The 461373-nt window shown below is 29.4% G+C and carries 419 protein-coding genes, 12 tRNA genes, 1 other RNA gene, 2 pseudogenes and 1 riboswitch (2 of these 435 running past the window's edge); of the genes and pseudogenes, 222 read left to right on the top strand and 212 right to left on the bottom strand.

The genetic code is table 11. From position 1 onward, the window contains the following. From BLV71_RS03370 to rfbB, 3 genes are all read left to right on the top strand, one after another. Positions 1-15 carry the final stretch of a DegT/DnrJ/EryC1/StrS family aminotransferase gene (locus tag BLV71_RS03370; RefSeq protein WP_093869168.1) on the top strand. 1125 nt of this gene lie to the left of the window's left edge, so 15 of the gene's 1140 nt are visible here — the last part of the coding sequence; its start codon lies off the left edge, out of view; its stop codon occupies positions 13-15. Between the two features lie 128 nt (positions 16-143). Next, complete coding sequence (rfbA, locus tag BLV71_RS03365) at positions 144-1019, top strand: glucose-1-phosphate thymidylyltransferase RfbA (protein WP_093869167.1); 876 nt, start codon at positions 144-146, stop codon at positions 1017-1019. 22 nt (positions 1020-1041) lie between these two features. Further along, positions 1042-2088 (top strand): dTDP-glucose 4,6-dehydratase, encoded by a 1047-nt coding sequence (gene rfbB / locus BLV71_RS03360; RefSeq protein ID WP_093869166.1) that lies wholly within the window; start codon positions 1042-1044, stop codon positions 2086-2088. A 31-nt stretch (positions 2089-2119) separates the two neighbouring features. Here rfbB and BLV71_RS03355 read toward each other — a convergent pair whose 3' ends face one another. From BLV71_RS03355 to porU, 6 genes are all read right to left on the bottom strand, one after another. After that, the gene (locus tag BLV71_RS03355; RefSeq protein WP_093869165.1) at positions 2120-3976 is read right to left on the bottom strand and encodes a PBP1 and LysM peptidoglycan-binding domain-containing protein; all 1857 of its coding nucleotides are present in this window, start codon (positions 3974-3976) and stop codon (positions 2120-2122) included. Positions 3977-4026: 50 nt separating this feature from the next. Continuing rightward, positions 4027-5562: a glutamine-hydrolyzing GMP synthase gene (gene guaA / locus BLV71_RS03350; RefSeq protein WP_093869164.1), complete on the bottom strand. Its 1536-nt coding sequence runs from the start codon at positions 5560-5562 to the stop codon at positions 4027-4029. Between the two features lie 74 nt (positions 5563-5636). Continuing rightward, positions 5637-6701, bottom strand: a complete 1065-nt coding sequence (locus BLV71_RS03345) for a 3-oxoacyl-ACP synthase III family protein (RefSeq protein WP_093869163.1) — start codon at positions 6699-6701, stop codon at positions 5637-5639. A 117-nt stretch (positions 6702-6818) separates the two neighbouring features. After that, on the bottom strand, positions 6819-7301 hold the full coding sequence (gene cdd, locus BLV71_RS03340; protein WP_093869162.1) for a cytidine deaminase: 483 nt from the start codon (positions 7299-7301) through the stop codon (positions 6819-6821). An 80-nt stretch (positions 7302-7381) separates the two neighbouring features. Continuing rightward, the gene (gene porV, locus BLV71_RS03335) at positions 7382-8455 is read right to left on the bottom strand and encodes a type IX secretion system outer membrane channel protein PorV (RefSeq protein WP_093869161.1); all 1074 of its coding nucleotides are present in this window, start codon (positions 8453-8455) and stop codon (positions 7382-7384) included. A 46-nt stretch (positions 8456-8501) separates the two neighbouring features. Next, positions 8502-11888, bottom strand: coding sequence for a type IX secretion system sortase PorU (porU, locus tag BLV71_RS03330; protein WP_093869160.1), 3387 nt, complete (start codon positions 11886-11888; stop codon positions 8502-8504). 203 nt (positions 11889-12091) lie between these two features. Here porU and gldJ point away from each other — a divergent pair, with 203 nt between their 5' ends. Both gldJ and murF read left to right on the top strand, forming a co-directional pair. After that, entirely contained in the window at positions 12092-13804 is a 1713-nt protein-coding gene (gldJ, locus tag BLV71_RS03325; protein ID WP_093869159.1) for a gliding motility lipoprotein GldJ, read from the top strand. A gap of 65 nt (positions 13805-13869) precedes the next feature. Further along, on the top strand, positions 13870-15129 hold the full coding sequence (murF, locus tag BLV71_RS03320) for a UDP-N-acetylmuramoyl-tripeptide--D-alanyl-D-alanine ligase (RefSeq protein ID WP_093869158.1): 1260 nt from the start codon (positions 13870-13872) through the stop codon (positions 15127-15129). On the opposite strand, the gene BLV71_RS03315 is transcribed toward murF, so the two are convergent. Then, complete coding sequence (locus BLV71_RS03315) at positions 15126-15974, bottom strand: N-acetylglucosamine kinase (protein WP_093869157.1); 849 nt, start codon at positions 15972-15974, stop codon at positions 15126-15128. The genes murF and BLV71_RS03315 overlap by 4 nt on opposite strands. A gap of 121 nt (positions 15975-16095) precedes the next feature. Here BLV71_RS03315 and BLV71_RS03310 point away from each other — a divergent pair, with 121 nt between their 5' ends. Beyond that, on the top strand, positions 16096-16833 hold the full coding sequence (locus BLV71_RS03310; RefSeq protein WP_093869156.1) for a tyrosine-protein phosphatase: 738 nt from the start codon (positions 16096-16098) through the stop codon (positions 16831-16833). Between the two features lie 34 nt (positions 16834-16867). On the opposite strand, the gene BLV71_RS03305 is transcribed toward BLV71_RS03310, so the two are convergent. From BLV71_RS03305 to BLV71_RS03225, 17 genes are all read right to left on the bottom strand, one after another. Continuing rightward, the gene (locus BLV71_RS03305) at positions 16868-19228 is read right to left on the bottom strand and encodes a GumC family protein (protein WP_093869155.1); all 2361 of its coding nucleotides are present in this window, start codon (positions 19226-19228) and stop codon (positions 16868-16870) included. 6 nt (positions 19229-19234) lie between these two features. After that, positions 19235-20002, bottom strand: a complete 768-nt coding sequence (locus BLV71_RS03300) for a polysaccharide biosynthesis/export family protein (protein ID WP_093869154.1) — start codon at positions 20000-20002, stop codon at positions 19235-19237. A 30-nt stretch (positions 20003-20032) separates the two neighbouring features. Beyond that, positions 20033-21940, bottom strand: a complete 1908-nt coding sequence (locus BLV71_RS03295) for a polysaccharide biosynthesis protein (protein WP_093869153.1) — start codon at positions 21938-21940, stop codon at positions 20033-20035. Between the two features lie 91 nt (positions 21941-22031). Next, on the bottom strand, positions 22032-22547 hold the full coding sequence (locus tag BLV71_RS03290; protein ID WP_093869230.1) for a hypothetical protein: 516 nt from the start codon (positions 22545-22547) through the stop codon (positions 22032-22034). A gap of 58 nt (positions 22548-22605) precedes the next feature. Beyond that, entirely contained in the window at positions 22606-25755 is a 3150-nt protein-coding gene (gene ccsA / locus BLV71_RS03285) for a cytochrome c biogenesis protein CcsA (RefSeq protein ID WP_093869152.1), read from the bottom strand. A 109-nt stretch (positions 25756-25864) separates the two neighbouring features. Beyond that, on the bottom strand, positions 25865-26743 hold the full coding sequence (locus tag BLV71_RS03280) for a phosphatidylserine decarboxylase (protein WP_093869151.1): 879 nt from the start codon (positions 26741-26743) through the stop codon (positions 25865-25867). Positions 26744-26913: 170 nt separating this feature from the next. Further along, positions 26914-27813, bottom strand: coding sequence for a sterol desaturase family protein (locus tag BLV71_RS03275; RefSeq protein WP_093869150.1), 900 nt, complete (start codon positions 27811-27813; stop codon positions 26914-26916). Positions 27814-28020: 207 nt separating this feature from the next. Then, complete coding sequence (gene scpA / locus BLV71_RS03270) at positions 28021-30084, bottom strand: methylmalonyl-CoA mutase (protein ID WP_093869149.1); 2064 nt, start codon at positions 30082-30084, stop codon at positions 28021-28023. Positions 30085-30110: 26 nt separating this feature from the next. Then, positions 30111-31427 (bottom strand): methylmalonyl-CoA mutase subunit beta, encoded by a 1317-nt coding sequence (locus BLV71_RS03265; RefSeq protein WP_369813896.1) that lies wholly within the window; start codon positions 31425-31427, stop codon positions 30111-30113. Further along, a complete protein-coding gene (locus BLV71_RS03260; protein WP_093869148.1) occupies positions 31427-31744 on the bottom strand; it encodes an FtsB family cell division protein in 318 nt (105 codons plus the stop codon). The genes BLV71_RS03265 and BLV71_RS03260 overlap by 1 nt, the downstream gene beginning before the upstream one ends. A gap of 2 nt (positions 31745-31746) precedes the next feature. Next, positions 31747-32352, bottom strand: coding sequence for a uridine kinase (gene udk, locus BLV71_RS03255; protein WP_093869229.1), 606 nt, complete (start codon positions 32350-32352; stop codon positions 31747-31749). 103 nt (positions 32353-32455) lie between these two features. Further along, a tRNA-Thr gene (locus BLV71_RS03250) sits at positions 32456-32529 on the bottom strand. Positions 32530-32632: 103 nt separating this feature from the next. Further along, positions 32633-32965: a hypothetical protein gene (locus BLV71_RS03245; RefSeq protein ID WP_093869147.1), complete on the bottom strand. Its 333-nt coding sequence runs from the start codon at positions 32963-32965 to the stop codon at positions 32633-32635. A 5-nt stretch (positions 32966-32970) separates the two neighbouring features. Next, a complete protein-coding gene (locus BLV71_RS03240; RefSeq protein ID WP_255405095.1) occupies positions 32971-34062 on the bottom strand; it encodes an acyltransferase family protein in 1092 nt (363 codons plus the stop codon). Between the two features lie 13 nt (positions 34063-34075). Beyond that, positions 34076-35890, bottom strand: a complete 1815-nt coding sequence (locus tag BLV71_RS03235; protein WP_093869145.1) for a sodium:solute symporter family protein — start codon at positions 35888-35890, stop codon at positions 34076-34078. A gap of 127 nt (positions 35891-36017) precedes the next feature. Then, positions 36018-36725: a LytR/AlgR family response regulator transcription factor gene (locus BLV71_RS03230; protein ID WP_093869144.1), complete on the bottom strand. Its 708-nt coding sequence runs from the start codon at positions 36723-36725 to the stop codon at positions 36018-36020. Position 36726: 1 nt separating this feature from the next. Next, positions 36727-37785 (bottom strand): sensor histidine kinase, encoded by a 1059-nt coding sequence (locus BLV71_RS03225; RefSeq protein ID WP_233487186.1) that lies wholly within the window; start codon positions 37783-37785, stop codon positions 36727-36729. A 197-nt stretch (positions 37786-37982) separates the two neighbouring features. On the opposite strand from BLV71_RS03225, the gene BLV71_RS03220 reads away from it, so the two are divergent. From BLV71_RS03220 to BLV71_RS03190, 7 genes are all read left to right on the top strand, one after another. Further along, on the top strand, positions 37983-41069 hold the full coding sequence (locus BLV71_RS03220) for a SusC/RagA family TonB-linked outer membrane protein (RefSeq protein WP_093869143.1): 3087 nt from the start codon (positions 37983-37985) through the stop codon (positions 41067-41069). Positions 41070-41072: 3 nt separating this feature from the next. Then, entirely contained in the window at positions 41073-42665 is a 1593-nt protein-coding gene (locus BLV71_RS03215) for a RagB/SusD family nutrient uptake outer membrane protein (protein WP_093869142.1), read from the top strand. Positions 42666-42823: 158 nt separating this feature from the next. Next, a complete protein-coding gene (nagB, locus tag BLV71_RS03210) occupies positions 42824-44740 on the top strand; it encodes a glucosamine-6-phosphate deaminase (protein WP_093869227.1) in 1917 nt (638 codons plus the stop codon). A gap of 1 nt (position 44741) precedes the next feature. Beyond that, positions 44742-45170 carry a hypothetical protein gene (locus BLV71_RS03205; RefSeq protein ID WP_093869141.1) on the top strand — a complete coding sequence of 143 codons (429 nt, stop codon included), beginning with the start codon at positions 44742-44744 and terminating at the stop codon, positions 45168-45170. Between the two features lie 9 nt (positions 45171-45179). Next, positions 45180-47210: a beta-N-acetylhexosaminidase gene (locus tag BLV71_RS03200; RefSeq protein ID WP_093869140.1), complete on the top strand. Its 2031-nt coding sequence runs from the start codon at positions 45180-45182 to the stop codon at positions 47208-47210. Positions 47211-47317: 107 nt separating this feature from the next. After that, the gene (locus tag BLV71_RS03195; RefSeq protein WP_093869139.1) at positions 47318-47914 is read left to right on the top strand and encodes a LacI family DNA-binding transcriptional regulator; all 597 of its coding nucleotides are present in this window, start codon (positions 47318-47320) and stop codon (positions 47912-47914) included. Between the two features lie 5 nt (positions 47915-47919). Continuing rightward, positions 47920-48798: an N-acetylglucosamine kinase gene (locus BLV71_RS03190; RefSeq protein ID WP_093869138.1), complete on the top strand. Its 879-nt coding sequence runs from the start codon at positions 47920-47922 to the stop codon at positions 48796-48798. Between the two features lie 91 nt (positions 48799-48889). Here the strand turns inward: BLV71_RS03190 and BLV71_RS03185 are convergent, their stop codons facing one another. Next, complete coding sequence (locus BLV71_RS03185) at positions 48890-50191, bottom strand: hypothetical protein (protein ID WP_093869137.1); 1302 nt, start codon at positions 50189-50191, stop codon at positions 48890-48892. Between the two features lie 400 nt (positions 50192-50591). Here BLV71_RS03185 and BLV71_RS03180 point away from each other — a divergent pair, with 400 nt between their 5' ends. Beyond that, on the top strand, positions 50592-51362 hold the full coding sequence (locus BLV71_RS03180) for a glycoside hydrolase family 25 domain-containing protein (RefSeq protein ID WP_143032752.1): 771 nt from the start codon (positions 50592-50594) through the stop codon (positions 51360-51362). A 37-nt stretch (positions 51363-51399) separates the two neighbouring features. On the opposite strand, the gene BLV71_RS03175 is transcribed toward BLV71_RS03180, so the two are convergent. Both BLV71_RS03175 and BLV71_RS03170 read right to left on the bottom strand, forming a co-directional pair. Further along, positions 51400-51474 (bottom strand) — tRNA-Pro (locus tag BLV71_RS03175). Positions 51475-51620: 146 nt separating this feature from the next. Then, complete coding sequence (locus tag BLV71_RS03170; protein WP_093869135.1) at positions 51621-51851, bottom strand: hypothetical protein; 231 nt, start codon at positions 51849-51851, stop codon at positions 51621-51623. 705 nt (positions 51852-52556) lie between these two features. Here BLV71_RS03170 and BLV71_RS03165 point away from each other — a divergent pair. After that, complete coding sequence (locus BLV71_RS03165; protein WP_093869134.1) at positions 52557-53162, top strand: DUF1684 domain-containing protein; 606 nt, start codon at positions 52557-52559, stop codon at positions 53160-53162. A gap of 40 nt (positions 53163-53202) precedes the next feature. Here BLV71_RS03165 and BLV71_RS03160 read toward each other — a convergent pair whose 3' ends face one another. The 4 genes from BLV71_RS03160 to BLV71_RS03145 all read right to left on the bottom strand — a co-directional run bounded on the left by BLV71_RS03160 (position 53203) and on the right by BLV71_RS03145 (position 55928). After that, positions 53203-53907, bottom strand: a complete 705-nt coding sequence (locus BLV71_RS03160; RefSeq protein ID WP_093869133.1) for a crotonase/enoyl-CoA hydratase family protein — start codon at positions 53905-53907, stop codon at positions 53203-53205. A gap of 2 nt (positions 53908-53909) precedes the next feature. Continuing rightward, a complete protein-coding gene (gene crcB / locus BLV71_RS03155) occupies positions 53910-54281 on the bottom strand; it encodes a fluoride efflux transporter CrcB (RefSeq protein ID WP_093869132.1) in 372 nt (123 codons plus the stop codon). Positions 54282-54356: 75 nt separating this feature from the next. Beyond that, entirely contained in the window at positions 54357-55358 is a 1002-nt protein-coding gene (locus tag BLV71_RS03150) for a DoxX family protein (protein ID WP_093869131.1), read from the bottom strand. Between the two features lie 24 nt (positions 55359-55382). Then, complete coding sequence (locus tag BLV71_RS03145; RefSeq protein WP_093869130.1) at positions 55383-55928, bottom strand: DUF1599 domain-containing protein; 546 nt, start codon at positions 55926-55928, stop codon at positions 55383-55385. A gap of 84 nt (positions 55929-56012) precedes the next feature. Between BLV71_RS03145 and BLV71_RS03140 the strand changes: the two genes are divergently transcribed. The 4 genes from BLV71_RS03140 to cdaA are packed head-to-tail and all read left to right on the top strand — an operon-like array spanning position 56013 to position 59107. Further along, a complete protein-coding gene (locus tag BLV71_RS03140; protein WP_093869129.1) occupies positions 56013-56600 on the top strand; it encodes an LOG family protein in 588 nt (195 codons plus the stop codon). Continuing rightward, complete coding sequence (folP, locus tag BLV71_RS03135; protein WP_093869128.1) at positions 56601-57419, top strand: dihydropteroate synthase; 819 nt, start codon at positions 56601-56603, stop codon at positions 57417-57419. It abuts the gene before it with no gap. 13 nt (positions 57420-57432) lie between these two features. After that, on the top strand, positions 57433-58275 hold the full coding sequence (locus tag BLV71_RS03130; protein ID WP_093869127.1) for a metallophosphoesterase: 843 nt from the start codon (positions 57433-57435) through the stop codon (positions 58273-58275). Between the two features lie 49 nt (positions 58276-58324). Then, the gene (gene cdaA / locus BLV71_RS03125; RefSeq protein ID WP_176974345.1) at positions 58325-59107 is read left to right on the top strand and encodes a diadenylate cyclase CdaA; all 783 of its coding nucleotides are present in this window, start codon (positions 58325-58327) and stop codon (positions 59105-59107) included. A 56-nt stretch (positions 59108-59163) separates the two neighbouring features. On the opposite strand, the gene BLV71_RS03120 is transcribed toward cdaA, so the two are convergent. The 3 genes from BLV71_RS03120 to truA all read right to left on the bottom strand — a co-directional run bounded on the left by BLV71_RS03120 (position 59164) and on the right by truA (position 62183). Further along, positions 59164-59610: a hypothetical protein gene (locus BLV71_RS03120; protein WP_093869125.1), complete on the bottom strand. Its 447-nt coding sequence runs from the start codon at positions 59608-59610 to the stop codon at positions 59164-59166. 66 nt (positions 59611-59676) lie between these two features. After that, positions 59677-61392 (bottom strand): ABC transporter ATP-binding protein, encoded by a 1716-nt coding sequence (locus BLV71_RS03115; protein ID WP_369813904.1) that lies wholly within the window; start codon positions 61390-61392, stop codon positions 59677-59679. Between the two features lie 50 nt (positions 61393-61442). Next, on the bottom strand, positions 61443-62183 hold the full coding sequence (gene truA, locus BLV71_RS03110; RefSeq protein ID WP_093869123.1) for a tRNA pseudouridine(38-40) synthase TruA: 741 nt from the start codon (positions 62181-62183) through the stop codon (positions 61443-61445). A gap of 272 nt (positions 62184-62455) precedes the next feature. On the opposite strand from truA, the gene BLV71_RS03105 reads away from it, so the two are divergent. Beyond that, positions 62456-62950: a metallophosphoesterase family protein gene (locus BLV71_RS03105; RefSeq protein WP_093869122.1), complete on the top strand. Its 495-nt coding sequence runs from the start codon at positions 62456-62458 to the stop codon at positions 62948-62950. Here the strand turns inward: BLV71_RS03105 and BLV71_RS03100 are convergent. The 4 genes from BLV71_RS03100 to BLV71_RS03085 all read right to left on the bottom strand — a co-directional run bounded on the left by BLV71_RS03100 (position 62940) and on the right by BLV71_RS03085 (position 67279). Beyond that, complete coding sequence (locus tag BLV71_RS03100; protein WP_093869121.1) at positions 62940-64832, bottom strand: tetratricopeptide repeat-containing sensor histidine kinase; 1893 nt, start codon at positions 64830-64832, stop codon at positions 62940-62942. The genes BLV71_RS03105 and BLV71_RS03100 overlap by 11 nt on opposite strands. 21 nt (positions 64833-64853) lie before the next feature. Further along, entirely contained in the window at positions 64854-65534 is a 681-nt protein-coding gene (locus BLV71_RS03095; protein ID WP_093869120.1) for a hypothetical protein, read from the bottom strand. Between the two features lie 286 nt (positions 65535-65820). After that, the gene (locus BLV71_RS03090; RefSeq protein ID WP_093869119.1) at positions 65821-66474 is read right to left on the bottom strand and encodes a response regulator; all 654 of its coding nucleotides are present in this window, start codon (positions 66472-66474) and stop codon (positions 65821-65823) included. A 367-nt stretch (positions 66475-66841) separates the two neighbouring features. Next, positions 66842-67279, bottom strand: a complete 438-nt coding sequence (locus tag BLV71_RS03085) for a DUF4293 domain-containing protein (protein ID WP_093869118.1) — start codon at positions 67277-67279, stop codon at positions 66842-66844. Between the two features lie 209 nt (positions 67280-67488). Between BLV71_RS03085 and rho the strand changes: the two genes are divergently transcribed. Next, complete coding sequence (gene rho / locus BLV71_RS03080; RefSeq protein ID WP_093869117.1) at positions 67489-69231, top strand: transcription termination factor Rho; 1743 nt, start codon at positions 67489-67491, stop codon at positions 69229-69231. Positions 69232-69283: 52 nt separating this feature from the next. Here rho and BLV71_RS03075 read toward each other — a convergent pair whose 3' ends face one another. The 5 genes from BLV71_RS03075 to BLV71_RS03055 all read right to left on the bottom strand — a co-directional run bounded on the left by BLV71_RS03075 (position 69284) and on the right by BLV71_RS03055 (position 71233). Next, on the bottom strand, positions 69284-69832 hold the full coding sequence (locus BLV71_RS03075) for a 5-formyltetrahydrofolate cyclo-ligase (protein ID WP_093869116.1): 549 nt from the start codon (positions 69830-69832) through the stop codon (positions 69284-69286). 4 nt (positions 69833-69836) lie between these two features. Then, complete coding sequence (locus BLV71_RS03070; RefSeq protein ID WP_093869115.1) at positions 69837-70202, bottom strand: MmcQ/YjbR family DNA-binding protein; 366 nt, start codon at positions 70200-70202, stop codon at positions 69837-69839. Then, on the bottom strand, positions 70180-70449 hold the full coding sequence (locus tag BLV71_RS18460) for a hypothetical protein (RefSeq protein WP_093869114.1): 270 nt from the start codon (positions 70447-70449) through the stop codon (positions 70180-70182). The genes BLV71_RS03070 and BLV71_RS18460 overlap by 23 nt, the downstream gene beginning before the upstream one ends. Continuing rightward, a complete protein-coding gene (locus tag BLV71_RS03060) occupies positions 70442-71053 on the bottom strand; it encodes a DUF4230 domain-containing protein (protein ID WP_093869113.1) in 612 nt (203 codons plus the stop codon). The genes BLV71_RS18460 and BLV71_RS03060 overlap by 8 nt, the downstream gene beginning before the upstream one ends. Positions 71054-71158: 105 nt before the next feature. Beyond that, positions 71159-71233 (bottom strand) — tRNA-Pro (locus tag BLV71_RS03055). Between the two features lie 166 nt (positions 71234-71399). Here BLV71_RS03055 and trxB point away from each other — a divergent pair. From trxB to BLV71_RS03030, 5 genes are all read left to right on the top strand, one after another. Beyond that, a complete protein-coding gene (gene trxB / locus BLV71_RS03050; RefSeq protein WP_093869112.1) occupies positions 71400-72338 on the top strand; it encodes a thioredoxin-disulfide reductase in 939 nt (312 codons plus the stop codon). A 189-nt stretch (positions 72339-72527) separates the two neighbouring features. Continuing rightward, the gene (locus tag BLV71_RS03045; protein ID WP_093869111.1) at positions 72528-73079 is read left to right on the top strand and encodes an RNA polymerase sigma factor; all 552 of its coding nucleotides are present in this window, start codon (positions 72528-72530) and stop codon (positions 73077-73079) included. 4 nt (positions 73080-73083) lie between these two features. After that, positions 73084-73872, top strand: coding sequence for a HEAT repeat domain-containing protein (locus BLV71_RS03040; RefSeq protein WP_176974340.1), 789 nt, complete (start codon positions 73084-73086; stop codon positions 73870-73872). Between the two features lie 93 nt (positions 73873-73965). Beyond that, positions 73966-74880 (top strand): DUF4097 family beta strand repeat-containing protein, encoded by a 915-nt coding sequence (locus tag BLV71_RS03035; protein WP_143032751.1) that lies wholly within the window; start codon positions 73966-73968, stop codon positions 74878-74880. A gap of 4 nt (positions 74881-74884) precedes the next feature. Beyond that, the gene (locus BLV71_RS03030) at positions 74885-75709 is read left to right on the top strand and encodes a DUF4097 family beta strand repeat-containing protein (RefSeq protein ID WP_093869108.1); all 825 of its coding nucleotides are present in this window, start codon (positions 74885-74887) and stop codon (positions 75707-75709) included. Between the two features lie 82 nt (positions 75710-75791). Here BLV71_RS03030 and BLV71_RS03025 read toward each other — a convergent pair whose 3' ends face one another. Then, complete coding sequence (locus BLV71_RS03025; RefSeq protein ID WP_093869107.1) at positions 75792-76238, bottom strand: KTSC domain-containing protein; 447 nt, start codon at positions 76236-76238, stop codon at positions 75792-75794. Between the two features lie 93 nt (positions 76239-76331). Beyond that, positions 76332-77474: a histidine decarboxylase gene (locus tag BLV71_RS03020; RefSeq protein ID WP_093869106.1), complete on the bottom strand. Its 1143-nt coding sequence runs from the start codon at positions 77472-77474 to the stop codon at positions 76332-76334. A 167-nt stretch (positions 77475-77641) separates the two neighbouring features. Here BLV71_RS03020 and BLV71_RS03015 point away from each other — a divergent pair, with 167 nt between their 5' ends. Then, positions 77642-78094, top strand: coding sequence for an Lrp/AsnC family transcriptional regulator (locus tag BLV71_RS03015; protein ID WP_093869105.1), 453 nt, complete (start codon positions 77642-77644; stop codon positions 78092-78094). A gap of 5 nt (positions 78095-78099) precedes the next feature. Here BLV71_RS03015 and BLV71_RS03010 read toward each other — a convergent pair whose 3' ends face one another. The 5 genes from BLV71_RS03010 to BLV71_RS02990 form a co-directional block, all read right to left on the bottom strand. Beyond that, a complete protein-coding gene (locus BLV71_RS03010) occupies positions 78100-78945 on the bottom strand; it encodes a rhomboid family intramembrane serine protease (protein ID WP_093869104.1) in 846 nt (281 codons plus the stop codon). 187 nt (positions 78946-79132) lie between these two features. After that, positions 79133-80929: an acyl-CoA dehydrogenase family protein gene (locus tag BLV71_RS03005; RefSeq protein WP_093869103.1), complete on the bottom strand. Its 1797-nt coding sequence runs from the start codon at positions 80927-80929 to the stop codon at positions 79133-79135. Positions 80930-80943: 14 nt separating this feature from the next. Continuing rightward, complete coding sequence (locus tag BLV71_RS03000) at positions 80944-82134, bottom strand: acetyl-CoA C-acyltransferase (RefSeq protein ID WP_093869102.1); 1191 nt, start codon at positions 82132-82134, stop codon at positions 80944-80946. 5 nt (positions 82135-82139) lie between these two features. Beyond that, entirely contained in the window at positions 82140-84545 is a 2406-nt protein-coding gene (locus BLV71_RS02995; RefSeq protein WP_093869101.1) for a 3-hydroxyacyl-CoA dehydrogenase/enoyl-CoA hydratase family protein, read from the bottom strand. 12 nt (positions 84546-84557) lie between these two features. Further along, on the bottom strand, positions 84558-85019 hold the full coding sequence (locus BLV71_RS02990; protein ID WP_093869100.1) for a MarR family winged helix-turn-helix transcriptional regulator: 462 nt from the start codon (positions 85017-85019) through the stop codon (positions 84558-84560). Positions 85020-85210: 191 nt separating this feature from the next. Here BLV71_RS02990 and BLV71_RS02985 point away from each other — a divergent pair, with 191 nt between their 5' ends. The 9 genes from BLV71_RS02985 (at position 85211) to BLV71_RS02945 (ending at position 94474) form a co-directional block, all read left to right on the top strand. Beyond that, positions 85211-87844: a T9SS type A sorting domain-containing protein gene (locus tag BLV71_RS02985; protein WP_093869099.1), complete on the top strand. Its 2634-nt coding sequence runs from the start codon at positions 85211-85213 to the stop codon at positions 87842-87844. A 180-nt stretch (positions 87845-88024) separates the two neighbouring features. Beyond that, on the top strand, positions 88025-88954 hold the full coding sequence (locus tag BLV71_RS02980; protein ID WP_093869098.1) for an ABC transporter ATP-binding protein: 930 nt from the start codon (positions 88025-88027) through the stop codon (positions 88952-88954). A 3-nt stretch (positions 88955-88957) separates the two neighbouring features. Continuing rightward, positions 88958-90283 carry an ABC transporter permease gene (locus BLV71_RS02975; protein WP_093869097.1) on the top strand — a complete coding sequence of 442 codons (1326 nt, stop codon included), beginning with the start codon at positions 88958-88960 and terminating at the stop codon, positions 90281-90283. 93 nt (positions 90284-90376) lie between these two features. Next, positions 90377-91201, top strand: a complete 825-nt coding sequence (locus BLV71_RS02970) for a mechanosensitive ion channel family protein (RefSeq protein ID WP_255405094.1) — start codon at positions 90377-90379, stop codon at positions 91199-91201. Positions 91202-91207: 6 nt separating this feature from the next. Beyond that, a complete protein-coding gene (locus BLV71_RS02965) occupies positions 91208-91837 on the top strand; it encodes a hypothetical protein (RefSeq protein ID WP_143032750.1) in 630 nt (209 codons plus the stop codon). After that, entirely contained in the window at positions 91815-92978 is a 1164-nt protein-coding gene (locus tag BLV71_RS02960; RefSeq protein WP_093869094.1) for a sigma-54-dependent transcriptional regulator, read from the top strand. Before BLV71_RS02965 ends, BLV71_RS02960 begins: the two co-directional genes overlap by 23 nt. Positions 92979-93123: 145 nt before the next feature. Beyond that, positions 93124-93765 carry a peroxiredoxin gene (locus tag BLV71_RS02955; RefSeq protein WP_093869093.1) on the top strand — a complete coding sequence of 214 codons (642 nt, stop codon included), beginning with the start codon at positions 93124-93126 and terminating at the stop codon, positions 93763-93765. 119 nt (positions 93766-93884) lie between these two features. Next, complete coding sequence (locus tag BLV71_RS02950; protein ID WP_093869092.1) at positions 93885-94193, top strand: thioredoxin family protein; 309 nt, start codon at positions 93885-93887, stop codon at positions 94191-94193. A 23-nt stretch (positions 94194-94216) separates the two neighbouring features. Continuing rightward, a complete protein-coding gene (locus tag BLV71_RS02945; RefSeq protein ID WP_093869091.1) occupies positions 94217-94474 on the top strand; it encodes a DUF6952 family protein in 258 nt (85 codons plus the stop codon). 52 nt (positions 94475-94526) lie between these two features. On the opposite strand, the gene BLV71_RS02940 is transcribed toward BLV71_RS02945, so the two are convergent. Continuing rightward, complete coding sequence (locus BLV71_RS02940; protein WP_093869090.1) at positions 94527-95864, bottom strand: DUF8202 domain-containing protein; 1338 nt, start codon at positions 95862-95864, stop codon at positions 94527-94529. A gap of 110 nt (positions 95865-95974) precedes the next feature. Then, entirely contained in the window at positions 95975-97285 is a 1311-nt protein-coding gene (locus BLV71_RS02935; RefSeq protein WP_093869089.1) for a DUF8202 domain-containing protein, read from the bottom strand. Between the two features lie 130 nt (positions 97286-97415). Between BLV71_RS02935 and BLV71_RS02930 the strand changes: the two genes are divergently transcribed. Then, positions 97416-98048 carry a hypothetical protein gene (locus BLV71_RS02930; protein ID WP_233487190.1) on the top strand — a complete coding sequence of 211 codons (633 nt, stop codon included), beginning with the start codon at positions 97416-97418 and terminating at the stop codon, positions 98046-98048. 31 nt (positions 98049-98079) lie between these two features. Here the strand turns inward: BLV71_RS02930 and BLV71_RS18455 are convergent, their stop codons facing one another. The 5 genes from BLV71_RS18455 to BLV71_RS02910 all read right to left on the bottom strand — a co-directional run bounded on the left by BLV71_RS18455 (position 98080) and on the right by BLV71_RS02910 (position 101717). Beyond that, a complete protein-coding gene (locus BLV71_RS18455) occupies positions 98080-98235 on the bottom strand; it encodes a hypothetical protein (RefSeq protein ID WP_176974339.1) in 156 nt (51 codons plus the stop codon). Continuing rightward, positions 98228-99670: a sodium:solute symporter gene (locus BLV71_RS02925; RefSeq protein ID WP_093869088.1), complete on the bottom strand. Its 1443-nt coding sequence runs from the start codon at positions 99668-99670 to the stop codon at positions 98228-98230. The genes BLV71_RS18455 and BLV71_RS02925 overlap by 8 nt, the downstream gene beginning before the upstream one ends. A gap of 157 nt (positions 99671-99827) precedes the next feature. Next, the gene (locus tag BLV71_RS02920; RefSeq protein ID WP_093869087.1) at positions 99828-100454 is read right to left on the bottom strand and encodes an outer membrane beta-barrel protein; all 627 of its coding nucleotides are present in this window, start codon (positions 100452-100454) and stop codon (positions 99828-99830) included. Between the two features lie 20 nt (positions 100455-100474). Continuing rightward, a complete protein-coding gene (locus BLV71_RS02915; RefSeq protein WP_158530880.1) occupies positions 100475-101164 on the bottom strand; it encodes a hypothetical protein in 690 nt (229 codons plus the stop codon). 187 nt (positions 101165-101351) lie between these two features. Beyond that, entirely contained in the window at positions 101352-101717 is a 366-nt protein-coding gene (locus tag BLV71_RS02910) for a hypothetical protein (protein WP_093869085.1), read from the bottom strand. 168 nt (positions 101718-101885) lie between these two features. Between BLV71_RS02910 and BLV71_RS02905 the strand changes: the two genes are divergently transcribed. Genes BLV71_RS02905 through BLV71_RS18985 form a run of 3 tightly spaced genes read left to right on the top strand, consistent with a single transcriptional unit; the run spans position 101886 to position 103830 of the window. Further along, positions 101886-102563: a response regulator transcription factor gene (locus BLV71_RS02905; protein WP_093869084.1), complete on the top strand. Its 678-nt coding sequence runs from the start codon at positions 101886-101888 to the stop codon at positions 102561-102563. 53 nt (positions 102564-102616) lie between these two features. After that, a complete protein-coding gene (locus BLV71_RS02900) occupies positions 102617-103663 on the top strand; it encodes a sensor histidine kinase (RefSeq protein ID WP_176974338.1) in 1047 nt (348 codons plus the stop codon). Positions 103664-103665: 2 nt separating this feature from the next. Then, positions 103666-103830, top strand: a complete 165-nt coding sequence (locus BLV71_RS18985; RefSeq protein WP_143032749.1) for an ATP-binding protein — start codon at positions 103666-103668, stop codon at positions 103828-103830. A 63-nt stretch (positions 103831-103893) separates the two neighbouring features. On the opposite strand, the gene BLV71_RS02895 is transcribed toward BLV71_RS18985, so the two are convergent. Next, positions 103894-104523 carry an NAD(P)H-dependent oxidoreductase gene (locus BLV71_RS02895; RefSeq protein ID WP_093869082.1) on the bottom strand — a complete coding sequence of 210 codons (630 nt, stop codon included), beginning with the start codon at positions 104521-104523 and terminating at the stop codon, positions 103894-103896. A 264-nt stretch (positions 104524-104787) separates the two neighbouring features. Between BLV71_RS02895 and BLV71_RS02890 the strand changes: the two genes are divergently transcribed. Both BLV71_RS02890 and BLV71_RS02885 read left to right on the top strand, forming a co-directional pair. Next, positions 104788-106071: a DUF2851 family protein gene (locus BLV71_RS02890; RefSeq protein WP_093869081.1), complete on the top strand. Its 1284-nt coding sequence runs from the start codon at positions 104788-104790 to the stop codon at positions 106069-106071. A 58-nt stretch (positions 106072-106129) separates the two neighbouring features. Then, entirely contained in the window at positions 106130-106867 is a 738-nt protein-coding gene (locus tag BLV71_RS02885; protein WP_093869080.1) for an SH3 domain-containing protein, read from the top strand. Positions 106868-106942: 75 nt separating this feature from the next. Here the strand turns inward: BLV71_RS02885 and BLV71_RS02880 are convergent, their stop codons facing one another. From BLV71_RS02880 to BLV71_RS02870, 3 genes are all read right to left on the bottom strand, one after another. Further along, positions 106943-109396, bottom strand: coding sequence for an alpha-ketoacid dehydrogenase subunit alpha/beta (locus BLV71_RS02880; protein ID WP_093869079.1), 2454 nt, complete (start codon positions 109394-109396; stop codon positions 106943-106945). Positions 109397-109514: 118 nt separating this feature from the next. Further along, the gene (locus tag BLV71_RS02875; RefSeq protein ID WP_255405093.1) at positions 109515-112337 is read right to left on the bottom strand and encodes a gluzincin family metallopeptidase; all 2823 of its coding nucleotides are present in this window, start codon (positions 112335-112337) and stop codon (positions 109515-109517) included. Between the two features lie 59 nt (positions 112338-112396). Continuing rightward, on the bottom strand, positions 112397-113107 hold the full coding sequence (locus tag BLV71_RS02870; protein ID WP_093869078.1) for an LOG family protein: 711 nt from the start codon (positions 113105-113107) through the stop codon (positions 112397-112399). 300 nt (positions 113108-113407) lie between these two features. Between BLV71_RS02870 and BLV71_RS18730 the strand changes: the two genes are divergently transcribed. Beyond that, complete coding sequence (locus BLV71_RS18730; protein WP_218131762.1) at positions 113408-114835, top strand: LGFP repeat-containing protein; 1428 nt, start codon at positions 113408-113410, stop codon at positions 114833-114835. A gap of 74 nt (positions 114836-114909) precedes the next feature. Here the strand turns inward: BLV71_RS18730 and BLV71_RS02860 are convergent, their stop codons facing one another. The 10 genes from BLV71_RS02860 to BLV71_RS02830 form a co-directional block, all read right to left on the bottom strand. Beyond that, positions 114910-115089, bottom strand: coding sequence for a hypothetical protein (locus BLV71_RS02860; protein WP_093869077.1), 180 nt, complete (start codon positions 115087-115089; stop codon positions 114910-114912). A gap of 82 nt (positions 115090-115171) precedes the next feature. After that, on the bottom strand, positions 115172-116461 hold the full coding sequence (locus tag BLV71_RS02855; RefSeq protein ID WP_093869076.1) for an HlyD family secretion protein: 1290 nt from the start codon (positions 116459-116461) through the stop codon (positions 115172-115174). 192 nt (positions 116462-116653) lie between these two features. Then, positions 116654-116848 (bottom strand): hypothetical protein, encoded by a 195-nt coding sequence (locus BLV71_RS02850; protein WP_093869075.1) that lies wholly within the window; start codon positions 116846-116848, stop codon positions 116654-116656. A 163-nt stretch (positions 116849-117011) separates the two neighbouring features. Continuing rightward, a complete protein-coding gene (locus tag BLV71_RS02845) occupies positions 117012-119198 on the bottom strand; it encodes a peptidase domain-containing ABC transporter (RefSeq protein ID WP_093869074.1) in 2187 nt (728 codons plus the stop codon). A 259-nt stretch (positions 119199-119457) separates the two neighbouring features. Then, entirely contained in the window at positions 119458-119655 is a 198-nt protein-coding gene (locus BLV71_RS02840; RefSeq protein ID WP_093869073.1) for a hypothetical protein, read from the bottom strand. A 91-nt stretch (positions 119656-119746) separates the two neighbouring features. Then, positions 119747-119980, bottom strand: coding sequence for a hypothetical protein (locus BLV71_RS02835; RefSeq protein WP_093869072.1), 234 nt, complete (start codon positions 119978-119980; stop codon positions 119747-119749). Between the two features lie 14 nt (positions 119981-119994). Then, the gene (locus tag BLV71_RS18445) at positions 119995-120162 is read right to left on the bottom strand and encodes a hypothetical protein (RefSeq protein WP_158530831.1); all 168 of its coding nucleotides are present in this window, start codon (positions 120160-120162) and stop codon (positions 119995-119997) included. A gap of 34 nt (positions 120163-120196) precedes the next feature. Further along, positions 120197-120352: a hypothetical protein gene (locus BLV71_RS18440; protein ID WP_158530832.1), complete on the bottom strand. Its 156-nt coding sequence runs from the start codon at positions 120350-120352 to the stop codon at positions 120197-120199. Positions 120353-120357: 5 nt separating this feature from the next. Further along, positions 120358-120522: a hypothetical protein gene (locus tag BLV71_RS18435; RefSeq protein WP_176974336.1), complete on the bottom strand. Its 165-nt coding sequence runs from the start codon at positions 120520-120522 to the stop codon at positions 120358-120360. A 76-nt stretch (positions 120523-120598) separates the two neighbouring features. Beyond that, the gene (locus tag BLV71_RS02830; RefSeq protein ID WP_093869071.1) at positions 120599-122188 is read right to left on the bottom strand and encodes a vitamin K epoxide reductase family protein; all 1590 of its coding nucleotides are present in this window, start codon (positions 122186-122188) and stop codon (positions 120599-120601) included. Positions 122189-122496: 308 nt separating this feature from the next. Between BLV71_RS02830 and BLV71_RS02825 the strand changes: the two genes are divergently transcribed. The 3 genes from BLV71_RS02825 to BLV71_RS02815 all read left to right on the top strand — a co-directional run bounded on the left by BLV71_RS02825 (position 122497) and on the right by BLV71_RS02815 (position 125888). Continuing rightward, entirely contained in the window at positions 122497-124335 is a 1839-nt protein-coding gene (locus BLV71_RS02825; protein ID WP_093869070.1) for a histidine kinase, read from the top strand. Position 124336: 1 nt separating this feature from the next. Next, a complete protein-coding gene (locus BLV71_RS02820) occupies positions 124337-125071 on the top strand; it encodes a LytR/AlgR family response regulator transcription factor (RefSeq protein ID WP_093869069.1) in 735 nt (244 codons plus the stop codon). Between the two features lie 106 nt (positions 125072-125177). After that, positions 125178-125888, top strand: coding sequence for a hypothetical protein (locus tag BLV71_RS02815; protein WP_093869068.1), 711 nt, complete (start codon positions 125178-125180; stop codon positions 125886-125888). 996 nt (positions 125889-126884) lie between these two features. Here the strand turns inward: BLV71_RS02815 and BLV71_RS02810 are convergent. From BLV71_RS02810 to BLV71_RS02790, 5 genes are all read right to left on the bottom strand, one after another. Beyond that, the gene (locus BLV71_RS02810; protein ID WP_093869067.1) at positions 126885-129596 is read right to left on the bottom strand and encodes a CHAT domain-containing protein; all 2712 of its coding nucleotides are present in this window, start codon (positions 129594-129596) and stop codon (positions 126885-126887) included. Further along, the gene (locus BLV71_RS02805) at positions 129586-130110 is read right to left on the bottom strand and encodes a hypothetical protein (protein WP_093869066.1); all 525 of its coding nucleotides are present in this window, start codon (positions 130108-130110) and stop codon (positions 129586-129588) included. The genes BLV71_RS02810 and BLV71_RS02805 overlap by 11 nt, the downstream gene beginning before the upstream one ends. A 136-nt stretch (positions 130111-130246) precedes the next feature. Continuing rightward, positions 130247-132964: a CHAT domain-containing protein gene (locus tag BLV71_RS02800; protein WP_143032748.1), complete on the bottom strand. Its 2718-nt coding sequence runs from the start codon at positions 132962-132964 to the stop codon at positions 130247-130249. A 10-nt stretch (positions 132965-132974) separates the two neighbouring features. Continuing rightward, entirely contained in the window at positions 132975-135683 is a 2709-nt protein-coding gene (locus BLV71_RS02795; protein WP_093869064.1) for a CHAT domain-containing protein, read from the bottom strand. A gap of 1 nt (position 135684) precedes the next feature. Beyond that, a complete protein-coding gene (locus BLV71_RS02790; RefSeq protein ID WP_093869063.1) occupies positions 135685-136182 on the bottom strand; it encodes a hypothetical protein in 498 nt (165 codons plus the stop codon). Positions 136183-136284: 102 nt separating this feature from the next. Here BLV71_RS02790 and BLV71_RS02785 point away from each other — a divergent pair, with 102 nt between their 5' ends. Continuing rightward, a complete protein-coding gene (locus BLV71_RS02785) occupies positions 136285-136845 on the top strand; it encodes an RNA polymerase sigma factor (protein WP_093869062.1) in 561 nt (186 codons plus the stop codon). Continuing rightward, on the top strand, positions 136845-137648 hold the full coding sequence (locus BLV71_RS02780; RefSeq protein WP_176974335.1) for a tetratricopeptide repeat protein: 804 nt from the start codon (positions 136845-136847) through the stop codon (positions 137646-137648). Before BLV71_RS02785 ends, BLV71_RS02780 begins: the two co-directional genes overlap by 1 nt. Positions 137649-137948: 300 nt before the next feature. On the opposite strand, the gene uvrA is transcribed toward BLV71_RS02780, so the two are convergent. Then, positions 137949-140774, bottom strand: coding sequence for an excinuclease ABC subunit UvrA (gene uvrA / locus BLV71_RS02775; protein ID WP_093869060.1), 2826 nt, complete (start codon positions 140772-140774; stop codon positions 137949-137951). Positions 140775-140880: 106 nt separating this feature from the next. Between uvrA and BLV71_RS02770 the strand changes: the two genes are divergently transcribed. The 25 genes and pseudogenes from BLV71_RS02770 to BLV71_RS02655 all read left to right on the top strand — a co-directional run bounded on the left by BLV71_RS02770 (position 140881) and on the right by BLV71_RS02655 (position 162155). Next, the gene (locus BLV71_RS02770) at positions 140881-141108 is read left to right on the top strand and encodes a PspC domain-containing protein (RefSeq protein WP_176974334.1); all 228 of its coding nucleotides are present in this window, start codon (positions 140881-140883) and stop codon (positions 141106-141108) included. Next, positions 141108-142109: a potassium channel family protein gene (locus tag BLV71_RS02765; protein WP_093869059.1), complete on the top strand. Its 1002-nt coding sequence runs from the start codon at positions 141108-141110 to the stop codon at positions 142107-142109. The genes BLV71_RS02770 and BLV71_RS02765 overlap by 1 nt, the downstream gene beginning before the upstream one ends. Then, a complete protein-coding gene (locus BLV71_RS02760) occupies positions 142109-143008 on the top strand; it encodes an SDR family oxidoreductase (RefSeq protein WP_093869058.1) in 900 nt (299 codons plus the stop codon). The genes BLV71_RS02765 and BLV71_RS02760 overlap by 1 nt, the downstream gene beginning before the upstream one ends. A gap of 93 nt (positions 143009-143101) precedes the next feature. Continuing rightward, positions 143102-144682, top strand: a complete 1581-nt coding sequence (locus tag BLV71_RS02755) for an alanine/glycine:cation symporter family protein (RefSeq protein WP_093869057.1) — start codon at positions 143102-143104, stop codon at positions 144680-144682. Between the two features lie 15 nt (positions 144683-144697). After that, positions 144698-145600, top strand: coding sequence for a ComEA family DNA-binding protein (locus BLV71_RS02750; RefSeq protein ID WP_093869056.1), 903 nt, complete (start codon positions 144698-144700; stop codon positions 145598-145600). A 22-nt stretch (positions 145601-145622) separates the two neighbouring features. Continuing rightward, positions 145623-146789: an acyl-CoA dehydrogenase family protein gene (locus BLV71_RS02745; RefSeq protein WP_093869055.1), complete on the top strand. Its 1167-nt coding sequence runs from the start codon at positions 145623-145625 to the stop codon at positions 146787-146789. 178 nt (positions 146790-146967) lie between these two features. Further along, a complete protein-coding gene (gene rpsU / locus BLV71_RS02740; protein WP_093869054.1) occupies positions 146968-147165 on the top strand; it encodes a 30S ribosomal protein S21 in 198 nt (65 codons plus the stop codon). A 94-nt stretch (positions 147166-147259) separates the two neighbouring features. Continuing rightward, the gene (locus BLV71_RS18980) at positions 147260-147610 is read left to right on the top strand and encodes a site-specific integrase (RefSeq protein ID WP_369813893.1); all 351 of its coding nucleotides are present in this window, start codon (positions 147260-147262) and stop codon (positions 147608-147610) included. Further along, complete coding sequence (locus BLV71_RS18975; RefSeq protein WP_369813892.1) at positions 147597-148151, top strand: tyrosine-type recombinase/integrase; 555 nt, start codon at positions 147597-147599, stop codon at positions 148149-148151. Before BLV71_RS18980 ends, BLV71_RS18975 begins: the two co-directional genes overlap by 14 nt. A 13-nt stretch (positions 148152-148164) precedes the next feature. Next, positions 148165-148474, top strand: a pseudogene (hpf, locus tag BLV71_RS02730) (ribosome hibernation-promoting factor, HPF/YfiA family). 96 nt (positions 148475-148570) lie between these two features. Next, a tRNA-Thr gene (locus BLV71_RS02725) sits at positions 148571-148644 on the top strand. 34 nt (positions 148645-148678) lie between these two features. Continuing rightward, positions 148679-148761, top strand: a tRNA-Tyr gene (locus tag BLV71_RS02720). 69 nt (positions 148762-148830) lie between these two features. Continuing rightward, positions 148831-148903, top strand: a tRNA-Gly gene (locus BLV71_RS02715). Positions 148904-148914: 11 nt separating this feature from the next. Beyond that, positions 148915-148987 (top strand) — tRNA-Thr (locus BLV71_RS02710). 72 nt (positions 148988-149059) lie between these two features. Then, a complete protein-coding gene (gene tuf, locus BLV71_RS02705) occupies positions 149060-150247 on the top strand; it encodes an elongation factor Tu (protein WP_093869053.1) in 1188 nt (395 codons plus the stop codon). Between the two features lie 67 nt (positions 150248-150314). Next, positions 150315-150387, top strand: a tRNA-Trp gene (locus BLV71_RS02700). Positions 150388-150440: 53 nt separating this feature from the next. Beyond that, positions 150441-150632 (top strand): preprotein translocase subunit SecE, encoded by a 192-nt coding sequence (gene secE, locus BLV71_RS02695; RefSeq protein WP_093869052.1) that lies wholly within the window; start codon positions 150441-150443, stop codon positions 150630-150632. A gap of 2 nt (positions 150633-150634) precedes the next feature. Beyond that, positions 150635-151183, top strand: coding sequence for a transcription termination/antitermination protein NusG (nusG, locus tag BLV71_RS02690; protein WP_093869051.1), 549 nt, complete (start codon positions 150635-150637; stop codon positions 151181-151183). Between the two features lie 67 nt (positions 151184-151250). Beyond that, positions 151251-151688 (top strand): 50S ribosomal protein L11, encoded by a 438-nt coding sequence (gene rplK / locus BLV71_RS02685; protein WP_093869050.1) that lies wholly within the window; start codon positions 151251-151253, stop codon positions 151686-151688. 20 nt (positions 151689-151708) lie between these two features. Next, positions 151709-152401, top strand: coding sequence for a 50S ribosomal protein L1 (rplA, locus tag BLV71_RS02680; RefSeq protein ID WP_093869049.1), 693 nt, complete (start codon positions 151709-151711; stop codon positions 152399-152401). Between the two features lie 21 nt (positions 152402-152422). Then, complete coding sequence (rplJ, locus tag BLV71_RS02675) at positions 152423-152938, top strand: 50S ribosomal protein L10 (RefSeq protein WP_093869048.1); 516 nt, start codon at positions 152423-152425, stop codon at positions 152936-152938. 49 nt (positions 152939-152987) lie between these two features. After that, complete coding sequence (rplL, locus tag BLV71_RS02670; protein ID WP_093869047.1) at positions 152988-153362, top strand: 50S ribosomal protein L7/L12; 375 nt, start codon at positions 152988-152990, stop codon at positions 153360-153362. 235 nt (positions 153363-153597) lie between these two features. Next, entirely contained in the window at positions 153598-157407 is a 3810-nt protein-coding gene (gene rpoB, locus BLV71_RS02665) for a DNA-directed RNA polymerase subunit beta (RefSeq protein WP_093869046.1), read from the top strand. 96 nt (positions 157408-157503) lie between these two features. Continuing rightward, positions 157504-161775, top strand: coding sequence for a DNA-directed RNA polymerase subunit beta' (gene rpoC / locus BLV71_RS02660; protein ID WP_093869045.1), 4272 nt, complete (start codon positions 157504-157506; stop codon positions 161773-161775). A 68-nt stretch (positions 161776-161843) separates the two neighbouring features. Next, positions 161844-162155, top strand: coding sequence for a DUF3467 domain-containing protein (locus tag BLV71_RS02655; protein WP_093869044.1), 312 nt, complete (start codon positions 161844-161846; stop codon positions 162153-162155). Between the two features lie 79 nt (positions 162156-162234). Here BLV71_RS02655 and BLV71_RS02650 read toward each other — a convergent pair whose 3' ends face one another. From BLV71_RS02650 to ccoS, 9 genes and pseudogenes are all read right to left on the bottom strand, one after another. Next, positions 162235-162960, bottom strand: a complete 726-nt coding sequence (locus tag BLV71_RS02650; RefSeq protein ID WP_369813891.1) for a universal stress protein — start codon at positions 162958-162960, stop codon at positions 162235-162237. Positions 162961-162976: 16 nt separating this feature from the next. Beyond that, the gene (locus tag BLV71_RS18970) at positions 162977-163069 is read right to left on the bottom strand and encodes a universal stress protein (RefSeq protein ID WP_369813890.1); all 93 of its coding nucleotides are present in this window, start codon (positions 163067-163069) and stop codon (positions 162977-162979) included. 89 nt (positions 163070-163158) lie between these two features. Beyond that, positions 163159-163863, bottom strand: coding sequence for a sulfite exporter TauE/SafE family protein (locus tag BLV71_RS02645; RefSeq protein ID WP_093869043.1), 705 nt, complete (start codon positions 163861-163863; stop codon positions 163159-163161). After that, positions 163863-164309 (bottom strand): FixH family protein, encoded by a 447-nt coding sequence (locus BLV71_RS02640; protein ID WP_093869042.1) that lies wholly within the window; start codon positions 164307-164309, stop codon positions 163863-163865. The genes BLV71_RS02645 and BLV71_RS02640 overlap by 1 nt, the downstream gene beginning before the upstream one ends. A 42-nt stretch (positions 164310-164351) precedes the next feature. Beyond that, positions 164352-165774 (bottom strand): annotated as a pseudogene (gene ccoG / locus BLV71_RS02635) (cytochrome c oxidase accessory protein CcoG). 40 nt (positions 165775-165814) lie between these two features. After that, positions 165815-166681, bottom strand: coding sequence for a cbb3-type cytochrome c oxidase N-terminal domain-containing protein (locus BLV71_RS02630; protein WP_093869041.1), 867 nt, complete (start codon positions 166679-166681; stop codon positions 165815-165817). Positions 166682-166695: 14 nt separating this feature from the next. After that, positions 166696-166863, bottom strand: a complete 168-nt coding sequence (locus tag BLV71_RS02625; RefSeq protein ID WP_093869040.1) for a CcoQ/FixQ family Cbb3-type cytochrome c oxidase assembly chaperone — start codon at positions 166861-166863, stop codon at positions 166696-166698. A 5-nt stretch (positions 166864-166868) separates the two neighbouring features. Then, positions 166869-169070, bottom strand: a complete 2202-nt coding sequence (gene ccoN, locus BLV71_RS02620; protein ID WP_093869039.1) for a cytochrome-c oxidase, cbb3-type subunit I — start codon at positions 169068-169070, stop codon at positions 166869-166871. Between the two features lie 26 nt (positions 169071-169096). Continuing rightward, on the bottom strand, positions 169097-169264 hold the full coding sequence (gene ccoS / locus BLV71_RS02615; protein WP_093869038.1) for a cbb3-type cytochrome oxidase assembly protein CcoS: 168 nt from the start codon (positions 169262-169264) through the stop codon (positions 169097-169099). A gap of 385 nt (positions 169265-169649) precedes the next feature. On the opposite strand from ccoS, the gene BLV71_RS02610 reads away from it, so the two are divergent. After that, the gene (locus BLV71_RS02610; RefSeq protein WP_093869037.1) at positions 169650-170363 is read left to right on the top strand and encodes a DUF3667 domain-containing protein; all 714 of its coding nucleotides are present in this window, start codon (positions 169650-169652) and stop codon (positions 170361-170363) included. A gap of 680 nt (positions 170364-171043) precedes the next feature. Here the strand turns inward: BLV71_RS02610 and hemN are convergent. From hemN to BLV71_RS02585, 5 genes are read right to left on the bottom strand one after another with little or no spacing between them, the layout of a single operon-like run. After that, positions 171044-172405: an oxygen-independent coproporphyrinogen III oxidase gene (gene hemN / locus BLV71_RS02605; protein WP_093869036.1), complete on the bottom strand. Its 1362-nt coding sequence runs from the start codon at positions 172403-172405 to the stop codon at positions 171044-171046. Between the two features lie 42 nt (positions 172406-172447). Further along, positions 172448-173146, bottom strand: a complete 699-nt coding sequence (gene deoD, locus BLV71_RS02600; protein ID WP_093869035.1) for a purine-nucleoside phosphorylase — start codon at positions 173144-173146, stop codon at positions 172448-172450. 11 nt (positions 173147-173157) lie between these two features. Next, on the bottom strand, positions 173158-173823 hold the full coding sequence (deoC, locus tag BLV71_RS02595) for a deoxyribose-phosphate aldolase (protein ID WP_093869034.1): 666 nt from the start codon (positions 173821-173823) through the stop codon (positions 173158-173160). 4 nt (positions 173824-173827) lie between these two features. Further along, a complete protein-coding gene (locus tag BLV71_RS02590; RefSeq protein WP_093869033.1) occupies positions 173828-174160 on the bottom strand; it encodes an AraC family ligand binding domain-containing protein in 333 nt (110 codons plus the stop codon). Positions 174161-174165: 5 nt separating this feature from the next. Next, entirely contained in the window at positions 174166-176541 is a 2376-nt protein-coding gene (locus BLV71_RS02585) for a heavy metal translocating P-type ATPase (protein ID WP_093869032.1), read from the bottom strand. Between the two features lie 103 nt (positions 176542-176644). Here BLV71_RS02585 and BLV71_RS02580 point away from each other — a divergent pair, with 103 nt between their 5' ends. Continuing rightward, positions 176645-177331 carry a Crp/Fnr family transcriptional regulator gene (locus BLV71_RS02580; RefSeq protein ID WP_093869031.1) on the top strand — a complete coding sequence of 229 codons (687 nt, stop codon included), beginning with the start codon at positions 176645-176647 and terminating at the stop codon, positions 177329-177331. A gap of 108 nt (positions 177332-177439) precedes the next feature. Here the strand turns inward: BLV71_RS02580 and BLV71_RS02575 are convergent, their stop codons facing one another. From BLV71_RS02575 to BLV71_RS02525, 13 genes are all read right to left on the bottom strand, one after another. Further along, complete coding sequence (locus BLV71_RS02575; RefSeq protein ID WP_093869030.1) at positions 177440-178144, bottom strand: DUF4369 domain-containing protein; 705 nt, start codon at positions 178142-178144, stop codon at positions 177440-177442. Between the two features lie 39 nt (positions 178145-178183). Further along, positions 178184-179446, bottom strand: a complete 1263-nt coding sequence (locus BLV71_RS02570) for a DUF819 family protein (RefSeq protein ID WP_093869029.1) — start codon at positions 179444-179446, stop codon at positions 178184-178186. A 39-nt stretch (positions 179447-179485) separates the two neighbouring features. Then, positions 179486-180145, bottom strand: coding sequence for a DUF2490 domain-containing protein (locus BLV71_RS02565; protein ID WP_093869028.1), 660 nt, complete (start codon positions 180143-180145; stop codon positions 179486-179488). Positions 180146-180555: 410 nt separating this feature from the next. Continuing rightward, on the bottom strand, positions 180556-180705 hold the full coding sequence (locus BLV71_RS18430) for a hypothetical protein (protein WP_158530833.1): 150 nt from the start codon (positions 180703-180705) through the stop codon (positions 180556-180558). A gap of 264 nt (positions 180706-180969) precedes the next feature. After that, entirely contained in the window at positions 180970-184170 is a 3201-nt protein-coding gene (locus BLV71_RS02560) for a WD40/YVTN/BNR-like repeat-containing protein (protein ID WP_093869027.1), read from the bottom strand. A gap of 217 nt (positions 184171-184387) precedes the next feature. Continuing rightward, entirely contained in the window at positions 184388-184552 is a 165-nt protein-coding gene (locus BLV71_RS02555) for a type II toxin-antitoxin system antitoxin (RefSeq protein WP_093869026.1), read from the bottom strand. A gap of 1 nt (position 184553) precedes the next feature. Continuing rightward, positions 184554-185474, bottom strand: coding sequence for an alpha/beta hydrolase (locus tag BLV71_RS02550; protein WP_093869025.1), 921 nt, complete (start codon positions 185472-185474; stop codon positions 184554-184556). Beyond that, the gene (locus BLV71_RS02545) at positions 185471-185974 is read right to left on the bottom strand and encodes a hypothetical protein (protein ID WP_093869024.1); all 504 of its coding nucleotides are present in this window, start codon (positions 185972-185974) and stop codon (positions 185471-185473) included. Before BLV71_RS02545 ends, BLV71_RS02550 begins: the two co-directional genes overlap by 4 nt. Position 185975: 1 nt before the next feature. Continuing rightward, positions 185976-186134, bottom strand: a complete 159-nt coding sequence (locus BLV71_RS02540) for a DUF4177 domain-containing protein (protein ID WP_093869023.1) — start codon at positions 186132-186134, stop codon at positions 185976-185978. A gap of 2 nt (positions 186135-186136) precedes the next feature. Further along, complete coding sequence (locus tag BLV71_RS02535; protein ID WP_093869022.1) at positions 186137-186307, bottom strand: DUF4177 domain-containing protein; 171 nt, start codon at positions 186305-186307, stop codon at positions 186137-186139. Continuing rightward, positions 186294-186488 carry a glycine zipper domain-containing protein gene (locus BLV71_RS02530; protein ID WP_093869021.1) on the bottom strand — a complete coding sequence of 65 codons (195 nt, stop codon included), beginning with the start codon at positions 186486-186488 and terminating at the stop codon, positions 186294-186296. The genes BLV71_RS02535 and BLV71_RS02530 overlap by 14 nt, the downstream gene beginning before the upstream one ends. Positions 186489-186521: 33 nt before the next feature. Then, positions 186522-186665, bottom strand: a complete 144-nt coding sequence (locus BLV71_RS18425; protein ID WP_176974333.1) for a hypothetical protein — start codon at positions 186663-186665, stop codon at positions 186522-186524. Positions 186666-186668: 3 nt separating this feature from the next. After that, positions 186669-187529: an SPFH domain-containing protein gene (locus tag BLV71_RS02525; RefSeq protein ID WP_093869020.1), complete on the bottom strand. Its 861-nt coding sequence runs from the start codon at positions 187527-187529 to the stop codon at positions 186669-186671. Between the two features lie 116 nt (positions 187530-187645). Here BLV71_RS02525 and BLV71_RS02520 point away from each other — a divergent pair, with 116 nt between their 5' ends. The 4 genes from BLV71_RS02520 to BLV71_RS02505 all read left to right on the top strand — a co-directional run bounded on the left by BLV71_RS02520 (position 187646) and on the right by BLV71_RS02505 (position 190423). Further along, on the top strand, positions 187646-188428 hold the full coding sequence (locus BLV71_RS02520; RefSeq protein ID WP_093869019.1) for a S1/P1 nuclease: 783 nt from the start codon (positions 187646-187648) through the stop codon (positions 188426-188428). A gap of 194 nt (positions 188429-188622) precedes the next feature. Beyond that, positions 188623-189189, top strand: coding sequence for a hypothetical protein (locus BLV71_RS02515; protein ID WP_093869018.1), 567 nt, complete (start codon positions 188623-188625; stop codon positions 189187-189189). A 99-nt stretch (positions 189190-189288) separates the two neighbouring features. Then, a complete protein-coding gene (locus BLV71_RS02510; RefSeq protein WP_093869017.1) occupies positions 189289-189798 on the top strand; it encodes a TlpA family protein disulfide reductase in 510 nt (169 codons plus the stop codon). A 7-nt stretch (positions 189799-189805) separates the two neighbouring features. Beyond that, on the top strand, positions 189806-190423 hold the full coding sequence (locus BLV71_RS02505) for a thioredoxin family protein (protein ID WP_093869016.1): 618 nt from the start codon (positions 189806-189808) through the stop codon (positions 190421-190423). A gap of 63 nt (positions 190424-190486) precedes the next feature. On the opposite strand, the gene BLV71_RS02500 is transcribed toward BLV71_RS02505, so the two are convergent. The 3 genes from BLV71_RS02500 to tsaD all read right to left on the bottom strand — a co-directional run bounded on the left by BLV71_RS02500 (position 190487) and on the right by tsaD (position 194055). Continuing rightward, a complete protein-coding gene (locus tag BLV71_RS02500) occupies positions 190487-191098 on the bottom strand; it encodes an aspartyl/asparaginyl beta-hydroxylase domain-containing protein (RefSeq protein ID WP_093869015.1) in 612 nt (203 codons plus the stop codon). A gap of 74 nt (positions 191099-191172) precedes the next feature. Further along, on the bottom strand, positions 191173-193023 hold the full coding sequence (locus tag BLV71_RS02495; RefSeq protein WP_176974332.1) for an LTA synthase family protein: 1851 nt from the start codon (positions 193021-193023) through the stop codon (positions 191173-191175). 3 nt (positions 193024-193026) lie between these two features. After that, on the bottom strand, positions 193027-194055 hold the full coding sequence (gene tsaD / locus BLV71_RS02490) for a tRNA (adenosine(37)-N6)-threonylcarbamoyltransferase complex transferase subunit TsaD (protein WP_093869014.1): 1029 nt from the start codon (positions 194053-194055) through the stop codon (positions 193027-193029). Positions 194056-194281: 226 nt separating this feature from the next. Here tsaD and BLV71_RS02485 point away from each other — a divergent pair, with 226 nt between their 5' ends. The 5 genes from BLV71_RS02485 to BLV71_RS02465 all read left to right on the top strand — a co-directional run bounded on the left by BLV71_RS02485 (position 194282) and on the right by BLV71_RS02465 (position 203294). Then, complete coding sequence (locus BLV71_RS02485; RefSeq protein ID WP_255405091.1) at positions 194282-198646, top strand: translocation/assembly module TamB domain-containing protein; 4365 nt, start codon at positions 194282-194284, stop codon at positions 198644-198646. A gap of 10 nt (positions 198647-198656) precedes the next feature. Continuing rightward, positions 198657-199577, top strand: coding sequence for a DUF368 domain-containing protein (locus BLV71_RS02480; RefSeq protein ID WP_093869012.1), 921 nt, complete (start codon positions 198657-198659; stop codon positions 199575-199577). A 38-nt stretch (positions 199578-199615) separates the two neighbouring features. Continuing rightward, on the top strand, positions 199616-200623 hold the full coding sequence (locus tag BLV71_RS02475; protein WP_093869011.1) for a DUF368 domain-containing protein: 1008 nt from the start codon (positions 199616-199618) through the stop codon (positions 200621-200623). Further along, the gene (locus BLV71_RS02470) at positions 200604-201362 is read left to right on the top strand and encodes a shikimate dehydrogenase family protein (RefSeq protein ID WP_093869010.1); all 759 of its coding nucleotides are present in this window, start codon (positions 200604-200606) and stop codon (positions 201360-201362) included. The genes BLV71_RS02475 and BLV71_RS02470 overlap by 20 nt, the downstream gene beginning before the upstream one ends. 90 nt (positions 201363-201452) lie before the next feature. Further along, positions 201453-203294, top strand: coding sequence for a DUF349 domain-containing protein (locus tag BLV71_RS02465; protein WP_093869009.1), 1842 nt, complete (start codon positions 201453-201455; stop codon positions 203292-203294). 57 nt (positions 203295-203351) lie between these two features. Here BLV71_RS02465 and BLV71_RS02460 read toward each other — a convergent pair whose 3' ends face one another. The 5 genes from BLV71_RS02460 to BLV71_RS02440 all read right to left on the bottom strand — a co-directional run bounded on the left by BLV71_RS02460 (position 203352) and on the right by BLV71_RS02440 (position 207656). Continuing rightward, positions 203352-203696 carry a TfoX/Sxy family protein gene (locus BLV71_RS02460; RefSeq protein WP_093869008.1) on the bottom strand — a complete coding sequence of 115 codons (345 nt, stop codon included), beginning with the start codon at positions 203694-203696 and terminating at the stop codon, positions 203352-203354. 1 nt (position 203697) lies between these two features. Further along, positions 203698-204213: a DUF4136 domain-containing protein gene (locus tag BLV71_RS02455; RefSeq protein ID WP_093869007.1), complete on the bottom strand. Its 516-nt coding sequence runs from the start codon at positions 204211-204213 to the stop codon at positions 203698-203700. 105 nt (positions 204214-204318) lie between these two features. Beyond that, positions 204319-205806, bottom strand: a complete 1488-nt coding sequence (locus tag BLV71_RS02450) for a S8 family peptidase (RefSeq protein ID WP_093869006.1) — start codon at positions 205804-205806, stop codon at positions 204319-204321. A gap of 287 nt (positions 205807-206093) precedes the next feature. Then, positions 206094-206648 (bottom strand): hypothetical protein, encoded by a 555-nt coding sequence (locus BLV71_RS02445; RefSeq protein WP_093869005.1) that lies wholly within the window; start codon positions 206646-206648, stop codon positions 206094-206096. 30 nt (positions 206649-206678) lie between these two features. Next, on the bottom strand, positions 206679-207656 hold the full coding sequence (locus BLV71_RS02440) for a M28 family peptidase (RefSeq protein WP_093869004.1): 978 nt from the start codon (positions 207654-207656) through the stop codon (positions 206679-206681). Between the two features lie 71 nt (positions 207657-207727). On the opposite strand from BLV71_RS02440, the gene kdsA reads away from it, so the two are divergent. The 7 genes from kdsA (at position 207728) to BLV71_RS02405 (ending at position 213756) form a co-directional block, all read left to right on the top strand. Then, positions 207728-208546, top strand: coding sequence for a 3-deoxy-8-phosphooctulonate synthase (kdsA, locus tag BLV71_RS02435; protein WP_093869003.1), 819 nt, complete (start codon positions 207728-207730; stop codon positions 208544-208546). A 47-nt stretch (positions 208547-208593) separates the two neighbouring features. Further along, entirely contained in the window at positions 208594-209541 is a 948-nt protein-coding gene (locus BLV71_RS02430) for a transglutaminase domain-containing protein (RefSeq protein ID WP_093869002.1), read from the top strand. Between the two features lie 149 nt (positions 209542-209690). Next, positions 209691-210665, top strand: coding sequence for a transglutaminase domain-containing protein (locus BLV71_RS02425; protein WP_093869001.1), 975 nt, complete (start codon positions 209691-209693; stop codon positions 210663-210665). Between the two features lie 87 nt (positions 210666-210752). Further along, on the top strand, positions 210753-211361 hold the full coding sequence (locus tag BLV71_RS02420; protein WP_093869000.1) for a hypothetical protein: 609 nt from the start codon (positions 210753-210755) through the stop codon (positions 211359-211361). A gap of 5 nt (positions 211362-211366) precedes the next feature. Beyond that, positions 211367-211663, top strand: a complete 297-nt coding sequence (locus BLV71_RS02415) for a winged helix-turn-helix domain-containing protein (protein WP_093868999.1) — start codon at positions 211367-211369, stop codon at positions 211661-211663. A gap of 260 nt (positions 211664-211923) precedes the next feature. Then, positions 211924-213306 carry a cell envelope integrity protein CreD gene (creD, locus tag BLV71_RS02410; protein ID WP_255405089.1) on the top strand — a complete coding sequence of 461 codons (1383 nt, stop codon included), beginning with the start codon at positions 211924-211926 and terminating at the stop codon, positions 213304-213306. Between the two features lie 72 nt (positions 213307-213378). Beyond that, positions 213379-213756 carry a ribosomal maturation YjgA family protein gene (locus tag BLV71_RS02405; protein ID WP_093868997.1) on the top strand — a complete coding sequence of 126 codons (378 nt, stop codon included), beginning with the start codon at positions 213379-213381 and terminating at the stop codon, positions 213754-213756. Here BLV71_RS02405 and BLV71_RS02400 read toward each other — a convergent pair. Together BLV71_RS02400 and BLV71_RS02395 are read right to left on the bottom strand one after the other, a co-directional pair. Next, a complete protein-coding gene (locus BLV71_RS02400; protein ID WP_093868996.1) occupies positions 213733-213951 on the bottom strand; it encodes a DUF3820 family protein in 219 nt (72 codons plus the stop codon). The genes BLV71_RS02405 and BLV71_RS02400 overlap by 24 nt on opposite strands. A gap of 37 nt (positions 213952-213988) precedes the next feature. Then, a complete protein-coding gene (locus BLV71_RS02395; protein WP_093869221.1) occupies positions 213989-215194 on the bottom strand; it encodes an NAD(P)-dependent oxidoreductase in 1206 nt (401 codons plus the stop codon). Between the two features lie 207 nt (positions 215195-215401). On the opposite strand from BLV71_RS02395, the gene ssrA reads away from it, so the two are divergent. The 9 genes from ssrA to BLV71_RS02345 all read left to right on the top strand — a co-directional run bounded on the left by ssrA (position 215402) and on the right by BLV71_RS02345 (position 226316). Continuing rightward, positions 215402-215796, top strand: a transfer-messenger RNA (tmRNA) gene (gene ssrA / locus BLV71_RS02390). 325 nt (positions 215797-216121) lie between these two features. Then, positions 216122-217408 carry a site-specific integrase gene (locus tag BLV71_RS02385; protein WP_093868995.1) on the top strand — a complete coding sequence of 429 codons (1287 nt, stop codon included), beginning with the start codon at positions 216122-216124 and terminating at the stop codon, positions 217406-217408. 761 nt (positions 217409-218169) lie between these two features. Further along, a complete protein-coding gene (locus BLV71_RS02380) occupies positions 218170-218673 on the top strand; it encodes a hypothetical protein (protein ID WP_093868994.1) in 504 nt (167 codons plus the stop codon). A gap of 628 nt (positions 218674-219301) precedes the next feature. Beyond that, the gene (locus tag BLV71_RS02370) at positions 219302-220000 is read left to right on the top strand and encodes a DUF6291 domain-containing protein (RefSeq protein ID WP_093868992.1); all 699 of its coding nucleotides are present in this window, start codon (positions 219302-219304) and stop codon (positions 219998-220000) included. A 36-nt stretch (positions 220001-220036) separates the two neighbouring features. Next, positions 220037-220243 carry a helix-turn-helix transcriptional regulator gene (locus tag BLV71_RS02365; protein ID WP_369813886.1) on the top strand — a complete coding sequence of 69 codons (207 nt, stop codon included), beginning with the start codon at positions 220037-220039 and terminating at the stop codon, positions 220241-220243. 16 nt (positions 220244-220259) lie between these two features. Then, positions 220260-221813 carry a type I restriction-modification system subunit M gene (locus BLV71_RS02360; protein WP_093868990.1) on the top strand — a complete coding sequence of 518 codons (1554 nt, stop codon included), beginning with the start codon at positions 220260-220262 and terminating at the stop codon, positions 221811-221813. Then, positions 221761-222963: a restriction endonuclease subunit S gene (locus tag BLV71_RS02355; protein WP_093868989.1), complete on the top strand. Its 1203-nt coding sequence runs from the start codon at positions 221761-221763 to the stop codon at positions 222961-222963. The genes BLV71_RS02360 and BLV71_RS02355 overlap by 53 nt, the downstream gene beginning before the upstream one ends. Continuing rightward, on the top strand, positions 222964-225810 hold the full coding sequence (locus BLV71_RS02350; RefSeq protein ID WP_093868988.1) for a type I restriction endonuclease subunit R: 2847 nt from the start codon (positions 222964-222966) through the stop codon (positions 225808-225810). It abuts the gene before it with no gap. Positions 225811-225908: 98 nt separating this feature from the next. Beyond that, on the top strand, positions 225909-226316 hold the full coding sequence (locus BLV71_RS02345; RefSeq protein WP_093868987.1) for a hypothetical protein: 408 nt from the start codon (positions 225909-225911) through the stop codon (positions 226314-226316). Positions 226317-227758: 1442 nt separating this feature from the next. Here the strand turns inward: BLV71_RS02345 and BLV71_RS02340 are convergent. Continuing rightward, on the bottom strand, positions 227759-231802 hold the full coding sequence (locus tag BLV71_RS02340) for a DEAD/DEAH box helicase (RefSeq protein ID WP_093868986.1): 4044 nt from the start codon (positions 231800-231802) through the stop codon (positions 227759-227761). Positions 231803-232027: 225 nt separating this feature from the next. Then, positions 232028-233326: a hypothetical protein gene (locus tag BLV71_RS02335; RefSeq protein ID WP_093868985.1), complete on the bottom strand. Its 1299-nt coding sequence runs from the start codon at positions 233324-233326 to the stop codon at positions 232028-232030. Positions 233327-233430: 104 nt separating this feature from the next. On the opposite strand from BLV71_RS02335, the gene BLV71_RS02330 reads away from it, so the two are divergent. Beyond that, entirely contained in the window at positions 233431-233679 is a 249-nt protein-coding gene (locus BLV71_RS02330; RefSeq protein ID WP_093868984.1) for a helix-turn-helix domain-containing protein, read from the top strand. 8 nt (positions 233680-233687) lie between these two features. Here BLV71_RS02330 and BLV71_RS02325 read toward each other — a convergent pair whose 3' ends face one another. Next, the gene (locus BLV71_RS02325) at positions 233688-234002 is read right to left on the bottom strand and encodes a hypothetical protein (protein WP_093868983.1); all 315 of its coding nucleotides are present in this window, start codon (positions 234000-234002) and stop codon (positions 233688-233690) included. A 135-nt stretch (positions 234003-234137) separates the two neighbouring features. Between BLV71_RS02325 and BLV71_RS02320 the strand changes: the two genes are divergently transcribed. From BLV71_RS02320 to BLV71_RS02305, 4 genes are read left to right on the top strand one after another with little or no spacing between them, the layout of a single operon-like run. Continuing rightward, the gene (locus BLV71_RS02320) at positions 234138-234338 is read left to right on the top strand and encodes a helix-turn-helix domain-containing protein (protein ID WP_093869220.1); all 201 of its coding nucleotides are present in this window, start codon (positions 234138-234140) and stop codon (positions 234336-234338) included. After that, positions 234335-236143 (top strand): class I SAM-dependent DNA methyltransferase, encoded by a 1809-nt coding sequence (locus BLV71_RS02315; RefSeq protein WP_093868982.1) that lies wholly within the window; start codon positions 234335-234337, stop codon positions 236141-236143. Before BLV71_RS02320 ends, BLV71_RS02315 begins: the two co-directional genes overlap by 4 nt. Continuing rightward, the gene (locus tag BLV71_RS02310) at positions 236143-237450 is read left to right on the top strand and encodes a restriction endonuclease subunit S (RefSeq protein ID WP_093868981.1); all 1308 of its coding nucleotides are present in this window, start codon (positions 236143-236145) and stop codon (positions 237448-237450) included. The genes BLV71_RS02315 and BLV71_RS02310 overlap by 1 nt, the downstream gene beginning before the upstream one ends. Positions 237451-237452: 2 nt before the next feature. Next, positions 237453-240458: a type I restriction endonuclease subunit R gene (locus tag BLV71_RS02305; protein WP_093868980.1), complete on the top strand. Its 3006-nt coding sequence runs from the start codon at positions 237453-237455 to the stop codon at positions 240456-240458. Between the two features lie 1253 nt (positions 240459-241711). Here BLV71_RS02305 and BLV71_RS02300 read toward each other — a convergent pair. The 15 genes from BLV71_RS02300 to BLV71_RS02230 form a co-directional block, all read right to left on the bottom strand. Continuing rightward, positions 241712-243892, bottom strand: a complete 2181-nt coding sequence (locus tag BLV71_RS02300; protein WP_176974331.1) for a DUF262 domain-containing protein — start codon at positions 243890-243892, stop codon at positions 241712-241714. Further along, positions 243882-245693 carry a DUF262 domain-containing protein gene (locus BLV71_RS02295; protein ID WP_093868978.1) on the bottom strand — a complete coding sequence of 604 codons (1812 nt, stop codon included), beginning with the start codon at positions 245691-245693 and terminating at the stop codon, positions 243882-243884. The genes BLV71_RS02300 and BLV71_RS02295 overlap by 11 nt, the downstream gene beginning before the upstream one ends. Positions 245694-245812: 119 nt before the next feature. After that, the gene (locus tag BLV71_RS02290) at positions 245813-246535 is read right to left on the bottom strand and encodes a hypothetical protein (RefSeq protein ID WP_093868977.1); all 723 of its coding nucleotides are present in this window, start codon (positions 246533-246535) and stop codon (positions 245813-245815) included. Positions 246536-246643: 108 nt separating this feature from the next. Further along, complete coding sequence (locus BLV71_RS02285; RefSeq protein ID WP_093868976.1) at positions 246644-247651, bottom strand: hypothetical protein; 1008 nt, start codon at positions 247649-247651, stop codon at positions 246644-246646. A 116-nt stretch (positions 247652-247767) separates the two neighbouring features. Next, on the bottom strand, positions 247768-249036 hold the full coding sequence (locus BLV71_RS02280; RefSeq protein WP_093868975.1) for a phage integrase SAM-like domain-containing protein: 1269 nt from the start codon (positions 249034-249036) through the stop codon (positions 247768-247770). Positions 249037-249352: 316 nt separating this feature from the next. Then, a complete protein-coding gene (locus tag BLV71_RS02275) occupies positions 249353-249787 on the bottom strand; it encodes a heavy-metal-associated domain-containing protein (RefSeq protein WP_093868974.1) in 435 nt (144 codons plus the stop codon). Positions 249788-249798: 11 nt separating this feature from the next. After that, the gene (locus BLV71_RS02270) at positions 249799-251505 is read right to left on the bottom strand and encodes an efflux RND transporter periplasmic adaptor subunit (RefSeq protein WP_093868973.1); all 1707 of its coding nucleotides are present in this window, start codon (positions 251503-251505) and stop codon (positions 249799-249801) included. 3 nt (positions 251506-251508) lie between these two features. Beyond that, on the bottom strand, positions 251509-252240 hold the full coding sequence (locus tag BLV71_RS02265) for a heavy-metal-associated domain-containing protein (RefSeq protein WP_093868972.1): 732 nt from the start codon (positions 252238-252240) through the stop codon (positions 251509-251511). Positions 252241-252242: 2 nt separating this feature from the next. Then, a complete protein-coding gene (locus tag BLV71_RS02260; protein WP_093868971.1) occupies positions 252243-253466 on the bottom strand; it encodes a TolC family protein in 1224 nt (407 codons plus the stop codon). Beyond that, entirely contained in the window at positions 253456-257181 is a 3726-nt protein-coding gene (locus BLV71_RS02255) for an efflux RND transporter permease subunit (protein ID WP_093868970.1), read from the bottom strand. The genes BLV71_RS02260 and BLV71_RS02255 overlap by 11 nt, the downstream gene beginning before the upstream one ends. A gap of 103 nt (positions 257182-257284) precedes the next feature. Beyond that, on the bottom strand, positions 257285-257704 hold the full coding sequence (locus BLV71_RS02250) for an HYC_CC_PP family protein (protein WP_255405086.1): 420 nt from the start codon (positions 257702-257704) through the stop codon (positions 257285-257287). 330 nt (positions 257705-258034) lie between these two features. Beyond that, complete coding sequence (locus BLV71_RS02245) at positions 258035-258622, bottom strand: hypothetical protein (protein WP_143032747.1); 588 nt, start codon at positions 258620-258622, stop codon at positions 258035-258037. Between the two features lie 112 nt (positions 258623-258734). Continuing rightward, positions 258735-258926 carry a hypothetical protein gene (locus tag BLV71_RS02240; protein WP_093868968.1) on the bottom strand — a complete coding sequence of 64 codons (192 nt, stop codon included), beginning with the start codon at positions 258924-258926 and terminating at the stop codon, positions 258735-258737. A 92-nt stretch (positions 258927-259018) separates the two neighbouring features. Further along, complete coding sequence (locus tag BLV71_RS02235) at positions 259019-259447, bottom strand: hypothetical protein (RefSeq protein ID WP_093868967.1); 429 nt, start codon at positions 259445-259447, stop codon at positions 259019-259021. Between the two features lie 209 nt (positions 259448-259656). Then, positions 259657-261459 (bottom strand): DUF6119 family protein, encoded by a 1803-nt coding sequence (locus tag BLV71_RS02230; RefSeq protein WP_093868966.1) that lies wholly within the window; start codon positions 261457-261459, stop codon positions 259657-259659. A gap of 387 nt (positions 261460-261846) precedes the next feature. Between BLV71_RS02230 and BLV71_RS02225 the strand changes: the two genes are divergently transcribed. Then, the gene (locus BLV71_RS02225) at positions 261847-262590 is read left to right on the top strand and encodes a hypothetical protein (RefSeq protein ID WP_143032746.1); all 744 of its coding nucleotides are present in this window, start codon (positions 261847-261849) and stop codon (positions 262588-262590) included. Positions 262591-262646: 56 nt separating this feature from the next. Here the strand turns inward: BLV71_RS02225 and BLV71_RS02220 are convergent, their stop codons facing one another. Then, positions 262647-263144, bottom strand: coding sequence for an outer membrane beta-barrel protein (locus tag BLV71_RS02220; RefSeq protein ID WP_093868964.1), 498 nt, complete (start codon positions 263142-263144; stop codon positions 262647-262649). Between the two features lie 241 nt (positions 263145-263385). Here BLV71_RS02220 and BLV71_RS02215 point away from each other — a divergent pair, with 241 nt between their 5' ends. From BLV71_RS02215 to BLV71_RS02205, 3 genes are all read left to right on the top strand, one after another. Beyond that, positions 263386-264699: a gliding motility protein GldB-related protein gene (locus BLV71_RS02215; protein WP_093868963.1), complete on the top strand. Its 1314-nt coding sequence runs from the start codon at positions 263386-263388 to the stop codon at positions 264697-264699. A 110-nt stretch (positions 264700-264809) separates the two neighbouring features. Next, positions 264810-265844, top strand: a complete 1035-nt coding sequence (locus tag BLV71_RS02210) for a sensor histidine kinase (protein WP_255405085.1) — start codon at positions 264810-264812, stop codon at positions 265842-265844. After that, positions 265844-266575 (top strand): LytR/AlgR family response regulator transcription factor, encoded by a 732-nt coding sequence (locus tag BLV71_RS02205; RefSeq protein ID WP_093868962.1) that lies wholly within the window; start codon positions 265844-265846, stop codon positions 266573-266575. Before BLV71_RS02210 ends, BLV71_RS02205 begins: the two co-directional genes overlap by 1 nt. A gap of 144 nt (positions 266576-266719) precedes the next feature. On the opposite strand, the gene BLV71_RS02200 is transcribed toward BLV71_RS02205, so the two are convergent. Further along, positions 266720-273082: an alpha-2-macroglobulin family protein gene (locus BLV71_RS02200; protein ID WP_093868961.1), complete on the bottom strand. Its 6363-nt coding sequence runs from the start codon at positions 273080-273082 to the stop codon at positions 266720-266722. Between the two features lie 319 nt (positions 273083-273401). Between BLV71_RS02200 and murC the strand changes: the two genes are divergently transcribed. Beyond that, the gene (gene murC / locus BLV71_RS02195) at positions 273402-274754 is read left to right on the top strand and encodes a UDP-N-acetylmuramate--L-alanine ligase (RefSeq protein WP_093868960.1); all 1353 of its coding nucleotides are present in this window, start codon (positions 273402-273404) and stop codon (positions 274752-274754) included. Here murC and BLV71_RS02190 read toward each other — a convergent pair. Together BLV71_RS02190 and BLV71_RS02185 are read right to left on the bottom strand one after the other, a co-directional pair. Further along, entirely contained in the window at positions 274746-275834 is a 1089-nt protein-coding gene (locus tag BLV71_RS02190; protein ID WP_255405084.1) for a nucleotidyltransferase domain-containing protein, read from the bottom strand. The two genes, murC and BLV71_RS02190, sit on opposite strands and share 9 nt — an antisense overlap. Then, positions 275821-276954 (bottom strand): phosphoenolpyruvate carboxykinase (ATP), encoded by a 1134-nt coding sequence (locus BLV71_RS02185; RefSeq protein WP_255405083.1) that lies wholly within the window; start codon positions 276952-276954, stop codon positions 275821-275823. The genes BLV71_RS02190 and BLV71_RS02185 overlap by 14 nt, the downstream gene beginning before the upstream one ends. An 85-nt stretch (positions 276955-277039) precedes the next feature. Between BLV71_RS02185 and BLV71_RS18420 the strand changes: the two genes are divergently transcribed. The 3 genes from BLV71_RS18420 (at position 277040) to BLV71_RS02175 (ending at position 278439) form a co-directional block, all read left to right on the top strand. Then, a complete protein-coding gene (locus BLV71_RS18420; protein WP_176974330.1) occupies positions 277040-277204 on the top strand; it encodes a DUF5522 domain-containing protein in 165 nt (54 codons plus the stop codon). Positions 277205-277264: 60 nt separating this feature from the next. Continuing rightward, positions 277265-277972 (top strand): DUF4197 domain-containing protein, encoded by a 708-nt coding sequence (locus tag BLV71_RS02180; protein ID WP_093868957.1) that lies wholly within the window; start codon positions 277265-277267, stop codon positions 277970-277972. A gap of 269 nt (positions 277973-278241) precedes the next feature. Beyond that, positions 278242-278439, top strand: a complete 198-nt coding sequence (locus tag BLV71_RS02175; RefSeq protein WP_093868956.1) for a hypothetical protein — start codon at positions 278242-278244, stop codon at positions 278437-278439. Here BLV71_RS02175 and BLV71_RS02170 read toward each other — a convergent pair. Genes BLV71_RS02170 through BLV71_RS02160 form a run of 3 tightly spaced genes read right to left on the bottom strand, consistent with a single transcriptional unit; the run spans position 278422 to position 281070 of the window. Next, the gene (locus BLV71_RS02170; protein ID WP_093868955.1) at positions 278422-279207 is read right to left on the bottom strand and encodes an ABC transporter substrate-binding protein; all 786 of its coding nucleotides are present in this window, start codon (positions 279205-279207) and stop codon (positions 278422-278424) included. The two genes, BLV71_RS02175 and BLV71_RS02170, sit on opposite strands and share 18 nt — an antisense overlap. Next, positions 279191-280291, bottom strand: a complete 1101-nt coding sequence (locus BLV71_RS02165) for a sensor histidine kinase (RefSeq protein ID WP_093868954.1) — start codon at positions 280289-280291, stop codon at positions 279191-279193. Before BLV71_RS02165 ends, BLV71_RS02170 begins: the two co-directional genes overlap by 17 nt. Next, positions 280288-281070, bottom strand: a complete 783-nt coding sequence (locus tag BLV71_RS02160) for a LytR/AlgR family response regulator transcription factor (RefSeq protein WP_255405082.1) — start codon at positions 281068-281070, stop codon at positions 280288-280290. The genes BLV71_RS02165 and BLV71_RS02160 overlap by 4 nt, the downstream gene beginning before the upstream one ends. 415 nt (positions 281071-281485) lie before the next feature. Between BLV71_RS02160 and BLV71_RS02155 the strand changes: the two genes are divergently transcribed. Together BLV71_RS02155 and BLV71_RS02150 are read left to right on the top strand one after the other, a co-directional pair. Further along, positions 281486-284623, top strand: coding sequence for a SusC/RagA family TonB-linked outer membrane protein (locus BLV71_RS02155; RefSeq protein ID WP_093868953.1), 3138 nt, complete (start codon positions 281486-281488; stop codon positions 284621-284623). A gap of 10 nt (positions 284624-284633) precedes the next feature. After that, complete coding sequence (locus BLV71_RS02150; protein ID WP_093868952.1) at positions 284634-286058, top strand: RagB/SusD family nutrient uptake outer membrane protein; 1425 nt, start codon at positions 284634-284636, stop codon at positions 286056-286058. A gap of 173 nt (positions 286059-286231) precedes the next feature. Here BLV71_RS02150 and pyrF read toward each other — a convergent pair whose 3' ends face one another. Then, positions 286232-287059 (bottom strand): orotidine-5'-phosphate decarboxylase, encoded by an 828-nt coding sequence (pyrF, locus tag BLV71_RS02145; protein ID WP_093868951.1) that lies wholly within the window; start codon positions 287057-287059, stop codon positions 286232-286234. A 63-nt stretch (positions 287060-287122) separates the two neighbouring features. Between pyrF and BLV71_RS02140 the strand changes: the two genes are divergently transcribed. The 7 genes from BLV71_RS02140 to BLV71_RS02110 are packed head-to-tail and all read left to right on the top strand — an operon-like array spanning position 287123 to position 291384. Next, positions 287123-288199 carry an ABC transporter permease gene (locus BLV71_RS02140; RefSeq protein ID WP_093868950.1) on the top strand — a complete coding sequence of 359 codons (1077 nt, stop codon included), beginning with the start codon at positions 287123-287125 and terminating at the stop codon, positions 288197-288199. Between the two features lies 1 nt (position 288200). Further along, a complete protein-coding gene (locus tag BLV71_RS02135) occupies positions 288201-288683 on the top strand; it encodes a TlpA family protein disulfide reductase (RefSeq protein ID WP_093868949.1) in 483 nt (160 codons plus the stop codon). Next, a complete protein-coding gene (locus tag BLV71_RS02130) occupies positions 288680-289165 on the top strand; it encodes a TlpA family protein disulfide reductase (protein WP_093868948.1) in 486 nt (161 codons plus the stop codon). The genes BLV71_RS02135 and BLV71_RS02130 overlap by 4 nt, the downstream gene beginning before the upstream one ends. Before the next feature lie 59 nt (positions 289166-289224). Then, a complete protein-coding gene (gene tpiA, locus BLV71_RS02125) occupies positions 289225-289983 on the top strand; it encodes a triose-phosphate isomerase (RefSeq protein ID WP_093868947.1) in 759 nt (252 codons plus the stop codon). Next, positions 289983-290816 carry a 50S ribosomal protein L11 methyltransferase gene (prmA, locus tag BLV71_RS02120; RefSeq protein ID WP_093868946.1) on the top strand — a complete coding sequence of 278 codons (834 nt, stop codon included), beginning with the start codon at positions 289983-289985 and terminating at the stop codon, positions 290814-290816. Before tpiA ends, prmA begins: the two co-directional genes overlap by 1 nt. A 6-nt stretch (positions 290817-290822) precedes the next feature. After that, the gene (locus BLV71_RS02115) at positions 290823-291098 is read left to right on the top strand and encodes an ATP-dependent Clp protease adaptor ClpS (protein WP_093868945.1); all 276 of its coding nucleotides are present in this window, start codon (positions 290823-290825) and stop codon (positions 291096-291098) included. A gap of 1 nt (position 291099) precedes the next feature. Beyond that, positions 291100-291384: a hypothetical protein gene (locus BLV71_RS02110; protein WP_093868944.1), complete on the top strand. Its 285-nt coding sequence runs from the start codon at positions 291100-291102 to the stop codon at positions 291382-291384. Between the two features lie 350 nt (positions 291385-291734). Here BLV71_RS02110 and BLV71_RS02105 read toward each other — a convergent pair whose 3' ends face one another. From BLV71_RS02105 to BLV71_RS02085, 5 genes are all read right to left on the bottom strand, one after another. Beyond that, entirely contained in the window at positions 291735-293129 is a 1395-nt protein-coding gene (locus BLV71_RS02105) for a TolC family protein (RefSeq protein WP_093868943.1), read from the bottom strand. After that, positions 293129-294487, bottom strand: coding sequence for an HlyD family secretion protein (locus BLV71_RS02100; protein ID WP_093868942.1), 1359 nt, complete (start codon positions 294485-294487; stop codon positions 293129-293131). Before BLV71_RS02100 ends, BLV71_RS02105 begins: the two co-directional genes overlap by 1 nt. Positions 294488-294490: 3 nt before the next feature. Next, positions 294491-296158 (bottom strand): peptidase domain-containing ABC transporter, encoded by a 1668-nt coding sequence (locus BLV71_RS02095; RefSeq protein ID WP_093868941.1) that lies wholly within the window; start codon positions 296156-296158, stop codon positions 294491-294493. Next, complete coding sequence (locus tag BLV71_RS02090; RefSeq protein ID WP_093868940.1) at positions 296151-296828, bottom strand: TetR/AcrR family transcriptional regulator; 678 nt, start codon at positions 296826-296828, stop codon at positions 296151-296153. Before BLV71_RS02090 ends, BLV71_RS02095 begins: the two co-directional genes overlap by 8 nt. Positions 296829-296937: 109 nt before the next feature. Continuing rightward, positions 296938-297363, bottom strand: a complete 426-nt coding sequence (locus BLV71_RS02085; RefSeq protein ID WP_093868939.1) for a DUF6265 family protein — start codon at positions 297361-297363, stop codon at positions 296938-296940. A gap of 79 nt (positions 297364-297442) precedes the next feature. Between BLV71_RS02085 and prfA the strand changes: the two genes are divergently transcribed. Next, positions 297443-298519, top strand: a complete 1077-nt coding sequence (gene prfA / locus BLV71_RS02080; RefSeq protein WP_093868938.1) for a peptide chain release factor 1 — start codon at positions 297443-297445, stop codon at positions 298517-298519. A 334-nt stretch (positions 298520-298853) separates the two neighbouring features. Beyond that, positions 298854-299042: a 30S ribosomal protein S21 gene (gene rpsU, locus BLV71_RS02075; RefSeq protein WP_093868937.1), complete on the top strand. Its 189-nt coding sequence runs from the start codon at positions 298854-298856 to the stop codon at positions 299040-299042. A 72-nt stretch (positions 299043-299114) separates the two neighbouring features. Here rpsU (BLV71_RS02075) and BLV71_RS02070 read toward each other — a convergent pair whose 3' ends face one another. Both BLV71_RS02070 and BLV71_RS02065 read right to left on the bottom strand, forming a co-directional pair. Next, positions 299115-299885: a zinc ribbon domain-containing protein gene (locus BLV71_RS02070; RefSeq protein ID WP_093868936.1), complete on the bottom strand. Its 771-nt coding sequence runs from the start codon at positions 299883-299885 to the stop codon at positions 299115-299117. Between the two features lie 2 nt (positions 299886-299887). After that, positions 299888-300982: a Nif3-like dinuclear metal center hexameric protein gene (locus BLV71_RS02065; RefSeq protein WP_093868935.1), complete on the bottom strand. Its 1095-nt coding sequence runs from the start codon at positions 300980-300982 to the stop codon at positions 299888-299890. A gap of 62 nt (positions 300983-301044) precedes the next feature. Between BLV71_RS02065 and lpxK the strand changes: the two genes are divergently transcribed. Beyond that, on the top strand, positions 301045-302079 hold the full coding sequence (lpxK, locus tag BLV71_RS02060; protein ID WP_093868934.1) for a tetraacyldisaccharide 4'-kinase: 1035 nt from the start codon (positions 301045-301047) through the stop codon (positions 302077-302079). 46 nt (positions 302080-302125) lie between these two features. Further along, positions 302126-302617, top strand: coding sequence for a thioredoxin family protein (locus BLV71_RS02055; protein WP_093868933.1), 492 nt, complete (start codon positions 302126-302128; stop codon positions 302615-302617). A gap of 24 nt (positions 302618-302641) precedes the next feature. Here the strand turns inward: BLV71_RS02055 and BLV71_RS02050 are convergent, their stop codons facing one another. The 5 genes from BLV71_RS02050 to BLV71_RS02030 are packed head-to-tail and all read right to left on the bottom strand — an operon-like array spanning position 302642 to position 307122. Beyond that, positions 302642-303709, bottom strand: a complete 1068-nt coding sequence (locus BLV71_RS02050; RefSeq protein WP_093868932.1) for a mannose-1-phosphate guanylyltransferase — start codon at positions 303707-303709, stop codon at positions 302642-302644. Positions 303710-303726: 17 nt separating this feature from the next. Beyond that, entirely contained in the window at positions 303727-304317 is a 591-nt protein-coding gene (locus BLV71_RS02045) for a SprT-like domain-containing protein (protein WP_093868931.1), read from the bottom strand. Between the two features lie 47 nt (positions 304318-304364). Continuing rightward, complete coding sequence (locus BLV71_RS02040) at positions 304365-305048, bottom strand: SDR family NAD(P)-dependent oxidoreductase (protein ID WP_093868930.1); 684 nt, start codon at positions 305046-305048, stop codon at positions 304365-304367. Further along, on the bottom strand, positions 305041-306150 hold the full coding sequence (locus tag BLV71_RS02035; protein WP_093868929.1) for a M48 family metallopeptidase: 1110 nt from the start codon (positions 306148-306150) through the stop codon (positions 305041-305043). The genes BLV71_RS02040 and BLV71_RS02035 overlap by 8 nt, the downstream gene beginning before the upstream one ends. Next, positions 306151-307122: a YjgN family protein gene (locus BLV71_RS02030; RefSeq protein ID WP_093868928.1), complete on the bottom strand. Its 972-nt coding sequence runs from the start codon at positions 307120-307122 to the stop codon at positions 306151-306153. A gap of 136 nt (positions 307123-307258) precedes the next feature. Between BLV71_RS02030 and BLV71_RS02025 the strand changes: the two genes are divergently transcribed. Next, on the top strand, positions 307259-308245 hold the full coding sequence (locus BLV71_RS02025; protein WP_093868927.1) for a DUF3179 domain-containing (seleno)protein: 987 nt from the start codon (positions 307259-307261) through the stop codon (positions 308243-308245). Here the strand turns inward: BLV71_RS02025 and BLV71_RS02020 are convergent. The 5 genes from BLV71_RS02020 to BLV71_RS02000 form a co-directional block, all read right to left on the bottom strand. After that, positions 308242-308952, bottom strand: coding sequence for a hypothetical protein (locus tag BLV71_RS02020; protein ID WP_093868926.1), 711 nt, complete (start codon positions 308950-308952; stop codon positions 308242-308244). The two genes, BLV71_RS02025 and BLV71_RS02020, sit on opposite strands and share 4 nt — an antisense overlap. Before the next feature lie 44 nt (positions 308953-308996). Further along, entirely contained in the window at positions 308997-309668 is a 672-nt protein-coding gene (locus BLV71_RS02015) for a hypothetical protein (protein ID WP_093868925.1), read from the bottom strand. A gap of 89 nt (positions 309669-309757) precedes the next feature. Next, complete coding sequence (locus BLV71_RS02010) at positions 309758-311239, bottom strand: SusD/RagB family nutrient-binding outer membrane lipoprotein (protein ID WP_093868924.1); 1482 nt, start codon at positions 311237-311239, stop codon at positions 309758-309760. 19 nt (positions 311240-311258) lie between these two features. Further along, positions 311259-314402: a SusC/RagA family TonB-linked outer membrane protein gene (locus BLV71_RS02005; protein ID WP_093868923.1), complete on the bottom strand. Its 3144-nt coding sequence runs from the start codon at positions 314400-314402 to the stop codon at positions 311259-311261. Between the two features lie 146 nt (positions 314403-314548). Continuing rightward, positions 314549-316183 (bottom strand): ShlB/FhaC/HecB family hemolysin secretion/activation protein, encoded by a 1635-nt coding sequence (locus tag BLV71_RS02000; RefSeq protein WP_093868922.1) that lies wholly within the window; start codon positions 316181-316183, stop codon positions 314549-314551. 173 nt (positions 316184-316356) lie between these two features. Between BLV71_RS02000 and rpsL the strand changes: the two genes are divergently transcribed. The 48 genes from rpsL (at position 316357) to BLV71_RS01760 (ending at position 349652) form a co-directional block, all read left to right on the top strand. Continuing rightward, positions 316357-316731: a 30S ribosomal protein S12 gene (gene rpsL / locus BLV71_RS01995; RefSeq protein ID WP_093868921.1), complete on the top strand. Its 375-nt coding sequence runs from the start codon at positions 316357-316359 to the stop codon at positions 316729-316731. Between the two features lie 32 nt (positions 316732-316763). Continuing rightward, positions 316764-317240 (top strand): 30S ribosomal protein S7, encoded by a 477-nt coding sequence (gene rpsG, locus BLV71_RS01990; protein WP_093868920.1) that lies wholly within the window; start codon positions 316764-316766, stop codon positions 317238-317240. 5 nt (positions 317241-317245) lie between these two features. Continuing rightward, entirely contained in the window at positions 317246-319363 is a 2118-nt protein-coding gene (gene fusA / locus BLV71_RS01985; RefSeq protein ID WP_093868919.1) for an elongation factor G, read from the top strand. Between the two features lie 5 nt (positions 319364-319368). After that, positions 319369-319674, top strand: a complete 306-nt coding sequence (rpsJ, locus tag BLV71_RS01980) for a 30S ribosomal protein S10 (RefSeq protein ID WP_075342599.1) — start codon at positions 319369-319371, stop codon at positions 319672-319674. 296 nt (positions 319675-319970) lie between these two features. Next, positions 319971-320588 carry a 50S ribosomal protein L3 gene (gene rplC, locus BLV71_RS01975; RefSeq protein ID WP_093868918.1) on the top strand — a complete coding sequence of 206 codons (618 nt, stop codon included), beginning with the start codon at positions 319971-319973 and terminating at the stop codon, positions 320586-320588. Further along, entirely contained in the window at positions 320588-321217 is a 630-nt protein-coding gene (gene rplD / locus BLV71_RS01970; protein ID WP_093868917.1) for a 50S ribosomal protein L4, read from the top strand. Before rplC ends, rplD begins: the two co-directional genes overlap by 1 nt. Positions 321218-321224: 7 nt before the next feature. Beyond that, entirely contained in the window at positions 321225-321515 is a 291-nt protein-coding gene (gene rplW, locus BLV71_RS01965) for a 50S ribosomal protein L23 (protein ID WP_093868916.1), read from the top strand. 11 nt (positions 321516-321526) lie between these two features. Further along, positions 321527-322351, top strand: coding sequence for a 50S ribosomal protein L2 (gene rplB / locus BLV71_RS01960; RefSeq protein WP_093868915.1), 825 nt, complete (start codon positions 321527-321529; stop codon positions 322349-322351). 6 nt (positions 322352-322357) lie between these two features. Beyond that, positions 322358-322636 (top strand): 30S ribosomal protein S19, encoded by a 279-nt coding sequence (gene rpsS, locus BLV71_RS01955; protein WP_093868914.1) that lies wholly within the window; start codon positions 322358-322360, stop codon positions 322634-322636. 9 nt (positions 322637-322645) lie between these two features. After that, positions 322646-323050 carry a 50S ribosomal protein L22 gene (rplV, locus tag BLV71_RS01950; protein ID WP_093868913.1) on the top strand — a complete coding sequence of 135 codons (405 nt, stop codon included), beginning with the start codon at positions 322646-322648 and terminating at the stop codon, positions 323048-323050. An 11-nt stretch (positions 323051-323061) separates the two neighbouring features. Further along, entirely contained in the window at positions 323062-323778 is a 717-nt protein-coding gene (gene rpsC, locus BLV71_RS01945) for a 30S ribosomal protein S3 (RefSeq protein ID WP_093868912.1), read from the top strand. A 21-nt stretch (positions 323779-323799) separates the two neighbouring features. Beyond that, positions 323800-324231, top strand: a complete 432-nt coding sequence (rplP, locus tag BLV71_RS01940; protein WP_093868911.1) for a 50S ribosomal protein L16 — start codon at positions 323800-323802, stop codon at positions 324229-324231. Between the two features lie 11 nt (positions 324232-324242). Then, positions 324243-324434 (top strand): 50S ribosomal protein L29, encoded by a 192-nt coding sequence (gene rpmC, locus BLV71_RS01935; protein ID WP_093868910.1) that lies wholly within the window; start codon positions 324243-324245, stop codon positions 324432-324434. A gap of 18 nt (positions 324435-324452) precedes the next feature. Continuing rightward, positions 324453-324710, top strand: a complete 258-nt coding sequence (rpsQ, locus tag BLV71_RS01930) for a 30S ribosomal protein S17 (protein ID WP_093868909.1) — start codon at positions 324453-324455, stop codon at positions 324708-324710. 1 nt (position 324711) lies between these two features. Next, positions 324712-325080, top strand: coding sequence for a 50S ribosomal protein L14 (gene rplN, locus BLV71_RS01925; RefSeq protein WP_093868908.1), 369 nt, complete (start codon positions 324712-324714; stop codon positions 325078-325080). Positions 325081-325093: 13 nt separating this feature from the next. Continuing rightward, on the top strand, positions 325094-325402 hold the full coding sequence (rplX, locus tag BLV71_RS01920) for a 50S ribosomal protein L24 (protein WP_093868907.1): 309 nt from the start codon (positions 325094-325096) through the stop codon (positions 325400-325402). A 2-nt stretch (positions 325403-325404) separates the two neighbouring features. Beyond that, positions 325405-325956 (top strand): 50S ribosomal protein L5, encoded by a 552-nt coding sequence (rplE, locus tag BLV71_RS01915; RefSeq protein WP_093868906.1) that lies wholly within the window; start codon positions 325405-325407, stop codon positions 325954-325956. 3 nt (positions 325957-325959) lie between these two features. Then, positions 325960-326229 (top strand): 30S ribosomal protein S14, encoded by a 270-nt coding sequence (gene rpsN / locus BLV71_RS01910; protein WP_093868905.1) that lies wholly within the window; start codon positions 325960-325962, stop codon positions 326227-326229. A 341-nt stretch (positions 326230-326570) separates the two neighbouring features. Further along, positions 326571-326969, top strand: coding sequence for a 30S ribosomal protein S8 (gene rpsH, locus BLV71_RS01905; RefSeq protein ID WP_093868904.1), 399 nt, complete (start codon positions 326571-326573; stop codon positions 326967-326969). 15 nt (positions 326970-326984) lie between these two features. Beyond that, positions 326985-327530: a 50S ribosomal protein L6 gene (rplF, locus tag BLV71_RS01900; protein WP_093868903.1), complete on the top strand. Its 546-nt coding sequence runs from the start codon at positions 326985-326987 to the stop codon at positions 327528-327530. An 18-nt stretch (positions 327531-327548) separates the two neighbouring features. Continuing rightward, positions 327549-327899 (top strand): 50S ribosomal protein L18, encoded by a 351-nt coding sequence (rplR, locus tag BLV71_RS01895; RefSeq protein ID WP_093868902.1) that lies wholly within the window; start codon positions 327549-327551, stop codon positions 327897-327899. Between the two features lie 8 nt (positions 327900-327907). Then, positions 327908-328432: a 30S ribosomal protein S5 gene (gene rpsE / locus BLV71_RS01890; RefSeq protein ID WP_093868901.1), complete on the top strand. Its 525-nt coding sequence runs from the start codon at positions 327908-327910 to the stop codon at positions 328430-328432. Positions 328433-328443: 11 nt separating this feature from the next. Next, positions 328444-328626 carry a 50S ribosomal protein L30 gene (rpmD, locus tag BLV71_RS01885; RefSeq protein WP_093868900.1) on the top strand — a complete coding sequence of 61 codons (183 nt, stop codon included), beginning with the start codon at positions 328444-328446 and terminating at the stop codon, positions 328624-328626. Positions 328627-328639: 13 nt separating this feature from the next. Then, positions 328640-329089, top strand: coding sequence for a 50S ribosomal protein L15 (rplO, locus tag BLV71_RS01880; RefSeq protein WP_093868899.1), 450 nt, complete (start codon positions 328640-328642; stop codon positions 329087-329089). A gap of 14 nt (positions 329090-329103) precedes the next feature. Then, positions 329104-330426 carry a preprotein translocase subunit SecY gene (gene secY, locus BLV71_RS01875; RefSeq protein ID WP_093868898.1) on the top strand — a complete coding sequence of 441 codons (1323 nt, stop codon included), beginning with the start codon at positions 329104-329106 and terminating at the stop codon, positions 330424-330426. Position 330427: 1 nt separating this feature from the next. Further along, complete coding sequence (gene infA / locus BLV71_RS01870) at positions 330428-330643, top strand: translation initiation factor IF-1 (RefSeq protein WP_024740627.1); 216 nt, start codon at positions 330428-330430, stop codon at positions 330641-330643. A 12-nt stretch (positions 330644-330655) separates the two neighbouring features. Next, positions 330656-330772: a type B 50S ribosomal protein L36 gene (gene ykgO, locus BLV71_RS01865; RefSeq protein WP_010181906.1), complete on the top strand. Its 117-nt coding sequence runs from the start codon at positions 330656-330658 to the stop codon at positions 330770-330772. Positions 330773-330774: 2 nt separating this feature from the next. Beyond that, complete coding sequence (gene rpsM / locus BLV71_RS01860) at positions 330775-331140, top strand: 30S ribosomal protein S13 (RefSeq protein WP_093868897.1); 366 nt, start codon at positions 330775-330777, stop codon at positions 331138-331140. 33 nt (positions 331141-331173) lie between these two features. Further along, positions 331174-331560 carry a 30S ribosomal protein S11 gene (gene rpsK / locus BLV71_RS01855; RefSeq protein WP_093868896.1) on the top strand — a complete coding sequence of 129 codons (387 nt, stop codon included), beginning with the start codon at positions 331174-331176 and terminating at the stop codon, positions 331558-331560. A gap of 140 nt (positions 331561-331700) precedes the next feature. Continuing rightward, positions 331701-332306: a 30S ribosomal protein S4 gene (gene rpsD, locus BLV71_RS01850; RefSeq protein WP_093868895.1), complete on the top strand. Its 606-nt coding sequence runs from the start codon at positions 331701-331703 to the stop codon at positions 332304-332306. Positions 332307-332401: 95 nt separating this feature from the next. After that, the gene (locus BLV71_RS01845) at positions 332402-333394 is read left to right on the top strand and encodes a DNA-directed RNA polymerase subunit alpha (RefSeq protein WP_093868894.1); all 993 of its coding nucleotides are present in this window, start codon (positions 332402-332404) and stop codon (positions 333392-333394) included. Positions 333395-333454: 60 nt separating this feature from the next. Continuing rightward, positions 333455-333934: a 50S ribosomal protein L17 gene (gene rplQ, locus BLV71_RS01840; protein WP_093868893.1), complete on the top strand. Its 480-nt coding sequence runs from the start codon at positions 333455-333457 to the stop codon at positions 333932-333934. Positions 333935-334040: 106 nt separating this feature from the next. Next, entirely contained in the window at positions 334041-335150 is a 1110-nt protein-coding gene (carA, locus tag BLV71_RS01835) for a glutamine-hydrolyzing carbamoyl-phosphate synthase small subunit (RefSeq protein WP_093868892.1), read from the top strand. A gap of 131 nt (positions 335151-335281) precedes the next feature. After that, the gene (eno, locus tag BLV71_RS01830) at positions 335282-336568 is read left to right on the top strand and encodes a phosphopyruvate hydratase (protein WP_093868891.1); all 1287 of its coding nucleotides are present in this window, start codon (positions 335282-335284) and stop codon (positions 336566-336568) included. Between the two features lie 189 nt (positions 336569-336757). Next, positions 336758-338044, top strand: a complete 1287-nt coding sequence (locus tag BLV71_RS01825) for a citrate synthase (protein ID WP_093868890.1) — start codon at positions 336758-336760, stop codon at positions 338042-338044. Between the two features lie 56 nt (positions 338045-338100). Next, positions 338101-339054, top strand: a complete 954-nt coding sequence (locus tag BLV71_RS01820; RefSeq protein WP_233487144.1) for an arginase — start codon at positions 338101-338103, stop codon at positions 339052-339054. A gap of 109 nt (positions 339055-339163) precedes the next feature. Then, positions 339164-339258, top strand: a riboswitch (TPP riboswitch). A gap of 64 nt (positions 339259-339322) precedes the next feature. Further along, positions 339323-339526 (top strand): sulfur carrier protein ThiS, encoded by a 204-nt coding sequence (gene thiS, locus BLV71_RS01815; protein ID WP_093868888.1) that lies wholly within the window; start codon positions 339323-339325, stop codon positions 339524-339526. 48 nt (positions 339527-339574) lie between these two features. Then, positions 339575-341431, top strand: coding sequence for a phosphomethylpyrimidine synthase ThiC (gene thiC, locus BLV71_RS01810; RefSeq protein WP_093868887.1), 1857 nt, complete (start codon positions 339575-339577; stop codon positions 341429-341431). Between the two features lie 74 nt (positions 341432-341505). Beyond that, the gene (locus tag BLV71_RS01805; RefSeq protein ID WP_093868886.1) at positions 341506-342102 is read left to right on the top strand and encodes a thiamine phosphate synthase; all 597 of its coding nucleotides are present in this window, start codon (positions 341506-341508) and stop codon (positions 342100-342102) included. Between the two features lie 3 nt (positions 342103-342105). After that, the gene (locus BLV71_RS01800) at positions 342106-342864 is read left to right on the top strand and encodes a hydroxymethylpyrimidine/phosphomethylpyrimidine kinase (RefSeq protein WP_093868885.1); all 759 of its coding nucleotides are present in this window, start codon (positions 342106-342108) and stop codon (positions 342862-342864) included. Positions 342865-342913: 49 nt separating this feature from the next. Further along, positions 342914-343234, top strand: a complete 321-nt coding sequence (locus BLV71_RS01795) for a hypothetical protein (protein WP_093868884.1) — start codon at positions 342914-342916, stop codon at positions 343232-343234. Continuing rightward, positions 343224-343874, top strand: a complete 651-nt coding sequence (gene thiE, locus BLV71_RS01790) for a thiamine phosphate synthase (protein ID WP_093868883.1) — start codon at positions 343224-343226, stop codon at positions 343872-343874. Before BLV71_RS01795 ends, thiE begins: the two co-directional genes overlap by 11 nt. A 2-nt stretch (positions 343875-343876) precedes the next feature. Beyond that, complete coding sequence (locus BLV71_RS01785) at positions 343877-344650, top strand: thiazole synthase (RefSeq protein WP_176974327.1); 774 nt, start codon at positions 343877-343879, stop codon at positions 344648-344650. 53 nt (positions 344651-344703) lie between these two features. Continuing rightward, complete coding sequence (gene thiH, locus BLV71_RS01780; RefSeq protein WP_093868882.1) at positions 344704-345837, top strand: 2-iminoacetate synthase ThiH; 1134 nt, start codon at positions 344704-344706, stop codon at positions 345835-345837. 63 nt (positions 345838-345900) lie between these two features. Beyond that, the gene (gene moeB / locus BLV71_RS01775; RefSeq protein WP_093868881.1) at positions 345901-346956 is read left to right on the top strand and encodes a molybdopterin-synthase adenylyltransferase MoeB; all 1056 of its coding nucleotides are present in this window, start codon (positions 345901-345903) and stop codon (positions 346954-346956) included. A 110-nt stretch (positions 346957-347066) separates the two neighbouring features. Further along, entirely contained in the window at positions 347067-348107 is a 1041-nt protein-coding gene (locus BLV71_RS01770) for a flavin-containing monooxygenase (RefSeq protein WP_093868880.1), read from the top strand. A gap of 22 nt (positions 348108-348129) precedes the next feature. Then, positions 348130-349062 carry a citrulline utilization hydrolase CtlX gene (ctlX, locus tag BLV71_RS01765; RefSeq protein ID WP_093868879.1) on the top strand — a complete coding sequence of 311 codons (933 nt, stop codon included), beginning with the start codon at positions 348130-348132 and terminating at the stop codon, positions 349060-349062. A gap of 56 nt (positions 349063-349118) precedes the next feature. Then, complete coding sequence (locus tag BLV71_RS01760; RefSeq protein ID WP_093868878.1) at positions 349119-349652, top strand: hypothetical protein; 534 nt, start codon at positions 349119-349121, stop codon at positions 349650-349652. Positions 349653-349685: 33 nt separating this feature from the next. On the opposite strand, the gene BLV71_RS01755 is transcribed toward BLV71_RS01760, so the two are convergent. The 3 genes from BLV71_RS01755 to BLV71_RS01745 form a co-directional block, all read right to left on the bottom strand. Next, entirely contained in the window at positions 349686-350138 is a 453-nt protein-coding gene (locus tag BLV71_RS01755; protein WP_093868877.1) for a hypothetical protein, read from the bottom strand. Positions 350139-350274: 136 nt separating this feature from the next. Next, positions 350275-353172 (bottom strand): FAD-binding and (Fe-S)-binding domain-containing protein, encoded by a 2898-nt coding sequence (locus BLV71_RS01750; protein WP_093868876.1) that lies wholly within the window; start codon positions 353170-353172, stop codon positions 350275-350277. Positions 353173-353175: 3 nt separating this feature from the next. Next, positions 353176-353634: an Lrp/AsnC family transcriptional regulator gene (locus BLV71_RS01745; RefSeq protein WP_093868875.1), complete on the bottom strand. Its 459-nt coding sequence runs from the start codon at positions 353632-353634 to the stop codon at positions 353176-353178. Between the two features lie 155 nt (positions 353635-353789). Between BLV71_RS01745 and BLV71_RS01740 the strand changes: the two genes are divergently transcribed. Next, positions 353790-355217 carry a 2-oxoadipate dioxygenase/decarboxylase HglS gene (locus tag BLV71_RS01740; protein ID WP_093868874.1) on the top strand — a complete coding sequence of 476 codons (1428 nt, stop codon included), beginning with the start codon at positions 353790-353792 and terminating at the stop codon, positions 355215-355217. A gap of 193 nt (positions 355218-355410) precedes the next feature. Here BLV71_RS01740 and BLV71_RS01735 read toward each other — a convergent pair whose 3' ends face one another. From BLV71_RS01735 to BLV71_RS01720, 4 genes are all read right to left on the bottom strand, one after another. Beyond that, positions 355411-356511 carry a WD40/YVTN/BNR-like repeat-containing protein gene (locus BLV71_RS01735; RefSeq protein WP_093868873.1) on the bottom strand — a complete coding sequence of 367 codons (1101 nt, stop codon included), beginning with the start codon at positions 356509-356511 and terminating at the stop codon, positions 355411-355413. Positions 356512-356809: 298 nt separating this feature from the next. After that, entirely contained in the window at positions 356810-357235 is a 426-nt protein-coding gene (locus BLV71_RS01730) for a hypothetical protein (protein WP_093868872.1), read from the bottom strand. A gap of 61 nt (positions 357236-357296) precedes the next feature. Next, entirely contained in the window at positions 357297-359804 is a 2508-nt protein-coding gene (locus BLV71_RS01725) for a T9SS type A sorting domain-containing protein (protein WP_093868871.1), read from the bottom strand. A 137-nt stretch (positions 359805-359941) separates the two neighbouring features. Then, positions 359942-361033, bottom strand: coding sequence for a bestrophin family protein (locus BLV71_RS01720; RefSeq protein WP_093868870.1), 1092 nt, complete (start codon positions 361031-361033; stop codon positions 359942-359944). A 151-nt stretch (positions 361034-361184) separates the two neighbouring features. On the opposite strand from BLV71_RS01720, the gene BLV71_RS01715 reads away from it, so the two are divergent. The 3 genes from BLV71_RS01715 to BLV71_RS01705 all read left to right on the top strand — a co-directional run bounded on the left by BLV71_RS01715 (position 361185) and on the right by BLV71_RS01705 (position 364474). Next, positions 361185-363683, top strand: a complete 2499-nt coding sequence (locus tag BLV71_RS01715) for a M14 family metallopeptidase (protein WP_176974326.1) — start codon at positions 361185-361187, stop codon at positions 363681-363683. 112 nt (positions 363684-363795) lie between these two features. Next, a complete protein-coding gene (locus BLV71_RS01710; RefSeq protein ID WP_093868869.1) occupies positions 363796-364212 on the top strand; it encodes a hypothetical protein in 417 nt (138 codons plus the stop codon). 106 nt (positions 364213-364318) lie between these two features. Next, positions 364319-364474, top strand: a complete 156-nt coding sequence (locus BLV71_RS01705; protein ID WP_093868868.1) for a YqaE/Pmp3 family membrane protein — start codon at positions 364319-364321, stop codon at positions 364472-364474. A 40-nt stretch (positions 364475-364514) separates the two neighbouring features. Here the strand turns inward: BLV71_RS01705 and pafA are convergent, their stop codons facing one another. Then, positions 364515-366155 carry an alkaline phosphatase PafA gene (pafA, locus tag BLV71_RS01700; protein WP_093868867.1) on the bottom strand — a complete coding sequence of 547 codons (1641 nt, stop codon included), beginning with the start codon at positions 366153-366155 and terminating at the stop codon, positions 364515-364517. 116 nt (positions 366156-366271) lie between these two features. On the opposite strand from pafA, the gene BLV71_RS01695 reads away from it, so the two are divergent. The 6 genes from BLV71_RS01695 (at position 366272) to BLV71_RS01670 (ending at position 368536) form a co-directional block, all read left to right on the top strand. Beyond that, positions 366272-367012, top strand: a complete 741-nt coding sequence (locus BLV71_RS01695) for an MlaE family ABC transporter permease (protein WP_093868866.1) — start codon at positions 366272-366274, stop codon at positions 367010-367012. Between the two features lies 1 nt (position 367013). Then, positions 367014-367778: an ABC transporter ATP-binding protein gene (locus tag BLV71_RS01690; protein ID WP_093868865.1), complete on the top strand. Its 765-nt coding sequence runs from the start codon at positions 367014-367016 to the stop codon at positions 367776-367778. Positions 367779-367911: 133 nt separating this feature from the next. Further along, a tRNA-Lys gene (locus BLV71_RS01685) sits at positions 367912-367984 on the top strand. Between the two features lie 40 nt (positions 367985-368024). Beyond that, positions 368025-368107, top strand: a tRNA-Tyr gene (locus BLV71_RS01680). A 236-nt stretch (positions 368108-368343) separates the two neighbouring features. After that, positions 368344-368416: transfer RNA gene (locus BLV71_RS01675), tRNA-Lys, on the top strand. A gap of 37 nt (positions 368417-368453) precedes the next feature. Beyond that, a tRNA-Tyr gene (locus BLV71_RS01670) sits at positions 368454-368536 on the top strand. A gap of 121 nt (positions 368537-368657) precedes the next feature. Here the strand turns inward: BLV71_RS01670 and BLV71_RS01665 are convergent. Further along, positions 368658-370805 carry a C10 family peptidase gene (locus BLV71_RS01665; protein WP_093868864.1) on the bottom strand — a complete coding sequence of 716 codons (2148 nt, stop codon included), beginning with the start codon at positions 370803-370805 and terminating at the stop codon, positions 368658-368660. A 406-nt stretch (positions 370806-371211) separates the two neighbouring features. On the opposite strand from BLV71_RS01665, the gene BLV71_RS01660 reads away from it, so the two are divergent. Together BLV71_RS01660 and BLV71_RS01655 are read left to right on the top strand one after the other, a co-directional pair. Then, positions 371212-373617, top strand: coding sequence for a TonB-dependent receptor (locus BLV71_RS01660; RefSeq protein WP_093868863.1), 2406 nt, complete (start codon positions 371212-371214; stop codon positions 373615-373617). A gap of 90 nt (positions 373618-373707) precedes the next feature. Then, entirely contained in the window at positions 373708-374823 is a 1116-nt protein-coding gene (locus BLV71_RS01655) for a C1 family peptidase (protein ID WP_093868862.1), read from the top strand. Positions 374824-374914: 91 nt separating this feature from the next. Here BLV71_RS01655 and BLV71_RS01650 read toward each other — a convergent pair whose 3' ends face one another. Next, entirely contained in the window at positions 374915-375295 is a 381-nt protein-coding gene (locus BLV71_RS01650) for a MerC domain-containing protein (protein WP_093868861.1), read from the bottom strand. 200 nt (positions 375296-375495) lie between these two features. On the opposite strand from BLV71_RS01650, the gene BLV71_RS01645 reads away from it, so the two are divergent. The 3 genes from BLV71_RS01645 to BLV71_RS01635 all read left to right on the top strand — a co-directional run bounded on the left by BLV71_RS01645 (position 375496) and on the right by BLV71_RS01635 (position 377685). Next, a complete protein-coding gene (locus BLV71_RS01645; RefSeq protein WP_093868860.1) occupies positions 375496-376944 on the top strand; it encodes a DUF389 domain-containing protein in 1449 nt (482 codons plus the stop codon). A 117-nt stretch (positions 376945-377061) separates the two neighbouring features. Further along, complete coding sequence (locus BLV71_RS01640) at positions 377062-377388, top strand: winged helix-turn-helix transcriptional regulator (protein ID WP_093868859.1); 327 nt, start codon at positions 377062-377064, stop codon at positions 377386-377388. A gap of 9 nt (positions 377389-377397) precedes the next feature. Beyond that, entirely contained in the window at positions 377398-377685 is a 288-nt protein-coding gene (locus BLV71_RS01635; RefSeq protein ID WP_093868858.1) for a YciI family protein, read from the top strand. Positions 377686-377753: 68 nt separating this feature from the next. Here BLV71_RS01635 and BLV71_RS18965 read toward each other — a convergent pair whose 3' ends face one another. The 4 genes from BLV71_RS18965 to pdxH all read right to left on the bottom strand — a co-directional run bounded on the left by BLV71_RS18965 (position 377754) and on the right by pdxH (position 382037). Then, positions 377754-379841, bottom strand: a complete 2088-nt coding sequence (locus BLV71_RS18965; protein WP_093868857.1) for an OmpA family protein — start codon at positions 379839-379841, stop codon at positions 377754-377756. A gap of 122 nt (positions 379842-379963) precedes the next feature. Further along, on the bottom strand, positions 379964-380860 hold the full coding sequence (locus BLV71_RS01625; protein WP_093868856.1) for a Ppx/GppA phosphatase family protein: 897 nt from the start codon (positions 380858-380860) through the stop codon (positions 379964-379966). Between the two features lie 9 nt (positions 380861-380869). Then, on the bottom strand, positions 380870-381358 hold the full coding sequence (locus BLV71_RS01620; protein ID WP_093868855.1) for a SixA phosphatase family protein: 489 nt from the start codon (positions 381356-381358) through the stop codon (positions 380870-380872). 31 nt (positions 381359-381389) lie between these two features. After that, positions 381390-382037: a pyridoxamine 5'-phosphate oxidase gene (gene pdxH / locus BLV71_RS01615; protein ID WP_093868854.1), complete on the bottom strand. Its 648-nt coding sequence runs from the start codon at positions 382035-382037 to the stop codon at positions 381390-381392. A 217-nt stretch (positions 382038-382254) separates the two neighbouring features. Between pdxH and BLV71_RS01610 the strand changes: the two genes are divergently transcribed. From BLV71_RS01610 to BLV71_RS01600, 3 genes are all read left to right on the top strand, one after another. After that, the gene (locus BLV71_RS01610) at positions 382255-384414 is read left to right on the top strand and encodes a TonB-dependent receptor (protein WP_093869214.1); all 2160 of its coding nucleotides are present in this window, start codon (positions 382255-382257) and stop codon (positions 384412-384414) included. A 106-nt stretch (positions 384415-384520) separates the two neighbouring features. Next, positions 384521-384940: a DUF2141 domain-containing protein gene (locus BLV71_RS01605; RefSeq protein WP_093868853.1), complete on the top strand. Its 420-nt coding sequence runs from the start codon at positions 384521-384523 to the stop codon at positions 384938-384940. 16 nt (positions 384941-384956) lie between these two features. Continuing rightward, a complete protein-coding gene (locus BLV71_RS01600; RefSeq protein ID WP_093869213.1) occupies positions 384957-385580 on the top strand; it encodes a hypothetical protein in 624 nt (207 codons plus the stop codon). A 31-nt stretch (positions 385581-385611) separates the two neighbouring features. Here BLV71_RS01600 and speB read toward each other — a convergent pair whose 3' ends face one another. From speB to BLV71_RS01555, 9 genes are all read right to left on the bottom strand, one after another. Continuing rightward, positions 385612-386388 carry an agmatinase gene (gene speB, locus BLV71_RS01595; RefSeq protein WP_093868852.1) on the bottom strand — a complete coding sequence of 259 codons (777 nt, stop codon included), beginning with the start codon at positions 386386-386388 and terminating at the stop codon, positions 385612-385614. Positions 386389-386511: 123 nt separating this feature from the next. Further along, positions 386512-388503 carry an IPT/TIG domain-containing protein gene (locus BLV71_RS01590; RefSeq protein WP_093868851.1) on the bottom strand — a complete coding sequence of 664 codons (1992 nt, stop codon included), beginning with the start codon at positions 388501-388503 and terminating at the stop codon, positions 386512-386514. A 3-nt stretch (positions 388504-388506) separates the two neighbouring features. After that, complete coding sequence (locus BLV71_RS01585; protein ID WP_093868850.1) at positions 388507-390516, bottom strand: IPT/TIG domain-containing protein; 2010 nt, start codon at positions 390514-390516, stop codon at positions 388507-388509. Positions 390517-390604: 88 nt separating this feature from the next. Beyond that, complete coding sequence (locus tag BLV71_RS01580) at positions 390605-391207, bottom strand: short chain dehydrogenase (RefSeq protein ID WP_093868849.1); 603 nt, start codon at positions 391205-391207, stop codon at positions 390605-390607. 104 nt (positions 391208-391311) lie between these two features. Further along, positions 391312-391818, bottom strand: coding sequence for a cupin domain-containing protein (locus BLV71_RS01575; RefSeq protein WP_093868848.1), 507 nt, complete (start codon positions 391816-391818; stop codon positions 391312-391314). Between the two features lie 42 nt (positions 391819-391860). Further along, on the bottom strand, positions 391861-392931 hold the full coding sequence (locus BLV71_RS01570; protein WP_093868847.1) for a phosphotransferase enzyme family protein: 1071 nt from the start codon (positions 392929-392931) through the stop codon (positions 391861-391863). A gap of 2 nt (positions 392932-392933) precedes the next feature. Next, positions 392934-393836: a sugar phosphate nucleotidyltransferase gene (locus BLV71_RS01565; RefSeq protein WP_093868846.1), complete on the bottom strand. Its 903-nt coding sequence runs from the start codon at positions 393834-393836 to the stop codon at positions 392934-392936. A gap of 12 nt (positions 393837-393848) precedes the next feature. Continuing rightward, positions 393849-395240 carry a Gfo/Idh/MocA family protein gene (locus BLV71_RS01560; protein WP_093868845.1) on the bottom strand — a complete coding sequence of 464 codons (1392 nt, stop codon included), beginning with the start codon at positions 395238-395240 and terminating at the stop codon, positions 393849-393851. An 11-nt stretch (positions 395241-395251) separates the two neighbouring features. Continuing rightward, positions 395252-396895: a M1 family metallopeptidase gene (locus tag BLV71_RS01555; protein ID WP_093868844.1), complete on the bottom strand. Its 1644-nt coding sequence runs from the start codon at positions 396893-396895 to the stop codon at positions 395252-395254. 89 nt (positions 396896-396984) lie between these two features. On the opposite strand from BLV71_RS01555, the gene BLV71_RS01550 reads away from it, so the two are divergent. From BLV71_RS01550 to BLV71_RS01535, 4 genes are all read left to right on the top strand, one after another. Further along, complete coding sequence (locus BLV71_RS01550; protein WP_093868843.1) at positions 396985-397785, top strand: SDR family oxidoreductase; 801 nt, start codon at positions 396985-396987, stop codon at positions 397783-397785. Positions 397786-397850: 65 nt separating this feature from the next. Further along, a complete protein-coding gene (fsa, locus tag BLV71_RS01545) occupies positions 397851-398507 on the top strand; it encodes a fructose-6-phosphate aldolase (RefSeq protein WP_093868842.1) in 657 nt (218 codons plus the stop codon). A 127-nt stretch (positions 398508-398634) separates the two neighbouring features. Next, positions 398635-400305 (top strand): 2-succinyl-5-enolpyruvyl-6-hydroxy-3-cyclohexene-1-carboxylic-acid synthase, encoded by a 1671-nt coding sequence (menD, locus tag BLV71_RS01540; protein WP_093868841.1) that lies wholly within the window; start codon positions 398635-398637, stop codon positions 400303-400305. Beyond that, positions 400305-400715, top strand: coding sequence for a S1 RNA-binding domain-containing protein (locus BLV71_RS01535; protein ID WP_093868840.1), 411 nt, complete (start codon positions 400305-400307; stop codon positions 400713-400715). The genes menD and BLV71_RS01535 overlap by 1 nt, the downstream gene beginning before the upstream one ends. A gap of 4 nt (positions 400716-400719) precedes the next feature. Here BLV71_RS01535 and BLV71_RS01530 read toward each other — a convergent pair whose 3' ends face one another. Next, a complete protein-coding gene (locus BLV71_RS01530; protein ID WP_093868839.1) occupies positions 400720-401955 on the bottom strand; it encodes an alpha/beta hydrolase-fold protein in 1236 nt (411 codons plus the stop codon). Between the two features lie 89 nt (positions 401956-402044). Here BLV71_RS01530 and BLV71_RS01525 point away from each other — a divergent pair, with 89 nt between their 5' ends. The 3 genes from BLV71_RS01525 to BLV71_RS01515 all read left to right on the top strand — a co-directional run bounded on the left by BLV71_RS01525 (position 402045) and on the right by BLV71_RS01515 (position 403924). Beyond that, complete coding sequence (locus BLV71_RS01525) at positions 402045-402884, top strand: 1,4-dihydroxy-2-naphthoyl-CoA synthase (protein WP_093868838.1); 840 nt, start codon at positions 402045-402047, stop codon at positions 402882-402884. Between the two features lie 95 nt (positions 402885-402979). Continuing rightward, positions 402980-403588, top strand: a complete 609-nt coding sequence (locus tag BLV71_RS01520) for a fumarylacetoacetate hydrolase family protein (protein WP_093868837.1) — start codon at positions 402980-402982, stop codon at positions 403586-403588. Positions 403589-403600: 12 nt separating this feature from the next. Then, a complete protein-coding gene (locus BLV71_RS01515; protein WP_093868836.1) occupies positions 403601-403924 on the top strand; it encodes a hypothetical protein in 324 nt (107 codons plus the stop codon). A 4-nt stretch (positions 403925-403928) separates the two neighbouring features. Here BLV71_RS01515 and BLV71_RS01510 read toward each other — a convergent pair whose 3' ends face one another. Both BLV71_RS01510 and BLV71_RS01505 read right to left on the bottom strand, forming a co-directional pair. Continuing rightward, positions 403929-404903, bottom strand: a complete 975-nt coding sequence (locus BLV71_RS01510) for an NAD-dependent epimerase/dehydratase family protein (RefSeq protein ID WP_093868835.1) — start codon at positions 404901-404903, stop codon at positions 403929-403931. Beyond that, positions 404904-405689 carry an SDR family NAD(P)-dependent oxidoreductase gene (locus BLV71_RS01505; RefSeq protein ID WP_093868834.1) on the bottom strand — a complete coding sequence of 262 codons (786 nt, stop codon included), beginning with the start codon at positions 405687-405689 and terminating at the stop codon, positions 404904-404906. A gap of 100 nt (positions 405690-405789) precedes the next feature. Between BLV71_RS01505 and BLV71_RS01500 the strand changes: the two genes are divergently transcribed. From BLV71_RS01500 to ftsY, 5 genes are all read left to right on the top strand, one after another. Beyond that, positions 405790-407037: a competence/damage-inducible protein A gene (locus BLV71_RS01500; RefSeq protein WP_093868833.1), complete on the top strand. Its 1248-nt coding sequence runs from the start codon at positions 405790-405792 to the stop codon at positions 407035-407037. 82 nt (positions 407038-407119) lie between these two features. Then, positions 407120-407359 carry a 50S ribosomal protein L28 gene (rpmB, locus tag BLV71_RS01495; RefSeq protein WP_020082122.1) on the top strand — a complete coding sequence of 80 codons (240 nt, stop codon included), beginning with the start codon at positions 407120-407122 and terminating at the stop codon, positions 407357-407359. Between the two features lie 28 nt (positions 407360-407387). Continuing rightward, positions 407388-407570 (top strand): 50S ribosomal protein L33, encoded by a 183-nt coding sequence (rpmG, locus tag BLV71_RS01490; RefSeq protein WP_093868832.1) that lies wholly within the window; start codon positions 407388-407390, stop codon positions 407568-407570. A 66-nt stretch (positions 407571-407636) separates the two neighbouring features. Then, the gene (locus BLV71_RS01485) at positions 407637-407789 is read left to right on the top strand and encodes a DUF4295 domain-containing protein (RefSeq protein WP_093868831.1); all 153 of its coding nucleotides are present in this window, start codon (positions 407637-407639) and stop codon (positions 407787-407789) included. A gap of 222 nt (positions 407790-408011) precedes the next feature. Then, positions 408012-408965, top strand: coding sequence for a signal recognition particle-docking protein FtsY (gene ftsY / locus BLV71_RS01480; protein WP_093868830.1), 954 nt, complete (start codon positions 408012-408014; stop codon positions 408963-408965). A 430-nt stretch (positions 408966-409395) separates the two neighbouring features. Here the strand turns inward: ftsY and BLV71_RS01475 are convergent, their stop codons facing one another. The 3 genes from BLV71_RS01475 to BLV71_RS01465 form a co-directional block, all read right to left on the bottom strand. Further along, a complete protein-coding gene (locus BLV71_RS01475) occupies positions 409396-410088 on the bottom strand; it encodes a CTP synthase C-terminal region-related (seleno)protein (RefSeq protein WP_093868829.1) in 693 nt (230 codons plus the stop codon). A 61-nt stretch (positions 410089-410149) separates the two neighbouring features. Beyond that, positions 410150-410935, bottom strand: coding sequence for an AraC family transcriptional regulator (locus BLV71_RS01470; protein ID WP_093868828.1), 786 nt, complete (start codon positions 410933-410935; stop codon positions 410150-410152). A gap of 324 nt (positions 410936-411259) precedes the next feature. Then, a complete protein-coding gene (locus BLV71_RS01465) occupies positions 411260-411442 on the bottom strand; it encodes a hypothetical protein (RefSeq protein WP_093868827.1) in 183 nt (60 codons plus the stop codon). Positions 411443-412088: 646 nt separating this feature from the next. Between BLV71_RS01465 and BLV71_RS01460 the strand changes: the two genes are divergently transcribed. Beyond that, positions 412089-413738: an amidase family protein gene (locus BLV71_RS01460; protein WP_093868826.1), complete on the top strand. Its 1650-nt coding sequence runs from the start codon at positions 412089-412091 to the stop codon at positions 413736-413738. Here the strand turns inward: BLV71_RS01460 and BLV71_RS01455 are convergent. Beyond that, a complete protein-coding gene (locus BLV71_RS01455) occupies positions 413735-414817 on the bottom strand; it encodes a serine hydrolase domain-containing protein (protein ID WP_093868825.1) in 1083 nt (360 codons plus the stop codon). The genes BLV71_RS01460 and BLV71_RS01455 overlap by 4 nt on opposite strands. 82 nt (positions 414818-414899) lie before the next feature. Here BLV71_RS01455 and rimO point away from each other — a divergent pair, with 82 nt between their 5' ends. From rimO to BLV71_RS01420, 7 genes are all read left to right on the top strand, one after another. Next, positions 414900-416255 (top strand): 30S ribosomal protein S12 methylthiotransferase RimO, encoded by a 1356-nt coding sequence (gene rimO / locus BLV71_RS01450; RefSeq protein ID WP_093868824.1) that lies wholly within the window; start codon positions 414900-414902, stop codon positions 416253-416255. Between the two features lie 33 nt (positions 416256-416288). After that, entirely contained in the window at positions 416289-416864 is a 576-nt protein-coding gene (locus tag BLV71_RS01445; RefSeq protein WP_093868823.1) for a Crp/Fnr family transcriptional regulator, read from the top strand. Positions 416865-416996: 132 nt separating this feature from the next. Continuing rightward, complete coding sequence (locus tag BLV71_RS01440; protein ID WP_093868822.1) at positions 416997-417911, top strand: DUF6268 family outer membrane beta-barrel protein; 915 nt, start codon at positions 416997-416999, stop codon at positions 417909-417911. 9 nt (positions 417912-417920) lie between these two features. Continuing rightward, positions 417921-418322: a hypothetical protein gene (locus BLV71_RS01435; protein ID WP_093868821.1), complete on the top strand. Its 402-nt coding sequence runs from the start codon at positions 417921-417923 to the stop codon at positions 418320-418322. Then, the gene (locus BLV71_RS01430) at positions 418319-419227 is read left to right on the top strand and encodes an NmrA family NAD(P)-binding protein (protein ID WP_093868820.1); all 909 of its coding nucleotides are present in this window, start codon (positions 418319-418321) and stop codon (positions 419225-419227) included. Before BLV71_RS01435 ends, BLV71_RS01430 begins: the two co-directional genes overlap by 4 nt. Positions 419228-419285: 58 nt before the next feature. Continuing rightward, on the top strand, positions 419286-420029 hold the full coding sequence (locus BLV71_RS01425) for a Dph6-related ATP pyrophosphatase (RefSeq protein WP_093868819.1): 744 nt from the start codon (positions 419286-419288) through the stop codon (positions 420027-420029). A gap of 148 nt (positions 420030-420177) precedes the next feature. Then, positions 420178-422391 (top strand): hypothetical protein, encoded by a 2214-nt coding sequence (locus BLV71_RS01420; RefSeq protein WP_093868818.1) that lies wholly within the window; start codon positions 420178-420180, stop codon positions 422389-422391. A gap of 55 nt (positions 422392-422446) precedes the next feature. Here BLV71_RS01420 and BLV71_RS01415 read toward each other — a convergent pair whose 3' ends face one another. Genes BLV71_RS01415 through BLV71_RS01400 form a run of 4 tightly spaced genes read right to left on the bottom strand, consistent with a single transcriptional unit; the run spans position 422447 to position 425875 of the window. Further along, the gene (locus BLV71_RS01415; RefSeq protein WP_255405073.1) at positions 422447-423013 is read right to left on the bottom strand and encodes a PAS domain-containing protein; all 567 of its coding nucleotides are present in this window, start codon (positions 423011-423013) and stop codon (positions 422447-422449) included. Between the two features lie 2 nt (positions 423014-423015). Continuing rightward, positions 423016-424500 (bottom strand): S10 family peptidase, encoded by a 1485-nt coding sequence (locus BLV71_RS01410; RefSeq protein ID WP_093869211.1) that lies wholly within the window; start codon positions 424498-424500, stop codon positions 423016-423018. Positions 424501-424557: 57 nt separating this feature from the next. Continuing rightward, on the bottom strand, positions 424558-425322 hold the full coding sequence (locus BLV71_RS01405) for a TIGR02757 family protein (RefSeq protein WP_093868817.1): 765 nt from the start codon (positions 425320-425322) through the stop codon (positions 424558-424560). A gap of 1 nt (position 425323) precedes the next feature. Next, the gene (locus BLV71_RS01400) at positions 425324-425875 is read right to left on the bottom strand and encodes a CPBP family intramembrane glutamic endopeptidase (protein ID WP_093868816.1); all 552 of its coding nucleotides are present in this window, start codon (positions 425873-425875) and stop codon (positions 425324-425326) included. A 356-nt stretch (positions 425876-426231) separates the two neighbouring features. On the opposite strand from BLV71_RS01400, the gene BLV71_RS01395 reads away from it, so the two are divergent. The 4 genes from BLV71_RS01395 (at position 426232) to BLV71_RS01380 (ending at position 430181) form a co-directional block, all read left to right on the top strand. After that, entirely contained in the window at positions 426232-426813 is a 582-nt protein-coding gene (locus BLV71_RS01395; protein WP_093868815.1) for a hypothetical protein, read from the top strand. Positions 426814-427180: 367 nt separating this feature from the next. Then, the gene (locus tag BLV71_RS01390) at positions 427181-428689 is read left to right on the top strand and encodes a tetratricopeptide repeat-containing sensor histidine kinase (protein ID WP_143032745.1); all 1509 of its coding nucleotides are present in this window, start codon (positions 427181-427183) and stop codon (positions 428687-428689) included. Next, complete coding sequence (locus BLV71_RS01385; RefSeq protein ID WP_093868813.1) at positions 428682-429434, top strand: LytR/AlgR family response regulator transcription factor; 753 nt, start codon at positions 428682-428684, stop codon at positions 429432-429434. Before BLV71_RS01390 ends, BLV71_RS01385 begins: the two co-directional genes overlap by 8 nt. Positions 429435-429779: 345 nt before the next feature. Next, positions 429780-430181 (top strand): hypothetical protein, encoded by a 402-nt coding sequence (locus tag BLV71_RS01380; protein ID WP_093868812.1) that lies wholly within the window; start codon positions 429780-429782, stop codon positions 430179-430181. Positions 430182-430466: 285 nt separating this feature from the next. Here the strand turns inward: BLV71_RS01380 and BLV71_RS01375 are convergent, their stop codons facing one another. Both BLV71_RS01375 and BLV71_RS01370 read right to left on the bottom strand, forming a co-directional pair. Continuing rightward, a complete protein-coding gene (locus tag BLV71_RS01375; protein WP_093868811.1) occupies positions 430467-431126 on the bottom strand; it encodes an ABC transporter ATP-binding protein in 660 nt (219 codons plus the stop codon). Between the two features lie 92 nt (positions 431127-431218). Then, positions 431219-433702, bottom strand: coding sequence for a DUF5916 domain-containing protein (locus BLV71_RS01370; RefSeq protein WP_093868810.1), 2484 nt, complete (start codon positions 433700-433702; stop codon positions 431219-431221). A 242-nt stretch (positions 433703-433944) separates the two neighbouring features. Here BLV71_RS01370 and sucC point away from each other — a divergent pair, with 242 nt between their 5' ends. Then, the gene (gene sucC / locus BLV71_RS01365; protein ID WP_093868809.1) at positions 433945-435141 is read left to right on the top strand and encodes an ADP-forming succinate--CoA ligase subunit beta; all 1197 of its coding nucleotides are present in this window, start codon (positions 433945-433947) and stop codon (positions 435139-435141) included. A gap of 123 nt (positions 435142-435264) precedes the next feature. On the opposite strand, the gene uvrB is transcribed toward sucC, so the two are convergent. The 13 genes from uvrB to BLV71_RS01300 form a co-directional block, all read right to left on the bottom strand. Continuing rightward, positions 435265-437253, bottom strand: coding sequence for an excinuclease ABC subunit UvrB (gene uvrB / locus BLV71_RS01360; RefSeq protein ID WP_093868808.1), 1989 nt, complete (start codon positions 437251-437253; stop codon positions 435265-435267). A gap of 25 nt (positions 437254-437278) precedes the next feature. Continuing rightward, complete coding sequence (locus BLV71_RS01355) at positions 437279-439900, bottom strand: T9SS type B sorting domain-containing protein (RefSeq protein ID WP_176974325.1); 2622 nt, start codon at positions 439898-439900, stop codon at positions 437279-437281. A gap of 131 nt (positions 439901-440031) precedes the next feature. Next, complete coding sequence (locus BLV71_RS01350) at positions 440032-444555, bottom strand: T9SS type B sorting domain-containing protein (RefSeq protein ID WP_093868806.1); 4524 nt, start codon at positions 444553-444555, stop codon at positions 440032-440034. 49 nt (positions 444556-444604) lie between these two features. Then, entirely contained in the window at positions 444605-445441 is an 837-nt protein-coding gene (locus BLV71_RS01345) for an ABC transporter permease (protein ID WP_093868805.1), read from the bottom strand. Positions 445442-445457: 16 nt separating this feature from the next. After that, positions 445458-446354: an ABC transporter ATP-binding protein gene (locus tag BLV71_RS01340; protein ID WP_093868804.1), complete on the bottom strand. Its 897-nt coding sequence runs from the start codon at positions 446352-446354 to the stop codon at positions 445458-445460. Between the two features lie 110 nt (positions 446355-446464). Next, a complete protein-coding gene (locus BLV71_RS01335; RefSeq protein WP_093868803.1) occupies positions 446465-447163 on the bottom strand; it encodes a response regulator transcription factor in 699 nt (232 codons plus the stop codon). A gap of 14 nt (positions 447164-447177) precedes the next feature. Then, the gene (locus BLV71_RS01330; protein WP_093868802.1) at positions 447178-448740 is read right to left on the bottom strand and encodes a sensor histidine kinase; all 1563 of its coding nucleotides are present in this window, start codon (positions 448738-448740) and stop codon (positions 447178-447180) included. 112 nt (positions 448741-448852) lie between these two features. Next, positions 448853-449440, bottom strand: a complete 588-nt coding sequence (gene coaE, locus BLV71_RS01325; RefSeq protein ID WP_369813879.1) for a dephospho-CoA kinase — start codon at positions 449438-449440, stop codon at positions 448853-448855. Continuing rightward, the gene (locus BLV71_RS01320; protein WP_093868800.1) at positions 449440-450369 is read right to left on the bottom strand and encodes a YbbR-like domain-containing protein; all 930 of its coding nucleotides are present in this window, start codon (positions 450367-450369) and stop codon (positions 449440-449442) included. The genes coaE and BLV71_RS01320 overlap by 1 nt, the downstream gene beginning before the upstream one ends. A gap of 60 nt (positions 450370-450429) precedes the next feature. Continuing rightward, positions 450430-450750 carry a preprotein translocase subunit YajC gene (gene yajC, locus BLV71_RS01315; protein WP_093868799.1) on the bottom strand — a complete coding sequence of 107 codons (321 nt, stop codon included), beginning with the start codon at positions 450748-450750 and terminating at the stop codon, positions 450430-450432. Positions 450751-450758: 8 nt separating this feature from the next. Then, positions 450759-451220 (bottom strand): DUF1573 domain-containing protein, encoded by a 462-nt coding sequence (locus BLV71_RS01310; RefSeq protein ID WP_093868798.1) that lies wholly within the window; start codon positions 451218-451220, stop codon positions 450759-450761. A gap of 35 nt (positions 451221-451255) precedes the next feature. After that, positions 451256-452194: a transcription antitermination factor NusB gene (gene nusB, locus BLV71_RS01305; protein ID WP_093868797.1), complete on the bottom strand. Its 939-nt coding sequence runs from the start codon at positions 452192-452194 to the stop codon at positions 451256-451258. Positions 452195-452270: 76 nt separating this feature from the next. After that, positions 452271-453371 (bottom strand): Glu/Leu/Phe/Val family dehydrogenase, encoded by a 1101-nt coding sequence (locus BLV71_RS01300; protein ID WP_093868796.1) that lies wholly within the window; start codon positions 453369-453371, stop codon positions 452271-452273. A 163-nt stretch (positions 453372-453534) separates the two neighbouring features. Between BLV71_RS01300 and BLV71_RS01295 the strand changes: the two genes are divergently transcribed. After that, a complete protein-coding gene (locus tag BLV71_RS01295) occupies positions 453535-455289 on the top strand; it encodes an ABC transporter ATP-binding protein (RefSeq protein ID WP_093868795.1) in 1755 nt (584 codons plus the stop codon). Positions 455290-455370: 81 nt separating this feature from the next. After that, a complete protein-coding gene (locus tag BLV71_RS01290) occupies positions 455371-455733 on the top strand; it encodes a PUR family DNA/RNA-binding protein (protein WP_093868794.1) in 363 nt (120 codons plus the stop codon). Between the two features lie 134 nt (positions 455734-455867). On the opposite strand, the gene BLV71_RS01285 is transcribed toward BLV71_RS01290, so the two are convergent. From BLV71_RS01285 to BLV71_RS01275, 3 genes are read right to left on the bottom strand one after another with little or no spacing between them, the layout of a single operon-like run. After that, a complete protein-coding gene (locus BLV71_RS01285; protein ID WP_093868793.1) occupies positions 455868-456905 on the bottom strand; it encodes a chorismate-binding protein in 1038 nt (345 codons plus the stop codon). Then, a complete protein-coding gene (locus tag BLV71_RS01280) occupies positions 456902-457753 on the bottom strand; it encodes an alpha/beta fold hydrolase (protein ID WP_093868792.1) in 852 nt (283 codons plus the stop codon). Before BLV71_RS01280 ends, BLV71_RS01285 begins: the two co-directional genes overlap by 4 nt. Continuing rightward, on the bottom strand, positions 457753-458172 hold the full coding sequence (locus BLV71_RS01275) for a PaaI family thioesterase (RefSeq protein WP_093868791.1): 420 nt from the start codon (positions 458170-458172) through the stop codon (positions 457753-457755). Before BLV71_RS01275 ends, BLV71_RS01280 begins: the two co-directional genes overlap by 1 nt. Before the next feature lie 62 nt (positions 458173-458234). On the opposite strand from BLV71_RS01275, the gene BLV71_RS01270 reads away from it, so the two are divergent. Both BLV71_RS01270 and BLV71_RS01265 read left to right on the top strand, forming a co-directional pair. Further along, positions 458235-458726, top strand: a complete 492-nt coding sequence (locus BLV71_RS01270; RefSeq protein WP_093868790.1) for an IS1096 element passenger TnpR family protein — start codon at positions 458235-458237, stop codon at positions 458724-458726. Positions 458727-458791: 65 nt separating this feature from the next. Next, positions 458792-459412, top strand: coding sequence for an L-threonylcarbamoyladenylate synthase (locus BLV71_RS01265; protein WP_093868789.1), 621 nt, complete (start codon positions 458792-458794; stop codon positions 459410-459412). A 4-nt stretch (positions 459413-459416) separates the two neighbouring features. Here BLV71_RS01265 and BLV71_RS01260 read toward each other — a convergent pair whose 3' ends face one another. From BLV71_RS01260 to BLV71_RS01250, 3 genes are all read right to left on the bottom strand, one after another. Continuing rightward, positions 459417-460415, bottom strand: coding sequence for a glycosyltransferase family 2 protein (locus tag BLV71_RS01260; RefSeq protein ID WP_093868788.1), 999 nt, complete (start codon positions 460413-460415; stop codon positions 459417-459419). A 104-nt stretch (positions 460416-460519) separates the two neighbouring features. Beyond that, positions 460520-461077: a nucleotidyltransferase family protein gene (locus BLV71_RS01255; RefSeq protein WP_093868787.1), complete on the bottom strand. Its 558-nt coding sequence runs from the start codon at positions 461075-461077 to the stop codon at positions 460520-460522. Positions 461078-461088: 11 nt separating this feature from the next. After that, a protein-coding gene (locus BLV71_RS01250) for a type I restriction enzyme HsdR N-terminal domain-containing protein (protein ID WP_093868786.1) crosses the window boundary here: on the bottom strand, positions 461089-461373 show its 3' portion. The gene runs 159 nt beyond the window's last position; 285 of the gene's 444 nt are visible here — the last part of the coding sequence; its start codon lies off the right edge, out of view — the gene reads right to left on this strand; its stop codon occupies positions 461089-461091.

The raw sequence follows: 461373 nt of genomic DNA, 5'->3' as shown, positions 1-461373 counted from the left end.
TTAATAAAAAAATAAAAGTAAAGAACCCAGAAAATTTTCTGGGTTCTTTACTTTTAAGTAGATATTCAATAGTATTTAATTTATAACTTAGCAAAATTGAAAAGTATCATTTTTGTACTTTTTTATAAAAATTATTGTAAGATATGAAAGGCATAATACTAGCAGGAGGATCTGGAACAAGGTTATATCCTATAACAAAAGGAGTATCAAAACAATTATTACCTGTTTATGATAAACCAATGATATATTATCCATTATCAGTATTAATGCTTGCAGGGATAAAAGAAATCTTAATAATTTCTACACCTGAAGATTTACCTAATTTCGAAAAATTATTAGGAACAGGAGAAGAGTTAGGGATTCAATTAACATATAAGGAACAACCATCACCTGATGGATTAGCTCAAGCCTTTATTTTAGGTAAAAATTTTATAGGAAACGATAATGTATGTCTAATATTAGGAGATAATATTTTTTATGGTCATGGATTACCTGAGATGTTAAAAAGTGCTATTAATAACGTAGAAAATAAAAATAAAGCTACAGTTTTTGGATATTATGTTAAGGATCCTGAACGTTATGGAGTTGCCGAGTTTGATAAAGTTGGAAATGTAACTTCTATTGAAGAAAAACCTGAAAAAGCTAAATCTAATTACGCTGTTGTTGGATTGTATTTTTACCCAAATAATGTGGTAAAAATTGCGGAAGAAGTTAAACCTTCAAAAAGAGGCGAGCTAGAAATAACCTCGGTAAATCAGAAATATTTAGAAGAGAAATCTTTGAGGGTAGAATTAATGGGACGTGGTTTCGCTTGGTTAGATACTGGAACTCATGATTCTTTAATGGAAGCAGGAAGATTTATAGAAACTATTGAGAAGCGCCAAGGTCTTAAGGTGGCCTGCTTAGAGGAAATAGCATATTATATGAAGTATATTGATGAAAATCAAGTTGAAAAGTTAGCACAGCCTTTAAAGAAAAATGAATATGGTCAATATTTATTAAATTTGCTAAAAAAATAAATAGCGTAAATATTTTATTTTAATGAAAAATATTTTGGTAACAGGAGGAGCTGGTTTTATAGGTTCTCATGTAGTTCGATTATTAGTTAATAAATATCCTAATTACAATATTATTAATTTAGATAATTTAACCTACGCTGGTAACTTAGAAAGTTTAAGAGATATAGAGAATAAACCAAATTATTCTTTTGTTAAAGCAGATATATGTGATTATGATAAGATGTGTGCTGTTTTTTCTGAATACAATATAGATAGCGTTATACATTTGGCAGCCGAATCTCATGTTGACAGATCGATTAAAGATCCATTTTTATTTGCAAAAACTAATATAATGGGAACGTTAAGTTTATTAGAAGCTGCAAAAAATATATGGAACTATGATTTTGATAATAAACTCTTTTATCATATCTCTACTGATGAAGTTTATGGAAGTTTATGTGAAAAAGGTTATTTTACTGAAAAAACTGCGTATGATCCACACTCACCATATTCAGCATCTAAAGCATCTTCAGATCATTTTGTTAGATCGTTCTCTGACACTTACGGATTACCAGTAGTTGTTTCTAATTGTTCTAATAATTATGGTTCATTTCAATTTCCAGAAAAATTAATCCCTTTGTTTATTAATAATATTTGTAAGTCAAAACCTTTACCAGTATATGGTAAAGGAGAAAATATAAGAGATTGGTTATTTGTTAATGATCATGCGAGAGCTATAGATCTAATTTTTCATAATGGAAGTAAAGGGGATACTTATAACATTGGAGGATTTAACGAATGGAAAAATATTGATTTAATTAAAGTGTTAATTAAAACAGTGGATAAATTTTTAGGTCGAAAAGAAGGTGAATCTGAAAAATTGATAACATTTGTTACTGATAGAGCTGGACATGATTATAGATATGCTATAGATTCTACAAAACTTAAAAACGAACTAGGCTGGGAACCCTCATTACAATTTGAAGAAGGTATAGAACATACGGTTAAATGGTATTTAGAGAATCAAGATTGGATAAATAATGTAACTAGCGGAGAATATCAGAAGTATTATAAAGAAATGTATAAATAAAAAAGGATGATTTTAAAATCATCCTTTTTTATTATTTAAGTCTACTTAAACTCAGGTCTTTATTGTATTTTATAATAAAGAGGCCTTTATTACTTGTTGAACCAAATAGCTTTTTGTTATAGTCAAATTTATTTTCAATTCGTAAAGAGGTTCCCTGTTTAAAAGTTTTTGTTAAGTCATTACCAGAAGCTAATCGAATTAATATATCATATGTTATATCAAATCCTTTAATAGCGTATTCAGAAGGTAAAGCATTATTTTTTCTTCTAAATTTTGTGTAGAATAGTTTTATATCATCTGAGTTTTCATCAGAAAATGAGTTAGATACATAAGTGAAATTAATGTTCGCTAATTTATTATTATCTATGTTATTATAAGAGCTATTTTTATTTGTAGTGAAAACTTGAACAGAAACTTCATCAGGTAACCCAATCATGCTATTTAAAGCATCAGCTACAGCTACTTTATCTTCTGAAGTAATAATTACCCAATTATGTTTTTGGTCGTTCATTTTATTTGTAAAACGCTCTCTTTTAATATAACCATCTTTAGGTTTTAAAATGTGAATGGCATTTATTGAATCATGCTTTTTTAGCGAAGAAAGAATACTACTTATAGTTACATTAGAATTACTTTTACCATCACCAACAATGAAAATATTTTCTCCATTATAATTGTCTTTTAAATAAGAAGTCAAATAATTAGCATAAGATAATTTATCTGGTGCTACTTTAACTATTTTAGAAGATGTTATGTTTTTTTGATTGCTTGAGTAATGAGGGAAAATAACAGGAACGCTTAATTTTTGAGCTACTTTATCTGCTTTATCATAATAAAAAGGACCTATAACTACATCAGCTGTATCTAATTCATCATTTTCTAATATTTGTGAAATATTTTCACCTCTATTTCCTGTGTCAAAGACTGAACTGTTAATTATAATACCTTGTTGTTTTAAAGAGTCAATAGCAATTTCAGCTCCCATATAAAAATCTGTTACCATATTTGCTAATCTATTGTCTTTAAAAATCTTTTTATTATTTAAAGAATCATACTCTTTAGTTTTAAAAGGAAGTAAAAACGAAAGGTTTATAGTGGCATTTTCTTGTATACTATCTTGATAAAAAAGAAACTCTTCGTTCTCTTTTACTTCGTTGATAGGTTTAATTTTTAATAATTGACCTATAGATAAATTGTTATCTATTATATCCGGATATTCAGGATTTAGTTCAATTAACTGTTTTTTTGTTATGTTGTAAAAACGAGTTAAACTAAAAATAGTTTCTTTACTTTTTACTGTATGAGTTAAATATTGTTTTAAAACTTCTTCTTTATTAATTGTTACGGTTTCCTCTATAGCTTCTACTTTAAGTATTTGACCAATGCTAAGAGTGTTATTTATTATTTCAGGAAACTCAGGATTAAGTTTACACAATTCATCTTTAGAAATGTTATAAAGTTTAGTCAACCTATATATCGTTTCTCCAGGTTTTACTTCGTGTGTTTTGTAGCTTTTAACAACTGTAGTTTGGAATACATCTGTATCGTTGTTCTCACTGTTCTGATTTTCTTGTTCATTATTTGTAGTAGTTTCAGTTTCGTCAGGTTTAACGTCTTCAACTACAGCATAGTCTTTTTTTGAATCAGATGAAGAATTATTAGTTTTAATTTTAGGATTAGGTATAACAATAATGGTATTAGCATTAGGTTTTCTACCAACATCAGGATTTAATCTAAGTAAATCTTTAGTCTTCATGTCTAAACGATTGGCTACATCTCTCATAGTTTCTCCCTCTTGGATTTTATAAGATACATAACGTTTTTGTTGCCCGCATGAAATGGTAAATGACAATATACCGATTAAAATTAAAAATTGTAATTTCTTCATCTGCTTCTATATTCTAATGTGTGTTTTTCGAGTGTTTTTATAAATAAACGTTATTCCCACTCAATTGTTGCAGGTGGTTTAGAGCTAATATCGTAAACAACTCTATTAACACCTTTTACATTATTTATTATTTTATTTGATATTTTTTGCAAAAATTCATAAGGTAAATTAACCCAGTCAGCAGTCATACCGTCTGTGCTTTCTACTGCTCTAAGCGCTACAACCTTCTCATAAGTACGCTCATCTCCCATAACACCTACTGAATTAACAGGTAATAATATAGCTCCAGCTTGCCAAACCTTATCATACAATCCATGTTCTTTTAAACCGTTAATAAACACAGCGTCAACTTCTTGTAATATACGTACTTTTTCAGCAGTAATATCACCTAAAATACGAATAGCTAAACCAGGTCCAGGAAAAGGGTGTCTACCTAATAAATCTTTATCTATTCCCATAGAAGCACCAACACGACGAACTTCATCTTTAAAAATCATACGTAAAGGCTCTACTACTTTAAGTTTCATAAAGTCAGGTAGACCTCCAACATTATGATGACTTTTAATAGTTGCAGAAGGACCACCATTTACTGATACAGATTCTATTACATCTGGATAAATAGTTCCTTGTGCTAACCATTTAGCATTTTCAATTTGATTTGCTTCATCATCAAAAACATCAATAAAAACTTTACCGATAGCTTTTCTTTTTGCTTCAGGGTCAGATAATCCAGCTAAAGCACCCAAAAAACGTGCCGAAGCATCAACTCCTTTTACATTTAACCCCATTCCTTCGTATTGTTTCAATACATCGGTAAATTCATTTTTACGTAGTAATCCATTGTTTACGAATATACAATGTAAGTTACTTCCAATTGCTTTATGTAATAATACAGCAGCTACTGTAGAATCTACACCACCAGATAAACCTAATACAACTTTATCATTACCAATTTTTTCTTTTAGACCAGATACAGTTTCATCAACAAAAGAAGCTGGTGTCCATGTTTGTGCTACGCCAGCAATTGAAACTAAAAAATTTTGTAATAATTGTTTTCCATCGGTTGAATGGTAAACTTCAGGATGAAATTGAATAGCATATGTAGTTTCACCTTCTATTTTATAAGCTGCATTTTCTACATCATGAGTACTAGCTAATAATATTCCGTTTGTTGGTAATACTTTAATAGTGTCTGAATGACTCATCCAAACTTGACTTCCTTCAGAAATATTAGAAAAGAATTCCTCTCCTTCTTTAATAAACGAAAGGTTGGCTCTACCGTATTCTCGAGTATTAGAAGGAGCTACTAAACCTCCAGAGAAATGAGCTAAGTATTGAGCTCCATAACAAACCGATAATAAAGGTTTTTTACCTCTAATTTCTGATAAATCTGGATGTGGTGCTTCATCTGAACGAACAGAAGAAGGGCTTCCAGAAAGGATTACAGCCTTAAAGTCGTTTAAATTTTGAGGTATTTTGTTATAGGGATGAATTTCACAGTAAATGTTTAATTCTCTTACACGGCGGGCAATTAACTGAGTATATTGCGAACCGAAATCTAAAATAAGTACATTGTGTTGTTGCATCCGCAAAAATAATATTTAGATTTTAGATTTGCGATATTTAGTGATGTATTTTTTACCTCTATTTTTAATTTTGTTTAGTACTTATAAACGATAGCATTTATATTCATTCCAGAACCTACAGATGCTAGCATAATAACGTCTCCTTTTTCAATATATTGATTTTCTATTTCACCTTTTAAAACTAAATTTAATAAGGTTGGAACGGTTGCAACCGAGCTATTACCTAATTTATGAATACTCATAGGCATAATTCCTTCAGGTACTGGTTTGTTATAGAGTCTATAAAAACGTTTTATAATTGCTTCATCCATTTTTTCATTAGCTTGGTGGATAAAAACTTTTTTAAGCTGATTTATTTTAATATCACTTTTGTCTAAAGCGGCTTTCATTGCATTAGGTACATTGTTAAGCGCAAATTCATAAATTTTACGCCCATGCATTTTCATATAATTTATATCGCTATTAGTATCTTTATTATAAGAACGATCAAAAAATAAATAATAGGCCTCATCTTTAGTGAAAGTTTGAGAGGCATGACTTAAAATACCAGAGCTGTTATTTTCTGAACCTTCAATAATACATGCACCGGCTCCGTCACTATAAATCATACTATCTCTATCATGTTCATCTATTACTCTTGATAAAGTTTCAGCACCAATAACTAAAACTTTTTTTGCTATTTTAGACTGTATAAAAGATTGAGCTTGAATTACCCCTTGTATCCAGCCAGGACATCCAAATAATATATCATAAGCTACACAGTTTGGATTTTCTATTTTTAATAAATGTTTTACACGAGTTGCTAAACTAGGTAAAAGGTCACTTTGACTACTATTTGGTTTAACATTTCCAAAATTATGAGCGAAAATAATATAGTCTATTTCTTCAGGGTTAATTTTAGCGTCTTCAATTGCTTTTTGAGCAGCTAAAAAACCTAAGTCAGATGTGTTTAGTTCTTTTTTTGCATATCGCCTTTCTTCTATTCCAGTAATAGCCTTAAATTTTTCAATAATTACTTCATTGGTATCTTTAATAGGAGTACCATCAACATTTAAAAAATTAGTATCAGTAAATTGAACATTTTTTTTGGTAATGCTAGGTATGTATGCTCCTGTACCAGTAATTATTACATTGGTCATATTGAAAGATATGTTTTATAGAAATTACTACAAAGAAAACATTTTATCTTACTTTACGGTTGTTATTGAAAGATATTTTAAGTTTTTTACGATTTTAATAAAAATAGATATTGAAAATTATAGATATGAGCTATCAAAAGAAAATGGTAATAGAGATAATAACGATTCTGTTTTTACAATAGCGCCTGTTTCTCCAGTAAATAAAATTTCTATAGGTTGTTTTTGATTAATTTCATATTCTGACAACGTTTGTCTACACGCTCCACAAGGGCCAACTGGTTTATTAACTTTGGTAATACTTGAGGCTGCAGTAATAGCTATTTTTTTAACTATCATATTTGGATATTCAGAACCAGCTTTCCATATAGCAACTCTTTCAGCACACATCCCTGACGGGTAAGCGGCACTTTCTTGATTGTTACCTGTTATTATTTTATCGTTATCGAGTAATATAGCAGCTCCAACATTAAATTTTGAATAAGGAGCATAAGCTTTTTTACGTGCTTCTATTGCTTTTTGTAGTAACGAAGCATCTTCTTCTGATAATTGAGAAATAGTATCAAAAATAGTAGCAGTAGAAGAAATATCTATTTTTTTCATATTTTATTTGAGTCAAAAAAAGCTGTCTTATGAAGACAGCTTATATATTTTATACGAAATTACTAAAAAAAAACTGAGTTTTAATAGTCGTCATATATTTCACCTAAATCAAATGATAAAGAGAAACGTAATGTGTTTTCTAAAGGGTTATTAACATCAGAAGCATTCATCAAATATGAAAGATCTAATGAAAAAGCTTTGGCTTTAAAACCAGCTCCCATTGTAAAGTATTGACGTTGCCCTTTTTCTTCACTTTCATGAAAATAACCAGCTCTTAAAGCAAAAGCTTTATTATACAAATACTCAGCTCCTAAAGCCCAAGTCACCTCTTTTAATTCTTCACTAAAACTTCTATCACCTAATGAGGTGAACATTCCTTCAAACCAACCTCTAGTCGAGTTAGGACTTGTTGGAACTAATAACTTTGTTACCTCAAAATTTAATCCTAATAAATTGTAGTCATCAAAGATGAAGTCAAAACCACCACCTAACTTGAAATTGGTAGGGATAAAACTTTGAACACCATCTGTATACTCTACTTTTGGACCAATATTAGCAACATTAACTCCTAAACGATAACGCCCGTTAAAACTACCATAATTTTCTTCTTCTGAACGATAGTATGCAGATACATCTACAGCAAAAGAGTTTACAACTTTTAAATTGCTAGAAACATCTAGGTTTGAGTTTATGTACTTTAAACCAACTCCCATAGAAAATGTTTCACTAAGTTTAAGAGAATAGATACCTGTAATTGCAAATTCACTAGGGTTTATTGAACCTAATGAACCACCTGATAAATCAGTTAATTCAATTTTACCTAAAGAAAAGTATTTTACATCTACACCCCAAGCGGCATTTTCTTTAAATCTGTTAACATAAGAAAGATTACCAGCAAAAATATCATCAGTTAAATTTCTAAGCCAAGGAGTATAGTTTAAACCAATACTTATTTGATTTTCATTAAATGCTGTTTTTGCTGCATTATGAAAAATAGAAAATGCATCGGATGATGTAGCTACACCAATATCTCCCATACCACCTGCACGTGCATCTGAGGTTATTAATAAAAATGGAGTTGCTGTAGTTATACCTTGAGCTTGTGCTTTGAAAGCAACGGCTAAAAATAATAGAAGGATAGTTAATTTTTTCATTTATAGTTTAATTGTTGATATTGCAAATATATAATTTTAGTATTTATTAAAGTATTACTAATTTTTCGTATTTTTCTGATACTATATTTGTTACGGTTGATTTAACTTTTAGTTTATAAACATAAACACCTTTACCTAATTTGTTACCAAAATCATCTAACCCATTCCATGTTATATTTCTTGATAAATTACCTGTTGTTTGAGAAAGCTTGTTAATTGATTTAACTAGTTTTCCTGAAACTGTAAATATTTGAACTTGAACCTCTAGTGGCTCATTGGGTTTGTTGTGGTTAAACCAAAACTCCGTATAATTAACAAATGGATTAGGATAGTTTAAAACATTAGTTAAGGTAAGTCCAGCATCATTTACAACCACAAAGTTTAACGTAGTCTCAGATGAATTATTGTAAGTGTCCCACGCTTTTATTTTTAAAGTATGTGGTCCTGTAGATAGATTTCTAAGTTTGTAAGAAACTTTACCTTTTGTAAAGTCATCTAATTCGGTTTGGTAGTAGTCGTTTAAAACAAATGGTTCAGACTCATTTCCGTCTAAAATGGCAACAATATCATGATCTACAGCAGTGATAGATGTATTTATCCCACTTATATCTGAAAGTTTTATAATTAAATTAGGAGAAGCATTTGTGTTTCCTCCATCAATAAAAGATTCATCATTCATAAATGATTGTAGTTCAGGTCCAGTAGTGTCTTCAGGGGCATTTTGATTTATTCCACCAACAGTTACATCAAAGTTAGCACCTCCTTTATCGGTACTATTATCATTAGCATACATGCTTATTTTTCCTTTTCCATAGGCTATTTTAATATCCTTAGGAACGATAAATTCAAATTTAAAACGACCGTTTTTTACTGATGATTTCCCTCTAAATAGTTTACTTTCTTGTGAGTCAAAAGTGTTAATGACACCAAATCCATCATTATCTAAAGTTTGTTTGTTTATCGATTTATCAAATATAACAGTTGATAATACTCCATTGAAATTAGATAAAATAGTATTTGAATTATTAGTAACAACACCTTCAAACGAAACTTTAGATAAGGCTTTTAAAGTGTCTATAGAACTAGTAATGTCTTTATCGTTCATTTTTGTTATTCTCACATTAGGCTTTGGAATCGCTAATTTCATAGCAGGATCACCAAAAAAGTATATGAAAAACTTTTGGTTACTGGATGTAGTATTTTTAGCTTTTATTAAGTTTTGAGCAATAGAGCTGTTAGAATTATCAAAACTTAGTACATGTTTAGTAAGTTCTTTGTTAAATTGTTCCCCTAAAGAAATAAAAACATCTCGAGTAGTAGTAATCATACTTACAGCACCACCATTTTTATTTAAAAATAGTTTTTCTCCAGCAGTATCTCTTAAAGGATTGTCAAATCTTGAAAATTCACAAGTAACAGTAATAAATAGAGGTAATTTTTTTAGATTATTTAAAGCTTCAATTTGTGGGATTTCTAAAAGACGTTCATCAGCTAAACCATCTTCACCTCCATGTCCAAAATAATCAAATACAAGTGTTCCATTTTCAATAGTGTTACTAACTGCATTTTTTACTTGAGGATAACGTTCACCACCTGATGAGTTTTCTTGTTTAAAAGCATCGGCATATAATTTATTAATATTGAAAAAAGGTTTATACTTCTTTATGGAGTCAGCGACCTCTTCCAAGCCTGATTGTAAGGTTTTATCTGCATCTTGATCAATGTCATCTGCAAGTAATGTAATTGTATTTCGCCAATCACCAAAAGAGTCAGTATTGTAATAACTTAAAATTTTATCAATAACATTTTTTGCTTCTTGAATAGTTGTTACTGGTATTCTTCCAGTTGCTATTTCAACAGTATCGGAAATTAACATTTCACCATCGTTAGGCTCTAGCATTACATAATAATCGTCAGTAACAAAAGAAGATACTAAGTCGAAACTTTGAGTAGCATGAAAAGTAGGAACTATATTATTATTGTTGTTAATTCTATTTTTATAATCATATGAAGAATCTCCAAAAAAACATACATATGTTAATTTCTTATTTATTGATGAATTGTCGTATAGGTATTTAATAAAATCTCTAATTCCTGTTATATCTGGTGAGCCTGAAGAAAATTCATTATATATTTTGTTAAGGGGAACAACTTTACTTGATAAATTTGAATTATTAGTGTGATAATCAGCAAGTCTTTGTGCTTCATTCAATAAATTATTATTTGTTATAATTAGATATTGAATGTCTTTTAAAGCATGCAAATTTTGATTTTCAATATTGAAGTTTTCTTCTATTTTTGGTTCATATGCATTAGAAGTATTTACTAAAACAAATTCTTCTAAAGTGCCTCCGTTAGCCTTAAAAATAAACGAATTCCCAGTGGCTATATTTTCAATATTCTCAGGAGAAGTATGATTTGTAACGTTCCAAAGAAAGTTTATATTACTTGAGTTTTGAATTTGATATTCTATAATACCAGTTGTATTACTAGCCTCAAAACTTCTGAAAGAAAATTGTTTATTGTCAGCTTTTAATTCTTTTTTTCCAATGATTTCAATATAATCTAAATATGCTTTAGCTGATGGTAAACCATTGTTATTGTAGTTTATAGAGATGTCTATTATATTGTTAGAGTTACTTTTTATAATGCCTTGACCTGTTCTTTGCATGGCAAGTGAGCTAATACTTGAACTAGAAACAGGAGGGAAGTTTAATGTTGTTAAGTTACTGCTATTAGCAGTTATTGTCATTGAAGAGTTTAACGAAGAAATAGTTACTGCACTAACATTTATTGTTATATCGCTATTTGGAAGTTGATTTTGGAAAGGAATTTTAAAGTTCTGTGTGTTTTCAAAACTAAAATCTTCACCAAACCATTTTCTACCTACTGCAAAAAGGTTTTTCTCTTCTTTTTCGTAAAAAGTATAATCATCAAAAGCCGTAATTGTTTTAATACTGGCAGATGTTGGTTGCGCTTTATTATTTATTCTTTTACCATTTGCATTTCCTATGGTTAGAAAATAATAAGACTTATCGGTATATATGTTTTTTTGATGAGAAGCGGAAGAAGTTATAGGGTCAGTTAGCCATCCATCAGGACCTTTACCATAAAATAAGATATAATCATCATTGTTAAAGATACCGTCATTTTCACCATGAACATAAATACTGTTTTCTTGTAAATCATTATAACGTGTAGCATTATTTTTTTGAGGAAGCATATTGCCACCGTTTCCAAAAATTTTTATATATTTAGGATTAACAGAATTAGGATTAATTCCGAGTTGATTTAAAAAGTTAGCGTCAATTTTAAAAACCCCTGTGGTATCTATTGAAAATTTATACCAAGTTCCTTCAGATAATACTGATTTTGACTGACTAAATCCCCAAACAGAGAAAAGTAAACAAAAAAGAAATATATTTTTTTTCATAATTCGTTACAAAATAACGAATTTTAATGTTACTTATTTTAATCTTTTTCTTAGTTTCGTAATAATAAAGTTTAAAAAGTGTCGTTTGAAGACTAGCAATGACAATGTTTCTAACCAATTTATTTTTAAAAGATAAGTAAATTTTCTTGTTAGAAGTTATAAATATTGTAAATTGCCACACCCTTAAAAATAGTTAAAAATACATGAAAAGTACGTTAAAATTATTTAGTTTATTACTAATCATTGGATTGTTTATTACCTCTTGTAGTAGTAGAAGAGGTGGTGGTTCAGGTCAGTCTTCCCTAACTGGATGGAACTTTAACGATCCTAATTACGGTGGTTACCTTAAAGGAAAGTATAAAGAAGGAAACAATGCTCCTCCAGGAATGGTTCATATAGAAGGTGGTACCTTTACTATGGGATTGGTGCAAGATGATGTAATGTTTGATTGGAATACTACACCAAGACAAATGCATGTGCGTTCATTTTATATGGATGAAACTGAAGTAACAAATTCAGAATATGGATTGTTTATGCAGTATACAAAAGATATATTTCCTCCAGAAGAAAATCAATATAAACATATTTATACTTCTATTTTACCTGATACTCTAGTATGGAGAAAAGGATTAGGGAATACAAATTTATTATCTGAAAGTTATTTAAGACACCCATCTTATGCTGAATACCCAGTTGTTGGTGTTAGCTGGATTCAAGCAAATAAATATTGTAAATGGCGTACAAACGCTGTTAACTTAAAGATCTTAATGGATAAAGGAATTATTAAAAATATTTTTAAAGAAGATTCTTTATCTTTTAAAGGAAAAAATAATTTTGATACAGATACTTATTTAACAAACCCTTATGCATTGTTCGAAGGAGATTCAACAATTTATAAAAAAGGTTTACCTGTTCCAAGAAAAAAAGGTGACCCAAAACCTGCAAAAGGTGCTTTTTCTGGTAGACAAGTAACTTCAACTGACGGTATTTTAGCTCAAAAATTTAGATTACCAACTGAAGTTGAATGGGAATATGCAGCAAAAGCTATTTTTGAAAATAGAGAATACAACAATGTAAGAGGTAGAAAAAAGTATGCTTGGAACGGTAAGTACACTAGAGATAGAAATAAAAGACAAAGAGGTGACCAATTAGCCAACTTTAAACAAGGTAAAGGAAACTATAGTGGTATTGCTGGATGGAGTAGTGATGGATCTGATATTCCTAATGCTGTAAGAAGTTACCCTCCAAATGCTTTTGGATTATACGATATGTCTGGTAACGTTGCTGAATGGGTTTCTGATGTTTATAGACCAATAATTGATGCAGAAGCAAATGATTTTAATTATTTTAGAGGTAATATTTTTACTAAGAAACTAATAAATGAAGATGGTAAAGTAGTTATTGTTGGAGATGAATTAGGTGAGGTTGAATATGATACTTTAGAGAGTGGAAGAATAATACCAAAAGATTTACCTGGTAGTGTTAAGTATATTCCAATTACTAAAGAAGATACTTACATGAGAAGAAATTATAATTTAGCTGATAATTCTAATCTAGGAGATGGAGATCAAGCTTCTTCAAAATTTTTCAACTTAGACAAAGATCAATTAACAGGTACTCCTAGAATGTATAATTCGCCTACTAAACCAGAAGAAGAAAAGGATTCTTTAGGTAGAGTTGTAAATAACTTTAAGTATGATGCTAAAAGAAGAACAACTTTAATTAGTGATAAATCAAGAGTATTTAAAGGTGGTTCATGGGCTGATAGAGAGTATTGGTTAGATCCAGCTCAAAGAAGATACTTCCCAGAGTATATGGCTACAAATTATATAGGATTTAGGTGTGCTACTGATAAAATGGGGCCAATGATGATGAACAGAAAGAAGACTGCAACACCAAGATATAAAAATAAATAAACAAATTTTTAAATTTAAAGTAAGTAAACCTCATTGATTTCAATGAGGTTTATTATTTTTAATCTATGAATACAGTTAAGGACTTATATAAATTATATACTAAAAATTTTTTAGTAGATACAGATACAAGATCAATTAGAAAGGGAACCATTTTTTTTGCTTTAAAAGGAGATAATTTCAATGGGAATAAATTTGCTGAAGAAGCTTTAAGTAAAGGGGCTGATTATGCAATAGTAGATGAAAAGGAATACCTAACTGATGATTCTATAATTTTAGTTACTAATGTTTTAGAAACTTTACAAGAATTAGGAAGATATCATAGAGAACAGTTAAAGATACCAATAGTAGGGTTAACAGGAAGTAACGGTAAAACAACAACTAAAGAATTAATTACTGCTGTACTTAATCAGAAATACAATGTTACAGCAACTAAAGGTAATTTAAACAATCATATTGGTGTTCCCTTAACATTACTCTCAATGAATTTAAATACTGAGATAGGTGTTGTTGAAATGGGAGCAAACAATCATAATGAGATTGCTTCTTTATCTGAAATTTCAAGACCAGATTATGGTTATATTACAAATTTTGGAAAAGCTCATTTAGAAGGTTTTGGTTCTATTGATGGTGTTGTTAAAGCTAAATCAGAGTTGTATGACTTTTTAAAAGTAAATAATAAGATAGCTATCGTTAACCCAAATGATGAAAAACAACTAGATAAAACAACTAATATAAAAAGAGTCTTATTTAATAGTTCAATTAATTTTTTGAAAGCATCCCCTTTTGTTGAGTTAGAGTTTAATGATATATTTATTAAAAGTAATTTAATTGGAAAGTATAATTTCTCAAATATTTCAGCAGCAATTACTATTGGTGAACTTTTAGGGGTTTCTAGTTTAAATATAAAAAAGGCGCTAGAAAATTATATACCTTCAAATAACAGATCTCAAATCATTAATAAAAAAGGGTTTAAAATTATATTAGATGCATATAATGCAAACCCTACTAGTATGGAATATGCTTTGGATAGTTTTAATGAATTAGTAGGAAGTGAAAAATTAGTTATTCTAGGAGATATGTTTGAACTTGGAGACGGTGCTTTAAAGGAGCATCAGTTAATTGCCAATAAAGCTGAGGGGTTTAGTTTTGCAAAAACAATTTTAGTAGGAGAAAACTTCTTTGATGTAACTACAAATTTAGATAGGTTTAAAACTTTTTTAGAGTTAAAAGAGTTCATTAAAAGTGAAACAATAAGCGAGGGTACCATTATTTTTATAAAAGGATCTAGAGGGATGGCATTAGAAAGAATAGTTGATTTTCTCTAATAATTTTCTTTATGATAGTCAATTAACCCATCTATTGGTCTTTGAATAACGTTTTTAATTAGCATGCTGTTTTTTAAAGCTATTTCTTGTAATATATCTTGGAAAAAATAAGCAATTGACCCAATAAAAAACAAAGGAACTGAAACAGGTTTGTTATATTGTTTTATATGTAAATGAAAGAACTTCTTAAATCCCTTCCTAACAAGTTTTCTCACATATTTTTCATTTTTATTTTCTATTAAAAACTTAGCAAAAGTTGCTAAATACATGTTTGGGTTTTCTTTCTTGTATAAGTTAAGTTTTATGTCGTCAGGATTTAAATTAAAATCGCTATTAAATTGAAAAGTTATTTTTTTAGGCATTTTTTTATAAAAGAAATCTTTAAGTAATTTTTTCCCAAAATAATTACCACTAGCTTCATCCATAATAGAATATCCAAGAGAAGGAGAGGAGTATTCAGTTTTTAATCCATTAAAATAACAACTGTTAGAACCAGTTCCTAAAATAGAAACAATAGCTTCTTGTTTTCCAGCAGAAGCATATACTGCTCCTAGTATATCTTCATCTACTGTTATATTCGCTTTGCGAAAAATTGAGTTTAAAACTTCATTTAAATGTTTTTTTGGAGTTTCAGTTCCACAACCAGCTCCATAAAAATAGATATACTCAATATAGTTTGCATGAATATTTAACTTTTCAGAATTGATTATTCTGGAATGTAATTCGTTTGCTGAAACAACATTTGGGTTTAATCCTTGAGTTTGAGTTCTAAAAATTTCATTTTTATTTTCATCTATACATGCCCAATCAACTTTTGTTGAACCACCATCAGCAATTAAAATCATATTTAATGTTTTTTCAAATATAAATGAACGATATATTTTGAACAAAAATTTGTTATACTGTTTGGTTTTATTAATTAGATAAAATAATGTAGTAAATTAGCACTTCAAATTTTGTTGTTTTATGTTTTTCCTAAAAAAAAAAGAAATTCCCTTGAATGAAGTTTTTAATGATGATTTTGTTGATATACATTCTCATTTACTTCCAGGAATTGATGATGGTGCTAAAAATTTAGATAATTCTTTAGAGCTAATAAAAACAATGTATTCGTATGGAATAAAAAACTTTGTTACAACACCTCATGTTTTAGGTGATGTTTATCCAAATTCTTCAGCGTTAATTTTAGAAAAAACAGAAATTGTAAAAAAAGAATTATTAGCTAGAGGTTTTAATGATATTAGTTTTAGATCTGCTGCTGAATATATGATGGATGAGCAATTTGTAGAACGATTAAAGAAGAAAGATATTCTAACTCTTAAGGATAATTTTATATTGGTTGAAATGTCATATTTTAATGCCCCTTATAATTTGTTTGATATATTGTTTGAGATTCAATTACAAGGTTACAAACCTGTTTTAGCGCATCCTGAACGTTATAATTTTTATCATAACGATTTTCAAAAGTATTATCAGCTTAAAAAATCTGGATGTGTATTTCAATTAAATTTACTTTCTTTAACGGAGCAATATGGAAAAGGTGTTCAAAAAATAACTCAAAAATTATTAAAAGAAAACTTATACGATTATGTAGGTACAGATACACACCATTATAATCATTTAAAATTGTTAAGAAAAATAGGAGATAAAAAAACAATAAAACAAGTTGAGAACTTAATTAAAAACAACTCGGTTTTTAATTAAAAAAGGAAGTCTTTTTAAGACTTCCTTTTTAGTTTTAACTAAATATTTTTTTATACCAAGGTAAATCATCATCATCTGCGATACCGTAACCGTAACCGTAGCCATATCCATATCCATATCCGTAACCTCTTTTTAAATCTGTATCATTTAATACAATAGCTAAGTTAGGAAGTTTTTTATCTGTATATAATGTTTGTGGAACTACAAGCATTCTTTTATCTAGGTAGTTGGCTCTTGTTACATATAGTACCATATCAGCATTTTTAGAAATAAGTAAAGTGTCAGTTACTAGATTAACTGGAGCTGTATCTATAATAAGATAATCATATTGTTTTCTTAATTCTACAAATAATTTATTGATTCTGTCTGTCATCAATAATTCAGCAGGATTAGGAGGTATAGCTCCTGATGCTATTATATCAAGTTTTGGAATTTCAGGAATAGAAAACTTTAAAGAATCTAATGTTACACTATCATTAGTAATGAAATTAGTAATTCCTTTACGATCAGGGATTTCTAAATACTCTGTAATTTTTGGAGCTCTTAAATCCATACCAACCAAAACAACCCTCTTACCTGAAAGAGAAAGTGAAGCAGCTAAGTTTATCGATGTAAATGATTTTCCTTCACCACTTGTAGTAGATGTTACAAAAATTGTTTTGCCTACATTGTCTTTTGGCTCAGGTAACATAAAGTCAAGATTTGTTCTTATTAATCTAAATGCTTCGGCTGTACTAGATCTTGCACTTGAATTAATAACAATTTTTTCTTTGGTAGTTGAATGTGGTACATCACCTAAAAAAGGTATAGAAGTAAGCTCTTCAATATCTCTTTTGGTATGGACTTTAGTGTCTAATAAATTTCTTAAATAAATAAAGATAAAAGGAACAATTAAACCTAAAAGTAAAGCAGCAAGATAAATAATTTTTCTTTTAGGGCTTACAGGTATATTTGAGCCATAAGCTTTATCTATTATCTTAGCATTAGGTACTGCTGTTGCTGTTAATGATATAGCCGTTTCTTCTTTTTTCTTCAATAAATAAGAATATAAACCTGCTATAATTTCTTGTTGTCTAGCGATGTCTAAAAATTCTCTTTCTTTTGTTGGTATAGATGATATTTTTGAATTATTTCTACCAGATTCTCTTTTCAAGTTATCAAGATTGATACTTAATAGTTTCTCTCTATTGAAAAAACTTCTTTTTAGAGAAGATTTTAAATTTTCGATATTATCTTCTAATTCAATCACAACTGTGTTTTTTTTACCAGCACTTTTTAATAATCTTTTCTTTTGTGTAAGTAATTTGTTGTATTCGTTAACAGATATAGCTAAATTAGGATCTTCCAAGCCTAGGTTAGAAGGTAATAAATCATCTTTAGAAATTTCATCATTCAAAGCTTTAACTAAGCTAAGTTGAGTACTTGCTTCAATTAACTTTTGTCTATTGATTGTACTAGTCTGAAGAATTATTTCAGCTTCGGATTGTATGTCTGTAATATTGTTAGTGTTCTTAAAGTTTTTAATATTATCATCAAGCGCGGCTAACTCTTTTGAAACATTTTTTAGTCTTTCAGTTATAAATGTACTTGTTCTTTCTGATACTAATTGTTTATCATGTATAGCATCTACATTGTATTGTTTTACTAATTCATTTAATATATCTTCAGCTTTTTCTTTTATAGTAGATTGTAAAGAAAGTTTTAATACACTAGATCTTTTATTGATAGGACTAATAGATATTGCTCCTTTGTACGAGTCTATAACTTTATCTATAGACGTTAAAGAAACTTTTATTATGTTATTTATATAATCTTGATTAAAATGTTTTGTTTTTTTAATTACAAGGTTTTCAAAATTTGTTTTTTCTACTTTTAATCCAAAAGTTCCTTTAGTTATTATATTTTCATTATTATCTAATAACTCAAACTTTTCTTTCGATAAAATTTTTATTGAAAATATTGTATCTAATTTCTCAGTATTGTCTAAAGTTATTAAAAGTGGTTTTTTTATGTATAATTCTGATTCTTTAATACGACCTTCATAAGAATAAGTAATATTTAAGTTTATTTTTTTTATGACATCAGAAATAAGTTTTCTTGAATTTAAAATTTGTATTTCATTATCTATGTTTTTACTAGAACCACCAACAATGCCTAGGTCACCAAAAGCAGCAAGCTCATCAGAAATACCACCTTTTTTATCATTCTTAATTAAAATTGTTGTAGAGGCATTATATTTAGGAGTAGAATATCTTAGATAGATAAAAGCTCCAATAAAAGCTAAAAATAAACCTAAAACAAACCATTTCCAATGTATAAGATATTTTTCTAATTCAGCTCTAATATTTATTGTATCGTTATCTTGTATTTTATGAGTATATTGTTCTTTTTCCATAGTATATTATCTAGTTAGGATAGTAATTAAAGAAATAAGTATTGATCCTATTGAAATAAATAAACCAGTATTTTGATTATAAGAAGCAGATTGTGATTTAGCTTTATTAGGTTGGACGTATACGATATCATTCTGTTGTAAATAATAAACAGGTGATGTGAAAAGTTTATTAGACCTTAAATCTAATTTATAAGTGGTTATCTTCTTGCCTTCTTCTCTTTTAACTTCAATATTTCTTATCCCAGAAATATTTAAATCACCAGCTAATCCTATAGCATCTAAAACAGTTATCCTTTCATTAGGTATCTTGTAAGAACCAGGTGTTTTTACATCTCCTAAAACAGTTATTTTAAAGTTAGAAATTATAATATTAATAGTAGGGTTCTTTATGTAATCAGGATCTAATTTATTTTTCAATAGTTTTATAGTTTCAGACCTTGTTAACCCCGCAATTTTTAAACGTCCTAATAAAGGAAAATCAATATATCCTTTATTGTCAATTAAATAAGCTTGTTGTTGAGGGGTACCAATAACACTATTTGTAGTAGTTGAGTAGGTTACAGCTGGAAGATTAAAAGGCTTTACAGCTTCAATGTCTAAGGCTGATACAGTTATTTGGAGTAAATCATCTGGTTTGAATACTGTTTTATAACTATTCGAAACTTTTGCTTGCTCTACTTGATCATTTTGAAAATACACAATGGCTTTTTTAGAGACACACGATGAAAGAATTGTAATAAATAAAGTTAAAACAATTTTTTTTACTTTTTGCATTTGTTGAAAATTTTTTGCGAAAGTACTAATTTAATTTTTGATTGTAGAATCTAATTTCTCGTAAATCGAATTTTTTGAGATGTATTCAGGAACAATATCTTTTATAAATTGTACAGTCTTTTGATTATTATGATCACCATTTGAGATACATAATTCTATGATTTTTTGCCTTATATGTTTGTAGTCAATCTCTTGGTTTTTTGCAATCATGATTTTTTCATGATAAGTAGGAGACGTGTTTTCCCCATTTGCAAGTAATTCTTCATAAAGTTTTTCTCCTGGACGTAAACCAGCTATTTTTATATCTATATCATCAGGGAAACGCAATCCTGATAAATGAATCATTCGTTTTGCAATGTCATATATTTTTACAGATTTACCCATGTCAAAAATATAAATTTCACCACCGTTACCCATAGTTCCTGCTTCAAGGACTAAGCAGCAAGCTTCTGGTATAGTCATGAAATAACGAGTAATATCTTTATGTGTAACAGTTAGAGGTCCACCGTTTTCAATTTGCTTTTTAAATAATGGGATAACTGAACCATTTGAACCGAGAACATTACCAAAACGAGTAGTTGTGAATTTTGTTGTGTGGTTAGTTAAATTACTTAAGCAACTAATATACATTTCAGCAACACGCTTTGTTGCTCCCATTACGTTTGTAGGGTTAACTGCTTTATCTGTTGAAACCATAACGAAACGTTCCACTTTATGTTTTATAGATAAATCAGCTATATTTTTTGTTCCTCCAATATTAATTTTTACAGCTTCATATGGACTCATTTCCATCAAAGGGACATGTTTATAGGCAGCAGCATGGAATACTTTATTGGGTTTGTAAGTTTCAAATATATCAGATATTCGTATTTTATCTTTTACATCTGCAACAATTGCGGTAAAGTTACCTTTGTTTTTTTGTATTAGTTCTTGCTGAAGATCATAAAGAGCTGATTCTGCTTGATCAACTAAAATAAGATGTTTATAATTATTATAGGTGCTAAGTTGTCTTGATATTTCTGATCCAATTGAACCAGCGGCACCAGTTACCAATATTACTTTATTGTTTACATCTCTTTTAACAATAGGATTGTCTATTGAAATAGGTTTTCTGTCTAGAAGATCTTCAATCTTTACTTGTTTAATTTGATTAGCCTCTAAATCCCCATCGATCCATTTTGATAAAGGAGGAACTATCTTTACTTTAACACCTAATTGAAGTAACTTATCAGTTAAATAAAGTAGCTTTTCTGATTTTATATTTTGAATAGATATAATAATCTCATCAATTTCTTGTTTCTTGATGAATTGACTATCAATTTTTTTCTTCTCATAAATTTTTATTCTATTTATTTTTTTTCCAAGCTTTTTTCGATCATCATCAATAAATCCAACAACTTGGTATTTGTTTTTAGTATCCCTATTTAATGCCCCGTAAGTTATTAACCCTGAGTCACCAGCACCATATATTAAAACATTAGTAATATCATCCAATTCTGAAGAGATTATTTCAAAAAAAGCCTTAAAAACATATCTACTAACTATTAAAATTAAAATAGAAATTAAATAATGAATAATAATAATAGATTTTGGAATTGTAAAGTTTGGAATAACTTTAAAGGTATTATTTAATAAAACAATACTTATTGAGATCATTGAAAGCAATGTAACACCGACAAAAACATTGAATGCATCCCTTGTTCCAGTATGTCTAATAATACCTCTGTAGGATCCAACTACTAGGAAACTTATTAGAGCTACTATAGCGATAAAAGGAATTTGAATATATAAACTTTCTAAATTAAAATTTAAACTTGCGTTAAAACGAACACTATACGCTAATATGAATGAGATACATATTAATATAATGTCAATAGTTAAAACAATCCACTTAGAAGCGTATTTATCTATAATTTTAAGAAATAAATTTTTAATCATTTATATATTGTAGAGATATCTACGAAATTACAAATTAATATTTAATACTTTTTGAGGGGAATTTAGACTTAATAAAGGGAATGATCAATCACTAGATTTTTTTCATCTGCTGTTTCATCATTTGCATTTGTTCTTTTAACATTCCATGTTTGTCTAATTTTTTCGCTTCAGCCATCAAATTCGTAGCTTCACGTTTGCGTCTTTTAGTCATTGCTATTCCTGCTAATTGCAATTTAGCCATAGCTAAGTCATGATCCATAGCTAAACCTAATTTAACGGCTTTTTTTAAGAATTTCTCAGCTTGTGTAATATTAGTTTGAGAAAGCATAATACCGTGAAGATAGTTATAATATCCTTCCTGCTTTTGAATTAATGCAGATGAAGGGTTTTTAATATAAGTTAACCACTTTTTAGCGCCTTCAAAATTTTGTTTACGTAATTGTAAAAAAGCTAATAAAATAAATTCGTTTTTAAAATAGAATAAAATAAAAATACCCGCTAATAGTAGTATAGAAATTCCATTCATAATATGTCCTTGAGTAAACTCATATACAGACCATATTGTTATTAAAGCAGCTAAAACTAATTTGATATTTTTATTAAACATAATTGAATATAATTCTTTTTTAATGATGAGCAAAAGTACATTTTTTATGAAAATGTTTTTACTTCTTGTAAAATTTTTGATTTTTAAACCATGCAATAACTCCTAATAAAGAAACAAAAGCTATAGATAAATATACTGATGTTGGTGTAATTACCTTATCTCCACTAGCATATGAGTGTAGTCCAGAAAGATAGAAATTCACACCCATATAGGTCATCATAACTGAGTAAAATGCAATAACAGACCATAAATTAAAGGTAAATCTTCCACGTAAACCAGGTATTAAACGCATATGTAATACAAAAGCATATACCATAATAGATATTAAAGCCCAAGTTTCTTTTGGGTCCCAGCCCCAATAACGTCCCCAACTTTCATTTGCCCACATACCGCCTAGGAAATTTCCAACAGTAAATAATATAAGACCAACAGTTATAGCCATTTCATTAATAATGGTTAACTCTTTTATGTGTAAATCCATTTTCTTTTTATTCTTTTTGTTAGTAAATACCATTAAGAATAAAGTAACAATACCTAAAATCATTCCTAGTCCAAATGGACCATAAGCTGAAACAATTATAGAAGTATGAACCAATAACCACCAAGAATTTAATACTGGTTGTAAATTAGCAATTTCTGGATCTATCCAGTTTTGACCAGCAAACATTAAAATAACAGAAACTAAAAATGTACTAGCTCCAATAGTTAATGCAGATTTCTTACCCAACAATAAGCCAAATAACATGGTAGCAAAAGCAACAAATATTAAGCTTTCATATGCGTTACTCCAAGGTGCATTCCCGCTTATGTACCAACGCATACCTAAACCAACAACATGAAAAATAAATAGTAAAATTGCTAAACCAATGAATCCTTTTATTGTATAATTTAAAACTTTTGATTTATTATAGAAGATTTGTAAAATCACAAATAAAACTAGTAAAAGACCAACAAGAGCATAGTATCTTGATAGCTTTTGAAAAATATTAATATTATTATAAATAATCTCTAAATCTACTTTGTCTTCTGAAGGAATAACTTCTGCTCCATATTTTTTTTGAAACTTTTTAATTCCGTCTAAAATTTTATTGGTTTCTGTGTAGTTTCCAGATTTTTTTGAAGCTTGTAGGAGTTTTAAATAAACAGGCAAAGATTGACGTACAAAAACTGAATCTGTTCCTTTAAAACCGGCATGTAATGTTTCTGGTTGAGAAACCCATTTATTGTTTTCATCACCAGGAATTGGATAGATTTTTAAAATTCCACCACCAATTGCACTATACAGTAATCCAACCCTTCTATCAATTTTGATTAAATCTGTTTGGAATTTATTTTTAATTTTTGTTTTTTGAGATTCTTCTACAGCTGCTTTAATTTTATATTCTCCAGTTGCTGTAACAAAATCTGATAATCTTGCATATTTAGCATCTTCTGGTAAACCTAAAACTTCACGAATATCTTTATTAGCAGATTTAGCTAAATAAATTACAGGTACTTCAAACCAAAACCTTGGGCTTTCAGCAATAGATAATAAAACTTGACTTGGTGTCATGCCTTTAAAGCTTTCAGTTTGTGCTACTTTTCTAATCAATTCAGAAGCAAAAGTATGTGCAGGTTTCATTCTTCCTCCAGCATCCTGTATAACTAATTTACTGAAAGATTTAGCATGTTTTTTATCAACTTTGTTTGCAGATAAAATACTATCTATTTGTTGATTAGAAAGTTTTTTATGTTGACTGTGTTGCTGAGCGTTTATTGTATTTGTTAAAAGGAAAACAAATACAATAAACATTGTAAGTTTTTTCTTTTGAACCTTTTTTAAAGAGTTCTTTAAATAATCAAAACGAGTATTCTTTGAAAATAAGGAAGCAATTAAACCAAAAAACAATAAAAAGTATCCGATATAAGAAACCCAAGTTCCCCAAAAATCATGATTTACAGATAAATGAGTTTGTTCTTTATCTTCTTCTATTTTATAACTTGATTGAAAAAGTTTATACCCTTTATAATCTAAAATATGATTCATAAAAATTCTAAAATCAAAAGTTTCTTTTGGCGTAATAACAGTTATCTCACTACCATAGGCAGCTGCACTTTCTGATCCTGGATATTTTTCTAGTTGAAAGTCGTTTAATTTAACTTTAAAAGGGGTTTGTAATTGTTTTGCACCATACCATGCTCTAAAATTTAAACCACCGATACTAAAGTTTTCTTGATTGTCGACATTGTATTGACCACCATAAAAATTCACTCTTTTTGTTTCTCCATTAACCGATACATCAAAAATAACTGTGTCATATTTTTTCGGATCTTTTTTCCCACTAACAGTTTTCATTTCTCCTTTTTCTGGAGATTTTGGAACTACGAACTGCATTCCATTAATTGTATGCAATGTTAGTAGTTGAAAATTTTGAGTACTATCTTTTACTATTTTACCACGTTTCTGATCAGCCATTCTTAACCAGTCACCATCGTTTTTTGATGTTAGTTTTAAATTGTTATCTTCATAAAAAAAGTTAATAGAAGCGTTGTTGTTTGGAGCTTCAAAACCTACTAAAATATTATGTATGTTTTGTATAGTACCTCTCTTTATATAATGCTCATGTCTGCTACCACTTGAGCTTTCTACAAAAAATAAGTGTTCGGTTCCATTTTTATCTAAAACTAATTTACTTTCAGACCAAGGTATGTAATTAACCAAATTAAGTTCTATTTTATGTTCTTTTCCAGCTTTTTTAGGTTGAAAAGTTTCTGTAAAACTTGCTGAGTTTTTACCCCAAGCAGAAAGTAATAATTTATTTGCTGTTGTTTTTTGAAACTCATTATTATCAACAACTACATTTAAATAATTTGTTTCAGAGTAGAATGTATCGGTAGACTCACCTTCATCAATAATCATAATTCCCTCATAACTAATATAACGAGTAATACCAGCACCGATTATAATAAATAAAAAGGCAACATGAAATAATAAAACAGACCATTTTTCCTTTTTATATAGACGATATCTAAAGATGTTTCCAAAAAAGTTAATAGCAAAAAAGATCATGATAACTTCGAACCACCAAGTGTTATATATAAGTGCTTTCGATGTTTGCGTTCCAAAATCATTTTCAACAAAAGTAGCAACTGCCATTGCTACGGCAAATACGAGAAATAACACAGCTGTTAAACGTGTAGAATAGAGGATATTTAAGATTTTCTTCATCTGTAAATCTGATAAGTGTAAAACTTAGCAAATTTACGTATTAATGATTGAACAACATTATGATTTGAATCATTTTTAAGAGAGAAGTTTTGTTAAAGTTTTTGATGAGTTATTTGCCTATTTTTTCTCCCATTTTAACAAATGTTTCTATATGATTTTTAGTGTTATTTATAATGTCATTATCTATTTTTAGTTTGTTTTTATCAACTAATAAAACGATGGTAGAACCTCCAAAAGCAAAGTATCCCATTTCTTCTCCTTTTTGTATTTGCGTGTTAGGTTTGTAAGTATCTATAATACTTCCAACCATAGTTGCACCAACTGGAGCTACTACTATATTTCCTTTTTCTTTAGTTTTAAGAATACAGTACTCTCGTTTATTTTCACAAAAAACTTTCGTGAAATTTGAAGCTAAAGCATAAGGAGAAACAGAAAAGTAGTCACCTTTTATTTTTGTCATTTTAGAAGGAGTTCCTTCATAAGGGAAATGATACCTGTGATAATCATTTGGAGCTAGTCGTAAAATAATTAAGGAAGAGTTTTTATATTCTTTAGCGAGTGTCTTATCTCCTAGAAATTCTTCTAAAGTAAATTTTCTACCTTTAATAAAAAAGTTATGTACGTCAGAAATATTTTCAAATGCTAACATTTTACCATCTCCAGGAGATATAAAATCACTTTCGATAGGTCTGGCGCTTTTTTTAAGTTTTCTGTAGAAAAAATCATTAAAAGAGGTGTAGTCTTCTATAGATTTTTCTGCTTCGTCCATGTTTATGTTTAACTCTTTTACAAAGCCTTTTATTTTGTTGATAGAGTTTGGTTTACTCATGAGTTTCCCGTACCAAGAAGATAAAAACTTTCGTTTTGCTAAAGGTAGTAGAGCAATTTTACCAAAAGGATTATTGTATAATAGTTTTAAAAAACCTTCGCCAGGTGGAGTTTCAGTATGCGTTTCACCTGTTTTTCTATCAATAAATTGAATTTTCATTTGAAGAAAATTATTAAAACGGTATTTGACTTTGAAAAAGACATTTGCCGAAATTGTTAAAACACAAAGTTAGAAAACAAGAGTAATAAAATACTATATATTTTGTTTTTACTTTTATTAAATATAAAAAGATAGCTTATTTTTAATTGTTAGCTTGATTTAAAAGTAAATCATATTTGATGTTGATATGTGTTTTTTCTAGCGCTAGATGATGGTTTCCAGTCGGGAGGCATAAATAAAAATTTTATTTTGTTTTTTATACTTGGAGTGGATCTTATGTCATGAAATAAATCTTTTAAAAGCCCAAATTGGCTGCTAAAAACGTTTTCTGTATTGATTGATTTACTCTCACTTTCAGTAATACCGTAAATTGGTTTAATGGTATCTAATTCTTCTTGATAGGTGTTGAATAGCCTATCCCATATTGAAAAAACATTTGAAAAGTTAGTGTCAAGGTAAATGGAGTTACTTGAATGATGAACCCTATGTAACATTGGAGTAATAAGTAGTTTATTTAGTAGTGGGGTTTTTCTAAATTTCGTTTCGTTTATATGGGTGAAAACACCGTATAATCGAGATATAACATCTACAGTTAATATCATATATGGATTTAAACCTATGATTGGTAGCCATACTAATATGTGAAAGTATTGAAAAAAATCAAAAAGAGAACCTCTAATAGCAACACTCATATTCATTTCTTTTGGGGTATGATGAACTCCGTGTATACACCAAAGAATTCTGACTTTATGTCCAGCATAATGGACTGCCCACCATAGGAAATCATAGGATAAAAAACATAATAACCATATATACCATTGGTTGCTAAGTGTCCAAAGGCTTATGTTTTCATAAAACCATATCATTATGTTTAGTTCTAAAGAAGCATAAAAGAGTAAGTAGGGTATTGTTCCAATCACTAGAGATAAAAAGCTAACAAGACTTTCTTTTTTTAGTTTTATTCTTTTTCCAATAAAAAGAAATGTTAGTTCAATTATTATTACAATAAATAATAAAGGTGTTGTGATTGAAGATATTTTTTCTAGCAAGGTTACGAAATTCGAATACATTACAAAATCAATTTTATTTTTAATGTAATTTTAGTGAAAGTAACCTAGAGAAAAAGACGTTTAGAGATAAAAAAAAGACGTTTTAAAATTGAAGAGATACTCATTTAAAAATAAGTAATAATATTTTAATAAGTAGCATGCTGATATAAAACCTAACAGCCCTATTTATTATGTAGTGCTAAATAAATAGGGCTATTGGTGTATTTTTTATTCTTCTATACTGTCAATAAGTATGGTAAGCATATCTATAGCGGCTTGAGCAATTTTGGTTCCAGGACCAAAAACACCTACGGCTCCAGCTTCAAATAAAAACTCATAATCTTGTGCGGGAATTACACCGCCTACAATAACCATAATATCTTCACGACCGTATTTTTTTAATTCTGCAATTACTTGTGGAACTAGTGTTTTGTGACCAGCGGCTAATGAAGAAATTCCTAAAATATGTACATCATTTTCAATAGCTTGTTTAGTGGCTTCTATTGGTGTTTGAAATAGTGGGCCTATATCTACATCAAAACCTAAGTCAGCGTATCCTGTAGCAACAACTTTTGCGCCACGATCATGACCATCTTGACCTAATTTTGCTATCATAATTCTTGGTCTACGACCTTCTAATTCAGAAAAATTATCGGCTAATTCAATAGCTTTTTTAAATAATTTGTCATCCTTTATTTCTTTACTATACACGCCAGATATGGTTTTATGTACTGCTTTATGACGTCCGAAAACGCTTTCCATAGCATCAGATATTTCACCCAAAGTAGCTCTATTTCTTGCTGCTTTAACGGCTAGGTCTAATAGATTCCCAAGTCCATCTTTAGAGCATTGAGTTATGTTTTCTAGTGATTTTTTTACAGCTTCTTCGTTTCTGTTAGCTTTTAAGCTATTTAAGCGTTCTATTTGTGATTGTCTAACTGCTTCGTTGTCGACCTCTAATATGTGTAAAGGGTCTTCCTCTTCTAGTTGGTATTTGTTTACTCCTACGATTACATCTTGATTGCTGTCAATTTTTGCTTGTTTTTTAGCAGCAGCTTCTTCAATACGCATTTTAGGGATTCCTTTCTCAATTGCTTTGGTCATGCCTCCAAGTTCTTCAACTTCTTGCATGAGTTTCCATGCTTTATCAGCAATGTCTTCGGTAAGTTTTTCTACATGATAGCTTCCTGCCCAAGGATCAACGGTTTTTGTAATATTGGTTTCTTGTTGTAGGTATATTTGAGTGTTTCTGGCAATCCTAGCAGAAAAATCAGTTGGTAAAGCAATAGCTTCATCTAGTGCATTAGTGTGTAAGCTTTGTGTACCTCCAAAAGCTGCGGCCATTGCTTCAATAGTTGTTCTGGCAACATTGTTAAATGGGTCTTGTTCTGTTAAGCTCCAACCACTTGTTTGGCAGTGAGTTCTTAAAGCTAATGATTTTGGATTTTTAGGGTTGAATTGTTTTACAATTTTAGCCCATAGCATTCTACCAGCTCTCATTTTGGCTATTTCCATGAAATGATTCATTCCAATTGCCCAGAAAAAAGAAAGGCGTGGGGCAAAAGTGTCAATGTCCATACCTGCCTCTAATCCTTTTTTTATGTATTCTAATCCGTCAGCTAATGTATAAGCTAATTCAATATCAGGAGTAGCACCAGCTTCTTGCATGTGGTATCCTGAGATTGAAATTGAATTAAATTTAGGCATGTTGTCACTGGTATATTTAAATATATCAGCAATTATTTTCATAGAAGGAGTAGGTGGGTAGATATAAGTATTTCGCACCATGAACTCTTTTAATATGTCATTTTGAATAGTTCCAGATAATAATTCAGGAGCAACACCTTGTTCTTCAGCAGCAACAATATAGAATGCGAGTATAGGTAAAACAGCTCCGTTCATGGTCATTGAAACAGACATTTTATCCAAAGGTATTTGGTTAAATAACACCTTCATGTCTTCAACTGAGTCAATTGCCACTCCAGCTTTTCCTACATCACCTTGTACACGTTCATGATCAGAATCATATCCACGATGTGTTGCTAGGTCAAAAGCAACAGATAATCCTTTTTGGCCTGCTGCTAAATTTCTTCTATAAAAAGCATTACTTTCTTCTGCTGTTGAGAAACCTGCATATTGACGAATAGTCCAGGGTCTTCGAACATACATGGTTGAATACGGTCCTCTAAGATTGGGTGCTATTCCTGCAACAAAACTTTCATGTTTGTAACTGTTAACTTCTGAAGTTTTATCTTGAGCTATTTTAATATTTGATATATCTTTTCTACTCATTTTCTAAACGTTCTTGTTCTAGTTTTTCAGCTAGTCTTTTTTGGATTATAGGCTGTATTAGTGTTTTTTTTATTTCGCTTTTTTAAGAAAGGATCAATTTCAATATCGCTCTTCATTTTATCTTTTTCATTTTGAATTTTATTAGTGCCTAATAAAACTAATAAACCATTATCAAATTGTTCTTGCTCTTTTATTGCAGATTCGGCTATTTTGCGTTGAATAGTTCCTTCTTGTAATTGTTTTAGAAATCCGCCACCATTTTCTATTTGTTTAAAGATGTCTAATGCTTGTTGTGCTAATTGGTTTGTTAATGATTCTATGTAATAAGTTCCATTAGCAATATGTTGTGCGCTTTCTAATTCGCATTCTTCTTTTAGTACTAATAATTGATTTCTTGATATTCGTTCACCAAATTCATTTGGTTTGTGGAATAGTTTATCATAAGATAAATTAGTAATAGTGTCAGCTCCTCCTAGTATAGCGCTCATGCATTCTGAAGTAGTTCGAAGCATGTTTACGTTATAATCGTATAAAGTTTTATTTCGCAAGCTAGGTTGTGAAAAAATATGTGCTGTTGTTTCTTTTACATCGTATTCTTTTAGAAGAGAGTTCCATAGTATTCTGAAAGCTCTTGTTTTTGCGATTTCAAAAAAATAATTACTTCCAATAGAAAAATTAAAATGAATTTTATGAGCAGCTTCTTTATCAAAGTGATTAAGGTATTCGTTAGCATGTGCTAAAGTGTAAGCAAGCTGTTGAGTGATTGTTGCTCCTGAATTTTGATAGATAGAAGTATTTACGCAAATTGAATTTGTAGCGTTTTTTATAATAGACTCAATTTCTGTATGGTCTTCATTTTGACTTTTGTGCCAGTTTCCAGTGCTTGCTAAATTACCAATAATATCAATATTGAAATAGCAATTGTCAGAATTGATGAATTCTGATATGTCTGAAATTAGCTTTGAATTTAAGTGTTTAAATCTGAAATATAAAACAGTGTTTTGAAGGTCTATATTAATTAGAAGAGTTTTGTAATCTAAATGATTATTTACTATGAATTCAATACTGTTGGCTCCTCTTTTTAAGTAATCATTAGCTAAAGAGTTTGCTTTTTTTTCGTCTTCTACAGTGATTGATTGGCAAATATTGAACTCTTTTTTGGGAAGATGTATGTTTTGTTGAGTTCTATCTTCTTTAGTGTAAAAGGGTTTTACGGTGATTCCTTCATTAGTTTTCCATAATAAAGTATCGTTATAGTCAGCGCCTTTTAAGTCTACCTGTATCTTAGTTTTCCAAGCTTGAGACGTTACCTCTTGAAATTCGTTAAATAAATAATTATCCATTATTTTTTTATAGTATCAAATTCAATAATATATAAATCTTCGTTTTCTTTTTTCATAAGATATTTTTCACGTGCATAGCGCTCAAGTTCTAAAGAATCTTTCAGTTTTTCTATTGTTTCTTTGTCTATTGCAATTTTTTGTTTGTGATAGTCAATCCATGTTTCGAGCTCTTTAATCTCTTCATTAAACTCTCTATGGGTAAGGTACGAATTTTCATCTAAAAAAAGCATCCATATTATAAAGACAGTCAAAATAAGAATATAAATATTCGTTATAATTTTAAATGGAGATTTATTTTTTAGTGATTTTAAATTCATAGTTATAGGCGATCGTTTATTACAGTTCTAACAATATCTATAGCTACTTTATTGTGGCCACCACCAGGTATAATAATATCAGCGAAATTTTTAGTTGGTTCAATAAACTGCTGATGCATTGGTTTTAGTGTGTGTTGGTATCTACTTAAAACTTCATCAATGTCTCTACCACGTTCTTTAATATCTCTACGAACTCTTCTTATAAGTCTCTCGTCTGCATCTGCATGTACAAAAACTTTTATATCGCATAAATCACGTAATTCTTTACTGTTGAAAATTAATATACCTTCTACTATTATAACCTTTCTAGGGTGTGTTTTGATAGAGTCTTTCGTTCTATTGTGTGCAACAAATGAATATATTGGTTGTTCAATAATTTGCTTATTTTTTAGTTGTTTTAGGTGTTCAACTAATAAGTCAAAGTCAATAGCTCTAGGATGGTCAAAGTTTATTTTTGTTCTTTCTTCGTAAGTAAGATTATCAGTTTTACAGTAATATGAGTCTTGAGAAATTACACAAACCTCATCCGCAGGAAGTTCATTAATTATTTGATTTACTACGGTTGTTTTTCCACTTCCAGTTCCACCAGCAATACCAATAACAAAAATGTTTTTCATTAGAAATTCTTAAGTAGTTTTATAGTTAGCAAATTTAGAAAAAATAGTGCATAAAAAAAGTGCTAACAAATTTGTTAGCACTTTTTATTTTTTGAGCCGATGGAGGGACTCGAACCCACGACCTGCTGATTACAAATCAGCTGCTCTAGCCAGCTGAGCTACATCGGCTTTTGCTTTAAAGCGTGGCAAATATATAATGATTTTCGAAACTACAAAAACTTTTTTTTACTTTTTTTAAATGTATTTTTTTAATCGTTTGAGAGTCTTTTTTTTAAGTGATTTTTGGTAAGGAGAAAAGATACAGTTTAAGAACTTTTTGCATCATGTTTTTACATTTTTTACTATTCTTGTTTTTAACAATGATACTTATTTTTGTGTTGTTCTTTATTTCTATTGTTATTATTCCGTTAGGAAAATATATATTTAAACTGTTATGATTTTCTTCTTTAAAGAACAAATCAAACTCACCAACTATCCAGTTTTTAAATTTCTCATATAAAGAAAAAGAAATATTATCTGAAAATGACGTACTATAATAAGATTTCGAATAAATTAATTTCGAAAAATATTTATTCTCTTGAATTGATTGATTAGTTGATAGCATGATTGTTATACTTTAAAAAAAATATTCTTTTTAAAAAGAATGTAACTTAGTAAAAGATAAAAAGAAACAACGCTAAGAGCATATAGCAAAGAGGCTAACTCAGTAATTTGAATATGATGGTTGAAAAAAATATTAAATAACCAAGAATGTATACTTTCATTATCATTTACTTTAATTAAATAAAATGTTTTGGCTATTACCATTGATAAAAAATAAATAGTTATGGCATTTTTACTAACATATATAAGCTTTTTACTTAGTGTAATGTTTTTTATATCATTAATATAATAAGTAATAGAAAGGGCAAATGAAGCCCAGCCTGCCGTAACTAAAACAAAGCTACCTGTCCAAATAGTTTTATTTATAGGGTACCAAATACTCCAAGTGTAGCCTAGAGTAAAAAGAATTATAGCATAAAAAAGTAATTGGTGTTCTTTTTTATAGTTGTTTTTGAAAGTAAGTATTTTACCAGCAACGATACCTAGCAAGCAAGTTACAATTGACGGAATGGTGCTAAGTAGGCCTTCTGGATCAAAAGTACTTCTCCACATATGTTTTCCTAGAATTTTATAATCAGTATAATTTGACCAATTGTTTAAATTGTTATCAAAAGAAGGGAGTTCTCCATTAGGTAAATGTATAAAACCTGTAAATAAAAAATACCCTATTAATACAAAGATGATTACTGAGATAATACTTTTTATAGTTAGGTTTAGAAATAATATTGAAGAAACAAAAAAAACAATTCCTATTCTTTGCAGTACACCAGGTATTCTTATAGTTTGTAGTTCCTCAAAAAAAGGAAAATTTGGAGTAAAAATATTTATAAATAAACCTAATCCAACTAATTTTAAACTTCTAACAATTATTTTTTTATAAGTAGCTTTGTTAGCGTTCTTATTTTTATAAGCTAGTGCTATTGATATTCCTACGATAAATAAAAAAAAGGGAAAGATTAAATCAGTTGGAGTTAATCCATGCCATTTAGCATGAAGTAATGGAGGGTAAACAAAGCTCCAAGTACCTGGGTTGTTAACTAGAATCATTGCAATTATAGTTAGCCCTCTAAGTGTATCAACTGATTGTAATCGTTTCACAGAGAATATATTGTTATAAAATAGTTGTGCTTATTTTTTTCCATACTCTTATAAGTAAATAGGCAAATACAATAGCGATTGTTGTAATAATAAGTGCTAAGGTATATTTACCATAAATCCAGTAACCAGTAGCGAACATACAGCTGTAAATAAATACAGTGCCTAAAAGCATGGCTAATATTCCGTTAGGAACGCTCCATTTTTCATTTGAATTAATAAGGTTGATGTTTTCGTTTTGAGCTTTGTTTGTAATATGTTTCCAACCTTTTCCCCCAGGTTGTATTTTTTTATAAAAATTATATAAAACTTTATCTTTTTCAGGAGAGGTTAAAAAGGTTGTTATTACCCATACTAAAGTTGTTATAAGTACAATAAACGGGAATTTAAACCAGCTAGGAAACACCCCTGTTTCTGAATTAAAAAGAACCTCGCCAAATGAAGTGAAATTTAATAGTATTGAAATTATACCAGAAGAAAACATTGCAGCAATTTCACTCCAGGCATTAATACGCCACCAAAACCAACGTAAAATAAATATTAGCCCTGTACCAGCTCCAAACATTAAAATAACTTCGAATAACTGTAGGGCATTTGTTAATAATAATGCGAATAAAGCACTAAATAACATTAAAACAACTGTTGAAACTCGACCTACTAGAACTAGCTTTTTTTCCGAAGCATTTGGGTTAATTTGTTGTTTGTAAAAATCATTTACTATATAAGACGCTCCCCAGTTTAAATGAGTTGAAATAGTACTCATATATGCTGCTATCAGAGAAGCTAAAACAATACCTAATAAACCACTAGGTAGTTTTGTTAACATGGCAGAGTATGCTAAATCATGCCCTAGCTTATTGTCGGCTACATTTGGAAAAGCCTCTTTTATACTAGCTAAATCAGGGTATAAAACTAAAGAAGCTAAAGCAACTAAGATCCATGGCCATGGGCGTAAAGCGTAATGCATAATATTAAAAAAGAATGTAGCACCTATAGCATGATTTTCGTTTTTTGCGGCAAGCATTCGTTGAGCAATATAACCACCACCACCAGGTTCAGCACCTGGGTACCAGGCACTCCACCATTGAACAGCAAAAGGTATTACTAATAAGGTAATAACAGCTTCAGTATTACTAAAGTCAGGTAGTATTGATAGTTTATTTATAACGTTTTCATGTGTAACTAAGTTTTTTAAACCTCCAATTTCTGGTAAGCTAACTAAATACCAAGCAGCACCAATTGCACCAATCATTGCAACAAAGAACAATAAGAAATCTGTATAAACGACACCTTTGAATCCTCCTATAGCACTGAAAATAACTGTAATTACTCCTGCGTATACAATGGTTTGCCAAGGTTCTAAGCCAAGCATTATTTGACCAATTTTTATAGCGGCAAGTGTTACTGCAGCCATAGCCATTATATTGAATATGACACCAAGATATACGGCACGTAGCTTTCTAAGAAATTTTGCAGGTTTTCCACCATAACGCAGTTCATAAAATTCAATGTCTGTATTTACATTTGATTTTCGCCAAAGTTTAGCGTAAACAAATACTGTTAGTAAACCTGTTATTAGAAAAGCCCACCAAACCCAATTTCCAGAGACTCCGTTTTTTCTAACTATATCTGTAACTAAGTTAGGTGTATCAGTTGAAAATGTTGTTGCTACCATTGATAATCCTAATAACCACCAAGGCATGTTTCTTCCAGATAAAAAAAACTCTTCTGAATTTTTACCAGATTTTTTAGATACATATATACCTATTGCCAATACAATAGTGAAAAATAATATGATTATAGTGTAATCAAGAGAGCTTAAGTTAATCATTAATTAGTTTTTAAAAGTTGAAATCTAATGAAATTGAAAGGTTTATGGTAAATTAATTCTACCAACAACTATGTTTTTTTTGATAAACAAAATAAAAACAAAGACAAAAAGCCTTTATTTTCATTAATTAATTATTGTTTAAAATAATTTGTTTTGTATTGTTTATGTATTTTCTACCTATAGGTATTCTTTTATTGTTTATATCTACTGAATTTCCTTCAACAGAATTTACTTTATCAATAGCAATTGTATATGATCTATGAATACGTAAAAAGTTATTGCTTGGTAGTTCTTCTGTTATACTTGTTAATGATTTATGTACGATGTAGTTTCCATCAGTAGTACAAACTTTTATGTAGTCTTTTAAACTTTCTATGTACAAGAGGTTGTCATATTTTACCTTAACTAGTTTTTTGTCTACCTTTAAAAAAATATAAGAATCTTCATTTGTATGAATATTTTTCACATTTTGATTTAAATGTAGTTGTTGAGTAAGTTTATTAATCGATTTTAAAAATCGTGGAAAAGGTATAGGTTTTACTAAGTAATCAAGAACATCTAGATCGTAACTTTCTGCAGCAAATTCTCGATAAGCAGTTGTAATGATTACATGTGGTTTTACAGGGATATTTTTTAAGAATTCTAACCCGTTCATTTTTGGCATATTAATATCTAAAAACAAAACATCTATAGGGTCTTTCTCAAGAGTGTTTATTGCTTCTAAAGGGTTATTAAATGTATCTACAATATTTATGTTTTGAAATTCTTGTAGGTGGTTTTTTATAACATTAATAGCTAAAGGTTCGTCATCTATAATAACACAATTAATTTTCACTTTATTGTTTTTTGGTTAGAGGAATCTCTAAATTAACAGAATATAAATTATTTTCTTGTGAAATATCAAGTTTATAATTTTTTTTGAATATTAAATCAAGCCTTCTTTTCGTATTTGTATTTCCGATCCCTCTTTTTTTCTTTTGATTTAAAGAAGGCTCGAAACTATTTTTAAGACTAAAAATTAAATTGTTTTCTTGAGTGATTTCGAAACTAATATAGATATAAAAATCATTATTATTTTTATTTCCATGTTTAAAACAGTTTTCTATGTATGATAAAAAAATTAAAGGAGGCACTTTTGCGTTGGCTATATTTCCTTTTATGTTTAAATCTACTGTTGAATTTTTATTGCAACGAAGTAATTCTAAATCTAAATAGTTTTGGATGTATTCAATTTCTTTTAAAAGCTTTACCTTGGGTTCTTTTACATCATAAATAACGTATTGCATTATATCAGATAGTTTTAATACGACTGTTGATGCTAAATCTGATTTTTCCAAAGTTAAAGCATACAGGTTGTTTAATGTGTTAAAGAAAAAATGTGGCTGTATTTGGGTTTTTAAAAAGTTTAATTCACTTTTTAAATGCTCTTTTTTTAAATTTTCTATTCTATTGCGTTGGTTTACCCAGTCTACTGTTAGTTTTATAGCTGTAGCTAAAGCTAAAACATATAGTTCTCCCAGTGTAACAGCTATAATATGATTAAAGGTAAAGGCCTCTTGGTATCCTTCAGATTCTGGCCATATGTTTTTAGTGACTAGGAAATAATTAAGAGCTGTTCTAGCAGTGTATAAAAAACTTAGTGATATAAATAATGATGTAATATATCTTTTATACTTTTTTTGTATTAGGTATTTTGGAATAAAAAAATACAAATTAGCATAAACAATAAATATATGTAGAGGGAATTCTATTAAGTTAGATTTTAATGAGTACCAATAATCATCAAAATAGCTTCCCCATCTAATAACGTTAAAAAGAAAATAGCCAGCCCAAAAAAGGATATGGTACTTTCTTTTTATGGTTCTATTTGAGTATTTATTTTTTCTAAAATTCAAAATTAAAGTAAATTGAGTGTGTAATTTATACCATTTTTTTGGGTGTACCAAACAAGACTTAACATCTAAAATAGACTGATTTATGATAATCTATAAAATAGAGTCATTCATTGCCTATTTGATGTTGTTTGTATATAATATTTTTTTAACATTTTCAGAAGTACATAACTTTAAGCAAACAATTAATTAACTTATTCATGAAAAAAAATAAAATTTTACTACTATTTTGTTTTTCTTTTTTAGTAACACAACTGGCTTTAGGTCAAGAAAAAACAATAAAAGGGGTAGTGACTTCGAAGTCAGAGGGGGGACCTCTTCCGGGGGTAGGAGTAATTATTAAAGGAACTACTAAAGGGGTTGAAACCGACTTTGATGGGAAATATCAAATTAAAGCCTCAGTAGGAGATGTTTTGCTTTTTACTTATTTAGGTATGAAAGCACAATCAAAAGCTGTAACCAATCAGTCAGTAACTATTAATATAGCATTAGAAGATGATAATGTTTTAAATGAAGTAGTTGTAACTGCCTTAGGAATTAAAAAAGAAAAAAAGGCACTTACTTATTCAGCTCAGGAAGTAAATGGAGATGAATTAACAAAGGTAAAACAAACAAATCCTATTAACAGTTTATCAGGTAAATCAGCAGGGGTAACTATCACAAGAAGTTCGTCTGGTGTAGGAGGAACTGCAAAAGTTGTATTAAGAGGTAACTCTTCTACTACTAATAATGATCCTTTATATGTTATTGATGGAGTACCAATGTTAAATAGTGGAAATGGATCTAATGGTTCAGAACCAGGAACTGATATTTTTGGTAGTCAAACAGGGAACAGAGATGGAGGAGACGCTATGTCTTTAATTAATCCTGATGATGTTGAATCTATAACAGTATTAAAAGGAGCGTCAGCTTCTGCTTTATATGGAAGTCAAGGTGCAAATGGTGTAATTCTTGTAACAACAAAAAAAGGAAAAGAAGGTAGATTGTCTGTAAATGTTTCATCTAGTTTTACAGTTGACAATGTAATGTCTTTACCAAAATTGCAATCTGAATATCAATCAGCTTCAGTGGGAAGTCCAATAGCTGAAAATGGTAGAGTAACTGACCCTAAATCATGGGGTGCAAAAGCTCAAGGATTAAGTAACGATGCTAAAAGTTTTTTTAATACAGGTTATACAGCAATAAACTCTGTAGCTTTAACATCAGGAAATGCTAAAGTACAAACCTATTTTTCATATGCTAATACATTAGCTGAAGGTGTTGTTCCAGGAAATAGACTAGTTAGAAATAATGTAACATTACGAGAAACGGCTAAATTTTTAAAAGATAAAATAAATATTTCTGCAAGTGTTAATTTATCTGATCAAAGAATATGGAATAGACCTACAAATGGTTTGTACTCGAATGCGTTAACAGGTGTGTACTTACATCCAGTAGGAATTGATAGAGATATTTATAAAAATAAATTTGAATATTTTAATCAAACAACTAATATGATGGATCAGTATGCTTCTTCTTTTGATGAAAACATTCAGCAAAATCCATATTGGTTAATAAACAGAAACCCGAGTCAAGATATTGTACAAAGAGTATTAGCAAATGTATCTGCTAAATATCAAGTAACAGATAACTTCTCATTACAGTCGAGAGTAAGTTATGATAAGTCATTTTTTACATTTGATAAAAAGCAATATGCAGGAACAGATCCTGTAAATTCTGGAGATAATGGAAGGTATGTTTTAGAGAAAACTGAAAACACACAACAATACATTGATTTAATAGCTAATTATTCTAAAGACTTTTCAGAAGATTTAACTTTTACAGGTTTATTAGGAACTAGTTTAACAAAATATTCTATTGGAGATCAAATTTTATTAGATTCTGGTAGAGATGGTAAAGGATTAAACTTTCCAAATGTTTTTACTATTGCTAATTTTGAAACAACTAATAATATAAGGCAATCAGTTGGAAATAGAGAAGTGCAATCTGTATTTGGATCAGCAAATTTTGGGTATAAAAAAATGTTATTCTTAGATGTAACAGGAAGAACAGATTGGTCATCTACCTTAGTAAATACAAATTCAACTTCATTTTTCTATCCATCTATTGGTTTAACGGGGGTTCTTTCAGAAATGTTTGAAATGCCTGAGTCAATTAATTTTGGAAAGCTTAGAGTTTCTTATGCTGAGGTGGGTAAAGATATACCTGTATATGCTACATTACCATTAAATAAAATAAATCAAACGAATACAGGTATTAGTACGGCGCCTTTTGCTCCAATTGAAGGAGAAACATTAGAGCCAGAAAGACAAAAGGCATTTGAAATTGGAACTGAGTGGAGATTTTTAAACAACCGTTTAGGTTTTGAGTTAACGTACTATAGTACAAAAACATTGAATCAAATATTTTTTATTCAAGCTGAGCCTAATCCAAATGGATACTCTCAAAACATTGTAAATGCTGGAGAGATTTCTAATAAAGGTATAGAGTTAGTTTTAAATGGAAAGCCAATAAGAAATGAAAACTTTACTTGGAATACAGTATTAAATTTTGCACAAAATAAAAACAAAGTCGTTTCAGTTCATCCTTCATTACAAGATGGAGAGGCTATTGTTACTGCTAGAGGTGTAAATGGTTATGAGTTTTCATTAATAGAAGGAGAAGATTTTGGTAGTATAAAAGCAAGATCATTAGTGAGAAATCAAAATGGTGTGCCAGTAATTAATACTTCTGGAGCTTTAAAATCAACGGAATTTAAAACAGTAGCTCATGCTCAACCTGATTTTACTTTAGGATGGAGTAATAGTTTTGATTACAAGAATTTTACTTTTAGTTTTTTAATTGATGGTAAATTCGGAGGAGATGTAGTAAGTGTTACAGAGGCTGTAAACGATAAATATGGTGTTTCTCAAGCAACAGCAGACGCTAGAAATACTAATGGCGGAATGATTAATGTAGTAAATGAAGCAGGTGTTGCATCTCAAATAACGGCTCAAGATTACTATAATGCTATTGGAGGTAGAGATGGAATGTTAGGTGAATATGTATACGATGCAACTAATGTTAGTTTAAGAGAATTATCTATAGGGTATAAGTTACCTGTAAAAGGAGAGTTCTTTAAAAGCGTAAGATTGTCTTTAATAGCAAATAATTTATTCTTTTTCTATAAAGAAGCTCCATTTGATCCAAACATATCTGCAAGTACAGGTTTAGGTTTACAAGGTGTTGATATATTCAATCAACCATCAACAAGAAGTATAGGGTTTAATGTTAATATAAACTTTTAAGAAATGAAACGAACTTTTAAATATATACAACTATTAATAATTTTAGTAATTGTTAATGCGTGTACAGAAGATTTTGCTAAGATAAATACCGATCCACATGGTATCTCACAAGAAAGCTTAACACAGCAAAATAACCATATTGGATCTAGGTTTTCACCAATGTTTTCTAATATAATTCGTGTAGAGCCTGCATGGAACTACCAGTTACAACAGAACTTAAATGCTGATGTTTTTTCAGGATATATGACAGCTCCAACACCATTTGCAGGAAATATAAATAATCAAACATACGCTTTAGTTAATGGGTGGAATGGTTTTATATGGAACGATGCATATGATGCAAATAACGGAAATGGAGTAATGCCATATGCAAGAGAGATAAAAGAGCAAGTAGAATTATCAAATTCACAAGGAGGAGAGAAATTTGTTTTCTTAGCCAATGTTATAAAAGTAATGGCAATGCATAGAGTATCAGATGTTTTTGGACCTATTCGTTATTCAAAATTTAATGATTACGGTACTACAGGTGAATACGATTCTCAAGAAGATGCCTATAAAGCGTTTTTTAAAGATTTAGATGATGCTATTACAGGATTAAAAAAATATGAAGGTGACATGCAATTTGTTCCGTTTGACGAGTCAAACTTAGCAGGAGATGTTGCTTCATGGAGAGCATTTGCTAATTCTATACGATTACGATTAGCTATTAGAGTATCTAAAGTAAATCAGGCTATGGCTAAAATTGAAGGAGAAAAAGCATTAGCTAGTGATGCAGGATTTATAGCAAACACAATGACAGTAAACATGGGTGGTTTTTCACATCCATTAGCAACTATTAGTGGAACTTGGGGAGATATTTGTATGAGTGCAGAAATGGAAGTGATTTTAAAAGGATTCAATGATGGAAGAATTTCTAAATATTTTAATGCACCAGCAAATGCAGCATTAGGAAATTATAAAGGAATTCGTCAAGGAATTGATATTAATGCGAAATCTCAATATGGTAGCCATTCTTTATTAGGAGAAGTTGTGATGACAGCTACTCAAAAAGTATGGATGACAACTGCTGAAATTCATTTTTTGAAAGCTGAAGCAGCGTTAAGAGGCTGGGCTGGAGCAGGAAATGCTAAAGTAAATTATGAAGAAGGTGTAAAGGCTTCTTTTACACAGCATGGTGTTGCAGGGGCTAGTACTTATTTAGCAGATGCAACGAGTACTCCAAACGATTTTGTTGATGCAATTAATGCAACTAATAATGTAGCATATTCAACAGATGTAAAAATAGCTTACAATCAGGCAGGAACAAATGAAGAGCAATTAGAGCAAATAATTACTCAAAAATGGATTGCAATGTTTCCTGATGGTCAAGAAGCATGGAGTGAATTTAGAAGAACAGGATATCCTAAAGTTTTTCCTGTTGTAGTTAATAACAGTGGAGGAGAAATAGATACCAATATTCAAATACGCCGTATCAATTTTGTGGATAGTGAGAAGAACACCAATTCAGCAAATGTTCAAAAGGCAGTTAGCTTCTTAAAAGGTTTAGATAATGGAGGAACCAGACTTTGGTGGGATACCGGAAGCAGTAATTTTTAACCAGTAAACTTTGTTATAAATAATCGGGGATGTAAGTATGCATTCTCGATTGTTTTTAGTAGCAGTTTTATGGCTATTTGTCGAAAAAAATCGCAAAGAGAGAACTGGTATTCTACATTTACAAAGTAATTTATTTTAAGATTAAGGTAAGCATGGTTATGTCAAATAATAAAGAAATGAAATATCATCTAGCAGGACAGTTTGAAGAAACACGTTTTGAAAAGAGTCATAACGTAATATTTGAAAACTCATTAGAAGCATCAAAATTAGTTGCTTCAGAAATAGCTCAGCTTATAAAGCAAAAAGCTAGTGTAAACCAAAAGTGTGTTTTAGGTTTAGCTACGGGTTCATCACCGATTAAAGTGTATGAAGAGTTAGTAAGAATGCATAAAGAAGAAGGGTTAAGTTTTTCTAATGTAATTACTTTTAATTTAGATGAATATTGGCCAATGCAACCAGATGATATTCAAAGTTATCATCATTTTATGCATGAGCATTTATTTAATCATATTGATATAGTTCCAGAAAGTGTTCATATACCTGATGGAACAATTCAACCAGAAGAGGTGTATCAATATTGCGTAGATTATGAATTAAAAATAAAAGAAGCTGGAGGATTAGATTTTCAATTACTTGGAATTGGGAGAACTGGTCATATTGGTTTTAATGAACCAGGGTCTCATTATAATTCTAGTACAAGAAGTATAACTTTAGATCATATAACAAGAGAAGATGCTGCGTCAGATTTTTTAGGAATAGAGAATGTTCCTAAAAGAGCCATAACAATGGGAATTAACACCATAAAAAAAGCAAAAAGGGTTATATTACTTGCTTGGGGTGTTAATAAAGCTGAAGTAATTCAACAAACGATTGAAGGGAAAATAACTTCACAAGTTCCAGCAACATATCTTCAAGAGCATACTAATGCAACTTTTGTATTAGATAAAGAGGCTTCTTCTGAATTAACAAGAATAAAATCACCTTGGTTAGTTTCATCATGTGTTTGGACAGAAGAGCTGAAAAAGAAAGCAATTTTCTGGCTAAGTGATAAAGTAGGTAAACCAATTCTTAAGTTAACAGATAAAGATTATAACGAGTATGGAATGTCTAGTTTGTTGGTAGAAGAAGGGAGTTCTTATGAATTGAATATAAAAATATTTAATGCATTGCAAAGAACAATAACTGGATGGCCAGGAGGAAAGCCAGGTGCAGATGATTCAAGACGTCCAGAAAGAAGTACACCAGAGAAAAAGCGAGTAATTATATTTAGTCCTCACCCTGATGATGATGTAATATCAATGGGAGGAACTTTTGATAGGTTAGTTGAACAAGGACATGAAGTTCATGTAGCGTATCAAACATCAGGGAATATTGCAGTTTCAGATGATGATGCGTTAAAATTTGCTGAGGTGTTTAAATTGTTTGATCCAAATTCTAATAATACCGAAAATATTATTTCTTCTATTTTAAATAAAGAGGCAAACGAAATAGATACACTTGAGGTTAGGAAGTTAAAAGGAGGGATTAGAAGAGCAGAATCATTGGCTGCAACTAGATATTTAGGTGTTCCTGATGATAATATTCATTTTTTGAATCTTCCGTTTTATGAAACAGGAAAGGTTAAGAAAAACAATTTATCAAAAGAAGATATTGATATCATGTGTGCTTTGATTGAAGAGATTAAACCACATCAAATTTATGCAGCTGGAGATTTAGCAGATCCTCATGGAACTCATAAAGTATGTTTAAATTCACTTTTTGAAGCATTAGAGGTTCTTAAAAATCAAAAATACATGAATGACTGTTGGGTTTGGTTGTATAGAGGAGCTTGGTTTGAATGGCAACCTCATGAAATAGAAATGGCTATTCCAATGAGTCCTGATCAGGTAGTGAAAAAAAGACATGCAATATTCTATCACCAGTCTCAAAAAGATAAAGTAATGTTTCAAGGAAACGATGCGAGAGAGTTTTGGGTTAGGGCAGAAGATAGAAACAAGTTAACTGCTGAAAAGTATCGTAACTTGGGTATGGCAGATTATGCAGCTATTGAGGCGTTTAAACGCTATTTCTTTTAATATGAAATATAGTGTATTAATCTTTTTATTACTATTACTGGGGTGTGGCATTGAAGAAGAGTCTAAAATAGAAGGAACTTGGCAACTAGTTTCAGCAAAAACTATAACAAAAGATTCTACCTTTTCTACAGTATCGCCCAATCAGGAGATGATTAAAATTATTAATAAAACTCACTTTTCTTTTTTAAGACACGATTTAAATAAAGGTAAAGATTCTTCAGCTGTATATGTAGCAGGAGGAGGAAGATATGTCTATAAAAAAGGTGTCTATAAAGAATATCTTGATTATTTGAATTATAGAGAATGGGAAGGGAAAGTTTTTGAATTCAATGCTAAAATAAATAATGATACTCTTATAATAACAGGGGTAGAGAAGATTGAAGAGCTAGGAGTGGATAACAAAATTATAGAAGTTTATAAAAAACTTTAAAAATATTATATGATAAAAAGAATAATAAATAACCTATTAACAATTTTATTATTTAGTGTTATAATGGTTAATGGTCAAAATAAATTATCAGAAACGTATAATTTAATGCCTTGGCCAAAGGAAATAAAAGAAAATAATAATAAGGTATATATTAATGAAGACTTTACTGTTTCTATTAATAATAAAGATGGAAGAGTTCATGGGGCGGCTATAAAATTTATAAGAAGGCTGACTAATAGAACTGGTGTTTTTGTAAAAGAAGGCTTTCCTTTTTTGAATAAAAAAAATGCAACTATTAAAATTACCTTTAATAAAGTTGCTGATATTCAGTTAAATGTTGATGAATCATATGAGGTTTTAGTAACAGGGAAACAGGTTGAGATTTTAGCTAAAACTGATGTAGGAGCTATAAGAGGATTAGAAACAGTATTACAATTAATAAGATATAATGAAAACTCTTTTTATGTTGGAGGAGTTACCATTAAAGATTCTCCACGTTTTATATGGAGAGGGTTAATGATTGACGTTGCAAGGCATTATCAACCATTAAGTGTTTTAAAAAGAAATTTAGATGCTATGGCGTCTATGAAAATGAATGTTTTTCATTGGCATTTATCAGATGATCAAGGGTTTAGGGTAGAGTCAAAAGTGTTTCCTAAATTACACGAGCTAGGTTCTGATGGTCAGTATTATACGCATGAAAATATTAAAGATATTGTTTCTTATGCTAATAAATTAGGTATAAGAGTGGTTCCTGAAATTGATGTTCCTGGACATGCTACAGCAATATTAACAGCATATCCTGAATTAGGAAGTAAAAAAGGATATGATTATAAAATTGAAAGATTTTCTGGAGTTTTTCATCCCACATTAAACCCCATTAATCCAGAAGTATATGTTTTTTTAGACAAATTGTTTGCTGAATTAACGCCATTGTTTCCTGATAATTACTTCCATATAGGAGGTGATGAAAATGAAGGGAAGCATTGGGATGAAAATCATGAGGTACAAAAATTTAAGAAGAAAGAAGGTTTAAATAGTAATCATGATTTACAAACATTTTTTAATATCAAATTACAAGAGATATTAAAAAAATACAACAAGAAATTAATGGGGTGGGATGAAATAATGACTAAAGACATGCCTAAAACTGCTATTATTCATTCGTGGAGAGGTGTAAATGAAGGCTTTAAAAATGGAACATTAACTGAGGCTGTAAAAAATGGATACCAAGCAGTGCTATCTAATGATTACTATATTGATAGAATGCAATCGGTTGAGCATCATTATTTATTTGATCCTGCAGGAAATGGAAAGCTTACGAAAGAAGAAGAAAAAAGAGTTTTAGGAGGTGAAGTAACTATGTGGAGTGAACTTGTTACTCCGTTAACTATAGATTCTAGAATATGGCCAAGAACGGCAGCAATTGCAGAAAGATTTTGGTCGGTTAAAGAAGTGAAAAATCTTGAAAACATGAGAAAAAGACTGCGTCCAATTAGTCTTCAGTTAGAAGAGTTAGGAATTAGTCATTTTAAAAACAGAGATGTCATTTTAAGAAACATAACTAAGAGTAATCATATAAGTTCTTTAAAAGTTTTAACAGGTGTTTATGAACCTGTAGAGATCTATACAAGAAATAAAGGAGGAACAGAGTATAAATCATTTTCACCATTTACGCTTTTTGCTGATGCTTGTTTTGCTGATGCAATTGATGGGTATAACTTTAAAAAAACAATGAACTCTTATTTAAAAAGAACTAGCGTAAGTAAAAAGAAAGAGTTGATAAATTATTTTAATAAATGGATTAAAGGGTATAACGACTTTTTAAAATTACAGTCAAACCCTAACATAGGTTTAATAAAAAATCATTATAAGAAACTTAAGGAGTTATCACTTGTTTGCGTTGAGGTTCTTAATGGTAAGAAGATTACAAAAAAGGTAAAAAAGGAGGTAAATGAATGTGTAAAAGTTCTAAAAGAACCATTAGTAGATACTGAATTAATTATTTTACCTGTAATAGAAAAGTTCTTGAATGAATAGACAGTAAGGATTTATGACGTAAAGTTATGACAAATAAATATTTTCAATAGGTTTATAAGTAAAGTATCTATAAAATTAATATAACCCCAAATTAATAGCTTAATTATATGAATTATAACGTAACATTAAAAGAAATAGCATTAAAATCGGGAGTATCAGTGTCAACAGTTTCTAAGGCATTAAATGATAGCCATGAAATTAGTAGTATAACTAAAGAAAGGATTTCTAAAATAGCAAAGTCATTAAACTACAGGCCTAATTTTTTTGCTAAGAATTTAAAAAGAAAAACGAACTTTATTATTGGAGTTATACTACCTGATTTAAAAAATGATTTTTTTTCTAACTTATTAGTAGGTATTACTGAAGAAACATGTGAAAAAAAACATAGAATTATGGTTTATCAAACGTGTAATAGCCCAGAAAAAGAAATTACGTACACAAAATTATTATCTGAAAATATTATTGATGGTTTAATTATATCACCTTCATTATTTCCTGAACGCCATGCTGAAGATAATAAATATCTGATCAAACTTTCTGAAAGACATTTACCAATAATAGTTATTAATAAAATGGTTGATAATGTTGTGTATACAAATACGCAGTTAAAGCAGTCTAATAACGGACTTAAATTAGGTAAAGATTTAGTAAGTAATATGATTAGTAAAATCAAAAATTATAATTTACAGTTAGAAGTTTCTTAGATAAAATGATATTAATTGCAGATAGTGGGTCAACAAAATGCGATTGGATTTTGTTAGAAAGCCTAGATTATAATATAGTAAGAAGAATTAGAACAAAAGGGGTGAATCCTTCTGTTTTAAAGAAAAAAGATATAGAAAATATTCTTGAAAACTGTAGCGAATTATCGTTTTATAAAAAGTTAGTAACAACTATTTACTTTTTTGGAGCAGGGTGTAATAATAAAAAAGGGAGTGATAAAATAAAGAACATTTTTGAGAAAAAATTTACCAACCTATCAAAAATTGCTATTAAAGAAGATTTAATGTTAGCTGTTTTTGCTGCTTCAAGTAAACCTTCGGTGGTTTGCATATTGGGTACTGGGTCTAATTGTTGTTTTTTTAATGGAAAAGTAATTGAACAAAAAGTAAAAGCAATGGGCTACATCTTAATGGATGAAGGAAGTGGTAATCATTTAGGAAAAGAACTCTTAAAAAGTTATTATTATAGAAGTTTACCAGAAGACCTTAAGTTTTCTTTGGAAAAAGAGTTTAAGCTAGATGATGATATGGTTTTATCAAAACTCTATGGGTCAAAAATGCCTAATAAATATTTAGCGCAATTTGCACGTTTTTTATTTGAGAATATTGAGCATCCTTACGCAAAAGAAATGATAAGTTCTTGTATAGGGAACTTTATAGATAAACAATTAGTTAATTATAAGAACGAATTAAATGAAGTCCCCCTTTATTTTATTGGCTCTGTAGGATATCATGCAAGAGATATTATTAATGAAGAACTAAGAAAAAGAAAAATGAGATCTCCCGAAAACTTCATAAGGAGACCTTTGAAAGCTTTTATTGAATCTATTAAAGAAGATAGGCTCTTCTTAAAAGAGGTAGTGTAAAGTAAATATGAAGGATACACAACCAATGAAATAATTTTAATGATGTTGTTGTGTAGTTTACATTTTGCCAACGGTTTGGTTAAATTGAGTTTTAAGGCAGTTTAGGTTTTGTTGTAGTACGCTTTGCATTTTCAGTTATCGAAACTCGGGCAATACAGCTCATTAATTCGTATTTTGCGTGTAAATTATATAAAGATTCAATGTTCAGATGAGTTTCTTTCTTTTTTTTATTGTATCGGGACATATTTAGTGTCTTTTCAAAAAATCTATTTCTATTCGAATTTTTATGCTCTTGATGAGGGGTTGATATTCCTTTATGAAAAAAATTTGATCTATATGAATAAGTCTTTTTTATGACCTCTTCTAGCTGTTCATCAGATAATGTAAAAGGAGTCAATTCAGACTGGAGACTTACTTCGTGAGGGTATTTTTGTCTATAGTTAATCCCATCTCTTAACAAATCATTATCAATAGTTTCTTCCCAAGTCTCTTTGGGAGCGCATTCAAAAATAAACTTTATAAACCTAGAGGATAGCTGAGAGTCTTTTTCTACTTGCGAAAATTTAGCCCATAACTCTTCATATTTATTTGCTAGATTATTAATTATTGGATCTCCACTTTTTCTTAATTTCAACCATTGTTTATGCTCCTTTGGTTTTGTTGGGCTTATAGGCATAGAGTAAAATGTAGCTGCACTTTCAATTGCAGCTATCAATAAACTAAAGGATAAATCAAAATCATTTTTTTTATTTTGAAGAGATAATTGAACCAATCTCATTATTTGAAAAAAAGAATAGAAAGTTAGCTTTGAGTTCGAATTATCAGTTTCAGAAAACGTGTTTACTACTTTATATATTTCTTTGAAATTTTTTATCCATTGAGAAATTATAGAAGAATGAACTCTTGATTCAGTACCGTCATTTCCCAAGGAAAGAATAGGGAATGACATTCCAATATGTTTTAACTCTTCTAAGCTAGCTTTTTTTTCCAAATGCTTTTCATATGTGTATTCGGTTGCTGAATATACTGGTCGTTCAAAAGCAAATGAACAAATTGAACTTAAAGCTAATGTATATAAAGATGAATTAAGAAAATTTACATACTCGGGCATTCTTACGGCTGATATATATGTCCAAGATATTTGTTGACCAAAAGTGTCTTTTAAATCAAAATCTATTTTTTCAGATTTAAATATTGTTAAATCACCACAAACAATATCTTCTGACAAACTGAAATCTAGAACTAAATAACCATAAATTCTTTTGTCTGCAGTTGTTTTATATAATTTAACTAAGGTAGAAGCCTTTTCGGCTCTTTCTTTTGAAAATGCAATTATTGCTTCTTTAAAAAGAATGTGATTTTGACTAAGATATCTGATATGATTATTATTCATCGATTTTTATGTATGCACTAAGTGTTTGTGTAAGATTAGTTGCGTATTTTAAACACTAAATTTAATAAATAAATCACAGATAGAAAGTCCGTGAGGATTTTCGTAAGTAGGCTTGCATTAGCAATTTATTTTATGTGACTTAAGTTTACAAAGCACTAAATTTAAGTGTCAAAAAAGAAAAATTTATAGGTGTATGGTGATTTTGCTACGTCCATACTTAATTAAAAAACGTTCATGTCTCTTTTTTATAAGAATAGTTGATTTATTGTAAATTTAAATAGTTTTAACGTGTTAAAAAACTAGATTTTGAGTATTTTTTTTAACTATGCTTCGTTTTGTTTCACCAATTAATTAGTTTATAGATCAACTATTCTTATAAAAAAGAGACATGAATAAAAAGATGATAAAATCAAACATTAACAAAGGTTCATTTAAAATTGTAGACAGTTCTCAACCCGCAAATGATTTAATAGATAAAGTATATTCTTATTATAATGAAATGCCAATTGCATGGGGAAGGTATTTTACTACTGGTTACCCTGTGGAGTATTCGCATAATTTAGAAAATAATACTTTACATGAAAATAATATAAAACTACTACCTATTGCAAGGCATACAAACCATGTAGGAGGTTCTTATTCACAGGGGGTAACAGATGCTAAGCAAGGAGTAAATGATCTTTTTTCTACCTTTACTGTCAATTATTGGAAGTCACAAGGGAGTGAGTTTTTCTTTTTTTTAGATGTTGAAGGAAATGTAAGTGGAAGTAATGGCTCCATATCTGAAGAGTACTATAGAGGTTGGTCAGAGACTTTAATTTCCTATAGTAAGGAAAAAAGTGAAAATTCTGTAAATATTCTTCCATGTGTTTATGCAAATTATCATGATAATACTACATTTTCAATATTAATTAAAGGTGAAATAACATGCTATGGTTTATGGATTGCTAGGTATCACAGTTCTCCTGAAAAATGGCCTTCATGGAATGAGAATTTTGCAGTGCCTAAATTAATACAAAACTCATCAATACCAGTTTTTTTGAGGCAATATGCAAGTGGAGAGCAAGTGAATGAAGAATTTGACCTTGATCAAACGAACCCCAATATTATTGGATTTAAAGAAAGGTTTTTAAACAAACTTATTCTTCCTCCTTCAAGTAATATATCTTAAATTATTGATTTTTAGAATTTAAGAGAGGAGTTGAAAGTCGGGATGAGAGGATTCGAACCTCCGATCTCTGGTCCCCCAGACCAGCACTTTAACCGGACTAAGCTACATCCCGAGTTTAATTTGGTTAGTATACAAAACTAAAAAAAAATTCTAGGAAAAGACCTAGAATTTTTATCAAGAATAAATATCATATTTAAGGGTTTAGATAATTAATTATAGCACCCTTAATTTTATAACGTGCTTTTTTAGGAAAAAGTATTAGGCCGTTAATGGTTTTCCTTTTAAACGTTTGTCTATACGTTGTTTAACAACTGTTAAACGTTTCATTAAGTCCATTAAGTTACTATCTTTAGTTTCTTTATAAACTTCATTAATTTCTAAAATTAACGCTTTAGCTTCTCTTGAAGCTAATATTCTATCACTAGTAGTAACAAATTTGAATTTTCTGGTTTCAAACTCTTCTCCTTTACTAATTAACTCTGAATTCATATTAAGTGCTTCTTTCGTTTTAAATTAAAATAATCTTTACAATTTAGGTTTGGTGTTGATTTAAAATTGAAAAAGATATAACTCTTATAGTCTATTTAAGACATCTCATTAATTTTTTTATAACAATATTGTAATAAAAAACTGGGGGTCAAATATAGCGTTATTTACGGTTTTATATGTTAAAAAACAATCAAAATATATTATTTTTTTATAAGTTTTTCTTATTTAGGAAGATAAACTCGTTTTTTTACCACTTATAATGCTATAAATTAGTAGGTATTTAACCAAATATAATAAAACTTGTTAATTTTTCAAAAAAGAATTAAATGTTTTTTTTATAAGATTAATAAGATTTGATGTTTAATATTGTTTTTTTATGTGAAAAATGTAATGAAGTTAGGCTATATAAGTAAATAGCACAAAGAAAAAAATAGTATGTAGAATTTATTTTTAAGTATAAACAAGTTTTTTTTAAAAAAAAGAAATCTTAGTTTGTGTTATGTATTTGGTATTTAAATGTTTATAATGTATGTTTCTTGTTGAAAAGCAAAGAGATTGTCCTTGGTGATTTTTAAACAATTACTCTATTTAAAATAGATGTTTATATATTGATAAAGTGGAATTTGTTAATTTTAAAAAAAGTTATTGTAACATAATTTAACTCTAGTATCTTCACCAATAATTGAACTTATTAAACATAAATTGATGAAACATTTTTTTGTATTTATTACTATGATAACAATGGTATCATGTAATTCTCAAGGAAAAAGAAAACAACTTGGTAAAACTGATTTTCAAAAGTCATTAAATTCTAAATTTAAAGATGCTACAACTTCTCCGTTAACAAAAAAAGGATTGAAAAGTTTTACAGGGTTAGATTTTTACCCAGTAAATGAAACTTATAAGGTAAAAGCAAAGATAGAAAAGACTCCAGATTCGCCTACTTTTAATTTTCCAACAACAACAGATAGGGTGGCTGTATATGAAAAGTATGGAGTAATTACTTTTACAATAGAAAATAAAGAATTAAAATTAGCTATTTATAAAAATAAATTTTCAACAGAAAAATATAAAAACCATTTATTCTTACCTTTCTTAGATAAAACAAATGGAACAACTTCGTATGGTGGAGGAAGATTTATTGATGTATTAACTACCGATGAACAAAAAGACGGTACTATAGTGATTGATTTTAATAAAGCGTATAATCCATATTGTGCTTATAGTGATAGGTATTCTTGCCCAATAACTCCAAGAGATAATTATTTAGACATCGAAATAAAAGCAGGAGTAAAAGCTTATAAAAAGTAAAGAAGTTTTAAACTTCTTTACTTTTAGTTTTTTTATATAATTATTTAGAAGGAGGAGTTAAACCTTCTTTTATGTCTTGTTGTATAGCTTTTTCTATCTTTTCTAAAGAAGTTTGTCTTACTTTTAGTTTCGTAGCTGCATGTGCTTTAGGGTTTAATTGTGTAAACATTTCAGCAATTTTAATTGCAGTTGGTAATAAATGTTCTTGTGGAACAATTTTGTCTAAAAAACCAGCGGAAATAGCATCTTTAGGAGTGTAGATTTCTGAGTTATTTACACTACGATTAAGAGATACTGGAGTTAAACGAGCTTTTGCAATTTCTATTCCTGCATTATGCATAGTCATTCCAATCATTACTTCATTTAACCCTATTTTAAAATCACCATCAGTACCTAAACGATAATCAGCGGATAATAATAAAAAAGCTCCTTTTGCTATAGCATGACCGTTACAAGCTATTATAATTGGCATAGGGAAAGAAAGCATTCTAAGTGATAATTTTGATCCTTTGGTAACAAGGTCTAGTGCTGATTTAGGAGATGCAGTCATAGATTTTAAATCGTACCCTCCTGAGAAAACTCCAGGTTTTCCAGTTAATATAACAACCTTTTTATTGTTTTCGGCTTTATCTAAGCATAGGTTTAGATTATCAATAACTTCATGAGAAATAGCATTTACTTTACCGTTATTTAAGGTAATAATTGCATAGTGTTCTTCTTCTTTATACTCTGTTAAATTGGTCATTATTATAAAAATTTAGTTAAAAAGATCCCGCCAAAAACGGCCAAGAATCCAATAATAAAACTAGCTATTGTGTATATGGCAAAGGTTGTAAAATCTCCAGCTTTTAAAAACACATGATTTTCGTATGCAAAGGTTGAAAATGTAGTAAATCCTCCACAAAAACCTGTAGCTAGTAAAAGCGTATGGTTTTGAGTTAAGGTTTCGTTTTTTGCAGCAAACCCTAAAATGATACCAATTAATAAACTACCTAAAATATTAGCAACAAAAGTACCGTAAGGAATACCAGTTTGAGAATTGTTTAAAAGTTTACCTACTAAGTATCTTAATACGCTTCCAGCTCCTCCACCTATAAAAATTAATAGCAGTTGTTTCATTATATGCGAATATAATAAAACCTCACAAAATCTGTGAGGTTTTAAGTATCTATAAAAAGTTGTTTTATTTTAATGTTATAATTCTACATCATCAGCATCTGTCCAATTCCATTTACCATCAATAATACCTTTTTTAACAGTTACTATTCCTGGGTTAGCTCTAATTACAGTTTTTATAGCTTTCTCATCACAACTACCAAAAGTATATGGTAAATTGTATTCTTTTTTGAAAGCATTTAAAGCATCGTAATTTTCTTCATAAATAACATCAGCCATCATCATATCTGATGTTAGAACATAAATTTCATAACCACTGCTCTTAGCTTTTGCAGCAACCTTTGAAATTTCAAGCATACCTTCTTTGTTAACTTTTTCTGTAGTGGTCATAAGAATTAGCATTGCTTTGTCTTTAGAAAGCATTTCCTCTAATTTATCACCATCTGCTGTACTAATTTCAAAATCATGAATAGGAGGAGCATCATCACTTCCTTCTTGATATTGCATACCTTGTTCAATATTTGTTCCTATAGCATAGGCTCTAAAATCAACAATTGGTAAATGGTTTAAAACATAATAAGCAATAATTAAAGAAATGAAAACAGAAATATAAGTAGATAATGAAGCTATTTTATTTGATATTAAGGGTTTAATAAATTTTATGCCTAAAATTAAAATTACAATAAACACCATAAAAATAACATTCTTGTAAAAGGTTTCTTTAGGAGTTAGCTTTATAGCGTCACCAAAACAACCACAGTCAGTTACTTTGTTGTATGTATATGAATACCAAGTTAAAAATAAGAAGATTAAATTTAAACCAAATAAACTCCAAACAGTAAACTTAGGTTTAAAACCAACTAACAGCATAACACCTAAAACTAATTCAGAAACTATTAAAAGAATGGCAAAAGGCAGTGCAACTGGAATTAAAAATTCTAAATTTAAAACTCCTTCACTAAAATATTCTTCAAATTTATATTGAGACCCTATTGGGTCAACTAATTTTACAAATCCAGAATAAATAAATAAAAGACCTACTAGTATTCTTGAAATATGAGTTAGTAATTTTAATATCATAATTAAGGGTGTTTTTTAATATTGTTAACTGTCTAATTCTGAGTGATGAATTAAAGCAAAAATAGCATAATTTATCATATCTTGATAATTTGCGTCAATTCCTTCAGAAACTAATGTTTTTCCTTTATTATCTTCAATCTGCTTTACTCGAAGTAATTTTTGCAAAATTAAATCTGTTAATGATGAAATACGCATGTCTCTCCAAGCTTCACCATAATCATGATTTTTGTTTTCCATTAACTCTTTAGTAATGTTTGAATGTTTATCGTATAATTCACCAGCTTTTTCAGTTGATAGATCTGGTTGATCTACAATACCCAGTTCTAACTGTATCAAAGCCATGATAGAGTAATTGATAATTCCTATAAATTCAGATTTCTCTCCTTCATCAACTTTACGAACAGTATTTTCCTGTAATTGACGTATACGTTGAGCTTTAATAAAAATTTGATCTGTAAGAGAAGGTAACCTTAAAATTCTCCAAGCACTGCCATAGTCAGACATTTTTTTAACAAATAAACTTCTACATTCATCAATAACTAAGTCGTACTGTTTTGAGGTATTTTGCATTTTTTGTTTTCTGAAATAATAAGGTAAAAATAATAAAACCATTAGGTTTTCCTTTATTTTTACCTAATAATTTATTTTTAGAGTATGAAATTAAATAACATTGTTGTTTTTTGTGGTTCTAGTCTGGGCTTCAATGAAGTCTATAAAAATATTGCAGTTAATTTAGGTAGTTATTTTGCAAAAAATAATATTACCCTAGTTTATGGTGGTGGTAAAATAGGAATGATGGGTGCTATAGCCAGTGAAATTATTGAAAAAAGAGGTAAGGTTGTTGGGGTAATTCCTGATTTATTAAAGAAGGAAGAAGTAGTACATTCTAATATTACAAAAATTATTATTACTAAAACAATGAGTGAGCGTAAAGTAATAATGAGCAAAATGATTGATGGTTATATAACATTGCCAGGAGGATTTGGTACTTTAGATGAGCTTTTTGAAGCTTTAACGTTACAACAGTTACATATTGAACAAAAACCTGTTGGAGTATTAAATGTGAATGGTTTTTTTGATGCTACAATTAAACAGTTAGATTTTATGGTTAAAGAAGGATTTTTGAAACCTGAAAATAGAGCTTTATTGTTAATTGATGAGACTATAGACGGATTAATGGAGAAGATGAAAAATTATACAGCTCCTGAAAAAACACATGTAATTAATAAAGTTGTAAGCTAAATGACGATTAATTGTAAAGGAAATTTAATAGATCTATCATCTCCAAAAGTTATGGGGATTTTAAATATTACTCCAGATTCGTTTTTTGATGGTGGAAAATATAATTCAGAGAAAGATATAATACACCAAGTAGAAAAAATGTTGAGCGAAGGTGCTACTTTTATTGATGTCGGCGCTTATTCGTCTAGGCCGGGTGCAAAGCATATTTCTGAACAAGAAGAATTACAACGAATTGTACCAGTAATAGAGTTGTTAACGAAAGAATTCCCTGAAATTCTTATTTCAATTGATACTTTTAGGAGTAAAGTAGCTGAAGAAACAATTTTAAAAGGAGGTGCAATTATCAATGATATCTCAGGAGGTGCAATGGATGCTAATATGTTTACAACAATTGCAAAATTACAAGTACCTTACATAATAATGCACATGCAGGGTACTCCACAAAACATGCAAGCCAATCCGCAGTATGATAATATAGTAAAAGAAGTGATTTCTTTTTTTGCGGCGCAGTTATTTAAACTTAAAGAAAAAAAAGTGAATGATGTTATTATTGATGTTGGTTTTGGTTTTGGAAAAACAATAGCTCATAATTTTGAATTATTAAAAAAATTAGAATTATTCAAAAACTTAGATGCACCTATATTAACAGGTATCTCTAGAAAATCTATGCTATATAAAACCTTAGGTTGTTCAGTTAAAGAGGCATTAAACGCTACTACAGTGGCGAATACAGTTGCCTTAATGAATGGTACACATATATTGCGTGTACATGATGTGAAAGAAGCTGTAGAAGCTGTTACTATTTTTAATCAATTGTAGAAAATTAAATGTAATGAAAAGAAGAAAATTTTTAAAAAAATCTATTTTCGGTACTATAGGCTTAGGATTGTTGACTGGTTTGTATACATGGCAAATAGAACCTTTTTGGTTAGAGTTTGTTAAGAAAAAAATGCCAATTAAAAATTTACCTTCCGCATTAGAAGGGAAAACATTAATGCAAATAAGCGATGTGCATATTGGTAACAGATTTGACTATCAGTACATCATAGATAGTTTTAAAAAAGCGCAAGAATACAACCCTGATTTTGTAGTATATACAGGAGATTATGTTAGTTATGAGAATGAAGAACAATTTACTCAGTTAGAAACTGTTTTAAAACATGTAGTAAAAGGAAATTTAGGAACAGTAGGGGTTTTAGGAAATCATGATTATGGACATAATTGGCTAGAACAAAATGTAGCAGATAAAATAACAAGTTTACTTGAACAATCTGGAGTTACCATTTTAAGTAATACTCATAAAGAAGTAGCTGGTTTAAATTTTATAGGATTTGATGATTATTGGGGGCTTAATTTTAATCCTGAAAAGGCGATGACTACTTTTGATATAAACAAAGCGAATGTAGCATTGTGTCATAACCCTGATGTATGCGATATAGATATATGGAGGGGGTTCAATAGCTGGATACTTTCCGGGCATACTCATGGAGGGCAATGTAAAGCTCCTTTTTTACCACCACCTATGCTTCCTGTTAAAAATAAAAAGTATTCTTCAGGCGAAATTGATTTAGAAGATGGTAGAACTTTGTACATAAATAGAGCAGTGGGACATTTATGGCAAGTGCGATTTAATGTAAGGCCAGAAATAACTGTTTTTGAACTAACAAATGCTTAAAAAGTGTTGTTTTAAAAATTAGTACATTTACAAAAACTCTACTAAAAACATAGATTTGGATTTTATTGATTTTTCTTTTTTAGATGTATTAGATATTATTTTAGTAGCTGCTCTTTTATATTATATATACAAGTTATTAAAAGGTACAGTAGCTATAAATATCGTAATAGGTATTGCATTTATTTTTATAATATGGAAGATGACTCAAGCACTAAATATGGAAATGCTTAGTGGTATTTTAGGGTACTTATTATCTGGTGGAGTTATTGCTTTAATTATTGTATTTCAGCAAGAAATAAGAAAGTTTTTATTAATGATAGGAACTACTAATTTTTCAACTAAAAGAGGTTTTTTAACTCAGTTAAAGTTTTTACAATCTGAGATTAGTTTTGAGGTTGATACTGAGGTGATTTTAAAGGCTTGTGTTAACTTATCAAAAACTAAAACAGGAGCATTAATTGTAATTGAACGAACTAATAATTTAGATTTTTTAGTAAGTACAGGTGATAAAATGAATGCCTTAGTAAACGAAGCAATTCTTGAAAGTATTTTTTATAAAAACAGCCCTTTACATGATGGAGCTACAATAATTAGAGATAATTATGTGGTAGCAACTCGTGTGATTTTACCAATTTCTGATAATTCTCAAATACCTTCTCGTTTTGGTTTACGTCATAGGGCAGCAATAGGAGTTTCAGAGAAAACGGATGCTATTTGTATGTTAGTTTCTGAAGAAACAGGGGAAATTTCATATATAAAAGATGGAGGTTTTGAGCTATACAACAGCTTAGAGGAATTATCAAAAAAACTCCAAAAAGACGTAATGGAATAAAAAAAGATTCTTCAATATGAAGAACCTTTTTTATAACTAAATATAGTTAAATATGCTTATTTAGCTGGTGCCATTTTTGATTGAATAGCACTCATTACGCTGTTAAATTTCTTAACACCATCAGCATCTAAAGTTTTTACTAACTCAGCACCTTTAGTAGCTAATTCAACACCTTTAGTAGCTAATTTAGAGCTTTTTAGAACATCACCTTTAGCAGCAATATAATCTTTAGCATAAGTAGCGTAATCTTTTAAATGTTGCTCTACTTTTTCGTTATCAAAACTAGGAATAGAAATACCTTCTAAAGCAGATTGTACAGCTTCAGCAGCTTTATCAACAGTTTCTTCAGCTTTTTCAACTACTTTAGTAGCAGCTTCTTTTGTAGCTTCAGTAACTTTTTCAGTAGCTTCTACAGTTGCTTCTTTTGCTTCCTCTTTTGCTTTTTTACATGAAGTTGCTAATAATGAAGCAACAACAAACGCAGATAAAATTACTTTTTTCATCGTTTTATGATTTTTAGTTTTTAAGATTGAGTAACAAATGTAACATTTTGAAGTTTGTAATCAAACTTATTCAGTGCTTTCATCACTAAATTGTTTGTCATATAAGTTTCTGTAAAAGCCATCTTTTTTCTGTAATAAATTTTTGTGGCTACCTTGCTCTACAATTAAGCCTTTATCCATTACAATTATCGTGTCTGCTTTTTGGATAGTTGCTAATCGATGTGCAATAACAATAGAGGTTCTATTTTTTGTAATTAAATCAGTTGCATCTTGTATCATTTGTTCTGAATGAGAATCTACCGATGAGGTAGCTTCATCCAAAATTAAAATACTAGGTTTACTAACATAAGCTCTTAAAAATGCAATTAATTGGCGTTGTCCAGATGATAGCATAGCACCTCTTTCTTTTACATTATAACTATAGCCATTAGGTAAGCTCATAATAAAATCATGAATACCAATTTGTTTAGCAGCAGTTATTACTTCTTCAGCTGAAATGGTAGTATCATTTAAAGTAATATTGTTATGAATAGTATCAGAAAACAAAAAAACATCTTGTAAAACTACAGCTACTTTTTTTCTTAGCGAGCTAATATTATACTGTTCTACAGGAATGGTGTCTACGGCAATTTCACCACTATCTATTTCGTAAAACCTACTAATTAAATTAATAATGGTAGACTTTCCAGCGCCTGTAGCACCTACAATAGCTACTGTTTCCCCTTTTTTAACATCAAAACTAATTCCTTTAAGTACTTCTTCACCTTTAATATAGCTAAAATGCACATCATTAAAAGTTATATTTCCTTTTAAATTAGTAGCTTCAATAGTTCCTTTTTTATCAATAGAACTTTCAGTGTCTATTACTGCAAAAACTCTTTCACCAGATACAATTCCCATTTGTAATTGGTTAAATTTATCGGCAATTTGACGCAAAGGGCGAAATAACATTTGTGCCATTTTTATAAATCCAATAATAGCACCAACAGTTACTGTGCTATTTTCTACCACTTGAAAACCTCCATACCAAACAATTAAACCTATAGCTATAGATGATAAAATTTCAGCAATAGGAAAAAATATTGAATAGTACCATACTGTTTTTATATGTGCTTTTTTATGTTTGTCATTAATTCCAACAAAATTTTTATATTCTATTTTTTCACGATTAAAAAGTTGAACAATTTTCATACCTGTTACCCTTTCTTGTACAAAACCATTTAGGTTAGCAACCTGGTTTCTAACATCTTGAAAAGTTGCTTTTATTGCAATTTGAAAAAGCTTAGTGGCGTAAATTAAAATTGGTAAAACAGCAAGAGCTATAAGTGCTAATTTCCAATTAATAACTAGCATAACTACAATAACAACAAGCATTTTTAAAATATCACTTACAATCATAAAAACACCTTGTGTAAAAAAATTGGCTATAGTTTCAATATCAGAAACTACTCTGGTTACTAGTCTACCAACCGAAGTTGTATCAAAGTAACCCATTTTAAAGTCCATTATTTTTTTAAAAACAGTTGCTCTTATGTCTCTAATAATGTGTTGTCCAACCCAGTTAGCATAGTATATAAACAAAAATTGCAAGGCAACTTGTATTAATAAAATAACTAACATTATTACTGTGTAGTTCAGTAACTGATTAAGGTTTTTTGTTGTTGTAAAATCATTTACAGCATGCATTAAAACATACGGGCTTGCCGCTGATGCAATAGCTAATAATATTGTTGAAATTACAGCTGTACCAAATTTTAATCGGTACTGTTTTGCAAAACTCATTAGTCTTACAAAAATTTTTAGATCAAATGCTTTTCCTGATTCTGTACTCACTATATATAATTATATGCTACGTTTGTTAAAAATAATCCTTTTGCTGGAACTGAAAGTCCTGCATTACTTCTGTTTTTACTCTCAATAATTTTTTTAAAATCATTAACTGATATTTTACCCATTCCAACATCTAATAAAGTACCTACAATTGCACGTACCATATTCCTTAAAAATCGATTGGCAGTGATATGAAAGGTTAATTCATTTTCATTAAGTACCCACTTAGCATTACTTATTTCACAAATAAAAGTATGAACATCTGTTTTTACTTTTGAAAAGCATTCAAAGTCTTCATATTCAAGCAATATCGTAGCTGCTTCATTCATAAGTTCAACATTAATATTCTTGTATTTATGATGCAGTTGCCAAGTAGTATCTAATAAAAAAGGATTCCTTCCAAGCCAAATTTTGTATTCATAACTTCTGCTAACAGCATCAAATCTTGCATGAGCATCTTCTTCAACAGGTATGGTATTGTAAATAACAATATCATTAGGTAAAACAACATTTAATTTATAGGTAAAATTAGCATCAATAATTTTTGATGTATCAAAATGAGCATACATTTGTGATGCATGAACTCCAGCATCTGTTCTACCTGCACCTACAACAGCAATATTACTTTGTAAAATTTTATTTATTGCGTTATTAATTTCTTCTTGTACGCTTATAGCATCTGGTTGAATTTGCCAGCCATGGTAGTTTTTTCCATTGTATGAAAGCTCAATAAAATACCTCAAAAAAATAATGTTTTAAATAGCTAAATTATGGAATTTTAACCGCATGATTTAGAAAAAGGAAAAGTTAATTTAAATTGGAATATTGATAAATTATATTAAACATAAAAATATATACAAAAATTTATGTTTTTATGATGGTCTAATGGTTTTTTTTTAGTATCTTTAGGGTATAAGACAATAAGTCCCCCCGTAAGTCTGACCCCTTAAGATATTGAACCCGCAATATATTTATATATTGCGGGTTTGCTTTTTTAATAATAAATTGCGCCATTATGAAAAAAGTCTTATTGTTATCAGATACCCATAGTTTTATTGATGAGCAAATACTAAAATTTGTAAAACAGGCCGATGAAGTTTGGCATGCTGGAGACATCGGTAATTTAGAGGTTACAGATACCTTAAAAAAGTACAAGCCTTTAAGAGCTGTTTATGGAAATATAGATGATAAAGATGCCAGAGCTGAATTTCCGTTAGATGCTAAATTCATGGTTGAAGGAGTTTCTGTTTGGATAACACATATAGGTGGCTACCCGAATAAATATAATCAAAGAGTTAGAGAGGCTTTAAAAAATGACCCTCCTAAATTATTTATATGTGGGCATTCTCATATTTTAAAAGTTCAGTTTGATAAAAAACTAAACTTACTACATTTAAATCCTGGGGCAGCTGGTAAGCACGGATTTCATCAAGTACGAACTATGTTACGATTTGAATTAGAAAAAGGTGATATAAAAAATTTAGAAATTGTTGAGTTAGCTAAGCGGTAACCAAACTTCTATTTTTTATAGGAACAGTTATAGTAGCTTTTGTTCCTTTTTCTTTGGCAGATTCTATTAAAAAATTTCCATTCATCATTTGAATTCTAGCTTCTATTTGATTTAAGCCTAATCCTGTTTTTATTTTATTGTCTTTATAATTAAAACCAATACCATCGTCTTCAATTAAAACAGAAAGAAATCCATTTTTATCTTCTAAAACAATATGAGCATTACTAGCTTTACTATGTTTTAAAATATTATTAATCAATTCGTGAATAACATTGTATAGTTTTATTTCAAATTCTTGATTATACCTACTAATGTTACTAATGTTTGTATGAAAATGAAGTTCAGAATTTGAATATTTGCTACCAATATCTTTTATGGCATATCCTAAACCAAATTTTAAAAGAATAGACGAAACTAAATTATGAGAAAGATCTCTAACTTTTTGTGACGCTTCTAAAATAATTTGTTGCGTTTTTTCTAATTCAACAGGAGTATTACCGTTAAATTGTTTTTTTGTAGCACGTAAATGCATGTTGGCAGAAGAAAGTAAAGCACTTACACTGTCGTGAAGAGTTTCTGCAATTTGTTTTCGCTCAGTTTCTTTACCGTCTAAAGTAGCATTTAAAATTTTAATTTGAGATTCTGATTTAATTCGATTAATGTTTTGTTTCTCTATTAATTTATTTTGAGATAATTTTAATTGAAGATTATTTTGACGTAATCTGTAATTATAAATAACAACACCAGAAACAATAAGTATAAGTAAACTTAATCCGGCTAGCATTTTATCTGTGTTTTCTTTTTCTAATTCAGCCTTAGCAATAGCTATTTCTCTTTCATTTTCTAATTCTTTGATAGTTTCATTATGTTTGTTCTCTGCCTGTTTTATTACTGCTTTCCAGTTTCTATTTCTTATTGTATCTCCTAATTCATAGGATGTTTCAAGGTTGTCATAAGCTTCGACTTCCCCTAAATTTCTCATTACCCAAGCTAAGTTTTCATAAAGAGATACTTTAAAACGAATTGCTTTAAAACTTTTTTGATTTTTTATAACTTCAATAGCCTTGTTATATGTCTTTTTTGCTTCAAAGTATTTTTCTTGTGAGAAATAAACACTTCCCAAGTTATTTAAAGCGCCAGCTATTCTTATTCTTTCACCACTTTTTTGATGAAACTTAACTGCTTTAAGAGCAAAAAATTCAGCTTTATCATAGATAGTATCAAGAAAGTACAAGGCTGATAAATTTGTATATGAGATAGCTTTATATTTTTCGATTGTGCTATTTGTAAACTTTAATTTATCTAATTTTGAAGAATAAAAAAGAGCACTATCTCTATATAGATTTAACTTATTGTTAGAGGAAGTTTTTTTTTTAGCTATTAGTGAGTTGGAAGTGTTTTTAAATTGTTTGAAATATAAACTTCCAATTTTAAGGTAATATTTCCCGAGTTCACTTTCTATGTCTGAATTATTTATTTCTCTCGAAATGTCTTTTTTGTCTAAAGTAATATCCTTTTGCGCAAAAATAAAGTTATGAAGAGCAAACTTATAATATTTAATTGCTTTTTTATTTTTATTTGTTTTATTATATACTGAAGCTATTAATTCGGGAACTAAATAAGAAATTGTGTCATTATTTTTATTGTTGTTGATTTCATGAAATAAAATTAACGCTTCTGTTAATGTTTTACCATAGAGCTCATTTTTAAAATTATCTTTAGCTATGATATATTTTTTAACCAATGGTATGGTATCCGAATTTGTATATGTGAAAAAAATAGCCTTGTTCAAGGCTATTTTTACAAATTTATTTTTTGCATTAATTATATTAATGAATGTTAAGGTGTAAAATAAAAAAAATAAAATTTTTTTATATTTCATATATTTTAAAATTGATGTTTTTTAAAAGTAATCGCTAGAAGCTAAGTCATCAATAACTACGTTAGGTTTTCTAACTGCAGCCTCTGATTGACTCCTTGCTGAATATTTATGATTTACAAAATCAATTTTTAAAATATTACTCTGAGGTACTTCTATGGTTCTTGAGAAATTGTGGTTTTTAGTTAAACCACTTGATAAATGTACCTCATAAATTTCTTTAGTGTCATTATAAATAAATTCAGTTTGTACATTTTCATTTACCTGAAAATCAAGAGTAAAAGTACCGTCTTCATTTTTAGTAACACTATAATTATTTAAAAACTCAGTAACTCCTTTTTTAGCAAAGGTAATGTTTTCATCTTCAACAGTAATCTGTGTTTTTTTACCATTGTTTTCTTCTAAAAAACCAATTTTTAAAAGGTCATTTTCAAGATTGAAGTTATTGCTATGCTTTTGAGCTTGTTTTTGTACAGCTTCTGATAATACTATTTCATTAGATTGATCAGAGTTTTTAAAGGTGTTAACTTCTGTGTTTTCTTTTACATCAAAATCAATAGAGTACCTACCATTAGCATCTCTTTTTAATGTATATGATTTTAATTTTGTTTCGTTTTTTTGCAATAATTCAGCGTCATTTTCAGTAGATGAACATGATGCAAAAATAAGAGTAAGAGCTAGGAAAAGTGGGGTAATTTTATTCATGCTTGCATTTTTTAAGGTTAATGATTTAAGGAAATTTGTTTAAGAGTTTAATTTTAAAAAAAAGGCGACGTACTTAGTATAGATTAATGGAGATACGGGGGACGTTCTCATAAATTAGGGGATAAAGAAAACAAAATGAAGGGGTTTTCTAAACTATGTTATATAATAACACGTACATCGCCAGATATATTTTGATTGTTGTAGTTTTTAGCGACGTAATTAATTAGGAATTTATAGGTTTTGGGGGAGTTTTCTTTGGGGGCAAAGAAAAAATAGAATGAAAGGATTATACTATATTGTTCCTAACTGCATACATCGCTAAACCTACTACATTTTTCACTTTTAGTTTTTTATATAGGCTTCTGCGATATGTTTCAACAGTTTTTACACTTATTCTTAACTTATCGGCTATTTCAGATGAACTTTTTTCTTGGGCAATCAATGTTAATACTTCTAACTCTCGTTCAGTTAGATCTTTGTGAGATTCCTCTCGTTTGATTTTATTTTTTGAACCGGTAACGTATAAATTAAAAAGTTTGCTTTTAATATCTTCATTAAAATATTGCAACCCTTTATTTACAGCTCTAATAGCGTCTACAATATGTTCGCTAGCAGAACTTTTTTCTAAAAATCCATTTGCACCAAGTACAATCATTTCTTGTACAAGCTTTGGATCACTTAAGCTAGATAAAATAATTGTTTTAATTTTTGTATCACGTTGTTGAAACGTTTTTAAAACATCTATTCCATCCATCTCTGGCATATTAATATCTAATATCAATATATCAGCAGTGTTTTTTTTAGACCAGTTTATCACTTCTCTTCCTGTTAAAGAAAAGCCTTCGACTTCAATGTCATCTTCGATATTTATTAGCGCTATCACTCCTTCTATAAGGATCTTATGATCATCGGCTATATGAACTTTAATCTTGTAACTCATTTGTTGTTTACGTTTACAAATTTATGGGAGAAGCAGAGTTCTCACAATACTCAATACCCCTAAACGGTGTTTCAGGGTTTTTACTAACGGTATCAGGGTAAACCCTTAGATACACTTTAACATTTGAAGGTTAATTTGTTGTTTTTTAGGTGTTTGCATAGTTTTTTAGCTTTGTTTTTTGTACAAGTTTAACTAAAATAATGTATCAAAAAGCATTTAAAATTATAAATTTTATTATTCTTATTAAAGAAACTTTTATATTAAAACTAAAAAAGAGAAAAAGTTATATGCTTGCAAAAAAAAGTAAATAAAAAACCGAGAATAAATTCTCGGTTTTATCGCACTAAAATATACTAAGATGTTAGGCTTATCGTAATCTATCAACAGATTTTACAAGATCTTCGTCCTTTTTAATTGCTTTATTAGCTAAAACTACTAGCAAAATAACAATAACAGGTAAGAACATCCCAATACCTTTCTCAGAAACAGTATTTTCTCCAGGTAATGTTAGCGATAAATAAATCAATAATCCTAATAAAAAAAGGTTTGTCAACATATTTAATCTACCTAATACAAATTGTAACTGTCTATTTTTAAATAAAAATATAGTAACAATTGATATTATAGCAGAGGTGAAAAATAATACAGGAACTGTTTTTTGAGAAATAGAATCACTAGTAAATAAGTCTATTATATATATAGGTGTATTTTCTTTAGCTTGTATCCATAAATTAACTAATAAAGTTAATCCTCCAGAAATAGCACCTGCTAATAAAAGATATATTGATTGTATTCTTTGTATCATTTTTCCAAATTGGAAGGCAAAAATAACATTTCTTTTTTTAAAAAGAAATATTCCAAGTTAAATTATTTGTATATATTTGCCTTGTAAGTAACTACACATTAATTGTTATATACTTCATATAACTAACAATCAGATTATAAAACAAACAATAACTTTTTAAATTCTTTACTTATACAAAGTGAGAGGATTTTAACCAAATATTTTAACGAATGTTCGAGATTTCGGAATTAAAAGCTAAGAAACTTACTGATTTACAAGAAGTAGCCAAGAAAATTGGGTTAACTAAAACGAGTCAGTTAAAAAAGTTAGATTTAGTTTACAAAATTTTGGATGCTCAGGCTGAAGCTACTAGTAAAGAAGAAAAGCCGGCAAAAAAAGAAGCTCCAAAAGAAAAGCCAAAAAGAAAAAGAATTGCCAAAAATGCACCAGTTTCTCAAGAAAAGAAAGAGGAAGTTGTTGTAAATAAGCAAGAAGAACAAGTTGTTCCTAAAAAAGTTGAAAAGGCTCCAAAAGTAGAAAACACTCCTAAGAAAGAAGTAGCTGTAGATAAAAAAGAGGTAGTTGTTGAAAAAACAGTGAACAAGGAAGTTGTAAAGCCTAAAGGAACTAATAATAGAGGTAAAGAGGCTCCAAAACCAAGAGAAAGAAGTAAAACTGAAGAGGTTAAAAGAACGGACGATAGAAAGCCGCAACATGCTCAAAATAATAGGCCTCAAAGAAATACTCAGAATAAGAACAACAATAATAATAACAACAATAAACATCATCAAAATAAAAATAATAACAACAAGCATCATCACAAGAGTGGTAATAAATACCGCGATCCTGATTTTGAGTTTGATGGAATTATAGAAAGTGAAGGTGTATTAGAAATGATGCCAGATGGATACGGTTTTTTACGTTCATCTGATTATAACTATTTATCATCACCTGATGATATTTATGTATCACAATCACAAATAAAATTATTCGGTTTAAAAACTGGAGATACTGTTTTAGGTAATGTGCGTCCTCCGAAAGAAGGAGAAAAATACTTTCCTTTAATCAGAGTGTCAAAAATAAATGGATTAAGTCCGAATATTGTACGTGATAGAGTGTCTTTTGAACATTTAACACCACTTTTTGCAAATGAGAAATTTAATTTAGCAGAAAGAGGAAGTTCACTTTCAACAAGAATAATTGATTTGTTTTCACCAATAGGTAAAGGGCAACGTGGTATGATCGTAGCACAGCCAAAAACGGGTAAAACAATGTTGTTGAAAGATGTGGCAAATGCTATTGCAGCGAATCACCCAGAAGTTTATCAAATAGTTTTATTAATTGATGAGCGTCCTGAAGAGGTTACTGATATGAAACGTAATGTACGTGGAGAAGTTGTAGCATCTACTTTTGATGAGCCAGCTGATAAGCATGTACGAGTTGCTAATATAGTTTTAGAAAAAGCAAAACGTTTAGTTGAATGTGGTCATGACGTAGTAATTTTATTAGATTCTATTACACGTTTAGCAAGAGCTTATAATACTGTAGCACCAGCTTCGGGTAAAATATTATCTGGAGGTATTGATGCTAATGCATTACATAAGCCAAAGCGTTTCTTTGGAGCAGCTCGTAATATAGAAAATGGAGGGTCTTTAACCATTATAGCTACGGCACTTACTGAAACTGGATCTAAAATGGATGAAGTTATCTTTGAAGAGTTTAAAGGTACTGGTAATATGGAGCTTCAGTTAGATCGTAATATTTCTAATCGTAGAATTTACCCTGCAATTGATTTAATAAAATCAAGTACACGTAGAGATGATTTATTATTAGATGAGAAAACAGTAAAACGTATGTGGGTATTACGTAAGTATTTAGCTGATATGAACCCAATAGAAGCCATGGAATTTATTCAGCAACGAATAAAAACATCTATAAATAATGATGAGTTCTTAATTTCTATGAACGGATAGTTATAGAAATACAATATTATATATTTAAAAATCCTGCAAAATGCAGGATTTTTTATTGAGGGTAAATAACTTTATCTAAAGGAATGTCAAATTCATTAATGTCTTCTATAGTGTCAATGGGTTTAAAAAAATTGAGACCTATAGTTTTTACATCTTTTTTACAGGAAGCCAAAAAACGATCATAAAACCCTTTTCCGTAGCCAACTCTATATTTTTTTGCATCAGAAATTAATAAAGGAACAAAAACTAAATCAATTTCTTTTACATTTATTTCTTTAGCATTAACAGGCTCAGGAACACCAAATTTGTTAAGTTCAAGTTTTGTATTCTCATCTAATAAGTAATGCGTTAAAGAGTCGTCATGAAAATTGCATCGACTTACAATTATCTTTTTATCAAGGTCTCTGAAGAATTTAATGATAGGAGTAGTGTTGATTTCATTAAACTTTTCCATTGATAAAAATAAATGAACATTCTTAATATTTGTTATCTTTATATTAAAAACTTGTTGGTAAATATTTTGCTCTAGCTCTTCTTTTTGAACATTCGATAAATCTTTTCTTCTTTGTTTGTATTGAATTCTTAAATCATTTTTTTTCATAGTACTATAAGGTGTCTAATTCGGTTTTTAGTTTTTTTGTAAGTCCTTTAACTACTAGGTTATATGAATGGTCAATCAATTCAAAGGCAAAATTATCAGAAACATCATTGTTTAAAATAACAGTGTTCCAGTGTTTTTTATTCATATGAAATCCTGGGTTTATACTATCGTAATTAGTACGTAATTCTTCGCTCCATTCAGGATTACATTTTAAGTTTATTTTCTGGTCTCCATTTTCCCACTTATCTAAACCTATGAGAGCATACATTTTTCCCATAACTTTAAATACTAAAGTAACATCATCAAAAGGAAAGTGTTCTGTTACTCCCTTTTTAGAATTACAGTAATTATGTAGTTGTTCTATGTTCATATTTATTTTTTAAAATGGTAACGATTAAAAAGATTGTAGATGTTATACCAAAAATAAGTAAAAAGTATTTGACTATGTTAATAGTGATAAACAAAGCAAAACCGTCAGAAATATCTGAATTTTCAATTTTTCTCTGCCAATTTACTAGTTGTTTTGAAGTTTCAATAAAGTAATAAGTAGCAAAAGATAAAATTGCTACTATTATTAAAAATATTTTTTTATTAAGGTTGGGAGTATTGTTAATCAATTAACGTTATTTTTTCATTAGGAAGTTCCAATGAAGAGTAGTCTAATTTCCAGCCAATGGTTTCTACTAGGCTATTCATTAGCATAATTGCTTCTAAGGCTTCTCTATTGGCAGTTTGCATTAGGTTACTTTCTGGTACTTTTTGAGAAATGTGATCTTTGGCTTCAGCGTTAACCTTGGTTAAATCATCTGAACTAAATTTATTTAAAAAACCATTTTGAATATCATAAAAACGAATAGAAGGCTCTATTGAGAAAATTTCAGGTTGAGGAAATTCAGATAATGAAATTGTTTTGCTTTTAGTATCTGCTAACATTTTAATTTTTCTAAAATCAAAGCCAATAAGAACTTTAGCGTTAATTAATATAATAGCTTTCTTTTTACTGGTAAAAAGTCCAAGGAACTTTTCTTGGGAGTTTTCATGATGGTATATTTCTGCGAATTCTCCTTCAACAGTTATTAGTTTTGAAACTTTTTTAATTTTATCTAACAAAACAACAGATTGTTTTTGTGTTAGATTTTTTTTACTACTTAGTGCAAATTTTTGAAATATAAAATAAGAAGCAATAGCTCCTCCAGCCAAACCTAAAAAAAGTAATTCCATAAATACGAAGTTACAAAAAGTTATTATTCTTAATTATTAAAAAATAATGTAAAAAATAAAACCTTGTAAACGTATAGAATTTACAAGGTTTTTGATTTGATATAGTCGGGGTGGCAGGATTCGAACCTGCGACCTCCTCGTCCCAAACGAGGCGCGATGACCGGGCTACGCTACACCCCGAATTATTTCGGACTGCAAATTTATAAAAAAAAAGTAAACAACAAATAAAAAACATATAAAAATGTAATATTTTTATTCTTTATCGACTTATAATCAAAATATATAATACTAAGAGGATAAAAAACAAAAAACTACTACATTTGTAGTTACTAAATAATACATAGATATGGCAGAAAAAATAAAATGTTTAATCATTGGTTCTGGACCAGCAGGATATACAGCAGCAATTTACGCAGCTAGAGCAGATATGAAACCAGTAATGTATACAGGTATGCAAATGGGAGGTCAATTAACTACTACTACTGAAGTTGATAATTTTCCTGGTTACCCTAATGGTACTGATGGAACTGCTATGATGGAAGATTTAAAAAGTCAAGCTGAAAGATTTGGAACTGAGGTTCGTTTTGGTATGGTAACAAGTGTAGAGTTTTCTGATAAAGAAGGAGGTATTCATAAAGTTATTGTAGATGAAACTACAGAAATTGAAGCAGAAACTGTAATTATTTCTACTGGAGCTACGGCTAAATATTTAGGATTAGAAAGTGAACAACGTTTAATAGGCGGTGGAGTTTCTGCTTGTGCAACTTGTGATGGTTTCTTTTATAAAGGGCAAGATGTTGTTGTAGTTGGTGCAGGAGATACTGCAGCAGAAGAAGCAACATATTTAGCTAATATTTGTAGTAAAGTAACTATTTTGGTTCGTAAAGACTATATGAGAGCTTCTAAAGCGATGCAACACCGTGTTAATAAAACAGAAAATATTACTGTTTTATATAATACTGAAATTGACGAGGTTTTAGGTGATAATGTTGTTGAAGGTGTAAGAGCTGTAAATAATCAAACTGGTGATAAAACTGATATTTCTGTTACTGGAGTGTTTATTGCAATTGGCCATAAACCTAATACGGGTATTTTTAAAGGAGTATTAGATATGGATGATACAGGATATTTAATTACTAACGGAAAATCAACAAAAACAAATATGCCTGGAGTATTTGCTGCAGGTGATGTTCAAGATAAAGAATACAGGCAAGCTGTAACTGCTGCAGGTACTGGTTGTATGGCAGCCTTAGATGCTGAACGTTATTTAGGTGCTTTAGAATAATAAAAAGTATATAAGATATTAAGAAGAAAGAGATTGCTGGAAAGCAATCTTTTTTTTTGTTAGATTTTTTAATTAAAAGGTCTTCCTCATCGTGAAATTAAATGAATGTTTAAAAAAAACAATTAATTTGTAACGTTTTTAAAAAAACAGAGTTTATCAGTTTGTAAAATCAACTAACACAATTATAACTTGGAAACATTATCAGATAATTCATTAATGCTGAAGGTGAAACATGGTGAAAACCATAAACTAGGATTGTTGTATGAAAGGTATAAAAGACGATTATTTGGTTTTTTTTATCAAATGAACAAGGATGCTAGTTTAAGTGAAGATTTAGTGCAAAATGTATTTATTAGGGTTTTAAAATATAAGCATACCTATACAGAAGAAAGTAAGTTTATTACCTGGATATTTCAAATAGCAAGAAATGTAAACTACGATAATTTTAAAAAAATCAAAAAACACCAACATAAAAATATAGAAGAAGTAGATTATACATTAAATGGTTATGATGACATACAAAAAGATATAGAAACATCAGAAAACACATTTATTTTAAAAAAAGCAATGCAATTATTATCTAATGAAAAAAGAGAGTTTTTAACTTTAAGTAAGTTTAAAGAATTGAAATATAAAGAGGTTGGACAAATAATGGGGTGTACTGAAGGAGCGGCTAGAACAAAAGTTCATAGAGCTTTACAAGAATTAAAAGAAGTTTATTTAACCTTAGATAAAAGATAAGATGATGGATTATAAAGAATATAAAAATACAATTATAGATTATTTATCAGAAAATTTATCTGAAGTTAAAAAACATGAGTTTGAGAGCTTTCTTAAGGTGAATCCGCAGCATAGAGAAGAATTTGATCAGATGAAGTCATTTTGGAGTATTGAAGAATCTACTCCAGAACCTAGCACAGCAATGGATGTGAAATTCTATACAATGTTAAATGCTGAAGAGCAGAAGAAAGAAAGTGTATCACTTTTAAAAAGAATAGAAACTTTTTTATTAGGGAGCGTAACAAAACAACTCGCATATACAGTGGTGATTTTGGTTGCAGGTTTTTTTATTGGTAAAGAAATGACTAGTTCTTCAGGAGTATCAGAAGACTCAATAAAATATGCGCAAAAAGAAACAGAAAATGTACGTTCACAATTGGTGTTAGCATTACTAGAGCAACCGTCTGCAAATAAACGATTACAAGCAGTAAATGAGGCTAATAAGCTCAATGAGGTAACAGAAACTATAATAAAAGCATTGTTTTCTACACTGAATAATGATACAAATGTAAATGTAAGATTATCAGCTGTTGAAGCATTGGGTAATTATACCGATATACCAATAGTAAGAGAAGGATTAATAGCATCAATTTCACTTCAAAAAGCACCTTTAGTACAAATAGCTTTAGCAGATTTAATGGTAATTTTACAAGAGAAAAAAGCTGTAAAATCATTTAAAAAACTGATAGAAAAAGAAGATGTAAATGAAAGTGCAAAAGAAAAAATGAAAGAAAGTATTCAACAAATTATTTAATATAAAATATTTATAAGATTGATGTAGATGGCATATCCTAGGCAAGCTTTTTACAGAAATACCCAAAAGTCATTCATCAAAAAACGAATAAATATGAAATTTTTAAAACTAATTACAATTACTGTCATTTTATGTTGCTCAAATGCAATGTTGGGACAAAAACAAAAAAGTAATAAAAAACTAAAAAGTACGCATACTTTAAAAAAAGAATTACAATTTACAACCGCCTCTTTAGAAAATATATTGGTTGTAGATAATGTATACGGATCTATCGATGTAGAAGGATATAATGGTTCTACAATTCAGGTTGAAGCTACTAGAACAGTTTATGCTGATAATGAAGAAGATTTAAAAAAAGGTGAAAAAGAAATAGGAATTAAATCGTCTAAAAAAGGAAATGCAATTTATGTGTATTTAGATTCTCCTTATTCTCACTTTGATATTGAAACTGGTAATTTTGAGCATAGAGAATTTAATTTTAATAATAGGCGAAGCTACAAGCATAGAACTAAGAGAATGTATAAGTACGTTTTAAATTTTAAAATTAAAATACCGAAAAAGGCAAGTGTAGATTTAAAAGCTATTAATAAAGGAAATATAACTGTAGAAAATGTACATGGAAAATTATTGATTGCTCATAATATTAATGGAGCAATTAGTTTACAAAATGTATCAGGAAAAACTGATGTAAATGCCTTGAATAAAAATATAGATATAACCTATGCAGAGAACCCTAAAGAAGAAAGTTGGTATCGTTCTTTAAATGGTGATATTACTATAAAGTTTATAAAAGATTTAGATGCAACAATTAGTTACAAGACGATGAATGGAAAGTTTTATACGAATTTTGATGTTGAAAAAACAGTACCAAAAATTAAGAAAATCAAAGAAAGTAAAAGAAAAAAAGTAAAGTATAAAATAGATTCGAATTCGCATTTTAAAATTGGAAAAGGAAATGTGCATTTACATTTTAATCAGTTAAACGGAGACGCAATCGTAAAAAAATAAAAAAATGAATACAAAAAATATAAAATTAGTACTTGTTAGTATGTTGTTTTTATTAACAACGAATATTATAGCTCAAGAAACTGTTAGAGTTCCCTTAACAAACCCAGGGAAACCAGGAGTTTTAAAAATGGGAATTATTAATGGATCAATTACTGTAAAAGGAACATCTAGTAAAGAAGTCATTATAAAAGGAACAAAAAAGGAAGGAGATATCCGTCATGGATCGAGACATAAAAGAAAGAGTTCTAAAAAAGGGTTAAAAAGAATATCTAATTCTTCTTTAGAGTTTAGTGCAGAAGAGTTTGATAATATAGTACGAGTAAATAGTTCGCCACAAGGAACAACAGATTTTGAAATACAGGTACCTAGGAATTTTTCATTAAAAATATCAACTATAAATAGAGGATTTATTTTAGTAGAGAATGTAAATGGCTCTATGGATATTAGTAACGTAAATGGAAAAATTACATTAAAAGATGTTAGTGGTTCTGTAAGCGCAGATGCTTTAAATAAAGACATTGTAGTTAATTTTTTAAAAGTAACTCCAAATACAGCAATGGCGTTTAGTAGTTTAAATGGAGATATAGATGTTACTTTTCCTAAAAAAATTAAAGCAGATATAAAAATTAAATCAGATAGAGGTGAAATTTATACCGATTTTGATTTAAAAGCAAAACCATCTAAAGCAAAAGTTACAAAAGGAAACTCTAAGCGAGGAAATGCATATCGTGTGAAAGTTGAAAAATGGATTAAAGGATCTATCAATGGAGGAGGACCAGAGTTTTTATTTAAGAACTTTAATGGAGATGTTATTATTAGAGCTAACTAAGTTAATAATTAAGGTTATATGCAAAAAAAGAGATTGCTTTTATAGCAATCTCTTTTTTGTTATGTAAAAAGTAAAATCAGAATTAAGCTGTAACTGAAGCTTTCATTGATTTTCTATATAAAAAAGAATTAAAAATATTTCTTTTACCAAAGTTGTTTATTGATTTGGCATTTATAAATTTCCCAAAAAGTATACGATTAACACCAAAGTATTCGTATGTGTTTCCGTCAGTGAAAGTAACTTCCAAACGCATACTTTTGTGTTGGTAGTCTGCAACTTGGAATTCTGTAATAGTGGTTTTATAAGCCTCTAAATTAGCTTCTTTAGTCTCAGGAGCAATACTCACTAAAAAATGATAAGCATCAATTATTTTAGTACTCATTTCTCCAGCCTCTTCTTTTTTATCTTCGTCTTGAAATTTATCAGGGTGCCATTCTTTTACTAACCCTCTGTAGGTAGTTTTTAATTCTTTTAAATTAATGGCTCCTTCTACTTTAAATAACTTCTTATATTCTTTAATTCGCTTCATGATTGTTCTGTTTTCAGAATTGCGTGCAAAAGTACTGGTATTAAATAAATTATAGTATGTTTTTTTATTGTTTATGCTAAAAAAGTTTAGTTATTAAAAATAAGCAAGTTCTTCTTCTTCTTTTTCATGTAATGAAAAAGCTACATCTTTAATAAAATGATCTATTTGATCTTTAGTAACATTAGGCATACAAATTATATGTGTAATATCATCTTCAGTAGCTAATTGCCATTTTTCTTTGATAGTATTAGACATTTTAGGTAATACAACAGTTATAGCTCCTGGATTTCTCCATGCATTAACACCAATTTTAAGTAATTCTTGATTACAATATTTGGCAACTTCTAAACTGTGATTATATCTAGCTTTCAAACCATCTATGCCAAGTTTATTTATTGCATACCATAAAAATAATGGACTATGTCCGTTTCTTGAGCCTGTTATAGTTGTATCTAAAGAGCCAATATATGAAATACCTTTTGATACACGATCACGTAAAGAGCGCCTGGTAACAATAACTCCAGCAGGTATTGGTGAGCCTATAAATTTATGCCCGCTAATTGAAATACTATCAGCACCATCCATAAAATCAAAAGGAATTTTTGGTTCAACAAATGCTCCAAATGATCCGGCAAGTGCTCCATCACAATGAATATAATGATCTTGAATAGCTAATTTTTTTAAGATACCCTTTACTTTAGATACATCATCCTTTGCTTCTTTCATTGTAGTACCGTAAGTGGTTAAAACAATTGCAGGCTTATGTCTGTTAAATTTTAAAGTTTCTTCTAAATCGTTATAATCTATTTCTCCATTTTCTTGTGAGCGAATAACAATACTTGGGATATTTAATAAATGGATATTCTTTTTAACACTATAATGCGTAGATTCTGAGTAATAAACCATCGCTTTTGGGTACATTTCTCTAGCAATATATAAACCATACAAATTACTTTCCGATCCTCCATTGGTAACATATCCCCAGTAATCTTTTGGATTTGCTCTAAACAATTTTGCGAAAAAATTTACAACTTCTCGTTCAATTTCATGAGTTTGTACTTTGTAGGTACTGTCTTCAAATGGATCTCCAAGATTATTAATAGGGTATTTTAAAAACTCGTAAAGTTCTGAATAATCAAAATCTTTAGATACTGGATAGCCTAAAAAAGTATCTCTAGCTTTAGTAATCTTCTCTAAAAGCTGGTTAAGACGTTCTTGTTGTGTAGTAGCTTTCATGATTATTAATTTTATGTGTTTTTGTTTTCATGCAAATCTATAGTTTATTAGAATTTTAATCTAGTTATAGTTTTAATTAAGAAAATAAATCTTTTATATTTATTTATAAAGATTATTATTACTTTTGAAGAGGTCGAAAATTATTAGATTTAGAAAAGAGTTCTTTTATGGATAGAATAGACAGAGAAATACTAATGCATTTGCAAGAAAATGCAAAGCAGAATACGAAAGAAATAGCCACAAAAATTGGCTTAACGGTAACACCAACCTATGAAAGAATTAAAAAGTTAGAGCAAAGTGGTTATGTAAAAAAATATGTTGCTTTATTAGATAGAAATCTTATTGGTAAACAAATAATAGCTTATTGTCAAATTACATTATTCAAACATCAAAAAGAGTTGATTGATTCTTTTAAGGAAAATATTTTAAGTCTTCCAGAAGTAATGGAGTGTCACCATGTATCTGGTAATTTTGATTTCTTATTAAAAGTAGCAGTAAATGATATGAACCAATTTCAAGGATTAATTAACGAGAAACTTTCGGTATTTGAAGGAATCTCAACTATACAAAGCTCATTTGTTATGAATTCTTTTAAAGACACTACAGTGTTTGATTTATAAAATTATTATTTTCTATTTGCTTTTGAGTATTCGTCTAATTTTTCTTTTTCTTTTGCAGTTAGTTTGTCAATACCTTTTTTATGGATTTTTTCAAGTAAAAGATTAAATTCTTTTTTATTTAGTGCTCTTTCTTCGTTGTATTTCTCATCAATAGTTTGAGGCTTTTTTTGAGTTTTAAAAGGATTATCAACGAGTAATAAATGAGGTTTTACCAAAATAAAAAAGATAAAGATTAATGTTGGTACAAGAGAAAGTAGAATAGGGATGTAGTTTTGGGTTAATGAACTAGGGCTAATTATAATTGCTGTAATCATTCCTATTACTGCTCCTCCTAAATGAGCTTCATGCCCTATATTATCATTATTAGATTTAATACCATAAATTGTATAGCTAATGTATAAAAGACCAAATAACCAACCAGGAATTGATACCGGTAAAAATAAAATACCTACTCGAATGTTAGGAATTAAAGCTATTGAAGCAAATATAACTCCACAAACAGCTCCAGAAGCACCTACAGCACTATACTTTCCATGGTTTTTATGAATCAATAAAGCGAATAAATTCCCTGCAAGTAAGCTAGTAAAGTATATTAAAGCAAAGTAAATAGATCCTAATCGAAGTTCTAAACTCGCTCCAAAAGAATATAAACTAAACATGTTAAAGATAAGGTGAGTCCAGTTTACATGTAAAAAACCAGAACTTATTAGCCTTTTATAATCTTTGTTGATTAATATTTTGTCAACCTGAAATTTATAGGTATTTAAAAATTGCCAATTTTCAAAACCTTGATAAGAAACAAAGCCATTAGCAATTAATATAAGTAATCCGACAGTTCCAATATCTGGCATTATTTGTATTTGTTTTTTTAGTTATTTCCAATGATTTTATGGGCTATGTAAAACCCATATTCAAAGATAAATATTTATAAGAAAAAAGACCGTCAAAAACTAATTTAACGATCTTTTAAACAAACAACTAAATTCTAAAACCTATGAAAGTTAAAGAAGGTTTTTATACTCTTTCGAGTAAATATTTTTAGAAGCAGTATTTATTTTCTGCTTTTAATTTTTCTGCTATTATATTACGTAATTCAACGATATTAGGGTAGTTAGCATATTTTGTAAAACGTTTTAATCCCATTAACATCATGCGTTGCTCATCACCTTCAGCAAAAGAAATGATTCCTTCTTTAGCATTTTTAGTAATAATGTCAACAGCATTGTATAAATATAATTGAGTCATAGCAATTTGTTCTTTTTGAGAAGCTTCACCAGAACGTTTCACGTTTTTCTCAGTTCTCAAAATAGCAGACTCTGCCATGTATGTTTCAATTAAAATATTTGAAGCAGCTGTTAATAATTGTTGATGTTGCTCTAATTCTGGTCCAAATTTTTGGATAGCAGCACCAGCAACCATTAAGAATACTTTCTTTAATTTACCAATAATCTCTTTCTCTTCAGCAAATAATTCAGAATAATCAGGTGTATCAAAAGAAGGAATACCTAATAACTCTTCACCAACAGCCATAGCAGGATTTAATAAATCTACATGACCTTTCATTGCTTTTTTAACTAACATTCCAACAGAAAGTAATCTGTTAATTTCATTAGTTCCTTCATAAATACGAGCAATACGAGCATCTCTCCAAGCAGACTCCATAGGAGTTTCTTCTGAGAATCCCATACCTCCAAAAATTTGAATTCCTTCATCAGCACAATTTTGTACGTCTTCAGAAACAGCAACTTTTAAAATAGAACATTCTATAGCATACTCTTCTACACCTTTTAATTCAGCTTCTTGATGAGTATTTCCTTCTGATTCACGAATAGTAATTCTATCTTCAATGTTTTTAGCAGCTCTGTATGATGCAGATTCACCAACATATGCATTAGTAGCCATTTCAGCTAACTTAGATTTGATAGCTCCAAACTCAGAAATAGGAGTTTTAAATTGCTTACGTTCGTTAGCGTATTTTACACCTTCAGTAATGATTCTACGTTGAGAATCTAAACAAGCAGCAGCTAATTTAATTCGCCCTACATTTAACGCATTCATGGCAATTTTAAATCCACCACCACGAACAGATAACATGTTTTCAACTGGTACTAAAGTATCATTAAAAAATACTTGACGTGTTGAAGAAGCACGAATACCTAATTTATGCTCTTCTTCACCTAATGTTACACCATTAGGGTTGTTTTTATCATATTCTAATATAAAACCAGTAATGTTTTTATCATCACCAATACGAGCAAAAACGATAAAGATTTCAGCAAAACCTGCATTTGAAATCCACATTTTTTGACCGTTAATTTTATAGTTTTTACCATCTTCTGTTAATTCAGCAGTGGTTTTTCCAGAGTTTGCATCTGATCCAGCACCAGGCTCAGTTAAACAGTAAGCACCAAAACGCTCACCCATTGCTAAAGCAGGAACAAATTTTTGTTTTTGTTCTTCAGTACCGTATAAGGTAATAGGCATAGTACCAATACCAGTATGCGCACCAAAAGCAGTACTAAAAGATCCAGTTCCACTAGAAATATAGTCACAAGTAAGCATTGTAGAAACAAAGCCCATTCCTAAGCCTCCGTAAGCTTCAGGAACAGATACTCCTAAGAAACCTAATTCACCAGCTTTACGCATAGTTTCTTCAGTTAAAGCATAATCTTTAGCCTCGAAACGAGTTTTATGTGGAATGATTTCACGATCGTTAAATTCCATAACGGCCTCTTTCATCATTCTCTGCTCCTCAGAAAAATCTTCAGGAGTAAATATATCTTCGCAATTAGTTTCTTTTACTAGGAATTGCCCACCTCTTAATAAATCTGACATTTTGTTTTGTTTTTTTAGTTTAAGAATTCAAAAATACCTGCTGCACCTTGTCCAGTTCCTACGCACATAGTTACCATTCCGTATTTTCCTTGCATGTTACGCTTACGCATTTCATCAAATAATTGAACTGATAATTTAGCTCCAGTACAACCTAAAGGATGTCCTAATGCAATTGCACCACCATTTACATTAATGATGTCTGCATTTAATCCTAATTCACGAATTACAGCTAATGATTGAGAAGCAAATGCTTCATTTAATTCAATTAAGCTAATATCTTCTTGTTTTAATCCTGCTTGTTTTAATGCTTTTGGAATAGCAGCAACTGGTCCAATTCCCATAATTCTAGGAGGTACCCCAGCGGCAGCATAACTAACCATACGAGCAATTGGTTTTAGGTTTAATTCCTTAACCATTTCTTCGCTCATTACCATTACAAAAGCAGCACCATCACTAGTTTGAGAAGAGTTACCAGCAGTAACACTACCATTAGTAGCAAATACTGGACGTAAACGCTCTAAACCAGCAATGTTTGAACCTTTACGAGGTCCTTCGTCTTTAGTTACTGTATATTTTCTTGTTGCTCTTTTACCTTTAGCATCTATATAAGTTTCTTCAACTTCTATAGGAACAATTTGGTCTTGAAAACGATTTTCTTCTTGAGCTTTTAATGCTTTTAAATGTGAGTTTAAAGCAAATTCATCTTGATCTTTACGAGAGATATTGTATTTCTGAGCAACTTCTTCAGCAGTATTACCCATTCCCCAATAATAATCAGCATGACCAGCAGCTACTGTATCGTAATTTAATTCTGGTTTAAACCCTGTCATTGGTACAGAACTCATACTTTCTGCTCCACCAGCAATCACACAATCAGCCATTCCTGATTGAATTTTTGCAACTGCCATACCAATAGTTTCTAATCCTGAAGAACAAAAACGATTAACGGTAACACCTGGAACGTCTTCAATTTTTAAACCCATTAAAGAAATTAAACGAGCCATATTTAAACCTTGAGAACCTTCTGGCATTGCATTACCAACAATTACATCATCAATACGTTTTTTATCGAACTCAGGTAACTGCTCCATCATATATTCGATAGTTTCAGCAGCTAATTCATCAGCTCTTTTAAATCTGAACGCACCTCTTTTAGATTTTCCTACGGCGGTTCTATATCCTTTTACTATATATGCTGTTTTCATTTTTCTTAGTTTCTTAATGGTTTACCAGTTTTTAACATGTGCTGAATACGCTCTAATGTTTTGCGCTCTGTACATAAACTTAAGAACGCTTCACGCTCTATGTTTAATAAATATTGTTCAGAAACTTTTGTTGGTTCTGATAAATCTCCACCTGCCATTACATAAGCTAACTTATTGGCAATTTTTTGGTCATGCTCAGAGATAAACTTACTAGCTTGCATTGAATCGGTAGCAACCATAAATGCACCTAAAGCTTGTTTACCTAATACTAAAACATCTTCACGTTTTACGGGTTGTGTATAACCAGCTTCTGCTAATAAAACAGCATGCTTTTTAGCTTGTGCAATTTGACGTTCTTTATTTACAACAACAACATCTTTTCCTTTTTGTAATAAGCCTAAGTCAAAAGCTTCATAAGCTGAAGTTGATACTTTTGCCATACCTATAGTTAAGAAATATTCTTGAAGTACATTTAATTGTACATCTCCTGTACGGAAAGTGTCTGATGCTCTTAAAGCCATCTCTTTAGAACCACCTCCACCAGGGATAACTCCAACTCCAAACTCAACTAATCCCATGTATGTTTCAGCAGCAGCAACTACTTTATCAGCATGTAATGATAATTCACATCCACCACCTAAAGCCATTCCATGAGGTGCAGAAATTGTTGGGATTGATGAATAACGCATACGCATCATAGTATCTTGGAAATACTTAATAGCCATATTTAATTCATCATACTCTTGCTCAACTGCCATCATAAAAATCATTCCTATGTTAGCACCTACTGAGAAGTTTGCCGCTTGATTACCAACTACTAATCCTTGAAAGTCTTTTTCTGCTAAATCAATTGCTTTGTTTAATCCAGCTAAAACATCTCCACCTATAGTGTTCATTTTAGATTGGAATTCACAATTTAAAATACCACCTCCTATATCTTCAATAACTACTCCTGAGTTTTTAAATACCTCATTTGTTTTACGAATATTATCTAAGATGATAAATGAATCTTGGCCTGGTTTTTTGGTTTGAACTTTTGCATTTACATCATAGTAATAAGTTGCTCCTTCTTTAACTGAATAGAAAGAAGACGAACCTTTTGCTAACATTTCAACAACCCAAGCAGCAGGCTCTTTACCTTCAGCTTTCATTAATTCGATACCTTTTTCTACTCCTACAGCATCCCAAATTTCGAAAGGTCCATTTTCCCATCCGAAACCAGCTTTCATGGCATCGTCAATTTTGTATAATTCGTCAGATATCTCTGGAATTCTATTTTGAACATACGCAAACATAGCTGCGAAATTCTTACGGTAAAATTCACCCGCTTTATCTTTTCCTCCAACTAATACTTTAAAACGATCAATTGGTTTGTCAATGGTTTTTGTTAATTCTAAAGTAGCAAACTTTGCACGTTTTTTAGAACGATATTCCATCGTGTCTAAGTCTAATGATAAAATTTCTTTTTTACCTTCAGCATTCACTGATTTTTTGTAGAAACCTTGTTTGGTTTTACTACCTAACCATTTGTTTTCCATCATGGTGTTGATGAAATCAGGAAGCTTAAATAAATTATGAGCTTCATCATTTGGGCAGTTTTCATAAATACCATTAGCAACATGTACTAAAGTATCAAGACCTACAACATCAACAGTTCTAAAAGTAGCCGATTTTGGGCGACCAATTACAGGACCAGTTAATTTATCAACTTCTTCAATAGTTAATCCTAATTCTTTTACTTGATGAAATAAAGATTGAATTCCGAAAATTCCAATTCTATTTCCTATAAAAGCTGGAGTATCTTTAGCTAAAACAGAAGTTTTTCCTAAAAACTTAGAACCATAATCCATTAAGAAGTCAGTAACTTCTTGTTTACATTGAGGACCAGGAACAACTTCAAATAATTTTAAATAACGAGGAGGATTAAAAAAGTGAGTTACTGCAAAATGTTTTTGAAAATCTTCACTTCTTCCTTCATTCATAAACTTGATAGGAATTCCTGAAGTATTTGAAGAGATAATAGTACCAGGAGTACGGTGTTTTTCAACTTGTTCAAAAACACTTTGTTTTATGTCTAAGCGTTCAACAACAACCTCCATTATCCAATCTACATCTTTAATTTTATGTAAATCGTCATCAATATTACCAGTGGTAATTCTATCTGCAAATTTTTTACTGTAAATAGGAGATGGTTTTGATTTTAAAGAAGCGGTTAGTGCATCGTTAACCAAACGGTTACGTACAGCTTTGTCTTCTAAAGTCAATCCTTTTGCTTTTTCTTTGTCATTAAGTTCACGAGGAACTATATCTAATAATAATACTTCAACGCCAATATTAGCAAAATGACATGCAATACCAGATCCCATAATTCCAGAACCTATAATCGCTACTTTTTTAATTCTTCTTGTCATTAGTTTAATGTTTTATACAGCTTGTTTATTTATATCATCACCATAAATCAATTTGTCTGTAATAAGTTGATTTATAGTTCTTGTTACTTTAAAGAAGTTTTCTAGTTCTTCATCAGTAATATGTTTTCTTACTTCATTATTAAATTGATATACGTGCCCTTTAGATACTTCACGCATTTCTTTACCGTAATCAGTTAGTTTAATGATAACACTTCTACCGTCGTTTGGGTTTTTTTTCCTGAAAATCATTTTTTTATCTTCCATTGTTTTTAATAAACGAGAAAGACTAGTAGGTTCCATACCCATAAGAGGTCCTAGCGCGGTAGAGGGAGTTCCATCTTCAAAATCAATATTAAGTAGAACAAAAGCTGTAGCCATAGTGCTATTATGCTTTGCAGCTTGCTCATTATACATTTTAGCAACTGCTTGCCATGTAGCTCTTAATTGATGATCTATTGATTTGTTTTTTTCCATACTGGGTCAAATATATAAAAAAAATATTATGCACGCATAGTAAATTGTAAAAAAATTATGCGTGCATAGTATTTTTTTTGATAGAAAATCATAAAATCATAGGGAAAGTAAAATAGTGATTTGGGAAACATATTAGGAAGAATACTATGGAAGTAGTTCATTTTTGTGTGATATTTTAAACAAAAAAGAAAATGATGAAAAATACTTTAACGCTATTTATTCTAATAACTACGTTTTTTAGTGTTAGCGCACAAAATGTAAACATTCCAGATGCTAATTTTAAAAACTATTTAGTAAATAATACAAGTATCAATAGGAATGGAGATAATGAAATACAAGTAAGTGAGGCAAGTAACTATTGGGGGTCTATTTATGCAACTAACTTAGGGATAACTGATTTAACAGGGATTGAAGCTTTTGTAAATTTAAAAGGTTTGCATTGTAACGATAATCAGATAACTAGTATAGATGTGTCTCGTAACTTAAGATTAAAGCATTTATGGTGTTTTAATAATCAGTTAACAGATATAAATGTGACCTATAATACAAGTTTGTTAACTTTAATTTGTGGTAGAAATCAATTAACAAGTTTGACTTTAGGTAATAACTTGTCTCTTAGAACCATTTTTTGTGAAGATAATCAGTTAATAAGTTTAGATATTTCTAGAAACATAGGGTTAAAAAAATTGTCGTGTTTTAAAAATCAATTAACAAGTTTAGATGTTTCTAATAATTTAGAACTTCGAGATTTACACTGTTATGAGAATAACTTAACTAGTTTGAATTTTGTAAATAATAGCAAATTATCTAACGTTGCTGTTAATGATAATCATTTAACCAATTTTAATATTGCTAATGGTAATAATAGAGTAATTAGGTATTTAGGAATGCGTAATAATCCAAACTTATTTTGTGTACAAGTTGATGATCCTGCATATAGTATTGCTAATTGGAGATTAAAAGATGCGCATACAAACTATGGCATAAATTGTAATACTTCTGTGTGTGATGTAACAATTCCAGACGCTAACTTTAAATCATATTTAGTAAATAACAGTTTAATTAATACTAATGGAGATACAGAGATCCAATGTAGTGAGGCAACAGCTTTTACTGGAGTAATATACTGTCAAGGGAAACAGATTACAGATTTAACTGGGATAGAAGCTTTTGTTAATGTAACAAAACTATATTGTAATGCGAATCAATTAACTAGTTTGGATCTTTCTCAAAATATTCATTTAACAGAGTTGTTTTGTGAAAGTAATCAATTAACAAATTTGAATATTACTCAAAACAAAAATTTGACAGTTATAAATTGTGAGAGTAATCAATTAACTACTATAGATTTTACTAATAATGTTAACTTAGTAGAATTAAATTGTAAGAGAAATTCATTGGCAACTATTGATTTAACTCAGAACCTAGCTTTAAGTTATTTGGAATGCGGCTTTAATCAATTGACAGGTTTGAATATTAATAGTAATGTAGATTTAAAATATGTATCATGTCAAAATAATCAAATAACTACTCTTGACACTTCTAACAATAGTAAATTAAAATCTTTAGAGTGTAGTTATAATCAGGTAGCAAGCCTTGATTTGACTCAGAATATAGATTTAATTGCTGTTAGAGCTACAAATAATCAGCTAACAGCTTTAAATGTAACAAATGGGTTTAATCAAAACATGTTAGACTTTAGAATAACGAATAATCCAAACTTACTATGTGTACAAGTTGATAACCCAGCTTATAGCACAACAAACTGGACATTTAAAGATTCACAGACAAGTTATAGTGCTAATTGTAATAGTGTTTGTACTGTAAATATTCCTGATGTTAATTTTAAATCATATTTAGTAAATAATAATTTGATTAATACTAATGGAAATACTGAAATAGAATGTAGTGAAGCAGTTGCCTTTACAGGTATAATAAATTGTTCAAACAAAAGTATTGCTAATTTAACAGGTATTGAAGCTTTTACAGCATTAACAAGGTTAGATTGTAGTCAAAATCAATTAACAAGTTTAGATGTTTCAGTGAACACAAATTTAAGATATTTAAACTGCAGATCTAATGCATTAACGACTATAGATGTTTCAAATAATTTAGGGCTTAGAATATTTAATTGTAGTCAAAACCAATTAACAACTATTGATGTTACCAACAATGCTGGTTTAGTAAACTTATACTGTAATCAGAATCAATTGACAAGTTTAAATGTCACTACAAACGCAAGTTTAAAATATTTAAATTGTAAATTAAATCAACTAACAAGCATAGATGTTTCTAACAATTTAGCGTTAGATATTTTTTATTGTGGTAATAATTTAATAGGTGATTTAGATGTGTCTAATAATCCAAATTTAAGATATTTTAATAGTAAAAATGGTGCTTTAAAAAATTTAAATGTTGCTAACGGGCAAAATTTATCTATAGCTTCTTTTGATATTAGAAATAACCCAGATTTAACCTGTGTTCAAGTAGATGATGTAGCACACAGTACAAGTTCTTGGACCAATAAAGATTCTCAAACAAATTATAGTACACTTTGTTCTACTGTGCCAATTGTTGCTCCAATGCTATCAAAAGCTTTTAAAGAAATTAGTATGTATCCTAATCCAGCAAAAAGCATGTTGCATATAAATAGTGAAGAAAATACTGTTTCAAAAATAGAAATTTTAGATTTTTCAGGTAGAGTTTTAAGAGGGGAAATAAATATAAAGAAAGGAATAGATATTTCTAATTTAAAGTCTGGTATATATTCAGTGAAGATATTTTTAGAAAATGATTTTATAATTAAACGTTTAATTAAAGAGTAAAGTTACCTCTTTGGATATTCTTAAAATAGCTATAGTTTTTAAAGTTAATTTAAAAACTGTAGCTATTTTTTTATGTTTTGATGTAACAATTGAAGATTAGAGCATACTAATTAAATATAAAAAATATGTAAGTTTGTTAAAGCTTGCTATTAAGACAGCTATTAATTAACCAAAAAATCAATGAATAATTTACTAGAAATTAATAATGTGGTAAAACGCTATGGGGATTATACTGCATTAAATGATGTGTCAATACATGTTCCTAAAGGAAGTGTATTTGGGTTGCTTGGTCCTAACGGAGCAGGAAAAACTTCGTTAATCAGAATTGTTAACCAGATAACAATGCCAGATAGTGGTAAAATACTTTTAGATGGAGAAGCTTTAGCTCCTCATCATGTTGAATATATTGGTTACTTACCAGAGGAAAGAGGGTTGTATAAAAGCATGAAGGTAGGCGAACAAGCATTATATTTAGCTCAATTGAAAGGATTGTCTAAAACAGAAGCAAAAAAACGTCTTAAATATTGGTTTGATAAGTTTGATATTGGGGCTTGGTGGGGAAAGAAAATAGAAGAGTTGTCAAAAGGAATGGCTCAAAAAGTACAATTTATTGTTACTGTATTGCATCAACCAAAATTATTGATTTTTGATGAGCCTTTTTCAGGTTTTGATCCAATTAATGCTCAGTTAATAGCTAAAGAAATTTTACAACTTCGAGATGAAGGAGCTACTATTATTTTTTCTACACATCGTATGGAAAGTGTTGAAGAGATGTGTGACTATATCGCTTTAATTGATAAGTCTAATAAAATTTTAGATGGAAAGTTAGATGATGTTAAAAGGGAGTTTAGAACAAATACTTTTCAAGTTGGTTTAAATACTACAAATACTAAGGAAGTAGAAGCTAAATTAAAAGAGAAATTTAAAGTTTTACCAGCTGATTTTAGGTCACTAAATGACGGATTAAAGTTAAATGTAAAATTAACTGAAGGTAATACGGCAAATGATTTATTGTCATTTTTAACAACTCAAGGGCAAGTACAACATTTTGTAGAACTAATTCCAAGTGCCAATGATATTTTCATTGAAGCAATAAATAAAAACAGTTAAACGATGAGCAGGTTAAGATTAATTATTGAACGCGAGTTTATTGCTAAAGTTAGGAATAAATCATTTTTAATGATGACTTTTTTAAGTCCGTTGTTAATGGTAGGTATGGGAGCATTGGTTTTTTTCTTGATGAAAAAAAACGATGAAAAGGTTAAAAACATAGTATATGTTGATGAATCTGGATTGTTTTCTAAAGATATATTTAAAGATTCAAAAACTATTAATTATCAAGATTTTACAAAATTAGGACTTGAGGAAACGAAAAAGAAAGTGGAAGGGGGAGATTATTACGGAGCTTTATATATACCTAAATTAGATAGTATAGAAGTGTTAGCTAAATCGATAGAATTTTATTCTAAAGATTCTCCAGGAATGTCTGTTCTAGGTAATATAGAAAGAAAGATAGAAACACGTTTTCGAAATTTAAAACTCAATAATTTTGGAATTGATTTAGCTAAAATAAAAGCGTCTAAAATTTCTTCTGATATTAAGATGTTTAATTTCTCTGGAGAGGAATCTTCAAAAGCAAAAAATGTAGCAAGTATTATTGCTGGAGGAGCTGCTGGGTATTTACTCTTTATGTTTGTAATGATATATGGAACCTCAGTAATGAGAAGTGTAATTGAAGAAAAAACAAGTAGAATTATTGAAATAATAGTTTCTTCAGTAAAGCCTTTTCAATTAATGTTGGGTAAAATTATAGGTAATGCGTCAGCAGGGTTGCTGCAATTCTTTATTTGGGGAGTTATTATGCTTATAATAAGTGTTGTTGCGTCATCTTTATTAGGAGTTGATATGATGGAAATGCAAACCTCAAAAGTTTCTGCTGAACAAATGGATGCAATGAAAGAGGCTGCAAGTGGAGGTAAACTTGAACAAATTATAAAGGAAGTATTGAATCTTCCTTTGTTTAAAATTTTCTGCTTATTTATTTTCTATTTCTTGGGAGGATATATGTTGTATAGTTCATTGTTCGCAGCTGTAGGTGCAGCAGTTGATAATGAAACAGATACACAACAGTTTATGATGCCAATTATGCTGCCTTTAATGTTGGGGATTTATGTTGGTTTTTTTACTGTAATTAATGATCCACATGGGCCAATATCTGTTCTGTTTTCATACATACCTTTTACATCACCTATTGTAATGTTAATGCGTATACCCTTTGGTGTAGCTTGGTGGGAAATAGCAATTTCTATGATATTATTAGTAGTAACTTTTATGGTAATGGTATGGTTAGCAGCTAAAATTTATAGAGTAGGTATTTTAATGTATGGTAAAAAACCTAGTTATAAAGATTTATGGAAATGGATTCGTTATAACGGATAATATATTCTAATAGTTAAAATTAAAAGTAGTTATTGTAAAAGATAACTGCTTTTTTTTTGTGTAAAATAAAATATTTACCATAATTTTATTCATGTGAAAGAACTTAATAATATACTTAACTATTCGTTTAAATTTAGTAAAGAAATAAGCATAAGTGTTAAAGCTATTTTAGTATTAATACTTGTATTGGTAATTGCCTCTATACTTTTAAAGCTTTTTAAAAAACTAGTAGTAAAAAGGCTTGAGCAAGAAGATAAAAATAAATTTGACACTGTTTTTTCTTTTGTTAGTTGGCTATTATACATAACTATTTTTCTTACAACTCTTAGTACATCCGGTGTAAATGTAACTGCAATATTTGCAGCTTCTGCAGCCTTGTTAATTGGTGTAGGTTTGGCTTTACAAACTTTTTTTCAGGATATAATTTCTGGTATTTTTATAATTGTAGACCAAAGTGTACATGTTGGTGATATTATTGAATTAGATGATAAAGTAGGTAGAGTCGAAGAAATAAAATTACGAACAACAAGGGCGGTAACTATTGATAATAAGGTATTAATTATACCAAATCATAAGTATTTAACGAGTAGTTTATATAATTGGACACAGAATGGAACAACCACAAGAGAAAGTGTTGAGGTAGGAGTTGCTTATGGTAGCGATTTAGAGTTGGTTAAAAAGCTTTTGTTAAGAGCCGCTAATGAACACCCAAACATATTAAACAACCCTGAACCTCTAGTTTTGTTTATGAATTTTGGAGATAATTCGTTAGACTTCAAGTTAGTGTTTACTTTAAATGATAGCTTTATGGCTTCTATACCGCAAAGTGATATTCGTTTTAAAATAGATCAATTATTTAGAGAACATAATATCTCTATACCATTTCCGCAAAGAGATGTACATGTTGTTAAAGAGTAGGGTTTAATGAAAAAAAGAAATGTATTAAGGTTTTTATTCTATATAACCTCAGCTCTATTCATTATGTTTTGTATTTGGGAAATAGAAAATGCTATAATTTTCTTTATTCCTTTACTAGTATTTCTGATAGTTTTGAAAGTACTTGAAGTAATAAAATTTTATAAAAATAAAAGAAGGTTGGTTAAATTAGGGGAGAGAGAATTCTTTTTAAATCAATACATTGCTTCTTTTTTAATTTTAATAAGTTTTATAGTTTATGTTGTATATGTTTCAAAATTTAACTTTGATTTAAATACAGAATTCGCCTACTTTTTTCTAGGTGAAAATGGAAATTCAGGTTTTTTTTATGGGTTGCTTATGTCTTTGGTAATAAGAGGTTTATTTGAAAGTAATTATGAGGTTTATTTAACGGATAAAGGAATTGTAAAGGGAAGAAGTTATTTTGAAGATTATCTATGGGAAGATTTTTTAAGTTTTGAAATAATAAAGGAACAGTCTTTGATTCGTTTTAAAAAGAAAAATGATAAATTTATTTTTATAAAGTACGAAGAAGATACATTTAAAAATAGAGAAGATCTAATAATAAGTAAGTTGAATAAAAATCTAACGGAAGATGTCAAAAATATTAATAATTGAGGACGAAGCAGCAATTCGTAGAGTATTGAAAAAAATTATTTCTGAAGAAAATGATGCTTATAAGGTTGAAGAAGCTGAAGATGGATTGGCAGGAATAGAAATGATTAAAGATAAAGATTATGATTTAGTATTATGTGATATTAAAATGCCTAAGATGGATGGTGTTGAGGTGTTAGAAAAAGCTAAAAAAATAAAGCCAGAAATACCAATGGTTATGATTTCTGGGCATGGAGATTTAGATACAGCGGTAAATACAATGCGATTAGGTGCTTTTGATTATATTTCAAAGCCACCAGATTTAAATCGTTTGTTAAATACGGTTCGTAATGCACTTGACAGAAAAGAATTGGTTGTAGAAAACAAACGATTAAAAAAGAAAGTTAGTAAAAGCTATGAGATGGTTGGTGAAAGTGATGCAATTACTCATATAAAAGATATCATAGAAAAAGTAGCTGCAACTGACGCCCGTGTTTTAATAACTGGACCTAATGGAACTGGAAAAGAGTTAGTAGCTCACTGGTTACATGAGAAATCAGATAGATTAAAAGCTCCAATGATTGAAGTTAACTGTGCTGCGATACCTTCTGAGTTAATAGAAAGTGAATTATTTGGGCATGTTAAAGGGAGTTTTACAGGAGCTAATAAAGATAGAGCTGGTAAGTTTGAAGCTGCAAATGGAGGTACTATTTTCTTAGATGAAATAGGAGATATGAGTTTATCAGCGCAAGCAAAGGTATTAAGAGCTTTGCAAGAAAATCGTATTCAACGAGTAGGATCTGATAAAGATATAAAAGTAAATGTTCGCGTTGTAGCAGCAACAAATAAAGATTTAAAGAAAGAAATTGCTGAAGGGCGATTTAGAGAAGATTTATACCATCGTTTAGCAGTAATTTTAATTAAAGTACCTGCTTTAAATGATAGAAGAGAAGATATTCCATTATTGATTAACTTTTTCACTGATAAAATTTCAAAAGAACAAGGAACTCCTAAAAAAGGTTTTTCTGCAGCAGCAATAAAGTTATTACAAGAATATGATTGGACAGGAAATATACGTGAATTACGAAATGTAGTTGAGCGTTTAATTATACTTGGCGAAAAAGAAGTTTCAGGAAATGATGTAAATATGTTCGCTAGTAAATAATCAAATCTTATACTTTAAAAGTTAAACTATAAATAAAGTTGATGTTAAAATAAAAAATTAGCATCAACTTTTTTATTACAAACTTTTTTTCGGTGGTATATTTGTACTTGTAAAAAATAAATATTAATCATTTAAAATTATAAAAATGGCTACATTAGTTGGTAAGAAATTCCCAAATTTAAACGTTGATGCAATGAACGAAATGGGGGATACATTTAAAGTAAATGTTTTAGAAGAGGCAGTAAATAACAAGAAAAAAGTATTGTTATTTTGGTACCCTAAAGATTTTACTTTTGTTTGTCCTACTGAGTTACATGCTTTTCAAGCTGCCTTAGGAGAATTCGAAAAAAGAAATACTGTTGTAATTGGAGCTTCATGTGATACGCCAGAAGTACACTTTGCATGGTTAAACCAATCTAAAGATAATGGAGGAATTGAAGGTGTAACTTACCCATTATTAGCTGATAGTAACCGTAACTTATCATCTATCTTAGGTATTTTAGATATTTCTAACGAAACTTATGATGAAGCTACTGGTACTGTACAGGTAGAAGGAGATAACGTAACTTATAGAGCTACTTATTTAATTGACGAAGAAGGAACTGTTTTCCATGAAGGAATTAACCACATGCCTGTTGGTCGTAATGTAAGTGAATTTTTACGTTTAGTTGATGCTTACACGCACGTACAAGAAAAAGGTGAAGTTTGTCCTGCAAACTGGGAAGAAGGTAAAGATGCAATGCAGCCTAATGCAAAAGGAACTGCTGAGTATTTAGCTTCTCACTAGAATACATTAAAAGTTCGTGTGAAAATAATAAATTAAGTAGCACGAACTTTTCTTCTCAACACTTTAGTAAAAGTGTGTCTTTTTAAGAGTTCTTTCTTAATAATTAAAAAAATAAAATCATGGTACAAGAATTAAATCAAGACAATTTAGGACAAATTGTTTCAGATAATAAAACTGTTGTTGTTCAGTATGCTGCTACTTGGTGTGGTAACTGTAGAATTATGAAGCCTAAATTCAAGAAATTAGCTTCTGAAAATGAAAATATGGTATTCATTATAGCTGATGCAGAAAAATTCCCAGAAAGTAGAAAATTAGCTACAGTTGATAATTTACCAACATTTGCAACGTTTGTTGATGGTAAATTTGTAAATCAAACTCAAACTAACAAGTTTGATGTATTAAAAGAATTGGTTAACGAAGTTGTGTAAATAACCTGTTAAAAAAGAAAAACATGAAATTACCTGTAATAAAACATTTAACTTCTTTTATAGAAGAAAATGATGAAGATTTTGTAATAGAAACTATAGAAACATTAGAAGCTTTAACCGAAGTTTCATCATTAAAAGATGAAGAGTTAGATGTTATTGGAGAATTGATTTCTAATATGTATGGAGCAGTTGAGGTACACAAAATGATAAAAGAAGGAGCACCTAAAAAAGAAGCGTTAAATACTTTTATGAAACGTGTTTTAGGATCTATAGACAAATAAAAAATCGAGTTTTAAACTCGGTTTTTTACTTTATATAGAAATAATTATCATATTAATTATTTACTCTATAGGTTATTTTTTTATTTGTGATAACAGTTGTTATTGCAACACCTAAGGTAAAACGATTATTATTTTGTATTGAGTTTACATTAGTAAAGCTATAAGTGTTACTGCCTAAGTCAGTTGCTCCAGAAATAGGAGTTTCATCATCAAATATACCATCGTTATCTGTATCAACAAGTAACCTTAAATTAGCAGTGTTTACTCCAGTAATTCCTGTTAAATCAAATCTCATATCAATTGAGCCAACATCTACTGTTGTTCCAGAAATGTTTACTTCGCTTACTCTCCATATTCTATTTAATCTACTTTTAATAATCTCAGGGGCATTTAATCCCGTATTCATTTGAAAGGTTCCATTGTCATGACCCCACATAAAAAATTCACTATCATTAAGGTTTGACGGGTTTAAAACTCTTACAATCCCAGTTCCTTGAGAGTCATTATGTAAATTAGTTGAATTTACTCTTCCAATACCAGCAACATCATGATCATAATTTCCAGATGCAGGTGTGTCTTCATTATATACATCAGATAAGGATAATGAATAGTTATATTTTGCTGCTAAATAATTTTGGACAATTATTATTTGTGCTTCATTGATTAAATTATCAAACATAATTATTTCTGAAATGTTACCATTAAAGTAGTAATTTGGGGTGTTTGATTCATTTCTACCAGCTCCAACTCTGAATGGTCTTGAAGTATTTGAAGTCATTGTATGAGTTGCAGTAGAAAAGGTATTGTTGTTAATAGAAAGATTTTTCTCTCTTGTTGTACCATTATATCTCATCATTTGTGATGACCAATTTGCAGTTGTATTAATATTGCCTTCTACAGTTTGCCAAGGGCCACTATCTCTACCTGTCCAGAATGACCAATTATTTGAACCTGGACGAGAGTATAAAATAAATCCCCTTGTAGGCGATCCTGAAGGATCATCACGGTTAGATAATACTGCTTTATATGATCCAGAACTTGCAACACTAGATGCTGAGAATATAGTAAATGAAGTAGGAGTTAATCTACTTTGAAATGGGTGTTGAAAGTAATTACTTGTATCATTAAAGCTAAAAGAAGGATAGCTATTTACTGAATTTGTAGTAAATACCGCTCCATTACCATCAGTAAAATTGTGACCGTACCCTGAATTATCTGGCCAATTGTTAGTTAGCGTACCATTAGTTACACTTACATTATTTGCGTCAAGCCATAGAACTAAATTTGAACTTCCATCTGTTATTCCAACTCCTCCTGGTCCTGTTTGAGAAAATAATAAAGAAGAAAATATCAGGTTGAATAAAACAAAAAATTTTGATTGTAAGCTCATACCACTTTAATAAATACAATATTTAAATTTAGAATAAAAGTACTATTATTTTTTTAGTATTTAACTTTTGCCTTACTCTCTTATTTAAGATAGTGTTTTTTTGTTAAAAGCTAGTTGTTTACTCTATAGGTTATTTTTCTATTGGTTATAACAGTTGTTATTCCAATTCCAATTGTAAAACGATTGTTGTTTGTAAGTGAGTTTACACTATTAAAACTATAAATATTACTTCCTAAATCTGTAGCGCCAGAAATAGGAGTTTCATCATCAAATAAGCCATCATTGTCAGTATCAATAAGTAATCTTAAATTAGCAGTACTAACATCTGTGATCCCTGTTAAATCAAATCTGATATCAATATTACCAACATCAACAGACGCTCCTGAGGTGTTTACTTCACTTACTCTCCATACTCTGTTTAATCTACTTTTAATAATATTAGGAGCGTTTAATCCAGTATTCATTAAAAAAGCATTATTGTCATGTCCCCACATAAAAAATTCATCGTCGTTTAGGTTTGAAGGATTTAAAACTCGAACTAAACCTGTACCTTGAGAATCATTATGTAAATTACTTGAATTAACTCTACCAATACCGGCAACATCATGATCAAAGTTACCTGCTGCTACATCATCTTCGTTATATACATCATTAATAACTGTTATACTTCCAAATTTTGCACTTAAATAATTATCAATAATTATTTTTTGAGCATCATTTACGCGACTGTTGTAAAATATTATTTCAAAAAAATCCCCACTAGCTTCATCAGCGCCACTAGAGTTTCTACCAATTCTATCTAAAGGTATACCAGCGGTTGTAGAACCAATATTAAGGTTTTGATTAGTCCCATTTACCCTTACTTCTAGTAATGATGATCCAGTAGTTTTATGATAGGAAATTATAGAGTTGATACCAAAAGGTGAAACAATACCAGTTGAATAATCAGCAATACCATATCTAGTAAAACCAACTCTGTTTGTGTTTCTCCATTGTTCAACTCTTAATGAAGCTGAAGAGTGGTCAAAAAGAGAGTGTGAATTCCCATTATTAACAGGGTTTGTTACAAAAAAAGTACTTGCATTAGCATAAATTCCTGAAATAGATCCGTTCATAAACTTAGCAGCACCAGTGCTAGCATCAAATCTAGCAGTATTAAATGTTCCAGCTGTATTATAGGTAGGTCTTCTTGTTCCAGATTGTGTGAAGTTATTTGAATTCCCACTAAAATCAGACCAAGTTGATATTAAAGTGCCATTAGCAGGATTGTTACTAATATCTCCATCGGCATTTAAGTCATTGGCTCTTAGCCATACAATAAGAGAGGAAGAACCATCTCTAGCTCCTACACCTCCTGGGCCTGTTTGAGAAAAAGAGGTTATGGTGAAAGAAATAAAAATATAAAATAATTTTTTTTTCATTAAAAAAGAGCTTAACCGTTGATATTTAGCATAAATATACTATCATTTTTTTTAGTTCCTAAAAAATTACTGTATTTTTATAGCCTGGCTATTTTTAGAGATTAAACTCTAGAAACAAAATATTTATTTTATGAAAATAAAAATACTATTTTTTTTCATTTTTGTGTCTTTTTCAGTTTTTGGTCAAATAGATGCTAATTCTTTAATGGGGCTTCCAACTGCAACAAATGCAGAAATGGTTTCACTTACCGGAGTTAGTATTGGTTCTTTGTTATTTAATACAACTGATCAAGAGGTGTATAGGTTTACAAGTACAGGTTGGCAAAAACAAGACGGTAGTCAAAATGCATCTCAAGTAAGTATTGTAACACCAGTGGATGTAAATAATATAACAGGAGAGCCAGGCGCAGGTAATGAAAGTACTGTTGAAGAAGTGGTTCAAGCGATAGCTCCAATAACATCAAAAGCAGCTCGAGTGTTTTACCCACCTTCAATAGCTATTTCTACTGCTAATCCTACATTTACAGTTAATTTATACAGTCAATATACCTTGCAGTTTGCAACACCAACAGCAAAGAGTACTTCAGCTCCAAATGCAATACCTACATACGCAGCAGGAGATTTATATTATTATGTTACTTATGCTGACCCAGCAGTTTTTAGTGGATTATCAATTACAGATGCGGGTGTTCTTACAGGTAATATAATAGGGCAACCAACTGATTTGAATTCGTTAATAAATGTTGTTTTTGTAGTTAAATAGCGATGTTAACTCTTCTTAAATAAATTAAAACTTAATTCTCTTTTTGTTCATTTACTTTTTTAATGATAGACTTTAAACGTTCTTTAGTACGTTGTTTTTCTAAACGAAGTTTATTTTCTTTCTGTTTCATTAAACGAGTATGTTTCGCTTTATTAACAGTGTTTTTTGCTTTTCCTTTTTTAGCCATTTTTTGAAGTTTTAATAGCTAGTAATCCTAGGAAAGTAAGAAGTCCATTTAAAATTAGAATAAAAAATTCAAAATCAAATTTCCATAAATAATTGGTTAGATAGTTTATTTCAAATGCTAAAAATGGAGAAATAATACAAATTAGAGGAACTAGTTTGTCTTTTACATTAAATTTAGTAAATAACCCAAAAGCGTACAAGCCAAGTAATGGTCCGTATGTATAACCCGCAGCTTTAAATATGTTAGAAATTACACTATCATCTGCGATAACATATTTAAAAAACAGAATAGTAACAATTAGTATAAGAGAAAATAATACATGGATTTTTTTACGTGTTTTTTCTTTTTCATGTTCATTCTCTTTCTTATCAATTTCTAAAATATCAATGCTAAAAGATGTAGTCAATGAAGTTAAAGCACTATCAGCACTAGAATAAGCAGCAGCTATTAATCCTAATAAAAAGAATAATGAAGTAGCTAAACCTAATTTACCACTCATTGCAATCGTTGGGAATAGCTGGTCTTTATGGGCATTTATTTCATTTGCTGTCGCATAATCAGTTAATAATATGCCTAATGCCAAAAAGAAAAAGTTAACAACAACTAAAACAATAGTAAACCAAAACATGTTTTTTTGTGCGTCCTTTAAATTTCTGCAGGTTAAGTTTTTTTGCATCATATCTTGATCTAATCCAGTCATAACAATAGCTATAAAGGCGCCTGCAAAAAAGCGTTTCCAAAAGTAATTTCCAGCTTTTATATCTTCGAAAAAAAATGTTTTGGATAGTTTGTTTTCAGCGATGTAAGAAAATAAATTATCTATTTGCATTTCATCTTTAATCATAACAATACATACTCCTACAGCAATTAGCATAAATAATGTTTGTAAAGTATCTGTCCATACAATTGTTTTTATACCGCCTTTAAAAGTATAAAGCCAAATAAGTAAAATTGTAATCGTTACGGTTACCCAAAAAGGAATACCATTAGAATTAAACAAAATTAATTGTAAAACATTGGCAACTAAAAATAGACGAAATGCAGCACCTATAGTTCTTGATAATAAGAAAAAAGAAGCTCCAGTTTTATAGGAGTAACGACCAAACCTATCTTCTAAATAGGTGTAAATAGAAGTTAAATTTAAGCGATAATATAAAGGAAGTAATACTAAACCTATTACAGCATATCCAACTACATAACCTAATACCATTTGCATATAGCTCATTTGTTGGCCTTCAATCCAACCTGGAACTGAAATAAATGTAACTCCAGAAAGTGAGGCTCCAATCATACCAAAAGCAACCAAATACCAAGGAGATGAATTATTTGCTTTGAAAAAAGTAGTATTATTTGCTGATTTACTTGTAATATATGAGATGAAAATTAAAACACCAAAGTATCCTAGAATAAGTAATATAATGTGTAAAGGTTGCATATGCTTAAATTACGAACTACGAATGTACTAAATTTCACATTCGTAATTCATAACTTAACTTACAAACAAATAATTATTTAAAAAAAACACCAGACCCAAGGGGATAAATCTGATGTTAAAGGGAAATAAATAACGGGGCACTGTAATAAATTGACACCTAAAATTTATATGCTAAACCAAAATTTATATGTTCAAAGTCAATTCCGATATTAAACTCATGTGTTGATTCATGTTCACCATTAACTTTTTTTGTTTGGTACTGTAAAGCCCCCCAAAAAGCTTCAATAGCAAAATGTTTGTTGAGAAAGTATGTTATTCCTGGACTTAACCCAATTTTGTAACCATTCTCTTTTATCTCTAAATTTCCATCTTTGCTTTTTGAAGATAAATAGTCAAACCCAAGTTCTCCAAAAATAGAAAACTTATGCCCTGGGGTAAAATCGTATCGTCCAAACAAACCGATTAGTGTATGTGAAACATCAATATTTTTATGTAATGTACCTTCTATAATTTCATTATCTAAACTTAATTTTATACCTCCAGTAAGTGTATTAGAAAATAAATAACCTAGTCTACCAGAGAATTCAACGGCAATGTCTTTTTCATTGCCTTTTGTTTCTGAATCAAAACCAAATAAGGCTGATACAAAAATGTCTCCTTCTTCAAATTCACCTTTTTCATCATAAGAATCATTCTTGTGAGTTTTATTAAGATGATGGTCTTGTGAGTGTATAACTGTAAAGGGGGACACTATACAAATAATTAAGAGTAATTTTTTAAACATGATTTGATTATTTCTATATATTAAAACTTAGTATGCTCATACAACGATGTTATTTTGTTGTAGGCTTTAGTTAGTTTATTTGTTGTTTTATAAATTTCGTTATTACTATACTTCTTACTTTTAAGGTTCTCTTTTTTTAAAGAATCCCAGATAGTTAACGTTTCTGCTATTTTTTCATCTACCATATCACTATCAAAATCTGAAATTAACAATGGAGTGTTTAATGTTTCCATTTCATCGTAAGTCTTTTCTAAGGTTTTTTTCGAGTTTTTATTTATTAAGTTTTTATTTTTAGCTAAATAATAAAGAGCCAATCTTTGGGCAAGCATTCTTTGTCTTCCAGAAATAATAATAACCTTTTTTAAATTCGCATCTCTTTCAAGGAAATTTGCGTTATGGCTTATTTCTTTGTTAGCTTGATTTGCTTCACCAGAGATAAACAGTGCTATTTTTTCAGAAGCGTTAAGTAATAGTGTATTAGTATTAATTATCTTTTTAGCATTTTCATAACTAGGTTTTTTTTCAATAAGTTTTTTAAAATTGTCCCATATGTTTTCAACAGCTTCAATTCTATTTTTAACTAGCGTACTGCTTGAATTATTTTTTAATATTTGATTTTGCTTTTCAAAAATAATTTTACTAGTTAAAAGATCTTTTAAGACTGTTTTATTTTGTGGATTATCTAAAGCATAGAGATAATCTTTTGCCATTCTTTGAATTAACATACTTTGTTTCTCTGAAATGTTAATAGCTTTATTAAAAGAGAGCATACCATATTTGGGGTTAGCTTGCGCGTAAGATTTATTGCTGTTAAAAAGGCTAAGGATTGTTATAAGAAACAACGCAAAGTAACTATGGTAAAAAAAAGGTTTTTTCATTTTATTTTAATTTATCGTATTAATAATCGTCAAGAATTAGTTTTGTAATTTTTTTATTTGGAGATATTCCAATTATTAGTAGTAAAGAGTTATGATCAAATTCGGTTAAAAACCTTTTAGCATCATTATCATCTATCAAAAAGGAAGAAGAGCCCATAATACCAGCCGATTTATGATAATCTTCAATAAAATGTTTCACCTTGTCTAAGGTGAATGTAGTTTTTAAATCAGAAGAAAAAGATTCAAATATTTTTTTGCTATCTTTTAAATTATAGCTTTTTCGTAAATTGGTTATTACTTCTGTATAATCATTTTCAGTCTGAGAATATGATATTTGTGAAAGGAAAAAAAATAGTAGTAATGTTGTTTTCTTTATAATTGCCATATCTATATTTAATAAAATAATAGTGAGTAATGTTAAAATCTTGGCAAAAGTAAATTTACATTCTGTAGAGAATCTGTAGATTTTATAAATGTTTGTTTTTTTTTTAAAAGCTTTATAATCAGAGCTTTTTTTGAAAGAAAAGATATAGATTTGTGTTTTTTTTGAAAGATGAAGATTTTAATTATTGAAGATGAAATTTTATTAGCGGAGGCTATTCTAGAATATTTAAGTAAAGAGAAATATGAGTGTGAATTGGCTAATAATTTACTAGTTGCTAAGCAGAAAAGTTGGGATGATGAGTACGATTGTATTATTGTAGATATCAATCTTCCAGATGGGAGTGGGTTAGATGTAATTACTCAAATTAAAGAGATGAGGTCTAAAGCTGGAGTTATTATTGTATCCGCTCGTAATTCTATCGATGATAAAATTAAAGGATTGGATATTGGGGCTGATGATTACCTTACAAAACCATTTAATCTTGCAGAGTTAAACGCAAGAATAAAATCAATCCTTAGAAGAAAAAAATTTGAAGGACAAAATTATATAGTATTTAAAGAAATTATACTATGCCCAGATGAAAAATGGGTAAAAGTTAATGGTAGTAGTCTTAAGCTTACTAAAAAGGAATATGAATTGATGTTATATTTTATGTCAAATATTAATAGAGTGATACCTAAAGATGCTATAGCGGAGTATTTATGGAAAGACATTATGGGAAGAACCAACTCATATGATTTTATTTACTCGCAGTTAAAAAATATTCGAAAAAAAATAGAAGCTAAAAATGGTAATAATTATATTCAAACTGTATATGGCTTAGGTTATAAATTTTCTGATCAATGAAGTTAAAATTACTCAATTTTTCCAATCTATATTATTTTATAGGGTTGTTTATAATGTCAATCATTGGAGCTTCGTCTTCTTATATTGTTTTTAAAAAAACAATATATAATGAATTTAATAAGAAGTTATATGCAGAAAAAGAAGAGCTAATAGAGGAGCTTTATAGTCATGAAAATATACTAAGTACCTATAGTTTAAATATAGGAGATAATATTTATATAAAAAAGGTAAAGGAAAATCCTAAAATAGAAACAATTGTAAAAGACACTATTTTATATAATAAGTTTTATAAAAAAGAATTGAACTATAGAAAAATTATTTTTTCTAGTGAGGTAAAAGGCCAGTTTTATGTTTTAACAATAGCAAAATCACTACTTTCTACAGAGTATTTATTAAAAGGGATTACTGATATTATAATTTTCGTCGGAGCTTTATTTTTCTTAACGATGTTCTTTATAAGTAATGTTGTGTTTAAAAAAATATGGAAACCATTTTATAGTACATTAGAACAAATAAGGAAGTTTAATGTTAAAAAACCTAACCCGTTATTTTTTAAGAAAACGAAAGTAATCGAATTTGAAGAGCTAAATACGTCATTAGATTTAATGGTAAATCAAGCTGTTAAAGACTATAAAAACCTCAAAGAGTATACCGAAAACATATCTCACGAAATTCAAACACCGTTAGCAATTATAAAAAATAAGGTAGAGTTATTAATTCAAGATTCTAATCTTACAGAGCATCAGTTAATAGCGCTTAATAATATTTATAAATCAACAGATAGGTTGTCTAAACTTAAAGAGAATTTGTCTTTTTTATCTAAAATAGATAATAATCAATTTATTGAAACTTTAGAATTAAATGTAGCTGATTTTTTACGAGAAATAATTAGTAATGTTGAGGAGTTAATTCAAATGAAGAATATAAATTTAAAAATGAGCTTAGTTGAGGGATATAAGGTTAAAATAAATGAGGCATTAGCATATACTTTGTTTAATAATTTAATAATTAATGCTATAAAACATAATATAGAATATGGAGAGTTAGAATTAGTTTTAAATAAGACAAGTTTAATTATAAAAATACTGGAGAACCGTTAAAAGTGAATGAAATAGAATTATTTGAGAGATTTAAAAAATCAAGTATTAATAAAGACTCTACAGGTTTAGGGCTTTCATTAGTACAAAGAATCGTTGAGTATTATGGTTTTTCCATAAAGTATATCAATAAGAATAACAGTCATATTATAACACTTAATTTTTTATGAAAAAAGCCCTCTTTAAATAAAATATTTATTATTTGAAGAGGGTATACTGGGGTGATAATTGATTTATAAATCAATTATCATGTTTTCTGTTTTTTTACGAACTTTTTTTAAGTCTTTCATGTAATCATCTTCAGCTCTAAAACCTACAGGTAGAACTAATACAGATGTTAAACCATATTTATCTAATTCTAACACTTCATCATATTTTTCAGAAATAAAACCTTCCATAGGACAACTATCTATTCTTTCGTTAGCTGCTACAGTCATTAAATTACCTAAGGCTATATATGCTTGATTTTTATTCCATATATTTAATTCTTCTTGAGTTTTTGAAGCTATTGAATTAGTTAGCATTTCTTTGAAAGGAGTCAAAATTTCATCAGGGGTATTTCTAATGCTTTTAACTAAGGAAAAATAGTTGTCAATGTCATTTGTAGTATATTCTTTTTGAATACATATAACTAAAACATGTGATGCTTGAGCTACTTGAGGTTGATTCCAAGAATGTTCAACTAATTGTTGTTGAATGTTTTTATTTTGGATAACCACTAATTTAATAGGTTGTAATCCATAAGAGGTAGCGGTTAAGTTAAATGCTTCTTTTAAAGTGTTTATTTGAGTCTCTGAAAGTGACTTATTTTCGTCAAATTTTTTAACAGCATAACGCCATTGTAAATTTTCTATACTATTCATTTTTATATTTTTTATGATACAAAATTACTATAGAAATAAGAATTATAATACAAAAACGATTGTTTAATTTTATAAAGCTATTGTTTTAATCATTTATAATGAAGATGGATTACATTGATTGTTTAAGAGAGGAGTTTTAAAAGTTATACATGTTGGTGTTTTGTTCTTACTTTGTTGTTTTTTATAGAGTTAAAATTGAAAAAACATTAATTGTTTGATTTTTTTATACCTTTAATCAAATTAAATTGCTAATTAATTGTTTTTATGAAAGAAGATTTTTTACACTATGTGTGGTTGCACATGTTATTTAGTACTCACAAAATAACTACTACTAATAGCGAGTCTTTAAATGTTATAAAAGTAGGAATGCCAAATACAAATTCAGGGCCTGATTTTTTAAATGCACAACTTCAAATAAATGCACAAACTTGGGTTGGTAATGTAGAAATACATGTAAAATCATCTGATTGGTATTTACATCAACATGAGTCAGATGAAAATTACGATGCAGTAATATTACATGTCGTTTGGGAACATGATTCAGAGGTTTTTATGAAAAATAATAAGCCCTTACCAACGTTAGAGTTATGTAATTATGTAGATAAAAATTTAAGTGATAATTTTTTGAATTTAGTATCAAAAAGTTTGAAATGGATACCTTGTCAAAAGCAAATTTCTACTGTAGATAGTTTCTTGTTGAAAAATTGGATGGAAAGGTTATATTTTGAAAGGCTAGAGGCTAAATCAATTTTGGTTAATCAACTGTTAGAAGAATCTAATAATGATTATGAAGCTGTGTTATTTAAATTACTAGCTAAGAATTTTGGTTTAAAAGTAAATGGAGAAGCGTTTTTCAAATTAGCAAGATCTTTTGATTATTCAATTTTGAGAAAAACTTGTTTTGATGAATATATTTTAACATCATTATTATTTGGGCAAGCTGGTTTTTTAGAAGAGGATATCCAAAATAAATACTTTTTAGGGTTGAAAAATGAATATGAATACTTGAAACATAAATATCAATTAAAATCGTTAAAGAAAAATCAATTTCAGTTTTTTAGAATGCGGCCTGCAAATTTTCCAACGATTCGATTTGCACAGTTAGTAGCATTAATGCATACCCATCAAAACCTATTTTCTAAATTAATGAAGTGTAAAAAACTAAATGAGTTCTATGATTTGTTTTTAGTTGAAATCAATAATTTTTGGAAAGAACATTACACTTTTGAAACAAGGAGTAAAAAATCATCTAAAAGGTTAACTAAGTCATTTATTGATTTGTTAATTATTAATACAGTGATTCCGTTAAAGTTTGTTTTTTTTAAGAGCAGAGGAGGAGTAAATGAAGATGACATATTGAATTTAATAAAAGAATTGAAGCCAGAAAAAAATAGTGTTATCAGTAAATTTTCTGAATTAAAAATAACTTCAGAAAATGCTTTTGAAACGCAGTCCTTGTTAGAACTTAAAAATAATTATTGTGAGAAATATCGTTGTTTGGAGTGTGCTATAGGGAATGACTTGTTAAGAAATAATGATATATTATAAAATCATTTAATCTGTTCTTTTTGTAAAACTCATATATTTGTTATAAAATTTACTAAAAATGAAAAAACTATTTATTACAATTGTTTCATTGTCTATTTTATTTATGAGCTGTAAAGGAGGCGATAAGTCGGAAAAAACAGCAGAAACAGCAACGGAAGAATCAGAAGTGAAAACAAGTACAGCTATTTGTTTACTTGATAAGTTGTCTATAAGAGAAACTCCTTCAGCAAAAGGAAAATGGATAACTTCTATGAGTTTAGGAGAAACTGTTACTTTTACTGAAGAAGAAGAAACTGATGCAACAACAAAGAAGTTGTATTACAAAGTAAAATTAACTGATGGAAAGGAAGGATGGACCAGAGCTACTTTTTTAGCAGTTAATGGAAAAGTTGGAGCTATGTTAGAAGAAGCAAGTATGTATAAAAGGCCAGATTTACTTACTAAAACTGATAAAAAATACAGTGTAATGGATATTATAGCTATAACAGAGAATAAAGGTGATTGGATGAAGGTTAAAGGCCGTAGAGCGGAGGGAGAGTATATTGAAGAAGGTTGGATAAAATCATCTAATATATCAAATGATGAAATAGATATAGCTACTGCTAAATTTGCCAGGTCAGCAATGTCTAAATCAACAATGACGGAAAGAATCAAAGCATTAGAAGAGGTTATTAATAATCAAGATTTATCTTCTTCAAAATTTATTAATGTTTTGAAAAGTAAAATTGCTGATTACAAAACAAAAAATGTAGCTATCGATGTAAAAGATGTTAAGGTAGAAGAAGTAGCTAAATAATATATAAACTTAACTAATAAAAAAGCGTTTTTAGAAATTTCTAAAAACGCTTTTTTATTATGTGTAAATCTTTGTTTAGTAAAGACTTTTGAATTTTTCAGGGTTAGATTCATGCATAATTTCATACACCTTTTCAAATACATCTTCTGCAGATGGTTTAGAGAAATAATCTCCATCAGTACCATACGCAGGTCTGTGAGCTTTAGAAGTTAATGTTGCAGGTTTACTATCTAAATGTTTATATCCATTTTGAGTTTCTACAATTTCTTGTAATAAATAAGCTGAAGCTCCTCCAGGAACATCTTCATCAACTACTAATAACCTGTTTGTTTTTGCTATTGATTTAACAGTGTCATGATTTAAATCAAAAGGTAATAAACTTTGAGCATCAATAATTTCAACACTTATTCCTACTTGAGCTAAATCCTTAACAGCTTCTTCCACAATACGAATAGTAGATCCGTAAGATATAATAGTAATATCTGTTCCTTGTTTAATTGTTTCAACAACACCAATTGGGGTTTTAAAATCTCCTAAATTGGTAGGTAATTCTTCTTTTAAACGATAACCGTTTAAGCACTCTATTACTAAAGCAGGATCATCACCTTCTAATAAGGTATTATAAAAACCTGCAGCTTTAGTCATGTTTCTTGGAACTAAAACATGAATACCTCTTACATTATTTATTATTCCTCCCATTGGAGAACCAGCATGCCAAATACCTTCTAAACGATGTCCTCTAGTACGGATAATTAAAGGAGCTTTTTGTTTACCAAAAGTACGGTAACGTAGCGTAGCTAAATCGTCACTCATTATTTGTAAAGCATATAATAGGTAATCTAAATATTGAATTTCAGCAATTGGTCTTAAACCACGCATAGCCATTCCAATACCTTGCCCTAAAATAGTAGCTTCTCTAATTCCAGTATCAGAAACACGGAATTCACCAAATTTTTCTTGTAAGCCTTCTAATCCTTGATTTACATCTCCAATGTAACCAGCATCTTCACCAAAAATTAATACTTCAGGGTGCTTTTTTAAGATTGCATCAAAGTTATCACGCATAATAACTCTAGCATCTACTAGTTTTTCTTCGCTAGTATATTCAGGAGCTATTTCAAGAATATTACCGGTAGCCATTTCAGTTTCACTCATTAAATGAGAAGAATATTTTGAATAAGCTTCTTGTAAATATTTTTTAATAAAATTTTGAAGTTCTATTTTTTCAGAAAAGTTTTCATCTTTTAAATATCGTAATGTTTTACGAGTAGCTACTAAAATATCTTTTCGAATAGGTTCATTAATTGTTTCTAAATCATTTTTTAATTTAGAAATAAATGTACCATTACTACTTTTCTCAGAAATTCTAGTAAGTAAGCTGATAGCAGTTTTTGTTTCAGCTTTTATTTCACCAGTAAAAGCTGCCCAAGCATCTCTTTTAGCTTTACTAACTGATTTTTTAGACTCTTTTTCTATATTTATTAAATCTTCTTCAGAATCAACAAATTTTAATACTTTGCCATCCTCATCTTGTAATTCAAACTCTAAAATCCATTTACGCATTTGAGTAACACAATCAAAATCTTGTTCCCATTGTAAACGTTCTTTAGATTTATATCTTTCATGTGAACCAGAAGTTGAATGACCTTGAGGTTGTGTTAATTCTTTTACATGAATTAATACAGGTACATGCTCTTCTCTAGCTATTTTAGAGGCTTTGTTGTAAACATCGATTAATTGTACATAATCCCAACCGTTAACAACAAAAATTTCATATCCTTTATTTTTAGTATCTCGTTGAAAACCTTTTAATATTTCTGAAATACTTTCTTTAGTCGTTTGATGCTTTGCATGAACAGAAATTCCATATTCATCATCCCAAACATTCATAACCATAGGGACTTGTAATACTCCAGCAGCATTAATAGTTTCAAAAAACAAACCTTCACTAGTACTAGCGTTACCAATAGTACCCCAAGCTACTTCATTCCCTTCATTTGAAAATGAGGTGTGATTTTCTAAGCCTTTAACATTTCTGTAAATTTTAGAAGCTTGAGCTAATCCTAATAAACGTGGCATTTGACCAGCAGTAGGAGAAATATCTGAAGACGAGTTTTTTTGAGCAGTTAAGTTTTTCCATTCACCATTTTCGTTTAATGAATGTGTTGCAAAATGACCTCCCATTTGACGTCCAGCAGACATAGGATCTTGGTTAATATCAGCATGAGCATATAAACCCGCAAAAAATTGTTGAGCAGTTAATTCTCCAATAGCCATCATAAAAGTTTGATCACGGTAATACCCTGAACGGAAATCTCCATTTTTAAAGGCTTTAGCCATTGCTAATTGTGGAACTTCTTTACCATCACCAAAAATTCCGAATTTTGCTTTTCCTGTCAACACTTCTCTACGACCAAGTAAACTACACTCTCTACTAATACGAGCAATTTTGTAATCGTTTAGTACTTCTTTTTTAAAATCATTAAAAGAAAGTTTTTGAGTATTAGCTATTTCGGTACTTTGCATCATAAGTCATCAAATTTAGGAACGGTTACAAAGATAGTTTTTTTAATTGAATTTTAAAAATCAATCTTTTTATTGAATATTTCTCAATAAAAAGATGAAATTTGAAGTATTTTTGAATATTCTATAATAAACCTCTTCGTATAAAATTATAAATCCTATCAATATTAGTTGTAATTACAAATCTTATTTTTGAAGGATATGCAGATTTATTTATTTCCCAACCTTGATTTGTATATATAGGGAAGTAAAATTCAAAGATATTAGGGATAAAATTAATTTTAATTCCATTTTCATAGAAAAACTCAGGTGATTGGTTTCTGTTTTTTAACATGGCAATATCATTATAAACCTGAGTCCATTTCCAAATACTAACGCTAGAATTCGCAGCTAGTATAAACTGATTAGCTGTTTTTGGGGTATTGTATTTTGATTTAAATCCTGCATCAGAAATAACAAATTGTTGGCTAAAAAGCCCAGAACTTTCTGATCTTCCAAATAAATTATGCTCAAATAAGTAATCAGAGCTTCTGTTTAATCCAAAACTAAAATAATCACCAATAGAATTATTGGTAATAAACATTCCGCCAAAAAAACGAAAATCATAACTTTTGTCTGAAGCAAAAAACTTACGATACCTCACATCAGTAGATAACTTTGTAAAGTTATTACCCAATTCAAAATTAACTGCATATTGAAGTCTTTTAATAATATTAGGTTTGTTGTAGATATATCTAAAGTTAAGAACTTTGTACCTATCCCTTTCGGTGATTTCAGCTCCAGGTTCTACTTCTTTATTAATATAAAATAATCGAGTAGTCAAAAATTTTGACCCCACATCTCTTAGTGTTTTTCTTCTAAAAGAAATACTTACAAAAGGGGCTAGTGAGTTATAACCTAATTCAGGAGCATAATGAAAATTACTACCACTAATACCGTATCTGATTTTATAGATAGATGAATTTTGCATAAAATGATCATATCCTATAGAAAAAGCTCCCGTAAAGTTTTTGCTTTTCGTACTATAGTTTGGAGTTATTGAAAAGTTAAAATTATGAGGAATAATTGGTTGGTTGTTTATTTTAATTCCTAAAATGACTCCGTCGTATAAATTATATTTAAAATCAGGTTTATAAAAAATTTGATTGTAGTAGGGGTCTTCAACATCTTTTAAAAATCTTAATTGAAAAGGTTTACTCAACAATTTATTATCTGTTGTTCTAAAGTTGTTAAGAGAATTATATTCAGGATAAATATTCTCATAGTTTAAGGCTAGTTTATTAAAATTTCCTTTTTTAACTTTGATAGTTTTTGTTGAATCAACATTGGTAATCCATTGTTTAAACTTAATTTTTTTCTTATTAATACCGTATAGAGCTACTGGAGCCGAGAAATTTCGTTTATTTTTTATTGTTACAAGTAAAGAGTCTTTTTGTTGGTTTTCCTTTACAGAAGTAATTTTATAATCTATTTTTTTTGTTGTTTTTAAATAATCAGTATAAAACCAATTTAAGTCTTTCTTGGTGTTATTTTTTAAAATAGATTTGAAAGAAGTACTTGGTGCTGTTTTTAAGTGATTTTTGAATAAATATTGTTTAATAGATTTTTGAAAAATACTATCGCCAATAAAATCTTGTAAATATTTAAAGCCTAAGCCTATTTTGTATTTACTAACTATTTTTCTGTTAAAGTTCGATAAAGAGTCAGCTGGTGTTGATAATGATTGGTCATAAAACCTTCTAGCGCTAAATTGATATACAAAAGCAAATTTATCACCTTGTTTAAGTTTACTTATATTATAAAATTTTAAAGGCCAGTAATTTGAATATTTACCTAGAATCGTTGTTTTAGGATGATGCTTTTTTAAATACTCCATCATTAAAAATGTTTGTAACCCATCAGAAAACCAATAGTCATTACGTTGATTATGAAGTAAAATATCATTAATATATTTAGAACTTAAGGCTTTAAAAAAGTTAATTTCCCACCTAAAGTTTTTAGGAAATGGTTTAAGCCAACTAGGTAGTCCATATATTTCATGTAAAGAGTTTTTATTAATAGTATTAGCATCAACAAAAATTTCTGTATGTGGGTGCTTACCTATATAACTTTCTATAAATTGAATTTGTTTTGTAATAATACTAGTAGTAGTTTTTAATGATATATTCTTAGTATAAGCATCTGTTTTAATTTCTTGAGTTTTTGTTTTAAAAGATTTGAATTTTTTTCCCTGATTGATATGCAGAATAATATCTTTCTTTTTATTACCAACTAGGTGGTAACTAGTAGTATTTTCTTTTTTAATTTCAGATTGATATAGGTTACTTTCTAAAGTGTATTTCTTGGGTATTTCTATTTTAATAACATAATTAGCAACATCTTGGTATAAATCATCAATATTCAAATTACTCATAATGTGCCACTTTTCATTGTATATGGCTGGAACTATTTGCCAAAAGCGTAAATGATAACCCATTTTAGTTTTTCCATAACCAGTAAATTTAGCACTCGGAACTTTGATAGTGTACATAATAGAAATTCTGACGCTATCTTTTGGTTTTAAAGGTTTTTTTAAAGATACTTCAATGATATCTGAATGGTTTTCAAGCTCTTTAAATGGAACTTTTAGGTAATTAAGAGTTAGATTTTTAATTTTAGAATAGCCCTTTTCTTTTTTTTTGGAGAAATAAAAATCTTTTTGATAATCTTCAATGAAGCGTTTTCCTAGAGGAGTGTTATTGTTTTTAAAGCTATTAGCCCAATTGTGTAGAAATATTTTTTTTAGAGGAGTGTCCGATTTATTGTAAAAAATTATTTTTTGCTGAATATCTAATGTATTAACACTATCATTTAAACGTATTACTGATTTTATTGAATTTGTTTGCGCTATACCTATAGCGCAGTTTAAAATGAATAAAAGAAAATAATAAAAAGAAGTGTTTTTCAAAATACCAAAAAATAAAAACTCGTTACATAGGTAACGAGTTTTAAATATAGTTTATTTTTTTAGAAGTTAGGCTTTAATTCATATTTAGCATAGAATTTATTAAAATGTTCAACGGCCTCATCTGCTGTATCTACAATTCTAAATAAATTTAAATCTTCAGGACTAATATTTCCCTCCTCAATAAGAGTGTTTTTAACCCAGTCAATTAATCCGCTCCAGAATTTTTTACCAACTAAAACAATAGGGAAACGACCTATTTTTTTAGTTTGAATAAGAGTGATAGCTTCAAAAAGTTCATCTAAAGTACCAAAACCACCAGGCATAACAACAAAACCTTGAGAATACTTTACAAACATAACTTTTCTAACAAAAAAGTAGTCGAAATCTAAGCTTTTTCCTTGATCAATCCAAGGATTATCATGTTGTTCAAAAGGTAACTCTATATTAAGTCCAACAGAGGTACCTTTTCCTCTATTTGCACCTTTATTACCAGCTTCCATAATACCAGGTCCACCACCAGTAATAACACCAAATCCGCTTTGTGTTAATTTAAAAGCAACTTCTTCAGCTAATTTATAATATGGATGATCAGGCTTTGTACGTGCAGAACCAAAAATAGATACACATGGTCCTATTTTACTAAGTTTTTCATATCCTTCAACAAATTCTGCCATTATCTTAAAAATGGCCCAAGAGTCATTTGTTTTTACTTCATTCCAAGTTTTCTGTTGTAATTTTTCTCTAATTTTTCTATCGTCATTTGGACTCATACTCATGTAATTTTTAAATTTAATTTCTTTCGAAGAAAGCCTGCTAATTTAGTGTTTTTTGTTGTTATACATTGATAATGATAAAATAATTTATAGTAAAAATTTACTTCTAAAATCAAAGAACAATAGTAATCGTTATCTATGGTGACTTAATTTAGAGTTTTACCTATTGCTTTTTGAGGTTATTGAATGTATAAAAAATAGTATTTAACATGTTTTAAAACAGTGTTTTATGTTTTTTTTAAGGCGATTTTGATGCTTGCTTTGTAAAACAAAAAATTAACTTAAAATAATTTAAAAATGCAAAACAAAATAAGTTATTCATCAGTAATGAATATAGTAGATCATGAAACTTTCGGATCTAATGAACGAAGAACTGTTAGAAATTCAGGGATATTTCTTTTAGATAGTTCAAAAAAAACGAATCAACTGTTTTTCATGGGGAAATGTGGAGGAGAAGTTCGGATAGAACTAACTATTAATTTCCAACAAAATACAAATGGTACATTATCAATTAAAGAATCAGCAAAACTTTACGAGGGAGCTTCAACTAATAGTAGAGATTTAGATGGTAAGGCTTCAAAAAATACACTTGTAGGTATAAATGAAAATAAAACAATATCATTTAGAGTTAGAAATACTGATGAAGGAGGAGATTATGCTGATATTACATTACAGGTGTCAAATGTAGTGATAGATGAAACTGATTGTGAAAATAGTATTAAGGCAAAAGCACAAACATTGGGGAGTGGTTTTACAGGAAGTGCTACGTCAAATATTAATAGCCCTACATCAGTAAGAGGAGGAAAGAGAGTAACTTTTCAAAAGTGTGACATTTATTGCTCTTCACAAACAGGACCTCATGAAATACATGGAGCAATTAGGCAAAAGTATAATTCTGTTGGAGGTCCAAATAATGATTTAGTTATACCAGCAACCGATGAAACTACAACTCCAGATGGAAGGGGGAAGTTTAATCATTTTACTGGTAATGGAAGTATATATTGGCATCCTACAACTGGTCCAAAATTAGTTAGAGGAGGAATTCGTCATACTTGGGCTAAGACAGGCTGGGAGAGAGGTACTTTTGGTTATCCTACTTCTGATGAAATTAGAATTGATCCAAGCAAAGTAGAATGGTTTAGCGATTTTCAAAATGGAGTTATTTATTGGGCAAAAAATAAATCAATAAAGCCTCATACAGCATCTTTAAGCGGTGCAAAAGTTAGAAAAATGTTTGAGAAAATATTTAAAGAAAAAGCAAAGGATCAGAAAGATTTAAATGTTGAATCTGTACGTATTTCAACCGTTAGTGATACTGGGTATGATTTTACACGTAGTAAAAATAGAAAGGTTACTTTCAAAATTAGCGGTAATTATGAGAGTGGTATTTTTTTTATTCCTAATCCTTCATATACAATAACGTTAAGAATTGCTTTTGAGAGTGATAAAAATCCAGATGGAAAAGTAGCATGTACTTTAAAAGCAAGATTAGATCATTGGCATATCCATACATCGGGAGTAGGGCATGATAAATTATTAAAAGGATTAAAAAAAGCAGTTTTAGAGGGGTTTAATAAACCTTTTGAATTAGGAGATGTACCTAAAAACACAGGTTTTTTAAGTTTTAAAGTGATGAAAAATGGAGGGATAAAATTATATTTTAAAGGTGATGTATTAGGAAGTTTTGCAGCCTTAGTTGCGCAAAAAAAGCTTGATAAAATGTAATAGATTTGTTTATTAAATAATTAATATATAAAAGAGTTGGCTTTAAACCAACTCTTTTTTAATTAAAGCTTTTCTTAACAAGAAACACCTTCTCCAGCTATATAATGACATCTTCCTGCTATTACTATACATGAAGTTTCATTTGTTGGAGGACAAATTGGATTGTTATAACAACAAATAAACCTTCCTCCATTAATTTGTTTTTGTTCAATTCGATTTAACGTTTTACCTAAGTTTAAAATTTGTTTTTTCATGATTAAAAAATTTAGAATTTAGTAATCCTTGATCATTTTAAGACACCCAAGGTTTTGTCTATTCTTCGCGAGAGAATTTCTTTTATTTAATAATATTTTTAAGTTGATAGAAAAATCGTTCTATCAAACGTAAATCTTCAGTTATTATGTTAGCTGTACCTTTCATCTCTTGCCTAAACTCTATGTTTTTATCATAAGTAGTTTTTAAATCTTGAGGCAACATTACATCTATTAAATAATTTCCTTCCGCATCTGCTATTGGAGATATTGATTTCACCTTTCCATTAAGTTCTCCAAATTCATCTGAAGGATAATTCAATAGTTGTATTTGTACTTTTTGGCCTTTTTTTATTTTCCCTGAATTTGCTGCAGGTGCTTTTATTTTACCTATAAAAGAATCACTTTTTTCGGGAATTATTGTAAATATTAAATCGCCTGTTTTTACAGTTTGATTTTCACTCCAGAATGTTAAAAATGAAACTTTTCCATTTATTGAGCTAGTTAAAGCGTATTGCTTAAGCCAATCTTTTATTGCTTTTTGTAAATATAAAAACGACTGAATAGCCTTTTTCTTTAAACGAGTGTCGTTTTGTGTTTTCTTAATAGTAGTTCCTACTAAGTTTTTCTTTGAATTATTAATAAACTCTCTTAATTGAGAAATTGAACTTTCTGAATTTTCATATGCCCTTCTCGATTGTAATATTTCTATTTCCTTTTGCTCTTTTTCTTTAGCTGAAATAACACCTTCGTTAAACATTTTTATACTTCGTTCTAAATCTTTTTGTTTTATTTCTAGTTCTTTTCTGCTAAACTCTCTTTGGGAACGTAAAATTTGTAATCGTTGTTTAGCTTCAATAACAGTCATCCTGTTAGCAAAAGATTCTGATTTGTATGGTGTTAATTCTTTATTTAAAACATATTCGGAATATTGATTTTCAAATTGAGAATAACTGGTTGTAATATCTCCTAATAATAAAGGAGGTAACTTATCAATGGGAAAAGAAAAAATTTCTTTTTCTTTATTTATTGTATCTGTAATACTTTTTAATAATAAAACATCTTTATAAGAAGCACTATTTTCTATGACAGCTAATACTTCATTTTTAGTTACTTTTTTCCCTTCATGTGTTAAAAAAACTTCAAATTGGCCAGCTGATTTTGCATAGATTTTCTCTGGGGGAAAAGAAGTAGTTACCATTACCTCTGTTGCTATTACATCAGGATATTTTACAAACCAAGAAATGAACAATAACATGATAATTAATAAAAAAAACAAAGTGTTTCCCCAACGAATCATCCAATTAGGCACATAACTTAATATTTCTTGTACTTCTTCACTTCGTATTTCTATGTCTTGATTATTTTCTGGCATATATTTAAATTTTAATCAATACAGATTCTTATATGAGAACCTGTATTGATTTTTAATAGTTTAATTATTGAATTGTAATTGCTTTTTATTTCACCTAATTGTAATAAAACACCTAATTATTTTAGTTTGGTTAGCTGTCGGAATTTTACTATTTGTAAGGAATTATTGTTATAAAAAACAATTTTTATTCTTTTATAAACAACATTGTCCGTTAACTATTGTACCTCTGTTGGCACCACCCATTCCATTTGGAACAGCGCAAGCGTCTCCATCTTCACAGTCAAAAGCACAGAAAAAGAAAGGAGAGCAAGCTCTTCGTCCTCCATTAATTTGTTTTTGTTCAGCTTTGTTTATGGTTTTTCCTAAATTTAAAATTGATTTTTTCATTTTAAAAAGATTTAATTGATTTATTAAACCCTTGATCATTTTAAGACATTCAAGGTATATGTCTATTCCTCGCGAGAGAATATTTTTGTCATGACCAATGGAGTGATCTAATTTTAAAGAGATAACTTCGTTATTTCATTCCTCGTTATGACGTTTTTATATTTTATTTACCTAAATCTAGTTGATTTTTAACTAGGTGATGGTAGCTTCCTTTTAATGCTATTAATTCCTGATGTGTTCCTTTTTCTATAATTTTTCCTTTTTCTAGCACTACTATTTGATGCGCATTTTTAACAGTACTTAATCTATGTGCAATAACTACTGCGGTTTTATTAGAGAAAAACTCATTCAGTTTCCCCATAATTACTTTCTCATTATTTGCATCTAATGCACTAGTCGCTTCATCAAAAAACAAAAACTTTGGATTTTTATATACTGATCGTGCAATTAGTAATCGTTGTTTTTGCCCTGTACTAAGCCCGTTTCCTTCACTACCTATTTTTGTGTTGTATCCTAAAGGTAAACCCTCTATATAATCAGCTATATTGGCTACGTTTATAGCATGTGCTAATTTCTCCTTATCTACATAATCCTCTCCAACAGCGATGTTTTTTGCGATGGAATCATTAAAAATATACCCCTCCTGCATTACTACTCCACAGTTTCTTCTCCATTCTTTTTGAGAAATATTTTTTAAATTAAAGTTTCCTATACTTATATCTCCAGTATCTACTTGGTAAAAACCAAGTAATAATTTCATTAAGGTTGTTTTTCCACTTCCACTAACCCCAACTATAGCAGTGGTTTTATTGGCAGGAATTTCTAAGGATAAATCTTTTAATACAGGTTCCAAACCTCCTGTATATCTAAAAGATATATTGTTAAGTTTTATAGGTTCTTTTTCTGGGATATGAGTTACTTTTTCATCTTCAGGCTTTTCCTCATCTTCCATATTATGAATTTCTCCTAATCTATCGATAGATATTTGTGCATCTTGCACATCTCTCATAAAATTGATTAATTGAACAATAGGACCATTTAATTGCCCAACGATATAACTAATAGCCATCATCATACCTAAAGTAATTTGCCCATCAATTACTAATTTGGCAGATAAAATGGTAATGAACATATTTTTTAATTCATTGATAAAGTTTGATCCTACACTTTGGGTTTGTTCTAATGCTAAACTTTTGGTAGCTACTTTAAATAAACGAGCTTGAACATACTCCCAGTTCCAACGCATTCGTCTTTCTGCATTATGAAGTTTAATTTCTTGCATTCCATTTATCAGCTCAATAACTTTACTTTGTTCTTGACTAACTTGTGAAAATCGTTTATAATCTAGTTCCTTCCTTTTTTTGAAGAAAAACAAAACCCAACCAAAATACAAAACACTTCCTAAAACAAATACGCCAAATATTTGTAGGCTATAAAACCCTAAAACTAAACTGAAAATAATAAGGTTAAAGAATGAAAATAACACCGTTAATGAAGAGGTAGTTAAAATTCGTTCTATACGTTTGTGGTCATTAATCCGTTGTAATAAATCTCCAGTCATTCTTACATCAAAATAAGAAATAGGAAGTTTCATTAGTTTGATAAAAAAGTCAGAGATTAACGAGATATTAATACGAGTACTTAAATGCAATAAAATCCAACTACGTATTATTTCTAAAGAGGCTTTTCCTACAAATAAAAATAGTTGTGCAAATAATATTAAATACACAAAGTTAAGATCTTGATTTTTTATACCAACATCAACCACACTCTGTGTTAAAAAGGGTAAGATTAATTGTAATAAACTACCAGCTAATAACCCAATAATAAGTTGGATGATGAATTTTTTATATTTGAAAAGATATTTGAATATAAATGAGAACCCAAATTTTTCATCTTCTTCAAATTCTTCTTGATAAAACCTAGGAGTAGGTTCAACTAGTAAAGCTATTCCTTCTTCTGTATTTTCATCAGCATTGTTTCCTATCCAATGTTGAATAAACTCTTCTTTAGTAAAAGTAATAAGTCCATGAGCAGGGTCCGATACGTATACAGTATTTTTCTTTATTTTATAAAGAACCACATAATGGTTTTTATTCCAATGAATAATACAAGGTAATGGAGCTTCTCTAAGTTTGCTAAAAGCAAGTTTAATTCCTAAAGATTTAAACCCCATAGATTCAACTGCCTCACTCAAACCTAATAAACTACTTCCCTCTCGGGTTGTTTCACTTAGTTTTCTTAGTTGTTGTGTGTTGATTGTTTTACCATAATGCTTTGCAATTATTTTTATACACGTTGGGCCACAATCTTTTGCCTCGGTTTGCTTATAATTTGGAAATTTCTTCAAATGAAAAATTTAATTATTTTAATAGTTCTCTTCTTAAATATAAAGTGAAAACTTTTTATGTTCTACATTTTAATAGCTCTATTTATCGTAGCAATTTTTACATCTATAAATTAGGAAGCCGTTGCAATTTAATCCTTTATATATACTTATACAAGAAGTTAATTTTTTATTGAATAATTTGATTTTCACATAAGATTTAAATAAAAGTTATGTGAAAATCATTTTTTTGTAATTATAGGTGTCTTTTAAATAAGTATTCTTAAAAAATTAATAAAGAGCCATCACATAAAAGCCCGCCTGAATTTGGAGCTCCAAAAAGTTGACAAAATCTTGAAGTATTACAGCAAGCTCCTGGTCCGCAATCATTATGTGTATTACAATTTTTTTTACCTCCATTAATTTGTTTTTGCGCTGTTTTATTTAAAGCACTTCCTAAGTTCAAAATTGATTCTTTCATAAATAAAAATTTTAGTATTGTTAATAAGAGAATGATTATAGCACTCATTTTTTGTTAAAATAAAAAAAGGGCTAAATACAGCCCTTTTAAGTTAAAACATTGGTATTTCTCCAAATGGTACATCTTCAAAAGGTAATTGCCCATTGCATAAACCTTGACCATTATTTGCAGCTCCACATACTCCACTACTTGAAGTAGGAGGTGATTGACAACATTGGTTAGCAGGACACTGTGCATGGCTTGTACAGAATTTTCTACCCCCGTTAATTTCTTTTTGCTCTATTTTATTTAAAGCATTTCCTAAATTTAAAATTGATTTTTTCATAATTTGTTTTTATTTTAACTACAATACCATCCATTATTACCTAAAGTACATGTTTGTGGAAAAGTACAAACTACTATTGGTCCATCAGCATTACAGATGTATTTAGGACGACGCCCTCCGTTAATTTCTTTTTGCTCTACATTATTTAAAGCATTTCCTAAGTTTAAAATTGATTTCTTCATAATGATGTTGTTTTTGAACTTGTTTTATGATGAATTAAAAAGAACTTATAGGGCAAAAACAACCAGTTCTAATATGGTAACAACCAGCAGCTATCTCTATCGATGAACACGCTCTCCATTTACCTCCGTTAATTTGTTTTTGTTCTTTTTTATTTAAAGTATTCCCTAAGTTTAAAATCGATTTTTTCATAATTTTTAATTAAGTATAAAAAATAAACGACAGTATGATTCAGCACATTGTCTCCCAAAATCTTCACATATGCGATCAAAATTTGTGTCACATTGTTTTCTACCACCACTTACTTGTTTTTGTTCCGCTTTATTTAGAGCTTTCCCTAAATTTAAAATTGATTTTTTCATAATTAAAGTTGTTTTTAGCGGTGATCATTTTAAGACATTCACCGATTATGTCTATTCTTCGCGAGAGAATATGTTCTTATATTTTACTCATTATTGTTTGGCTATTTTCTTCTAGTTCTTCGATGAAGAAAATTAAGTCTGATCTATTGTATTCTTTTGGAAATGATCTTCCATTTATTAAAATTTCTGGAGTGAAATTAATAGCATTGTTTTTACACCATTCTTTTTCTCTTTCTAATTCAGATAAAAAGTAGTCACTATTATTAGTCGCTCCCCACTTCTTTAACCATAAATCAACATTACCATCTTCATAAATCTCACTCATAGCTTCTAAACATTCTTTTTGTTTATTGTTGTTATAGAGCTCTAATAATCGACTAGTTATTTTTACTGCATTACCACTTTTATCTTCAGTGTTTATATTAAAACGTATTCTTATTTTAACCGAATCATTATATTTATGTAAAATCTCATCTACTTGTTTATGAACTGGTTTACAATGACCACAAAAAGGATTGGTTACAACAACTATTTCTAAATTTGAGGTCGGATTTCCAAAAACAATCTCTTGGTTTTTATCAAATGTTGTATTTCTTTGAGGGGATTTATTTAGCATACCTTCAAACAAAGTGTAGTTTCTTTTAAATTTAACTCCTTCTATTTTTTCTTTTCGTAATTCTGTTACTTCAGAGATAAGAGGTTTTACATAACTCCATCCCAACCATGTACTTGTTCCTATAATTGCTAAAACAACATAATCACTAGGCACAAAGCTAGAAATATAAGTATTTGTTAGTACAGGAATTAATGCTTGTACCCATAATAAACCAACAATACTCAAACATAATAAGCACCATTTTTTTACTACTGCATATTGATAGTAAATAGAGTATAATGTTATAGGAATGGCGACTAAACTTATTGTATAAGAAACAGCTGGTGTGGCTATTTCTAAAAAGGTTAAAAGGGTTAATGTTGAAAAGTATAAAATACTGAAGTCGCTTAGTTTATACCCTTTTATTATTTCTGCGCCTTTTGAAGTAAGAACTGCATCACAATCTTTTTTATCATCTGCTCCAGAACAAAAAGCATCGCCAATAGAAGTTTGCAAGCCTAATTCTTGTTTTACGATAGCTACACTAACCACAATTCCTACTATAGATAGCAATAAATGAGAAATACTAAAAACTGAACCAGTTGTTTTTAACACTAAGAAAACTGCTAACATACTTATGATTCCAAAACCTACATATTGAGGAATCTTACTAGTTTTTTTACTAGTTTGTATCGTATCTGTTTTCTCAACAGCTACTATAATCCCTGTAAACTTCTTTAAAAACTCTTCTTCTGATATCTTTTCTTTTTTGCCTTCTGTGGTATATAAAATATAATCACTTTTCTTTTTTTCAACTACAGTTAAGTTCTGTCCAGTACTATCATTTACTTGTACGATATAACAAGAAGGTAATTGCTCTAGTGTTTCTGAGTTAACAGGAACATCTGCTGCTACATTTTCTATATTAAAATGATCTAACACTCCTGTTATAGCGTGTAAACTAGGATACGATGGATGGCTTTGTATTTGAAATGCTAATTCTTCCTTATCAAAAGGAATTCGATTTCTTTTAAGAAGTTGTTGTACTATGTTTATTAATGTATTCCCCATAAATAGTTAACAAATTGTAGTTGGTTTCTTACAAATCCTTTTTCAATAAAGGAGGTGAGTTGTTTACGAAGTTATAGAAGAAATAAGTATCTATGTAAGTCAATTCATATTTGTGAGGTATTAATTCATAATTGAGGTGCTTTGATAATAATCTGTTTTTTTGAATAATTGTTTGGTGAATTATAAATGTTGATTGTAACAAAATGGATGAACTCTCTACTGATACAGAGTGATTGCTAACTCAAAAGTTATTAAACTGAGTGTTAATAAAGAAATAACTAGCTTTGTTGAGTTGTTTATAGGTAAGTATGAAAAAAATAATTGTAGTAATATGTTTTTTAATTGCAATGGGTTGTTTTAAAAAACAGGATAAAGTGATATTTAAAAAGTTACCAAGTTATTTTAATGATAAAATTGCTATTGGATTATCACAAGATTCCTTAGCGTTTTATTTAGAGAAGCTTAAGGGAGTTTCTAAAGAAGGAATATCAGATTCTTTAAAAGCTGAATTCTCCTATATTTCATCGAGGTTTAATAATCGATTAAAAAAGCATGATTTAGCTATTGAGGATTTAAAAGACGCAACTTCTTTTACAAAAAATAGAATAAAAAATGACAGAGAAGTATCATATTTTAGGGCTCTGTCGCTAACTTATTATAGTTATAAGGAAGATTATCTGAATGCTGAGGGAGTTAATGAGAAACTATTCACGTTATTAAATGAGTATGATTATAAAAATAAGGCTTCTGTTTATCGATTTAGGCAAAAAGTAAAAGCAAAATTAAAGGAATATGATAAAGCTTTAAAAGCAAATGATTCTGCCGCAGCTATGTTTTTAAAAGTTAAAGATTCTTCTAATTATGTTTTGACTAAAATAGGGAGGTCTAGTATTTATAGTAGTTTAGGAAGCCCCAAAAGGGCAATTAGAGAGTTGACTGAAGTTGTAAAACACGAGTCTTATTTAAGAACAGAAGTAAAGTATGAGTTATATGCCACATTAGGTTATTATTATTTTAACAGTAACTTGTATAATAAAGCAATTTTAGCATATAGTAATGCGTTAACTTTTTCAAAAAAATTACCTATACATCTTTCAGGAACAAGAAATGCCAATAACTACGTAAGTATTTCTAAATCATATATTAAATTAAAGAAAATAGATCTAGCTAAAAAGTATGTAGATTCTATATTCTACTTAGGGTTAAATAATATTGATCATATTAATCAAAGAGACGCCTTGAAAACTAATTTAGAAATTCTTTATAAAAAAAATAAAGATATAGGAGAGGTTACTTCTCAATTAGATTCTATTTATGCATATCAGGAAAAAAATTATGCAAATAGAGTTAATAGCGAGTTGGAAACACAAAAAGAACTATATAAAAATAAGATTGTTTTAGAGAAGGAAAAGAAAAAAATTGAAATACAAAATCTTAAGTATGAAAGAAATCAATATGTTTTAATTGCTTTATTGTTATTTGGAATAATGATAGGAGTGTTGGTTTTATATTTTTTTAGACAAAGGAAGTTTAAGATAGAACAGCAAAACTTCTTATTGCACCAACGGTTACTGCGTTCTCAAATGAATCCTCATTTTACATTTAATAGTTTAAGTTTGATTAAAAATAGCATTGAAGAAGATAGTCCGAAATCTATAAAATATATTCAAAAATTTTCAAGACTATTACGAACAATATTTGAAAATTCAACTAAAGACTACGTACCTATTGAAGATGAACTTCAATCACTACAAGATTATATTGAATTACAACAATTTAGATTTCCTGAAAGATTTAATTTTTTAATAGATAATACTATTGGAGCTGAAGATGAGGTATTTATACCACCAATGCTACTGCAGCCTTTTGTAGAGAATGCAATAATTCATGGATTTGGAAAAACTGAAACTACTGGAAACCTTATTATTAAACTTATTTTTAATGAAAAGTATATTTGTTGTATTATTGATGATGATGGTATAGGAATTGATGAGAATAATGTTGATAAAAGATCTTCGGTTAAGTTGATAGACGATTTTTTAAAGAAAATGACAGGAGAAGGAATTACTGTTGTAAATAAAAAAGAGTTAGGAAAAGGTAGCAGAGGAACCAAGGTCGAATTAAAAATTCCATATAATATACTTTAAAATGTTAAAAACATTAATTATAGAAGACGAGAGGCATGTTAGAGAAAATCTAAAGAAAAGAGTATTTCAAGATTTTCAAAATGAATTATTTATTATTGACGAAGCAATCTCAGTAAAAGAAGGGATTGAAAAAATAAAAAGATACCAGCCTCAGTTAGTATTTATGGATGTTGATCTTGGGGATGGTACAAGCTTTGATATTTTATCATCGTTAGAGGAGATAAATTTCAAGATAATTTTTGTAACGGGGTTTGATTCTCATGCTATAAAAGCAATCCGTTTGGGAGCTTTGGATTATTTATTAAAGCCTATTGATGATGATGAATTTGTTGAGGCTGTAAAAAAGGCAGTAAATACCATACAGAAAGAGAATACGTTGAGTAATTCTATTACAATTGCAAATCATTATTATAGAGAAGGAGAGCATCATAAAATTGTTTTAAAAACATTAGATACACAACACTTAGTTTCATTTGATGATATTTTATATTGTAAATCAGAAGGGAATTATACAACCTTCTATCTTTTTGAGGAGAGTATTGTTATTTCAAAGCCTATGAAAAAAGTTGAAGAATTACTTGATAAAAAGAGATTTATTAAATGCCATCAATCTTTTATAGTAAACAAAGCCTACATAACTAAATATACAAACGAAGGGTTTCTTGTTACAAAAACAGGAGAGCAAATACCTGTAGCTACTAGAAGAAAAGACATGGTATTAAAAAATCTTTTCTAATAAGTTAAAAGCGAATTTGAATTCAAGTACAACGAATTTGAACTAAATAATACAGAGGTCTAATTCCTTTGTATTTTTGTGCCAAGAAATATTAAAAAAGTTATTTATGAAATTTTTAAAATTATTTTGTTTTGTTTTAGTACTTTGTGTTTCTTGTTCTGAAAATGAAACAATAGATGCGATTGAAAAAATGGAAAAAGGAAGACGAGGTGGAGGAGCTATTGATCCTATAGAAATATCAGATGATGCAGTAGATGAAAAAGTTAAGTTAATGTATATGACTTCGTTTTTAATAGGTAAAACATTGATTGAGAACAAATATGCAAGAGATTATTTTTACGAACTAATTAAAGATCCAAAACTGACAAGTATAAATTTAATTGACATAATGGATTCAAATGTTGTTGATTCTAACCCGTTTGAAGTTGCTTTTCATGAACAATTTAATGCATATAATTGGCACTTAGACCCTATGTCTGGAGGGCCAAACCCACCAGTAGAATCATCAACAAGCCCTGACCCATTAAAATGGGGAGGCATACTAGATGCTCAAATGTATTATCATCAATATTTAATTGAGATAATAGAATTAAATAAATGGGAATTGAACTTTCCAAATAAAAATATTTATATTGATAATATTCAAAACCTTTCTGACTATTTAATAGCTAATGAAAAATTGATATGTTTATGGAATATGTACAATACAGGATTGTATACTGATGGATTAATTTTAAATAATAATGGTAGGGGAAGTTATTTACCACCAAATTTTAATGTTTCTACAGCTAGTTCATTAGTAATGATTTTAAAATAAAAGGGAAAAGAAATTTACAATATAGGTTCTTAGATTATTTGAAAATAAAAGAGTTGGTTAAAGCCAACTCTTTTTCTAGCAATACAATACAACAGTTATAATAAATAGTATTCTTTTCTTAGAATTGTATTAATGATTTTTGTTCTTTCATAGTAATTTTCCCCGACAGAATAATAATATCAACTCTTCTTTTTCATTTAAGCTGATATACTTGTTTTCATTTTTTCTTTTAAGCAATTTTTCCCCGACAGAATAATAATATCAACTTTTCTTTTTCATTTAAGTTGATATACTTGTTTTCATTTTTTCTTTTAAGCAATTTTCCCCCGATAGATACATTTAATCAACTCTTCTTTTTCATTTAAGCAGATATACTTGTTTTCATTTTTTTCTTTTAAGTAATTTTCCCTCGACAGATACATTTAATCAACTCTTCTTTTTCATTTAAGCTGATATACTTGTTTTCATTTTTTTCTTTTAAGCAATTTCCCCCGACAGATTAATATTATCAACTTTTCTTTTTCATTTAAGCTGATATATTTGTTTTCATTTTTTCTTTTAGCAATTTTCCCCCGATAGATTAATTAAATCAACTATTCTTTTTCATTTAAACTGATGTACTTGTTTTCATTTTTTCTTTTAAGCAATTTTCCCCCGACTGTTTTAATTTTTTTTTCTCATAGATTTTGATTTTAGTGTTTTTCTTTTTTGTAATCCTTTTTCATTAGTATTTTTAGTATTTGAAAAGAGGTAGTCAATTTTTACTGTTTAATGAGAACAAAATATTAACGGACTACCTTCAGATTCAAATAATGATGGTTTTAATTTTTTAAATCAATTGATTCGTATAAAGATTGGCCGGTCTATAACGTTATTAAATAAGTTCGATTCTAAAAAAAGAAAAGAGATTTTATTTAATAAACTTTGCTCAAATTGGTTTAAAGTATTTTTCAAAATATAGATCATTTTCTATAGTGTTCAATACTTTAATTTATGTTACCCTTTTTTTTGAAAAAAAATAAAAATGATAAATAAACCCAGTAAAATAGGAAGAATGTAGAGTAAGTAATTAGTAGTAAAAACAGGAGAAGTGTCTCCAATTAAAACAAAAGAAGCCCAGTAGTATGGAGATTGTTCTGATAAACTATGGTTTTTTAAATAGGTACGTTTCGCATTATTAAGCGCTTCAGATTTTGATTCTTTGTTTTTTAAATTGGAGTAAAACTCTTTCATGATGTATGAAGAGCTAGCGTCATTAATTTTCCACGTTGAAGAAACCACCGCATTGGCCCCAGAATGAAAGAAACCTCTAGCCAAGTTTAAAACACCTTCACCTTGTTTTAATTCTCCAATATTAGTCTCACAAGCACTTAAAACAACTAAGTCAGCGTTGTTTTTATAGGTGTATAGTTCATGTAACTTTAAGTCATTAGTAAAAAACTGAATGCTAGGATTGTTAGATGCATTTGCATGTGTTGCTAAATGAATGATTTTAGCATTACTAGTTTTACGAACAAAATTCTCTTTTGTAGCATTACTGTTTGTAAAGCTATCTCCACCTATTAAATTAGAAATAACAGCAGCTTCTTTTTCTGTTTTTTCTAGGGATGATAATTCAGTGTTTTTAAAATTAACAGGAGCAAAAACAGCAATGTCTGTATTTGTTTTTCGATCTCTATTTTTATTAAACTCAGAAAATGAGCTAGAGTAAGTATAGCTAATATTGCAATCGTTTACTAAATACTGTAAACCAGTGCTACTAGTATTAAACGCTTCAAAAGGAATGTTTTCTAGAGAAACATCAGTAACAATACTAATATTTTTATTTTTAATAATTTCTTTAGTTTCTTTATTAGGAAATAACTGGTTGTAGAGTGAATATGAAACTTTTTTAAAACGTGCTAGTTCTTGTTTTTGAGTAATTGGTTTTGAAATAAGTTTTTTGTATTCAGTAATCCCTAATAAAACACTATCAATATTTTTTATTTTAAAACGAATATCCTTGTTTTTAGCAATTAGTAGTCCCAACATTGATTGCTTGTTAGAATCTACATTACTAGTATTTAATGTATAGTAGAGTTTAATATCGTTTTTATTTAAGTTACTTTTTACTTGATTAAAAGAAATTTGTTGAATATCCTTGTTTTGATTACTAAATTGGGGATATATCTTTTGAATAGAGTCTTTAAAATTCTGGTAGCTTACTTTTAAGTCAAATAAAGAATCTTTTTTCTTTGAAGCTTTATAAGTGTTTGTTTCACTTTCTAATTGAAAAATATCTTTTTTAAATACGTTGTTTTTAATAGAAACTTCATCAGGAAGGTTGGTGAGTTTTATATTTTCATTAATGTTTAACGCTAACAAAAAAGCTTTGTTTTTTTCCATTAACTCAAACATTAACTTAGAATCATTTAATAAATAAGCAGTATAAATACCTAAATTAAATGTTTCAGAAATTTCTTTTCTCCATAAATACTTGGTATTTGCTTCTGTACTATAACTAATGAGAATGTTTACTATTTTATTGGTAAGCTGGACATTGTCAATAGATTTTTGTAAATATTCTTTTTCTTGTGTAGAATTGTATAATTGTAAAAGAATCTCTGTTTTGGTTTTTAGAGAAAGAAGAACCGATCTTTTATTATAAGTGTTTAGTATTTGGTTTATTGTAAGTGAGTTAATTTGTCTGTTTTTAACATCTTCAAAGTTATAAAATATAGCTTTTTCAATATGAGAAAGAGCTTTATTGTAGTTGAATTTTCTTTTGTAAAATGTTGCTAAATTTCTATACGTTTCGTTTAAATAGACTTTTTCTGTGAGGTCATATTTAATGCTTTTATTTAAAAAGTAAACACAGCTGTCGTTTCTTGTATCTAAATATAACTCTCCTAAATTCATATAGGTATTCGCAATAGACCCTGAGTCTTTTTTAATTAATGCATTGTTTAATACTCTTAAGTAATAGTTTTTAGCTTTATTGATTTTTTTCTTAAATGAGTTAGAGTATAAGTTAGCCAAGGCAGTGAATAAGAAGTTTTTAGTTTTACTTCTGAATTTTATGTCCTTATTGTTTTTGATTAAACTATCTCCTTTTTTTAAATAAAAAAGCCCTAAATCGGTACTTTTTTGTGTATTTATTTTATAACAACAGTTTGAAAGTCTTACACACTGAACCAACACACTTCTTTTTGATCCGTATTTCTCTAATAAGGGAATACCTTTTAAAAAAAAGTCAATAGATTTATAATATTCTCCTTTTTTGTCATAACAATTTCCTATTTCACAATAAGATTGAGCCACCCTTTTGGGGTAATTATTTGAATTAATAGCTTTTGTAAAGTAAATTATAGCTTGTTGATATTGTTTTTTCTTGAGGTAAAATTTACCTATGTTGTATAAAGCATTGGTGTGTTTTTTATTGACTAATTTTAAGCTATCTAAAATAGACACTTCAATTTTACCATATTTTATAGCAAGGTTGTAGTTTTTGGTTTTTTTATTATGAAAAAAAGAAAAGTTATGGGCAATTTGAGCGTATTTCGCATCCTTTATTTTGACTGTAGAAAGTATGCTGTCGATTTTTTTTTCAGAAAAATCTATTTTACTACTTAAAGCTACAATTTCTTTATAACTATGTTGACTTATAGTCTTTTGATTGCAAAAGACTATAAGTATTAGTGAAATTAGTCTTAGGTGTTTATAAGTCATTTATTTTTAACTGAATAAAACCATTACCACCTTGATTATTATTACTGCCACAATTAGTGTTTGTAGAAACTGAAACTCCACAATCATTAAATATTTTATTGTACGCTGAAAAATTGATATAGTTGTGTGTACTTTTGCCATTAGGTTTTTCTTCATCATCATCGTCAGCAACAGCTTTATCATTTTCTTTAGGATCAAATATTCGAAATTTGATTACTTCGGCATAAGGATTAGATGGGCATGGAACAATACTTGAAATATTATACCATAAACCCTTAACATTATTATTTTGTAGTGTTACTCGAATACACTCTCTTTTTTGTAATCTTTCAGCAAAAGAGGTTCCAGGAGTATAAACAACTAAAAGTTCAAATGTTCTTATAGGAATACTAACTTCACTATTTTTAATTAAGGATGTAGAGTTTTTAAATTGGTTGTTTTCTGCAATAAAACTACATGTAATAAATGCAACTAAAAGAAGTAGCCCTTTGTAAATAAAAGTACTTTTTTTCATGATTAGAAAGATTTTGTTTTCTTAATTTGATGTTTAAGGGACATCAAATACTATCTATTCACAAATATAGTTTTTTATACTTTAACTTTTTTGAAAGTTAATTTTGAAATAAAGGTTTAACACTCATTTAGTATTTTTATTTTCTTTTGAAATAGAAAAACACCAATAAACCAATTATTAAAACAATACCAATATAATAAAAATAATTAGTAGTAAAAACAGGAGAAGTATCTCCAATTAATACAAAAGAAGCCCAATAATAAGGAGATTGCTCTGATAAACTATGATTTTTTAAATAGGCGCGTTTGGCATTGTTAAGCGCTTCTGTTTTTGATTGTTTGTTTCTTAAATTAGTATAAAACTCCTTCATAATGAAAGAAGAACTAACATCATTAATTTTCCAAGTAGAAGAAACCACGGCATTAGCTCCAGAATGAAAGAAACCTCTAGCTAAGTTTAAAACACCTTCACCTTGTTTTAACTCTCCAATATTGGTTTCACAGGCACTTAAAACAACTAAATCAGCATTGTTTTTATAGGTATATAGTTCATGTAATTTTAAATCATTAGTAAAAAACTGAATGCTCGGATTGCTAGTAGCAGTAGCATGTGTTGCTAAATGGATGATTTTAGCATTACTCGTTTTACGAACAAAATTTTCTTTTGTAGCATTACTGTTTGTAAAACTATCTCCACCTACTAAATTAGTAATAACAGCAGCTTCTTTTTCTGTGTTCTTTAAGGATGATAATTCAGTGTTTTTAAAATTAACAGGAGCAAAAACAACAATGTCTTTATTTGTTTTTCTAACTCTATTTTTATTAAACCCAGAAAAAGAGCTAGAGTAGCTATAACTTATATTACAATCGTTTACTAAATACTGTAAACCAGTGCTACTAGTATTAAAAGCTTCAAAAGGAATGTTTTCTAAGGAAACATCAGTAACAATACTAATATTTTTATTTTTAATAATTTCTTTAGTTTCTTTATTAGGAAATAATTGGTTGTAGAGTGAATATGAAACTTTTTTAAAACGTGCTAGTTCTTGTTTTTGTGTAAGCGGTTTTGATATTAGTTTTTTGTATTCAGTAATGTACAATAAAACACTATCAATATTTTTTATTTTAAAATGAATATCCTTGTTCTTAGCAATTAGTAGCCCTAACATTGATTGTTTATTAGCATCTACGTTACTAGTGTTTAGTGTGTAGTATAGTTTAATATCGTTTTTATGTAAGTTACTTTTTACTTGATTAAAAGAAACGTGTTTAATGTTGTTATTTTGATTACTAAACTGCGGGTATATTTTTTGAATAGAGTCTTTAAAGTTCTGGTAGCTTACTTTTAAATCAAATAAAGAATCTTTTTTCTTCGAAGCTTTGTGTATTTCTGTTTCACTTTCTAATTGAAAAATATTTTTTTTAAATAAATTATTTTTTCTTGAAACTTCATCCGGTAAATTGGTGAGTTTTATATTCTCATTAATATTTAATGCTAATAAAAAAGCTTTATTTTTTTCCATCAACTCAAACATTAATTTAGAATCATTTAATAAATAAGCTGAATAAATACCTAAATTAAATGTTTCTGAAATTTCTTTTCGCCACAAGTATTTTGTATTAGCTTCTGTACTATAATTAATTATAATAGAGATTATTTTGTTTGTTAACTGAACATTGTCAATTGCTTTTTGTAAGTATTCTTTTTCTTGCTTAGTATTGTATAGGTTTAAAAGAGTTTCCGTTTTTATTTTTAAAGCTCTTATAAGAGGTGTTTTATCATTTGTAGTAATAATTTGATTAAGAGTTAGTGAGGTTATTTCTTTATTTTTTTTAACGTTAAACCCATGATTTAATGATTTTTTAATGTGAATTAAGGTATTTTTGTATTCCTTCCTAGAATAGTAATGTGTAGCAATGTTTTTATGAATATAAAGCATGTAGTTTTTATTCATAAAGTTGTGTTTTATGCTTTTATTTAAATAGAACATACAGCTATCATTGTTCGCTTTTAAATATAATTCACCTAAATTCAAATAAGAGAGAGATATATAATCGTCATTATTTTCTTTATAAGCATTTTGTAAGCTTTTAAAATAATAGGATTTAGATTTTCTAAAATTGTGTTTGGGTTTTAATGAATATAGGTTGGCTATAGCAACATTTATAGTATAGATTGTTCTATTGTCTATATTTAATGTTGGTGAATTTTGGGCTAGACTATCAGCTTTTTTTAGGTAAAAAAGACCAATTTCAATACTCTTTTTAGTATTTATTTTAATACAAGTGGTTGTAAAATCAATGCAATGACCAATTAAATTTTTCTTTGTCGAGTACTTTTCTAGTAATGGAATGCCTTTTAAATAATGGTTGTTGGATTTATAATACTCTCCCTTTTTAAAATATATAGAACCTATGTAACAATAGCTTTGGGCTTTTCTTAAAGGGTAAGAATTTGATTGTATGGCTTTTTTGTGATACTTAATACCATTATCAAAATCATTTATTTTTGTGTGAAATTTACCTAAGTTGTATAGGGCGTTTGTGTATTGTTTATTATTTATTTTTAAACTATCATAAATCTTCACTTCGATTTTACCGTATTTTATAGCTAGCTCATAGTTTTTCTTTTTTTTGTTAAAAAAGAATGAAAAATTATGAGCTATTTTTGCATATTCAATGTCTTTTATCATTATTGAGTCTAATATACTATCTACTTTTTTTTCAGTGAAATTTATAGATTTACTTTTTTCAATAATATCAGTATATGCGTATTGAGCATTTACTGTTTGAAGGAAAAACAATAAAGTAACAATAAAAAGCTGTATTCTATATGTGTTGGTTTTAAATAGCAATTTTTATCTGTTATTGTGATTTATTTCTTCTCCTAAAATAGAAAAACAACAATAAACCAATAATAAAAAGAATACCTACATAATAAAAATAATTAGTAGTAAAAACAGGAGAAGTATCACCAATTAATACAAATGAAGCCCAATAATAAGGAGACTGTTCTGATAGGCTATGATTTTTTAAGTAGGTACGTTTCGCATTATTAAGCGCTTCAGACTTTGATTGTTTGTTTTTTAAATTTGTATAAAACTCTTTCATGATGTATGAAGAGCTAGCGTCATTAATTTTCCAAGTAGAAGAAACCACGGCATTAGCTCCAGAATGAAAGAAACCTCTAGCTAAGTTTAAAACACCTTCACCTTGTTTTAACTCTCCAATATTGGTTTCACAGGCACTTAAAACAACTAAATCAGCGTTGTTTTTGTAGGTGTAGAGTTCGTGTAACTTTAAATTATCATTAAAAAACTGAATGCTCGGATTGCTAGTAGCAGTAGCATGTGTTGCTAAATGGATGATTTTAGCATTACTCGTTTTACGAACAAAATTTTCTTTTGTAGCATTACTGTTTGTAAAACTATCTCCGTCTATTAAATTTGAAATAATAGCAGCTTCTTTTTCTGTATTCTCTAAAGATAATAATTCGGTGTTTTTAAAATTAACAGGAGCGAAAACAACAACGTCTTTATTTGTTTTTCTATCTCTACTTTTATTAAACTCAGAAAATGAGCTAGAGTAAGTATAGCTAATATTACAATCGTTTACTAAATACTGTAAACCAGTGCTACTAGTATTAAAAGCTTCAAAAGGAATGTTTTCTAGAGAAACATCACTAACAATACTAATATTTTTATTTTTAATAAGATCTTTAATTTCTTTAGTAGGAAATAACTGGTTATAGAGTGAATACGAAACCTTTTTAAAACGTGCTAACTCTTGTTTTTGAGTAATTGGTTTTGAAATTAGTTTTTTGTATTCAGTAATCCCTAATAAAACGCTATCAATATTTTTTATTTTAAAATGAATATCCTTGTTCTTAGCAATTAGTAGCCCTAACATTGATTGCTTATTAGCATCTACGTTACTAGTATTTAGTGTATAGTATAGTTTAATATCGTTTTTATGTAAGTTACTTTTTACTTGATTAAAAGAAACTTGTTGAATTTCGTTGTTTTGATTACTAAACTGCGGGTATATTTTTTGAATAGAGTCTTTAAAGTTTTGGTAGCTTACTTTTAAATCAAATAAAGAATCTTTTTTCTTTGAAGCTTTATGTATTTCTGTTTCACTTTCTAACTGAAAAATATCTTTTTTAAATACGTTATTTTTTTTTGAAACTTCATCAGGTAAATTGGTGAGTTTTATATTTTCATTAATATTTAACGCTAATAAAAAAGCTTTATTTTTTTCCATTAACTCAAACATTAATTTTGAATCGTTTAATAAATAAGCTGAATAAATACCTAAATTAAATGTTTCTGAAATTTCTTTTCGCCACAAGTATTTTGTGTTAGCTTCTGTACTATAATTAATGAGAATGTTTACTATTTTATTGGTGAGTTGTACATTGTCAATTGCTTTTTGTAAATATTCTTTATTTTGAGTAGTATTATAAAGCTGTATAAGAATTTCTGTTTTGGTTTTTAAAGAATTTCGAATTGTGTTTTTATCTAAAGTGTTTAATATTTTATTATTACTTAGATGTTTTATTAAGTTGTTCTCCTTTACTTTAAAATTATAGTTTATTGATTTTTGTATGTTTTTTAATGCTCCTGAAAAATCTTTTTTATAGATGTAAAAAGAAGCTATATTTTTATAGGTATCATGTATGTATAGTTTATTAATAGAATCATATTCTATACTTTTTTTAAAAAAATAAAGACAGCTATCTTTTTTTTCGTTTAAATAAAGTTCTCCTAAGTTTAAATTAGAAATAGCAATATTTCTTTTAATACCTGTTTTAAAACTCTCGTTTAGGTTATTTAAGTAATAATTTTTAGCTTTTTGAAAGTTATATTTATATTCATTTGTATAAAGTATAGCGAAATAGTTGTTTAAATCAAACCGCATTTTATTTTTTATTTTTGATTTAGGTAGTTTTGTGAGGATACTATCAGCTTTCTTCAGATAAAAAAAATTAATATCTGAACTTTTTTTAGTATTTAATTTATTGCATGTATTAGATAATGATAGATAATGTAATATTATACTTTTTTTAGATCCAAATTTCTCTAACAAAGGTAAACCTTTAAAATAGTATTGAAGAGACATGTAGAAATCTCCTTTTATTCTTTGGTACTTAGCTATTTGGCAGTATGATTGAGCAATTTTTTTAGGAAATGCATTTGATTTAATGGCTTTATTATAATATTCAATAGCTTTGTTGTATTGTTGTGATATGTAATAAAAATTACCTAAATTATATAATGCATTAGTATATTCTTTAGAGTTAAGATTTAAATCTTCTAAAGTTTTTATTTCAATAAGTGCATATTTAATAGCTAGTTTATAGTTTTTTCTTTTTTTATGAAAAAAATAAGAATAAGCATGTGCTATTTGTGCATAAGTAGAGTCTTTTATTATAATAGATTTTAATAAATTATCTACTTCTTCTTCCATAATTTTGTTTAAACTATCTCTAGCTAAAACTTCCTTATAATTAAATTGAGAAATGGTGTTTTGAAAAGGAAAGATAAAAAGAAAAAGAAGTAGAGTTGTTTTCATTTTATCTTCCTGGGTTTGGTGCTAAACTTCCAGATAAAGTTTGTGAATCAGAACAGTTTAGATTCAGTGAGTATAGTAAGACTTTTCCATTACTACAATTAGAAATAGCATTAAATACATCTTGAGGATTTATTCCTAGTTGAGGTTGGTCATCTCCGTCTGTAGTGGTATCATCTCCTTGAGTAAAAATAGAGAAGCCTCTTTGGAAATATATAATCTCAGCATTAGGGTTTTCTGCACATTTTATAATAGCTTTTATACTTAGTAAATCACTTTTACCAATACAGTTAGTTATTGTTTTTTTTTCTTGTTCAGTTGTACCTTCATTATATACAATTAATACACCTCCGCTAGGAAGTATTTCTTTTTTCTCTTCAACAAAATTAATAATGCTATTTTTTGTTACATTGTTAAAAAGTGTTTTTTTTGTAGTAAAACTACAAATAACAATAGCTACTAATAAAATTAAGGTTTTTGTAATAAAATTACTTTTTTTCATGATTATAAATATTTTGTTTTCTTAACTTGATGTTTATGAAAACATCAAATGTTACCCAAGGGCAAATATAATTTTTTTATTTTTGTCAGATAACTAGTTAAAATGGAAGGAAAGTTTTTTTTAGAAGCTATAGAAAAGAATGATTCAAGTGTTATAAAAACAATTTATGAACAGAGTTTTTATGGTATAAAGCAATTTGTTCTTCAAAACAAAGGAAATAGTGAAGATGCTGAGGATGTTTTTCAAAAAGCTTTACTACAAATAGCGGTTAGATTAAAAAAAGAAAAATTTGAAATAAAGTCAAGTTTTGAAGGGTTTCTGTATACTGTTTGTAGAAATTTATGGCGTAGAGAATTAAATAAAAGAAAAAATAGGGTAACAAATAATGAGGTTATTGAACAGGTAAGTGAAGAGAGGGATACTGCCTTGTCGTATTTGGAAATTAAAAAACAAGAATTGTTTGTAGAAAAATTAGGAATGTTGTCTGAAAATTGTAGAAATATTTTAAATCTTTTTTTTGCTAAAGTGCCCTATGCAGAAATTTTAGCAACTACTGAATATAACTCTGAAACAGTTATACGACAGCGAGTTTTTAAGTGTAAAAAGAAACTGACTGAACTTATTAGGGGAGATGTGAGGTATATGAAATTAAAAGTGGTATGATGATGGAAGAAGATATATTAATTGAACGTTATTTTAAAGGCGAACTTTCAGAAATAGAAACAAAGGCTTTTGAGGATAGGCTAAAAACTGACGAAGATTTTAAAATTAAAGTAGATTTTGAAAAAGAGTTGTTTGATTCTTATAATGAAGATTCGTGGAATTTTTCAATAGATGAGAACGATGAGGTTGATGAAATAGAAGCTTTTTTTAAAGGTACTGAAGCTAAGAGTTTCGAAAAAACAATTAAAGAAGGAAGTGATGCTTTTAAAAACAAGAAAAAAGGAAAAATAAGACCATTATTCTTTATTTCAGTAGCAGCAAGTATTGCCTTATTGGTAGGTGTGTTCAGGTTTTTTAATACTGGAAGTCCGAACAGTAATTATGGTGACTTGTATAATGAGTATGTTTCGCAGACATCGCTTCCTACTTTTGTGAATAGAGGAGATAATGATACAGAAGTTAATTTAATTGAAGCAGAAAAGAGTTTTAAAAACAAAGACTATAAAAAAGCATTGGTGATTTTTGGTAAGAGCTTATTACAAGATAAAAACAATAATAGTGCTGTTTATATGTATAAAGCAATATCACATATAGAGTTAAAAGATTATATAAGTGCTGAAAAAATACTTGACAGTTTAATAAATAGCGATTTAATTGATGCTCAAAAAGGATATTGGTTTAAATCACTTTCATTGGTAAAGCAAAACAAGTTAACTGAAGCTAAAGAGGTGCTGCATCTTATTATTGACAAAGCCTATTACAATAAGGAAAAAGCTCAAGAGTTGTTAGAGCAATTGAATTAATATTAATTGTTTAAAGTCTGTAAGAGAAAACTAACTTTTTAAGTGGTCTGTAATTATAGAGAGATTACTTTATTTCATTCGTAATGACGATTTTTATTAAGTCTTTGTTAGCGTCGTTACTAGAAAATGTTTTTTGAAGTACTCTGTAGTTATAGAAAGATTACTTCACTTCTTTCGTAATGATTGTTTATAGTTAGTTTTTGTTTACGTCATTACGAGAAAGTTTACTTTTGAAGTAATCTGTGAAATTATAATGAGATTACTTCACTTCGTTCGTAATGACTGTTTTTTATTTTGACTTTATTTTTTTAGTTCTTTCTTTAAAAATTTAGCGGTATAACTCGTTTTATGTTTAGCTACTTTTTCTGGAGTTCCAGATACTAATATTTTTCCACCACCTTTTCCACCTTCCATACCAACATCAATAATATAGTCGGCAAGTTTTATTACGTCTAAATTGTGTTCAATAATTAAAACCGTATTCCCTTTGTTGGTTAGTTTATTGAGTACTTCCATTAAAACACGAATATCTTCAAAATGTAAACCGGTAGTAGGTTCATCTAAAATATAAAAAGTATTTCCAGTATCTCTTTTTGAAAGTTCAGAAGCTAGTTTTATACGTTGTGCTTCTCCACCTGATAATGTGGTAGATCGTTGTCCTAAGGTAATGTAGCCTAAACCAACATCTTGAATAGTTTTTAATTTACGATGTATTTTCGGAATTAATTCAAAGAAATCAACTGCTTCATTAATTGTCATTTCTAATACATCAGAAATAGATTTTCCTTTGTACCTAATCTCCAAAGTTTCTCTATTAAAACGTTTTCCTTGGCAGGTTTCACATTCTACATGTACATCAGGTAAAAAGTTCATTTCAATAACACGAACACCTCCACCTTGACAAGTTTCACAACGACCTCCTTTTACATTAAAGCTAAATCGTCCAGGTTTGTATCCACGGATAGATGCTTCAGGTGTTTTAGCATATAAACTTCTAATTTCACCAAAAACCCCAGTATAAGTTGCAGGGTTTGAACGTGGTGTTCTACCTATCGGTGATTGATCAATATCAATTACTTTATCTACATTTTCTAACCCTTCAATTTTTTTATAAGGCATAGGTTTTTTTACACCTCTATAGATATGCGCATTTAAAATTGGGTATAATGTTTCATTAATTAAAGTAGATTTTCCACTACCTGAAACACCCGTAACACAAATCATTTTACCTAAAGGAAATTCAACAGAAACATTTTTTAAGTTATTTCCAGATGCTCCTGATAATTTTATGGTTTTTCCATTCCCTTCTCTTCTTTTAGTAGGAACTTCAATTGTTTTTCTTTTAGATAAATAATCAGCAGTTAGGGTTTTGTGAGATTTTAAATCTTCAAAAGTACCTTGACTTACAACTTCTCCACCATGCCTTCCTGCACCAGGACCAATATCAAATACAAAATCGGCATGTTTAATCATATCTTCATCATGTTCAACTACTAAAACAGAATTTCCAACATCACGAAGTTTAATCAATGAGTTAATTAGTTTTTCATTATCACGTTGATGAAGTCCAATACTAGGTTCATCTAAAATATATAAAACACCAACCAATTGAGATCCTATTTGTGTAGCCAAACGAATACGTTGCGCTTCACCACCAGATAAAGATTTTGAGGTTCTATCTAAGGTTAAGTAATCTAGACCAACATCTAATAAAAATTGAATTCGAGTTCGGATTTCTTTTAAAATTTCAGAAGCAATTTTTAGTTGTTTTTCACTGAACTCACTTTCTATGTTTTTAAACCAATTAGCAAGTTCAGTAACATCCATTTGTGCTAAATCACTAATGTTATTATTAACAATTTTAAAATGTAAAGCTTCTTTTTTTAATCGTTTTCCTTCACAAACGGAGCAAGAAACTTCGTCCATAAAACCTTTGGCCCATCTTTTAATAGAGGAACTGTCGGTATCCTTATATTGGTTTTCAATAAAAGCAACGATCCCTTCAAAATCTATTTCATATTTTCGTGTAACACCAGCAGCTTTCGATTTAATGGTAAATGATTCCTTACCACCATTTAAAATAATGCCTTTTGCTTCTTTAGGTATTTTATTAATTGGATCAGTTAGTTTAAATTGATAACGTTCAGCAATGGTTTGAAGTTGTTTAAAAATCCAACTGTTTTTTTGTTCTCCTAAAGGAATAATACCTCCATTTTTAATTGAAATACTATCATCTGGAATTATTTTTTGAAAATTAACTTCATTAGTTATTCCCAAGCCATTGCAATAGTTGCATGCACCTTTTGGTGAGTTAAATGAAAATGTATTTGGCTCAGGGTTTGGATATGCAATACCAGTTGTGGGGCACATTAGTTCCCTACTAAAATATCTAGGTTTATCATCGTCAATATCAATAACCATTAATATGTTATTGCCAGTGTATAAAGCGGTTTTAATGGTTTCTTCTAAGCGTTTTTCAGCAGCGTTGCTAATGGGTAGTCTATCTATAACAACTTCTATATCGTGTGTTTTATAGCGATCAAGCTTCATTCCTTTCTCAATCTCACGAATTTCTCCATCAACTCGAATTTTAACAAAACCTTGTTTAGATATTTGTTCAAACAACTCACGGTAATGACCTTTTCTAGATTTAATTAATGGAGCAAGAACAGCAACTCGTTTTCCATCGAAATCTTTTAAAATTAAGTTTTTTATTTGGTCGTCAGAATAACTAACCATTTTTTCTCCTGTGTTAAAAGAATATGCATCAGCAGCACGTGAAAACAACAAACGTAAAAAGTCATAAATTTCTGTAATAGTTCCAACTGTTGACCTAGGACTTTTATTAGTTGTTTTTTGTTCAATAGAAATAACAGGAGATAAACCATCTATTTTATCTACATCTGGACGTTCTAATCCACCTAAAAATTGGCGAGCATATGCAGAAAACGTTTCTATATATCTTCGTTGTCCTTCAGCATATATGGTATCAAAAGCTAATGATGATTTTCCACTTCCACTTAAACCAGTAATTACAACTAGTTTTTCTCGAGGAATTTTAACGTCAATGTTTTTTAAATTATGGGCTCTTGCTCCATAAACTTCGATATATTCTTGCTCTTTCAAAGTGAGTTATTTACAGAAAAAAGCAAATTTAAGCAATACTTATGTATTTTAGTTTACTAGATATAAACAAAATAGTATCTTGCAGTTAAAACAGAAAAATAGTATAATGAGAATAATCCATTCAACACGACATTTTTTTGAGAGAAACGGATTTTATGTATCATCGCGTTTAGCGGATAGATTAGGTATGAGAGCTGTAAATGTTCGATTATTTTTTATTTATATTTCTTTTGTTACTATCGGTCTTTCTTTTGGCTTGTATTTAACTTTAGCGTTCTTGTTAAGGTTAAAAGATATGATTTACACTAAAAGAACTTCGGTTTTTGATTTATAATGAATACGATATTTCAATCACGTTTATATAAAGCTGTTTTATTCTCCATATTAATTTTATTAGTAGGAGTAGGAGGGTATTGTTTTTTGTTTGACTATTCTTTTGTGGATGGTTTGTATATGACAATTATTACTATAACTACTATTGGTTTTGGAGAAGTACATCCGTTTGGAACTGGAGAAAAAATATTTACAATAGGGCTTATTTTATCTAGTTTGTTTATTTTCGGATATGCGGTATCTTCATTTTCAGAATATTTAATAAGTGGCCAGTTTTTTCATCAATTAAAAATTAAAAAAGTGCAAAAAAAAATAGAGAAGTTGAAAGGACATACTATTGTTTGTGGTTATGGCAGAAATGGACGTCAGGCTATAGCTAAATTAAAAAGTTATAAAAAAGATTTTGTAGTAGTTGAGCAAAATCAAACAATAATACAACGATTAGATAACGATGGTGTACTAAATATTGAAGGAGATGCAACAACTGATGAAACTTTGATAAAAGCAGGAATTTTAAATGCTAGTAATTTAATAACAGCTTTACCTTCTGATGCCGATAATTTATTTGTAGTACTTACTGCTAAACAATTAAATAGAAAGTGTAAAATAATAAGTAGAGCTTCTAAAGAAACTTCGTATAGTAAATTAAAAATAGCAGGTGCTGATAATGTTATAATGCCAGATAAGTTAGGGGGTGCCCATATGGCTTCATTGGTAGTAACACCAGATGTGATAGAGTTTGTAGATCGTTTAACTATTGAAGGTGATACGACAGCTAATTTGGAAGAGATAGCAATTAATAATTTGCCACAAGAATATATTGATAAAACTATTTTAGATTTAGATTTAAGAAAGCAAACAGGTTGTACTGTTATAGGGTATAGAACTTCTGAAAAAGAATATATTATTAATCCTGATGCTTCAGTAACACTAAAAGCGGGTGCTAACTTAATTGTTTTAGGAAGGCCAGAACAAATAACAAAATTAAGAGAGTTGTTTTAATGAAAAGAGTTGTGATAACAGGAAGTAATGGTTTACTTGGTCAAAGTTTGGTTAGTTTACTATTAAATGAAAAAGATAAATATAAGGTAATAGGTTTTTCTAGAGGGGATAATAGGAGTGGGAGAAATGATTTTGAATATGTTTCGATTGATATAACAGATGAAATGTTATTGAAAGAAAAACTGAAAACCTATACTCCTGATGTTATTATTAATACTGCAGCAATGACAAATGTTGATGCTTGCGAAGATAATAAAGAAGAATGCGATAAACTTAATGTAGATGTAGTTCATTTTCTTAAAGAATATGCTGAAAAAACGAATGCTCATCTGATTCATTTATCAACAGATTTTATTTTTGATGGTGAAAAAGGATATTATAAAGAAACTGACGACCCAAATCCTTTAAGTTATTATGGAATGTCAAAGCTTAAGTCTGAAGAATTGTTAACTTCTTCATCAGTACATTACACAATTTTACGTACAATTTTGGTGTATGGAAAGGTATTCGATATGTCTAGAAGTAATATTGTGTTATGGGTTAAAAAATCTTTAGAAGAAGGGAAGGAAGTAACTATAGTTAATGATCAATATAGAATGCCAACCTATGTTGAACCTTTGGCGTTGGCTTGCAAATTAGCTATTGATAAAAAAGCAAAAGGAGTATTTAATGTGTCTTCCAAAAAACTATTAAGCATATATGAAATAGCTATGGAGATTGCTGAGGTGTTTGATTTAAACAAAAACTTGATTAAGCCTATTTCAACTCAAAGTTTAAATCAAAAAGCATCAAGACCAGCTAAAACAGGCTTTGATTTAAGTAAGAGTATTGAGCAATTAAACTTTGTACCAGAAAATTTCAAACAAGATTTACAAAACTTTAAAGAAAAATTAACTTAAAAACTACATTTAACGCATAAAAGTTGGCAAAACTTCAATTTTTTAAGATATTGCAATCCACTAATTCAAAAAAACTAACTTATAATTTATATTATGAAGAAAAAACTTCTAGCATTATTAATGTTAATAATGCCAATGTTAACTTTTGCACAAGAGAAAGGACTAGCAGAAAAGATAAATGAAGGTTTTAAACCTGTTGCAGATGCTTGGGGAAGCATTGTTTTTTATCCAGTAAAACTAGGTGGAGGAGTTGAAATGCCTTTGGTTATTATTATGTTACTTTCTGCGGGTTTAATTTTTACGATTATATTCAAGTTTGTAAATATTCGATTATTTCCTACATCAATTAATATAGTAAGAGGGAAGTATGATGATGTTGATCACGCTACTTCTGGTGTTATGGCAGGAGACCCAACTCCAGGAGGTGATGCTATTGAAACTATTAGAGTTGAAGGCAATGAAGGTGAGGTGACCCATTTTCAAGCGTTAACAGCTGCTTTGTCAGGAACTGTTGGTTTAGGTAATATTGCAGGGGTTGCAGTAGCTTTATCATTAGGAGGTCCTGGAGCTACTTTTTGGATGATTGTTGCTGGTTTATTAGGAATGTCGTCAAAGTTTGTAGAGTGTACTTTAGGTGTTAAGTACCGTGATGTAGGTGAAGATGGAACTATTTATGGAGGGCCAATGTATTACCTTAAAAAAGGTTTAGCTGATGTTGGTAAAAGTGGATTAGGTAAAGTGTTAGCTGTGGTATTTGCAGTTATGGTTGTTGGTGGTTCGTTTGGTGGTGGAAATATGTTCCAGGCTAATCAAGCAGCTCAACAATTTGGAAGTATGATTGGATCTAACGATTTATCTACAGCCTTAATTTTTGGTATTATTATGGCAGTTTTAGTAGCTGTAGTAATTATCGGAGGAATTAAAAGAATTGGAAATATTACTGAGAAGATTGTACCTTTTATGGTAGGAATATATTTTTTAGCAGCAGTTATAATTTTAGTTGCTAATTTTTCTAAAATAGGAGATGCTTTCGGTCAAATTTTTGATGGAGCATTTAATGCTAAAGGTATTTCAGGTGGTTTACTTGGAGTGCTAATTATTGGTTTTCAAAGAGCTGCATTTTCAAATGAAGCTGGAGTAGGTTCAGCTGCGATTGCACATTCAGCAGTAAAAACAAAATATCCTGCATCTGAAGGGTTGGTTGCTCTATTAGAGCCTTTTATTGATACTGTGGTGGTTTGTACAATGACAGCATTAGTAATTATTATTACAAACGGAAATGGTGATATAATGACATATGGAGTAAAATCACCTGATGGAGTTTTAGCTACTTCTAAGGCCTTTGCTTCTGTATTACCATGGTTTCCTTATATTTTAACAATAGCAGTTGTGTTATTTGCTTTTTCAACTATGTTGTCTTGGTCATACTATGGGTTACAAGGATGGATGTTCTTATTTGGTCGTTCAAAAGCGTCTGATTATGCATATAAAATCTTATTTTGTTTATTTGTAATTATAGGTTCAGCTGCGAGTTTAGGTGCTGTTACTGATTTTTCTGATGCAATGATATTTGCAATGGCAGTTCCAAATGTGATAGGATTATGCTTCTTGTTCCCTAAAGTTCGTGAAGAGTTATCTAAGTATTTGAAAGCTATCGGAGTTATGAAAGCTTAAAATATTCCATATAAAATGAAGTTATTCAAATCCCATTTCTGGTATACTAAAAGCCAAAGAAATGGGATTTTCTTTTTAATAATTCTTATTGTCCTGTTGCAAGCTATATATGTATTTGTAAATTTTCATGAAGAAGAAACTGAAGATTTAGATAAAAATGAATTAGCAGTTTTTTTTAAAGAAATAGATAGCCTAAGGGAAGATAAACTTAAAAAGAAAGGACCTAAGTTATATCGGTTTAATCCTAATTATATTTCTGACTACAAAGGGAGTAAATTAGGAATGTCTATAGATGAAATAGATAGATTACATGAGTTTAGAAAAAGAGGAAGATTTATAAATTCAAAAAAGGAATTTCAACAAGTAACAAAAATATCGGATAGTTTATTTTTTAAAATAGCGCCTTATTTTAAATTTCCTGATTGGGTAACTAAGAGAAATCTGAAAAAAAGAAATGACGCTGAAAATATAAGCAGATCTAGTGCGAAGCAAAAAGAATTTGAAGAGGTTATTAGGTTCTCAAGTATTGATATAAATAAGGTCACATTAAGAGATGTGGTGAATTGTGTGGGGGATCAAGAGTTAGCTCAAAAATTATTAAATTATAGAAGTAGAATACAAGGGTTTACTTTTGTGTCACAATTAAACGAAGTTTCTGGAATTAAGGACAATGTTGTAAGAAAACTAAGGAGTACTTTTAAAATACTACATAAGCCGAAAATATTAAAAGTGAATGTAAATACAGCTACATTTAAAGAGGTTTTAAGAAATCCGTATATAGATTATATACTTTGTAAAAAAATATTTGATTATAAGGAGGAAGTTGCCGAAATTCAAAACATTGCTGAATTGAAAAATATTAGCGGTTTCCCATTAAAAAAATACGCTAGAATAGTCTTATATTTGGAAGCGAAATAAACAACAACTAATTATAAAATCAATGAATAGTATGTACTTTACTGAAGAGCACGAATCTTTTCGTCAAAGTTTTAAGGACTTTTTACAAAAAGAAGTTGTTCCTCATATAGATAAATGGGAAAAGGATGGGACTGTTGAACGTTTTATTTGGAAAAAGTTTGGGGAAATGGGCTACTTTGGTTTAAACCAGCCTGAAGAATATGGTGGATTAGGTTTAGATCTTTTTTATACGGTAATCTTTTTAGAAGAATTACAGAAAATTAATTCTGGAGGTTTTGCTGCAAACATGTGGGCTCATGCATATTTAGCCATGACGCATCTTAATAAAGAAGGAGATGATAGAATTAAAAAAGAATATTTAACACCAAGTATTGAAGGTGATAAAATAGGGTGCTTATGTATTTCTGAACCTTTTGGAGGAAGTGATGTTGCAGGAATGCGTACAACAGCAATAAAAGATGGAGATAATTTTGTGATTAATGGATCAAAAACATTTATAACAAATGGTGTTTACTCTGATTATTTAGTAGTTGCGGCAAAAACAAACCCTGAAGCAAAACATAAAGGGATGAGTATTTTTGTTGTAGATAGAAATGTACAGGGAGTTTCAGCTGTTAAACTAGATAAATTAGGATGGAGAGCATCTGATACCGCTGAAATAGCATTTGATAATGTTATTGTTCCTAAAGAAAACTTAATGGGAGAAGAAGGTTCTGGTTTTTCTTATATTATGCAACATTTTGCTTTAGAACGTTTGATTATGGGTATAAATGCGCATGCCAGATCTGAATATGCTGTAGATTATGCATTGCAATATATGAATGAAAGACAGGCATTTGGTAAACATTTAAATGAATTTCAAGCATTGAGGCATAAAGTTGCTGAAATGGCAAGTAAAGTTGATATGTGTAAAGAGTATAATTACTCAATCACAAAGCGATTAAATGATGGCCAATATGTAGTGAAAGAAGCAAGTATGAGTAAGTTACTTTCTACAAAGATGGCTGATGAGGTTATATACGATGCTTTACAGTTATTAGGAGGGTATGGTTATATGGAGGATTATCCAATGGCAAGACTTTTAAGAGATAGTCGTTTAGGTCCAATAGGAGGTGGTACTTCTGAGATTTTAAAAGAGATTATTGCAAAAATGATTATCGATAAAAAAGAATATAGACCAGCAACCTAGTAGGTACTGTATTTTCAAAATTATAATAGTTTTTTATAAGTAATTCTAGTGAAGAAAGTGTTGATGATGAATAGTTTGAAAATAATTCACAAAAGATAATTGTATTTCAAAATTTGTTTTTATTTTTGCAGTCCTAAAAATAAAATTTAGAGACAGACATGAAGGGAGGTGCAATTATATGTTAATCATTCCAGTAAAAGAAGGAGAGAATATTGATAGAGCGTTAAAACGTTACAAACGTAAATTTAGCAATACTAAAACAATGCGAGAGTTACGTAATAGGAAGCAGTTTACAAAACCTTCAGTAGCTAATAGAGCTCGAAAAATAAAAGCATCTTATGTTCAGCAGTTAAGAACACAAGAAGAAATAGGATAAAAAAATCCTTAAATAAATAAAGTCCCGTATTATTTTAATACGGGACTTTTGTTTGTGGTAAACATTGGTTAAATTTGAGGATATACATTTATTTATGCTAGTAACATCGTTTTTGGAGTATTTAGAGTTTGAAAAGAAATATTCTAAACATACCATAATGGCTTACGAAAACGATTTGATAGCGTTTAAGGAGTTTTGTATAGAGAATTATGAAGAAGATGATTTAACGAGTATTCACTATCGTGAAATAAGAAATTGGATTGTAGATTTGGTGAATGGAGGTGTTTCGAATAGAAGTGTTAATCGGAAGGTGAGTTCATTAAAGTCATTTTATAATTTTCTGCAAAAAATAGAAGAAATTGATATAAATCCATTAGCAAAACATAAATCATTAAAGGTTCAGAAAAAAAATCAATTCACCTTTTACGGAGTTGGAAATAAATAATGCAATAAATTTAATAAAAGAGAAAGATGATTTCGAAGGATTAAGAGATAGGTTAGTTGTTGAGTTGTTATATTCAACAGGTATAAGGAGGGCGGAATTGATTAGTCTTGAAGAAAAAAATATCGATTATGTTAATAATACTATAAAAGTTTTAGGTAAGAGAAATAAAGAAAGATTAGTTGTTTTATTGCCATTTGTAGTGGAAACTATTGATAGTTATTTGATTAAGAAAAAAGAACTGTCGTTAACAGATGATGGTGGTTATTTATTGATGACGAAAAAGGGAGGTAAAATATATGAAACACTTGTTTATAGAATAATAAATTCGTACTTTAGTAGGGTGTCTACAAAAGGAAAAAAGAGTCCGCATGTGTTAAGGCACGCCTTTGCTACGCATTTATTAAATAATGGTGCATCGCTGAATTCGGTTAAAGAATTACTAGGGCATTCAAGTTTAGCCTCTACCCAAGTTTATACGCATAATAGCTTGGAAGAAATGAAAAAAGTGTTTAACATGGCTCACCCTAGAGGAGCTGATTAAAAATTGAAAGATTATGAAGGTATTTACACAATCTGTTAACTTCACCGCCGACAAGAAATTAATTGACTATATAGAGAGGAAAATAGGGGGCTTAGAAAAGTTTCATGATAAGATTGTTGATGCAGAGGTGTTTTTAAAAGTGCAAAAAACAAGTGAGAAGGAAAATAAAATTACTGAAGTAAAAGTTAATATACCAGGAAGTGAGTTGATGTTTAAAAAAACAATATAAAACCTTTGAAGAGGGTATTAGTGTTGCGATTGAGTCGTTAAAAAGGCAGTTAAAAAAATCAAAAGAAAAGGATAAAGATTTTTTAGTGCTATAAAAATGAAAAAATTTTCAAAAAAAGTTTTAGAAAATCAAAATTACTTTATACATTTGCAGTCCGTTAGAAATAGCGGATTGTTTTTTGCAATAAAAAGCCGATGTAGCTCAGCTGGCTAGAGCAGCTGATTTGTAATCAGCAGGTCGTGGGTTCGAGTCCCTCCATCGGCTCAATTAAAGTTCATTAACATAGTACAATTAAAATGGGGAGATTCCAGAGCGGCCAAATGGGACGGACTGTAACTCCGTTGTCTTACGACTTCGCAGGTTCGAATCCTGCTCTCCCCACTTTTTAAAACTGATTAATTGATATATTAAGCTTCAATTTTTAATCGTCAATGAAAGGTTTTAAAATCCGCGAGAGTAGCTCAGTTGGTAGAGCGTCAGCCTTCCAAGCTGAATGTCGCCGGTTCGAACCCGGTCTCTCGCTCTAATTTCCAAGCCGGTGTAGCTCAGTTGGTAGAGCGCATCCTTGGTAGGGATGAGGTCACGGGTTCAAATCCCGTCGCTGGCTCTTTTAGAGTATTTTAAAATAGGTTTTAAAGTAACACTAAATATATTTAACTAAGAATAAAAATTAATAATCATGGCAAAAGGAACTTATGATCGTTCGAAACCGCACTTAAACGTAGGTACTATTGGTCACGTAGATCACGGTAAAACTACTTTAACTGCTGCAATTACTAAGGTTTTAGCAGATGCAGGATATTCAGAAGCAAGAGCTTTTGATCAAATAGATAATGCTCCAGAGGAGAAAGAGAGAGGTATTACAATTAACTCTTCTCACGTAGAGTATCAAACAGCTAATCGTCACTATGCTCACGTTGATTGTCCAGGTCACGCCGATTATGTAAAGAACATGGTAACTGGTGCTGCACAAATGGATGGAGCTATCTTAGTAGTTGCTGCTACTGATGGTCCAATGCCACAAACTCGTGAACACATCTTATTAGGTCGTCAGGTAGGTATTCCACGTATCGTTGTTTTCTTAAACAAAGTTGACATGGTTGATGATGAGGAGTTATTAGAGTTAGTAGAAATGGAAGTAAGAGAATTATTATCTTTCTATGAATATGATGGAGATAATGGTCCTGTAGTTTCAGGTTCTGCTTTAGGAGCTTTAAATGGTGAAGAAAAATGGGTTAATACAGTTTTAGAATTAATGGAATCTGTAGATACTTGGATTGAAGAGCCACCAAGAGATACTGAAAAAGATTTCTTAATGCCAATTGAAGATGTATTCTCAATTACAGGTCGTGGTACTGTTGCTACTGGTCGTATTGAAACTGGTATCATCAATTCTGGTGACGCTGTTGAGATTATTGGTATGGGAGAAGAGAAATTAACTTCTACTGTAACAGGTATTGAAATGTTCCGTCAAATCTTAGATAGAGGTGAGGCTGGAGATAACGCTGGTATCTTATTAAGAGGTATAGCTAAAGAAGATATTAAAAGAGGAATGGTAATCTGTAAGCCAGGTTCTGTAACTCCACACGCTAAGTTCAAAGCTGAGGTGTATATCTTAAAGAAAGAAGAAGGTGGACGTCATACTCCATTCCATAACAACTACCGTCCTCAGTTTTATGTACGTACTACTGATGTTACTGGAAACATTAACTTACCTGATGGAGTTGAAATGGTAATGCCAGGAGATAACTTAACAATTACTGTTGATTTAATCCAACCAATTGCATTAAACTTAGGTTTACAGTTCGCTATCCGTGAAGGAGGTAGAACAGTTGGTGCTGGTCAGGTAACTGAAATTTTAGACTAATTTTAAGGTCTTAAATATATAAAATAAGGAGTCTCTTTAAAAAGAGAGGCTCCTTTTAAAATGAAATACGGGTTTAGCTCAGTTGGTAGAGCACTGGTCTCCAAAACCAGGTGTCGGGGGTTCGAGTCCCTCAATCCGTGCAAAACTAAAACGAGTTACAGGTTTTTCTGTAACTCGTTAAAAGGATAAAATCATGAATAACTTTATACAATACATTAAAGATTCTTTTGAAGAATTAAATACTAATATGACTTGGGTATCTAGAGAAGAGGCTCAAAAGTCAACGGTAGTTGTAGCTGCATTTACTATAGTTTTTGCATTAGCTGTAGCAGGAATTGATTGGGTTTTTCAAACAGGGTTAGATAACTTCTTTAAAAGGTTTTAATAATGGCTGAGTCAGTGATGAAGTGGTATGTTGTTAGAGCTATTGGTGGTCAAGAGAATAAAGTGAAAACTTATATCGAAACTGAAATAGCACGTCATGGTTTATCTGATTTTGTAAGTCAAGTAATTGTTCCGACAGAAAAAGTTATTCAAGTAAGAAATGGAAAAAAAATAAACCGTGAAAGAGTTTATTTTCCAGGGTACATAATGGTTGAGGCTAACTTAGCTGGAGAAGTACCACACATAATAAAATCAGTAACTGGAGTTATTGGTTTTTTAGGTGAAACTAAAGGAGGAGATCCTGTGCCTATGAGAAAATCAGAGGTAAATAGAATGTTAGGTAAAGTAGATGAGTTATCTGTAAAGGATGAAAATATTGCAATACCATATAACGTAGGAGAAACTGTAAAAGTAATTGATGGTCCTTTTAATGGATTTGATGGTACAGTTGAAAATGTAAATGAAGAAAAGCGTAAGCTTGAGGTAATGGTTAAGATTTTCGGAAGAAAAACACCATTAGAATTGAATTACATGCAAGTAGAGAAAATATAATTGTTACAACCTATATTTTGATTTGTTTTTAGCTTCCACTTTTAAACAAATCGTTAAATCTTAAACAATGGCAAAAGAAGTAAGTAAATTAGTAAAACTACAAGTAAGGGGAGGTGCAGCGAATCCGTCGCCACCAGTTGGACCCGCTTTAGGTGCTGCCGGTGTTAACATCATGGAGTTCTGTAAGCAGTTTAATGCACGTACACAGGACAAACAAGGTAAAGTATTACCTGTTGTTATTACTGTTTATACTGACAAATCATTTGAATTTGTAGTAAAAACACCACCAGCTGCAGTACAATTATTAGAAGCGGCCAAAATTAAGAAAGGTTCAGGTGAACCTAATAGGAAAAAAGTAGCAAAAGTTTCTTGGGATCAAATTCGAGGAATTGCAGAAGACAAAATGGTTGATATGAATGCCTTTGAAGTTGAATCTGCAATGAGAATGATCGCTGGAACAGCTCGTTCTATGGGATTAACAGTAACGGGCGATGCTCCTGCATAAACTTAAAAGAGATTTAGAAAATGGCAAGATTGACTAAAAAACAAAAAGAGGCTCACGCTAAATTAGATAGCTCTAAAGTTTATAACTTAACAGAAGCATCAGCTTTAGTAAAAGACATTACAAATGTAAAATTTGATGCATCTGTAGATTTAGCAGTACGTTTAGGAGTAGATCCTCGTAAAGCTAATCAAATGGTTCGTGGTGTTGTAACATTACCACACGGAACAGGTAAAGATGTAAAAGTTTTAGCATTAGTTACTCCAGATAAAGAAGCAGAAGCTACAGCAGCTGGTGCAGATTATGTTGGATTAGATGAATACCTTCAAAAAATTAAAGGAGGATGGACAGACGTTGATGTAATAATCACTATGCCTAGTGTTATGGGTAAATTAGGTCCTTTAGGTCGTATTTTAGGACCAAGAGGTTTAATGCCTAACCCTAAAACTGGTACAGTAACAATGGATGTATCAAAAGCAGTAACAGAAGTAAAAGCTGGTAAAATTGACTTTAAAGTTGATAAAACTGGTATCGTACATGCTGCAATCGGGAAAGTATCTTTTGATGCTAAAAAGATTGAAGAAAATGCAAACGAGTTATTGCAAACACTTATTAAATTAAAGCCAACAGCAGCAAAAGGAGAGTACATAAAAAGTATCTTTATGTCTTCAACTATGAGTCCTAGTGTTGCTATTGATGAAAAATCTTTATCATAAGGCAGTTAAAACTTTTTAATCATGACTAGAGAGGAAAAATCACAAGTAATAGAAGATTTAACAGCACAATTAGCAGATACTAATACCATTTATTTAGCAGATATATCTGGATTAGATGCTGTTACTACATCAAACTTACGTAGAGCTTGTTTTAAAGCGAATGTACAGTTATCTGTTGTTAAGAATACATTGCTTTCAAAAGCAATGGAAGCTTCTGATAAAGAATTTGCTGAGTTACAAGATGTATTAAAAGGTAATACTTCAATGTTAATTTCTGAAGCATCTAATGCTCCAGCTAAGGTTATCAAAGAGTTCAGAAAAAAATCAGATAAGCCTTTATTAAAAGGTGCATATGTTGAAGAAGCAGTTTATGTTGGTGATGACCAATTAGACGCTCTTGTAAACATCAAATCTAGAGAAGAACTTATTGGAGATATTATCTCATTATTACAATCGCCTGCTAAAAATGTTGTTTCAGCATTACAATCAGGTGGTAACAAACTTTCAGGTATTCTTACAACGTTATCTGAAAAATAATTACGCGCACTAATAAACTAAAATAATAAAATTTTTAAAAACAATTAAAATGGCAGATTTAAAAGATTTCGCAGAACAATTAGTTAACTTAACAGTAAAAGAAGTTAATGAATTAGCTGATATTTTAAAAGAAGAGCATGGTATTGAGCCAGCTGCAGCAGCAGTAGCAGTAGCAGGACCAGCTGGAGGAGCAGGTGAGGCAGCTGAAGAGCAAACTGAATTTGATGTTATCTTAAAAGCAGCAGGAGGTTCTAAATTAGCAGTTGTTAAATTAGTTAAAGAATTAACTGGTTTAGGATTAAAAGAAGCTAAAGGTATCGTTGATAGCGCACCAGCAGCAGTAAAAGAAGGTGTATCTAAAGATGAGGCTGAAGGTCTTAAAAAGTCTTTAGAAGAAGCTGGAGCTGAAGTAGAGCTTAAGTAATATCTTTCCCGGTTATTAAACGGGATAAACAATAAAGGTTTAGGTACTAGAAACTTATGTTTTTAGTCCTAAACCATTTTGTGTATATATTCGTTCTTTATCTTATCACATAAGTTTAATTTGTGATTATACGATAATAATAAACTGATTAACAGTCGGTTGTTGCAATAAAAATTGCATTATTGAAACAATAAGTTTCAAAAAATATATTTTTAATTTAAAAATAGTATCTCTTTTGGCAACGATAAACACTACTGAAAGAATTAACTTCGCATCATCAAAATTAGGAGCAGATTATCCTGATTTTCTTGATATTCAGGTAAAATCTTTTCAAGACTTTTTCCAACTGCAAACTAAAGCAGAACAGCGAGGTAATGAAGGTTTATATAAAACTTTCATGGACAACTTTCCGATTACTGATACCCGTAATCAATTTGTATTAGAATTTTTAGACTATTTTGTTGACCCGCCTAGGTATAGCATTCAAGAATGTATAGAGCGTGGTTTAACACATAGTGTACCTTTAAAAGCACGTTTAAAGTTATATTGTACTGATCCTGAACATGAAGATTTTGAAACTATTGTTCAAGATGTTTATTTAGGTACAATACCTTATATGACAAATTCTGGAACGTTTATTATAAACGGAGCAGAACGTGTTGTGGTATCACAATTACACCGTTCACCAGGTGTATTCTTCGGTCAATCTTTCCATGCTAATGGAACTAAATTATACTCTGCAAGAGTTATTCCATTTAAAGGTTCTTGGATTGAATTTGCAACCGATATCAATCAAGTGATGTATGCTTATATTGATAGAAAGAAAAAATTACCAGTAACGACATTATTCAGAGCCATAGGTTTTGAAAGAGATAAAGATATTTTAGAAATTTTTGATTTAGCTGAAGAAATAAAAGTTTCAAAAGCTGGATTAAAAAAAGTATTAGGGCGAAAATTAGCGGCAAGAGTATTAAAAACTTGGCATGAAGATTTTGTTGATGAAGATACTGGAGAGGTAGTATCTATTGAGCGTAATGAAATAGTTTTTGACCGTGATACAATTTTAGAGAAAGAACATATTGATGAAATAATTGAAGCTGGAGCAAAAACTATCTTATTACATAAAGAAGATAATTTGCTTGCAGATTACGCCATCATTCATAATACATTACAAAAAGATCCTACGAATTCTGAAAAAGAAGCAGTAGAACATATTTATAGACAATTACGTAATGCAGAACCGCCAGATGAGGAAACAGCAAGAGGTATTATAGATAAATTGTTTTTCTCTGAACAACGTTATAGTTTAGGAGAAGTAGGACGTTTTAGAATGAATACCAAACTTGGTCTTAACGAAGCAATAGACCAAAAAGTATTAACTAAAACAGATATAATTACAATTATCAAATACTTAATTGAATTAATAAATTCAAAAGCAGAAGTAGATGATATTGATCACTTATCTAACCGTCGTGTTAGAACAGTAGGAGAACAATTAGCTGGTCAATTTGGAGTAGGTTTAGCTCGTATGGCACGTACTATTCGTGAGCGTATGAACGTCCGTGATAACGAGGTATTTACACCAATTGATTTGATTAATGCTAAAACATTATCTTCAGTAATTAATTCTTTCTTTGGAACTAACCAGTTATCTCAATTTATGGATCAAACAAATCCATTAGCTGAGATTACACATAAGCGTCGTTTATCGGCTTTAGGACCTGGAGGTTTATCAAGAGAAAGAGCAGGTTTTGAGGTTCGTGATGTTCACTATACTCATTATGGTCGTTTATGTCCTATTGAAACACCAGAGGGACCAAATATTGGGTTAATTTCTTCATTAGCTGTATTTGCAAAGGTTAATAACCTTGGTTTTATAGAAACACCTTATAAGAAAGTTGATAATGGTGTTGTAGAAGATAATGAACCTATATATTTAAGTGCTGAAGAAGAAGAAGGAATGAAGATTGCACAATCTAATCTTCCTGTTTCTAGTGAAGGAGCAATTGAATCTGAAAGAGTTATTGCTCGTGAAGAAGGAGATTTTCCAGTTGAAACTCCAGATGCAATTAACTATATGGATGTTGCACCTAATCAAATTGCATCTATATCTGCATCATTAATTCCGTTCTTAGAACATGATGATGCCAACCGTGCATTAATGGGATCGAATATGATGCGTCAAGCAGTTCCATTATTACGTCCACAATCTCCAATTGTAGGTACAGGTTTAGAGCGTAGAGTAGCTAAAGATTCTCGTATTTTAATAAATGCAGAAGGAGCAGGTACAGTTCAATACGTAGATGCAAATAGAATTACAATTAAGTATGATAGAACTGAGGATGAGCGTACAGTAAGCTTTGATTCTGATGAGAAATCATATAACTTAATTAAGTTTAGAAAAACAAATCAAGGAACAAACATTAACCTAAAACCAATTGTTAAAGTTGGAGATAGAGTTGAAGAAGGTCAAGTTCTTTGTGAAGGTTATGCAACTCAAAAAGGTGAATTAGCTTTAGGACGAAATATGAAAGTAGCCTTCATGCCTTGGAAAGGGTATAACTTTGAGGATGCGATTGTAATTTCTGAAAAAGTTGTTCGTGAAGATATTTTTACTTCTATTCATATTGATGAATATTCTTTAGATGTTCGTGATACAAAATTAGGAGCTGAAGAGTTAACTAATGATATTCCTAATGTTTCTGAAGAGGCTACTAAAGACTTAGACGAAAACGGAATGATTCGTATTGGAGCAGAAGTTAATCCTGGAGATATCTTAATAGGAAAGATAACACCAAAAGGAGAATCTGACCCAACACCAGAAGAAAAATTATTACGTGCTATTTTTGGAGACAAAGCAGGTGATGTAAAAGATGCATCATTAAAAGCTTCACCTTCATTAAGAGGAGTTGTAATAAATAAAAAATTATTCAAACGTGCAGTAAAAGATAAAAATAAGCGTGCTAGAGATAAAGAAGCAATAGCTACTTTAGAAGCATCTTACGTATCAAAGTTTGAAGGTTTAAAAGATATATTAATAGACAAGTTATTTAACTTAATAACTGGGAAAACCTCTCAAGGTGTTTATAACGATTTAGGTGAAGAAGTATTACCAAAAGGTAAGAAATTTACTCAAAAAATGTTAAATTCAGTTGGAGATTTTACTCACTTACACGGAACTTGGACTACTGATAAAGATTTAAATAATTTAGTTGTTGAATTAGTTCACAACTATAAAATTAAAGTAAACGATTTACAAGGTGTATTACGTCGTAAAAAGTTTACAATTTCTGTAGGAGATGAATTACCTGCTGGTATTTTAAAGCTTGCTAAAATTTATGTAGCTAAAAAACGTAAATTAAAAGTTGGTGATAAAATGGCAGGACGTCACGGAAATAAAGGTATTGTTGCGCGTATCGTGCGTCAAGAAGATATGCCTTTCTTAGAAGACGGAACACCTGTAGATATAGTTCTTAATCCATTAGGGGTACCATCGCGTATGAATATTGGTCAAATTTATGAAACTGTTCTTGGTTGGGCAGGTGAAAAATTAGACCAAAAATATGCAACACCAATTTTTGATGGGGCAAATATTAACGAAATTAATGCTTTAACAGATGAAGCAGGAATCCCTCGTTACGGTCATACATACTTATATGATGGTGGAACAGGAAAACGTTTTGATCAACCAGCAACAGTTGGAATAATTTATATGATTAAGTTAGGTCACATGATTGAAGATAAAATGCACGCGCGTTCTATTGGACCTTATTCATTAATTACACAACAACCATTAGGAGGTAAGGCTCAGTTTGGAGGTCAGCGTTTTGGAGAGATGGAAGTTTGGGCACTTGAAGCATATGGAGCATCAAGTATCTTACGTGAAATCTTAACCGTGAAGTCTGATGATGTATTAGGAAGAGCTAAAACATACGAAAGTATTGTTAAAGGTGAAACTATGCCAGAACCAGGTTTACCTGAATCATTTAACGTATTAATGCATGAACTTAAAGGTTTAGGATTAGACGTTAAGTTAGAAGAATAATCACAGTGAAATGTCTCAGGGTTTTAACCCTGAGACAAATCATTTTTTCATATCAGTCTTACGTAAGACATTTATTTTTAATTCGAATCCATTATCATGGCAAGAAAAAACGAAAAATACACTGTTAAGAAGTTTAACAAAATTTCAATAGGTTTAGCATCACCAGAGTCTATTTTAGAGGCTTCTAGAGGTGAGGTTTTAAAACCAGAAACAATTAACTACCGTACTCATAAACCAGAAAGAGATGGTTTATTTTGTGAGCGTATCTTTGGTCCTGTAAAAGATTATGAGTGTGCGTGTGGTAAATATAAAAGAATACGATATAAAGGTATCGTATGTGACCGTTGTGGTGTAGAAGTAACTGAGAAAAAAGTTCGTAGAGATAGAGTAGGTCATATTAATTTAGTAGTACCAGTAGCACATATTTGGTACTTCAGATCATTACCTAACAAAATGGGATACCTTTTAGGGTTACCATCTAAGAAGTTAGATATGATTATTTACTACGAAAGATATGTAGTAATTCAGCCAGGTATCGCTAAAAATTCTGAAGGAGAGCCATTACAAAAAATGGATTTCTTAACTGAAGAAGAGTATTTAGACATTGCGGATGAACTTCCACAAGATAATATGTATTTAGAAGACTCTGACCCAAATAAGTTTATAGCTAAAATGGGAGCAGATTGTTTAATTGATTTATTAGAAAGAATCGATTTAGATACTTTATCTTATGAGTTACGTCATAAAGCAAATACTGAAACATCTAAACAACGTAAAAATGAAGCGTTAAAGCGTTTAAATGTTGTTGAAGCATTTAGAGATTCTCAAAAAAATAGAGAGAATAAACCTGAATGGATGATAATGAAGGCGGTACCAGTTATACCACCAGAATTACGTCCATTAGTACCTCTTGATGGAGGACGTTTTGCTACTTCTGATTTAAATGACTTATACCGTCGTGTAATTATCCGTAACAATCGTTTAAAACGATTAATGGAAATTAAAGCACCAGAAGTAATTTTACGTAATGAAAAACGTATGTTACAAGAATCAGTAGATTCATTATTTGATAACACACGTAAGGCATCAGCTGTAAAAACAGAATCTAACAGACCATTAAAATCATTATCTGATAGTTTAAAAGGTAAACAAGGACGTTTCCGTCAAAACTTATTAGGTAAGCGTGTTGATTATTCTGCGCGTTCTGTAATTGTTGTTGGACCTGAATTAAGATTATTTGAATGTGGTCTGCCAAAAGATATGGCAGCAGAATTATACAAGCCTTTTGTTATTCGTAAATTAATAGAAAGAGGAATTGTTAAGACTGTAAAATCTGCAAAGAAAATTATAGATAGAAAAGAACCTGTAGTTTGGGATATTTTAGAAAATGTAATTAAAGGACATCCAGTTTTACTAAACCGTGCTCCTACGTTACACCGTTTAGGTATTCAAGCATTCCAACCTAAATTAATTGAAGGAAAAGCAATTCGTTTACATCCACTTGCTTGTTCTGCCTTCAATGCCGATTTTGATGGTGATCAAATGGCGGTTCACTTACCATTAGGACCTGAAGCAATTTTAGAAGCTCAGTTATTAATGTTAGGTTCTCATAATATTTTGAATCCTGCAAATGGAGCACCTATTACGGTACCATCTCAGGATATGGTATTAGGTTTATACTACATGACTAAAGAAAGAAAGTCAACTCCTGAAGTGCCTATTAAAGGTGAAGGATTAACTTTCTATTCTCCGGAAGAAGTTATTATAGCTTTAAATGAAGAAAGAGTAGACTTAAATGCGGGAATTAAAGTTCGTACGCATGATGTTGTTGATGGTGAGCACGTAACTAGAATTATAGCAACTACAGTTGGTAGAGTTTTATTTAACGAAAAAGTACCAAAAGCTGCAGGATACATTAATGATGTATTAACTAAGAAGTCTTTAAGAGGTGTTATTAGTGGTATTTTAAAGGTAACTGATATTCCTTCTGTTGGTAATTTCTTAGATGAAATTAAAAATATGGGATATAAATACGCCTTCGAAGGTGGTTTATCTTTCTCATTAGGTGATATTATTATTCCTGCTGAAAAGCAATCTATGATTGCTGAAGCTAACAAAGAAGTTGATGGAATTATAATGAACTATAACATGGGTATGCTTACTCAGAAAGAACGTTATAATCAGGTAATTGATATTTGGGGTAGAACCAATAACCAATTAACTGAGTTGTCTATGAAACGTTTACGTGAAGACCAACAAGGATTTAATTCAGTATTTATGATGTTAGATTCTGGAGCGCGTGGATCTAAAGAACAGATTCGTCAGCTTACAGGTATGCGTGGATTAATGGCAAAACCTAAAAAATCTACAGCTGGAGGTGGAGAAATTATTGAGAATCCAATTCTTTCTAACTTTAAGGAAGGGTTATCAATTTTAGAATACTTTATCTCTACGCACGGGGCTCGTAAAGGTCTTGCGGATACGGCTCTAAAAACGGCCGATGCAGGTTACTTAACACGTCGTTTAGTAGATGTTTCTCAAGATGTAATTGTAAATGAAGATGATTGTGGTACATTAAGAGGATTAGAAGTTACTCCATTAAAGAAAAATGATGAAATAGTTGAATCATTAAGTGATAGAATTTCAGGACGTACTGCATTACATGATGTTTTCAAGCCAACTACTGATGAAATTTTAATTGGAGCTGGAGAATTAATTACTCCTAAGTTAGCTGAAATTATTCAAGAATCTGGTATTGATAGAGTTGAAGTTCGTTCAGCATTAACATGTGAATCTCAAAGAGGAATATGTGCTAAGTGTTACGGACAAAGTTTATCTACTGGTAAAAAAGTTCAAAGAGGTGAAGCAGTAGGAGTTATTGCAGCACAATCTATTGGAGAGCCGGGTACACAGTTAACATTACGTACGTTCCACGTTGGTGGGGTAGCAGGTAATATTTCTGAAGATAATAAGTTAATAGCTAAATTTGAAGGAAAAGTTTCTATTGATGATTTACGTACTGTAAAAGGTAAAGATAACGAAGGAAAAGAAATTGAAATCGTTATTTCACGTACAGCAGAAATTAAAATTACTGATAAGAAAACAGGAATTACTTTAAGTACAAATATTATCCCTTACGGATCTACTATCTTTAATAAAGAAAGAAAAGATATTAAGAAAGGTGATGTAGTTTGTCAATGGGATCCATTTAACGGTGTTATTGTTTCTGAATTTGGAGGTAGAGTTAAGTTTGATAACTTAGAACAAGGTATAAACTACTCTGTTGAAGTTGATGAGCAAACCGGTTTCCAAGAAAAAGTAATGACTGATTCTAAAAACAAAAAAATTATTGCTTCATTAATTATTGAAGATGCAGACGGTAATGCTTTACGTTCGTATAGTTTACCTGTAGGTGCACATTTAATGGTAAGTGATGGTGATAAAGTTGAGTCTGGTCATACTTTAGTTAAAATTCCACGTAAGTCTGGTAAAGCAGGGGATATTACAGGAGGTTTACCACGTGTAACTGAATTATTTGAAGCACGTAATCCATCTAATCCAGCTGTTGTAGCTCAAATTGATGGGGTAGTATCTTTCGGTAAAATTAAGAGAGGTAACCGTGAAATTATAATCGAGTCTAAAACTGGAGAAATTAAGAAATACTTAATTAAATTATCTAACCAGATTTTAGTTCAAGAGAATGACTTTATAAAAGCAGGTATGCCATTATCTGATGGAGCAACAACTCCTATAGATATTTTAAATATTAAAGGACCTTCAGCTGTTCAAGAATACTTAGTAAATGAAATACAAGAAGTATATCGTTTACAAGGGGTAAAGATTAACGATAAGCATTTTGAAGTAGTTGTACGTCAAATGATGCGTAAAGTTAGAGTTATCGATTCAGGTGATACTTTATTCTTAGAAAACCAATTAATTCATAAAAATGATTTCATTAAGCAGAATGATGCTATTTATGGAATGAAAATCGTTGAAGAAGCTGGTGATTCTGAAAACTTAAAAGCAGGACAGATGATATCTGCACGTCAATTAAGAGATGAAAACTCTTTATTACGTAGATCAGATAAAGACTTAGTAGTAGCACGTGATGTTCAACCAGCAACAGCTGAGCAGGTATTACAAGGTATTACAAGAGCGTCATTACAAACAAAATCGTTTATTTCTGCGGCATCGTTCCAGGAAACTACGAAAGTTTTAAATGAAGCTGCTGTTAATGGTAAGATAGATACATTAGAAGGATTAAAAGAGAATGTAATTGTAGGTAAGAGAATACCAGCAGGAACAGGAATGAGAAGCTACGATACACAAATTGTAGGTCCTAAAGATGAAATAGAAAATAGTTTATAAAAACTATTGTAATTATAAGGAAAGACCTCTATTTTAGAGGTCTTTCTTTTTAAACGTAATATTGTAGTATGGACGAAAATAACAATGACCCACAATTAAATATTGAATTAGATCAAGATATAGCTGAAGGAACGTATAGTAATTTAGCAATCATCAATCATTCAGTTTCTGAGTTTATAGTTGATTTTATAAATATTATGCCTGGTGTACCTAAGGCAAAAGTAAAATCGAGAATTATTTTAACACCACAACATGCTAAAAGACTTACAAAGGCATTAGCTGAAAATATTCGTAAGTTTGAACAAGCTCATGGTGAAATTAAAGATTATGAACAACCCCCTATTCCTATGAATTTTGGAGGTACAACTGGAGAAGCATAAAAAGTTAAATAAATTTCAATTATACTTTTTAATTTTTTTTGAAAATATTAAAAGCCCACATTTGTGGGCTTTTTTAGTGTTATATTTTAAAAGTAATCACAGGTAATGTACTGTGGTTGGCAATATCTTCGGATATACTACCTTCAAAAAAGTGTGCAATTCCTTTTCTACCGTGGGTAGCTAAAACTAATACATCTGCATCAATAGTATTTGCATAATATAAAACACCTTCTTCAATCGAGTAATCAGCAATAATTTTAATGTTATTAAATGAGTCTATTGCTTCATGTGTTTTATTAATGAATTTACTTACTTTGTCATTAATTTCTTTAGTACTTTTAAAATTGGATGTTGGTGTAGTTACATAAGTTAATTTTAAATCACAGTTCAAAGCACTAAAGAAAGCCTTTGCTTCTTGATATGGTTTAATATCATCATCAGAGAAATCACAAGCAAAAACAGCCGTTTTTAAATCTGTTTCAATAGGTTTTTCTTTAATAACTAATACAGGAACGTTTGCATAACGTATTACTTTTTCCGTGTTAGAGCCAATAAACATTTCTTTTAAGCCACTTGTGCCACGTGATCCCATAATAATTAAATCAGCATTTTCTTCTCTTGATAGTTGATCTAATTCACTAAATATTTTGAAATGTTTAATTACTGGTGTTACTTTCACTGAGTTTAAATACTCTTTATTTAAAAAATCTGAAAATTTTCTTTCAGCTAGTTTATAGTAAAATATAGTTTCTTGTTGTGCATATGATTCTGATTGTGAAGCTATAGCATTAGAAAGCTCAAGCATATGAACAGCAATGATTTCAGCATTGTGTTTTTTTTGCTAAATAGGCGGCAGATTTTAATGCGTTTTCAGAATAGATTGAAAAATCAATAGGAACAATTATTCTTTTCATAATTTAAAGGTTTTGATTGATACTCTAAGTTATGATATTTTGTGTTTTTAAAACATGATTTATATCAGTCTAAGAAAGAAAATTTTGTTTTAATGGCAACCTTTTGCTGTTTCACTAATTGTAGAAACTAACTCACTTGGAGAGATGTATGGAATGCCTAAACCTAGGCCACGAAGTATAAATAAAACACCTATCGAAGCAACAACATAAGGAATTGCTTTTTGAATTTTTTGTCTAATTGAAACATTTGCAAAATTACCAATATATACAACTGTCGTCATTAAAGGAATTGTGCCTAAACCGAATAAAAACATATATAAACTTCCTTCTAAAGCATTAGATGTTGTTAAAGCACCAAATACAGCCATATAAACTAAACCACATGGAAGAAACCCATTAAGAAAACCTATGGTAAAAAATGTATCATTTCCTTTCTTTTTTAACTCATTTCCTAAAGCTGATTTTACTTTAAATATTAATTTGTTAATTGGTTTAGAAAAAATTGTGATTTTGCGTGCTATTTTAGGAAGCAATACAATTAATATCATTAAAAGCCCTACAATGATTGATAATTGTTGTTGAAAGCCAAAGAAATAAAAACTTTTTCCGAGCAATCCGAAAAGAAGTCCCATTAAGCTATAGGTAAGAGTTCTTCCAAAATGATAACTCGTAATTTGAAAAAATTGTTTTACTTTATTAGTCCTATCTATAGGTAACATAAAAGCTATAGGACCACACATTCCAATGCAGTGGAAACTACCTAATAATCCTAATATAATAGCTGATAATAACATTAGTAAATAAGTTCTTCTTTAAATAAATAGTTTCTACCTTTGTATTGCAAACTTATGGTAATGTTCCATCGACCACCCAATAAACGGTTCTCAGGCACGAGCAAATATGTATTGGAAAGTGAAAGTGGTATTTCGAAATCCAATTGTTTATTAGATGGTCTGTATAGAAACATTTTACCTTTTATTTTTTTGTAGTCAAAATCTTTAGGGAAATTAATAATTAAGCCTTCTTTAGATTTATTTATAGTAATGTTGTTTTTTAATCTTTTAGCATTTTTTGTAGCCTCAATGTTTTGCTGAAAATCTAATTCTTTTTGATAATATTTTTCAGTTACTAAATCATGATTATACCCTTGTTTTGTGCTCATTGTAATTACAAAGTACATTATAAAGCTCATAAAAGCGATGATTGATATTACTATACCCGTGCCCCAGTTTAGTTTCATTTTATTGTTTTTTTATGTTATTATATTTATATAATAACTGGTTTATCTATAGCTCCTTGGACCTAAGAAGTTTGTTGTTGTTGTTTCAATGAGTTTAGTACCACTATAAACTCCAATTTTTAATTTTTCTTTATCACCTTTCATTATAGATTGATGTAATTCTATAAATAAAGTGCCCTCAGCCAAACCTTGCTTTGGAATTTCAAAGTTTTGATGTGTTACAATTTCAATTTTACCTTTATGCGATATTAGTTTATAACTAACATTATTTATTTGTTGTGTAGTTTTATTAATTACTTTAAACGTATAAATATTACTAATAATACCATTTTCTTTATGTTCATATAATTGCCCTGGAAGTCTTAATATAGTTGCTTCAACATCATTTCGTAAAAACAACATTCCTATTAAAACACCAATTAATATAAATAAGACTGCTGTATAGCCTTTCATTCTGGCATTAAACTTAAAAGGAGCCTTTTTACTAATGTTTTCTTCACTAGCATACCTGATTAAACCTTTGGGAAGACCAACTTTTTCCATCATATGATCGCATTCATCAATACAGGCAGTACAATTAACACATTCAAGTTGTGTTCCGTTTCTAATATCTATACCAGTTGGACAAACATTAACACACTGAAAACAATCTATACAATCTCCTTTTCCAGAAGCCTTTCTATCTTCGTTCTTTTTGAATTTTGCTCTACCATTTTCTTTTTCTCCTCTAACATGATCATAAGCAACATTAATAGTTTTGTTGTCTAATAATACACCTTGTAATCTTCCGTATGGACAAGCTATAATACATACTTGTTCTCTAAACCAAGCGAATATAAAATAGAAAACACTTGTAAATATTAGTAATGAAATTAGTGTGCTTATATTCTCAAAAGGATTACCAGTTATGTAGGTAATTAATCTATCTCCACCAATAAGATACGCCAAAAATACATTAGCAATTATAAATGAAATTATAAAAAAGATAACCCATTTTAAAACTCTCTTCTTTATTTTTTCAGCATTCCATTGTTGTTTATCTAATCGAATTTGTTTCCCTCTATCTCCTTCTATTAAGTATTCAATTTTTCTGAAAACCATTTCTAAAAAAAATCGTTTGCGGGCAAATCCATCCACAAAATATCCGACCAAAAACAACAGTAAATAGGATAATAAAAACAACACCAATTATCATTGATACCACGAGTAAATGGAAATCTTGTGGCCAAAAAGGAAAACCAAAAATGTTAAATTGCCTATCTAAAACATTAAATAGTAAAAATTGATTCCCGTTTATTTTAATGAATGGAGCTGATAATAAAATGAATAATAGAAAATAGCTTATATATGTACGGTACTTGTAAAAAACACCACTAGGTTTTTTAGGGAAAACCCAAGAACGTTTACCATCACTATTTATAGTGCTAATACTATCTCTAAAAACTTCATCCTTGGGTGTTTCCATAATAACTAACTATTAAAAAACCAAAATTTTAATTTCTTATTTATTCTTCTTCGTATAAATCTCCTTGAGGAGCTTTGGCTTTGGCAGGAGTTGTTCCTTGTAATGATAAAACATAACTAGAAACTTTTTGAATATCTTTAGGTTTTAATGTTTTTCCCCAAGCTACCATACCTTTACCATCTCTACCTCCTTTTGAAATAGTTTTGAAAACATTTTTTATACCTCCACCTAAAATCCAATATTTATCGGTTAAGTTAGGGCCAATACCTCCACCACCATCTTTTAAATGACAAGCAGCACAGTTTAAATTGAATACGGCTTTTCCTCTATTTAAATCACTTTCGTCTGTTAAAACAGTAACCGTTTCCATATCAATAATAGCTTCTTTAGAGGTAGATTTAAAGGCTGCTAATTCACGTTTTGCTATAGCAACAGATTTTTCATATTCTACAATTTGATTGTCACCATTAAAAACGTGGTATTTTACTAAATAGATAACTCCAAAAATCATAGTAGCATAAAACATATATAGCCACCATGGCGGTAAGTTGTTATCTAGTTCTTTAATTCCATCATAGTTATGGTCTAACTCAATTTCACCTTCTTCTTCAATAGCTTTAGCTTGAGTCCATTTAGTAATAAGATCTTTAGCCCAAGCCCAATGATCAACTTCTTCATGCTTAATTCCGTCTTTTTCTAATTGAAGTTCTTCAGCTTTTTGCTGAGCTACAATATTTACTAATTCTTTTAAAAGAACTACTAAAATTAATGCTACTAAAGCTATCCAAACTAAAGGGTTTTCATACAAGCTAAAAGGATTTTCGTATGACATTATAGCTTTAACTATAGCAAAAAATGTAATAGCTATAAAAGAGATATATGCTAATGATTGAAAATATTTTTTCATCTTCTTTTATTTTACTAATTATCTAATGGTAATTGACTTACTTTACTTATATATTCATTCTTGGCAGTATATACCCACCAAAACAGTACTACAAAAAAGGTAAAGAAAATGGTTAATGAAATCATTGGGTAAATTTCAATTCCGGTAATACTCTCTAGGTGATTTTTTACAAATTTTAACATGATTTCTATTTTTTAGAACTTAATTGATCTTGAACATCTTTTACTTTAATATCTGTACCTAATCGTTGTAAATAAGCGATTAAAGCAACAATTTCTCTATCTTTCATTTCAATAAATTCAAAACCATTTTCTTGAGCATACTGTTTGTCAGATGCGTAATTTTTTGCAAAATCTGGGTCAGCATGTAAATTTTCTTGAATCTTCATTCCTTGAGCATCCATATTAGCTTGTGCATTAGCAATTTCTTCATCAGTATAAGGAACACCAAGACTTACCATTGCTTTCATTTTTCCTTCAGTACTAGATTTATCTAATTTGCTTCTCATTAACCATTTGTAGCTAGGCATAATAGAACCAGGTGATGTACTTTGAGGATCATACATGTGATTTAAGTGCCAACTATCAGAATATTTCCCCCCAATTCTTAATAAATCAGGACCAGTACGTTTACTACCCCACAAGAATGGGTGATCATATACAAACTCTCCAGCTTTAGCATACTCTCCATAACGTTCTACTTCACTTCTAAAAGGACGAATCATTTGTGAGTGACATCCAACGCAACCTTCACGTATATATAAGTCTCTACCTTCTAATTCTAAAGGACTATAAGGTTTTACACTCGTTATAGTTGGAATGTTTGATTTTACTAGAAGGGTTGGTATAATTTGAATAACACCACCAATTAAGATTGCTACAGTAGCATAAATAGTTAACTTAATAGGTCTTCTTTCTAACCAAGTGTGCCATGTTTCACTACCAGTTCTATGTTTAGATACTTTTGTTAAGGCTGGTGCCTCTGCTAAATCATCTGTCACATCACTACCAGATTTAACTGTTTTTATAACGTTGTATAACATTACAAATGCCCCAACAATAAACATACTACCTCCAATAGCACGCATCCAATACATTGGTATAATTTCGTTGACAGTTTCTAAAAAATTACCATAAGTTAATGTTCCGTCAGGGTTAAATTGTTTCCACATAGAAGCTTGAACAAAACCAGCAACATACATTGGTAAAGCATACATAATAATACCTAGCGTACCAATCCAAAAATGGAAGTTAGCTAAAGCTGTAGAATATAATTTTGTTTTAAACATACGAGGTATTAACCAATACAGCATACCAAAGGTTAAAAAGCCGTTCCATGCTAAAGCTCCAACGTGAACGTGTGCTATAATCCAGTCACTAAAGTGGGCAATTGCATTTACGTTTTTTAACGATAACATTGGTCCTTCAAAGGTTGCCATACCATACCCAGTAATAGCTACTACCATGAACTTTAAAACAGGATCTGTACGTACTTTATCCCATGCTCCGCGAAGAGTTAATAAACCATTAATCATACCTCCCCAAGAAGGAGCTATAAGCATTACTGAAAAAGCAACTCCTAAATTTTGAGCCCATTCAGGTAATGAAGTATATAATAAATGGTGAGGACCTGCCCAGATATAAATAAATATCAACGACCAGAAGTGAACAATTGATAGTCTATAAGAATATACAGGTCTGTTAGCAGCTTTAGGTACAAAGTAATACATTAATCCTAAAAATGGAGTTGTTAAGAAAAATGCTACTGCATTATGTCCATACCACCATTGAACTAAAGCATCTTGAACCCCAGCGTATACTGAGTAACTTTTTAAAAAGCCTACAGGTAATGCTAAACTGTTAAAAATATGAAGAACTGCTACAGTAACAAAAGTACCTAGATAAAACCATACAGCTACATAAAGATGACGCTGTCTTCTTTTCATAATGGTCCATATCATGTTTACACCGAAAGCTACCCAAACTAATGCAATAGCAATATCAATAGGCCATTCTAGTTCAGCATATTCTTTTGATGATGTATACCCTAAAGGTAATGTTATTGCCGCAGCAACAATAATTAATTGCCACCCCCAAAAATTAAAATTACTTAAAAAATCATTAGCCATTCTTGCTTTTAATAACCTTTGTAGTGAGTAATAAATACCTGCAAAAATTGCATTTCCTACAAAGGCAAAAATTACTGCGTTGGTATGCAATGGGCGTAAACGACCAAAACTTAACCATGAGATTCCGTCAGTAATATTTGGGAATAAAAACATAAAAGCCAAAAGCAAACCTACTGAGAACCCTACAATCCCCCAGAGTAACGTTGCATAGATGAATTTTTTTACGATTTTATTATCGTAATAAAATTGTTGCATTTCCATAATCTATTTGAATTTAATATCTATTGTTAGTTGTTAATTTTTTCTTCGTTAACTAATTCATCATCAAATAACATACGAACAGAAGGTGTGTACGAATCATCGTACTGTCCTTTTTTTACGGAAACAATAAATGCTATAAAGAAAACAATAGCCACTAAAATACTTAGTGAAAGTAGTAAGTAAATAACGCTCATATCTTGCCTGATAATAATACATCAAAGGTAGTTTTGAAGGCTTTCTTAAAATATGATATTTGTCATGTTTACTAATTTAGTTGGTTTTCAAATACAGAAAAAGAAAAGATTTTTTGAGTTTTGATTATTTAACCTACACATTTATACCATTTGTCGATACTTTTTGTCGATTAAACGGCTGAGATAAACTAAACAACTAATAAGCAGTTTTAATTTTAGTTAAGTATTTACTTTTACAGTATCAAAATTATTTTCCCCTAAAGATAAATTGATTCCCTTAAGTTTATTATTAAAAAGCTCATTAGTAAAACAATGAGCTTTTTTAAGTTTTAAACATTTTTATATACTTTTACAAACTAACATTAGCATTTTAAGTAAATTTTAAATGAATTGTATTTCATGTAATCATGAACATGATGAGAAATTTTGTCCTAATTGTGGAGAGAAAAAGAATGTAGAAAAAATAACATTTACATCAATGTTTAATTACGCATTTTTATCAGTAGCTAATATGGATAAAGGATTTCTGTTTAATGTAAAAACATTAATTATAAATCCCAAAAAAGTTGTTTTAGAATATATTCATGGAAAGAGAAAAGGAGTTTTAAATCCAATATCATTTTTAATTATTACAATTTCGATTTATTTAATTGTTGAGGGGATATTTAGAGTACCGAAAACGATTAATGAAGTTGGTGTAAATGATCTAGTATTTAGAAAAATAGGTAATGCAGGAGGAAGGTTTATAAGAGAATTTCTTAAGTTTTTCTGGATATTTTCAATAATTCCTTTAAGTTTTTTTACAAAATTGGTTTTTGGAAAGTATAATTATTCTGAGCATCTAGCAATTAGTTCATTTGTTGTTGGTCAAGCTACTTTGTTTGGATTGTTAAGTTATATGGTTTTTAAAAGCCCTTTATTACTTGATCCAATAGTGTATTTTTTTATAATAATTTTATTATATAGGGTTTTTGTAGGAAAAAATAATAAAGTTGAGATAGTTACCTTATCTATTATTTCTGTTTTTTTATTTTTTTTCACTTTGTTTTTATCTACTCTTCTCATAGGTTTTTTAAAAGTCAAGTATTCATTTTTTTAGAAAATTAAGAATATCTATTTTACCATTCATCGATACTTTTAGTTTATTAATCAGTTGTTGCAGTAGAAGCAACTAATAGTAGTTACATTTTTTTAAATAAGAAGATATATTTACAGTATCAAAATTATTTTCCCCTTTTAGATAAATTGATTCCCCTTAAATATTATATTAAAACTCATTAGGTGTCTAATGAGTTTTTTTATTACCATAAAACTACTTTTAGATAAAAAAAGGTAAAAACACTAGCTATTTTACCAATTATCGATACATACAGTTTATTAATCTATTGTTACAGTAGAAGCAACTAATAGTTGTTATATTTTTTTTAATAAGAAGATATATTTACAGTATCAAAATTATTTTCCCCTTTTAAATAAATTGATTCCCTTGAATATAGCAAGAAAGCTCATTAGACATCTAATGAGCTTTTATTTTAGGTAATTATAATGGATGTTTTTAAGATTACTTTTTTCTTTAATTAAAGAAGTGATATCAACTTTACCATTCGTCGACACTTTAATGATATTCACCCGTTCTTATAGTTGAAACAACTAACAATAACTAGACGTTGTGAATAAGAGGTTATCTTTACAGTATCAAAATTATTTTCCCCTAAAGATAAATTGACTCCCCTTAAATATTACATTAAAACTCATTAGACACCTAATGAGTTTTTTCATTTAGATAGTCATTGAAAATAGTTTAGTATCTGGCTGTTTTTTATGTAGTTTTTTATCAAAAGCCATACAGATATTGCGAACAAAAGGACGTGCTTTTTCAGGAACAGATAATGTGTTATTTTTAATACTTACTAAACCATCTGTTATCATCTCTTCAAGTTTTTCTATATGTTTTGAAATATTTTTTATGTGAAGGGATTCTTCTTTCCAAGAAGTTTCAAAATGACACATAATGTTTAATATATGTTGGCGAATAATTAAATCTTCTTTTGATAAAAGATGACCTCTAAAAACAGGAATTTCACCATTATTGACCAATTGTTGATATTCCTTTACTGTTTTTACATTTTGAGAGAATCCATACCAAGAATCTGAAATTGAAGACATGCCTAAACCAATCATTAATTGGGTTTTGTTAGCGGTGTACCCCATAAAATTACGATGTAAAGTTTTTTCTTCTGTAGCTTTATATAAACTATCACTAGGTAAAGCAAAGTGATCCATACCAATCTCTGCATAACCCATATTTGCAAATAACTGCTTCCCTAGCTCATAAAGTTCTCGCTTTTCTTCATTTTTTGGAAGATCTTGTTCATTAAAACCACGTTGACCAACACCTTTTACCCAAGGAACATGAGCATAACTGTAAAAAGAAATTCGATCAGGTTCTAATTCTTTGGTTTTTTTAATTGTATGAATTACATTTTCTTTAGTTTGGAAAGGTAAACCAAACACTAAATCATGACTAATAGATGTATAACCAATTTCACGAGCTAATCGAGTAGCTTTTTCTACATTTTCAAAGGGCTGAACCCTATGAATGGCTTCTTGTACTTTTAAATTATAATCTTGTACACCATAACTAACTCTAGTAAATCCTAAATCGTAAAGAGTTTGTAAGTGTTCTTTTGTTGTATTGTTAGGATGTCCTTCAAAACTAAATTCATGATTTGGGTGTTTTTTTGCATTCTTAAAGAGACCACTAATTAAACGTTTTAATTCTTTTTTGGAAAAAAAAGTTGGAGTTCCTCCACCTAAATGAATTTCTTTTATAATAGGGGTTTCATTTATTAAATTAACATAGAGTTGCCATTCTTTTAATACGGTGTCAATATATGGTTGTTCTACCTCATGACGTTTGGTTATGTGCTTATGACATGCACAAAAGGTACATAGACTTTCACAATAAGGAAGGTGTATATATAAACTGATACCTTCTGAAGTATTACTTTCAATAAATGATTGTTTAAATGTAGCGATCCATTTCTTTTTTGAAAATGTTTCATTATCCCAATAAGGTACAGTAGGATAACTAGTATATCTAGGTCCTGGAATGTTATATTTTTGTATTAATGAGCTCATGTTTAGTATTGTTTATTAATAAAGGAAGTAGCTTAGTATAGTTTATACTACATTTAAGGCTATCTCTATCATTTCTTTGAATGTTTGTTCTCGTTCATCAGCTGTAGTTTTTTCTTTCGTAACCAAACTATCAGAAATTGTTAAAATAGATAGTGCTTTAACATTATATTTAGCTGCTATTGTATATAAACCAGCAGTTTCCATTTCAACACAAAGCACACCATAATCAGCCCATTTTTTATAACTATCAAACTTATCTGCGTAAAACTCATCAGAGCTTAACACGTTTCCAGCTTTTAATGAAATGTTTCTTTTTGTTGCCTCCTGTACGGCTCTTTGAAACAATTCAAAATTTGCAGTAGGGGCATAATCAGCACCATTAAAGCGCATTTTATTTAATCCAGAATTTGTAGAAGCAGCCATTGCAATTACAATATCTCTAATTTTCACATCTTTTTGATAAGATCCAGCTGAACCAACTCGTATAAGATTTTTAACATCATATTTAGTAATTAATTCTGAACAATAAATTAAAGTAGAAGGAATTCCCATACCTGTTCCTTGTACAGATATTTTTTTACCTTTATAATATCCTGTGAAACCTAACATGCCGCGTACGGTGTTATAACAAATAGAATTATCAAAAAATGTTTCAGCAATCCATTTGGCTCTCATAGGGTCACCTGGTAGCAAAACAGTTTCTGCTATTTCTCCTTTTTTAGCTTCTATATGTATGCTCATAAGTATGGTTTTTAGTACTGGCTTTTATTTGTTATACCATCGGTAACTAAAGAAACTCCAGATGAAGTACCTAAGCGAGTAACCCCAAAATTAATATATTTTTTAGCGATTTCTATATTTCTTATACCACCAGCTGCTTTAATTTCTATTTTACCTTTAGCTATATTTTTCATTAAAGAAACATCTTCAAACTTAGCACCGTCAGTACCAAAACCTGTTGAGGTTTTAATGAAATCAGCCTTAGCGTTAACAGCTAATTGGGTAACAATTTTTATTTGTTCAGTATTTAAATAACAGTTTTCAAAAATTACTTTTAAGGTATGTTTTTCAATGATTTTTTTTATTTGACTTATTTCATTTTCTACATACTCATATTCTCCGTCTATTAATTTTCCAATATTAATAACCATATCAATTTCTGAAGCTCCATTTTTAATAGCATTTTTAGCTTCAAATACTTTTGTTTCTGTACTCATAGCACCTAGAGGAAAACCAACTACTGCAGCAATTTTAATAGTTGAATTTTCTAATTCTTGTTTAGCTAATTGTACGTAAGATCCGTTAACACATACTGCGCTGAAATTGTGTTTTTTAGCTTCATTACATAGCTTGATAATTTCTTTTTCTGTAGCTGTTGGCTTTAATAATGTATGATCTATATATTTGTTTATTTGCATGTTCCTAAACGTTTTTTACTCTATTTACTGTGTCTGATTTTGATAAAGATAATCGAACAATACTTTCCTCTATTGCAGTAAGGTTATGAACTACGTGTGGTTTCAATGAAATGATATCACCAGTATTTAGTAGTTTCTCTTCTTCATTAACTCCAAAAGCTATACATCCTTTTACTACTTGAACTATGATTGCAAATGGGGCTTGATGATCTTCCATGGTTTGACCTTTTTCGAACACAACTCGTATTTCTTTTGAAAAGTCAGTATCTAACAGTAATGAAACAGCTGGTTTCATTTTATTAAACTTTATATTTTTTAAAAATGAGGCTACTTTCATAATTTTTATTTTATTTTTCGTCCTAATATATTTGTTGCAATAGTTGTAAATAGTACTATACTTATTGAGCTCAAAGGCATTAAAATAGCAGCTATTACTGGTTTTAGTTGCCCAGTTACAGCAAAGTAAAGACCTACTACGTTATAAGATAAAGATAACAAAAAACAGTACTTTATAATTTTAATAGCAGTTTTTGAGGCTTTAATGTAATTAGTTATCTGATGAAATTTTGAAGCATCTAAAATAGCATCACAGGCAGGAGAAAATACATTAATGTTTTCAGAAAGAGCAATCCCAACATTACTTTGGGCCAAGGCTCCAGCATCATTTAATCCATCACCAACCATCATTACTTTTTTATTTTGTTGCTGAAGACCATTAATATAATTTAATTTATCTTCAGGCTTTTGATTGAATAGTAATGTTGTAATTGAGGGTAAAAAGTTTTGTAAATATTTTTTTTCACCTTCATTATCACCAGACACTACAGCTAGTTCATAATTATTTTTTAAAGAAGAAAATACTGGTTCAACATCTTTCCTATAAGCATTTTTAAAAAGAAATTTACCTTTATATACATCGTTTATACTAATGTGAACAGAAGTATCTAGATTCGTAGATTCTGATTTATCTTGAACAAAAGAGGATGATCCAATTTTTAATGTTGTTTGTTGGTAAGAAGTTTCAATACCTTTTCCTATGTATTCATGATAATTATCAATAGATATATTTTCTTCGTTCTTAAAAGAAGTATAAAGCATTCTACTTAATGGATGATTTGATGATCTTAAAGAGCTTTTTAATATTGATTTTTGTTCACTGTTTAATGCTATTCCATCATAAGTAATGTTATTTTCTTTGTTAGTTGTTAAAGTCCCGGTTTTATCAAAAATTATGCTATTAATAGTTGCCAGTTGCTCAATAACTGTAGCGTTTTTAAGATAGAATTTTCGTTTGCCAAAAATACGTAATAGATTACCTAAGGTGAATGGAGCTGCCAAAGCAATTGCACAAGGGCAAGCAATTATTAAAACAGCGGTAAATACATTTAAAGCTTTACTTGGGTCGTAAAAAAACCAAAATAGTGTAGTTACAAAAGCAATGGATAGTACTGCAATGGTAAAGTTTTTACCAATACTATCGGTTAAAGTTTTAAAAGTAGAGTTTTTATCTTTTTGAAATACATCATTACTCCATAATTGAGTTAAGTAACTTTGAGAAACAGAATTTAAAACTTCCATCTCTATACTTCCGTAAAGTTGTTTTCCTCCTGCAAATATTTTATCTCCCGATTTTTTTGAAACTGGATTGGCTTCACCAGTAACAAAGCTATAATCTATTTGCGCATTTCCATTGATTAAAATACCATCTACAGGAATTAATTCTTGATTTCTTATTAGTAATCGGTCTCCTTTTTTTATGTTATAAATTTGAGTATTTTCTTCTTTACCATCTTTAGTTATTTGTGTTACAGCAATAGGGAAATAAGATTTGTAATCTCGCTCAAAGGATAAAAAGTTATATGTTTTTTGCTGAAAAAACTTACCAAGTAAAAGGAAAAATACAAGTCCGGTTAAACTGTCGAAAAAACCTGTACCTATATTGAAAACAATTTCTACAGTACTTCTTATAAATAATACCAATAAACCTAAAGCAATAGGAACATCAATATTTAATATTTTTGTACGTATTCCTTTATAAGCCGAAACAAAATAGTCCTGACTGGCATACAATATAACGGGTAATGAAAAAGCAAACATTAACCACCTAAAAACACTTTTGTATTGTTCTAACCAAAATTCAGAGACTTCGAAATACTCAGGAAAAGATAAAAACATTACATTTCCATAAGCAAAACCAGCAATTCCAAGCTTATATAATAAACTTCTATTTACTTGTTTTTTACCTACTTCATAGTCTTCTAAACTAATATAGGGTTCGTATCCTATTGAACTTAATAATAAAACAACTTCTTTTAAATTTGTGTTAGTTGCGTTGTAGGTAATTCTAACAGTTTTTTTAGGGAAATTAACTTGAGATGTAGTTATGTTTTTTTGAAGTTTGTGTAAGTTTTCTAAAATCCATATACATGAACTACAATGTATATGAGGGATGTACATATTTACAACTTGAATATTGCCATCATTAAACTCTATTAACTTTTCAACAATATCATTATTAGTTAAAAAGTCATATTTCCCTTTAATTTCTTCGGGGATAGCTCCAGGACTATTTTGAAAGTCGTAGTAGCAGGTTAAATCATTGTCTGAAAAAATTTCATAAACAGTTTTACAACCATTACAACAAAATGATTTTTCATTAATAGTAATAGTATCTGCCTCACACTTGTTACCACAGTGAAAACATTTTTTACTTTCCATATTTACTCTTTTGCCTAGAGCAAAGGTCTATTATTATGTTAGTATAAAATATGATATTTGTCAGCTTTTTAGTACCTTTGATTAATCTCAAAAAGGGCACATTATGAGTAAATGTGAGCAATGTATTGTTCGTCAATTTAATTCTTTAAAGGCATTAACAAAAGATGAATTAGTAAGGGTTTCTGGATGTAAAACTTCAAAATTAGTAAAAAAAGGAGAAGTTTTATTTGAAGAAGGTGAACATATAAATGGTGTGTTTTGTATAAAAGATGGTGTTTGTAAGGTTTCTAAAATGAGTGATAATGGACGTGATCAAATAGTTCATTTGATTAAAAAAGGAGATTTACTTGGGGAACGAAGTTTGATAAATAATGAAACCTCAAATTTAAAGGCAATAGCAGTTAATGATATGGAGGTTTGTTTTATTCCTAAAGAAGAAATCATAAAAGATTTAGAGAAAAATCAAAACTTTACCATGGAGATTTTAAAGAACATGGCTTTATCATTAAAAAATGCGGATAATGTTATTGTAGACATGGCACAAAAAACGGTGAAGCAACGTTTAGCAGCAACTTTATTATATTTAGACGAAAGGTTTTTAAAAAATAGTGAAGGAGCTATTGATGTTAATTTTTCAAGGGAAGATATAGCCAATATTATTGGAACAGCTACTGAATCAGCCATTCGATTACTTTCTGAATTTAAAAAGAACAAATTAATTAGTTTGAAAGGTAAAAACATTACTATTTTAAATCCAAGAGGATTAAAGGATATTTCTGAAGGATTTTAAAATTTATTAATAATTTAAATAGACTATTTTAAATAAAAATAGTTATTCTATAAAAAAGACCAGTGATTATTTAATCACTGGTCTTTTTTACTTTTTAGTAGCGTAAAATTATTTCTGTTCTTTGATTTTTATATCAGTAATAAACTTTTGTAAACGTTTACCATATGGTGAATTCTTTACTTTATCAGTTAAGCTATTATTTATAGTGTCAAGTAACTTAATATTAGCGTCAAATAGTTGAGTTAGCGCTATATATGGAGCAGCTTCACTATCAGGGTTAGCAATCGCAAAATTTGTAGTGAATAAAAACCTACGACGAACCATTTTTTTATAATCAGCTTCAAGTTTTTTAATTAATTCTTCATCTTGTGCTTGTTTAGCCTCAAAATCTTGTTTAATAAAATCTAAACGTTGGTCAGTAAAGCGTTTATCAACCTTATTGTAATTATCTAATACTTCTTGGTTCTTTGATCCTTTTATTACAGGTTTAAATCCAAATTCTTCAACGTTATCGTTAATTGTAATTTCTCCTTTTTCTCCAAAAAATAATAAACGTTTATCATTTGTGTTTCCATTAAAAGTAAGGTAATACATTACAGGAGACTCTACATTATCTGTTAAAATAAATGCATCATTACCTAATAAGGCAACAGAATCAACAGTGATTAATACTGTATCCTTCATTTTTTGAAGATATAAAGTTCCTTTTTTAAGACCTTTAATTTGCCCTTTAACAATCATGTTTCCTTGTTTTTTAGAAGAACATGCTATAGCAATAAATGTAAATACTAAAACGATTAAAAGTTTTTTCATTGAATTAAAAATTTTGAGTTGCAAATATGAGGAAATCTACTAAGCTTTCGAGGCTATTTCCATTAAAATTGTACATAACATGGCTCCGTAGGTTCCAACTACATACCCAAAAACAGCAAGTAAAACTCCAACTGTTGCTAATGATGGATGAAAAGCAGCAGCAACTACAGGAGCGCTGGCTGCAGCACCAACGTTGGCTTGACTTCCTACAGCTAAAAAGAAATAAGGCGCTTTTATTAATTTAGCTACTAATATCAATAAACCTGCATGGATAGACATCCAAACGACACCTACCACAAGTAATCCTGGATTATCTAAAATACTGGTTAAATCCATTTTCATACCAATAGTAGCAACTAAAATATAAATAAAAATGCTTCCTATTTTACTAGCACCAGCTCCTTCATAATTTTTAGCTTTGGTAAAAGATAAAAGAATACCAATGATAGTAGCAATTGTAACCATCCAAAAGAATTTAGAAGAAAAAGAGGATAAAGAGGAAGTTTTATCAGCTACTGATTCAAAATTATTGACTAAATAACTAGATATATTATCTGCACCAAAATGAGCAAGACCAACTGCACCAAATGCTAAAGCTAAAATAATAACTAAATCAGCTAAAGAAGGAACTCTAGTTATATTTGAAGTAAAAGATGATACTTTATCTTTTAACTCTTCAATAGCTGTGGTATCTGCTTTTAACCATTTATTTATTTTATTGTTTTTACCAATTCCAATTAATAAAATAGCCATCCAAATATTTCCAACAACAATATCAACCAATACCATTTTTCCATAACTAGCTTGATTATATTGGTATATTTCTAACATAGCAGCTTGGTTTGCTCCACCACCAATCCAACTACCAGCAAGTGTAGAAAGACCTCTCCAAACAGCATCAAAGCCAACACCTCCAACAGTTTCTGGAGAAACAATGGAAACTAATAAAATAGCCATAGGCCCACCGATTATAATTCCAATGGTTCCTGTAAAAAACATAATTAAAGCTTTAGGACCTAAGTTAAAAATAGCTTTTAAATCGATACTTAAAGTCATTAAAACTAATGAAGCTGGAAGTAAATACCTACTAGCAATAAAATAAGTTTGCGTTTTTTCTGCTGAAATCCACCCCATAGAATTAAAAATAGAAGGGATTAAATAACACATTAAAACGCCTGGTACTATTTTATAAAATTTAGACCAAAATCCTGATTTTTTAGATTCTGTATAAAAGACAAACCCTAATGAAACCATTAGAATTCCGAATACAATTGCATCATTAGTAAAAAGAGGTGCTTCCATAAATAGTAATTAGTTTGGGCTAAGGTATATAAAATATGTTTATTTCTTTTTTTGATGATTTGTGTTAATGATAATACCTAATTGAATTCTATCAAGATGTGTATCATTAACCATAATATTCATATATCCAGCTTTCAATTTAATAGAACTTGATAGTTTATAAGAAAAACCAGTTCCTAGCCAGTTTTGATTATATGCTTGCCCATCAAAATCAAAGAAAATTTCATTAAATAAATATGTTGACCATTTTTTAGATATAGGGTAGTCTAAACCTAATTGATAACGTACAAAATGTCCTGTAATTGAATTGAAAAAGCGTTGCTCAAACCTCAATCGGTGAGCAAAACCTAGTTTAGAAACTTTATGTTTTACATTAAAGTCCTCATAAATTCTGTGTTCATTAAAAGAGCCACCATCAATACCAAATGTGTTATCTGTATTTAAATAAGAATGACCAAGTGTTGCGCTTAAGTTTTTGTTGATTTTATAATTAACCCCAAAACGACTAATAAACTGTTGCATATCATCTCCAATTTCAAAGAAACGAAAATGAGCCATTGTTTTTAAACTGAATTTTTCAGATAATTTATGAGATCCATTATACATGTACCATGCACCTAGTTCTTTTGCAGGATTTTTTTGAGCTACTATTTTTAATGAAACGATAGCTACTATAAGGGTTAAATAAATTTTCTTCATTATGTTGATTTTCCTTTTTTTATTAAATGTAAAAATAGTAATTTCATTAACTTCTAAAAAAAGAACCTGTTTAAAATACTTTTTAAACAGGTTCTTATTAAAAATTATTAATTTTAGTTATTTACTCTCATAAGTTTTGTTGCTAACACTCCTTATTACTTTATATTTTTATAAAGAAGAAATTTGGAAATAAGTATTTTTATGTTAAAACTTGATTTGGTAAGTCTAAAGGACAGAGCCTGATTGGGTAGTACTTATTAAGTTTATTATTTAGATGATTAGCATCAATGTATAGAAGCTACCATTAATTGGTAGCTTCTATTTAATTATAGGTAAAGTGTTACTTGATTATAAAATACATATAGTGTATTATACAAAAAGGCTATCTATTGAGTAGACAGTTTTTGTTTTTATACCATATGCCCAGAACAGGCAAGTATTGAACATCTACCAAATTTATTTAAGCAAAAGCCCCAGCCACAGCCTCCTTCTTTTCCATTGATTTTTTTAAGTTCTTCTTTTTTTAAAACTTTCCCTAAGTTTAAAATTGATTTTTTCATAATAAATAATTAAAAATTTAATAAGCCCTGAACGTTTAAAGACACTCAAGGTTTGTGTCTAATTTTCGCGAAAAATATATTTATGTAATACTAAAAAGTATATTTTTTTGCTAGAGCTTATATGTTAAGGGAGTTTGAAATAGTAGTTATTTCAACATAATTAAAAGGGTATTAAGAGTTGTAGTAAAAGTAAATAATAGCTTTCATTAAAAAATCACCCTTTTCGGGTGATTTTTTAATGAATATAGTAAGTTTATTAAGTTGTTAATTTGTTTTAAATATACGTACTTCTTTAAAAGGTGTAATTGTAATTTTTTCAACTTTTTGTTTATAATCAGACCACTCTTTATTAAAGAATGCATTAGTTTTATCAATTGCTTCCTTTAAAGTGTTTTCAAATTGTGCTACTAATCTTTCTTCAGTTTTGGTTTGATTTTTAAATTTACTACCAACATAACTATAAGCTGTCCATAAACGAGTACTTACATTTGGAACCGGGCTTCTAACTATACCTTGACGTTTATCTTTTTTTCCTAAATAAAGGTCTATCAATTTAGTTATTTCTTTAGAAATTTTTTCTGAAGATTTTATCTCAGATTTATATTTTTCTTTATCTTCTTTTTTTAATTTTTTACTGTAGTTGTCGGCAATTTGCTTACTCTCTACTAATTGTTTTACTACTTTTCCTATAACTTTTTCTTTATTAGATAGCTTTTTTAAGCTTCCATATAATTGATCAAGATTTTGTTCTGTTAATTCTAACCTAGGATCAAATTCAATAGAGATGTTTTGTTCAGAAACAACATTTCCATAGGTCGCTTTAATTTTATAAATACCAGGTCTAGCTCCAATTCCACTAGGTTCAGATTTTTGTTTACGAATTTTTCTTGAAGCTCTTAGTACACCTTTTTCATCCATCCCCCAACGTAATGTATGAATTCCATTTTTTTTAGGTGCTTTTCTTTTTAGAGTTCTAATTAATTCGTTTTTATTATTATAAAATTCAAACTTTATTGAATCCCATTTTATTTTATTTTTCTCTTTTTTAACAGTTTTAGTATTTGATTTTCCCTTTTTGTTTTTAGAATCTTTTTTAGGTTTGTTTAAATAATATTTTATTAGAGCTCCACTAGACCTGTTTTTTCCATTAAACATGGCGTCAGCTCCAAAACGAGAGCCAGTAGGTTGTTGATAAGCAGCATGATATCCGGTAGGGGGAGAGAATAGTTCAAATTTATTTACCAAAATATTTTTGTTAGCTGCTATAGCTCTTAACGGACGAATATCGTCTAACACCCATGCAGCTCTACCAAAAGTACCAATAACTAAATCATGTTCTCTTGGATGAATAACTAAATCTTTTACAGGTACAGTAGGAAATCCGTTAGTCCATTTTATCCATTTTTTACCTGCGTTTATTGATATATATAATCCGTCATCTGTACCTAAGAACAATAAGTTAGGGTTTATAATATCTTCAATAATACATAAAGCATAGCTTTGAACATCATTTTCATTTACTATACGTTCCCATGTTTTACCATAGTTTTTAGTACGATATGCATACGGTTTGTAATTAAATCTACGATAATCATTAGCAACTAATAAAGCTTCTCCTTTATTTTTGTTTGAGGCTTTAATTTGTGTTACCCAGCTATTTGCTGGTAACCCTTTTATATTTGTTGAAACATTAGTCCAGTTTTGACCTCCATTACGAGTAATTTGTACTTGTCCATCATCAGTAGCTGCCCATAGCATATCCTTTTCTAAAGGAGATGGTTCTACCACTAAAATAGTACAATGGTTTTCAGCACCAGTTGCATCCATTGTTAATCCCCCACTTTCAGATTGTTTTAATTTGCTTTTGTCATTAGTAGTTAAATCTGGAGAAATAATTTCCCAAGTAAGTCCTTTATCGGTTGATTTGTGTACAAATTGACTTCCAAAGTATAGTGTAGAATTATTAAAAGGATCAATATTAATGGCAGAATTCCAATTAAATCGAAGATGCATTTTTGAATCAGGATGTGTAGGGCGAACAGGAAAGTTATTTCCTGTTTTAGAATCATAACGAACAACATATCCTTGTTGACTCATAGACCATCCATAACGAGCATCATCTTTATCGGGTACTACATCAAATCCATCTCCAAAACTAATTTCTTGCCAATAAGAGTTTCTAATTCCTTGCGATTTCCATACATAAGCAGGTCCTTTCCAAGATCCGTTATCTTGCATTCCACCATATATATTGTATGGATATTCATTATCTACATTGATATGATAAAACTGTGCAATAGGTAAATTACCAACAAAACGCCATGATTTACCTCTATCATGTGTAATATTTAAACCTCCATCATTTCCATCAATCATAAAAGATGCGTCTTCTGGATGTATCCACCAAGCATGATGATCAGGGTGAACTCCATTAGATACTCCATAGGCAGGCATTAATTGTTTGAAGTTTTTACCTCCGTCTTCAGAAACATTGATGTATGTAAAAACAGTATATAATCTGTTTTCATTTTGAGGATCAACATAAATTTCTGAATAATAGAAAGGGCGATTTCCAATACCACGTTTGTCGTTAATTTTTTTCCACTTAAAACCACCATCTATACTTTTGTAAAGTGCATTTTTCTTAGCTTCAACGAGTGCGTAAATTACATCAGGGTTAGAGCGAGATATTGCAACTCCAATTCTTCCAAGTTCTCCTTTAGGAAACCCCTCTTTATCAGTAATTTTTTTCCAATTTTCACCACCATCATGAGTAATATAAACGCCACTTCCTTTTCCTCCAGATTTAAAAAACCAAGGGTCACGTTTATGTTCCCACATAGAAGCGATTAATTTATTAGGATTTGAAGGGTCCATTACTAAATCTGCTGCTCCAGTTTTATTATTATTGAATAAAATTTGTTTCCAAGTTTTACCACCATCAATTGTTTTATAAACACCTCGTTCTTTATGTTCTCCCCAAGGTGATCCAATTGCCCCAACATAAATAATATTAGGGTTTGTTGGATCAATAATAATTCTGTGTATATGACGTGTTTTTTCTAGTCCCATGGATTTCCATGTTTTACCAGCATCTAATGATTTGAAAATTCCATATCCACCATTTAAACTATTTCTTGGGTTTCCTTCACCTGTTCCAGCCCAAATAACACTAGGGTTAGACTGTTGAATAGCTAATGCTCCTATTGAAGCAGTTACTTGTTTTTCAAAAATAGGCTTCCATTTAATTCCTCCTGAGGTAGATTTCCAAACACCACCAGAAGCAGTACCGACATACATGATATCAGTGTTTTTTTGAACAACATCGATAGCTGTTACACGTCCACTCATACCACCTGGGCCAATATTTCTTGGTTTCATGTTTTTTACCAAGTCCATAGAAAATTCTTGTGCAAATAGCATAGAACTAATGGATATAAATAGTATTGAAAGTATTTTTTTCATTAGATAAGTTTAATTAGTATGTTGAGAGGTAAAGATATTAATTAAACTTCTTAAAAAAATGTTAAGCTCTTTTGGAAACGGTTTATTAAAAGCTGGATATTAGCTTAGTTAGGTTAGTTTTTCTTTTAAAAAGGACGTTTAAAAGTCATATATAAAATTGTATGATAATAAGAGGTGTTCCTATACAATAATTATGGCAATACAAAGAAGAGTATATTTACTCTTCTTTTTTCTTTGGTTCCCGTTTCGCTTCTTTTAAAACTTGCATAAGCATCCATTCAATCTGCCCGTTGGTAGATCGAAATTCATCAGCAGCCCATTTTTCAACTGCCTTTAGCATATCTTCATTTATGCGTAATGCAAATGCTTTCTTTTTTGCCATACTATTTCTTTATAAAATTTAAAATAGAGACTATTAACTCGTCGGAAATCATATATTCAGAAGTATAATACGATTTTAAGTTATCAGAATCTTTTTCTAGTTCTATTAAAACATGATTCATTTTATCAATAATATCTATAGTTGTTTTTGAATTGGCTTTATGCAAAAGTTCAGCCTCTTCAACTTGCACTTGTAAATCTTTGTTTCCATTAATGATTAAAGTGGGAATCGTTAATTTTTTAATTTCTTCTACTGGATTGTATGTAGTCCAACTTGAAATAAAAGGTAAATTTTGTTTTGCAAAAATAGAAATTAATAAAGGATTTACTTGTTTAATGCCTCCTGTATTCAATAATTCTTCAAAATGATTTTTTGTGATTTTTCCTAATTGTTTGTTTTGTTTATTTACTTGTTTAATAATAGTTTTATCAATTGTATGTGCACTTCCTGCTATTGAAATATATTTGTCTATGTTTTTTGAGGCCAACATTCCAATCAGTGAGCCTTGGCTATGTCCAATTAGAATAATTTCTGAAAATCTTTGGTCATTTTTAAAATGATCAATTACTTTTTTAGCATCTGTTACTAAATCTTCAAAAACTACTTTCTTTAAAAACTTGTAGTTTTTTGGGGTAGCGGTTCTTTTGTCATAACTAAAGAAGGCAATGTCATTTACGTTAATTGCTTTTCTAAACTTTTGAATATAATTAGCTTTTATAATCTTTCCTTGATTTCCATTTCTGTCTATATTTCCTGAGCCATGAACCCATATGATTAAAGGTGTTTTTTTTGATGTATAGGTTAAAGTACCAGGTAGTTCAATAGAATCATTTTTTATGATGATATTTTCTGATTTTACTTGAGCAAAAGAAAATACAATAGTAATTAAGTAAAATGTAATGTAAAAGATAAAGCGTATCATAATATTTTTATTTTGTTTTCATAGGTGTGTAAAACAAGTTCTACATCATCTTTTTTTTGAGTTCCTATTAATAACTTTTCACCGTTTACTAATTCTAATTGGATGCCTATATTTCCTTTAATATTAACTGCTATTCCTTTTTTAGAAAGAGTGTATCTAATTCCCCAACCACCATATTCAGCTATTGGATTGTATTGCCTAACATTTATGTTTTTAATTTCTTTCCATTTTTTTGTTTTAAATTTAGAATGAAAAGGAAATAGTTGATAATGGATGCCATGCTCATCTATTTTAGTTTTTAGTACGCAACTATAAATTAAAACATGAACTAATAGTATAGCGGTTAATGAAATTAAAGAGGAGCTATTTGCAGTTAAGCTTTTATCTATAGCACTCATCCATCCTGTAACTATAGAGTATATAGGGATAATTGATCCTAAAACTAAAAGAATATGTAGCCATGTTTGAGTAAATCGTTGCTCTTCTTTAAAGACTTTCATTTTACCTGTTTTTATCTCGTTCTAAAATAATTCTTACTGAGTTTTCAGCAATATGCTTTAAAACCCATCCTTCTCTGGCATATTGATTTAAAGTGTCCTCTAGTTTTTGATTATTACCAGAAAAACCCATTTTCCAATTAACTACTTTATATTCTTTCATTTTTATCTGTTTTTATCTTTTTCTAATAGAGCTTCTATATTACCACCGTTATTTAACGGATACACGTTAATAACTCTCCACCCTTGTTTTGCATAATTGTTAATTTCTTCTTCAAATTTTTGTCGTCCATTACTCCAACTAAACTTTCTATTTATAATTTTATATTCTTTCATTTTTCCCTGTTTTACACTTTTTTTTATTAGCTAAAGATAAAGCAACACCAATTGTTGTGCCCATACCAGACCCTAATGAGATACCAATAGGTATATTATTAAAAACTACACCATAAATAACCCCTAAACTAGTACCTAATGATATACCAATTGCTAAATAAAGGATCTGTTTTTTATTCATAGGTTAAAATTTGTTTTTAGAATTTCCATTCTTTTATTTAATTTTCTGTTGGTTAAATAGTAAGCCAAAAACGAGTCCAACTCCAGCCCCAATAGGTAATCCTAATCCGGTAGAAGAAAAAATAATACCTATTCCAGCACCGAAAATCATTCCCATAAAAGCATTCTTGTTCTTCATTTTTTAATGATTTAGTGTACCAGTATTCAAAACAGGAGAGGCTTCTTTATCACCACACAAAATAACCATTAAGTTACTTACCATTGCAGCTTTACGCTCTTCGTCTAATTCAACAATTTGCTTTTTGTTTAACTCCTCTAAGGCCATTTCTACCATGCTTACAGCTCCTTCAACAATTTTATGCCTTGCTGCAACAATTGCAGTTGCTTGTTGGCGTTTTAACATTGCACTTGCAATTTCTTGTGCATAAGCTAAATAACCAATTCTAGCTTCAAGTACTTCAATTCCTGCAATAGATAAACGTTCGTCTATTTCTTTTTCTAAAGCATCACTTACTTCATTTACACTTGAACGTAATGTAATATCTTCATCATGACCTTCATCTGCAAAGTTATCGTAAGGATACATGCTTGCTAGCTTTCTTACAGCGGCATCTGTTTGTACACGAACAAAATTCTCATAGTTGTCTACATCAAAAGCAGCTTTATAAGTTTCAGTAACCCTCCAAACTAAAATAGTACTAATCATTACTGGGTTTCCTAATTTGTCGTTAACTTTTAATCGCTCACTATCAAAATTACTAGCTCTTAAAGAAATTGCTTTCTTCTTATAAAGCGGGTTTGCCCAATACAATCCATTTTGCTTAACTGTACCTACATATTTTCCAAAAAGCAAAATTACTTTTGATGAATTAGGGTTTACTAAAATAAAACCGAATGATAAAATAAAACCTACTAGTGTTGAAATTAAATAAATAGGGTTTTCATTTTTGATTGACATAATTATTCCACCAATAAAAAGTGTTAGTACAATAAAAAATAATAGATAGCCATTTGCTGGTTTAATGATTTTTTCTGAGTTCATATTGTTGTTTGATTTAATTTGATATCATTTTGATATCGTAAAGATATGAAATATTTTTTTATAAATCCAAAAAACTATGCGTACTATTTTTTAACTTCGCAAAAAAAGTATTTAAAATGACTAAACGTTTCTTATTACTAGTATTCAGTTTTTTAATGTCTTTTACGGGGTTTTCGAATGATGATATTTGGGGGCCAACCGGACATAGAGCTACTGGAAAAATTGCTGAAAATCATTTAACAAATAGAGCAAAAAGAAAGATAGATAAATTATTAGAGGGGGAAAGCTTAGCTTTTGTATCAACTTATGCTGATGAAATAAAATCTGATAGAAATTATAGAGAATTTTATTCTTGGCATTATGTGAATATGCCTTTAGATGGAAAATATGAAACTTCTGAAAAAAACCCGAAAGGAGATTTAATTACTGGGATTAATCGTTGTGTGAAGGTTTTAAAAGATAAAAATAGTACAGTAAAAGATAAGCGTTTTCATTTAAAAATGTTAGTGCACTTGATGGGAGATTTACATCAGCCTATGCATATAGGTCAAAAAGAAGATAAGGGAGGAAATACTATTCAGGTTCAATGGCATGGGAGAGGATCAAACTTACATAGGGTTTGGGATGAAAGTATACTTAGCAAATGGAATATGAGCTATGTTGAATTAGCTGATAATGCAAAAAGATTGTCTAAACAACAAGTTAAGGTAATTCAAAAAGGAAATGTAGTTGATTGGATGTATGATACTCATAAGTTAACAAAAGAAGTGTATGCCTCTGCTAAAGTAGGAGAGAATTTGCGTTATAGATACTCGTATGTTTATTTTCCTATTGTAAGAGAACAATTACAAAAAGGAGGTTTGCGTTTGGCAAAACTTTTAAACGATATTTTTTGTTAATAAACGTAAGTTTTTTAACAAAAAAAGAAATTTATAAAATGACAATCTGATATTTTCAGGTTGTCATTTTTGTTATAGAAGAGTTTTTTTTAGTGTTAATTGGTTGTTTTTTATCTGTTTAGGTTTGTTTGTGAGGTTTTTAATGGTATCTTTAAAAGAAAATACAGCTACAAATTAACCAAACAAACTATATTATGTCAAATTCGCAAAGCATTCTTTTGAATGGAAATTCTATTTATTTTTTTGATAATTATTTAAATTCAGGGAGCTATATGTTTTTAATTAATGCTCCGTTTAATACACAAATGTTGGTTTCTCCTGTAAACCCTATACCAGGACTTAAATTTATAGATAAAGATCCGACTCCTAATATTTTTAATGCTAATTTAATTGTTCCACAAGACGGGCAATATGGTTTTAAAGTTACATTAGATAGGTCTATTACTCAGGGCAGTTTAGAGGTAAAGATTATAAAGCAAGAAGGTAGTAGTTCTATAGGGGGAGCAAAAGTTAAATTGTGGAATCGAGTAGATATAAGAGATTGTATAACTTCTTATTTTAGAAGTAGGAATCTTAATGAATGGGGGAACCCAAATACACCAGGTTCAACCCAAAGTACTCCAGGGGCATATATGTCTGGGAATTTTGAAAATAGGTTTGAATACTTGTTGAGTAGTTTAACAATTAGAAAGGCTGTATTAGCGAAATTACCACAATACAAAGATGAAATGAGTCAGGAGTATGGCGCTATTTATTATTAGGCTTGATTTTTCTGAGCTTTTCTCTTGTTAAGTTTAAGTTAATTAATAGCTATTATAATAGTAATTAATTAAATTAGAGCCTTATATAAATTTTGATTGATGAATAGAGTTTGTTTGTTGTTACTTATGGTATTAGCAGGAGTTTCGTGCAAAAAAAGTAATGAAGATAAAAAAGAAAAAGAAGTTATAATCAAGGTTTCAACACTAAATTATGACCAGCTGACACCTTTATTACATAAAAATGATGGAAAAATTTATGTAATAAATTTTTGGGCTACTTGGTGTGTACCTTGTGTAAAAGAATTACCAGCTTTTGAAAAATTAAGTGCTAATTATAAAGATAAAAATGTAGAAGTTGTTTTGGTAAGTTTAGATTTTTCAAAACAAATAGAAAGTAATTTAATTCCATTTATAAAAGAGAAAAAGTTAAAATCTAAAGTAGTTCATTTTGAAGATAGGAATGAACAATTTTGGATTAAAGATATTGCTGAAAACTGGACAGGTTCTATACCAGCTACTTTAATTTATAATGGAAAGAAAAGGAAGTTCTATGAAAAATCATTTGACTATGAAGAGTTACAAAGTGAATTACAAACTTTTTTAAACTAATATAATTATGAAAACTTTTAAAACAATACTAGTGTTAACTGTTGCTGCTGTAGTTTCTGCATTTACAATTAATGATAACGGAGGTTATAAAGTAGGAGATGTAGCTTCTGATTTTAAATTGAAAAATATCGATGACACCATGGTTTCTTTAGCGAACTATAAAAAGGCTAAAGGTTTTATTGTTGTTTTTACGTGTAACAAATGTCCATATTCTGTAGCAAATGAAGACCGTCTTATAGCTTTAGATAAAAAATATAAAGAGAAAGGATATTCAGTAATCGCAATAAATCCAAATGATCCAGCTGTTTCTTCAGGAGATGATTTTGAATCTATGAAAGTTAGAGCTAAAGAAAAAGGGTTTACGTTTCCGTATTTATTTGATGAAGGCCAAAAAGTATATCCAATGTATGGAGCAACTAAAACACCTCATGTTTATATTTTAAGTAAAAACAAAAGCAAACTAATTGTTGAGTATATTGGAGCTATTGATGATAGTTCTCGTAGCGAAAGTAATGTTTCTGAACGTTTTGTAGAGAATGCAGTTGATGCTTTATTAAAAGGTAATAAACCTACCAAAACGGATACACGTGCAATTGGATGTTCTATTAAATATAAGAGAAGTTAATATCTTATTTATAGCATAAAAATATAAAACCCTGAACTTAAAAGTTCGGGGTTTTATGTTGGTTTAATTTGCTTTTTTTATGATGTTCCTTAACCAGTTATTAGGAATCATATCAATAGTTAAATTTACACGTTCAGTTTTTCCGTAGTTGGTTATTTTATGAGGATCATTTAGTTTTAAATACCAACATTCACCCGGTTGCATTGCTACAGGAGTATTATTTAAATAAAAGGTAACATCATCATTACCAAAAATAGGTATGGTAAGGCGTACTACAGATTTTTCTATTTCAAGAGCTAATGTTGGATCGTTATGTTCTTTAACTACAGCACCAGGAGCTAAGCGAAGTAACCTAACGAGTGTTACTTTTGTGTGTTCCTTAAAAGTATTTACAATACTAGTTAAATAAGGAGATTCTTTAAGCTCAGTAGTGTCGAGCCAATCTGTCCAAGAACCATCAGCGTAATCATCGGCTGGAGGGGGGAATGGTAATGATTTGTCTACAATATGCGCTGGGGCTCTTAAAGGAATTGTATCATAATATTCATACTTAATTAAATGCTGCTGTTTTAAATCTTCAAATTCTTTCAGCATTTTGCTTACATCAAACTGAAAAGGGAGCAATACACGATCATTATGTGTTTTTGATATAGAAGGTTCAATTGCGTTTTCCATAAAGTTTTTAGATTAAGTTATATTAGTCTAGCTATAGCTAAGATAATTGAAATTAATTAAAAATCAATAGGAGCTTATTTGTTTAGGAAATCTTGATAAGCTTCTTGAGTTATGGCTTTACCCAAAGAGTCTAATGTTTTATAATTTCCTTCTTGTAATACAGGTTTATTACTTACATAATCATACACAAAACTTCCATTTTTCCCTACAGTACCAAAACCTTTATTAAAAATATAATGAATGTATTGTTCCTCAGAATTATTAAAAAGATGCTTGCTGAATTTAAACTGGCTAGCATTCCCTTTTAATAAATGAGTTAACGTGTATGAGAAATCAATTTGTGAACCGAAATTATCAACAGTATACCCTTTTTTAGCAAGAGCTCCTCCTAACCAAACCATTGGAATTTGGAATTTTTTAGGAGAGTTAAAATATCCTTTATGTTTAGGTAGTGGATGTCCGTGGTCAGACATAATCACAACTAATGTATTGTCCCACCAAGGTTGTTTTTTGGCATCAGAAATAAATTTTCCAATTGCTTTGTCAGTATATGCTTGTGCACTTTTATAAAGATTTTCTTCTGAATTTTTTCCAAATTTATAGGTGTCAGGAAATTCATAAGGTTCATGACTGGTTAATGTTAAAGCTACTTTGAAAAAAGGTTTTTCTAGTTGAGGTTTAGATAAATCTTTCATAACGCGATCTAAGAAAATATGATCATGTGCTCCCCATTTTGAATTCCAATTTTCTTTATCAAAAGCACTACCATCAAGCATGAAATCAATATCCCCATTTCTTAAATAGGTATTCATATTACCAAAATTAGTATCACCACCATAGTAAAAAGCTGTATTGTAACCTAAGTTTTTCATTTCCTTAGTTAACATTGGAAGTTTTCTTGTTTTGTGTGGCATTTTAATAATACTTAAAGTTGGTTGAGGATAATAACCGCTTAAAACAGCAACTAAACCTTTATCTGTTCTATCTCCATTTCCATAAAAATTAGTAAATAAAATCCCTTCTTTTGCTAATTGATTTAGGTTTTCTGTAACATTAGGTTCTCCTCCTAATGCACCTACAGCTTTAGCAGATAAACTTTCCCAAATAATTAAAATAACATTTGGTTTCGATGTTTTTAATATCGTATCATTACTAGCTAATAGTTGATTCCTTGTTTTATCAATTATCTCTGTAGCATTATTAGAACTGAAATTTTGATATGGATTTGTGTCTTCTGTTTTGTGAGTTAATGTGTTAGAAAAATTCCATATAAAATTAACTGCTGCGTGATTAGCAAACATGTGTTTAGAAAAATAAACATTACTTTGGTTTATAGGTATAGTTTGAACACCGCCTCTAATTGGAAGTATAAGAGCAGCAAATAAAACTAAAAAAATAGGAGTTTCCCATATTTTTCCTTTTTCTAAATTATTAAAAAGAGTCGTTAGTTTTTTATTGAAAAGATAAGTTGTGAAACCAGAAATGACAAGCCAAATAATAATTACGCCAATTAACATCGTTGCAGATACAGAAGCAAGCATTATTTTTGGAGTGTTGATGTAAGTTAGTAAAGTAGAATCAATACGAACTCCCCACGATTTATACAAAACTATATCAATTAACATAAATAAGTTAATTATAAATATAACAGGGTAGGTATAGCTTTTAATTAATAAAGCAACTATTTTTTTAGGAATCCAAATTGAGAATAAAAAAATCAAAAAAGGAATTAAAGATAGATAACCTGAAAATGAAGCATCCAATTTTAATCCATGTAAAAATGTTTTTAAGATGGTAATAAAATCAAGATCAAAAGTTTTATCGTAATAAAAAGCTAAAAATAAAAAACGAGAAAAAGAAAAATAGAGCAGCCATAATACAAAATAATTAAAGCTAAGTGAAAGTCTGTTTTTTAGTGATTTCATAGTTTATTCAGTAACTTTTAGTCTAGCTTTCGCTGTAACAAAAACATCAGCGTAGTTTTTGTTTAGATATTTTAAATAACCAGTAATAGCAATCATTGCAGCATTATCAGTTGTGTATTCAAAATTAGGAATATAAGTAGTCCAGCCCCAATGCTTCTCTGCTAACTGTAGGCGTTTTCTAATTTCAGAATTTGCGGAAACTCCTCCAGCTATTGCTATATGCTTAATATTAGTATGTTTTACTGCATTTTTAAGCTTCTCCATTAAAATTTCAATAATTGTATATTGGATTGAAGCACAAATATCATGTAAATTTTCTTTAATAAAATCAGGATTCTCTTTTACATTTCGTTGAATGAAATATAAAATCCCAGTTTTTAAACCACTAAAACTAAAATCTAACTCACCTACTTTAGGTTTTGTAAATTTAAACGCTTTTGGGTCTCCAAGTTGAGCATATTTATCAATTAATGGACCACCTGGATAAGGGAGTCCTAATATTTTTGCCGATTTATCAAAGGCTTCTCCAACTGCATCATCTATAGTTTCACCAAGAATTTCCATTTCAAAATGATTAGTGATTTTAACAATTTGAGTATGGCCTCCACTAATGGTTAAACAAACAAAAGGAAATGGCGGTATTTTACAACCTTCTTCTTCTATAAAGTGAGCTAAAATATGTGCCTGCATATGATTAACATCTATCAAAGGAATGTTTAAACCTAAAGCTAATGATTTTGCAAAAGAAGTACCTACAAGTAAAGACCCCATTAATCCAGGACCTCTTGTAAAAGCAATTGAGTTTAAGTCTTCTTTAGTAATACCAGCTTGTTCTATAGCTTGCTGTACAACTGGAACAATGTTTTGTTGGTGAGCTCTTGAAGCTAATTCAGGAACAACACCGCCGTATTTGGCATGTATTTCTTGGTTGGCAACTACATTGCTTAAAACTTTACCATTACAAATAACAGCAGCACTTGTGTCGTCACAAGAGCTTTCAATACCTAAAATATAAATGTTTTTAGTGCTCAAATTAAAAAGAATTAAAGAGCAAAAATATTCATAATGCGTTAGAAATTCGTTAAAATCGAATTTTCTTTGCAATAAGGCAAGATTTTTGGGGTTTGCTAGTTACTTTTGTTAAATTGTTTTCACTAAAAATTTTATTATAAAAAAAATAAGAAAAATAATATTTAGAACAGTAAAGTACGTTGTGCTTTTTTTGTTGTTGCTTATGTTTTTCTTGTCGATACCAGCGGTGCAAAGTAAACTAGGAAGCTATGCTACAAAAAGTATAAATGAAAGTTATGGTACCAATATAGTAGTAAAAAAAATAGATTTATCTTGGTTAGGTAGTGTACAATTAAAAGGAATTGAAATTAGAGATCATCATCAAGATACTCTTATTTTTGTTAAAAACTTAAGTACATCTATACAAAACGCTAAAAAGGTTTTAGATAATAAAATAGATTTAGGGGCAGCTTCTCTTAGTGGAATTCATTTTTACATGAAAACGTATAAAGATGAGAATAATGATAATATGTCCATTTTTATTGACAGTTTTGAAGATGGAAAACCTAAAGATAGTTTATCAACACCATTTATTTTAAGAAGTAATAATATTCAATTAAAAGACTTAACATTTAAGTTGTTTGATTATAATAAAAAAGATGCTCTACAATTTGCAGCATTTAATGGAGGAGGTAATTTACAAGACTTCTCTGTAGTTGGTCCAGATGTTTCTATGGATATCAAAAAAATGTACCTTACTGATAATAGAGGTGTAAACATAACTAACTTAACTACTAATTTTAAGTATACGAAAACACATATGTTGTTTGATGATACGGTTATAGAAACTGATAATGAGTCTGTATTAAAAGCTAACATAAAATTCACATATAATAGAAAGGATTTAGTTGATTTCTCTGATAAAGTCCAGATTAAAGCTGTTTTTGATAAAAGTGCACTTGCTGCTAAAGATTTAAATAAATTATATAAAGAGCTTAGAGGTAGTGATGTAATGTATTTTACAGGTACTATTGATGGAGTTTTAAATAATTTTAGTGCAAGTAATGTAAAGTTAAGATCTAAACGAGGAATGAGAATTATTGGAGATCTTGGTTTTGTAAATGCTTTAAATACGGGTAGAGGTTTTATTTTTGATGGGGATCTAGAAAATGTTACAGCCAATTATTTTCAATTAAAAAGTGTACTTCCTAATTTATTAGGAAAAACATTACCAACCGAGTTTCAACGATTAGGAAACTTTACAATGTCTGGATTAGTTAAAGTTACCCCTGAGCAAATGGAAGCTACGTTGTCAGTAGATTCTGAGATAGGATCAACTATTTCTGACTTACAACTTACCAATATAGATAACATTGACGAAGCTGCTTATGTAGGTGAGGTAGAATTCATAGATTTTGATTTAGGTGTTTTTGCTAATGACCCATTATTGGGTAAAATATCATTAAAAGCAGATGTGAATGGAAGTGGTTTCAACGTAGATAATATTAATACAACCATTATAGGAAATATTAGCACTCTTGATTTTAATAAATACCAGTATAAAAACTTAAGTGTAAACGGCCAATTTCAAAATAAGAAATTTGATGGGTTTTTAAGCTCTGAAGATGATAACTTTAAAATGAAATTTGAAGGGTTAGCTGACTTCTCTTCAGCAATCAATAAGTTTGATTTTGAGGCTGATATTGATAAAATTGATCTTAAAAAAACAAATTTATTTACTAGAGATAACATAGCAGAATTAAAAGGAAAAGTGAAACTTAATGTTTCAGGAAATACTTTTGATGATATTGTAGGAAAAGCAACATTTAAAAACTTTGTTTATAAAAATCAAAAACAGTCGTATACCTTTAAAAAGTTTGATATAAGTTCTGCTGTAAAAGACAGTATTAAAACAATAGAAGTAAATTCAGAAGATATTGTAAAAGGTAAATTAAAAGGTAAATTTTTATTTAATGAATTGTCTTTAGTTACACAAAACGCATTGGGAAGCGTGTATACAAATTATGAGCCTTTTAAAGTTACCCCAAATCAATTTTTAGATTTCGATTTTACTATTTATAATCAAATAATTGATGTCTTTTTACCTGAAATATCAATAGGTAAAAATACACGCTTGAAAGGAAAAATAAAATCAAATGAAAACTCGTTAAAGCTTACTTTTTCATCTCCAGAAATTAATGCCTATGGAAATTTAATAGATAATGTTTTATTACGATTAAATAATAAAAATCCACTTTATAATACTCACTTAATTGCAGGTAAAATAGATTCTAAATATTATGATATTGAAAAATTGAATTTAATTAATAGAACGCAAAATGATACACTATTTTTTAAATCAGAATTTAAAGGAGGGAAAAATTATGAAGAAGATTTCAATTTAGATTTTTATTATACAATTGATAAAGACCAAAAGTGGGTTGTTGGTGTACAAAAATCAATGTTAAATTATAAAGGTTTTGATTGGGTAATAAATCCAACGAGTAATAAAGAAAATAAGGTTACTTTTAATTTAAAAGAGAACGATTTTATAATCAGCCCTTTTGTTTTTCAATCTAATGATCAAAAAATAGCATTGAAAGGAGCTATAAAGGGATCTAATTATAAAGATTTACAAGCGAATTTCACAAAAGTAAAGTTAGAAAGTTTTTTACCTTCTATTGATAGTTTAAAGTTAAATGGAGAGGTTAATGGACTTGTAGATTTTAAACAGAACGAAGATAAGTTAAGTCCTAAAGCAAATTTATTAATTAAAGATTTTAAGATTAATGATTTTGAACAAGGAGATCTAACGTTAGATATTACTGGGGATAATTCGTATGAAAAGTACAAGGTAAATATGTTACTTTCTACCGATAAGGCAAAGAGTATTTCAGCAACGGGAGGATTAGATTTTAGTAAAAAACGACCAACTGTAGATTTAAATATAGCTTTAGAAGAGTATAAAATAGCTGCATTTAGTCCGTTAGGAGGTGAGGTGCTTTCAAAATTAAGAGGAGAGGTTACAGGGAATTTTACGGCTACTGGTTTTTTAAGAAATCCAGATTTTGATGGGTATTTAGATTTAAAAAATGCAGGATTGGCTTTTCCTTATTTGAACGTGGATTTTGATCTTAAAGGAAATACTAGAATTGATTTAGAGGGACAACAATTTAAATTAGATGATGTAATTTTAGAAGATATTAAGCATAAAACACAAGGTGCTCTATCAGGGTATATTGCACATCAAAATTTTGATTTGTGGTTTATGAATCTAAATATTAACACTGATAATTTATTGATTTTAGATACAGAAGAAAGCGAGGAAGTACAATATTATGGAACTGGATTTTTAAAGGGAAGGGCTGAAATAAGAGGAGTTACAAGTAACTTAGATATTGATGTAAACGGAAGTACGCAACCAGGAACTAAGTTTGTTATTCCTTTGAGTGATATTAAAATGATAGATAATTATAAGTTAATTCATTTTGAAAAAAGAGGAGTTGTTAAAGATGAAAAGAGTAAGTTAATAGATGATATTAAAGGATTAGATTTAAAAATAAGGCTTGATGTAACAAAAGATGCAATAGCACAAGTGGTAATTGATAAGGTATCAGGTAGTGAGCTAAGGGGTAGCGGACAAGGTAATTTATTTATAGATATTGATACTCGTGGTAAGTTTAATATGTTTGGTGATTTTACAGTTGATAACGGATTGTATAATTTTAAATATGCTGGTATAAATAAGCCGTTTGTAGTGCAAAAAGGAGGTACTATATCTTGGAGTGGTAATCCATACGATGCTGAACTTGATATAACTGCTGTGTATAGAACAAAAGCGAATCCGGCACAAGTATTAGATAATGTAAATTCTACTCGAAAGATACCTATAGATTTATACACAAAAATTACAGGAGGTTTATTTAATTCAAAGCAAGAGTTTGATATTAAAATACCCAATGCTAATTCAACAGTGAGTTCTGAGTTAGAGTTTATTTTAAATGAAAATGATTTAAATACGAAGATGCAACACTTTTCATTTTTATTAGCTTTTGGAACATTTTATAATGATGAAGCTATAGGGAATAGTGCAACATCAGGTTTAACAGGAACTGCATCAGAAATAGCTTCAAGTATTTTGTCTAATATGCTAAATAGTAAAGACAATAAATTTCAGGTTGGGGTTGGGTACACCCAAGGAGATAGAAGTAATGTTGATAATTTAAATAGTGATGATCAAGTTGATGTATCAGTAAGTACTCAGTTGAGCAATAGGGTAATTGTAAATGGGAAAGTAGGTGTTCCTGTAGGAGCAAATACTCAAACAAGTGTTGTTGGAGAAGTAAAAGTAGAAGTATTACTTAATGAAGAAGGTAATTTTAGAGGAACTGTTTTTAATAGACAAAATGATGTGCAATATTCTACTGACGAAGAAGGGTATACTCAAGGGGTTGGATTATCTTACCAAGTTAATTTTAATAACTTGTCAGAGTTAGGAGAAAAGTTAGGCCTAAAAAAGAAGAAGAAAAAGAAAGAAGAGAAAAAAGATACCATTGCTAAAAAGAAGAAAAAATTAATACATTTTAAATCAACTAAAAAGAAAGATAAATAACTAACTATACATGAGTAGAACAATAAAAGATTATTTAATCATTGGGTTAAAAGGAATGGGAATGGGAGCAGCAGATGTAGTTCCTGGAGTTTCTGGAGGAACTATAGCTTTTATTTCGGGTATTTATGAAGAGTTACTAAGTTCTATAAGTAATATAAATCTAAGTTTATTTCAAACACTAAAAAAAGAAGGGCTAAAAAAAGCTTGGAATCAGTTGAATGGTAGTTTTTTAGCTGCACTTTTTATTGGTATTCTTACTAGTATTGTTTCTTTAGCAAAAGCAATTAAATGGTTGTTGGAACACAAGCCAATTTTGTTATGGTCTTTCTTTTTTGGCTTAGTGTTAGCAAGCATATTATACATAGCTAAACAAGTAGAGAAGTGGAATGTTGTAAGTATAATTATTGGCCTATTAATGATTGGATTTGGTTATTTTATTACTGTAGTTCCCTCTACTAGTGGCCAGGAAGCTAGTTATTTATTTTTAATATTCTCTGGTGCAATAGCCTCATGTGCCATGATACTTCCAGGGATATCAGGTTCTTATATATTATTATTAATAGGTGTTTACCCATTAGTAATGACAGCTTTAACGAACAAAGATTTGAAAATTATTTCAGCAATAATAATTGGAGTTATTGTAGGATTAACTACTTTCTCTAAACTATTAAAATGGTTATTTGCTAATTATAAAAACGAAATGTTGATAGCTTTAACTGGACTTATGTTGGGGTCATTGAATAAGGTATGGCCATGGAAAAGTATAATTTCAACATATACTGATAGGCATGGGGTGGTAAAGCCTCTTCTAGAGAAAAGTATTTTGCCACAAAATTTTAATGGTGAACCTCAATTAATCAATGCATTAATCTTAGCAATTGTTGGTTTTGGTTTAATCTTATTATTAGAGAAATTAGCCGTAAAAAAGTAGTAGAAAAACTGTACTTTAGTTTTTTCTAATTAAGCTACATGCAAAAAGAACGAACATTTATTCAAAAAGTCAATTTGTTTTTAAAAGGATTGGCAATGGGAGGAGCAAATAAGGTTCCTGGCGTTTCTGGTGGTATGGTTGCTTTTGTTATGGGTTTTTATGAAGAACTCATTTTTACGTTTCAACGAATAAACGGAAAGGCATTTAAGCTATTATTAACAGGCCGTTTAAAAAGTTTTGCACGTTATACCAATTTACAATTCTTGGTATTAGTAATGCTAGGTAGTATGTTTAGCTATTTTAGTATTTCTTTACTACTAGATTATTTTTTGAAAAACTATGAGCAGTATGTTTGGGCTTGGTTTTTTGGAATGATTTTAGGATCAATTTATTATATCTCTAAAGATTTTGGTAAGTGGGAACTTAAAAACATTGTAGGTTTATTAATAGGTGTCTCAATAGGAATAGGTATAAGTTTTATGACGCCTGCAAAAGAAAACGATAACCTTTGGTTTGTTTTTTTATGTGGAATAATTGGTGTTTCTGGAATGACCTTACCTGGACTTTCAGGTTCTTTTATTTTAATATTACTAGGTAATTATGTATTGCTTTTAGTTGATAGTGTAAACGTGTTTGGAAATGTAGTTGCAAATTTATTTTCAGGAAATTTTGAGGTGCTTAAAGATGCTGTTAAAGTTAGATATCTTAAAATTATAGCCGTTTTTACAGCTGGTTCTGCTTTCGGGTTAGTTTCCATATCGCATATATTAGGATATGTATTAAAACGATGGCATCAAATAGTTACTGCCGTTATTATAGGATTCATTACTGGTTCATTAGGAATCGTTTGGCCATGGAAAAAAACAATTTATAAAACTACAGAAGCAACATTTTTACTTGATAAAAAAGGAAATAAAATAGTAGAAAATTATCAACGTTACATTCCAGATATACAGGATAAAGAAACGTGGATTTCAATAGGTTTTGTAATTATAGGAATAATTATAATTTTAGTGATAGATTTTTATGGGAGAAAACGAAAATAAACAGCTATTTGCATTAGTAGGAAAAAACATCTCTTATTCTTTTTCTAGAGGGTATTTTACAGAGAAATTTTCAAAATTAGGATTAGCAAAACACGAGTATGTAAACTTTGATATTCAGAATATAGAAGAGTTTACTAAAAAAATAAAAGAGTATAAAAATGAAATAAAAGGAATGAATGTAACCATTCCTTATAAATTAGAGATTTTTGATTTTCTAGATAAAATTGATAAAAAAGCTAAAAAAATAGGAGCTGTAAATACTGTAAGAATTACAAAAAAAGGAAAACTTATAGGATATAATACGGATGTATATGGTTTTAAAAAATCATTAACTCCGTTGTTGAAAAAGCATCATGAAAAAGCTTTAATATTGGGTACTGGTGGAGCTTCAAAAGCTGTAGCTTATGTACTTGATAAATTAAATATTGAGTATAAATTTGTGTCAAGAACACCAAAAGGAAAAGATACCATAACCTATGCGGATGTTTCTGAAAAAGTAATGATGTCACATTTATTGTTAATAAATTGTACACCACTTGGTACTCACCCAAATATAGAAAACTGCCCCAGTATACCATATGAGTTTGTTAGTGAGAAACATATGTTGTATGATTTAATATACAACCCTTCAGAAACAACCTTTTTACAAAAAGGAAAAGAAAAAGGTGCAACTATAAAAAATGGATTAGAAATGCTAGAGCAGCAAGCTGAGAAAGCATGGAAAATTTGGAATAAATAATCATTGAATGTTCGTTAAAAATAAAGTTTGCTATTTTATAAGAATGCTTATCTTTAACAACTAATAAAAAGGAACTTAAACATTGTAGATATGTTAGAAAACAACGAAGAACAGGTTGAACAACCAATAAATGAAGAGAGTACAACCGTAAATGAAACAGATAAGGCTGTTAATGAAGTTGAAAATGAAGTAGCTCAAGAATCAGAAAAGGCAGAAGAAAGGCATGAAATTCCAATGCTTGATTATGCAACTATGGAGCTAGATAAATTGGTTGAAGAACTAGAGAAACTATTAAAAGCACATCCTGTTCAACAATTAAAAAATAACGTTGATGCAATTAAAAATTCGTTCAATGCTAAATTTGGTAAATTATTAGCTGAAAAGAAAGAAGCTTTTTTGTCTGAAGGAGGAAACTCAATAGATTTTCAATTTTCTAGCCCAGTAAAAACAGCTTATAATAAATTATTAGGTGAGTATAAAACGAAACGTGATGCTTACTATTCACAATTAGAGAAGAAGCTTAAAGAGAATCTTGAAAAAAGAAATGTTTTAATTGAAGGATTAAAAACATTAATTGAAAGTGGTGATGTAAAAACAATGTACAATGATTTTCAAGCAATTCAAAAGCAATGGAGAGAAATAGGACCAGTGTCTAAAACAAAGTATAATGATACATGGAAAACGTATCATCATCATGTTGAGCGATTCTATGATTTACTACACTTAAATAAAGATTTTAGAGAGCTTGATTTTAAACATAATTTAGAAGAGAAGTTAAAATTAATTGCAAGAGCTGAGGCATTAAATGAAAAGGATGATATAAACGAAGCTTTTAAAGAGTTACAAGATTTACATCGTTTATGGAAAGAAGAAATTGGACCTGTAGGAAAAGAACATAGAGAAGATGTTTGGGGTAAATTTAGTGAGGCTACAAAAAAAATACATGATAAGCGCCACCAGCATTTTAAAGTTTTAAGAACAAAACATCAAGAAATGATTGATGCGAAATTAGAAGTTGTAGCGGAAATTAATGCTTATGATACTTCTAATAATAAAACGCACAATGATTGGCAAAAAAGCATTGTTGAAATTGAAGCTTTAAGAAAGAAGTATTTCGACATAGGAAAGCTTCCATATAGTAAAAGTGAAGCGGTATGGCAACAATTTAAAGCAGCAACTAAGAAGTTTAATGCTTCAAAAAATGTTTTTTATAAAGAAGAAAAAGGAGCGCAAAGTAATAACTTAAAGCTTAAAATAGAATTAGTAGAGTTAGCTGAGAGTTTGAAAGATAGTGATGATTGGGATACTGCTACAAATACAATGAAACGTATACAATCTGATTGGAAAAAAATAGGTCACGTTCCTAGAAAATTTTCTGATGAAATATGGAAGCGTTTTAAAGGGGCTTGTAATCATTACTTTGATAGACTTCACGAGCGTAAAAATGAATTAAATAAAGAACAATTAGTTGTTGTTGAAGGTAAAAAAGAATTTATCGAAGAAATAAAGGCTAAAGAAAATTTAACGCTTGATGAGGTAAAAGAATCTATTTCTAAATGGAAAGAATTAGGGGTTTTACCTAAAAATGCACGACATTTAAACGAAAAATTTAACAAAGCTATAGATACTCACCTTAATAATTTAAATATGGGGAGAGCAGATATAGAAATAATGAAGTTTAAAAATGTTATTGAAGGATATTTAACTCAAAAAGATTATAGAAAATTAGATAGCGAACAATTATTTATTAGAAGAAAAATAGATGAGAATGTTCGTGAAATGCAGCAGTTAGAAAACAATTTGAGTTTTATTTCTAATGCAACTGAAGATAATCCTTTAGTGAAAAATGTTCGAAATGGAATTCAGAAATTCAAAGATGAGTTAGACATTTGGCAATTAAAGTTAGATTACCTTAAGAAGTTAAACTATTAATTAGTTGTATATATTTTAAAAAAAACGGTAGAAAGAAATTTCTACCGTTTTTTTATTTTAAAGTTTTTTCTTATTCGATTTTGCTTTTGGATTATAATCAAGTGCTAACTGTAACCAATAATATAAGTTTTCGTCTAAATCAATGGCTTCATTAGACAAAAAAACAAAGCCTTTCATTGGTTTTCCTGTAAAATTCATGGTATTACATCCTGTTTTTGTTAAGGATTCTTCATAAATACCTGGATCAATCCGAGCCATGACTTCATTTTTAATAACTCCAACACACATTTTATCGTTAATCATAAAACAGAGTCCCCCAAACATTTTCTTTTCTATAAAAAAAACATTTTCGTTTTGAAAAAAATGAGAAATTCTGTCAGATAAAAACGTATCGTAAGCCATGCTATTTTTTTGGAGGGTATTTTGTAAAAGATTTTTTAACTATTTGAGAATAGTGTGTTTTCTTTTCGTTAGGTGAAGCTCTTTCATTTATTTCACTGTTTATTTCACTTTGCCATATTAGCTCATTTGATGTTGCCTCAACAAAATCAATGGTAAGTATTTGGTTTATTTTTTTTCTACCTATCGGTATTCCACCAGAAATACCAAAGCCGATATTTCCTCCACCACCAATTCCTACTCCAATAGTATTTCTATTAGCAGATTCTCTTTCTTTTGAAAAGAAATTAACGTAAAAATCAGGAGTTTCAGAAATTTTCATTCCTTTAATGTTTAAGTTTTCTGTAATTATTTGTGTAACTCTTTTTATATCTAATTCATTCAGTCCTTTACCAGCGTCTTCAAAAAAATTGAATGTTTTGTACTTTTTAAAGTTTGTTTTGCTATCGTAGTCATATACTACTCTACTAGTAGAACAACTTATAAAAAGAAATAGAAAGAGATATTTTAATTTATTCATGATGTTATTTTTAATAAAAGAATAGCAAAAACTATACCTTATAAAAATACAAAAAGCTTCGAATAAACGAAGCTTTTGCAAAAATTAGTTAGTTGATTAATCTATTTATTGAACAGCTTTTAAAGCATCAATATTTCCGTATCCATATTCAGAATGCTTATTAGGGTAAAAATCAGCAGACTCTTTCATTTTTTGTAAAACCTGAGCACGCGACCAACCTGGATGTTTTGCCCACACTAAAGCAGCAATACCAGCAGTTGTAGCAGTTGCTACTGATGATCCCCCAACATAGTTTTCTTTACCGTTATAATAACTTAAAACTGGTATTTTATTATCAGTTCCATTTCTTCTTTGCATTTGTACAGTAAAGTCTATTTTAGAACCAGAATGACATACATCACATTTACTATATTGACCTTCTTTAACACCAGTAACCGCAACAGTTTCATTCATGCTAGCAGGGAAAATTACTCCATACCAAGTAGTAAATGAAGTAGATGTACCACCAGCAGCTAAAATCATTTTACCTCTATTGTATGCATATTTTACAGCATCTTCAACTCTACCAATACTAAAAGGAGAACCAATAGACATTGAAATTACTTTTACATCACTTCTGTTACCTAGAGCAGTTAAAGCTTCAGCAATACCTCTTTTTTCATGATAATCATTTATTAAAACATTTTCAACAGCTCTATAGCTAACTAAATTAGCATTGTAAGCAACACCAACAGGAAGGTTGTCATTGTTTCTTGGAGCAGTAGCAACAGCGGCCATTTTAGTTCCGTGTCCACATTTGTCGTTAACACCATCATAGTTGTTTGACCATGCCCACCATGAATCTACAAAAGTTCCGTATTTCTGTACCGATCTACCTGAAGAATATCCATCATTAAAATATTGATTCATCCATTTTTGTTCTGGTGATAACCCTGAATCTATAATAGCTACGGTAACTCCTGAACCTGTACTGTAATTCCAAGCTTGAGGTATTTTATGAGCATCAAAAGCCCAAGGTACTCTTGCTCCTGGCGTAACAGTTCGGTAATCATTAGAGTTTAAGGTTAATTGGTTATAACCACAACCAGAACCTCCAGAAGAACTAGACCTTTGTTGGCTAGAAGTACTAAAAAAACTATAATCAGCAGGTTCTATATATCGAACTCGTTTATCGTTTAGTAAAACTTTAATAGTTTCTTTGTTTGTTACTTTAAGATCAATAACATTAATGTTTTCATCAGCAAAAATCTCATTCTTCCCTTTAGAAGCAGTTTTTTCTATACTATTAACTAAAGCTAAGATTTGATTTTTTATATTTTGAGAAGTTGAACTTCTTTGATAGTTGTTTTTTGAGTTTCCATAACCTATAGTTAAAAGGTTATTTCCATGTTTAATAGCACTCCATATGGTATGAACATCTTGGTCTGACCATATAAAATCTCCTTTAGTTTCTAAAGATTTTTTGATAACACTATTAATTTCTGTTTTTGATAATAACTCTTTTTGTTCTTGATTTTGAATTTCTAATGAATCGTTTGTAGAGCAAGAGAACATCATAAAGATTATCCCAATACTTAAAAGATTTTTTTTCATAATTTGAAGGGTTTGTTATTAAATTTTAGCGAATGTAGTAAAAAATTAATAAAATTTAAGAGTAATTGTCAATATAGTGTTGTTTGAATTATTAAATTATCATTAGTTTAATGTTAAGGAAACAAAAAAAGCAAGAAAATCATTCTTGCTTTTTAATAATTGTTTAGAAATTATATAGGTTTTGTAAAATCTTGATTTTCAGTAAGGGTTAATGCTTTTTTCGGTTTAGTATTAATTTTTAGTTATTCCGAGTGAATTTGATAAGAAGATAGTTGAGTCCACAGTATTTACGAATATAAATTGTTGTGTGACGCTTTTATTTTATTTTCAATTCGTTTTAGTACAGAAACATATTTTTCAAGTTGTTTAATGTCTTTAATTCCATATTCAGGTGTTAAAGTAATTTGGGTGGTTGTCTTAACTCCGGTTTTTATATAAATTTTGTCATTTAAAATTTCGTTACAAAAGAATTTATCAATTGCGAGTTGTTTTATCAAGTCTATATTTCCTCGAAACAAAAATTGTTTTACAAGCGACTTATGAACAAACTTTCCTCGTTGCGGTATAATGAAATTCAGAAATTTATTCCACGAATCAATTGGGAATATTGTTAATTCAGTTGCGTAAGTTTTATCCAAATGTAAAGTAATCCGAAACGGTTCAGTTACTGGCATTGCTCCAGCAACTTCATTTAAATTAATACTTATTTTAGTTCCATCAAGTTCTATAATGCCACTTTTTGGTTTATAAACGTATTTTCCAATCGGACTGTTTACATTTATAGTTGATTCTTCTGAATATTTCCCATTATATTTTTCTGTTAATTCTTGAATAACGTTCATTATTTCAGGGTTTTATGTAATTGTACAGGACTATTCTTTTATAACAACTCTTGTAGGTGTATCTTTACCATTAATAATGCTTTCAGTACCTTTTGCTACTGCTTTAACAGTTTCTGTTAGAACCCCAACATTTAAAGTTTCTGCTTCATCTGAAACCTTATGATAATCTGGATCTATATCAATAGGAGTTGTTGAAAAGGTATGTGATGGAACTCCTAAGCGAGCTAAGGACGCATTATCTGATCTAAAAAACAGGTTAAACTTTAGATACGGGTCAGGAAATAATTTATAGTCAGTTCCTTCAAGGTTTTTTTGAATGATCTTACCAAAGTTAGAGCGATCAAAACCAGTTAACCAAGCAGTTTTTGGACCAGTTTTTGGTTCTTTTCCTATTAATTCTAAGTTAATTCCAGCAACAAATTTAGTTGGGTCAATTCCTTTACCAAAGTATGTAGACCCTATTAACCCCATTTCTTCAGCTGTAAAACAAACAAATAAAATACTACGTTCGTTAGTATCACTTTTTGCAAAATATTCAGCTAAAGTTAAAACACCAACTACACCAGAAGCATCATCATTAGCACCGTTAAATATGCGATCACCATCTCCACTTTTTTTAACACCTAAATGATCATGATGAGCCGATACAATAACAAATTCATTTTTCTTAGTTTTTCCTTCCAATACACCAATAATATTACTCATTTTAATTCCTTTATGAGTAAAGTTTTGACGATAACTTTTAAGGTCACCAAAAGTTTTTAAGCCTATTTTTTTATATTCGTTTTCAATATATACAGTAGTTTTTTCCATCCCTTCTGTTCCAGGCTTTCTCCCTTCCATTTCATCAGAGGATAATGTATATAAATGTTTACGTACTAATGAAGAATCTATTGAAATATTCTTTTTTTGAGTAACTTTTGTGTTATTTCGTTTAATATTTTTTGTTTGTTTACAAGAAATAAACGAGAAAATTAATGCTAAAAGGAATATTGGTTTTTTATTCATGTTAAATTGATTTTAAAGTCTAAATATAGCTAATTTAATTTCTTATTTTTGTTTTTAAATAAATAACTAATATGCATTTATCAGATATTCCTAATATAAAACATAGTAATTCAAATAACTTTTTTCTTTTAGCTGGACCTTGTGCTATAGAAGGTGAAGATATGGCTTTAAGAATTGCTGAAAAAGTAATTTCCATAACTGACAAGTTAGAGATACCTTATATATTTAAAGGGAGTTTTAAAAAGGCGAATAGGAGTAGAGTTGATAGTTTTACTGGAATAGGAGATGAGAAAGCATTAAAAATTTTACGTAAAGTTTCTGAAACATTTAATGTACCTACTGTTACCGATATTCACGAAGTATCTGATGCCGAAAAAGCAGCAGAGTTTGTTGATGTTTTACAAATACCTGCATTTTTAGTGCGACAAACAGATTTAGTGGTAGCTGCTGCAAAAACTGGTAAAGTTGTAAATCTTAAAAAGGGGCAATTTATGAGCCCAGAAGCAATGCAACATGCAGTAAAAAAAGTTCACGATTCTGGAAATAAGAACGCTTGGATAACTGATAGAGGTACTATGTTCGGTTATCAAGATATGATAGTTGATTTTAGAGGGATACCTACAATGAGAGAATATGCACCTACCGTATTAGATGTTACACATTCTTTGCAACAACCAAATCAATCAAGTGGAGTAACTGGTGGTAGACCTGATATGATTGAAACAATAGCAAGAGCAGGTGTTGTAAATAATGTAGATGGGCTTTTTATTGAAACTCATTTTGACCCTTCAAATGCTAAAAGTGATGGTGCAAATATGTTAGATTTAAAATATTTAGAGGCATTATTAACTAATTTAATTGCTATTAGAAAAACAATTATTAAATTGTAGGCATAGTTTTTGGTTAGTTAGTTAAAATTATAATCCCTTAATATAATATGCGCAAACTTTTTTTATATTTAATTTTATTGATTTCTTTTAATGTTACATCTCAAAACTTTAAAGAAATTAATGAGAAGCTAAAAAAATACCCTAAACAAATAACAGCTAAACGTCTTGCTAAAAAAGTAGCAAAAGATTTTTCTTCTAAAGAAGGTCAAGCTAAGGCTGTGTTTTATTGGGTATCTAACAATATAAAATATAACCTGTCTGCTTATCAAAATCAGTCTCAAAAAAGAATTGGTTTTAGTTATAAAAATGAAGAAGACAGATTACAGAAAATACAAGCCATTAAAGATAGTATTGTTGCAAAAACATTAAAAACAAACAAAGGAGTTTGTGAAGGATATGCACAAACTTTAGCCAAGGTTTTTAGTTATTTAGGTTTTGAAAATGAAGTAATAAAGGGGTATGTAAGAAATTCTATTTATGATATAGGAGAAAAATTAAATGTACCAAACCATGCTTGGAATGTTGTTAAAATAAATAATAAATGGGTTCTTATGGATGCTACTTGGGCATCAGGAGCAGTGATAAATGGAAGATGGCAACCAAATTTTAATGAATACTTTTTTAACTTTCCTAAAAAGCATTATTTGAAAACGCATTACCCAAAAGATAAAAAATGGTTGTTTGGAATGAAGCTTTCAAAAAAAGAATTTTATGATCAGCCAATTTATTCCTCTGACTTTTTAAAAACTAATTTAGAGTTATTAGGGCCTTTAAAAGGGATTATTAAAACGAAAAATACTGTACTTTTAAAAGTAAAAAACCTTTCGTCTTTTCAAACTGTTTTGTGTGGATTAAGTAGTTACAGATTTGCAAAAAAACCAAGTCTTATTTATAAAAATGATGTTGGTTATATTAAAATTACACCTACAAAAAATTGTAACAAGTTATTTTTAGTTGTTGACGGTAAAATTTATATAGAGTACAAATTAATTTAGAATATAAGCTTAAATAGAACTGCTATATAAGATTAAATATTAGATGTTTTCTAATAGATTTTACTTTGCATAAATTTAATAAGAAAGGTACTGTATTAGGTTTTACTTCAGTTGAATATTAATTTGTATATTTATTTGAAAATGATGTTATGAAAAAATCACTAATTACTTTTTTACTTTTCACCGTATCAACATTTATCTTTTCGCAAGAGGGGGTATTTGACGTAAAACTTACTAAGGTTGATAAAATTATTCACTCATATAACAATATAAAATCTATAAATCATTTAGTTGAAAAAATAGATTACGATTTTGAAACTAATATAGAGAAGGCAAGGGCAGTATATACTTGGATAGCCTTAAACATAGCCTATGAAAATTCAAATGTATTATTTTCTCCTGAATTTTTGATTTATCAGAATAAAGAAAGCCTTAAAAGACTAAAGGACTATAAAAATAGGCAAACCATAGTAGAAGCATTTGAAACGAAAAAAGCAGTATGCTTAGGATATGCATTATTGTTTAATAAGGTTTGTAATGCCCTTAAAATTAAAAATGAATTAATTTATGGATATACTAGATCATCCGTAGAACAAATTGGTAAGATAGTTTCTAATAAAAACCATGTTTGGAATGCGGTGTATGTAGAAAATGAATGGAAACTTATTGATTTAACATATGGAGCAGGGTATAATTATAGAGGTGTTTGGCAAAAATATTTAGATGTAAGTTTTTTTGATGTGAATAAAGATAAACTTAGATTAACTCACTTTCCTTCTAAAGTTTTTTGGAGAAAGTATTTAAAACAAAAGCCTTTAAAAGAGTTTTGTAATGATCCTTTTTTTCATGACTCTTTTTTAACATCAAATATTGAAATCATCACTCCAAAATTAGGAGAGATTAAAGTTAAAAAAAGAGAAAAACTATATTTAAAACTTAAAGGAATAGATAAAAAGGCTTCAATACTATACACGTATTCTAATGATAAATATCTAAGAGTTCCTCATGTTAAGAATACTAATTCTACAAGTCGAATTTATTTTAAAAAGCCTAAAGAAAATACCAACTTAAATATTTATGTAAATAATGAGCTAGTAATGCAATACAAAGTATTAGTAGAATAACTCTTTTCAGTTTTTGATTTTTTGAAAAAAAATATTTGTTATAATGAAATAAAAATACTTACTTTGTGGTTCAAAGTACTTTAAAAAATGAGTAGAGAAGAATATTTAAAAGATATATCTGAAATTAAAAATTTAATGAATAAATCATCACGTTTTATTTCATTAAGTGGTCTTTCTGGTATTTTAGCTGGTATATATGCTTTATTAGGTGCAGGATATGCCTATTGGGTAGTGAATATTAATGGAAGGGGCTATTTAACTTTAGATGGAAAAGTATTTCAGTTATTAAGTATTGTACTTTTATTGATTGGGATTTTGAGTGTAGGAACTGCCATTTTTTTAACAACAAAAAAGGCAAAGAAAAATCAAGAGAAAATATGGGATCCAACTACAAGAAGATTATTATTTAACTTTTTAGTGCCTTTAGTTGCGGGTGGTATATATGTAATAATAGTTTTGAGTCAGGGGCGTTATGGACAATCTGGAGCTTTAATGTTACTTTTCTATGGTATTTCATTATTCAATGCATCAAAATATACATTGGGTTACGTTAAATATTTAGGTTTAACTGAAATCGTTTTAGGTTTAATTAGTGCTATTTTTCCTGGATACGGATTTTGGTTTTGGGTACTAGGTTTTGGAGTAATGCACATTATTTACGGTACTTTAATGTATTATAAATATGATAAAAAATAGTTTTTTTGAAAAATATTATTTTAAATATAAATAAAGCTTTTGATCATAGAATCAGACTAGGTATAATGTCAGTTCTAATGGTGAATGAGTATGCAGATTTTAAAACTTTAAAAGAGTTATTAGGAGCTACAGACGGAAATTTAGCAAGTCATTCTAAAGCATTAGAAAAAGTTGAATTTATAAGAATTGAAAAACAATTTATAGGAAGAAAGCCTAATACAAGGTATTATGCTACTGAAAAAGGAAAATTAGAATTTAAAAAGCACATAAGCGCATTAGAAAAATTAATAAAAAATAAGTAGTATTTTTTTTGAATAATTACTTTGTATTTCAAAGTCCTTTGTATTTTTTTTGTTGTAAATGTCTTGAATAATAGGGGGAGATTGCTATGGATATCCTGAGTTTAATAAAAGAGTTCGTAAAATGTATAGTGAATTGAAAAAGAGAACTGTGCTGTAATAAACAGCTATTAATTAAACTCAGGTTATTATAAAAAAAAGATGACTAGTTACTTAGATAAATTGGAGAATATAATAACAAATATTTTAAATAAAAGATGAAAATGGAAATATCAAATCAACAAAATGGGAAATTTGGCAAATGGCTAAAAAACTCAATTACGGCAAGAATGTTAATGATTGGCTTATTAATAGTAATTCTATTAATTCCTTTATCCTTTATTAAAAGCTTGATTTATGAACGTATGGGAAGGCAACAGGAAGTAGTTAATGAAATCAATAAAAAATGGGGTAAAGAAGTATTGTTGTATGGTCCAATATTAAAAGTGCCCTACAAAACGTATAAAGTTAAAAATATATTCAACACGGCAACCCAACAAAACAGTGAAGAAAGCATAGAGAATATAAAATACGCTTATTTTTTTCCTAAAAAACTAAATGTAGCATCTACGATTAATCCTGAAGAAAAAAAACGAGGAATTTATAAAACAGCAGTATATAAAAGCTCAATAGCAATTTCAGGAAGTTTTGTAAAACCAGACTTTAGTGAATTAGATATAAAACCTGAAAATATAATTTGGGAAAAATCAAAATTAATAATTAAAACTTCAAATTTAAAAGGTGTAAATAGCCTTGTAGAATTAAAACTGAATAATAGTACTTATGCGTTCAGTTCAAAAAGAGATACTTATAATTCTGCTAAATCATATACTAAACATGTTAAATTGCATAAGTTAGAAAGCAAGTATCTAAAATTAGAGGATATACCTTTAAAAAAAGAAGTAAATTTTAGTTTAGATATGAACATAAATGGGAGTAAACAAATTCGTTTTATACCTGTTGGTAAAGAAACTACTATTGAAATAAGATCCGATTGGAAAACCGCTAATTTCTTAGGAGAATATTTACCTTATAATTCTGATAAAATATCTGATACTGGGTTTAATGCTAAATGGAAAGTACTTGAAATAAATAGACCATACCCACAACAATTTTTTAAAGGGTTGCCTAATTTAAAAGAATATGCATTTGGAGTTAATTTCATGATTCCTGTAGATGAATATCAACAAAGTGAACGTTCAGCTAAATATGGTTTTTTGGTTATTGGGTTAACCTTTTTGGTATTTTTCTTAATTCAAACCATGAGTAAAATATCTATACATACATTTCAATATTTAATGATTGGTATCGCATTAATTATGTTTTATACATTGTTAATATCAATATCTGAGCATAGTAGTTTTTTTAAGGCATATTTAATAGCAGGAATTTCAGTAGTATCTGTAATAACAGCCTATTCTAAATCTATTTTAAAAAATATTAAGTTCCCATTATTTATTGGAGCTTCCCTTGTTATTTTATATACCTTCATTTACATCATTATCCAATTAGAAAACTACGCATTATTGGTTGGTAGTGTAGGGTTATTTATAATCTTAGCTTCCGTAATGTATGCATCAAGAAAAATTGATTGGCAAAACGATTAACAAGCTATAGGTATTAATGAATATAATAAAGTACCATACTGGGTATGGTACTTTACTTTTAAAACTTTATAAATGAATATTAGTTTAAATTATTTTAAGAAAGCTGTTTTAGTTTTTATAGTAGAGCTATTAATAGCTCAAACTTCTGGTTTTATAAGGCACACATTGGGCGACTTTTTGGTAGTGATTTTACTCTTTTATTTGATGAAAGCTTTTTCCAATTTCTCAAATATAACAATAGGAATAGGAGTATTACTTTTTTCTTTTTTAGTTGAGTTTTTACAGTTAACCTTTTTTTTAGAATATATAGGGATGCAAAACAATAAATTAGCAACTATAATATTTGGAGCAACATTTAGTATTGGTGATCTAATAGCGTATACACTAGGTATAGCTACTGTTCTTTATTTAGAAAAAACGAAAAAATTAGAAGGTTCTAATCTTTCTTAAAATATCTTCTAATCCATTAAGTTGTAATTCATAAACAAGCGCCATCATTTTTCCTAATTTTCCTGCAGGAAAACCTTTGTTCTTATACCACACTAAATAATACTCAGGTATATCAATTAAAAAAGTGCCTTTATATTTACCAAAAGGCATTTTCATGTTTGCAGTATCAATTAAAAATTGTTTGTCAGGTAGCATAAAAAAATCCCGCTTTGCAGCGGGAATAGTATTGTTATTATTCTTTTCCTTCTACAAAATCTTGAAGGTAGGAATAACGATTGGTTAATTTTCCGGTTTCTGTCATTTTAGCGCGGGCTAATATACCATCTTTATCATTATTGTAAAAAGAAGGAATAACATGTTCTAAAAACATATCACCAAACCCTTCACTAGCATCTTTAGGTAGTTCACAAGGCAAATTGTCAACAGCCATAACTACTATAGCATCATCATCTTTAAAATCAATTTCAGATTCTGTTACAGGATTATAACCGTATATTGGATCTGCTATTGTTGAAGGTCTTATTGTTGAAGCAACAGGTCCGTCAACATCACATGAAATATCTGCTACAAATTTGATGTTAAAATCTTCTTTTTTAGCATCATCTCTAGTAAATAAGTAAGGAGCTCCATCACCATAAAAATGACCAGCAATAAAAAAGTCAGTTTCTTTAGCGTATGGCATAAAGTTACTTTCATAACCACTAGGATCTTTATAAAACTCAAATTTATCTCCTACTTTACCATCTGTACGCTTGCTATATTCCATAACATCTACCATACAATACGTAGGTTCAGTAAATTTAGCCGTTAAATATAAAGCATCACTTATTTCTTTTATTTTTAAATGATCTAAAATTTCTTTGGCTCCATAGGCAACTTTACCTGTACCAGAAAGTAAAATTTTGATATTTGGTAATGTAATTTTATCTAATTCGGCCTTTACAGCATCTAAATCGGATAAACTTTCAACTTTAGGTAAAGTAAAAGAACCATCCTTTAAACCAATAGCTCTAAGTCCATTATAAGCACCTACTAAACCAGCATAACGCCCGAAACCAATTAAACGAGCACCATTTTCTTTTATAATAGTTTCATGGTCAAATAGCTCAATGTTTTTTTCTAACATTGCTTTTAACAATTTCCTATTATAAGGTTGCTTTTTAATAGTGTGTGAAAAGAAAAAGTATTTTTTATTTGGAATTAAATTTTCAATAGGAACTTCTTTTACTCCTAATAAAACATCACAATCACTAATATCATCAGTAACTTTAAATCCTGCATTTTTATAAGCATCATCATTAAAAACTCTAATATCAGAACTTTCTATTACAATTTCAGCTTGAGGAAACTGTTGTTGAAATTCTTGCAATTTTTGAGGTGAAAACACAACTCTTCGATCTGGTGGATTTTTGCGTTCTCTTATAATTCCGAATTTCATATCTATTCTATTTGTATTAAAATTAAACAATTTATCTATAAATGTTGTAGTTTACAACAACTTCTGCGAAAATACTTTTTTTAAAAGTAATTTACAAGTAGTATTTTTTTATATTTGCCTTCGCTTATTTAAATAGAATAAGATTTCATTTAATATTTTGTTAGATGGTATGTTTTTTGACATAAATAAGTAATTCTTTGACATATTGGGGACGACTGGTTTTGACAGCAAGGTCAGTGATAATGTAAGCATACCGAGGAGTGAAATGATAACTCGTAAAACTTATTTCAACTTTTTAAACGGCGAAGATAACTACGCTTTAGCTGCATAATCTGAATTAATAGTAAGATTAGCCTCGGCGCACAAGGTGCGCAAGCTTTATGTCCACGGAAAGCCTTGGTTTATGGCGTTCCACTTTTGGGCATCGTAAAAATAAACATAGAAAACTTAGCACTTCGATAGGTTTTTGAAACTAAAGAAGATAGGCTTAAAGTAGGCAGTTTTTGGTCAGCTTTAGGATGAAAACTAAACAAAAACTAAGTATGTAGAAAGCCTTTGAGCTGCTTGTTTGGACCCGAGTTCGATTCTCGGCGTCTCCACAATTTACCCACAAACACTGAGGATTTAGTCCATTAATTTGGCACTATCCTCGGTGTTTTTTCTTCCTATCAAATAACACCCAAACTCAATGTTTACAGATCATTAGACTTAATTTAATGAGTTTTTTAATAGATTTTGTAGGGTGTTCCATAGATCTTTTACCACATCCTGTTTTTGTCTCTTTAAACCGATTTTCCGTTGGAATATCTGCACCTAACTAAACCTAATACTCCCAATTTAGGTGCATTTAGGTCACAGAAATCGATTTTTTAGGTCATAGAGTACTGTTTATCAATTAGTTATTAACTTATTAAAAAACAGGAAATTATGAGTAATGTCAAGTTCAACTACTTTTTAAAAAACAACCCGAACAACAAAAGAGAACTCCCAATTGTGATGACAATCATCATGTCGGGGGAACGAACACAAATGTTCACAGGTCTATGGACAGTGAAATCGAAATGGAATCAAAAGTATTCTAAAGTGATCGGAACTGATCCCGATTCAAAATCAATTAATGATACCCTACTCTCTTTTATTTCCAGAGGACGAAGGGTTGTAAATGAACTGGTAGTTTCAGGAAAACCATTTAATCCAAATACTGTCAAAGACAAATTAAAGAACGGATTCTCCAAAAACCTAAAAACTATAGAGTCTTACAATTTATTTTTAGAGAAGATGGAAAAAAAGATTCCAACCAAGTACACAAGATCTACTTATGTAAAGTACCTAAACACCAAACTCAGGGTCGAAGAGTTTATAAAACACTACACCAAGAGAAATGACATCTTTCTTTATGAGTTAGATTCGGAATTTATGGAGAATTTTGATCTGTGGTTACGAGATAAATATAAGGTTGCACACAATACGGTTTATAAGACGTATCAAAGGTTTACACGATTCATTCGATTAGAAGTATCCAATGGAAATTTAGATCGTTACCCCTTCTCTAATTACTCTATAAAGATGATACAAAAACAAGGTCACTACCTGAGTTTTGAAGACATTGAGAAATTAGAAAATCTAAATGTAGACCTACCAAGACTCTATCATGTCAAACACCTGTTTCTATTCTCTGTCTATACAGGTCTTGCGTACGCTGATATGAATAAATTATCTAAAAATGATCTATATACAGATGATGAAGGAATGATGTGGATCAAAACCACAAGACAAAAATCTAAATCAAGAGTATCCATTCCACTGATATCGAATGCACTAAAATCATTAAATATTTTAACTAATGGAGATTTTCAGATCCAAAAGGGAAAACTACTTCCGATGAAATCTAACGTGAGACTCAATTATGAGATCAAACAGATATGTTCAATGTCAAGAATAAAAGATTATGAAAAAGTGACCTGGCACAGTGCCAGGAGATCTACAAGTTCAATAATGATGAAAGCGGGAATTCCATTACAAATCCTTCAAAAGGTGTTATCCCATAAATCACTATCAACATCTCTAATGTATTACACCCATGTGGAAGATTCTCATGTGAAAGAGGGAATGAAGTTATTGGATGAAAAACTAAATCAAAGAGTAGAGATCCCTAAGGATGGACCTATAGATCTTAACACCCTACAAAATCTATTAAAAAACTCATTAAATTAAGTCTAATGATCTGTAAACATTGAGTTTGGGTGTTATTTGATAGGAAGAAAAAACACCGAGGATAGTGCCAAATTAATGGACTAAATCCTCAGTGTTTGTGGGTAAATTGTGGAGACGAAAGGACTCGTAACTTCATCTACTCACTCAACACTATAAGATATTGAATATCAATTATTTGAGTGTCAATATCTAAGTTTCAAACAACACCTCAAATTCGTGTTAGGTGCATATATTCCAACCAAATCGAGTTTTGAGTACTGATTTACTACAAATTTAACGCAACTGCATTGATGGTCCTAATTGAGGTATTATTTACTGTGCCGATAACAATTGAGAATGATCTTATACATGTAAGATTTTTACATCTTTTAGTTGGTGGTGTATTATCTAAGTAGATATTATTAGTTCCCCCGCGGATTCACTTATTCGTGTATCACGGTTATACCATTATATAAATTAAATGAACCATAATATGGTACAACTGTAGACCTATTCAATTTTAGACCATTCAATGGTGTAGTTTAAAAATGATATTATTTGTGCAGATAACATTTATGGACAGGATCTCACCTGCAGTGATCTGATCTCTTCAATTGTTATCCGCACAGAAACATCAGAATTGACTCTGGTAATGTGGTTCATCTATATATATTGTTCCCCCCGGGATGGGGTTCCTTCAGGTCCCACATCCCCCCTTAAATGGTGGTAAAACGATGATATTATAATGGGGGTCAATACCCTCTAAAAAATATTATGAAAAAATGAGTGAGATATTGGGATTATTGTTGGTTGGGTACTTAGTTGTAACTGGTGCTTCTTTGATTATAGTGATTATAAAACTATTAATCCCTCAACACATCTTTACTATTGATGAAGTCGCTGAATATAAAAGTGAAGTTTATAATTGTGTATTAGAGTTGATTCAAGAGGATTTGGGTGTCCAAATTAAGGGTTTGACAGTCATCTATGATTATTCTCCCAACGATGAATTTAAAGGGTTCTATCAACAAGAAAATCACTCCATAACCTTGTTTCTTGAAAATTTAGATAATGTTCATTCATTTATACTTACTCTTCTTGAGGAGATCCATCATTCCATATTTGTATCAACAAAATCAGGTATAAAAATTTATGAATTATACGATAAAAAAGTCGGTTACGACAACAACCCTCTCGAGTACGCTGCAAAAGTTTATGCGCGAGATAAGTTCAAATCAATTCATAGAGTTTTGAAAAAAAAGGGTCTTATTCGTTACAAGGTATAGAACCCTACAAATGGAAATATATAGTCAAACTCGATTTAAACCAATTTAAAGAGGGTTTTATTAACTCTTGATTGAAATAGGTATAAGTAATTATTCCGACAAATTGTAACTGATTCTTCTGTACACATCAACTACTAATTTGAGTTGAGTTGACTGAAAGTCCAACTCAAGGTCATCAGTCATTCCTAATTCCTCAATAAAGTACTCCCGTATTTGTTTTCGCTCCCAGGAGGTTATTTCCAAATTTGATGGAATATGTCTGCTCCAATATTTAATATCTAAATTTTCTTTTCCTCGTATCATCTATTTCTATTCTATTTAGTTTATTTCTCAACGCCTCTCGGATAACTTGAGACATAGTTACTTTGTCCTCAACGATGTTGAGTTGAAGTCTACGATATTGATCTTCCGTGATACGGACGACGAGTTTTCTATCAAGTGATTCTCTCATGTTAATAAGTATTTTACAATAAATACATTGCAATACACCAAAAGGGGTTGATTCTTAAAATTTAATTGTGTATCCATTATATAAACCTTACAATCAAATAATATAAACTAAAAAAATCCTCATTTGATTAAGTGTTGTAAGGTTCACTTTTTCGATTGAGGATTCATTTTTTAAATTATGAAAGAAAATAAAAAATCATTCTTATTCTATCAATCATGGAAGACTCAAATCGATATTCTTGATGATTCCGAACTCAGAAAATTCATTAACAATTTACTCTCTTACCATGATGGTGGTGAAGTAGTTTTAGAATCAAAATATGACAAACTTTTATGGAACGGTGTCCTACCTGGGTTGGAGGTAAACAATTTAAAATATCAAAAAACGATTGAGAGAAATCGAGAAAATGGGAAAAAAGGTGGTAGACCTAAAAAAGAAGCAGCAGAAACTGAAAAACCCAATGGGTTTATTGAAAACCTATACAAAACCGATGGGTTTAAAGAGAAACCCAAAAAACCCGATAACAGTAAAGTGGAAATTGATAACAGTAAAAGGGAAATAGACAATAGTATAAAGACAACCGGTAATCGTGAATTGAATACTGAAAATTGTAAAGATGTAATTGTTGAAACTGAAGTGGTAAATGAATATCAACAAAAGGTATTTGACAATTGGAGATATAGTAAAACAAAAAAGTTGAAGGATATTATTCAAAAAAAGTATCCAGGATATCCTCAACTATTATCAATTACTACCGAGGAGGAGATTATAGAAAGTCGTAAAAAAGTACCAGATCACATTTGGAACAAAGTTGAAAATAATATTAAGGAGATAGTTGAAATTAACAACAGTAAATTAAGGGAAAACTTATATTAGAATTCCCTTAATTTTTTTATATTTGTTAAAACTCAAATGAGAATGCAGTACAATAGAATTAAATCCGTTTTGGAAGAAAAAGAAATTTCTCAGAAGAAATTATCTGATCTAATGGGAGTGTCCGTTGTTACCATCAATTATTGGTGTAACCAAAAATCTCAACCCTCTATTCGCACTCTATTTGAAATTTCAAAAATTTTAGAAGTAACTCCCGACCAGTTAATCAATAACAAAATCGGGTAATAAATTATAAAAATCTATGTCAGAAGAACAGAGACGTCAACTTGATGCGCAATTGTGGGGGATTGCAAACCTCCTAAGAGGAAAAGTAGATCCCGATGACTACCGCGACTACATTCTTGGATTTATCTTTTACAAGTACCTTAGTGAGAAACAACATTTGTACGCAGATGGACTACTACAGGGAGAATCTGTAACTGATTTTGAACTGGTAAAAGATCAAGAAACTCTGGATGCAATTCAAGAGGAAAGTCTTATTTCAATAGGGTACTTTTTAAAACCAGAGGAACTCTTCTCTTCAATTACCAAAAGAGGGAACACCAATTCCTATATTTTAGATGATCTTCAATCTGTTCTCAATCACATTGAACAATCTACTTCAGGTACTGAAAGTGAAGATGACTTCAACGCACTGTTTGAAGATTTGGATCTCAACTCAACTAAGTTGGGAAGAACTCCCAACGCACGAAATGAGATCATTGTCAACATTCTTACCTACTTAGATGAAATTGACTTTAGATTGGATGAAGTAGAGAGTGATGTAATAGGTGACGCGTACGAGTATCTTATTGCGAAGTTTGCATCAGGTGCTGGAAAGTCTGCGGGAGAATTCTATACCCCTCAACAGGTATCAAAGATTCTATCCAAAATTATTACCACTGGTAAAACTAAACTCAAGAGTGTATACGATCCAACCTGTGGTTCAGGATCGTTATTACTTCGTGTTGCAAGAGAAGTAGAAGTTGGTGAATTTTACGGACAAGAACTCAATAGAACTACCTTTAACCTTGCACGAATGAATATGATTCTTCACGATGTTCATTACCGTGATTTTGATATTCGTCAAGAGGATACTTTAGAGGAACCGCAACACCTTGATAAACGATTTGAGGGTATTGTTGCAAATCCACCTTTTTCCTTAAACTGGAAGAGTGATGCAAACCCATTATACGCATCAGATGAAAGATTCTCTCAATATGGTAGACTCGCACCAAAATCTAAAGCGGACTTTGCGTTCGTTCAACACATGGTCTATCAGTTAGCAGACAACGGAACTATGGCGTGCGTTTTACCGCACGGAGTATTATTTAGAGGATCAAGTGAAGAAGTCATAAGAAAGTATCTAATCAACGATTTAAACTATTTGGATGCAGTAATTGGATTACCTTCAAACATCTTCTTTGGAACGAGTATTCCTACTTGTATCCTTGTTTTAAAAAAATGTAGAGAACAAGACGACAACATTGTCTTTATAGATGCGAGTGGAGATGATCACTTTATCAAAGAAGGAAACCAAAACGTATTAAGAAATGAAGATGTAGAATTGATAGTTGAATCCTACCGTAACCGTGAATCGATTGATAAATACAGTTCTGTAGTTACCCTTCAAGAAATTGAAGAGAACGATTACAACCTTAATATCCCTCGATATGTAGACACTTTTGAGGAAGAAGAAGATGTGGACTTAGAACAGGTCTCAGAAGAGATTCAATTATTGGAAAAGGACCTGTCTGAAACGAATGAAACCATTCAATTGTTCTGTAAAGAACTTAACATCTCAACACCATTTTAATATGAGTGAGGTTAAGAACATACCGGGATTACGATTTCCTGAATTTGATAAAAATTGGGACAAAACAGTTTTACAAAACGTTTGTGAGGTCAATCCTCGATCTACGGAGTTACCAAATAGTTTTGTTTATATTGATTTAGAATCTGTTAATAGTGGAAAATTATTATTTCAAAATAAAATTCTAAAGGATGGTTCTCCAAGTCGAGCACAAAGATTACTTGAAAGCGGTGACATAATTTATCAAACAGTAAGACCTTATCAAAAGAATAATTACTTATTTGATTTGGAAGGTGATTATGTAGCATCAACAGGTTATGCGCAATTAAGATCGAAACAAAACAACTCTTTTTTGTACCAATTACTTCACACTGAAAAATTTGTTAATAGAGTTCTTCTTAGAAGCACAGGTTCAAATTATCCTGCAATTAATTCTTCAGATTTAAAAAAAATTACATTTGATATCCCCTCCCTCCCTGAACAACAAAAAATTGCAGACTTCTTGACTGCGGTAGACAAACGAATTGAACTTTTAGAGAAGAAAAAGACCCGTTTGGAAACCTACAAGAAGGGTGTGATGAAAAAGATCTTCAACCAAGAGATTCGATTCAAAGACGACAGTGGTAACGACTTTCCTGATTGGGAGGAGAAGAGGTTGGGTGAGGTTTGTAAAATTCAAAAAGGTAAACAGTTAAATAAGTCTGAGTTAATCGATACAGGTGAATATCCTGCGATTAATGGAGGTATAAATCCTTCAGGATATACTGATGAATGGAATACGGTTGCAGATACAATAACAATAAGTGAAGGTGGAAATTCTTGTGGATACGTAAATTATATTAAAACCAATTTTTGGTGTGGGGGTCATTGTTACTCTCTTTTAGAAATTCAAAATTATTTACAAAAGGTTTATTTATTTGAATATCTGAAATTTAGAGAATCATCAATCATGAATTTAAGAGTAGGTTCAGGATTACCTAATATTCAAAAAAGAGAGATTGACAGTTTTCATATTTTAATACCTTCTATAAATGAACAGAAAACTATATCAAGTTTCTTATCAACTATTGGAAATCAAATAGAATTGTTAGAAACCCAAATCGAAAAATCAAAGACTTGGAAAAAAGGTCTCCTTCAAAAAATGTTTGTGTAGATGACTAAACAACCTGAACTCATATTAGAAAATAACTTAGTAGACCAATTAGTAGGTTTAGGGTATTCTCCTGTCTCAATTAAAGACGAGGGGGATTTGGTGTTGAATTTAAAATCTCAATTGGAGAAACATAATAAAACTAAGTTCAATGATAACGAGTTCAAACAGATTCTAAACTACATCAGTAAAGGAAATATCTTTGAAAGGTCTAAGACTTTAAGAGATCGTGTTCCTTACATCAACGATAAGAATGAGACTAAGACCATTGAACTGATCAATCAACAATTTTGGTGTCAGAATGAGTTTCAGGTAACCAATCAAATCACCATAAAAGGACAATACGAGAACCGTTATGATGTAACTATTTTAGTTAATGGTTTACCCCTTGTTCAAATAGAACTCAAACGTAGAGGGTTAGAACTCAAAGAGGCGTTTAATCAAACCAACCGTTACGAGAGACATTCCTATGGTTCTGGTCACGGACTCTTTCAATTCATTCAACTCTTTGTGATTTCCAATGGAGTAAACACAAAGTACTTCGCAAACAATCCGATCAAAGAAAGGTCATTTAAACAGACCTTCTATTGGAGTGATGAAAACAACAAACTCATCACCCAACTATCAAAATTCACAGACATCTTTTTGGAACCTTGTCACCTTTCCAAAATGATTACCAAATACATCGTTTTAAACGAAACTCATAGAGTATTGATGGTGTTGCGACCATATCAATACTACGCAACAGAAAACATCGTAGAACGTGTTAAATCGACTGATAAATTTGGATACATCTGGCACACTACAGGAAGTGGTAAAACACTAACCTCATTTAAGACCGCACAGATTCTTACGCAACTACCTAATGTCCATAAAGTAGTGTTTGTAGTAGATAGAAAGGACTTGGATTATCAAACAACTAAAGAGTTTAATTCTTTCTCTAAGGGAAGTATAGACGGAACAAACAACACAAACACTCTTGCGAATCAATTGGCGGGAGATACCAAACTTATTATAACCACAATTCAGAAACTAAACACTGCGATCACCAAAAATAGGTATCAATCAAGAGTTGAAGGTCTTGCAGATAAAAAAGTGGTGTTTATTTTTGATGAGTGTCACCGTAGTCAGTTTGGAAAGACCCATGAGGAGATCAGAAAATTCTTTCCAAGTTCTCAGATGTTCGGATTTACAGGAACACCGATCTTTGAAGAAAATGCAGGGTCAAATGAATTTGGAAAACGAACAACCACCATGTTGTTTGATAAGTGTCTACACAAGTATGTTATTACTGATGCAATTAGAGACGATAATGTCTTAAAGTTCTCTGTAGAGTACATAAGTACCTTTAAGAAAAAGGAAAGTATTGTAGATATCAATGTTGAAGATATTGATGAGACAGAGGTAATGAATTCTCCCGCACGATTAGAGGGTGTAGTTGATTATATCATTAACAACCATGACCGTAAAACCCATAATAGAAAATTCACCTCTATATTTTGTGTTTCCAGCGTATCGGTATTGGTAGAATATTATAAGATCTTCAGGGAGAAACAAAAAGACTTAGATAATGACAAGAAATTAAAAATTGCAACTATTTTCTCCTACCAATCCAACGAAGAGGACAAAGACACCCTTGGGAATTTTGGAGAAGAGTTTTCTACTGCAGCAGAACCTGAATCTGAATATGTAACTCAACACTCGAGAGATTACTTAGAGGACTTTATTGGGGATTACAACAAAACTTTTGGGACTAATTACACTACTAAGGATAGTCAATCCTACTACAATTATTACAATGACATTGCAAGGAAAGTAAAGGAGAAACAGATTGATGTTCTATTGGTAGTTAACATGTTCCTTACTGGATTTGACAGTAAGTTATTAAACACCCTTTACGTTGATAAAAACTTGAAATTTCACGGTCTTATTCAGGCGTACTCGAGAACCAACAGGATTTTTGGGGAGTTGAAATCTCAAGGAAATATAGTTTCCTTCAGAAATCTAAAGAAACAGACTGATGACGCAATTCGATTGTTCTCTAATTTAGACAATAAGGATCTCATTGTTATGGAACCTTACGAGGTTTATTTAGAAAGATTTAATGATGCGTATAACAACCTAACAAAACTCACCCCCAGCGTTGACAGTGTCAACGACTTAATTAGTGAGGATGATCAATTCGAGTTTATTAAACTCTTCAGAGATCTAATGCGGGTGAAAAACGTTCTTAACACCTTTACTCAGTTTGAAATGGAAGAAACTGAAATGGAGGGTCAAGAGTTTGAAGACTACAAGAGTAAGTACTTGGACCTTTATGATAGACATAAAGGTGATTCTAAAGAAAAGGTATCCATTATTAATGATATTGACTTTGAGTTAGAACTTATCCATAGAGATGAAATCAATGTCTCCTACATCCTTAATCTCCTTTCTACCCTCAAAAACAGTCCAATTGAGGAACAAGAGACGCAGAAAAAGAAAATTATTGAAATCATTACAGGTCAATCAGATCTGAGAAGTAAACGAGAACTCATCGAACGTTTTATTGATGACAACCTTCCAAATATTGAAGACAGTGACAACATTCCTGAAGAATTTGAGAAATTCTGGAACAAGGAACGAGTAAAATATATTAACAAGTTAGTTGAAGAAGAGAACTTAGATAAAGACAAACTTGAGAAGGTAATCGGAGATTACATGTTTACTGAAAAAGAACCACTGCGAGATGATTTGATTGACATGTTACATAAAAGACCTTCATTAAAGGAAAGATCTTCTACTTCAAAGAGATTAAAAAATCGAATTGTTGACTTTGTTGAGACTTACAATACTGGAGTTGGGGTTTAGGTAATATTAGAAAGAATAAAGAACAAGTTGTGTAGTACATATCTTTAGTGATACGTTCCATACATAAAACGTTGTCACATTTTCAAAAAAAAACTTAAATGGAAGATACATTAAAAATAAAAATATTTAATCTCTTAAAAAATCGTGAAGTCCTATCTTTTACCTCTGATAACAAAAGGCAAGGCGGTCCTTTGGTAAATATTGAACTAAACAACAAAAGTATTGGAGAGGTGTATACTTATAATTCTACAGAAAACCGATATGAAAATATACCACAAGGAAATTTACTTGAGTTAGAATTAGCGAAAGATTTAAAGGAATGGATTCATTTAGATTTTTTTCAGTTTGTGTGTATGAATGATCATCTTCTAAGTGATTTCCATGATTGTTCATTCTGTTTAAAAGAAGAAAACATTATTCTGGAAATATCCATACAAAATGAAGAGCAAGAGGAAGAATCATTTTGTGAGAGTTTTGAATACTTTTTAGATGATATTGAAAATTAATTCCCAATATCTCACTCATTTTTTCATAATATTTTTTAGAGGGTATTGACCCCCATTATAATATCATCGTTTTACCACCATTTAAGGGGGGATGTGGGACCTGAAGGAACCCCATCCCGGGGGGAACAATATATATAGATGAACCACATTACCAGAGTCAATTCTGATGTTTCTGTGCGGATAACAATTGAAGAGATCAGATCACTGCAGGTGAGATCCTGTCCATAAATGTTATCTGCACAAATAATATCATTTTTAAACTACACCATTGAATGGTCTAAAATTGAATAGGTCTACAGTTGTACCATATTATGGTTCATTTAATTTATATAATGGTATAACCGTGATACACGAATAAGTGAATCCGCGGGGGAACTAATAATATCTACTTAGATAATACACCACCAACTAAAAGATGTAAAAATCTTACATGTATAAGATCATTCTCAATTGTTATCGGCACAGTAAATAATACCTCAATTAGGACCATCAATGCAGTTGCGTTAAATTTGTAGTAAATCAGTACTCAAAACTCGATTTGGTTGGAATATATGCACCTAACACGAATTTGAGGTGTTGTTTGAAACTTAGATATTGACACTCAAATAATTGATATTCAATATCTTATAGTGTTGAGTGAGTAGATGAAGTTACGAGTCCTTTCGTCTCCACAAATAACCTCGTAAGTCATTGATTTTGCGAGGTTTTTTATTTTAGTGGTGCTCCATAGTATAATTTTTTGATAAAAAACGTCTCAGAACTTCATTTTCCTTTAGAAAACTTTTCTTCAAATATAGATAAAATTTAAATTTTACTTAGAAGGAGACATTGAGAAGTATGAAATACAAATTATGGTCTGATGATTTGATTTAAATACTTAAATATATTTGTCAGACTATTATTTGTAAAAGTATTCTAAAACTAATTCTAATAATTATTTTGAGCGGTATAGAAGCACATTCGTAATAGCTTTATCAAGCTTAATTAAATTGTATGTTTAATCAATATAATTTGAAAACCGTAGTTTTAATCTTAGGAAAAAAAGATAGAATAGAATTTTACTAGAATTAAGTATAATGATTTTGTTGTTAATTATATTTATTCAGTAAGGAAAGTTGTTTAACAAATTATAGCCTGAGGTTCGTTTAAATACTTAAATAATTTTATTAAGCCATAATTTGTAAAAGTATGATAACAATTAATTCATTTATTTTCTTTTTAAAAAGTAGAAATGACATTAAAACGACAATATATAATCTATTAGTATCAATACCTGTTAAACTATGTTTTAGTAATAAAAAATATAGAACAAATTATGGTCTGAGGTTTAGGTTTAAATACTTAAAAATATTTATCAAACCATAATTTGTAAAAAATAGATTAAACATTTTATAAAAGTTTAAAATTTAGGATTAAGCTAATTTTCTTCTTTCCAAATAACATTATAAAACCAATTCATTAATTTCATTCAGCGGAATTTTTCTATAAACTGTAAAATTCATACACTGATTAGTTTTTTCTTTTTTCTTAAAATTATTAATCTTGGTATAATCATAACTTTCAAGGCTCAGCATTTTATCTAAAATCCCTTTTTCAAGTAATTTAGAATGTAATAATTTTAAACTTTTTGCAAGAAATACTTCTTTAGTTTTATTATCTATTATTGCATAAGCAAAATTAGAACGCTTGTTTTCTGTTTGACTTTTGAACTCTATTAACTTATCCCTGTATACATCAATAAATTCAGATAATAATAGTTCATTTTCATGGAGTTCATCATTGAAATAATCTTTTAAAGAAGTATTAAATTCTGCCTTGAATTTATCTAATGTAACACCTGTATAATTTAAAGATAATTTATGAGATAAAGCATCAAATATATTTTCTTCTATAATACTATTATTAAGGTTCAGTTTAATGAGAATATCTCTAAAGTCTTCTTCAGTAATGTTTTTTTCTTTTTCTATGTTTAGAATCATTTTTTCTGTCAAAGTGAACTTCTTTTGCTCTTCTTTAGTTAGAAATAAGGCTTTAAAAGTTTTATTTGTTTCTCCTATTATATACTCTTCGAAAGATTCTCTAAAGTTTTTGTTTTTAACTAAATCTAGATGAATATTTTCTAGATTGGTATTTGTAATTTCATCATCAAGAATGGATAAAATTTTACTAGGAATTTTAGTCTCTAAAATATATTCCATTTTTTTCTTTGAAAAATCTTCTAACCTCTCTATTTCTGATAATAATATTTTACTAATAATAGATTCTTTTTCAATTATTTTTAGAGTATCAATATAATTTATCAATTTTCTATCCAATCTCTTTTTATTTTTTTTATCATTTAAAATAAAGTTTAAAACATTTTTAACTTTATTTCTACTTCCGTATTTAATTTTCAAGAAATTGAAACATCGTGTTATTTTTTCTTCTATACTTTTTAGACTTGGATTATATTGGCATTCATAAAATTCTTGTCCATCTTCTAGTTTATTAGGCGATTTAGCAATAGAAATTTCTGGGGTAATTAATTCATTGTTAAATTCACTTAAATTAATTAATTTAATTCTATTATTTGTTTTAATTTCCAAAAGTTGTTTTAGAATATTATAAACCAAAGAATTTATAATATTATCACTTTTAATACCTTTTTCAGGCTCTATCGTTTTGTAGGTATAATCAATATAACACCCATTTTTAACGGCTAAGTTAACAAAACTACCTAAAGATTTTTGTTCTATTTTAGTGTTTTTCTCTAAATCTGATGTTGCTATATAGGTTTCAGATACTTGATTCTGAGTCTTTAATTTCACTTCACTAAACTTATATCTCTTTTTGATACTTTCATTTTCATATAATTTATTTTTTTTAAAATTATTAAACCTATCTACTAAATTAGTTTTTAATTTTCTATCATCGACTTTAAAAACTTCAGCATAACAATGAACTTTTGTTTTTTTATTTCTATTCCTAAACATTAGTTGTAATAAACTGCATGCAGAAGTATGGTGTGCAGTTGAGCTAAAATCAAAGAAAAAACTTGCTCCTCCTTCTGTACCTTTGGTGATGTTTACTCCTACATTTAGAACAGAGGTTGTAAAAGTTACTTTAGGCTCTAAATACTCATTATTAACAATTTGTTTATATGCATTCATTTCTTTAGAATCAGCACTTATAATTCCAATAGTAGGTGTTGATTGACATATTGAGTCACAATAACTTTTGAATGCATTTATCTTGTGAATTATTTTTTCTTTATTCTCACAGAAAATAATTGCTTTTCGATTTTCTGAAATATCATTTAAAATTTGCTTAAAAATTAAAAGCCCTTTTTTCTCTTTAGAAATTCCATCTATTCCATTAATTAAAACACAAGGCTTTAAATCTTCGTTTTTTTTAATATTTAATATTTTAAAATTATTTTTAAAATATTCTTTAAGTGTAAATACCTCCATACTAGGAGTTGCTGACAATAAAATATACTTTACATTTCTATTATTATGCGACTCCTTTAATTTTAAATAAGTTTCTGATATTGCTTCTCTAAAATCATCAGATGCTAACAGGTGAGCTTCATCCAAAACTACATAATCATACTCATTTATTATTGAATTAGGAATATTTACAAATTGGTCATATGTGGTTATAACTGACCTTAATTTGTTTTTATTATCAAAAAGTTTGTTTACATTATTTCCTATTGAAGAAATGTATTCTGTATTAATGTCGAAACCTAATTGTTCATCTCCAGTAGAAGAAATAATATTATGGCTTTTTTTGCAGCTTTTAGATTGTTGCTCTACCATAAGTTTTCTAGGAACTATGAATAGTACACTGTTATTTTTAGATATTCCATTAATATTAGTTTCTTGACTTCCTAAAAAAGTAGTTGTCTTACCTGTACCACAAGGAGAGAAAACATAATTTATGAATTCTATACAATTATTTATTATCAATTCAGGACTTAAATACTTGTTTATTTTTAAGTCTGAAGTAATATTTTTGTCATTTAAAATATCAAATATAGGATATTCGAAACCTCTAGTTTTTAATAATAAATGAAGTGAGTTAGTAATATCTCTTTCATCTATACCTAAAATATCTACAAGACTTTTACTTCTGGATTTTATTACTCCATCTTCAGATAAATATATATCAGAGTACTTATAACTAGAGTTTAATATTTCTATAATCTCCTGCCAATTGTATATCACAGATAAAGGTTCTAAATAGTCTAACCAATAATTATCATCTACTATTTTTTCGTATTCTAGTTGTTTTTCCAATGAAAAATATGTTTTTTTAAAGTCACCTTTAAAAAAAAGTTGTGCGTATAAATGGAATGGAGTATACCCATTTAAACTACCTGTAAAACAAGTAAAGAAATTCCTTTCTGGATTAACATTTACCGACTTATTATTTTTTCCTACTTTTTGGTAAACTTCGAACCCACTATTATTAATACATACATACTCATAATACTCACTAATATTTAATAAGTATGAACATTTAATTCTTTGATTAAATAATTTTACATTTTTTTTATTGTCAAATTCAGAGCTAAAACTATTATTTAAATTTAATATTTTACTTTCCTTTTTTTCAGATGTCTTTGCTAAACTATTTTTTTTAATAGTTTCCTTATTAAAACTTTCTTCGTTATGTGTAAGTTCCACATCAAATTCTAAAGCTTCCTTATTTAGTTCAACCCTATCCCAGTCAGCATTAGTAGTATTAGAAAGTTGAACAGGAAACATCCTTCCTTGTGTAAATTGGGCTTGTGCTTCATCAAATTCAATTTGAGTTGGAGGGTTTAAGTTCTCATTTATAAAACGATAAACTGTTATACCTATTTCTTTATGTAAATTATTATTATTAATATTTTCCAAGAAAGGACAGTATAGAACTCCACAAATTCCTAGACCACTTGACGAACGGGCTGTTATAAGTGATATAGACTTCATAAAATCAAAAACATTCTTGTTCAAAGCATTTGGTTTGCCATCTTCTGAGTATAGAGTAATATTCTCTTTTTTATCTAATTGACTTTTTACATCAATATCGTAAAATAAAAACGGAGAACCATTACCAATGGAATTCTTGATAGGACTTATACCTCCCTGTAGAAGTAATTTAGATATGCAAAGCCCATGTCCTTTTATAATTTCTCCTTTTTCTTTCTTTTTAAAAATGAAATAGTGATTTTTTGCAGAAGATTTATTGATAGCATATACAAGTTCATTTAAAGAAAGATGGGCATATATACCATTAATAGTCTCGTCTTTTCCTTTTTTACCATTATAATTACAACGTTCGTTTATTTTATTATTTGCTGTAATAAATCTTTCTTTCAAGGGTTGTTGAGAATAAATAGTTTTTCTTTCTCTTTCTCCATACTTATTAGTAAACCTTGGATGGTAATCTGAAAAGAATTTGACATCGTAATCTAAAATTGTTTTTTCTTGATTTGCTTTTATAATTATTTTATTCATATAAAATATTTTTAATGAATATTCACTTTGAATATCCTTCTACATCAATATAACGAAGTTTTTATTTTTTTGTCAGAACTGAAGGTTTATAGTGATGCTTAAATAAATCAAACACAAGGTTAAGTATTTGTCTTTCAGGTCTTTATTTGTTTTTATTTAAAATCGTTTAAACCCAAAAAAACCATCTTTAAAAAGATGGCTTTTAAAATATAGTATTAAAATTAGCTAGATAATCCCTAATATTTTTTTGGAGTTATTAAGGACGGTGTCAAAATAGGTTTTGTCTTCTATCGTTTTTGTATCAAGTAATTTTTGAAAATCATAATAATTATCTTCATTATTATCATATAAAGCTCTAATTTTTTTATCAATCAATTTTACTTTTTTCGTAGCATTTATCCATGAAGTTTTCTTGGCTTTTGTTAATGTCCAATTTTTATGAGCTAAAATCCCATTATACATTGTTTTTAAATATGGGGTAGCTTGTTTTAAATAGTACTTAACTTTCGACGGTATCTTTGATTTATTTAGAATGTATTTATAATTTTTAGCTTCTAAAGCATTATAAATATCCTTTGTAACATTAATCTTTTTCCCATTTTTTAGCTTTATAGTCCAATCTAAGGCAGTAATATTAAATGTACCACCCATTTGTTTTGCTCCTTCAGATATAGTTTTATAAACATTAGCTTCAATAGTAAATTCTTTAGGATATCTAAAGTCACGTATATAAACATCTTTTCCATCACCATTTATATTTTTATAATATTCATATGTATATGTACTCCCTTGTATGTAAGAATTAACTATTTCTCCTTTATATCTTTTGTTAAAATAATCATTTTTATAAGATACATATATCACGCCTTTATGAGTATACTCTCCCTTTATAGTCTCTAAATCAGTATTTTCTTTTAAAGTTTGGAGTTTTCTATTTATTTTAGGTAATGACTTAATTAAACCTTGACTCAAATTATTTTTAGCATTTCTTATTTTTTCTTGTATTTCTTTATTATGCTTAATAATAACTCTTTCGTTCAGAAACTTAATTACTTTTTTGGTTTTTAAAATTATGTCATCTGAATTATAAGAATAACCAAAAAGAGAAGGTTTAAATTCAGATTTCTCTATTTTTAATGGAGAAAAATCTAACCTTTTTTGTTTGTTTTGTTCATAGATTTTAAATGACCTTTCCAGAAGTTTTTTTCTTTCTTTTTTGGAATTTGTGTTTAGTTTAAGCTGCTGAAAGTTACCAACCAATTCTTCTAAATCTTCTATACGTTTAAATACTATTAATTTTTCATTATAAATAGCTAATGTATCCTTTATACTCTCTAAATAATTTTCATCAGTTATAGGATAGGTAAAATCAGGTAGTTCTGTATCTTTAGTTGATTTCTCATAGATAGTACTATTCAATTTTTTTAGATTAATAAATCTTATTTTTTCTTGACTATATGAAATTAAGTTAGAAAAAATGGTAATAAACAAAATTAGTTTATTGGCTATTAATGTTCTTTTCATAATTTATATGTTATATTATTTATGCAAAAATAATCAAAAAAGGTTACAAACAACCCATTGATTACAATTGGTTGTTTTTGGTTTCTTGTGTGCAGATTTGTTTCATGGATAAACGAACACGAAAACGTGAAATTCCAGAGTTCTGTATTGAATTAGGAAAACACATAAGAAAATTAAGAAATGAGAAAAATATACCTATTGAAGAAATAGCTTTTAAAGCTGGTATAGATGCACAAAACCTTCGTAAATATGAATTAGGTAAACAAGAAATGAAAATATCTATGCTTAAAAGAATAGCTGATGCATTTTTAATGCACCCTTCAGAATTATTAAAGTTTGAAGAAAAAAAATAAGATATTATTTATTTACTTGGTAATAAATAACTAGCTGCGTATTGAAAATTCTCTTTTAAAGCTTTATAATCTTCAAAAACCTTTCTATACCATAGCTTATCATCAGGGTACTCTTCCATAACTCTAACATCGTAGTATTCGCCATTTTTCCATGGCTCAATTCCTGATATAGTAATATTATGTTTTTCGACTCTATCCAAAATAATTTCAAAATCTGATTCATTAAAATAATAAATGTATGGACTATCAAAACCAGTATTTAGATTTGTTAGTCCATCATAAATGTTTTTGACTAAGTATTGGTGTTTTTCTTCGAAATTCATATGTTATTAATAAATGAGGTTGCAACATAATTTAATAGTCAATGAATTTAAATATAACGATTCATTTTATACTCATTTTGTGAGATGTTTTTAAATAAAATTATTACTTTGTACTTTGAATACAACAATTCAAAAATGAACCGTATAAAAGAGGTTTTAGAGAAAAAAGGAATTAAGCAAATTTGGTTGGCTAAACAATTGGGTAAAAGTTACAATATGGTAAACTCATACGCTCAAAACAGAAGACAACCTAGTATTGAAGACCTTTATAGAATTGGAGAAATATTAGGCATTGAAGCCAAAGAACTTTTAGTAGAATCGAAGGATAAAAAATGAATTTAGATACACAAAGTCTACAGCCAATTATAAACTTCATCTGGACAGTTGCAGATGATGTATTAATAAACAAATATTTAGAAAACCAATACCAAGACGTTATTTTACCCATGACGGTTTTAAGACGTTTAGATTTGGCTTTAGAGCCAACAAAAGACAAAGTACTTAAAACCCACAACGAATTTAAAAGTAAAATGGACAATCTTACTGGGATTTTAACCAGTAAAGACCATGGTTCTGGATTAGAATTTTATAATACTTCACCATACACAATGAAAATGTTATTAGAAGACCCTAATAACATTGATGCTAATTTTTTAGATTATTTAAATGGTTTTTCTGAAAATGTCCAAGACATTATTCAAAAATTTAAATTTCGTAACCAATTAGATACTTTTGAATCTACGGGAATTACTTTTTCATTATTAGAAAAATTTTGTAGTCCTAAAGTTGAGTTAAGTCCAGAAAAAATATCTCCTATGGCAATGGGTTATATGTTTGAAGACCTGATTCGTAGGTTTAATGAAAAAACTAATGCAGCAGCAGGACGACATTTTACCCCTAGAGAAATCATAGAGTTGATGACTCACTTGGTGTATCTACCTGTAAAAGATAAAATACAAAAAGGAACATATTTGGTATATGACCCATGTGCTGGTTCTGGAGCAATGCTTACACAATCTAAAAAGTATGCAACCAATCCTGAAGGTGAAATAAAGTCAAAGGCAAGCTTTCATCTATATGGGCAAGAAAATACTGGAGAAATGTATGCCGTTTGTAAATCGGATATGTTATTAAAAGGAGAAGACCCAGATAAAATACAATTTGGCTCTACACTTAGTAAATATGGTTTTGACCCTAACTTAAAGTTTAATTTTATGCTTACCAACCCTCCATATGGTACAAGTTGGAAAGAAGACCAAAAAGAATTAAACGAAGGAGTTGGTAAGAAAATAGAAATAAAAGATACTCGTTTTAATCTAGAAATTAAAAACTTTAAAGGTGAATTAGAAAGAAAATGCTTAACATCTCGTAGTGGTGATGGGCAGTTAATGTTTATGTTACATATGTTATCTAAAATGAAATCCCCTAAAGATGGTGGTAGTAGAATTGCATCTGTACATAATGCGTCAGCTTTAATAACAGGAGATGCAGGAAGTGGCGAAAGTGGCATACGACAATACATTTTGGAAAACGATTTTTTAGAATGTATTATACAACTTCCCAATGATATGTTTTATAATACTGGTATTGCAACTTACTTATGGATATTAAGCAATAACAAAAGTCAGAAACGTAAAAATAAAGTACAGTTAATTAATGCTACTTCAACAGTGTTTTATGATAAAATGCGTAAAGGATTAGGAGATAAAAAAGTAGAATTGTCCCCTAATCATATTTTAGATATTCAAAATCTTTATTTTGAATTTGAAGAAAATGAATACTCAAAAATATTTAATAATGAAGATTTTGGTTTTTATCAGATAACCATACATCAACCAGAAAAAGACGAAAATGGCTCTATTATAAATGATAAATATGGTAATCCAAAATCTAACAAAGAATTAAAAGATTTTGAAAATGTTCCTATCACTGAAAATATTGACGATTATTTTGCTCGTGAGGTATTACCCTTTACCGAAGATGCTTGGTATGATAAAAAGAAAATTAAAATTGGCTACGAAATTCCATTTACTAAATATTTTTTTGAATATAAAAACATAAGAAGCACCTATGACATTACATTAGATATAATAAAACTAGAAAAGGAAACTGATGGTTTATTAAAAGAAATTATATCTTAATGGAGAAATATTTAAAATATAAAAAAGTTGACATTGATTGGCTTGACAAAATTCCTGAACATTGGGAAGTTTGTAAAATAAAACATATTCTATCTCATAAAAAGAAAACCTCAAATCCAAACCTAAACTGTGGTTCAATTAGTTTTGGAAATGTTGTTTATAAAGATGATAAAAAAGTACCTATTGAAACCAAAGCAGCTTATCAAGAACTATTAAAAGGTGAATTTTTAATAAACCCATTGAACTTAAATTTTGACCTTAAAAGCCTTAGAACTGCACTCTCTGATAAAGATGTTGTTGTAAGTTCAGGTTACATAGTTCTTCAAGCCAATGAGAATCTAAATAAAAGGTATTTAAAGTGGTTATTACACGTATTTGACGTTTCTTATATGAAAACATTGGGGTCTGGAGTAAGACAAACACTCAGTTACACTCATATCAAAAACAGTTATTTTCCGAAAGTCTCTTTGAAAGAGCAGAATACTATTGCTAATTTTCTAGAATACAAACTAGAAAAAATAGAACGCTTTATAGCCAAAAAAGAGAAGACTATTTCAAGGTTAAATGAACTTAAATCTTCCAAGGTTATAAAGACAATAACAAATGGACTAGATGAAAATGTTAGAATGAAAACAAGTAACATTCAATGGTTGGGGTCGACTCCTGAGAACTGGGACACAATTAAAATAAAACATATTCTATCTCATAAAAAGAAAACCTCAAATCCAGACCTAAACTGTGGTTCAATTAGTTTTGGAAATGTTGTTTATAAAGATGATAAAAAAGTACCTATTGAAACCAAAGCAGCTTATCAGGAACTATTAAAAGGTGAATTTTTAATAAACCCATTGAACTTAAATTTTGACCTTAAAAGCCTTAGAACTGCACTCTCTGATAAAGATGTTGTTGTAAGTTCAGGTTACATAGTTCTTCAAGCCAATGAAAATCTAAATAAAAGGTATTTAAAGTGGTTATTACACGTATTTGATATTCTATTTATGAAAACATTTGGTTCTGGAGTAAGACAAACTCTTAACTATAATGATATAAAAAATAGTTACTTTCCAAACGTACCGTTAGAAGAGCAAAATCAAATAGCTAATTACATAGATGATGAACTTAATAAAATAGATAAAATTATTGCTTCCATAAATAAAGAAATAGACATGGTAGTGGAATATAAAAATGCTATAATAGCAGAAGTGGTTACAGGTAAGATAGACGTTAGAGAATTTAAAATACCCGAAACTGAAAAACCTTTAGCAATGGTCGCTGAAGAAACTATAAATTATAAGTCCCCTAATTAACAATGATTAAAAGAACTAACACCAAAGAAAATGGTTTTGAAAAACATATTGTAGACTATTTAATTAATACAAATGGTTATGTATTACGCACATCAAAAAATTATGATAATGTAAACTGCGTCGATACAGATATTTTATTCCAGTTTTTGGAAACTACGCAACCTAAAGCAATAGAAAAACTAAAACGCTATCACAAAGAATTATATCAACAAAAAATAATCAAACGTATTAACGACCAAATAAAACTTAAAGGTATTATTGAGGTATTGCGTAAAGGAGTTACCGATGGTTTTACGGATACTAAAATTCGTTTGTTTTACGATAAACCTGTCTCTACTTATAATAAGAAAGCAAAAGAGTTATATGATGCTAATTTGTTTTCCGTAATGAGACAAGTTTATTATTCTAGTAAAAATAAAAACTCTTTAGATATAGTTACTTTTATCAATGGTTTACCAATTATTAGCTTTGAGTTAAAAAATGAACTAACCAAGCAAAATGTAAAACATGCTATTAAGCAATATAAAACAGACCGTAACCCAAATGAAGAATTATTTCGTTTAGGAAGAATGGTGGTCAATTTTGCTGTTGATACTGAAGAGGTTTGGATGTGTACACAATTAAAAGGCGAAAGCTCTTATTTTTTACCTTTTAATAAAGGTTGTAATAATGGAGCTGGAAATGAACCAAATGGAGGTATAAAAACAGATTATCTTTGGAAAGAAATTTTAACTAAAGATAAACTTACCAATATTTTACAAAATTATGCAAAGTTAATTACTGAAGAAAAAGAATATAAAGATGCTAGTGGAAAGAAGAAAATAAAGAAAACTAAAAAACTTATTTTCCCTCGTTTCCACCAATTAACTGCCGTATCGAAAATTTTAAGAAATGCACAAGAAAAAGGAGCTGGACAAAAATATTTAATTCAACATTCAGCTGGCTCTGGAAAGAGTAATTCTATCTCTTGGTTAGCTCATCAACTGGTAGGATTACACGATAAAGCAGGAACTAAAACTATTTTTGATTCTGTTATAGTAATTACAGACCGTAGAGTTTTAGATAAGCAGATACGAGAAAATATAAAACAATATCAGCAAGTAAAAGGTGTAGTAGCTGCAATTACAGAAGGTAGTAAACAACTAAAAACAGCCTTGGAAGAAGGAAAGAAAATTATTATTACTACCATTCAAAAATTCCCATACATTGTTGAGGATATTGGCAATTTACCTAGTAATAATTTTGGTATTATAATAGATGAAGCACATAGTAGTTTAAGTGGTCAAATGGCTCGTAAATTAAACGAAACACTTGCTAAAGTTTCTGATGAAGCAGAGTTGGAGAAAGAGTTAGAAGATTATGATGAAACTGAAAGTAATGAAGTAACTGGAGAAGATTTTATAAGAGCAATGATAAAAGCTCGAAAACTATTACCTAATGCTAGTTATTTTGCTTTTACAGCAACACCTAAAAACAAAACCTTAGAATTATTTGGAGAACCATTTGAACAAGATGGTAAAACTAAATATAGAGCGTTTCATTTATATTCGATGAAACAAGCTATTGAAGAAGGTTTTATAAAAGATGTATTATTAAATTATACAACTTACCAGAGTTTTTACGCTCTATTAAAAAAAATAGAAGACGACCCCGAATATGATAAGAAAAGAGCTCAAAAAAAATTAAAAGCTTATGTAGAAGCTCATGACCATGCCATAAAAAAGAAATCTATCTTAATGATAGAGCATTTTATTAATAATGTTATCCGAAAGAAAAAAATGCAAGGTAAAGCTAAAGCAATGGTGGTTACAAGTAGTCGAGCTAAAGCGGTAGAGTATAAGCATGCTTTTGATACTTATTTAAAATCTATTAACAGTCCTTATAAAGCAATTGTAGGGTTTTCTGGAGAAGTAGATGGAGAAACAGAATCCAGTTTAAATAGCTTTCCTAGTGGTGATATTCCTGAAGAATTTGAAAAAGATGAGTATAAATTTTTATTGGTAGCTAATAAATTTCAAACTGGATTTGACCAACCATTACTACATACAATGTATGTAGATAAAAAGTTGGGAGGAGTAAATGCAGTTCAAACATTATCTCGTTTAAATAGAAGCCACCCCTTAAAAAAGGATACTTTTGTATTAGATTTTGCAAACTCTTCCGATGAAATACGAAAAGCTTTTTCTCCTTATTTTGAAAGTACAATCTTAGGGGAAGGAACTGACCCTAATAAATTATTTGATTTACAAGATGCTTTGGATAATTTTCAAGTATATTCTCGTGAACAAATTGAAGAGTTCTCAAATAAAATATTAGCTAATGTACCTATAGACCAGTTACATGCTATATTAGACCAGTCAAGCACTATATATAGAGGTGAGTTAGATGAAGAAGAGCAAGCTGATTTTAGAGCTAAAGTAAAAACTTATGTACGTTTATATATTTTCTTATCACAAATTGTTGATTTCGAAAATGCCTACTTAGAACGTTTGTATATATTCTTAAATCATTTGCAAAATAAATTAGTTACAGATGTAGAACCAGATTTATCACAAGGAGTATTAGACAATATTGATATGGATAGTTACCGTTTACAGTTAGAAGCTACTTCTAATATTGCAATGGAGCAAGGTGAAGATTTAAAAGCTATACCTACAGAAATGAGAGGTAGTGTTAATGAGCCTGAGATAGACCAACTTTCTAATATTATAAAATCATTTAATGAGCGTTATGGAACTGAATTTGAAGATGCAGACAAGGTTAGACAGATGGCAGAAAGTGTAGTCAATGGCGTAGCTAAAAATGAGGATATGTTAAACTCTATACATCATTCTGATGAACAAAATGCACGTATTACAAGTGATAAAATAGCACAGGAAGAATTACTGAAACATATTACCACAAATTTTGATTTCTATAAAATAATTAATGATAATGCTGAAGCTAAGGAAGAGTTTAATGCAATGGTTTTTAATATGGTGAAGGATTTAATGAGAAAAACAGTATAAACTATTATTATCTGAATTTATTGATGTATACAGGGATAAGTTAATAGAGTTCAAAAGTCAAACAGAAAACAAGCGTTCTAATTTTGCTTATGCAATAATAGATAATAAAACTAAAGAAGTATTTCTTGCAAAAAGTTTAAAATTATTACATTCTAAATTACTTGAAAAAGGGATTTTAGATAAAATGCTGAGCCTTGAAAGTTATGATTATACCAAGATTAATAATTTTAAGAAAAAAGAAAAAACTAATCAGTGTATGAATTTTACAGTTTATAGAAAAATTCCGCTGAATGAAATTAATGAATTGGTTTTATAATGTTATTTGGAAAGAAGAAAATTAGCTTAATCCTAAATTTTAAACTTTTATAAAATGTTTAATCTATTTTTTACAAATTATGGTTTGATAAATATTTTTAAGTATTTAAACCTAAACCTCAGACCATAATTTGTTCTATATTTTTTATTACTAAAACATAGTTTAACAGGTATTGATACTAATAGATTATATATTGTCGTTTTAATGTCATTTCTACTTTTTAAAAAGAAAATAAATGAATTAATTGTTATCATACTTTTACAAATTATGGCTTAATAAAATTATTTAAGTATTTAAACGAACCTCAGGCTATAATTTGTTAAACAACTTTCCTTACTGAATAAATATAATTAACAACAAAATCATTATACTTAATTCTAGTAAAATTCTATTCTATCTTTTTTTCCTAAGATTAAAACTACGGTTTTCAAATTATATTGATTAAACATACAATTTAATTAAGCTTGATAAAGCTATTACGAATGTGCTTCTATACCGCTCAAAATAATTATTAGAATTAGTTTTAGAATACTTTTACAAATAATAGTCTGACAAATATATTTAAGTATTTAAATCAAATCATCAGACCATAATTTGTATTTCATACTTCTCAATGTCTCCTTCTAAGTAAAATTTAAATTTTATCTATATTTGAAGAAAAGTTTTCTAAAGGAAAATGAAGTTCTGAGACGTTTTTTATCAAAAAATTATACTATGGAGCACCACTAAAATAAAAAACCTCGCAAAATCAATGACTTACGAGGTTATTTGTGGAGACGCCGAGTAGGAAAGGTGTATTTTTTATGTTTTCTATTTAATCTGTTTTTACCGATTTTAGATCATAACAAAACCCCTACAACACTTTACCAACAAGGATTTAGATTAAGTTGACACTTGGTAGTTAAAAGGATTGCCCCTCTCTGATAAAACTCGTAACTTAATCTTTATTGAGGTTCGATAACTCTAAACTTATTTCTTTAATTTTATCAGACAACTTATCTTCTTTCAAGCTTAAGAAATCATTTTTAAATCCAAATTTCTTTAAAATTTTTATAATTATATCTGGAAATGCTCCTTCATTTCTATCTTTGAATGACACTCTGTATTTATTATTTCTATCGTCAAACTCAATTTCAAACACAAACCTACCTCCATTATAATTAAATTCTGATATTATTATACAAGGCTCTTCCCAAGATGTACTTTCCCAATACCAAACATTTTTAAAAGGAAAAAAATTCTTGTGCTGAAATTCTCTTTTAAATAAATCCCAACTATATATTTCTTTATGACGCCCATTCATTTGTCTTTTGGATAATAAGTAAACATTATTATCAGAATACTGTCTTATTTCTCGATATTGACAATAAGCTATATTTGAAGGGTCTTCAATTATCGATTTTCTCCAATCTTTAACCGTATTATTATCAATAACTTTCTTTAAACTTAACTCAATATTTGAATCGTCAATTTCATCTAATAATTCTTTCAGGTAAAGTTTTTTCCGCTCATCATTAAATACTTTTCGCCAATTATCATTTTTAGTCCTTAATGCTTTATCAAATAAACAAAATGTTTTGTTTTGATTTTTATCAACTAAATAATCACCTTTTACTAATAAAGCTCTCTGAAATAGAAAATCATAACCCTCACTAAATTGTTCACTAAATAATTTGATAGATTTTAGAGAATACTCTTTAAAATATTTTTTTTCATGTTTACCCTCATTATTTCTAGAGAAATCTAAAAGAAAACCTACTTGACCATCAAAATAAGAATGTTTCTCAATGCTAATCAAAATACTTTCCCATCTTAAATCATTTAAAATTAGTTTAGCTTTCTGATTTTCTTCATTTATCTGTATTCTTGAAAAATATTTTATTTTTTCATTTGAATTACTTACAAACTCATAAATAGTAGAAATATTAGCACTTAAATCATTTACAGAACGAATTGCATCTACATAATTAGAAGGACTTTGAATAAGTGTATTATTTATTAGATTCCCTGTTATTCTCATCCATTTATTTAAATACTCAACATTTTCTTTATCTACTTGACCAAATTGGATAAAAAACTTAGACAATGAATAAAACCTTAATCTTTCCCAATAATTTACAGAAGAAGATAGGAAGTTTTTAAAAACATCTTCTGTATCGTTATAAGTTATAAGTCCATTAAAAACACTTATAATTTCAGAAATATATTTTTCACTATCATAAACATTATTATAATTTTTAAAAAGATTATAATTATCTATAAAATCTTTATCAATATAATTTTCTTCTGTGTAAAAATTTAAAGTAATATTTTTAAAAAAACTAAAGAACTGTTTATCTACATTATCTGTTAAAATTTCAGTCTCATTATTTTTTTCAAAATCCCAAAAAACATCTAACCATTCATTATCTAATTTAGACTTATCTTCTAGTCTTGTTAAATATTGAGAAAAATTAGCTTTAAAATTTTCAAACTCAGTAAGAGGCTTACCTCTTGCATTCATCTTTATATAAAGCTCATCAGTTAATTTAAATTGCTCTAATGGTAAAAATTGAAAAGTTACATTAATTCCCTCAACTAACTTATCAAATATTTTCTCTTTAACTCTTTTAAATTTATCGTGTATTAAATCTAACATATTCAGCATCGCTGAGACAGTCGGGTCAAATTCCCATGATAGAAAGAACCATTCACTATCTGTTATTTCATCACTAATATTATTGTTTATTATACTATAATCAATATTTTCAGATACTAGGTATTTACAAAAATCTTCTGAACTAACTCTAGTCTCGTAAGAGAATTTTAACAGAATAGATTTCACTTCACTTGTTAGTTTATTCTCTTTTAAAGCAATATACCAGTGAATTAAAAACAATGTGGTTAAACGTTGTTGACCATCTAGAGGTATCAAAACTGTATCCTCAACTTTTCCATAAACAAAATCAAGGTTCAATTCCTTATGCTCTATTATTGATTTCTTTATATCTTCAAGAAAAGTATCAACTATATTAATAATATCTGGCTCTTTTCTTCCTTGCGCATAATCACGTTGAATTTTAGGAATTTCTATTCTATAGTTACTTAACAATTCCCAAAAAGTATATTTAGTTTTCATTCTTCCCTTCTTCATGTGGCAAATAATTAGCTATTTTTTTCTTAATTTCAATTAAATAAGCTTTCCTATCTTTTTTTGTCCATTCAGAATTTTGAATGACATCTTTACTATAATACTTTAGAAAAACATTTTTAGTACAGATTGGAATAAAAGAACCTTTTTCATCAAGTTCAATTATTTTGTCCCTTTTAATAGGAAAAATATTATTGTTTAAAACTGAATTATCAGCTCTTGCCAAAAGAGCCATATTATCAATGGAATGAATATTTACATTTTCATCTTTTGTATACTTTTTAAAAATTTCTTCCTGTAAATTAGTAAACAAGTCAACATTTATAACATCACTTTCTAAAATTTCAATTATTTTACTAGTTAAATTTTCTTCTTTCAAACTTTTAAAATATATTTTTTGTTCTTCTAAAAGCGACTTCCTATGTTTATCTATCTTTAAATCTTCAGAGTTTTGTGCATGAATGTGTTCCAAACTCCATTTTTCATACACATATCTTTCAAATGGAAATTTTGAATATTTGCTATCCATTGTTGACACAACGTTAAAAAGAAGTAATAAATCCCTTATAATTTGACTATTATCCTGATAAGACAATTCAATTAAATTTTCGATTTTATTTTTCTCAAAATTTAATTGAATACCTCCTTTAATTAGTTTAAATAATTCTTTTTTAAACCCTGATTTTGATATATTATTTGATAATTCTTTTATGAGTTCAATATCTTTCCCTGTATGTATCAAATACCCGATTAGATGATAATATTCATTATTTCTAAACCACTCATCAAAAGTTTTAGAATACACTTTTACTTCTTTCCACAACTCCTCTTTTGACACCACTCCGCTACTAATCAAATTATTAAAAACATAAAACGTATAATACTTATCAATGTCTTTGTTAACTTTAATGGAGACCTTCTCTTTGTATTTATTTGCTATTAAATCAAATATAAATTCAATTTTAGTTGGTTTTGAATAATTTACTTTGTTCAGAAAAAACCAAAAATCTTTATTTTGCAAGCTTTTTTCAATACCGTCCCATTCATAGGCTAGTTTTTGCTGATGCTTTTCTCTTTCTTTACTTGAATTAGTCCCATTTATAAAAAAAAGTGCTTTTATAAGTTCTGCGTTTGTAAGTGGTATTTTCCCCATGTTTATTCTTGTGAAGATACTTTTTGCTTCTAACTCATCCTTAGTTTGAACTTCATACCAAATAAAACGAACGTTATTAGCAGTATCTATATCACTTTCATTTACATCAGTTAGTATCAAACTTTCTAAATATTGCCTTTTTGAAAATCTTTTTTTGCCTTCTTTATTTTTTATCTTATCAGAAAACCAATCAACTATTGTTCTATAAGCCATACTAATATGGTAATAATCAGGATTTTCTTTACTAATTTCACCACTCGATTCTATTTTTTCTAAAAAAGACCAACTTCCTTGTCTTGTTTCATAGTCAATTGTATATAATCCTTCAATTCCATGCTCTTCTATTAGTAAACTTTTAAAATAAGTTAATATTAGATAGAGAGTGGTTAACCTTTGTTGACCATCTATTACTTCCCATTTCAATTTACCTTTTATTTCTTTCCTTGTAATTACTAAAGGTTGTAAACAATAAAACTCACCTTCCTCTCTCAGCTTTCCTTTGTTTTGAAACTCAAGAACATCTTCTAATAAATCTATTACTTGTCTTTCTTTCCAACGATACCCTCTCTGATAGGAAGGTATAAAAAAATCTTTCTGTAGTAATTTTTCAACTGGGATTAGCTCTAATTTATCCATTGTTACGCCTATTCTTTATTATTTTATATCTGTAAGCTTCTTTTTTATAAAGAAGTACTATTTCAAAACACCTTTGTTTACTTTGTTTTACTGATAAACTAACTCTCTCCCTTATAAAGTTAAATTTTAATCTTTCTTTTAAATACTGTTTTAAGAAAAAAGACTCTAGTCACTTCTTCAAAGTAAAAAACATAACACATTTCATTTTTATCATCTAAAGGTTCTATTACTGTGTATTTATTACTGTCGTCTTCATCAAATTTTCCAGAAAATAAGTAAAATGCTTTAATAATTAATTTAATTACATCTGTAGGTGTCTCTACATTATTAATATCTGTTCCTGTAGATAATGGTTCATTATTAATACTAAAATGTTTTAAAACATGGAACAAACCTCCTGTAAAATCATATCTTCTTTTCTTATGTCTTATTTTATTTAACTGCCTAAACAAATCAATTCTAAGAATTCTGTTTTCTTCTTCTTCATTTTCATTATCAAAAACTAAAATAAAATTTTCATTTCCATAAACTCTAATAGCATCTTTTAAATTATTACACAAAAATCTAGTTTTGTTTAAAGCATGTAATACACTTACTGCATTCCCATTACCAAAATTTTTCGGGAAAATTTTTCTCGCTTTAATCAGTACCTCTTCAACTAAAATCAAAAATATATTTGACCCAGTATAATAAAAAGGTTTTCCATCAATTTCGCATTTCCTATAGTTCGTTATTGGAAAGCCCACTTTTGCATGATTTTTATTTTCATGTCTCATTAAATCGACGCTAATCTTTTGAACTCTTTTTCTTAAATTTTCAAACTCTGCTTTTTTTAATTTCATCCAAATTAAAATATTAATATTTACTATCTCCCTGACCTATTAAATCTACTTCAAACTTTATAAGCAACAATAAAACTCTTGAAAACTTACTTTGAATACGATTAAAAATTACAATAAAGATTTAAGCAATTCAAGGTTTTTAATATTATTTGATAAATTATTAACTTCTATTTTATCATTAATATATAACCCTAGTGATAAGAATAAATGACCTAAAAAATAAATATAAATAGCTGTTTTAAGTGAACCTACAGATGAGTACTCACTGTTTAATCTAGAAACCAGATTACCATGTACACTATTATTTCTTATAGCATATAAAATAGTTTTAATTAGAAACTTAAAATATTCTTTATCATCAGAAAGAGATAATGTGTAGTCTTGACTCTGATTAGAATTACTTATAATTGATGTTCTATTAACTAACAATTCTCTTAATTTTACAGCAAGACTTTTAGGTATAGATTTTGATTTTTCAAATTCAGTAATATTTAAATTACATTTACTATTTACAATTACTGGATTTGTAATATTATTATATGCATTACCATAAGTGTTTTTAATTTTATTAAAAATATCACTATGATTTGATTTAAATGATGCATATGATGAACCTCTTAATATTGGTAAAATATTTGAGTTTTCCATAGTATTTCCTTTTAAAACATAATTACTAACAAATTTTAAAGGCTTCATAGGCATTAAACTAACATACTCCTCTATTAACTCTAAAACTGAGTACTCTGTTGATACTGACAATGTTTTTATATTATCAATCTCATTAATTAAATAATTTATCCCATCTGAGTCGGAAAGTCTTGATGTGTCTGATTGCAAAATCTTTTTATTTACACCAAGTTCTTTGTATGTATTATTTATTGCTTTCCATAGAAAAGTAAATCCCATATCAGGTCTTTCAGGTAAACAATCATAAGAATCTAATAGATGTGTTAATGACACATATGGAACCTCATGTCCATTAAGCCAAAGTTCTTCTTCCCATACTTCACTATTAATAGTATGAATAGAAAATGGAATAACATCAAAGGTTGAGTACAGTAAATCACGATGCTTCTCCTTTGAGTAATTTTTTAAAAGTTCTATAGATTTTCCCATTTACATTTTTAATTTATTATACTCCTCTCAGAAAAAGCTAAGTACTTCAAATGACTTGGAGTTTCGTTACAATTTATTTGATAAATATACCTAAATAGAAATCATTTTTCATTACTTTATAACCCCCAATATTTTGCTAAATTATCAACATAATCAGCAGATGTTTTACCGATATACAAAAGAAAATCTTTCTCTGTAGAATGCCCAGTAACACTCATCAATAAAGGTGTTGGAACAGTTGCATAATAATTACTAGCAAAACTTCTACGACAAATATGAGAAGTAATTAATTCATATTTTTTATATACCCCTTTCTCTTTACGATTAGTTTTTTTATTCACCTTTCCTCCTGCTACTTTATAAATTAAACCAGCCTCTCTTGCTACTTCCTTTATATATTTATTAAATAATGTTTTATTACTTTCCAAATTATTAGAAAACGTTTTAGGAAACTCCCAATTCCTTCTTTCTAATATTTCAATAACCTTTGGATGTAATAAAACATTTACTTTTTTCTTTGTCTTTTTTTGAGTAAGTTCAATAACTTTAAGATTTCCTTTTTCCTTTATATTTTCTTTTCTCATAACCAACAAATCACTAACTCTTTGACCTAGATAACAGCCCATAACTAACCAATCTCTCGCATTTGATAAGTTCTCATCTAAAAACTTAGTATTACTTATAATTTCTATCTCATCAAAATTTAAAAATATACTTTCAACCTTAACTGAAAAACCTTTTATTGATTCTAACTGAGAACTAACCTCGATACCATTATTTTTAGCGTCTAAACAAATGGTTTTAACAAATTTGATATCTCTTCCAGCAGTATTCATACTCATTCTTTCATCAACTAATAAGAATTTTAAATAATCCTCTCTAAAACTTAAATTAATATCTGTTAGTTTTAATTTTAACTTTCTACTGATTTCATATTTTCTTAATTTTCTTCTAATAGTTTTATATTTCTTAATAGTAGCTATTGAAACTCCAACTCCTCCTTTTGGATTAGTTTTAGTAGGTAGCCTTTTTATAAAATCATCTGCATAATTTATTATAAAGTCTAATTTACTTTCTTTTACCCTATCGAAATGCACATCTATAATGCTAGTTAACCACAATGAGTTTATATTAACACCTTTTGATATTTCCTTATTATAAGAAGTTATTATTTTAATTTTTAAAGCTTCTAAATCATTATTTAAATTAATTAAACCTTCATTAGCTTTTATCAATTTAACAACTCCTTTTTTTCTATTAAAAAAATCAGGATTAATTAATAGTGAAGTACTTTTTCTTAACAATATTCTATTAGAAGCGGATAATCGAACATAAATTGTAGTAGGATTACTTTTCCCTTTTATAAAAAACTTTACACTTGCCATAATAAATAGATTTGGTAAGTTTTCTGTAGGAATCAGGTGGTGCTGAGGAGGGGCTCAAATACATATATTTTGGATTAAGTTACGAGTTTTATCAGAGAGGGGCAATCCTTTTAACTACCAAGTGTCAACTTAATCTAAATCCTTGTTGGTAAAGTGTTGTAGGGGTTTTGTTATGATCTAAAATCGGTAAAAACAGATTAAATAGAAAACATAAAAAATACACCTTTCCTACTCGGCGTCTCCACAAATAAACCCTGTAAGTATTATGTTTACAGGGTTTGTTGTTTATAGGTGTCAGTTTAGATGACATTACAACTTAATGATTTGAATTTTCATCTTCTTTTACTTCTCCTTTTAAACTCATCTCCATTTCATGATCATATTTACAACATGCAGGTAAATTTTTATAAGCAGATTCACTTCCCATCACTTTATCTGTATCATAACCTGAATTAACAATTGCTTTATGGATTGCATTCAAATTTGTTTTAGATTCATCATACGAAACATTTATTTGCTTCTTTAATTTATCCCATTCAGCTGATGTTACTCCATCAATACTATTAACCGCTTTTTCAATGGTATTTTTACACATTCCGCAGTTACCACGAACACCAAATGTTGTTTGGGTAGAGGCTACTTGTTTGGTTATTGTTTGCTCTGTTATAGTTGTTTCTTTTTTTGTTTCGTTTTTACAACTTACTAAACTCATTGTAGTTATAATTGCTACGCTTAACATTACTTTTTTCATTGTTTAAAAATTTACTTGTTATTTATTACTTGTTTTACTTCGCCACATTTCAGCATCATATCGCCGAAATACGGATTTAATACTAGTTTTTCTTTACTTAACCAATATGCACCTTTGTCGCTATCTGCCATTGAGCAATATTGCTTGTAGCTAACCTCGTTAATTCCGAACGACTGTACAGCCAAAATAAAATACTCTGAAAGTATTTTAAATTGATTTCGTTGCACTTTAATATCATCGGAATTGGTAATGGCATTACTACTTGATTTTAGTGTTTTAACTAACGGCATCCATTGCTTGTGAGCTTCGTTAGTGGTTAGCAATTTCATATTGATATTTTGTAATGCCTTATTTAAAGTTGATGCACTATTTTTTGATAATTCAGCATCCGATTTTATAAGGTTATCTTTTAGTTTGATGTACGCATCGTAGGCAGTTTGTAATTGCGATGTGAATTTTTTGCTCACTTCAAACTGTTCATTCATTTCTTTTTTATGGTTCATCATCGACTTTTTTCCTTGTAATTGTGCCGATGCATCAATAGTAAATACACCATTGGTTACCACTTCGTCGCCTGATTGTAAGCCATTTTTTACTTCATAATTATCGCCTAATTTGTTACCTAATACTATTTCTCTCATTTCAAAAATAGGATTGTTGGTATCTGGTTTTACATATACTATTGAGCGTTTTCCTGTCCATAAAACAGCCGATGCAGGTATCAATAATTGTGCTTTGGTTTCTTTTACTGTGGCATCTACTTTTCCTGTTACAAACATTTCGGGTTTAAAGAGTTCTTTTTGATTGTTTAAAACCGCTCGAACAGTTACGGTACGTGTTTGTGGATTTAGAACAGGATTGATAAACGAAATTTTAGCATTAAAAACTTCGTTAGGATACGCATTTGTAGAAATAGCAATAGCTTGTCCAACTTTGAAATTACTAACTTGATTTTCGTACACATCAAAGTTTGCCCAAACCGTATTCAAATTGGCAATTTTTAATAACGGTTGCCCTTGTTTTGTATAATCTCCTTGTTCTACTAATTTTTCTGAAACTGTTCCTGATACAGTAGCGTACACAGGAAAATTTTCTTTTACCTTTTTAGAACTTTCAATTTGATTGATTTGGTTGTCAGACAGCTTCCATAATTTTAACTTATTACGCACTGCTTTATACAATGCAGGTTGTGTTTCTTTTAAGGTAGATGCTGTTAGTAGTTCTTGTTGTGCTTTAACCAATTCGGGTGAATAAATGGTGGCTAAAAGTTGCCCTTTTCTAATACTTTCGCCTGTAAAACTGATATTTAAACGTTCTATTCGTCCTGTAAAATAACTTACTTGTACTGCGTTGGCTTTTTCGTTTTCGGCAATTTTTCCTGATAAGGTTATTCCATTATCCGAATTAGCAGTAGCATTACCAATAATGGTAGTTTGCACGTTTGCCAACGCCATTGCGTTTTTTGTAAGTTTAAATTGATTAGGCGATAAACCGTCTGCATCAGCTTCGGCAGGAATTAAATCCATACCACAAATTGGACAATCGCCTGCTTCGGGTTGCATAATTTGTGGGTGCATTGAACATGTCCATTTTTGCGATAAGTTACTTTCGGCTTGATGATTGTGGTTTGTTTCGTTATCTGATGAATTACCAAAGAATAGTTTTCCAAAAATTAATCCTACCATTAAAATTATAATGTATATGATGTATTTTTTCATTTTTTAAAAGATTAACATTAATACAGCCATTACTAACATAATAGCGTTTTCTATAAAAGTTGCTTCGGTCATTGGTAGTTTTAAAGCTGTACCTAAACACGCACAACGAATTGCCTTTTTATCAAGTAATGTTTTGGTTACACCCACGGTAGTTATTCCCAATACGAAAATGGTTATAATTAGTGCTATGTTAATTTCAAATCGCATTAAAAACATCAACCCTAAAATAGTTTCTATAAATGGATAAACTTTGGCATATACAGGCACTCGTTTTGCTAACGGGTCGTACATTCTAAAACTATCTGGAAAACCTTTTAAATCTAACATTTTAAAAAAACTGAATATGATATAAAATAAGCCCATAAAATCGAGCATAAACTCACGCCAACTCCAATTTTTATAGTGTAACAATATACTTGCTACTGTAATGTATAATAAGATTAAAAACAAGGGTTTTAATTGCTCGAATTTGCTTTTTTCTTGTGTCATTTCAAAGTCCGAAAAGGTGTTTGTAGCTACCTTTTTAACAGGTAGTTTTTCAGAAATGGTGTATTTTTCTTTCAATACATTTTGCAAATCTGATAAACCAATATGCTTACTCATAGTTATTTCAGCTTCTTTATTTTCAAGATTTACCTTTACATCGGTAACGTTATCTAAACTATCTAAACTTTTTTCTACGTTAGCTTTACAGCTTCCGCAAGTCATTCCGTCAATTTTATATGTGTGTTTCATTTTTACTGAATTAAATAGTTAATAATGGTGCTTTGTACATAATAATTTTGCACCGCCTTAATTTGGTTTAACTGAAACTTTAACTGCAATTCTTGAATATCGAGAACATCGTTAAAATCAATCGTGCCTGTTTCGTAGCTTTTAACAAGAATGGTTTCGGCATTTTTTGCTTGTTTCAAGTTTTTGCTTTGTGTGTTTTTGCGTATTCTTGCCGATGTACGCTCTTTAATTGCTTTATCTAACAAGGTTTCTAACCTGTTAAATCGCTCTTGTTTTTGACTGTTAAATTCTTCTTGCTGAATTTCGTTTTGTTTGGTTTTCGACTTATATTTTTTATTGAAAATTGGAATAGAAAACGATACCATTGGCATTACAATATCTTTTCCGTTATCGTTAAAATTCATATCAGGACGTTGGGTAACGTTAACATAATCTAACCCGAAACCTATCATTGGGCTACTTTCCTTTTGGTTTAATAGTTCAGATTTTTCAACTGATTGATAAAACTTGTCGTACTTTATTAATTCAGGATGAAATTGTAAACTATCTGTATTTATTGTGCTGTCGTTCAACGGGATTTCTAATTCTGAAACCACATTTATCGCTGTGTTTTTATCTCTGTTTAATAGCTTGTTAAAGGCTGTTTGTTCAGCTAAAAATTGTTGTTGTAAAATGGCTTTGGATTGGTTTAAATCGTTTTGTCGCATTTGTAAACGCAAGACATCTACGGCAGATGCTTTACCAACTTCAACCGACGTTAACGCCATAGTTTCGTAGGTTTTTAGCAAGTTAATGTTTTCGGTTAAAACCTGCTGTTTAGCCTTAATTGCGTACAAATTGTAAAACGAAGTTGATATCGACGCGATTAATTGTCGTTTAGCAATGGTAATATCTTCAAACTTGGCATCGGCTAAGGAACTTACATAATCTTCTCTCGAACTAATTGTACCAAACCAAGGCAACATTTGGTTTATTGAAACTTTAAATCGTTGTGCGCCTGTTCGCGTTTCGGGTTCGCTTACAAAATAACCTATGGCAATGTTGGTATTGGGTAAGGTATTTACTTCGTTTACCTTTTCTGAAACACGTTTGTATTGCAATTCAAACTGTTTAATTTTTGGATTATTTGCCAAGGCTTCATCAATAAGCGATTGTAGTTCTTGTGCATAAGAAAATCCACTAAACATAAGAATGAATAATATGGATAATATGTTTTTAGTTTTCATTTATTGTCTTTCTTTTTAATAAAAATTCTTCTCGTAAACTATACAATACAGGCAGTAAAAAATAGGATGCAACGTCGATAATCATACCTCCAAAGGCAGGAATTGCCATTGGTATCATAATATCGCTTCCTCGTCCTGTCGATGTTAGTACAGGCAGTAATGCCAATACGGTTGTTGCCGTTGTCATTAAACACGGTCTGATACGTTTTTCGCCTGCTTCTACAACCGATTTTCGTATATCGGTTTTTGTTTTTGGTTCATTTTTGGCAAAGGTTTGTTTTAAATAGGTTGCCATTACTACACCGTCGTCGGTGGCAATACCAAATAAGGCAATAAAACCTACCCAAACTGCTACACTTAAATTAATTGGGTGCATTTGGAACAGCTCTCGAATATTTTGCCCAAAAACGCTAAAGTCTAGAAACCACGATTGTCCGTAAAGCCACATCATTATAAATCCGCCTGCAAAGGCTACAATAATTGCTGTAAACACCATTAAAGAAGTGGTTGCTGAACGGAACTGAAAATATAAAATGATGAAAATGATAAGCAATGCCAATGGTACAACTAAGGATAAGGTTTTTTCAGCTCGTATCTGATTTTCGTATGTTCCTGTAAATTGAAAATTAATACCTTTTGGTACAATTAATTTGCCACTTTCTATTTTTTGCTGAATGACTTTTTGCGCATTTTCAACCACGGTTACTTCGGCAAAATCGTTAAGTTTATCAAACAACACGTAGCCAATTAGAAAGGTGTCTTCACTTTTAATTACTTGTGCGCCTTGTTCGTAACGAATAGTTGCTAACTCACTTAATGGTACAGAATTTCCTTTGTTTATAGGTACATAAATTTGTTCTAAATCGGTTGGTGTGGTTCGTAGTTCTCTTGGGTAACGAACACGTACGCCGTAACGCTCTCGTCCCTCGACGGTTTGGGTTAATGACATACCACCAACGGCAACTTTTAAAACATCTTGTACCTCTTGAATAGAAACACCATAACGTGCTATTTTCTCTCTGTTGATGTCGATTAACAGATATGGTTTTCCTACAATTCGATCAGCAAAAACAGCTTCTTTTTTAACACCTGTTACTGTTTTTAAAATGCTTTCTAATTGCACACCAAAGGCTTCAATTTCTTTTAAATTTTGTCCTTTTACTTTGATACCCATTGGCGCACGCATCCCCGTTTGTAGCATTACCAATCGGGTTTCGATAGGTTGCAATTTTGGTGCAGATGTAACGCCTGGTATTTTGGTTGCCTTAATTATTTCGTTCCAAATATCGTCGGTAGATTTTATGTTAGGTCGCCAATTTCGGTAAAACTCGCCGTCGTTATCTTCAATTAATTCATCTGTAGAAACATCAGAAAAAATAATTTTAGAAGTCGCATAGGTCGAATTTGGATTGGCCACTGTTTTGCCATTTTTCAATACAAATAATCCGTCTTTATTTATTTGATAACGTTGACGTTCGCCGTGGTTATTAAGTGCATATTCGGGTTTGTAAATAATTACATTTTCATACATTGAAAGTGGAGCAGGGTCTAAAGCTGATTCGGTTCGTCCTGCTTTACCAACTACCGTTTTTATTTCAGGAATATTGGCAACACCCATATCCAACTGTTGTAAAACACGTTTATTTTCTTCAACGCCCGAATGTGGCATTGAGGTTGGCATTAGTAAAAACGAGCCTTCGTTTAAAGAGGGCATAAACTCTTTTCCTGTGTTTTTGAAAATTAAAAATCCGAGAATGCTAATGGTGGTTGGAATTGCCAAAAAGAGCATTTTGTTTGCTAATGCCCATTGTAAAATTTGAGTATAATATTTGCGTAATAGTGAGAATGCGCCTAACAACCCGAAACAGATTATAGCCACAAACAACAGGTTTAACAATAAGCTCTTGCCTACACCTAAAGGTCGCCAATATTCAGCCAATAAAAACACAATAGCTAATGATGCAATAACTATATTAATAAGGTTTACTTGTTTGTTGGAAACTTTTTGTTGTAGTTTTAAAATGCCTGTACTGCCGAAAGCGATTAAGAGTATTCCTAACCAGTTTCCGAAAACAATAGAAATAATACCCAAACCAATTAATACAGCATTGATGATGTACGATAGGTTTTTGGTAATACTTCTTCGTTTAAAAATGATAGTTGCAAATGGCGGAATTAAAAACAACGCCACCACCAATGCCATAATAAGTGCAAAGGTTTTGGTAAAAGCCAACGGACTAAATAATTTACCTTCTGCGCCAACCATTGTAAATACTGGTAAAAAGCTAATTATAGTGGTCATTACTGCGGTAACAATAGCGCCTGAAACTTCGGCAGTAGCATTGTAAACTACGGTATTGATTGGTAAATTATTTTCATTTTTTTCTAAATGATTTAAGATGTTTTCTGATAGAATTACGCCTACATCTACCATTGTTCCGATTGCGATTGCAATTCCTGATAAGGCTACGATATTGGCATCAATACCAAAGGTTTTCATTGCGATAAATACCATTAAAACCGCCACAGGTAACAAGCTCGAAATTAAAATGGATGCTCGTAAATTATATACCATTACAATAATTACTAAAATGGTAATGAGTATTTCTAATGTAAGCGCTTCGTTAAGCGTACCTAATGTTTCTTGAATAAGTTCAGAACGGTCGTAAAACGGTACAATGGTTAACTGTGATATTGTGCCGTCTGCCAACACTTTTGAGGGTAATCCTGCGCTTAATTCTTTAATTTTTTTTTTGGTATTATTGATAACCTCTAACGGATTTGCACCATAACGTGCCACCACAACACCGCCTACAACTTCTGCGCCCTCTTTGTCTAAAATTCCTCTACGAGTTTTTGCGCCGAGCGATACTTTGGCGATGTCTTGTATTTTAATTGGTGTGTAATTTGCTGATGAAACTACCGCATTTTCGATATCTTTTATAGATGTGATATAACCTAAACCACGCACCAAATATTCTACTTGATTAATTTCTATGGTTTGCGCTCCGATATCTTGGTTGCTTTGTTTTACAGCTTTTACAACCTGTTGCAGATTGATATTATATTGACGCATTAATTCAGGGTTTACGTCAATTTGATATTCTTGAACATATCCACCAATTGATGCTACTTCAGACACACCACCTGCCGACGATAAGGCGTATTTTACATAGTAATCTTGTATGCTTCGTAGTTCGTGTAAATCCCAACCGCCAGTTACGTTTCCGTCTTTATCTCTACCCTCTAATGTGTACCAATAAACTTGTCCTAAACCTGTGGCATCGGGTCCTAAAGTTGGATTAACGCCCTCTGGTAATAAACCACTTGGTAACGAGTTGAGTTTTTCGAGAATACGTGAACGACTCCAGTAAAATTCGACGTCTTCTTCAAAAATTATATAGATGCTCGAAAACCCAAACATCGAGGAACTACGAATGGTTTTTACGCCTGGTATGCCTAACAACGACGTGGTTAACGGATAGGTTATTTGGTCTTCTATGTTTTGTGGTGAACGTCCGTCCCATTTTGTAAATACAATTTGTTGGTTTTCACCAATATCTGGGATAGCATCTACCGCCACGGGTGCATTTGGTAAAAAGCCTGTATTCCAGTTAAAAGGTGCGTTTATAACTCCCCAACCTATAAACAAGACGAGTAGTAAAACGGCTATAAGTTTGTTTTCTATTAAAAATTTGATGCTTTTATTGAGCATAAAAAAATGATTTTAAATAATTAGACTTTGATATGTTAAATACCTTGTACAGCAATATATCCGTTGAAATAACAATGGATATAATTGGTCTAATACTCTAAAATCAGATTAAATATACTTCGTCGAGAACGTGAATATCCTTGACGACTAGTGGAGGAGAATAATTTTTAAAAGGAATTACTTTATCATGTAATTCTTCAAATAAATTAATATAAGAATAGTAAAAAGATGCTATAAAAAAATGTTGCTCTAATGACAATGTATCAAACGATGATAATTTTAAATCATCTTGTCCGTCAATTAATTGAATAACATCGCTACAACAATTTTTTGTAGACATTGTACACACATCGGGCACACTTTTTTCACCTTTTTCCATCCCACAAGAGGCAGCTTCTTTAAAAAAACTTATATCAACTAATTCTTCACCACAAAAATGACTACTTATGGTAAATGACATTGTAGAAAAGACAACTACAAAAGTCATTAAAATTGATGTTATTTTATTTACTACATTTTTCATCTTGTAAAGCAAAGGTACAAAAATTAAAAAATTAAAAAATTAAAATAAATCATAAACTATTAAAAATCATACTTTTCATTATAATAGAATAAAAACTTTATTCAATTTTAGGCTCTCTATTTTATAAACTCTTAACTTGTTTTTTTAGAACAGTTTAAGGTTTTTTATACACCCCTTAAGTTTGCAAAGTAGTAAATTTAAGTATTAAAACAAGCATTTGTAATTGCAAAATTAGGATTAATATATGATGAAACTTATAGAAGTACTTTGGTTAAAAGTTAATCAAAAATCAGTTGTTTTTTACCACAGTTCTTTGTTGTATTTAGGCTTTTACCATTCAGCTTTATGGTTTAATAATTCAGTTGGTATTTTTCTTTTGATATAAATGTAGTTCCATTTATTTTTCCTAGATACAAATAATGTATCTCCTTTAAACTGGAAGTTTATTGTTATTTTACCAATCGTTCCCGTTCCAGAAACTTGTGTAATTAAGTCACCTTTTAATTCTTCTTTTTCTTTATATAAAACTCCTCTCCAACCTGTGTATAAAGGGTCGAACATTTCTTTTTGGAGTATGCTGTCATTTCTATTGAGAATAAATAAATTAAAGAGTCCGTTTTTATAGAATCTATAAACTCCATAGTTTGTATAGGGGTCACGATAATTTTTCCTTGCTACTATATTCACATTTGTAGCTTCTAGTCCGAAATATGAAACAGTATTAAATTCTTCATAAATTACAGTAGTGTCAATATTTTTTAATAAGGATTCGTTAAATTTAACTTTATTAGAGTATACTTTCTTATTAATTGCAGCTTTGCTATAACCATTTTTAAGTTTGTAGGTTTTCAATCCACAACCAACAAATAAAAGAGCGAGGAATATTAAAAGTAAGTGTTTTTTCAAAATTAATGTCATTTTTAGCTTAACGTCTCGGCTATGGTTAGTGCGGGGATTAAAAGGAACCAACCTTTCGAATAAGCACAAACCTTTTGATTTAGCACTTACTAGCTATGTTTTATAAACCGTGTTAGGTAATGTTTATTTTTTCTATATCAGATTCCGTTTTAATTTCTTCTCCGCTTACAGTAAAAGAGTAAAGCATTGGAGTTTCTGATACTATTCCTATGATATTATTTTTAATCAGAAATTCAAGATGTTTTCTAACTTCATTTCTTGATTTTCCAGTTGATTTTGAAACTTCAGATATTGAAAACCACATATTTTCAATTGGTTCTTTACAATTGTTGGATTGAAGCCACAGCTCTTTGAAAAGTCTATTGAGTATTTTAATATCTAAGTTATCCAATGTTATTATAATTTAAATTTTGTTCCCTCTTTATATCCTATGGGGAGTTTTGGGCTTTTAACTCCAAAAGGCCCTGAACCATTATGGTTATAATAAAATTTTTCTCTGTCGTCAGAATATCTTCCAGCACAAAGTAAATTAAATGTCGTGCTTTTATGACTTGGCTTTAGAACATTTATATCAATCCAAATTGGAACTTTTCCTTTTCTATATAGTAAATCTACAACTTCGGAATCAGTTAAATCAAGTTTCATTTTTCCACAATCTTCTTCGTAGATGTCAAATTCTTCATAATTTGTGTCATTTGTAGATTCTGCGAATATGACATTATATTTAAAATTGGTTTTCAATTCCGTTTTCATATAGTTTTCTGCAAACTTTAAAGCTTGAAAACTTGCTCCTTGTAAATGAAAAAGAAATTCGATTTTTGTCATTTCTCTAATGTTGCCTAACGGTTTTGGCTAGGCTTTGTGCGGGATTGAAAATCGACAAGATTTTCGATTACGGACTAAGCCGAAGCTTTTTGTTTGGATTTGTTTTTTGTGGTTGCACAAAGCCAAATCAACAAGATTTGGCGACTTAGTAAATATACACAAAACTTTGAAGTTAGCACAAAACCCGAATGAAGTTTAGCTGGTGTTGCCTACTGTTGTATTTCTGAAATGTCTTTTAAATAAATTTCAAAATCGTACTGATTCATTTCCTTGACAACTTGTACAATAGAATATTTAGCAATATTAGAATTAGATTTATCTATTCGTTCTACACTAGTTAGTCCTTTGTTTTTATATGCATTGTTTTTAAAAGCCATAACAAATGAAATTGTTATTTTTTTTAATTTTATATTATCAAGAGTTTCAGCTATATCAATTTGATTATCTGGATTTCGTTCATTGTAAAGTTTCAATGTTTTTTTTAAATAAGAACTACCATTAAAATTTTTGAGATCATTTGATAATCTTTTTGCAGATAAAATTACTTGAATGTATAAATCTCTCATTTTTGTATCAAATCCATTTTTTACATGGATAAAATAGATTCTATCATTTTTAAATACTAATAAATCACATAATTCAACATTGTCTTTAATTACTTTATCGAGGACATAGTATCCTTTTGAGTAATGACTTTTATTATAAGAGTCCTCGTCGTCTTTTTCATACCAATGATTTAATAAATTAGTTTTTAATTCATATTTTGAATAGTATGTTTTAGCTTCTTCATTCATTTTATTTAAGAACTTATCTTCAAGTAAATACCACTTACTATCTATTCTGAAATATTTATGATTATTTAATTCTATTTCAGCTATTATATGAGAGTATAAATTTCCATAAGTGACTTCTTTTTGATTGATTAAACCTCTTATATTTAATTTGAAAACTTCACCTTTTATATCATACCGATTGTTTATATTTTTTAAATTATCGAAAATATGCATTGTTGCTTTGTAGTATAAGTCATTTCTATTATCTGTAGTAATATCTGACTTACCTTGAGAATGTTTTTTTCTAATAAGGAAATTATCACATTCATAAAATTTTTCTAATTTATTAGGATGAACAATTTCAATTATTTCATTTTGCACTTTTTTAGGCTCGTTATTAGATTGAACATCATCAATTATTCTTTCAAGTAATGAATTATCCAGATCTTTTATTAAATTACTATCGTGTATTTTAGTGAAAAGTGTTAATTGTTTTGGAGCATAATCTTTATGTATGTTATGAATATGAATTATCATTTCTTTTAATTCTTCAAAATCAATTTTTTTTCTCAATAGAAAATACGAACCTACTTCCAATATTGTAAGAGTATTATCCAACTTGAATTTATGAAACTCATTTTCTTTTAAACTTTTTCTAACCTTTAATTTTATTTTGGTTGGAATATCTGAATAATCTAAAGTTTCAGATATTGTTTGATTTAAATTGAATGTTTGTTTCTTGTTTGAAATATTGTTTGCGATACTTCTAGTATTGAGTTCAATTACATTGTCCTCTGTCTGACTAGAGATACGTTCATATATTTCAATTCCAAATGTTGAATGTAAATATTTTTTTATAACACTTATTCCACTTCCACTGATAATACAATATATTTCATTTTCATACTGGATAAATAGTACATAAGAAAACTCAACAATTTTAAAATCATGATTTTCAGTTAAATTATCAGGCAAAAATAATTTCCAATAAAATTTTTCTTTAGGTTGATTAAAAGAGTAAGACCAAAATTTAAAACTCTTATCGAATTCATGACTCAATTTAGGGTTTACAATTGCGATGTCTAAATCTTTAAATTTGTGTCTTAATTTTTTTATATAGTTATCGGTAATGTGAATTATAATTTCAGCATTTGACAGGTCTTTTAATTCGTGAAAATTCTTATCAATTTTAAAAATTTTTAATTCAAATTTGTTGTTTCGAAGTGTATTTGAATTCATAGCAATTGTAGACAATTCGTTATATAAATAACAAAGTTCTGGTTTATAGGGTTATAGTTCCGGATAAAAGGAACTGTCGATAAATATATAAAGAGGTACTAAGATTACTTTACGGGTATCCGTAGTTCTTTATTTTTGGTAAGTATATAGCCTAAAAAAATGTAGATATAGCAATTGAATATTCGAACAATTTTTTTCAATACCAAACCTAAGAAAATTAATTGCTTTTTGCAAGACGTATAAACAGTTAGTTATTAGCAGTTTTTTTAACTTTTTTAAAGGAGATTTTCCCTTGTTATTTTCTTTTAACACAATTTAACATTTTTTTTTTAGGGGGTTTCAATCCTTGTCTGTTTAACCTCTGCATAAATAAAAATAGATAATAAAATGAGAAATTTAATGAAGGGATTGTTAATCTGTGTGATTACATTAATGGCAGTGAGTTGTTCAAAAGAAGATAACTTAAATGCAAATCAATTTGCTAAGAAAAGTTTTGTAACTAAGAAGGCAACAGATTTTTTTGTGAATAGAGATGGTAGTGTGAATGTAACAGTTAATGGAGGTTTTCAAGATCCAAGAGGAGAAGGAGAAGAAAGAGGTTTTGTTTATGGAGAAAGCTCTAACCCATTAGTAAATTTAAATAATACAATTGTTGCTGCTGGTCCTATTCAAGAAAATGTTTTTGGTGTTTTTAGAAATATAGCAAAAGGAAAAGTTTATTATGTAAGAGGATACTTTAGATTAAAAAATGGAAGTTACTTTTATGGTAAAGAAATTGTATTTAATACAAACATTGATGCAAGCAAAACAAGAAAATTAAGCATGGAAATGTTGGCAAAACCACACTGGGTTTCATCAACAGAAATGACTCCTCAATTAGATGTAACTGAATTAGAAAAAGAGTCTCCTAAAGAAATTGGTTTTGAGTATAGTGTAAACAAAGATTTTTCGAACAGTAAAAAAGCATTAGCAACAGATATTAAAGGAAATATTTTTGTAACTAAATATGCTGTATTAGTAATTAAAGGGCTAACAGCTAAAACAACGTATTATTTCAGACCTTATGCTGAATATAATGATGGTACTATTACCAATGGAGGAAAAAGTGTAGTTGAGTTAACAACGAAATAAATAAAAAAGAGGCTGTCGATGAAGACAGCCTTTTTTTTTGTTGTTAAGTTTTTATGTTAAAACTGATAACGAACACTTAATCCAAAATCAGAGTTAAAACCATCATAGGCATCACTAAAACCAAACTCTGGTCTAAAATCTAAAGAAACCATTAAAGGAATATCAAAGCTATATTCAACACCAATAACTCCAGCACCAAATAAAGAAGTACTAGAACTACTATTAACTGTTACGCCATTAATAGTTTGCGACTTTGTTTTCCAACTTCCAAAACCACCACCAACACCAGCATACCAATTAAAACGATCTTCTAATTGCCATACCCATTCGTATAAACCAGTAGCTTTAAAAGCACTATAGTTTTTATTTCCTCTAATACCTAAGTCAACCTCTAAACGATTTGTATTACTTAATTTACGTTGGTATGATATCTCACCACCAAATCCGTTGTTATCTCCAAAACGAATACCAATTGCATTTTCAGAAATTTGTTGTGCATTGGCAGCTAAAGCAGTAATTGTTAAAAAACCAATAAATAAAAATAATTTTCTCATAATAAAAATCTTAATTGTTTTGTTTGTTACTTGACAAATTATATGCCAAATAAACTTCTTTTTTTATTTGTAGCCAATCTTTTTCTTTTAAATAACGTATAAATTTAAAAAGAAATAGCATTTCAAAAGTTAATACTTCCGTTTAATAACCTCATTTTACCACTCATCATAATTGTGTTTTTGTTCTATGCGTTTCAAACTAGTTTTGAGGTGTTATAAAAATAAACTAATAAAAACGATTATGAATAAAACGCTATTTTTTTTAATTATTGCACTTATTATAGTTGGGTGCAGCTTTGAAAAATCAAAATCCGCTAATGTTATAACGAGTGATATAACGAACTTTTGGAAGGCATACGATAAAATTCAAAAAACTTCAGACAGTATTCAACAAATGAAACATTTAAAAGAGTTGTTTTTTGATAAGGGAACTATAGGTTTAAAAGCAATGATGAAAGCAAAAAATGTTACTCCACAAGAATATTTGAAAGCAATAAATAGATATCCGAAATTTTGGAAATCAGTTAGAAAAAACACATTAAGAACCAACGAGTTTAGTATAAAGTTAGAAGAAGGGATAGAAAAATTACGAAAGATATATCCAAGTTTAAAACCCGCAAAGTTGTATTTTACAATAAGTGGATTAATGTCAAATGGTACTACTTTAGATAGTTTGGTGCTTATAGGAAGTGAACTAGCAATGGCAGATAAGAATACAGTTTCTTCAGAGTTTTTAGGAAGGATGAAAAAAAACAGGAGAATATTTTTTGATTCTAACCCCATAGATAATTTGGTTCTTTTAAATGTTCATGAATATGTACATACTCAACAAAACATGCCAGTAAATAATCTGTTATCAAAAGTAATAAGAGAGGGAGTGGCTGAATTTGTATCGGTAAAAGCTATGGGAATTCCTTCAGTAACACCAGCACTAGCTTATGGAAAGCTTAATGAAAAAGTTAGGCAAAAGTTTGAAGAGGTTATGTTTTATGGTAACAATACACATAGATGGTTATGGAGTGATGCTCCTAATGATTTTGACGTTCGTGATTTAGGATATCATATAGGTTATGAGTTAAGTGAAAGGTATTATCAGCAAGCAAAGAATAAAAGTGATGCTATTAAAAAACTAATTGAGTTAGATTATACGAATGAAGTAGAAATTGAAAATTTTGTAAATAGTACTGGGTATTTTTCAGAAACGCTTGAGAGTTTGTATGAAAAGTTTCAGAATAAAAGACCCTATGTTGTTGCTGTAAAACAATTTAAAAATAAAAGTGAAGATGTAAGAGCTTCTTTAAATAAGTTAACAATCGAGTTTTCAGAACCAATGCACCAAAAGTATATGAATTTTGATTATGGGCCTCTAGGAGAAGAAGCTGTAGTAAAATTTAAAAAAATGATAGGGTACTCTAAAGATGGAAGGTCATTAACTTTTGAGATAGAACCGTTACAACTTAATAAAAGATATCAGTTAACAGTAGGTTGGGGCTTTAGAAATTTGAAAGGCGTTCCTTTAAAAAGGTATTTAATAGATTTTAAAACAACAAAATAATATATTTAGTGCACATAATTTTTTAGATATTTTGATAGTGAAAAACCGAAAAGTTATGTGCTTTTAGTATACTATTAAATGTATAGATTTGTATAATTTAAAAAACTAAAATGAATTATTTTTTTTCAAAAAGAGCAGTACCTAATTATATGGTTTGGCTACTAACATTGTTGCCAGATTATGTAATGAAAATTATTGATTTAGAGAAAAATAAGGAACTGGTTAACTATCTTCTTCTTGAAAGTTTTACCTGGTTTTTTGTAGGAATTATATTAACGGCGGGTATTCAAATTGGTTTAGAGAAATTTACGAAGAATAAATCGGTAAAAGATAAGGTAGTATACTTAATACCATTTATGATTATTGCATCGGTACTATTCAATTTTATATTTTGGCCAATAGTTGATGCTTTGTTTGAATATTTTATGCATAAAGTGAGCTATCATGGTAAGTTTGCAACTCGTATTTTTAATTGGCTTAACTGGATTATTTGGTTTGTGTGTTATACCGCATTTAATTTATATCATGAGGTAAAGGAAACTAAATTAAAGAATGCTGAATTAGATGCTACATTAAAAGAATCACAATTAAATACGTTAAAAGGACAAATCAACCCTCATTTTATGTTTAATAGTTTAAACAATATAAGAGGGTTAATGTTGGAAGATGTAAATAAAGCAAGAAATATGCTTACATCTTTGTCTGAAACGCTTAGGTATTCTCTTACACAAAACAATATAGATGCAATAGCTTTAGAGGATGAACTTGAAATGGTTGAAAAATATGTAGATATTTCAAAAGTACAATTTGAAAACAGATTACAATTTGAATTAATTGTTGATGAATCTTCATTGAGTATTCAAATTCCACCAATGCTCATTCAAATGTTAGTAGAAAATGCCATAAAACATGGAATTTCTAATATAAAACATGGAGGAAAAATATCAGTTATTGCAAAAGTGGTAAATAATTTATTATTGATAAAAGTTATAAATTCAGGAACTTTACAAAGTAATAAAAGAGGTACACAGGTAGGTATTCAAAATATAAAAAAGCGATTAGATTTATTGTACGATAAAAAAGCTACTTTTAGCTTACACCAAGAAGAAAAAAATGTAGTTGCAACTATTCAAATTCCATTATAATGATACCATTAAATACAGTTATTGTAGAAGATTCACGTTTAGCCAGAAATGAATTAAAAGAACTGATTAAACAACATAAAGAAATAAAAATTATAGGGGAAGCTGAAAATGTAGATGAAGGTTTTGAGTTAATAAATAATACGAAGCCTGATTTATTATTCTTGGATATCAATATGCCTGAAAAAAATGGGTTTGAGCTTTTAGAAATGTTAGATGAGGTTCCTATAACTATTTTTACAACTGCTTTTGATGAATATGCTATAAAATCGTTCGAGTATAATGCCTTTGATTATTTGTTAAAACCAATAAATGAAAAACGTTTTTCTAAAACAATACAGAAGGTTATTGAGCAAATAAATAGCAATCCAATTATTGAAGAGAAGGATAAGAATACATTTAATTTAGATAAGCAGATTTTTATAAAAGATGGTGAAAAATGTTGGCTCGTGAAAATTAAAGATATTGTATTCTTTGAAATAGTAGGCAATTATACCCGCGTGTTTTTTGAAAGTAATAAAGCGCTAGTTTATAAATCACTTATTCAAATAGAAGAAAAATTACCAGAAACTGTTTTTTTTAGAGCCAATAGACAACAAATTATAAATATTAATCATGTAAAGAAGGTTGTATCGTGGTTTAATGGTAAATTAAAAATAGAAATGCTTTCAGGAGAAGAGATTGAAATATCAAGAAGGCAATCTTATATTTTTAAAGAACAGCTAAGTTTTTAATTTTATAAGAAGAAAGATTAAATATTTCGGTTGCTGTTTTTACGTTAAATAAAGTATAGATAATTATATAAAAACACCTCTTGACTTTAAATTGTCAAGAGGTGTTTCAGTTATATTGAGTATTGTTTTATAAAGGTAAAAATATTATTCTACACGAATTCGTATTCCTTTAGAATGACTGCTAAATTCAGGAGCGTACATATTTTGTATGGTTGTAATTCCATTACTAAAATCTCCTGCATTATTAATTCTTACATCATATTCAAACACATATACGCCTTTGGGTAAACGATCAAAAAAGAAATTTGTTGAAGCGTCTTTTGTACTTTCATAATAACCTAAGCCATCTTGCCATTTGTATTTAGAAAGAACGTTTATTGGTTCTACGCCACTAGCTCTCATATCTTTCATATGAATGAACTCCATATTTCTATCTGAACGTAATTCTATGCGTACCGTTAGTAAATCTCCTACTTTTAACATTGAATTGTCAGTAACTTCAATTAACTTTTTACCAGTATCAGAATTTACCTTCTTAAATAGTTTTTTCTTTAATTGTAAAGGTGTTTTTGCAGAGGTTATTTTATCTAAATCTTCAAAATATTGCCAATACAAACCACCCCAAGCAATTGATTTTCCTTTTGTGCTAATAGAAACTTCTCCCATATTAGGAGTAATTTCATTGCCGTTCCAAGAGGTTTTAAAGTACCCAGTACCAGCTTCAACTTTTACAGATGGAATTTTGGTTGGGTCAATTTTTTTATCACCAATTTTAAGATCTACTAAATCGGTTACAGAAATCCAATCACTACCTTGTAATAATAGTGCATAAACAGCTTCAGTAGTTGCTTTAGTTGTTTTCCATTGGCTAACTTGCTTGTTTTTTAACAACCATATTTTTAAGTTATCTACTGTTTTTGTATCGTTTTCAACTTCAGCAAAAGCTTCAATTAATAAAGCTTGTGTTTCAATAGGAGCTTGGTACCAATACCAGCTAGGCTTGTTGTTTTTCCAATACATACCTAGTTCTTCTGAGGTGATACTATTTTCTTTTAATGAATTTAAAACTTTAGAGGCAATCTTTTTGTCTCCATTTCTATGTTGAATTAAAGCAATTAATCCTTTACTATATAAATTGAATTCATTCCAGTAAGTGGCAGATTGATTTTTATAATATTCAATTGCTTGACTAGCTTTATCAATAACTGGTATATCAGAATAAAAACTACGCATGTATAAATACTGTAATTCAAAATAACCTATATGTTGCTTTGCTAGAAATTTTTCTGCTTTTTCAGCGCCACTTTTTTGTTTTATTTTGTCTGCTTCTCTAAGTAATTTTTTATAATCATCAGTAATTTCAAGATCTAAAAATTTAATGGCTTTATGAAGTATGGTATTTACATCTTTATTGAAACTTGTAACGCCTAATTTTTTTAAATGACCAAAACCACTAGCAATATGTTGTGTAATATATCTGTTTGGATACATACTACCTTTAAACCAAGGAAAACCTCCATTAGGTAGTTGCATATTCTTCAACTTGTTTATGGATAATTGTTCTTCATTACTCAATTTATTTAAGTCAAATAAAAGCGCAATTCTCTTTTTTTGTTCGGTTTCTGATTGTGCATCACGTAACCAAGGAGTTTCCTGAATTATTAATGATTTTAACTCTTGATTTTTCTCTAAGTTACTAACTAAAGCTCCTGATGATTTCCATTGATTAAAAACTTCTTGTATTCTTGGATTTGAGTTTGCGATATGACTAGCAAGTGTATTAGCATAATAACGAGCAAAAGTTTGTTCACTACATTCATGAGGGTATTCCATTAAGTATGGTAAAGCTTGTACAGCATACCAAGCAGGGTTAGAGGTAACTTCTACCGTTAATTTATGGTTTTTTAAAGTTGATGAGGTATTATTTATAAGTTTATCGAGGGTAAATGTTTTTGATTGATTACTTCGTACCCACATAGGTAGGGTTTCAGTAACTAACATTCTATTTGATAATACAGGTAAAGCATTTTGTTCTCCATCAGAAAAATCACCTGCTTTTGCAAAAACTTTATATTGAACAGCATCAATAGTTTCAGGAATGGTTAAATTCCAAGAAACAGTGGTGTTCCCGTTTTCATCAACCGAAAAAGATTGAGTTTTTGTAGTATTATTTAATAAATCAATTTCTTTTCCAGTTACAGGGTTGGTTAGTATAAGTTGTGCAATTCCTGTTACGTTTTTACTAGTAAGATTTGAGATTTTCGAGCTTAATGTTATTTTATCTCCATGGCGTAAAAAACGAGGAGCATTTGGTGTAACCATCAGCTCTTTTTGAGTAACAGTTTCTAATGTTTTAGTAGCAGCATGTAATTCTTTGGTATGAGCTAATAATTGTAACTTCCATTTAGTTAATGCTTCAGGTGCTGTAAAATTAAAAGAAATATTTCCGTTTTTATCTGTTGTTAAATGTGGATAGAAAAATGCTGTTTCTTGTAAGTTTTTACGTATTTGAATCCCTTTTAAAGAGGTTTTTGTGGTTTTAGACTCTTTCTTAAGAGAAGGTGGAACAGCATCTAAAGCCGCACTTTCTTCAACTTCTGCAAGATTTGCACTAACTCCAGGAACGCCTCCAGCCATTCTACTCATTTTTCTTCTTGGAGCAGAAATTCCATAGGCGGTAGTAACAACTTCATCTAAGACATTATCATTTTCCATTAAAATAATAATATTAGAAAAATCACCTACAGTTTTTTCAACCGTTTTCATACCTACAAAACTATAAACAAGTACATCTCCTTTATTAGCATTTAAAGAAAAATTACCATCAAAATCTGTTTCTGTTCCATATGTGGTTCCTTTTATTAATACAGTTACGCCAGGAAGCGGACCACTTTCATCCTGAACTACACCAGATATAGTTCCATCAAATTTGGTTCTTTGAAAAGTTAGTCTTTTTAAATATTGAGTGTTAACCCAGTTATCATTAATAAAACTAAAACCAAACCAATTGTATTGAACATTTCTTCTTTGGTAGTTGTTGTAATACCTATTCGTATTGTCGTTTAAATTCTGAACTCTAAAATAATTGTTACCAAAACTTATAGTTGCTTCAGAGTTGTTGTATATAGAATATATTGGTTTTTTAATAGGAGAGAAGTTCCATTTGTGTGGTTTAAAAGCATCTAAAGAAGCGTCATACATTCCTGCTAAAAGTTCAGCAGCTACTACATCTTTTTTAGTCCCTTTGATGGTGAAACTCCATGTTTGTTTTTGTCCAGGTTGTAGTTTGTCTCTAAATGTTTTTGTACTAATTTCTAAATCAGTTTTAGGATAAGGAACACTAACTAACAAATTTCCTTTTTCAAAAGCATTATAATTAACAAAATACCATTTTACCCCAAATCCACCTATATCATCTTTAGTTACTGGAATAGATATTTTAGTATGATTTTTAGTTAAATGAATATATTTTCTTTCTACTGTTTTATGTTGTTTTTCTATAAAGAGCATTAATGTGATATCTTTTGAATTAGAGCTTATCGTTATTTCAGCTTTATCTCCTACATTGTATGAAGCCTTATTCGTTGTTACTTGCACTAATTTAGTATCGGCAGGTAGTTTGTCTAATTTAGAGAAAACAGAAACAAACTCTTTAGCAGTTACCTTTTGTCCAAATTTATCTTGGGTATCTAAAATAATTACATATTTGCCAGATTCCCAGTTTCGTATACTGTTTAAAGCTATTTCTTTTTGATTTTCGGTATTAAACTTTGTATTAAAAACAAGAGTTCCTTTTTTCCAATTAATAGAATTATCTTCATTTGTGTAAGCATCATTTGGAAACTTATTTTCAAACTCTTTTTTAGGTATCGTTTGGTAATCAGGAGTTGTCCAAGGACGTTTGCGTAAAATACGATTAGGAGCTTGTAGTTTATAAATTTTTAAGGTTCCTGTGCTAGCTACAAATTCGTCATTTAAATTTTTAGTGCTAATTTTTAGTAAGTGACTGTTCTTTGTTTTATCTAGGTTTTCAGGGCTTTCAATATCAGCTACTAAGGCATGATAACCAACTTTTACTTCAGTAGTTGCACTTCGAGTTTCACCGTTAATATCAGTTACATCAGCAGAAACTTCGTAAATAAAAATAGGTAAATCTTTTTTAGCAATACTTTCATCAGGCAGCGCTTTGAACTGTATAGAAAAATTACCAGATGAATCTGTGATGCCTTCACCTTGAGTAATTTCTTGAGGTTGTGAAGTGAAATATGGTCTATACCAATACCACCACCTAGGATATTGTACTTTTCTATGAACGCGATATATAACTTTAGCATCTGTAATATTAACTCCGGAAAAAGCTTTAGCAAATCCGTTTACAGTTATAGAATCGTTTATTTTAATAGTGCTAGAAATAGGTTTAAAGACAGTTTCAAATTTTGGACGTTTGTATTCTTCTACAGAAAAATACGTGTAGTTTTTATAACGACCAATAGATGTTTCAATAAGAAATTGACCGGTTAAACCTTGGTTAGGTAACACAAATTTTGATGAAAAAGATCCAAATTCATTGGTTTGTAGTTCAATTTCTTTTAATACTTGATGGTTTACGTCTTTAAGAGTAATTGCAACTGTTTCATTAATTTTTACGGAAGCTTTCTTTTTAAAAGTTTCCATAGCAATACCTTTAAAGTGAACTGTTTGCCCTGGTCTGTATATACTTCTATCAGTAAAAAGGAATGTTTCTGTATGAACTCTAGATGTTGAATTATTATTTTTATATCTCGGATTTATATAAAATTTACCAAAATTTACATTTTCATCTTTATAGGTAATATTGGCATTTACATTAGGGTAATATTGTTTATTTGGAATAAAGGTAAACTCTCCATTTTCGTTTGTTACAAAATGGTTATCTAGTTTTTTGTCGTAGTGATTTCTTGTAGTATTAGTAAAATGAACTTTGGCATTTGCTATTGGTTTTCCAGTGTTTCTATTAACAACTTGATAATTGTTACTTTGTTCGTTATTGTTTATAAAAGCAATGTTTGTTGCTTGTACATAAGAAAAAGCTACTGTAGTTTTATTAGATAATTCTTTTTTAGTAGTAGCAAGAATTAAATGATTTCCACCAGAAAGTTTTGGAATACTAACTTCAGTAGAGTGTTGTTGATAGTCTTGTTCATCTTTTAACTCCGAGTACCAAGAAGTTGTTTTATCAAGTTTTTTGATAAATTCAATTTGTTTTTTTTCATTATAAATTTTTTCCAGTTCCAAAATTTGAGCGGCAGTAATTTTATAAATAGAAAAATATAATTCAGCACTATTTTTATAAGTAACTAATACTTTTGAAAAATGATTTATTGGAATGTTTTTTTCAGTAATAATACTTAATGTTTTAGTAAGAATTTGTTGTTTTAATCCTTCACATTTTTTTGCGCCATCACTTTCAGGAAATTGAAGTATTATTTTATTACAAATAGCCAACGCTTCTTTGTTTTTAAAACGATGTTTATTTTCAACCTTGTTTGGTTGGTAGGTGTTTGCTAATTCTGTATAAACTTTTGCAATTTCAAACGAATATAATCCCGAAATTTCATCTGTTTTGTAACGATTTTTTGAAGCTTCTAAAGCCTGTAAATATAAATTTTCTTTGTTTTTAAAAATACCATGTTGCTTTACAAAAGCTAAACGTTGTAAATCTGTAGTTACTAAGGCTTCTAAATTTTTATTTTGTAAATGAAATTGAAGTAAATCTTGATATATTTTTAAGGCATTAAACTGTAAGGATGTCGTGTCTTTAGTTGTTAGGTTAATTGAAATAAAGCTATTAAAATCACTTAATAAATTAGGATTGTTTAGCTTAAATTGATAAGAAGGTTTTGTAATATTTGTTTCAGTAGTTTTATAAAAATCTAAAGAGTTTTGTGCCAAGAAGTCGAATAAAGTTGGATGGTATTTTTTTGTGTCTTTAGTAATACGTAAAATATCAGAAAAACTCTGAATGTTAATTTTTTGAAGTTGGTTTTTGTCAGCTAATGAAGCTTTATAATATTTATGTATTTCGTTAAATAATGTATTTAAATCCCATGTTCTAAAATCAGTTGAATCAACTTTATTTTGAGTTTGTGTTCTGTTATAAAACTTCCATCTATTTTGATTAAAAAATTGCCAGTATAAATTTGCTAATATATTTTCTAATACATTTTTCGTTGGGAATTCAGTAGTTATTATGTGTTTTTTAAATTGATCAATAATTTTTAATTGAGCATCTTCTTCTAGTATTAAAGAAAATTTACTTTTATAAAAAAGTGTTTTTACTAGTTGAGGTGAATTATTATTTTTCTTTGCCTTTTCATAAATTTCATCAACAATTTTTGAAGCAGATTTTGGAAGATTATCAATTTCAAATTTATGAACCTTATCCCATAAACTTTGATAGTTTTGCTGAGCTTTAATTGTTGTAGAAAATAGAAATATCATTAGTGAAAGAAGGATTGTTTTTTTCATTTTAATTCATTTTTAGTCAATTGATAGTATTAATTATCAATTTTAATAACTTAAATTTTAGTAAAGCACGTATTTTTTTGTTGTTCAATCAACCTAAAATATGTGAATTGGTATTTTTATGGTGTAAACGTTACTTTTCATTTAGTTATTGGTTAAAGATAATGAAATCTATATAGGTTTTTTGTATAAAACAAAAAACGAGCCATTTGAATTTTTGACTTTGTTTTTATGGAAAAAAATATTCTTTTCAATAACAATTAAAGTGTTTTTTGTAAGCTGTTATACTTCATTATCTTTACAGAAAATTTAGGAGTTTTAAATGAGAGTACATTTTATAGCTATTGGAGGAAGTGCAATGCATAATTTAGCAATTGCTTTAAGCAAAAAAGGATATCAAGTAACAGGAAGTGATGATACAATTCATGATCCTTCTAAATCTAGATTAGCCAAATATGGGTTATTACCAGAAGAGTTTGGATGGTTTACTGAGAAAATAACTGAAACATTAGATATTGTTATTTTAGGAATGCATGCTAAAAAAGATAACCCTGAATTATTAAAAGCCCAAAAGCTTGGGGTGAAGATATATTCATATCCTGAATTTTTATATGAACAATCTAAACATAAAACACGTGTAGTTATTGGAGGTTCACATGGAAAAACTACTATAACTTCAATGATTTTGCATGTTTTAAATTATCATGAAAAAGAAGTAGATTATATGGTAGGTGCTCAATTAGATGGCTTTGAAACAATGGTACATTTAACAGAGGAAAATGAATTTATTGTTTTAGAAGGAGATGAATATTTAAGTTCTCCAATTGATATGCGTCCTAAATTTCATTTATATAAACCAAACATAGCCTTATTAAGTGGTATTGCATGGGACCATATTAATGTATTTCCAACATTTGAAAACTATGTAGAACAATTTTCGATTTTTACAAACTCTCTAACAAATGGAGGGATTATGGTATATAATGAAGAAGATACTACTGTAAAAGATGTTGTTGAAGCATCTGAACATGCTATAAAAAAATACTCATATAACACTCCAAATCATAGTATTGAAAACGGAATTACATTTATTGATACTCCTGATGGTTTAATGCCTTTAGAAATATTTGGAGAACATAATTTACAAAATTTAGCTGGAGCTAAATGGATATGTCAGCACATGGGAATTGATGAAGATGATTTTTATGAGGCTATAGCCAGTTTTAAAGGGGCAAATAAAAGATTAGAGAAAGTGACTGAAAGTGATAGTACAGTTATATTTAAAGATTTTGCCCATAGTCCAAGTAAAGTTCAAGCTACTACCACAGCTGTTAAAAACCAATATGCTAATAGAACTTTATTAGCTTGTTTAGAATTGCATACCTATAGTAGTTTAAATGCTGAGTTTTTAGCAGAGTATAAAGGAGCTTTATCTAATGCAGATAAAGCAGTAGTTTTTTATTCTCCAGATGCTGTTAAAATTAAGCAATTAGAAGAGGTTTCTGAAGATAAAATAGCTAAAGCTTTTGAACGAGATGATTTACTAATTTATACAAACCCACAAGAATTTAAAGAATTTTTATTTGCCGAAAACTTAAAAGATACAGCGCTTTTATTAATGAGTTCGGGGAATTATGGAGGGTTGGATTTTGAAGAGGTTAGGCAATTAATCTAAATTTTTTAGTTGTTTTTTAAACTCTTTATCTGTAAGTCTTTTAAATAGCCAAAATCTTATTTTGTTATCATAAATAGATTGATAAAATATTTTAAATCTAGATTTAAAGTATCTAGATTTTTTTTGCTTGGCATAGTGTTTTTGTCTGTAGTTATTGTCGTTTAATATTTTCAAGAATAAATTTATACAATATTGTGTATGTTTATTAGTATGAAAATCTAAAGAGTTGATATTCCCAAATGATACATAGCAAAGAGCTAAAAAAGTATTTAAAGGACTTTTGAGTTTTTTAAATTTATTAAAAGAGTTTTTTGCTATTGTTTTTTTAGATAACAAGAAAACATCATAAGCGTTTCTTAAGGCTATATCATTAAAGAATAAACCATCATCATTTATTTGTTTAGCAATTATAGATAAACAAAGTTGATCAGAGTAACTTAATACATTCACATTACCAATTTGTTGTATTTTATTTTTAATGTAATTGTAATTAAATTCATTTGAATAATCCTTAATAACCATTTGTTTATGTATTTCTACTCCAGCAATTTTATTTGGATGTTGTATTCTTGGGTAATGTTTAAATGAAGGGAAATCATATTTCAATTCTACCACGGGAGAGTAATTGTTTTGATGTAGAATACTTATGGTTTTTTCATATTCTTTTGGAGAAATTATAAAATCAATATCTCCAACCATTCTTTCTGAAATGTCTTCATAGAGTCCTTCTAATAAGTTACCGGTACCTTTTAAAAAAATCGGAGTAATATTATTAGTTAAAAGTAATTCGTTGATTTCTTTTGCTTGTTCAATAATTTGTTGATTTCTTTCACGGTTAAGATTGGTTATGTATTCCATGTATTCAACCAAGTCATTAGGAAGGTATTGTAAAAAATCAGCACGTTTTAAATTACAATATAGGGCAGGAAAAACGTAATGAGCCGTGCTTAATTTAACTATACTATCCCAATCAACAGTCTTGTCAATTATTTTTTGTTCAACTATTTTTCGATTTTCTTCTTCATAGGTTATAGTTAAACATTTACCAACAAAAAAAAGTGTTTCTTTATAAGTCATCATTAAATAGTTTTTTTACGGTTACAATCATTTTTTCATTATCAGAATACGTAAGTTTATAACAGGATAAGTTGTCAAACCAATCTAAAAAAGAAGTCGCATTTTCAGTTCTTGGAGAAAGCCACGAATCTGGAACTAATTGCTGAAAAGCATCAAGTTTTGAAATTTTAGTAATTTTTAAATCACTTTCAGCTTTATATTTAATAAAAACTAATGTTTTACAAGGCTGATGTTGTTTTGAGCTAGTGTTTTTTGGAGGAAGATATCTAACTATTTTATTCAAAGCTTTAAAATGATATTCAGCTGAAGTTTCTAATTCAGGATAAAGAGGTAAAAGAACTGGTAGGCTATTCTTTTTTATAGAAATAGCTGACGAGAAACTGTAAACTTCTTTATTTTTAGAAAGAATAGGTACAAAATCATCAGCTAAACATGAAAAGCCATTAGCTTGTAATAATGCCAAAGAAGTACTTTTTCCATTGCCAGAATCACCCAAAAAAAGAATTGATTTTTCTCCGTTACTTACAGCAGAAGCATGAAAAACTCCCATCCAATTTTCTTCTCTTTCCTTATGAGTATGCTCAATAATTTTCATTGAGAATTTTCCTTGAAAATAGTGGCTCTCGGATGTTTTCCATGAACCGATTAATATATTGTCAATGTAAAAATGAATAGAATCGTTAGAAGTAAAAACTTTATAATGGTGGTCTATTTTGTTTTGAGAATCAATTTCTAAATGTGCAAACTTAGGATGGATTAACGAGAAGCTATAATCACTTAAGAATTCAATAAAAAATATGCTAGAATTTATTTTATAGTATTTTCTAATTTGAAAAGTACTAGGAATGCTATGACTAGAAAATGTTTCTTCCTCAGTGATCTTTTCTTTTAAGAGTTTTTTTATATCAGTAATAAAAGCAGAAGCTTCATTATAAGGTATGTTTATTGACTTATATAAAGTAGTGAAAATTTCCTTTATAGGAGTTTCTTTTTGCAATAGAATAAGCGTGTTTGCAACTATATTTTCAACAACAATATATTGGTTGTTATGAGATAGCCAGACAATACTTTTATCTTCAATTTTCCTTGTTAAAATCATATCGTGTAAAAATAATAAAACCAATTTTTAAAGAACGATATTTATATATCTTATTATAGTTCTGGTGTAAACTTTGTTACTTTTAAAAATTGATTGGTACTTTTGCAGTATGTATAGACAACGAGTAGAGTTAGAAAAAGAAGATTATTATCTAAATGAACAGGGATATAAGGTTTTTACAAAAATATATCATTTAAAAAGAGGATATTGTTGTAAAAGTGGATGCAAACATTGTCCGTATGGATATGATAAAAAAACAGATAGTTTTAAATAAAAGTGACGATAATTGAGTAATTGTTTCTAAAATATAAAGAGTTTAATAAACATATAAAAAATGAAAAAAGTATTAATAGTATTCATAGCTATCCAGTTTGTTGGTTGTGCTGAGTTACAAAAAGTAGTAAATCAAATACCTAATAAAGGAATTTTATCTCAAGGTCAAATAGGTAGTGGACTTCGTCAAGCATTAGATAATGGAATTAAACACCAAGTATCTAAATTAACATCTAAAGATGGGTTTTATAGAAATGAATTAGTGAAAATTTTGTTACCAAAAGAGCTACAAGGCGTAGATAAAGCTTTGCGTAAAATTGGTCTAAGTAATATTGCAGACGAAGGAATTAAGGTTTTAAATAGAGCTGCAGAAGATGCGGTAAAAACTGCAACACCTATTTTTGTAAATGCAGTTAAAGAAATTACTTTTAATGATGCTAAAAACATTTTATTAGGAGAGCAAAATGCTGCAACTTCATATTTAGAAGGAAAAACTAAAACAACCTTATATGGTAAGTTTAACCCTGTAATTAAGAGTTCATTTGGAAAAGTGGGAGCTGATAAAGTTTGGAAAAATTTAATATCAAAGTACAATAGTATTCCATTTGTTAAAAGAGTTAATCCAGATTTAACTGATTATGTAACAACAGAGGCATTAAAAGGTGTTTTTCAAATGATAGCTGTTGAAGAAAAGGGGATTCGAGAAAAAGTTGGATTGCGAAATACTGATTTACTTAGAAGAGTTTTTGCATTACAAGATAGAAGTTAATTATTGACTGTTTTATTAGAACAAATGACTCTTTAATTATGTAGTAACTTATAAAAAGGAAAGTAATAGGTTAGACTAACAAAAGAAAATATGAAGAAGTCTATAAAATTAAAGACTTAATAGATAAAAAAAGAAGTCATAATAGTTATGTAATTGATTTATTTTTAGTGTGAGCCTTGTTTTATGTTAAATACTTGTTTTTCAGTGTTAAAAGTGGTGTTGGTAAACGAAAATTATGTATATTTATAAGGTGTTTAATAAAAACTATAATGCTACAAATAAATCAATTACATAAATATAAAAGGCATCTTGAAGAAAGGTATCGTAAATTGGTTGAAAGAGCTAATGATTATAAATATGTTGATGAATGTAAAAGTGATAGATCAGCATTTAAAGCAATGCAAGTTTTAGAAAAACTTAATAGAGTGAAATATTTGAATAAAGAAATATCAAATTCTGTTGTGTAATTGTTTGAAGTAATCAAAAGCTTTTAAAAGTCTACTGCCATACCAAGAAAACATTTCTCCATCTACAAATAGTATTTTTGCGTGTTGAATGTGTTCTTGTATTTCAAAAGCATGCTTTTCTTTAAAAGGGTAAGGTTCTGAGGACAATAAAATTAAATCAGGGTTTCCTTCTTCTTGGATTTTAGTGATATCAATTTCGGGATAGCGATCTTTGTTTACGTAAATATTACTAAATTTATTAAGGGTTAGTAAATGATTAATGAAATTATTATTTCCAGAAACCATCCAAGGTTTTCTCCAAATGAAATATGCTACTTTTTTATAATCTTTATCTTTTATAAAATTACTGAAGCTCCAGATTTCAAAATTTAGTTTATCTAAAAGGCTAAGGGCTTCATTTTTTTTGTTAAAAATAGTGCCGTATTGTTTAATAAGCTCTTTAGTGTCTTCTAAACTGAAAATATCAGAAACATGGGTTGGTGCTATTTTTTCACATTCTTGAACTATTTCTTTAGTATTCTCTTCTTTATTGCATAGAATAATATCTGGTTTGAGCTCTTTAATGATGTCAATTTTAATATTCTTTGTGCCTCCAACATTAGTTTTGCTTTTTTTAAGGTGTTTAGGGTGAATACAAAACTTTGTAATACCAACAATAAAATCTTCTAACCCTAAATCAACCAAAAGTTCTGTTTGACTTGGAACTAATGAGATAATTCTTTTAGGGGGAGTATTTAATGTAACTGTTCTGTTAATTTGATCTATCAACTGTTTTTATGGCAATATACGGAAAACTGATACTTGTTATTACGCCCTTATCTTTATTATTATTCATTTTAAAAGAATAGTTTTCATTAAAAGTACTTTTTAATCTTTCAATAGTACTTTCCAAACCAATATTCATTTTAATTTGACAAAAATCATCAGGAAGTGATTTTCCATCATTTTCAATAGTGATAAGAATACAGTCGTTTATTTTTTGAATTATTAAAATAATATTTAAATCGTCATGATCGTAAGAATAACCATGTTTTACTGAATTTTCAATAATTGGTTGTAGTAAAAGGTAAGGTATTTTAGCATTTAAAATAGATGTATCGTGTATGATGGTTTTAAAAGAAAAGTTATCGGCAAATCGTACTTCAAGAATACTAATATATTTTTTTAGAGTAGATAATTCAAGTTCTATGCATGTTGTTAGCTTTTCTTTAGTATCTAACAGTTCTCTAAAAAGATCGCTTAAATCAGCAATAGTATCTTGCGCTTTTTTAGGAGATATATCTATCAATGAAGAAACACTATTTAAAGTGTTAAATAAAAAATGAGGTTGTAAGTTTGATCGTATTAGGTTTAACCTTGTTTTCATTAGTTGCCTTTCAAGAATAGATTTTTCTTTTTCTATTTTCTGATTTTTTTTTAAGTAATGATAAGAGTAAATAACTGAGATGATGAAGAAATAAATTAATACGTTAACATCTATTGTGGCTATTATATATCTAAATACCTCTTTTAACATAAGGTCATTTAGCTTGATATTTCCATTAGAAATATGAAATAAATAAATACATAAAACAATAATAAAACTCATTACAAAAGAGAGCATAATATGCAGTAATGCAATTTGCTTCCATGACTTCTTTTTGTTAAGTAACTTTTTTGTTGTTTTATTCACAACAATGAAAAAAAGTATAACCAAAAAATAGTCTAAAATAGAGTCAATTATTAATATAGACCATTTTTTTTGAGTATACCTGTAACCAATAGATTTAAAGTAATAAACTTTAATTAAATGAAGAATAGAAATAAAAGCATAGAGTATTGAGAAAAATAATGTTAGCCTACTTTTTTTCATTTAACTCCCATCATTTCTTGAAACTCCTTTTTATATCCTTTACTAACTCTAAAAGTTTTATTATCATTAATTTTCACATCTGTTTCACCATAATTAGATGTAATAATTTCGTTTATAAAATTAGAATTTATAATTGTAGACCTGTGAATTCGCATAAAATTATTAGAATTAAGCCTATTAATTATACTAGATAATGATTCGCGAAGTAGATATTTTTTATTATCAATGGTGAAAATTTCTACATAGTAACCAGAAGCTGAAATGTATTTAATAGAATCAATATCTATAAATGAAATTTTATTACCAGATTTAATACTTATTTTTTTGTTATTTGTATGTTGGTCAATGATTTGTTTTTCTTTAACAATGTCAAGGATGTTTTCTAAACTATGTTGAAAACCAGAAATTTCTTCTTTTTGTTTTTGTTCTACTATTTTATTTATGGTAGTTATAAATCTATCTTCTTTAAAAGGTTTTAATAAATAGTCAAAAGCAAAATAGTCAAAGGCTTTTAAAGCGAATTCATTATAGGCTGTAACGAAAATAAAAATAGGTTTTTTAGGAAGGTTTATTTTTTCAATAATATCAAAACCTGTCATGTCCTTAATTTTAATGTCAAGAAAAACGACATCAGGATTAAGACTGTTTATTTTTTTAATTGCGTTTTTTCCGTTAGAGCAGTCTCCAATAACATTTAATAAACCATGTTGTTCAATAAGTTTTTTTATTCTAATTCTAGCAAGATTTTCATCATCAACTATTAAGGCAGAAATTTCCATTTACATTTTTTTTTATATACTTATAACAAATCGATAATAATTAACCCTAAATGCTTTTTGTTAAAAAATAAAAACTTTTTAGAAGGAAGATTAATTGGTTTTTTGTGGCTTTTTTAGAAGCCTAATAAAACTCAATGTTTTTATTTAGTGTAAACATAATATACAGGGAGAATTTGAATTTTAAGCTGTTTTTTTAACAAAACTAATAAAGAAAATTCATAGTAATGACAGTACTTTGAAAGTAATTTTAAACTTTAACATTATTAACATTTCATTGTGATTTATGAGTTTTTTCATTTACATCTAAAAAAGGTTTTTTTACATCAAATTACTATCTGTTTGCTTCAAATAAAGATTATTGATACGGTATTGCCTGTACTTTTATAAATGTTAATTAATAAAAATTTAATAATTTATGAAGCAAAGTTTCAAAAAGGCTTTAACATTTCTAGCGTTTTTTTGTTTTATTGTTAGCGTAAGTGCGCAGCAAAGAACAATAACAGGAACTGTTAGTGATGAAGCAGGACAATTACCGGGGGTAAGTGTTGTAATTAAAGGTACTGTTAAAGGAACAGAAACTGATATCGATGGTAATTATACTGTCAAAGCAAATACAGGAGATACTCTTGTATATATGTTTTTGGGGTACGAAAACGTAGAAAAAGTAGTTGGTCAATCATCTATCATTAATGTGAAGATGACTGAAGATGCAAACGTTCTTGATGAAGTTGTTGTGTCTGTAGCATATGCTGCTAAAAGAAAGAAAGATATTATTGGAGCTGTAAGTGTAGTTACTGCAAAGGAAGTAGGTGACTTAAAAGTTACTACTGTAACTGAAGCTTTACAGGGAACTTCAGGATTATCATTAGTTAATACATCAGGGCAACCGGGGGCGAGTCCAACAATTAGAATTAGAGGTGTAGGTTCTTTACAAGGTAATGTTGATCCATTAATTATTGTTGATGGGGCTCAGTTTGCTGGGAACTTAAATTCAATTAACTTTAATGATGTAGAGTCATATTCAGTTTTAAAGGATGCTGATGCGGTTTCTTTATATGGTAATAGAGGAGCAAACGGAGTTATTATCATTAAAACAAAATCTGGAGCTGATACTAATGGAGAAGGTATTATTGAAGTTAGCACTAGTTATGGTTTTTCTGACAAAGCAACGAATGATTATAGTTATTTAAATTCTGAGCAAATTTTAACTACCTCTTGGCAATCTATTAGAAATGCAAGGTTAGATGCAGGTGATACACCAGCAGTTGCAAGTAATTTTGCAACTACAAATTTGATAAGTGATTTAAAAGCAAATCCATATAGTGTTAGCCAACCAGTTGGTACAGATGGAAATATCAAAAGTAATGCAAGATTGCTTTACAATACTAATTATTACGATATCTTAACTCAAAATGCAACAAGACAAGATGTGTCTTTAGTATTAAGAGGAGGTTCTGAAAAAACTAAATACTTTATTTCTGGAGCTTTTTTAGATAGTGATGGTTTTAGTTTAAATTCTACTTTTAGAAGATATAATGGAAGAATTAATCTTTCTTCAGATGTAAAGTCTTGGTTAAGTGTTGGAGCAAATGCTTTTGTAACAATAAGTGAATCTAATGTTCCTACTCAAAGTGGATCTTTATTTGCAAACAATATTCAATATGCAAGATCTATTTCTTCTATTTATCCATTATATAAAAGAAATGGAGATGGAACTTTTATTCTAGGAGCAAATGGCGAAAAGCAATATGACTTTGCAGAGAACAGAGGTTTTTTTGGTAATTATAACCCATTAGCTGAAACTTACGGAAGTACAAATTTATTTGAGAGAAATACATTTAATTTTTCACCATATGTTAATTTTAAGTTTTCTGATAATTTAAACTTTAAATCTCAATTAAATTATACAAACTATTTGTATGAAGAGAATACATTTAATAATCATTTTGTAGGGACTCCTCAAGATCAAGTTAATAATAGATCTAGTAGTAAACGTAGAAATACTACTAAAACTTGGAACATTATTAATACATTATCTTTTAACCAAACTTTTAATGAAAAGCATAGTGTAACAGCTTTATTAGGTCAAGAAATGTATGATAGAACATTTAATAGACTTAATGCTACTGCAACAGGGTATGTTTTTAGTGATTTAACTGAGTTAGATAATGGAGCTACACCTACTTCAGTAGGTTCAATAACTAACAAAAATAGGCTATATAGTTTCTTTGGAAGGTTAGATTATAATTTTAATGAAAAATATTATTTCGGAACAGGTGTTCGTAGAGATGCATCTTCAATTTTTCATAAAGATAATCGTTGGGGTACTTTTTGGTCTGTTGCTGCAGGGTGGAGTATCTATGATGAATTCTTTAGAGGAAGCGAAACTGTTAGTTCTTTAAAATTAAGAGGTAGTTATGGTACTGTAGGTAACCAAAATATTAATCAACAGTTTACATACATAGATGAGTATGGGCTTGGTTTTAACGTATTAGCAAGTGGAGGTTTAGCTCCAACAGCAATTGGTAATAAAGACTTAAAGTGGGAAACACATAATAAGTTAAATGTAGGATTAGATTTTGCTTTATTTAATAGTAGAATTTATGGTAGTGTAGAATATTATGATAATAGAGTAACTGATTTATTATATTTTGATACACCAGCACCATCATTAGGTTCAGGAGGTACGGGACCAGATGACGATGGAGGTTCAAGAGCATTAGGTAAGTGGAAAAACTTTGGTGAAATGAGTAACAAAGGTTTTGAATTCAATGTTAACTCGATTAATATTGAAAACGATAACTTCAAATGGACAAGTTCTTTTACAATTTCTACAAACAAAAATAGAATTGAAGATCTTAAACAAAGTGAAAATAATGGTTCTTTCCGTTGGGAAGCTGGAAGAGATCGTTATGAGTTTTATATGAGAGAGTGGGCTGGTGTTAACACTAAAACTGGAGCACCTGAGTGGTATAAAGATGTAACTGATGCTTCTGGAAAAATAACAGGAAGAGAAAAAACATCTAAATACGATGAAGCAACTAGATACTTCACAGGAAAATCTGCATTACCTGATTTTGAAGGTAGATTAGGAACTAAATTTGAGTATAAAGGAATTGATTTATCATTAAATTTCAACTATAAATTTGGAAATTATATCTATAATACAGATTATGCTTCTTTAATGAAGGCTAGGAACTTAGGAGAGCAATTAAGTAGTAATGTTTTAAATGCTTGGCAAAAAGATGGAGACGTTACAGATGTACCTAAATTAACTACTGCAAGTGATAACTTCAATTCTAGATCAACTAGATGGTTACAAAGAGGAGATTTTATTCGTTTAAAGAATATTTCTATAGGTTATAATCTTGATCAAGAGATGTTAGAAAAGTTAAATATTAGAAGGTTAAGAGTTTACCTTTCTGCAGATAACTATTGGACATGGAAAAGAGAGAGCAACTTAGATGATCCAGAACAAAGTTTTAACGGTATTACTAATAATAGATCTACCGTATTAAAAACATTGTCTTTAGGAGTTAATATTTCACTATAAAAATTTTACGATGAAAAATATATTTAAATATACATTAATAGGAGCTTTATTCATAGGTTTTGCATCTTGTAGTGATGAGTTCCTAGATGAGCCAAAACCAACAGGATCTGTAACTGACGTTGTTGTTTATACTACTGAATCAGGAATAGATGCAGCTTTTACAGGGCTTTATGCTAATATAAGAGATTATAGATCAAGACACGATACTTGGGGAGCAAAAGCTTATTATTTAGGAGCTGAGGTTATGGGAACAGATTTAACAGTTCCAGATTTTAACTGGTACATTTTTGAACATAGATGGGATGTAACGGAAAACTCTAACGGTAGAAGAAACAACTGGGCTTGGGAGATTTTTTATTCAACGGCTAATATAGCAAGAACTCATATTGAGGGAATTAATAAATCGGCTTTGCCTGACGCTAAGAAAAAAACGTATGTAAGTGAATTAAAAGCTGTAGAAGCATATAGTTATTTTAATTTAGTAAGATATTTTTCTGGTTCTTATTTACTAGGAGAAGGAAAACCAGGTATACCTGTATATTCAGCATCATTAAGTTCTGGACAAGAACCAACAGGAAGAGGTACTATAAAAGAAACTTATGACAGAATTATTAAGTTGTTAGAAGAAGCAATTCCTGATATGGGAAGCGCTGTGTCTAAATATAGATTTAATAAATCTACTGCAGAAGGTATTTTGGCAAGAGTTTATTTAGAAATTGGAAATTGGACTAAGGCTGCTGAATATGCTGCTAAAGCAAAGGCACCATATGCTTTAATGAATCAAGCAACTTATAAAGAAGGTTTCAATACAATAAGTAATAATGAGTGGATGTGGGCTTTACCATTTAATGCTGATCAGCAAGATGGTTTTGCTAGATTTTATTCTTTTATTGACCATACAAGTCCTGGGTACAATCAAATATATGTAAGTAAAGATTTTCAAGCTTTATTTACAAGTGATACTGATGTTAGAAAATCTTTAATCAAAAAGCAAGCTACAACTAATCAAACTAAATTATTTACAACTGAGAAGTTTAGAGATTTAACTGATAGATCTGGTGATTTAGTATTCATGAGAGCTTCAGAAATGTATTTAATTGAAGCTGAAGCAAAAGCAGAAGCTGGAGATTTAAATGGAGCTAAACAAGTTTTATTAGAATTAGTGAAAGCTAGAGATGCAGTTGCTACTTTATCAACAGCTACTACTAAAGATGCATTAGTTAATGAGATTTTAATAGAAAGAAGAAAAGAATTATATGGAGAACTTGGTGTTTCTTGGTTTGACTTAAAAAGAAGAAACAAAGGGATTTCTAGAAAAGGAGATGCTTACAGATGGGAAGTTGAATTTCCAGCAGGAAATGCAAGATGGACTTTTAAGATTCCTCAAGATGAGATTGATAAAAATCCAAAAATATCACAAGCTGATCAAAACTAAATTTTGAAAAGGCTGTTTTTAAACAGCCTTTTTATTCTCTTAATTCAAAAACCAGTGAGTTCACATCAAAGACAGTAAACTAAGGAATTAATCCCCTTATTTTTGCCATAGTTATACCAACTTTGTTTTCATTGGTATCATTATTTGAATTAATCTATAAAGTCAAGGAGTCATTAACCTTGACTTTTTTTGTTTAATATAATTTCCATACTTTTTTGAAGCTCTTTAGCTTTCTCAGCAGCAGACTTTGCAAAATTAGTATCATTACTTGCATAAATAATTCCACGTGAAGAATTAATTAGTAAACCGATATTTTCATTCATTCCGTGCTCACAAACATCTTCTAAGTTACCACCTTGTGCACCAACACCAGGAACTAATAAAAAACTTTCAGGAATGATAGTACGAATTTCAGATAAGAATTCAGTTTTTGTAGCACCAACTACATACATTAAGTTATGAGAGTTGGTCCAGTTTTTTGAAGTTTCTAAAACTTGTTTATAAAGTTCCTTTCCATCAACTTCTTTAGTTTGAAAGTCAAAGGCACCTTGATTAGATGTTAAGGCTAATAAAATAGTATGTTTGTTTTCAAAAGCTAAAAAAGGTTCAACAGAATCTTTTCCCATGTATGGCGCAACAGTAACACTATCAAAAGCTAAATCATCAAAGAAAGCTTTAGCATACATTGTTGAAGTATTACCAATATCACCACGTTTTGCATCAGCTATTGTAAAAATTTCAGGGTGTTTTTCGTTAATGTAATTAATTGTTTTTTCAAGAGCTCTCCACCCTTTCAGTCCATACGCTTCATAAAAAGCAGTATTTGGTTTATAAGCAACACATAAATGATGAGTAGCATCAATTATTGCTTTATTAAAAGCAAAAATAGGATCTTCTTCTTTTAATAAATATTGAGGTATTTTGTTAAGATCTACATCTAAACCAATACATAGAAAAGATTTTTTCTTTTTAATTTCAGATACAAGTTGTTGTGTTGTCATGAGTTGTTATAAAAGTTAGGCAAAAGTAAACATTTTTATGAGTTTCTATTATCTTTGTTATCAATGTTCCGATATATTATAAACAAAATTTTTTATGGTTTCCTAACACTTTTTGGGGTGGTTACTGTCATTTTCTTTTTATTTAATATTTTACCAGGAGATCCCGCTAGAATGATGTTAGATCAGAGAGAGAATTCAGAACAATTACAAAATATTAGAAAAAAATATGGCTTTGATAAACCAGTTTTTACCCAGTATTTATATTATTTGAATGATGTTTCACCATTATCTTTTCATAGTGATAACAAAGACGATTATACATATTTGTTAGAAAAAAAGTATAAATATCAAAAATTAATATCAATAGGAAAAGTAACTATAGTTTTAAAATATCCATATTTACGTCAATCATTTCAAAAGAATGGTAAAAATGTTTCAGAAGTAATAAAAGAAACATTACCTAATACTGCTGTATTAGCAATATTTGCAATAACAATAGCCATGTTTTTAGGTATATTTTTAGGAGTGTTATCAGCTATTTATAAAGACACATTGTTTGACAGGCTAATAGCTGTTGTTAGTACCTTTGGTATGAGTGTGCCATCATTTTTTTCAGCAATAGTTTTTGCATGGTTGTTTGGGTTTGTTTTGCATAAATATACGAATCTTCAAATGACTGGAAGCTTGTACGTTGTAGATGATTTTGGCGAAAACATATACATTCAGTGGAAAAATTTAGTGTTACCAGCTTTAGTTTTAGGAATTCGTCCACTAGCTGTAATAATTCAATTAATGAGGAATTCATTATTAGAAACCTTAAATCAAGATTATATAAGAACCGCAAAGGCTAAAGGGTTAACTACGTTCCAAGTGATTAGAAAACATGCACTTAAAAACTCATTAAATCCTGTGATAACAGCAATTTCGGGTTGGTTTGCATCCATGCTTGCAGGAGCTGTTTTTGTTGAATATATTTTTAATTGGAATGGATTAGGCAAAGAAATAGTAAATTCATTGAACACTTTAGATTTACCTGTAATAATGGGGAGTGTATTAGTAATAGCAAGCTTGTTTATTTTTATTAATATTTTAGTAGATATTTTATATAGTTGGTTAGATCCACGTGTTAAATTAGAATAGTATGAGAATTGTTGTAATAGTTTTAGTAACACTTTTGTTTGGTAGTTGTGCAGTTTTTCAGCCTAAAAAAATATCTGTAAAGCCTTTAGAAGAAAAATTGATAACTATTAATAGGGAGTCTATTACTCTAAAAGAGATATTGAAGAATGGCTTAAAAAGAGAAACTATTATACAGGTATACGCTAGTTATTGTCCTTTTAGTCAAGATAGTTTTAAAGATGTAGTGGAACTTCAGCAAAATAATAAAAAGATAAATTATGTCTTTTTATCAGTAGATCATTCTTACCATGATTGGAAAAGAGGGTTAGAAACTTTAAAAGTAAAAGGAAGTCACTATTATATACCTAAAAAGGGAAAAGGAGAAATAGCTAAATTTTTAAAGTTAAAAACAATTCCAAGATTTTTATTGATAGATAAAAACGGTAAGCTTAAAGTGTTTAATACGTCTAAAGTATCTAAAATAGAAAGTAAATTAAACAAATGAAAAGGTTTACAATAATTTTCCTTATCCTGTTAAGTAGTTGTATCGTAAAAAATGAGTCTGAATTTTCTGAAGCTGCATTAAATGATGTTTTTATTACATTAAAAGGAGATGAAATTACATTTCAAGAAATTTTAGATAAACATATTGAAAAGAAAATAGTTTTAAATATATGGGCTTCTTGGTGTGGTGATTGCATAAGAAGTTTACCAGGTATTATAGAGTTAAAAAGTAAATATCCTGATATTGTTTATATTAATTTATCATTAGATAAATCAATTACTAATTGGAAACTAGGAATAGAAAACCTACAACTTAAGGGAGAACAATATTATATGAAATCTGGATGGGAAGGCCCTTTTGGAGAGTTTTTGCATTTAAGTTGGATACCTAGATATTTAGTAGTAGATAAAAATAAAAAAATAATAGTTTTTAATGCTACAAAATCTACTGATGAACTAATTGAAAAAAGCTTAAAAAAATGATGTATTTTTGCACTCAAGCTTAAACCTTCTTAACTACACAATTTAAAAATAACAACACATTGAGAAAAAACATCGTAGCAGGTAACTGGAAAATGAACAAAAACCTTAAAGAAGCTAAAGAGCTTGTTAAAGGGATAAGAAAGGGATTGAAAAATAATAATTTTGAAAATAAGAGGGTAATTGTCGCTCCAAGTTTTATAAATCTTAATAGCACTGTAAAAAGAACTAAAAAATCTAATATTGAAGTAGCTGCACAAAATATGCATGAAGCTAAAAGTGGAGCTTATACAGGAGAGGTTGCTGCAGATATGTTAACAGACGTTGGAGTTAATGTAGTTATTTTAGGTCACTCTGAAAGAAGAATGTATTTTAATGAAACTAATGAATTGTTAGCAAAAAAAGTTAACACAGCATTAGCTAATAATTTAGAAGTAATTTTTTGTTTTGGTGAGTTATTAGAAGATAGAAAAACTGAAAAGCATTTTGAAGTAGTAGAAAACCAACTAAGTGAAGGATTGTTTCATTTATTGAAAGAAGATTTTTCAAAAGTTATATTAGCTTATGAGCCAGTTTGGGCAATTGGAACAGGAGAGACTGCATCACCTGAGCAAGCTCAAGAAATGCATGCCTTTATTAGAGAAGTATTAGCTAAAAAGTATGATGAAAAAACAGCAAATAGTATTTCTATATTATATGGAGGAAGTGTAAAACCAGCGAATGCTAAAGAGATTTTTTCAAAAGAAGATGTAGATGGAGGATTAATTGGTGGAGCATCATTAAAATCAGAAGATTTTTTAGCAATAATTGAAGCAATTTAATGGATAGTATTTATATAGAGTATAATTTTATAGTTGTTCCTAATGAACCAGCTACTGAAATTTTAATAGCTGAGTTAGGAACTGTAGGGTTTGAAAGTTTTGTAGAAAGCAATGAAGGAGTCACTGCATATATTCAAAAACAAGATTGGAGTGAAGATATTTTAAACGATATCTTCATTTTAAGTTCTACAGAATTTAAAATTACCTACACTAAACGAGAGGTAGAGCAAACGAATTGGAATGCAGAATGGGAGAAGAATTTTAATCCTATACAAGTTGAAGATAAAGTGAGTATAAGAGCTCCTTTTCATGAAAACCCAAATTTAAAATTTGATATAGTAATAGAACCAAAAATGAGCTTTGGAACAGGTCATCATGAAACAACTCATATGATGGTACAACACTTGTTAGCATTAGACTTAGAAGGTAAGAAAGTATTAGATATGGGATGTGGTACAGGAATTTTAGCTATTTTTGCTGAAATGAAAGGGGCAACACCAATAGATGCTATTGATATTGATGCTTGGTGTTATGAAAATTCTATTGAAAATGTTCAGAGGAATAACTGTAATCATATTAGTGTTTATGAAGGAAATTCATCGCTATTAGAAAATAAGCAGTATGATGTTATCATTGCAAATATTAATAGAAATATTTTGCTAAATGATATGGAAACATATACAAAATGTCTTAATGAAAATGGTGTTTTGTTGTTAAGCGGATTTTATCAAGAAGATATTTCTATCATTGATGAAGAAGTATCAAAATATAAATTATCTCTAGATAAAACTATACAAAGAAATAATTGGGTGTCATTACGATATCAAAAATAAAAACAGATGAGTACTATTGAGAAAATTCAAGAAGAGTTAGATGTTTTAACAGAGGAAACTAGAAAGCATGAAATTATTTTATATAATGATGATGTAAATACATTTGACTTTGTTATAGATAGTTTAGTTAGTGTATGCGAGCATACACCAGAACAAGCTGAACAATGTACTGTTTTAGTACATTATAAAGGAAAATGTGCAGTTAAAACTGGCGAATACAAAGATTTAGAATCTAAATGTTCAAAACTTTTACAGTTAGGACTTTCTGCTGAAATACTTTAATATGGAAAATGTTTTTAAGTATTATGAGTTCTCTGATTTTTATGTTGATAAATCAGATACTTTTTTAGGAGAAGAAATTTGTTACTCGGAATTAAATTCGCAACATTTTTTAATTTTTAAAAAAAATATTTCAGAAGAAAAAGTGACCTATGATTTGTATGTTTCAAAATATTCTTCAAAAAAAGAAATAGGTGTTAAACCCCCGGAAATACTAGAGATTTTGGTCGAGGATTATGATAAGTCCATACCTGAACATCGAGTAGTGTTAAGAAAATATTTATACTAAAAATCTCAAAAAAATAATTTTTTTTGAGATTTTTTTTGTTTTTATGTGACCTATCGAAAAAAGAAGTGTCATAATAGTGTAACAAGAAACGAAATAACGTTTTAAGTTTTAAATAAGTTCATTAAACATTTCATTTATAATAGTTTGTTTTCCCTAAGTTTATAATTGTTATAAACCCCAAGTCTCTCTGAGTAAGATTCCCCTTGTATATGGTCTGAAATGACAACATGCTGAAAGGAGAGGTTTTTAAAAAAGATAAATATAATTTTAAAGATAGTAGTAGTTAGTTTTTTATACTAAGTTTGGTTAGACGAAAAGGCCTTGAATGAGAATTTAAGGTCTTTTTTATTTTATAAACTAAATGAATTGAGTGTTTTTAATAGGGTAGATTTTGATTTAAAATAACTAAACTGATTTTTAATTAACTTTAATTCATTTTCTATCGATTTAACTTCTCTGTAGTTAACAAGGAACATAGATCCTTCACCTAAATAAAATTTTCGTTCTTCACTTTTTAAAAGCTGTTTGTAGTCTTTAGCTAGATCATTTAATATTCTATTTTGTTCTTTATATGAGTTAATTTGTTCTGTGTTACTTTTTATTTTATTGTCTATAGCTACTTTTGTTGATGAAATATCAAAGTCTATTTCTTTCAATTTTAAGTTGGCTAATTTTAAATCAGCACGTTCTTTTCTTAGAAATAGAGGTAAACTAACATTTAACCCTCCTTTGTAGTTAGATGTTGAAAGTGTATTTACATTTTGATAATCAGTAGTTAAAAAATTATATTGAAGATCTATTTTCGGAAGAAGATTGTTTAGTTTAAGTTTTCTTGATACTTTAAACCCTTCTTTTTTTAATTGTAAAGCTTTTAATTTAGGATGATTATTAGTGTTAAAACTAGCGGCTTTTATAATTGAATTTCCAAGTACCAAATCAATATTATTTATAGTATTAAGATCAGGAGTTATTAAGTCACTTAATTCTAGTGGTAAATCATTATTTAACCACAAATAATTGGAAAGCTCTAACTTAGATTTAGTATGACTTATTTTAGATTTCTCAAGGTCTAATAGTCTGTTTTTTAAATTGATGTTAGCCTCTAGTGTATCAACTGCAGGTTTATCTCCTGCGATGAAACTTTTTCTAACATTATCTAGTCTAGTTTTTGCATTTGTTAGATAGTTATTGTAAACCAATTGTGTTTGGTAGTTTTTTAACCATTTAAAATAAGAGTTTATAGCGTTATATAATATTTCGTTTACTAATAGTTTTTGTTTTTCTATTGATTGTTTTCTGTAAAGCTTGGCTTGTTTTAAGAAAGCCATTCTTTGGTTAATTAATAATCCTTTAGCAAGAGATACTGAAACCCCAGCTGAATATAATCCTTTTTCAGGGGTTTTAAATTCTGGATTTAAATAGTATCCATCATTGTTTTCATAATTGGCTTTAAATTCTATACCATACCATGTTGGTATTTTGAATGTTGTATTCAGTTTGTTATAATATTCTGTGTTTTTAAAGTTTTTACGAGTATAATCAACTTCTATTTTAGGATCAAAAGCACCTCTAGCCTTGAGTAATTTAGCTTCCCCATTGCTTGTTGTTAATTTAGCTTGCTTTAATAAAGGATGGTATTTTTTTACATATCCTAAATATTCTTCTAATGAAAGTGAGTTCTTTGCTTCTTGAGAAAAACTAAAAGTATTGCAACAAAAAATTAAAATGATTAAAATTTTTTTCATTATTTTTTATTTTTAGTTTCTGCTTGTTTCTTGTTTTTAGGCTGATAAAAGTTAGGAGGGAAACTGTTAATTTGCCTCCATAGTTCATACCATATAGGTACATTTTCTAATAAGGCAATTGATCTTGCTCCTGAGCCTATTCTAACAGCTTTTGGCCATGGTTCATACTCTTTATCTTGTGTTAGTAGTACTCGGTATTTTCCATTGCTACTAATATAATTTTCGATTGCTATAACTTTTGCACCATAGGTACCGTAGGATACATTAGGCCATCCACTAAAAATGATTGCTGGCCAACCGTCAAATTGAACACGTACTTTTTCACCTATATGTATTAAAGGTAAATCTATAGGTTTAACATACATCTCAACTGCTAAATCATAATTAGCAGGCATTATACTAACTAGTTTTTCACCTTCTTTAAAGGTTTCTCCAATACCTGAAATAATGGCTTTGTTGATATATCCATCTTGAGGAGCAGTAACAAAAAGTAAACTTTCACGTTTTTTATAGTTAGCTAAACTAGACTCTAATTTTGAAACCTGCGCTTCACTATTAAAGGCACTCGATTGAGCAGTAAACACATTACTTTGTGCTTTTGCTAATTTATCATTGTAGGTTGCTTTAAGTGTAGATATAGTAAGCTTGGCATTTATAACATTATTTTCAGTAGTTAATAATTTGTTTTTTTGAGAAATCAATTTTGCATTAGCTTCCTGAAGTTTTGCTCTTTTCTCTTCAACATCTTTAGTAGCTTTTAAACCTTCTTTTTGAAGTGTAACTGTTCTTTTATATTGAGTTTTAGCAATAGTTGTTTTTATTTTCACAGCTTCTAAATCAATACTATCACTTTTTACTTTTAAATACGCTTGCATAAGTTTGTTTTGTGCTTGCGCAAGTTTTAGCTTTCGTTCTTGTTTTAATGCAATAATTTGATTTTTGTAAGCTTGAGTTTTATTTTGGTAGGCAATTACAGAAGAAGCTTTTGCGTTTAATTGATTACCGGTTCTTTCAGATAATTTTGCATCAAAATAATTGCTTTTTATTTCTGATATTCGAAGAATAGTATCTCCTTTTTTTACATAGTCTCCTTCCTGTATAAACCATTCTTCAATTCGCCCAGGAATTTGTGATTGTAAAGTTTGCGGACGATGATTAGGTTTAAGGGTAGTAACACTTCCTTTGCTAGTTATGTTCTGAGTCCATGGTAAAAATAAAATTACAATTAAGATGAAGGTAAAGAAAAGTAAGAATTTTTTAAATCGTTTATGATATTGTTTAGTGAAAATTTCTTTACCAGACTTAAAGGTGGTAATATCAATATATTTTGATATTTTATTGTTAGAGATATTTAACATAGCTTAGTGTTTAAGGTTTATAATAGCGCCTTTTTCAAGCGTAATATGCTTATTACATTTTTCTTTCCATGTATAATTACTACTAACTACAATTAAACTCCAAGGCTGAGAGCTATGTGTTAAGAAATCGATTATTTTCTGTGTTTCTTCTTTTTTAAATTGATCTAATGGGTCTTCTAGAATTAAAACTTTAGGTTTTTTTATTATAGCCCTTGCTAAAATTATTTTCTTAGCTATAGTATAGGCTATTTGTTTTCCATCAGGTTTTAAAATTGTACTTAAACCATTAGGTTGTTGTTTTATAAAATCTTTTAAGCCTACTTTTTCTAAGGTTAGGTATATTTGTTCATCCAATATGTCTTTATTTCCAAAAGTAATGTTCTCTCTTATGCTTCCTTCAAATGGGGTTTCTTCTGATAATGATAAACCTAGATTAGCTCTGTACTTATTTAAGTGTAAGCTGTTAATGGACTGATTATTAATAAAAATATGACCTGATGTTGGTTCTACTAAACCTGAAATTAGTTGTAGTAAACTTGATTTACCACTTCCGCTTTCTCCTTGAATTAATATCCTATCTGTTGGTTTTACAATTAGTGAAATATCATTTAATATAGGTATGTTTAAGGTGTTTACTTTATAAACAACACTTTGGAGTTCTATAGATAATTCTTGGTCTCCATTAATTAACTCTCCTTCTTGGGCTTCAATTGGCTTGTCAATTATTTGTCCAAGTTTTTCAATGGATGTTAACACATCGTAAAATGATTCTAAACCAATAATTAGTTTTTCAACCGATGTAATTATTAAAAGAATAATGATTTCTGCAGCAACAAATTGTCCAATATTCATTTTTTGATTCAATACTAAAAAACCTCCTATTAATAATAGTCCAGCAGTAACCAGTACTTTAAAACCGATCATTTGTATGTACTGTAGTATTAAAATTTTAAAATGTTTTTCTCTTGATTGTAAATAATCATCTACTAAATTATCAGTTTTATTAAGCGCCAAATTTGTTTTACCAGATAATTTAAAACTCATAACTGTTCTTGCAATTTCTTGTAGCCAATGAGCAACTTTGTATTTGTTTTTAGATTCTTTTAAACTTGTTTCTAATCCTTTTTGTGCAGTGTATTTAAATACTATGAAAATTAATAATAGTAATAAGAATCCAAAGAATATAAAGAAAGGATGGTAAAATGATAGTAATAATAAGGCGAAAATTATTTGTAAAAAAGCTGATGGAACATCAATAAGTATTTTTGATAGCCCTTTTTGAATAGTAAGTGTATCAAAAAAACGATTAGCTAGTTCAGGCAAGTAATAGTTTCGTAATTCACTCATTTTTATTTTGGGAAATCTATAGCTTAACTCTAAAGATGCTCTCGTGAAAATTCGTTGCTGTATAGTTTCGATGATTCGCATTTGCATTAATTTTAAGATACCTGCAAAGGCAACTCCACCAGTAACTAAAATAATTAAAACGATCCAAGAAGCAGAAACTTGAGCGCCTTGTAATAAATTAATGATAGCTTGTATTCCTAGTGGAAGAGACAAGGCAACTATACCTTCAAAAATAGCATAGTATGCTATTTGAAGTATGTCTTTTTGTTCTAGTTTAACAAGCCCTAAAAAACGTTGCCATGGAGAAAGTATTTTGTTATTCATTTAATAATGTCTTTAATACTAGTTCAATAAAAAAATCAGTTGGATTATCGTTGCTTTTAAAATTTGTAATTGAAGGAAAATGTTGCTTGGTAAAGTGTTGATGAAGTGAACTTTCTGTTATAGTACTAGCTAAACTCAAAGGATATTTATATTTAGGATTGTGCCCAGAAATCATTTCAGATAATCTTTTTACAACTCTTTTATAGGTCATAAAATATCCTTCTTTATTTTCAGCATCAACATCTATAGTTAAATAAGATTTAGAATTTTCGTTTATTACAATCTTATTTAATAAAATCTCATTAATATGCCCATAATTACTGTCTTGAACAGTGGTTCTCGTAACAACTTTTAGAGCGGTAATTAATTTATCTTTAGAATTATTAATACTATATGTTTCAATAACTAATTGATATTCTATCCATCCCCAATACCAAGAGGTTAAATAAATTAACAAGTTGTGTTTGCTTTCAAAATATCTATATATAGAACTTTCGTTTGATCCAATTTCTTTTCCGAGTTTTTTGAAATTGAAGCTTTCGAAGCCAAATTTTTCAATTAAAATAATACTATATTCAACTATTCTTTTCCCTAAATCGGATGATTCAGGGTTTTTTATATAGATCCCTTTTGGGGTTTCTATTTTAATATTTGACAGTAAATTTTTCATAATTAAAAATATTTACCGCAAAGTTAATAGTATTACTTTCAATAATGAGTAAAAGAATGTTAAATAAATATAAATATTTACTTACAGTTAATAAATGAAAATAATGTGATTAATTTAATTTTTTAAATGTAAAATCTATTTTAAAACTATCATTTGAAACTTGAGCATGTAGATTTGAGTTGTTTTTCCAATATTTTATTTTTTTTGGGAATTCATTTAATTTATTTTCACAAATAAATGATGAATCTGTTTGTTGTATGAATTTAAATAGAGTAGGTTTATTGTTAACACCTGTAACTTTAAGATGCAGAGTGTCGTTAATAGTTTCTATAGTTAGAATTTCTTTAAAAATAGTATCTCCTTTTTTTAGTGTAAAGCCTGATCCTTTATAACTTGAGTTCCAGTTTTCATATGTAATTTGATTAGGTTTATCATTTATGCGTTGCCATTTTCCAATAAGAAAAGTAGGTTTTAATGTGTTAGATTTGCAGGAAAGTATAAGAGTAACGCATAAAAAGAGAAAAAGAAATCTCATAATAAGTTTGTTTTAAGTTAGTTGTGTGTTGCTCAAATTTAAAGAAAAATCGTAAATTCGCAATCCAAGAAAAGATATAATGCTAGACAAATTACAGATAGTTAAACAACGCTTTGATGAAGTGTCAGATTTAATCATTCAACCTGACGTGATTTCTGATCAAAAACGTTACGTACAATTAAATAAAGAATATAAAGATTTAGGAAAAGTTGTAAAAAAAGCAAACGAATACGAAGGGCTTGTAAATACAATTGAAGAGGCTAAAGAAATTATAGCTGATGGAAGTGATGCGGAAATGGTAGAAATGGCTAAAATGGAAATGGAAGAGTCTAAAGCTCGTATCCCTGTTTTAGAGGATGAAATCAAGTTCTTATTAATACCTAAAGATCCTGAAGATGGTAAAAACGCTGTAGTAGAATTACGTGCAGGTACTGGTGGTGATGAAGCAAGTATTTTTGCTGGAGATTTATTTAGAATGTATACTAAGTATTGTGAAGGAAGAGGCTGGAAAGTTTCTACTGTAGATTTTTCTGAAGGAACCAATGGAGGGTTTAAAGAAATACAATTTGAAGTTAGTGGAGATGATGTGTATGGAACGTTAAAGTTTGAAGCTGGTGTACATCGTGTACAACGTGTGCCTCAAACGGAAACTCAGGGTAGGGTTCATACTTCGGCAGCTACTTGTATGGTTTTTCCAGAAGCTGAAGAATTTGACGTAGAAATTAATCCTAAAGACGTTCGTATTGACTTTTTCTGTTCATCTGGTCCTGGAGGTCAATCTGTAAATACAACTTATTCAGCTGTTCGTTTAACGCATATTCCAACTGGTTTAGTAGCACAATGTCAAGATCAAAAATCACAACATAAAAATAAAGAGAAAGCTTTTAAAGTATTACGTTCACGTTTGTATGATATGGAGTTAGCTAAGAAACAAGAAGCTGATGCTGCAAAACGTGGGTCAATGGTTACATCTGGTGATCGTTCTGCAAAGATTAGAACATACAACTACCCACAAGGACGTGTAACTGATCATCGTATTGGATTAACATTGTATGATCTACAAAATATTGTAAACGGTGATATTCAAAAAATTATTGATGAATTAATGTTAGCTGAAAATACGTCTAAGCTAAAAGAATTAGGAGAAACAATTTAATATAATATATAGAGCTCAATCGTTTAAGATTGAGCTTTTTTATTTACTGGCATTTATTTGTTTACTCATTAAATAAGTTATAAATTTGTACCTTCATTTTTGTTCTATCCTTAAAGGGGAAATATCTGAGATTTTAAAAACACTTTTTTAAGTGTTTAATCAAAACTTCAAAGTTACTTTTTATTAAGTTTTTCTTTTTTTTAATAGAATTATTTAACCTGTAAAGGTTAGGTATTTTCATGCTAAAAGTATTCAATATAAAATAGGTTTACTTATAGTATGTAAAATGAAGTTTAAATAGAGAGTAATTTAAGAATATTAAATATAATAATATATGTTAAAAATTATAGTAAAAGAAGGTGAGAACATAGATAGAGCCTTAAAACGTTACAAGCGTAAGTATAGAGACGTTAAAATTTTACAACAATTAAGAAATAGAAAACAATACGATAAGCCATCTGTAATTAGACGTGCTGAAGTTAAGAAAGCAGCTTATAAAGAGCAACTATTCAAAGAAGATTAGTATTTGTTTTTTAGAATAATAAAAAAGCTCAATCTATAGATTGAGCTTTTTTGTGTTTATATAAGTAGCTTTTTATGAAAATAAGCTATCAATTTTTTCACGTTCTTCAGCAGCTAAAGCAGAATCAACTAAAATACGACCACTATGCTCATCTATCGTAATTTTTTTACGATTAGCAATCTCTAATTGAATTTGAGGTGGAATAGTAAAGAAAGATCCTCCAGCAGCACCACGTTCAATAGAAACAACAGCTAATCCGTTTTTTACTTTATTACGAATTCTTGAATAAGCATTTAATAAATGAGTATCTATAGATTCAGAATACTCTTTAGATTTGTCTTTTAATAATTGCTCCTCTTTTTCTGTTTCTTTTAAAATGGCATCAAGTTCATTTTTCTTGTGAGTTAAATGATTTTCTTGCTGAGTTAATTTGTCTTTTGTACCTGCAATTACCTCATTTTTCTGAGCTATTTTAGCTTTGTACTCTTTAATTCTTTTTTCTGATAATTGAATTTCTAATTCTTGATATTCAACTTCTTTTGTTAAAGAATCAAATTCACGATTGTTACGAACATTCTTTTGTTGTTCTTCGTACTTCTTTATAAGAGCTTTAGATTCAGTAATAGCTAACTTTTTACTATTAATATCAGATTCTAAACTAGCTAAATCGCTTGATAAATTAGAAAGTCTGGTATTTAATCCGGCAACTTCATCTTCTAAATCTTCAACTTCTAAAGGTAATTCACCACGAACATTTCTGATTTCATCTATTCTAGAGTCAATTAGCTGTAAATCATATAACGCTCTTAATTTTTCTTCTACCGTTACTTCTTTTTTTGCCATCTTTATATATAGTATATTGGATTTGTACTTTCTTCGCTTAAAATAATTGCAAAAGTACTAAATTTTTTGCTAAGATAATCAACCAAAATATTTTTTGTAAACTGCTCACTTTCATAATGACCAACATCAGCTAGTAAAATATTTTTTTCAGCCTTAAAAAATTCATGGTATTTAAAATCTGAACTAATATATGCATCTGCTTTGGCCTTTATAGCATTATTAATTGCAAAACTACCTGAACCTCCTAATACAGCTACTTTTTTTATTGATTTATTTAATAATTCTGAATGACGAACACAATCAGTTTTAAATGTTTTTTTAACAAATCGAAGAAACTCATTTTCATTCATTTCAGAAGAAAACTCTCCAATCATTCCCATTCCAACATGTTGATTTTTATTATTAAGTGTTATTATTTCGTAAGCCACTTCTTCGTAAGGATGGTTATTAAATAAAGTATTTAATATTTTTCCTTCTAAATAACTATCATAGGTTATTGAAATACATGTTTCTTCTTCAAAAGTTAATTCTCCTTTTTTACCAATTTTAGGATTTGAACTTTCATTTCCTTTAAAACTACTTTTTCCATCCATACTAAAGGAGCAATTATCATAATTACCAATAGTACCCGCTCCAACATTAAATAATTGTTCTCGAAGAGAGTTAGCATTATTAATAGGTACGTATGTAGTTAGTTTTTTAATAGTTCCTTTTTTAGGAATTAATGTTTTAATGTTTTGTAATCCTAAGACTTCACACATTTTAGCAGAAACTCCATTTTGAACATTATCTAAAGCCGTATGTGTAGCGTAAATAGCAATGTTGTTTTGAATAGCTTTTAATACAACTCGTTCAACATAGTTGTTTCCATTTAATTTTTTTAGGCCACTGAATATTATAGGATGAAAACTTATGATTAGATTACATTTTTTGGCTATTGCTTCATCAATAGTTTTTTCTAGAGTGTCTAAAGTTACTAAAACACCTTTAACTTTTGTTGAGTAACTACCTATAAGAAGTCCTACATTATCAAAATCTTCTGCATAAGAAAGAGGTGCTAATTGTTCAATATAATTTGTAATATCTCTTATTTGCATAGTTAAGTTTTACAAGTTTTAATTCAATATCAAAGTTAAGATTTTTAATTACTTTCGTTGTAATGAAAGTAATCCGTTTTTTATTATTTCCAATAGCCGTTATATATGATATTGTTACGAGTATTCGTAATATATTGTTTGATAAAAATTTTTATAAAGAAAAATCTTTTGCTTTTCCACTAATTGCTGTAGGTAATTTAAGTGTTGGAGGAACGGGAAAATCTCCTCAAATAGAATATTTAATACGTTTATTAAGTAAAAACTATAAGCTAGCTACATTAAGTAGGGGATATAAAAGAAAAACAAAAGGGTTTCAAATTGTAACTTCAAAACATTTAGCAGAAGATGTAGGTGATGAACCATTACAATTTTATAAGAAGTTTAATGATAAGATTACTGTAGCTGTTGATGCAAATAGAGTTAATGGTATCCAGGAGTTGATAAAGCAAACAAATAAGCCAGAAGTTATATTATTAGATGATGCTTTTCAGCATAGAAAAGTTAAGGCAAGTTTATATGTGTTATTAACTAAGTATGAAGATTTATATGTAAATGATTACATTTTGCCAACTGGAAATTTAAGAGAAAGTAGGAGAGGAGCTAAAAGAGCAGATATTATAATTGTAACTAAATGTCCAGATGATTTATCAGATAAAGAGCAAAAAGATATAATTAAGAAAATTAATCCAGAAAGTTATCAAGAGCTGTTTTTTACAACAATTTCATATGATACAAAGTTGTATGGGAACCAAAATATACTTATTGATAAGTTAATAGGAGAAGAAATTATCGTGGTTACTGGAATTGCAAATCCAGCCCCTTTCTTACAATTTTTAAAATCTAAAAATATAAAAGTTAGACATTTGAAATTTCCAGATCATCATCACTTTACTAAAGGTGATATTGAAAAAATAAAGTTGGAATACAATAATATTGTATCCTTAGGGAAAGTAATACTTACAACTGAAAAAGATTTTGTTAGATTAGAAAATAGGGTAGATAATCTATTCTATTTACCAATAGAAAGTTCATTTTTAACAAATAAACAAAAGTTTGATACTATAATTGAGGGGCATGTAACAACTATGCTCAATTAATAATGGTATTATTTTTGATATTTTGGAATAGGTAAAATAAATATAGATGAAAAAAATAATAACCTTTTTAGTTTTGTTATTTGCAGTTAACATTGTTTTTTCACAAAATAAAGCAATTACTGATGAGTCAAATAAACAGATTAAAGTTACTTGGGAAACATCTTATGAGGAAGCTTTAAAAAAGTCGAAAAAAGAGAAAAAACCTGTGTTAATCTATTTCACAGGATCTGATTGGTGTGGACCTTGCATAAAATTAGATAGAGAATTATTTCATACTAGTAAATTTGTAGAGTATGCCAATGAAAATATGATTCTATACATGGCTAATTTTCCAAGAAATAAGGATTTAGTTACTAAAGAAGTTGCTGTTGTAAACAAAAGACTAAGTAAAAAATATAAAAATTCTTTTCCTATGGTATTGTTAATAGATAAAAGGGAAAAGGTTTTAGGAGAAAAAAGAGGAAGCTATATGACTGAATATTATTATCCTTTTTTTGAAGCTGTTATAAAAAAACATTATAAAAAAAATCCGAAGTAGTAGCTTCGGATTTTTTATTATTTTTTAGTTGTTAAATGTCTCTTTTGCTTGTGCGGCAATTTGTTTTATTTCTTGTTCATCATCTTTTGGGCATATTAAAAGTACATCATCTTTTTCAACTACTATAAAATTTGATAATCCTTGGATAATAACTTTTTTACCATTTTGAGTTCTTACCATATTACCACTTGAATCTCTAAAAATAGTTTTAGCTCCTACAATAGCATTTTTTTGCTCATCTTTAGGTAGTTTATTGTAAAGTGAACCCCAAGTTCCAAGATCATTCCATCCAAAGTTAACGGGCAAGACATGTACGTTTTTAGCACGCTCCATTACTCCAAAATCAATAGAAATATTTTCACATGATTTATAGTTATTGTTTATAAAGTCATCTTCAAAGTCAGTATTATATACATTATTTCCATCATCTAAAGTAGCAACCATTTCAGGTAAAAATTCACTAAAGGCTTTTAAAATACTTTTTGTTGACCAAACAAATATTCCAGCATTCCATAAATAATCACCACTTGCTAAAAACTCTTTAGCTTTATCTAAGTTTGGTTTTTCAGTGAAGTTTTTTACTTTTTTTATACTAGATTCATGCTCTTCGAATTGTATATATCCATAGCCAGTATTTGGAGAGTCTGGTTGGATTCCAAGGGTCATCAAAATATCTTGTTTTTCACAAGCATTAAATGAAGTTTTAATATTGTTTAAAAATTCATTTTCATTTTCAATCCAATGATCAGAAGGTGCTACTAGCATTACTGCATTTGGATTTTGTTGATGTATTTTTAATGCAGAATATAAAATGCATGGAGCTGTATTTCGCATGGTAGGTTCTAATAGTAACTGCTTGCTTTTTACTTTAGGTAATTGATCTAAAACTAATGATTCATAGCGTTTATTTGTTGCTATTAAAATATTGTCTGAAGGGATTAGTTGATTTATTCGACTAAAAGTTTTCTGAATCAAAGATTCCCCTGTTCCTAACATATCATGAAATTGTTTAGGATATTGTTGTGTGCTTACTGGCCAAAATCTTGACCCAACACCACCTGCCATGATAACTGCGTAATAATTATTGCTCATAATTTGTATTGTATTAACTACTGAATAAGTAGAACTTCTGCATTTTGATTAAAAAGGTATACACGTTTATTGGTTAAGTTCAAACATTCATATCGTGTTCTACGCTTGTTGCCTCTTTTATATAGCCTGTTTTTAAATTGAAAAACATTTCCATTAGGAACTTCAAAGATAAAAATCTTTCCTGGTTCTGCTTTACCATTACGCAAAGCTAATGATAAATTTACATCTGTATCTGTACTAGCTTTCGGGTTTTTTAAATAATTAGCTAAATAAGGAAGTATTTGAGTAGGGTAAATCTCAGGTTCTAAGAAGGGAAGCATTAAATGTTGAAAAACAGTTTTCCATTCTTTACCATGAGGTTGTACCCTTCCAAATTTTTGGTGTGTAACATGATGGGCAATCTCATGAATTAACGTTAATAAAAACTGATAATGATTCAAGTTGTTATTTACTGTTATTAGCATTCTTCCATCAGGCATACGACGAAAGTCGCCATGCTTTGTTTGTCGTTGACTAACTATTTTTAGGTTTACTTGATGTTTGTTTATCAAATATTCAACCAAAGGGATAGCTTTTTTAGGTATGTATTTAATTAAAGTTTCTTTCAATTTATTCTATACAATTGCTTTATTATCTTCAATATATTAAAGTTTTTCTATGGAGTAGAACTAGAAACTTGTAATACTTTTCCATTGTAGTACTTATTTCCAGTTAATGAGAATTCAAAAATATAATCAGCCATTTCTTTAGCTGAAAGAGGAGCTTCATACCCAGGGAATGCTTCTTCAAGCATTTCAGTTTGTACTGCTCCTAGCGCTAAAACATTAAAAGCTATTTGTTGGTTTTTATACTCTTCTGCTAATAATTCAGATAAAGTAATAACAGCTCCTTTTGCAGAACTGTATGCTGCAAGACCAGGAAATTTCATACTTCCTTGTATTCCTCCCATACTACTTACGGTAATTACGTGACTCCCTTTTTTCATAAAAGGTATTGCTTTTTTTGTTAGTTCGGCAACAGCAAAAACATTTACCTTGTAAACTTCCTTAAAATCTTCAGTAGATAACTCTGAAAAAGGTTTATTTATTAGTTTTCCAGCATTATTAATTAAAATATCAACTCTAGTCCAGTTGTTTTTTATAAAGGCTTCAGCTTTTACCAAATCTTCATTAGAAGACAAGTCAACAGAAATAGTTGTAATGTTTTTATGATTTAAAGAATCAAGTGATTTTGTATTTCTTGATAAAGCCAAAACATTATGACCTTGATTAGCAAATTGTTTAGCCAGTTCATAACCTATTCCTCTACTTGTTCCAGTAATAATTATGTTCTTACTCATTTATAGTATTAGTATTTGTTTTTGAAATTAGTTGTTTTAAATTATTCCATCTATCTTTTAGAATTAGATTTCTCTTAAAGGAAGATTGTTTTTCTGCTATTTTTTTTGTGTATAGTATCCTGTCTCTAAGAGCGGGATGATTGTTTAAGTATTTTGGTATTTCAATCTCATTTTCTTTTTTTAGAATTTGAAATAACTCTGGCATTCCAGATAAGTTTAAATTATTTTTTTGCATAATTTCCATACTATATATATCAGCTTCATTTTCTAAGTTACGAGAATATGACAATTGAGAAAATAAATGCGCATTCTTTGTTAAAACAGCGGAAATACTATTAAAATCATTAAATATAATAGAGAGAAATACTTTTCCGGACAAATTTCTGCTTAAATTTTTTAGTACATGTCTGTTTTCTATATGAGAAATCTCATGACCTATTAAAGCAGTTAACTGGTGTTCATTCTCTATTTTATTAAGTAGTGAAGAGTAAATCACTATTTTTCCACCAGAAAGAGCATAAGCATTCAATTCTTTATTATTTACTACATACGCCTTTATTGGAAAGGTAGTATTTACATTCATATCATTAATGAAAAGTTGTAATTTATTTGACTTTTCTTTATCAATATCTAAATCTTTCAATAGTACATTAAAAGTGTAATTACCAAATTCAATTATTTGTGTTTTATTTAATTTTGAAACAAAATTTATAGCTACAGTTGGAATAACATAAAAATATATAGTGAAGAGTATCGTAAAAACTGCTAAAAGCAGGCTTATTATAGATCTCTTTTTGTGTTTATGTAAAAAAGTATTAACTCTATTATTTAAATTTTTGTGATTACTTTTATTTAGGTACTCTATAAAATTATTGTCTGAGCTTTCTATTTTTTGAAAAGGAAAGGTATTGCCATAAGTAAAAGAAATTAATCCTTTTGTGTGAACCTCTGACTTTTTGATATTCTGAATATTCCATGAAATTTGTATAGGGTTGTTTTCTTTTTTTTTGAAAGAAATTTTCCAAGCTAAGGAGCTTGGTGAAATATAAGCTTCATGTGTTTGAGATGACTTCCCATCAAAATAGTTTACTTTAAAAGGCATTTATAGTAAATCTAAATCTAAAAAATCTAATAAGTCATCTCCAGATGCATCATCATAATCATCATAAGATGTTTGTTGTATAACATTAGTATTTAAACCTTCTTCAATTTCTAAAAAACGGAAAATAAAATTAAATGTTCTAATAGTAACCCATGGTGTTGCTATTCCTAAAGTTAACACAATCAATAAAAAATTAACTATCATTAATTCAAAAATATCACCAGGTTTAATATTTAACTTGAAATTTACTTTTTTTCCATCTTGTGTTACTTCTGTATTCTCAGCATAAAAAGTCCATAGATTTTTTAAATACCAAAAAGAATATATACCTAATGTAAGATAAAATAAAAGAATAAATTTTAAGTTAATCCAAAACAAAGTTTCTCCTTTACCTTTGAAATCAAAAGATAAGTTTCCAAATCGTAAATGACTCAGAATATATTTTCTAATTTCAATTTGAAACCAAGCTCCATAAATCCCAAAAGTTAAGATAGTTAGAATCATTCCTGTAATAAACTTCCAAAAGAGTTCCATTCTTTTACCTAAATATTTAAAATGAATACCCTTCCAAGAACTTCTAGATGAGCGATAACGTATAGCACCATGAATAGCGAATGGAATGATAAGAATGAAAAATAAATAAAATATAGCAACAGTTAAAATAGTTGTAATTTGATTTCCAGATTGTAAACCATAAATTAAAGTTCCGTATAATAGAATAAAAATTATATATATTTTAACGAATCCTCTAAAAACCTCATTACCAGTACCATGAAAAGTAAAACGAGACTCATCTAATTCTGTAGATTGATAATGATATTTTAAAATTTCAACTTTAGCCCATGGATAGTATAGACCTAAGGTAAAAAGTGTTAATAATATATTTTTAAAAAAAATAATGGCAAATTCAACTCCACTACCAAAATATTTAAAGCTTTTTTTTTCAGTTTTTAAACTAGAAATAATCTCCATTGTAATTTTTAATTTGTTTTAAATCAAAAATGCAATTTTATTTTAGAGTGTGCAAATATTATAAAATTCACATTTTTAAATATTTTATGTAATTATTTACTATCTTTTTAGACTATACAAGAAACCTTATAAAGTTATGAAGTATATATTTTTGCTTTTTATTTTCGCCTTTATGTTTTCATGCTCAGATGGTATTGATAAGAATATAGATGATAATGTAAATGAAGATAAATGGCTTGTAGACGAAACCTATATAAAAGAAGGAGCTCCGTTTGCTTTTATAGATAACCCTAGTTTCAAGAAAGTAAATGAAATTGAAAATGTATCTGATGATGATCTTGTAATAATGTTTAATTATAAAGGGAGGGTTAAGGTTTTTCCTTATGTTTATTTAAATTATTCTGAAGTTGTAAATGATAAAATAGATGATTTAGAATACATAGCTAGTTATTGTCCACAAACAAAAAGTGGTATTTGTTTTAATAAAGTTATAGGTGGTAAAAGTTTGAACATGTTTGCCTCAGGTTTTTTATTTAAAGATAATTTGGTTTTAACATCACAAGAGGAAGATGTTTTTTGGTCGCAAATGTTACTTACTGGTATTAAAGGGAGTCAAAAATATATGGAGATAAATGATTTATTTTCAATAGAAACAACTTGGAAAACCATTAAAGACTATTTTCCTATGGCTCAAGTGTATTATCATAATTTACTTAGTAGAGGAGAAGTGAATAAGTACAATAGTGTAAAGAAAGCTAAGTCAACTAAGTTTTTTGGTATTGTTAATGGTGGAATTGAAAATTCGGTTGAAGTTTTTCCTTATTCTAGCTTTAGTAAGTTAAAGTTAAATAAGTTAATAGTTAATGGAAGACAAACTATTGTAATAGGTGATGAAAGTAAAAATATTTTCACTTCATTTTATGAACCTACTGGAGAAAATTTAGAACTGGATACTAGTTTTCCTTTAGTATTGAAAGATAATAAAGGAAATAGATGGAATATATTTGGTGAAGCTATTGAAGGACCTAAAAAAGGCACAAAATTAGCTTCACCTAGTTTTTTTCATGCTGAACTATGGGCATGGAATTTTTTCTATAAAAATAATGTTACTATGCATAACTAAAATAATGAATTATAATAATTAATTATTTTAACAATATCCCCTTCTTCTTTATATGTTAATTTGTTTTTTTTGATATAAATTTTTACTTGATCTTTTTTTTCGGTAATTAATTTAGTAACATTAGATTTTTTTAATTTAATTTTTTCTAATTTTTTATTTTGAATGTAACTATAGTAATTAACTATTTTAACATATTCAGCAGGTTTTACTTGTTGATTTGTCATTTTGTTAATGATAGGTTTTTTTAATTTCCCTGAATATTTCTTTAATAAGCTAATTTTACCATCAGTTATTTTTTCATAAAATTGCTCATTAATATTTATAAAAAATCTATTTTCTACATTAATACTTTCTACATTTTGATAAATGTAAACGCTGTCTCTTGAAATTTTTGATAAAAAAGCTTTTTCATCCAAATCATAATTCATGTTATTGATTTGATATTTTTTTCCAGTCTTAGAAGTAATTGTTGAATTGTTTTTCCAAGTATTAAATAAATAAAAAGACCCTTTAACGCCTTTAAATTGATCATTTTTATTAAAGGCTCTAGCATCATTACGTTGAAAAGTACCTCCAAGTGTTTGAGTATTAAAGTTAACTTTCATTTTAGGAGCTTCACTTGAGTTAGTTGGCCAAAAAGTTCTCTTTCCTTGTGAATACAATTGATTTGTAATAATAATTACAAAAAATAAAATTATTTTTTTCATATCAGATTTTGTTGGTTATAGTTTTTCTTTTTGAGTTAATTTTTTTAAAAGTTGTTTAGTAGCTTGTTGTAATATTGTAATATTTTAATTACGTCATTCTCTTTTTTGTAAGACAATTTATTTGTTTTAGAGTATTTCTTTATTTCTTCTTTTTTAGAAGAAAGTAATTTAAGAATACTTGATTTCTTTAGTTTTATTTTTTTTATAGTATTGTTTTGCCTTGAATATAAAGTTTCAACTTTGATGTATTGGGGTTTCTTAACTATTTGATTTGTCATTTTATTTATAACAGCTTTTTTATACTTACCAGTATACTCTTTTAATAGTTGAAGTTTACCATTAACTAATATTTCATAAAATGTACCATCAATATTTTCAAACAAAGACAATGGAGTTTTAACGTTTTTAAGATTATTGAAAATGTATATACTATCATTGCTAATTTTTGCAACGAATTGCTTATTTTCTATATCATAATTTAAGTTATCAATTTTCAGTTTTTTGTTTGAAAAAGAAGTTAATGTTGATAGATTATTCCAAGCTTTAAACAAATATATAGAGCCTTTCATATTATCATTAAAATTATTTCCCGAATTTAAATTTAAGTTTTGAAATGTTCCTCCAATTTTTTGAGGATTAAAATTCATTCCATCAACTTGAGAGTTTACTAATAATGTTATAAAAGATAAACAAAGAAAGAATATTAACTTTTTCATAGTAAGGTGTTTGGGTTTAGGTAAATATAAAAAAAAACTACCTTTAAATTAATAAAGGTAGTCTTAAAAATTATATAATTTTTATACTTTTATTTATCCCACCATAATTTAGTGAATAAACCATCAGCACCTTGTGCAGCAACTGCAGCATCATAACTAGCTTTGTTTTGACTAGGCTCAGTTGAAGGATATGCATGTCTTGTAGGAATTTGATTAGTTCCATTTAAAGCATCAACAGCAGCTGTTAATACAGGGAAATCTAATCTTCTCCATTCAGCCCAAGCTTCATAAGGTTGGTAGAATAAAGAAATCCATTTTTGCTCAGCAATTTGATTCATATCAGTTGCAGCGTTATAAGCAACACCAGCAACACCTAAATAAGTTGTTGCATCAGCAGCTGAAACTCCCCATTGTTCTAAAGAAGCTTTAACTCCAGCTTCATAATAAGACTGAACAGTTCCAGAAATCCAGTTTAACTTGGCAGCTTCTGCTTTGTTAAATGAAACCTGAGCAAATGTGAATATAGGTAAAGATTTTGTTCCATTTTTGATTAAATCATCGTTCATGAAAGACACATCAGCATTAGGAACAGATCCTGCTCCTGCCCATCCGTAACGTAAACCAACATAGTTTCCTGAAGAAGCAGCTGGAGCACCGAATTTAGGTAAACGAGGATCGTTTAAAGCTTGTAATCTGTTAACTAAAACATCACTTAAACATTCGTCAGTTCTACCAGAATCAACATAATCATCTTGGTAAGGGTTGTCATACTGGTCATCAGCTATACAAGCAAACATTATGTTTTCACTTGAAGATGTAATTGCACCAGCCATAGCTTGATTAAACATTGTAGCTGCGTAATCACCTGCATTAGGATAAACTTTAGCTAAACGAATAGCCATGTTCATTTTTAAAGTATTAGCAAACTTTTTCCATTTAGCCATGTCTCCTCCGAAAAAACTATCTCCAGAAGGACCTGCACCACCATCAATTTGAGCAAGAGCTTCGTCTATTTCTTTAAATAAATCTTTATAAATAAACTCTTGAGTATCATATTTTGGATTAGGAGTATTTACACCACCTAAAGCTTCAGTATATGGTAACATTCCCCATCTGTCAGTCATCCATTGGAAGTAGTAAGCTTTTAAAATTCTTGCTACAGCTATTTGGTTGTTGTTAGACCCATAAGCAGCCATTTCAGCAGGACTATTTGTATTAGCATCTATAATTGTTTTAAGAGCTAAAACAGGTTTGTTATAAATCCCTACATTTCCTTGTTGTCCAGTACCACTACCATTAATATTCCAACCAAAGTTGATTGTTTGATATCTAGACTCCTCAGTATATTGAGTCTGTGATAAATGTTGAACGTATAATGAAGGTGTAGCAGTTCCTGATAAACTCAAGGCACCTACTAATTTTGCTTGACTTGCAGTAAGTAAAGATGATGGTATAACCGCAGAAGGATTATTTAAGTTGTCATCAGTATTACCAAAGTCGTATGATTCACAGCTGTAGCCAACTACCAAAAAGGTAGCTAATGCTAAAGCTCTATATACATTTTTTCTCATTTTTTCTTAAAATTTTTAATTAAAATTTAACTTTAATATTCATACCAAATGTTCTACTACTTGGTAACTGTCCACCTTCTTCCCATCTTAAACCTGCATTGTTTACATTTTCAATCTCAGAAGGATCAACACCATCAACACTAGAATAAATTAACCATAAGTTGTTAGCGTAAGCATTAACTGTAATAGTTTCTATTGGAGTGTTTTCAAATATTTTCTTTGGGAAAGTATATCCTAAAGATAATTGTCTTAACTTAACGTAAGAAGCATCATAGATCCATCTTTCATGTAAAGCAAATAATCTTTTCCAATAAGTTTGGCTATCTACGAAGTAAGAAGCTGCACTTCCTGAAGTAGCGTCAACACCTTCTACTAAAACACCACCAGTTGTATTAGATACATTATTAGCATTTATTGAAGTTCCTGATGCAACAGCACCACTAGCATCTACTAATGGGTCTCTTACTGGGTTACCCTTAGCATTGTCTCCAACTGTAGCGATACCTAAACCAGCATAGTTGTTAAACATTTGAGTAACTGAGAAGTATTTTCCACCTTTTTGGAAATCAAGACTAAAAGATAAGTTAATTCCTTTATAGTTAAATGAGTTTGTTAAACCTCCAGTAAAATCAGGTAATAAGTTACCTAAATATTGGTTTTGATCAAATTGAATACTACCAGTACTACTTAATAGCATGTTTCCGTTAGCATCTCTTCTTATTTTTCTACCGTAAATAGCACCATATTCTTCACCTACTCTAGCTTCTATAGTTAAACCTCTCCATGAAGTATCAATTACGTCAGTTGTAATTGCCTCACCAGTTGTAGGGTTAACGTATAATTCATCAACTTGTCTTTTTAATGTTGCAAAGTTTAATCCAACATCCCAAGTAAAGTTTTCGTTTTTAATAGGAGTACCATTTATAGCAACCTCTATACCATTAGAAGAAAATTTTCCAGAGTTTACTGTAGATGCATTAAATCCTGTAGCTCCTGATAAAGGAATATCAATAGGTAAGTTAATATCTTTTCTATCAAAATATGTAATGTCTAAACCTAATCTGTTTCTGAAGAATTTTAATTCAGTACCAATTTCAAACTCTTGTCTTATACCTCCTTGAATACCAGCATTAGCTTGGGTAGCTGAAGGGAAAAATGGTACAACACCATTTAAAGAATTTCCAGTTTGGAATACGTTTTTAGTAGCATTGATGTTAGGGAAACTTGGAGCTTCAGCATAACCAACACGTAATTTACCAAAGCTTAACTCTTCTAAGTTAATTACTTTGTTAAATAAGAAACTTAAAGAACCTCCATAAGTTAATACTCTATTATCATTAGGGTTTGCAGTTGAGTTCCAGTCAGATCTTACTGTACCATCTAAGAATAACATATCATTATATCCAAGAGAAGCAGTTGCAAATAAACCTCTATTCTTTCTATTCCACTCTCTATTTGTATAAGTAGGTCTGTCTTTAGAAGAAGCTACTGTATATACACCAGGAATAGTTAAACCTCCACTAGTAGCACCGTCAATATATCTATCTTGCCATTGTCTTAATTCAGTACCAACAGAAGCAGTTAAATCTAAATTATCTGTAAGATCTTTGTTATAAGTTGCCATTGCAAAAAATTCAGTTGAACTAATTGTACGGTCTCTTTCAGTAAAAGATGTTTGGTTTAATCCTCCAAAAGCAACTCTTGCATCAGATTTGTAAGTGTTTACAGTTCTTCTGATTTCAGTGTTTAATGTAATGTTATCAGTAATTTTATAGTTAATACCTACGTTACCATAAACAGCATTTTTAGTTTGGTTCTTAATATTTTGATCAGTTTCAAAATATGGAGAATCCCAATATAAAGGGTTAACATTAGAAGTACTTCTAATATTCCATGTGTAAAATTTACCTCCTTGGAAATATGAATCTCTTAATCTGTTCATATCCAATTGTCTTTGGAACCATTGGTTAAAGTTAGAAGCAATACTTCCATAACCACCAGTAGGGTCATTTAAAGTAGTTCTGTATTGGTAGTTGATGTTTGTGTAAACTTCAAGTTTGTCTGATACATCAAAACTAGCACTAGCACTTACTTGCTTTAAATTTCTTTTAGAATTAGGTAAAACACCTTCAATGTCAACATTTCTTAATATAGTTTTAACACTATAACCGTCTCCTCCTTTAGAAAAAGATAAAGTAGTATTATTTGTAATACCAGTGTTAAAGAAGTTTCTTACGTTATCTGGGTTAGCAGACCAAGGTCTTAAGTTACCAAATTCAGAAGAACCAGGTATCCAACTATCCCAATGTCTAACCATTCTTCCGTCTAATTTAGGACCCCAAGATTCATCAGCTGCATAGTTAGGTATGTTTTGACCATTTAAAGTTGAAAAAGTTTGAGAATATCCACCACCATATTCATTTTGATATTCTGGTAAGATGTATACATTTGAAACTTGTAAAGCTTGGTCAATAACGAAAGATGTTTTTCCGTTTTTAGCTCTTTTAGTAGTAATTACAACAACCCCATTTTTACCAATAGGACCATATAATGCAGTAGCACCACTACCTTTAAGAACGTTAAGACTTTCAACATCATCAACATTAATATCTCCAGAATTGTCGATTTTTACACCATCAACAACATAAAGTAAATCACTTTCACCTCTTAAACGAATTAAAGCGTTTCCAAATCCAGAACTTGGAGCACCTAACATTTGTACACCGGCAACTTTACCAGCGATAGAGTTGTTAATGTCTACTTCTCTAGTTTGAGTAAGTTGTTCACCTTTTACAGTTTGTTGAGCAAAACCTAAACTTTTTGCTTCTCTCTTAATACCTAATGCTGTAACTACTACTTCGTTTAACACGTTATCATTTTCTAGTGTTACGTTAATAGTACTTGAAGCACCTACAATTTTTTCAGTAGTTTTCATACCAACAAAACTATAAACAAGAATATCCCCTTCTTTAGCTTTGATTGAGTATTTACCGTCAAAATCTGTTTCAGTACCTTGGGTAGACCCTTTTTTAAGTACAGACACCCCAGGTAAAGGTCCAGATTCATCGGAAACAGTACCTGAAATTGTTTTTTCTTGTGCAAAAGAAATTTGCACAACCAACGCTAATAGTAGCGTTAAAATTCCATTAAACTTTGTTTTCATTGCGTAATTGTTTGAATTAATTGCGTCAAAAGTCTTAAATAAAACTTAAAAAAACAACTAAATTGTTAACTAATTATTAAATAAGTTAACGAATTGTGAAATTTATTAATGCTATCGGGGCTTTGTGAGGTTTTTTTTAAAGATTATTAAAAATAATTAGATAATTTTAATGAAAGAAAAGAATTGTTGAGATTAAAGCTATTGTTATTTGATTTTCCTATAGAATATTCAATGTTTATTAAAGTGTTTTTCAATAGCTGTTTATAGCCTATTCCTAAGCTTGTTAAGTGATTGGTTTTGTTGTTTATATTTTTTAAGTAAGCATAGTCAAATAAGATGTACAATTGTGAGTTTTTTGATGTAATGTAACGGTATTCTGTATTTATGAATGTGTATTTTTTTGTAAAAAAACTTTGCTCATTAAATCCTCTTACACTATTAGCTCCTCCAATTCTAAATAATTCGTTGATCAAATATTTCTTTGATTCTAAGTAACCAATTTCATTTTTTATATATAGAGAATTGCGATTGTTTAGTGTAAAGCTTTTTTCTATTTCTGATTTAATTTTTAATTGTTTATGTGTTTGTTTGTTTGAGCTTCTGTTTCCGAATAAAGGAGTTACTTTAAATAGGAGATGTTTATCAGTGAATAAAGTTTTATTGTTTTTGATATTGTAAATGTATGACATGCCTATAAAGTAATTTGAATAGTCATTAATGTCAGGTGAATTTTGTAATTGCAATGTGTTAGTAGAGTTGGTTGAACTGTAGGTAATTGCCACGGTTGATTTATGGTTTATTGTATATGCTATTTTTGAGTTGAATTTAGAATTTAAAAATGTAGAATCTTGTTTGTGTAGTTTAAATGATATACTTGGAGTTAGTGGAGTGTTAAATATATAAGGTAACTCAGAAAATAATTCTATAGATTCATTTTGTTTGTTGAATGATTTCCATGAGATCTTAAAAGTCTCTCCTGAGTTTAATGTATTGTTTAGTAGTAGGTTAATGTGTCCATTTAGTTTAAAACCTTTTTTTTCTCCTTCAGATGTAAAGTTTATGATACCATCAAAATTACTCTTACTTTCTTTTTTTAGGTATAAAAATAGAATGGTTGAGTCCTTACTGAATAATAATTCTGGTTTTTTTATAGATTTAATGAAGTTTATTGATTTAAGTTTATCATCTATTTTTGATAATTTCTCTTTGCTTATTGTTGTTTTGTTATTAATGTTAAGGTAGTTTTTTATGTATGTATTTGGGAAACTGGTGTAGCCTTTAATAACGGTTTTGTCAATAAAACGTTTTTTTAGAAATGTGGTTTTTACATTAGCAAATAAAGTATCTCCCTTTAAATGTATGCTGTCAAGTTTTATCGAAGAAAAAGAATTTCCAAGATTGTCAAGTTCTTTTGTTTCATTTAGTAAAAACTCTTTTAGCTCTTTTGTTTTTATAAAGATGTTTTTATTCTTATAGTGAAGAGCAACTGTGTTTGTTTTATTGTTAAGCTTAAATAGGTAATTGAATTTTTTATTTTTAATATTTAAATGATAGTTGTGATTGAAATATCCAATTGATTTTAAGTTGTTAGAAATTTTACTGATTTCTTGGAGTAGATTTTTTTTTGATAAGTGCTTTTGTTTAAACTTAATTTTTTTTAACACTTTATCTTCAATAGAATCTTTTGAAAATACATTTAAATTAAATTCTTGAGCAGATGTTGTTTCAAAGAAAATAAACAGAAAAGTGAATAGAATATATGTTCTTGTGTGTCTTTTCAATGTAAAGTTTTTTTAGCTAAAGTACATTTAATATTAAGTATTTAAGGAAATACTGGGTTGTTGTTTAAAAATAACTGGCTGATATTTGAATAATTAGAAATTAATCGTACATTTGCGCACTCTTAGAAATTAAGAGAAATTTTAGTACAAACGAAAAATAGTAATTAATTAGTATGCCAACTATTCAACAATTAGTTCGTAAAGGAAGAACCAAAATAACTAAGAAGAGTAAATCGGCTGCTTTATCGGCATGTCCTCAAAGACGTGGAGTTTGTACGCGTGTTTACACTACCACACCAAAAAAACCTAACTCAGCAATGCGTAAAGTAGCGCGTGTTAGATTAACAAATGGTAATGAAATCAATGCGTATATCCCAGGAGAAGGACATAACCTACAAGAGCACTCGATAGTATTAGTTAGAGGTGGAAGGGTAAAAGATTTGCCAGGTGTTAAGTATCACATTGTTCGTGGAGCATTAGATACAGCTGGAGTTGAGGGAAGAACTCAACGAAGATCAAAATACGGAGCAAAACGCCCAAAAAAGTAAATTTAAGATAGTAACTTTTTTAATGTAAAGACATGAGGAAAAGAAGAGCTAAAAAAAGAGTTTTATTACCAGATCCAAGGTTTAACGACCAGTTAGTAACACGTTTTGTGAATAACTTAATGTGGGATGGTAAGAAATCTGTAGCATTCAAAGTTTTTTACGATGCAATTGATATCGTAAATGAAAAGAAAACTGACGAGGAGAAGTCAGCTTTAGAAATTTGGAAAGATGGTTTGTCAAATGTGATGCCACACGTAGAAGTTCGTTCTCGTCGTGTAGGTGGAGCTACATTCCAGATTCCTATGCAAATTCGTCCAGACCGTAAAGTATCTATGGCTATTAAATGGATGGTTTCTTATGCGCGTAAGCGTAATGAAAAAACTATGGCACAACGTTTAGCTTCTGAGATTTTAGCAGCTGCTAAAGAAGAAGGTGCTGCAGTTAAAAAACGTACTGATACTCACAAAATGGCTGAGGCAAACAAAGCGTTCTCACACTTCAGATTTTAATAGAAATGGCTAGAGATTTAAAATATACTAGAAATATTGGTATTGCTGCGCATATTGATGCAGGTAAGACTACTACGACTGAGCGTGTATTATATTATACAGGTGTTAGTCATAAGATAGGTGAGGTACATGATGGTGCTGCAACTATGGACTGGATGGAGCAAGAGCAAGAAAGAGGTATTACAATTACTTCTGCTGCTACCACTTGTGAGTGGAAGTTCCCAGTTGAAAATGGAGAGCCTACAAAAGATACTAAAGGATATCACTTTAATATAATTGATACTCCTGGTCACGTTGATTTTACAGTAGAGGTAAACCGTTCATTAAGAGTTCTTGATGGATTAGTTTTCTTATTTAGTGCGGTTGATGGTGTTGAGCCTCAATCTGAAACTAACTGGAGATTAGCAGATAACTATAAAGTTCCACGTATTGGATTCGTTAATAAAATGGATCGTCAAGGTGCTAATTTTATGGCTGTTTGTCAACAAGTAAAAGACATGTTAAAGTCTAATGCTGTGCCAATTGTAATGAATATTGGAGATGAGGCAGATTTTAAAGGTATAGTAGATTTAGTAAAGAACCGTGCTATTGTATGGCATGATGCTACTCAAGGATCTACTTTTGATATTGTTGATATTCCAGAAGAATTAAAAGAAGAAGCTTCAGAATTACGTGGTAAACTTATTGAAGAAGTTGCTGCTTATGATGAAAATCTTTTAGAAAAATATATGGAAGATGAAGACTCTATTACTGAAGAAGAAGTGCATGCTGCTCTTCGTGCTGCTGTAATGGATATGTCAATCATTCCTATGATTTGTGGATCAGCGTTTAAAAATAAAGGTGTTCAGTTCTTATTAGATGCTGTATGTCGTTATTTACCTTCTCCATTAGATAAAGATGCTATTGTTGGAACTAATCCTGATAATGGTGAAGAGCTTACTCGTAAGCCAGATGTAAAAGAGCCTTTTGCTGCTTTAGCATTTAAAATTGCTACTGATCCTTTCGTAGGACGTTTAGCTTTCTTTAGATCTTACTCTGGTCGTTTAGATGCTGGGTCTTATGTTTTAAATAACCGTTCAGGGAAAAAAGAACGTATTTCTCGTATCTATCAAATGCATGCTAATAAGCAAAATGCAATCGATTTTATCGAAGCAGGTGATATTGGTGCTGCTGTAGGATTTAAATCAATTAAAACTGGTGATACTTTATCAGATGAAAAACACCCTATAGTGTTAGAGTCTATGGATTTTCCAGATCCAGTAATTGGTATTGCTGTTGAACCTAAAACTAAAGCGGATGTTGATAAATTAGGTATGTCTTTAGCTAAGTTAGCAGAAGAAGATCCTACTTTTACCGTTAGAACTGATGAAGCGTCAGGGCAAACTATTATCTCAGGAATGGGAGAGTTACACCTTGATATCATTGTTGATCGTTTAAAGCGTGAGTTTAAAGTAGAGGTTAACGAAGGTCAACCTCAAGTAGAGTACAAAGAAGCTATTACTGCAGTTGCTGATCATAGAGAAGTTTATAAAAAACAATCTGGTGGACGTGGTAAATTTGCTGATATTGTATTTACTATGGAACCTGCAGATGAAGGTGTTCAAGGGTTGCAATTTGAATCTATAATTAAAGGTGGTAACGTTCCTAAGGAATTTGTACCGTCAGTAGAAAAAGGATTCAAAGAAGCAATGAAGAATGGTCCTTTAGCTGGTTACGAAATGGATTCTATGAAAGTTACTTTAAAAGATGGATCTTTCCACCCTGTGGATTCTGATCAGTTATCTTTTGAATTGGCTGCAAAAATGGGATATAAAGCTGCTGCAAAAGCTGCAAGAGCTAAAATCATGGAGCCATTAATGAAATTAGAAGTATTGACTCCTGAAGAAAACATGGGAGATATTGTAGGAGATTTAAATAGAAGACGTGGTCAAGTGTCTGACATGAGTGATCGTGCAGGTTCAAAAGTTGTTAAAGCTTTAGTTCCATTATCAGAAATGTTTGGTTATGTTACAGCATTAAGAACAATGTCTTCGGGTAGAGCAACTTCAACTATGGAATTTTCTCATTATGCAGAAACTCCAAATAATATTTCAGAAGAAGTAATTGCAAACGCAAAAGGTTAATTAAGATGAGTCAAAAAATTAGAATAAAATTAAAATCTTACGATTATAATTTAGTAGATAAGTCTGCTGAGAAAATCGTAAAGACAGTGAAAAGTACTGGAGCGGTTGTAAATGGACCAATTCCATTACCAACTCATAAAAAGATTTTTACAGTATTACGTTCACCACACGTAAATAAAAAATCAAGAGAACAATTTCAATTATCTGCTTACAAGCGTTTGTTAGATATTTATAGTTCTTCTTCAAAAACTATTGATGCTTTAATGAAACTTGAGTTACCAAGTGGAGTAGAAGTTGAGATTAAAGTATAAGTAAATCAATAACTTTCGGTTTAATTTTGTTAAGCCGAAAGTTTTTTTTACTTTTGCACACCGAAATTTAAGTATTTCGATATTTTTTCTATTTGTTTTAATAGAAAAAAGACATGTCCTGAGGGTTTCGCAAGGGAAAAACGGTAAAACACAAAATAGTTAGAGCTAAAAGTGTTTTCGCTCTTTTTTTTTACGTAAAACTTGAAAGTAATGTCAAACTGAAACATTTGTTTCAAACAATTTATATTAATAGACGCGCTGGATAAAATAAATCTATCGTCTGAAAATTAACAAATATGTCTGGGTTAATAGGAAGAAAAGTAGGAATGACCAGCTTATTCGATGAGAACGGGAAAAATATTCCTTGTACTGTAATCGAAGCAGGTCCTTGCGTCGTTACCCAAGTCAGAACCGAAGAGGTTGACGGCTATAACGCGTTACAACTTGGTTTCGATGACAAAAAAGCAAAAAGCTCAAATAAAGCTTTAGATGGTCACTTTAAAAAAGCTGGCACAACTGCTAAAAGAAAAGTCATTGAATTTCAAGGATTCGAAGGAGAGTACAAATTAGGAGATTCAGTTACTGTTGAGTATTTTGCAGAAGGAGAGTTTGTAGATGTATCAGGAGTTTCAAAAGGTAAAGGTTTTCAAGGTGTTGTAAAACGTCATGGATTTGCTGGAGTTGGACAAGCAACTCACGGTCAGCACAACCGTTTAAGAGCGCCAGGTTCTATTGGTGCTGCTTCATACCCTGCAAGAGTATTTAAAGGAATGCGCATGGCAGGACGTATGGGAGGAGATAATGTAAAAGTTCAAAATTTAAGAGTATTGAAAGTGGTTCCAGAAAAGAACCTTATCGTTGTTAAAGGAGCAATTCCAGGACACAAGAACTCTTACGTAACTATTGAGAAATAATGAAAGTAGCAGTATTAGATATTACAGGAAAAGATACTGGTAGAAAAGTTGAACTTTCTAGCGAAGTATTCGGAATTGAACCAAACGATCACGCGATTTATTTAGATGTTAAACAGTACTTGGCTAACCAAAGACAAGGTACTCATAAGTCTAAAGAAAGAGCTGAAATAGCAGGTAGTACAAGAAAGATTAAAAAACAAAAAGGAACTGGTACTGCAAGAGCAGGATCTATCAAGTCTGGTGTTTTTAGAGGTGGAGGACGTATGTTCGGACCAAGACCAAGAAACTATTCTTTCAAATTAAATAAAAACTTAAAGCGTTTAGCTCGCAAATCAGCTTTAAGTATTCAAGCAAAAGATAATAATTTAGTAGTTGTTGAAGATTTCAATTTTGAAGCTCCAAGAACTAAAGAATTTATTAATGTATTAAAAGCTTTAGAATTAGATTCAAAGAAATCTTTATTTGTTTTAACTGAAGAAAGTAAAAATGTTTACTTATCATCAAGAAACTTAAAAAAGTCTAAAGTTGTAAATGCTACAGGTATTAATACTTACAATGTTTTAAACGCAAGTAAAGTAGTTATAGCTGAAAGCTCATTAGAAGGAATTGAATCTAATTTAAGTAAATAGGGAAGAAATGAGTATTTTAATTAAACCTATTATTACGGAAAAAGCTACAAATGATAGCGAGGTATTTAACCGTTATACATTTGTTGTAAATAAGAAAGCTAACAAAGTTGAAATCAAAGGTGCTATTGAAGCTACCTATGGTGTAGCAGTATCTGCTGTTAGAACTATGAACCATCCTGCTGAAAGAAAAACTAAATACACTAAAAAAGGTTTAGTATCTGGATTAACAAGTGGTTATAAAAAAGCAGTTGTACAGTTAGCAGAAGGAGAAACTATTGATTTTTATAACAATCTTTAAGAAAAGACAGAATGTCAGTTAGAAAATTAAAACCAATAACACCAGGTCAGCGTTTTAGAGTAGTGAATGGGTTCGACACCATTACTACTGATAAGCCGGAGAAATCTTTATTAGCTCCGAAAAAACGATCTGGAGGTCGAAACAATCAGGGAAGAATGACTACACGTAATATCGGTGGTGGTCATAAGCAAAAATACCGTATTATTGATTTCAAAAGAGATAAAGAAGGTATCCCTGCAACAGTAAAAACTATTGAGTACGATCCAAATCGTACTGCATTTATTGCCTTAGTTAGTTATGCTGATGGAGAAAAGCGTTATGTAATTGCACAAAACGGATTAAAAGTAGGTCAAACTATCGTTTCAGGTAAAGAATCTACTCCAGATGTGGGTAATGCTATGTACTTAAGTGATATTCCTTTAGGAACAACTATTTCATGTATTGAATTACATCCAGGTCAAGGAGCTGTTATGGCTCGTTCTGCTGGTTCTTTTGCTCAATTAATGGCAAGAGATGGTAAGTACGCTACTGTTAAGTTACCTTCAGGAGAAACAAGATTAATCTTATTAACTTGTAAAGCTGTTATAGGAGTTGTATCTAATTCAGATCATCAATTATTAGTATCTGGTAAAGCAGGTAGAAGTAGATGGTTAGGTAAGCGTCCTAGAACTAATGCTGTAAGAATGAATCCAGTTGATCACCCAATGGGAGGTGGAGAAGGACGTTCATCAGGAGGTCATCCAAGATCTAGAAATGGTATACCAGCTAAAGGATACAAAACTAGATCTAAGACTAAAGCTAGTAACAAGTATATCATAGAACGTAGAAAGAAATAATAAATCATGGCAAGATCATTAAAAAAAGGACCTTACGTTCACTACAAGTTAGAGAAAAAAGTGATGGCTAATGTTGAAGCAGGAAGTAAATCAGTTATTAAAACTTGGTCAAGAGCAAGTATGATTACACCTGACTTTGTTGGACAAACAATTGCAGTTCATAACGGACGTCAATTTGTTCCAGTATATGTTACTGAAAACATGGTAGGTCATAAATTAGGAGAATTTTCACCAACTCGTTCTTTTAGAGGGCATGCAGGTGCAAAAAATAAAGGTAAAAAATAGTAGGAAATTATGGGAAGTCGTAAACATAACATGGCAACACAGTTAAAAGAAGCGAGAAAGCAAAGAGCTTTTGCAAAGCTTACTAACTGTCCTACATCACCAAGGAAAATGCGCTTGGTGGCTGATTTGGTAAGAGGAGTAGAGGTTGAAAAAGCTTTACAAATCTTGAAGTTTAGTCCTAAAGAAGCATCTAGAAATTTAGAGAAATTGTTAATGTCTGCAATTGCAAACTGGCAAGCTAAAAATGAAGATGCAAGTATTGAAGAGGCTGGATTATTCGTGAAATCTATTTGTGTAGATAGCGCAGGAATGTTAAAAAGATTAAGACCAGCTCCACAAGGGCGTGCACATAGAATAAGAAAACGTTCTAATCACGTAACTTTAGAGTTAGGAGCTAAAAATAAAAGTAATTAATCAAAGTAGAAATGGGACAAAAAACAAATCCAATAGGAAATCGTTTAGGAATTATCAGAGGATGGGAATCTAACTGGTATGGTGGAAATGACTACGGAGATAAAATTGCTGAAGATGACAAGATAAGAAAGTATATTTATGCTAGATTATCTAAAGCAAGTGTTTCTCGTGTAATAATAGAGCGTACTTTAAAACTTGTAACCGTTACTATCACTACTGCACGTCCAGGTATCATTATTGGTAAAGGAGGTCAAGAGGTAGACAAGTTAAAAGAAGAGCTTAAAAAAATTACTGGGAAAGAAGTTCAAATTAATATTTTTGAAATTAAGCGTCCTGAATTAGATGCTAAATTAGTTGCAGCTAGTGTTGCACGTCAAATTGAAAATAGAATTTCTTACAAGAGAGCTACGAAAATGGCTATTGCTGCTGCAATTAGAATGAATGCTGAAGGGATTAAAATCCAACTATCAGGTCGTTTAAATGGAGCTGAAATGGCACGTTCTGAACATTATAAAGAAGGAAGAATTCCTCTTTCTACTTTTAGAGCAGATATCGATTATGCACTTGTTGAATCGCATACTACATACGGAAGAATTGGTGTGAAAGTATGGATAATGAAAGGTGAGGTTTATGGTAAACGTGAACTATCTCCATTAGTAGGATTATCTAAGCAAAAAGGGAATTCTAATAAAGGAGGAGGAAAACGTCAACCTCGCAGAAGAAAATAATTTTTTTAAAAGAAATTACACATGTTACAGCCAAAAAGAGTAAAATTCCGTAAAGTCCAGAAGGGTAAGGGAAATATGAGCGGTAACTCTGGTAGAGGTACTCAACTTTCTAATGGAATGTTTGGGATCAAATCTTTAGACCAGAATTTACTTACATCTCGTCAGATTGAAGCAGCACGTATTGCAGCAACTCGTCATATGAAAAGAGAAGGGCAGCTTTGGATTAAAATATTTCCAGACAAGCCAATAACTAAAAAGCCTTTAGAGGTACGTATGGGTAAGGGTAAAGGAGCACCTGATCATTTCGTATCAGTAGTTAAACCAGGTAGAATTTTGTTCGAAGTTGGTGGAGTACCAATGGATGTTGCAAAAGAAGCTTTACGTTTAGCAGCTCAGAAACTTCCAGTAAAAACGAAGTTTGTTATCGCAAGAGATTTTGATTTTAACGCTTAATTCTATATAAAATGAAACAATCAGAAATTAAAGAATTATCTATCGCAGACTTACAAGAACAGTTAGTAGCGTTAAAGAAAAATTATACGGATCTTAAGATGGCTCATGCCATAACTCCATTGGAAAACCCATTGCAGTTAAGAAGCTTAAGAAAAACTGTAGCAAGAATTGCTACAGAATTAACTAAAAGAGAATTACAATAATTCTAGTCAGTTTTAAAGATGGAAAAAAGAAATCTTAGAAAAGAGAGAATAGGTGTTGTATCTAGTAGCAAAATGGAGAAATCTATCGTTGTTAATGAGGTAAAAAGAGTAAAGCACCCAATGTACGGTAAGTTCGTTTTAAAAACGAAGAAGTATGTTGCACATGACGAGAATAACGATTGCAACGAAGGTGATACTGTTAAGATAATGGAAACTCGTCCATTAAGTAAATCTAAACGTTGGAGATTAGTAGAAATCCTAGAAAGAGCTAAATAATATGTTACAAACAGAATCAAGATTAAAAGTAGCAGATAACACTGGAGCAAAAGAAGTTTTAGTGATTAGAGTTTTAGGTGGAACAAAAAAGCGTTACGCTAGCGTTGGAGATAAAATCGTTGTTACGGTAAAATCTGCAACTCCAAACGGAACTGTAAAGAAGGGTCAAGTATCTCGTGCAGTTGTTGTTCGTACTAAGAAAGAAGTTAGACGTAAAGACGGATCTTATATTAGATTTGACGATAATGCTTGTGTACTTTTAAATCCTACTGAGGAAATGAGAGGTACTCGTGTATTTGGACCTGTTGCTCGTGAATTACGTGAGAAGCAGTTTATGAAGATTGTATCATTAGCACCTGAAGTGCTTTAATATCGTATTTAAGATGAAGAAGTTCAAAATCAAATCAGGAGATACTGTTAAAGTAATAGCAGGAGATCACAAAGGATCAGAAGGTAAAGTTTTACAAATCCTTAAAGATAAAGATAGAGTTGTAGTAGAGGGAGTAAATATGGTTTCTAAACATACTAAACCTAGCGCAACAAATCCACAAGGAGGAATTGTAAAAAAGGAAGCTTCTTTACATATATCTAATGTAGCATTAGTTGAAAACAACGAAGCTGTAAGAGTTGGATATAAAGTAGAAGGAGATAAAAAAGTGAGATTTTCAAAAAAATCAGATAAAGCAATATAACCATGAGTTACGTACCAAGATTAAAAGAAGAGTACAAGAGCAGAGTTATCAAGGCTCTTACTGATGAATTTGGTTATAGCAATGTAATGCAAGTTCCTAAATTACAGAAAATTGTAGTAAGTAAAGGAGTAGGTGCAGCTATAGCAGATAAGAAATTAATTGAATATGCTATTGATGAGTTAACAAGAATAACTGGTCAAAAAGCAGTTCCAACAATTTCTAAAAAGGATGTTGCAAACTTTAAATTACGTAAAGGTATGCCAATTGGTGCAAAAGTTACGTTAAGAGGAGTTGTAATGTATGAATTTTTAGACCGTTTAGTAACAGCCTCTTTACCACGTGTAAGAGACTTTAACGGAATTAAAGCAAATGGTTTTGATGGTAGAGGTAATTACAATTTAGGAATTACTGAACAAATCATCTACCCAGAGATTAATATTGACCAAGTTAAAAAAATCAGTGGAATGGATATTACTTTTGTAACATCTGCAAATACTGATAAAGAAGCAAAGTCATTATTAGGAGAATTAGGTTTACCATTTAAAAAGAATTAAAAGATGGCTAAAGAATCAATGAAAGCGCGTGAGCGCAAAAGAGCTAAAATGGTTGAAAAGTATGCTGAAAAGAGAAAAGCTTTAAAAGAAGCTGGAGACTACGAAGCATTACAAAAATTACCAAAGAATGCATCACCAATTAGAAAGCACAACCGTTGTAAATTAACTGGTCGTCCAAAAGGGTATATGCGTCAGTTCGGAATTTCACGTGTAACTTTCCGTGAAATGGCTAATCAAGGGTTAATCCCAGGAGTAAAAAAAGCAAGCTGGTAACAGTGTTTTACTATAGAAACAAGGTGTATAATTTTAAATTATGCACCTTTTTTTTGTTTTTAATATTATTTTTTATACTTCAATGACCAAAAAAAGTATTCAAATATTAGCCAATAAATTCAAAGTCAAAACGATAATTGACTAAAACATTTTTTTTTCAAAAAGTTTATGTATATTTGCACTCTGTTTTTTATAGGGTAAATTCCGTCTTGTAAGTAACTGTTAGTAAAATAGCAAAGCCTTGTAAGTAATTTATTTCTGAAAAGCAAAAAATGAATATTAACTGGTTTCAGGTTCAATAGACATAATTATTGAAAACCAAAACCGAAAATTAATTAATTATGTACACAGATCCAATCGCGGATTTTCTTACTCGTGTCAGAAATGCTATCGCAGCTGGTCATAGAGTAGTAGAGATTCCTGCTTCAAAATTGAAGAAGGAAATGACGAAAATTTTGTTCGATCAAGGTTACGTTTTAAGTTATCAGTTCAATGAAGATAAAGTTCAAGGAACTATCAAGATAGCTTTAAAATATGACAGAGAGACAAAAGAATCAGTAATCAGAAAAATTCAGAGAATTTCAACACCAGGTTTACGTAAATACGTTGGCGCTAAAGAAATGCCAAGAGTATTAAACGGATTAGGTATTGCTATTGTTTCTACATCTAGAGGTGTAATGACAAACAAAAAAGCAAGACTTGAAAATGTTGGTGGAGAAGTTTTATGTTACGTTTACTAAAATACATTTTGTAAAATGAGTAGAATAGGAAAAAATCCAATCGCATTACCACAAGGTGTTGAAGTTAAAGTAGACGGGAACGTGGTTACAGTTAAAGGTAAATTAGGTGAATTAACTCAAGAGTTAAAATCTGGTATTACTGCAAAAATCGAAGATGGTATTTTAACAGTTGAAAGATCATCAGAAAGTAAAGACGATAGATCAGCACATGGTTTATATCGTGCTTTAATCAATAATATGATTGAGGGAGTTTCTAAAGGTTATACCAAAGAACTAGAATTAGTTGGTGTAGGTTATAGAGCATCTAATCAAGGTCAAAAATTAGAATTGGCTTTAGGTTTCTCTCATAGTATTACTTTAAATTTAGCTCCAGAAGTTAAGGTTGAGACAGTATCTGAAAAAGGTAAAAATCCAATCATTAAATTATCTTCATTTGACAAGCAATTAGTTGGTCAAGTAGCAGCAAAAATTCGTTCTTTCCGTAAGCCAGAGCCTTATAAAGGAAAAGGAATTAAGTTTGTAGGAGAAGTATTAAGAAGAAAAGCAGGTAAATCTGCATAATAAATAAGAGAAATTATTATGGCATTATCAAAGCTTGAAAGAAGACAACGTATTAAGCATAGAATTAGAAAAATTGTTACAGGAACTGCTGAAAAACCAAGATTATCGGTTTTTAGAAGTAACAAAGAAATTTATGCTCAATTAGTTGACGATGTAGCGGGTGTTACTTTAGCATCTGTATCATCAAGAGATAAAGAAATAGCATCAAGTTCTAAAGCAGAAGCTGCAACTGCAGTAGGTAAATCTATAGCTGAAAAAGCTAACAAAGCTGGCGTACAAATGGTTGCTTTTGATCGTAATGGGTATTTATACCACGGTAGAGTAAAAGTATTAGCAGACGCTGCTAGAGAAGCTGGTTTAAAATTTTAAGAAATTATATTATGTTAGGATATAAAAACATAGAAAGAGTAAAACCAAGCGGTTTAGAGCTTGTAGATAAATTAGTAGGTGTACAACGTGTTACTAAAGTAACTAAGGGGGGTAGAGCATTTGGTTTCTCTGCAATCGTAGTAGTTGGTGATGGTAGCGGAGTTGTAGGTCATGGATTAGGAAAGTCTAAAGATGTTGCCTCAGCTATTGCAAAAGCAGTAGAAGATGCAAAGAAAAATTTAGTACGTATTCCTATTTTAGACGGAACTTTACCTCACGAACAAAAAGGTAAGTTTGGTGGTGCGAAAGTATTCATTAAGCCAGCTTCACATGGTACCGGGGTTATCGCCGGTGGTGCTGTTCGTTCGGTATTAGAATCTGTTGGTATTAAAGACGTATTATCAAAATCTCAAGGATCATCTAACCCTCACAATGTTGTAAAAGCTACTTTTGACGCTTTATTACAATTACGTAGTGCGGCAACTATAGCTAAACAAAGAGGTATATCTTTAGAGAAAGTTTTTAACGGTTAAAATTTAAGACGATGAGTAAAATTAGAGTTACACAAGTAAAAAGTCAAATCGGTCGCCTTAAAAATCAAAAAAGAACGTTAGAGGCACTAGGTTTACGTAAAATGAACCAAACTGTAGAGCATGAGGCAACTCCTTCTATAGTTGGTATGGTAAATACAATTAAACACTTAGTTTCCGTAGAGGAAATTAAATAAGACATAAATAATCATGAGTTTACACAACTTAAAACCGGCAGAGGGATCTGTTAAAAAAGTTAAGAGAATTGCACGTGGTGAAGGTTCTGGTAAAGGTGGTACCGCTACAAGAGGTCACAATGGGCAAAAGTCTCGTTCAGGATATTCTCGTAAAATTGGATTTGAAGGTGGTCAAATGCCACTTCAAAGACGTGTGCCTAAATTTGGTTTTACTAACATAAATCGTAAAGAATATGTTGGTGTTAATTTAGATAAATTACAAAATTTAGTAGATAGCGGAAAAATTACTGACACTGTTAGTTTAGATGTTTTAGTAGAAAACCGTTTAGCTCGTAAAAACGACTTAGTTAAAATATTAGGTGGAGGAGAGTTAAAAGCTAAATTAAATATTACTGTACATAAATTTACTGCTACAGCTAAAGCTGCTATTGAAGCTGCTGGAGGCGAAGCGGTTACCTTATAAGAAAACTGTAAATGATGAATTTTATAAATACTTTAAAAGATATTTTCAAAATTGAAGAGTTAAAAGAAAAAATAATTTTAACTATTGGTTTAATTGCTGTATACAGGTTTATGTCGGCTGTTCCATTACCTGGGATAGATCCTACACAGCTTGCAGCATTAAAAGATCAAGCTGGAGGAGGTCTTTTAGGTTTATTAAACGCATTTACAGGAGGAGCATTTGCTAGAGCGTCAGTAATGGCACTTGGTATAATGCCTTATATTTCTGCATCTATTGTAGTTCAATTAATGGGTATTGCTGTACCTTATTTACAGAAATTACAGAAAGATGGAGAAAGTGGAAGAAAAAAGATTACACAAATTACTCGATGGTTAACTATCTTAATTACTTTGGTTCAAGGACCAACGTATATTACAGCTATTAAAACCCAATTTGGATTACCAGAATCAGCTTTCTTAGTTGGTGGTGCTACATTTTGGATTTCATCAATGATTTTATTAACAGCAGGAACCATATTTGCTATGTGGTTAGGAGAGCGTATCACTGACAAAGGAGTTGGTAACGGAATATCGTTATTAATTACAGTTGGTATTATAGCTAATTTCCCTGTTGCTTTCTTACAAGAAGTAGTTTCTAAAACAGAAAATGCTGGCGGTGGAGGAATCATGATGATTTTAATAGAGTTAATAGTTTGGTTTGTTGTAATTTTATTAACCGTATTATTAGTTACCGCAGTTCGTAAAGTAGCAGTACAATATGCTCGCCGTACCGCAGTTACAAACATTAAAGATGTTGACGGAGCAAGACAATACATTCCGTTAAAGTTAAATGCTGCAGGTGTAATGCCAATTATATTTGCACAAGCTATAATGTTTTTACCTGTTGCATTAGGTCAAAAATATCCAGCTTTAAATAGTTTAGCTGATAATTTCGGTTTATGGTATAATGTAATATTTGCTGTTTTAATTATCGTATTTAGTTATTTTTATACGGCAATTACAATACCTACTAATAAAATGGCTGAAGACCTTAAAAGAAGTAATGGTTTCGTACCAGGTTATAAACCAGGTGAAGAAACTGCTAATTATTTAGATTCTGTATTATCAAAAATAACATTCCCAGGATCATTATTTTTAGCAGCATTATCTATTTTACCTGCAATCATTGTTAAATTTGGAGTTACTCAAAATTGGGCAATGTTTTATGGAGGAACATCTTTAATCATTATGGTAGGAGTTGCTATAGATACTATTCAGCAAATTAATTCATATTTATTAAACAGTCGATATGACGGTTTAATGAAAACAGGTAACAGTAACAGAAAATCATTAAAATAATATGGCTAAGCAACCAGCAATTCAACAAGACGGAACAATAACAGAAGCATTATCAAATGCAATGTTTCGTGTAGAATTAGAAAACGGACATATTGTAACGGCTCACATTTCAGGAAAAATGCGTATGCATTATATCAAATTATTACCTGGAGATAAGGTGAAATTAGAAATGAGTCCGTATGATTTATCAAAGGCAAGAATTACTTACAGATATTAAAAAACAAAACTGATGAAAGTAAGAGCATCATTAAAGAAAAGAAGTGCCGACTGCAAAATAGTACGCAGAAAGGGCAGATTATATGTAATTAACAAAAAGAATCCTAGATTTAAACAAAGACAAGGGTAGTTATGGCAAGAATCGCAGGTATTGACATTCCAAAGAATAAAAGAGGAGTTATCGCTTTAACTTACATCTTTGGTATAGGAAGAAGCAGAGCTAAAAATATATTAGCAGAAGCAAAAATAGATGAGAGTATCAAAGTTCAAGATTGGACTGATGATCAAATTGCAGCAATTCGTGAGCAAGTTGGAACTTTCACTATCGAGGGAGAGTTACGTTCTGAAGTTCAATTAAACATTAAGCGTTTAATGGATATCGGATGTCAAAGAGGTATTCGTCACAGACTTGGATTACCATTAAGAGGTCAAAGAACTAAGAATAACTCTCGTACAAGAAAAGGTAAGAGAAAAACTGTAGCTAACAAGAAAAAATAATCGTTAGATTATTTTTACTAATTGTAAACAATCATGGCAAAGTCTAAAGTAACAAAGAAACGTAAAGTTGTAATTGAGTCAGTGGGAGAAGCTCACGTAACGGCATCATTTAACAACATAATTATATCTTTAACAAACAAAAAGGGAGATGTTATCTCTTGGTCTTCAGCAGGAAAAATGGGTTTTAGAGGTTCTAAAAAGAATACTCCATATGCAGCTCAATTAGCAGCAGAAGATTGCGTAGGTGTGGCTAAAGAAGCTGGATTACGTAAAGTTAAGGTATATGTAAAAGGACCAGGAAATGGTAGAGAATCTGCTATTAGATCAATTCATAATGCTGGGATAGAAGTAACTGAAATCATTGATGTTACTCCAATTCCTCATAATGGATGTCGTCCACCAAAAAGAAGAAGAGTATAAGCTGAACTAGTTTCAGTTTATATTTTTCTAAATTGATATTATTAGTATATCAATAAAAATTATAAATTTTAAACCAAGTAGGATCAAAGATTATCGAAGGAGTAAGCCTTAATTCATAATCCCTACTAAATTAATTAGAAATGGCAAGATATACAGGACCAAAAACTAAGATTGCTCGTAAATTTGGTGAAGCAATATTCGGAGATGATAAAAACTTCGAAAAAAGAAATTACCCTCCAGGACAACATGGAGTTGGTAAAAGAAGAGGTAAAAAATCTGAATATGCTATCCAGTTAATGGAAAAGCAAAAAGCTAAATATACTTACGGTATTTTAGAGCGTCAATTTAGTAACTTATTTAAAAGCGCTTCAGCTTCTAAAGGTATTACTGGTGAGGTTTTATTACAATTATGTGAGTCTCGTTTAGATAACGTTGTTTTCCGTTTAGGAGTTGCTAACTCAAGAAGAGGAGCACGTCAATTAGTATCTCACCGTCACATTACTGTGAATGGAGAGATAGTAAACATACCATCTTACAGATTAAGAGAAGGAGATGTTGTAGCTGTTAGAGAAAAATCTAAATCTTTAGAAGCTATTGAAAATGCATTAGCTTCTAATAGTAGTGTTTACGAATGGTTATCTTGGAATTCTGATCAAAAATCAGGTATTTTTATTAAAGCACCTGAAAGATTACAAATTCCTGAGAACATCAAAGAGCAGTTAATCGTAGAATTATATTCTAAGTAATAAATTAATCATATTGAAGTTCAGCCAAAGGGTTTGTCAGTATTTCTTCAAACTTATGAACCGCGCAACTGAATTACAATTAAAATGAAGAAAATATGGCAATTTTAAATTTTCAAAAGCCTGATAAAGTAATAATGATTGAATCTACAGATTTTTCTGGAAGATTCGAATTCAGACCTCTTGAACCAGGTTTTGGATTAACTATTGGAAATGCTTTGAGAAGAGTATTATTATCTTCTTTAGAAGGTTTTGCAATAACATCATTACGAGTAGATGGCGTTGATCACGAATTCTCAACGATAGAAGGAGTTGTAGAAGATGTTACAGAAATCATTTTAAATTTAAAACAAGTACGTTTTAAAAAGCAAATTGAAGAATCTGACAGAGAAACAGTTTCTATAGCTGTATCAGGACAAGAGCAATTAACAGCAGGTGATTTACAAAAATTTATTTCAGGATTTCAAGTATTAAATCCAGAATTAGTTTTATGTAACATGGATAAGTCTGTTAGTTTTAGTGCTGAAATAAGCATAGAAAAAGGTAGAGGATTTGTGCCAGCAGAAGAAAACAAAAGAGCTGGAGCACCTTTAGGAACAATTTTTACTGATTCTATTTACACTCCAATTAAGAATGTAAAGTATGCAGTAGAAAACTTTCGTGTTGAACAAAAAACAGATTACGAAAAATTAGTTTTTGATATTGACACAGATGGATCTATTAATCCTAAAGATGCATTAACTGAAGCAGCTAAAATTTTAATTCACCACTTCATGTTATTTTCGGATGAAAGAATAACTTTAGAGGCTGATGAAATAGCTCAAACTGAAACATATGATGAGGAATCATTACATATGCGTCAATTATTGAAAACGAAACTAGTAGATATGGATTTATCAGTTCGTGCTTTAAATTGTTTGAAAGCTGCAGAGGTAGATACTTTAGGAGACTTAGTATCTTTCAATAAAAGTGACTTAATGAAGTTTAGAAACTTTGGTAAAAAATCATTAACTGAATTAGAAGAGTTAGTGATTAATAAAGGACTAAATTTTGGAATGGATTTAGGTAAATATAAATTAGATAGAGATTAATCTTTCATATTTTGCTCCTCATAAAGAGTTGAAGCAAGATGAAAGCAAAACCCAAATGTCATGAGACACGGAAAGAAATTTAACCACTTAGGAAGAAAAACAGCGCATAGAAAAGCAATGTTATCAAACATGGCTTGTTCTTTAGTAGAGCATAAGCGTATTAATACTACTGTTGCTAAAGCGAAAGCTTTACGTAAGTTTATTGAGCCTTTAATTACAAAATCTAAGGCTGATACAACTCACAACAGACGTACAGTATTTAGATATTTACGTGATAAAAATGCTGTTACAGAATTATTTAAAGAAATTTCTGTAAAAGTTGCTGATAGACCAGGAGGGTATGTTCGTATTATCAAATTAGGAAATCGTCAAGGGGATAATGCTCCAATGGCAATGATTGAATTAGTTGATTATAATGAATTATACAACCCTAAAGGAAACCAAGCTAAAAAATCTACACGTCGTAGCCGTCGTGGAGGTGCTAAAAAAGCTGAAGCTGTTGCTCCTGTTGAAACTAAAACTTCACAAGAGGAAGAATAAAAATGAAAATTTTTATCAATCATATAAAAGGGATGAACATTTAATGTTTATCCCTTTTTTTATATATTTTTGCAACTCAATTACACAATACAATACACTAAACTAAATGAAATATCAATCACGTAAAAAAGCTTTAGTATTATTAGCTGATGGTACAATTTTCTATGGTAAATCAGTAGGGATAGAAGGTACGTCTACAGGAGAAATCTGTTTTAATACCGGTATGACTGGGTACCAAGAAGTATTTACTGATCCTTCTTATTTTGGACAATTAATGGTTACTACAAATGCTCACATAGGTAATTATGGTGTTAATAATGAAGAAATAGAGTCTGAAGGAATTAAAATTTCAGGATTAATTTGTCGAAACTTTAGTTTTACACATTCAAGAGTTGATTCTGATGGAAATTTAAAAGATTGGTTTGAAAAACATAATCTTGTAGCAATTTCTGATGTAGATACAAGAGCATTAGTATCTTATATTAGAGATAATGGTGCTATGAATGCTATTATTTCAACAGAAGTTGATAATATTGAAAATTTAAAGAAACAGTTATCTGAAATCCCTAATATGGAAGGTTTAGAACTTGCTTCTAAAGTATCTACAAAAGAACCTTATTTTATAGGAGATGAAAATGCACCAATTAAAATTTCAGCATTAGATATAGGAATAAAAAAGAATATACTTAGAAATTTTGTTAAGAGAGATGCGTATGTAAAGGTGTATCCTTATAATGCTACTTTTAAGGAAATGAGTGAATTTAATCCTGATGGCTATTTTATATCAAATGGACCTGGTGATCCTGAACCTTTAATAGATGCTCAAAATACAGCAAAAGATATTATAGCAAATGATTTACCTTTATTTGGTATTTGTTTAGGACATCAAGTAATAGCATTGGCTAATGGTATTTCTACTTATAAAATGCATAATGGTCATAGAGGAATTAATCACCCAGTGAAAAATTTACTTACAGGAAAAGGTGAAATTACATCTCAAAATCATGGATTTGCAATTAATAGAGAAGAAACTGAAGCACATAATGATGTAGAAATTACTCATGTTCATCTAAATGATAATACTGTAGCTGGTATTAGAATGAAAAATAAAAATGTTTTTTCTGTACAATATCATCCTGAAGCTAGCCCTGGACCACATGATGCAGAATATTTATTCGATCAATTTATAGAAAATATAAAAAAGGCGAAAGCTTAATATAAATTCCCGCTTTTCTGCGGGAATTTATATTTGATAACGTTTTCGTAAAATCACAATAATATAAGATAATAAAAAGGCAGTATTTTGTAAATTTACTACCTTAAATATACTAATAAACAAAAACAACTATGAGTATTATAATCAATATCCATGCACGTCAAATTTTTGATTCTAGAGGTAATCCTACAGTAGAAGTAGATGTAACTACTGAAAATGGTTTTACAGGTAGAGCGGCTGTACCATCAGGAGCTTCTACAGGAGAACATGAAGCAGTAGAGTTACGTGACGGAGGTGCCGCATATATGGGTAAAGGTGTTTTAAAAGCAGTTGAAAATGTTAATACATTAATAGCTCAAGAATTATTAGGAGTATCAGTTTTTGAACAAAACATGATTGACAAAATAATGATTGACTTAGATGGTACTCCAAATAAATCTAAACTAGGAGCTAACGCAATACTAGGTGTTTCATTAGCAGCAGCAAAAGCAGCGGCAAATGAATTAGGGTTGTCATTATATCGTTACATAGGCGGTGTTTCAGCAAATACATTACCTGTGCCAATGATGAATATAATTAATGGAGGATCACATTCTGATGCTCCGATTGCATTTCAAGAGTTTATGGTAATGCCAGTAAAAGCTGAAAACTTTACCGAAGCAATGCAAATAGGTTCAGAAATTTTCCATCACTTAAAGAAAGTTTTACATGATAGAAATTTATCTACTGCTGTAGGTGATGAAGGTGGTTTTGCACCAACTTTAGAAGGAACCGAAGACGCAATTGAAACTATTGAATTAGCAACTAAAAATGCTGGGTATAAGTTTGGTGAAGAAGTAATGATTGCTTTAGATTGTGCTGCAGCTGAATTTTTTGTTGATGGAAAATATGATTATACCAAGTTTGAAGGTAGTAAAGGTAAAGTAAGAACTAGTCAAGAACAAGCTGATTATTTAGCAGAATTAGCATCTAAATATCCTATAATTTCTATTGAGGATGGAATGGATGAAAATGACTGGGACGGTTGGAAATATTTAACTGAAAAAATAGGAGACAAGGTTCAATTAGTAGGAGATGATTTATTTGTAACTAATGTAGATCGATTATCTAGAGGAATAGAAAACGGAATTGCTAACTCTATTTTAATTAAAGTAAATCAAATTGGTACTTTAACAGAAACCATTGCTGCTGTTAATATGGCTCATAATGCAGGTTATACATCAGTAATGAGTCATAGATCAGGAGAAACTGAAGATAATACTATTGCAGATTTAGCCGTAGCATTAAATACAGGACAAATAAAAACGGGATCAGCATCTAGATCTGATCGTATGGCAAAATATAATCAGTTATTACGTATAGAAGAAGAATTAGCTGATGTAGCTTTTTTTCCACAGGAAAAAGCATTTAAAATATAATAAGATAATTCTTATTTAAAAGAAAAATAAAGCTTGTAAGGTTGTCTTACAAGCTTTGTTTTTTATAAAATTTTTAGATAAAGAAATTTTATTTTTTTATGTTAAAAATCTATGACTATCAATTTTTTAAATTTATAAAAAATGGTATCTTCGCAACTCACTTCAATTATAAAAATTTTTAGATAAAAAATGGCAGATATAGCAAAGTTACAAGTTGGCGAAAATACGTATGAATTTCCTTTGATAACAGGAACGGAAAATGAAACTGCAATTGATATTAAAACGTTGAGAGGCGCTACTGGTGGACTTATAACAATTGATCCTGGATATAAGAATACAGGTTCTTGTCAAAGTGCTATTACATTTTTAAATGGAGAAGAAGGGATTTTAAGATATAGAGGTTACTCAATTGAAGAACTTGCTGAAAAAGCAGATTTCTTAGAAGTAGCATATTTGTTGATTTTTGGTGAATTACCAACAAAAGAACAATTACAGAAATTCCATGATGATGTAAGATCTAAAGCTATCGTTGATGAAGATATAAAGAAAATTATTGATGCTTTTCCTAAAAATGCTCACCCTATGGGAGTGTTGTCATCATTAACTAGTGCGTTAGTATCATTTAATCCAACTTCTGTAAATGTTGATTCAGAAGAAGATATGTACAATGCTATAGTTAAAATTTTAGGAAAATTTCCTGTTTTAGTAGCTTGGACAATGCGTAAAAAACAAGGATTACCTTTAAATTATGGTTCTAAGAATTTAGGGTATGTAGAAAACATTATGAAAATGATGTTTGAGCAACCTAATGAAGAGTATGCAATAAACCCAATAATTAAAGATGCATTAGATAAATTATTAATATTACATGCAGATCACGAACAAAACTGTTCTACATCAACTGTAAGAATTGTTGGTTCATCACATGCAGGATTGTTTGCTTCATTATCAGCTGGAATCTCAGCTTTATGGGGGCCATTACATGGAGGTGCAAATCAAGCTGTATTGGAAATGTTGGAAGCTATTAGACAAGATGGTGGAGATACTAAGAAGTACATGGCAAAAGCTAAAGACAAGAATGATCCTTTCCGTTTAATGGGATTCGGACATAGAGTATATAAAAACTTTGACCCTAGAGCTAAAATTATTAAAGTAGCAGCTGATGAAGTTTTAGCAGATTTAGGTATTGATGACCCAATTTTAGATATTGCTAAAGCATTAGAACAAGAAGCTCTTAACGATGAATATTTCGTTAAAAGAAAATTATACCCAAATGTTGATTTCTATTCAGGAATTATATATAGAGCTATGGGCATACCAGTTGAAATGTTTACAGTAATGTTTGCATTAGGTCGTTTACCTGGTTGGATTGCACAATGGAGAGAAATGCGTTTAGGAAAAGAACCAATTGGACGTCCTCGTCAAGTTTATACAGGTGAAAACCACAGAGATTTTGTAAAGATTAGTAAAAGATAAAATATACTAAAAATGTCATTTAATATTTAGATGACATTTTTTATTGAATTCATATTATGAAAGAAATAAAAATTATAAAAAACAGATCTGATATTGGCGCTGGTACTAGAGGATCTGACATGGGAATTGATGCTATTGAAATTGCAGCAATAAACAAAGGAAGTAATTATTTTGAGCAATTTGAATTTGAAGACGTAATTACTAAAAATGAATCTGTTTATAGTAAAGAGAATAATTCATTTGCTAAGAGAATAGAAAATGTATTTAATCAGTGTAAAAGGTTATCTAATCATGTAAAAGTAAACTTACAGGAAGATAAATTTCCAATTGTTATTTCTGGAGATCACTCGTCTGCATTAGGAACTATTAGTGGTGTTAAAGCTGCTAACTCAACAAAAAGAGTAGGAGTAGTGTGGATTGATGCTCATGGAGATTTACATTCGCCATATACATCGCCTTCAGGTAATATTCATGGTATGCCTTTAGCAGCAGCAATAAGTGATGATAATTTAGATTGTCAAGTAAATGATATTGATAGAGAAACTGCTGAGTTATGGGATAGAATGAAAAACATAGGTGTTCCAGGACAAAAAGTACAAGCAGAAGATGTTATTTTCTTTGGAGTAAGAGATACTGAAGAACCAGAGGATAAACAAATGGAAAAACATGGAATTAAAAACTACAAAGTAGCTGAAGTTAGATACCGTGGATTAGAAGTTTGTGTAAGTGAAGCACTTGAAAAGTTAAGTAATTGTGATGTAATCTACGTTTCTTTTGATGTTGATGCTATGGATTGTGATATGGTTTCGTATGGTACGGGAACTCCAGTACCAAAGGGATTTGATCAATATGAGATAATAGATATTATAAATCAATTATTAGAAAGTAAGAAAGTAGCTTGCTTAGAATTTGTTGAAGTAAATCCGTTATTAGATTTCAAAGGAAATAAAATGGCAGAAACTGCTTTTGATGTTCTTGAAAAGGTAACAGAAACTATTAAAAAAATATAATACAGTTATATTTAAGTATAATGAAACTAGCCTATAAGGCTAGTTTTTTTGTTTTTAATAAATTTTGAAAAGAGTATTGCTAGTTTAAATAAACTATTATATTTGTCATTGTAAACTTTAGGAGTAGCTAGGAAACTAGTTTGAGAAATATCCTTGGAACCTGATATGGTTAACACCAACGTAGGAAAAAGTTATTATTTTTAGTTTAGTATTTAGCTTAATAAGCAATACTAAAAACTTCTTCTATAGTTTACTTAAACATGTTAATATGATAAACATAAAAGTAAACGACATTAATCAACAATTTTCGAGCTCACTAACCATAGAACAATTAGTTTTCAAACTTCAAATTGTAACTAACGGTATTGCTATTGCCATTAATGATAGTGTGATTAAAAAAGAGAGTTGGGAAACAAAAGAACTTAAAAATAACGATAAAGTTTTAATTATAAAATCTACTCAAGGAGGATGAAATTTTCAAAACAAACTAACAATATTCTATAATTTACCTTACACAATTATGAAGAAAAAAGATACTGCACCAAGTAATGGAATAACTAGACATCCATTTCCAAATTCAAACAAAATTTATGTTCAAGGAGAAATACATCCTGATATTAAAGTTGCTATGAGAGAAATAGAATTGAGTGATACTGTTGATTCTATGACAAAAAAAAGAACTCCTAATGAACCAGTAACGATTTATGACACCTCAGGACCTTATACCGACCCTACTAAAGAAATTAATATTCATAACGGTATTGAACGTATTAGAGAATCATGGATTTTAGAAAGAGAAGATGTAGATGAATTAGCTACTTTTTCATCAGAATATTGTAATGAGCGTTTAAATGATAAAAGTTTAGATCATTTACGTTTTAGCTTAAAACATAAGCCAAAGCGAGCTAAAAAAGGACAAAATGTAACTCAGTTACATTATGCTAAAAAAGGAATTATAACTCCAGAGATGGAATATATTGCAATTCGTGAGAATCAACGAATTGATGAAGTAACACGTTTGTCAAAGCAACATCCAGGACAAGATTTTGGAGCAAGTATTCCAGCAAAAATAACCCCAGAGTTTGTTAGAGAAGAAGTAGCAAGAGGTCGTGCAGTAATACCTTCAAATATAAATCATCCTGAAGCTGAACCTATGATTTTAGGACGTAACTTCTTAGTGAAAATTAATGCAAATATTGGTAATTCAGCAACAACATCTTCAATTGAAGAAGAAGTAGAAAAAGCTGTTTGGGCTTGTCGTTGGGGAGCAGATAATATAATGGATTTATCTACAGGAAAAAACATTCATGAAACGCGTGAATGGATTATTCGTAATTCACCTGTTCCAGTTGGTACTGTACCAATTTACCAAGCTTTGGAAAAGGTAAATGGAATAGCTGAAGATTTAACATGGGAAATTTTTAGAGATACTTTAATAGAGCAAGCTGAACAAGGAGTAGATTATTTTACAATACATGCAGGAGTTCGTTTACGTTATGTGCCTATGACAGCTAAGCGTATTACAGGAATAGTATCTCGTGGTGGTTCAATCATGGCTAAATGGTGTTTAGCACATCATAAGGAGAGTTTTTTATATACACATTTTGAAGAGATTTGTGAAATAATGAAAGCGTATGATGTTGCTTTTTCGTTAGGAGACGGTTTACGTCCAGGTTCTATTGCTGACGCTAACGATGAGGCACAATTTGCTGAACTAGAAACTTTAGGAGAATTAACTAAAATAGCAAGGAAACACGAAGTTCAATGCTTTATTGAAGGACCTGGTCATGTACCAATGCACATGATAAAAGCGAATATGGACAAGCAATTAGAAGCTTGTGATGAAGCACCTTTTTATACACTAGGGCCGTTAACAACTGATATTGCTCCTGGTTATGATCATATTACGTCTGGTATTGGAGCTGCCATGATTGGTTGGTTTGGATGTGCTATGTTGTGTTATGTAACACCAAAAGAACATTTAGGATTACCTAATAAAGAAGATGTACGAACAGGAGTAGTTACCTACAAGTTAGCTGCACATGCTGCTGATTTAGCTAAAGGTCATCCAGGGGCACAACATAGAGATGATGCTTTAAGTAAAGCTCGATTTGAGTTCCGTTGGGAAGATCAGTTTAATTTAGGGTTAGATCCTGAATTAGCTCGTGAATACCATGATGAAACTTTACCAGCTGAAGGTGCAAAAATTGCTCATTTCTGTTCTATGTGCGGACCAAAATTTTGTTCTATGAAAATATCACAAGAGGTTCGTGATTTTGCAGCAGTTAATAAAGTTGAAGGTGATGAAGTATTTGCAAAAGGAATGGAAGAAAAATCTAAAGAGTTTAAAGATAAAGGTTCAGAAGTATATCTATAATCTATTGTTAATTATGAGTTGCAAATTAATATATAGTTAGATATTTGTAACTCATAATTCTTAATTTAAATTTAATGATTGTTTTAATAGCTCCAGAGAAAGATATAGAAAATGAAATTAAAATCTTACATCAATTATTTGAAAAGGGTTTAGAGTTTTATCATTTTAGGAAGCCATATAAGAATTATGAAGACCATGTTTTGTATTTAAATCAAATAGATAAAAAATACCATGATAGAATAGTAGTTCATTATTTTCATGAATTAATTAATGAATTCAATTTAAAAGGTATTCATTTTCAAGAGCAAAAAAGGAGAGATGTCTTAGAGAATGGGAGTCAGTATTTTATTGGCTTAAATATGATAGGTAAAACAATGAGTAGTTCTTTTCACGAGCCTGAAGAATTAGATAGCTGTGATATAGAATTTGATTACCATTTATTGAGTCCAGTATTTTCGTCAATATCTAAAAAAGGATATGAAGGTAAAGGTTTTGATGTAAATCATATTGATAAAATGATTATAGGTATGGGAGGTATAAATGATAATACCATAAAAGAAACCATTCAACTGGGGTTTCAAGGTATTGGAGTTTTAGGCGGTGTTTGGAATACTGAAAACCCTATTGAGAGTTTTAAAAATATTAAGGAAGAATACGAAAAGTCAATATAAAAATTGAATACTAAAACTTACATATTAACCATAGCTGGTATTGATCCATCAAGCGGAGCAGGAATCACATCAGATATTAAAACATTTGAAGCCCACGGGTTGTATGGCCTATCTGTTTGTACTGCAGTTACCGTTCAAAATGATATTGCCTTTAAAGATTGTATTTGGATTGAAAAAGAAACAATTGTTAATCAAATAACAACACTTTTTGAACGATTTTCAATATCAGTAGTTAAAATAGGAATTATTCAGTCATGGAAAATTTTATTAGAAGTACTTCAAGTATTAAAAAAAATAAATCCATCAATAAAGGTAGTATTAGATCCTATTTTAAAAGCAAGTGCAGGCTTTGATTTTCATTCGAAACAAGACCTGAAAGTATTTGAGAAAGTTTTAAATCATTGCGACTTCTTAACACCAAATTATAATGAAATAAAAGAACTATTTCCTGATAAAACTGTTGAAGAAACAATTGAGTTTATTTCAGAAAGAACAAATATTTATTTGAAAGGAGGTCATAGAGAAGATAAAAAAGGTTGGGATGAAGTTTATTATAGTAAAATAGTAAAAATGAACATTCCACCTATAGCCAATACTGTTTATCAAAAACATGGAAGTGGTTGTGTATTATCATCAGCATTAGCGTCAAATTTAATGAAAGAAATTCCTTTAGAAGATGTTTGTAAAAATGTAAAAAGATATACAGAAGAGTTTTTAAACTCAAATGAATCTTTGTTAGGTAAACACAAGTATAAGAAATAAATAAAGTAAGATAAAAAAAACGGGATATAAATATCAAATAGAGAAAGAATTGATTAATCGAAATTGGGAAATAATCGAAATTAATTCAAATATAGAATGGTGGGATGATGAAAATTGGAAAATTCAATTTAAATTTAATCATAGAATTTCACTGTATATATGTTTTATAGTTGACCCACAGTTTTCTAGAAATAGAAATAAAAGTGAAGGAATTTATGAAATAAAAGCTACATCTAAATTTCCAATGAATTGGAATGATAATTTAAATGTAATTGGTTCAATTAGTTTAACAAAAAGAAAGTTTGATGTAAAATTTGATAAATTTATTGAAGACATAGAAATATTCAAAAAAAACAAGAATGATAAGTAAATTACACTATATAACTCAGGGGGAAACAGCTGAAGAGCATTTAGAAAATATTCAAAGAGCATGTTCATCAGGAGTAGAATGGGTGCAGTTACGGTTAAAAAACGTTGACCCTAAAACAATTTTAGAAACTGCTAAAAAGGCAAGAGAAATTACTGCACATTATCAAACTAGATTAATTATAAACGATTATTATAAGGTAGCAAAAGAAGTGAATGCAGATGGAGTACATCTTGGAAAAAAAGATGCTTGTCCATTAAAAGTTCGTGATTATTTAGGGAAATTTTATAGTATTGGAGGAACAGCAAATACTTTAGAAGATTGTAAAGAGTTGTTAACTAAAAAAGTTGATTATATTGGTTTAGGGCCGTTTCAATTTACTGAAACTAAAAAGAATTTAAGTCCAGTAATAGGAGAAGCTGGGTATAAAGTATTGATTGAAGAATTAAAATCGGAAACTCCTATAATAGCTGTAGGAGGCATTACTTTAGATACAGTTACAAGTATAATAAAAACGGGTGTTTTTGGAGTAGCTGTTTCTGGAGCAATAACTAACGATTTTACTAGTATTCCTGTTTTCCATCAATTATTAAAAGCTCCAAGTACTAATGAACAAGTTTATAAACTAGATGATAACAAATAAAAATGATAAATACCAAACTAACAATAGCAGATAAAACTTTTTCATCTAGGCTATTTACAGGAACAGGAAAATTTAGTTCATCTCAGTTAATGAAAGAATCTTTAATAGCATCAGAAAGTGAACTAATAACTGTTGCATTAAAAAGAGTAGATGTTCAAAATGAAGAGGATGATATATTATCACACTTAAATCATTCAAGAGTTAATTTGTTACCTAATACTTCAGGAGTTAGAACAGCAAAAGAGGCAGTTTTTGCAGCTGAATTATCTAGAGAAGCATTAGAAACTAATTGGGTTAAATTAGAAATTCATCCAGATCCAAGATATTTATTACCAGATCCTATTGAAACTTTAAAAGCAGCTGAAGAGTTGGTAAAACAGGGATTTGTTGTAATGCCTTATATTCATGCAGATCCAGTTTTATGCAAACGTTTAGAAGAGGTAGGAACACAATGTGTAATGCCATTAGGCGCACCAATTGGAAGTAATAAAGGATTAAAAACGGTAGAGTTTTTAGAAATAATAATTGAACAATCTAATATTCCTGTTATTGTTGATGCTGGTATTGGAGCACCATCGCATGCTGCATACGCAATGGAAATTGGTGCCGATGCAGTATTAGTGAATACTGCAATTGCTGTATCTAAAAATCCAGTGGCTATGGCAACGGCTTTTAAAATGGCAGTAGAATCTGGGAGAATGGCTTATGAAGCAAAATTAGCTCCAGTTAGAAATAAAGCGGAAGCTAGTAGTCCATTAACAAGTTTTTTGAATTAATAAAGTTATACTTTCTTTTATGTTAATTATAAAGAAAGAATAAAAAATGTAGAATGAATTCGATAGAAAACGAAAATTCAAAAAGTTTCATAGATACTTTTGGTCAATATAATTGGGATGTAGAATTGAAAAGTATTTTTAGTAAAACTACATCTGATGTTGAACAAGCACTGGTAAAAAGTAAAAGAAGTTTAGAAGATTTTAAAGCTTTAATTTCACCTGCAGCAAAACCGTTTTTAGAAGAAATGGCACATATGAGTAGTGCGCTAACAAAAAAGCGTTTTGGAAATACTATACAAATGTATGCTCCAATGTACTTAAGTAATGAGTGCCAAAACATATGTACTTATTGTGGGTTTAGTTTAACAAATAAAATACCTAGACGTACTTTAACAGATGAAGAGATATTAAAGGAAGTTACTTTTCTAAAAAATAAAGGGTATGACCATATTTTATTAGTAACAGGAGAAGCAAATAAAACAGTTGGTGTAAATTATATAAATAATGCAATCAAATTAATCCGTTCTCAGTTTTCAAATATAACGATTGAAGTTCAACCATTAGATCAAAATGAGTATGAGCTACTTATAGAAAATGGTTTATATGCGGTTTTAGTATATCAAGAAACATATCATAAAGAGGAGTATAAAAAACATCATCCTAAAGGAAAGAAATCTAATTTTAAGTATCGTTTAGAAACTCCAGATAGGTTAGGAAGAGCTGGTGTTCATAAAATAGGATTAGGAGCTTTATTTGGTTTGGAAGATTGGCGTGCAGATAGTTTTTTTACAGCGTTGCATTTAAAATATTTACAAAAAACCTATTGGAAAACTAAGTATTCTATTTCATTTCCTCGATTGCGCCCGCATTCAGGTGGATTAGAACCAAAAGTTGAAATGACTGATGCAGATTTAGTACAATTAATATGTGCATTTCGTTTGCTTGATGAAGATGTTGAATTATCAATGTCTACTAGAGAAAGTGAAGTTTTTAGAAATAATATTGTTAATTTAGGAGCAACATCTATTAGTGCAGAATCAAAAACAAATCCAGGAGGATATTCAGTAGAACCACAATCCTTAGAACAATTTGAAATATCTGATGAACGTAGTACCGAAGAAATAGTACTAATGTTAAAAGAAAAAGGGTTGGAAGTAGTTTGGAAAGATTGGGAAGTTTTTAGTTAATTTAACATAGCTAGAAGTTCTCTTTGATTGTCTTTTATTAATAGAAAAGAATAATTAGTTAAAATGAGTTTAACTCCAGAAGAAAAAAAGCAGTATAACCGTCACCTTATTTTAGATAAAATAGGAGAAGAAGGTCAATTGAAATTAAAGAAGGCTAAAGTTTTGGTTATTGGAGCAGGAGGACTAGGATGTCCTGTGTTACAATACTTAACTGCTGCAGGAGTTGGTAATATTGGAATTATAGATGATGACGAAATAGATCAAAGTAATTTACAACGTCAAATTTTATATACCATAGATGATATAGGCTCATCCAAAGCAGAAACGGCATCAAAACGATTGTCTAAATTAAATCCATTTGTAACCTTTACGGTATATAAAGAAAAGCTAACTCGAGCGAATGCAATTCAGTTATTTGAAAACTACGATGTTATTGTAGATGGAAGTGATAATTTTTCAACACGATATTTGACTAATGATGCTTCTCTATTAACGAATAAACCTTTAGTGTATGGGGCCATTTTTAAGTTTGAAGGGCAGGTAAGTGTTTTTAATTACAAAAAGAGTGCAACTTATAGGTGTTTATATCCTTCACCTCCAAAACCAGATGAATCTCCAAATTGTTCCGAAATTGGAGTTTTGGGTGTGTTGCCAGGAATTATAGGAAGTCTTCAAGCAAATGAAACAATTAAAATAATTTGTGAAACGGGTGAGGTGTTAGCAAATAAATTATTGATGTATGATACACTAAGTATGCGTCAAATGATATTGAAATTCGAAAGAACAGAAAAAGCTGAGGTTACCGAATTAGAAGAAGACTATGATTTTTTCTGTGGGATAAAATCAATTAATAATGAAATTTCATTGGGTGAATTACAAAATAATTTAGAGATGTATAATTTGTTGGATGTTCGAGAATACTGGGAACGTGAAGAACACCATATAGGAGGACAGCACATTCCGTTAGGAGAAATTCCACAAAGATATTTAGAACTAGATACTTCAAAACCGATAGTAGTATATTGTAAATCAGGAATGCGAAGCAAAAAAGCGATTAATGTATTAGAGGGTGAGTTGAATAATACTGTTTTTGTGAATTTAAAAAATGGCATCAAATAAAAAATTAGATATTTAACTAATTTTAATCACTTAAAAGTATACCAAGAACTTAGTGTTTATGCGTTTATTTGTATTTACCTTTGTAGCGTAAATCAATAAAAGGGCATTAGATGTTAGATTATGTAGTAATTGGAGGAGCGCAAGCAGGATTGTCTATGGCTTACCATTTAGGAAAAATGGATAAAAAGTTTATAGTTCTTGATGGAGAAAATGAAATTGGTGCTTCTTGGTTGAATAGATGGGATTCTTTAAAACTTTTTACCCCCACAGAGTATAATCATTTACCGGGATTAAAATTTAATGCCCCTAAAGGGTATTACCCTTCAAAAGTTGAAGTTAGTAATTATTTTAAATCTTATGTTGAAAAAAATAGTATTCCAATACAGCTAAATACTCTAGTAACTTCTGTTAGTAAAACTAAAGAAGGTTTTTTTATTAAGTATAAAGATGGGAGTATTGAGGCAAAAAACGTAGTAGTTGCAACAGGTCCTTTTCATATTCCTTATACACCTCCTTGTCATACTAAAATATCTGATAGTATACTTCAAATGCATAGTAACTATTATAAAAATGAAAATCAGTTACAAAACGGTGATACATTAGTTGTAGGCGGGGGAGATTCTGGGTATCAAATTTTAAATGAAATATCTGAGAACTCTTCAAGAACTGTTTATTTTTCTGGAGATACTTCTGTAAAATCGTTACCCCAACAGTTTTTAGGTAAAACATTATGGTGGTGGTTTACTTTAATCGGTTTTTTAAGTTATAGTAAGTATAGTTGGATTGGGAAAAAAATTAGTTCTTCTTCTCAACCAGTTATAGGAACAGATGTAAAGGGAATACTTTCTCGAAAAAATGTAGTTTGCGTTGGAAGAACAAAGGATGCATTTAAAAACGATATCCATTTTGAAAAGAATAAAATTTCTACTATTAAAAATATTGTTTGGGCAACTGGGTATCGTCCGAACTTTAAATGGATTGAAGGACTAGAGTTAGATGAAGGAAATTATCATAAAAACTATAGAGGTGTAAGTAATATAGAAGGTTTATACTTTATAGGGTTACCTTGGATGTTTACTAGAGGATCAGCAACATTGGGAGGAGTTTCAAAAGATGCTAGTTATTTAGCTGATATAATGCGCAAAAAATAAGAAATATTTTTACCTTCGTAGTATGAAGCAAACTACCAATACTATCTTAATGGTTCGCCCTTCTAGTTTTAGAATGAACGAACAAACTGCTGTTAATAATTATTACCAACAGGAATTAGCTGGAATGTTACCCGTAACTATTAATGCTAAAGCACAGGAAGAATTTGATGATTTTGTTGGTAAATTAGAAGGAGTAGGAGTAGAGGTGGTAGTAATTGAAGATACTAAAACACCAGATACACCAGATGCTTTGTTTCCTAATAACTGGATTTCTTTTCATGAAAATGGAGATGTTGCCGTATATCCAATGTTTGCTGAAAATAGACGTCTTGAAAAAAGAGATGATGTATTAGAGGTTTTAGAGAGTAAAGGATTTATAATAGAAAATGTTATTGATTATTCTGAGGCTGAAGAAGAAGGCATTTTTTTAGAAGGAACTGGAAGTATGATTTTAGATCGCACTAACCAAAAAGCCTATTGTGCTTTATCACCTAGAGCAGATGAGGAGTTATTTATTGAGTTTTGTGAAGATTTTGAATATACACCTGTAGTTTTTGTTGCAAATCAAACGGTAGGAAGTAACAGAGAAGCTATTTATCATACTAATGTTATGATGTGCGTAGCAGAAACTTTTGTAGTAGTTTGTTTAGATGCTATTGATGATAAAAAAGAAAAAAAAGAGTTAGTAAAACATTTTAAGTCTGATGGAAAAGAGGTTATTGCCATAACTGAAAAACAAGTAACTCAGTTTGCAGGAAATATGTTACAGCTTATAGGAAATGATGATGAACGTTTTTTAGTAATGAGTTCTTCTGCCTACAATTCATTAACTAAAAACCAGGTAGCTATAATTGAAAAGCATTGTAAAATAGTACACAGTTCACTTGAAACTATTGAAACTTGTGGAGGTGGTAGTGCTCGTTGTATGATGGCGGAAGTGTTTTTAAAAAAATAAATTTGTTGATTTTTATTATTCTCAGCCCTTTTTATAGTTATATCTAATAATTTATTATGATGAAAAGATTAATTATTCTATCAGATTTATGGGGAGAAAAGAAAGCAACATGGTTAACAAATTATACTGATGCATTAAAAAGTGATTTTGAAATTGTTTTTTATGATAGTTGTGAGTTAGCTGAAGTTGATACAACTGTTTATAAAGAAGAAAATTTACATAAGCAATTTGTAAAAGGAGGTATTGAAAAAGCAGTTTCTAAACTTTGCAAAGCTGAAAAGCAAAATGATACCATAATACTTGCCTTTAGTATAGGAGGAACCATAGCTTGGAACTATGCAATGAAAAGCAATAAAAAACTTTTCATGTATTGTATTTCGTCAACTAGACTAAGATATGAGTCTAGAAAACCTCTAGGTAATATTTTCTTGTATTTTTCAGAAAATGATAAGTTTGTACCTAAGGATAATTGGTTTCAGAAAATGAATTTACCTATGAAAAAAGTAAAGGGTAATCATGATATATATGTAGATAAAAACTTTGCATCATTTGTTTGTAAAGAAATTATAAATAAAAAGGATTTCAATTAAATTGAAATCCTTTTTATTTAATTCAAGTTTTTTTTAAGCTATAGAAGTATTGGTTATTTTATAATTCTTATAGTATTGCATTAAAATAAAAGAACAAATAACAGATGAAGCAATTCCTTCAATAGCTAAAGCAAAAACAATTAAAGATAAATTTAAGTTTTTACCCCAAAAAGAAGAGTTTCCTAATACGGTAATTAGTTCAGGATCAATAAATCCAACATAAATTATTAAGCCTAAAATGGTAAGGCCTACGGCTAAAATTGAAGTTCCTACTCCTATTGAAAAATTTGAAAAGTATAATGATTCTTGATTTAGTTTAATGTTTGTTTTTATAGCCTTGTTTATTCCCCAAAGCACAAAAACAAAATTTAATAAACGTAATTCAGAAACATTATTTAAACCCAATATTTTCATTAAAAAAAAGAACCCGACAATACCTCCAAAAATAAGTAAGGCATTGTTAATGATTATTTTATTTTTTGACATAATTGTATATTTAAAATTACATATCTCTTAAATATACGAAATATATTCGTTAAAGTATTGTTTTTTAGATGAGTGAACACATAAGTTCAATGAATTGTTAATGAACTTATGTGTATTTGTAAATAATTAACTAATATTAAATTAATGATTCTTTTAATATTGTTATAGGATGCTTAGCAATACGTTTGGTACCGTCATAAATTTGATGTCGACAACTTGTTCCTGCAGCAACAATTTCTGTTTGCTTAGAACAGTTTCTAATTTTAGGAAATAAAGTATCTTCACCCACTTGCATACTTACTTTATAGTGCTCTTTTTCATATCCAAAAGAACCAGCCATTCCACAACAACCAGTATTCATAATTGTTACTTTGTAATTTTCAGGTATGTTTAATATACTAAATGAAGCATGAGTACTAGATAATGCTTTTTGATGACAGTGACCATGAATTTTTAGTTCTTTAGCATCACTCGTGAAAATAGAAATATCAATATTATTTTTTTTGTGTTCGTTAGCTAAAAACTCTTCAATAGTAAATGTGTTTTTTGCAATTTCTTTTGCTCCTAGTTTATCATCTGCTAAACGAATATATTCATCTCTAAAAGTTAAAATAGCAGAAGGCTCTATACCTATTAAAGGGGTTTCATTAGAAATTAAATTTTTAAAAACAGCAATGTTCTTATTGGTTATTTCTTTAGCTTCCTTTAAAAAACCTTTTGAAATATAACTACGTCCGCTTTCTTCATGTTTTATTGATTTTACTTCATAACCTAGTTTTTCTAAAACAATTACTGTGTCTTTCCCTATTTCAGTATCATAATAATTGGTAAATTCATCATTAAATAGATAAACAGTTTTATTTGTAGTTTTTGAGGTGTGCTTTTTTAACCAAGCTTCTAAAGGTTGTTTATCTAATTTAGGAACACTTCGTTCGGTAGCTACACCCATTACTTTTTTAGCAATCGTTGTGTTGGTAAAAAAGTTTGTTAAAGCAGGGAGCTTACTTCCTAATTTGTTGTATTTTGAATTGTTTGCAAATAATTTACTGCGGAAAGAATAGCCATTAGTTTCTTGATATTGATATAAAAACTCTGCTTTCATAGAGGCAATATCAACATTACTTGGGCATTCTGTAGCACAAGCTTTACAGCTTAAGCATAAATCTAAAATATCTTTTAATTCTTTAGAATCAAATTTGTTTTTTGCTGTATTATTTGTCAATACTTCACGTAAAGTATTTGCTCTTGCACGGGTGGATTCTTTTTCATTTCGTGTAGCTCTATAACTAGGGCATAAAGTTCCTCCAGCTTCAGGTGACTTTCTACAATCTCCAGAACCATTACATTTTTCTGCTAACTTTAATATCCCTTCACTATCCGAAAAATCTTGTATTGTATCAATTTTAGGTTCAACCCGATCAATTTCATAACGTAAGCTTTTATCCATAGGAAAAGCGTCAGTAATTTTTCCTTTATTAAAAATGTTATTAGGATCAAAAGCTTTTTTGATTCTACGTAATAATTGATAATTATTCTCACCAATCATTAAAGGAATAAATTCAGCACGAACAATTCCATCTCCATGTTCACCACTAAATGAACCTTGGTATTTTTTTACTAATTCAGCAGTTTCAGTAGTTATTTTTCTGAAAAGAGAAACATCTTCCTGCTTTTTTAAATTTAAAATTGGACGTAAGTGTAATTCACCTGCACCAGCATGGGCATAATAAACTGCGTCTTGCTGATATTTATCCATAATTTGAGTAAACTCTTCAATATATTCTGGTAAATCGTTTAAGGCAACAGCAGTATCTTCAATACAAGCAACTGCTTTCATGTCTCCAACAATATTACCTAATAACCCCAAGCCAGCTTTTCTTAAGTGATGAACTTTAGCAATATCTTTTCCGTAAACTTTTGGATAATGATAGCCAAAATTATTAGTTTCTAAATCTTTAATAAGTTTATCAGCTAAAACTTCTGCTTGTTCTATTGTGTTAGCAGAAACTTCTAGCATTAATACAGCTTCAGGATCTCCTTGTAAAAAGAAACGATTTTTAGTTTGTTCACGGTTATTCTTAGTACAGTCTAAAATCACTTTATCCATAAGTTCACAAGCATATAAATTATGATTCATAGCTGTAACTGTGGCTTTTAAACTTTCGTTTACACTTGTAAAATGAGGACATACCATAATGCTTTGAGTAGGTGGTAAATCATCAAGTTGTATGGTAATTGAAGTAGAAAAAACTAAAGTACCTTCACTACCAGATAAAAATTTAGCAGGGTTTATAGTTGGTTCATTACCCCCAAATAAATCTGAGGTTAAAAATTCATCAACAGCATACCCAGTATTTCTTCTATGAATACTTTCTTTAGGGAACTCTTTTTTTATTTCTTGTTGAATATTTTTTTGTGAAAGCTCATTATAAATTGAACTATAAATTTTTCCTTCAAGTGAATTACTTGATTTTTTTTGTTGGAATTCTATAGAGTTAATTTCAGAAAAAATAACATCACTACCATCACTTAAAATACCTTCAATACTTAGCACTTTATCACGAGTAACACCGTAACGAATTGATGTACTACCAGATGAATTGTTTCCTACCATTCCTCCAATCATACATCGATTTGAAGTTGAGGTATTTGGTCCAAAAAATAAACCAAAGGGTTCTAGAAAACGATTTAAATCATCACGAATAATTCCAGGTTCAACTGTAATAGTTTTTGCTTTTTCATCAAAAGCAAGCATGTTAGTGAAGTATTTAGATACATCAACTACAATACCATCTCCAACACATTGACCAGCTAAAGATGTTCCAGCAGTACGTGGAATTAAAGTAATACTATTTTCAGTAGCAAAAGAAATTAACTTTTTAATATCCTCATTATTTTTAGGATATGCAACAGCTAATGGTATTTTACGATATACAGAAGCATCAGTAGCATAAATATTTTTATGTAAATTATCGTATAATAATTCTCCATGTAAAGAATTTTCTAACTTTGTTAAAACGGTAGTATTTATCATCTTCTATTGAATAGGGATATTTCTTTTAAAACCTGCATCAAAACAAATAAAAGTATCTGTTCCAGCAACACCATTAATTAAATGAACTTGTTCGTACAAAACTTCACGTAAATGTTCATTGTCTCGTGCAAATATCAGAATAAAAATAGCATAATTTCCAGAAACATAATTGGATTCAACAATTTCATCAACTTTTTTAAGTTCTTCCATTACTGATTTAGCAAAGCGAGCTTCTCGTAATCTGATTCCTGTATATGATTTAGTTTTATAGCCTAGTTTTTTTTCGTCAAGTAAAAATTCAGCATTTTTTATGACACCAGATTCTGTTAGTTTTTTTATTCGTTGATGTACTAATGAATTAGAAATTTTTAATTCTTCTGCTATTTGAGAAAAAGCTTTTCTAGCATCAGATTGTAAATGAATTAGTATTTGTTTATCAATATAATCAAATTGATTATTCATATAGTAATTTTCAAGTTGTTAAAAATTAAATTTACTTTTATAGGTTGTTTAAAAGTCAATTTAATATAAAATGATTATTTAAAGTGTAAATTTACTTATAATTATATGTTTTTGAAAGAAATACGATTTATTTTTGCTTAAAATTTTAATAAAATATGTCATCAAAAAGTATAGTAGAAGAATGTCATACTGTTAAGGCATTTGTTTCTCCAGAATATATTCGTAGTCGTTTTTCAAAGGTTATGTCTGATATGTATAAGGATGAGGTTCCTCTTTATGGAGAACTATTGGATTTGGTTCATGATATTAATGAAAAAGTACTTTCAAATTCGAACGAGATTAAGGAGCAACTATCACGTACAGGAGAAGTATCTAGATTAAATATGGAGCGACATGGAGCAATTCGTTTAGGGAAACCTGAAGAACTATTTACCATGAGACGTTTGTTTAAAGTAATGGGTATGTACCCTGTTGGGTATTATGATCTAGCAACGGCTGGAGTTCCTGTGCATGCTACTGCATTTAGAGCTATTGATAATACAGCTCTTAATCAGGCACCTTTCAGAGTTTTTACATCTTTATTGCGTTTAGATCTAATTGATGATGATCAGCTTCGAAGTAATGTTGAATCCATTCTTGAAAATCGTCAGATATTCACAGAAAAGGCATTAAAGTTTATAGATAAGTTTGAAAAAGAAGGAGGTTTAACTATAGAGGATACTGAAACTTTTGTTCGAGAAGCGTCGGAAACTTTCCGATGGCATGAATCAGCAACAGTAGATTATAATATGTACCAAACGCTGTTAAACCAACATAGGTTAATTGCTGATGTAGTTGCATTTAAAGGTCCGCATATAAATCATTTAACACCTAGAACTTTAGATATAGATACGGTGCAAGCTAGTATGGAGGCTCGGAATATTCCTGCAAAAGATACTATAGAAGGACCACCAGCAAGAAAATGCCCTATTTTATTACGCCAAACTAGTTTTAAAGCATTGACAGAAAAAGTGGCTTTTAAGAATAGTACAGGAAATGAAGAGATGGGGGAGCACAAAGCTCGTTTTGGAGAGATTGAACAGCGTGGTGTGGCGTTAACACAAAAAGGACAAGATTTATATAATGAATTACTAAGTAAGACACGTAGGGCGATAGGCGGATCACCAACAGCAGAAAACTCTACTGAATATAACAAATTACTAAAAGATAATTTTAAAGTTTTTCCTGATAATTATGATGAACTTCATTCTCAAGAATTAGCTTATTTTCACTATTTCATTACTGAAAAAGCGAATAGTTTACCAAAAGATAAATTGTATACAAAATTAGATGTTAATCAATTATTAGAGAAAGGATATTTGATTATTGAACCAATGGTTTACGAAGATTTTCTTCCAGTAAGTGCAGCAGGTATTTTTGCTTCTAATTTAGGTACAGATGATGCTAAACGTAAATATGAAGGAACTTCTAATCAATCGTTATTTGAAAAAGATTTAGGAGAGCCAGTTTACAGGTTGATGCAGTGGTATGAAGATATGCAAGAGGAAACTATTGAAAAATGCTTAGCACTAATAAATGCTTAAAGTATTATTGATTGATAAAAATTATACGTAATATCAAATTTAAATTTTGCTTTAAATAGCGTTAATGGGGAGAGTCTTCTATTGAGATTTATAGGAAGCATTATATATGTTAAATAATCACATAGAAAAACAATTTTCTATGTGATTATTCTTTACCTAAAAAATAAGAGGTAATACTGAAATGATTATGTTATTATTTTAATGTTATTTTAACCAATAATCCTTTGTAACCAATTGCAAAAAATGATTTAGCGTTTATAGCATGTAAGTCATTCCATTCTGCAACTACATGTTTATGTGGTATTCTACTCCATGTTTTACCGTTATCTATTGAGATTGCTAGATATTCACCATTTGTTAGGTTGTTAGATTTATTTCTACCAGCTATAAGAATAGTGTTTTCAACCATAGCTACGTTGGTTAGTTTGTTGTCAGAATTATAATCGATACTTTTCCATACTTTGGTATTAGAATTATATGAATGTATTGCTCCTTTTTCTGTGCTAGCATTTGTTTGTCCATTGTTACCTACTGCTATTAAAAAACCATTTTTAATAGCCATATCTGTAAATTTAACAGGCTCATTTATTGTATTTACATCCCAAAAATCATTGTTTTTTATAGAAATTTTACCATTATTCCAAGTACCACCGCTAAATATTAAGGCATTAGTTGGTGCAAAATAAGTTATAGAAGTTAAATGGTTGTTTTCAAGTAGTTGTTCGTAGTTATAATTTGGATTAGTATTTTCCTTTTCAAGATCAGTCCATGTTAAACCATTATCTATAGTTTTTAAAATAAAGCCATGAGCCTTAGCTCCCTTTTGCCCAACTATGTATGCTTCATTATTGCTCGTAAATTTAATTGAGCTCATGTAGTAGTCTTTAGCTTTAAGTCTAGAGTCTATATTCCAGGTAGTTCCTCCGTTACTTGAAGAAAGAATAGTTCCGTTGTCAGTAACACAAAAGACTTCATTGTTATTTTTTATAGAGATGCTGTTTATTGAAAAGTCAGAAGAAGAATATACTTTTTTCCAAGTAGTTCCTCCATCAGTTGTTTTTAAAATTTCACTTTCTTTATTAGGGTAAACACTACCAGCAGCAATAAAACCGTTAAGAGCATTTGTAAACTCAATACAATTAAGAGTGAGTTTAGTTGGTATTTTAATAGTTGTTAATTCAATAGAGTTAGAAATTGGAGGAGAAGTGTTTTGATCTGGAATAGATGTGTTTTCAGAGCAATTAACTAATAAAGTTAATACGAAAATTGAAAATAGTACTTTTAATAATTTCATAGATTGTTTTGTGTGTTTGTGAATGTATTAAGATCTAAAAATGTTTAATGAAAATGATTTTTATAAAAAAGAGAAGAGAGAAAATGATTAAATTCAGTTCTTAAAAAGTAAGTAGCGTATACCATAATTTACCTAGTATTTTTAGGTAGATAAAAGTAAAGTTATAGCATTATTCAATATTAAAATTAACGTTAAATATATTATAATATTTAACGTTAATTTTAATACTCAAGAAGGAAGTATAATTAGAACTTTATGTAAATAAAAAACCGAGCTAACTAGCTCGGTTTTTTATTTATCACCTTTTTCTTTTTTCTTCATTCTTAAATTTAGAAATTTTAAACTCTTTGAGTTTGCCCATTTCTTTTAAGTATAATAGTATACTATTATTAGATGAAGTACTTAAAGTATTTATGTTTTTAAGTGGTATTTCTATTGTATAACTCCCTTTTTCTGATATTGATTTGCTATAAGAAGAAGCGTTTTCATGTTTTAACAAATATTTTGTAGTTATATGAGATTTATCATTTTGAAGTATTTTAATACTATCAATTTCTATTTGTGTACTATAATCAACAGAGAATTTTAAAATATAATTAGTAAATGCTTTTTCGGTAGGTCTACCAGGGAAAACTGTTTGTTTTGTAGCAGATACTAACTTTAGTGATTGATTACAACTTATAAATACAAAGAGAGATAAGAATAATATGCTGAATTTTTTCATAAGAAATTTAATAAAAACACAGAATAAATAATTATTTATTCTGTGTTTGAATTTAATCAAATTATTTTACAATTAATTTTTTAGTAATACTTTTATTATTGTTAGTGATTTTAACTAAATAAATACCATTTGAGAAACCTGAAAGATTAATGTTTTTTTCAGTGTTTTCAATAGTTAAATCTTTAACAACACTTCCAATAATATTATATATAAGTATATTCGTTTTCCCAGTAAGTTTATTTAATTTAACGTTAATGTTTTTGCTATTTGTTGGGTTAGGAAATAAAGATATAGCAGTTTTAGGTAATTTGTTGTCTTCAGTACCTAAAGCAGATGAGCTTATAGAAGCTTCCCAAACACCTCTACCATAAGTAGCAGCTCTAAGTTTGTTAGTTGCATAGTGAATTTCAATGTCATGAACAATAACATTAGGTAATCCACTTCCTAATCTAACCCAGTCACCTTTTGAATTTGTTCTATAGTATACACCTAAATCAGTAGCTAAAAATAACTCACCATCAGAACTACCTGTTCTATATATTATTTTATGTGTAGGTATATTTGGTAAAGCACCTGTTATATTAGTCCAGCTAGTACCACCATTTGTAGATTTAAAAACTTTATTTACTGAATATCCAGAGTATGCTATATATACTTCAGAAGGGTTCGTTGGATGAACTTCAATACTTTTCACGTTTCCTCTTTGTGGTAAAGTAATGCTAGTCCAAGTTGTTCCTCCATTAGTTGTTTTTCTTACAACTCCACTTTGACCAGAAACATATATTATATTCGCATTAGAAGGAGCTATTGATATAAATTCGATAGTCCCTGCAGAAGAATTTAAATTAATCCAGTTGTTTCCTCTATCAGTAGATTTGTAAATATCTCCAAAACCACCAAAAATAGTTTTCGGATCAGTTGGGTGTATTTCTAGTTCCCAAACAAAAGGGGCTCCAGAAGGTGTAGATACTCTAGTAGCAGCAGTTTTAAATCCATCTAAAGTTCTATTCATTCCACCTTGCTGGCTACAAGACCAAGCAATATTTGAATCTGAATAATCCCATAATCCTTCTACACCATCACTACCAGGATTTTCACCTTTAAAACCATTACTTCCATCATAAATAGCAATATCATTATCTTGTGCTCCCAAGATTAATTTTCCTTGATCTTTTGGAGTTCCAGAAACATTGTAATATTGAGTAATAGCTAAACCAGAAGATAAATCTGCCCATTTTGTGTCTGAAGAAGCATCACCTTTAAAAATACCACCATCATTTACAGAAAAAGCAGTATTTGTTCCAGGAACAAACATCATATCATGATGATCAGAGTGAACATAAAAATATGGGTTTCCAGTCTCCCAATATCCATCTAAATATTTTTCCCAGCTAGTTCCTCCATTTTTTGAGCGCCAACCTTCAACACCTCCAGCTAAAATTAAATTTTTATCTAAAGGAGAAATAGCTAAAGTCATATTGTATCCACCCTGAGCTGAGTATCCGCTAATTGTTGATACTGTTGTCCATGTTTTTCCTTCATCAGTTGATTTTCTAACTATACCGCTACTATCAAGAGATAAAATTAAATTAGGATCATTAGTAGTTTGAGCAATATCTAATCTTGAAGAAGAAGGTTTTGAAGCTACTGACCATGCTGTACCGTTATTTCTAGAAATATACAAACTACCATATTTTGTTGTAGCATAAATTATAGTGCTACTTCCAGTTTTATATTGAATATCATTGAAAGAAGAAAAATTCTCAGTAAAAACATCCGTCCAATTCGTACCTCCGTCCGTAGATCTTTTAATGCTGTTTTTAGTAGTAGCAAAAATTGTATCTGGATTATTAGGGTCAATAAGTAATTTACTTATTATGTTATTTTGATTTAAAGAAAAAGACAAACCAGTTGCATTCCAGTTTTCACCTGAGTCAACAGATTTAAACACTCCTACAGACCTATTTTGACCACCATCATAATCACCAGTAGCTAAGTATAAAATTTTAGAATCAGTTGGGTGAATTACAATATGTGAAACACCTAAATTAGGGAAGTTATCACCTTTTGCAGCCCAATTTTTCCCTCCATCAGTTGTTTTCCAAACACCACCGCCTGGAGTACCTACATACATTGTATTGGTATCGGTTCCTTTAAAAGCAACAGTATTAACTCTTCCCATTCCAGGGTAAAAACCAATTGAAGATTTTGGAGGAGTAAGTGGCCCTACTAAAGACCAACTTGTAGATTGCTTTTTACGTAAACGAGCATGACGCTTGTTTTCTTTTTTTAATTCATTGTAGTTATGAGTAGCAGAAACAAAAGAACCATCAGGTAAAATTCTATCTTTCCAAAAGTTTTTCCAACGGTTAAATTGTTTTATCTGTTTTTTCGAAACTTTGTTAGAGCTTCTTTTAGCAGCAGATATTCTTTGCTCATTACTTTTTAGAATATTGAAATAATTTGCATCTTTTTTTAACGGAGCATCTCTCCAATTTGATTGTTGCGCGCTTATTTTATACGAGCATAAAAAGGTAATTAATAAAAGTAGGGATAATTGATTTTTCATTTTTTATAATTGTCTTGTTTCCCTATAAAGACAGTTTTAAAAAAAAATTACCCTACTTATTTTTTTATTAAAACTTTAACATTATCAATGTTTTTAAATCTTTTTCATGTCTTTTTTATTGAAAAAAATATAGTGAATTATAGTGTAATATCATTTTTCCATTCATAAGATTCTGGGATGTCAGTATCATCGATTAATTGACGTATGTCAATCTCAATTCCTCTTGATAAGTCGCTTATAGGTACATCATTAGGGCCACCTTCAAAAGGGTTTTCAGAATTTTCTCCAATAGCTTCCATAGAATAAAATATCCAAGCTAATAGTGTACTGAACGGGATAGAAAACCATTCAAAATGTATAGCAATGAATTCTTGAATTTTATGCATGATAACTGTTTTAAATTCATGGTTTGCTAATGAAGCAAGAATTCTATCACCCAAAGCTTCAAATTCTTGCATCATTCCATAGGGTAAAAGAATGATAAAGATCCAAATAAATATAAAGTTTAAAGTAGCAAATTGTCTAGGATAAGGAAAATTTTTAATGCGTTCACTTTTTCCTTGAAGTGTATACAATTCAACCAATATTTTTTCAAGTTCCATATGACGAAAATCATCAATTAACCCTTCACTTTGTAATTCTTTTATACGTCTAGACTGAATTCCTAATAATTGAGATGCTTGATTTCCTTTTGCAAAAATCTCTTTATATTCATTATTAGAAATATATGGATTTATAGCTTTTTCAATGGGAATTGTTTGTTCTAAAACCACAAAGTTTTTTTCTCTAAACTCTTTATTCGATTTACTAGGTTTAATATGGTTTTCCCATGGTTTATGTTTTCTTAGTTGATAACGTAAAGCTGTTAACCAAGCGACATGACGATGCACTAATTCACGATGAATTTTTTTCAGTTCACTATTAGAAATGTTATCGTTTTTTATGAAATCTTTTATCATGATAGTAAAAGATCGAGAAGTATTTACAATGCCTCCCCAAATTTTACGGGCCTCCCATAAACGATCATATGAAGCATTGTTTTTAAAACTAACAATAAAAGAAACTGCTGTACCCAATACACCTAAAGGGAGCCATGGTATGTAAAGCCATTTCCATCGCAAAATGTCAAATAAAAAAACAGGAATAGTACTTAAAAGTAAAAATACATAAGTATACCTCCTTGTCCATTTTAGCATTCCCTTTAAGGGATACGTTTTTTTTATGTACATGATTTTTTAAATTAATTGATAACTAAAATATGAAAAAGCATACAGAAACTCTTTAGTGATAAAAGTTTTCTTAAAAAATCGTTAAAAACTATAGTAGGATTTGTTAAAATCTAAGAATGAGTATCTTTATGGTTTAATCAAATTATAACTAATGAAAAAATTACTCCTATGCTTATTTTTTATAAGTATACATATAAAAGCACAAGAAATAGATTTATCCTACTATTTGCCTAAAGATGTTTCTTATAATAAAAATATACCAACGCCTAAATCTGTTATAGGACATGAAGTAGGAGAATGGCATATAACGCATGATAAGTTAGTGGAGTATATGAAGGCTTTGGCAAAAGCATCAGATAGAATTAGTATAGAAGATAGAGGAAATACTTATGAAGGACGACCATTATTATTACTAAAAATAACATCTCCAAAAAATCATAGTAATCTAGATGAAATTAGGTTAAAGCATATTCAAGCAACCGATGATAAAACAGTAAATGTTACTAGTTTACCAATTGTAGTATATCAAGGATTCTCTATACATGGTAATGAGGCAAGTGGGTCTAATGCATCATTAGCTGCGGCCTATTATTTAGCCGCTGCTGAGGGGAATAAGATAAATGAACTATTAAATAATACGATAATATTATTTGATCCATCATTAAATCCTGATGGATTACAACGTTTTGCTTATTGGGCCAACACAAATAAAGCTAATAACATTAATCCTGATCCAAATGATAGAGAATATCATGAAGTGTGGCCAGGAGGAAGAACGAATCATTATTGGTTCGATATGAATCGTGATTGGTTGCCTGTACAATTACCTGAAAGTAAAGTGAGAATTAAAACATTTCACGAGTGGTTGCCAAATATTTTAACCGATCATCATGAAATGGGAACTAATTCTACTTTTTTCTTTCAACCTGGAATACCTGAAAGAACAAATCCTTTAACTCCCCAGTTAAATCAAGAGTTAACTAAAGAAATAGGTACTTACCATGCAAAAGCATTTGATAAAATTGGATCATTATATTACTCTGAAGAAGATTTTGATGATTTTTATTACGGAAAAGGTTCTACATTTCCAGACATAAATGGAAGTATCGGTATTTTATTTGAGCAAGGTAGTTCAAGAGGGCATGCACAAGAAAGTGATAATGGAGTTTTAACCTTTCCGTTTACAATTAGAAATCAATTTACAGCTACTTTATCAACATTAGAAGCTGCAAAAAGTATGCGCGTAAAGATTTTGAAATACCAACAAGATTTTTATGAAAAAGCTAGGAACGAAAAACAAAATAAAGCACTTGTTTTTGGAGATGAAAAAGATGCTGGAAAAGTGTATCATTTAGCTGAAGTGTTAAAAAGACATCATATAAATATACATGAGTTAAAATCAGACATAACTAGTGAAGGGAAAAAATTTAAAAAAGGGTATAGTTATGTAGTTCCAATGAATCAAAAAAATAAAAGGTTAATAGAAGCAATGTTTGATGTGCGTAAAACATTTAAAGATAGCTTATTTTATGACGTTTCTGCTTGGACATTTAATCATGCTTTTGGGGTTGATATGATTAAGAATCAATCGCTTTCAGTAGCTGGAAAGAAAATTGAAAATTTGCAGAAGAATAAAGGAAGTGTTACAGTAAAAAGTAGTGTTGGTTACTTAATGCCTTGGAATGAATATTATGCTCCTAAAGCTTTGCATGCAATTTTAGATAAAGGAATTAGAGCTAAAGTAGGAATGAAAAAGTTTAATAATGATGGTATAGCCTACGATTACGGAACTATTTTTATACCAGTACAAAATCAAAAACTTAATAATAATCAATTATTTAATTTTTTAGGAGAAGTAGCTGAAAAAAGTAATGTAAAAATTAAAGGAGTTACAACTGGATTAAATAATGGAGCTGATTTAGGAAGTAGAAATTTTAGAGCAATTAAAAAGCCTAAAGTGGCTATGCTTGTAGGAAAAGGAATTACTAGTTATGATGCAGGTGAAATATGGCATTTATTTGACCAACGATTTAATATTAAGTTAACTAAATTAGATACTGACTATATAGAAAGAGTAGATTTAAGTAAATATACAACCTTAATACTACCAAATAGTTATTCTTTAAATGGAGCTATAATTAATAAAATAAAAACTTGGGTTCGTAATGGAGGTGTTTTAGTTGGGTATAGAAATGCTGTAAAATTATTAGCTAATCAAAAACTTATTAAAGTAGAATTTAATAAGTCAAAAATAGATGTAGTAAATAATGTGTCATTTGAAAACAGAAGATTACAATCAGGTGCTCAGGTAATTGGAGGGGCTATTTTTGAAGCTGATATAGATAAATCACATCCTATAAATTTTGGATATAAAAATCAAAAAATAGCATTGTTTAGAAATACAAAGTTATTCTTAAAGGCTGATAAAAAAAGTTATAATAATCCAATTCAATACACTAAAAAACCTTTATTAAGTGGTTATATTTCAAAAGAAAATTTGAAGGAATTGAAAAATTCAGTGCCTTTTAAAGTTCAAAGATTTGGTAGTGGGAAAGTAATTGTTTTTACTGATAATACTAACTTTAGAGGTTTTTGGTTCGGAACCAATAAACTATTAATGAATGCTGTTTTCTTTGGGAGAATAATGTAGTCATAGTTAAATAAAGTTAATAAGGTAGGGTGAATAAAAAGTTATATGTTTAACTGTAAAATTGATTGTAGTACTATAAAAGGTGTTACAGATACAATTAATAATTAAATATATGAAGTTAGTTAGTTTTTTACATAAGTTAACATTTGTAATCTTTTGTATATTGTTTTTATCATGTAGTAAAAGCAATGATTTACCTGAAGAAAATGAGTATGAAGTTACATATGAAGTTATCGTAAAAAGTAAAAGTGAGAATAATGTAAAAATTGAATTCCGAAATGTAAATGGAGAATTAGAGTATACTTCTAAAGGAATTATGGCCTATGAAAACTTTTCTATGCAAGAAAAATTTAATGTTAAAAGAGGTTTTGAAACTTTTTTAAAAGTAAAAGATAGTGTTTTTGGAGAAGGAGAGATTCAAATTAGAGTAATGATTAAAAAGTTACAAAATATTGTTTTTGAAGATATAAGGGTACATAATAGAAATGGGTATGGTTATGATTTATGCATAACAAAAAAAGCACAGTAATTTAGATTAAAATATAAAAAGCAATGAATTAAATATTTAATTCATTGCTTTTTTGTGTAACAAAATTTAATAAAAGACGTCTTTATAATAAAGAATTAGATTAACTATGAGTTTATTAAGAGTCTTACTGGCAATATTTTTTCCGCCTTTGTCAGTACTAGGAAAAGGATGTGGTTCTGTTGTTATTGTATTTTTACTAACCCTTTGTGGTTGGGTTCCTGGCGTAATTGGAGCATTGGTAATTTTGAACAAACCGAATTAATTAAAAATAAAAAAGGCGCTAATTAGCGCCTTTTTTATTTTTAATTTAAAATTTCATGAATCACTTTACCTGTATTTCCATTCGGAAATTCTATCTGTAATAAATTAGATAGAGTAGGTGCAATATCTATAATTTCATATTTTCTTTTTGAACTTCCCTGTTTAATCCCTTTTCCGTAAAAAATAATAGGTACGTGAGTATCATATGAATATCCCGATCCATGAGTAGTTCCTTTTTTAGGATATACAATAGTTGAAGGGTTTGGTACTAATAATACATCACCTGAATATTTTTGATTATACCCATTTTGTAAAGAATTTAAAATCCCATTAGTAAAATTAGTATTCTGCATAGTTTTAGCAGTTACAGCTTTATAAATCCCTTTATAATTTATAGCTTCATTTGCTATAGTCTGAGCTACTTTTTCATAATCTAATTTTAGTTCATTGATTTTTTCTTTATTTAAGAAAATTTGAAAATTTGAAATATTTTCAATTAACTCATCAGACTTAAAATAGTTGTTAGTTACTTTCTTTAGAAAATTTAAAAATTTAACAGGTTTTATGTAGCCTGCAGGAATTTTTACAGATTTTAAATAAGAAGGAACTTCTGTTGCAGCATGATCAGCAGTTAAAAAAAGAGTGTAATTCCCTTTTCCTACCTCAGTATCTAAAAATTTAAATAAACTTGCTAAGTCTTTATCCAAACGTAAATAAGTGTCTTCTATTTCTTTTGAAGCAACGCCAAATTGATGGCCAACATAATCGGTTGAAGAATAACTAACTGCTAAGAAATCTGTATAATTAGATTTTCCTAAATTTTCTCCAATAATTGCAGCTTTAGCAAAATCTGTAGTAAAAGAGTTTCCCGCAGGAATTGCTTTTAAAATACTATAATTATTGTTCTTAGCCCTTAAGTTAGGAATGTCATGAGGAAAAACAGGTTTAGCTTCACCTTTAAAAGTAGCTTCAAAGTTATTATCGTCAGCTATACTTTCAGTGTAGGTGTTAATATCATATAGCGTATTCCATGGCTTACTTAAATACTCATCAGCTTTTTTTAAATTATTAAAACGTTTTACCCATTTAGGTAAATTATCCATGTAAAAAGTAGAAGATATCCATTGTCCATTTTTACCACCATCAAACCAATAAGCAGCATTAGCTGTATGACCAGCAGGTAAAATAGCTGAACGATCTTTAATTGCTATACCAATGGTTTTTCCATTCATGTTTTGAGCTAAACGTAATTGATCTGTAATAGTAGAAGTGACCATTCTGTATGGAGATTTTTCTCCGTCCATACCATTGTTACCAACTGTTTTATAATTCTTGTCAGTAACACAATAAATAGATTTTTTTAAATATTTATCATACCAATGATTACCAATAATACCATGATTTATAGGAGTAGTACCTGTGTAAATAGAAGTATGTCCTACGGCAGTATAAGTAGGAATGTAGTTATAATGAGCATTTTCAAGTGAAAACCCTTCACGTAATAAGCGTTTAAAACCATCATTACCATATTTTTTTGAAAATCTGATAAGGTAATCATACCTCATTTGATCAATAACAACACCAACTACAAGTTTTGGTTTTTTATCATTTTTTTTTGTTGCTGGTTTAAAGGCCATTATAGTCAATAAAAAAGCAAATAAGAGAATAAGATTTTTTTTCATTTTAAAAAATAATTATGAAGAACCAAAGGTAATTAAAAAAGAAAGCTTAAGCATATAAGTAGGGATAGAGTTAATGGTTTTTTATACTTTAGCAAAAGAAAAATTAATATCAATTAATGAATTATATAGAGCATGTAGGAAAGTATTTTATAATGCTAAAACAAGTTTTTAAAAGACCTCAAAGAGCTAGAGTATTTAAAGAAGCTTTATTTAGAGAGATAGAAGAACTTGGGCATAAATCAATTGGGATTATAGCGTTTATTTCATTTTTTATAGGAGGAGTTATAGCATTACAAACTGCATTAAATTTAGAAAACCCATTTATACCAAAGAGTTTAATTGGTTTTGCGGCAAAAAGATCGGTGATTTTAGAATTTGCACCTACATTTTGTTCTATCATTTTAGCTGGAAAAGTAGGTTCATATATAACTTCTAGTATAGGAACTATGAGAGTGACAGAGCAAATAGATGCGCTTGAAGTAATGGGAATAAATTCCCTTAACTATTTAGTACTGCCTAAAATTATAGCAACTGTATTTTTTTACCCTTTTCTTATAGTGTTAGGAATGTTTTTAGGCATTTTCGGTGGATGGGTAACAGGAGTTTTATCAGGATTATTCTCTGGAGCAGATTTTATTGAGGGAATACAAATGGAATTTGACCCTTTTTTAATAACGTACGCTTTAATAAAAACAGTGATTTTTGCTTTTTTAATAGCTACAATACCTTCATATCAGGGGTATTTTGTTAAAGGAGGTTCACTAGAGGTAGGAAAAGCAAGTACACAATCAGTAGTTTGGACTATAGTTGTTATAGTAATAGCTAATTATTTTTTAACTCAAATGCTATTGACTTAATATGATAGAAGTAAAAGATTTACATAAAGGATTTAAGGAAGTTAAAGTTTTAAAAGGTATTTCAGCAACTTTTCATCCTGGAGAAACAAGTTTGATTATTGGACAAAGTGGATCTGGAAAAACGGTGTTTTTAAAATCGCTTGTAGGTTTGCATACACCTGAAAAAGGAAGTATTTTATATGATGGTAGAATAAATACAGAAATGACCATTGAAGATAAAAGGCAATTTCGACAAGAAGTAGGAATGGTTTTTCAAGGGAGTGCTTTGTTCGATTCACAAACTGTAGAAGAAAATATAATGTTTCCTTTAAAAATGTTTACAAAGCAACCTGATTCGGAAATGTTAGATAGGGTAAATTTTGTATTAAAAAGAGTTGATCTAGAAAACTCAAATAAAAAATTCCCTGCTGAGTTATCTGGAGGAATGCAAAAAAGGGTTGCTATTGCGAGAGCAATTGTTATGAACCCTAAATATTTGTTTTGCGATGAACCTAATTCAGGTTTAGATCCTAAAACGGCTATTGTAATTGATAATCTTATTCAAGAGATTACAGATGAATATATGATAACAACAGTTATTAATACGCATGATATGAATTCGGTTATGGAGATTGGTGAAAAGATAGTTTTTCTTAAAGATGGAAGAAAAGCATGGGAAGGAACCAGTAAAGAAATATTTAAAACAGATAATGAAGCTGTAGTAAACTTCGTGTATTCGTCTGAGTTATTCAAAAAAGTAAGGAAAGCTTATTTAAATGATTTGTAGGTAACTCCTTCTTCTTTAGGTTGATGTGAGTTTGTTTTGTTTTTTATTAAAAATAAACAGTAAAAAAACTTGCAGAACAAATAGAAGGTTGTATATTTGCACCCGCAAACACGGAAAAGTGAAAAGCAAAAATGACCTGGTAGCTCAGTTGGTAGAGCATCTCCCTTTTAAGGAGAGGGTCCTGGGTTCGAGCCCCAGCCCGGTCACAAAAGCTTCTTGTTTATAAACGAGAAGCTTTTTTTATGAGGGGAGATTCCAGAGCGGCCAAATGGGACGGACTGTAACTCCGTTGTCTTACGACTTCGCAGGTTCGAATCCTGCTCTCCCCACAAACCTCAATCATACCGATTGAGGTTTTTTTTGTTTGTCAAAAAATTATCGAATGGCTTTTAATATTTCTTAATGTTTGATTATAAGTGTTTTATTTTCGATGTTATCTAGTATCGTAAGAAAGTGTTTTCCTAGTTGTTTTTTTTTGGAAATAATTGATAAAAAAAAGTTTGTATAATTAATAAAACATTCTATATTTGCACCCGCAATCGCAGACATGCATTTGCGGAATAATGACCTGGTAGCTCAGTTGGTAGAGCATCTCCCTTTTAAGGAGAGGGTCCTGGGTTCGAGCCCCAGCCCGGTCACAAAACTTCCTTATATAGGAGTGTTTTTTTTACATGAGGGGAGATTCCAGAGCGGCCAAATGGGACGGACTGTAACTCCGTTGTCTTACGACTTCGCAGGTTCGAATCCTGCTCTCCCCACAAACCTCAATCATATCGATTGAGGTTTTTTTTGTTAGTTATTTTAATAATAAAAACCCCTTAGATTTTAAAATCTAAAGGGGCTAAGCATTTAATTAATTATAACAATAAACTAGAAATACTATTCTCTAGATTTTATAAACGATTTCGAGTATTTAATATTTTTATCAAACATTTTAATAAAGTATACTCCTGTTTTTAAATTTTCAATATTGATTGATGGAGAAAATGAATTTTCATCAACAGTTTTTCCATTAGCATCAATAATTTTATAATGTGCGTTTTTAAGAACCTTATCAGTTCTAATGTTTAAAGTTTTACTAGTTGGGTTTGGGTACAGTTGTAAATCTATTAAAACGCTATTGCTTGCTGTATTTTTGTTGCTTTTACGAGCTGAAGTTTGAACTATGTTAACAGTATAGTCTTCAACTTCACCATCATCAAAAGATTCGCAAGGAGTTTGAGTGTATTTATATTTCATAGAAACTCGCATTCTAGTTGATCCAAGTTTTACATCACCAGGTACTTTAATACTAGTAACTATATTTGTGTTATTTGTAGTAGATGTATTTACAACTCTTTCGTTGTCTTCAAAACTTCCGTTTTGATTATAATCTATCCAAACACTAAAATACTCCTTGTATGAGCTTCCGCTAAAAGCAGCACTAATAGTTAGGTCATTTGTGCTTCCAGCTGTAATAGTTGCAACTTGATTAGTGAAATCTGCATACCCACCATTTGCACCAGTAGTATTTGTTAAGTCTCCAAAAGAAACAAGATCTATCCATTCGTATTTTATTCGGTTACCTTTTGATTCACAATAGCTTTTGTTTTTTCCTACAGTAATTGTAAAAATTTGTGTTGTAGTATTAGTACCGTCTGTAGCTTCTAATGTAATTTTAGCTTCTCCTGAGTTTGCATTTGAAGGAGTTCCTTCTAATGTATACACATTGTTTTTTAATGTAAGATTCAACCAAGAAGGAGCATTTTTTAAAGATATTTTAATGATGTCTTTCTTATTTTCATCGATGGTGGTAATTTCATACTGATATGGTTTATCAATATCAATGAATGTAATTGGTTCAGATTTAAATACTGGAGCAAGGTTTGTTGGGTATAAATTAAGCATAACTGCATTATTATCTATCCAGTTGTATTTGCCTCCATGTGTAACCATTTCAGTTAAGTAAAAATAGCCGTTACTTCTACCAGCCCATCCCCAGTTAATATGAAAAAAATCACCTTGATCAGTTGTGTCGTATCCATCTAAAGCAAATAAATGTCCAGCACCACCAGCATTAGGATCTTGAAGGTTTTTGCTTCTACCTGAATATAAAACTGGCCTTTTTTCGTTAAGTTGTTCTTTTATCAGAGTATTCCATTCTTGGTCAGAATAACGATATCTATATACCATTGAAGCTCCACTGTTGTACTTGAAGTTTCTTTTCAAAGCACTTAAAGCATTTGAAGTATACGCACCCGAACCTCCGTTAGCAGATGTTCCATAATTCATTTTAACTGCAACTCCAGCATGATATGATAACTTAGCGTTTTCATTATCTGCTCTAGTTTTAGACATGTTACTCCAATCGTAAGTTTGCTCTTCAAAGTTTACACTTAAATTACCATATTTTCTATGGTTATAAGATGTTTGCCCTCTTCCTGTGCTTGGAAACTCCCAATACCTCATTACTTGAGACATAGCGGTAGCAACACAACCAACTATGGCTTGTCCGTCGTTGTCACTTGGACAAAATCTTTCAAAACCACTAGATTGTGTGTATAAAATATCATCCATAAAAGGAGCAATGGTTGTAGTTCTTTTTTGGCTTTTATTTTTAGATGGATTTAATATTTTATTCCATGCAGATTTAGTAACTTTTTTTCTATTTACTTTTTGTGCTTTGGCACTTTCGTAAACAAAAGATTTATACGCATTTAGTAAACCTTTCATTTGTGGTGTATTCAAAGATGTATCAAATGTTCCTTTATCTGAATAGCCTAAAATAGGTTTAGTAGCATCATCAGCAGAAACAATAACAAATCCACCACTATTAAAGTTTATTAAGTAATACACTAAGCTATTTTCATAATACACTTCCTTAATTGAAGCTACATTTTCTTGTGCTGATTTAGCGTTTTTTTGTTGGTTTTTGTTAATCCATTTATTGGCAACAAGTAGTGCTGTCTTTTTATTAATAGGATCAGCAAAAGCACTCTTAAAGCAAAAGAGTAGCACCATAGTAAACAATGTAATTTTTTTAATCATTATATATTATTTTTAATTGTCAGGCAAAATAAGATGATGAAAGACTGTTATGAAATAAGGGTTTTTCCCATTTAAAGAATAGGGTTTATGTGTAGGTGTGGTAAGGGTTTATGGGTAGGGGTAATTGAATATTGCAAAATAGTATTCTAGTTATTGGATATGTGTTAAAAAAAATGATAGTAAATTACTGTTTTACTATTTTTTGTTTAAGCAAGTTCCGAGGTGAATTTTTTTAAAAAAGAATATTTTCAAAGATCTTGGTTATAAGGAGAGAAATTGTAGTACCATTATTATTGGTTGAATGATTTTTTATGGGCTTTATATGTAGTTAACAATTTAATAATGTTTAATGTTTTTCTAAAATAGATAAACAATATGTATATTTGCATACATTAAACATTTACACATGAAGAAGTTTTTAGTATTTATTGCAATTTTTCAATTAGTTATTATTCAGGCTCAAGACTTAGGTGTTATAAAGGGTAAAGTAATAGATTCTAAAACGAGAGAGTTAATTCCTTTTGTAAATGTTGTAATAGCTGGAACTCAAAAAGGAGGAACAACAAACGAATCTGGAGAGTTTATTATAAAAGAATCACCGTTGGGGTATCAACAAGTTCAGGTTTCATTTGTTGGTTACAAAACAGTAGTTTCTGAAGATTATTTAGTTACCAAAGAGAAAATACCATACATAGTTATTGAATTGATTGAAGACGCTACACAGTTGGCTGAGGTAGAAGTTAAAACTAAGTTATTTAAAAAAACATTAGAAAGTCCACTATCATTACAATCATTAGGGGTAGCAGAAATTGAAAAAAATCCTGGAGGAAATAGAGATGTGTTACGAGTAATACAATCTTTTCCAGGTGTAGCTTCTAATCCAGGATTTAGAAATGATATAATAATTAGAGGTGGAGCAACTTCTGAAAACAAATTTTATGTTGATGGAATAGAAGTTCCCGTTATAAATCACTTTCAAACTCAAGGAGCAACTGGTGGTCCAGTTGGTATAATGAATACTGATTTAATAAGGAAGGTAGATTTTTATTCAAGTGCATTTCCTGCTAACAGAGGGAATACGTTAAGTTCTATTATTGAATTTACACAAAAAACAGGAAATCCAAATGAGTTAAATGCAAGAGCAAGTTTAGGTACTTCAGATGCAGGAATTACGTTAGACGGCCCTTTAGGAGAAAATACAACGTTTATAGTTTCATTGCGTCAATCATATTTACAGTTTTTATTCAAATTGATTAAACTTCCGTTTTTACCAACCTATAATGACTTTCAATTTAATATAAAAACTAAGCTAAATGATAATAGTGAGTTAGCTATAATAGGTTTAGGAGCAATTGATGATTTTAAAATAAACACAGAGGTAAACGATGGTGTTACAGATGTTGAAACGTTAAAAAGAAATAAAGTTATTTTAAATACTGTTCCAGTAAATAGTCAATGGAATTATACGGTTGGTGTTAATTATAAAAGATTTGGTGAAAATTCAACACAACAATTTGTATTCAGTAGAAATGAATGGAAAAATAAAGCAGTCAAGTATTTTTTAAATGACGAACAAGAAAGACCAGAAAATCTATTATTAGATTATAATTCTAAAGAAATAGAAAATAAGTTTCGTTTCGAAAATACGGTAAAGAAAGATAACTATTCTTTTAATATAGGAGCGAATTTAGAGTTAGCGAATTATTCGAACAATACATTTCAAAAAATAGTAAACACACAAAATGTTGCAGAAAAAAAATTCTCATCAAGTGTTGATTTCTTCAAATATGGAATTTTTGGCCAGTTTTCTAAATCTTTTTATAATAATAAACTTGGAATTTCTCTTGGTTTTAGATTTGATGGTATAGATTATAATTCTGAAATGAAAAATTTACTGAATCAATTTTCACCAAGAATAGCTGCAACGTATAACTTTAATGAAAAATGGTCATGGAACTCTTCTTTAGGTATTTATAATCAATTACCATCCTACACGGTACTAGGTTTTAGGAATCAAGCGAATGAATTAGTAAATAAAAGAGGGTTAAAATATATTGAATCTCAACATGCAGTAACTGGTATTGAGTTTAGGCCAAATACAACTTCAAAATTAACCTTTGAAGGTTTTTATAAGAGGTACTCAGATTACCCTTTCTCGGTTAGAGACCAAATAAGTTTAGCCAATCTTGGAGCAGATTTTGGAGTAGTTGGTAACGAAGAAGTAGTTTCTAACTCTAAAGGTAGAGCTTACGGATTTGAAATTTTAGCTCAAAAAAAATCATATAAAGGACTATATGGTATCGCTGCTTATACTTTTGTAAGGAGTGAGTTTAAAAATAATTTAGGAAGATATATTCCGTCAACTTGGGATAATAAACATTTATTAACGATTACTGCAGGAAAGAAGTTGGCTAAGAATTGGGAAGTAGGAACCAAGTTTAGGTTAGTTGGGGGAAGACCATATACTCCTTATGATTATAATACATCAGCTGTTAAAGCGAATTATGATGTTAGTAATGGAGGTATTTTAGATTTTTCACGTTTAAATGAAGAGCGTTATGCTACTTATACACAGTTAGATATTCGTGTTGATAAGACTTGGTATTTAAAAAGATATTCTATCAATTTATACATGGATGTACAAAATGTATATGCTAGTTCTTCAGACAGACAACCTTTTTTGCTACCTCAGGAAGATGGAAATGGTCAGCGATTAACAGATCCAAGTGATTCTTCAAGATACTTATTAGAAGAAGTAGAAAGTTCATCAGGAAGAGCTATTCCAAGAATAGGTGTTATTGTAGATTTTTAATTTTTAAATATATTATTGTTTTAATTATTACAGTTCTTTTTAGAAAAACATTAAATTGCCAAACAAACCAACTAAAAAGAATTTTTTAAAATGAAAAAATTATTAATTGGAGCTTCTTTTTGCTTGCTAGCTATTAGCTCTATTACAGCTCAAAAGTATCAATTCACAACAGTGAAAGATATTGAAAATACAGAAGTAAAAAGTCAAGGTAGAACTGGAACTTGTTGGAGTTTTTCTACTACTTCATTTTTAGAATCAGAAATTATAAGATTAACAGGTAAGCAAATCGATTTATCTGAAATGTATACTGTTCGTAATACCTATTCAGCAAAAGCAGTTAATTATCTATATCGTCAGGGTAAGGCTCAATTTAGTGAGGGAGGTTTAGCTCATGATGTTATTAATTCGGTTGCAGATAAAGGATTAGTGCCTGAACAAACATTTACAGGTTTAGATTTAGGACAAGATAAGCATAACCATGCAGAGTTAATTGCTGTGCTTAAAAGTATGTTAGATGCATATATTAAAAATCCAGCAAGAAAATTAAGTCCTAGGTGGAAGCAAGCTGTTGAAGGAGTTTTAAATGTTTACTTAGGAAAAAATAAGGAAGAATTTTCTTTTGAAGGGAAAAATTATACTCCTAAAACGTTTGCAGAGTATGTAAAAATAGATCCAGCAAATTATGTTACTTTGAGTTCTTTTGAACATGCTAAAAAATATGATAAATTTATATTAAATATTCCTGATAACTTTTCAAATGGAGCGTTTTATAATGTCTCTTTAAATGAATTAGTGTCTGTAACTGAAGAAGCTATCAAAAATGGTTATACGGTTGCTTTAGATTGTGATGTTTCTGAAAAAACATTTTCGTCTAAAGCGGGTGTTGCTGTTGTACCAGCTATAAGTGGAGAGAATAAAAAGGCATTGAAAGAAATAGTTGAGGAAAAAAATATAACAGCTTCATATCGTCAGTCTGAGTTTGAAAATTTTAATACTACAGACGATCACTTAATGCATATTGTAGGTATTGTAAAAGATCAAAAAGGAAATTCCTATTTTAAAGTTAAAAACTCTTGGGGAAATAAACAAGGAAATCAAGGGTATGTATATATGTCAATCTCTTATTTTAAATTGAAAACAATTTCAGTTTTATTACATAAAGATGGAATTTCATCTAGTTTGAAAAATAAATTAAATATAAAATAAATTCTTATTTATTTTAATAGTAAACGCACCTTAAAATCTATGGTTTTTAAGGTGCGTTTTGTTTTTAAGTTGCTAATTAATAAGTTTAGATTTAAGATTTTTTATGGTGGATTTCACATAACTTCCAATTTATTAAATGAGCTAAAGCAATTGCAGATGCACCAGTGACCATTAATACTGTTTCTAGTTGTTCATTTGCCCATATTTGACAAATAAAAATAATTGTGAATCCAGTAATAGCTGTAATTAATGGTGTTTTTTTCTTATGAAGCTTAGTAAACCCTTGTGATAAAGATAGTATTGCAATAAATAAGCTAACTAGTACTATTAGGCCTTCTACAATCGGTGATTCCATAAATGCTAAACCACTAAATGGGGCTAAAGTTAATAATATTGGAAGTATTCCACAATGAATAGCACACAGTAATGATATTAAAAATCCGATAAGATCTATTTTCTTTGATATGGTCATTGGTGTTGAATTTGATTGTTAATTAAATGAAAGGCAAATGTAATAAAAAAACATTAACGCAACTTAGTTGCGTTAATGTTTTTTTATTACATTTATGAAGTCATGTGAAGGACATGAGAATTAGAAAGCAAGTAACGATGAATGCTATGGTATATCATTGAATTTTGTATCTTTCGACAGTTAACAAAAATTAAAAATTTATGGAAGAAAAACTGAATAGTGAAGAGTCAGTTGAGCAATCAAAACAAGCGGTTCAGGATGATGCAAAAGGATTGTGGGTGAGTTCGAAGAAATTTATTGTTGAATTATTAGATTTTCGTCATGATACAGATCAAGAAGCTACTATTGAAGCCATAAAAGGAGATATTCCTTTTAAGGGAGCTACAGCTTGGATTTTAATATGTTCCATATTTGTTGCGTCAATTGGATTAAATGCAAATTCAACAGCTGTAGTAATTGGAGCCATGTTAATATCTCCGTTAATGGGACCAATATTAGGAATTGGAATGTCAATTGCTATTAATGATATTGATACTCTTAAAAAATCAATGATAAACTTAGCAACTATGATTGTTCTAAGTTTATTAACAGCATTTTTGTTTTTTGCTATTTTTCCCTTAAAAGAAGAAACTTCTGAATTGTTAGGAAGAGTAAAACCTGATATACGTGATGTGTTAATAGCATTTTTTGGTGGATTAGCATTAATTATTGCACGTACAAAAAAAGGAACAATAGCTTCAGTAATATTTGGTGTAGCAATTGCTACAGCATTAATGCCACCTTTATGTACAGCTGGTTGGGGATTGGCTACAGGAAAATACCATTTCTTTTTAGGGGCTATGTATCTCTTTACTATCAATACTATTTTTATAGCCTTAGCAACTTTTGTTGTTTTAAAGCTTCTTGGGTTTACAATGATACGTTATGTGAATTCTGTAAAAAGAAAAAGAATAGCTAGATTAGCATCTTTTATAGCAGTTTTAGTAATGATACCTGCGGTTTTTACATTCATTAATGTATACCAAGACAGTATTATAAATGCAAATTATAAAAAGTTTTTAAAAGAGAAAATTGATGATAATAAGGATTTATGGTTACAGCGTGAAGATATAGATAGAGACGCAAAAACTATCAGTTTATTTTTTAATGGTGATATAACAGATGCAACGGAAACTTTTTTAAGAAATGAATTAAAAACATATCCCAAAATTGATTCCTACTTGCTTTTAATAAATGAAAACAAAGCTCGAAGTGTAGATAGAGTAGTGGATGCTTATGACAGAGCTATTGCAGACTTAGATGAAAAGGATAATGTGATAAAAGGATTGCATAAAGAAATAGACGATCTTAAGTCAATAATTTCTAATTTAAATCAAAGAATAGAACAAGATGCGACTAATAGGGATAAAAATACAGTTCCATTTAGTTCTATTATAAAAGAAGCTAAGATTAGGTATAATGGAATTACAGGAATGAGTTTTTCAAAGAAACTTGTGTCAAAAGATTTTATTAAGATAGATACAATTCCTGAAATATCAATTTCATGGAATAAAAAATTAGCAGATTCAATAGTTACTAAAAAAGAAAAAGAACTTAAAGGATGGTTACAAAAAGAGTTATCAATTAAGAATCTTATAATTAAAAAATAGAAAAAATAAACTTTATTATGAAAGGGAAGAAATGAATGTTTCTTCCCTTTTTTATTAATTAAAAAATATTTACTACAAATTTTGTAGTGAGATACATAATTTGTAGTTTTGAAAAATATGAAAACACCGAAACCAGGAAAATCAGTAAGAGGCTCAAAGTCAGGAAAACCAATTATGGCACTTTTTGATTTATTAGGAAGGAATTGGACAATGGGTATTATTTGGCATTTAAATGATTCGTCAAAATCATTTAGTGATTTAGAGAAGTTATGTACCGATATTTCTCCTACAACTTTAAATACAAGGTTGAAAGAATTGCAAAGCACATTTATTATAGAAAAAATAGTAGGAGGTTACAAATTAACTACTATTGGGGAAGAGTTGTTTGTTTTGTTTGAGCCTCTAAGAGAGTGGTCAAATCAATGGTCAAAAAAATTTAAATAACAAAAGAACATGTTTATAATTAATTTCAATTTTATAAAACCTTTAGAAGAGGTTAACAAATATACTGAATTACACAGGGCTTATGTGGCTAAGCAGTATGAAAAAGAAAAGTTTATAATTGGAGGGCCAAAAACTCCACGTAATGGAGGGGTTGTAGTATCAAATGAGTGCTCAAAAGAAGAGCTTGTAATGATTTTAGAAAATGATCCATTAATATTAGAAAGAGTAGCCGAATACGATTTAATTGAGTTTTCACCATTAATGAGTAGCCAGAATTTAAATTCATTTATAAAGTAAAAAACCGAGCTAAATGCTCGGTTTTCATTTTTGATTACTTTGTTAGAGTATTCGTAGTAAGCTAGAGTTTATTTTTGGTTAATAACTCTAAATGTTGTTCTTCGGTTTGAAGCATGTTCTCTTTCTGTACAAGAAACACCATCAGAACATCTATTGGTTAATCTATTTTCGCCATAACCATTTGCTGTTAATTGACTAGGATTAGTTCCTTTAGCTATAAGGTAATTAACTACTGCTTGTGCTCTTCTTTCAGATAATGATTGATTACTCTTTTTTGTACCTCTAGAATCTGTGTGTGATTCAATAGCTACAGCAACACCATCTTTTAAAATAGGTAGTAATCTTGCATCAATAATAAGTTTAGCTCCTGAAGTTAAAGTAGCACTACCTAAGTTCCAGTTTATTGGTAAAGGAGTGTTTTCAACTAATTTACATTCTACTTCTTTCCATGATGTTAATCCACCTTTTGAAACTAAAACTTCTTTAGTGATAGTTTTGTATTTAGCAGCTACTTGTACTTCTTCTTCCCAAGCATCTTTAACTAAAACAGTTTTCTTAATTGTTTTATAAATTGCATCACCTTTAATTAATCTTGTAGATGGGGCAGAAGTCATTACAGTTTTTCTCATTGTAGTTGTTACTTCTGGTATTTCAATTGTATTTGTTGTAGTAACAGCTGGTATACTTCTTTTTACAGTAGTTGTAACTTCAGGTATTTTAATTGTTCTTGTGGTTGGAGGAGTAGTCATTACTCTCTTTTTAATTATTTTAGTAACCGCAGGAATTTCAATTGTTGTTGTGCTAGGAGGAGTAGTCATTACTCTTTTCTTAATAATTTTTGTTTTAGCTGGTATTTCAATTACTCTTGTTGTTTCTGGAGTAATAACAGTTCTTTTAATAATTTGAGTAACTTCAGGAATTTCAATTGTTCTCGTAGAAGGTGGAGTTACCATTACTCTTTTTTTGATGATTTTTGTAACTGCTGGAATTTCAATAGTTCTTGTAGAAGGTGGAGTTACCATTACTCTTTTCTTTACTATTTTAGTAACTGCAGGAATATCAATAGTTCTAGTACTAGGCGGTGTGGTAACTACTCTTTTAGAATAAGTTGCTACTCCACATCCATTAGGTCCTGCATTATTATCGTTACAAGTAGGTGTTTTAACGGTAGATGCATCTTTTTCTAATACAGTTTTGCTTATTGTTTGATATTGAGCAGGTACTTCTTTATAACACCAGTAACGACAATCATTAGGGTCTGAAGATTCACAATCTGGAGCTTTTTCACTCATTTGCCATCTGGCAGATTTTGCTCTTAGCTCTATAACTTCACTATCTTGATTAAAGGCAGCAGGAATAACTCTTAATTTAGATCCGTATTCTCTTCTCTGATATTTTAGAATTTCTGATCCGTAAACAGCAGGAATAACTTCTAAACGTTTAGAAGCTTCTTTTATAGTAACTACTACGTCTCTCATTTCGTATTTAGCAGGAACGATTTCTACTCGTTTTCCGGCTTCTTTTACAGTAACAACAACGTCACGCATTTCATATTTAGCAGGAACAACTTCTAAGCGTTTTGATGCTTCTTTTACAACAATGGTTTCTTCTACTATATTAGTTTTTGCGGGTATTTTTACTAAGCGTTGACTAGCCTCTTCAATGGTAACAACTACATCACGCATTTCATATTTAGCAGGAATAATTTTTAATCGCTTGCTAGCTTCTTTAACTGTAACAACTACGTCACGCATTTCATATTTAGCAGGAATTACTTCTAAACGACTAGAAGCTTCTTTGGTAACTACGGTTTCTGAAGCAACAGAAGGTCTAGATAAAGATTTTTCTATACGTTTACTAGCTTCTTTCGTAACAACTGAAAAGTTTTTAGTTTCGTATTTAGCAGGAACAATTGTTAATTTTTGACTTCCAACATTAACTAAAACTCTTTCAGTTATAGTTTTGTATTCTGCAGGGTGCGTAATAATTCTTTTATATGCAGGTGCTATTTCAATAGTAACATCTTCATTTTTCCATACTTCTGGAGTTTTACATCGAACATAGCATTTCCCCGGTTCGGCGTTGGTTGGTAAATCTTGCGAAAAAGCAGATAACCCAAAAGCAAATAAAGCTCCAGATAACAATAATTTTTTCATAATTAATAAAAATTTGTTAATGATTATTTAGTTTCATTTAATATGACACGCCAAGGGGTTAGAGGTCACATAATTACAAATATAACAAATTCTATCAAATGTTAAAGAAATGTTAAAAAACTTTACAATTTATTGAAGTATAAGCTTTTAATTATCCCGTCTGAAAGCCCTATTTTAGGAACAAATATTTTTCTAGCTCCACTCCATTTCATTGCAGAAAGGTAGATTTTTGTAGCAGGAACAATTACATCAGCTCTATCTGGATTAAGACCTAATTCAGAAATTCGTTCTTTATAGGTCATTTTTTTTAAAAACTGATATTGAGCATTAAGATAAATATAAGAAATCGGTTTTCCTTGCTCTCTTCCAGACATTTTGAATATTTTATTAATATTACCTCCAGAACCTATTAAAGTAATTCTTTTGTAGTTTTTTGTGTTTTCTTCGATCCAGTATTGAACCTTTTTAAAGATAATTTTATTGTCAGATTTTTTATTGTTTATTAATCTAACTGTACCTATTTTAAAAGATTTAGAGTTAACTATTTTACCTCTTGAGAATAAGGTAAATTCAGTACTACCTCCACCTACATCAACATATAAATAAGTACTGTCTGATTCAATTAATTGATTTAAGTCAGTAGAAGATATTATAGCCGCTTCTTTTTTACCATCAATGATGTCAATTTCAACATCAGTTTCTTTTAAAACCATTTTAGCAACATCTTTACCGTTTGTTGCTTCTCGCATGGCAGAAGTAGCACAAGCTTTATATTTTTCAACACCATGAACTTTCATAATAAGCTTAAAAGCTTTCATGGCATCTACAATTCTATTAGTATTTTCGGTTGAAATGGTTCCAGATACAAAAGCATCAGCTCCTAAACGTATTGGAACACGAACCAAAGATGATTTTTTAAATTGAGGATCTTTATCATTCTCTTCAATTACATTGGCAACTAGTAGTCTTACGGCATTTGAGCCTATATCAATAGCTCCGTATTTTGTTATTTTCAAAATCAGTAAGTTTTATCTATGATTTTTAGGAAACTCTGCTAATATAGTATTCCCTTTTTTTATGTTTTTCCAGTGCTTTTCATTGAATTCAATTCCTATAACACCGCAAGTAGCTACATGTGCAATAGGTTTACTTCCGAATTTATTTACAAAAGTATTTATACCATGATCATGACTAAATATAATGGCGCTATTAAAACTATCATCTAAAGCTTTCACAGTTTTTACTAAATAACCATCACTAAAACTATAAAGCTGACGTTTTATTTGCAAGTTAGATAATGGATAACTAAAGTTTTCACAAAAAATAACAGCTGTGTGTAACGCCCTGTTAGCACTACTTGAAACAAAAACATCTGGCTTTTGTATTTCTTTGGCTAAATATTTCGATAGCAAATGTGCATCATTAATACCACGTTCTTTTAGTGGTCTGTCAATATCTTTAACGCTATCATACTTCCATGAAGATTTAGCGTGACGAACGATGTAAATTGTCTTCATTTAATTTTTTAAACAATATGTAAATATAAAACTATGGAGCTAAACGTTCAAGTTTCCAAGAAAAATCTTTTTGTAAAGAATATCTAATTCTGTCATGCATCCTGTTAGGACGACCTTGCCAAAATTCAATAGAAATAGGTTTAACAATAAAACCACCCCAATGTTTTGGCCTTGGAATTTCTTGATTTTTAAATTTTGCTTCATAAGAAGTTAAGTTATTGTCTAACTCTTTCCTAGAAGTAACTACTTCACTTTGGTTTGATGCCCAAGCACCTAATTTACTACCATCTGGCCTAGATTCAAAATAGCCATCAGATAAATTAGAAGCTAACTTATTAGCAGTACCTTTTATTATTATCTGCTGTTCTAAACCTGACCAAAAAAAAGACAAGCAAACATGATTGTTATTTATAATAGCTTTCCCTTTTTCAGAATTATAATTAGTATAAAAGATAAAGCCTTCCCAAGTATATTTTTTTAACAAAACAATTCTACTTTTTGGAAAACCATCTTGCCCTATAGATGAAATAGTCATAGCGTTTGCTTCATCAACCATTTCAGAGTTATCTGCTGTTAAAAACCAATTTCTAAAAAGTTCAATTGGGTTTTCAGGACAATTTATTTCAAGGAGTTCTTGTTTTTCGTAAGACTTTCTATGATTACTTAAATCGTGTGCCATTGTTAGCTTTAATTGTTGGAGTAAAGGTACAATTTTTAGCAAGATTTGTAAACTTGATAGCAAGAAATGTTAAATGAATAATGAAGGGTCAAGTCTATTTTTGCAGAGTTACAATTCATCATAAAAAAAATACAGTTGAGTAGCTCTTTTTAGAAAAGGATATAAATCAATTGCATTTTTGAACCGTGAAAATCAATTAATAATAGCAATATATAAAATGAAACAAGTTTTAATAATTATAGTTTTTGTGTTAGTACATTTATCAATGAATGCACAAACAGTTATTTCAGGTAAAGTAACTGACACAAAAGGTGAACCTATTTTAGGAGCGAATATATATTTAGAAGGAACCTATGATGGTACTTCGTCAGATGAAAATGGAGAGTTTAAATTTAGAACTTCAGAAAAAGGCGTAAAGAAATTATTAGTATCATTTATCTCTTTTGAATCTTTTTCAAAAATAGGAGATGTATCTTCATTTAAAAATTTGCATATAAAATTAAAAGATGATGTTAATACATTAGATGCTGTATCCATCAATGCAGGAACTTTTGAAGCAGGTGATAATGCAAAAGTAACAGCATTAAAGCCATTAGATGTAGTTACTACTGCTAGTGCTTTGGGTGATTTTGTAGGTGCTATTCAAACATTACCTGGTACTTCAACAGTAGATGAAGATGGACGTTTGTTTGTTAGAGGTGGAGATGCTGGGGAAACACAAATTTTTGTTGATGGTATTCGAGTGTTTACACCTTATGCGCCATCAGCAAGAAATATACCTACTAGGGGAAGATTTTCTCCATTTTTGTTTAAAGGATTTTCTTTTTCAACTGGTGGATATTCTGCTGAGTATGGACAAGCTTTATCTAGTGTTTTGACAATGAGTACTATTGATGAGCCTACTCAAGAAAAAACAGATATATCTATTATGACAGTTGGAGGAGGTATAGGAAATACTCAAATATGGGGTAAGAATTCATTAAGTATAAACGCATCTTATATAAATTTAGCACCGTATCAAAAATTGTTTCCAGACAGAAATACATGGAATAAACCAGTGCAAGCAGCAAGTGGAGAAATGGTGTATCGTTATAAACCTAATGAAGATGGAATATTGAAGTTATATGGAGCTTTTAGTTACACTGATTTCGATATGATTCAGGAAGATATTAATTATGTTGATGGATTTCATTTTGGACTTAGAAATAGAAATTTATATTTTAATGGTTCTTATAAAGAAAGGTTAGATAATAATTGGAAAATTTCTGGAGGATTCAGTTTTACTAATGATTTTTCAAATTTAGGAATACTAGATGATGTTGTAAAAGATGAAGAAAACTCTATTCATGCTAAAATAAAACTACAAAAAAAAGTATCAAATAGATTTAAATTAAATTTCGGAGCTGAATATTTATTTACACACTTTAATGAAAATTATATAGGAAATAACACAGGGAACTATAAGTATAAATTTAAAAATGATATAGCTAGTGTTTTTGCAGAAACTGATATTTTCTTTTCAAAAAAATTAGCCTCGAAAATTGGTGTTCGTTTTGAGAATTCTGAGTTTTTAAATCAATTTACTGTTTCACCTAGAGTTTCATTAGCATACAAAACAGGTAAGGATGCTCAAGTTTCACTTGCCTATGGACAATTTTATCAAAATCCTAATAATGATTATTTAAAGTTTTCTGATAATTTAAAAGCTCAAGAAGCTTCGCATCTTATTGCAAATTATCAATATGTTAAGGATAAGAAAATATTTAGAATTGAAGGTTATTATAAAGAGTATGATAATTTAGTGAAATATGATACACAAATAGCATTACCAATGTCTAAATTTAATAATGAAGGAAGTGGATACGCTAAAGGAATAGATGTGTTTTGGAGAGATGGGAAAACCATAAAAAATACAGAGTATTGGGTGTCATACTCATATTTAGATACGGAAAGAGATTATAAAAACTATCCTACAAAGGCTACTCCAGGTTTTGCTTCTTCACATAACATGTCTATTGTAGCTAAGCATTTTGTAAAAGATTGGAAAAGTCAATTAGGCTTGAGTTACAATTTTGCTTCTGGAAGAAACTACACTAACCCAAATAAAAGTGGCTTTTTAAATGATAAAACAATTAACTATAATTCAGTAAGTTTTAATTGGGCATATTTAATTAGCCAGCAAAAAATAGTATACTTTTCTGTAAATAACGTTTTAGGTACTCAAAACATATTTGGCTATAATTATAAAAATACGCCTAATGTAAATGGAGTTTTTGATAGACAGGCTATTATTCCTTCGGTAGATAGGTTTTTCTTCGTCGGTTTCTTCTGGACAATAAGTGATAATAAGAAAGATAACCAGTTAAATAATCTATAATCTTACAATTCAGTCATATAATATAACAACTCAGTTTGTTTTTTAATGATATGAATAAGTTACTATAGATATTTGAATAGAAATTAAGAACTAAAACTAATTAATCATGCAAAAAACAGTAATAATCATAGTAATTTTCTTAAGTGGAATACTAACCTCATTAGCACAAGAGAAATATACCATAACAGTTGAGTTTACGGGAATGAAATCTAATAAAGGAAGTTTGTTTGTTGCTTTGTATAATAAAGAAGCTAATTTTTTAAAAAGACCTTACAAAAGAAAAATAGGGGAAATTAAAAACAAAAAAGCGAAAGTTGTTTTTGAAGGGGTTTTACCAGGAGTTTATGCAATTTCATCATTTCATGATGAGAATGATAATAAAAAAATGGATACCAGAATATTTGGAATTCCAAAAGAACCAACAGGAACTTCAAATAACGCAAAAGGTTTTATGGGGCCGCCTAAATATAAGGATGCAAAATTCGAAGTTAAAGAAAATAGTATTATTCAAATTAAAATTAATTAAAACCACAGATATAAAAATGAAAAAAGTTATAGCAATAGTAGCAGTTTTATTTTCAATGAATATGATAGCTCAAAGTCAGTATGAAAAAGGAATGGGAAAAGCTTTTGAGTTATGGGAAGCTAAAAAAAATACTGAAGCATCTCAATTATTTGAACGAATTTCAAAAGTAGAAAAAGAAAATTGGTTACCTCCTTTTTATGTTGCTACTATAGAAATATTGGGGAGTTTTGGGTTAAAGGACGAAGCAAAATTAGAAGCAAAATTAAAAAAAGCACAAGAGTTTTTAGATGAAGCAAAATCTTTATCAGAAAAGAATCCAGAAATTATGATAACACAAGCTTTATTAAATACAGCTTATATAGCTTTTGATGGACAAAAATATGGGATGACATTATCAATGAAGAATACAAATTTATATGCTGAGGCAGAAAAATTAGCGCCTAATAATCCTAGAGTAATTTTAGGAAAAGCTGAATGGAATATGGGAAGCGCACAGTTTTTTGGAACATCGATTGAGCCATATTGTAAAGACGTAGAAAAATCACTTACACTATTTAAAACGGATAATCCAGAAAAATTTCATCCACGATGGGGAGAAAAAAGAGCCAAACAAGTAATGAAAAAGTGTAAAGTAAAATAAAAAAAAGAGGCGGGATAGCCTCTTTTTTGTTTTATAACATTTTAGTTACTATTTCTTTCATCATTTTAGCAGCTAAAAAAGCAGTCATGTTTTTTAAATCTTGTTTTGGGTTGTATTCTACAATATCAGCACCAATGATTTCTGTATCTATGCTTTGAATTAAATTTATAACCTGTCTTGAAGTCAATCCTCCAGGTTCATGATGAGAAACACCAGGAGCGTAAGCAGGGTCAAATCCGTCCATATCTAAAGAAATATATAAGGGATTTTTAAACTCAGGAATAGATGCTAAGTCTAAATCTTTCATTTGATGAATTTCTACGTTATATTTTTCTGCTTGTTCAGCTTGATGTGGATTTAAGGTTCTGATTCCAACCTGTACCAGTCTGTTAACAAGTCCGTGTTCCATAATTCTAGCAAAAGGCGAAGCATGAGAATATAAATCACCTTCATAATTATCGTATAAGTCACAGTGGGCGTCTATATGTAGTATATCAAATTTAGGATACTTTTTACTATGCGCTTTGATAATAGGAAAAGTTATAGAGTGATCTCCTCCTAGGGTAAAAATTTTAGCACCAGTATCTATATGCTCTTTTGTTATTTTTTCAATGTCAAAATATTCTTTAATTTCAAAATCTCCCGCATCATTTATAGCTGGGTTTTCAATTGAAATTAAGTTTTCAGAATACATATTAGCGGAGCCACAGTTTAAAGCGTCTCTTATTAAAGAAGGAGCAAGACTTGGTCCTCTTAAGTAGGAGGATTTTTCATCGTACTTAATTCCTTGAATAGTTATTTTACTCATTGTTAGTTAGATGTTAGGGGTGATTTATACTTGAAACACCAATTTAGGTAAAAATTAGATGAAAAAAAAAGCACCTGAAAATAAAAAATAGATTCAGGTACTTTTATGTTTTTTAAATTTTATTTAAAGTGTTAGCCTTTTTATATCAAGTTTAAGTAAATGTTGGTTGTAATGAAAATCAATAATATTAATATAAAAGAAATCTTTTGATTTAAAAATCCCTAATATATTATACCTCCAAGGAAGTATATTAGTAAACTCTTTCCAAGTATTACTGTTTATATCTAAAATCGATAATCGATTATTTTGATTATTATGATAATTTGGCGAATCATCAAAAAAATAAAATGTATTATTTTCAAAGTGAGACAAGAAATGATAACTTAAAAAGTCTTTAGGAATTTTAATATTACTTTTGTTTATGTTATTTCCTTTTAAAGAATGAAAATAAGACGATTTATAATAAATGTCTTTTTTATAAAAAGATTCTCCTTTTTTATGAAATAAATGACCAATAGTAAAATCTTCATTTCTAGGTTTGTCAGACCATGTATTATTTTTTAAATCATATTCATACATTATTAAATGAGGAACCCTATAAAAATCAGAGCTAACAAAAACTAATTTTTCATCTGAATAATAAAAAGGAATAGATTTATTAATCCCTTTAAAGTCAGATAAAGAAGTAATACTAGAATTTTTTATGTCAATTTTAAAAAAATTACCATCATCCCTTTCGTATTTTAAATAAATAAAGCCATTTTGAGTGTTTAAGTGACTAAAAGAAATATTATAAGGTAATTTAATTTCTTTTTTATCATAAAAATTATGAGTTATGTCATTAAATTTATAAACTATGAATTTATAGTTATTATTATTGAAGCCAAAAACATTAGTTGTTCCATTAATTTTAAGGCTTCCAGTTATTTGAAAATCTTTTAGAAAAGTTTCACTATTTACTCTTATAGCTGAGTTTTTTATTTGAACAGATTCAATATTAGATTCTAAGTTATCAGCTACGATTACTTTAACACTCGGAGTCCAGTTATTGTAAACTCCTTCAGGAACCCTTACATATAATTTATTATTGTTCTCTATTGAGTTAATATAAGCTTCATTACCATCAAAGTATACTTTATTATTTTCTTTTATAGGGTTGAAATTTTCACCTGTTATTAATAAAGATTCCCTAATAATAGCTTTATTAACTATAGGGTTAATAATTACATTCTTTAAAGTAATATTTTTATTATAGAGTGTTTCTTGTAAATTACTAATAACTTTAATAGATAGATTTCTTTCCTTTAAATTATCAGGAATTTTAATTTTAATCTGAGTAGGGGTTTTATTAGTAATTACTGTCTCTATACCGTTAATGAAAACTTTAATAATTCCTGGGTACGAAGAAGAAAAGTTTTTACCTGTTATAGTAATTTCTTCTCTAAAAGTTGTTTTCTCAGGGGAAACATTATTAATAATAGGAGGAAGAAGTTCAAATTTTAAATCAGTAGTTAGTTTTTTTCCTAAGTAGTTAATTGAAATTGAAGCTTTTTTGTTGCCTTCATAATAAGGTACATAACAGGATATGATATTATTTTTTATTTCTTTTATATACGCAGCTTTGTTATTAAAAAAAATAGTTAAATCACCTGATGGAATGTTAGAAATATCTGAAGCAGTTTTAATCTGTATTTCATTTCCAAAATTTCCTTTACTTGGATTTAAACTTATAAATTTCGTTAGTATACTACCTGTAGATATAAATTCTTTTTGTAGCCCTAAATAAAGTGAGTCTTTTGTTTTTATAAAGGCTCTATAATAATATTTCCTATCTAGATATAAACCTTTCTTGATTTCTATATGATTATTACCTTTTACAGGTTTGTTTAGTAGATAGTTTCTATGAGTTTTATTATCAGTTAATATAAAACCTACTTCATGATCGGGGCTGAAGTTTTCAAAATTAGCATATAGAATAACTCCACCATCAGTTTTGTTTATGCTTTGCTTTGTAACTACAGATGGAGCTACAAAAATATCTTCATCAGAAGAACATGATATAAAAAAAAAGATTAAAATAAATATATATATGTGAGATGCGATTATTTTTTTCATAGCTTAAAAATAGTTGTTGTTTAATTTATGGGTGTAATATCCTGAACCATGCTTATAGCTATACTTATATATATAGTTGTCATGAACAAAAAGCCCAGATGTAACACCATAATCTTTGAAATTGTTATGAGTAGCCCATTTATCAGAGTTGATGTCATAGCTGTACAAATAATCTAAAAACACAAACACCTTATTACCTTTAACAACGGGATGTATTGTTGAAGAACCACCTTTTAAAAAAGGAAGTGATCCTCTTTTAGTTATTTTATTAGTACTTGTGTCATACACCCAAAAATCTGAATGGTAACCATCCTGACCAGCTCCAAAAAATAACTTATTGCCTACACTAAAGCTTATAGGATTTCTTTTAGCTTTATTCATAGAGGTGATTTCAGCAAAATCAATTGCTTTTATCCATGTGTTTTGAGTAAAAGAGTATTTCCAAATATCACCAAAATATTTAACAGGATGATGAGTGAAACTTCCAAGCCCAAAATATAAATGATCATTAACAACTTCTATTAAAGCATTAAATCTATTTTCTCCTGGGAAATCAGCGAGGGTCTTTGTTGTTTTATTAGAGAAGTTATAAGAATATAATTTATTAATGTTGTTTTCATATTTTAAGAAGACAAAAGTATCTTTATAAAAAGCGATAAATTTAGTATTGATTGAATTAGTTGGTAGCTTATTTCTTTGGTCAATTATAAATTCTTTTTTGATTTCGTCAAATTTTGAGATAAAATATCCTCTACTATTAAAATCGTATACAAGGCCAAATAAAATACCATTATAGGTGTGAGTTTTTATAGTTTCTTGATTGTTAATAAAAATCATTGGTTCATCAATATAAACCTTGGTGTCAAAAGTTGTTTTTTTACCAAGATACTCTATGGAAAAATTTTTAATATAAAAATCTCTAAGAGAAGTGTTTTTTGATATTGAAAGACTTAATTTCTCTTTTGTAGCTTTATCTATTTTAGCATGAGAGTGTGAGTTAAGTTGAACACTAAATGGACGGAAAGAATATCCAATGTTAGGAAAGTTATTTCCTTCAACAATATATTCGGTGTCAAATTTAATGGTTTTAGGACAAGATATGATGTTAGGTATTTTGACCTCGATAAAATTATTAACATCAATTTCTTTTGCTTGGCTGGTAAGTTTAAACCTAGGTTTAAATTCATAATAATGAATTGGTGCTTTAACTTTTAATTCATTTCTTGTACTACTTATTATCTCAAGAAAAGTATAGTTACTATGAAACATCATTCTAACTTTATTAACATTTTTTCTAAGATCAAAATGATCACCTTTAAAAGTTAATATATCAGAACCATGTACATATTTTGGTGATATAGCGTTAACTATAGGTTCATAAAGTTTAAAATCTGCAGAATCTAACTCCCCTGTTTTTTTTTCTAAGGTTATTTTAGAAAATCTTAAACCAGAAGGGTATATAGGAACAATAGCCTTGGTGAGGGAATCACTTTTAATAAGAACAGTAGCTTTTATTTTATCAAATAAAACAGAAAAATTATTTGAGAAATTTTTACCTTTTATAATGATAGTATCACCGAGATGTGCTATTGAAGGTATTACAGATTCAATTACAGGGTTTGTACTTCCTTGCGAAGTAAACCTTTTTTCAAGACCATAAATTTTTCTATTACTTGTATAAGCAAAAGCATTAAAATAGTATTGATACTTTTTGTGTAAATCATTTTTAATTTTTAAACTAAATTCCCCGTTTTTTAAACCACTGATGGTTTTTGTTATTATAGGATAGTTTTGAGTCTGGTTTTTATGTGTAGCAATGACAAATCCATAATCTAATTCAAGCTCAACATTTTCTATTCTACCAGTTAATTCAACACCACCTTCAGGTAATATTTTAGAGGAAAGAGTTTCTACTTTTACATTGTTATTGTTTGGAGGTATTGTTTTTTCAGAAGAACAATTGAAAAACAATAGAGATAGTAATGCAGTTACATACAGTTTATGTAAGTTCATAGTTTTTTTTCTGCAAATATATGAACTGTTTGTAAAGCCTAAAAAAAATATTTATTTTTAATATAATCTATATTTTAGAGTGAAAATTTTAATCATAATATCGTATAATTTGACCTCTATTTTTCCCCTCTATACTTTTAATATAAGAATTGATTACTTTGTCAGTTGGAATTGGATTATGGCCAGGAAAATAATCTTTGTATTTCTCATAAGCATCTTGAACAACACCAAGTGATACAACATTTACACGTATTTCATTTTCTATTTCTAAATCTACAGCTTTTACAAAACTATGTATAGCTCCATTAACCATAGCAGCACTTGTTGTTTTTTCAACAGGATAATCAGCTAAAATACCTGTAGATAGAGTAATAGATCCTTTAGGGTTTAGATATTTACTACCTATTCTAACTACATTAACTTGCCCCATTAATTTGCTTTTTAAACCAATGTAATAATCTTCTTCAGTCAGGTTTTTAAAAGCATCCCATTTTGCTTCACCAGCAATACAAACAATAGCATCTAATTTACCAATTTGAGAGAAGCAATTTTCAATCGATTCACTTTTTGAAATGTCAATTTTAACGTCACCACTTAATCTACCTCCAATTATAACTTCGTGTTTGGTCATTAAATAATTAGATACTTTTTTGCCTATAGTTCCATTACCACCAATAACTAATATTTTCATTTATTTTAAACTTAATTTTCTTAAAAATACAAACAAAATATGGTTTAAGAGTATTTATGTTAAGAAATAGAGATGATAATTAAATAAAGAATAAAAAAAGGTGATTAATGATGTGTTAATTTTGAAATAATCTCTTTTTGATTAGGGAACAAAGAAGTAAGCTCTTTTTCAGATTTAAGTTCAAAATCTTCAAAACTAAATCCAGGAGAAACTGTACAGCCAACTAAAGAATAAGAATTTTGATCAATGACTTCAGCTCCAAACCAATAACCTCCAGGGACAACAAATTGTGGAATTTCTCCTTTACTTAAATTATTTCCTATAATATGTGTTTCATGTACTCCAGATTCTGAAATAGTATGTAGTTTAATAGGTGATCCGTCATAAAAATGCCAAATTTCATCTTGTTTTATCCTATGTAATGCAGAGAAATTATCTGAAGTTAGTAAAAAGTAAATACAAGTAGAATAATTTCTATTTCCTGTGTAGTTTTTTTCTAAACTATTATTATTTATTTTTCCCTCACTACGGTATGTTTCCCTAAAATAACCACCTTCTGGATGTGGTTCTAGTTTTAACTCTTTTATTATTTTATCAATTTTTGTCTCCATGTTTGGTGTAGTGTTAAAAGTCAAGTTATGTTTTAAAAAGTATTATTGATAAGAGGCTATTACAAAATCATTCATTTGATTAAAATTTTTAAGAATATCTTTTAATAAGGAAATTTGAACTTTGGTTCTTACTAGATTATGTTCTTGATATTCGATCTTATAATAAATATCATTATTTAAATAATCAGCTAAAAAACGAATGGCTTGTTCGTAAGTGATAATTTTTACCCCAAGCATTAAAGATTTTATTTCTTCATGTGTTATAAAATTTCTAGAAGCTTTAGCATATCCTTTCGTGAAAGCTTTAAATAAGTTTATATCTAAAGAAACTTTAGCTATGTTTTTTTCTCCTTCTGAAGCTGTATTCATACCTGTTCTTACAGCATCACCAAAATCGTAGGCTAAATAACCAGACATTGTTGTGTCTAAATCAATAATACAAATAATTTCATTATTTTGGTTAAATAGAATGTTTGCTACTTTGGCATCTTGATGAATTGTACGTAAAGGTATTTTTTCTTGGTTTCCAAGTAAAATAATTTCATGCATTTCAGGGGCTAAACTTAACAAGTATTCTATTTCATCTTTAACTTTTGAAAGTTTATTATTTTGATTTTGTTGAATAGCTTTTTTTAGCTGCTCAATTCTGTTTGGGGTATTGTGAAAATTAGGTAATACTTCAAATAATTTAGGCTGTGGTAAGTCTGACAAAACTTGATGGTAGTTTCCAAAAGCTTTTCCTAAACTTTCAGCCTGTTTTTCATTATTTAGTGTTTCAATAGTTTTTGAATTGTTTATATAATTAAACATTCTCCAAAATGAACCATCTTTATTTTTGTAATATCTCTTATTCTTTTTTGTTAGAATAATAGTTAATATTCTATCTGATTTATCTTTTGGTGTTCTAGATTGAATATGTGTTGTTATTCTAAATATATTTTCTGAAAGTTTATCAATATCTTTAAAAATATGATTATTTATTTTTTGGAGAATATAACAATCCTTTGAAGTAATAATTTTGTAAGTGGTGTTTATATAGCCTGAATTGATTATTTCATGAGTTATAAAATCCCCCTTTATTTTAAAAGCTTGAATAATTGAAGTAATATCCATTATTAATTCCAAAGTTGTTTAGGATATTCTCCAGAAGAAGTTAATTTTTTAATATTGTTTTCAACTACTTCTTTATCTTCTTTATATGTCATTCCAAACCATTTAGAACTGGTTGGTAAAATTTTTACAGAGCTTTTACTTTTGACTACTAAGTTATTTAAAACAAAAGGAAGATAGAATTCACTTTTTAACTCATGAATATTTTCTCTAAGAAAAGAGATAAAATCTTCTTCAAAAGAGGAGAATATGGCAGGAGTTAAACCAAACATATTCATAGAAGCAATTTCATTTGATTTTAAAACTGTTTCCGTATTGTTCTCTAGATAAACAATTGTGTGATCTTCTTTTTTTATAATATTGGTACGCTCAGTAATAGAGGTAAGGTTGTTGTTGTCAACTTCACAAATTCCTCTTGAAACACTTCCGTTAGTTGATAAGGTGTTTTCAATACGGTAACCTACCATGCATTGTTTTGAAAGGTCCTCTTTTTTTAAAGAGGAAAGATATTTAGCCATAATTATGAAAGAATCACTACCATAAAAATCATCAGCATTTATTACTGCAAAATTAGTGGTAATAACGTTTCTTGCAGACCAAATTGCGTGGCCAGTACCCCATGGTTTTGTTCTTTTAGAAGAAGTAAAATCAAGAGGTAAATTTTGAGTATCTTGAAAAACAAAATCTACATCAATTTGATTATTAAATTTTGTAGTGACTTGTTTTTTAAACTCTTTTTCAAATTCTTTACGAATAACAAAAACAACCTTAGAAAATCCAGCTCTTTTTGCATCAAAAACCGAATAATCAATAATTGTTTCTTTGAAAGAATTAATAGGGCTTAATTGTTTTAATCCACCAAAACGGCTACCCATACCAGCAGCCATTACTAAAAGAGTTAAACTCATAGGATAGTGTTTTTAAATATCTCTCATAATTTCTAAAGGCGTATCTTTTTTCCACTGACCATTTGTAAAGTCAGGTATAGGAATAGACAAACTTTTACTAGCTACTGAAATTTCAGAAAGAGGTGTAATAGCACTCCACATAACACTGTCATAAGCATTAATATCTAACGGTAAACCAAGGTTCAAACATCTGATAAGTCGATACATCATTACAAAGTCCATTCCTCCATGCCCTTGTTTGAAACTTTGACTTATGGTTTTTAACTTTTTAATTATTGGGTGCGTATATTTTTTTGAATAGGATTGATAATCGTCTTTAGAAAGCCATTGATGCCCCCAATAAGCTAGCTCTTCTTTGTCAATATATAACCTACTAGGATAACCATCATGAGTTGCTTTAGTTCCTACTACTTTATTTATTCTTGAGTATGGACGACCAGTATGAACATCAAATTGAAGTAAAATACTTTTACCTTTAGCTGTTTTAATCATGGTTGAATTCATATCACCACATTTAAAATTTGTGTATGGAGAATTTAGTCTTTTAGCAGTTTCACTTAAGTTAAGTTCTCTAGAGCTCATAGATGTTAGATGGTCAAAAGTATCTCCACGACCAATATTTAAATAAAAACTAATAGGGCCTAAACCATGAGTTGTGTAAAAATTACCATCTCTTTCAATGTGATGCTTTAATCGCCATTGATCTTCATAATAATCTGAACTCAACATGTGAGCTCTTAAATCGTGTAAATAAGCACCTTCAGTATGAGTGATATCTCCAAAAACTCCGTTTTCAATCATATTAAGAACAAATAATTCCTCTTCATTATAACAGCAGTTTTCAATCATAATACAGTGTTTCTGATTTCTTTCTGCAGCTTCTATTAGTTCCCAACATTCACTTAAAGTATAAGCAATTGGTACTTCACATGCTACATGCTTTCCTTGATTCATACCATATATACACATAGGTGTATGTAGTTCCCATGGAGTAGTAATTAATAATAAATCTATATCATCTTGCTTTGCAAGTTTTTGCCATTCGTTTTTATCTCCAAAGTATAAGTTTGGCTTTTTCTTTTGCCATTTACTTAAGTTATCAGCAGCCTTTTGAACTTTTTTCTCTTGTAAATCAGAAAGAGCAACTATTTCACAATATCCTTGTTTAGCAAGCCATTCATACATTTGTAATAGAGTGGTACCTCTATTACCAAGTCCTATAATTCCAACTTTAACTTTTTTTATAGGTGAAGCTTTAAACCCAAACAAATTCCCTTTAGTGGGTTTATAGGTTGCTTTAATTGCACCTAATAGAGCATCATTATCATTAGCATAAGATGAAAAAGGCATTGAAATAAATGCAGAAGCACCTAAGAGTGATTGAATAAAGTTTTTTCTGTTCATGAGAATAGGAATTATATCTTGTTTACAGTTACATAGAAGTTGTTGTCTACAACAAGAGTTTTAGTGTTTGTTTTTAGTGTTTGCCATTTTTCAGTTGGCTTTAATGTACAAGCTTTATTGTTGGCTGTAACTTTAATAGCCATGTTAAAGCCTTTTACAACATTATTCCAACGGTATTTTAATTTATTATCAGTAATTTGATACTCAAAAACAGGAATTTTAACGGTACGTAAATATTGATCAAAAACTTTGGTTAAATCAATGCCAGATTTATTAATCATATACTTTTCAACTTCTTGAGTAGTTACTGTTTTGTGATAAAACTTTTTATTTAAGCCACGTAAAATTTTACGCCATTTTTTATCATTATCTATTAATTGACGAATTGTATGAAGCATATTTGCCCCTTTATAGTACATATCACCTGAACCTTCATTATTTACATTATATTGTCCTATAATTGGGATATCGTTTCTTATAGATCGTCGAGTACCAATAACATATTCAGCTGATGCTTTTTTTCCATAATAATAATCTAAGAATAAGTTTTCAGAATACGCGGTAAAGCTTTCGTGTACCCACATGTCAGCAATATCTTTATTAGTAATATTGTTAGCAAACCATTCATGACCAGCTTCATGAATAATAATAAAGTCGAATTTTAATCCCCATCCAGTACCAGATAAGTCATTTCCTAGGTATCCTTGTTTATATTGATTTCCGTAAGTAACTGAACTTTGATGTTCCATGCCTAAATAAGGAACTTCTACGAGTTTAAAACTATCTTCGTAAAAAGGATATTTACCAAACCAATGTTCAAAAGCCTTCATCATTTTTGAAGCGTCTTTAAACTGTTTTTTTGCTTTTTCTAGATTATCACGTAAAACGTAATAGTTCATATCTAATACACCATCTTCACCGTCATATTTTTCTGAAAAATTCACATAATCACCAATATTTACATTAACACCGTAATTATTAATAGGATTCTTAACAAACCAATGAAAAGTAGTAGTGTTGTCATTGTGCTTTTCAACTTTTCTAAGTCTACCATTAGAAACGTTTGTTAAATTTTTAGGAACACGAACACTTATAGCCATACTATCAACTTCATCATACATATGATCTTTATTAGGCCACCAAACACTAGCCCCTAATCCTTGGCATGAAGTTGCTACAAAGTGATTTCCATTCATGTCTTTTTTCCAAGAAAAACCACCATCCCAAGGAGCTCTTATAGCTTCTTTGGGGGTTCCTTCATAATAAACTATAATAGAGTTTGTAGTACCTATTTGTTGTTTTTCTTTTAATTGAATGAAATGAGCATTACCTTCTGAAGTAATCATAAGGCTTTTTCCATTTTGGGTAGCTTTTGTAATTTTTAAAGGAGCTTGTAAATCTATTTGTAGCCTAGAAGCAGGTTTTAAAACTTTATAAGTTACTTTGTTGTGGCCTTTAATGAATTTTTTATCAGGATCCACTGAAATATTTAAATGGTAATAAGATAAGTCCCACCAAACTCTTTCAGGAGTAATAGAACCTCTTAGTGTATCTTGACGAGTAAATGTATTTGTGTGTTTAAATAAAGATGTTTGCGCAAAACTTAAAAAGCTTGCAAATATTAAGAAACTACTAAAAATAATTTTTTTGCACATAATTTTTACTGAAATTGAGTTGCTAATATAAGTTTTTAAAGTTTTTTTATTGACTTTAACTTTTGGATATTTGTCTAAAATTATATAGAATGTCAAAAGTTGTATTTATTACAGGAGCTTCTTCAGGAATAGGAAAATCTATAGGATTGTATTTGCATGGTAAAAATTATAAGGTGTACGGTACTAGTAGAAATCCGAGTAAAGTAAATGTTCCTTTTTCAATGGTAGCTTTAGATGTTACTCAGAAAGAATCTATTAAAAGAGCTATCGGCGAAGTGATTGGGATAGAAGGAAAGATTGATGTTTTGATAAATAATGCAGGTAAAGGAATCACTGGGCCAATTGAGGATACGCCAACTGAAGAAATGAAGTTTAATTTTGATACTAATTTTTTTGGAGTTATTGATGTAATTAAAGAGGTGTTACCTTCTATGCGGTTAGAGAAGAGTGGACTCATTATTAATACAACTTCAATAGCAGGTTATATGGGATTGCCATTTAGAGGAGTATATTCTGCAAGCAAAGGGGCTTTAGAATTGGTAACTGAGGCGTTAAGTATGGAAGTTAAGAGTTTTGGTGTACGAGTGGTGAATGTAGCTCCGGGTGATTTTGCTACAAATATTGCTGCTGGTAGATATCATACGCCGGTATTTGAAAATTCAGCGTATAAAGAAAAATATGCTGAGAATTTAGCATTAATGGATAGTCATGTGAGTTCAGGGGAAGATCCAATGATGATGGCAAAAGCTATTTATGAAATAATAAAAAGCAAGTCACCTAAAATACATTATAAAGTAGGAGGGTTTATGGAGAAATTTTCAATTATTTTAAAAAGAGTTTTACCTGATAAAATTTATGAAAAACTATTAATGAACCATTATAAATTGTAAATTTGTAGCGTATTAGAAGAAATATTTTTTTAGAAATAGAACACAACTTTTTAAATTATAAATAGATGAAATTTTTTATTGACACAGCTAATCTTGATCAAATTAAAGAAGCACAAGCTTTAGGTATTTTAGATGGAGTAACTACTAATCCGTCATTAATGGCAAAAGAGGGGATTACTGGAGAAGAAAATATTATTAACCATTATAAAGCGATATGTGATATTGTTGAGGGAGATGTTTCTGCTGAAGTAATTTCAACTGATTATGAAGGAATGGTAAGAGAAGGTGAGGCATTAGCAGCTCTTAATCCACAAATAGTAGTAAAATTACCAATGATTAAAGATGGTATAAAGGCATGTAAATATTTTTCTGATAAAGGTATTAAAACAAATGTAACATTAGTTTTTTCTGCTGGGCAAGCATTATTAGCAGCAAAAGCAGGAGCAACATATGTATCTCCTTTTATAGGTCGTTTAGATGATATATCTACAGATGGTTTAAACTTAATAGCCGAAATTCGTCAAATTTATGATAACTATATGTTTGAAACAGAAATTTTAGCTGCTTCTGTTCGTCATACAATGCATATCATTGATTGTGCTAAATTAGGATCTGATGTTATGACTGGACCTTTAAGTGCTATTTCTGGATTATTAAAACACCCTTTAACTGATATAGGTTTAGAAAAGTTTTTAGCTGATTATAAAAAAGGACAACAGTAATTGTTAGCTGAATTCTTTGAAAATGAAATATAAAGAAATCATATAAAAAATAGATTTCTAGATTAACAAATAAGAATTCCACACTATTAGTGTGGAATTTCTTTTTTAGTAATACTTTTGCACTCTGATGTATCCAAAAAAACAATTAGCACAATTAGTAATTTCAGCATGTCAATTTTATAATATTGATACTGTTGTAATATCACCTGGTTCAAGAAATGCACCTTTAACAATAGGTTTTACTAATCATCCTGATGTGGAAACTTATAGTATTGTTGATGAGCGTTGCGCTGCGTTTTTTGCTATGGGAATAGCTCAACAAAAACGAAAGCCAGTGGCGATAGTATGTACTTCAGGCTCAGCATTACTTAATTACTATCCAGCAATAGCTGAGGCTTTTTATAGTAAAATACCTTTGTTAGTTATATCCGCTGATAGGCCAAGATACTTAATTGATGTAGGGGATGGACAGGCTATTAGACAAGAAAATGTTTTTGCAAATCATATTTTATATTCAGCAAATTTGTTAGAAGATACAAATGAACTGGGTCGTAATGCGGAAATGTTAAGTGAAGCTATAAGCACAGCAATACAAAAAAAAGGCCCGATACATGTAAATGTTCCTTTTGAGGAGCCTTTATATGAAGTTGTTGATGAGATAGGAGAGGTAATTAAGGATGAGGTATTGAAGGTATCTAAAGAAGAATTAACATCAACTACAAGTAATATCAACTATGAGTATTTTGCTGATATATGGAATTCAGCAGAACGTAAATTGATTTTAATTGGAGTAAATTACCCTTCTGATGAGTTGCAAAGTATTTTAAGTAAGTATGCAAATGATGAGTCTGTTTTAATAATGACTGAAACAACGTCTAATTTATATGGTTCAAATTTTGTAAATAATATAGATGTATTAATTACTCCACTTAACGAAAAATCTTTTGAAGCTTTACAACCAGATGTTTTAATTACATTAGGTGGAATGGTTGTGTCAAAAAGAATAAAACAATTCTTAAGGAAGTATCAACCAAAGCATCATTGGCATATTGATAAACTTGAGAAATTAGATACTTATTTTTGTTTAAGTGAGTTTGTTAAAGAAGTGCCGGAGATGTTTTTTTTAGAGTTAATTAATTACAAGAAAAAGATATCAAGCAGTTATAAAGAAGACTGGTTAGAGATAGAAAATAAGAGAATAGATAGTCATGAAAATTTTGTAAAAACTATTTCTTATTCTGATTTAGAGGTGTTCAATGTATTGTTAAAATCTATTCCAAATAATTGCCAATTACAATTAAGTAATAGTTCAGTTATTAGATACACACAATTGTTTAAATTGAATCCAACATTACGAGTTTTTTGTAATAGAGGAACTAGCGGGATTGATGGAAGTACTAGTACCGCAATTGGAGCTGCATTAGCAAGTAAAGAACAAACCGTATTTATTTCTGGAGATATTAGTTTTTATTATGATAGTAATGCTTTATGGAATAGTTATGTGCCTAGTAATTTTAGAATCATTATAGTAAATAACTCAGGAGGAGGAATTTTCAAAATAATACCAGGGCCTCAAACAACGAATGCGTTAAATTATTTTGAAACACCACACAGTTTAAATGCTGAATATTTGGCAAAAACATATGGTTTTGAATATGAATCAGTAACGAATATAAAAGAGTTAGAAAATAAGTTATCTGGATTTTACAGTGATTCACAAAAACCGAAAATTTTAGAGATATTTACACCTTCAAGTGTAAATGATAGTATATTAAAAAAATATTTTAAAAATTTATAATGGATTTAAAAATAGGAGATAAGGTAGATTTAGTAATTGGTACTGAAAGTCATTTAGGATATACAGTATTAATAAATGAAGAATTTGAAGGATTACTTTACAGAAATGAAGTTTTTACTGAATTAGAAGAAGGGTTTAAAACTGTAGGTTACATAAAAAAAATTCGTGAAGATGAAAGAATTGATGTTTCACTACAACCTCAAGGTTTTAGAAATGTAATAGATGCTGATGTTGAAAAAATTCTGAATAAATTAGAAGAAAAAAAGTTTCTTTTATTGACAGATAAAAGCTCTCCTGAATCAATTAAATTTCATTTACAAATGAGTAAAAAAGCATTCAAAAGAGCTATTGGTAGTTTATATAAGAATAAAAAAATTGTTTTAAAAGAAGATAGAATAGAATTAAGTTAAGATATTATTTATCCTCCTCTTTTTCTTCTTCTTCATTATCTTCTTCAGGAAGAATTTCTTCATCTGGTTTTTGACTACCCATTAAATCATTCACTCGCTTTATGTTTTCATAAAAAGAGTCAGTGTTAGGATCTGAGGGGTTCATTTTTCCATAAGCGGCTTTGTAGTAAAAATCTGCTTTTTCATAGTCTTTACCAAGTTCATGAAATTTTCCTACATAATAATCTCCTAAATGTAGGTCTGGATATTTAATCATAACAAAGTCACCTAAAACTCTTAAGTAGTCTCCATCCATTTTGTCCATAACAATACCTTCAATAGCGTAAATATCATCTAATCTTACATTTAAATTAGCGCCATATAAATATTGAATGTCTAAATATTTTTTCTCTAAATATTTTATTGCATCAAGAGGATCTAAGTCTTTTACGTTTTTTTCATACTCACCTTTAGATATTTTGGAGTATAAAGAAAACATATTTGTAAAAGCCCTAGGTATAGTTTCACTAATGGTGGCTAAAAAACTAGGAGAGCTTTCAAATTTATCAAAGTTTACATGAAAGTTTTCAGCATTAAAAGAAGATAGGAAAGTTCCGATTTCGCTATACCTATCATATAACTCTTCTGTTGTTTGTTTTTTAGAGTTACTAGCATATATGTAGTAGGTATTGTCTATTTTTCCAAGTCTGCTAAGTGTATATGAATTGATGATTTGAGGAGCATATTTTGCAAATTCAGGGGTAGCACATATGTAGGCATTAAAAATAGGTTCAGGTTCTTTTAAAAAATGAGTTAAAAAATTAGCTCCTTTTCCTTCACCTGTAATAGACATAAAAGGTGATGTTTTAAAATTGGCTTCCATATAAGGAATTAATTCATGCTTAATAAAGTTATAAAAATGAGAAGATCTACTAGTTAGCATATTAGTAGCTTCTACTATGGAAATATCTTTAGCGTACGTTTTTTCCATATCAATACCAACAACTATTTGTCTTGGAGCTTTGTCAACATTGGCAAACAATTTCGCGTTTCCAACATATAAATCAAATAAATATTGATTACCCAATACTATAGCTAGTGGGTAATTAGCAGTTAAATCTTTTTTGTAGTTTTTTGGAAGGTAAATTTTAAAACTTCTTTTTCGTTTCAATTCTTTAGAATCGATAGATTTAGTAATGACTTCCTGAGAAAAAGAAGAAAAGGAAATGCAAAAAGCAAATACAAGAGACAGATATTTCATAGGGATTGGTTTATTAATACTCAAATATAAAAAAGAAAATAAAGTTATTATGCTATTTTTGCTTTATATAACGATAATAGTTTGAAATTATGATACAACCTCAATGGGAAACCGCCAAAGAGTACGAAGATATTACGTATAAGAAATCACACAATGTTGCAAGGATAGCATTTAACAGACCTAATGTGCGTAATGCATTTCGTCCACATACAACATCTGAATTGTTAGATGCATTTAATGATGCACATGAAGATACTAATATTGGAGTTGTATTATTGTCAGCTGAAGGTCCATCAACTAAAGATGGTGTTTGGAGTTTTTGTTCAGGAGGAGATCAAAATGCACGTGGCCATCAGGGATATGTTGGAAAAGATGGGTATCATCGATTAAATATTTTAGAAGTTCAACGATTAATTCGTTTTATGCCTAAAGCTGTAATTTGTGTAGTTCCAGGTTGGGCAGTAGGTGGTGGACATAGTTTACATGTTACTTGCGATTTAACTTTAGCAAGTAAAGAACATGCTATTTTTAAACAAACAGATGCCGACGTAACTTCATTTGATGCAGGATATGGTTCTGCATATTTAGCTAAAATGGTAGGGCAAAAGAGAGCTAGAGAGATATTCTTTTTGGGTAGAAATTATTCTGCGCAAGAAGCTTATGAAATGGGAATGGTGAATGCTGTTGTACCTCATGATGAGTTGGAGCAAACAGCATTTGATTGGGCTCAAGAAATATTAGAAAAATCGCCAACATCAATTAAAATGTTAAAGTTTGCAATGAATTTAACTGATGATGGAATGGTAGGACAACAAGTGTTTGCAGGTGAAGTTACACGTTTAGCATACATGACAGATGAAGCTAAAGAAGGACGTGATGCTTTTTTGGAAAAGAGAAAGCCGAACTTCCCTAAAACATGGATCCCTTAAAATTAAATTAACTTGTTGTTATAAATAAAAATGATGAAGTAATCTCATTTTAAAGGTTACTTCATTTTGTTTGTAATGACGTTTTGTTTTATAGAATGAAAATAATTTGTATAGGGCGTAATTACGCTAAACACATAGAAGAATTAGAGAATGAGAAGCCTGAAAGTCCAGTGGTCTTTTTAAAACCTGACTCTGCAATTTTACCTAAAAAAATGCCTTTTTTTATACCGCCTTTTTCAAATGATATTCATTATGAAGTTGAGGTGTTGGTAAAAATAAATAAAGTAGGGAAGCATATTTCACCAAAGTTTTCACCTAAATACTATGATGAAATAGGTTTAGGTATCGATTTTACTGCTCGTGACGTGCAGGCTAAATGTAAGGAAAAAGGATTACCTTGGGAAAAAGCAAAGGCATTTGATGGAAGTGCTGTTATAGGAAACTTTTTCCCAAAAGAAGAATTTGATATAAATAAGTTATCTTTTCAGCTTAAAAAAAACAATGAAGTAGTTCAAGAAGGAAATACACAATCTATGTTATGGAAGATTGACGAGTTAGTAAGTTATGTTTCTCAATATTTCACATTAAAAAAAGGAGATGTAATTTTTACTGGTACACCAGCTGGTGTTGGTAAAGTAGAAGAGAATGATGTGTTAACAGGAATTATAGAAAATAAAGAAGCATTTCAAATAAAAATTAAATAAAAAAAGAAAGTTATGTTAGGATTAGTATTGCTCTATTTTATAGGGAAAAAGTTTTATGAATTAGCAGATGAGTATAAAATGAATAAATGGGGTTTTGCCATATTGGGAGTTGTTGTTTATTATACAGGAGCTTTTATTTTTGGTATTGCCTTAGGTGTTTATGCAGTAATAACTGAATCTGATTTTTTAGATACTACAAATGATTTAGTATTAGGGATAATAGCAATGCCTTTTGGACTTTTGAGTTGTTATGGATTGTATTATTATTTAGAGAAAACGTGGAAAAAGAAAAAACCATTAGAAGATAAAATGATAGATCAAATAGGGAATAACTAATTTCTTATTTCAATTTAAACCACTTTATAGCTTCAGCAATACCTACTTCAATAGGTGTTTGTTGAAGCTTTATTTTTTGTGTAGCTTTTTGGTTTGAGTAATAATTATGTACACATAATGTTTTTACATTAATGCTTGATAAATCTGTTTTCACCTTAAAAAAACGAAGTAGATCACCTAAATAACCAATAGAGAATAATAGTAATTTAGGAATTTTAATAAAATAAGATTTTTGATTTAGTTGTTGAGTAACTTTTTTATAAAAGCTTAAATATGATAAATTTTCACCAGATAGAATATAGGCTTCCTTATGTTCGCCATGAATTATTGATTGAATAACTGCTTTAGCTGCATCAATTACATTAATAAAACTTTTTCCTCCTGGAGGATAAAAAATAATTTTCTTTTTATAAGCACTTAAAACCAACCTTCCAGAACTAGGTTTTGTGTCATAAGGGCCAATCATAAAAGTTGGATTTAAAATTACAAGTTTTGTATGCTGATTTTCATCAGATAAATTTAAAAGTGCATCTTGTCCTTCCAATTTACTTTTAGCATACAAAGATTTTGTAAAAGGGAAAGAAATAGCTTTCGTTTCGTTTCCAAGATTATTTAATGAGCCGTAACCAAAACAATTAGCAGTACTAACGTAAATAAAAGTTTTGATATTATTTTTAATTGCATTTTTATATAGGATTTCAGTGGCGGTAGCATTTACTTTCTTGTATACATTATAATCAATAATGTTTTGATTAGTTAATGCAGCAACATGAATAATACAATCTGTGTTTTTAAGAAGTTCAGTATAAGATTCAACTTGGGTAATATCACCAATTTGTAATTGAAGATTTTTGTTTGGTTCTAATGTAAAACTGTTTGAATTTCTTAGAAAGCCAATAACTTCATTGTTTTGTTGAAGTAGTTGTTGTATGATATTTGTAGCTAATAAACCATTAGCACCAGTAACTAAAATTCTCATTTAAACCTCAATTTCTTTTTTTATAGCTTTACTCAATAATTTTATTTTGGTATTTAAGGGTAAAATTTTTAAGATTACCTTGCTTAGTTTATTTAGTTTACCAGGTATAACTCTTTTTTTACTTTGAAGCATTTTCTCAATACTTTGAAATGCCATTTCATGTAAACTTACTACTCCAGATTTTACAAAACCACTTTGTTTTTCTATCCTACTACTCACCTCATTATTTGTTTTCATTGGTCCAGGATATACAACAGAAACAGAGATATTGAATTCTTTTAATTCTTCTCTTAAACCTAAAGAAAAATAATCAATAAATTTTTTCGAAGCAGGATATACGGTTTTATAACCAATAGGGCTAAAAGCAGCCATACTAGATACATTTAAAATGTAACTCTTAGTATTAGATGCTAAATTAGGAATAATTAATTTGGTAATGAAAGAAGTAGAAATGATGTTTAATTGAATAATTTTCTCAATATAATCTAACGAGGCTTCTGTTATTTTTTTTGAACCTCCACAACCTGCATTATTAATTAGAATTGAAATTTTATAATTATTAGCCCAATCACAAAGATTTATAATATTGTTTTTAACAGTTAAATCTGTTTCATAAAACTTAACAATAACGTTAAATTCATTTTCTATGCTTTTTGAACTAGAAGCTAAATTTTCATTTGGTAATGAAACTAATAGTAAATTATAACCACGGCTAGCAAGCTCCTTAGATAAGTACAATCCTAAACCTTGACTTGCACCCGTAATCAAAGCAAAACTATTTTTCATAAGTAAGTTTTTTTTAAAGACATAAAAGTAAAAACTTTGTTACACTTTATGGCATAAATATTAGTTATATCTTTGTGAAACAAAAGTTAAATAGATTTATTTGAACGCAGAAATAATTACCATTGGAGATGAAATTCTCATCGGGCAAATAGTTGATACTAATTCACAATGGATAGGTCAAGAATTAAATAAAATAGGAGTTTCAGTATATCAAATATCTTCTATACAAGACGAAAAGCAACATATTTTAAACGCTTTAAAAGAGGCAGAAGAAAGAGTCGATATTGTTATTATTACAGGAGGACTTGGGCCAACAAAAGATGATATAACTAAAAAAACAATTGCAGAATATTTTAAAGATACCAAGGTTGTTGAATATTCAGAAGTTGTAGATAATATAAAGAGGATTTTTAAAAAGGTTAACCATCCATTTAATGAGGTGCAGAAATATCAGGCACAATTACCTTCAAAGGCAACATTATTAATGAATCAATTAGGAACAGCTCCAGGTATGTGGTTTTATGAAAACAACACAGTTTTTGTCTCGTTGCCAGGAGTGCCTTATGAAATGAAAGGATTAATGACTAATGAAGTGTTACCTAAATTGCAAAAAGAATTTAGCTTGCCTTTTATTTTTCATAAAACAATTATGACTTACGGAACTGGTGAAAGTGTGATTGCTGAAAGAATAGAAGATTGGGAAGAGAATCTACCTTCATTTATAAAATTAGCTTACTTACCTTCATTTGGTAGAGTGCGTTTAAGGTTGTCTGCTAAGGGAGAAAACAAAGCGCTTTTAGAAGAAACGATGTCAAAAAAAGTTCAAGAACTTAAAAAATTAATACCAGACATTATTGCAGGGATTGAAGATGGAGCTTCTATAGAAAAAAGAATAGGAGATTTATTAAAAGAAAGAAAACAAACACTTTGTACAGCAGAAAGCTTAACAGGAGGAAAGATTGCTTCAACAATTGTTTCTGTAGCTGGTTCTTCTGCTTATTATTTGGGGAGTTTTATTACCTATACTGCTAAATTAAAAGAACAATTATTAGATATATCGAAAGAAGTCATTGAAAATCATTCTGTAGTAAGTGAAGAGGTGGCAAAACAAATGGCTTTAGCAGCAAAAAATAAATTAGAAACTGATTATGCTATTGCTGTAACAGGGAATGCAGGACCGACTACTGATAATAATGATAAAAGTGTAGGGGTAGTGTATATAGCAATTGCGAATAATAAAGGTATTGATGTTCAGGAGTTTAATTTTGGTCAGCCGAGAGAAAAGGTAATAAATAGAACGGTAACTAAAGCGTTAGAATTATTGCAAAAAAATATTATGAAAAAATAACCTATAATATTTTGTTTAATTCTGTTAAAAGTTCGTATATTTGCACCTCGTTTAGAAATAACACTATAAAACTGTCAAGAAGATGTCTAGAGTTTGTGAATTAACAGGAAAAAAAGCGATGGTTGGTAACAATGTATCACACGCTTTAAATAGAACTAAAAGAAAGTTTAACGCTAATTTAATGACTAAGCGTTTCTATATTCCAGAAGAAGATAAGTGGGTTACCTTAAAAGTATCTGCTTCTGCATTAAAAAATATTAATAAAAAAGGAATCTCTGCTGTGATTAAAGAAGCTAGAGAAAAAGGTTTCTTAACTAAATAATTCCTTACTTAGATAAAATTTTACAGAGATGGCAAAAAAAGGAAACAGAGTTCAAGTAATTTTAGAATGTACTGAGCATAAAGGTACTGGTCAACCAGGAACTTCACGTTATATTACTACAAAGAACAAAAAGAACACTCCTGATAGAATGGAATTAAAGAAATTTAATCCAATCTTAAAGAAGATGACAGTTCATAAAGAAATTAAATAATTAGAGATTTAAAATATCAAGTATTCGTATTTGAAGTTTTAAAAAACAACCAATAACCTATAGGACATGGCAAAGAAATCAGTAGCAACTTTACAAACAGGTTCAAAAAGATTAACCAAAGCTATCAAAATGGTAAAGTCTCCTAAAACTGGAGCTTACACATTTGTTGAAGCTATTATGGATCCTACACAAGTAAATGACTTTATAGCTAAAAAGTAATTCTTGTTTACAGTTTATAAAAAAGCTACTTTCAAATTTTGAAGGTAGCTTTTTTTATGTATTAAAAAACTGTACTTTTGAGCATTACCCTTCGAGTTAAGTTTTATTATATCAAAATATCTTACTCTTAACACGAAAAGTAATCGTATAAAATGACAATTTGACCATATACTATGTTTGGTATGGTTTTTAACCTAGTATAAGCGATTATAAAATTTAACTATGAGTTTTTTTAAGAAAATTTTTTCAAAAGAGAAAAAAGAAACATTAGATAAGGGCTTAGAAAAAACAAAAACAAGTTTTTTTTCTAAGTTATCAAAGGCTGTTGCTGGTAAAGCAAAAGTTGATGATGATGTATTAGATAATTTAGAAGAAGTTTTAGTTTCATCTGATGTTGGTGTAGATACTACATTAAAAATTATAGAAAGAATAGAAGAACGTGTAGCTCGTGATAAATATTTAGGTACTGAGGAATTAAACCAAATTTTACGAGACGAAATAGCAGGTTTGCTTTCTGAAACGAATACAGGTGATGAAACTGATTTTACAATTCCCGAAAATAAAAAGCCATATGTATTGATGGTTGTAGGGGTAAATGGAGTTGGGAAAACAACAACGATTGGTAAATTAGCTTCACAGTTTAAAAAGAAAGGTTTAAAAGTTGTATTAGGAGCAGCTGATACTTTTAGAGCAGCAGCAATTGATCAGTTACAAGTATGGGCTGATAGAACAGATGTACCTATTATTCGCCAAGAAATGGGGTCAGATCCTGCTTCTGTAGCATTTGATACGGTAAAGTCAGGGGTTAATCAAGACGCTGATGTTATTATTATTGATACAGCAGGACGTTTACACAACAAAGTTAATTTAATGAATGAATTAACTAAAATTAAACGTGTTATGCAAAAGGTAATTCCAGATGCACCACATGATGTATTATTAGTATTAGACGGTTCTACTGGTCAAAACGCTTTTGAACAAGCAAAGCAATTCACTAAAGCGACTGAAGTAACATCTTTAGCAGTTACTAAATTAGATGGTACCGCAAAAGGTGGGGTAGTTATAGGGATATCTGATCAATTTAAAATACCTGTTAAATATATTGGAGTTGGAGAAGGTATAGATGACTTACAAGTTTTTAACAAGCATGAATTTGTAGACAGTTTTTTTAAATAAGAACATTAAAATATAAAATAAAAACTCCCATTTTTTGGGAGTTTTTTATTTTTATACAATATTGATATGTTGTTAAATACTTTGTCATACACTAAATTCAACGATTTTTTATTTCCAAAACTGCTTCTATTTGATTTTTATTGGTGATTCAATTTTATGTTTGACCTTGTCTTTTTTTAATTACTAATATTTTAGTTAGAATTATACAAGTAAATTAAAATGATGTAATAAAGTAAAAGAACTTTATGTTAATCTTTCTTTTGTTTTATAGAGGTAGTTCTTATAATTAATTTTCCATAAATAGATTGTTAATCAGAGTCATAGGTGATTTCAAAAAATGGTTGTCCAGTTTTGATTTAAGTTAATGTCTTTATTCATGTGAAAGTAAATTTTACATGTTTTTTTCTAATCATAATTATAAGACTATTCCTTATTTTAAAATAGTTCTGATGAATTCGGTAACCAGTTTATGAGGTGAGTTAAAAGTAGAGTTATCTTGTGGAACAAATAAAGTGGCAATGAAAAACGGATGTTTTTCAAGTTCTACAATTCTTGCTTCATTATGAATATCACTTCCTACAATTTTAAAACCATTTTTATCAAATAAATTTTGATAATCTGGGTTCAAACCGAAATTACAATAATACTTTTCTTTAATAACACGTTTTTGATAGATAGAAAAAACCTTTGATTTTTCATTTATAATCTCAATTTCTAAAGGATCACCTTTTAAGTCACAAGAAAGAGGATCTACAACTAATCGAGAAGCATATGGATCATATTCTGCATGCTCTGCATCTTTTAAATCAAGAACATTTCGAGCATATTCGATTATCATATGTTGAAAACCCCCACAAGTTCCAAATGTTGGTATATTATTTTTTCTGGTGTATTCAATTAAGTCAATTGCTCCTTTCATACTCTTATACGGACTTCCTGGTGCAATCCAAAAGCCTTGAAATTCTTTTAAAATTAGCTCCATATTTTTTTCAACAGTTTCAGTAGAAATCCATTTTGATTCAAAATCTTGATCAATAATTGAACGTGAGTGTTCAATAGCTTGATTTGTGGCTACATGTGGTCTGAAGTTTTCATCGAATTCTCCAATGATTGCGATTTTCATTTTTTTAAATGTTTTAATATTTTAATAGTCATGAGACTTTCTAAGTACAAAGCTAGCCTTGTTATTTATTAAAATCTTGTAAAATATTGCAACTTTTAAAATATGAAATTGGAGTTACACCTACGTAATTTTTAAAATATTTAGAAAAATGACTCTGATCATAAAAGCCAGATTCGAGAGCAACATGACTAAGTTTTACATTTTGAGATATTAATATTTTTGACTTCTCTATTCGTTTTTGCAATACATAAGAAAAAGGAGTCATTCCTGTAGATTTTTTAAATGCTCGAATAGTTTTGAACTTGTTTATTCCCAAAGATTTTGAGATATTATCTAGGTTTAATTTAGTGTCAAATTTTTCATCTAGAATATGTTTTAATTCGTTAATGGAATTCTGGTGTACTTGCTCTTGTTCTTCTGTATTGGTAGCATAGTTTGTAATAAGATGGGAGAGGATTCTCTTAAGTTGATGTTCTAAATTTTCAAAAGAAGTGTTTTCAAAAGAGTTAAAAAATGATTTGATTAGATTAAAGATAAAGTCATCTTGCAAAGTATAATATTTAAAACGAATGTTTTTGCATTTTGATATCCAATATAAAGAATAAATATATTTTACAACATCTGAATTTACGTACATCATTTTATATTTCCATCCATTTTCATCCAGTGCATAGTTTGCGTGAACTTCATTTGGATTAATCATAATAATAGAGTTAGAAGGTACGATTAAATTATTTTTAGCGAAGGATAATATTTGTGATCCTTCCTCAAGTATACCTATACAATAAGTATTGTGAGAATGCATAGGGAATTTTTGATTTACATATGAGGCTGATAATAATTCCATATTATCAAAGCTATTGAGTTTGTATATATTGGCTATATCTTGTTTCTTGTTTTTAATAATCTGTATTTTTATTTTTTAATAGTAAAGAATGTTTTCGTATATTAATAATAGGTTATTATTCAAATTAAAAACAAAGATAGAAGAAAAGAACAGAATGTTAAGTTTAGTTCTCCTCAGCTCTTTTATAGGCTAATAACTTTTTATCATAATAGGATTGATTAAGTATTAAAACTAAGATATACCATTAACCTGTATAGAAATTCATAACCATGGTTTTTATACAAGTCTATTGAAAATGATGTAATAAAGTAAAAGAACTTTATGTTAATCTCCTTTTTGTTTTTGTTCAGTATGATTTTGATTCCCATAAATCATTTTATCGTCATCATAAACAGCGTTAGACATTCCAAGCATAAATGCAGTAATTATTAAAAGGAATTTTCTTTTTATCCAATGAGTTAGCCGCTTAGATTTACCCAAGTGAGTTTTATTTTTTTGTTTATACATTATAGTTATGATAAATAATTAGACACTTGTTTTATCATTTTATGCACTTAAGCATAAATTATCATAGAAAAGTAAATCAGTTCTATGCTATGTATAAATTTGAATAATGATTACTTGATGTAATTATTTTCCTTAAAAAAACGTGTAGAGCACTTCTTGAGCTTGTTTTTTGGTAAATATCAGTTTGTAATTTAAAAATAAGTTTAACTTGAATATTAAAAGTATATTTTAAAGTACAGTATGTAGTGTGTACAAAGGATAATATTCTTCTAGATAGAATATGCGCAGAGTAAAGATATAATTTCGTTCGCTTATAGTTAAACTTCTTTCTTGTGTTAAGAAATAAAGCCTGAGGATTTGAAGAATTTGTTTGAGAATATATAGAACACTCATTAACCGTCAGTCCAAAAATAAGGAGAAAGGAAATTAGGTATTTTATATATTTAGTCATTATATTTTAACTGTAAACTTTTTTAAACTTATTTTAGATAACTAATTTAGAATATTTTACCTTAAGTATCAAGCTACTTTTTTTGATTGGAAATAGACTATATAAGTTTCATTAATTGTTATAACTTATGGGTGTTCAAAAAATATTAATTGGTCTTTATAAAATAATTATATTTGATTATCAAATAGATAAACAATGAAAAAGCTTTTCTTTCTTTTCGTATTTATAGTAATTTTAGTTGCTTGTAAAAAAGAATCAATAAAAATATCTTTTAAAAAATATAACGAAACTTCAGAAATAAAGGAACAGCAAAGTCACGAAAACCCAAGAATGAAGTTTAAACTAATTCAATCTAAATATTTAGATTTAGGTAAGGTATTTAAACCTTTTGAAAAAGAATTAGCTAGTTTTTCTGAAAAAGAATATCAACGGTTGAAGCCATTTATATTGGAACAGAATATTCCGTCAATTCAAAAAAGTATTTCTGAAAATATTTTTAATTACGAGAAGCTAACATTATTTTATTTATATAGAATAAGAAAGTTTGAAATGGATAGTAGCAGATCGTTAAATGCAATAATTTCATTGAACCCTAAAGTTTTAGATGAGGCAAGGACTAGAGATAAAAATAAGGTAAAAGATTTTTCTTCAGTTTATGGAATGCCTATTTTATTAAAAGATAATATCAACACTAAAGAAATGCCAACAACTGCCGGTGCTTCAATCTTAAAAAATAACATAACTAAAAATGATGCTTTTATTGTTGAAAAATTGAAAGAATCTGGAGCTTTAATTTTAGGAAAAGCTAATTTAAGTGAATGGGCATATTTCTTTTGTAATGGATGTCCGTTAGGCTATAGTGCAATTGGAGGCCAAACATTAAACCCTTATGGAAGAAAGAAATTTGAAACTGGAGGTTCTAGTTCTGGTAGCGGAGTTTCAATAGCAGCTAATTATGCAGTTGCTGCAATTGGAACAGAAACATCAGGCTCAATTACCTCTCCATCAAGTCAAAATTCGGTAGTAGGCTTAAAACCAACAGTGGGATTGTTAAGTAGATCAGGAATTATACCTATTTCTAGTACTCTAGATACTCCAGGGCCTATGACTAAAAGCGTAATTGATAACGCGCTTATTTTAGAAGCAATGGTAGGTTATGATAAATTGGATACCATTACAAATATGGTTAAGTCAATGAAGAACGACTATAATACAATTGAGTGGAATAGTGATTATTTAAAGGGAAAGAAAATTGGAGTTTTAACAGCATTATTATCTGATTCTATTTATAAAGAAGCTATAAGTAAGTTAAAATTAGCAGAAGTTGAACTTCTAGAACTAGCTCCTGAAGAAATGAATTATGAAGGCTTTTTAAATTTACTAACCACTGAGATGAAACACGATTTACCTAATTATTTTAAATCTCTAAATAATAGTTCAAACACAATTACTTCAGTAGAAAAAATTGTAAATTTTAATAAAAAAGATTCTTTATTAAGAATTCCATATGGACAAGAACTGTTTATGGGAATAGTTAAAGATACAACTTCAAAAGAAGAATTAAAAACTATTAAGTTGAAGTTAAGAAAAGAAGGTGAAAAGTATTTTGAAGCTTTAAAGCAGGATAAAGTAGAAGTAATAGTTTCTATAAATAATTACCATTCAGGAATTGCTGCGGTATCTAATTACCCTACTTTAACAGTGCCAATGGGGTATAAAGTAACAGGAGAACCTATTAGTTTAACTTTTATAGCTAAACCAAAATCAGAAAAAAAACTGTTAGCTTTTGGATATGCTTTTGAACAGTTAACTAAAGTGAGAAAAAATCCTGAAGTATATAATTAGTTTATCAGACTATTAATTTTTGACCAAAGTTCATTGTCAAAGCTTGAGAGTGCTAAATTTGTAGTATTAGCTTCTTCTCCCATACGTATTATTACAATGTTCTTACTAGGAACTATGTATATTTTTTGGTCATTTTTACCTAAAGCAGCATACATATCATTTGGAGCATTAGGTATTAAACTTCCTGAGAGTTGTGTTTGGATTTTAGGCAAGAGATAGTTGTTTTTTCCATTTAGCCACCACAAATACCCGTAAGATTCATTAATGTTTTGAGAAGAATTGGTAGCCTCATTTAAAAAGCTTTCAGAAACAATTTGTGAATCATTCCATTTCCCTTTTGCACCAATTAATACCCCAAAACGAGCCATACTCCTGGTTGTACTCCAGTATACATTTGAACTATTTAATTTTATCCAAGATCCAGTCATCCCAATTCTGTCTTTTAATTTTGAGTTAAAGTATGAATTCCATGAAGTACTATTAGCTTGTGCAATTACATCTTGTAGTTTTACATATACATTGTGGTAAGCCCATCTATTTCCTGCATCAGTAAAGTAATGTAGATTAGAAGGTAAAACTTCATCTCCTAAGCGATCATCTAATCCTGAATTCATAGATAGTAAATTTTTACAAGTAATTAAGTTTTCTTTTTCTAAGGAAGCACTTGTCCATTTAGTTCCGATGTATTTTGAAACTTTATTATTTAAAGAAATAATACCTTCATCAATAGCAATCCCTGTTAATGTTGAAGTAAGAGTTTTGCCAGCACTAGCCCAATACCAAACTTTAGAAGCATCATGACCATTCATGTATTCTTCTACTACAATTTTTCCATTATGAAGTATCATAAAGCTTTTAGTATTTTTTTCTTTTAAATAATCTAAAAGTGGTTGTAGTTGGTTTTCATTCCATTCTAATTCAGAAATTGTTTTAGTTTCCCAAGTGGTTGCATTCAAAGGAGGGAAATAAAATTTTTCCTCATTTGGTGTTTCAGGTAAAGAGTTTTCATTAGTGTTTGAAGAACAACTAACTACTAGTAATAATAAAAAACATAAAAATAAATGGAATGTGTTTTTCATGACCTATGATTTTATATTTTTAAGACTATAATATAATAAAAAGGTTTAATTAAAATGTATCTTTGCAGTCCAAAATTTTGATATGCGTACTAAATCACCAAAGCAAAATAAAATCAACGTAGTTACTTTAGGATGTTCTAAAAACGTTTACGATAGTGAAGTGTTAATGGGACAATTAAAAGCAAATGGAAAAAATGTTGTACATGAAGATGAAAATGATGATGGAAACATTGTGGTTATTAACACTTGTGGATTTATAGGTAAAGCAAAAGAAGAAAGTGTAGATACTATTTTGCACTATGCACAACGTAAGCAGGCAGGTGAAGTTGACAAAGTATTTGTTACAGGTTGTTTAAGCGAACGTTATAAGCCAGATTTAGAAAAAGAAATAACGAATGTAGATCAATATTTTGGAACACATGATTTGCCTAATTTACTAAAAGTATTAGAAGCAGATTATAAGCATGAGTTAATAGGAGAACGTTTAACTACCACGCCACAGCATTATGCATATTTAAAAATAGCAGAAGGTTGTGATCGTCCATGCTCTTTTTGTGCAATTCCTTTAATGAGAGGAAAGCATAAATCTACGCCAATAGAAAACTTGGTTACTGAAGCTACAAAGCTAGCTGAAAAAGGAATCAAAGAAATTATGCTGATAGCACAAGATTTAACATATTACGGGTTAGATATTTATAAAAAACGTGCTTTAGCTGATTTGTTAAGAGAGTTAGTAAAGGTTGAAGGAATTGAATGGATTCGTTTACATTATGCATTCCCTTCTGGTTTTCCTTTAGATGTACTTGAAGTAATGAAAAATGAGCCAAAAGTTTGTAATTACTTAGATATTCCGTTGCAACATATCAATACAGAGATATTGAAATCGATGAAACGTGGTACGACTCATGAAAAAACAACTTCGTTAATTCATAAGTTTAGAGAGTTTGTGCCTAATATGGCTATTAGAACAACTTTAATAGTTGGATACCCAGGAGAAACAGAAGAACAATTTCAAGAATTGAAAGATTGGGTTGAAGAAATGCGTTTTGAGCGATTAGGTGCTTTTGAATATTCACATGAAGAAAATACTGGAGCATACGTTTTAGAAGATAATGTTCCTGATGATGTGAAGTTTAGAAGAGTAAATGAAATAATGGAAGTTCAATCTCAAATTTCATGGGAATTAAACCAAGAGAAAATAGGTAAAACTTTTCGTTGTTTATTTGATAGAAAGGATGGAGGATATTATTATGGAAGAACTGAGTTTGATTCTCCTGATGTAGATAATGATGTAATAGTTGATGCCAAAGATCATTATATAAAGCTAGGTGAATTTATAGATATAGAAATTCATGAAGCTGGAGATTTTGATTTATATGGAACTCCATTAGTTAAGCAAGAAAAACCAATTCCTTTAAATCAAAAGAGAAAACAGTAGTAAGAAAATTAATGTATTTAATAAAATAAGCTCATGGAAAAGTTAATAAAATACATTAATAACTATGTTTCTATGGAAAAAGAAGAACTAGAAATAGTTCTATCTTTTTTTAAAGAGAAAAAAGTTTCAAAAGATAAATTTGTAATAAAGAAAGAACAAGTAGTAACAGATTATTATTTTGTTGCTTCTGGAGGGCTAATTATATATGATATAATAGAAGAAATTCAATATACTCGTTACTTTGCTTTTGAAAATGAATTTATTGCCGATGTTGCTAAAATTAAGAAAAGAGAACGTTCAGGTTCCTATATTAGAGCAATAGAAGATACCGAGTTATTCAGTATTTCGTTTCAAGATATGGAAGCGTTATATGACAAATTCCCACTATGGCAAAAGTTTGGTAGGTTGCTTTGGGAAGATGCTTTTGCAAGTGTTTTATACGGTATTCATAATTTTCAAACTTTAACAGCTAAAGAGCGTTACCTAGATTTATTAAAGCGATCAGATTTAATTTTTAGAGTTCCTTTAAAAGATTTGTCGTTATTTTTAGGAATTACTCCACAATCTCTTAGTAGAATACGTAAAGAAATTAGTGCTTCAAAAGGCTAATAGTAGCATCATTATTTAAGATGTTTATACTGAAATCAATTAATTTTTTTTAAAATGATGTTAATTACCATTTGGTAATTTCATGAAGCTTAATTCGAGCAATATTTGTATTGAATTTAATCAATATAAATTATGTTTAGAAACAAAATAGTAATTCTAGCAATATTTCTTTTAGGTAAAGCTTATGGCCAAGTAACAGGTGATGTATTTGTTTTAAATAAAGATAGAGATATGTTCTATCTTCATTATACCCCAGAAATAAATAATACTGCATTATACGATTACGAAAGAGTAAGTGGTAAGTTAGGATTTAAACCAATATTCTTTAAAAAATTAGCACTGTTTAATACTTTAGGAATGGACTATCATTCTATTTCATTTGGACAAAACAAGCCTTCATTTTTAAGTAATAAAGAACATTATTACAATGTAAATTATAGCTTATTAGCTAAATATAGAATTTCAAGAAATTGGTCAATTAATACATTAATAATGCCTCATTTGGTTGGAGATTTTAATCAAAAAATTAAAACTGATGATTTTAAAATAAACGGAATTTTATTTGCAGAAAAACGATTTAACACAAAAAACAAAAACACCTATTTTATTTTAAGCTTTGGTGTGGGGTATTTAACATTATCTGGAGAGAATACAGTTAATCCAGTAGTAAACATAATGGGAAATATTAATAATAAAATATCTTTTGCCGTTGGCTTACCAAATACCTATGTAAAATATAACTTTAATAAAAAACACTCACTAAAAGTCTTGGGAGATTTAAATGATTTTACAGCTAGAATAAATACTAAAACTATAGTTGACCAACCTAATAGTCAAAAGATTAAACGATCAGTTTTCACTACAGTATCAGTAGGGGCAGAGTACAATTATTGGTTGAGTAGAAGTATTGGAATTATGCTAAGAGGTACTTATTCAGTATTTGAAAAGTATGAATTCCAAAATATAGATGATTCTGTTTTGTTTGATTTTTCTTCCCCATCAAAAGCATATTTATCTGTAGGTATAAAAATAAATCCATTTAGATAATCATAAGATATGCAAGAAAATCATACGAATAAGAATAACTTTTCAGTAAAGAAGTTTCTTTTAGCAATTATTCCATCTTATTTTTTTCCAGCTATAATGTCTTGGACACCTGGTTGGATAATGAAAGATCAGGAGCTGATGAATTCAAGTTATACAAGTATTGCTACACCATCGTTGCTAGCTACTATTCTAGTTTATTTAATATTATGGAAAGTACAAATAGATCAAAATTCACTTAAAAACAGATATACTCGAATTACTTTAATGTTATTAGTAACTTTAAGTATTGCTTGTTTGTTTATTCTTCTTTTCAATTTTCAAGAATTTGTATTTAATATAATTCTGTCTACAATTTTAGGAACAGTAATAACTGCATGGAATCATTCTGCAAAATCAAAAGAGTTAATATGAATATTGTAAAACCAACCATAGTTGTATTTGGAGTTACAGGTACTGTGGGTTCTGAAGTTTTAAGATTATTAAATTTAGAAAATTGTTTTGTAAGAGGAGTTTTAAGAAGTCCGAAAAGAAAGGTGCCTATTAGTCTTAGTAGTGAAAACAATACTATTAGTTATATATCGGTTGATTTAACTTCAAAAGAAGAGATTAAAAGAGCTTGTTTTAATGTTGATGCAATTTTTTTATTAACTGGTACTTCTCCCAATCAAGTAGTTTTTGAAACTAATATTGTTGAAGTAGCTCAACTTTTAAATATTAAACGAATTGTAAAACTCTCAGCACCAATTGTGCCTGAAAATATATATGTTGAAGTTAGTGATTGGCATCGAAAGATAGAGCAAACTATAGCTTCAACAGGAATAGATCATTGTTTTTTACAGCCACATTCATTTATGCAAAATTGGGAGAGAAATACGTTTACTATAAAATATTTTGGTAAAATATATGGAGTAATGGAAGACGCAAAAAGAAATTATGTTGATGCAAGAGATGTTGCTGAAGTTGCTGTGAAATATTTATTACAAACTGAAACTTTAAATGGAGAATCAGTAATAATTTCAGGACCAGAAGCTATATCACATGAAACTATGGCTCAACGAATATCACATGTTACAGGTAAAAAAATAATATATGAAAATATAACCAGAGATGAGTTTTTAAATAAATTAACCCAACAGGCAAAATTACCAGGATGGTTAGCTCGTCATATTGTAGAAATAGATGTTTTAGCTGTTAAAAATGAAGAGCCAAATACCGATACTATCAATACCTTGTTAAAAAGAAAACCTAGAATAATGGATACATACTTACAAGAATCAAGAGACTTATTTTCACGTAAGTCATGGAGGTTTTTATAAATTGTAGATATTCCTAACAAAACCCTAACTCTTTAGGGTTTTGTTTTATTTTTACAAAATGAAAAAATCCTACTTTAATTGGAGTTCTGGAAAAGATTCTTCCTTAGCATTGTATAAAGTTCTTCAAGAAAAAAAATATAGCGTAGAAAAACTAATAACTAATGTAAATAAAGACTATCAGCGTGTTTCTATGCATGGTTTACATGAAAGTTTACTTATAGCACAAGCTGATAGTATTGGCATTCCTTTAGAAAAAATTGAATTTCCTGCTAATGTTACTATGGATTTATATAATCAGAAAATGAAAGAAAAAACAGCTGAGTTAAAATCATTAGGATTAGAGACGGCTATTTTTGGAGACATTTTTTTAGAGGATTTAAGGAATTATAGAGATACAAAATTACAAGAAGTAGGAATAACTGGGGTATATCCTTTATGGAAAAATAATACCAAAGAGTTGTTAAGAGAGTTTTTAAATTTAGGATTTAAGACAATTACTGTTTGTGTAAATGCTAAAAAGCTAGGTGAAGAATTTGTAGGTAGAATTATTGATGAAAATTTTATAAATGATTTACCTAATGATGTTGATGTATGCGGAGAGAATGGAGAATTTCATACATTCTGTTATGATGGACCTATTTTTAAAAAGCCTATTAAGTTTTCAATAGGAGAGAAGGTTTTAAAATCATATACATTAAATGATGACGATTCTGATAACTGTCATCAAAATAAAGAAGAAGAAAATAATAAAAATTATGATACTAGTTTTTGGTATTGTGATTTAAAATTAATCAACGAATAGCATATTCTTTTTTATATAAAACCTTTATTTCAATAAGTGTTTTTCCTATTTAAAAAGAAGAAAACCCTTTTGTTAGAAACAAGATAAATCATGTAGCCTACTGTTTTTTGGGTAATAGCTTTGTGAAGCAAACTTAAAAAAACGAATCATGGCAAAAAAAAGGGAAGAAAATAGGCTAAAAATATCCATTAAATCAGGTGAAAAAACAGTGCCAATTGATTTAGTAGCATTGTTATTTGATAGAGATAAAAACTTTATTGAAAGAGTAGACATTAAAAAAGATTCAATTCACTTTGAAGCGTGTATAGATAAATTAAGAACCTTTAATTTATTAATAGCACCAAAAACAACAGCAGTTTTAAACGAGAAAAATTACAATATTTTACTCTCTAAGCATAAGGCATATAAGCCTAAACTTTTCAAAAAAGCAAATAAAGAGTTAGAAATTTTATCTATTCCTGAATTGTATATCCCATTTTGGAATTATAAAAAATGCAGGGTTTTTGGAAACGTGTTTAAAGAATTTAATATCAATAATTTTTCTGAGAAAAAAGGATTATGCAATATGCGTGTTCATATTTGCGAGGTAGATAAAATTCAATGGTTAATACCAAGAATTCCAGATGATATTATCTTAAGAATTCCCGATTTGATATTACGACCAGAAATACCAGTTCCTGTACCTACGTTACCAGATCCACCAGTACCAAATCCGCCTTTTGAAATAAGAGATTTTAATTCTGTTTTTAGTGGGATTAATAGGCCAAAATTTAAAAAAAATATCTCTATAAATAAGAAGATCTTATTGTCAGATAAAATAAATCCAGTTTTATCTGATCGTAATATAATGACTACTTTAAAAAGTAAAAATCCAAGAATAATTAGAAATACAATCGTAGAAAATTTTAAACTATTTCATCCGTATTTCTGTCATATATCTTGGTTGTGGCCTTATTTTTATAAGTGTGATGAATTAAGAACAGTTTACACAGATGCTAATGGAGATTTTGATACTGAAATTTATTATTCAATTTTCGGAGACCACCCAGATTTGTATTTCTGGGTAGAGGCTTTTATAGATGATCAATGGGAAACAGTTTACAAACCTCAATTACCATGTAATACGTATTGGAATTATAAATGTGGTACTGAAGTACATATTAATGTTACAGATCCAAGAGTAAGATGGGAATGTTCTAATGATATTGATGGTGAGTTAATCTGGATCAAAACAATTAATTGGGGTACAAGTGTTTCACATATAGAACAAAAAAATGTTACTGGGAATGCTATACAAGGAAGGTTTTTGAATAGACAAGGTTTAACTGATAAGCATGAAAATAAAGGTAATTTTAGAAGACCTTTTGGTAAAGGATTATCATTTGTAGTACAATTTAGTAATGATTTACCTAGTTCAAAATATACATATTATCGTTGGTCATATAAAAAGTTAAAACATGCTGATTTATCAAATGCCTTTGGTGCTACAGAAAAATTAAATAATTTAGTTCAAAAAACGTACTCGTATGTTTTTCAAGATTCAAGCGGGCACTTTCACTTTAATTATAATAAAGTAAAATTAGGACCTTTTGATAAAGGAGTAGAAAGAGGTCTATATTTAATACCTACAACATCACCAACAGATGCTCCATTTAATGCAACAGAGCAAGATGCAAACTGGGATCAAAATACCAGAACAATATCGTTTGATTCTTCATTGGAAGGAGACGGTTTGTATGAGTTTAGTTTAGAGCTTTTTGATAGAAATGGAAATAAAATAACGAATATCCCAAATGAATTGTTTCAGGTTCCTAACTATGATACTTTCACTCCTTCAATTAACGCACCATCGGTAAATTTGGAAAGTAGTGGAAGAGGTACGTGTAGCGCTTTTAAAATGGTAATGCGAATTGATAATAGTCCTACTAAAGCAGATATTTATAAAATAAAAGTTGATGGAAAAGAAGTAAATCCAACATGTTGTGGTTTTGTTCCATACAAGGACAATAATTCTATAATAGAAATAAAATTTAGAGCGTATCATCCTCATAATTTTGCAGACCTAAATTTTAGAGTTCAAAAAGGTACCTGTACAGATACAAATCAAGCTAATAAAACAAATACTAAAGGAATGGTAATTGGAAATGTTTCAACAAATGATGGAGGTTTATATGCTAGGAATAGTTTTAGTGAATATACCAAAATGTTTTCACCAGCCGACTTATTAGGTACTTGTTTAGGAGAAGAAAGAGCTGCTTTTGCTGAACATTTATATGTTAATGCTTTGGCTACAAATGGGAATCATGAAATTGACGCCTATGATTCATCAAAATTAGTAGCTTTTGCTTTAGATAAAAAGTAGTGAGTTTATATATGTAAAGTTAAAAAGGAGATTGAATAGTCAATCTCCTTTTTTATTAAACAACTTTTTTTTCTAATGCTAAAAAATGAGTTGTCTCTTTATTGTAAAGAGGAAATATTTGAACTTCACACTTATAAGAAGTACGATCTTTTTTATGATTAATAATGATTTCTTTAAAAGGTTCATTATTCTGAAGTTTCTTTCTAATTCTTTTTTTTGTTGCTTCAGAGGTTTCTGAGCCTTGTAAAAAATTAGGAGTTTTATTTAACGCAAAGTTTTTTGGGTACCCAGTCATATCTGTAAAACCATTATTAACCCACATAATTTTTCTTGATAAGTCAGTAATAACAATTGCTTCAAAACTATTGTTTTTAATAATCGAATCAATATTGTTTTCCCAATTATATTGTTTAGCAAGGTTTTTTATGTATGCTAAATCGTTATCTATCTCTAAATTAGAGGTGATTTGATGGTAGTTTTGTAAATGAATATCCCAACTAACTAAGTTAGCTACGTTATAGTCAGTTTTTTGTATGTGTTTTTGAAATGTTAATTGCTCATTAAAGTTTAATGAAGACATATACATATCTAAACACATCATATTTGTTATGTTATTTTTCATAATCAATATTTAGCTGGTCCTATATTTTTTGAACTCTGTTTGATAAATTCACGTAAATCATCATTAGCTTTTTCTAGATCTACTTTACGAAGATACATCATATGTCCACTTCTATACCCTTTGAATGTAAGTCTATTTTTAAAAGTACCACTAAGATCAATTTTTCCCATTGTATATTTTGCAGCAAAATAGGTCGTTGCACCATCATAGTAACCAGATTGAACCAGTACTTTTAAATAAGGGTTTCGAGCCATTGCTTTTCGTAAATTTTCACGTGCATTGTTATTTTTAAAATCCCATGGATGTACTGAGCCAAACATATTGTATTTAACGTCGGTTTTAAATTTTAATACATTTTGAATATAATAATTAATAGCTGGAGTAAAAGAGTGAAGCCATGAAGTAAGTTCTGGACTGTAATCTGGACTTGATCCTGTTAGTTTCCTATCAATACCTAAATATCTACTATCTAAACGTCCAATTGTTTTTCCTGAAGAATTGCGCAATAATTCTTTCCAAAAATAACTGTTTGGAACTTCAAGATTTTGTTGCAAAATTACTTCTTCTTTTATACCAGAGTAATAAGCCATTTTTTTAGCGATACTTTGCCTTTCAGTATCAGAAACATAACCACCTTTAGCAATTGCAGGAAGAAGTTCATTGATGGCAAATTTTTCTGATTCAGGCAAAATTTCTAATAAATCTTGTTCTTGTAGTTTCTTTGGTAGCATGTTATGATACCAAGCAGCAGCTGTAAAATAAGGAAAGTTAACAGCATAATCTTCTGAGTTTTTTGTACGTAATAGTTGATAATCAGCAGGAGAAACCATAATAACACCGTTTAAGTACATCCACTGTTTACTTTGTAATTCATGAGCTAATTGCATTACGCGTGTGCCTCCATAACTTTCACCAATAATATATTTGGGTGATTGCCATCTATTGGTTCGGGTAATGAAAGTGGTTAGCCAATCAGCTAAATATTTGGCATCCGCATTGATGCCAAAAAAGTATTCCTTATCAACTTTTTTATCTTCTTTTACTACAGGTCTAGAATAAGCAGTATTAACTGGGTTAACAAAAACGATGTCAGCTACATCTAAAACGGAATACGGATTATCCTTAATTCCGTATGGTTGAATTGGATTTCCTTCATCATCTATGTTTAAAATTTTAGGGCCAGTGTATGCAATATGCATCCATACAGAAGCTGATCCAGGTCCACCATTGAAAGACATAATTAAAGGTCTTTTTTTTCTGTTTTGTATTCCAGTACGGTAATAGTATGTATAAAATAAGGTAGCTTTTATGTTTCCATTGGCATCAAAAACAGGTTGAGTACCTGTTTGAGCCTTATAGTTTACTTTTTTACCTTTTATTGTAACTGTGTTCGATGTAATAATAGTAGTATCAATAGGAACTCGGGAGTCTTGAGAATATATAGCTATACTAAAAAATAGTGTAGTTAATAAAATAATATTTTTCATTATAGAAAGAAGTTTTAGCTTTTGTATTAACATATTTAGTTAATTAAGCTAAAAGTATTAAAACTTCTCAAAAACACCTAATCCAAATAAAGCAAAATCGTATTTTACAGGATCTTTAGGATCAAAAAGCCTTAGAGTATCGTCAAGTTCAATAAGTGCCTTCCAGTCATTTTGTTTACGAGTTAAAAGCCCTAATTTTCTTGCAACATTTCCTGAATGAACATCTAAAGGACAATGTAAATTTTGTGATAAATGAGATTTCCAAATACCAAAATCTACCCCAGAATTATCATTACGAACCATCCAACGTAAAAACATATTAATACGTTTTGATGCTGAATTTTTTAAAGGATCAGATACATGTTTTAAAGTTCTGGTTTGATGGGGTGTTTCAAAAAACACTTTTTTAAAATTATGAATAGCTAATTGATAATTATTTGAATTACTTTCAGGTTTTAAAACATTTTCTAACCCCCCATAATTTTGATAAATGTTTTTAAGTGATTGTATAAAAAAAGTAAAATCATCTGAATTAAAGGTTCTGTGAACAAAACCATCAAAACTAACAAGATCATCTTCAGAATGATTCATAACGAAATCATAAGGAGAATTACCTAATAAGTCCATCATTCGATGTGCATTTTTAATAATCATCTTACGATTACCCCAAGCAATAGTCGCTGCTAAAAAACCAGCTATTTCTATATCTTCTTTTTGAGTAAATAGATGAGGTATTTGAATAGGGTCACTTTCAATAAAGTTAAAAGTATTGTATTTAATAACCTTTTCGTCAAGAAATTCCTTAAGCTCTTGTTTTTTCATTTTAAACAGTTTCTCCAGCAAATGCCATTATCATAAAAAAAGCATTATAGCAAGCATGTAACAACATACTCCACTGTAGGCCAAAACGAACTCTAATAAATCCTAAATAGCCACCTAAAATAGTTTGAGGAGCTATTAAAAGAGGTATTAATAAAAGTACATTTGTAGTTATGTTATAATTAGTTATATGAACTAATCCAAATATAATTGCAAAAGAATAAAAAGCTATTTTAAATGAATTTTTATCCTTGAATAAAGTGATTGGACCTCTAAAAATTAACTCTTCCACAAGTGGAGCTACTATAACAGCAAAGAAAAACACCATAGGTTTAGATAATGTTTTCATCATATCCTCCATAGCATGTTTTTCCATATCAACTAAGCCTAAATACTCAATTAAATAAAATAAAGGCATAATAAGTCCACTTGTAATAATACAAATAATAAGCAGGTGTATAAACTTTGTAAACCTATAGTTAAGATTTGTGTTATTATCTTTCTCTAAAACGGGATTTTTTAAATAGGTAATGAGTTCTTGAAATGTTTGCTTCATGAATGTTGATTTGTAAGTATAAGTAGGTAAAAAAATAACAATGTTACATAAAATAAAGAAAATTACTATTCAACATGATATTTTGATGCTTTTTGAAATATAATCAAAAAATGTTTTTTTATAAAGTTAACTAATGTTTTGAGAAAATAAAGATATACTTATAAATATAAATAAAAGTATAACTGTTGCTAGTTTTTATGTTGGTGCAAAGAAATAGTTTGTTTTGTACTTAAAAATATATCCCTTATAACATTGTGTATTTTTAAAAAAAAATCTTCTTGTTTCTTTGTTATAGAATTAATTTTTTAAAAGTAGTAATTCTATAACATTAATTAATAATTTAAAATCAAACTATTATGGGAGTAAAAGGACAATTGTCAGAAGATTGTATTAGTGAAATACAAAGTCTTAAAAGAGAAATAAAAGAAATAAAAAAGGGTTTTTCAAGTAAAAAAAAATCACAAATGTTTATACCAGGAAAAAGAATAGGTATAACTAATAGGTTTGTAAATGTAAACAGTGGTAAAAAGGATCTAATATCTGACCTTAGATTACCTATCGACTCTTTTGTCGATTTAGTAGCTCCTATAGGGCATGTTATATTTAGAGATGGAAAACTTAAAGTTTATGCTGTTTGTTTTATAAATAAAGAGTATGAGTTGACGTATAATGAATTTACTTTTTATTATGATTTTAGTCTTAATAGTTCAGGAGAACATCAATTAAATATCTTTATTACATTTAATGAAGAAGAGAGAAAAACTACAGATTATAAATATTATTCTTTTGAATTTGATTTTGAAAAAGGAGCGGTCCATTGTGCGAATGGTAGTGAAGTCCCAATGGAGAAAATAAAAACAGTACAATTTTTTTTAATAAATACAGATCCTGAAACTTCTAGAGGTACTGAAACTACAGTACAATCAGGAGATGATTAGTTTTTTAACTTTTAAAAAGATAAAGTTTTAATTTTAAAATGAATTATAAATAATTAGGGTTTAAAACGTAATTAAAGCAGAGGCTTCCTCTGCTTTTTTGTATTTTAGAAGCAATTTAAATCAAAAATCAGTTAAATTGTTTATTTATAGGAGTTTATTAATACTGTTTTTACTTTTACCTTTAATTTTTTATTCACAAGAGAAAAAAAAAATATCTGTTTTTTTTAAAAGTGTAGAAATTAAAAGTCAAGTTTACAATAAAGATTTTTTTTTTCATAAGGCACAATCATTTTTTTTAGAAAAAAAGTGGGATTCTACCTTAATATACACAGCTAAGTTGTTAAATGTTAAAACAAAAAACACTGAATTGAATAACTACACCCATTTTTTTAGAGGGTATAGTTTAAAAAAAAAGAGAATATTTGAAGAAGCAAAAAGAGAGTTTTCTATTATAAAAAAAAGCTTTTATTTCTATGATAGAATAGCTATGTATTTAGCAGAAATAGCTGTAGAGCAAGAAGAATATCATAAAGCAATTTCTTACTTTAAAAAAATTGAATCATTAAAATCAGATGCTGTTATAGGTGTTAAAAAAAGTAGCATTTTTCATAATATGGGAGTCAGTTATTTTCATTTAAATAAATATAAAAAAGCAGAATTTTACTTAACAAAAAGTATAAATATTATAAAAAGAAAGAAAGATACCTTTCGGTTAATAAGCTCTTATGCAGATATTGGTAACTTATATTATGCACAATATAAAGATGCAATAGCAATTCCTTTTTATAAAAAAGCGTATTTACTTTCAAAGGATGTTCAAGATTTTGAAACTAAAGGGAAAATGGCTAAAAATATGGCTGTAGTAGAAGAAAATAGAAAAAACTTAACAGCTGCATTAAAATATAGAAAGGAATACGAAAAATGGAAAGATTCTTTAAACAATCAAAATAGAATATGGGAAACGGCTCAATTAGAAAAAAAACATGCTGTACAACAAAAACAACAAGAAGTAAATGTTTTACAAATAGAAAATAGAGCTAAAACTGCAGAAATAAGTAGAATTTTATACACTGTTATATCGTTAGTAGTATTACTATCTATTATAATTTATTTTTTTAGAAAAAATATTAAATCTAAAAAAATTATAGGAGAACAAAATAAGCGGTTAAATGACTTGAATGCAACAAAAGATAAATTATTTTCTATTGTAAGTCATGATTTACGTTCTTCCGTAAACACACTGAAACTTAGTAATAAAAAGTTAATTAATAATTTAAAGGCACAAAATATAAACGTTGTATATGAGTTACTGCAAAAAAACAGTGCTATAGTAGGTAGTGCTTATAATTTGTTAGATAATTTACTGAATTGGGCATTACTACAAACCAAACAGTCATATTTTGAAATTAAAGAAATGCATTTGTTTTTTGCTGTAGAGCATTTGGTGTATAACTACTTACCATTCATAAAGGAAAAGGAGTTGCACTTTGAAAGTACAATTTCTAAATCGGCTAAAGTTCTTGCAGATCAAGAATCTCTGAAAATTATTTTGAGAAACTTATTAGATAATGCTATTAAGTTTTCTGAACCTAATGATAAGATTAAGATCTACATAGAAACATCAAAAGAAGGTTTTTTAGATATAGTTGTGGAAGATTCAGGAATAGGAATGAGTGAAAAAACTGTATTGCAACTTCAAAAAGATACTATTGCTATAAGTGAAAAAGAGAATAAAGAAATTATAGGTTCAGGATTAGGTTTTCAACTTTGTAAATCTATGATTAAAAAAAATAATGGTAGAATTTTAGTAGAAAGTGAATTAGGAAAAGGAACAAAAATGATTGTATCTTTACCTAAACCTTTTATTAATGAATAGTTTAAATGTACTTATTGTAGAAGATAATCCGATAGAAAGTGAAGCACTCGTAGATGTGTTAGAAGCTAATGATTATAATATAGTTGATGTTGCTAAAAATTTTAAAGAAGCATTGGCTATATATCTAAACAGAAAAGACATTGATTTGGTAATTATAGATGTTTTTTTAGGGGAAGATCCTGAAGGTATTTTATTTGCAGAAACTATTAATGAGCTTCATCATACAAATAAAAGACCTTTTTTATTTTTAACTAGTTCTACAGATAAAGAAATTTTTGAAAGAGCAAAATTAACTATGCCATTCAATTATATGATAAAACCGTTTAATGAGTTAGAAATTTTGTTTTCTATTCATTTGGCTGTTGAGAAGTTTTATGAACAGAAAAATGTATTTACAGACGAAAAGCAAGATACAGTTGTAACTAAAGAACACTTGTATATACAAAAAGGTAGATCGTTAAAAAAAATACTCATTTCTGAAATTATTTTTATTGAAGTAGAGGGACGTTATTGTAATATTATTACAGAAAAAGGAAAATTTGTGATTTTAATTTCATTAACCAAAATATTAGAGTTACTAGACAAAACTATGTTTAGTAGAGTTAGTAGAAATTTTGTAGCTAACATTCAAAAAATAGAAGAGATTTTTCCAAATGATAACTTAATTGTATTATCAGGTAATCATAAAATTACTCTAAGCGAAAAATATAAAGGAATTATTAAAAAAGAGAGTATTTTAAAATAAATTCTAAAGTTCTTTAACCATTATATTCTCAAACCATTACGTATACAATACATAAAAAGAGTTAGCCTTTCTCGTTAATTAACAAATTAGTTTGTTTCTCATTTATTTTACAGAGGTATCTATTCTTTTTAAAACATAGTAGAACACTATTTCATGTAGTATATTTCTTACTTCATGTCAATACTTCGTTTTTTCGTGCTTATTCAAAGTAGTTTTATACCAGAAATTAAAACTAGCGCTATTTCTAATTTTTGTAAAACTAACCAAAGTAGAGTTCAGGAACTACTGTAAAAAACGAGGCGAAATCTGAAAAGCCAAAAGAGTAAGAAATAAATTTTGAATAAAATGGCACAAGTAAATATTTTGGCAGCAGTAAACGTAGCTGCAGCTATAAAAAGCGGTAATTTAGGTGAATATGTTTTTATGATGGATACAAATGATTATATGGGGACCGGTAATAAAAGTGAAGGTACAGACGAGCTTCATACATTAGTAACTAATGGTGATACTATAGTTTGGAGTGTTGTATCAATTGATCCAAATCTATCAATATCGATTCATAGTTTTCATGGAGAAGCAATAAATGAAGGTCTTATAAAACCTGCGCAATACCCTCAACATGATGGTGCAGTTTGGGGAGGACACGTTAATAGTGCTGGAACAAATGTTCAGTATACGATGACATTGTTAGTTAATGGAAAATTAATGACATTTGATCCTTTTATAACCTCGGTAAACCCTAATTAAATAGTTGTAATGTTGTTGACTCGGTTTTGGCTGAGTTAGTACAGCTTAATTATTTTTTTAAATTAATAAAGCATCTCTTTTTAGAGATGCTTTTTTTATTTATCAACTCGTATTGTATTTTAAATAATAGAGTTTTTAATGTTGTTTGCTTTTCTTCTAATAACAAAGTGAAGCGCCAGAATAAATGGATTTGGAATAGATAAAAGATTAAGATTGTTTTTCAACGACAGCTTTAAATATGTTAAAGTAAATTACGAAACAGTAGTTCTCGATATAAAACAACTTTTATACAATTACCCCATCTTTCATTACTAATTTTCTGTCTGCCATTTCAGCAAGTTCCTGATTATGTGTAACTAAGACAAAAGTTTGACCAAATTTATCACGAAGCTTGAAAAAAAGATCATGTAAGTTTTTTGCAGAAGTAGAATCAAGGTTTCCACTTGGTTCATCAGCAAAAATCACTGAAGGATTATTTATTAACGCTCTTGCAACTGCAACTCGTTGTTGTTCACCTCCAGATAACTCATTTGGTTTGTGATTCTCTCTATGTGATAACCCTAAAAAAGATAGTAATTCTTTAGCTCTTTTTTCTGTTTCAATTTTATTTTTTTTAGCTATAAATGCTGGGATACAGACATTTTCTAAAGCAGTGAATTCAGGTAATAACTGATGAAATTGGAATATAAACCCAATATGTTGGTTCCGAAATACTGAAATTTCTTTATCACTCAATGTTTTTATAGAAGTCTCGTTAATTTCTAATTGAAAATCAACTTCTTTCTGTGGTTTATCTAATGTGCCTAAAATTTGTAAAAGTGTTGTTTTTCCTGCTCCTGATGGACCAACAATAGCAATAATTTCTCCTTTTTTTATATGAAGATTTACTCCCTTTAAAATTTCAACATCTCCATATTTTTTATGGACATTTTTAGCAATAATCATAGATAGTATGTTAGATAAACGAATGTATAAAAAAGAAATCAGATAAACCTATTAATAAAGTTTATCTGATTTTATAAATTTTAAAAATACTGTTATAAAATATTTTTCAAATTGTTATAATCTATAAAGTATACCAATCGTAATGAAAATGTATGTTGCATATCTTCTTTAAAAAGGCGGTTTATGTTGTCAGAAAAATCAATATCAGCAGGTGCAAAATCATTATCAGGATTAATTGAATTTCTATAAAAAGCTATTAATTGACTACCTGGAGCAAATTGCCAAACATAATTTAAATCTAGATTCCAGCTATTAAAGTTTTTATCGTTATTGCTTTTGTAATTATTAGTAATTAATGTTCCATCATTTTTATTTAAACTATAATATTGATCATGATAAGGAACCTTACTCCAGTTGTGTCTGAAAGTAAGTGATAAAGCTGATTTTGTACTAAAACTATATTTTCCAGTTAAAGAGTTGTCATAAGTAGTCCAATCACGTTCTCCAAAAATAATTTCATCTAAAAGTGGAGCTAATGCAGGATCACTAGAAACATTATCAGCATCAATTTTTGTAACATAACCTTGTTCTCTGTTTGTTTTGTTATAACGTATACCATAGATTAATGAAAATTGATTGCTAAAACGATATCTAGGAGAAAAACGGAAACCATAACTTTCTTTAGGATTGTCTTTAAAGAAAGTGTAATACCAACTGTAATCTACAGCAAATTTTTTCCTGTAATCAGTAGATCCCCAGTGATTAAGGTTTAAGCGCATAGGAGTTTTAAAATAAATACCACTAGTTGAGCCTTCTCTTGGTTCAAAGAAATTTTTTCCTACAGTATTATAATTTATATTACCACCAAATCCAAAACGTTTTCTTGTTTGCGACCCAAAAGATAACCTAACACTTGAGCCAGTATAGGTTCCTGGCGTATGTAAAAAGTTAACATTATAATACATACTAATGTTATAGCTATTAAACATTCCTTTAGGTTGTAAAATTCTATATCTAGCAAAGCCGTATATACCTTGTTCATTGTTGCTAAATAAAATACCCATATCATTAGGGTTGTAATCTTTGTTTTCAAATTGATAACCTATTTCACCAATCCAATTTCCTGATTGTTTTCCTATACTTGTATCAAAAGCATATCCATTGTTTGGGCTATTTATATCATCAGAAATAGCACTCATTTTAAAAGAACCATCAATGTTATACCTACTTTTCTTATCTTCTACATGCCATAATAAACCAGTTACATTCGCATCTCTAAATCTACCATCACGTGTTACGTTAGTGTTTATAAGTGTAATTGCAGAGTTTTGATTAAATTGTTGATCTAAAACTAGAATGTTATAGTTTGAAAAAGGGTTTGTAACTACTTTTCTTGTTTCTTGAGTATCCTTATTTAAAATAGTAGCTTCTGTTTTATCTGTAATAGCATTAAAAAAACCAATACCTAAGCCATTTTTAGTTCTACCAGAAATCTTAATAGCATTAAGCATATCAACTTTGTTTGGCTTATCAGTTATTTCTTCATTACTTTTTAATTGACTACTAACATTAAATTGATCAATTGGTCTAGATCCAATTCTTCTAGAATAGAATAAACGGCCTTTTGTAAATAACTCAGTCCCTTCAGTAAAAAATTGACGTTGTTCTGAAAATTGTTGCTCAAAAGGACCAAGGTTCAATGATACATTATCAAAGGCAGTTTGGCCAAAATCAGGAATTAAAGTAGCATCAAGAGTAAAGTTTTCGGTAATACCATATTTAATATCCATTCCAACACTCCAATCAGCATTTGTTTCATTTTTAGTTGAAGTAACAGTTCCTGAAGCATATGGGTAAAAACTTAATCGAGTAGGAGGTTTAATATTCTTAAAATTCTCTACTAATCCATCATATTGCGTCCATTTACCAATAGTATTATCTATATGATTCCAAGTGTACCGTGCATTTAAATTTCTCGTTTCTCTATGGAAGTTCATTCCCCAAGATTGAACATTTTCATTAGAGAAACGTAATGCTCTGTATGGTATTTTCATTTCTACCGTCCAGTTTGTATCATTAATTTTAATTTCACTACTCCAAACAGCACTCCAATTATAGTCTTCATTATTTCCATTTGATACTTTCGAGTCTATTTGAACACCAGAAGCAGTTACAATAAACATAGAAGAATTTTGACCATCATCATTAGGGTTAATCATAGCCATAAAAAAATCTGAATTTCCAAAGTTATCTCTGTTGGTAAATTCAGCAGGAATTTTTGTAGGATCTGGAGTAAACATTACAGCACTTATATAGATAGCTTCATTATCATATAATAGTCGTACTTCTGTTTTGTGTGTATCTTTCTCTGCTTCTCCATTATTTGGGCGCATCATCACAAAATCTTTAGCTATTTCTGCACTTTTCCAAGCTTCATCATCAATAACTCCATCAATTTTTGGAGGAGTTGTTGTTCTTACGGCTTCAAGTTTCTTCCGGTTACTATTTAAACTTTGTGAACTTGATTTATGGGGAATAATCAAAAACACTAATGAGAGTAAGGCTATTCTATGCATATGTTTAACGTATGTAATATTTTGCTAAATTATTTATGTTTAAGGCTCAGAAATCATAAATTCCTGTTAATTACTGTAAAGACCTGTTAAAAAAATGATCGTTACAGATATACTGTTAAAAAAATGTGAAAGTGAAACCCAATATAGGTGTCTTTAATAATTAGATTAAAATAAAAAATAAATTGTAATATATTATGAATTGAATTTGTATTTTTGTTCGACTTTAAAAACATTCTTATCTAATGAACTTACACGAATATCAAGGTAAAGAAATTTTAAACAGTTTTGGCGTTCGTATACAACGCGGAATTGTAGCAAATACACCAGAAGAAGCTGTTGAAGCAGCAAAAAAACTAACTGAGGAAACAGGAACTGGTTGGCATGTAATAAAAGCACAAGTACACGCAGGTGGTCGTGGAAAAGGAGGTGGAGTTAAGTTGGCTAAGAACTTAGATGAGGTAAAAAGTATTTCTGACGATATCTTAGGAATGATGTTAATCACTCCTCAAACTTCAGCAGAAGGAAAATTGGTAAATCAAGTTTTAATTGCTGAGGATGTATATTATCCTGGTGATAGCGAACCAAATGAATTCTACATGTCGGTTTTATTAAACCGTGCGACTGGTAGAAATATGATCATGTATTCTACCGAAGGTGGTATGGATATAGAAACTGTAGCAGAGGAAACTCCGCACTTAATTTTTACAGAAGAAATTGATCCAGCATTAGGATTGATGCCTTTTCAAGCTCGTAAAGTAGCCTTTAACTTAGGATTATCAGGAGGAGCTTTAAAAGAAATGGTGAAGTTTGTAACAGCATTATATACTGCTTACATCAAATCAGATTCTTCAATGTTTGAAATTAACCCAGTGTTAAAAACTTCTGATGATAAAATTATGGCAGTTGATGCTAAGGTTACCTTAGACGAAAACGCATTATATCGTCATAAAGATTATGCAGCAATGCGTGATTTACGTGAAGAAAATCCAATTGAAGTTGAAGCTAAAGCTGCAGGTTTAAACTATGTAGATTTAGACGGTAACGTTGGATGTATGGTTAACGGAGCTGGATTAGCAATGGGTACTATGGATTTAATTAAGCAAGCAGGTGGAGAGCCAGCAAACTTTTTAGATGTTGGAGGTACAGCTGATGCACAACGTGTTGAAACTGCTTTTGGTATTATTTTAAAAGATCCTAATGTAAAAGCTATTTTAGTAAACATTTTTGGAGGAATCGTTCGTTGTGATCGTGTTGCTCAAGGGGTTGTAGATGCGTACCAAAGTATGGGAGACAAAATTAATGTTCCAATTATTTGTCGTTTACAAGGAACAAATGCTAAAGAAGCAAAAGAATTAATTGATAATAGTGGAATGGAAATTATCTCAGCAACTGAGTTCCAAGAAGCAGCTGATAAAGTTGGTGATGTTTTAAACGCTTAATCAACCAGATTAATTTTTAGTTAAATATAAAAAAACGTTTCACAATTAATTGTGAAACGTTTTTTGTTTGATTAATCTATTAATAGTTTTTAACCACTTTTTTTGTTATAGCTTTTTATAAAACTATAAATTTTCTTTTAAAACAGTAATTTCATCACGTAATTGAGCAGCAACTAAAAAATCTAAATTTTTAGCAGCCTCTTCCATTTGTTTTCGTTTTTCACGAATACGTTTTTCTATTTCTTGTTTAGGTAAATACTCTAAGTCTTGTTCAGCAGCTTTTTGAACGGCATTATCATACTGATAAGTTGTAATTGTATCTTTAGAAAGAGTATTGTCTAGCTTTTTATTAATTTGAGTTGGTGTTATTCCGTTTTTAGTATTGTAATTAACTTGTTTCTCTCTTCTTCTAGCTGTTTCATCAATTGTTAATTGCATACTATTTGTTACTTTATCAGCATACATAATAGCTTTTCCATTAACATTTCGAGCAGCTCTTCCAACGGTTTGAGTTATTGAACGGTGACTTCTTAAAAAACCTTCTTTGTCAGCATCTAAAATGGCAACAAGAGAAACTTCTGGTAAATCTAATCCTTCACGTAGTAAGTTAACTCCAATTAAAACATCAAAAATTCCTTTTCGTAAATCTTGCATTATTTGAACACGTTCCAAAGTGTCAACATCTGAATGTATGTATCTACATCTAACTTGGATTCGGGTTAAATATTTAGCTAATTCTTCAGCCATACGTTTTGTTAATGTAGTAACTAGTGTACGTTCATCTTTCTCAACTCGTATTTGAATTTCCTCAATTAAATCATCTATTTGATTTAAACTAGGGCGTACTTCTATTTCTGGATCTAATAATCCAGTGGGTCTAATTACTTGTTCAACAAAAATTCCTTCTGTTTTCTGTAATTCATAGTCAGCTGGTGTAGCAGAAACATAAATTACTTGATTTTGTAAAGCTTCTAATTCGTCAAATTTTAATGGTCGATTGTCCATAGCTGCAGGTAATCGAAAACCATATTCAACTAAGTTTTCTTTTCTACTTCTATCTCCACCATACATTGCATGAGTTTGTGGAATCGTAACGTGACTTTCGTCAATAACCATCAAATAATCTTCAGGGAAATAATCTAATAAACAGAATGGGCGAGTTCCTGGATCTCTTCCATCTAAGTAACGAGAATAGTTTTCAATACCAGAACAGTATCCTAATTCACGAATCATTTCTAAATCAAATTCTGTTCTCTCTTTTAACCGTTTAGCTTCTAAATGTTTTCCTATTTCTTTGAAATAATCTACTTGTTTTACCATATCATCTTGTATTTTATGAATGGCATTTTGTAAAACATCAGGAGAGGTAACAAATAAATTAGCTGGGTAAATAGTTAGTTCTTCTAATTTATCAATTACTTGATTGCCTTCTATGTCGAAGGTTTCTATTTCTTCTATTTCATCTCCAAAAAAGTGTACACGATATCCACTATCACCATAAGAAGGATAAATTGTAACAACATCTCCTTTTACTTTAAAAGTTCCACTTTTTATTTCTATTTCGGTACGAGCGTATAAACTGGTGACTAATTGATGTAAGAATTTTGTTCTAGAAATTTGCTGATCTACTTTAATAGGAATAACATTTTTCTTAAACTCATTAGGATTACCAATACCATATAAACAAGAAACTGATGCAACAACAAGAACATCTCTACGACCTGAAAGAAGTGAAGAAGAAGTACTTATTCTTAAACGTTCAATTTCATCATTAATAGAGAGGTCTTTTTCTATATAAGTTCCAGTTACAGGAATGTAAGCTTCAGGTTGATAATAATCGTAATAAGAAACAAAATATTCTACAGCGTTGTTAGGGAAAAATTGCTTAAACTCTGAATATAACTGAGCAGCCAATGTTTTATTATGTGCTAAAACAAGAGTTGGTCTATTTACTTCAGCAACAACATTGGCTATAGAAAATGTTTTACCGGAACCAGTAACACCTAATAAGGTTTGGTATTTTTCATTAGTAATAATTCCGTTTACTAACTGCTTAATTGCTTGAGGTTGATCGCCAGTAGGCTTAAATTCAGATTTTAAATCAAAGTTCATACAGCAAAAATACGGATTGTTTACTCTATTTTCTTATAAGACTTATGTTTCCTGTTTTTTCAATAACTTTATCTTTATAATCAATAAGTTTTGCTTTATACCAGTATCCATCTGAAGGTAATGTTTTTCCATTATAAGTACCTTCCCATCCTAATTCAGCATTATTATTATTCATTTTATGAAGAATTTTTCCAAACCTATTAAAAATGGTTATATCTATAGTTTTAAAGAAATCATTGTTAGCTCCATAAATAATCCAGACATCATTTTCACCATCATTATTTGGAGTTAAAAATTTAGGAAAACCTATAATAGAAACTTCTTTTTGAATTGAAGGTTCACAATTATTAATATCTCTTACATATATGGTTTTAATACCTGGAGAAACATTATTAAAAGTATAATTTGTGTTGTTGCCAAAGTAGTTTTGCCCATCAATAGAATATTCATAAGAACTAGTTCCTTCAACTTCTATATTAATAAAATTATTAAGACTATTTTCAGTATTAATTTCTAGATTTTTTATAATTGGTTTTTTAGGATTGACAACCATAAAACTTTTTGAGTTCGAACATTCTATACCATTTTCTGTTTTATATACAGTTAAGGAGAATTTCCCTACTCTGTTTAAAGTAAATAGTCTATTAGTTGAAATAATATTGTTATTTGCGTTTTTCCATTCAAATTTATCATTCGTTGAATTTGCACTCAAAATTATTGGAGTGTGTTTTTTAGGGTCTATACACAATGTATATTCATTTTGTAAATTGATTTGTGGTGTAGAATTAACGATTAAATCAATAAAATTTATACCACCACATCCAATTGAATTGTCTATTCTTAACCATATTTTAGTTGAAGTAGTGTTTATAGAATCATCAAGCTTATTTGTAGTTGTTTGCGCATCTTTTAGCGTTGGAAATAAATCTAAACTTGAAGAGCTAGGTAAGCTTAAAAGCTTTCTGATTTCATCTTTTTTAGCTTTAATATTAAATAATCCTATGTTATTATTAATTATTCCATCTGAATCTTCACAAACTATCATAGGGTTTATAGCTGGTATATTTACAAATGAAGATTCAATACTAAAAGTTTCAATTGAATAACAGTCGTTTTTATTTATAGCTCTAGTGAATATTAACTGTGGATTTGTTTTGTTTTGATAGCTTTCAGGAGTAGTAATTCTATTAGTATCTTTTTCTGCATCTGCTTTAGTTTCATAAAAATGATATGTTAAATCACTACCTGGTTGAGAAATTTTATGATTAATATTATATAAATTGAAATAATCAACACCATCATTATTTACATCGCACTGTATTAGTTTTTGATTTTTTAGTAGTGTTGGGTTAGGGTGGATTACAATGTCTTTGAATGTCGTTATTTGTCTACTATTAATTGTAATAGTAACCTTTACATTATAGTTTCCAGGAGATGAATATGCATATTGAGGTAATATATTATTAGAAGTATTTCCGTCCCCAAAATCCCAAATAGCTGCTGTAATTTTTGAATAAGTATCAACTTCAAAATCAATTAATTGGTTCACACAACTTTGCTCATTTAAAATTCGAGTTCTAAAATAAGATTGTATGAAATTAGGTAATCCTGTTCCAGATTTATCCTTTATAGATATAACTTTTGTTTTAAAATTAGCGTCTAGTCCTATTTTATCAGGAGCATTAATAACATCTAAATAATCACCTGATTTATTATTTGGGCGTGTTTGAGTTTTGTATATTTTTGAATTATGACTTAGTTGTAAACTTGTATAACCATTTTGATTTTTAGTATGAATTTTTTTTATTCTTTCTGTTGGGTGTAAATTGTCTAATTCATATTGAAATAATGTTTCAGTATTAGTGTTTTTATTGAAAGAAGTTGTGTATAAGAGTTTAGAATCGTTTGAGAATTCTAATCCATAAACACTTGGTTGGTCAAAGAAAACAGAAGATTTTATCAAGTTTTGTTTATTGCTAACTATTCCTGTTTCATTATCAAAGTCAAAAAAAACCAATTCTTTCTCTAAGTTACTTGAAGCTAATTTTTTTCCATCAGGAGAAAATTTTAAAGTACCGTTAAAATCACCTTCGTACCTTAATTTTTTAGAAACTACAGGTGTTTTAATAATTCCTGACTTATCTATTTTAAAACTGTAAAAAGATAAAAATTTGTCTGTTTCTTTTTCTCTACCTGAAGTAGTAAACCATATGGATTCACCATCTTTATGATGTACTGCAGATATTTTACCAACCTCAAAAGGTAAAAGGGTTTGATTCTTAATTACAACAGTACCGTCGTTTTTAGAAATATCGATTTCAGTATAATACAACCCTGGATTAATTACTGGAATTGGAATATCTGGAGGACCAACATCTAAAAATGATTTTACTGTTATGATATAAAATATAGAATCATCACCAGGTTTAGGGATAATAATTGTTGGTTGAGCCATTTCATTGTCTCCAAATAAAAGACCGTTGGTAGGAATGATTTTATTTTTTTTGTTCCAAACTGCTACTCCATCAGTATATAGTAGTAATTCACCTTTTTTATTTGATATACTTGAGCTACCAGCAATTGCTATTAAGCCACTATCAAAAGATGCTGTTGGTGATACATTTGGTAAGGTTGGAAAGTTCAACATTACTTTTTTACCAAATACCCAATTGTTTGTTTCTTTTTGAGCATAGCAAAAAGAACATATAAAAAAAAATAATATACTTATACCCCTCATAACAAATTAGCTGGTGAAAACTCCACCAGCTAATTTAATAATTATTTTCTTAGTAAAGAAAAATGCCCGTTATGTAAGTGTGTTTTTCCTTTTCTATCAACGAGTTGTATTTTAAACCAGTAATCATTTGAAGGAAGAACCTTGCCATTGTATGTGCCATCCCATCCTTCTCCATCTATAGGAATAATAGCTACAGATTTACCATATCTATCAAAAACATAAATGTTACTTGATGGATAGAAGCTTGAATTAGCTCCTTTAATTTTCCAAGTGTCATTATACCCATCATTATTTGGAGTTAAGAATTTTGGGTATTGAATAACAGAAACGTCTAATGTAGCATCAGGAACACATCCATTTTTATCATTAACAAGAACTGTATATATACCTCCAGTAATATTCTTAAAAATAGCTTCATCTTGAAAAGCAGTTTGATCTCCTTTTTCATTTACTAAAGCAAATTGATAATCACCTATACCTAGATTATTATTTTCAGTAATTATTTTAATAGAGTAGGTATCTAACCCATTATTATTGGTGTCATCAACTATTACAATATCCTCTTCTTTTAAAGTTGGATTGATTGATTCATTTACAATAATTTCTCTACTTCTTTTACATCCAGTACCATCTTTCATAGTTGCAGTAACAACATAAGTACCTCCTTTTGTAACATCTAGAAAGGCTACACTACTTAAAACAGTACTGCTTCCTTTTACTACCCATTCATAATCATAGGTGGCAACTGGGTTTATTGGCTCTAAACGAGTTTGTGGAGCGTTTAAACAAACAATTACAGGTGAATCAACAGTGAAGAAAGGTAAAGGATTAATAATTATATTAAACGTTAAATCATCATGTACACATTTAGTTTGATTATTAACTACACGAACATAAATTGTTTGATTGTTCGAGGTGTTTTGATATTTATTTTCATTTAAAGAATTACTTCCTGATTGAGCGTCAGCTAAACTTTCATGGAAAGTTATTGAGAATTTATTATGGTCAGCAACAGGGTAGTTAGTTAAAATTTCTGAAGTTTTATTTTTTAATGTAATATCTCCATTAATTCCATTAGTATCATCATTAGCTACATCTGAATTATTATCACAGTCTACATAATTATTAATACTAACAGGAATATTAGGTTCAGGATGAATAACCAATTGAAGAGTTGCTATTCCGTATCTACATCCAGTAGTTTTGTTTAGAATGCTAATAAAAACTATTTCTGTAGCTGGATCATCACTTGCAAGGTTAGCAGGGAAGCTAGTAGTTGCTGGATCATTTGCATAATTAGTTTTAGATAAAGGTCTAACACCATCTATTGCATCTTGTCTTGTTTTATGGTAGCTAACATCGTATTGACTGGCAGCTCTTCCATTTAAAACATCTACATCTCTATCTCCTAAAGATATATTTTGTGCTATTCTATTTCTAGAATCACTATCGCTAGCTGTTGGTACATCACAAACTTCTAGATTAGGTATAGCATTAGAAATTGTAGGTAAAGGGTGTATTATAATATCAAACTTAGTATGATCATTAAAACAGTTAGCTGCATTGTTTCGAACTCTAACATAAATAGTTTGTTTATCTCTAGTTGTATTAGTGTAACTAGTATCATTTAAAATAGGATTCGCTCCAGAATTAGCATCTGCTGCAGTTGTATGAAAAGTAACTGTATAATTTAATGGAGATTGTGTACCTAATATTGCACTAACTTTATTTCTAAGGTTAATATTAATATTTACACCATCATCAAAAGCACCACTTACAAAATCGTCACATAGTTCTATGTCACTAACAATATTGGCAGTTGGAGTAGGGTTTACATTTAATGTTATATGATGCCCAAAGCCTAAACAATCATTATCTAGATCACTATCTACACGGACATATATGTTTTGAGTATTAGCATAGCCTATATTTCTATAATTAGAAATATCTGGGATTGCATTTTTTTCTGCAGCAGCATCTGCTTCATTTCTATAATAAGTAACATTAATTTTTTGACCAGTAGCGGTAAATAAATTTCTTATTTCAGTATCTATAGAACTGAAATTAAAAGAAGAAACACCATCAGTATCATTATTATTAATATTGTTATTTCCATTAATATCTAAGAAATCATCACACGTGTTGAAAGTTCTTTGAAATGTTGTAGGAATACCAGTTGTAGATACAGTTAAGTTTACTTCAGAAATTCTTCTACAGCCATTAGTATTTGTTATTGTTGCCCAAACTTTATCAGAAGTAACTGTTTTGTTTCTATAAACAGTAGGAGTGGTTATAGGATTATTATTGTTTTGAGCATCATTTAATGATTCATAAAAAACAAAAACTTCATTATTGAAATTACTTGATATATCACTTCGAGCTTCTTCTAAATTAAAATCAGCAAAGGCATCAGTATCATTATCACATTGTTTTAATTCAACAACATTATTAATTGTAGGTAATGCATTAACAACAAGATTAAAAGTAACTGAAGAATCATTACATAAACTATTACTGTTGTTTTCTACTCTTACATAAATAGTTTGATTATTTATTGTTTCATTTCTGTAAGGAGTATTTTTATTAATAACATCTGTTGTGTTATCAGTTTGAGCTCCAATTAGTGTTTTATGGTAAGAAACAGAATATGTTAAAGGATTTAAACTACCTAATACCTCAGTGTCTTTTGTGTTTAAAATAAAATTATTATAAAAACCATCAATGTCACCACCACTAACAGTATCATCACAAGCTTGGTAGTTTACAGGTGTTTGTGGTGTTGGTTTACCTGTTACATTAAGAGCAAAAGTTTTTACATCATAACATGCATTTGGTGCCGATTTGTTATGCATTCTAGCATATATAGTTTGGCTACTAAATGGAGTAGGGTTTGTATAAGGGTTAGTAAGTGCATTAGCATTATTATCTGCATCAGCTTGAGATAAAAAATAAGCGACTTCAAAAGTAGTTGCGCTTTGACCATTAAGAACTTGAGGTGTTACGTCTTTTTGTAAATCAAAAGAATTTAAACCATCTTTATCTACATCACAAAAATTAATATCACTAGGTTTAGTCGCAGATGTAGCTTCATAAACTTCAACTTTAAAAATACCTTCTTGTTCTACTTTATTTCCACATTTATCAATTAATGTAACAATAAGTTTATATTCACCAGCATCTGTAAGGGCGATATTAGTTAAGTTTAAAGAAATAGCACTTGATACATTTGTGGTAGTTGTACCGTTATTAAAAGTCCAAGCATACGTTATACCACTTCCTGTTACTGGATCAGGAGCTATAGTTTTAGTATCTCCAATACAAAACTGTAATGTTTTGTCATTTACAGGAGTACCTGTTACTTGGTCTTTAATTTCTATAGGTAAAAGTAATGATGAAATGAAAGGAGGTAAACCTTGAGTAGATTTTTTCCCTTTTAAATCTATAGCATCTTTAGTGAAAGTTACATCAGCTGCAGCAGCATCTGGATTTTCAATAACATCTAAATGAGTAGCAAAACCTAAAGGATTACTATATGTTTGCGGAATAGTAGCATATATTTTTCCATTACCTGCTAATTGAAGAGCTCCTCTAAAACCATTTTGTTGATGTATTCTTTGTTTAGAGCCAGGTATATTAGTTTGAGTTAAATCAAATTGAAAAAGAGTATAGGTACTAGGAGATGATAAATTATCAGTAAAAGCACTTGTTGTTGATATGTATAGTTTTTTAGAACTTCTTGAAAATTCAACACCATAAGGCTGACCATCAAAATTGGTAGTAAGGATAACCCCATCATTTGAAACTTGTCCAGTAGTATTATTAAAAGAATATAATAAAGCTTGTCTGTTACCTTGATTAGCAATAGCTAATTTAGTTCCGTCAGGAGATAGTTTAAGGTAACCTCTTCTTGTTAAGTTATTACTTATATTAGATATTACAGGTGCAGCTCCAATACCATTTTTATCAATTTTATAAGCGTAAAACTGATTGTCGGTTGTTGAAACAATCCAAAAGGTATTACATTCACTTCCTCTTACAGCAGCAACTTTCTCGGTAAAATCATTAAATTTACCAACAGACAAATCCCTTCCAGGCCCAGTTACTTCACCATTACCACCGTTTAATGACATATCAATCGTATATACATTAAACCCTTTTCCAGGGTCAATAACAGAACCAGTTGTGAAATCAATAACAGGGCCATCATCAACAGTAAATAAATAATAAATATTTGCTGAATTTGGTTTGGGTATAATCATACCTGACTGACTACTAGATGGGTTACCTTTTAAATCATTAGCAAGGTTACCAGTACTATATTTCATAATAGCATGATTTTTATCCCATACGGTTATTCCGTCAGAATAAAATAATAATTTCCCGCTTGCATCAGCAAAAGAAGAACATCCTTCTAATGTGCTCAAAGCACCGTTAGTAACAGCAGTAGGTGGTGTAGTATTAAAATCTAATCCGGCGTTTTCACCAAAATACCAAATATTAGCTTCTTTTTGTGAATATGTTAAAAAAGTAGTTAAAAATGTAAATAGGATAAGTAGTTTTTTCATTCTAAATAATTTCTTGCTAATATATAACAACTAAGTTACTTAAAACCCTCTATAAATCCCGTTTTTTTAACAAAATGAACGAAGCATAGATAAAAATACCACTCCATGCCAGTACAATTAAAATATTTGTGAAGCTAACAGAGTAATCTTTTGTGAAGTTTTGCCCTATTTGACTTGCGATAGATTTTACAGCACCTAATCTTGAACCTGGTTCAATTATAAGATTTTGCATAGACTCTAGTGGTAAGAAATTCTTAATGCTTTGAGCTGTATCCCAGTTAGAAACAACTTTCCAGCCTAAAACACCATAAATTAACCATTCTGTTAAATACCAAACAATCATAGCTCCGACTGCAAAAGCGGATCTTTTTATCAAAATCCCCAAGAATAATCCAAAAGAGAAAAAACCAACCAATTTAACAAAGAAAGCAACCAAGTACTCTAAATCTGAAAAAATGATAGAAAGTTCATTGAAATCAGAATAAATTAATCCTAAAACAATAGAAACAATAAAAACAAAAATAGTAGAAATAAAGGCAAAAGTTACAACAGCATAGAATTTTGAAAGAATAAACTCTTTTTTGCTTAAACCATCTATAAGATTTTGTTTTAGCGTTTTATAGCTATATTCATTAGCCATCATTGAAACGATAACGAGTAATAGAAAAAATTTGAATATTGAAGCAGTAAAAGTATTAAAGTGCCAGATATATGGGAAGTTAAAAATTCCTTGCTCAGCTAAATGAAGCTTGAAAGTACCGATATTAAATTTTATAGCAGCTATTAGAGCAATAGAGGTTAGTAAGCCAAAATAAATAATAGATAATACTCTACTGGCTTTGTTATGTTTTAATTTATGAAATTCAATGTTTAAAAGACGAAACATATGTAGATGGTTTGTTTTAGTTGTTGGTTAAATCTAGAAACTGTTGTTCTAAGCTAGGCTTGCGTTTTACAAGGTGAGATATAGTTATGTTATTCTCAAATAAATATTTATTAAGAGTCGCTGAAGAAATATCATTCTCTAGTTGAACAATAATCAAATCTCCATCTACATTAACACTTGCAGTTTCATGGTAGTTTTTAAGAACATTTATAGTGTTTTCAATATTTTCTTCTGTTTTAATTTCTATAATACCATTAGAGGCAACCATTGTTTCAACTCTTCCGCTATATAATTTTTCTCCTTTCTGCAAAACAATAACGTGTGTGCATACTTTTTCTACTTCATCAAGTAGGTGAGATGCTAGTAATATGGTGGTTCCGTTTTCGGCTATTTTTTTTATTATTTGGCGAATTTCATGAATTCCTTGAGGGTCTAGCCCGTTAGTAGGTTCATCTAAAATTAATATTTCAGGATCATTTAATAAGGCTGATGCTATAGCTAAACGTTGCTTCATACCTAATGAATATGTCCTAAATTTATCATCTTTTCTCTCAAATAAATTTACAGTTTCTAAGGTGTCATTTATTTTATCATAGGAAACACCCTTTATTTGGCAAATCAATTGTAAATTTTGACGGGCAGTCATATATGGGTAAAAATTAGGGCGCTCTATAATAGCTCCAACTTTTTTTAATGCTTTGTGTGTAGATATGTTGCCATTAAACCAGCTAAATGATCCTGAAGTTCTATTTACTACATTTAGTATAATACCTAAAGTTGTTGATTTTCCACTTCCGTTAGGACCTAAAATACCATAAATGTTACCTTTTATAATATCAAAAGATAAATTTTTAACGGCTTGTATTTTTCCGTAATTTTTGTTTAAATCTTTAATAGATAAGATGGTTTCCAAATTGTTTGGTTTTTGTTAGTTATAATTATATGACGATTATTATTGTTTTTTGTTACAAATAAAAAAGCTTCCTAATATAAGGAAGCTTTTTTTATTTTCTTTGTGAAAAGTTATGATTTATCTATTAACCTAAAACCTTCACCATGAATATTTAATATTTCAACATGTTCATCACTTTTTAGATACTTTCTAAGTTTAGCAATATATACATCCATACTTCGTGATGTGAAATAATTATCATCTCTCCATATTTTAGTTAATGCTAATTCTCTAGGCATTAAATCATTTTTATGAATAGCTAACATTCTAAGAAGTTTACTTTCTTTAGGCGATAGTTTCTGCGCTTCACCTTGATTGAAAATTAAATGACGAAGTTTTGAGTTAAAGTCAAATTTACCAATCTTAAATTCAAATTCTTCACTTTCTGTTGACTTTTCATTTTCTTTACGTTGTAATATTGCCTTTATTTTATGCAATAAAACTTCTGAATCAAAAGGTTTATTTAAGTAATCATCAGCCCCCACTTGATAACCTCTTAAAACATCTTCTTTTAATGTTTTTGCTGTTAAAAAAATAATAGGAATTTCTTTATTCGTTGTACGAATATCTTCTGCTAAAGAAAATCCATCTTTTCTAGGCATCATAACATCTAAAATACACAAATCATACTCTGCATTTTTAAACATTATTAATCCGTCAATTCCATCCTTAGCGTGAGTTACATTGTAATCGTTAAGGGCTAAATAATCTTTAAGAACGGTTCCAAAATTTGGATCGTCTTCTACTAATAGAATTTTTTTACTTCCCATTGTATCCTTTCATTTTATATTAATGGTAATTTTACTGTAAACGTACTTCCTTTACTTTTTTCACTCTCAACATAAACGGTACCTTGGTGGCTATCAATTATCTCTTTAACATAAGCTAACCCTAAACCATGACCTTTTACATTGTGAATATTTCCTTTATGCTCTCTATAAAATTTATCGAAAACATATTTTTGAGCATTTTTACTCATTCCAATTCCTTCGTCTTTTATCTTTAAAATAAAATTTTTATTTGTGCTTTCAGTAAAAACATCAATTTTTGGTGAATTTTCTGAATACTTAACTGCATTTTCAAGTATGTTAACCAATACATTTGTTAAATGAAATTGATTTCCTAGGACTTCAGTTGATATAGCTTTATAATGAGTTTTTACAACACCATTTTTACTATTAACTAATAATTGTATATGTTCAATAGCTTCGTCTACAATGTCGTGAATGTCAACAGCATCCTTACTAATATCTAGCTGATTTTTTTCTAGCCTCGAAATTCGTAACACATTTTCAACTTGTCCATGCATGCGTTTATTTTCGTCACGAATCATTTGTACATACCTTTTAACCTTGCTTTCATCATTAATGATTTTTGGGTTTTTAATGGCATCTAAAGCTAAATTAATAGTAGCAATAGGTGTTTTAAATTCGTGAGTCATATTATTTATAAAATCAGTCTTTATTTCTGAAATCTTTTTTTGTCTTACCAATTGATATAACGAAGTTGAAAACGCCGCAATAATTATACCAATAAACAATAATGACAATAATAAAATTTTCATCATGCCTGATAACATGTTTTTTTCTTTATCAGGAAATTTTATATATAACTTATATTTACTGTTTCCGTTTTCATCTTCTAAAAGGGGATAGTAAAAGTTATCATTTGGTTGAATGTTAAAATAACCTGATTTTAAAGGGGTTGCAAATCCGTCTTCATATACTCCATATTTGAAATTTTGAGTTATATTTCGTTTACTTAGCTCTTCTTTTAATGTGTTATTTAGTTCTTTATTACTAACTCTTTTGTGTATGGGATAAAAACGTTTTCTTTGTTTAAACATTTCAGAATATTGTAATTTATCCCAATTATCATATCTTTTGTATGAAGAAAAACGTTTTTCATTATAATTAGCTGAAAAATCATTTTTAGAGTTTATAGATTGAACAAATAAAAAATCTTGTTTCCCAGTTATTTTTTTTATAAAAGTTGAATCATTTACAGAAAACCCAGTAGGTATTTTGTAATTCTCTTCAACGTAAGTTCCGAAAATAAAGCTTTTATTACCCGTTGTATCTATCTGTTTAAATAGGAAATTCTTTACTTCCGCGTCTGTTCTGTATCTATCAGTTTCTAAAAATTTACTATATTCATTGTAAGCTTCATTTTCTTCACGTTCTTTAATCCGTTCAGATGTTCTCGCTAGAGAAATTGTTACATCGTTTTCAAATTGTTGTCGTTTATTTTTAATAGCGTCTTTTATCCAGTATACTTGTACGGATATAATTCCTATTAATGAGATGCTCATTAAAACAACAATAAGAATAAAAATTTTTTTACCCATTAGTCAAAAATAAATTAATAAAATGAGGTGTAATTTCCTTTTAACTTAGATTAACAAACATTTCTTAAATTTAAGAAAAATTTAAGAAAAAACCCTAAAAAAAGCTAAGTAATTACTTCGTGTTTGTTAAAAAATTATGAATTCTTGAAATTTCCTTTTCAGTTTCATTTAAAGATAAGTTGTGAATTACGTAGTGAGATTGTATTATTTTTTTTGAATCTTTCCATTGGTTGTTGATTCTTTTTTCTACATCTTCATAGGTGCTGTTGTCTCTCTTTATAACTCGTTGAATTCTAGTTTTTATAGGAGCCGTAACTGTAATTATTTTGTCGCAAAATAGATTGCTTTTATTCTCGAATAAGATAGCATTTTCGTAAAGAATATATTCTTTATTATTGTTGATTTTTATAAAATTATTCAGGTGGTTATGTACAACTGGGTGAACAATATTGTTTAGTGTATTTAATTTCTCATTGTTATTAAAAACAATATTAGCTAGAAAAGGTCTGTTTAATTGATTGCTTTTGTAAACTTCATTAGAAAACTCTTTTATGAGTTTGTTTTTTATTTCAGAAGAAGTATTCATCAGTTTCTTAGCTTCTAAATCTGCATTGTATATGGCAATATTATTGAATTTAGAAAATAATTTTGCAACAGTTGATTTACCGCTTCCTATGCCTCCTGTAAGTCCTATAACCATTATTTATGTATTAAAAAATCTATTTTATTTGGAATCATTCTCACTGAAGAAACTAAGTTAGTTTTTACATTCAAATGCGGTACTAAATATGTCAAGTTATTTTTTTTGGTAAGCTTGTAATCACAAGAAACATCAAAAGAATTAGTGTTGATTCGGTTAAAGTTCTTTAAGCCAACTTTGTATGTAATAATTACAGTTTTTGGGAAAATATTAATGCTTTCTTTTTCTGGTGAATTTTTTATGGTAATAGGCACTTCTATTTCACCTTCAGTGAATTTGTCAACATCAAAACTTACAGTTGCATTGTTGTTTTTTACTCTAATTTTTTCAGGAATAACTAAATTTAATTTTTTAGTGGTACTTTCAGAAATATTAATCAAATCTTTTTTTTCTGTGTAAATAACATTAATGGTTTCTAAGCTTTTTTTCGTTCCAGAAAGAAGAATAGAGTCTGGAGTTATTTTTAATGGAGTATTTAAATCAAATCCTTTTTTGAAAGTAATATTCAAGTTTGCTTTAATAGGGACTTTTTTAGAGTTCAATTGGTTTATTTTAAATTGAATAGAGTCTTTTTGGATTGAAATTAGTTTGATGCCAGATTTTAATTGTTTTTGAATTTCAGCGTTGTGGTTTTTAGTTAGAAGAAAATAATTCTCTCCTAATTTTTTTTGAAGTTTTTTTAAATCTAGTGTAATTATCTTTTTAGAGAAGCGAGTTGTTATTAGTTTAAAACCACTGCCTTTTATATTGATAATAATATTCTCTTCTGGAGAATTAAGCATTATTTTGTTTAATTCTAAATTTTTGTAATTAACAAGAAAAGAAGCTTCAGTAGTATATTCTTTAGAAAGATTTATTAATAGCCAAAAAAATAAGGAAGCTATTAGGAATCCTATAAATGATTTGGGTATGTTAAAAGATTTTTTCACTATAATAAAATAGGTTAATAAAGAAAAAGTGAGCTAAAAAGCTCACTTGGATATTGGTTGTTATTTTTTTACTTCCGTATTGTACTTTTTACTAAGTTCTAAAGATATAGCTGATCGTTCAAATTTTATTTTACCAGCACCTGTTTCAATGGACACCGTATTGTCATTATCATTAATTTCAACAATCTTACCATGAATTCCACTAGAAGTAACAACTTTAGTTCCTTTTTGAATTGAAACTTGGAATTTTTTTTCTTTCTTCTGACGTGCCATTTGAGGGCGAATCATAAAAAAATATAAAACTCCAATCATTAAAATAAAAGGAAGCATGCTCATTATTCCGCCACCACTAGCTTGTAAAAAAAATGTTTGTGTTAACATAGTTGTTTTTATTTTTCTTTAGGAGTTACCATCCCAGATATTTTAATTACTTCTCTACCATTTTCTGTATTAGTAGATAAAGTAACAGATTTTGATTGTTTATTTGGTTTTCCATTTGTATTAAAACTAACTTTTATATCAGCAGTTTTACCTGGGGCAATAGGATCTTTTGGCCATACAGGAACAGTACACCCACAAGTAGCTTTAGCGTCTGTAATAACTAAATCAGATTTACCTGTATTTGTAATAACAAAAGTTGTTTCAACAATGTCTCCTTCTGCTACTTTTCCAAAGTCATAAACTTCTTTGTCAAATTTAGCAATTGGAGCTCCCTTACTAATATCGTTATCTCTTTTTAGGGCGCTAGCTATATTTTCTTTTTTAATTTTTGATTTTGCATTTCCCTCTGCACATGAAATTAAAAAACATGAAGAGATTGCAACAGCCAAGGTTAATATTGTTTTTTTCATTTTTAAAAATTATTTAGTGTAAAAATACTAATTTATTATAATAAACCTCTACCAATTTTTACCATTGCATTTGAAGCAAGATAATCTTTCGCTAGTTTATCTAAAACACCATTAATGAAATAACCACTTTTATTTGTAGAATAGTCTTTAGCTAGCTCTATAAATTCATTAATTGTAACCCTACTAGGTATTGATGGAAAATGTAAGAATTCAGTGATAGCCATTTTGATTAATATCATATCAATATCTGCTATTCTATCTGTTTCCCAATTAGGAGTCTTTTCCTTAATTTGGTCTTCATATTTATGATGATTCAGCATTGTTTTGTTAAATAAATCTGATACAAATTGCTTGTCGTCATTATCTTTATAAAGGCTTCCTAGTATAAAAGGATTTTTAGGGCTCTGTTTATTAAGTGTTTTTAATACCCAAGTATTAACAAATGGCATATCATCTACCCAAGAAATCATTTTATCTTCAAAATAATCTGCTATTTTTTCATTTGGAGCTATTATTTCTCTAAAAAAACTGATAACAAAACTACGATCAACATTATATGAATCTTCAACTGTGTCCATATATTTTGAATACAATTCACTAGCTAGTAACTCATCAAAAATTATTTGAACATATTTGTCATCTAAATCCCAGTAATTTAAATTATTTAATTCAACATAACTATCTAAACTAACGCTTTCTGAAAGCAAGTTTATAAGTCTATTATTAATAAATTTTTGGTTGGGGTTTAAATCTTCTTTAGTAGCTAAGATTTTCTTTTTTGAAAGTTCAATTCTTTTACGAGCTAACTTCTGTATTTCAATAAGTAATTGAAGGTTTAAAACATACAAGTCAAACATTTTTTGAATGCTATGTTTTAAAAACTTTTCTTCTCTAATTAAATCATCGCTGTTTGATTGCTGCATAGCATAAACAGATTGCATTACTTTAACTCGAATATGTCTCCTATTTATCATTTTAAAGAACTTTAAAAAAAAGAGCGATAGATTAATTTCTAACGCTCTGCAAAAGTAAAACTTTTATTTTTTCTATTTAACTATTTTGTTCTTTTTTACGTGCATTAATTCTTGCTTGAGCAATATTTAAAGCAGCTCTATGAGTAGTAATGTTTTCTTTTTGTGCTAAATCAAAGATTTCTAAAGTAGTATTGTAAATATTTTCAGTTCTTTTTTTACTTTCATCTTTACCGTATCCAGCTACTTCTGCATAAACATTTATAATACCTCCAGCATTAATTAAAAAATCAGGGGCATAAGCAATCCCTTTTTCTTGTAGTAACTTACCATGCTTAATTTCATTAGCTAGTTGGTTATTTGCAGCACCAGCAACAACTTTTGCTTGTAATTGATTAATGGTTGTGTCGTTTAAAGTGGCACCTAATGCACAAGGAGCATAAATATCAACATCTAAACCATAAATATCATTACCTAGTACTACATTAGCATTGTATTTTTTACTTAACTCTTCTAGGCGAGCTTCACTAATGTCGTTTAATATTACTTTTGCTCCTTCATCAGTTATGTGCTTAACCAAAGTTTCACCAACATGACCAACTCCTTGAACTAATATTTTTTTACCTGCTAAGTTATCAGATCCAAACTTGTATTTAGCAGCAGCTTTCATACCCATGTATACACCATAAGCAGTTACAGGAGATGGATTACCTGATCCACCTATAGATTCTGATACACCAGTTACATGAGGAGTAACTTCACGAATAATATCCATATCGCGAGTTTCCATTCCTACATCTTCTGCAGTGATATATTTTCCACTTAAAGAATTAACAAACTCACCAAACTTGCGCATCAAGTTATCGTTCTTTTGTGTTTTAGCATCACCAATTATAACAGCCTTACCACCACCAAGGTTTAATCCTGTTATGGCAGATTTAAAAGTCATACCACGAGATAAACGTAATACATCATTTAAAGCTTCCCATTCACTTTTGTATTGCCACATTCTAGTACCTCCTAAAGCAGGTCCTAAAGTTGTATTATGAATACCAATTATTGCTTTTAAACCTGTATCTTCGTCGTTGCAAAAAACGATTTGTTCATGGTTGTCAAAAGATAATTGACCAAATACAGGGTCGTTTTTAAGGTCCTTAGAATCAATGATTTCTGATGTCATTTAATGTTTTTTAGTTTTGAGCTTATTTTATTAATCTCAAAAAATTAGAAGGCAAAAGTATGAAATCGTTAAAACATAATCAAAAAAACACTCCATAATTGTATTATCTTTAACAATTAACAGGGTTTTAGATTGAATTTTTATTTTAAAATTAAAAGTAACATTGAAAGCATTAAAATACTTAAATAAATATTTTATAAAATACAAATGGAGATTATTAGCTGGTATCGTTATAACGGTGTTATCTAAACTTCTAGCATTAAGAATACCTGCAATAATTAGAGATTCATTAAACGTTGTAGAGAATTATATAAATGGAGATATTAAAGATTTAGCGGATGTAAAGAAAGAATTATTGTATAATGTATTCTTTATAATTATAGTTACATTAATTGCTGGTTTTTTTACATTTTTAATGAGGCAAACGATTATCGTAATGTCTAGATTAATTGAGTTTGATTTGAAAAATGAGATATATAAACAATATCAACATTTATCAATTAATTTTTATAAAAAAAATAGGACAGGTGATTTAATGAATAGGATAAGTGAAGATGTTTCTAAAGTGCGTATGTATTTTGGTCCAGCTATTATGTATTCTATAAATATGATTGTATTGTTTATAGTGGGCTTTACACAAATGATACAAATTGATGCTACATTAACAATGTACACTTTAATACCTTTTCCAGTTTTATCAATTTCAATTTTTGTATTAAGTAGACAGATAAATAAAAAAAGTGCCATTGTACAAAAGTATTTATCTAAACTAACAACGTTTAATCAAGAGTTTTTTTCAGGAATTAATGTAGTTAAATCCTATGCAATTGAGAAAGCTGTAATTACTAATTTTGATGCTTTAGCAGATGTTAGTAAAGAAAAAAATATTGAATTACATAAAATCCAAGCATTGTTTTTCCCTTTAATGATTTTGCTAATTGGTATAAGTAATATCATTGTATTATATGTAGGTGGACAGCAATATATAAATGGGGAAGTTCAAATAGGAGTTATAGCAGAGTTTTTTTTATATGTAAATATACTTACCTGGCCTGTCGCAATAGTAGGTTGGGTTACCTCAATAGTTCAACAGGCCGAAACTTCTCAGCAAAGAATAAATGAATTTTTAGAGCAAGTTCCAGAAATTAAGAATAATGTAAAAACGAATACTGAGGTTAATGGAAAGGTTGTGTTTAATAATGTTACACTCACGTATGATGATACTAATATTACTGCATTAAAAAATATAAGTTTTACTGTTGAACAAGGTGAAACAATAGCTATTTTAGGGAAAACTGGTAGTGGTAAATCTACTATAGTAAACTTGATATCTAGATTGTATGATACTTCAACAGGTGAGGTGTTAATAGATGATGTTAATATACTAGACAGCAATTTGTACGACATAAGAAATCAAATAGGTTTTGTACCACAAGATCCTTTTTTATTTTCTGATACAATAGAGAATAATATAAAATTCGGAAAAGAAGATGCCAGTAAAGAAGAAATAATTGCTGCTGCAAGAAATGCCGTAATTCATGATAATATAGCAGAATTTAAAAATGGTTATGATACTATTTTAGGAGAGCGTGGTGTTACTTTATCGGGAGGTCAAAAGCAAAGAACGTCAATTGCAAGAGCTATTATAAAGAATCCGAAAATTTTAATTTTCGATGATTGTTTATCAGCTGTAGACACAGAAACAGAGGAGAAAATATTATCAAATTTAGAAAAAGTTTCAAAAAATAAGACAACTTTCATAATCAGTCATAGAGTTTCTTCAGCCAAAAATGCTGATAAAATTATTGTATTAGATGAAGGAGAAATAGTGCAACAAGGTGTTCATAATCAGTTAATAGAAGAAGATGGTTACTATAAAGAATTGTATAACCAACAACTTTTAGAAAAAGAAATCTAAGGTTTCGTATTGTTACCTAAAATATTTTGTTAGATTTGTTGAGCAAATTTAAACAAACAACTATTACTTAAGACAAGAATTATGAGCGAGAGAGTTGAACAAGAAGAAATTTTTTCACAGGTTTTAAGAGCTGGAAGAAGAACCTATTTTTTTGATGTTAGGTCTACAAAAGCAGATGATTACTATTTAACTATTACAGAAAGTAAGAAATTTACTCATGATGATGGTTCTTTTCATTACCAAAAACATAAAATTTACTTATACAAAGAAGATTTTTCTGACTTTAGAGAAATGTTAGATAAAGCTACTGATTATATAGTAAAAGAAAAAGGTGAAGAAGTTATTAGTGAACGTCACCAAAAAGATTACAAAAAGGAAGAAACTGAAGCTGTAGCTGAAGCATCAACTGATAGTTTTACAGATGTTTCTTTTGATGATATATAAGTACTGAAGTTACTTTAGTTTAAAGATTTGACAGAGACTTTTATTCTGTGTTGTATTTAGACTTTAAAATTTCAATTCAAATTCAATTTACACAATAAAACCACCAATAACTTATGTTTAATTTGGTGGTTTTTTTATAGAACTTTTTTCATAACCAAAGCTTTTGCTACAGTTTCTTCCCATTCTTTTTCAGGAATACTATCTTTAGTAATTCCTCCTCCTATATAAATAATAGCATTGTTACTTATAATTTGCATACAACGTAAATTAACAAAAAGCTGAGTTTGTTTTTCGTTGTTATTTAATTCGCCAAGAAAACCTGTGTAATATGATCGTTTATAGAGCTCATTTTTAAGAATAAAATTTTTAGACTCTTCTTTTGGTAACCCACAAACGGCAGGAGTTGGATGTAAAGCAGCAATGAGTTTAGAGTTTTTAACTTTAAAAGTTCCTGTTATTTTTGTTTTTAAATGTAAAATACTCCCTGCCTTTATGGTTTCTGTTTTACCTGTATGTATGCTTTCACTTATTGGAGTTAATTTTTCAACTATATAATCAGTAACAAATTGTTGTTCATCAATTTCTTTCTGATTCCAAATTGCATTTTCATTTTCTTGGTAGGGTTGTGTACCAGCAAGTGACATTGTTTCAAATGAATTTCCATCTATTTTAACAAGTGTTTCAGGAGTAGCGCCAAGCCATAAACCTACCTTTGGATGAAACCAAACATATACCATTGCATTGGCGTAAATAGATAGCAGGTTTTTAAAAACAACTAAACAATCAAAATTTTCCAATTCAACAAGTTCCTTTCTTGATAAAACAACTTTTTGAAAGTCATTATTATTAATAGCGTCAATTCCTTTTTTTACTAAATCAATATGATTTTCTTTAGATAAATAGTTAATTGAAGTATTTTTAGGATGTAGTTTAAAATCAAATATAGGTTGTTCTTCTTCTATATAGATAGATGATTCTTTTGGAATAAAAATAGCATCATCAGTATTATTAAATGGGGCAAAAACAAATCCACTATTTGAATATTCATCAATAATGTTTAAAGAAGTATCTTTTTGAAAAAACGCGCTAATCTTTTTACTATTAGGTTTTCTATATGAAACAAAAGGAAGTCCTTCTTTAAAGGATTTTTCAATATGGATAAAAATGCTCAATTTGATAAATTTAAAAGTTGTTGTTTAATAATTGGAAATTCACTCCAAACTAAATCATGACCAGCGTTTTGAATTGTGATTAATTCAAATTGTTCCTTAGGGAACTGATTTTGTAAAAATTCAGAATTACTATAAGGAACAATCCAATCAGAATTACCATGAATACTAGTAATTGTATTAGCTGTAGATTTCCAGTTTTGTTCAAAATTCTGTAAGTCTCTAATATGAGAAATCTTTTCTTTAGAAGCTTCCTTCCATATTTTAGGAACTAACCACCTAGTTAATTTCCATTTATAAAAATTTAAAGCCCAAGGCATAGGTTCTACCTTACTATGTACCGCAGGAGCTAATAGTATAATTTTATTAAGTTTCTTTTTTACAGCTAAGGCTATAGGACCTCCATAGGAATAGCCAACGAGTATTGTTTTTTCTGAAGGAATGTTTTTAACTAAATCTTCAACCAAGTCTTTTTCAAAAGAAATACTTTCTTGAACATGATATTTATCGTTGTAATTATACCCAATTCGATCATAAGAAATCATATTGAACTTTTCTAGTAGTTCGTTATCAGACATATATTTAACAAAATTACTACATGACCCAATAGTCCCATGAATAAATACTAACGTAGGTAAATTAGTATCTTTAATAATTTTTAGAGTTCTGTAATTAAAGTTTTTATATTTTTGATGTTGTATAATTGGTTTTTGAGGAAACTTATCAAACTTTTCTAGTAAATCTTTATCTGAATCAGGAGAAGAAAAATAAACAAAAAGTGTATAGACTCCTATTAAAAGAAAACAAAAAATGATACTTGTTATTTTAAGAAATTTTTTAAGTCTTCTCATTATTTTTTTGCTAATATAATATTAGTGATTTTACAAATAGAAATTAGGTTATGATATTCATCAACAATTTTAACTTCCCATAAATGAGTAGTTTTACCCCTGTGAATTGGTTTTGCAGTGGCAAAAACAATTCCTTCTTTTTTGCTTTTAATATGGTTAATACTAAGTTCTAGTCCTTTGGCAATTTGAGTTTTAGTATCAATAAATAAAAAGCCAGAAGCACAACTACCAACAGTTTCAGCTAATGCAGCAGTAGCTCCTCCATGTAAAATACCATAGGGCTGGTGAACTTTAGAATTAACAGGCATTTTTGCGGTTAAAAAATCATCACCTACGTCTGTAAACTCAATATTTAAAGTCTCCATTAGGGTGTTTTTATTAAAACTATTAAGTTTATCAAGAGTCTGTTGCTTATCCATAATAAATGCTAGAGTAAAATCACCCAAAAATACGTATTTTTGTACCCATAAAAAACAAGAGAATGTATAAAGTACGTGCAATATTAGATACACAAGAAGATGTAATAAGAACTTTGTTGATTGATGAAAAGAAATCTTTGGAAGAATTACATTTTTCAGTAGCTAAAGCATTTGGTTTTGATGGGCAAGAAATGGCTTCTTTTTATCGTACAGATGAAGAGTGGAACCAAGGAGAGGAAATTCCATTGTTTAATATGGCAGAGGCAGGAGAAGGTTTGTCAATGGCAATTTGTATGGTGCACGAAACGTTGCGTAATACAAATGATAAGCTTATTTATGTATATGACTTTTTACATATGTGGACTTTCTATATTGAATTAATAGATCAAACTGATGAAAATATTTCTGAAAACAAAGTAATATTATCTGTAGGTGAAGTTCCAACTGAAGCTCCTGACAAAGAATTTAAAGCTGAAGATATACATTCAGGTCTTAATGATGATTTTAAAGACGAATTTGAAAGCTTAGATGATTTTGATTTTGATAACTATTAATATGTAATCTAAAATTTAAAAATGACAAATATTGAGTTTTATGTATAATATAGTACGTTTATAGTATGGCACAGTTTATTAAGTTATATAATGAAAACCCTAATCCAAAAGAAATAAGCAAGGTTGTAAAGGTTTTACAAAATGGAGGTATAATAATTTATCCTACCGATACCGTTTATGGATTAGGATGTGATATAACAAACACAAAAGCTTTAGAAAAAATAGCTAAAATTAAAGGTGTAAAATTAGAAAAGGCTAATTTTTCATTTATATGTAATGATTTGAGTCACTTATCTGATTATGTAAAGCAAATTAACACACCTACATATAAAATATTAAAAAGAGCATTACCAGGACCTTATACTTTTATTTTACCGGGAAGTAATTCATTACCAAAAGTATTTAAAAAACGAAAAACTGTAGGTATTCGAGTTCCAGATAATACAATAGCAAGGGCTATTGTAGAAGCTCTTGGAAACCCAATTGTTTCTACTTCAATTCATGATGAAGATGAAATTATAGAATACACAACTGATCCTGAGTTAATTTTTGAAAAATGGCAAAATATTGTAGATGTTGTAGTTGATGGAGGTTATGGAGATAATTACGCTTCAACAGTGATTGATTTAACTGATGATTATCCTGAAGTAATAAGAGAAGGTAAAGGAAGTTTAGATATTTTGTAATAGTTTAATGTAAGTCTTTAAACTTTTTTCTACCTAAACCAAAATACTGCCAAACAATAGAAGTATGTAGGTTGTAATTTGATTTTTTTTGTAGAGTACGTCGCTTTCCTAAAAACTTAAAAAAATTAGCGTAGAAACTAAAATGAGCTTTTAAAATTGCCAAGGTATGTATTGGCCTTAATTCTAAAAGAAATTTAAGTCCTGCTATACCATCTAAAACTAAACGAGAAAAAACAACAAATAAAAACCATTGCTTTGGTACATTCTTAACAACGTTTAGTAAACTATTTCTGAAGTTTAAAAATGTTTTATGTGGATTGCTCTCTTGCAAAGTAGCTCCACCAACATGATAAACTGTAGAAAGACCAACATATTTAATTTGATAACCTTCATTTTGAGCACGCCAGCATAAGTCAATTTCTTCTTGATGCGCAAAATAATCTTCGTCAAAACCGTCTAAGTTATGGTATACTTCAGAACGAATAAACATACATGCTCCAGAAGCCCAGAATATTGAAGTAGTATCGTTAAATTGACCAGTATCAGTTTCTAAATTATTAAAAACACGTCCGCGACAATAAGGATATCCAAATAAATCAATAAAACCACCACCAGCTCCTGCATATTCAAATTTGTTTTTATCTTTAAAATCTAGCAGTTTAGGTTGAATAATAGCAGTATTTTTATCATTCTTAAAAACTTCTAAAATAGGAGTTAGCCAGTTTTGAGTAACCTCAATGTCTGAATTTAATAAACAATAAATATCAGCATCTATAAAATTTAAGGCATCGTTATAGCCTTTTGCATAACCACCATTAGTTGTGTTTTTAACAATTTTCACTGATGGATAATAAGTTTGGATATATTGAATAGAATCATCTGTAGAAGCATTATCGGCTACATATACTTCAGCTTCATTTTCACTAAAATTTACGACAGATGGTAAAAACTGTTCTAAAAGCTTTTTACCGTTCCAATTTAATATGACTATTGCAGTTTTCAAGTTCGCAAACTTACACTTTTAAAGTGGTTTTAAAAGGTAATAATTTGTTAATTTGAATCTATCATTGTTGAATCAAATACAGTTATTGAAAAGAAGAATAAAAACTATTCTATATAATTATAAAAAGATAATAGAGGCCATTTTTTTCTCCAAGACTTTTCATTTATTCTTTTTCTATAAACTGTTAAATTAAAATTTGGAGTTGGTTTAACTATAAGGTTAAATAAATCACTTAAACCATAAGGTGCAATAAATTCAATTTTATTATTAGTGTTTATGCGTATAGCAATTGAGGTTGCAGTTTCAGGCCAAAATGAAATTGCATGTTCACAGTTTTTATAAGGAGGATGACCATTTCTAGTATGCATTCTAAATTGATTTTTTACTGACCAATTTAAGGTTGAGTTTATGTTTGTTAATTTAGCTTCAATTATGAAATCATCATTTTTAGTAAATGAATTATTATCAAAATAAATAACATCAATGTCATTTAATAAAGACCTTTCTTTGTTGTGCTTATAATCCCATATTTTATTTCTTACAAAACCAGCACCAATCCAGCAGTCAGTTAAATTTAAATCTCTTACTATTTTTAAAATGTTAAGCATCCAAGAATCATTCTCTACTATTGATGTTAATTCAGTTGTTAAGTTAAAAGCCATGGAGAACAATATTAATTATATGAAGGAATATCTTTTAAAAAGATATAACGTTCATTTTCGGTATCTAACATGCAATAAAAATGCTCCAAACCATTGGTAACTATTAAAAATTGAGCATTTAGCTTTAGGTTATAACGAGCAATTTGATCAAAAGTAGCTTGTGTTATTTTTACTTTTGGAGCCTTACACTCTACAATTATATTAGGGGTTCCGTTAGGGGAAAAAATAACAATGTCCGTACGTTTTTTTAAATTGTTAATGGTAAGTTGTTTTTCAATTGCAATTAAAGTTGTTGG

The sequence above is a fragment of the Tenacibaculum sp. MAR_2010_89 genome, from assembly GCF_900105985.1.
In the GTDB taxonomy this organism is placed as follows: Bacteria; Bacteroidota; Bacteroidia; order Flavobacteriales; family Flavobacteriaceae; genus Polaribacter; species Polaribacter halocynthiae.
The sequence above is the reverse complement of the archived record's forward strand: the minus strand, read 5'-3'. Positions and strand labels throughout refer to the sequence as shown.

Bases quoted from the DNA above. Each gene is read 5' to 3' on its own strand.
- BLV71_RS03060 (WP_093869113.1), bottom strand. From the start codon at position 71,053: ATGGAATTACTTTTTTTAGGTTTGGCTGGAGGAGCTATTGCTTCTTAT.
- fsa (WP_093868842.1), top strand. From the start codon at position 397,851: ATGAAATTTTTTATTGACACAGCTAATCTTGATCAAATTAAAGAAGCA.
- BLV71_RS02115 (WP_093868945.1), top strand. From the start codon at position 290,823: ATGAGTACTATTGAGAAAATTCAAGAAGAGTTAGATGTTTTAACAGAG.
- BLV71_RS18440 (WP_158530832.1), bottom strand. From the start codon at position 120,352: ATGAAAAAATCGATTTTAAACTTAGGGAATACTTTAAATAAAAAAGAA.
- BLV71_RS02745 (WP_093869055.1), top strand. From the start codon at position 145,623: ATGAATAGTATGTACTTTACTGAAGAGCACGAATCTTTTCGTCAAAGT.
- BLV71_RS01580 (WP_093868849.1), bottom strand. From the start codon at position 391,207: ATGAAAATATTAGTTATTGGTGGTAATGGAACTATAGGCAAAAAAGTA.
- nusB (WP_093868797.1), bottom strand. From the start codon at position 452,194: ATGATAAATAGGAGACATATTCGAGTTAAAGTAATGCAATCTGTTTAT.
- BLV71_RS02565 (WP_093869028.1), bottom strand. From the start codon at position 180,145: ATGAAGAAAATTTATTTAACCCTTATAGTAGCTATCGTTTCATTAAAA.
- BLV71_RS01430 (WP_093868820.1), top strand. From the start codon at position 418,319: ATGAATATTGTAAAACCAACCATAGTTGTATTTGGAGTTACAGGTACT.
- rplB (WP_093868915.1), top strand. From the start codon at position 321,527: ATGTCAGTTAGAAAATTAAAACCAATAACACCAGGTCAGCGTTTTAGA.
- BLV71_RS03205 (WP_093869141.1), top strand. From the start codon at position 44,742: ATGAAATATAGTGTATTAATCTTTTTATTACTATTACTGGGGTGTGGC.
- rplQ (WP_093868893.1), top strand. From the start codon at position 333,455: ATGAGACACGGAAAGAAATTTAACCACTTAGGAAGAAAAACAGCGCAT.
- BLV71_RS02300 (WP_176974331.1), bottom strand. From the start codon at position 243,892: ATGAAAACTAAATATACTTTTTGGGAATTGTTAAGTAACTATAGAATA.
- BLV71_RS02345 (WP_093868987.1), top strand. From the start codon at position 225,909: ATGGAAGATACATTAAAAATAAAAATATTTAATCTCTTAAAAAATCGT.
- menD (WP_093868841.1), top strand. From the start codon at position 398,635: ATGTATCCAAAAAAACAATTAGCACAATTAGTAATTTCAGCATGTCAA.
- BLV71_RS02440 (WP_093869004.1), bottom strand. From the start codon at position 207,656: ATGAATAAAAAACCAATATTCCTTTTAGCATTAATTTTCTCGTTTATT.
- BLV71_RS01750 (WP_093868876.1), bottom strand. From the start codon at position 353,172: ATGATAAATACTACCGTTTTAACAAAGTTAGAAAATTCTTTACATGGA.
- rpsL (WP_093868921.1), top strand. From the start codon at position 316,357: ATGCCAACTATTCAACAATTAGTTCGTAAAGGAAGAACCAAAATAACT.
- rpsQ (WP_093868909.1), top strand. From the start codon at position 324,453: ATGGAAAAAAGAAATCTTAGAAAAGAGAGAATAGGTGTTGTATCTAGT.
- BLV71_RS03000 (WP_093869102.1), bottom strand. From the start codon at position 82,134: ATGAAAACAGCATATATAGTAAAAGGATATAGAACCGCCGTAGGAAAA.
- rpsM (WP_093868897.1), top strand. From the start codon at position 330,775: ATGGCAAGAATCGCAGGTATTGACATTCCAAAGAATAAAAGAGGAGTT.
- rfbA (WP_093869167.1), top strand. From the start codon at position 144: ATGAAAGGCATAATACTAGCAGGAGGATCTGGAACAAGGTTATATCCT.
- BLV71_RS18455 (WP_176974339.1), bottom strand. From the start codon at position 98,235: ATGGCTAAAAAAGGAAAAGCAAAAAACACTGTTAATAAAGCGAAACAT.
- BLV71_RS01370 (WP_093868810.1), bottom strand. From the start codon at position 433,702: ATGCATAGAATAGCCTTACTCTCATTAGTGTTTTTGATTATTCCCCAT.
- BLV71_RS18965 (WP_093868857.1), bottom strand. From the start codon at position 379,841: ATGAAAAAATTATTGTTATCTGGAGCTTTATTTGCTTTTGGGTTATCT.
- BLV71_RS01825 (WP_093868890.1), top strand. From the start codon at position 336,758: ATGGCAGATATAGCAAAGTTACAAGTTGGCGAAAATACGTATGAATTT.
- BLV71_RS02545 (WP_093869024.1), bottom strand. From the start codon at position 185,974: ATGAAAGTCTTTAAAGAAGAGCAACGATTTACTCAAACATGGCTACAT.
- BLV71_RS01300 (WP_093868796.1), bottom strand. From the start codon at position 453,371: ATGACATCAGAAATCATTGATTCTAAGGACCTTAAAAACGACCCTGTA.
- BLV71_RS02525 (WP_093869020.1), bottom strand. From the start codon at position 187,529: ATGAACTCAGAAAAAATCATTAAACCAGCAAATGGCTATCTATTATTT.
- BLV71_RS01645 (WP_093868860.1), top strand. From the start codon at position 375,496: ATGGAAGAAAAACTGAATAGTGAAGAGTCAGTTGAGCAATCAAAACAA.
- BLV71_RS03140 (WP_093869129.1), top strand. From the start codon at position 56,013: ATGAAATTAAATAACATTGTTGTTTTTTGTGGTTCTAGTCTGGGCTTC.
- BLV71_RS02955 (WP_093869093.1), top strand. From the start codon at position 93,124: ATGGCTACATTAGTTGGTAAGAAATTCCCAAATTTAAACGTTGATGCA.
- BLV71_RS18730 (WP_218131762.1), top strand. From the start codon at position 113,408: ATGCAAAACAAAATAAGTTATTCATCAGTAATGAATATAGTAGATCAT.
- BLV71_RS01590 (WP_093868851.1), bottom strand. From the start codon at position 388,503: ATGAAAAAAATAATCGCATCTCACATATATATATTTATTTTAATCTTT.
- BLV71_RS02515 (WP_093869018.1), top strand. From the start codon at position 188,623: ATGTCAAATTCGCAAAGCATTCTTTTGAATGGAAATTCTATTTATTTT.
- BLV71_RS01575 (WP_093868848.1), bottom strand. From the start codon at position 391,818: ATGGAGACAAAAATTGATAAAATAATAAAAGAGTTAAAACTAGAACCA.
- BLV71_RS01270 (WP_093868790.1), top strand. From the start codon at position 458,235: ATGTATAAAGTACGTGCAATATTAGATACACAAGAAGATGTAATAAGA.
- BLV71_RS02260 (WP_093868971.1), bottom strand. From the start codon at position 253,466: ATGAAAACTAAAAACATATTATCCATATTATTCATTCTTATGTTTAGT.
- BLV71_RS02655 (WP_093869044.1), top strand. From the start codon at position 161,844: ATGGACGAAAATAACAATGACCCACAATTAAATATTGAATTAGATCAA.
- BLV71_RS02240 (WP_093868968.1), bottom strand. From the start codon at position 258,926: ATGTGGTTTTCAATATCTGAAGTTTCAAAATCAACTGGAAAATCAAGA.
- BLV71_RS01785 (WP_176974327.1), top strand. From the start codon at position 343,877: ATGATAAATACCAAACTAACAATAGCAGATAAAACTTTTTCATCTAGG.
- BLV71_RS01740 (WP_093868874.1), top strand. From the start codon at position 353,790: ATGTCATCAAAAAGTATAGTAGAAGAATGTCATACTGTTAAGGCATTT.
- rpsD (WP_093868895.1), top strand. From the start codon at position 331,701: ATGGCAAGATATACAGGACCAAAAACTAAGATTGCTCGTAAATTTGGT.
- BLV71_RS01485 (WP_093868831.1), top strand. From the start codon at position 407,637: ATGGCAAAGAAATCAGTAGCAACTTTACAAACAGGTTCAAAAAGATTA.
- BLV71_RS02395 (WP_093869221.1), bottom strand. From the start codon at position 215,194: ATGAAATTCGGAATTATAAGAGAACGCAAAAATCCACCAGATCGAAGA.
- BLV71_RS02500 (WP_093869015.1), bottom strand. From the start codon at position 191,098: ATGGAAAACGCAATTGAACCTTCTATATCAAAAACACATAATGATCGT.
- BLV71_RS01415 (WP_255405073.1), bottom strand. From the start codon at position 423,013: ATGAAAAATAACATAACAAATATGATGTGTTTAGATATGTATATGTCT.
- infA (WP_024740627.1), top strand. From the start codon at position 330,428: ATGGCTAAGCAACCAGCAATTCAACAAGACGGAACAATAACAGAAGCA.
- BLV71_RS03245 (WP_093869147.1), bottom strand. From the start codon at position 32,965: ATGCTATCAACTAATCAATCAATTCAAGAGAATAAATATTTTTCGAAA.
- BLV71_RS02925 (WP_093869088.1), bottom strand. From the start codon at position 99,670: ATGCAACCTTTACACATTATATTACTTATTCTAGGATACTTTGGTGTT.
- BLV71_RS02535 (WP_093869022.1), bottom strand. From the start codon at position 186,307: ATGAAAGAATATAAAATTATAAATAGAAAGTTTAGTTGGAGTAATGGA.
- BLV71_RS01570 (WP_093868847.1), bottom strand. From the start codon at position 392,931: ATGGATATTACTTCAATTATTCAAGCTTTTAAAATAAAGGGGGATTTT.
- BLV71_RS18420 (WP_176974330.1), top strand. From the start codon at position 277,040: ATGTATAGACAACGAGTAGAGTTAGAAAAAGAAGATTATTATCTAAAT.
- BLV71_RS03310 (WP_093869156.1), top strand. From the start codon at position 16,096: ATGTTTTTCCTAAAAAAAAAAGAAATTCCCTTGAATGAAGTTTTTAAT.
- creD (WP_255405089.1), top strand. From the start codon at position 211,924: ATGGAAATATCAAATCAACAAAATGGGAAATTTGGCAAATGGCTAAAA.
- BLV71_RS18430 (WP_158530833.1), bottom strand. From the start codon at position 180,705: ATGAAAAAATCAATTTTAAACTTAGGGAAAGTTTTAAAAAAAGAAGAA.
- gldJ (WP_093869159.1), top strand. From the start codon at position 12,092: ATGAAAAGTACGTTAAAATTATTTAGTTTATTACTAATCATTGGATTG.
- carA (WP_093868892.1), top strand. From the start codon at position 334,041: ATGAAATATCAATCACGTAAAAAAGCTTTAGTATTATTAGCTGATGGT.
- BLV71_RS02025 (WP_093868927.1), top strand. From the start codon at position 307,259: ATGAAGTATATATTTTTGCTTTTTATTTTCGCCTTTATGTTTTCATGC.
- ctlX (WP_093868879.1), top strand. From the start codon at position 348,130: ATGAAGCAAACTACCAATACTATCTTAATGGTTCGCCCTTCTAGTTTT.
- BLV71_RS01275 (WP_093868791.1), bottom strand. From the start codon at position 458,172: ATGGATAAGCAACAGACTCTTGATAAACTTAATAGTTTTAATAAAAAC.
- BLV71_RS18970 (WP_369813890.1), bottom strand. From the start codon at position 163,069: ATGAAAAGAATAATTGTTCCTATTGATTTTTCAATCTATTCTGAAAAC.
- BLV71_RS03025 (WP_093869107.1), bottom strand. From the start codon at position 76,238: ATGAAGCGAATTAAAGAATATAAGAAGTTATTTAAAGTAGAAGGAGCC.
- BLV71_RS02815 (WP_093869068.1), top strand. From the start codon at position 125,178: ATGAAATTTTTAAAATTATTTTGTTTTGTTTTAGTACTTTGTGTTTCT.
- BLV71_RS02860 (WP_093869077.1), bottom strand. From the start codon at position 115,089: ATGAAAAAACAAATTTTAAACTTAGGTAAAACGTTAAATCGAATTGAA.
- BLV71_RS02610 (WP_093869037.1), top strand. From the start codon at position 169,650: ATGAATTGTATTTCATGTAATCATGAACATGATGAGAAATTTTGTCCT.
- BLV71_RS01515 (WP_093868836.1), top strand. From the start codon at position 403,601: ATGTTAGGATTAGTATTGCTCTATTTTATAGGGAAAAAGTTTTATGAA.
- BLV71_RS02445 (WP_093869005.1), bottom strand. From the start codon at position 206,648: ATGAACGTTATTCAAGAATTAACAGAAAAATATAATGGGAAATATTCA.
- rpsN (WP_093868905.1), top strand. From the start codon at position 325,960: ATGGCTAAAGAATCAATGAAAGCGCGTGAGCGCAAAAGAGCTAAAATG.
- BLV71_RS03260 (WP_093869148.1), bottom strand. From the start codon at position 31,744: ATGAATTTAAAATCACTAAAAAATAAATCTCCATTTAAAATTATAACG.
- BLV71_RS01745 (WP_093868875.1), bottom strand. From the start codon at position 353,634: ATGAATAATCAATTTGATTATATTGATAAACAAATACTAATTCATTTA.
- BLV71_RS02360 (WP_093868990.1), top strand. From the start codon at position 220,260: ATGTCAGAAGAACAGAGACGTCAACTTGATGCGCAATTGTGGGGGATT.
- ccoN (WP_093869039.1), bottom strand. From the start codon at position 169,070: ATGGAAATGCAACAATTTTATTACGATAATAAAATCGTAAAAAAATTC.
- moeB (WP_093868881.1), top strand. From the start codon at position 345,901: ATGAGTTTAACTCCAGAAGAAAAAAAGCAGTATAACCGTCACCTTATT.
- BLV71_RS03265 (WP_369813896.1), bottom strand. From the start codon at position 31,427: ATGGATAATTATTTATTTAACGAATTTCAAGAGGTAACGTCTCAAGCT.
- BLV71_RS01460 (WP_093868826.1), top strand. From the start codon at position 412,089: ATGAAAAAGCTTTTCTTTCTTTTCGTATTTATAGTAATTTTAGTTGCT.
- folP (WP_093869128.1), top strand. From the start codon at position 56,601: ATGACGATTAATTGTAAAGGAAATTTAATAGATCTATCATCTCCAAAA.
- BLV71_RS01310 (WP_093868798.1), bottom strand. From the start codon at position 451,220: ATGAAAAAAACAATATTAACCTTGGCTGTTGCAATCTCTTCATGTTTT.
- BLV71_RS01610 (WP_093869214.1), top strand. From the start codon at position 382,255: ATGAAACAAGTTTTAATAATTATAGTTTTTGTGTTAGTACATTTATCA.
- BLV71_RS02540 (WP_093869023.1), bottom strand. From the start codon at position 186,134: ATGAAAGAATATAAAGTAGTTAATTGGAAAATGGGTTTTTCTGGTAAT.
- BLV71_RS03190 (WP_093869138.1), top strand. From the start codon at position 47,920: ATGATATTAATTGCAGATAGTGGGTCAACAAAATGCGATTGGATTTTG.
- BLV71_RS02085 (WP_093868939.1), bottom strand. From the start codon at position 297,363: ATGAGATTTCTTTTTCTCTTTTTATGCGTTACTCTTATACTTTCCTGC.
- BLV71_RS03275 (WP_093869150.1), bottom strand. From the start codon at position 27,813: ATGTATTCGAATTTCGTAACCTTGCTAGAAAAAATATCTTCAATCACA.
- BLV71_RS02790 (WP_093869063.1), bottom strand. From the start codon at position 136,182: ATGAAAAAAAGTAATTTTATTACAAAAACCTTAATTTTATTAGTAGCT.
- BLV71_RS01705 (WP_093868868.1), top strand. From the start codon at position 364,319: ATGAGTTTATTAAGAGTCTTACTGGCAATATTTTTTCCGCCTTTGTCA.
- BLV71_RS02275 (WP_093868974.1), bottom strand. From the start codon at position 249,787: ATGAAAAAAGTAATGTTAAGCGTAGCAATTATAACTACAATGAGTTTA.
- BLV71_RS01385 (WP_093868813.1), top strand. From the start codon at position 428,682: ATGAATAGTTTAAATGTACTTATTGTAGAAGATAATCCGATAGAAAGT.
- BLV71_RS02090 (WP_093868940.1), bottom strand. From the start codon at position 296,828: ATGAAAAATTTACTGTCAAATATTAAAATAGAAACCCCAAAAGGGATC.
- BLV71_RS02370 (WP_093868992.1), top strand. From the start codon at position 219,302: ATGAAAGAAAATAAAAAATCATTCTTATTCTATCAATCATGGAAGACT.
- scpA (WP_093869149.1), bottom strand. From the start codon at position 30,084: ATGAGTAGAAAAGATATATCAAATATTAAAATAGCTCAAGATAAAACT.
- BLV71_RS02215 (WP_093868963.1), top strand. From the start codon at position 263,386: ATGAATAAAACGCTATTTTTTTTAATTATTGCACTTATTATAGTTGGG.
- lpxK (WP_093868934.1), top strand. From the start codon at position 301,045: ATGAAAGTAATCCGTTTTTTATTATTTCCAATAGCCGTTATATATGAT.
- BLV71_RS01350 (WP_093868806.1), bottom strand. From the start codon at position 444,555: ATGAAAAAACTACTTATCCTATTTACATTTTTAACTACTTTTTTAACA.
- BLV71_RS02995 (WP_093869101.1), bottom strand. From the start codon at position 84,545: ATGACAAGAAGAATTAAAAAAGTAGCGATTATAGGTTCTGGAATTATG.
- BLV71_RS03355 (WP_093869165.1), bottom strand. From the start codon at position 3,976: ATGAAGAAATTACAATTTTTAATTTTAATCGGTATATTGTCATTTACC.
- BLV71_RS02400 (WP_093868996.1), bottom strand. From the start codon at position 213,951: ATGCTACCTGACAAACAATTTTTAATTGATACTGCAAACATGAAAATG.
- BLV71_RS02945 (WP_093869091.1), top strand. From the start codon at position 94,217: ATGAAATTACCTGTAATAAAACATTTAACTTCTTTTATAGAAGAAAAT.
- rpsU (WP_093869054.1), top strand. From the start codon at position 146,968: ATGTTAATCATTCCAGTAAAAGAAGGAGAGAATATTGATAGAGCGTTA.
- pyrF (WP_093868951.1), bottom strand. From the start codon at position 287,059: ATGACAACACAACAACTTGTATCTGAAATTAAAAAGAAAAAATCTTTT.
- BLV71_RS02570 (WP_093869029.1), bottom strand. From the start codon at position 179,446: ATGGAAGCACCTCTTTTTACTAATGATGCAATTGTATTCGGAATTCTA.
- BLV71_RS01335 (WP_093868803.1), bottom strand. From the start codon at position 447,163: ATGGGAAGTAAAAAAATTCTATTAGTAGAAGACGATCCAAATTTTGGA.
- BLV71_RS01725 (WP_093868871.1), bottom strand. From the start codon at position 359,804: ATGAAAAATCAATTATCCCTACTTTTATTAATTACCTTTTTATGCTCG.
- BLV71_RS02200 (WP_093868961.1), bottom strand. From the start codon at position 273,082: ATGAAAAAAACAATCCTTCTTTCACTAATGATATTTCTATTTTCTACA.
- BLV71_RS03280 (WP_093869151.1), bottom strand. From the start codon at position 26,743: ATGAAAATTCAATTTATTGATAGAAAAACAGGTGAAACGCATACTGAA.
- BLV71_RS03220 (WP_093869143.1), top strand. From the start codon at position 37,983: ATGAAAAAAAATAAAATTTTACTACTATTTTGTTTTTCTTTTTTAGTA.
- rpsC (WP_093868912.1), top strand. From the start codon at position 323,062: ATGGGACAAAAAACAAATCCAATAGGAAATCGTTTAGGAATTATCAGA.
- thiS (WP_093868888.1), top strand. From the start codon at position 339,323: ATGATAAACATAAAAGTAAACGACATTAATCAACAATTTTCGAGCTCA.
- rimO (WP_093868824.1), top strand. From the start codon at position 414,900: ATGCGTACTAAATCACCAAAGCAAAATAAAATCAACGTAGTTACTTTA.
- BLV71_RS02320 (WP_093869220.1), top strand. From the start codon at position 234,138: ATGAACCGTATAAAAGAGGTTTTAGAGAAAAAAGGAATTAAGCAAATT.
- BLV71_RS01755 (WP_093868877.1), bottom strand. From the start codon at position 350,138: ATGTCAAAAAATAAAATAATCATTAACAATGCCTTACTTATTTTTGGA.
- BLV71_RS02935 (WP_093869089.1), bottom strand. From the start codon at position 97,285: ATGAAAAAAAAATTATTTTATATTTTTATTTCTTTCACCATAACCTCT.
- rpsH (WP_093868904.1), top strand. From the start codon at position 326,571: ATGTACACAGATCCAATCGCGGATTTTCTTACTCGTGTCAGAAATGCT.
- ccoS (WP_093869038.1), bottom strand. From the start codon at position 169,264: ATGAGCGTTATTTACTTACTACTTTCACTAAGTATTTTAGTGGCTATT.
- BLV71_RS03315 (WP_093869157.1), bottom strand. From the start codon at position 15,974: ATGATTTTAATTGCTGATGGTGGTTCAACAAAAGTTGATTGGGCATGT.
- BLV71_RS02450 (WP_093869006.1), bottom strand. From the start codon at position 205,806: ATGAAAAAAAATCTTTTAAGTATTGGGATAATCTTTATGATGTTCTCT.
- ccsA (WP_093869152.1), bottom strand. From the start codon at position 25,755: ATGAAGAAAATCTTAAATATCCTCTATTCTACACGTTTAACAGCTGTG.
- speB (WP_093868852.1), bottom strand. From the start codon at position 386,388: ATGAGTAAAATAACTATTCAAGGAATTAAGTACGATGAAAAATCCTCC.
- BLV71_RS02980 (WP_093869098.1), top strand. From the start codon at position 88,025: ATGAATAATTTACTAGAAATTAATAATGTGGTAAAACGCTATGGGGAT.
- crcB (WP_093869132.1), bottom strand. From the start codon at position 54,281: ATGAAACAACTGCTATTAATTTTTATAGGTGGAGGAGCTGGAAGCGTA.
- BLV71_RS02470 (WP_093869010.1), top strand. From the start codon at position 200,604: ATGGGAGAAAACGAAAATAAACAGCTATTTGCATTAGTAGGAAAAAAC.
- BLV71_RS02520 (WP_093869019.1), top strand. From the start codon at position 187,646: ATGACTAAACGTTTCTTATTACTAGTATTCAGTTTTTTAATGTCTTTT.
- BLV71_RS02810 (WP_093869067.1), bottom strand. From the start codon at position 129,596: ATGACTTATAAACACCTAAGACTAATTTCACTAATACTTATAGTCTTT.
- BLV71_RS02900 (WP_176974338.1), top strand. From the start codon at position 102,617: ATGTCAATCATTGGAGCTTCGTCTTCTTATATTGTTTTTAAAAAAACA.
- BLV71_RS18425 (WP_176974333.1), bottom strand. From the start codon at position 186,665: ATGAAGAACAAGAATGCTTTTATGGGAATGATTTTCGGTGCTGGAATA.
- thiH (WP_093868882.1), top strand. From the start codon at position 344,704: ATGAATTCGATAGAAAACGAAAATTCAAAAAGTTTCATAGATACTTTT.
- BLV71_RS03010 (WP_093869104.1), bottom strand. From the start codon at position 78,945: ATGCCAGATATTGGAACTGTCGGATTACTTATATTAATTGCTAATGGC.
- BLV71_RS01420 (WP_093868818.1), top strand. From the start codon at position 420,178: ATGGCAAAAAAAAGGGAAGAAAATAGGCTAAAAATATCCATTAAATCA.
- rpmC (WP_093868910.1), top strand. From the start codon at position 324,243: ATGAAACAATCAGAAATTAAAGAATTATCTATCGCAGACTTACAAGAA.
- BLV71_RS02475 (WP_093869011.1), top strand. From the start codon at position 199,616: ATGCAAAAAGAACGAACATTTATTCAAAAAGTCAATTTGTTTTTAAAA.
- BLV71_RS02950 (WP_093869092.1), top strand. From the start codon at position 93,885: ATGGTACAAGAATTAAATCAAGACAATTTAGGACAAATTGTTTCAGAT.
- BLV71_RS03295 (WP_093869153.1), bottom strand. From the start codon at position 21,940: ATGATTAAAAATTTATTTCTTAAAATTATAGATAAATACGCTTCTAAG.
- BLV71_RS03015 (WP_093869105.1), top strand. From the start codon at position 77,642: ATGGATAGAATAGACAGAGAAATACTAATGCATTTGCAAGAAAATGCA.
- BLV71_RS02205 (WP_093868962.1), top strand. From the start codon at position 265,844: ATGATACCATTAAATACAGTTATTGTAGAAGATTCACGTTTAGCCAGA.
- rplP (WP_093868911.1), top strand. From the start codon at position 323,800: ATGTTACAGCCAAAAAGAGTAAAATTCCGTAAAGTCCAGAAGGGTAAG.
- BLV71_RS01560 (WP_093868845.1), bottom strand. From the start codon at position 395,240: ATGAACAGAAAAAACTTTATTCAATCACTCTTAGGTGCTTCTGCATTT.
- rplK (WP_093869050.1), top strand. From the start codon at position 151,251: ATGGCAAAAGAAGTAAGTAAATTAGTAAAACTACAAGTAAGGGGAGGT.
- BLV71_RS02460 (WP_093869008.1), bottom strand. From the start codon at position 203,696: ATGGCTTACGATACGTTTTTATCTGACAGAATTTCTCATTTTTTTCAA.
- BLV71_RS02315 (WP_093868982.1), top strand. From the start codon at position 234,335: ATGAATTTAGATACACAAAGTCTACAGCCAATTATAAACTTCATCTGG.
- BLV71_RS01585 (WP_093868850.1), bottom strand. From the start codon at position 390,516: ATGAACTTACATAAACTGTATGTAACTGCATTACTATCTCTATTGTTT.
- BLV71_RS03100 (WP_093869121.1), bottom strand. From the start codon at position 64,832: ATGAAATATAAAAAAATTTTATTTTTTTTATTTTACACCTTAACATTC.
- BLV71_RS02590 (WP_093869033.1), bottom strand. From the start codon at position 174,160: ATGAAAGTAGCCTCATTTTTAAAAAATATAAAGTTTAATAAAATGAAA.
- BLV71_RS02335 (WP_093868985.1), bottom strand. From the start codon at position 233,326: ATGAAAAGAACATTAATAGCCAATAAACTAATTTTGTTTATTACCATT.
- BLV71_RS01290 (WP_093868794.1), top strand. From the start codon at position 455,371: ATGAGCGAGAGAGTTGAACAAGAAGAAATTTTTTCACAGGTTTTAAGA.
- BLV71_RS01435 (WP_093868821.1), top strand. From the start codon at position 417,921: ATGCAAGAAAATCATACGAATAAGAATAACTTTTCAGTAAAGAAGTTT.
- BLV71_RS03215 (WP_093869142.1), top strand. From the start codon at position 41,073: ATGAAACGAACTTTTAAATATATACAACTATTAATAATTTTAGTAATT.
- BLV71_RS01710 (WP_093868869.1), top strand. From the start codon at position 363,796: ATGAAGTTAGTTAGTTTTTTACATAAGTTAACATTTGTAATCTTTTGT.
- rplR (WP_093868902.1), top strand. From the start codon at position 327,549: ATGGCATTATCAAAGCTTGAAAGAAGACAACGTATTAAGCATAGAATT.
- BLV71_RS02235 (WP_093868967.1), bottom strand. From the start codon at position 259,447: ATGACAAAAATCGAATTTCTTTTTCATTTACAAGGAGCAAGTTTTCAA.
- rplE (WP_093868906.1), top strand. From the start codon at position 325,405: ATGAGTTACGTACCAAGATTAAAAGAAGAGTACAAGAGCAGAGTTATC.
- BLV71_RS03115 (WP_369813904.1), bottom strand. From the start codon at position 61,392: ATGAGTTTTGCAAAACAGTACCGATTAAAATTTGGTACAGCTGTAATT.
- rpmB (WP_020082122.1), top strand. From the start codon at position 407,120: ATGTCTAGAGTTTGTGAATTAACAGGAAAAAAAGCGATGGTTGGTAAC.
- BLV71_RS02190 (WP_255405084.1), bottom strand. From the start codon at position 275,834: ATGATGACTTATAAAGAAACACTTTTTTTTGTTGGTAAATGTTTAACT.
- sucC (WP_093868809.1), top strand. From the start codon at position 433,945: ATGAACTTACACGAATATCAAGGTAAAGAAATTTTAAACAGTTTTGGC.
- secY (WP_093868898.1), top strand. From the start codon at position 329,104: ATGAATTTTATAAATACTTTAAAAGATATTTTCAAAATTGAAGAGTTA.
- nusG (WP_093869051.1), top strand. From the start codon at position 150,635: ATGGCTGAGTCAGTGATGAAGTGGTATGTTGTTAGAGCTATTGGTGGT.
- BLV71_RS02430 (WP_093869002.1), top strand. From the start codon at position 208,594: ATGCGCAAACTTTTTTTATATTTAATTTTATTGATTTCTTTTAATGTT.
- BLV71_RS02835 (WP_093869072.1), bottom strand. From the start codon at position 119,980: ATGAAAAAATCAATTTTAAATTTAGGAAATGCTTTAAATAAAATAGAG.
- BLV71_RS03035 (WP_143032751.1), top strand. From the start codon at position 73,966: ATGAAATTTTTAAAACTAATTACAATTACTGTCATTTTATGTTGCTCA.
- BLV71_RS01565 (WP_093868846.1), bottom strand. From the start codon at position 393,836: ATGAGTTTAACTCTTTTAGTAATGGCTGCTGGTATGGGTAGCCGTTTT.
- BLV71_RS02095 (WP_093868941.1), bottom strand. From the start codon at position 296,158: ATGAATAACAAAATACTTTCTCCATGGCAACGTTTTTTAGGGCTTGTT.
- pdxH (WP_093868854.1), bottom strand. From the start codon at position 382,037: ATGGCACACGATTTAAGTAATCATAGAAAGTCTTACGAAAAACAAGAA.
- BLV71_RS01440 (WP_093868822.1), top strand. From the start codon at position 416,997: ATGTTTAGAAACAAAATAGTAATTCTAGCAATATTTCTTTTAGGTAAA.
- rplD (WP_093868917.1), top strand. From the start codon at position 320,588: ATGAAAGTAGCAGTATTAGATATTACAGGAAAAGATACTGGTAGAAAA.
- BLV71_RS02010 (WP_093868924.1), bottom strand. From the start codon at position 311,239: ATGAGAAAAAATGTATATAGAGCTTTAGCATTAGCTACCTTTTTGGTA.
- BLV71_RS02465 (WP_093869009.1), top strand. From the start codon at position 201,453: ATGTTAGAAAACAACGAAGAACAGGTTGAACAACCAATAAATGAAGAG.
- BLV71_RS02890 (WP_093869081.1), top strand. From the start codon at position 104,788: ATGAAAGAAGATTTTTTACACTATGTGTGGTTGCACATGTTATTTAGT.
- BLV71_RS02960 (WP_093869094.1), top strand. From the start codon at position 91,815: ATGTCAAAAATATTAATAATTGAGGACGAAGCAGCAATTCGTAGAGTA.
- BLV71_RS18980 (WP_369813893.1), top strand. From the start codon at position 147,260: ATGCTAGTAACATCGTTTTTGGAGTATTTAGAGTTTGAAAAGAAATAT.
- porV (WP_093869161.1), bottom strand. From the start codon at position 8,455: ATGAAAAAATTAACTATCCTTCTATTATTTTTAGCCGTTGCTTTCAAA.
- thiE (WP_093868883.1), top strand. From the start codon at position 343,224: ATGATAAGTAAATTACACTATATAACTCAGGGGGAAACAGCTGAAGAG.
- BLV71_RS18435 (WP_176974336.1), bottom strand. From the start codon at position 120,522: ATGAAAAAATCAATTTTAAATTTAGGGAAAGCTCTAAATAAAGCGGAA.
- rplX (WP_093868907.1), top strand. From the start codon at position 325,094: ATGAAGAAGTTCAAAATCAAATCAGGAGATACTGTTAAAGTAATAGCA.
- BLV71_RS02050 (WP_093868932.1), bottom strand. From the start codon at position 303,709: ATGAGCAATAATTATTACGCAGTTATCATGGCAGGTGGTGTTGGGTCA.
- rplA (WP_093869049.1), top strand. From the start codon at position 151,709: ATGGCAAGATTGACTAAAAAACAAAAAGAGGCTCACGCTAAATTAGAT.
- BLV71_RS03300 (WP_093869154.1), bottom strand. From the start codon at position 20,002: ATGCAAAAAGTAAAAAAAATTGTTTTAACTTTATTTATTACAATTCTT.
- BLV71_RS01715 (WP_176974326.1), top strand. From the start codon at position 361,185: ATGAAAAAATTACTCCTATGCTTATTTTTTATAAGTATACATATAAAA.
- BLV71_RS01735 (WP_093868873.1), bottom strand. From the start codon at position 356,511: ATGAAATTATTAAAAGTACTATTTTCAATTTTCGTATTAACTTTATTA.
- BLV71_RS03145 (WP_093869130.1), bottom strand. From the start codon at position 55,928: ATGCAAAATACCTCAAAACAGTACGACTTAGTTATTGATGAATGTAGA.
- BLV71_RS02420 (WP_093869000.1), top strand. From the start codon at position 210,753: ATGAGTAGAGAAGAATATTTAAAAGATATATCTGAAATTAAAAATTTA.
- BLV71_RS01280 (WP_093868792.1), bottom strand. From the start codon at position 457,753: ATGAGAAGACTTAAAAAATTTCTTAAAATAACAAGTATCATTTTTTGT.
- BLV71_RS02030 (WP_093868928.1), bottom strand. From the start codon at position 307,122: ATGGAGATTATTTCTAGTTTAAAAACTGAAAAAAAAAGCTTTAAATAT.
- BLV71_RS01605 (WP_093868853.1), top strand. From the start codon at position 384,521: ATGCAAAAAACAGTAATAATCATAGTAATTTTCTTAAGTGGAATACTA.
- BLV71_RS02645 (WP_093869043.1), bottom strand. From the start codon at position 163,863: ATGTTATTATCAGCTATTATATTAGGATTATTAGGTAGTTTCCACTGC.
- BLV71_RS02550 (WP_093869025.1), bottom strand. From the start codon at position 185,474: ATGATACGCTTTATCTTTTACATTACATTTTACTTAATTACTATTGTA.
- BLV71_RS02355 (WP_093868989.1), top strand. From the start codon at position 221,761: ATGAAACCATTCAATTGTTCTGTAAAGAACTTAACATCTCAACACCAT.
- yajC (WP_093868799.1), bottom strand. From the start codon at position 450,750: ATGTTAACACAAACATTTTTTTTACAAGCTAGTGGTGGCGGAATAATG.
- BLV71_RS02325 (WP_093868983.1), bottom strand. From the start codon at position 234,002: ATGAATTTCGAAGAAAAACACCAATACTTAGTCAAAAACATTTATGAT.
- BLV71_RS01380 (WP_093868812.1), top strand. From the start codon at position 429,780: ATGGCACAAGTAAATATTTTGGCAGCAGTAAACGTAGCTGCAGCTATA.
- BLV71_RS01465 (WP_093868827.1), bottom strand. From the start codon at position 411,442: ATGTATAAACAAAAAAATAAAACTCACTTGGGTAAATCTAAGCGGCTA.
- BLV71_RS01255 (WP_093868787.1), bottom strand. From the start codon at position 461,077: ATGGCTTTTAACTTAACAACTGAATTAACATCAATAGTAGAGAATGAT.
- BLV71_RS01345 (WP_093868805.1), bottom strand. From the start codon at position 445,441: ATGTTTCGTCTTTTAAACATTGAATTTCATAAATTAAAACATAACAAA.
- BLV71_RS02915 (WP_158530880.1), bottom strand. From the start codon at position 101,164: ATGGCAAAAGATTATCTCTATGCTTTAGATAATCCACAAAATAAAACA.
- BLV71_RS02505 (WP_093869016.1), top strand. From the start codon at position 189,806: ATGAAAACTTTTAAAACAATACTAGTGTTAACTGTTGCTGCTGTAGTT.
- BLV71_RS02035 (WP_093868929.1), bottom strand. From the start codon at position 306,150: ATGCCTTTTAAAGTAAACTATTTTGATGGGAAGTCATCTCAAACACAT.
- BLV71_RS01355 (WP_176974325.1), bottom strand. From the start codon at position 439,900: ATGTTGAACTTTCCAACCTTACCAAATGTATCACCAACAGCATCTTTT.
- BLV71_RS02905 (WP_093869084.1), top strand. From the start codon at position 101,886: ATGAAGATTTTAATTATTGAAGATGAAATTTTATTAGCGGAGGCTATT.
- BLV71_RS18445 (WP_158530831.1), bottom strand. From the start codon at position 120,162: ATGAAGAAATCAATTTTAAACTTAGGAAATGCTTTAAATAATGTAGAG.
- BLV71_RS02180 (WP_093868957.1), top strand. From the start codon at position 277,265: ATGAAAAAAGTATTAATAGTATTCATAGCTATCCAGTTTGTTGGTTGT.
- BLV71_RS02870 (WP_093869078.1), bottom strand. From the start codon at position 113,107: ATGAGTCCAAATGACGATAGAAAAATTAGAGAAAAATTACAACAGAAA.
- BLV71_RS02290 (WP_093868977.1), bottom strand. From the start codon at position 246,535: ATGAAATTAAAAAAAGCAGAGTTTGAAAATTTAAGAAAAAGAGTTCAA.
- BLV71_RS03090 (WP_093869119.1), bottom strand. From the start codon at position 66,474: ATGAGTTACAAGATTAAAGTTCATATAGCCGATGATCATAAGATCCTT.
- BLV71_RS01445 (WP_093868823.1), top strand. From the start codon at position 416,289: ATGGAAAAGTTAATAAAATACATTAATAACTATGTTTCTATGGAAAAA.
- BLV71_RS01555 (WP_093868844.1), bottom strand. From the start codon at position 396,895: ATGTGCAAAAAAATTATTTTTAGTAGTTTCTTAATATTTGCAAGCTTT.
- BLV71_RS01655 (WP_093868862.1), top strand. From the start codon at position 373,708: ATGAAAAAATTATTAATTGGAGCTTCTTTTTGCTTGCTAGCTATTAGC.
- BLV71_RS02785 (WP_093869062.1), top strand. From the start codon at position 136,285: ATGGAAGGAAAGTTTTTTTTAGAAGCTATAGAAAAGAATGATTCAAGT.
- BLV71_RS02455 (WP_093869007.1), bottom strand. From the start codon at position 204,213: ATGAATAAATTAAAATATCTCTTTCTATTTCTTTTTATAAGTTGTTCT.
- BLV71_RS03180 (WP_143032752.1), top strand. From the start codon at position 50,592: ATGATAAAATCAAACATTAACAAAGGTTCATTTAAAATTGTAGACAGT.
- BLV71_RS01375 (WP_093868811.1), bottom strand. From the start codon at position 431,126: ATGATTATTGCTAAAAATGTCCATAAAAAATATGGAGATGTTGAAATT.
- BLV71_RS02265 (WP_093868972.1), bottom strand. From the start codon at position 252,240: ATGAAACACACATATAAAATTGACGGAATGACTTGCGGAAGCTGTAAA.
- BLV71_RS02765 (WP_093869059.1), top strand. From the start codon at position 141,108: ATGAATACGATATTTCAATCACGTTTATATAAAGCTGTTTTATTCTCC.
- porU (WP_093869160.1), bottom strand. From the start codon at position 11,888: ATGAAAAAAAATATATTTCTTTTTTGTTTACTTTTCTCTGTTTGGGGA.
- BLV71_RS03095 (WP_093869120.1), bottom strand. From the start codon at position 65,534: ATGAATAAAATTACCCCACTTTTCCTAGCTCTTACTCTTATTTTTGCA.
- kdsA (WP_093869003.1), top strand. From the start codon at position 207,728: ATGCATTTATCAGATATTCCTAATATAAAACATAGTAATTCAAATAAC.
- BLV71_RS01455 (WP_093868825.1), bottom strand. From the start codon at position 414,817: ATGAAAAACACATTCCATTTATTTTTATGTTTTTTATTATTACTAGTA.
- BLV71_RS02650 (WP_369813891.1), bottom strand. From the start codon at position 162,960: ATGCTTGAGCTTTCTAATGCTATAGCTTCACAATCAGAATCATATGCA.
- BLV71_RS03120 (WP_093869125.1), bottom strand. From the start codon at position 59,610: ATGAAAAAAGTAATTTTATCTGCGTTTGTTGTTGCTTCATTATTAGCA.
- BLV71_RS02230 (WP_093868966.1), bottom strand. From the start codon at position 261,459: ATGAATTCAAATACACTTCGAAACAACAAATTTGAATTAAAAATTTTT.
- BLV71_RS01510 (WP_093868835.1), bottom strand. From the start codon at position 404,903: ATGAGAATTTTAGTTACTGGTGCTAATGGTTTATTAGCTACAAATATC.
- BLV71_RS01635 (WP_093868858.1), top strand. From the start codon at position 377,398: ATGTTTATAATTAATTTCAATTTTATAAAACCTTTAGAAGAGGTTAAC.
- BLV71_RS01475 (WP_093868829.1), bottom strand. From the start codon at position 410,088: ATGAAAATCGCAATCATTGGAGAATTCGATGAAAACTTCAGACCACAT.
- BLV71_RS02770 (WP_176974334.1), top strand. From the start codon at position 140,881: ATGAGAATAATCCATTCAACACGACATTTTTTTGAGAGAAACGGATTT.
- BLV71_RS03075 (WP_093869116.1), bottom strand. From the start codon at position 69,832: ATGAAAAAAAATGATTTAAGAATTCAATACAAACAAAGAAGAAAAGAT.
- BLV71_RS01520 (WP_093868837.1), top strand. From the start codon at position 402,980: ATGAAAATAATTTGTATAGGGCGTAATTACGCTAAACACATAGAAGAA.
- BLV71_RS02885 (WP_093869080.1), top strand. From the start codon at position 106,130: ATGAAAAAACTATTTATTACAATTGTTTCATTGTCTATTTTATTTATG.
- BLV71_RS02165 (WP_093868954.1), bottom strand. From the start codon at position 280,291: ATGAAAAAAAGTAGGCTAACATTATTTTTCTCAATACTCTATGCTTTT.
- BLV71_RS02285 (WP_093868976.1), bottom strand. From the start codon at position 247,651: ATGGGAAAATCTATAGAACTTTTAAAAAATTACTCAAAGGAGAAGCAT.
- BLV71_RS01650 (WP_093868861.1), bottom strand. From the start codon at position 375,295: ATGACCATATCAAAGAAAATAGATCTTATCGGATTTTTAATATCATTA.
- BLV71_RS02065 (WP_093868935.1), bottom strand. From the start codon at position 300,982: ATGCAAATAAGAGATATTACAAATTATATTGAACAATTAGCACCTCTT.
- pafA (WP_093868867.1), bottom strand. From the start codon at position 366,155: ATGAAAAAAAATCTTATTCTCTTATTTGCTTTTTTATTGACTATAATG.
- BLV71_RS02280 (WP_093868975.1), bottom strand. From the start codon at position 249,036: ATGGCAAGTGTAAAGTTTTTTATAAAAGGGAAAAGTAATCCTACTACA.
- BLV71_RS02855 (WP_093869076.1), bottom strand. From the start codon at position 116,461: ATGCCAGAAAATAATCAAGACATAGAAATACGAAGTGAAGAAGTACAA.
- BLV71_RS02220 (WP_093868964.1), bottom strand. From the start codon at position 263,144: ATGAGAAAATTATTTTTATTTATTGGTTTTTTAACAATTACTGCTTTA.
- BLV71_RS02175 (WP_093868956.1), top strand. From the start codon at position 278,242: ATGCTACAAATAAATCAATTACATAAATATAAAAGGCATCTTGAAGAA.
- BLV71_RS02880 (WP_093869079.1), bottom strand. From the start codon at position 109,396: ATGATGCAAAGTACCGAAATAGCTAATACTCAAAAACTTTCTTTTAAT.
- rplL (WP_093869047.1), top strand. From the start codon at position 152,988: ATGGCAGATTTAAAAGATTTCGCAGAACAATTAGTTAACTTAACAGTA.
- BLV71_RS02405 (WP_093868997.1), top strand. From the start codon at position 213,379: ATGAATATTAGTTTAAATTATTTTAAGAAAGCTGTTTTAGTTTTTATA.
- prmA (WP_093868946.1), top strand. From the start codon at position 289,983: ATGGATAGTATTTATATAGAGTATAATTTTATAGTTGTTCCTAATGAA.
- fusA (WP_093868919.1), top strand. From the start codon at position 317,246: ATGGCTAGAGATTTAAAATATACTAGAAATATTGGTATTGCTGCGCAT.
- BLV71_RS02530 (WP_093869021.1), bottom strand. From the start codon at position 186,488: ATGAATAAAAAACAGATCCTTTATTTAGCAATTGGTATATCATTAGGT.
- BLV71_RS01845 (WP_093868894.1), top strand. From the start codon at position 332,402: ATGGCAATTTTAAATTTTCAAAAGCCTGATAAAGTAATAATGATTGAA.
- BLV71_RS03085 (WP_093869118.1), bottom strand. From the start codon at position 67,279: ATGATACAAAGAATACAATCAATATATCTTTTATTAGCAGGTGCTATT.
- BLV71_RS01330 (WP_093868802.1), bottom strand. From the start codon at position 448,740: ATGGGTAAAAAAATTTTTATTCTTATTGTTGTTTTAATGAGCATCTCA.
- ftsY (WP_093868830.1), top strand. From the start codon at position 408,012: ATGAGTTTTTTTAAGAAAATTTTTTCAAAAGAGAAAAAAGAAACATTA.
- murC (WP_093868960.1), top strand. From the start codon at position 273,402: ATGAGAGTACATTTTATAGCTATTGGAGGAAGTGCAATGCATAATTTA.
- rplJ (WP_093869048.1), top strand. From the start codon at position 152,423: ATGACTAGAGAGGAAAAATCACAAGTAATAGAAGATTTAACAGCACAA.
- BLV71_RS02580 (WP_093869031.1), top strand. From the start codon at position 176,645: ATGAGTAAATGTGAGCAATGTATTGTTCGTCAATTTAATTCTTTAAAG.
- rplW (WP_093868916.1), top strand. From the start codon at position 321,225: ATGAGTATTTTAATTAAACCTATTATTACGGAAAAAGCTACAAATGAT.
- hemN (WP_093869036.1), bottom strand. From the start codon at position 172,405: ATGAGCTCATTAATACAAAAATATAACATTCCAGGACCTAGATATACT.
- BLV71_RS01505 (WP_093868834.1), bottom strand. From the start codon at position 405,689: ATGAAAAATAGTTTTGCTTTGATTACGGGTGCAAGTCAAGGTTTAGGA.
- BLV71_RS02985 (WP_093869099.1), top strand. From the start codon at position 85,211: ATGATGAAAAATACTTTAACGCTATTTATTCTAATAACTACGTTTTTT.
- BLV71_RS03185 (WP_093869137.1), bottom strand. From the start codon at position 50,191: ATGAATAATAATCATATCAGATATCTTAGTCAAAATCACATTCTTTTT.
- rplN (WP_093868908.1), top strand. From the start codon at position 324,712: ATGTTACAAACAGAATCAAGATTAAAAGTAGCAGATAACACTGGAGCA.
- cdd (WP_093869162.1), bottom strand. From the start codon at position 7,301: ATGAAAAAAATAGATATTTCTTCTACTGCTACTATTTTTGATACTATT.
- BLV71_RS01820 (WP_233487144.1), top strand. From the start codon at position 338,101: ATGAAAGAAATAAAAATTATAAAAAACAGATCTGATATTGGCGCTGGT.
- BLV71_RS02750 (WP_093869056.1), top strand. From the start codon at position 144,698: ATGAAGTTATTCAAATCCCATTTCTGGTATACTAAAAGCCAAAGAAAT.
- BLV71_RS02850 (WP_093869075.1), bottom strand. From the start codon at position 116,848: ATGAAAAAATCAATTTTAAATTTAGGAAAAACCATAAACAAAGCTGAA.
- BLV71_RS02225 (WP_143032746.1), top strand. From the start codon at position 261,847: ATGAGAAATTTAATGAAGGGATTGTTAATCTGTGTGATTACATTAATG.
- BLV71_RS01660 (WP_093868863.1), top strand. From the start codon at position 371,212: ATGAAGAAGTTTTTAGTATTTATTGCAATTTTTCAATTAGTTATTATT.
- BLV71_RS03290 (WP_093869230.1), bottom strand. From the start codon at position 22,547: ATGTTTAATAAAAATATCAAATTAGTTTTAGCTGCTTTAATAACAATA.
- BLV71_RS02055 (WP_093868933.1), top strand. From the start codon at position 302,126: ATGAAAAAAATAATAACCTTTTTAGTTTTGTTATTTGCAGTTAACATT.
- BLV71_RS02255 (WP_093868970.1), bottom strand. From the start codon at position 257,181: ATGCTCAATAAAAGCATCAAATTTTTAATAGAAAACAAACTTATAGCC.
- BLV71_RS02150 (WP_093868952.1), top strand. From the start codon at position 284,634: ATGAAAAATATATTTAAATATACATTAATAGGAGCTTTATTCATAGGT.
- BLV71_RS03150 (WP_093869131.1), bottom strand. From the start codon at position 55,358: ATGATATTAAAATTACTAACTCATATTTCAAGAATACTAGTAGGTCTT.
- BLV71_RS02270 (WP_093868973.1), bottom strand. From the start codon at position 251,505: ATGAAAAAATACATCATATACATTATAATTTTAATGGTAGGATTAATT.
- rho (WP_093869117.1), top strand. From the start codon at position 67,489: ATGTTCGAGATTTCGGAATTAAAAGCTAAGAAACTTACTGATTTACAA.
- BLV71_RS02105 (WP_093868943.1), bottom strand. From the start codon at position 293,129: ATGAAAAAAATTTTAATCATTTTAATTTTTTGTTGCAATACTTTTAGT.
- BLV71_RS01405 (WP_093868817.1), bottom strand. From the start codon at position 425,322: ATGAAAAAACAAGAGCTTAAGGAATTTCTTGACGAAAAGGTTATTAAA.
- BLV71_RS02780 (WP_176974335.1), top strand. From the start codon at position 136,845: ATGATGGAAGAAGATATATTAATTGAACGTTATTTTAAAGGCGAACTT.
- BLV71_RS02795 (WP_093869064.1), bottom strand. From the start codon at position 135,683: ATGAAAACAACTCTACTTCTTTTTCTTTTTATCTTTCCTTTTCAAAAC.
- BLV71_RS02625 (WP_093869040.1), bottom strand. From the start codon at position 166,863: ATGTTAAAATTTGTAAAAAATCACCTAGAGAGTATTACCGGAATTGAA.
- BLV71_RS02920 (WP_093869087.1), bottom strand. From the start codon at position 100,454: ATGTTTAAAAAATTACTCTTAATTATTTGTATAGTGTCCCCCTTTACA.
- rpmD (WP_093868900.1), top strand. From the start codon at position 328,444: ATGAGTAAAATTAGAGTTACACAAGTAAAAAGTCAAATCGGTCGCCTT.
- BLV71_RS03345 (WP_093869163.1), bottom strand. From the start codon at position 6,701: ATGACCAATGTAATAATTACTGGTACAGGAGCATACATACCTAGCATT.
- BLV71_RS02040 (WP_093868930.1), bottom strand. From the start codon at position 305,048: ATGAGTAAGAACATAATTATTACTGGAACAAGTAGAGGAATAGGTTAT.
- BLV71_RS01395 (WP_093868815.1), top strand. From the start codon at position 426,232: ATGGGAGTAAAAGGACAATTGTCAGAAGATTGTATTAGTGAAATACAA.
- deoD (WP_093869035.1), bottom strand. From the start codon at position 173,146: ATGAGCATACATATAGAAGCTAAAAAAGGAGAAATAGCAGAAACTGTT.
- deoC (WP_093869034.1), bottom strand. From the start codon at position 173,823: ATGCAAATAAACAAATATATAGATCATACATTATTAAAGCCAACAGCT.
- BLV71_RS02990 (WP_093869100.1), bottom strand. From the start codon at position 85,019: ATGGAAAAAAACAAATCAATAGATCATCAATTAAGAGCTACATGGCAA.
- BLV71_RS02560 (WP_093869027.1), bottom strand. From the start codon at position 184,170: ATGAAAAAAATACTTTCAATACTATTTATATCCATTAGTTCTATGCTA.
- BLV71_RS02380 (WP_093868994.1), top strand. From the start codon at position 218,170: ATGAGTGAGATATTGGGATTATTGTTGGTTGGGTACTTAGTTGTAACT.
- BLV71_RS02495 (WP_176974332.1), bottom strand. From the start codon at position 193,023: ATGAAATCACTAAAAAACAGACTTTCACTTAGCTTTAATTATTTTGTA.
- murF (WP_093869158.1), top strand. From the start codon at position 13,870: ATGAATACAGTTAAGGACTTATATAAATTATATACTAAAAATTTTTTA.
- BLV71_RS02100 (WP_093868942.1), bottom strand. From the start codon at position 294,487: ATGTTAAATATCTCTAACAATAAAATATCAAAATATATTGATATTACC.
- BLV71_RS02425 (WP_093869001.1), top strand. From the start codon at position 209,691: ATGAAAAAATCACTAATTACTTTTTTACTTTTCACCGTATCAACATTT.
- secE (WP_093869052.1), top strand. From the start codon at position 150,441: ATGAATAACTTTATACAATACATTAAAGATTCTTTTGAAGAATTAAAT.
- BLV71_RS01695 (WP_093868866.1), top strand. From the start codon at position 366,272: ATGAATTATATAGAGCATGTAGGAAAGTATTTTATAATGCTAAAACAA.
- BLV71_RS02350 (WP_093868988.1), top strand. From the start codon at position 222,964: ATGACTAAACAACCTGAACTCATATTAGAAAATAACTTAGTAGACCAA.
- rpsJ (WP_075342599.1), top strand. From the start codon at position 319,369: ATGAGTCAAAAAATTAGAATAAAATTAAAATCTTACGATTATAATTTA.
- BLV71_RS03030 (WP_093869108.1), top strand. From the start codon at position 74,885: ATGAATACAAAAAATATAAAATTAGTACTTGTTAGTATGTTGTTTTTA.
- BLV71_RS01730 (WP_093868872.1), bottom strand. From the start codon at position 357,235: ATGAAAAAATTCAGCATATTATTCTTATCTCTCTTTGTATTTATAAGT.
- BLV71_RS02640 (WP_093869042.1), bottom strand. From the start codon at position 164,309: ATGAAACTAAACTGGGGCACGGGTATAGTAATATCAATCATCGCTTTT.
- BLV71_RS02155 (WP_093868953.1), top strand. From the start codon at position 281,486: ATGAAGCAAAGTTTCAAAAAGGCTTTAACATTTCTAGCGTTTTTTTGT.
- BLV71_RS03040 (WP_176974340.1), top strand. From the start codon at position 73,084: ATGGATTATAAAGAATATAAAAATACAATTATAGATTATTTATCAGAA.
- BLV71_RS01620 (WP_093868855.1), bottom strand. From the start codon at position 381,358: ATGAAGACAATTTACATCGTTCGTCACGCTAAATCTTCATGGAAGTAT.
- rpsU (WP_093868937.1), top strand. From the start codon at position 298,854: ATGTTAAAAATTATAGTAAAAGAAGGTGAGAACATAGATAGAGCCTTA.
- BLV71_RS02295 (WP_093868978.1), bottom strand. From the start codon at position 245,693: ATGGATAAATTAGAGCTAATCCCAGTTGAAAAATTACTACAGAAAGAT.
- BLV71_RS01665 (WP_093868864.1), bottom strand. From the start codon at position 370,805: ATGATTAAAAAAATTACATTGTTTACTATGGTGCTACTCTTTTGCTTT.
- BLV71_RS02585 (WP_093869032.1), bottom strand. From the start codon at position 176,541: ATGGAAAGTAAAAAATGTTTTCACTGTGGTAACAAGTGTGAGGCAGAT.
- BLV71_RS02245 (WP_143032747.1), bottom strand. From the start codon at position 258,622: ATGACATTAATTTTGAAAAAACACTTACTTTTAATATTCCTCGCTCTT.
- BLV71_RS03165 (WP_093869134.1), top strand. From the start codon at position 52,557: ATGAAACATTTTTTTGTATTTATTACTATGATAACAATGGTATCATGT.
- BLV71_RS02975 (WP_093869097.1), top strand. From the start codon at position 88,958: ATGAGCAGGTTAAGATTAATTATTGAACGCGAGTTTATTGCTAAAGTT.
- BLV71_RS03160 (WP_093869133.1), bottom strand. From the start codon at position 53,907: ATGACCAATTTAACAGAGTATAAAGAAGAAGAACACTATGCAATTATT.
- BLV71_RS03130 (WP_093869127.1), top strand. From the start codon at position 57,433: ATGAAAAGAAGAAAATTTTTAAAAAAATCTATTTTCGGTACTATAGGC.
- rplO (WP_093868899.1), top strand. From the start codon at position 328,640: ATGAGTTTACACAACTTAAAACCGGCAGAGGGATCTGTTAAAAAAGTT.
- BLV71_RS02830 (WP_093869071.1), bottom strand. From the start codon at position 122,188: ATGGGGAATACATTAATAAACATAGTACAACAACTTCTTAAAAGAAAT.
- BLV71_RS02480 (WP_093869012.1), top strand. From the start codon at position 198,657: ATGAGTAGAACAATAAAAGATTATTTAATCATTGGGTTAAAAGGAATG.
- BLV71_RS02210 (WP_255405085.1), top strand. From the start codon at position 264,810: ATGAATTATTTTTTTTCAAAAAGAGCAGTACCTAATTATATGGTTTGG.
- BLV71_RS02160 (WP_255405082.1), bottom strand. From the start codon at position 281,070: ATGGAAATTTCTGCCTTAATAGTTGATGATGAAAATCTTGCTAGAATT.
- BLV71_RS02895 (WP_093869082.1), bottom strand. From the start codon at position 104,523: ATGAATAGTATAGAAAATTTACAATGGCGTTATGCTGTTAAAAAATTT.
- BLV71_RS02020 (WP_093868926.1), bottom strand. From the start codon at position 308,952: ATGAAAAAAATAATTTTATTTTTTGTAATTATTATTACAAATCAATTG.
- BLV71_RS02910 (WP_093869085.1), bottom strand. From the start codon at position 101,717: ATGGCAATTATAAAGAAAACAACATTACTACTATTTTTTTTCCTTTCA.
- BLV71_RS03070 (WP_093869115.1), bottom strand. From the start codon at position 70,202: ATGAACATAGAACAACTACATAATTACTGTAATTCTAAAAAGGGAGTA.
- BLV71_RS02510 (WP_093869017.1), top strand. From the start codon at position 189,289: ATGAATAGAGTTTGTTTGTTGTTACTTATGGTATTAGCAGGAGTTTCG.
- BLV71_RS01265 (WP_093868789.1), top strand. From the start codon at position 458,792: ATGGCACAGTTTATTAAGTTATATAATGAAAACCCTAATCCAAAAGAA.
- BLV71_RS01720 (WP_093868870.1), bottom strand. From the start codon at position 361,033: ATGTACATAAAAAAAACGTATCCCTTAAAGGGAATGCTAAAATGGACA.
- BLV71_RS02555 (WP_093869026.1), bottom strand. From the start codon at position 184,552: ATGGCAAAAAAGAAAGCATTTGCATTACGCATAAATGAAGATATGCTA.
- tuf (WP_093869053.1), top strand. From the start codon at position 149,060: ATGGCAAAAGGAACTTATGATCGTTCGAAACCGCACTTAAACGTAGGT.
- BLV71_RS01760 (WP_093868878.1), top strand. From the start codon at position 349,119: ATGATGAAAAGATTAATTATTCTATCAGATTTATGGGGAGAAAAGAAA.
- ykgO (WP_010181906.1), top strand. From the start codon at position 330,656: ATGAAAGTAAGAGCATCATTAAAGAAAAGAAGTGCCGACTGCAAAATA.
- BLV71_RS03105 (WP_093869122.1), top strand. From the start codon at position 62,456: ATGAAAAAAGTCTTATTGTTATCAGATACCCATAGTTTTATTGATGAG.
- BLV71_RS01770 (WP_093868880.1), top strand. From the start codon at position 347,067: ATGTTAGATTATGTAGTAATTGGAGGAGCGCAAGCAGGATTGTCTATG.
- BLV71_RS03005 (WP_093869103.1), bottom strand. From the start codon at position 80,929: ATGTCAGATTTATTAAGAGGTGGGCAATTCCTAGTAAAAGAAACTAAT.
- rpoC (WP_093869045.1), top strand. From the start codon at position 157,504: ATGGCAAGAAAAAACGAAAAATACACTGTTAAGAAGTTTAACAAAATT.
- BLV71_RS03200 (WP_093869140.1), top strand. From the start codon at position 45,180: ATGATAAAAAGAATAATAAATAACCTATTAACAATTTTATTATTTAGT.
- BLV71_RS01535 (WP_093868840.1), top strand. From the start codon at position 400,305: ATGGATTTAAAAATAGGAGATAAGGTAGATTTAGTAATTGGTACTGAA.
- BLV71_RS01400 (WP_093868816.1), bottom strand. From the start codon at position 425,875: ATGAAGCAAACATTTCAAGAACTCATTACCTATTTAAAAAATCCCGTT.
- BLV71_RS03235 (WP_093869145.1), bottom strand. From the start codon at position 35,890: ATGATTAACTTAAGCTCTCTTGATTACACTATAATCATATTATTTTTC.
- trxB (WP_093869112.1), top strand. From the start codon at position 71,400: ATGGCAGAAAAAATAAAATGTTTAATCATTGGTTCTGGACCAGCAGGA.
- BLV71_RS02630 (WP_093869041.1), bottom strand. From the start codon at position 166,681: ATGAAAAAATATTTTCAATCATTAGCATATATCTCTTTTATAGCTATT.
- BLV71_RS02755 (WP_093869057.1), top strand. From the start codon at position 143,102: ATGAAGAAAAAACTTCTAGCATTATTAATGTTAATAATGCCAATGTTA.
- BLV71_RS03170 (WP_093869135.1), bottom strand. From the start codon at position 51,851: ATGAATTCAGAGTTAATTAGTAAAGGAGAAGAGTTTGAAACCAGAAAA.
- BLV71_RS01470 (WP_093868828.1), bottom strand. From the start codon at position 410,935: ATGGAATTATTATCAGCCTCATATGTAAATCAAAAATTCCCTATGCAT.
- BLV71_RS02250 (WP_255405086.1), bottom strand. From the start codon at position 257,704: ATGAAAAATGTAGTAAATAAAATAACATCAATTTTAATGACTTTTGTA.
- coaE (WP_369813879.1), bottom strand. From the start codon at position 449,440: ATGGTTATAGGACTTACAGGAGGCATAGGAAGCGGTAAATCAACTGTT.
- BLV71_RS02840 (WP_093869073.1), bottom strand. From the start codon at position 119,655: ATGAAAGAATCAATTTTGAACTTAGGAAGTGCTTTAAATAAAACAGCG.
- BLV71_RS02070 (WP_093868936.1), bottom strand. From the start codon at position 299,885: ATGGCAAAAAAAGAAGTAACGGTAGAAGAAAAATTAAGAGCGTTATAT.
- guaA (WP_093869164.1), bottom strand. From the start codon at position 5,562: ATGCAACAACACAATGTACTTATTTTAGATTTCGGTTCGCAATATACT.
- BLV71_RS01805 (WP_093868886.1), top strand. From the start codon at position 341,506: ATGATTGTTTTAATAGCTCCAGAGAAAGATATAGAAAATGAAATTAAA.
- BLV71_RS02135 (WP_093868949.1), top strand. From the start codon at position 288,201: ATGAGAATTGTTGTAATAGTTTTAGTAACACTTTTGTTTGGTAGTTGT.
- BLV71_RS02130 (WP_093868948.1), top strand. From the start codon at position 288,680: ATGAAAAGGTTTACAATAATTTTCCTTATCCTGTTAAGTAGTTGTATC.
- BLV71_RS02305 (WP_093868980.1), top strand. From the start codon at position 237,453: ATGATTAAAAGAACTAACACCAAAGAAAATGGTTTTGAAAAACATATT.
- BLV71_RS01550 (WP_093868843.1), top strand. From the start codon at position 396,985: ATGTCAAAAGTTGTATTTATTACAGGAGCTTCTTCAGGAATAGGAAAA.
- BLV71_RS02365 (WP_369813886.1), top strand. From the start codon at position 220,037: ATGAGAATGCAGTACAATAGAATTAAATCCGTTTTGGAAGAAAAAGAA.
- BLV71_RS02340 (WP_093868986.1), bottom strand. From the start codon at position 231,802: ATGAATAAAATAATTATAAAAGCAAATCAAGAAAAAACAATTTTAGAT.
- BLV71_RS02760 (WP_093869058.1), top strand. From the start codon at position 142,109: ATGAAAAGAGTTGTGATAACAGGAAGTAATGGTTTACTTGGTCAAAGT.
- BLV71_RS02110 (WP_093868944.1), top strand. From the start codon at position 291,100: ATGGAAAATGTTTTTAAGTATTATGAGTTCTCTGATTTTTATGTTGAT.
- rplV (WP_093868913.1), top strand. From the start codon at position 322,646: ATGGGAAGTCGTAAACATAACATGGCAACACAGTTAAAAGAAGCGAGA.
- nagB (WP_093869227.1), top strand. From the start codon at position 42,824: ATGTCAAATAATAAAGAAATGAAATATCATCTAGCAGGACAGTTTGAA.
- rplF (WP_093868903.1), top strand. From the start codon at position 326,985: ATGAGTAGAATAGGAAAAAATCCAATCGCATTACCACAAGGTGTTGAA.
- BLV71_RS02940 (WP_093869090.1), bottom strand. From the start codon at position 95,864: ATGAGCTTACAATCAAAATTTTTTGTTTTATTCAACCTGATATTTTCT.
- BLV71_RS02930 (WP_233487190.1), top strand. From the start codon at position 97,416: ATGAAAATAAAAATACTATTTTTTTTCATTTTTGTGTCTTTTTCAGTT.
- BLV71_RS03195 (WP_093869139.1), top strand. From the start codon at position 47,318: ATGAATTATAACGTAACATTAAAAGAAATAGCATTAAAATCGGGAGTA.
- BLV71_RS02015 (WP_093868925.1), bottom strand. From the start codon at position 309,668: ATGAAAAAGTTAATATTCTTTCTTTGTTTATCTTTTATAACATTATTA.
- BLV71_RS03020 (WP_093869106.1), bottom strand. From the start codon at position 77,474: ATGAAAGCTACTACACAACAAGAACGTCTTAACCAGCTTTTAGAGAAG.
- rpsS (WP_093868914.1), top strand. From the start codon at position 322,358: ATGGCAAGATCATTAAAAAAAGGACCTTACGTTCACTACAAGTTAGAG.
- prfA (WP_093868938.1), top strand. From the start codon at position 297,443: ATGCTAGACAAATTACAGATAGTTAAACAACGCTTTGATGAAGTGTCA.
- BLV71_RS03305 (WP_093869155.1), bottom strand. From the start codon at position 19,228: ATGGAAAAAGAACAATATACTCATAAAATACAAGATAACGATACAATA.
- rpsK (WP_093868896.1), top strand. From the start codon at position 331,174: ATGGCAAAGTCTAAAGTAACAAAGAAACGTAAAGTTGTAATTGAGTCA.
- BLV71_RS02005 (WP_093868923.1), bottom strand. From the start codon at position 314,402: ATGAAAACAAAGTTTAATGGAATTTTAACGCTACTATTAGCGTTGGTT.
- thiC (WP_093868887.1), top strand. From the start codon at position 339,575: ATGAAGAAAAAAGATACTGCACCAAGTAATGGAATAACTAGACATCCA.
- rplC (WP_093868918.1), top strand. From the start codon at position 319,971: ATGTCTGGGTTAATAGGAAGAAAAGTAGGAATGACCAGCTTATTCGAT.
- BLV71_RS01640 (WP_093868859.1), top strand. From the start codon at position 377,062: ATGAAAACACCGAAACCAGGAAAATCAGTAAGAGGCTCAAAGTCAGGA.
- BLV71_RS02140 (WP_093868950.1), top strand. From the start codon at position 287,123: ATGTTCCGATATATTATAAACAAAATTTTTTATGGTTTCCTAACACTT.
- BLV71_RS02310 (WP_093868981.1), top strand. From the start codon at position 236,143: ATGGAGAAATATTTAAAATATAAAAAAGTTGACATTGATTGGCTTGAC.
- BLV71_RS01690 (WP_093868865.1), top strand. From the start codon at position 367,014: ATGATAGAAGTAAAAGATTTACATAAAGGATTTAAGGAAGTTAAAGTT.
- BLV71_RS01530 (WP_093868839.1), bottom strand. From the start codon at position 401,955: ATGAAATATCTGTCTCTTGTATTTGCTTTTTGCATTTCCTTTTCTTCT.
- BLV71_RS02825 (WP_093869070.1), top strand. From the start codon at position 122,497: ATGAAAAAAATAATTGTAGTAATATGTTTTTTAATTGCAATGGGTTGT.
- BLV71_RS01410 (WP_093869211.1), bottom strand. From the start codon at position 424,500: ATGAAAAATATTATTTTATTAACTACACTATTTTTTAGTATAGCTATA.
- BLV71_RS01600 (WP_093869213.1), top strand. From the start codon at position 384,957: ATGAAAAAAGTTATAGCAATAGTAGCAGTTTTATTTTCAATGAATATG.
- BLV71_RS02575 (WP_093869030.1), bottom strand. From the start codon at position 178,144: ATGAAAAAACTTTTAATCGTTTTAGTATTTACATTTATTGCTATAGCA.
- BLV71_RS01525 (WP_093868838.1), top strand. From the start codon at position 402,045: ATGATACAACCTCAATGGGAAACCGCCAAAGAGTACGAAGATATTACG.
- BLV71_RS02805 (WP_093869066.1), bottom strand. From the start codon at position 130,110: ATGAAAAAAAGTACTTTTATTTACAAAGGGCTACTTCTTTTAGTTGCA.
- uvrB (WP_093868808.1), bottom strand. From the start codon at position 437,253: ATGAACTTTGATTTAAAATCTGAATTTAAGCCTACTGGCGATCAACCT.
- rpmG (WP_093868832.1), top strand. From the start codon at position 407,388: ATGGCAAAAAAAGGAAACAGAGTTCAAGTAATTTTAGAATGTACTGAG.
- BLV71_RS02965 (WP_143032750.1), top strand. From the start codon at position 91,208: ATGAAAAAAAGAAATGTATTAAGGTTTTTATTCTATATAACCTCAGCT.
- BLV71_RS02385 (WP_093868995.1), top strand. From the start codon at position 216,122: ATGAGTAATGTCAAGTTCAACTACTTTTTAAAAAACAACCCGAACAAC.
- BLV71_RS02330 (WP_093868984.1), top strand. From the start codon at position 233,431: ATGGATAAACGAACACGAAAACGTGAAATTCCAGAGTTCTGTATTGAA.
- rpsG (WP_093868920.1), top strand. From the start codon at position 316,764: ATGAGGAAAAGAAGAGCTAAAAAAAGAGTTTTATTACCAGATCCAAGG.
- BLV71_RS02820 (WP_093869069.1), top strand. From the start codon at position 124,337: ATGTTAAAAACATTAATTATAGAAGACGAGAGGCATGTTAGAGAAAAT.
- eno (WP_093868891.1), top strand. From the start codon at position 335,282: ATGAGTATTATAATCAATATCCATGCACGTCAAATTTTTGATTCTAGA.
- rfbB (WP_093869166.1), top strand. From the start codon at position 1,042: ATGAAAAATATTTTGGTAACAGGAGGAGCTGGTTTTATAGGTTCTCAT.
- BLV71_RS01425 (WP_093868819.1), top strand. From the start codon at position 419,286: ATGAAAAAATCCTACTTTAATTGGAGTTCTGGAAAAGATTCTTCCTTA.